This window comes from Solibacillus ferritrahens, from assembly GCF_037027585.1.
Lineage (GTDB): Bacteria > Bacillota > Bacilli > Bacillales_A > Planococcaceae > Solibacillus > Solibacillus ferritrahens.
The window spans coordinates 57,672-400,872 of the sequence record NZ_JAXCLE010000001.1; the positions used below are offsets into that span (position 1 = coordinate 57,672).

General features: G+C 37.4%; 349 protein-coding genes, 12 tRNA genes, 1 other RNA gene, 2 pseudogenes, 1 riboswitch and 1 other annotated feature. Of the genes and pseudogenes, 108 read left to right on the forward strand and 256 right to left on the reverse strand.

Annotated features, from left to right (window positions below; all coding sequences use genetic code 11):
* Window positions 1–168: 168 nt before the first annotated feature.
* From SNE38_RS00310 to SNE38_RS00320, 3 genes are all read left to right on the forward strand, one after another.
* Complete coding sequence (locus SNE38_RS00310; protein WP_191703819.1) at window positions 169–486, forward strand: thioredoxin family protein; 318 nt, start codon at window positions 169–171, stop codon at window positions 484–486.
* 232 nt (window positions 487–718) lie between these two features.
* Window positions 719–1,924 (forward strand): MFS transporter, encoded by a 1,206-nt coding sequence (locus SNE38_RS00315; protein WP_191703818.1) that lies wholly within the window; start codon window positions 719–721, stop codon window positions 1,922–1,924.
* A 2-nt stretch (window positions 1,925–1,926) separates the two neighbouring features.
* A complete protein-coding gene (locus SNE38_RS00320; RefSeq protein ID WP_336045616.1) occupies window positions 1,927–2,538 on the forward strand; it encodes an NAD(P)-dependent oxidoreductase in 612 nt (203 codons plus the stop codon).
* 50 nt (window positions 2,539–2,588) lie between these two features.
* On the opposite strand, the gene SNE38_RS00325 is transcribed toward SNE38_RS00320, so the two are convergent.
* Together SNE38_RS00325 and SNE38_RS00330 are read right to left on the reverse strand one after the other, a co-directional pair.
* Window positions 2,589–3,512, reverse strand: a complete 924-nt coding sequence (locus tag SNE38_RS00325; RefSeq protein ID WP_336045617.1) for a hypothetical protein — start codon at window positions 3,510–3,512, stop codon at window positions 2,589–2,591.
* On the reverse strand, window positions 3,481–4,005 hold the full coding sequence (locus SNE38_RS00330; protein WP_191703815.1) for a sigma-70 family RNA polymerase sigma factor: 525 nt from the start codon (window positions 4,003–4,005) through the stop codon (window positions 3,481–3,483). Before SNE38_RS00330 ends, SNE38_RS00325 begins: the two co-directional genes overlap by 32 nt.
* Window positions 4,006–4,138: 133 nt before the next feature.
* On the opposite strand from SNE38_RS00330, the gene SNE38_RS00335 reads away from it, so the two are divergent.
* From SNE38_RS00335 to SNE38_RS00350, 4 genes are all read left to right on the forward strand, one after another.
* Entirely contained in the window at window positions 4,139–4,666 is a 528-nt protein-coding gene (locus tag SNE38_RS00335) for a C39 family peptidase (protein ID WP_191703814.1), read from the forward strand.
* 82 nt (window positions 4,667–4,748) lie between these two features.
* Window positions 4,749–5,837 carry an endospore germination permease gene (locus tag SNE38_RS00340; protein WP_191703813.1) on the forward strand — a complete coding sequence of 363 codons (1,089 nt, stop codon included), beginning with the start codon at window positions 4,749–4,751 and terminating at the stop codon, window positions 5,835–5,837.
* The gene (locus SNE38_RS00345; protein WP_336045618.1) at window positions 5,834–7,264 is read left to right on the forward strand and encodes a spore germination protein; all 1,431 of its coding nucleotides are present in this window, start codon (window positions 5,834–5,836) and stop codon (window positions 7,262–7,264) included. Before SNE38_RS00340 ends, SNE38_RS00345 begins: the two co-directional genes overlap by 4 nt.
* Window positions 7,261–8,394, forward strand: coding sequence for a Ger(x)C family spore germination protein (locus SNE38_RS00350; protein WP_336045619.1), 1,134 nt, complete (start codon window positions 7,261–7,263; stop codon window positions 8,392–8,394). The genes SNE38_RS00345 and SNE38_RS00350 overlap by 4 nt, the downstream gene beginning before the upstream one ends.
* 56 nt (window positions 8,395–8,450) lie before the next feature.
* Here SNE38_RS00350 and SNE38_RS00355 read toward each other — a convergent pair whose 3' ends face one another.
* The 5 genes from SNE38_RS00355 to SNE38_RS00375 form a co-directional block, all read right to left on the reverse strand.
* On the reverse strand, window positions 8,451–9,329 hold the full coding sequence (locus tag SNE38_RS00355; RefSeq protein ID WP_191703810.1) for a 5'-3' exonuclease: 879 nt from the start codon (window positions 9,327–9,329) through the stop codon (window positions 8,451–8,453).
* Between the two features lie 69 nt (window positions 9,330–9,398).
* Entirely contained in the window at window positions 9,399–10,883 is a 1,485-nt protein-coding gene (hutH, locus tag SNE38_RS00360; protein ID WP_191703809.1) for a histidine ammonia-lyase, read from the reverse strand.
* Window positions 10,884–11,170: 287 nt separating this feature from the next.
* Window positions 11,171–13,174, reverse strand: coding sequence for an ABC1 kinase family protein (locus tag SNE38_RS00365; protein WP_336045620.1), 2,004 nt, complete (start codon window positions 13,172–13,174; stop codon window positions 11,171–11,173).
* Between the two features lie 13 nt (window positions 13,175–13,187).
* On the reverse strand, window positions 13,188–13,625 hold the full coding sequence (locus tag SNE38_RS00370; protein WP_336045621.1) for an SACOL1771 family peroxiredoxin: 438 nt from the start codon (window positions 13,623–13,625) through the stop codon (window positions 13,188–13,190).
* Between the two features lie 105 nt (window positions 13,626–13,730).
* Window positions 13,731–14,945: a carboxylate--amine ligase gene (locus SNE38_RS00375; protein WP_336045622.1), complete on the reverse strand. Its 1,215-nt coding sequence runs from the start codon at window positions 14,943–14,945 to the stop codon at window positions 13,731–13,733.
* A 173-nt stretch (window positions 14,946–15,118) separates the two neighbouring features.
* Here SNE38_RS00375 and SNE38_RS00380 point away from each other — a divergent pair, with 173 nt between their 5' ends.
* Window positions 15,119–16,039, forward strand: coding sequence for a DUF4003 family protein (locus SNE38_RS00380; protein WP_336045623.1), 921 nt, complete (start codon window positions 15,119–15,121; stop codon window positions 16,037–16,039).
* Window positions 16,040–16,104: 65 nt separating this feature from the next.
* Here SNE38_RS00380 and sstT read toward each other — a convergent pair whose 3' ends face one another.
* Entirely contained in the window at window positions 16,105–17,316 is a 1,212-nt protein-coding gene (gene sstT / locus SNE38_RS00385) for a serine/threonine transporter SstT (protein ID WP_336045624.1), read from the reverse strand.
* 291 nt (window positions 17,317–17,607) lie between these two features.
* Window positions 17,608–18,534, reverse strand: a complete 927-nt coding sequence (locus SNE38_RS00390) for a bile acid:sodium symporter family protein (RefSeq protein WP_191703803.1) — start codon at window positions 18,532–18,534, stop codon at window positions 17,608–17,610.
* A gap of 152 nt (window positions 18,535–18,686) precedes the next feature.
* On the opposite strand from SNE38_RS00390, the gene SNE38_RS00395 reads away from it, so the two are divergent.
* Window positions 18,687–18,890 (forward strand): hypothetical protein, encoded by a 204-nt coding sequence (locus tag SNE38_RS00395; protein ID WP_191703802.1) that lies wholly within the window; start codon window positions 18,687–18,689, stop codon window positions 18,888–18,890.
* Between the two features lie 57 nt (window positions 18,891–18,947).
* On the opposite strand, the gene SNE38_RS00400 is transcribed toward SNE38_RS00395, so the two are convergent.
* The 4 genes from SNE38_RS00400 to SNE38_RS00415 all read right to left on the reverse strand — a co-directional run bounded on the left by SNE38_RS00400 (window position 18,948) and on the right by SNE38_RS00415 (window position 22,711).
* Entirely contained in the window at window positions 18,948–19,112 is a 165-nt protein-coding gene (locus SNE38_RS00400) for a hypothetical protein (RefSeq protein WP_336045625.1), read from the reverse strand.
* A 134-nt stretch (window positions 19,113–19,246) separates the two neighbouring features.
* Window positions 19,247–20,311, reverse strand: a complete 1,065-nt coding sequence (locus tag SNE38_RS00405; protein ID WP_336045626.1) for a hemolysin family protein — start codon at window positions 20,309–20,311, stop codon at window positions 19,247–19,249.
* Between the two features lie 55 nt (window positions 20,312–20,366).
* Window positions 20,367–21,695 (reverse strand): hemolysin family protein, encoded by a 1,329-nt coding sequence (locus SNE38_RS00410; RefSeq protein ID WP_336045627.1) that lies wholly within the window; start codon window positions 21,693–21,695, stop codon window positions 20,367–20,369.
* A gap of 542 nt (window positions 21,696–22,237) precedes the next feature.
* Complete coding sequence (locus tag SNE38_RS00415) at window positions 22,238–22,711, reverse strand: Fe-S oxidoreductase (RefSeq protein ID WP_336045628.1); 474 nt, start codon at window positions 22,709–22,711, stop codon at window positions 22,238–22,240.
* 176 nt (window positions 22,712–22,887) lie between these two features.
* Between SNE38_RS00415 and SNE38_RS00420 the strand changes: the two genes are divergently transcribed.
* Complete coding sequence (locus tag SNE38_RS00420) at window positions 22,888–23,355, forward strand: hypothetical protein (RefSeq protein WP_191703798.1); 468 nt, start codon at window positions 22,888–22,890, stop codon at window positions 23,353–23,355.
* A gap of 98 nt (window positions 23,356–23,453) precedes the next feature.
* Here the strand turns inward: SNE38_RS00420 and SNE38_RS00425 are convergent, their stop codons facing one another.
* The 4 genes from SNE38_RS00425 to SNE38_RS00440 form a co-directional block, all read right to left on the reverse strand.
* On the reverse strand, window positions 23,454–25,139 hold the full coding sequence (locus SNE38_RS00425) for a methyl-accepting chemotaxis protein (protein ID WP_336045629.1): 1,686 nt from the start codon (window positions 25,137–25,139) through the stop codon (window positions 23,454–23,456).
* Between the two features lie 229 nt (window positions 25,140–25,368).
* Window positions 25,369–25,773 carry a pyridoxamine 5'-phosphate oxidase family protein gene (locus tag SNE38_RS00430; RefSeq protein ID WP_336045630.1) on the reverse strand — a complete coding sequence of 135 codons (405 nt, stop codon included), beginning with the start codon at window positions 25,771–25,773 and terminating at the stop codon, window positions 25,369–25,371.
* Between the two features lie 13 nt (window positions 25,774–25,786).
* Complete coding sequence (locus SNE38_RS00435) at window positions 25,787–26,191, reverse strand: pyridoxamine 5'-phosphate oxidase family protein (protein WP_191703795.1); 405 nt, start codon at window positions 26,189–26,191, stop codon at window positions 25,787–25,789.
* A 255-nt stretch (window positions 26,192–26,446) separates the two neighbouring features.
* Window positions 26,447–26,869 (reverse strand): PepSY domain-containing protein, encoded by a 423-nt coding sequence (locus SNE38_RS00440; protein ID WP_191703794.1) that lies wholly within the window; start codon window positions 26,867–26,869, stop codon window positions 26,447–26,449.
* 496 nt (window positions 26,870–27,365) lie between these two features.
* Between SNE38_RS00440 and SNE38_RS00445 the strand changes: the two genes are divergently transcribed.
* The 3 genes from SNE38_RS00445 to SNE38_RS00455 all read left to right on the forward strand — a co-directional run bounded on the left by SNE38_RS00445 (window position 27,366) and on the right by SNE38_RS00455 (window position 31,338).
* Window positions 27,366–28,457 (forward strand): extracellular solute-binding protein, encoded by a 1,092-nt coding sequence (locus tag SNE38_RS00445; RefSeq protein WP_191703793.1) that lies wholly within the window; start codon window positions 27,366–27,368, stop codon window positions 28,455–28,457.
* 73 nt (window positions 28,458–28,530) lie between these two features.
* Window positions 28,531–29,601: an ABC transporter ATP-binding protein gene (locus SNE38_RS00450; RefSeq protein ID WP_191703792.1), complete on the forward strand. Its 1,071-nt coding sequence runs from the start codon at window positions 28,531–28,533 to the stop codon at window positions 29,599–29,601.
* Between the two features lie 15 nt (window positions 29,602–29,616).
* On the forward strand, window positions 29,617–31,338 hold the full coding sequence (locus tag SNE38_RS00455; RefSeq protein ID WP_191703791.1) for an ABC transporter permease: 1,722 nt from the start codon (window positions 29,617–29,619) through the stop codon (window positions 31,336–31,338).
* A gap of 48 nt (window positions 31,339–31,386) precedes the next feature.
* Here SNE38_RS00455 and SNE38_RS00460 read toward each other — a convergent pair whose 3' ends face one another.
* The 11 genes from SNE38_RS00460 to SNE38_RS00510 all read right to left on the reverse strand — a co-directional run bounded on the left by SNE38_RS00460 (window position 31,387) and on the right by SNE38_RS00510 (window position 41,984).
* Window positions 31,387–31,887 carry a GNAT family N-acetyltransferase gene (locus SNE38_RS00460; RefSeq protein ID WP_191703790.1) on the reverse strand — a complete coding sequence of 167 codons (501 nt, stop codon included), beginning with the start codon at window positions 31,885–31,887 and terminating at the stop codon, window positions 31,387–31,389.
* 58 nt (window positions 31,888–31,945) lie between these two features.
* Window positions 31,946–32,956, reverse strand: a complete 1,011-nt coding sequence (locus SNE38_RS00465) for a hypothetical protein (RefSeq protein ID WP_191703789.1) — start codon at window positions 32,954–32,956, stop codon at window positions 31,946–31,948.
* A 150-nt stretch (window positions 32,957–33,106) separates the two neighbouring features.
* Entirely contained in the window at window positions 33,107–34,159 is a 1,053-nt protein-coding gene (locus SNE38_RS00470) for an NAD(P)/FAD-dependent oxidoreductase (protein ID WP_336045631.1), read from the reverse strand.
* 92 nt (window positions 34,160–34,251) lie between these two features.
* Window positions 34,252–35,067 (reverse strand): ABC transporter ATP-binding protein, encoded by an 816-nt coding sequence (locus tag SNE38_RS00475; RefSeq protein ID WP_191703787.1) that lies wholly within the window; start codon window positions 35,065–35,067, stop codon window positions 34,252–34,254.
* Entirely contained in the window at window positions 35,067–36,098 is a 1,032-nt protein-coding gene (locus SNE38_RS00480) for a FecCD family ABC transporter permease (RefSeq protein ID WP_191703786.1), read from the reverse strand. The genes SNE38_RS00475 and SNE38_RS00480 overlap by 1 nt, the downstream gene beginning before the upstream one ends.
* Complete coding sequence (locus tag SNE38_RS00485; protein WP_336045632.1) at window positions 36,095–37,129, reverse strand: FecCD family ABC transporter permease; 1,035 nt, start codon at window positions 37,127–37,129, stop codon at window positions 36,095–36,097. Before SNE38_RS00485 ends, SNE38_RS00480 begins: the two co-directional genes overlap by 4 nt.
* 1 nt (window position 37,130) lies before the next feature.
* On the reverse strand, window positions 37,131–38,198 hold the full coding sequence (locus tag SNE38_RS00490) for an iron-siderophore ABC transporter substrate-binding protein (protein WP_336045633.1): 1,068 nt from the start codon (window positions 38,196–38,198) through the stop codon (window positions 37,131–37,133).
* 172 nt (window positions 38,199–38,370) lie between these two features.
* A complete protein-coding gene (locus tag SNE38_RS00495) occupies window positions 38,371–39,321 on the reverse strand; it encodes a LysR family transcriptional regulator (protein WP_191703783.1) in 951 nt (316 codons plus the stop codon).
* A gap of 94 nt (window positions 39,322–39,415) precedes the next feature.
* Window positions 39,416–39,901, reverse strand: a complete 486-nt coding sequence (locus SNE38_RS00500) for a hypothetical protein (RefSeq protein ID WP_191703782.1) — start codon at window positions 39,899–39,901, stop codon at window positions 39,416–39,418.
* Window positions 39,898–40,416 (reverse strand): hypothetical protein, encoded by a 519-nt coding sequence (locus tag SNE38_RS00505; RefSeq protein WP_336045634.1) that lies wholly within the window; start codon window positions 40,414–40,416, stop codon window positions 39,898–39,900. Before SNE38_RS00505 ends, SNE38_RS00500 begins: the two co-directional genes overlap by 4 nt.
* Window positions 40,417–40,712: 296 nt before the next feature.
* On the reverse strand, window positions 40,713–41,984 hold the full coding sequence (locus SNE38_RS00510; protein WP_336045635.1) for an MFS transporter: 1,272 nt from the start codon (window positions 41,982–41,984) through the stop codon (window positions 40,713–40,715).
* Window positions 41,985–42,333: 349 nt separating this feature from the next.
* On the opposite strand from SNE38_RS00510, the gene SNE38_RS00515 reads away from it, so the two are divergent.
* Window positions 42,334–42,864 (forward strand): hypothetical protein, encoded by a 531-nt coding sequence (locus tag SNE38_RS00515; RefSeq protein ID WP_336045636.1) that lies wholly within the window; start codon window positions 42,334–42,336, stop codon window positions 42,862–42,864.
* A 58-nt stretch (window positions 42,865–42,922) separates the two neighbouring features.
* Here the strand turns inward: SNE38_RS00515 and SNE38_RS00520 are convergent, their stop codons facing one another.
* The 7 genes from SNE38_RS00520 to SNE38_RS00550 all read right to left on the reverse strand — a co-directional run bounded on the left by SNE38_RS00520 (window position 42,923) and on the right by SNE38_RS00550 (window position 49,297).
* On the reverse strand, window positions 42,923–43,273 hold the full coding sequence (locus SNE38_RS00520; protein ID WP_191703778.1) for a hypothetical protein: 351 nt from the start codon (window positions 43,271–43,273) through the stop codon (window positions 42,923–42,925).
* A gap of 77 nt (window positions 43,274–43,350) precedes the next feature.
* Entirely contained in the window at window positions 43,351–44,550 is a 1,200-nt protein-coding gene (locus SNE38_RS00525) for a chromate transporter (RefSeq protein WP_191703777.1), read from the reverse strand.
* A gap of 210 nt (window positions 44,551–44,760) precedes the next feature.
* On the reverse strand, window positions 44,761–45,921 hold the full coding sequence (locus SNE38_RS00530; RefSeq protein ID WP_191703776.1) for a hypothetical protein: 1,161 nt from the start codon (window positions 45,919–45,921) through the stop codon (window positions 44,761–44,763).
* A gap of 14 nt (window positions 45,922–45,935) precedes the next feature.
* Window positions 45,936–46,760, reverse strand: coding sequence for a hypothetical protein (locus SNE38_RS00535; RefSeq protein WP_191703775.1), 825 nt, complete (start codon window positions 46,758–46,760; stop codon window positions 45,936–45,938).
* A complete protein-coding gene (locus SNE38_RS00540) occupies window positions 46,757–47,446 on the reverse strand; it encodes an ATP-binding cassette domain-containing protein (RefSeq protein WP_191703774.1) in 690 nt (229 codons plus the stop codon). The genes SNE38_RS00535 and SNE38_RS00540 overlap by 4 nt, the downstream gene beginning before the upstream one ends.
* Window positions 47,439–47,816: a GntR family transcriptional regulator gene (locus tag SNE38_RS00545; protein WP_191699774.1), complete on the reverse strand. Its 378-nt coding sequence runs from the start codon at window positions 47,814–47,816 to the stop codon at window positions 47,439–47,441. Before SNE38_RS00545 ends, SNE38_RS00540 begins: the two co-directional genes overlap by 8 nt.
* A 185-nt stretch (window positions 47,817–48,001) precedes the next feature.
* Entirely contained in the window at window positions 48,002–49,297 is a 1,296-nt protein-coding gene (locus SNE38_RS00550) for a transglutaminase domain-containing protein (RefSeq protein ID WP_191703773.1), read from the reverse strand.
* A gap of 465 nt (window positions 49,298–49,762) precedes the next feature.
* On the opposite strand from SNE38_RS00550, the gene SNE38_RS00555 reads away from it, so the two are divergent.
* Window positions 49,763–50,017, forward strand: a complete 255-nt coding sequence (locus tag SNE38_RS00555) for a DUF4282 domain-containing protein (protein ID WP_191703772.1) — start codon at window positions 49,763–49,765, stop codon at window positions 50,015–50,017.
* Between the two features lie 226 nt (window positions 50,018–50,243).
* Here SNE38_RS00555 and SNE38_RS00560 read toward each other — a convergent pair whose 3' ends face one another.
* Window positions 50,244–50,417 (reverse strand): Fe3+ hydroxamate ABC transporter substrate-binding protein, encoded by a 174-nt coding sequence (locus SNE38_RS00560; protein ID WP_191703771.1) that lies wholly within the window; start codon window positions 50,415–50,417, stop codon window positions 50,244–50,246.
* Window positions 50,418–50,610: 193 nt separating this feature from the next.
* On the opposite strand from SNE38_RS00560, the gene SNE38_RS00565 reads away from it, so the two are divergent.
* From SNE38_RS00565 to SNE38_RS00585, 5 genes are all read left to right on the forward strand, one after another.
* On the forward strand, window positions 50,611–52,710 hold the full coding sequence (locus SNE38_RS00565; protein ID WP_191703770.1) for a DUF2339 domain-containing protein: 2,100 nt from the start codon (window positions 50,611–50,613) through the stop codon (window positions 52,708–52,710).
* A 59-nt stretch (window positions 52,711–52,769) separates the two neighbouring features.
* Window positions 52,770–53,225 carry a helix-turn-helix transcriptional regulator gene (locus tag SNE38_RS00570; RefSeq protein WP_191703769.1) on the forward strand — a complete coding sequence of 152 codons (456 nt, stop codon included), beginning with the start codon at window positions 52,770–52,772 and terminating at the stop codon, window positions 53,223–53,225.
* Between the two features lie 104 nt (window positions 53,226–53,329).
* Window positions 53,330–54,502: an endonuclease Q family protein gene (locus SNE38_RS00575; protein WP_191703768.1), complete on the forward strand. Its 1,173-nt coding sequence runs from the start codon at window positions 53,330–53,332 to the stop codon at window positions 54,500–54,502.
* Between the two features lie 113 nt (window positions 54,503–54,615).
* Window positions 54,616–57,324 (forward strand): ATP-binding protein, encoded by a 2,709-nt coding sequence (locus SNE38_RS00580; RefSeq protein WP_336045637.1) that lies wholly within the window; start codon window positions 54,616–54,618, stop codon window positions 57,322–57,324.
* The gene (locus SNE38_RS00585) at window positions 57,317–58,132 is read left to right on the forward strand and encodes a CheR family methyltransferase (protein ID WP_191703766.1); all 816 of its coding nucleotides are present in this window, start codon (window positions 57,317–57,319) and stop codon (window positions 58,130–58,132) included. The genes SNE38_RS00580 and SNE38_RS00585 overlap by 8 nt, the downstream gene beginning before the upstream one ends.
* Window positions 58,133–58,201: 69 nt before the next feature.
* Here SNE38_RS00585 and SNE38_RS00590 read toward each other — a convergent pair whose 3' ends face one another.
* Window positions 58,202–59,386 carry a fused response regulator/phosphatase gene (locus SNE38_RS00590; RefSeq protein WP_336045638.1) on the reverse strand — a complete coding sequence of 395 codons (1,185 nt, stop codon included), beginning with the start codon at window positions 59,384–59,386 and terminating at the stop codon, window positions 58,202–58,204.
* 254 nt (window positions 59,387–59,640) lie between these two features.
* Between SNE38_RS00590 and SNE38_RS00595 the strand changes: the two genes are divergently transcribed.
* Window positions 59,641–60,168: a DUF2179 domain-containing protein gene (locus SNE38_RS00595; RefSeq protein WP_336045791.1), complete on the forward strand. Its 528-nt coding sequence runs from the start codon at window positions 59,641–59,643 to the stop codon at window positions 60,166–60,168.
* A 62-nt stretch (window positions 60,169–60,230) separates the two neighbouring features.
* Here SNE38_RS00595 and SNE38_RS00600 read toward each other — a convergent pair whose 3' ends face one another.
* Both SNE38_RS00600 and SNE38_RS00605 read right to left on the reverse strand, forming a co-directional pair.
* Entirely contained in the window at window positions 60,231–61,193 is a 963-nt protein-coding gene (locus tag SNE38_RS00600) for an ATP-grasp domain-containing protein (protein ID WP_191703763.1), read from the reverse strand.
* Window positions 61,194–61,383: 190 nt separating this feature from the next.
* On the reverse strand, window positions 61,384–63,087 hold the full coding sequence (locus SNE38_RS00605; RefSeq protein WP_191703762.1) for a sensor domain-containing diguanylate cyclase: 1,704 nt from the start codon (window positions 63,085–63,087) through the stop codon (window positions 61,384–61,386).
* Between the two features lie 470 nt (window positions 63,088–63,557).
* Between SNE38_RS00605 and SNE38_RS00610 the strand changes: the two genes are divergently transcribed.
* The gene (locus tag SNE38_RS00610; RefSeq protein ID WP_191703761.1) at window positions 63,558–65,243 is read left to right on the forward strand and encodes a methyl-accepting chemotaxis protein; all 1,686 of its coding nucleotides are present in this window, start codon (window positions 63,558–63,560) and stop codon (window positions 65,241–65,243) included.
* A gap of 159 nt (window positions 65,244–65,402) precedes the next feature.
* Entirely contained in the window at window positions 65,403–66,152 is a 750-nt protein-coding gene (locus SNE38_RS00615) for a 3'-5' exonuclease (RefSeq protein WP_336045639.1), read from the forward strand.
* A 45-nt stretch (window positions 66,153–66,197) separates the two neighbouring features.
* On the opposite strand, the gene SNE38_RS00620 is transcribed toward SNE38_RS00615, so the two are convergent.
* Both SNE38_RS00620 and SNE38_RS00625 read right to left on the reverse strand, forming a co-directional pair.
* Window positions 66,198–67,865: an FAD-dependent oxidoreductase gene (locus SNE38_RS00620; RefSeq protein WP_336045640.1), complete on the reverse strand. Its 1,668-nt coding sequence runs from the start codon at window positions 67,863–67,865 to the stop codon at window positions 66,198–66,200.
* Window positions 67,866–68,164: 299 nt separating this feature from the next.
* Window positions 68,165–68,905: a lysozyme inhibitor LprI family protein gene (locus SNE38_RS00625; protein WP_336045641.1), complete on the reverse strand. Its 741-nt coding sequence runs from the start codon at window positions 68,903–68,905 to the stop codon at window positions 68,165–68,167.
* A 374-nt stretch (window positions 68,906–69,279) separates the two neighbouring features.
* Here SNE38_RS00625 and SNE38_RS00630 point away from each other — a divergent pair, with 374 nt between their 5' ends.
* Genes SNE38_RS00630 through SNE38_RS00655 form a run of 6 tightly spaced genes read left to right on the forward strand, consistent with a single transcriptional unit; the run spans window position 69,280 to window position 80,350 of the window.
* Complete coding sequence (locus tag SNE38_RS00630; protein ID WP_336045642.1) at window positions 69,280–70,890, forward strand: (2,3-dihydroxybenzoyl)adenylate synthase; 1,611 nt, start codon at window positions 69,280–69,282, stop codon at window positions 70,888–70,890.
* 33 nt (window positions 70,891–70,923) lie between these two features.
* Entirely contained in the window at window positions 70,924–71,178 is a 255-nt protein-coding gene (locus tag SNE38_RS00635; RefSeq protein WP_336045643.1) for a phosphopantetheine-binding protein, read from the forward strand.
* 5 nt (window positions 71,179–71,183) lie between these two features.
* Window positions 71,184–78,137: an amino acid adenylation domain-containing protein gene (locus SNE38_RS00640; RefSeq protein ID WP_336045644.1), complete on the forward strand. Its 6,954-nt coding sequence runs from the start codon at window positions 71,184–71,186 to the stop codon at window positions 78,135–78,137.
* Complete coding sequence (locus tag SNE38_RS00645; protein ID WP_191703754.1) at window positions 78,130–78,336, forward strand: MbtH family protein; 207 nt, start codon at window positions 78,130–78,132, stop codon at window positions 78,334–78,336. Before SNE38_RS00640 ends, SNE38_RS00645 begins: the two co-directional genes overlap by 8 nt.
* Complete coding sequence (locus SNE38_RS00650; protein ID WP_191703753.1) at window positions 78,333–79,700, forward strand: DHA2 family efflux MFS transporter permease subunit; 1,368 nt, start codon at window positions 78,333–78,335, stop codon at window positions 79,698–79,700. Before SNE38_RS00645 ends, SNE38_RS00650 begins: the two co-directional genes overlap by 4 nt.
* Complete coding sequence (locus SNE38_RS00655) at window positions 79,697–80,350, forward strand: 4'-phosphopantetheinyl transferase family protein (protein ID WP_336045645.1); 654 nt, start codon at window positions 79,697–79,699, stop codon at window positions 80,348–80,350. The genes SNE38_RS00650 and SNE38_RS00655 overlap by 4 nt, the downstream gene beginning before the upstream one ends.
* 60 nt (window positions 80,351–80,410) lie before the next feature.
* On the opposite strand, the gene SNE38_RS00660 is transcribed toward SNE38_RS00655, so the two are convergent.
* The 4 genes and pseudogenes from SNE38_RS00660 to SNE38_RS00675 all read right to left on the reverse strand — a co-directional run bounded on the left by SNE38_RS00660 (window position 80,411) and on the right by SNE38_RS00675 (window position 84,602).
* Window positions 80,411–81,661: a cytochrome P450 gene (locus SNE38_RS00660; protein ID WP_336045646.1), complete on the reverse strand. Its 1,251-nt coding sequence runs from the start codon at window positions 81,659–81,661 to the stop codon at window positions 80,411–80,413.
* A 195-nt stretch (window positions 81,662–81,856) separates the two neighbouring features.
* Window positions 81,857–82,525: pseudogene (locus SNE38_RS00665) on the reverse strand (isochorismatase family protein); the annotation flags it as partial.
* Window positions 82,526–82,565: 40 nt separating this feature from the next.
* Window positions 82,566–83,768: an isochorismate synthase DhbC gene (dhbC, locus tag SNE38_RS00670; RefSeq protein WP_191703749.1), complete on the reverse strand. Its 1,203-nt coding sequence runs from the start codon at window positions 83,766–83,768 to the stop codon at window positions 82,566–82,568.
* A 45-nt stretch (window positions 83,769–83,813) separates the two neighbouring features.
* On the reverse strand, window positions 83,814–84,602 hold the full coding sequence (locus tag SNE38_RS00675; protein ID WP_336045647.1) for a 2,3-dihydro-2,3-dihydroxybenzoate dehydrogenase: 789 nt from the start codon (window positions 84,600–84,602) through the stop codon (window positions 83,814–83,816).
* A gap of 469 nt (window positions 84,603–85,071) precedes the next feature.
* On the opposite strand from SNE38_RS00675, the gene SNE38_RS00680 reads away from it, so the two are divergent.
* Window positions 85,072–85,863 carry a nucleotidyltransferase gene (locus SNE38_RS00680; protein WP_336045648.1) on the forward strand — a complete coding sequence of 264 codons (792 nt, stop codon included), beginning with the start codon at window positions 85,072–85,074 and terminating at the stop codon, window positions 85,861–85,863.
* Between the two features lie 105 nt (window positions 85,864–85,968).
* Here SNE38_RS00680 and SNE38_RS00685 read toward each other — a convergent pair whose 3' ends face one another.
* The 4 genes from SNE38_RS00685 to SNE38_RS00700 all read right to left on the reverse strand — a co-directional run bounded on the left by SNE38_RS00685 (window position 85,969) and on the right by SNE38_RS00700 (window position 89,883).
* A complete protein-coding gene (locus SNE38_RS00685; protein ID WP_191703746.1) occupies window positions 85,969–86,211 on the reverse strand; it encodes a cAMP-binding protein in 243 nt (80 codons plus the stop codon).
* A 151-nt stretch (window positions 86,212–86,362) separates the two neighbouring features.
* Window positions 86,363–87,805: an SLC13 family permease gene (locus SNE38_RS00690; protein ID WP_336045649.1), complete on the reverse strand. Its 1,443-nt coding sequence runs from the start codon at window positions 87,803–87,805 to the stop codon at window positions 86,363–86,365.
* Window position 87,806: 1 nt separating this feature from the next.
* Window positions 87,807–88,988 (reverse strand): glycerate kinase family protein, encoded by a 1,182-nt coding sequence (locus SNE38_RS00695; RefSeq protein WP_191703744.1) that lies wholly within the window; start codon window positions 88,986–88,988, stop codon window positions 87,807–87,809.
* Between the two features lie 157 nt (window positions 88,989–89,145).
* Complete coding sequence (locus tag SNE38_RS00700; protein ID WP_336045650.1) at window positions 89,146–89,883, reverse strand: SDR family NAD(P)-dependent oxidoreductase; 738 nt, start codon at window positions 89,881–89,883, stop codon at window positions 89,146–89,148.
* A gap of 361 nt (window positions 89,884–90,244) precedes the next feature.
* Here SNE38_RS00700 and SNE38_RS00705 point away from each other — a divergent pair, with 361 nt between their 5' ends.
* From SNE38_RS00705 to SNE38_RS00715, 3 genes are all read left to right on the forward strand, one after another.
* Window positions 90,245–90,697, forward strand: coding sequence for a HEAT repeat domain-containing protein (locus SNE38_RS00705; RefSeq protein WP_191703742.1), 453 nt, complete (start codon window positions 90,245–90,247; stop codon window positions 90,695–90,697).
* A gap of 121 nt (window positions 90,698–90,818) precedes the next feature.
* Window positions 90,819–91,199 (forward strand): PH domain-containing protein, encoded by a 381-nt coding sequence (locus SNE38_RS00710; protein WP_191703741.1) that lies wholly within the window; start codon window positions 90,819–90,821, stop codon window positions 91,197–91,199.
* 348 nt (window positions 91,200–91,547) lie between these two features.
* Window positions 91,548–91,823, forward strand: a complete 276-nt coding sequence (locus SNE38_RS00715; RefSeq protein WP_191703740.1) for a CC/Se motif family (seleno)protein — start codon at window positions 91,548–91,550, stop codon at window positions 91,821–91,823.
* An 81-nt stretch (window positions 91,824–91,904) separates the two neighbouring features.
* On the opposite strand, the gene SNE38_RS00720 is transcribed toward SNE38_RS00715, so the two are convergent.
* From SNE38_RS00720 to SNE38_RS00785, 14 genes are all read right to left on the reverse strand, one after another.
* Window positions 91,905–92,087, reverse strand: coding sequence for a hypothetical protein (locus SNE38_RS00720; protein WP_191703875.1), 183 nt, complete (start codon window positions 92,085–92,087; stop codon window positions 91,905–91,907).
* A gap of 221 nt (window positions 92,088–92,308) precedes the next feature.
* Entirely contained in the window at window positions 92,309–93,484 is a 1,176-nt protein-coding gene (locus SNE38_RS00725) for an endonuclease (protein ID WP_336045651.1), read from the reverse strand.
* Between the two features lie 208 nt (window positions 93,485–93,692).
* Window positions 93,693–94,004 carry an excinuclease gene (locus SNE38_RS00730; protein ID WP_191703738.1) on the reverse strand — a complete coding sequence of 104 codons (312 nt, stop codon included), beginning with the start codon at window positions 94,002–94,004 and terminating at the stop codon, window positions 93,693–93,695.
* Window positions 94,005–94,095: 91 nt separating this feature from the next.
* Window positions 94,096–94,962: an NERD domain-containing protein gene (locus SNE38_RS00735; protein ID WP_336045652.1), complete on the reverse strand. Its 867-nt coding sequence runs from the start codon at window positions 94,960–94,962 to the stop codon at window positions 94,096–94,098.
* Between the two features lie 304 nt (window positions 94,963–95,266).
* Entirely contained in the window at window positions 95,267–95,695 is a 429-nt protein-coding gene (locus SNE38_RS00740) for a hypothetical protein (protein WP_336045653.1), read from the reverse strand.
* A gap of 73 nt (window positions 95,696–95,768) precedes the next feature.
* Window positions 95,769–96,269, reverse strand: coding sequence for a fructose-bisphosphate aldolase (locus SNE38_RS00745; RefSeq protein WP_336045654.1), 501 nt, complete (start codon window positions 96,267–96,269; stop codon window positions 95,769–95,771).
* A gap of 843 nt (window positions 96,270–97,112) precedes the next feature.
* Complete coding sequence (locus tag SNE38_RS00750) at window positions 97,113–97,520, reverse strand: hypothetical protein (protein WP_336045655.1); 408 nt, start codon at window positions 97,518–97,520, stop codon at window positions 97,113–97,115.
* A gap of 597 nt (window positions 97,521–98,117) precedes the next feature.
* Window positions 98,118–98,822, reverse strand: a complete 705-nt coding sequence (locus SNE38_RS00755; RefSeq protein WP_336045656.1) for a hypothetical protein — start codon at window positions 98,820–98,822, stop codon at window positions 98,118–98,120.
* 4 nt (window positions 98,823–98,826) lie between these two features.
* Window positions 98,827–99,645, reverse strand: a complete 819-nt coding sequence (locus SNE38_RS00760) for an ATP-binding cassette domain-containing protein (protein ID WP_191703732.1) — start codon at window positions 99,643–99,645, stop codon at window positions 98,827–98,829.
* A gap of 256 nt (window positions 99,646–99,901) precedes the next feature.
* Window positions 99,902–100,096: a hypothetical protein gene (locus SNE38_RS00765; protein ID WP_191703731.1), complete on the reverse strand. Its 195-nt coding sequence runs from the start codon at window positions 100,094–100,096 to the stop codon at window positions 99,902–99,904.
* Between the two features lie 45 nt (window positions 100,097–100,141).
* Window positions 100,142–100,564 carry an ATP-binding cassette domain-containing protein gene (locus tag SNE38_RS00770; RefSeq protein WP_191703730.1) on the reverse strand — a complete coding sequence of 141 codons (423 nt, stop codon included), beginning with the start codon at window positions 100,562–100,564 and terminating at the stop codon, window positions 100,142–100,144.
* Window positions 100,565–100,701: 137 nt separating this feature from the next.
* A complete protein-coding gene (locus SNE38_RS00775) occupies window positions 100,702–102,015 on the reverse strand; it encodes a CitMHS family transporter (RefSeq protein WP_191703729.1) in 1,314 nt (437 codons plus the stop codon).
* A 94-nt stretch (window positions 102,016–102,109) separates the two neighbouring features.
* The gene (locus SNE38_RS00780) at window positions 102,110–102,805 is read right to left on the reverse strand and encodes a response regulator (protein ID WP_191703728.1); all 696 of its coding nucleotides are present in this window, start codon (window positions 102,803–102,805) and stop codon (window positions 102,110–102,112) included.
* Window positions 102,786–104,366 (reverse strand): sensor histidine kinase, encoded by a 1,581-nt coding sequence (locus tag SNE38_RS00785; RefSeq protein ID WP_336045657.1) that lies wholly within the window; start codon window positions 104,364–104,366, stop codon window positions 102,786–102,788. The genes SNE38_RS00780 and SNE38_RS00785 overlap by 20 nt, the downstream gene beginning before the upstream one ends.
* A gap of 219 nt (window positions 104,367–104,585) precedes the next feature.
* Between SNE38_RS00785 and SNE38_RS00790 the strand changes: the two genes are divergently transcribed.
* A complete protein-coding gene (locus tag SNE38_RS00790) occupies window positions 104,586–105,215 on the forward strand; it encodes a D-alanine--D-alanine ligase (protein WP_336045658.1) in 630 nt (209 codons plus the stop codon).
* A gap of 100 nt (window positions 105,216–105,315) precedes the next feature.
* Here SNE38_RS00790 and tcuA read toward each other — a convergent pair whose 3' ends face one another.
* The 3 genes from tcuA to SNE38_RS00805 all read right to left on the reverse strand — a co-directional run bounded on the left by tcuA (window position 105,316) and on the right by SNE38_RS00805 (window position 109,224).
* Entirely contained in the window at window positions 105,316–106,797 is a 1,482-nt protein-coding gene (gene tcuA / locus SNE38_RS00795; RefSeq protein ID WP_336045659.1) for an FAD-dependent tricarballylate dehydrogenase TcuA, read from the reverse strand.
* A 98-nt stretch (window positions 106,798–106,895) separates the two neighbouring features.
* Window positions 106,896–107,918, reverse strand: a complete 1,023-nt coding sequence (locus tag SNE38_RS00800) for an AbrB family transcriptional regulator (RefSeq protein ID WP_225223758.1) — start codon at window positions 107,916–107,918, stop codon at window positions 106,896–106,898.
* A gap of 16 nt (window positions 107,919–107,934) precedes the next feature.
* Window positions 107,935–109,224 (reverse strand): CitMHS family transporter, encoded by a 1,290-nt coding sequence (locus tag SNE38_RS00805; protein ID WP_336045660.1) that lies wholly within the window; start codon window positions 109,222–109,224, stop codon window positions 107,935–107,937.
* A 144-nt stretch (window positions 109,225–109,368) separates the two neighbouring features.
* Between SNE38_RS00805 and SNE38_RS00810 the strand changes: the two genes are divergently transcribed.
* The 3 genes from SNE38_RS00810 to SNE38_RS00820 all read left to right on the forward strand — a co-directional run bounded on the left by SNE38_RS00810 (window position 109,369) and on the right by SNE38_RS00820 (window position 111,467).
* Window positions 109,369–110,229, forward strand: a complete 861-nt coding sequence (locus SNE38_RS00810) for a LysR family transcriptional regulator (protein ID WP_191703722.1) — start codon at window positions 109,369–109,371, stop codon at window positions 110,227–110,229.
* A 49-nt stretch (window positions 110,230–110,278) separates the two neighbouring features.
* Entirely contained in the window at window positions 110,279–110,746 is a 468-nt protein-coding gene (locus tag SNE38_RS00815; RefSeq protein ID WP_336045661.1) for a hypothetical protein, read from the forward strand.
* Window positions 110,747–111,179: 433 nt separating this feature from the next.
* Window positions 111,180–111,467, forward strand: coding sequence for a YunC family protein (locus tag SNE38_RS00820; RefSeq protein ID WP_191703720.1), 288 nt, complete (start codon window positions 111,180–111,182; stop codon window positions 111,465–111,467).
* Between the two features lie 89 nt (window positions 111,468–111,556).
* Here SNE38_RS00820 and SNE38_RS00825 read toward each other — a convergent pair whose 3' ends face one another.
* From SNE38_RS00825 to SNE38_RS00865, 9 genes are all read right to left on the reverse strand, one after another.
* Window positions 111,557–111,868 carry a hypothetical protein gene (locus SNE38_RS00825; RefSeq protein ID WP_191699728.1) on the reverse strand — a complete coding sequence of 104 codons (312 nt, stop codon included), beginning with the start codon at window positions 111,866–111,868 and terminating at the stop codon, window positions 111,557–111,559.
* Window positions 111,869–112,076: 208 nt separating this feature from the next.
* Window positions 112,077–112,844, reverse strand: coding sequence for a PH domain-containing protein (locus SNE38_RS00830; protein WP_191703719.1), 768 nt, complete (start codon window positions 112,842–112,844; stop codon window positions 112,077–112,079).
* 535 nt (window positions 112,845–113,379) lie between these two features.
* Window positions 113,380–114,795 carry a dihydroorotase gene (locus SNE38_RS00835; RefSeq protein ID WP_191703718.1) on the reverse strand — a complete coding sequence of 472 codons (1,416 nt, stop codon included), beginning with the start codon at window positions 114,793–114,795 and terminating at the stop codon, window positions 113,380–113,382.
* An 18-nt stretch (window positions 114,796–114,813) separates the two neighbouring features.
* Window positions 114,814–116,277, reverse strand: a complete 1,464-nt coding sequence (locus SNE38_RS00840; protein WP_191703717.1) for an MFS transporter — start codon at window positions 116,275–116,277, stop codon at window positions 114,814–114,816.
* A 28-nt stretch (window positions 116,278–116,305) separates the two neighbouring features.
* Complete coding sequence (locus SNE38_RS00845) at window positions 116,306–117,073, reverse strand: IclR family transcriptional regulator (RefSeq protein ID WP_191703716.1); 768 nt, start codon at window positions 117,071–117,073, stop codon at window positions 116,306–116,308.
* Between the two features lie 22 nt (window positions 117,074–117,095).
* Window positions 117,096–117,794 carry an isochorismatase family protein gene (locus tag SNE38_RS00850; RefSeq protein WP_191703715.1) on the reverse strand — a complete coding sequence of 233 codons (699 nt, stop codon included), beginning with the start codon at window positions 117,792–117,794 and terminating at the stop codon, window positions 117,096–117,098.
* A gap of 45 nt (window positions 117,795–117,839) precedes the next feature.
* A complete protein-coding gene (locus tag SNE38_RS00855) occupies window positions 117,840–118,598 on the reverse strand; it encodes an ABC transporter permease (protein WP_191699722.1) in 759 nt (252 codons plus the stop codon).
* Window positions 118,599–118,621: 23 nt separating this feature from the next.
* Window positions 118,622–119,473, reverse strand: a complete 852-nt coding sequence (locus SNE38_RS00860) for an ABC transporter ATP-binding protein (RefSeq protein ID WP_225223757.1) — start codon at window positions 119,471–119,473, stop codon at window positions 118,622–118,624.
* A 17-nt stretch (window positions 119,474–119,490) separates the two neighbouring features.
* A complete protein-coding gene (locus tag SNE38_RS00865; RefSeq protein ID WP_191703714.1) occupies window positions 119,491–120,489 on the reverse strand; it encodes an ABC transporter substrate-binding protein in 999 nt (332 codons plus the stop codon).
* A gap of 273 nt (window positions 120,490–120,762) precedes the next feature.
* On the opposite strand from SNE38_RS00865, the gene SNE38_RS00870 reads away from it, so the two are divergent.
* Together SNE38_RS00870 and SNE38_RS00875 are read left to right on the forward strand one after the other, a co-directional pair.
* Window positions 120,763–121,047 carry a MerR family transcriptional regulator gene (locus SNE38_RS00870; RefSeq protein WP_336045662.1) on the forward strand — a complete coding sequence of 95 codons (285 nt, stop codon included), beginning with the start codon at window positions 120,763–120,765 and terminating at the stop codon, window positions 121,045–121,047.
* A gap of 3 nt (window positions 121,048–121,050) precedes the next feature.
* Window positions 121,051–121,245 (forward strand): hypothetical protein, encoded by a 195-nt coding sequence (locus SNE38_RS00875; protein WP_336045663.1) that lies wholly within the window; start codon window positions 121,051–121,053, stop codon window positions 121,243–121,245.
* A gap of 123 nt (window positions 121,246–121,368) precedes the next feature.
* On the opposite strand, the gene SNE38_RS00880 is transcribed toward SNE38_RS00875, so the two are convergent.
* The 4 genes from SNE38_RS00880 to SNE38_RS19265 all read right to left on the reverse strand — a co-directional run bounded on the left by SNE38_RS00880 (window position 121,369) and on the right by SNE38_RS19265 (window position 123,313).
* A complete protein-coding gene (locus tag SNE38_RS00880; RefSeq protein WP_336045664.1) occupies window positions 121,369–122,043 on the reverse strand; it encodes a hypothetical protein in 675 nt (224 codons plus the stop codon).
* Between the two features lie 442 nt (window positions 122,044–122,485).
* A complete protein-coding gene (locus tag SNE38_RS00885) occupies window positions 122,486–122,824 on the reverse strand; it encodes a 4-aminobutyrate aminotransferase (RefSeq protein WP_191703710.1) in 339 nt (112 codons plus the stop codon).
* Window positions 122,825–122,845: 21 nt separating this feature from the next.
* Complete coding sequence (locus SNE38_RS00890; protein WP_336045665.1) at window positions 122,846–123,145, reverse strand: hypothetical protein; 300 nt, start codon at window positions 123,143–123,145, stop codon at window positions 122,846–122,848.
* Between the two features lie 54 nt (window positions 123,146–123,199).
* Window positions 123,200–123,313 carry a diguanylate cyclase domain-containing protein gene (locus SNE38_RS19265; RefSeq protein ID WP_191703870.1) on the reverse strand — a complete coding sequence of 38 codons (114 nt, stop codon included), beginning with the start codon at window positions 123,311–123,313 and terminating at the stop codon, window positions 123,200–123,202.
* A 314-nt stretch (window positions 123,314–123,627) separates the two neighbouring features.
* On the opposite strand from SNE38_RS19265, the gene SNE38_RS00895 reads away from it, so the two are divergent.
* Complete coding sequence (locus tag SNE38_RS00895; protein ID WP_336045792.1) at window positions 123,628–124,386, forward strand: methyl-accepting chemotaxis protein; 759 nt, start codon at window positions 123,628–123,630, stop codon at window positions 124,384–124,386.
* 420 nt (window positions 124,387–124,806) lie between these two features.
* On the opposite strand, the gene SNE38_RS00900 is transcribed toward SNE38_RS00895, so the two are convergent.
* Together SNE38_RS00900 and SNE38_RS00905 are read right to left on the reverse strand one after the other, a co-directional pair.
* A complete protein-coding gene (locus tag SNE38_RS00900) occupies window positions 124,807–125,100 on the reverse strand; it encodes a hypothetical protein (protein WP_336045666.1) in 294 nt (97 codons plus the stop codon).
* A 79-nt stretch (window positions 125,101–125,179) separates the two neighbouring features.
* Complete coding sequence (locus SNE38_RS00905; protein WP_191703708.1) at window positions 125,180–125,626, reverse strand: GNAT family N-acetyltransferase; 447 nt, start codon at window positions 125,624–125,626, stop codon at window positions 125,180–125,182.
* A gap of 197 nt (window positions 125,627–125,823) precedes the next feature.
* On the opposite strand from SNE38_RS00905, the gene SNE38_RS00910 reads away from it, so the two are divergent.
* Together SNE38_RS00910 and SNE38_RS00915 are read left to right on the forward strand one after the other, a co-directional pair.
* Window positions 125,824–126,048, forward strand: a complete 225-nt coding sequence (locus tag SNE38_RS00910; protein ID WP_336045667.1) for a hypothetical protein — start codon at window positions 125,824–125,826, stop codon at window positions 126,046–126,048.
* Window positions 126,049–126,062: 14 nt separating this feature from the next.
* Entirely contained in the window at window positions 126,063–126,926 is an 864-nt protein-coding gene (locus tag SNE38_RS00915; protein ID WP_191703706.1) for a phosphotransferase family protein, read from the forward strand.
* 42 nt (window positions 126,927–126,968) lie between these two features.
* Here the strand turns inward: SNE38_RS00915 and SNE38_RS00920 are convergent, their stop codons facing one another.
* Window positions 126,969–127,493, reverse strand: a complete 525-nt coding sequence (locus SNE38_RS00920; RefSeq protein ID WP_191703705.1) for a D-glycero-alpha-D-manno-heptose-1,7-bisphosphate 7-phosphatase — start codon at window positions 127,491–127,493, stop codon at window positions 126,969–126,971.
* Window positions 127,494–127,704: 211 nt separating this feature from the next.
* Between SNE38_RS00920 and SNE38_RS00925 the strand changes: the two genes are divergently transcribed.
* Window positions 127,705–127,959: a GlsB/YeaQ/YmgE family stress response membrane protein gene (locus tag SNE38_RS00925; RefSeq protein WP_191703704.1), complete on the forward strand. Its 255-nt coding sequence runs from the start codon at window positions 127,705–127,707 to the stop codon at window positions 127,957–127,959.
* Between the two features lie 119 nt (window positions 127,960–128,078).
* Here SNE38_RS00925 and SNE38_RS00930 read toward each other — a convergent pair whose 3' ends face one another.
* The 4 genes from SNE38_RS00930 to SNE38_RS00945 all read right to left on the reverse strand — a co-directional run bounded on the left by SNE38_RS00930 (window position 128,079) and on the right by SNE38_RS00945 (window position 130,554).
* Window positions 128,079–128,330 carry a hypothetical protein gene (locus SNE38_RS00930; protein ID WP_191703703.1) on the reverse strand — a complete coding sequence of 84 codons (252 nt, stop codon included), beginning with the start codon at window positions 128,328–128,330 and terminating at the stop codon, window positions 128,079–128,081.
* A 204-nt stretch (window positions 128,331–128,534) separates the two neighbouring features.
* Complete coding sequence (locus SNE38_RS00935; RefSeq protein ID WP_191703702.1) at window positions 128,535–128,921, reverse strand: hypothetical protein; 387 nt, start codon at window positions 128,919–128,921, stop codon at window positions 128,535–128,537.
* A 333-nt stretch (window positions 128,922–129,254) separates the two neighbouring features.
* Entirely contained in the window at window positions 129,255–129,722 is a 468-nt protein-coding gene (locus tag SNE38_RS00940; protein ID WP_191703701.1) for an NUDIX hydrolase, read from the reverse strand.
* Window positions 129,700–130,554, reverse strand: a complete 855-nt coding sequence (locus SNE38_RS00945) for a serine hydrolase (RefSeq protein ID WP_336045668.1) — start codon at window positions 130,552–130,554, stop codon at window positions 129,700–129,702. Before SNE38_RS00945 ends, SNE38_RS00940 begins: the two co-directional genes overlap by 23 nt.
* A 510-nt stretch (window positions 130,555–131,064) precedes the next feature.
* Between SNE38_RS00945 and SNE38_RS00950 the strand changes: the two genes are divergently transcribed.
* Window positions 131,065–131,217 (forward strand): YrzI family small protein, encoded by a 153-nt coding sequence (locus tag SNE38_RS00950; RefSeq protein ID WP_191703699.1) that lies wholly within the window; start codon window positions 131,065–131,067, stop codon window positions 131,215–131,217.
* A gap of 547 nt (window positions 131,218–131,764) precedes the next feature.
* Here the strand turns inward: SNE38_RS00950 and SNE38_RS00955 are convergent.
* Complete coding sequence (locus SNE38_RS00955; protein WP_191703698.1) at window positions 131,765–132,235, reverse strand: YtxH domain-containing protein; 471 nt, start codon at window positions 132,233–132,235, stop codon at window positions 131,765–131,767.
* A 235-nt stretch (window positions 132,236–132,470) separates the two neighbouring features.
* Between SNE38_RS00955 and SNE38_RS00960 the strand changes: the two genes are divergently transcribed.
* Window positions 132,471–133,934: a phospholipase D family protein gene (locus SNE38_RS00960; RefSeq protein WP_336045669.1), complete on the forward strand. Its 1,464-nt coding sequence runs from the start codon at window positions 132,471–132,473 to the stop codon at window positions 133,932–133,934.
* A gap of 123 nt (window positions 133,935–134,057) precedes the next feature.
* Here SNE38_RS00960 and SNE38_RS00965 read toward each other — a convergent pair whose 3' ends face one another.
* The 3 genes from SNE38_RS00965 to SNE38_RS00975 form a co-directional block, all read right to left on the reverse strand.
* Window positions 134,058–135,089 carry a S66 family peptidase gene (locus SNE38_RS00965; RefSeq protein WP_336045670.1) on the reverse strand — a complete coding sequence of 344 codons (1,032 nt, stop codon included), beginning with the start codon at window positions 135,087–135,089 and terminating at the stop codon, window positions 134,058–134,060.
* Window positions 135,090–135,798: 709 nt separating this feature from the next.
* Window positions 135,799–136,416 carry an NUDIX hydrolase gene (locus tag SNE38_RS00970; RefSeq protein ID WP_191703695.1) on the reverse strand — a complete coding sequence of 206 codons (618 nt, stop codon included), beginning with the start codon at window positions 136,414–136,416 and terminating at the stop codon, window positions 135,799–135,801.
* On the reverse strand, window positions 136,413–137,057 hold the full coding sequence (locus tag SNE38_RS00975; protein WP_336045671.1) for an HAD family hydrolase: 645 nt from the start codon (window positions 137,055–137,057) through the stop codon (window positions 136,413–136,415). The genes SNE38_RS00970 and SNE38_RS00975 overlap by 4 nt, the downstream gene beginning before the upstream one ends.
* A 300-nt stretch (window positions 137,058–137,357) precedes the next feature.
* Between SNE38_RS00975 and SNE38_RS00980 the strand changes: the two genes are divergently transcribed.
* The 3 genes from SNE38_RS00980 (at window position 137,358) to SNE38_RS00990 (ending at window position 139,335) form a co-directional block, all read left to right on the forward strand.
* Window positions 137,358–137,855, forward strand: coding sequence for a hypothetical protein (locus tag SNE38_RS00980; RefSeq protein ID WP_336045672.1), 498 nt, complete (start codon window positions 137,358–137,360; stop codon window positions 137,853–137,855).
* Window positions 137,856–137,930: 75 nt separating this feature from the next.
* The gene (locus tag SNE38_RS00985) at window positions 137,931–138,635 is read left to right on the forward strand and encodes a hypothetical protein (RefSeq protein WP_336045673.1); all 705 of its coding nucleotides are present in this window, start codon (window positions 137,931–137,933) and stop codon (window positions 138,633–138,635) included.
* Entirely contained in the window at window positions 138,622–139,335 is a 714-nt protein-coding gene (locus SNE38_RS00990; protein WP_336045674.1) for a hypothetical protein, read from the forward strand. The genes SNE38_RS00985 and SNE38_RS00990 overlap by 14 nt, the downstream gene beginning before the upstream one ends.
* Before the next feature lie 120 nt (window positions 139,336–139,455).
* Here SNE38_RS00990 and SNE38_RS00995 read toward each other — a convergent pair whose 3' ends face one another.
* From SNE38_RS00995 to SNE38_RS01005, 3 genes are all read right to left on the reverse strand, one after another.
* A complete protein-coding gene (locus SNE38_RS00995; protein WP_191703690.1) occupies window positions 139,456–139,770 on the reverse strand; it encodes a hypothetical protein in 315 nt (104 codons plus the stop codon).
* A 937-nt stretch (window positions 139,771–140,707) separates the two neighbouring features.
* Window positions 140,708–141,130, reverse strand: a complete 423-nt coding sequence (locus SNE38_RS01000; protein ID WP_191705398.1) for a PhoU family transcriptional regulator — start codon at window positions 141,128–141,130, stop codon at window positions 140,708–140,710.
* 283 nt (window positions 141,131–141,413) lie between these two features.
* Entirely contained in the window at window positions 141,414–141,944 is a 531-nt protein-coding gene (locus tag SNE38_RS01005) for an AAA family ATPase (protein WP_191705397.1), read from the reverse strand.
* Between the two features lie 278 nt (window positions 141,945–142,222).
* On the opposite strand from SNE38_RS01005, the gene SNE38_RS01010 reads away from it, so the two are divergent.
* A complete protein-coding gene (locus SNE38_RS01010) occupies window positions 142,223–142,603 on the forward strand; it encodes a DUF7668 domain-containing protein (protein WP_336045675.1) in 381 nt (126 codons plus the stop codon).
* Between the two features lie 151 nt (window positions 142,604–142,754).
* On the opposite strand, the gene SNE38_RS01015 is transcribed toward SNE38_RS01010, so the two are convergent.
* Window positions 142,755–142,973, reverse strand: coding sequence for a hypothetical protein (locus SNE38_RS01015; protein WP_336045793.1), 219 nt, complete (start codon window positions 142,971–142,973; stop codon window positions 142,755–142,757).
* 125 nt (window positions 142,974–143,098) lie between these two features.
* Between SNE38_RS01015 and SNE38_RS01020 the strand changes: the two genes are divergently transcribed.
* A complete protein-coding gene (locus SNE38_RS01020; RefSeq protein WP_336045676.1) occupies window positions 143,099–143,863 on the forward strand; it encodes a transglutaminase-like domain-containing protein in 765 nt (254 codons plus the stop codon).
* Here SNE38_RS01020 and SNE38_RS01025 read toward each other — a convergent pair.
* Window positions 143,821–144,294, reverse strand: a pseudogene (locus tag SNE38_RS01025) (transposase); the annotation flags it as partial. The gene SNE38_RS01020 and the pseudogene SNE38_RS01025 sit on opposite strands and share 43 nt — an antisense overlap.
* A gap of 138 nt (window positions 144,295–144,432) precedes the next feature.
* On the opposite strand from SNE38_RS01025, the gene SNE38_RS01030 reads away from it, so the two are divergent.
* A complete protein-coding gene (locus tag SNE38_RS01030) occupies window positions 144,433–145,680 on the forward strand; it encodes a TcaA NTF2-like domain-containing protein (protein WP_336045677.1) in 1,248 nt (415 codons plus the stop codon).
* A gap of 216 nt (window positions 145,681–145,896) precedes the next feature.
* On the opposite strand, the gene SNE38_RS01035 is transcribed toward SNE38_RS01030, so the two are convergent.
* The 5 genes from SNE38_RS01035 to SNE38_RS01055 form a co-directional block, all read right to left on the reverse strand.
* Window positions 145,897–146,292 carry a bleomycin resistance protein gene (locus tag SNE38_RS01035; protein WP_191705392.1) on the reverse strand — a complete coding sequence of 132 codons (396 nt, stop codon included), beginning with the start codon at window positions 146,290–146,292 and terminating at the stop codon, window positions 145,897–145,899.
* The gene (locus SNE38_RS01040) at window positions 146,289–146,879 is read right to left on the reverse strand and encodes a histidine phosphatase family protein (protein WP_408022373.1); all 591 of its coding nucleotides are present in this window, start codon (window positions 146,877–146,879) and stop codon (window positions 146,289–146,291) included. The genes SNE38_RS01035 and SNE38_RS01040 overlap by 4 nt, the downstream gene beginning before the upstream one ends.
* 436 nt (window positions 146,880–147,315) lie before the next feature.
* Window positions 147,316–147,720 carry a hypothetical protein gene (locus SNE38_RS01045; RefSeq protein WP_336045678.1) on the reverse strand — a complete coding sequence of 135 codons (405 nt, stop codon included), beginning with the start codon at window positions 147,718–147,720 and terminating at the stop codon, window positions 147,316–147,318.
* 305 nt (window positions 147,721–148,025) lie between these two features.
* A complete protein-coding gene (locus tag SNE38_RS01050; protein ID WP_336045679.1) occupies window positions 148,026–148,505 on the reverse strand; it encodes a hypothetical protein in 480 nt (159 codons plus the stop codon).
* A gap of 519 nt (window positions 148,506–149,024) precedes the next feature.
* Window positions 149,025–150,674 (reverse strand): catalase, encoded by a 1,650-nt coding sequence (locus SNE38_RS01055; RefSeq protein WP_336045680.1) that lies wholly within the window; start codon window positions 150,672–150,674, stop codon window positions 149,025–149,027.
* A 242-nt stretch (window positions 150,675–150,916) separates the two neighbouring features.
* Between SNE38_RS01055 and SNE38_RS01060 the strand changes: the two genes are divergently transcribed.
* From SNE38_RS01060 to SNE38_RS01075, 4 genes are all read left to right on the forward strand, one after another.
* Entirely contained in the window at window positions 150,917–151,375 is a 459-nt protein-coding gene (locus tag SNE38_RS01060) for a VOC family protein (protein WP_191705388.1), read from the forward strand.
* Window positions 151,376–151,680: 305 nt separating this feature from the next.
* Entirely contained in the window at window positions 151,681–152,112 is a 432-nt protein-coding gene (locus SNE38_RS01065; RefSeq protein ID WP_191705387.1) for a hypothetical protein, read from the forward strand.
* A 387-nt stretch (window positions 152,113–152,499) separates the two neighbouring features.
* Entirely contained in the window at window positions 152,500–153,282 is a 783-nt protein-coding gene (locus SNE38_RS01070) for a helix-turn-helix domain-containing protein (protein WP_336045681.1), read from the forward strand.
* A gap of 29 nt (window positions 153,283–153,311) precedes the next feature.
* Window positions 153,312–153,794: a small multi-drug export protein gene (locus tag SNE38_RS01075; protein WP_336045682.1), complete on the forward strand. Its 483-nt coding sequence runs from the start codon at window positions 153,312–153,314 to the stop codon at window positions 153,792–153,794.
* A gap of 212 nt (window positions 153,795–154,006) precedes the next feature.
* On the opposite strand, the gene SNE38_RS01080 is transcribed toward SNE38_RS01075, so the two are convergent.
* The 3 genes from SNE38_RS01080 to SNE38_RS01090 all read right to left on the reverse strand — a co-directional run bounded on the left by SNE38_RS01080 (window position 154,007) and on the right by SNE38_RS01090 (window position 156,717).
* Complete coding sequence (locus tag SNE38_RS01080; protein WP_336045683.1) at window positions 154,007–155,575, reverse strand: histidine kinase N-terminal 7TM domain-containing diguanylate cyclase; 1,569 nt, start codon at window positions 155,573–155,575, stop codon at window positions 154,007–154,009.
* Between the two features lie 494 nt (window positions 155,576–156,069).
* Entirely contained in the window at window positions 156,070–156,255 is a 186-nt protein-coding gene (locus tag SNE38_RS01085) for a multidrug transporter (RefSeq protein WP_336045684.1), read from the reverse strand.
* Window positions 156,256–156,354: 99 nt separating this feature from the next.
* Window positions 156,355–156,717, reverse strand: a complete 363-nt coding sequence (locus SNE38_RS01090; RefSeq protein ID WP_336045795.1) for a DUF2294 domain-containing protein — start codon at window positions 156,715–156,717, stop codon at window positions 156,355–156,357.
* Window positions 156,718–158,114: 1,397 nt separating this feature from the next.
* Between SNE38_RS01090 and SNE38_RS01095 the strand changes: the two genes are divergently transcribed.
* Together SNE38_RS01095 and SNE38_RS19270 are read left to right on the forward strand one after the other, a co-directional pair.
* On the forward strand, window positions 158,115–158,330 hold the full coding sequence (locus SNE38_RS01095; protein ID WP_336045685.1) for an ABC transporter: 216 nt from the start codon (window positions 158,115–158,117) through the stop codon (window positions 158,328–158,330).
* Between the two features lie 167 nt (window positions 158,331–158,497).
* A complete protein-coding gene (locus tag SNE38_RS19270) occupies window positions 158,498–158,623 on the forward strand; it encodes a TetR family transcriptional regulator (protein ID WP_408022372.1) in 126 nt (41 codons plus the stop codon).
* Between the two features lie 35 nt (window positions 158,624–158,658).
* On the opposite strand, the gene SNE38_RS01100 is transcribed toward SNE38_RS19270, so the two are convergent.
* From SNE38_RS01100 to SNE38_RS01110, 3 genes are all read right to left on the reverse strand, one after another.
* A complete protein-coding gene (locus tag SNE38_RS01100) occupies window positions 158,659–158,805 on the reverse strand; it encodes a hypothetical protein (protein ID WP_336045686.1) in 147 nt (48 codons plus the stop codon).
* On the reverse strand, window positions 158,795–159,682 hold the full coding sequence (locus SNE38_RS01105; RefSeq protein ID WP_336045687.1) for a hypothetical protein: 888 nt from the start codon (window positions 159,680–159,682) through the stop codon (window positions 158,795–158,797). The genes SNE38_RS01100 and SNE38_RS01105 overlap by 11 nt, the downstream gene beginning before the upstream one ends.
* 79 nt (window positions 159,683–159,761) lie before the next feature.
* Window positions 159,762–159,992: a hypothetical protein gene (locus SNE38_RS01110; RefSeq protein ID WP_336045688.1), complete on the reverse strand. Its 231-nt coding sequence runs from the start codon at window positions 159,990–159,992 to the stop codon at window positions 159,762–159,764.
* A gap of 290 nt (window positions 159,993–160,282) precedes the next feature.
* Here SNE38_RS01110 and SNE38_RS01115 point away from each other — a divergent pair, with 290 nt between their 5' ends.
* Window positions 160,283–160,903 (forward strand): HAAS signaling domain-containing protein, encoded by a 621-nt coding sequence (locus tag SNE38_RS01115; RefSeq protein ID WP_336045689.1) that lies wholly within the window; start codon window positions 160,283–160,285, stop codon window positions 160,901–160,903.
* A gap of 103 nt (window positions 160,904–161,006) precedes the next feature.
* Here SNE38_RS01115 and SNE38_RS01120 read toward each other — a convergent pair whose 3' ends face one another.
* The 15 genes from SNE38_RS01120 to SNE38_RS01190 all read right to left on the reverse strand — a co-directional run bounded on the left by SNE38_RS01120 (window position 161,007) and on the right by SNE38_RS01190 (window position 170,488).
* Window positions 161,007–161,231 (reverse strand): hypothetical protein, encoded by a 225-nt coding sequence (locus tag SNE38_RS01120; protein WP_336045690.1) that lies wholly within the window; start codon window positions 161,229–161,231, stop codon window positions 161,007–161,009.
* Window positions 161,232–161,591: 360 nt separating this feature from the next.
* On the reverse strand, window positions 161,592–161,864 hold the full coding sequence (locus SNE38_RS01125) for a hypothetical protein (RefSeq protein ID WP_336045691.1): 273 nt from the start codon (window positions 161,862–161,864) through the stop codon (window positions 161,592–161,594).
* Window positions 161,865–161,934: 70 nt separating this feature from the next.
* A complete protein-coding gene (locus SNE38_RS01130; RefSeq protein WP_336045692.1) occupies window positions 161,935–162,129 on the reverse strand; it encodes a hypothetical protein in 195 nt (64 codons plus the stop codon).
* Window positions 162,130–162,211: 82 nt separating this feature from the next.
* Complete coding sequence (locus SNE38_RS01135) at window positions 162,212–162,382, reverse strand: hypothetical protein (RefSeq protein ID WP_336045693.1); 171 nt, start codon at window positions 162,380–162,382, stop codon at window positions 162,212–162,214.
* A 56-nt stretch (window positions 162,383–162,438) separates the two neighbouring features.
* A complete protein-coding gene (locus tag SNE38_RS01140; RefSeq protein WP_336045694.1) occupies window positions 162,439–163,023 on the reverse strand; it encodes a hypothetical protein in 585 nt (194 codons plus the stop codon).
* Window positions 163,024–163,073: 50 nt separating this feature from the next.
* Window positions 163,074–163,490 carry a hypothetical protein gene (locus SNE38_RS01145; RefSeq protein WP_336045695.1) on the reverse strand — a complete coding sequence of 139 codons (417 nt, stop codon included), beginning with the start codon at window positions 163,488–163,490 and terminating at the stop codon, window positions 163,074–163,076.
* 118 nt (window positions 163,491–163,608) lie between these two features.
* Window positions 163,609–163,962, reverse strand: a complete 354-nt coding sequence (locus SNE38_RS01150) for a hypothetical protein (protein WP_336045696.1) — start codon at window positions 163,960–163,962, stop codon at window positions 163,609–163,611.
* 120 nt (window positions 163,963–164,082) lie between these two features.
* Window positions 164,083–165,090 carry an LLM class flavin-dependent oxidoreductase gene (locus SNE38_RS01155; RefSeq protein WP_191705369.1) on the reverse strand — a complete coding sequence of 336 codons (1,008 nt, stop codon included), beginning with the start codon at window positions 165,088–165,090 and terminating at the stop codon, window positions 164,083–164,085.
* A 6-nt stretch (window positions 165,091–165,096) separates the two neighbouring features.
* Window positions 165,097–165,381, reverse strand: coding sequence for a DUF3219 family protein (locus tag SNE38_RS01160; protein WP_191705368.1), 285 nt, complete (start codon window positions 165,379–165,381; stop codon window positions 165,097–165,099).
* A 34-nt stretch (window positions 165,382–165,415) separates the two neighbouring features.
* On the reverse strand, window positions 165,416–165,571 hold the full coding sequence (locus SNE38_RS01165) for a hypothetical protein (protein ID WP_191705367.1): 156 nt from the start codon (window positions 165,569–165,571) through the stop codon (window positions 165,416–165,418).
* A gap of 394 nt (window positions 165,572–165,965) precedes the next feature.
* Entirely contained in the window at window positions 165,966–166,448 is a 483-nt protein-coding gene (locus tag SNE38_RS01170) for a hypothetical protein (protein WP_336045697.1), read from the reverse strand.
* Between the two features lie 286 nt (window positions 166,449–166,734).
* Window positions 166,735–168,183, reverse strand: a complete 1,449-nt coding sequence (locus SNE38_RS01175) for an S-layer homology domain-containing protein (protein WP_336045698.1) — start codon at window positions 168,181–168,183, stop codon at window positions 166,735–166,737.
* Between the two features lie 412 nt (window positions 168,184–168,595).
* Window positions 168,596–169,024, reverse strand: a complete 429-nt coding sequence (locus SNE38_RS01180) for a hypothetical protein (protein ID WP_336045699.1) — start codon at window positions 169,022–169,024, stop codon at window positions 168,596–168,598.
* Between the two features lie 26 nt (window positions 169,025–169,050).
* Window positions 169,051–169,830, reverse strand: coding sequence for a class I SAM-dependent methyltransferase (locus SNE38_RS01185; RefSeq protein WP_336045700.1), 780 nt, complete (start codon window positions 169,828–169,830; stop codon window positions 169,051–169,053).
* Window positions 169,831–169,927: 97 nt separating this feature from the next.
* Window positions 169,928–170,488, reverse strand: coding sequence for a GNAT family N-acetyltransferase (locus SNE38_RS01190; protein WP_336045701.1), 561 nt, complete (start codon window positions 170,486–170,488; stop codon window positions 169,928–169,930).
* A 626-nt stretch (window positions 170,489–171,114) separates the two neighbouring features.
* On the opposite strand from SNE38_RS01190, the gene SNE38_RS01195 reads away from it, so the two are divergent.
* Both SNE38_RS01195 and SNE38_RS01200 read left to right on the forward strand, forming a co-directional pair.
* Entirely contained in the window at window positions 171,115–172,089 is a 975-nt protein-coding gene (locus tag SNE38_RS01195) for a BMP family lipoprotein (protein WP_336045702.1), read from the forward strand.
* A 19-nt stretch (window positions 172,090–172,108) separates the two neighbouring features.
* Entirely contained in the window at window positions 172,109–173,758 is a 1,650-nt protein-coding gene (locus SNE38_RS01200; protein WP_336045703.1) for a methyl-accepting chemotaxis protein, read from the forward strand.
* Window positions 173,759–174,372: 614 nt separating this feature from the next.
* Here the strand turns inward: SNE38_RS01200 and SNE38_RS01205 are convergent.
* Together SNE38_RS01205 and SNE38_RS01210 are read right to left on the reverse strand one after the other, a co-directional pair.
* A complete protein-coding gene (locus SNE38_RS01205) occupies window positions 174,373–175,551 on the reverse strand; it encodes a M20 family metallopeptidase (protein WP_191705361.1) in 1,179 nt (392 codons plus the stop codon).
* 95 nt (window positions 175,552–175,646) lie between these two features.
* Complete coding sequence (locus SNE38_RS01210; RefSeq protein WP_191705360.1) at window positions 175,647–177,167, reverse strand: AbgT family transporter; 1,521 nt, start codon at window positions 177,165–177,167, stop codon at window positions 175,647–175,649.
* Window positions 177,168–177,554: 387 nt separating this feature from the next.
* Between SNE38_RS01210 and SNE38_RS01215 the strand changes: the two genes are divergently transcribed.
* Complete coding sequence (locus SNE38_RS01215) at window positions 177,555–178,046, forward strand: hypothetical protein (RefSeq protein ID WP_191705359.1); 492 nt, start codon at window positions 177,555–177,557, stop codon at window positions 178,044–178,046.
* 22 nt (window positions 178,047–178,068) lie between these two features.
* Window positions 178,069–178,452, forward strand: coding sequence for a YxiJ family protein (locus tag SNE38_RS01220; protein ID WP_336045704.1), 384 nt, complete (start codon window positions 178,069–178,071; stop codon window positions 178,450–178,452).
* Between the two features lie 504 nt (window positions 178,453–178,956).
* Here the strand turns inward: SNE38_RS01220 and SNE38_RS01225 are convergent.
* On the reverse strand, window positions 178,957–179,214 hold the full coding sequence (locus tag SNE38_RS01225; RefSeq protein ID WP_336045705.1) for a UDP-glucose 6-dehydrogenase: 258 nt from the start codon (window positions 179,212–179,214) through the stop codon (window positions 178,957–178,959).
* Between the two features lie 271 nt (window positions 179,215–179,485).
* Between SNE38_RS01225 and SNE38_RS01230 the strand changes: the two genes are divergently transcribed.
* A complete protein-coding gene (locus SNE38_RS01230) occupies window positions 179,486–179,959 on the forward strand; it encodes a DUF2062 domain-containing protein (RefSeq protein ID WP_336045706.1) in 474 nt (157 codons plus the stop codon).
* 101 nt (window positions 179,960–180,060) lie between these two features.
* On the opposite strand, the gene SNE38_RS01235 is transcribed toward SNE38_RS01230, so the two are convergent.
* Window positions 180,061–180,813 carry an SDR family NAD(P)-dependent oxidoreductase gene (locus SNE38_RS01235; RefSeq protein ID WP_191705348.1) on the reverse strand — a complete coding sequence of 251 codons (753 nt, stop codon included), beginning with the start codon at window positions 180,811–180,813 and terminating at the stop codon, window positions 180,061–180,063.
* 623 nt (window positions 180,814–181,436) lie between these two features.
* Between SNE38_RS01235 and SNE38_RS01240 the strand changes: the two genes are divergently transcribed.
* The 3 genes from SNE38_RS01240 to SNE38_RS01250 are packed head-to-tail and all read left to right on the forward strand — an operon-like array spanning window position 181,437 to window position 183,906.
* The gene (locus SNE38_RS01240) at window positions 181,437–182,168 is read left to right on the forward strand and encodes a conserved phage C-terminal domain-containing protein (RefSeq protein WP_336045707.1); all 732 of its coding nucleotides are present in this window, start codon (window positions 181,437–181,439) and stop codon (window positions 182,166–182,168) included.
* Entirely contained in the window at window positions 182,165–183,421 is a 1,257-nt protein-coding gene (locus SNE38_RS01245; RefSeq protein ID WP_336045708.1) for a replicative DNA helicase, read from the forward strand. Before SNE38_RS01240 ends, SNE38_RS01245 begins: the two co-directional genes overlap by 4 nt.
* Before the next feature lie 2 nt (window positions 183,422–183,423).
* Complete coding sequence (locus tag SNE38_RS01250) at window positions 183,424–183,906, forward strand: hypothetical protein (RefSeq protein WP_336045709.1); 483 nt, start codon at window positions 183,424–183,426, stop codon at window positions 183,904–183,906.
* Between the two features lie 299 nt (window positions 183,907–184,205).
* Here SNE38_RS01250 and SNE38_RS01255 read toward each other — a convergent pair whose 3' ends face one another.
* Entirely contained in the window at window positions 184,206–184,685 is a 480-nt protein-coding gene (locus SNE38_RS01255; protein WP_336045710.1) for a hypothetical protein, read from the reverse strand.
* Window positions 184,686–184,791: 106 nt separating this feature from the next.
* Window positions 184,792–185,403, reverse strand: a complete 612-nt coding sequence (locus tag SNE38_RS01260; RefSeq protein WP_336045711.1) for a hypothetical protein — start codon at window positions 185,401–185,403, stop codon at window positions 184,792–184,794.
* A gap of 500 nt (window positions 185,404–185,903) precedes the next feature.
* Between SNE38_RS01260 and SNE38_RS01265 the strand changes: the two genes are divergently transcribed.
* Complete coding sequence (locus SNE38_RS01265) at window positions 185,904–186,368, forward strand: DNA polymerase III subunit alpha (RefSeq protein ID WP_191705339.1); 465 nt, start codon at window positions 185,904–185,906, stop codon at window positions 186,366–186,368.
* 148 nt (window positions 186,369–186,516) lie between these two features.
* Here SNE38_RS01265 and SNE38_RS01270 read toward each other — a convergent pair whose 3' ends face one another.
* Complete coding sequence (locus tag SNE38_RS01270) at window positions 186,517–187,128, reverse strand: hypothetical protein (RefSeq protein ID WP_336045712.1); 612 nt, start codon at window positions 187,126–187,128, stop codon at window positions 186,517–186,519.
* 312 nt (window positions 187,129–187,440) lie between these two features.
* On the opposite strand from SNE38_RS01270, the gene SNE38_RS01275 reads away from it, so the two are divergent.
* Complete coding sequence (locus SNE38_RS01275; protein WP_336045713.1) at window positions 187,441–188,589, forward strand: plasmid pRiA4b ORF-3 family protein; 1,149 nt, start codon at window positions 187,441–187,443, stop codon at window positions 188,587–188,589.
* 214 nt (window positions 188,590–188,803) lie between these two features.
* Here the strand turns inward: SNE38_RS01275 and SNE38_RS01280 are convergent, their stop codons facing one another.
* Window positions 188,804–190,441: a DUF2075 domain-containing protein gene (locus tag SNE38_RS01280; protein WP_336045714.1), complete on the reverse strand. Its 1,638-nt coding sequence runs from the start codon at window positions 190,439–190,441 to the stop codon at window positions 188,804–188,806.
* A gap of 451 nt (window positions 190,442–190,892) precedes the next feature.
* Here SNE38_RS01280 and SNE38_RS01285 point away from each other — a divergent pair, with 451 nt between their 5' ends.
* Window positions 190,893–191,057: a 3'-5' exonuclease gene (locus SNE38_RS01285; protein ID WP_191705517.1), complete on the forward strand. Its 165-nt coding sequence runs from the start codon at window positions 190,893–190,895 to the stop codon at window positions 191,055–191,057.
* A gap of 467 nt (window positions 191,058–191,524) precedes the next feature.
* On the opposite strand, the gene SNE38_RS01290 is transcribed toward SNE38_RS01285, so the two are convergent.
* The 3 genes from SNE38_RS01290 to ssrA form a co-directional block, all read right to left on the reverse strand.
* Window positions 191,525–192,469, reverse strand: coding sequence for a DUF3307 domain-containing protein (locus SNE38_RS01290; protein ID WP_191705518.1), 945 nt, complete (start codon window positions 192,467–192,469; stop codon window positions 191,525–191,527).
* The gene (locus SNE38_RS01295) at window positions 192,463–193,236 is read right to left on the reverse strand and encodes a hypothetical protein (RefSeq protein ID WP_191705519.1); all 774 of its coding nucleotides are present in this window, start codon (window positions 193,234–193,236) and stop codon (window positions 192,463–192,465) included. Before SNE38_RS01295 ends, SNE38_RS01290 begins: the two co-directional genes overlap by 7 nt.
* A gap of 359 nt (window positions 193,237–193,595) precedes the next feature.
* Window positions 193,596–193,952: a transfer-messenger RNA gene (gene ssrA / locus SNE38_RS01300) on the reverse strand.
* A 63-nt stretch (window positions 193,953–194,015) separates the two neighbouring features.
* Here ssrA and SNE38_RS01305 point away from each other — a divergent pair.
* Window positions 194,016–194,174 (forward strand): hypothetical protein, encoded by a 159-nt coding sequence (locus tag SNE38_RS01305; protein ID WP_336045715.1) that lies wholly within the window; start codon window positions 194,016–194,018, stop codon window positions 194,172–194,174.
* A gap of 25 nt (window positions 194,175–194,199) precedes the next feature.
* Here the strand turns inward: SNE38_RS01305 and SNE38_RS01310 are convergent, their stop codons facing one another.
* From SNE38_RS01310 to SNE38_RS01345, 8 genes are all read right to left on the reverse strand, one after another.
* A complete protein-coding gene (locus SNE38_RS01310) occupies window positions 194,200–194,454 on the reverse strand; it encodes a hypothetical protein (RefSeq protein WP_336045716.1) in 255 nt (84 codons plus the stop codon).
* A gap of 271 nt (window positions 194,455–194,725) precedes the next feature.
* Window positions 194,726–195,190, reverse strand: coding sequence for an SsrA-binding protein SmpB (gene smpB, locus SNE38_RS01315; protein WP_336045717.1), 465 nt, complete (start codon window positions 195,188–195,190; stop codon window positions 194,726–194,728).
* Window positions 195,191–195,261: 71 nt separating this feature from the next.
* Window positions 195,262–197,664: a ribonuclease R gene (rnr, locus tag SNE38_RS01320; protein ID WP_336045718.1), complete on the reverse strand. Its 2,403-nt coding sequence runs from the start codon at window positions 197,662–197,664 to the stop codon at window positions 195,262–195,264.
* 245 nt (window positions 197,665–197,909) lie between these two features.
* Window positions 197,910–198,656 (reverse strand): alpha/beta hydrolase, encoded by a 747-nt coding sequence (locus SNE38_RS01325; RefSeq protein ID WP_336045719.1) that lies wholly within the window; start codon window positions 198,654–198,656, stop codon window positions 197,910–197,912.
* A gap of 181 nt (window positions 198,657–198,837) precedes the next feature.
* The gene (locus tag SNE38_RS01330; protein ID WP_336045720.1) at window positions 198,838–199,503 is read right to left on the reverse strand and encodes a hypothetical protein; all 666 of its coding nucleotides are present in this window, start codon (window positions 199,501–199,503) and stop codon (window positions 198,838–198,840) included.
* A 27-nt stretch (window positions 199,504–199,530) separates the two neighbouring features.
* Window positions 199,531–200,145: a signal peptidase I SipW gene (sipW, locus tag SNE38_RS01335; protein ID WP_336045721.1), complete on the reverse strand. Its 615-nt coding sequence runs from the start codon at window positions 200,143–200,145 to the stop codon at window positions 199,531–199,533.
* Between the two features lie 44 nt (window positions 200,146–200,189).
* Window positions 200,190–201,050 carry a hypothetical protein gene (locus SNE38_RS01340; protein WP_336045722.1) on the reverse strand — a complete coding sequence of 287 codons (861 nt, stop codon included), beginning with the start codon at window positions 201,048–201,050 and terminating at the stop codon, window positions 200,190–200,192.
* A gap of 264 nt (window positions 201,051–201,314) precedes the next feature.
* Window positions 201,315–201,923 carry a CalY family protein gene (locus SNE38_RS01345; protein WP_191704346.1) on the reverse strand — a complete coding sequence of 203 codons (609 nt, stop codon included), beginning with the start codon at window positions 201,921–201,923 and terminating at the stop codon, window positions 201,315–201,317.
* A 1,002-nt stretch (window positions 201,924–202,925) separates the two neighbouring features.
* Window positions 202,926–203,009: riboswitch (cyclic di-GMP riboswitch) on the forward strand.
* Between SNE38_RS01345 and SNE38_RS01350 the strand changes: the two genes are divergently transcribed.
* Entirely contained in the window at window positions 202,973–203,719 is a 747-nt protein-coding gene (locus tag SNE38_RS01350; protein WP_336045723.1) for a response regulator transcription factor, read from the forward strand. It overlaps the preceding riboswitch by 37 nt.
* Before the next feature lie 108 nt (window positions 203,720–203,827).
* Here the strand turns inward: SNE38_RS01350 and secG are convergent, their stop codons facing one another.
* The 4 genes from secG to SNE38_RS01370 all read right to left on the reverse strand — a co-directional run bounded on the left by secG (window position 203,828) and on the right by SNE38_RS01370 (window position 207,164).
* Window positions 203,828–204,055, reverse strand: coding sequence for a preprotein translocase subunit SecG (secG, locus tag SNE38_RS01355; RefSeq protein ID WP_191699596.1), 228 nt, complete (start codon window positions 204,053–204,055; stop codon window positions 203,828–203,830).
* Window positions 204,056–204,181: 126 nt separating this feature from the next.
* The gene (locus SNE38_RS01360; RefSeq protein WP_336045724.1) at window positions 204,182–205,027 is read right to left on the reverse strand and encodes an ABC transporter ATP-binding protein; all 846 of its coding nucleotides are present in this window, start codon (window positions 205,025–205,027) and stop codon (window positions 204,182–204,184) included.
* Window positions 205,024–206,025, reverse strand: a complete 1,002-nt coding sequence (locus SNE38_RS01365; protein WP_191704350.1) for a FecCD family ABC transporter permease — start codon at window positions 206,023–206,025, stop codon at window positions 205,024–205,026. The genes SNE38_RS01360 and SNE38_RS01365 overlap by 4 nt, the downstream gene beginning before the upstream one ends.
* A gap of 17 nt (window positions 206,026–206,042) precedes the next feature.
* On the reverse strand, window positions 206,043–207,164 hold the full coding sequence (locus tag SNE38_RS01370; protein WP_336045725.1) for an ABC transporter substrate-binding protein: 1,122 nt from the start codon (window positions 207,162–207,164) through the stop codon (window positions 206,043–206,045).
* A gap of 214 nt (window positions 207,165–207,378) precedes the next feature.
* Here SNE38_RS01370 and SNE38_RS01375 point away from each other — a divergent pair, with 214 nt between their 5' ends.
* Window positions 207,379–208,020, forward strand: a complete 642-nt coding sequence (locus SNE38_RS01375) for a phosphate starvation-inducible protein PhoH (RefSeq protein WP_191704352.1) — start codon at window positions 207,379–207,381, stop codon at window positions 208,018–208,020.
* Window positions 208,017–208,628 carry a type 1 glutamine amidotransferase family protein gene (locus SNE38_RS01380; RefSeq protein ID WP_336045726.1) on the forward strand — a complete coding sequence of 204 codons (612 nt, stop codon included), beginning with the start codon at window positions 208,017–208,019 and terminating at the stop codon, window positions 208,626–208,628. Before SNE38_RS01375 ends, SNE38_RS01380 begins: the two co-directional genes overlap by 4 nt.
* A gap of 62 nt (window positions 208,629–208,690) precedes the next feature.
* Here SNE38_RS01380 and SNE38_RS01385 read toward each other — a convergent pair whose 3' ends face one another.
* A complete protein-coding gene (locus SNE38_RS01385; protein ID WP_336045727.1) occupies window positions 208,691–208,912 on the reverse strand; it encodes a hypothetical protein in 222 nt (73 codons plus the stop codon).
* Between the two features lie 171 nt (window positions 208,913–209,083).
* Between SNE38_RS01385 and SNE38_RS01390 the strand changes: the two genes are divergently transcribed.
* Complete coding sequence (locus tag SNE38_RS01390) at window positions 209,084–210,022, forward strand: nuclease-related domain-containing protein (RefSeq protein WP_318247697.1); 939 nt, start codon at window positions 209,084–209,086, stop codon at window positions 210,020–210,022.
* A gap of 69 nt (window positions 210,023–210,091) precedes the next feature.
* On the opposite strand, the gene SNE38_RS01395 is transcribed toward SNE38_RS01390, so the two are convergent.
* The 14 genes from SNE38_RS01395 to kduI form a co-directional block, all read right to left on the reverse strand.
* Complete coding sequence (locus tag SNE38_RS01395; protein WP_191704356.1) at window positions 210,092–210,322, reverse strand: hypothetical protein; 231 nt, start codon at window positions 210,320–210,322, stop codon at window positions 210,092–210,094.
* Between the two features lie 661 nt (window positions 210,323–210,983).
* Complete coding sequence (locus tag SNE38_RS01400; protein ID WP_336045728.1) at window positions 210,984–212,399, reverse strand: DHA2 family efflux MFS transporter permease subunit; 1,416 nt, start codon at window positions 212,397–212,399, stop codon at window positions 210,984–210,986.
* 464 nt (window positions 212,400–212,863) lie between these two features.
* Complete coding sequence (locus SNE38_RS01405) at window positions 212,864–213,448, reverse strand: TetR/AcrR family transcriptional regulator (protein ID WP_336045729.1); 585 nt, start codon at window positions 213,446–213,448, stop codon at window positions 212,864–212,866.
* Between the two features lie 257 nt (window positions 213,449–213,705).
* Entirely contained in the window at window positions 213,706–214,326 is a 621-nt protein-coding gene (locus SNE38_RS01410; protein WP_336045730.1) for a bifunctional 4-hydroxy-2-oxoglutarate aldolase/2-dehydro-3-deoxy-phosphogluconate aldolase, read from the reverse strand.
* Between the two features lie 7 nt (window positions 214,327–214,333).
* Complete coding sequence (locus tag SNE38_RS01415) at window positions 214,334–215,281, reverse strand: sugar kinase (RefSeq protein WP_336045731.1); 948 nt, start codon at window positions 215,279–215,281, stop codon at window positions 214,334–214,336.
* Window positions 215,282–215,304: 23 nt separating this feature from the next.
* Window positions 215,305–216,069 (reverse strand): 2-dehydro-3-deoxy-D-gluconate 5-dehydrogenase KduD, encoded by a 765-nt coding sequence (gene kduD / locus SNE38_RS01420; RefSeq protein ID WP_336045732.1) that lies wholly within the window; start codon window positions 216,067–216,069, stop codon window positions 215,305–215,307.
* Entirely contained in the window at window positions 216,066–216,977 is a 912-nt protein-coding gene (locus SNE38_RS01425) for a DMT family transporter (RefSeq protein WP_336045733.1), read from the reverse strand. Before SNE38_RS01425 ends, kduD begins: the two co-directional genes overlap by 4 nt.
* 12 nt (window positions 216,978–216,989) lie before the next feature.
* Entirely contained in the window at window positions 216,990–217,748 is a 759-nt protein-coding gene (locus SNE38_RS01430) for an SDR family NAD(P)-dependent oxidoreductase (protein ID WP_336045734.1), read from the reverse strand.
* Window positions 217,729–218,760: a zinc-dependent alcohol dehydrogenase gene (locus tag SNE38_RS01435; protein WP_336045735.1), complete on the reverse strand. Its 1,032-nt coding sequence runs from the start codon at window positions 218,758–218,760 to the stop codon at window positions 217,729–217,731. The genes SNE38_RS01430 and SNE38_RS01435 overlap by 20 nt, the downstream gene beginning before the upstream one ends.
* Window positions 218,761–218,824: 64 nt before the next feature.
* Entirely contained in the window at window positions 218,825–220,132 is a 1,308-nt protein-coding gene (locus tag SNE38_RS01440; RefSeq protein WP_336045736.1) for a TRAP transporter large permease, read from the reverse strand.
* 24 nt (window positions 220,133–220,156) lie between these two features.
* A complete protein-coding gene (locus SNE38_RS01445; RefSeq protein WP_336045737.1) occupies window positions 220,157–220,642 on the reverse strand; it encodes a TRAP transporter small permease in 486 nt (161 codons plus the stop codon).
* 15 nt (window positions 220,643–220,657) lie between these two features.
* Window positions 220,658–221,695: a TRAP transporter substrate-binding protein gene (locus tag SNE38_RS01450; RefSeq protein WP_336045738.1), complete on the reverse strand. Its 1,038-nt coding sequence runs from the start codon at window positions 221,693–221,695 to the stop codon at window positions 220,658–220,660.
* A gap of 31 nt (window positions 221,696–221,726) precedes the next feature.
* On the reverse strand, window positions 221,727–222,689 hold the full coding sequence (locus SNE38_RS01455; protein ID WP_336045739.1) for a C-terminal binding protein: 963 nt from the start codon (window positions 222,687–222,689) through the stop codon (window positions 221,727–221,729).
* Window positions 222,690–222,699: 10 nt separating this feature from the next.
* On the reverse strand, window positions 222,700–223,530 hold the full coding sequence (gene kduI / locus SNE38_RS01460; protein ID WP_336045740.1) for a 5-dehydro-4-deoxy-D-glucuronate isomerase: 831 nt from the start codon (window positions 223,528–223,530) through the stop codon (window positions 222,700–222,702).
* Between the two features lie 224 nt (window positions 223,531–223,754).
* On the opposite strand from kduI, the gene SNE38_RS01465 reads away from it, so the two are divergent.
* Window positions 223,755–224,516, forward strand: coding sequence for an IclR family transcriptional regulator (locus SNE38_RS01465; RefSeq protein ID WP_336045741.1), 762 nt, complete (start codon window positions 223,755–223,757; stop codon window positions 224,514–224,516).
* A gap of 85 nt (window positions 224,517–224,601) precedes the next feature.
* Here the strand turns inward: SNE38_RS01465 and eno are convergent, their stop codons facing one another.
* From eno to SNE38_RS01510, 9 genes are all read right to left on the reverse strand, one after another.
* Window positions 224,602–225,894, reverse strand: a complete 1,293-nt coding sequence (gene eno, locus SNE38_RS01470) for a phosphopyruvate hydratase (RefSeq protein ID WP_191704361.1) — start codon at window positions 225,892–225,894, stop codon at window positions 224,602–224,604.
* Window positions 225,895–225,969: 75 nt separating this feature from the next.
* Entirely contained in the window at window positions 225,970–227,511 is a 1,542-nt protein-coding gene (gene gpmI, locus SNE38_RS01475) for a 2,3-bisphosphoglycerate-independent phosphoglycerate mutase (protein WP_336045742.1), read from the reverse strand.
* Complete coding sequence (gene tpiA / locus SNE38_RS01480; protein ID WP_191704363.1) at window positions 227,504–228,265, reverse strand: triose-phosphate isomerase; 762 nt, start codon at window positions 228,263–228,265, stop codon at window positions 227,504–227,506. Before tpiA ends, gpmI begins: the two co-directional genes overlap by 8 nt.
* 243 nt (window positions 228,266–228,508) lie before the next feature.
* Window positions 228,509–229,693, reverse strand: a complete 1,185-nt coding sequence (locus SNE38_RS01485) for a phosphoglycerate kinase (protein ID WP_336045743.1) — start codon at window positions 229,691–229,693, stop codon at window positions 228,509–228,511.
* 370 nt (window positions 229,694–230,063) lie between these two features.
* The gene (gene gap, locus SNE38_RS01490; protein WP_336045744.1) at window positions 230,064–231,077 is read right to left on the reverse strand and encodes a type I glyceraldehyde-3-phosphate dehydrogenase; all 1,014 of its coding nucleotides are present in this window, start codon (window positions 231,075–231,077) and stop codon (window positions 230,064–230,066) included.
* 66 nt (window positions 231,078–231,143) lie between these two features.
* Window positions 231,144–232,172 carry a sugar-binding transcriptional regulator gene (locus tag SNE38_RS01495; RefSeq protein WP_336045745.1) on the reverse strand — a complete coding sequence of 343 codons (1,029 nt, stop codon included), beginning with the start codon at window positions 232,170–232,172 and terminating at the stop codon, window positions 231,144–231,146.
* A gap of 169 nt (window positions 232,173–232,341) precedes the next feature.
* A complete protein-coding gene (locus SNE38_RS01500) occupies window positions 232,342–232,575 on the reverse strand; it encodes a glutaredoxin family protein (RefSeq protein ID WP_191704366.1) in 234 nt (77 codons plus the stop codon).
* Between the two features lie 308 nt (window positions 232,576–232,883).
* Window positions 232,884–233,663 (reverse strand): TPM domain-containing protein, encoded by a 780-nt coding sequence (locus tag SNE38_RS01505; RefSeq protein ID WP_336045746.1) that lies wholly within the window; start codon window positions 233,661–233,663, stop codon window positions 232,884–232,886.
* Window positions 233,664–233,710: 47 nt separating this feature from the next.
* Complete coding sequence (locus SNE38_RS01510) at window positions 233,711–234,298, reverse strand: LemA family protein (RefSeq protein WP_336045747.1); 588 nt, start codon at window positions 234,296–234,298, stop codon at window positions 233,711–233,713.
* Between the two features lie 92 nt (window positions 234,299–234,390).
* Here SNE38_RS01510 and SNE38_RS01515 point away from each other — a divergent pair, with 92 nt between their 5' ends.
* A complete protein-coding gene (locus SNE38_RS01515; protein WP_191704369.1) occupies window positions 234,391–235,002 on the forward strand; it encodes a spore coat protein in 612 nt (203 codons plus the stop codon).
* A 184-nt stretch (window positions 235,003–235,186) separates the two neighbouring features.
* Window positions 235,187–235,363 carry a hypothetical protein gene (locus tag SNE38_RS01520; protein ID WP_008406370.1) on the forward strand — a complete coding sequence of 59 codons (177 nt, stop codon included), beginning with the start codon at window positions 235,187–235,189 and terminating at the stop codon, window positions 235,361–235,363.
* Between the two features lie 131 nt (window positions 235,364–235,494).
* Here SNE38_RS01520 and SNE38_RS01525 read toward each other — a convergent pair whose 3' ends face one another.
* The 9 genes from SNE38_RS01525 to SNE38_RS01565 all read right to left on the reverse strand — a co-directional run bounded on the left by SNE38_RS01525 (window position 235,495) and on the right by SNE38_RS01565 (window position 247,651).
* On the reverse strand, window positions 235,495–235,932 hold the full coding sequence (locus SNE38_RS01525) for a nucleotide-binding protein (protein ID WP_336045748.1): 438 nt from the start codon (window positions 235,930–235,932) through the stop codon (window positions 235,495–235,497).
* A 442-nt stretch (window positions 235,933–236,374) separates the two neighbouring features.
* Window positions 236,375–236,587 carry a hypothetical protein gene (locus tag SNE38_RS01530; protein WP_191704371.1) on the reverse strand — a complete coding sequence of 71 codons (213 nt, stop codon included), beginning with the start codon at window positions 236,585–236,587 and terminating at the stop codon, window positions 236,375–236,377.
* A 19-nt stretch (window positions 236,588–236,606) separates the two neighbouring features.
* A complete protein-coding gene (locus SNE38_RS01535) occupies window positions 236,607–238,088 on the reverse strand; it encodes an NCS1 family transporter (RefSeq protein ID WP_336045749.1) in 1,482 nt (493 codons plus the stop codon).
* Window positions 238,089–238,205: 117 nt separating this feature from the next.
* On the reverse strand, window positions 238,206–239,489 hold the full coding sequence (preA, locus tag SNE38_RS01540) for an NAD-dependent dihydropyrimidine dehydrogenase subunit PreA (RefSeq protein ID WP_336045750.1): 1,284 nt from the start codon (window positions 239,487–239,489) through the stop codon (window positions 238,206–238,208).
* An 11-nt stretch (window positions 239,490–239,500) separates the two neighbouring features.
* Complete coding sequence (locus SNE38_RS01545; RefSeq protein ID WP_336045751.1) at window positions 239,501–240,838, reverse strand: NAD(P)-dependent oxidoreductase; 1,338 nt, start codon at window positions 240,836–240,838, stop codon at window positions 239,501–239,503.
* Window positions 240,839–240,946: 108 nt separating this feature from the next.
* Window positions 240,947–242,344, reverse strand: a complete 1,398-nt coding sequence (hydA, locus tag SNE38_RS01550) for a dihydropyrimidinase (protein ID WP_336045752.1) — start codon at window positions 242,342–242,344, stop codon at window positions 240,947–240,949.
* A gap of 687 nt (window positions 242,345–243,031) precedes the next feature.
* Window positions 243,032–244,549 (reverse strand): CoA-acylating methylmalonate-semialdehyde dehydrogenase, encoded by a 1,518-nt coding sequence (locus tag SNE38_RS01555; protein WP_336045753.1) that lies wholly within the window; start codon window positions 244,547–244,549, stop codon window positions 243,032–243,034.
* A 15-nt stretch (window positions 244,550–244,564) separates the two neighbouring features.
* Window positions 244,565–245,920 carry an aspartate aminotransferase family protein gene (locus SNE38_RS01560; RefSeq protein WP_336045754.1) on the reverse strand — a complete coding sequence of 452 codons (1,356 nt, stop codon included), beginning with the start codon at window positions 245,918–245,920 and terminating at the stop codon, window positions 244,565–244,567.
* A gap of 189 nt (window positions 245,921–246,109) precedes the next feature.
* The gene (locus tag SNE38_RS01565) at window positions 246,110–247,651 is read right to left on the reverse strand and encodes a PucR family transcriptional regulator (RefSeq protein WP_336045755.1); all 1,542 of its coding nucleotides are present in this window, start codon (window positions 247,649–247,651) and stop codon (window positions 246,110–246,112) included.
* A 125-nt stretch (window positions 247,652–247,776) separates the two neighbouring features.
* Between SNE38_RS01565 and SNE38_RS01570 the strand changes: the two genes are divergently transcribed.
* Both SNE38_RS01570 and SNE38_RS01575 read left to right on the forward strand, forming a co-directional pair.
* The gene (locus SNE38_RS01570) at window positions 247,777–249,024 is read left to right on the forward strand and encodes a Zn-dependent hydrolase (protein WP_336045756.1); all 1,248 of its coding nucleotides are present in this window, start codon (window positions 247,777–247,779) and stop codon (window positions 249,022–249,024) included.
* Window positions 249,025–249,201: 177 nt separating this feature from the next.
* Window positions 249,202–249,459, forward strand: a complete 258-nt coding sequence (locus SNE38_RS01575; protein ID WP_225223827.1) for a Parvovirus coat protein VP1-like protein — start codon at window positions 249,202–249,204, stop codon at window positions 249,457–249,459.
* Between the two features lie 154 nt (window positions 249,460–249,613).
* On the opposite strand, the gene SNE38_RS01580 is transcribed toward SNE38_RS01575, so the two are convergent.
* The 4 genes from SNE38_RS01580 to SNE38_RS01595 all read right to left on the reverse strand — a co-directional run bounded on the left by SNE38_RS01580 (window position 249,614) and on the right by SNE38_RS01595 (window position 252,781).
* On the reverse strand, window positions 249,614–250,399 hold the full coding sequence (locus SNE38_RS01580) for a basic amino acid ABC transporter substrate-binding protein (protein WP_191704380.1): 786 nt from the start codon (window positions 250,397–250,399) through the stop codon (window positions 249,614–249,616).
* 147 nt (window positions 250,400–250,546) lie between these two features.
* On the reverse strand, window positions 250,547–251,269 hold the full coding sequence (locus tag SNE38_RS01585) for an amino acid ABC transporter ATP-binding protein (protein ID WP_191704381.1): 723 nt from the start codon (window positions 251,267–251,269) through the stop codon (window positions 250,547–250,549).
* Complete coding sequence (locus SNE38_RS01590) at window positions 251,270–251,971, reverse strand: amino acid ABC transporter permease (RefSeq protein WP_191704382.1); 702 nt, start codon at window positions 251,969–251,971, stop codon at window positions 251,270–251,272.
* Between the two features lie 30 nt (window positions 251,972–252,001).
* Entirely contained in the window at window positions 252,002–252,781 is a 780-nt protein-coding gene (locus tag SNE38_RS01595; RefSeq protein ID WP_336045757.1) for a basic amino acid ABC transporter substrate-binding protein, read from the reverse strand.
* A 722-nt stretch (window positions 252,782–253,503) separates the two neighbouring features.
* Here SNE38_RS01595 and SNE38_RS01600 point away from each other — a divergent pair.
* Window positions 253,504–254,109: a hypothetical protein gene (locus SNE38_RS01600; protein WP_191704384.1), complete on the forward strand. Its 606-nt coding sequence runs from the start codon at window positions 253,504–253,506 to the stop codon at window positions 254,107–254,109.
* A 637-nt stretch (window positions 254,110–254,746) separates the two neighbouring features.
* Here the strand turns inward: SNE38_RS01600 and SNE38_RS01605 are convergent.
* Window positions 254,747–254,818, reverse strand: a tRNA-Arg gene (locus SNE38_RS01605).
* A 186-nt stretch (window positions 254,819–255,004) separates the two neighbouring features.
* On the opposite strand from SNE38_RS01605, the gene clpP reads away from it, so the two are divergent.
* Complete coding sequence (gene clpP, locus SNE38_RS01610) at window positions 255,005–255,598, forward strand: ATP-dependent Clp endopeptidase proteolytic subunit ClpP (protein ID WP_191704385.1); 594 nt, start codon at window positions 255,005–255,007, stop codon at window positions 255,596–255,598.
* 380 nt (window positions 255,599–255,978) lie between these two features.
* Here the strand turns inward: clpP and SNE38_RS01615 are convergent, their stop codons facing one another.
* The 21 genes from SNE38_RS01615 to SNE38_RS01715 form a co-directional block, all read right to left on the reverse strand.
* Window positions 255,979–256,236, reverse strand: coding sequence for an HPr family phosphocarrier protein (locus SNE38_RS01615; protein WP_191699537.1), 258 nt, complete (start codon window positions 256,234–256,236; stop codon window positions 255,979–255,981).
* A gap of 178 nt (window positions 256,237–256,414) precedes the next feature.
* Window positions 256,415–257,356: a DNA-binding protein WhiA gene (whiA, locus tag SNE38_RS01620; protein ID WP_191704386.1), complete on the reverse strand. Its 942-nt coding sequence runs from the start codon at window positions 257,354–257,356 to the stop codon at window positions 256,415–256,417.
* A 49-nt stretch (window positions 257,357–257,405) separates the two neighbouring features.
* Window positions 257,406–258,380: a gluconeogenesis factor YvcK family protein gene (locus SNE38_RS01625; RefSeq protein ID WP_191704387.1), complete on the reverse strand. Its 975-nt coding sequence runs from the start codon at window positions 258,378–258,380 to the stop codon at window positions 257,406–257,408.
* Between the two features lie 4 nt (window positions 258,381–258,384).
* Window positions 258,385–259,275: an RNase adapter RapZ gene (gene rapZ, locus SNE38_RS01630; protein WP_191699533.1), complete on the reverse strand. Its 891-nt coding sequence runs from the start codon at window positions 259,273–259,275 to the stop codon at window positions 258,385–258,387.
* A 5-nt stretch (window positions 259,276–259,280) separates the two neighbouring features.
* The gene (locus SNE38_RS01635) at window positions 259,281–259,751 is read right to left on the reverse strand and encodes an NUDIX hydrolase (protein WP_336045758.1); all 471 of its coding nucleotides are present in this window, start codon (window positions 259,749–259,751) and stop codon (window positions 259,281–259,283) included.
* A 350-nt stretch (window positions 259,752–260,101) separates the two neighbouring features.
* The gene (gene trxB, locus SNE38_RS01640; RefSeq protein WP_191704389.1) at window positions 260,102–261,046 is read right to left on the reverse strand and encodes a thioredoxin-disulfide reductase; all 945 of its coding nucleotides are present in this window, start codon (window positions 261,044–261,046) and stop codon (window positions 260,102–260,104) included.
* A gap of 76 nt (window positions 261,047–261,122) precedes the next feature.
* The gene (locus SNE38_RS01645; RefSeq protein WP_336045759.1) at window positions 261,123–262,649 is read right to left on the reverse strand and encodes a tetratricopeptide repeat protein; all 1,527 of its coding nucleotides are present in this window, start codon (window positions 262,647–262,649) and stop codon (window positions 261,123–261,125) included.
* 327 nt (window positions 262,650–262,976) lie between these two features.
* On the reverse strand, window positions 262,977–263,594 hold the full coding sequence (gene hisIE / locus SNE38_RS01650) for a bifunctional phosphoribosyl-AMP cyclohydrolase/phosphoribosyl-ATP diphosphatase HisIE (protein WP_336045760.1): 618 nt from the start codon (window positions 263,592–263,594) through the stop codon (window positions 262,977–262,979).
* Window positions 263,591–264,349 (reverse strand): imidazole glycerol phosphate synthase subunit HisF, encoded by a 759-nt coding sequence (gene hisF, locus SNE38_RS01655; protein WP_191704392.1) that lies wholly within the window; start codon window positions 264,347–264,349, stop codon window positions 263,591–263,593. The genes hisIE and hisF overlap by 4 nt, the downstream gene beginning before the upstream one ends.
* Window positions 264,343–264,963 carry an imidazole glycerol phosphate synthase subunit HisH gene (gene hisH, locus SNE38_RS01660; protein WP_191704393.1) on the reverse strand — a complete coding sequence of 207 codons (621 nt, stop codon included), beginning with the start codon at window positions 264,961–264,963 and terminating at the stop codon, window positions 264,343–264,345. Before hisH ends, hisF begins: the two co-directional genes overlap by 7 nt.
* Complete coding sequence (gene hisB, locus SNE38_RS01665; RefSeq protein ID WP_191704394.1) at window positions 264,960–265,553, reverse strand: imidazoleglycerol-phosphate dehydratase HisB; 594 nt, start codon at window positions 265,551–265,553, stop codon at window positions 264,960–264,962. Before hisB ends, hisH begins: the two co-directional genes overlap by 4 nt.
* The gene (gene hisD / locus SNE38_RS01670) at window positions 265,550–266,833 is read right to left on the reverse strand and encodes a histidinol dehydrogenase (RefSeq protein WP_336045761.1); all 1,284 of its coding nucleotides are present in this window, start codon (window positions 266,831–266,833) and stop codon (window positions 265,550–265,552) included. Before hisD ends, hisB begins: the two co-directional genes overlap by 4 nt.
* A gap of 14 nt (window positions 266,834–266,847) precedes the next feature.
* Complete coding sequence (gene hisG / locus SNE38_RS01675) at window positions 266,848–267,471, reverse strand: ATP phosphoribosyltransferase (protein WP_191699521.1); 624 nt, start codon at window positions 267,469–267,471, stop codon at window positions 266,848–266,850.
* Between the two features lie 3 nt (window positions 267,472–267,474).
* The gene (locus SNE38_RS01680) at window positions 267,475–268,635 is read right to left on the reverse strand and encodes an ATP phosphoribosyltransferase regulatory subunit (protein ID WP_191704396.1); all 1,161 of its coding nucleotides are present in this window, start codon (window positions 268,633–268,635) and stop codon (window positions 267,475–267,477) included.
* A gap of 289 nt (window positions 268,636–268,924) precedes the next feature.
* Complete coding sequence (locus SNE38_RS01685; protein WP_191704397.1) at window positions 268,925–269,455, reverse strand: acyltransferase; 531 nt, start codon at window positions 269,453–269,455, stop codon at window positions 268,925–268,927.
* A complete protein-coding gene (gene ppaX, locus SNE38_RS01690) occupies window positions 269,452–270,099 on the reverse strand; it encodes a pyrophosphatase PpaX (protein WP_191704398.1) in 648 nt (215 codons plus the stop codon). The genes SNE38_RS01685 and ppaX overlap by 4 nt, the downstream gene beginning before the upstream one ends.
* Window positions 270,100–270,156: 57 nt before the next feature.
* Window positions 270,157–271,020, reverse strand: a complete 864-nt coding sequence (gene lgt, locus SNE38_RS01695; RefSeq protein ID WP_336045762.1) for a prolipoprotein diacylglyceryl transferase — start codon at window positions 271,018–271,020, stop codon at window positions 270,157–270,159.
* A gap of 31 nt (window positions 271,021–271,051) precedes the next feature.
* The gene (gene hprK / locus SNE38_RS01700; protein ID WP_191704400.1) at window positions 271,052–271,990 is read right to left on the reverse strand and encodes an HPr(Ser) kinase/phosphatase; all 939 of its coding nucleotides are present in this window, start codon (window positions 271,988–271,990) and stop codon (window positions 271,052–271,054) included.
* Between the two features lie 158 nt (window positions 271,991–272,148).
* On the reverse strand, window positions 272,149–272,460 hold the full coding sequence (cccB, locus tag SNE38_RS01705; RefSeq protein WP_191699515.1) for a cytochrome c551: 312 nt from the start codon (window positions 272,458–272,460) through the stop codon (window positions 272,149–272,151).
* A gap of 51 nt (window positions 272,461–272,511) precedes the next feature.
* Window positions 272,512–273,366 carry a YitT family protein gene (locus SNE38_RS01710; RefSeq protein WP_191704401.1) on the reverse strand — a complete coding sequence of 285 codons (855 nt, stop codon included), beginning with the start codon at window positions 273,364–273,366 and terminating at the stop codon, window positions 272,512–272,514.
* 117 nt (window positions 273,367–273,483) lie between these two features.
* Complete coding sequence (locus SNE38_RS01715) at window positions 273,484–274,722, reverse strand: EAL and HDOD domain-containing protein (protein WP_191704402.1); 1,239 nt, start codon at window positions 274,720–274,722, stop codon at window positions 273,484–273,486.
* A 114-nt stretch (window positions 274,723–274,836) separates the two neighbouring features.
* On the opposite strand from SNE38_RS01715, the gene SNE38_RS01720 reads away from it, so the two are divergent.
* Entirely contained in the window at window positions 274,837–275,613 is a 777-nt protein-coding gene (locus SNE38_RS01720; RefSeq protein WP_191704403.1) for an enoyl-CoA hydratase-related protein, read from the forward strand.
* A gap of 54 nt (window positions 275,614–275,667) precedes the next feature.
* Here SNE38_RS01720 and SNE38_RS01725 read toward each other — a convergent pair whose 3' ends face one another.
* From SNE38_RS01725 to SNE38_RS01760, 8 genes are all read right to left on the reverse strand, one after another.
* Window positions 275,668–277,641, reverse strand: coding sequence for an alpha/beta hydrolase family protein (locus SNE38_RS01725; protein WP_191704404.1), 1,974 nt, complete (start codon window positions 277,639–277,641; stop codon window positions 275,668–275,670).
* Between the two features lie 379 nt (window positions 277,642–278,020).
* Entirely contained in the window at window positions 278,021–279,571 is a 1,551-nt protein-coding gene (locus SNE38_RS01730) for a fatty acid--CoA ligase family protein (RefSeq protein ID WP_191704405.1), read from the reverse strand.
* A 137-nt stretch (window positions 279,572–279,708) separates the two neighbouring features.
* Entirely contained in the window at window positions 279,709–281,643 is a 1,935-nt protein-coding gene (locus SNE38_RS01735; RefSeq protein WP_191704406.1) for an FtsX-like permease family protein, read from the reverse strand.
* A complete protein-coding gene (locus SNE38_RS01740) occupies window positions 281,615–282,388 on the reverse strand; it encodes an ABC transporter ATP-binding protein (RefSeq protein WP_191704407.1) in 774 nt (257 codons plus the stop codon). The genes SNE38_RS01735 and SNE38_RS01740 overlap by 29 nt, the downstream gene beginning before the upstream one ends.
* Before the next feature lie 11 nt (window positions 282,389–282,399).
* Window positions 282,400–282,822: a hypothetical protein gene (locus SNE38_RS01745; protein WP_191704408.1), complete on the reverse strand. Its 423-nt coding sequence runs from the start codon at window positions 282,820–282,822 to the stop codon at window positions 282,400–282,402.
* Between the two features lie 10 nt (window positions 282,823–282,832).
* Window positions 282,833–283,816, reverse strand: a complete 984-nt coding sequence (locus SNE38_RS01750; protein WP_191704409.1) for a sensor histidine kinase — start codon at window positions 283,814–283,816, stop codon at window positions 282,833–282,835.
* Window positions 283,816–284,520, reverse strand: a complete 705-nt coding sequence (locus tag SNE38_RS01755) for a response regulator transcription factor (protein ID WP_191704410.1) — start codon at window positions 284,518–284,520, stop codon at window positions 283,816–283,818. The genes SNE38_RS01750 and SNE38_RS01755 overlap by 1 nt, the downstream gene beginning before the upstream one ends.
* A gap of 205 nt (window positions 284,521–284,725) precedes the next feature.
* On the reverse strand, window positions 284,726–285,718 hold the full coding sequence (locus SNE38_RS01760; RefSeq protein ID WP_191704411.1) for a lipoate--protein ligase: 993 nt from the start codon (window positions 285,716–285,718) through the stop codon (window positions 284,726–284,728).
* A 140-nt stretch (window positions 285,719–285,858) separates the two neighbouring features.
* Between SNE38_RS01760 and yhfH the strand changes: the two genes are divergently transcribed.
* The gene (gene yhfH, locus SNE38_RS01765; protein WP_008406441.1) at window positions 285,859–285,984 is read left to right on the forward strand and encodes a protein YhfH; all 126 of its coding nucleotides are present in this window, start codon (window positions 285,859–285,861) and stop codon (window positions 285,982–285,984) included.
* Between the two features lie 166 nt (window positions 285,985–286,150).
* On the opposite strand, the gene SNE38_RS01770 is transcribed toward yhfH, so the two are convergent.
* The 9 genes from SNE38_RS01770 to hemE form a co-directional block, all read right to left on the reverse strand.
* Window positions 286,151–288,337, reverse strand: coding sequence for a YhgE/Pip family protein (locus SNE38_RS01770; protein WP_191704412.1), 2,187 nt, complete (start codon window positions 288,335–288,337; stop codon window positions 286,151–286,153).
* Window positions 288,338–288,425: 88 nt separating this feature from the next.
* A complete protein-coding gene (locus SNE38_RS01775) occupies window positions 288,426–289,001 on the reverse strand; it encodes a TetR/AcrR family transcriptional regulator (protein ID WP_191704413.1) in 576 nt (191 codons plus the stop codon).
* A gap of 120 nt (window positions 289,002–289,121) precedes the next feature.
* On the reverse strand, window positions 289,122–289,622 hold the full coding sequence (locus SNE38_RS01780; RefSeq protein WP_191704414.1) for a FixH family protein: 501 nt from the start codon (window positions 289,620–289,622) through the stop codon (window positions 289,122–289,124).
* On the reverse strand, window positions 289,622–291,013 hold the full coding sequence (locus tag SNE38_RS01785) for a sensor histidine kinase (protein WP_191704415.1): 1,392 nt from the start codon (window positions 291,011–291,013) through the stop codon (window positions 289,622–289,624). Before SNE38_RS01785 ends, SNE38_RS01780 begins: the two co-directional genes overlap by 1 nt.
* On the reverse strand, window positions 291,010–291,702 hold the full coding sequence (locus SNE38_RS01790) for a response regulator transcription factor (protein ID WP_191704416.1): 693 nt from the start codon (window positions 291,700–291,702) through the stop codon (window positions 291,010–291,012). Before SNE38_RS01790 ends, SNE38_RS01785 begins: the two co-directional genes overlap by 4 nt.
* Window positions 291,699–292,589 (reverse strand): YncE family protein, encoded by an 891-nt coding sequence (locus tag SNE38_RS01795; protein WP_336045763.1) that lies wholly within the window; start codon window positions 292,587–292,589, stop codon window positions 291,699–291,701. Before SNE38_RS01795 ends, SNE38_RS01790 begins: the two co-directional genes overlap by 4 nt.
* Window positions 292,590–292,825: 236 nt before the next feature.
* Window positions 292,826–294,262 (reverse strand): protoporphyrinogen oxidase, encoded by a 1,437-nt coding sequence (gene hemG / locus SNE38_RS01800; protein ID WP_336045764.1) that lies wholly within the window; start codon window positions 294,260–294,262, stop codon window positions 292,826–292,828.
* Window positions 294,263–294,273: 11 nt separating this feature from the next.
* Window positions 294,274–295,206: a ferrochelatase gene (gene hemH / locus SNE38_RS01805; RefSeq protein WP_191704419.1), complete on the reverse strand. Its 933-nt coding sequence runs from the start codon at window positions 295,204–295,206 to the stop codon at window positions 294,274–294,276.
* 191 nt (window positions 295,207–295,397) lie between these two features.
* Window positions 295,398–296,447, reverse strand: a complete 1,050-nt coding sequence (gene hemE / locus SNE38_RS01810; RefSeq protein WP_191704420.1) for a uroporphyrinogen decarboxylase — start codon at window positions 296,445–296,447, stop codon at window positions 295,398–295,400.
* A 250-nt stretch (window positions 296,448–296,697) separates the two neighbouring features.
* Between hemE and SNE38_RS01815 the strand changes: the two genes are divergently transcribed.
* The 3 genes from SNE38_RS01815 to SNE38_RS01825 all read left to right on the forward strand — a co-directional run bounded on the left by SNE38_RS01815 (window position 296,698) and on the right by SNE38_RS01825 (window position 298,343).
* Window positions 296,698–297,204 carry an antibiotic biosynthesis monooxygenase gene (locus SNE38_RS01815; protein ID WP_191704421.1) on the forward strand — a complete coding sequence of 169 codons (507 nt, stop codon included), beginning with the start codon at window positions 296,698–296,700 and terminating at the stop codon, window positions 297,202–297,204.
* A 63-nt stretch (window positions 297,205–297,267) separates the two neighbouring features.
* The gene (locus SNE38_RS01820) at window positions 297,268–297,819 is read left to right on the forward strand and encodes a chromate transporter (RefSeq protein ID WP_191704422.1); all 552 of its coding nucleotides are present in this window, start codon (window positions 297,268–297,270) and stop codon (window positions 297,817–297,819) included.
* Window positions 297,816–298,343 carry a chromate transporter gene (locus SNE38_RS01825; RefSeq protein WP_191704423.1) on the forward strand — a complete coding sequence of 176 codons (528 nt, stop codon included), beginning with the start codon at window positions 297,816–297,818 and terminating at the stop codon, window positions 298,341–298,343. Before SNE38_RS01820 ends, SNE38_RS01825 begins: the two co-directional genes overlap by 4 nt.
* 256 nt (window positions 298,344–298,599) lie before the next feature.
* On the opposite strand, the gene SNE38_RS01830 is transcribed toward SNE38_RS01825, so the two are convergent.
* Together SNE38_RS01830 and SNE38_RS01835 are read right to left on the reverse strand one after the other, a co-directional pair.
* Window positions 298,600–299,778 carry an ABC transporter permease gene (locus SNE38_RS01830; RefSeq protein ID WP_336045765.1) on the reverse strand — a complete coding sequence of 393 codons (1,179 nt, stop codon included), beginning with the start codon at window positions 299,776–299,778 and terminating at the stop codon, window positions 298,600–298,602.
* Window positions 299,762–300,511, reverse strand: coding sequence for an ABC transporter ATP-binding protein (locus SNE38_RS01835; RefSeq protein WP_191704425.1), 750 nt, complete (start codon window positions 300,509–300,511; stop codon window positions 299,762–299,764). The genes SNE38_RS01830 and SNE38_RS01835 overlap by 17 nt, the downstream gene beginning before the upstream one ends.
* A gap of 160 nt (window positions 300,512–300,671) precedes the next feature.
* Between SNE38_RS01835 and SNE38_RS01840 the strand changes: the two genes are divergently transcribed.
* The 5 genes from SNE38_RS01840 (at window position 300,672) to SNE38_RS01860 (ending at window position 303,278) form a co-directional block, all read left to right on the forward strand.
* Window positions 300,672–301,103, forward strand: a complete 432-nt coding sequence (locus SNE38_RS01840; RefSeq protein WP_318247699.1) for an HIT family protein — start codon at window positions 300,672–300,674, stop codon at window positions 301,101–301,103.
* 103 nt (window positions 301,104–301,206) lie between these two features.
* Window positions 301,207–301,632: a YtxH domain-containing protein gene (locus tag SNE38_RS01845; protein WP_336045766.1), complete on the forward strand. Its 426-nt coding sequence runs from the start codon at window positions 301,207–301,209 to the stop codon at window positions 301,630–301,632.
* A 180-nt stretch (window positions 301,633–301,812) separates the two neighbouring features.
* Window positions 301,813–302,373, forward strand: coding sequence for an HTH-type transcriptional regulator Hpr (locus SNE38_RS01850; protein ID WP_191704448.1), 561 nt, complete (start codon window positions 301,813–301,815; stop codon window positions 302,371–302,373).
* A 143-nt stretch (window positions 302,374–302,516) separates the two neighbouring features.
* The gene (locus SNE38_RS01855) at window positions 302,517–303,059 is read left to right on the forward strand and encodes a DUF3267 domain-containing protein (RefSeq protein ID WP_191704428.1); all 543 of its coding nucleotides are present in this window, start codon (window positions 302,517–302,519) and stop codon (window positions 303,057–303,059) included.
* Between the two features lie 33 nt (window positions 303,060–303,092).
* Window positions 303,093–303,278, forward strand: coding sequence for a hypothetical protein (locus SNE38_RS01860; RefSeq protein WP_191699486.1), 186 nt, complete (start codon window positions 303,093–303,095; stop codon window positions 303,276–303,278).
* A 63-nt stretch (window positions 303,279–303,341) separates the two neighbouring features.
* On the opposite strand, the gene SNE38_RS01865 is transcribed toward SNE38_RS01860, so the two are convergent.
* Window positions 303,342–303,452, reverse strand: a complete 111-nt coding sequence (locus SNE38_RS01865) for a YjcZ family sporulation protein (protein ID WP_191704429.1) — start codon at window positions 303,450–303,452, stop codon at window positions 303,342–303,344.
* A gap of 152 nt (window positions 303,453–303,604) precedes the next feature.
* Between SNE38_RS01865 and SNE38_RS01870 the strand changes: the two genes are divergently transcribed.
* The gene (locus tag SNE38_RS01870) at window positions 303,605–304,453 is read left to right on the forward strand and encodes a peptidylprolyl isomerase (protein ID WP_191704430.1); all 849 of its coding nucleotides are present in this window, start codon (window positions 303,605–303,607) and stop codon (window positions 304,451–304,453) included.
* A gap of 50 nt (window positions 304,454–304,503) precedes the next feature.
* Here SNE38_RS01870 and SNE38_RS01875 read toward each other — a convergent pair whose 3' ends face one another.
* Window positions 304,504–304,839 carry a zinc ribbon domain-containing protein YjdM gene (locus SNE38_RS01875; protein WP_191704431.1) on the reverse strand — a complete coding sequence of 112 codons (336 nt, stop codon included), beginning with the start codon at window positions 304,837–304,839 and terminating at the stop codon, window positions 304,504–304,506.
* Between the two features lie 288 nt (window positions 304,840–305,127).
* Between SNE38_RS01875 and serC the strand changes: the two genes are divergently transcribed.
* Both serC and SNE38_RS01885 read left to right on the forward strand, forming a co-directional pair.
* Window positions 305,128–306,225 (forward strand): 3-phosphoserine/phosphohydroxythreonine transaminase, encoded by a 1,098-nt coding sequence (gene serC / locus SNE38_RS01880; protein ID WP_336045767.1) that lies wholly within the window; start codon window positions 305,128–305,130, stop codon window positions 306,223–306,225.
* Window positions 306,226–306,291: 66 nt separating this feature from the next.
* Window positions 306,292–307,539: an MFS transporter gene (locus SNE38_RS01885; RefSeq protein ID WP_336045768.1), complete on the forward strand. Its 1,248-nt coding sequence runs from the start codon at window positions 306,292–306,294 to the stop codon at window positions 307,537–307,539.
* A gap of 25 nt (window positions 307,540–307,564) precedes the next feature.
* Here the strand turns inward: SNE38_RS01885 and yhaM are convergent, their stop codons facing one another.
* Window positions 307,565–308,500 carry a 3'-5' exoribonuclease YhaM gene (gene yhaM, locus SNE38_RS01890; protein ID WP_336045769.1) on the reverse strand — a complete coding sequence of 312 codons (936 nt, stop codon included), beginning with the start codon at window positions 308,498–308,500 and terminating at the stop codon, window positions 307,565–307,567.
* A gap of 196 nt (window positions 308,501–308,696) precedes the next feature.
* On the opposite strand from yhaM, the gene SNE38_RS01895 reads away from it, so the two are divergent.
* A complete protein-coding gene (locus SNE38_RS01895; RefSeq protein ID WP_191699479.1) occupies window positions 308,697–308,882 on the forward strand; it encodes a YhzD family protein in 186 nt (61 codons plus the stop codon).
* Between the two features lie 143 nt (window positions 308,883–309,025).
* On the opposite strand, the gene SNE38_RS01900 is transcribed toward SNE38_RS01895, so the two are convergent.
* Together SNE38_RS01900 and SNE38_RS01905 are read right to left on the reverse strand one after the other, a co-directional pair.
* Window positions 309,026–309,808: an enoyl-CoA hydratase gene (locus SNE38_RS01900; RefSeq protein WP_191704435.1), complete on the reverse strand. Its 783-nt coding sequence runs from the start codon at window positions 309,806–309,808 to the stop codon at window positions 309,026–309,028.
* Between the two features lie 150 nt (window positions 309,809–309,958).
* Window positions 309,959–311,629 (reverse strand): FAD-binding dehydrogenase, encoded by a 1,671-nt coding sequence (locus tag SNE38_RS01905; protein WP_336045770.1) that lies wholly within the window; start codon window positions 311,627–311,629, stop codon window positions 309,959–309,961.
* Between the two features lie 377 nt (window positions 311,630–312,006).
* Window positions 312,007–312,252: a binding site (T-box leader), on the forward strand.
* Window positions 312,253–312,333: 81 nt separating this feature from the next.
* On the opposite strand from SNE38_RS01905, the gene serA reads away from it, so the two are divergent.
* Entirely contained in the window at window positions 312,334–313,956 is a 1,623-nt protein-coding gene (serA, locus tag SNE38_RS01910) for a phosphoglycerate dehydrogenase (protein WP_336045771.1), read from the forward strand.
* A gap of 326 nt (window positions 313,957–314,282) precedes the next feature.
* Window positions 314,283–315,518: a polysaccharide deacetylase family protein gene (locus SNE38_RS01915; RefSeq protein ID WP_336045772.1), complete on the forward strand. Its 1,236-nt coding sequence runs from the start codon at window positions 314,283–314,285 to the stop codon at window positions 315,516–315,518.
* 97 nt (window positions 315,519–315,615) lie between these two features.
* Here the strand turns inward: SNE38_RS01915 and SNE38_RS01920 are convergent, their stop codons facing one another.
* The 6 genes from SNE38_RS01920 to SNE38_RS01945 all read right to left on the reverse strand — a co-directional run bounded on the left by SNE38_RS01920 (window position 315,616) and on the right by SNE38_RS01945 (window position 320,771).
* A complete protein-coding gene (locus tag SNE38_RS01920) occupies window positions 315,616–315,990 on the reverse strand; it encodes a DNA polymerase III subunit delta (RefSeq protein ID WP_336045773.1) in 375 nt (124 codons plus the stop codon).
* A gap of 111 nt (window positions 315,991–316,101) precedes the next feature.
* Entirely contained in the window at window positions 316,102–316,890 is a 789-nt protein-coding gene (locus SNE38_RS01925) for an HAD family hydrolase (RefSeq protein ID WP_191704440.1), read from the reverse strand.
* Between the two features lie 115 nt (window positions 316,891–317,005).
* Window positions 317,006–317,254, reverse strand: coding sequence for a DUF3006 domain-containing protein (locus SNE38_RS01930; protein WP_191704441.1), 249 nt, complete (start codon window positions 317,252–317,254; stop codon window positions 317,006–317,008).
* Between the two features lie 320 nt (window positions 317,255–317,574).
* Window positions 317,575–319,077, reverse strand: coding sequence for a coproporphyrinogen III oxidase (locus tag SNE38_RS01935; RefSeq protein WP_191704442.1), 1,503 nt, complete (start codon window positions 319,075–319,077; stop codon window positions 317,575–317,577).
* A 181-nt stretch (window positions 319,078–319,258) separates the two neighbouring features.
* Window positions 319,259–319,603: a YlbF family regulator gene (locus SNE38_RS01940; RefSeq protein ID WP_191699470.1), complete on the reverse strand. Its 345-nt coding sequence runs from the start codon at window positions 319,601–319,603 to the stop codon at window positions 319,259–319,261.
* Window positions 319,604–319,625: 22 nt separating this feature from the next.
* Window positions 319,626–320,771 carry a DUF445 family protein gene (locus tag SNE38_RS01945; RefSeq protein WP_336045774.1) on the reverse strand — a complete coding sequence of 382 codons (1,146 nt, stop codon included), beginning with the start codon at window positions 320,769–320,771 and terminating at the stop codon, window positions 319,626–319,628.
* Window positions 320,772–320,878: 107 nt separating this feature from the next.
* Between SNE38_RS01945 and SNE38_RS01950 the strand changes: the two genes are divergently transcribed.
* Window positions 320,879–321,088 carry a YheE family protein gene (locus tag SNE38_RS01950; protein ID WP_191704444.1) on the forward strand — a complete coding sequence of 70 codons (210 nt, stop codon included), beginning with the start codon at window positions 320,879–320,881 and terminating at the stop codon, window positions 321,086–321,088.
* Window positions 321,089–321,516: 428 nt separating this feature from the next.
* Window positions 321,517–322,824, forward strand: coding sequence for a hemolysin family protein (locus SNE38_RS01955; protein WP_191704449.1), 1,308 nt, complete (start codon window positions 321,517–321,519; stop codon window positions 322,822–322,824).
* 65 nt (window positions 322,825–322,889) lie between these two features.
* Here SNE38_RS01955 and SNE38_RS01960 read toward each other — a convergent pair whose 3' ends face one another.
* The 5 genes from SNE38_RS01960 to SNE38_RS01980 form a co-directional block, all read right to left on the reverse strand.
* The gene (locus SNE38_RS01960; protein WP_191704445.1) at window positions 322,890–323,534 is read right to left on the reverse strand and encodes a response regulator; all 645 of its coding nucleotides are present in this window, start codon (window positions 323,532–323,534) and stop codon (window positions 322,890–322,892) included.
* A 10-nt stretch (window positions 323,535–323,544) separates the two neighbouring features.
* The gene (locus SNE38_RS01965) at window positions 323,545–324,657 is read right to left on the reverse strand and encodes a GAF domain-containing sensor histidine kinase (protein WP_336045775.1); all 1,113 of its coding nucleotides are present in this window, start codon (window positions 324,655–324,657) and stop codon (window positions 323,545–323,547) included.
* A gap of 133 nt (window positions 324,658–324,790) precedes the next feature.
* Window positions 324,791–326,071, reverse strand: a complete 1,281-nt coding sequence (locus SNE38_RS01970; protein WP_336045776.1) for a DUF4179 domain-containing protein — start codon at window positions 326,069–326,071, stop codon at window positions 324,791–324,793.
* Entirely contained in the window at window positions 326,071–326,574 is a 504-nt protein-coding gene (locus SNE38_RS01975) for a sigma-70 family RNA polymerase sigma factor (protein WP_336045777.1), read from the reverse strand. The genes SNE38_RS01970 and SNE38_RS01975 overlap by 1 nt, the downstream gene beginning before the upstream one ends.
* 102 nt (window positions 326,575–326,676) lie before the next feature.
* Complete coding sequence (locus SNE38_RS01980; protein WP_191705499.1) at window positions 326,677–328,218, reverse strand: carbon-nitrogen hydrolase family protein; 1,542 nt, start codon at window positions 328,216–328,218, stop codon at window positions 326,677–326,679.
* Between the two features lie 127 nt (window positions 328,219–328,345).
* Here SNE38_RS01980 and SNE38_RS01985 point away from each other — a divergent pair, with 127 nt between their 5' ends.
* Genes SNE38_RS01985 through SNE38_RS01995 form a run of 3 tightly spaced genes read left to right on the forward strand, consistent with a single transcriptional unit; the run spans window position 328,346 to window position 330,135 of the window.
* Entirely contained in the window at window positions 328,346–328,771 is a 426-nt protein-coding gene (locus SNE38_RS01985; RefSeq protein ID WP_336045778.1) for a disulfide formation protein C, read from the forward strand.
* Window position 328,772: 1 nt separating this feature from the next.
* Window positions 328,773–329,243: a thioredoxin family protein gene (locus SNE38_RS01990; RefSeq protein WP_336045779.1), complete on the forward strand. Its 471-nt coding sequence runs from the start codon at window positions 328,773–328,775 to the stop codon at window positions 329,241–329,243.
* 58 nt (window positions 329,244–329,301) lie between these two features.
* On the forward strand, window positions 329,302–330,135 hold the full coding sequence (locus tag SNE38_RS01995; protein WP_336045780.1) for an RluA family pseudouridine synthase: 834 nt from the start codon (window positions 329,302–329,304) through the stop codon (window positions 330,133–330,135).
* A gap of 35 nt (window positions 330,136–330,170) precedes the next feature.
* Here SNE38_RS01995 and SNE38_RS02000 read toward each other — a convergent pair whose 3' ends face one another.
* Together SNE38_RS02000 and SNE38_RS02005 are read right to left on the reverse strand one after the other, a co-directional pair.
* Window positions 330,171–330,719 (reverse strand): acyl dehydratase, encoded by a 549-nt coding sequence (locus tag SNE38_RS02000; protein WP_336045781.1) that lies wholly within the window; start codon window positions 330,717–330,719, stop codon window positions 330,171–330,173.
* A gap of 27 nt (window positions 330,720–330,746) precedes the next feature.
* On the reverse strand, window positions 330,747–331,577 hold the full coding sequence (locus SNE38_RS02005; protein ID WP_336045782.1) for an aldo/keto reductase: 831 nt from the start codon (window positions 331,575–331,577) through the stop codon (window positions 330,747–330,749).
* Window positions 331,578–331,826: 249 nt separating this feature from the next.
* On the opposite strand from SNE38_RS02005, the gene SNE38_RS02010 reads away from it, so the two are divergent.
* Window positions 331,827–333,443, forward strand: coding sequence for a long-chain fatty acid--CoA ligase (locus SNE38_RS02010; protein ID WP_336045783.1), 1,617 nt, complete (start codon window positions 331,827–331,829; stop codon window positions 333,441–333,443).
* A gap of 55 nt (window positions 333,444–333,498) precedes the next feature.
* On the opposite strand, the gene SNE38_RS02015 is transcribed toward SNE38_RS02010, so the two are convergent.
* Window positions 333,499–333,660, reverse strand: a complete 162-nt coding sequence (locus SNE38_RS02015; protein ID WP_191705506.1) for a hypothetical protein — start codon at window positions 333,658–333,660, stop codon at window positions 333,499–333,501.
* A 364-nt stretch (window positions 333,661–334,024) separates the two neighbouring features.
* On the opposite strand from SNE38_RS02015, the gene SNE38_RS02020 reads away from it, so the two are divergent.
* The gene (locus SNE38_RS02020) at window positions 334,025–334,912 is read left to right on the forward strand and encodes a VOC family protein (protein WP_336045784.1); all 888 of its coding nucleotides are present in this window, start codon (window positions 334,025–334,027) and stop codon (window positions 334,910–334,912) included.
* Window positions 334,913–334,980: 68 nt separating this feature from the next.
* Complete coding sequence (locus SNE38_RS02025; RefSeq protein WP_336045785.1) at window positions 334,981–335,748, forward strand: sporulation protein; 768 nt, start codon at window positions 334,981–334,983, stop codon at window positions 335,746–335,748.
* 40 nt (window positions 335,749–335,788) lie between these two features.
* Here SNE38_RS02025 and trmL read toward each other — a convergent pair whose 3' ends face one another.
* Complete coding sequence (gene trmL / locus SNE38_RS02030) at window positions 335,789–336,262, reverse strand: tRNA (uridine(34)/cytosine(34)/5-carboxymethylaminomethyluridine(34)-2'-O)-methyltransferase TrmL (protein WP_191699452.1); 474 nt, start codon at window positions 336,260–336,262, stop codon at window positions 335,789–335,791.
* 17 nt (window positions 336,263–336,279) lie between these two features.
* Complete coding sequence (queG, locus tag SNE38_RS02035; protein WP_191705509.1) at window positions 336,280–337,413, reverse strand: tRNA epoxyqueuosine(34) reductase QueG; 1,134 nt, start codon at window positions 337,411–337,413, stop codon at window positions 336,280–336,282.
* 89 nt (window positions 337,414–337,502) lie between these two features.
* Here queG and SNE38_RS02040 point away from each other — a divergent pair, with 89 nt between their 5' ends.
* On the forward strand, window positions 337,503–338,192 hold the full coding sequence (locus SNE38_RS02040) for a B3/B4 domain-containing protein (protein WP_336045786.1): 690 nt from the start codon (window positions 337,503–337,505) through the stop codon (window positions 338,190–338,192).
* Window positions 338,193–338,204: 12 nt separating this feature from the next.
* Window positions 338,205–338,714: a DIP1984 family protein gene (locus SNE38_RS02045; protein WP_191705511.1), complete on the forward strand. Its 510-nt coding sequence runs from the start codon at window positions 338,205–338,207 to the stop codon at window positions 338,712–338,714.
* 224 nt (window positions 338,715–338,938) lie between these two features.
* Here SNE38_RS02045 and SNE38_RS02050 read toward each other — a convergent pair whose 3' ends face one another.
* Window positions 338,939–339,850 carry a S66 peptidase family protein gene (locus tag SNE38_RS02050; RefSeq protein WP_336045787.1) on the reverse strand — a complete coding sequence of 304 codons (912 nt, stop codon included), beginning with the start codon at window positions 339,848–339,850 and terminating at the stop codon, window positions 338,939–338,941.
* 129 nt (window positions 339,851–339,979) lie between these two features.
* Here SNE38_RS02050 and SNE38_RS02055 point away from each other — a divergent pair, with 129 nt between their 5' ends.
* Complete coding sequence (locus tag SNE38_RS02055) at window positions 339,980–340,861, forward strand: DMT family transporter (RefSeq protein WP_336045788.1); 882 nt, start codon at window positions 339,980–339,982, stop codon at window positions 340,859–340,861.
* 34 nt (window positions 340,862–340,895) lie between these two features.
* Here the strand turns inward: SNE38_RS02055 and nagB are convergent, their stop codons facing one another.
* The 12 genes from nagB to SNE38_RS02115 all read right to left on the reverse strand — a co-directional run bounded on the left by nagB (window position 340,896) and on the right by SNE38_RS02115 (window position 343,159).
* On the reverse strand, window positions 340,896–341,627 hold the full coding sequence (gene nagB / locus SNE38_RS02060) for a glucosamine-6-phosphate deaminase (protein WP_336045789.1): 732 nt from the start codon (window positions 341,625–341,627) through the stop codon (window positions 340,896–340,898).
* Between the two features lie 485 nt (window positions 341,628–342,112).
* A tRNA-Leu gene (locus tag SNE38_RS02065) sits at window positions 342,113–342,194 on the reverse strand.
* A 48-nt stretch (window positions 342,195–342,242) separates the two neighbouring features.
* Window positions 342,243–342,316: transfer RNA gene (locus SNE38_RS02070), tRNA-Cys, on the reverse strand.
* A gap of 4 nt (window positions 342,317–342,320) precedes the next feature.
* Window positions 342,321–342,395, reverse strand: a tRNA-Gly gene (locus tag SNE38_RS02075).
* A 10-nt stretch (window positions 342,396–342,405) separates the two neighbouring features.
* Window positions 342,406–342,480 (reverse strand) — tRNA-Gln (locus tag SNE38_RS02080).
* Between the two features lie 23 nt (window positions 342,481–342,503).
* Window positions 342,504–342,579 (reverse strand) — tRNA-His (locus tag SNE38_RS02085).
* Between the two features lie 39 nt (window positions 342,580–342,618).
* Window positions 342,619–342,694: transfer RNA gene (locus SNE38_RS02090), tRNA-His, on the reverse strand.
* Window positions 342,695–342,726: 32 nt separating this feature from the next.
* Window positions 342,727–342,800: transfer RNA gene (locus SNE38_RS02095), tRNA-Trp, on the reverse strand.
* 10 nt (window positions 342,801–342,810) lie between these two features.
* A tRNA-Tyr gene (locus tag SNE38_RS02100) sits at window positions 342,811–342,894 on the reverse strand.
* Window positions 342,895–342,900: 6 nt separating this feature from the next.
* A tRNA-Thr gene (locus SNE38_RS02105) sits at window positions 342,901–342,976 on the reverse strand.
* Between the two features lie 7 nt (window positions 342,977–342,983).
* A tRNA-Phe gene (locus tag SNE38_RS02110) sits at window positions 342,984–343,059 on the reverse strand.
* Window positions 343,060–343,083: 24 nt separating this feature from the next.
* Window positions 343,084–343,159, reverse strand: a tRNA-Asp gene (locus tag SNE38_RS02115).
* Window positions 343,160–343,201 lie beyond the last annotated feature (42 nt).

The window sequence follows — 343,201 nt, forward strand, 5'->3', positions numbered from 1 at the left end:
TGTTCTTAGTGTAGAGTATTTTGATAATTTACGCAATAATTTTCTCATAATTTTAAATAAAATTATTATTCTTATATTTTTATTGATAGTAAGAACTTGTCTTAAGTTAAATTACTTTTCGTAATCTACTTGTTTCGTGTACAATGTGCTATAAGGAGCGTGATTAATATGCAAGAAATTACAACAATTGAACAATTTACAGAACTAACAAGTAAAGAAAAACCGGTTATCATTAAATTCTTTGCCGGTTGGTGCCCGGACTGCACACGTATGGATATGTTCATCAATCCTATAATTGAAGAATATAATCAATATGATTGGTATTCAATTAACCGTGACAACTTCCCGGACTTAGCGGAGAAATATCAAGTAATGGGTATTCCATCACTATTAATCTTCCAAAATGGTGAAAAGTTAGCTCACTTGCATAGTGCCAATGCTAAATCACCGGCACAAGTTGAAGAATTTTTAAACGCACAGGCTTAATAGTTCTTTTAAGATGAATCCAAAAGTTTACATGCTTTTGGTTCATCTTATTTTTAAGTAAATAACTAGTCAGAATGTAGTTTTCCGATTACAATTGAGTACGTGAAAATTTTCTTATTCAACAGGAGTAAACACTAGTTGGGAGAAAATATGCCTCGGCGGATTTCACGGATTTTTTTATGGATTTTTTTAATTTCGCCGGGCAGAATTTAATAGTAAGAAAGGAATTTTTATGACTTCAGATCAAAGAAAAAAATTGGCGTTACTTATGCTTAACATGTTTATTGCTGTTGGGAGCTTTGGAATTATTATTCCGATTATCCCCTCTTATTTAAAAGAACTTGGGCAAGGCGGAACAGCTGCAGGATTAATTATTGCTATTTTTGCATTTGCACAATTTTTAGTATCGCCAATTGGTGGGAAATGGGCAGATAAATATGGTCGTCGCCCGCTTATTAATATCGGACTACTAACATTAGCAATTTCGATGTTTCTTTTTTACTTCGCCGATTCTATTTGGCTACTTTACTTATCACGCGCAATTGGTGGAATTGGTTGTGCATTTTTAATTCCGGCAATTTACGCATATGTTGCAGATATTACGACGATGGATCAGCGTGCAAAGGGAAATAGCTTTATTTCTGCTTCGATGTCCCTTGGTATTGTTATTGGTCCCGGTATCGGTGGATTTTTGGCGGATTTCGGTTTGAAAACACCGCTTCTAGTATCCGCAATCGTCGGTCTTTTAGCATTTGTAGTATCATACTTTACGCTTAAAGAAAGCTTGGAAGAGATTGTAGAAACTGCAACTCCTCAGCTTATCGATAACAATCAATCAATGATAAAGGATATTATTTTATCGGTTAAAAAGCCTTTCTTCATTCCATTAGTTATTACACTTATTATGAGCTTCGGCTTAATGTCATACGAAACCGTTCTTGGTCTGTATGTCGACGATAAATTTGGTGCAACCCCGCAAGAGATTGCCTTTATGATTACTTCAACAGGATTAATCGGTGTTATTATGCAACTATTCGTTGTCGATCGACTTGTAAAGTCAATTGGGGAAGTAAATGTACTGAAGTTATTTTTAATTGTTACAGCTTCTGGATTTTTCCTTTCTATTATTGCAGGAAGCTATACGATGTTCTTTGCAATTTCGTTATTGATTTTCCTGGCGACATCTATTTTGCGTCCTGTTTTAACGACATTAATTTCAAAAATGGCAGGTAATGAGCAAGGGTTTGCGATGGGTATGAATAATGCTTATATGAGTATTGGAAATATTATGGGTCCTCTTCTTGCAGGTGCATTATATGACATAGATATTTTATATCCATTCATTGCAGGATTGGTTATTTTAATTTTAACGATTATTTTTACATTTATGTGGAAAGGCGTTAAGATTCAAAGAGCAGCATTAAAAGGAGGACATTAATCATGAAAATTATAGTATTTGGTGCTACAGGTGGCGTCGGGCAGCATTTTGTTGAAATGGCTGTTGCAGCCGGACATAGCGTTACAGCTTTTGTCCGTACACCCGAAAAATTAAAAACAACTGGTGTCGACATTATCCAAGGTGATGCATTTAACGCTCAGCAAGTGGCAGATGCAATTGTTGGCCATGAAGCAGTCGTTTCATGCTTAGGCTCTAGCACAGGAATGAAAAAATCAAACGAGCTCGAAACAATGGGCAAAAACATTGCAGATGGCATGGAAAAAGCAGGCGTGAAGCGTTTAGTTTACTGTGCTTCAGCAGGTGTTGATGGTGAAATCCCTGGTATTATGGGTAAAATGATGATGAAAATGTTGGCAAATCCTTTGGCAGATCACCGCGCTGCATTAAACTATTACAAATCAAAAGGTGTTGTCTATACTATTGCACGTCCAATGGGATTAAAAGATGAACCTTTGAAAACAGATTACAAAGAAGCATTTGATACAGTTCCAAAAGGCTCAAGTACGATTCCAAGAGCAAGCGTTGCGCATTTTATGGTAAAGGCATTGGATGATACGAAATACGAAAACACTTCAGTTGGCTTATGTAGCTAGATTTAAAACATTGGAAAACTACCCCAAATTTTTGAGGTAGTTTTCTTTTTTTATTTGGCTTTGTTGATTTCTTCGATTTTCTCGGCTAATTGACGGAAATAATCTGCTAATTCTCCAGGGATTTTAAAGATGGTGTAAGTATTATTTTCAACATCATTTTTACTCACATAGCTTTCTTGGTCATCTTCCTTCAATATAAGCTCCAACCTTCCGCTTTTTCCATTTTCATATTCGATATTAATCTTAAAATTCGGCATCTCACTAATGTACTCTTCGTTCACGGTTGCTTGGTTGAATAATTTATTTACCTCACCTAAATCTTCTTCTAAAATATAGGCATATGTCCCAATACCACCAATCTTATAAATTCCCAACGATTGAATTTCATCGTCTAGTAGAACTTCACTGAGTTGAGGCTTATTCTCAAATGCATAAGGTATGATATATTCGTTACCCTTTTCATCTACTAAAATACGCGGGCCGGTACGGGTTAATGTCCAACTAAAGCCTTCATCACCTGTTATGAAATATTGATTATCTTTTGTTTTGATTTGAATATTTGTATACGTTTTCTCGATTAATTCTCCTGAATAGGGTTTTTCATCTTCTGATTTCGGCTTTTCTAAGTAGAGACGTGTATTGCTCGTATAATGAAGTGTTCCATTATCAAATACATACATGATTCTACTTTCGTTACGGTTTTGCACTAACATTTCATTCAAATGCTCAGGCTTTGCCAAATACATATCCTTCTCTTCGGGATCATCAGCTGAATGTTCATCCGACTGTGGTATTATGTAAAGTAAACCACCTATAACAAAAAGTAAGAATACTACGATAGCAGGTTGCATGAAGCATATTCTCTTTTCTCTGTGTTTTTTTCCATTCTGCACCTTTTGAACAAATGTTTCGTTCATCAGTGGCTGCTTACCGATTGCTTCATCAATTGCTCGTTTTACTTGAGAATTCGTCATCCCATTCACCACCTTCTAATTGATTTCTTAGCTTTTCACGTCCGCGCTTTAGTCTTGTTTTTACGGTATTATTTGAAATTGATAGGAGCTCTGCAATTTCATCAATCTTCAACTCTTTGTAATAAAACCAAATAATAATTTCACGGTATTTTACTGGTAAATCGAGCACTGCATCCCCTAATAGGCGATTATCGTTTTGCTCGAACACTTGTTGTTCAGTGGATTTGGTTACTTGGAATATTTCCTGGATTTTATTCGTTAAAATTGTATTTTTATAGCTCCAACTGCGTAGATAATCATAGCTACGATTAATTGTCATACGATATAGATACGTCCGATAACTCGCATCCCCCCGAAATTTGTCGTGCTGCTCATATGCTTTTAAAAGCACATCCTGTACAATATCTTCTGCCATTTCTTTATTTTTGACATATGTATAGGAAAGCCGAAGTAATTCCTCGCCATGTATTGTTATAAATTGCTCTAGCTGCATATAATCGTCCCCCCTTTTTTCATTTTGTTAACCGTTAGACGGAGCTGTAATATTTTTAGTTTCAAATTATGAAGGATTATTTTTTTAAAAAATGGGTATATGATAATTTTATAATATAATGGAGGTATTTAGTATGCGGGTATTATTAAACGTTAATGGCAGGTCACAATATAGTTCGAGTATCCGACCTGAATATCAAAACTCAGCATGCGGCCCGACGACTGCACACGTTATTTTGAATTACTTATGCAAAGATGAGACGATCCGCACAAAAGATGTAAATGAATTTTATAAATTATTAGGTGGAACAAAAATTGGACTTTTTAAATGGCGGATGATTAGAAACTTACGCCGACTACTTGGAGATGATTGGTGTGTTGAAGGATGTACTTTAACCCAGGCAATTGAACAATTACGCCTAGGCAATCCTGTTGCGATGAAGTTTGATGTGTATTTTACCGGGCAGTTCCTAAAAAATTATAACCCTCTTTATAAGTATCATTGGGTCCCTTTAATTGGCTACGAAATTAAAGATGATGAACTTTATTTAACTATTCATGATAACGGCGGACGAAATCGAGAGAGTCAAATAAGAACATTTAAATATGATGACAACCGGAAAGTATTAAGCTTTGTCAAAATTGAACCAAAAGAGCATTAGCAAATAGCTAATGCTCTTTTTTTGGCAAGAATAAAAAATACATTAATTGGTTATTACTGTATAAAAAATGCGAGGAACATATATGAAATCAATTGGCTCGATTAGTCTTTTACATATTATCTTTTTGACAATGACCTTTATCGGATTAAAAAACCACGTTACAATTATTCCTTCTTTGATTAATGGGGCGGGAAGAGATGCATGGATATCTGTTCTTGTAGCGATACTATTAATTATTCCTTGGTTACTGCTTCCTTTTTTCACATTAAAGAAAATAAAGGATGAATCAGTTCGTCAATATTTATTAAAAAGATATCCACGGTTTGGCAAGGCACTCATTTATGTCACCGTTTTTTATTTGATTTTAATGGCTGCCCTTACGATGCACGAAACGTTACAGTGGGTATCTACAACTTTTTTAATTAACACACCCTTCTTATTACTATTTTTCTTCTTTACATTTGTTTGCTTTTTACTTGCCACATCGTCCATTTTAACAATAACGATGGTCAATGTTATTGTGCTATTCGTGGTCGTAGTTCTCGGCTTTTTTGTTGCCTTTGTAAATATTCAGGTTAAAGATTATTCCTTGTTAAGACCTTTCCTTGAGCATGGGTTTTCACCTGTTTTTACATCTATGTTATACCCTGCTTCAGGCTTTGTAGAAATCTATTTACTGCTCTTCATTCAGCATCATTTTAAAACAAAATTAAAATACAGACACTTAATACTGATACTATTTTTACTTTTAGGTTTAACTATGGGGCCATTGATTGGGGCCATTGCGGAATTCGGACCAGTTGAAGCGGCGAAACAGCGCTATCCGGCATATGAAGAATGGCGTATTGCTTCAATTGGAAGCTTCATTAACCATGTTGATTTTTTTTCTATTTACCAGTGGCTGACTGGAGCCTTTGTCCGAATTGGCTTTATATTGTTCATAGCAATTGAGCTATTAGGATTTACAGGTCAAAAGAAAAAAATATGGGAGTATATTGTGCCGGTTTTTGTCTTTTTATCACTGCCGCTTTATTTGCTCGATGACAGTATATTTAGTAAATGGAAGGGGCAATATTTTTTAATAAGCACCACAATTTTCTTTTTCATACTTTCAATTATTATTTTCATATTAGTAAATCGAAAAACAAAGCGAAAGGTGGGAAATGCTTGATTGAACAAGCTACCTTAAAAAAGCAATTTGACAATTGTGCTGATATTCGCTTTCAGACATTAGATTTTCCAGCAAGTAATGTGATGCTCATCACTTGTGAGGCAATGACAGACAATCATTTATTCAATGAAGTAGTCGTACCTAGATTAAAAGTTGCATGCCATCAAAAGGATCAATTTGATGAAGCCAGTTTAATGCAGAAGCTGCATCTCCCACAGCTACAGAAGATTGACGATTTACAAGAAGCCGTTACGAATGTATTTAGCGGATTTATCCTTATCTATATTGAAAGTTTAAAGATTTTGTTATGCAGTAATATTGAAAAAAAGCCAAATCGAAGCCCAGAAGAGACTAATCTAGAAGTACTTATAAAGGGACCTCGTGATAATTTTATTGAAGATTTAGGTGTAAATATTGCGCTTATTCGTAAGCGACTGCCAACGAACTCCTTATCCGTGGAAAAAATGACAATCGGAACACGTTCTAAAACAAAGGTAGCAATCTTATATTTTAACGACATTGCCGATTTATCCATATTAAAACAAATTAAACAGCAGCTTTCAGCAATTGAAACAGATGTCATTTTAAGTGGGGAATTATTGCTTGAACGTTTTAATAAGATTTCATATCTTGTTCCGCTCAATGATACGACAGGTCGGCCCGACTTTGCAATGCAATCTCTTACTACTGGTCGCTATATTATTTTGGTAGACGGCGTTGCATATGCAATTATCACACCGATCGATATTTTAGTGTTACTCAAGTCCGGTGAGGATAATGATTATCCGCCTATCTACAGCTCATTGGAAAGGTTATTACGACTAGGGAGCATTTTAATTGCTCTATTACTTCCTGCTTTTTGGCTTGCGTTAACAACCTTTCATCAAGAGCAGCTCCCCATTCAATTGCTCGCGACGGTTGTACAAGCAAACACTGGCTCACCGCTGCCTTCAGCTTTGGAAATGCTTGGAATGCTATTTATGTTTGAATTATTTCGAGAAGCTGGATTACGTCTACCTAGTATTTTAGGGGGAACGATTAGTGTTGTTGGAGGATTAATTATAGGGGATGCAGCCATTCGGGCAGGGATTACGAGCCCAGCTATGATCGTGGTCATTGCGATTTCAACGATTGCCACTTTTACACTCGTCAATCAATCCTTCGTTACTACGATCAGTATGTTGCGTGTTGTGTTTATAATTATTACATCGATATTTGGGCTGTTCGGATTTTTCCTGTCGATCTATATATGCCTTGTTTATATAGCAAATATTCGTGTTTTTGGTGTACCGTATTTAAATGTTGCTGCTAATTTAAGCTGGAATAATTTAAAAATGTCATTCTTCCGTCCACCGCCAACTTCGAATAATAAGCGCCCGGATCTATTGAATGTTAAAGATAAAACAAAGGAAGATAATACAAAATGAAAAAGTTTCTCTTATTTCCTTTGCTGCTATTACTTTCAGGATGTTGGGATACGAACCAAGCTGAGAGAATGTACTATATTCACGGACTTGGAATGGATTATAAAGATGAACAGTTTGTTATATATGCACAAATCGTTGCCTTTACCAATATTGCCAAAAGCGAACAGCCAAATCCTGATGCAACTCAAGCTGAAGTTGGGGTTGCATCAGGGCGGACGTTCGATGAAGCCTTTTTCAATTTGTATCAAACGATGGATGAGCGGGTATTTTTAGGGCATTTAAAGTATGTTATTTTCTCTGAAAATATTGCAAAGGAGAACAAAGTTGAACCTATCGTAAATTCATTTATCCGTTATCGAGAATTGAGATATACGACTTGGGCTTATATGACGAATTCGCCTCTTGACGAAATTCTGCTCATCACACCTATTATTAATAAATCCATTACCCTTTCCAAACTATCAGATCCGCTTAGCTCCTATAACCAATCATCACGAATACGACCAATTCAATTTCGTGAGCTCATGATCCAATTGAATGAGCCTAGTTATGAAGCAAAAATCCCTTTGGTTGATATTAGTGAAAACTGGTCGAAGGAAGATGGACCAGATCCTGTTTACACTTTTAAAGGGATCAGTATTCTCCATAGGGATTCTGGTTTTAAGGGGAACCTATTAGGAGATGATTTAAACGGTGTGCAGTGGGTGATTAACCAGACAAAGCGCTCAGATGTTACAGTTAAAATGGAGGAATCTGAAGAACAATATACAACGTCAACCGTTGACGAGGTGCACACAGAAATTATCCCTGTAGTAACCGAAAATAAGGTGCAATTTGATATCAATGTTAAATTGGTCGTTCAAACAAATGAAATACTGAATCAGCAAAAAATGGCTGTACTGAAAAAAGAGATTGAACGACAGGTAAAGCAAGAAATTGAACAAACATACAAAGCTTCATTAGAATTCGACACTGATATATACCGGTTATCGGAAGTATTGTATCGTAAAAATGTGAAGGTTTGGAAGGAACACGAGAAGGATGGGAAAATCCCTCTTGATGAATCAACAATCCGTAATTTGGATGTAGAGCTTGTAAAAGTTAAAGGTGAACGTATTACTTCAGATTAAAAGAAAGAGCTGTGCTGAACGTCAAATTTGACGCTCGGCACAGCCCTTTTTCGTCTTTATCTGTAAATTGCCCGTGCATGTTTGGCAATGAGACGATAGCCTCTTTGCTCAATCAGCTCGAACAAGTCCGGCATATAGTCAGTCAAACGTAATGCTTCAAAATCACATTCAATCGATGCTGAACAATCAATTGTTGCCAGCTGATGAGAAAGCCTTAACATTTGTTCATTCTCACTTATTTTAATACGTTGTCCTGGCTTTAGTGTCGGTAATGCAGCTAACACTCCATCAATAGAGCCGTGGCTTTGTATGAGCTGAAGTGCAGTTTTTGGACCAATTCCTTTTACACCTGGGTAACCATCACTTGAATCCCCCATAAATGCTTTTACTTCTGCAAATTGTTTCGGTAAAATACCGTATTCCTCGATAAAGCGGCTTTCCGTATACACATCGTACTCAGTATAGCCTTTTTTCGTAAAGGCAATTGTTGTGGAAGGATTTAATAATTGCAGTAAATCTTTATCGCCGCTGATCACGGTAATTTGTGCTTCGTCCTTCCATTTTTCAATCATAGAGCCAATTAAATCATCTGCTTCAAGACCGGCCGTACCAAAATTTTGCCAGCCAATCATAGCCGAAACTTCTTTTGCCATATCAAACTGAGGCAGCATTTCTTCTGGTGGTGCAGGGCGATTTGCTTTATACCCTTCATATAGATCATTTCGGAACGTATGTGCACCCATATCCCAGCAAACAGCTAAGTGAGTAGGTTTCATTAAGTTTTGCGCTGTTAAAACATGACGTACAAATCCTTGCACCCCGTTAGAAGGTGTGCCGTCATCCAGTCGTATAAATTGATTCATAGCAGCCGATGCAAAAAACGATCGGAATAATAACGCCATACCATCAATAATTAGTAAATGTGGTTTTGTCATAGTAATCTCCTCTTTTGCTAGTAGAAATATATTATAACAAACTTCGGAATGTTAATCGTTCACAATAACTTACATATTAGGTTTTAAGTATTCGATAATACGGTTAATATCACGACTAAAAATGCGGTCTTCTGTCATAGCAGGCGCAATTTCCCGTATCTCGTTCCACTTTTCCAACAGCTTCGGAGACATCTTATCCACTCCGCGATATTCAACTGCTTGTGCTGCACAAAAAGCTTCAATTGCCAGCACATTGCGTACATTGGCAATAATCATACGTGCATGACGAGAACCAGTTGTGCCCATCGATACATGATCTTCCTGATTTGCCGATGACGGAATAGAATCGACAGAAGCTGGATGTGCCAGTGTTTTATTTTCAGAAACTAGACTTGCCGCACTATACTGTAAAATCATTGCTCCGGATTCTAACCCTGGATTTGCACTTAAAAACGGTGGTAATCCTTCGTTTAATTGAGGATTTACTAATCGTTCGATCCGGCGTTCGGACACATTCGCCAACTCCGCCATACCGATTTTTAAAAAGTCCATGGCAAATGCAATCGGCTGCCCATGAAAATTACCACCTGAAATAACAACGTCTCCATCCTCGAAAATAAGTGGATTGTCTGTTGCTGCGTTCATTTCGATTTCCAGCTTTTCTTTTACATAATTTAATACTTGCCAGCTTGCACCATGAATTTGTGGAATACACCGTAATGAATAAGGATCCTGAACACGCTTTTCTCCTTGGTGTGTAATAAGCATACTATCTTGCAACCAATTACGCATACGAGCTGCAACATCCATTTGCTCTTTCATACCGCGCGCTTCATGAACAGCAGGGTGAAATGCATCAATAATACCGTACAGACTTTCCATTGTCATCGCGGCAATCCATTCACTGGCATAGGCTAACTTTTCTGCCTCTATATAGTTGACTACACCTTGTGCAGTCATTGCCTGTGTACCGTTAATTAAAGCAAGACCTTCTTTTGCCTGTAATTCAATTTTAGACAGTCCTCGCTGTTCAAACACTTCATGAGAAGATTGGGATATACCATTTACAAAAACATCTCCTTCACCAATTAGGGCCAATACTAGATGGGAAAGCGGTGCTAAATCTCCCGATGCTCCAAGTGAACCCTGTTGCGGAATTACCGGTATTACATCTTCATTAATCATATATAATAATCGTTCCAAAACTTCTAATCGAATACCTGATAACCCTTTCAATAAAGCATTTAGCCGAAGTACCATCATTGCTTTGGCAACCTTCTCCGAAAAAGGCTCACCAAATCCACATGCATGTGAGCGAATTAAATTAACCTGCAACTTGCTTACCTCTTGTTCTGCAATTTTTACATCACTGAATTTACCAAATCCAGTATTGATGCCGTACACTGTTTTATCTTGTTGTACAATTCGTTCCACCGCTTCACGGCTTTTTACAACACGTACTTTCGCTTCTTCAGCAATCTCAACTTTTTCCCCGCTATATAAAATATACGCTAACTGCTCCATTGATAAATTCTGACCGTTTAGTTGAATCATTTGCCCACTTCCTTCTTCATTATCCTCTTACCTTTAAATTTATTATTGTACAAATAACAGTTTATTTCTACTCATTTTTATATTAAATTACGTTTTTCTGTACAAAATGCCATATTTATAGGCTTTAATTCATATTTTATCTAAAAATATACTCACGCACTAGCAGGTTGATTGTCTAATGAATTAGTATTTTATTATAGTAAAGCGTTAAAGTGAATCGCTTATTCGACTAGAACATTGCCCCGTACTGCTACTTCCCCATAAAAAAAGAGACCCACTATGGGTCCCTACATTTTATTTGTCCGCTTCATATCTCGGATTGCCTGAATCGATAAACGTACGAGTAAAATTGCACATAAAAATAATCCTAAATATGCAGCTGTGTTTAAATAAATCGCATATGCATTATGAATAAATTGCGAGATTGCGAGAAGTGCCACAGAAATAATACCGAACGTAATTCCAACGAGGAGTAACACGAACCTGGAAAATAACTGTGTAACAAACATTGAGTTTGCTTTATCCGAAAAAATATCATGATGCAATATGATTTTGCCGCTCTCGACTTTCTTAAACAATTGATCCATGCGGCGCGGAATTTTTCGTAGATTAGGTATTAACAGTGCCAGTTCTTCTTCAAGGTACTGTTTTGTTTCAAGTGGCTTCTTAAATGGCTTCAATAAATTCATTTTTAAGTAATCATTTGAGAAGTCTTTAACTTCGCTAAATATTTTAAAGCCTGGACAAATGACTGAAAGGGTGCCATCTAAAGTAATAATTGCACGTAATGCCACGTTAACTGAAGGGTAAAAATGTAGACCGAAATCACGAACGACTGAGAAAATAGAATACATTAATTCGTCTGTCGGAACATTCGATACATAATTAATTTTCAATAGGATTTGACTAATTGCCTGATCCATCTCATGATGTTTGATCTTTTCAGCGTTTTCAACTAGTTGACTAATACCATCAACTACAATAGCCGCATCATTTTGATGTATGCCAACGAGGAAGTACTTCAAACCTTCCTGCTGATGTGCCGCTAATCGTCCTACTGCCCCATAGTCCAGTATCGCTACACGTCCACTCGTTTCCTCCACATAAATATTACCTGGATGTGGGTCTGCATGGAAAATTCCTGAGATAAGTGCCTGTTCCAAAAATATTTTGAGTAACGTTTGGGCAAATTCATGTCGATCAATTTGTAAATCAACAAATATATTATTCGCGACCGTTACCGATTTTCCTTTTATATGCTCCATCACTACTACATTTGAGTTACTGCATTCCGGATATACTTTCGGAACCTTTACATCGATGCTTCCACGCTCTACAATTTTTGCGACTTGCTCCATATTGCGAGCTTCAATATTAAAATCGGTTTCTTCACTCAATGCCAGACTAAAACCTTTTGCCAAATCATAAAAGCCAAGATTTTCAGCCCATTGCGATTTACTTGTGATCCAGCTTGCAAATTCCATTAAGATGGCCAAATCCTCATGCATAATATTTTTTACATCAGGGCGCAAAAATTTTACAACGACAGGCTCATTCGTTTCCTTTAGAATTGCTTTATGTACCTGACCGATCGAAGCAGAAGCTAATGGTGTTTTGCTGAAATAGGAAAATATCTTACTAGTATCTGCATTAAAGTTTTCCTTTATAATTTGGTCCACTTGCTGTTCAGAAAGAGGTTTTACATGTTGCTGCAGCTTTTGGAGTTCATCTATGAAAATCGGGGACAATAGCTCTTTACGGGTTGATAGAACTTGTCCAAACTTTATAAATACTCCACCACACTGTTCAAGTGTTTCCCGTAATGCCTTTGCTAGCTCACGTTCATCCTCACGGGCACGTGCATACTTCATCGTTCTTGTGACCCCGTTTTTCACGGCAATACTCACTACTTGGCGCAAACGTTTTTGTCGCCTCCAATACGTAATGAACGTTCTAAAATACGAACGCCTGCCAATAGGTGCCCCTTTTTCATTCAACTCGATTGGATCAAAGAGCTCAAAAAGCAAATAAAAGAGCATGGAAATAAGGAGCATACTTCCTAACCATAAAAGTGTTGCTATATTAACAACATTGGAAACAATACCTTGGTCATAGTAGTCTGAACCACGCAAGTACGTATACCAAAATACAAAGGTTGTAAAAGCTACACTAATTATTACTGACATAATTCTTTTCGTTAAGCTCACCTGTGAACCAATTAATCGACCGCTAATGAAAAAAATAATTACCGCTGCAACTAAAAGTTGGATCATTGCTGAAACGATATTCATCATAATCGCCCCTTTATCTCAGAGTTAAATGTACTTCTATATCTACATTCCCTTTTAACGCCTTACTAATCATACATGTTTCCTCCGCTTTATATGCATAGCGCTCTGCTATACGACGCCCACGATCATCTTCTTTGTTTTTTAGTAAAATCTCTACATAATGATGAATCGCTTTATAAGTAAATACGCCGTTTGTCACATCAACAAGTCCCTTTGATTCCAATGTGAGTTCTGCTTCTATTTCACTTCGTTCAAGCATTGCCGCAAGCGTAATCAAATAGCATGTTGCTGCTGCACCTAGCAACATCTCGTCCGGATTTGTACCGATACCGGGGCCATTCATTTCTGGAGGAATGGAAATTTTGGTTTGCAAGCGCTCTGCCGAAAGCTCTCCTACCGAATTGCGACCCCCTGGCCAATCTATATGTAATGTAAATGTATGTATTGTCATGAATATTCACTCTTTTCATTTTTTTCTTTTACTATAACATTATTTATAGTTAATTCCCGATAAAAAAGCCCATCAACAAGAGTTGCTCGTTGATGGGCTTCGACTTTACCAGACGTTTTCTTTGTACTTTTTATAGTAGTTAACTTGACGTATGAACATGTAAAATTTACGTTTTAAATGCTTGTCCTGCTTGTAGAATAGCGGATTAACAAGTTTCTTTTCTTGAATTAGACGCTCGATATCCTTTTTCACATCTTCATCATGAACGAAATTTTTCAATACAATTTTAGGTACGACCGAAAAGAGCACGTCCCCCTTTAAATAGGCGCATGGTTTTGGAATATCGTTTATTAAATCTTCCACAAAATAGCGGGCCATATTGTGACCCATTGCGTTAATATAGTAGCTTGAACGACCTTGGCGAATATTTACTTCAAACACTTTAAATTTCCCATCACGCTCATCGTATTTTAAATCAAAGTTCCCGTATCCACGATAGCCAACTGCTTCTAAAAAGCCCCGTAGCTTCGTCATCACTTCTTCATTGTAACGGGAAATTAATGCCGTATAATTTCCGATTGCCGTTTTTGTATGCTCTTGCAGAACAACTTGGGCAAAAGATACGAGCTGTGTTTCGCCTTTCGTATTTACATAAATAACAGAATCCCACATTGCTGTATCATCACCCGGAATATAATCCTGAATAATCAACTCATCATTATAGCCACTGTTTTTTATCATATCGATTACATTTTGTACTTCTTCTTTACTTTCCACTTTGAATACTTTTGCCTGTCCTTCAAATGGATGGCGGCTATATTCAATGCCGTTGCTCGGTTTAATTATAACAGGATACATCATTTGCTGTTCAAATGATCCGTCTTGCCGGCAATCATAAAATACTGTCGTTGGAATATCGATGTCAAACTGCTCACACAGCTTGTAGAAGTTGGATTTAATTTGCAAGTCATTCATTAAATCTTCGTTGATGTAGTTGAATACGAAATAATCCTGTAAAATTGCACGATTTTCAATAATTAAGCGGACATATAAATCATTCGTACCGACTAAAATTAACTTTTCTGCTTCTTTTTCATATTTCTTTGCAACACTAATTAAAATCTTCGCAAATTGTGTCGGATCGCCCAACTTTTTATCATATTCAATCGCACGTGGTATATTACTTAAATTTGTAAAGGGCAATACACCCTTTCCTACTAAAACTGGACGTATTTTATATTCTTCATGGAACGAAATCGCCATGTTATATGCATTAATATCAGTTCCTACAATAATCGGTAAAAAACGTTGTTGGGTCATAACTTACTTCCTCTCAATTTGTTCAAGGTCTTTCATTTCATTTTTCACTTATTTATCATACAATACTCTTTCGATTTATGCTGTAATTTACAAACGAATTTTGTCAAACAATGTTCCTGATTTTGAAACTTCTCTTCTTTTAAAACGTACGTATTAAGTAAGAGGTGATCGCTATGAATGCTCAATTACAATTGTTTTTTACTAACATCGATAAAATTAATTTATACTTTGGCTCGGATGCCAAATCTTTTTACATTAATTTAGCACTGAAGCTTACAGTGCGTAATATCATTTTTCATTATGAAGATTATGAAGCGGTTCGGCAGGAGATTAAGAAGCATACGAAATGGTATAACACCGCACGGGTCAATCAACAAGTTATTAATACATATTATGTCCACTTTGCAAAACAGCCTGAAAAAATTGGCGGAGCACTCAATCTTTATAAAAGTTTGACGAAGCAGTTTTCACGTGGCGAACATAGCTATATAACGTCTGCCTATTTAACGACAGAGGATGATATGGACCGAATTCAGAAACTGTTAGCTGATTTAATGAAGCAAACAAGCATGAAATATTATCCAATAAAACCGGCCACTTGTGCAATGCTGGCTAGGCGACCAGAAGATACAGGGATTTTGGCGAATACTATTGAGCAATACTATAAGGCACTCGTGTCTATCGGTTATGAAAGAAAAGACGCCACTAAAAATGCAGCTCTTATTTTAACGATTGGAACAGGTACATTTGACGAGTTTACATTTACAAGGCTGCAGGAGTTAACTTTATTTATAAAAAATACAGAAACAAAACTAAAATCTTGCCACTATGCAACAATTGCCCTGCTTGCCCTAGCAAAATTTGAAGTACACCAGTTCCCGGCACTTTACGATATCCACAATGAAATATGCCGAGAATTAAAATTAAATCACAATCAATGCAACACCTTGCTTATCACTACACAAATCTATACATCAAATGAAGCAATTGGTGACATACCGTCGAATGAATCGTATTACTCTGATATTATTTTCTCTGCAGTTGAATCAAGCTCTTCAGATGGCGGGAGTGATGGTGGTGGCGGTGGCGATTAACCTTCTAAAATAAAAAAACTATGCTAAATGGCTTCTTTTTACCGTTCAGCATAGTTTTATTTTTTTTAATTTTGTTTGCGTTCTTTTGCATACTCAGCTGCTGCTGTAAATACGATATCTGTTGAAGAATTTAATGCTGTTTCACACGAATCCTGAATAACCCCAATGATAAATCCAATTGCTACAACTTGCATTGCAATATCATCTGAAATTCCAAGTAAACTACAAGCTAATGGTATTAATAATAATGATCCTCCAGCTACACCTGATGCACCTGCTGCCGAAAGGGCTGCCATAACCATTAAAATGACTGCAGTGAAAAGATCTACTTCGATTCCTAATGTATGTGCAGTTGCCATCGTTAAAACAGAAATCGTAATGGCTGCCCCGCCCATATTAATAGTAGCACCTAAAGGAATGGATACAGCATACGTATCTTTGTCCAATTTCAGTTTTTCTGCCAACGCCATATTAACAGGGATATTCGCTGCCGAACTACGTGTGAAAAAGGCCGTTACTCCACTTTCTTTTAATGATATTAAAATTAATGGGTATGGATTTCTTCGTGCCACTGCAAATACAATCAGCGGATTTACAACAAGTGCAACGAAAAACATCGTTCCCACCAATATGATGATTAAACGGAAATACTCACTTAAAGCTGAAAGACCTGTCGTATAGACCGCTTCAAACACAATCCCCATAATCCCTAGTGGTGCTAAACTAATAATCCACTGTACGACTTTTGTAATCGCATCTGAAAAATTAGCAATTACACCTTTTGTAGAATCATTCGCCGCTTTCAATGCAATTCCTAAAATAACAGCCCACGCCAGAATACCAAGGTAGTTGGCTTCCATAATTGCGCTGACTGGATTTGATACGATATTGAATAATAATTTTTCAAACACTTCAATAATCCCGCTTGGCGGTGCTACATCCAGTGCTTCTGTTTTTAATGTTAATGTTGTCGGGAAAATAAAACTTACAACAACTGCGACAAATCCGGCAGATAATGTAGCCACCCCATATAAGGCAAGTACTGTCTTCATATTTGTTGATTTACCACCGACATGTGAAGCAATTGCATTAATAACTAAGACAAACACTAAAATTGGTGCAACTGCTTTTAAAGCTAAAATAAATAAAGTCCCTAAAATAGTAATTCCACTTACAGCTTCCGGAATTGTTAAAGCTAATCCAACTCCAACGATTATCCCTACGATTATACGGCTAACTAAGTTAATGCTGTTCCATTTTTCGAACATTCTATTCATAATTTCCTCCGCAATTCTAAGTTGTTAACTTACTTCGTGATGTTGAAGCAAGTGAAGTATCATCTTTGATGAGAAAAATCCCACTACTTAAAGATTCTCCTTCTATAACACTTTTTCGTTAATTTAATATATATCAATAATACATTGTCCCCCTAATTAACACAACTGTATTTTCTGGAAGTACAACGTAAAATATAGCAAAATACTGATATAACTTACTTTTCACCTATAAGAGCTTAAAAAACACGAATTAAATTATTGAACAGCTCATTTTAAATTTATTTTCAGCTGTTATGTTCGGATTATTTTATAAAATATGGATGCAAGTATTTGTTGAAACAGCATACCAAACACGACTGGCATGGCAACCTTTGATGGGAAGTATGTCGTTGCTAAAACTACTCCTACTGCGATATTTCTCATTCCACCATTAAAAACTATCGCAACTTGATCCCCTTTAGACTTCCAAAATAGCCGACTGAGTATAAGCGATAAAGCATAGCCTGATACCGCCAATAACAATACAACTACAATTACTTTCGCCAACTCTAAATTGATATCCTTAACATAAGGAGCAATCGCACTGCTGTTAACCATAATAATCGCAAATAAACATAGCTTTGAAATGAGCGATAAAGGGCCGCCGAATTTCTCGAGTAATACTCCTTTTGTCCATTCATTTATGATGATTCCTAATAAAGATGGTAAAACAATCATCCAGATTAAATCAAACACTAGTGATAGCATATTAAGCTGTATTGTCTCACCTACTACAAAAAGTAAAATTAGCGGCATTAGTAGAGGTGCAATCAAAGTATCGATTAAAATGATTGCTAAGCAAAGCGGTAAATTCCCTTTACTGATCGTCACCCAAATCACACTTGTCACACCTGTTGGTACTGCTACAGAAATTAAAAAGCCTATCGTTAATAAACGGTCATCAAAAATAAGTTCTGCTAAAAGGAATGCCCACAAAGGCATTAATATATGTAAAAATCCAATCATAAATAAAATCGTTTTCGGATATTGCGTAAACACTTTAATATCTCGAAACTTCAAGCTTAAACTGCTAATTAGCGTCATTAATGCAAATAAAATGGGTACTATAAATAATAAATGAGTGCCAATATCTTCTAAAAAAACGCCGAATATTAAGCTTAGGGGGGTTAATACGGGTATCCACTTTTGGATAAATTGATTCAGTTGTTGTACTTTCATTTTGCCACTTCTCCCCTACTACATTAATTCATAAATTGTATCATAGACAGACTGACAGATAAGCGCTTTAAATAACTTGTATTCATTTTAATAGATAAATTTACGATTTTTATGTTATTTTTATGATGTAGTATTGGAAGGAGGTTTTTGGCATGTCACTGTCTAAAGGTGGATACCTTATTTTATTTTTAGGGGTCCTGTTATTAGTAGGTTCTATATTTTTTACGGGAAACTGGAGTATGGAAGCTTGGCTCATATTGTTTATCATTAGCGTCGTTTTATGTACAGCAGGGATTTTAATGCTCATCATTCATTTAGTGAAGCAAATTAAACTAGAAAAACAGAATCGTCTTTAACACAAAATCGATGCCCTTCTTTGAAAAGTGGCCATCGATTTTTTAGTAGATCGCTTCTTATTTTTCTACTCTTACGGAAATAATTTTAACAGCTTCCTCATACTTGAGGCGGACCGTTTTTCTAGCGTTTACCGCAGATTTGGCTGTTACAGGGATTCGCTTTTTTTCACCATTATGTTCCACTTCCACTACAAAACATTTTGCGCCACATTGCATGTTCATCGTCTCCTTTCTTTCATTTTAAAAGGTTTAGTTTTAAGGGCACGGTTTGTTAAGATTATATCCTGAAAAGCTGTAATTCAAAAATCGATCACTAGGCCAATTGGCAAAATGATCGATTTTTGAGGTTGGAATTTTTAGTTTGTATATACTACATTACCATCATCTTCGTCTTCAATCTCTCCAACGATTTCCGATAATATATCTTCCATCGTAACAAGCCCAATTGTAACCCCTTTTCCGTCGGTAACAATTGCCATATGATTGCGTGTTTGCTGCATTTTTAAAAACACATCTTTTATCGCAACGGTTTCTTTATAGCGAGGGATTTCACGGATATATGAAGTCATATCATTAATACGTCCTGCAGCAATATCTGTCAGCATTTCTTTCGAATTCACAAAGCCGATAAATGCCGATGTATTTTTATTTCGACCAATAACCGGATAACGTGTATATTCAAATTCCTCTATAACAGCTAACATCTGCTCTAAAGTAAAGTTCTTTTCCAGTGTAATCATTTCATTACGAGGAATCATGACTTCGCTTAGTTGACGTGAATCAAAAGCGAATATGTTTTCCAAATAAGCAAGCTCAGTTTTATTAATTTCGCCACCTTCATAGCTTTGCGTCACAATAAGTTTAAGCTCTTCCTCTGAATATACCGTATCATGACCGGCTGGCTTTACACCGAAAATTTTTAATAATCCCTGTGCAGAACCATTTAGCACTTTTATAAAAGGACTCGTTATTTTACCAAACCAATAAAGTGGCGGCGCCAATAATAGCGTCATCTTTTCTGCATATTGAATCGCCAGCGTTTTTGGCATTAATTCACCAAGTACTACGTGTAGGAATGTTACTACCGATAAAGCTATCACATAGGAAAGGGCTGTCGCAATTGCTGCCGGGATGTTGAACTGGTCAAAAACCGGCTGTAGCATTTTTTCAACTGTTGGCTCACCTAGCGCACCTAAAATTAAAGCTGTAATTGTTATACCAAGCTGACAGGCGGATAAGTAATAGTCCAAATCCTGCGTAACTTTTTTTGCTGTAATCGCCTTTTTATTACCTTCTGCGATAAGCTGCTCAATACGTGACATCCGCACTTTTAAAATTGAAAATTCAGCACCTACGAAAAAGGCTGTCAATAAAATAAAAATCGCAATTAAAATTAAATTTATTATTATAATACTGTCCAATTAATTCCCCCGAAAATTGAGGGATTCACCTCCAAGACAAATAAGTATGGGTTCTTTACTGTTGAAATTTATACTGTTTTAAAATGACTTCTTTAATTTGAAGGTTGTCCATATCCGAAATTGTCCAGCTATGGTCATCAAATTTGATTTCATCTCCAATTTGGAGCTCTTCTCCATTTTTAACCGAATCAATGCTCGAATGTTGAATCCATCCACCAATCGTATCGATTTCTTCACTATCATCAAATTCAAAGCCGAAACGGTCTTCCAGTTCAACAAGTAATACACGTCCGCTTATCGTATATTCATTTTCACCGGATTTACGGATTTCATCTACTTCATCTTCATCAAACTCATCACGGATTTCGCCCACTAGTTCTTCCAGTACATCTTCCATAGTGAGTACACCGGAAGTGCCACCATATTCATCAATGACAACTGTCATATGTACTTTTGCCATTTGCATTTTCAATAAAGCATCCTGAATGCTAGTTACACCTAAAACAAACGGAACTTTCCTTACAAATTGATCTAACTGAACTTCCCGGTTGGATACGATATGACTGAGAAGCTTATTGGCATTGACAACACCGATAATGCGATCTTTATCATTATTCTCAACGACAGGATAACGTGTGTAGTTATGCTCATCTAAAATTTGCACAATTTCCTCCGCACTCATGTCTTTATCAATCGTTATTAAATCTGTTCGAGGCACCATAATATCCTTTGCATCACGTTCATCAAATGCAAATACATTTTCCAAATATTTCAGCTCCTGCTGGTCAATTTGACCACCCTGAAAACTTTGTGCCATTATAATTTTAAGCTCTTCTTCCGAGTATGCTTGATCTTCACTTGCTGATTTGACACCAACTGCCCGTAAAAGCAGACGCGATGTTCCATTTAACGCCTGTATGAATGGATACATCACTTTACCGAACCAATAAAGAGGTCCTGCAAGCATCAATGTTACTTTCTCCGAGAACTGAATCGCCAACGTTTTTGGCGCCATTTCACCGATTACTACATGCAGATAACTTACAATCGCCAAAGCAATAACGTACGAGGCAGCAGAAGCTACAATGTCCGAAACATTTAACCAATTAAATATTGGATACATTAATTCCTTTACATACGGTTTTGTAAAAGCACCTAAGCCGATTGCTGTAATTGTAATACCAAGCTGACAAGCTGATAAATAATAATCGAGGTCACCTGCTACTTTTTTTGCTATGACTGCCTTTTTATTACCTTCTAAAATCAATTGATCAATACGGGATTTACGAATTTTCACAACAGCAAATTCTGCTGCAACGAAAAAAGCTGTTAAACCTAAAAAGATAATTAATAAAATGATGTTTAATATGGTGTTTACGTCCAATTACTTCCCTCTAAATGAGGGATTCACCTCCAAAATGAATTGCCATAATTTTTTTTCTTTCTATTTATGTACCCAAAGAGAGCAATAGCATGCTCATTACAAGAAAGAATATGATGAAAATTGATTAAAGCTAGCAATCAAAACCATCACGTTATAGTTTAAGAAAATTATATAATCTTTTGTTTGTGATAGCAAATTATCCCCTCAAAAAAATTTAAGGGACTGGGAAATAACCCAAAAATGCCATTTTTCTCCCTGAGAAAAATAGCATTTTTTTGCTGGCGTAAAAATTGATTTCCATTCCGGGACGCTTTCCGCGGGCACGGCCTTACACGAACGTCTCAGGCGTCGTGCTCCTGCGGTTACTCGTCGCAAAATAAATCTTGCTGTTCCCGCAGGAAGCTTTGCTTGTAGCGAAAGGCGTTAGCCATCAGCTACACTCGCCCTCCATTCCAATCAATTTTATAAAATATCCGTTTCTTAATAAGGGTCTTCTCCTTATCCAATGAAATTTCTACTTCTGTCCCAGGCTCTTAAAAATTTTATTCTACATCTACTGAAGATTTGATTATTTCACCATTAAACAACTGTACTTTTTTATATTGATTTTTTTCCACTTGTAAAACGAAAGTGTGAGGGACACCTTCTACATCGCATGACTTACCATTAGAGTCGATTAGTTGAACAGCTAGATATCCATCATGATCGTATACTCCATCAACAAATACCCCACAGCCATTTGAATAAGTAACGATAAATACAGCCATATAGTTGTCTAGATCAATTGAAAAGTCAGCTACTTTAAAACGTCCTTGAAGTGATTCAAATTGTGACGGCGTACTGGCATATGCAATATGTGGAACGAGTGATTCATAAATTGGGGCAATCTTTTCTTCGTAATGAACTAATTCGAATGGTACCGCCTGCTGTTCTGTAAATTTAGTATGTTGCTTCCCTTCTCCATCACTGCAGCCGGCTACCAATAATAAAAATATAGCGAGCATAAATTTTTTCATTTTCTAATTCCCTTCTTTGAAACCTATTCTTCGTGATTTTATTAAAATTCCGCGAATTAATCAAATTTTCTACGCGCAAATGTAAGAAAGTGACAATTAATTAGGCTAAATCCTAGGATTCGATGCTTTCTTTCACATAGATTAGCAATGAATACTTTATGAAGGAAGGTAAATTTTTGAGTCAAAATCCATTTAACCCATTTGATGATAGCCCCAATCAACAACCATTCAGCCCATTTTTCCCACCACCGTTCAATCAGCCAAGTCCATTCCCGATGAATCCGCCTCGCCCTGGGGGTCCACCTCCACCACCAGGAGGAGGTAATAATCCGTTTCCGGGAGGTCCACCACAGACGTTCCCAGGTGGTCCACAACCAGGAGGAAACACACCTATGCCAATGGGTCCGCCTCCTGCATTTACACCACAAATGCAATTATCGTCATCCCAATCACAGCAAGGTTCAAGCGGAATAAGACGATGTATTTATCGAAACACATTTATTTGGCAAAGAAATGGTAATACATTCTGGTTTTTCCCAACGTTCGTCACTAGCAATATCATTTTAGGCTTCCGTTGGGGACGTTTCGGTTGGGTATATAGCACAGTAAATCGTGGCTCCATCCTTACATTCCAGTGTTTTTAAATTAAATAAAAGCTCTTATGATGCAGTGAGATTCCTGCTTCATAAGAGCTTTTTGTTAGCTATTCTAATTTATATTTTCAACTTAATGCAAGAATATTTTACACTTTAAATTTCCCGATTTCATGTTGTAATTCAGCTGCGCTATCCACTAAAGAAACAGCTATACCGCTTACTTCCTGCATTGTTGCAGATTGTTCTTCCATCGCAGCGGCAACGGAAATCATACTTTGTGAAGCACTATTTGCTCCTCCAGCAATTTCATTTACGGAAGCTGTTACTTCTTCTGAACTTGCTGAAAGTTGCTCTGCTGTTGCCGAGATTTCTTCGATTTGTGTTGTCATTAAATTTACTGCACCAACAATTTCATTGAATGATTCTCCCGCATGGCCAATGATTTTTACGCCGTCATTTACTGAGTTAAGTGCACTTGAAACAGCTTGCTCTACATTGAAAGTATCGCGCTGAATTTCCATTGTCAATCCAACAATTGAATTCGCTGATTGCTTCGAGCTTTCCGCAAGTTTGCGAACCTCATCAGCAACCACCGCAAAGCCTTTCCCATGCTCTCCAGCGCGTGCTGCCTCAATCGCTGCATTCAAGGATAATAGATTTGTCTGATCTGTAATGTCCGTAATAACTTTTGTCATATTTTCAATTTCAACCGTTTGCGCCGCTAGCTTTTGTACAAGTTCGTTCACAGTAGAGGTAGAGTGATTGATTGTCGCCATCTGCTCTTGAGCACTTTCAATAGTTTGAGCACCTTTTGTAGCAGTCGAGCTTGCATCCAACGATGAATTGTGAAGTATTTGAGAAGCTTCCGCGATGCGCTGAACACCGTGGGCAGTTTCTTCCATTGCCCGTGCACTTTCATTTGAAGCAACTGCTGAATTTTGTGCTGCATCTGCAGTATGTTCAATTTGTTGTGTTACATCTTCTGTCGTTGCAGTAATTTCTTCCGCACTTGCTGAAAGCTCCTCAGCGGCGGCAGTTAATTGCTGTGAATTATTTTGAACGGACTGGATAAGGCTTTGAAGATTTAGCTTCATCTTATTAAAGATTGTTCCTAGCTGACCGATTTCATCCTTCGATTGAATTTTTACTAGAGGATGTGTTAAATCCCCTTCTGAAATATGCTCTGCTGCGTTCATTAAAGTCGCCAAAGGTTTTACGATTGATCTTTTTACAAATAAAATCATGATGAAACCGACAATAATACTAATCACAACAGATACCATCGATATTATTTTTGAAGTTGTCATTGCTTGTTCTGTTTCTATCTTAATTTCATCCAACTGAGATTTTTGGAATGCTACCATTTCATTCGCTACATTCAAAATTCCTACATTCGCATTTTGCATGTCATTATTTACGAGATTTGTACTAGCTTGAACATTGCCGCTTTTAAGCGTAGCAAGTAATTTGTCGACACTTTCGTTAAATTGATTATTAAATATTTTAATTTCCGCTATATAAGATTTCATAGTATCTGTTGTAGCTAAAAGTTCAATCTGTTTAATATTTTCATCTAAATTACCAGCGTATGTAAGCAAATTCTCTTGGTTTTTATCGGAATTTTCCAATATAAGTGCTCGTCCATATAATCCTTGAAAAGCAAGATTTGCCCGAATGTCATCAACTAATCGAATTTGCTCCACCCGATTATCTAATGCTTCTGTTTGTTTTTCATCAATCATGTTTAAGTTGATGAATACAATAACTGCGGTAATAAGCATTATTGCAATAATTGAGTAAAAGGCTAAATTTAATTTAGTACCTAGTTTCATAATAAATCCCCCATATAATATATTTAATTCAATCAAATCTTATCATACCTAATCCAAAATAATTCCCCGAAATATTTACAAATTTTCGTTGTTTTTCTCATTCTATACACTATGTATAAATTAGTAGCTTCTATTTGTTAAGCGAACTAATCGAAACATGCAAAAAAGCAATAACAAATTAATGTCATTGCTTCTTCAATACATATTTAATTAGTGCAAGAAACTTTCATTAAAAGTTCAGTTCCTGCGGCTCCCCGTCATTCATTAATTTGATTGAAATAGGATCCAACTGAATCGTAACCATCTCGCCTTCATCTGATGTGAAGATATCTTTAAAAAAGTTTGTAATTTTCAGTTTGAGTGTATCATCTTTAATTTCACTCAGTTTAGCTATAATTTCTACATATGGCGCATTTATATCTTCTTTCGTATAGCCCAATAAAATATGCGTATATGGATTTTCATTTAAATCCATTACTTTTTGTGAATCCTCTGTTGTTGTTGCATATAGTACGAAGTCTTCATTCGTAAATGTCATATAACGAACATAAGGTTGACGTCCGTTTAATGTAGCCATTGTACCGATATTGTTGTCATTAATAATAGAAAGAATTTTTTCTTTTAATGTTTCCATTACTTGGCCCCCCTTAAATTAAATGAACTTCTTCTTGATTTTTACCATTTTTATTCATAATTCTCATTCGTGTAGGTGTAATTTGAATTAGCACATAGTCTCCTTCTGCATGTGAAGGGTATTTTTCAAGCAATTGCTGCTTTACAATATCATTCAATGTTGTAACAGCACTCCCTTCTATTTCTAAAAAGGTTTCGAGAATACCTTCACTTTCATACCCCAATAAAATATGTGTGCCTCCGTATTCTGTAATTTCACGCGCTACTGTGGAATCTTTTTCAGCAACCGTATATAGTTTTGATTCAACATAGTGAAATGTCATGTAGCGTGAATTTGGAACACCGTTATTATTCGTTGCCATGACGCCGATACTATTCTCATTTAAAATCTGTAATGCGATGTCTTTGTTGCTTTTCATAGTTTCACTCCTTCAGTAATATAATTCCATCATTTGTGGGATAAGTTGCACATACTAACGCACTTAAGCTTTTGCTGATTTTTAAACGCTGTCGTGCTAATACTTTTATAATTCCCTTAATACATGCAAATAAAACAAAATTGTAACTTTATACGCTCCCCAAAGTTTTCTTTCCACAAAAAAATGGTATGCGAAGCGCACACCATTTCAATTATTATTTACACCTGATAAGCTTATTATTTATCTCATCTTATATTAACGCTTTTTGTGATCACGATTTAAACCTTTATATTTCATATCGCCTTTATGATTATGTTTTGCCTTTGCAAATTCCATTGAACGATCTTTTTTATTTAATTTATGCTTTTTACCTTTATTCAAATTTTTCTTAAGGGGATCTCGATCAGTAATTGTTACATCTCCAGAAATCGCGTCGACTTTTAACTCTACTTCTTCTTTTGCTGTTCGGATTTCTATTTCATAATGCGGATTTAGCTTGTGGCGCTCGAAATCCAGATCGACAATCTTACCATATACCTCTTTTAATGCTAATTGTTTCGCCTTTGTTGTGGAAATATAATTTGGCTTCGATGCTGCTTCTGCTTCTACCCCTGGAGCAAATAATGAACTTACTGATAATGAAAGAACGGCTGCTGCTGTCATGAAAGTTTTCTTCATAAAATGATTCTCCCTTCTAATGTTGATACATTAATCATTAAACCCAATCATTAAAACATGGCTAGCCGATGATGAGAAAATGTTGTGAAAGGTATTAAAAACCTGCCGTTCAAGCATCAGCTAATTAAACAACACATATATTAAAAGAATTGTTTTAATATACGACACGAAATATTAAGTTTTGCATCTTTCGCATACCAAAACAGTTCCTAAGTTGAATTGATTTTGCCTGTATTATTATGAAAAATACTCCCCCTCTTCACCTCCTAAATATAAAATTGACTCTACAAACTTCCTAATTACACTTCCATTTTCTTCTGTTAGAACGACAAGTTATGTCTTTCTTATTCACTTTTTTTCTAATAGTAAACTGTAAATATTTAATATATATGGATATATTTAATTGAATGTTAAAAATATAGAAGTTAGAATAAAGACAGAATAGTTATTTTATTCTGATTTAAAGAAATAAAACTATTTTTAAGGAGGAATATAAGTGAAAAGATTTACTTGGCTAACTCTTATTCTCGCAACTCTTTTATTAGTTTTAACTGCGTGCAATGATGCTGATGAGTCGACAAATGGCTCAACAGAAAGCGACAGTGGCACGACAGATGGTACAGCAGAAGAAAATGCTTCAGGGAAGCTCGTTATTTATACCGGGCGTGATGAAAACATGGTACAAGGTATTATTGAAAAATTCAATGAGCGATACCCGAACATTGACGTGGAATACATGACAATGGGTGCACAGCAAATTTTGGAGCGTGTTCGAGGTGAAAAAGCAAACCCACAAGGTGACTTCTGGTGGGGCGGAACACAAGCAGCTATGATGGTTGCCGCAGGTGAGGATTTACTTTTAGAGTGGGACCCTTCATTTATCGATAATATCGATCCACTTCATAAAGATGAACAAAACCGGTGGGTAGGTGAAATGCTGTTACCTGAAGTTATTATGATTAATAGTGATGTCATATCACCTGAGGAAGGTCCACAGGATTGGGATGAATTACTTGATCCGAAATGGAAAGACGAAATTTTAATTCGAGGCGTCCTTGCATCTGGTACAATGCGTACAATTTATTCATCTATGATTTATCGACAAGGTGCAGATGATCCTTCAAAAGGCTATGACTGGTTGAAAAAATTAGATGCCAACACGAAGGAATATACACAGGATCCAAACGCATTATATTTAAAGTTAGCTCGTCAGGAAGGTTCCATCTCTTTGTGGAACTTACAGGATATTTTACTTAAGAAACATACGACTGATTACACATTTGACTTTATTTATCCTAAGAGCGGTGCACCAATTTTAGTCGATGCGGTTGGTATTGTGAACAATGCAAAGAATGAAGAAAATGCAAAACTATTTATGGAATTCCTATTTGACCAAAATACAATGATTGAGCTTTCTGAAGAATATTATCAAATTCCGACTCGTACGGATATCGATCCTGATGCAATGCCGGACTGGTACAAAGATTTAGATTTAAAATCAATGGATATCGACTGGCAAGTGATGGCAGATAAAGAAGCGGAATGGATGGAACATTGGGATTCAAATATTAAAGGCAAAGGCGAATAATTTTTACTTGAAAGACCTCTGCACAAGAGGTCTTTCTTTTCTAGCCACTACTGTGTGAAGGGAGTTCGATGTGATGAAAGCTGTTCGTATTAATGATGTATCAAAAAAATTCGGTGATGTATTAAGTGTCCATGATTTAGAGTTGGATATAAAGTCAGGTGAGTTTTTTACTTTTTTAGGTCCGAGTGGTTGTGGTAAGACGACTACATTGAGGATGATTGCCGGATTCTATTATCCATCCAAAGGAAAAATCTACTTTGACAATCAAGACGTCACAACTTTGCAACCAAATAAGCGCAATATCGGTATGGTATTTCAAAACTATGCACTCTTCCCACATATGACGGTCGATGAAAATATCGCATTTGGTCTGGAAATTCGAAAATATGATAAAAAGACAATCAAGGAAAAGGTGGACCGTATTCGAGGGCTTGTACATTTAGGTCCATTAGGTTCCCGCAAAATTAACGAACTTTCCGGTGGACAGCAGCAACGTGTTGCACTGGCCAGAGCTCTTGTCATTGAACCGGATATACTTTTACTCGATGAGCCGTTATCTAACTTGGATGCAAAGTTACGAGAAGAAACACGCATCGAAATTAAACGGATCCAATCAGAGCTTGGCGTGACGACAATTTATGTAACCCATGATCAAACTGAAGCAATGGCGATGTCGGATCGAATTATGGTAATGGAAAATGGCATCGTCAAGCAAATCGGTACCCCACAGGAAATTTACCATCGACCAAACAATCGCTTTGTTGCTACTTTTATCGGGGAAACAAATTTACTTACAATGAAAGTCAAATCAATCGAAGGAGATACTATTACTGTTGAAAATGATGCTGGACTAACTTTACAAGGCTTGACTGAAAACTTGGCAGCAGGTTTACAAATAAACACTGGTGATGAAATTTATGTGTCTATTCGTCCTGAAGCTTTTGAGAGTGGACCTGGTGATAATACGATTACAAGTATAATTGAACTTATTGAATTTACCGGTGTTAGTGTTAACTACTTTTTAAGATGGAATGACACGACTTTAAAAGCAATGATTATTAGTAGAGAGAGAGCCATTATGCAAGCTGGTGATACGATTGAGCTGCATATTCCAAAACAGAATATTTATTTTCTTGGAGAATAGGGGAGGAGGCACACTATGAGCAAAAAATCCGTTGATACTTATGAAGCAAATTGGTGGTCTCGTCTAACACAATCACGCTATTTTGTTTATATTCTCATTTCTCCCCTCTTTTTAATTTTATTTGCCTATGTTATTTATCCATTTTATACAACATTCGTGCAAAGTTTTGCAGGCGAGAATACTCTTGTAAATTATAAGAAGTTTTTCAGTTTGGAAAGTACAGCGAATTTAGAAGCACTTTGGAATAGCTTTTATATATCGATAATTAGTGTGATTTGTTGTGCAGTTGTCGGTGTTATGATGGCATTTTTACTGGAACGCTATGATTTCCCTGGCCGTAGATTACTATCGATTTTAGTACTTGTCCCAATGGCATTACCACCATTAGTAGGTGTTTTATCTTTCACATTTTTATATGGAGAAAGCGGCATCTTTCCGCGCTTATTTCAGCAGCTTTTTCAATTGGAGGATGTTCCTTTTGCACTGAAAGGAATTTGGGGTGTGATTGTGGTCCATACCTTTACAATGTATACGTACTTTTACTTAACCGCTTCTGCAGCAATTAAAGGACTTGATCCTTCATTAGAGGAGGCAGCTACAAGTTTAGGCGCCAGTCGTATCCGAGTATGGAGAAAAGTTATTTTACCGATGCTTACACCTTCTTTAATCGCATCGTCACTTCTCGTATTTATGGTGTCGATGGCCTCCTATACTGCCCCGCTTATGTTCGGGGTGGAACGGACAATGACAATGCAAATCTATTTATCACGAACGAACGGGAACTTAGACATGGCTGCGACACAGTCAACGATTTTATCATTCGTTTCCATTACATTTTTACTTATTATGCGCTGGTATCAAAATCGCCGTAATTATCAAAATTTAAGTAAAGGCGTAAGTGTGCACCGATCTGAAGTTAGTTCAAAACCTTTGAAATTTATAGCTGTTGTTCTATCCTTCATAGGTACACTTATTTTAATTTTACCTATTTTAGTCCTTATCTTAATTTCCTTTTCGAAAGACGGTGCCTGGACGATTCAAATTTTACCGACCGAATATACGCTTGATCATTATAAAGCGCTATTTACGGATGAGCGTACATGGCGGCCAATCTGGAACTCGCTGCAAATGGGCTTTATCGCGACAATCGGTAATATTATATTCGGGGTTGCGGCAGCCTACGCAATGGTCAGACTAAATTTCAAAGGGAAAACAATGCTCGATATTTTAATCACAATTCCATGGGCATTACCTGGTACCGTAGTAGCCGTTAACTTAATCGCAGCATTCTCTACTGAAAGTGTGTTTACATTTAACCAAGTGTTAATCGGATCATTCTGGATTTTACCGCTTGCCTACTTTATCCGCCATTTACCACTTGTATTTAGATCCACTTCTGCTTCCCTTATGCAGTTGGATCAATCTGTGGAGGAGGCCTCACGAAGTTTAGGTGCATCGTGGCTCTATACTTTCAGAAGAATTGTCATTCCGCTTACATTATCAGGGGTACTTGCAGGTACATTGTTGGCATTTGTACAAAGTATCGGGGAATTTGTTGCATCGATTTTAATTTATAATACATCTACTATTCCATTATCGGTTGCAATTTTCCAAAAGCTGTATGCCTTTAAGTTCGGAACAGCTTGTGCATATGGCGTGTTGCAGATTATTTTAATCCTCATTGTATTAATTATTTCAGAACGGTTATCCAAAGGCTCTGCAGGAAGTGCGATATAATAGAAAAAAACGTAAAAGCAAATTTGATTGCTTTTACGTTTTTTACGTTTACAGATTTTTTACCATCCATAATTCATCATAGTAGTTCCCATCAATTTTTATTGCACGCTTTTCTGTAGCATACTGATTGAACTCAAGAGATTTACAAAGCTCGAGTACCTGTATGTTTGTTGATTCGACTGACAAGTACAGTTGCTCAAGCCCTTCACTTTCCTTTAACAATCGTAGTAACTCTTCCAGCATCGCCCGACCAATTCCCTTATTTCTCATATCAGGGGACACATACATCTCCATTACACGGCCTTTATGGTTTAGTTTTGCATTTGTTTCGCGTTTGAAGGTAACCATACCAATTAGTTGTTTACCGTCAAATGCCCCCAGTGTAAATTGATCGGTCTGCGGGCGAATATTATGTTCGGTTTCCTGCAAGGTATAGATTTCTTCCTGTTCATACGAGGAGCAAAATGACGTCGGAGAATCATTTATTGCCTGTAATCGTAAGTCCTTGTATTGTGTAGCATCTTTATAACCTAAAATTCGTATACTCATATTTTCACCTCATAATCTTACTTTCCCTTGTATATACCCCCGACGTACATTTTTTACACTACTTCATCGCTAATTCAATCTCTCGACGTAGGTTTGACGGGTCATCGGCATAAACGCCAATATATTTCGCCGTCTTTTGCAGCCCACCGATTGTATGAATTATTTGCTGTTGATTTGTCTCGATGACAAAGGCCGGCAGTTCATCTGTATTTCCCATTACTTTAAGATGATAAATCGTTTCATCTTGAACAGTTGTATGAATGTGCACAATATTTGTTAAGTCAATTTTTGTCCGTTTCATTAACCCATTGGAAATATATATTTTCCCGTCTACAATTTTGACTGGATTTAGTGATAATGCACGGAAATCAGCCAGTAAAAATAGGAGTCCATAAATCGATAAAATTGTATGTCCCCAAGCTAGAATTGGCATGCGGTCATGGAAATACCAATGAAAAGCAACCGCTTCAAATAACGCCGCATGAAAAATCATGACTAAAAAAGGGACGTACATCGTATTCTTGTAAACAGTAAATCCATTCGATTGTTTTTTCCTCCAACTGCAAAACGCATAATAGAACACAAGGATTTCCGAGCAAAGTATTTTTATTAGAAAATTATTTTTCATTTTCTCTGCTGTAATTCGAGGAAATGAAAAAATAAGCTGCTCTTGCTCTAATTTGACAGCTCGTATTATGCTGGGAAAATATTTTATAAAAATGAATATAATTGTAAGCTCAACAATAATTAATGCTGCTTCCACTGCAATCGCTGACCACATGACATAACGGAATGGCTCGATAAATGCTGTTGGAATTACGAGTCTTGCAAATATAATTCCCATTGCAACAAAGGCGATAAAATTTTTTACGGACCATTTCCCCTTTTGCAATAATAATAGGGCTGGTGCGATTATTGCACAATCTATAAGGGAACCTAATACCATCCCATTTATTTGTTCAGGTGGAAGGGTATAAATGAACGAAAGCTGATATACGATTAAATTTCCTGATAAAATAACAAGGGCCATGAGAAGCCACTTGAAATCATATATTCTTTGTAAAACCATTAGTACAACACCCCTTTTAAAATTTCCTAATATTACTAAATTGACCTTGTCTTCATTATAGATTATTCGGTACATTTTTCCAGCAATAAAAAAACGCAAAAGCTATTAGTAACTTTTACGTTAGAATTTCTATATTTTATTTTGTCCAAATTAGCCCTTCACCAAAATTCCCTTCATTACTTCGCGATTACGTTTTTCGAAAACTTCATTATGGGAGGAAACCTTTGCAAACTGATCGGCTGTTGGCTCCAGACTAATTTTAATGGCATTGATCGCATTGATGGCATCTTGGAACGCACCTGTTATTAAATATACTTTATTATCATGCTTCGAAATATCTCCAACCGCATAAATGCCGTCAACAGATGTCAGCCCTTTTCCGTCTGTAAGATAATAGTAATTATAGTCTGTCTCTTTTTTCGGAGCAAGGCCTGTATCGAATGTAAATGAATCATCTCGATCATAACCGTGGTTTACGAGTACATCATCAACTACAATTCTGGAGAGTTCGTTTGTCTTAACATTTTCTAAAACCACTTCGTCGATTTTTGTCTTGGCGTCATTTGCTACGAGTGTTTTAATTTGCGTATTTGTAATGATCGGGACCCCATTTTCCTGCAAGTAACGAATTTGCGCTTCATGAGCAGACAACTTATCCCCTCGGTAAATGACCATCATCTGTTTTGCAATACCGATTAAATCCTTTGCCCAGTCTATTGCCGAATTACCGCCGCCGGAAATTAGGAGTGACTTATCTTTAAAACTTTGAATGCCTCGAATCGTATAATGTAAATTCGACACCTCATATTTTTCGGCACCTTCAATATGCAATTTAATCGGACTGATGATGCCGCCACCTACTGCTACAATCACTTTCTTCGTATAATGCTTTTCTCCTGTATTCGTTTCAATAACAAATAGATTGTCCTTTTTTGTTACTAATTCGACTTTTGTATTAAGGCATACAGTCGGCTTAAACGTTAGTCCTTGTTCGATTAAATTTTCAATTACTTTTTGAGCAGGTGTCGCAGGTAAGCCGCCAATGTCCCATATAATCTTTTCCGGATATACATGCAGCTTTCCACCTAATGTCGGTTGAAATTCAATGATTTTCGTTTTTAATTCCCTTAACCCTGCATAGAACGCACTATATAATCCACTTGGACCTCCACCGATAATCGTTACATCATAAATATCGTTCATTCGAAACACTCCATTCTTTTCGTTTCTAAAAAGTTAGCTTAAATTACTAATCATTTCGCCTTGGCTTAGTTGCTTCCGGATTCTGTAAAAAGTTAAACGAGCATTTCGGATTTCGTATGATGTCTCCCGATTGGTACAACGGATGGGGAATCCGAAACTGGATCTTGTGTCACGATACAATTCAAGTCGAAAATGCGTTTTATTAATTCACTTGTAATAACTTGAGAAGGGGTTCCTTCTGAAATGAGCTTACCTTCATGCAATGCAAAAATATGGTCTGCGTAACGTGCTGATAAGTTAATATCATGTAGGACCATGACAATCGTGGTGCCACGCTTACGATTCAAATCTGTCAGCAAATCCAAAATTTCTACTTGATACGTAATATCTAAATACGTTGTTGGTTCATCTAAAAACAAAATATCAGTTTGCTGTGCAAGTGCCATGGCGATCCATACACGCTGTCTTTGCCCACCAGAAAGCTCATCAATATGACTATCGGCAAATTCGGTAATGTTCATTATTTCCATTGCTTCCGCCACTGCTTCATAATCTGCTGTTGACCAGCCCTTTAAGAAACTATGATGTGGGAATCGACCACGCCCTACTAAATCAGCTACCGTAATTCCTTCAGGTACGATCGGTGATTGCGGCAACAGTCCTAAAACACGTGCAAGCTGCTTCGGAGGGATTTTGTTTATCGATTGCTCATCCAGCATAACTTGACCGGAAATCGGCTTTATTAATCGTGCCATCGTTTTTAAAAGTGTTGATTTCCCACAACCATTCGCACCGATAATTATGCTGATTTTGTTGCTTGGAATGGCTAGACTAATACCGTGTAAAATCGTTTTGTTGTCATAGCCGGCAACAAGATTATGCGTTTGGAATGAATGCATTGTTTTCATCATAAATCTCCCTTTCGATTAATACGGATTAATAAATAGATTAAGTACGGTGCACCGAGAATCCCAGTTATGACTCCAACCGGATAGCGCGTTTCAAAAGCAAACTGACCAATAAGATCTGCTGCCAATACTAATATGACACCAATTAAACCAGCTGGAATGAGTGCTGAAAACCCAACACCTACAATTTTCTTTGCAATCGGACCTGCTAAAAAGGAAACAAATGCAATCGGACCTGTAGCAGCAGTCGCTAATGCAATCATGAGAACGGATGTAATAATAAGGATGAGTCTCGTTTGGTTCGTATTAACCCCTAGAGACGTCGCTGCCTGTTCGCCAAGCTCGAGCATTTCCAGACGTTTCGCAAAATACATTAAAATCGGTGTACAAATACACACTATTAAAATTAATGGATATAAATTAATCAATTTGGCACCATTTAAACTCCCGCTCAGCCATCTCATAGCTGCCGGAATATCATGTGTATTTCCGATTAACATTAAATAATTGATAAAGGCCGTAAGCATCGCCTGAATGCCGATACCGATCAGAATAAGTCGACCAATCGAAAAGGACGTACCTTTTGCCAACAGATAGATAAAGATAGCTGTTGCAAGCCCTCCTATTACAGCTGCAATGGATACAACCGTGTTGCTTGTACTCAGTACAATGATACAAAAAACAGCTGCGGCACTTGAACCTGTTGTAATCCCAATTACATTTGGGTTTGCCAGCGGGTTACGCAGCATCGTTTGGAAAATATAGCCCCCTACACCAAATGCAAAGCCTGCAAATAAGCCTGCCACCATTCGCGGGAAACGAATCGTATTTACCGCAAAAGATGCTCCTTTCACTTGTTCACCTAGTAATACCTTTACGACATCCTGGACTGGATAAATGGTATTGCCTAGCATGAGCATTAAACCGCAAAGTACTAACGATATAATAGCCAGTATGGAAGTCATCATCATAAAGCGACGTTTTCTTTTTAATCTTGACGTCTTAATCATATTCATCGTTTCATTTATCATATTGCACGCATTTTCGCTTTCATCGTAATTAATATTAAAATCGGTGCCCCTATAAAGGCAGTCACTATTCCAACTTCGAGCTCACTCGGACTGCCTAGAAGCCTTCCGACCACATCGGATATCGTTAAAATAATTGCCCCTGACAATGCAGACATCGGAATAATATAACGCAAATCAGGACCGATTACGAGACGTACGATATGTGTAGCTAATAAGCCAATAAAGCCGATTGGTCCTGCCAAAGCCGTAGCAGCCCCACATAATAATACGCCACCTAATGCCGCTACTATTCTTACTGTAACTGTACGTACACCTAAACCTGTCGCCACGTCATCACCTAATGCCAATGCATTTAATGCAGGCGCTGTAAACAGTGCAATGAATATTCCTACCACTATAAATGGGATAAATAATGTGATTGTATCCCAGTTTCCTGACCCAACACTTCCTACTTGCCAAAATCTAAACTGATCCATAACATTCGTACGTGGAATCATAACTGCAACAACTAATGAGGACAAAATAGCACTCGTTGCTGCACCTGCTAGTACGAGCTTTAATGGTGTTGCGCCACCTCTGCCCATTGAACCGATTCCAAATACAAAAATAGCGGTAATAAATGCTCCCGCTATCGCAAGCCAAATATATTGATTTGCTGAACTAATGTTTAAAAAGGCGATGCCACAAACGACAAAAAGAGATGCCCCTGTGTTTACCCCTAATATACTCGGATCTGCAATAGGATTTCGTGTAACTGATTGCATAAGTGCACCAGAAACACCTAATGCAGCACCACATAATAAACAAAAAATGGTTCTGACAATACGCTGTCTTACTACATTGGCTTCATGCGACTGAACTTCTGAATGGAATAACCCATTCAGAAGATCTGTCCAACTAATCATCCGAGAACCAAATACTAATGATGCGAGTATACATAGGCCGAGTAAAATAATTAAAAGCAATAATACTTTTATAAAATTACGCGGCATCATAAATTGTTTCTTTTCTATAACGGATGAACTTTTCATATTACTTCAACTTTTTTGCAACTTCCGATATTAGTGATACATATTCATCAATTGTGTACTGAATTGATAATGGATTCGGGTTTCCTGCTGCAGCAAGTGGAGTATTGTCAGGAATAATTAACACCGCACCATTTTTAATTGCAGGAACTTTCCCTAAAATCGGATCTGCCTGAAGTGCTTTTAATGTGTTGTCATCGCCATATGCAATTAGAATTTCAGCATCATTTAAAGCATCTGCATTTTCTGCACTTAACTCAATGTAGAAGCTGCTTTCATCCTGAACTTGCGCTTTAATGCTTTCCGGATATTCCATACCTAACTCTTCCAGTAATTCTCCGCGTGGATCAGCTGGTGTATAAATATAGAACTTAGATAAATCTGTCGCGTTAAACATACCGAATGCCGCTTTTTTCCCTTTAATTTCAGGGAACTCGTTTGCTTTATCTTGAATTAATTTTTCTGTGTCCGCGATTAATTGCTTTCCTTCTTCTTCCATACCCATACCTTTTGCGTTGTATAGGATTTGGTCACGCCATGTAATAACCCAAGGAGTTGCCGGGTATGCAACGACTGGTGCAATCTCGCTTAACGTATCGTACTCTTCTTGTGTAAGTCCTGAGTATGCCGCTAAAATCACATCCGGATTAGAATCTGAAATCGCTTCAAAATCCAGTCCATCTGTATCTTGGTAAATGTTCGGGTTCTCTTCACCAAGCTCTTTTAACTTTTCTGCTGTCCATGGAAGCATACCGCTTTCATCTTGAACACCGTAGTTTGCTGCTGAGAAACCTACTGGTACTACACCTAGAGCAAGTGCCACATCATGGTTTGCCCATGCAACCGTTGCTACACGCTCCGGCTTCTCTTCAATTACTGTTTCGCCTAGTGCATGTTTAATCACAATCGGATACTCAGTTCCGGAATTTTCTGAATTTGAAGCTTGTGAATTTGTTTCCTCTGATTTATTTTCATCTGTGTTTGTTTCTGTCTCTGCACATCCTGCAATAAGCAGTATCCCAATTGTTGCAAATAACGTTGTCAAAAAAGATTTAAACTTTTTTGTATTCATTTTCATAACGCCCCTTAACTATAAGTTGATAACGATTATCATTATCGTTATTGTAAATAATATATGTAATTGATAATCATTGTCAACAAAAATTAATACTTAAAGACTATTTTCTACTTAAAAATTATATATAAATAATAAAAACGATTTTGCTCATATATGCAAAATCGTTTCACTTCCCCGCAGATACTGTATAAAGTTGGTCTTTCGTTTGCTCTGATAATAGAATGTGCAGTTGTTCCAGGTAATCGATTAAGATTGGAATATAGTAACGTACCGCCTTATTCATAAATTTATCTTTCCGATAAATAATGGCTGTTTCCCGTTTCAATCCTTCATTAGTAATCGGTCGGGCAGTTAACCGCTCGTTGTCTTGCATTTGATAGAGTGACTTTGCAATGATCGTACCACCCATTCCCTTATTTACAAAATTAAAAATTGTATTAATGCTGGACGTTTCGAACACAGGATTTAAAGAAATATGCTCTTGTTTTAGAGTACCATCCAAAATTTTTCGGCAAAGATGCAAACTTGAGAATAATATTAAAGGTACATCGATTAATTGTGAGAGGCTAAGCTCCTCCTCGGCCATTAAAGGATGTTCCCGCTCTGCAACGAACAAAAATTCTTCCACGTACAATGGAATTTCGATAAATTGGTCTTCCGCTGATGGGAGATAGTTTTGAGTAAATGAAAAAGCGAAGTCAATTTGATTATCCCTTAACAGTGAATATAAATCGTCCGAACTAAGTACCGATAATTTTATTTGAGGATATTCAAATGAATATTGAATTAAGCTTTCCGAAACAATATTCGTTAGCTCTCCAGGCAACGCTCCAATCTTTAATGTCCCTCGCTCCAGCAATTCCAGTTCATTAATCTGAAGCTTTGCATTATCAATTGAATTGAAGATTGATGCGCTCTGGTTAAATAAAATTTCTCCTGCCTCCGTAAGAGATATTTTCTTTCCGATCCGGTCAAATAATAAAGCCCCTACTTCATTTTCTAGAACCTTTATTTGATGACTTAACGTTGGTTGTGAAATATGAAGCTTCTCTGCAGCTCTTGTAAAATGAAGTTCTTTACAAAGCATCATAAAATATTCTAATTGCCTAAACTCCATCTCGACCCCTCGTTTTCAGTTTATTTCGTCTATTAATATTGTACTAGTTTTATAAGAGGTTTTAAACTTCCATTTAATTGTAAATCCCAATAAATTACACAAACTTCACACGAGTATATAGTTGCTTACCGATTAGTGCCAAATCTGATGGCTCTATCTCATCAATCACTAGCGTAGACTCATTCAATAGTTGGTAATCTTCTGCATGTCCTGCCCAAAAGCGTATTAAATCGACGTTTTGATCGGGCGTGATATGCTCCTTTATATACTTTTGCAGTGCAGTTATAAATAAATCATTCCATCTTCCTTCAATAGAATAAACAAATGCTTTATTACTATAATCTTCTAAATCGTACGGCGGGTTCATCCATTTAGAAATACGTAACTTCTCAAATGCCTTTTCATCCGGTGTATTTAAAATTTCCACATCATCATCGAATGAATGCCATGGTTGTTCCGGGAACCCTTCGCTTAATGGATACAGCTTTTTCATTTCACGTATGGTTGTTAAGCGAAATCCTGTGAAATCCACCTCGTGTAGTTCCTTATCCGAAACAAACGCCGTATATTGTGTCATCATTTACTTCCTCTCTTATCCAAAAATGCCTCACCGACTGGTATTGTTTCAGTTTCCCATTTTCCATCATCGTTTTCCCAGCCAACCTCTAACATAAATTCTTTAAAAATATCCTGTAATTGCACCTCTGTAAAATCCTTTACATAAAAAACTAAGCGGTCTGAATTACGTTCAAAGCTGCCATTTCTATAAGTGGATGTTCTCCCATCACCATTCATAAATTTGAGTCCGTCCTCATATTTAACTTGTTCCATTAAATTGCCGAAACTATTTTTATACTGAACAGTAAGATTGTCAAATTTTTTGCCATTCCGTATGTGATAATCAAATACAATCGTTGCATAATTTTGTTTTAATTCTTCTTCTGTAAAATTAGTCGTTCGTTCTTTTAACAGCTGGAACTCCTCTTCATTTACATCATGTAATTCAAATAGCAATTCATCGTTCAGCTTCAGCTCTTTTTGAGAGCATCCAACAATGAGCATCACAAACAATAGAGCTAACAATATTTTTTTCATAAGTCACCTTTAACTTTCTATAGTAAGCACCGAGCTCCGCGAATTTTGACCGCACTCGGTACAAGTGCGGTCACTTTATTAGAACTTTTTTTGATTTATTAGAAATTCTGGTACTGATATTTGAACTTTGCACTATGATTTTAGAAGATCGTAAACTCTTTTTAGAAGATTTTAACTAAATATTAGAAAACATTACTTTTATTAGAACATTTTTTATTTTATTAGAAATTCGAGCGAACATATTAGAATTTCAATCTTAGACAATCAGAAAGCGGATTAAAAATTCTTTTACTCCTCTATTTCTTCCTATAACGTACCCAAATCATAAGCGGAATAAATAATATTGCCATGTACGCACCGATAAAGCTGAGGAATGCATAGCTTGAGTTGGCCACGATAATGCCTGAAAGTAGGCCACCTGCAGAGCCGGCAAGTGCAACTGAAACATCTACTGAGCCTTGGATTTTCGCACGGTTTTGAATCGTTGTAGCATCAATAATCATAGCTGTTCCACTAATGAGTCCGAAGTTCCAGCCAAGACCAAGTAAAATGAGTGCAAGAGCTACCGACCACATCCTATCCCCTGGCGAATATGCTGCTATAAAGCCGGCAAATGACAGTGTGACACCCGAGGCAACAACCATCCATGACCGACCCACTTTATCGACCAAAATCCCCGTTACAAGGGACGGTAAATACATTGCGGCCACATGCATACTAATCACGAGTCCGATAAGTGACAGTCCACTTCCTGCCCGCTCCATATGAATCGGTGTCATCGTCATAATAGCAACCATCACAACATGTGACATCACAAGGACAATCGCACCGACTCCAACGCCTAAACGATCGACTGTCGATTGCTGATTTATCCCACCAGTAGAAACTTGTTCTTCGTTTTGTTTTTCTGCAATAGCAACTGCCACAAGTAAAGGGTCCGGCTTTAATAAGAAGAAAAACGTAAAGCCCGCCAGTAAATATGCCAAAGCAGCGAGTAAAAATGGGCCAGTCAAAGTCGGTAAACCAATTGCTTCAGCAAGATGACCAGTTGGTGTGACTAAATTTGGACCTGCAACAGCTCCGATTGTCGTTGCGACCATTGCCATACTAATAGCTGTTGCACGCTGTTTTGGCTTAGCCAAGTCGGTTCCTGCATAGCGCGCCTGTAAGTTCGTCGAAGTACCTGCTCCATAAATGAACAGTGCTAAAAACAATAGGGCGATATTTTCCATCGCCGTTGCAGCTATAACTCCTACCGCACCGACTCCCCCTGTAATGAAGCCGAATGACAGGCCATATCTTCGTCCAAAGCGCTGGGAAAAACGGCCAACTAAAAATGCAGATAATGCAGAGCCAAGTGTGAATAAAGCAGTCGGCAAACCTGTAAAGCTCTCGGAACCAAGCATTTGCCGAGCGATTAACGCCCCGACCGTAATTCCGGCGGCCAGTCCTGCCCCGCCAAACGTTTGTGATAAAATAACGACCCATAACGTTCTTTTATAAAGCTTTTGTTGCTCTTCCTCTGAATGAACATAACGCTCTATCGAGGGATTTACAGTTTTTTTCATAGACTATTCCTATTCTTTCAGTTTTCTATACTTATAAGAGAATTGTAAGAGGAAACGTAAATGATTTCCAGTAAAAGAAAAATGTCTTACTCGACTCTTACCTTTTGAATATATTTTGCACAGAGCTAGATTAGCGTCATAACTCCTCAGATTTAAAATATACAAATTATCCAAAATAAGGGTTATTTTTTCTTGGAAGTGGGTAAAGTCCCCATGATATCTCGGTACAATATGATGTAAAAAAATATATTAGGAGTTTTTTGCAGTTATTGTGCATGATTAAGGCAGAGACGAATAGAAATAAAATATCGTGATTCTGCAATACTTAACTATTATTAGGGGGTTTAGTATGATTCGACTAATTAAAAAGACTAGCAGCGACACATTTTATTGGCAAGTATGGAAAGAGGAAAAACAGCTACATATACTATCCGGCAAATTAGGGGTTCAAGGCAGCAAGGAACTTATGACGCCAGGATTTTTTGAAAGCTCTAATGGTTTAATGAAAAAATTAGCAAAAGAACAAGTTAATCAAGGGTATGAATATGTTGAGGAAGATTCTTTAACTAAAATAGCTGTTCAATACCGTTATAACGATGAGTCACAATTTGACGCGGCAGAGGAAAAAACTTTAATGGTGGAAGATTTACTGGACGAAGTTTTACACTCCACTGGAAATGGGCAGCTCTATGGCTCAGAGGTCGGTGATGGTGCCGGGACAACATTTGTTCTTGCTGTAAATTTACAAATTGCAATGGATACTATTGTGAAGGAATTAACTAAACACAATGTAATGGACGGAGCTGAAATCGCCTATCAAAATGGTGAAGGGACGTATGTTGGTCTTTATCCAGAAGGTATACAGTTTGAACTTGTCTGAGTTTAACTAGGCAAATGTAGAGGGGCACTCATACTTCAATATGAGTGCCCCGTTGCCTTTATTTCGCTTCCTGAATGGCTTCGATCAAAGTTGTAAATAGCTTTGCATCATCCGCATCTTCATCTGTTACTTCATTTAAAATTTCAGAATCATCGGCATCAATAACAAAAAGGCTTATGCCATCTTTTAAAAATTCGTCTGCTTCTACTTCACCTTCGTAATACTTGTACGTAGCGATGACGATATTCGAACCCTCTTCTTCATCAAAAAAGAAATAGAGCTTTTCCGTGTTGCCATATACTTCTTCTAAAACTGATTCCAGTTTCGCAGTACCATTACTCCACTTCACTTCATTATTTACGGTCGCAGCGATTAGCGACTCCAATAGTTCATCTACTGTATTTGTCATTTAAAAATAACCCTCCAAATCCGCTATATTCGCGGTTAGTATGTCTACTGTAACATATTTCATTTAGAAAAGATTATTTATACCATTGTCATAAGCATGCCACCTATAATTCCCGTTACGACAACGGCGAAGGGTGATAACTTCCAAAATACAAGCATGCTAAATAATATAGCAGCAAAAGCAAAGTCCAATGGGGTAAAAATAGAGCTCGTCCATATAGGTGTATAAAAGGCAGATATTAAAATACCTACAACTGCTGCATTCACGCCCATAAGTGCCCCTTTCACTTTTGAATTGCGGCGTAGACGATCCCAAAAAGGCAATGTCCCAAATACTAATAAAAAAGCTGGTAAAAATATTGCTACAGTTGCTAGTAAGCCACCTATCCAGCCATTCATCACGGCACCTATGTATGCTGCAAATGTAAATAATGGGCCCGGTACAGCCTGTGTAGCCCCATATCCTGCCAAAAATTCTTCTTCACTCAACCAGGCAGTCGGTACAAATTCCTTTTCAAGTAACGGTAAAACGACATGCCCGCCACCAAACACGAGTGCACCCGAGCGATAAAAGCTGTCAAATAGAGCTATCCATTGAATGGAAGTCAGTTCCCGTAAAATGGGCAACAGAAAAAGTAAGCCAAAAAATAACACTAGACAACCTATTGCAAAGCGCCGGCTGAGTGGAAAAGATGACATTGCTTCCACATCGGTATTCTCTTTTTTATATAGTAGAAACCCAATGAACGCACCTAAAAGTATTACTCCTACTTGAGAATAGGCGGTTTGCCATATTAATGTTACTATTACAGCAAAGAGGGCAATCGTTTTTCTTTGTCTATCCGGTGTTAAATTTTGTGCCATTCCTAATATTGCGTGCGCTACCACTGCGACTGCCACGATTTTCAATCCATGAATCCAACCTGCCTGACTCACATCCAAACCTTGAACGACTAATGCAAATATAATAAGTGCAATTACAGATGGCATTGTAAAACCTAAAAATGATACAATGCCTCCTACTGCTCCAGCACGTATCACACCAATTCCTATCCCTACCTGACTACTCGCAGGTCCAGGCAAAAACTGGCACAATGCCACTAAGTCAGCATAACTTTTTTCGTCCATCCATTTCCTTCTACGGACATATTCTTCATGAAAATAGCCTAAATGTGCAATCGGTCCTCCAAATGAAGTAAAGCCCAATTTAGTTGATACGAAAAAAATCTCTAATAATGTTTTAAATAACCCGTTTTTATTCTGGTTCAGTGGCTCCATTTTATCTCCTTTCTTTACCCTTTGAATATCATAATCGTAGCAAACATCCCACTATTCAAGTAATAAATTTACGAAACTTTACAAAACTTAAATAAAGAGAAAAACCCACTATTCTCTCTACAGAAAAATAGTGGGTATTCCATGCTAGCTCAATATTTATAGGTTGGTAGCCAAATATTAAGAGTTGCATTGCTTATATTCGTTTGTAAGTTATTCCGTTTGTTCCAAGAATCGATTAGCCCATATAAAATATTTTTGCTTGGCATCTTTCTTTGAAAGAATACCTTCATATAAAATAGTACCCTTTTCAATATCGAATATTTGGAGAACGAAATCTTTTTCCATTTCGTTTAATACGTAGAATTTACCGTTGTAGCCATACGTATTATTCAGTTCCTTATTCACGAATTTTTCAGGGTGTGGAACTGTTATCGGTTCAAGCCATCTTTGTTGCCCGATATTATACCTGTAAATCCATGTGTCGGTATCCGTCATACGGGCAGCAACGAAATAGTTATTATCTACCGTACCACTTTGCATATCGATTTCTAAGCCGTCCGGAAGTTCGAGTGGCGTCACTTCATTTGTTTCCATATTTACTACTTTAAACTGACGTGAAATGATATTACGTACTTCTTCCTCAGCATTATACAATGTCGTTGAATAGATAAGATATTTTTCATAACCTAGATTATGATACTGATTATAAATTTCAAGATTAGTATACAACGGTTCATCATTTGTAACAGTCTCAATGGACCTCTCGCTTACTATCTGTTGTTTATTTAAATCAATGATAACAATGTAAAATTCTTCATCACCATTGTCAAGGTAATGTCTGACTAACAACTTCACCTCATTATTTACAACAGTTATATTATGAACCGTAAGCCAGTTAACTTTCTTATTTAATTTGGATTGTATGTCAAATGTAATCCGATCGTTTTTTACTTTATCCAATAAATCGAATCGGTAGCTGTATGAGTCACCTTTATTTAATTTCCAAGTTTCATTCGGTTCTTCTACATAAACAAGCTTCGTGTTGTCCTCAAAATAATTACTAGCTGAGAATGACTTTCCACGCATAAAGTTTTTATTTTGATCGATTAAATCGCGGAATAAAAGTGGTACATCTTGATATTTAAAATTGTCTACTAATGTTGTTTTATCTTTTCCAATAATAACCGAGCTATATTCCATTCCCTCTTCTAGATTTCCTTCTATTAATAATGAATCCACATATTTGTCGTCCCCGGAAATTTTATCAAATGTAAAATGATAACTTTTCGCATTAGCGACTTGGATATAATGGATACTTACCATGACTATAATAACTCCGACTATTAAAAGAAGCTGCCAGTATTTTTTCATCTGCTTCCCCTCCTCTACACATTAATCTTTCGTTTTAATAAATAGTCTGCTAAATAAAGAGCTACCCCAAGTGTTAAAATACTTGTAACAGCAGTTAGCCCAATAATCTCGTTCAAGTATAGATAACCTGTTATATCCTGAATAATCACCGGTATTGCTATAACAAGGATTGAGATGATTATATATATTGCTCCCAAAAGAATACCTTTTAAATGATAGCTTCGTTCGAATAAAATCGCAGTAAATACGACCGCTACTACTGTTGCTCCAAGTCCATAAAGAAGGATAAAAAGTAAAGGAGTTTTCGGGTATAAAAACGACAATACATCGAATGAATAAATATAAGCTTTACTTTGATCAACACGCAGCTGATCCGGTATAATGCCATGAATAATCTGTTGCACCACTTCTATTAAAGCGATTTGTACTCCTACTAAACAAAGCACGAACAGCAAAATCGCAGTCAGCTTGGCAAAATAAATATTTCTTCTTGCAGTAGGCAGCATTAATAACCGGTAAATAAATGACGACTTTCCAAGCCAATCACGATACCAAATGAAAAATACGTAAATAACTAATATTGTTGCTGCGAAAACAATGGAAAGTATAAAATACTCAGAAAATATGAAATTTTGAAAGTTATAAGCACCGTACTCAAGAACGTATTCACTTTCTCCTAGTTGCTTCTGCGCCATCGTTGTTTCTACTCGTTCCATAAAATTGAATGATGTCATAAATGCACCTATGATTTGTACAACAGTTACCGCTACTATGAGTGTTAAAAAGAGTTTACTAAATCGTCTTACTTCAAAATTGACGAGTTTAAAATATTCGTTCATCCTACATACACCTCCCGCATTACATCTACTACGGATTTACCTTCCATTTCACGAATCTCTTCTACATTCATTTCTCTTAGTACTTTACCATCGCCGATAAGCACAGCTTTATCTATTAAGTGCTCAATATCATTGATTTCATGTGTCGTAATGATAACACCGCGATTTTCAATTAAGTGACTAGTAAACACATTGGCGATTTGCTCACGCGAGAATATATCAATACCAGAAAAGGGTTCATCCATTAATATGTAGTCTACATCCAATGCTAAACCAAGCAGTAGATTGACCTTTGCCGCATTCCCTTTTGATAAGCTTGAAAGTTTATCTTGCTGGTTCAATTTGAAAAATGAAAGTAGTTCGGTTGCGCGCTGTTCATTCCATGCTTTATAAAAGTCCGCCATAAATTCAAAACTCTCAGCAATCGTATAGTTTGGTAGCATTGTAAGGCGGTCCGGAATGTACGTGATTTTTTCGTAGGCATCTTTATTAATCTTTTTTCCATCGATTAATATTTCACCGCGATCAAATGGTGTAAGCGCCATAATAGACTTCATGATTGTTGTTTTTCCGGCACCATTTATACCGATTAAACACGTAATTTGCCCTTTTTCAGCTGTGAAGCTCATATCTTTTAATACTTGCTTTTTCTTGTATTTTTTATAGACATTTTTTACTTCAATCACGCTGCTCAGCCTCCTCATACTTTTTTTGCACGAGCTCCATAATTTCCGGAAGTGGTGCATTGATTGATTTAATAGAACTTATGAACACCTGCACCGCTTCAGTAATCAGCTCTTCACGAACGCTTTTTAATACTGCTTCATCCTTCGTAATACAACTTGGCATATTTCCCTCTGTATAAATCAATTTTTGCTCCTCCATTTCCTTATAGGCACGTTGCACCGTATTTGGATTAATCTTGAGCTGATTGGCTAGCTCTCGCCGTGATGGAATCACATGTCCAGGCGCAAAGAAACCTTTTGCAATTTGTTCCTTAAAATGGCGAATGACTTGCACATAGACAGGATCACGATTATTAAATTTTACATCCATTGTTGTCAGCTCCCTTCGTGTATTAACGACCTAGTACACCATGTCTAAAAAAATGCGTTTTCATCTGTACTAACCCTTTAATACAGTATGCACAAAAAAATGTATTAAGCACTTCATACACTCCTTAATGTGTATTATGCGGTTAATACATTTCCTTTGTCAACATTATTTTGTTTTTTTTGGAATTAAAGATAATTTTCTACTGCCGTTTTAGGGTAGTCTGCTTCAATCCATTGGTGATCTTTTTTGATTTTTTCATCAGTAATTAAGAAATAGTTATAATGAACTTTATCACCTTGATCAGGCACCGGGTCATTCCATGTAATATCCAAGTGGTACCACTGTCCATCGACTTTTACTAAATTCCAGGCATGAGGACCGCCCGCATCACCGATAACGTACTTCGCTTCAATACCAAGCTCTTCAAACATTAATAATGCTGCTAGTGCGTATCCTTCACATACGCCCTCTCCATTGACTAAAACGGAGTACGGGGTGTGCGCATTGGCTTTACTGTTTAGATTATATTTTGTATGCACGACTAAGTAGTCATTTACAAACTTCACTTTTTCCGCTTCTGATGCATCCTCAGGAATAGTTTGAACAATTTGCTCGATCATACCTAATACAATCGCATTTTCTTCAGCGGTTAAATCATAATTTATAGTAGCCTGCCATTCAATTTGATTGCCAAAGGACCTGGCACGTGTTGAGAAATCTCCCATGACTGCCCATAAATAAGGCTCGTTTACTTGTAGCCACTTATACACTTCATCAACAGTGTTTTCAAAATCCGATGCATCCCCCTCATAATGTAGAGTAAACTGATTTTCAAATTTGGACATATGATGTGCAATCGCTTGTCCTAACTCCTCCACATTCGTGATGGCCTGCGGATAATCCTTTACATCATATACAGGAATGACCTCATCATTTGCCAATTGCTGAAAGTTGAAGCTCTGCAGTTTATTTTCAGCATTAAATAAACTAGAAACGATTGAATCAATTTTGTCTTCCAAATCGACATTCAATTTTAATTGAACGTCTTTATTAATAGTCGGCAATGTTAACGAAGATGCTTTTACCTCATCTACTACCATTACGCCAAAAAAAGTTGTTGCTATCAGGAAAATAAATGTGAGCATACCTTTAGAAAACGTCAATATACTCGCGAATAGCTTTGTGAGAGGATTTTTTACCATTCGATTCAGTTCACTCGTTGCCCTTTGCTCGAACTTCCTTCTATTTTTTGGAGTAAACAAACGACTCGGCCTATGGGTAACAATGTTATAAACGCGTTTATAAACTTCGGACAACTGCTGCTTATCACCTTTTGCCAGTCTGATTTCCATCTTATTTTGAAGGAGTCCTTTTTTTATTTTTCTACGTAAGTACAGCTGTGATGTAAATGAACGAAACGTCTTTATAAAAATTGTTAAGAGAACAAGAAATATACATGAAAAAATAATTAAATTACTCATAAAACCCCCTATGAAATCTATACTCATTTTAATACTACCAAATAACTTTTTTGATTAATAATTATATGTTCTATATTGTTTTGAACAGTACACTAACTAATATTTCCTTTTTACAGCCCCTAATATACAGTTCGCTACTAATATATATTTTTTTGTCACTAGGTGTTCCATTGGCATTGACAGTTGCAACCCATTTTCTTTCAAAAATCGATAATATGTGCGTAATCCCTTTGCATAGTATATACAATTAGCATCAATTTCCTGAATTTTTGTTAATGGCTAGTGAATGGTGTCGAAAGATTGGATTGGGCTGTAGTCTTGGTTTTAAGGACTGGTGAGTATTGGATAATACCGACAATTGGATCTGCATCGCTTTTTTAAATAAGAAACTATCATACATACATAAATTTTCATTCACCATTCCGACAGTATGTAGTGCAAACTATTTTAGAAAGGACTGGAAAATTGAACGATTTTTTAAATTTCAACCGTATGATTGCAGGAGATATTATTAAGTATGTTTTTTGGGCTTTGGCCGGATTAACAATTATCGGCGGTTTACTATCTGCGTTATTTGCTCTTTTCAGTGGAGATATTATTACGTTTTTAATGTGCCTTGTATTTACTGTGTTGGGGCCAGTTATCATTCGAATTTACTGTGAGTTAATGATTGTATTATTTAAGATTCACGAAAACATAGTGGAGATTAAAAATAAGTAACCTTATCTTAAAAAATGGGGTTGGACAGAAGTAGAAATTTTATAAAACGAATAATATAAAAATTGATTGGAATGGAGGGCGAGTGTAGCTGACGGCTAACGCCTTTCGCTACAAGCAAAGCTTCCAGCGGGAACAGCACGATGCCTGAGACTACAGGCTCAGGCCGTGCCCGCGGAAAGCGTCCCGTAATGGAAATCAATTTTTTGGTTTGTCCTAGTCCCTAATATCAATTCGATTTCTGCTGAAAGCAGTCTTCACACATGAAACTTCCTTCGTTGTTTAAATAAGCTTTTATTTCTGTCATCCCTTTTCGCTTTGGATAGCGCATTTTAATATAAACAACCTCATCACCTTTAATTTCTTTACCGCATATAGTACATTTAGGCTTTTCTCCAAACACCGTATATTCCTCCAATCAATTTGTTCATATACTTTACTACGAATTAGCATCATGAAAGTTTCTATAGAAAATGGACTACACTTCTAAATCACCCAAAAGGTTGATTCTTCCAAAAATAGATTTACATACGTCCAAATGAAGTGTAATATTACACTAATTGAGCATTTATTATTTATTAAGAGAGGTGAGATGTTTGGAAAAAGATTCGGAAATGTTAGAACGAATTGACGTACTTGAACAGGAATTACGTACATTAAGAGCAGAGGTGCAACATTTAAAAGAGCATACGAAGTTTGAGAAAGTCGTACCTGCACAAAATAAGGTGACTTCGACTTCAACATCCGTTCCTGCTGTAAAAACTCAACCAAAAGAACAACTTGTCATTAAGCAGCCTATACCACAGGAAACAACGCCTAAGAAGGAACAACGCTCTCTCGAAGAAACATTTACCCGTGCATTACCTAGAATTTTCATGGTTATTTTAGTGCTCGGGGTGCTTTGGGGCTTAAAGCTTGTTAGTGATTATGGTTTTTTATCAGACAGTGTAAAAATAATTGCTGGCTTTATGCTATCTGTCGGTCTTGCTGTATGCGCATATTGGATGGAGAAAAAGCAAAAAGGATCACGGGTTGTAGCCTTATCTCTTTACGGTGGTGCATTCATCGTGGGGATTTTAGTTACGGCTGCAGGAGCAATCATATATGATGTACTGAGTCTTTACGTTGCACTCGTCCTTGCACTTATTTACATTATTTACGGCGTATTCATTAGCTATTTAAAAGGCAATGAAGCATTAACAGCGCTCGTTGTATTTACATCGCTGCTGCTTCCTTATTTACTTGAATATATGGAATTCAATCCGATGATCATTGGTATTTTCATAGTATTGCTGTTTGCTACTGTACAGATTGTTATTTGGAAACATAAACAGCGTAAAGCCCTTTACATTGGTATGGCTTTTTCAATCTTGGCATTGGCCATTGTATCGACGTTTCATAATGAGCAGATTTTGTTCTTTGCACTTGCGATCCTCACGTTATACTGTGTCTTTTTAGTAAGCTATTTACGTTTGTATACGAGCAAAAGCAAACGCAATGCAAGTATGCTCTTTACCTTTACCATTATTGTCCTATCACTGATTAATGGATTGCTGATTAATAAAGATATGGAGCTTTTAATTGTACTAGGTTTGATGCTGGGAGCTTTAGCCGGTGCATTATACATTGCGTTTAAACGTGCGGATAAATTGCTAATTGATATGTTCGCTACACTATCTGTCCTCACGCTGTTAAACATTATTGCCCAACTGAATATTTCTCAGGAAGTTATGTTCCTTTTACTCGTAGTTGTTTCATTTGCAGGGTTAATACTCGCTGTGAAGCATGACATCATCTTTATGAAATGGGTAAAGGGTATTACGTTTTCTATACTCGCTATTTATGTTTTTACTTTTTATTCTGTTCAACCGTTTTTCTCGATGGAGCATGTAACAATGGTACTCGTCATCGCTATGCTAGCAGGTTTATATGCAATGCTGCTTCAATCTAACCGTGAACCAGTAGAAAATAAAGAATGGATTATAGGATTGCGAGATCTATTCCCACCACTACTCTATGCTGCGGGGCTACTATACATTTGGAAATTAGACTGGGCGTATATGCCGATGCACTTGACTAATTTTTTATTGTTTAGCGTAATTGCGATTAGCTTTGCAGGAATTGTTATATTGAAGCAATCACTTATCGGCCGGTTACTTCCATTCCTTGCAGGCGGAATTTACGGATTTGTGTGGCTCATATTACTAGTGAATACATGGGTTGATGAACGGGCGATTGTAGTCGCGATACTTGTCCGTATTTTGTATATTGCTGTTTTATGGGCAATCGTAGCAGATTTATGGAAGCAAGGTATCATTTATAAAAACTATGAAGCTTTTATAGCCCGCTATACAGAACAATTGACGATTGCCGGTATGATCATTTCAATTATATGGCTGTTTAACATGACGCATTTCATGAACTATCATGATCTCATCAATTGGAGCACAGCTGTTATTTTAAATACGGTCTCAATTTTCGTTATCGCTAGTTTGTCGCTCTTTTTAGCAGCAAAACGAAGCTACCGAAACTTAAAGCTTGTTGGGATCGGCTTGCTGTTTTTCGGGATTATTAAAATGATTTTCTTTGATTTATCCGAACTCGATATCTTGATCCGCTCCATTTCATTCATTGCAATCGGAGCAATTGGGCTCTTTATTTCAAATAAACTGTTAGGGAAAGATAAAGAAGGATAAAATTAATTGAGGTAGCCTTAACATTTGTTAAGGCTGCTTTTCTTACATGAGGTGATAAAATGGACAGACAATTTATTATGCAAATTACGTCGGAAAGCTTAAAGCTTATCCGAACAGAAAATAATTTTACTCAAGATAAGATGGCTGAAATTCTGGGTATCTCCAAAAAGACACTGGTGCAAATTGAAAAAGATCGTACACTAGCAAATTGGACAACTACGATTGCCATTTGTGCCCTGTTTCGCCACAGCCCTACACTACAAAATAAAATCGGCGGCGACCCGATGGAGGTAATCGAGCTTACGGCACATGATGTCATTATTACTCCGAAAGAAAAAACGATGGGTGGCTACATTTGGTGGAAAAATATTGAAGAATATAAAAACCACCGTCTACAGCAAAATTATTTAAGCTCTCATTATCGAATTTTGGATGACGAAAACTATCGTGTATTAAGTACGTTTGATGAGAACGCTGCAATGGAAAAATGGAATGAAATGAAAAAAATCCTTTAAAGTACTTTTCCCGAAATCAAAGCCGACTATTTTTTCCTTCCCTACTATAAATCTTCCCAATACGGGTATTCTTTAACTAAACACGAACAAAGGGAGTGGACAAGATGTGGAAAGAAATTTATGCGGATTTGCATATACATATTGGACGGACACAAAACGGACGTGCCGTAAAAATAACGGGAAGCAATAATTTAACTCTTACCAATATATTAGAAACCGCTACATCAAGAAAGGGTTTGGATTTAATTGGTATTATTGATTGCCATTCACCTGAAGTTCTTGACGAAATCGGACAGCTCGTTCATGAGCAAAAGGCTATTGAGCTACCAGAAGGCGGTGTACGCTTTAAAAAGACGACACTCATTCTAGGGTCAGAAATCGAAATTTATGATGCAAATTGTCATGGACCAATCCATGTGCTTTGCTATATGCCTTCTATTAAAAAGATGAAACAGTTTTCAGACTGGATGCACCCTCTTCAAAAGAATATTCATTTAAGCTCTCAGCGGATGTATTGCGACGGGCGTATACTACAGCAAAAAGTACATGAACTTGGCGGTTTATTTATCCCTGCCCACGTCTTTACTCCATTTAAAAGTCTATTTGGTAAAGGTGTGAAGAAAAGCTTGGCTGAAGTGTTCGATCCTGACTTAATAGATGCGATTGAATTAGGATTAAGCTCGGATACGACAATGGTAAGGGGAATTAATGAATTAGCGCGCTATAGCTTTGTGACAAATTCAGATGCGCATTCTCTCGGGAAACTAGCACGTGAATATCAGAAAATGAAAGTCATTGATGCTAACTTTGAAGAACTAAAAAAGGTGCTCCACCAACAAGATGACCGTATGATTCTGGCAAATTACGGTTTAAACCCTCTCCTTGGTAAATATTACGAAACCGTCTGCGTCAATTGTGGGGAACAAATTTTCAATGACGACTTTTTGCGCTGTCCTCAATGCGGTAAGGACCAGCTTATTAAAGGCGTCGCAAAAAGAATCCGGGAATTATCTGATGCTGAGTATGAAGAAATACAGCGACCGCCTTACATTCACCAAATTCCACTCGACTTCATTCCAGGCATTGGTCCTAAAACGATCGAAAAGCTTTTAAATGCATTCGGAACAGAGATGAATATACTGCATAACACGACATTTGAAGAAATAAAAAAAATAATTCCAGAAAATCTCGCAAAAAGGTTTATGATTGCGAAAAGTGGGGAAATGAAGATAGTTGGGGGTGGCGGAGGCCAATATGGGAAACTGGACTCAAACTAAATAGGTAAATAGTATATAAAAAACAAAATATTGCTATAATCCTCTATTTTCGTTCACACTACTAAGTTATAGTATACTTACTAAAAGAAATCTTAATTAAAGGTAGGATTAAAATGAATAAAAAACGGAAAATTGGGATTGGCTTTAAAATTACTAGTGGTTATATTATTTTAATTTTATGTTTAGTTGTTTCTGCAGTTGTGTTAAATAATCAAATAACCAGTTTACAGCAAGAGCGCAATGCTATTATTAAGTATGATTCCTCAATGCGTGTAATGTCGAATAATTTAGAACGTAAAATTGTTAACCTGGAGTCTTCGTTACATCGTTATTTAATTACAAATAATGAAAAGTATTTAGATAAGTATAATGATGAAGTCGCTACTTGGGAAGCAAATTATGAGGAACTGAATAATCTTGTAAATAATTACTCTACAGGCGAAAACCAGCTTGCTCCTATTTATAATAGTATAAACAATTGGGTAAACAATATTGGACAGCCTATATTAAATGCAATCATACGTGAAGACAGTGATCAGATAAATACGTTGTTCAACGGCGAACTAAGCAGTGTTGCAATAAGTGAAGTTCAGCAGAATTTTACTGCATTCCGTACTACCGAGACTGAAAATATTCAGCAACATGTATCCCTACTAAATGACCGAAATGCCGATTTAACATATGGCCTTTTTGCGATTCTGTCTTTAATTGCGATAATCACGATTGTCATCTTTACAATGATTTCCCGAAATATTGCGGGATCAATCGATGAAGTAACTGAAGCCATTGAAGATATGAACAAAACAGACGGCAAAAATCGTAAGCGTATTGTGGCGAAAACAAATGACGAAGTGCGGGATCTGGTCGATGCGACGAATATGCTCCTGGCTACAATGGAAAACCGTCAATGGTTCCAAAGAAATTTAGCTGAAATTGTGACTGCCTATCAAGGCGTACATTCGCTTGATGAGCTGGGGGAAGTATTGCTCAATTCTTTAACTACCCGAACACAGTCAGTTTATGGTGCTTTTTATATTCAGGATGTCCGCAATACTAACCAGTTCAACAAAATTGCGGCTTTTGCCGAGACAGGTGATGATGTTGGACGTCAAAGCTTTATGGTCGGACAAGGCTTCGTCGGTCAAAGTGTAAAGGAAAAACGTGTACTAAGCTATGAAAATAAAGAAAATAGCTTCCATTACCTTGAAACAGCGTTAGGAAATATACCGATTTCAAATGGAATTATTGTTCCTGTATTTTTCGGGAATGACGTTATCGCAGTATTGGAACTAGCCTCTTTAAAGAAATATAATGAGCATCACCGCGCTTTAATTAAAGAAGTTGTCGTGCATCTAGGCGTGACGATTAACAGCATAATCGGACGTATGGAAGTGATTCGCCTTTTAAATGAGTCACAGGCAATGACGGAAGAATTACAAGTTCAATCAGAAGAGCTTCAAACGCAATCAGAAGAGTTAAAAATGCAAACTGAAGAACTTACGACAATCAATGAACGACTTGAAGAACGTACGCGTGATGCAGAGACAAAAACACACGCATTAGAAAAAGCGCAGATCGAGCTGAAAGAAAGTGCTGAGCAGTTGCGCCAAAGCTCAAATTATAAATCCGAGTTTTTAGCGAATATGTCACATGAGCTGCGTACTCCACTCAATAGTATTTTAATATTATCCGAGATGCTGGCGGAAAATCATGATAACCGTTTATCCGACGATGATTTAGAGTATGCCAAGGTCATTCATGATTCCGGTGAAGATTTATTAAACCTGATTAACGACATTTTAGATTTATCTAAAGTGGAAGCAGGCAAAATGGATTTATGGTTTAGAGAAATGGATGTATATGAAATTCCGCAGCATGTCCATAATTTATTCTCACCAATTGCCAAACAAAAAGACCTTGATTTAAATGTGGATGTCGCTCAAAACATGGTAGAAATTTTCCATACTGATGTAAAACGCTTCCACCAAATTTTGAACAATTTATTATCAAATGCATTGAAGTTTACGGAGCAAGGTTCAGTTAATGTAAAAGTTGAACTCGCACAGGTAACACCTACAATGAAACAAATAAGTGATACATGGCTATCCATAAGCGTGACGGATACTGGTATTGGTATCCCTAAAGACAAGCAGCAACTTGTCTTTGAGTCATTCCAGCAAGCCGATGGAGCGACCGTTCGTAAATATGGCGGTACAGGGCTAGGATTATCAATTTGCCGTGAAGTCGTTAAGCTTTTAGGCGGATGGATTACATTACGAAGTACAGAAGGGGAAGGCAGTACATTTACAGTTTGTTTACCAAGCCTGCCGGACGGAAATATTTCAACACTTATTTCCGAACAGGAAGTTGCATTTACAGATGCGTCTCCTGCCCTTCCAGTCCCAGTAACGCCTCCAAAAACTATATTTGACGAAAAGCATATTTTAATAGTCGATGACGATTATCGAAATATTTATGCTTTGCGCCAGGCTTTGGAACAAAAAGGTGTTCACGTACTGGAAGCTACAAACGGCTTAGAGTGCTTGAATATTTTACAAACGGCTACTCGCGTTGATGCCGTGCTAATGGATATTATGATGCCTGAAATGGATGGCTACGAAACGATGCAACGTATTCGTTATGATTTGCAGTTAACAGAGCTGCCGATTATTGCATTAACAGCAAAAGCGATGAAACAGGACCGTGACCGTGCATTTGAAGTCGGAGCATCAGATTATATAAGCAAACCTTTAAATTTAGATCAACTATTTTCTGTATTAACAGTATGGTTAACAAGTAGGGAACGTTTAAAAAATGGATAAGAAAAAGTTAGAAGTTAGTTTGTTATTAGAGGCACTGTACTCATTATCGGGTTTCGATTTCCGACAATATAATCAGCAATCCATATTACGACGAATCGAACATCGGATGCGAATAAATAATATTCCAACCATATCCCGTTTAACAGAGTCAATCATTTATAATGAAGAGCTTTTAAATATGTTGCTGAATGATTTTTCAATTAATGTTACCGAGATGTTCAGAGATCCTTCTTTCTTTAGAGCACTTCGAGAAAATATCATTCCTCAATTACAAAAGCTTGAAAAAATACGTATTTGGCATGCTGGTTGTGCAACGGGTGAAGAAGTGTATTCAATGGCTATTTTACTCCAGGAAGAGGGGCTGCTTGATCGTACAGTGATGTATGCGACTGATATGAATGAAAGTGTCCTGAAAAAAGCACAGCAAGGGGCCTTCCCCCTTCAAAAAATGCAGGCTTACACGAAAAATTATATTTTATCTGGTGGAACAGAAGGTTTTTCCCAATATTATAAAACCGATAATAGCTACGCTTCGTTCCACCCGTATTTACGGGAAAATATAATGTTTGCCCAGCATAATCTAGTAACAGATCAATCATTCCAGGAATTTGATGTTATTATTTGCCGTAATGTGCTTATTTATTTCTCACCAGAGCTTCAGCATGATGTGCACCGCTTATTTTATGACAGCTTAGCACACAATGGCTTTTTAGGGTTAGGTGATAAGGAAACATTGCAATTCACACCACTGGCACCTAAATATCGTACAATTAGTGCATCAGAACGGATTTACCAAAAAAAATTATAAAAACGAAAAAAAATCAATTTTCTCACTGAGAGAAAATTGATTTTTTTGTTTAACTTTGGGTTATATAAGCTAATTTGTTACTACACCAACAGTTGACTTAGAACTACTAGAAATCTCATTACCGTTTGCCTGCAACAGTAATACACACATATCATCCGGCTGGTCTTGCTGTAATTCTCTTTCCAATAAGTAATCAATTGGCGGTACTTCTGTTGACCATGGACTACTTGCAATTTTACGCAGTTCTTGATCAGAAGCAATTTCACAATCACCCATTGCCTCTAAAACACCATCTGTATACAGTACAACTTGAATAGATGAATTAAAGTGTATAACTTTTTTCTCAATTTTAATATCTTCTACAAAGCCTACAGCATAACTTGTATGGGTGATTGGCTCAGTTTTTTCCCCATCTATGAGTGCATAGCCAGTTGGATGGCCAGCATTGACATATTCCATCGTTTTTTCTTTCGTATCGATAATAAAATACACACCTGTAAAATAGTAAAGCAAGTTTTCTTTTTCATTTTGCAACAGGGTCATATAGCGATTAAGCTCGGCGATAACAAGCTCTGGTTCGGTAAGTTTTTTAATCGCTTCCCGCAATACAGAGGAAATGTACATGCAAACTAGGGATGCAGAAACACCGTGCCCCATCATATCTAAGAGCATCACTGCATATCGATTTTCATCGAGCTTATCCCAATAATATAAGTCCCCTGCCAAATTCGAAGACGGTAAATAGGAGGCCGTAATTGCAATGTTCGACTTTTGGACTGGCGGACTCAACAAACTTTGTTGGACACGTGCGGCTAAATTGAGCTCCATCTGAATTACTTTTTCCTGATTTGTATGCCAATCAAGTTCTGATTTCAAACGTTTGCCAACACGAATACGAGCTAACAGTTCCACTCGATTTATTGGCTTCGTTATATAATCAATGCCTCCTACATCTAATGCTTCCGATAATTTTGCTTTATCCTCAAGCGCAGTTATAAAAATAACCTGTATATCTTTCCATTGCGGATTTTGTTTTAAAATACGACATGCTTCAATGCCATCCATTTCCGGCATCATGACATCCAATAAAATGACGTTGATTTCGTTACATTTAGGTGCATTGGATGGATCTAAGTAGTCAAACATTTCTTTTGCAGAATGTACTGAGACATATTTTTCATAACCATCGCTTTTCAGAATCTTTTCAATAACGAACTGATTCACTCGATTGTCATCTACAATAAGAATAGTCATTCCAACACCTTCTCTCTGTTTATACTTCCTTTACACTCTATAATTATACCGAAGTATACAATTAAAGAAAAATTTACACGCTTATTTAGCAACTTTTATAATAGGAAGTTAATAGCAATCTCTTCTTACCACACTAACTTAATTAATACTTCATTTCAATGAATTCACCTTGTTGTTTCGTACATATCTATTGCATTATGAGCAAGGCACATATTATGATGGGCATACTATTTAAAGAAAAGGATACGATTTTAATGAAAGAAATTTTACTTATACTGTTACTGCAACTGCTTTATGTTCCTTTATTTACACTGCGCACAATTTTTTTGGTGAAAAATATTACAATGCTCGCATCACTTATCGGTATTGTTGAAATGCTTATTTACGTATTCGGTCTTTCACTTGTCTTCAGTGGTGATCAGGGCTTCCTTGCAATGCTCGTTTATGCGGTCGGATTTGGTCTTGGGATTATTATCGGAACGCGCATTGAGCAAAAGCTTGCGATTGGCTATATATACGTAACGATTAATACGCAAAATCGTAACGAAGATCTTATTAAAGTAATTCGTGACGAAGGGTTTGCGTTGACGACCTATGTTGGTGAGGGTCGCGACAGCCAACGTTATAAATATGAAATTTTAACGAAACGAAATCGCGAAAAAGAACTGTTTATGCTCGTACAGCATCATGAACCATCGGCATTTATTATTTCCTATGAGCCAAAATCATTTAAAGGTGGCTTTTTAGTAAAGCGCATGAAGCAACATAAAAAGCATAAATAGTAGCCCAAAAACGACCGATATTAGATGGAGTTTCCATCTTTATCGGCCGTTTTTATTTTTGTTTACTTCGTAATTGTAGTTTGTGACTTCACTTTATTTAGCTCTTGCCCAAGGTACTTTGCAAGCTGCAGCATTGCATATTTACCCTCTTTTGCTTCAGCATCTGAATTATAGTTTGTATTCGTATTTACATCATATGTGAAGATTTCTCCATTTGCATTACGGATAAATTCAATACCAGCTACGTCAATTCCACTATTTTTAAGGAATGCTGCATAATTTTCAAGTAGCTTAGTTTCATTATTTTCAACAATTTCAAACTTCGCACGTTGCTCTTTAGGCTCCTCGCCTACCGGGCAAAAAAGGTCGCCGATTTGACAAGCATCAGCTGGACAAAGCTCAAACCCTTCAGACGTATCAACCTGTACAGAATAGAAGTATTGTCCTCCAATAAATTCAACACGTGTAATATAGGACTCCGGTGATTCGATGTATTCCTGAATCAGAACAATTCCATCAACTGGCTCCTCATAATCCGGCTTTGCTAAATGCTCCTCCAATGCTGCGATTGAGTAAAATAGCTGTACCCCCAACCCTTTTCCTGCACGGTTATGCTTCGTAATAAAGGGAACGATATTTAGCGCTTTCGCTGCTTCAATAATTTGCTCTTTTCCAACTGCCGCAATCGTTTTAGGTGTTTTTACCCCATGCTTTTCTAGTGCTGTATATTGCTTTACTTTACTTAACTCCAATCGAAGCGCATTACTGCCGTTTAAAACCGTTCTTCCATGGAACTCTAGCCAATCTAATACTGCACCTGTCAATTCTGGTGCATAACGGTGATCACGTGTATGGGATGACGCACTCATTCGATTGTAAAACACACCTTCTGGAGGTGCCTCTGATAGATTGACAATCCCCTCATCTAAATGCCACGTTTCATATGGTAAATTTAATTCTTCCAGTCGCGTAACTAAATGACGTGTCCAATCATCATTTTCATGGATAACATAAATCTTTGCCATCTTTCATTCCTCCGATTTTTAAATCTATTTTTTTGACGATTCTATTAATATCATACATTATTCAGATAAAAAAAGTATGAATTATCACTCGGATTCAAAATCATTCAAAAAGTCTTGGATGCAGGCATTAAAATAAAGCAGTTCAACTTTACTTATCGTAAAATTTGAACTGCTTCTAATCGTATTTCTATTATTTCACATATTCCGCAACTTTATTTCGTCCTGCCTGTTTTGCTCCTATATAAAGGGCACGATCAGCATTTCTCAATAGCCCTATCATTTCGTCCGTATCTTCCGGAACATTTGATACGCCAATACTTACTGTAATATGGATTTTCTCTTCCTGATGTGTTTCAGTCAAATCAGATTCAATTAAAAACGGTTTAATTTCGATTTTTTGGCGTATTTTTTCACCCAACTCGGCTGCTTCGGATTTATTCATATGAGGAATGAGCATTACAAACTCTTCACCACCATACCGCGCTAAGATTGCCCCTTCAGGAACAAAGCTTTCCAATATTTTCGCAAATTCCTTTAGGACAATATTTCCTGCATGATGGCCGTACGTATCATTGATTCTTTTGAAATGGTCAATATCCATCATTAATAAGGAAAACTGCAAATGCGGATTAGCTAAAATACGATCCTGCTCTACAGCCAACATCCTATCAACATAGCGATAATTATAAAGACCCGTCAATGCACATGTCTCACTACGCTCTACAGCTGCACTTATATACTTTGCCTTTTCCAGCGAGACAGCAAAATACGTCGATAACAAATGAACGATATCCATTTGATACTTTTCAAATGCGTTTTTCTTACGTGCTGTTAAAAGGACTACCCCTTCAGTACGCTGATTTCGATGAATTGGAACAATCATAATACTGTTCATATCATATGTTAAAAAATCAGGTGCCTTGTTCATCCACTCTTTTGTATTGCCATATACACCTTTTTCTTCGGATTGAAAGTACTCACTAATAAATGAGTTCTGTATCGAATCCGAATCTGTATGGACTTCCCTATCTTGTCTATCAATTCTTGCACGGAGAATTACATATTTCCCATTAATATGATCGACAATATAGATTGCATCATGCGGGAAAAGCTGGCTCACCCTATGAATAAATAAATCCACAATTTGCTGGGCACTTAATCGGTCAGCAAGCTCATGACCAAATGCACTCGCTTTACTAAGGGAATAATTCACCCGTTCTGAAATATTGTACATCTTAACGACAAATGTAATGACAAAGAAAGGAACCCCTAACAGGAAAATTGCAGGTATGCCTAATTCATTAATCATAATTACTAATGTTATGGAAAACGGTAATGTAATAAGAATACTGCTGTAATCCCACATTGTATGCTCACTAAATAACTTTTCCTTAATTCCTATTAATCGATCACGTAAAAATAAGATTAAGTGATTTGCAAACAAATGGATAAGTGCAAATAGTGACCCATACAGTAGCAAATGCCCTAAATTTGAGTTTCCTATTTCAAAGCCCAGTAAATGGACAACTCCGGCAGCTAAAAACGATGATATTACAAACATCCAAGAAATGAACAAAACACGAGTAACCATATCTGGACGATTTCTCATTTGATAAATAATCGGTATAAGACTAAATTGAACAATAATCATTTCTGCACCGATACCATATAGAAGAAAGGCAGTTAACGTCACCCATTGCGATAGGACAATTGTCGTATCGCCTACTTGAAATGGAATCGCTGTAGTAATAATGCCAAATATCAGTAAATACACAAAAATTTCCAGGTCAATTGGTTGACTAGGAAAGTAAAAATATAAAGCGCCCATGATAGGCACCCCTGTAATAACCCAAAGCAATAATGTATTGCGTTTCGTTTGATAAGTAAATTCCATCTTCCTCTAAGTCAACTCCTTTTTACTGAAATGTCTGATAATAATAGTATACAACGTTTTTTTAATTATGTATCATGCTTTAGTTCCCAATTAAATATTTCCTTTTCCCTACATTTCAAAAACTAAACAGGTAAAAAGTACCTATTTTGTTATTTTTGGGCTGTATACTTAATTAGTTTGCCAACAAACTCACTGATAAAACCGCGCATTAATCACCAAATTTAAAGTGAATAGTACGCGGCGTTGTGCAGTTCTGTTTATTTTTTTCTTTTTTCTCATTTTCATCAATATGTTTCATGATGTGCTTATAACGGCTTACCTCTCGCTTCGAAATACGAAGGGTCTCGTTTTTATAGTTATCTAAATAAACTATCTATTAAAAAATCTAATAAATAGCATTAAACTCCTAACACTTCAACCGAAGATATATATGTATTTATTACTATAAAAATATGGGGGACAATAAAAATATGACAATCGGAAAAAAATTATTTACAATCTTTAGTATCATTATTTTGATACTAGTAGTACTCTCCACTTTTTCTATCGGTAAAATGACAGAAATAGATGAAGACTATTCTTTTGTAATAGAAGATCGAGTTTACAGAGTAATGGAGTTATCGACAATTCAAAATGCTACATCTTTGCAGGGACTATATATAAATGCTTATATTTTACGCAAGGATGCATCCGTTTTAGAAAATCTGAATTCCCAAATAGAAATAATAAACGAAAAAATCAGTGACCTTGAAGCTCTGTCTAACACGGCTGATGTACAAGAAAAATTAGCTAAATTAAAAGAGCAACAAGCTTTATATGATGAATATGTATATGAAGTAATTCGTTATGTGGACAACAACGACCTGGATAAAGCTTATAACATGTTATTTGAGTTCGCCGTACCAACAAACGTTGAAATTCAGGAAACGATCGATGAATTTGTTGCTAGTCAAAAGGCACTAATGGATACTACAAATACTAAAACAACTGAAACTGCAAAGATGAGTAAAACTGTAGTAATCACTCTGTCAGTTATCGGTAATTTGATTGCCATTACTTTAGCAATTTTTATTACACTAAGTATTACACGTCCATTACGCAAGTTGACAGACGCTGCAAATGTAATTGCAAGCGGAGATTTACGCGAGCAAGATATTAAAGTCAACACAAAGGATGAAATAAACCAACTTGCTGCTGCCTTTAATACGATGAAAGCCAACCTGTCTAACTTAATCAGCAACGTTTCACTAAATGTATCAAGTGCAACCGCGGCCACAGAACAACTTGCAAGCAGTACCGATGAGGTGACAACCGCTTCAAATGATATTGCAAAACGTGTGGAAGCAGTCGCTTTAGGCAGTGCACAAGCTGCAGCTATTGGAAATGACTGTGCTGTTGCAATGGATGAAACGGCACAAGGAGTAAGTCGAATCGCCGAGGCCGCTCAATTACTAAATTCTCAGGCGATAGATATGCAAACTATTGCAGGAGAAGGCGGGCAAACATTGCAAACAGCAGAACAGCAAATGTCTGTTATTCAGCAGTCGTCCCATGATACAAAAGAAAAAATTAAACAGCTTAGTAAACAGTCTGCCGAAATCGAAAACATTACAAAAGTTATTACCGATATTACAGACCAGACGAATTTGCTCGCTTTAAATGCTGCCATTGAAGCTGCGCGTGCAGGTGAACACGGTAAAGGATTTGCGGTTGTTGCTGATGAAGTACGTAAATTAGCAGAGCAATCGAAAAACTCTGCTGCACAAATTGCCGGCTTAACAACTGCGATTCAAAAAGATACAAAAGAAGTAGAAGAAAGCGTAAGCACAACGGCACAAAATGTCGATCAAGGTGTAAGCTATTTAAAAAATGCGCAAGTATCGTTCAATAATATTGTCGGTGCTATCACAGAAATGACTGCCCAAATCCAGGAAGTATCTGCTACCTCCGAGGAAATTTCTGCAAGTACCGAGGAAGTTGCCGCATCTGTTGCCGAAATGGCCCATGCCTCTAACAATGCTGCAGATGAAATAAGTGTTGTTACCGCTTCGGTGGAAGAACAGACTGCTACCATGCAGGAAATTAACGATGTAGCGAAATCAGTAAGTGAAGGCGCTCTAGAAATACAAGAGCAAGTAAACCAATTTAAAATTTAATAGTATAATCAAAAACGCAAAAGCATTTATAAGCTTTTGCGTTTTTTGATTATTGTTTTTTGCCAGCTGACTTCGTAATTTCCAGCCAAATTTCTAGCATTATACGATTAAAATATGATTCAATAAAAGAACAAACGTTTCATTTGGGAGGGGAAGATTATGCAAATTGAACGAGTGCACATAAGAATTTTTATTACTTGCTCGATTGTAAGCTTCGCCAAGCAGGAAGCATTAGTTGCCAGCTATCCAAAAGAGGCTATTGATGAATTAGAAAAGCACGGCTATATCGCTCGCTCTTTGTATGGTCATTATTACAATACGAAGCTTGCTGCCCAATATTTAAGAACCTTTATGACGAGTTACAGTCCACGCTTGAAGGTAGCGGACATGGTGCATATGTTGGAGCAAGCGACTGAGTATGTCGTAGTAGATATTGAAACAACCGGTGGCTCTGCTGCGCGGGGGGATAAAATTGTAGAAATTGCTGCATTAAAAGTACGTAACGGGGAAACAATTGACCTTTTTCACCGCTTTGTGAATCCTGAAAAGCCGATCAAAAATTCGCATATTCACGGAATAACAAATGAACGTGTGAAAAATGAACAAACAATCACTCCTGTTATTCACAGCTTTAAGAATTTTTTAGGCGATTTGCCGATTGTTAGCCATCATATTGGTTTTGATTGGTATAGCTTTTTGGCGCTTGAGCTATTTCGAAATGGCATACGCCCTATAAATAAAGCTGCATGCACAGTGTTGCTGGCACGCAAATATTTAAACAGTCCTAAAAATAACTTAAATGTAATAGCCGACACATACAATATTCCACTCCTGAAGCATCATACTGCAGACGCCGATGCCATTTGTGCAAATGAAATTTTGCAGCTTATTATGAAAAAAGCGAATTAACTTTCGGAACTTTTGCTCTGTTCCATTTGTTAATTCGCTTTTATTTTATATAGTTTCTACTTCTGCCTCTTCAAACATCGTACTTTTAATATGATTTGCGGAAATATAGCCAAATACCGTTGTTGGTCCAAGTGTTGAGCCTGGACCTGGATACACTTTGCCCATAACGGATGCCGAGCAGTTGCCTGTCGCGTACAATCCCGTAATCGGTTTCCCGTCACGTAAAGCCTGACCATGCTCGTCTGCCACGATGCCACCTTTTGTCCCAAGATCACCCGGGTATACTTTCACTGCATAGAAAGGTGGCTTATTAATATGTCCGAGGTTCGGATTGGTATATGCAGGGTCCCCGTAATAATTATCGTACGCTGAATCGCCACGCTTATAGTCCTCATCCTTACCATTGTCGACAAATGTGTTGAAGCGGTCGATCGTTTTCCGTAGCCCTTCCACATCAATGCCACAAATTTTTGCCAAATCCTCAATGGAATCCGCACGCTTTAGCCATCCTGAATTCAATAATTTTTTCGGTACCATGCGCGGCATCATCGAACCGAATAAATAACGGTTCCGATGGCGGCTTTCCATAATCATCCATGAAGGAATCGCCTTCTTTGCCTTTTCCTGCTGATCGAGCATCGCACGTCCTGCATCGACATACGATTCCGCCTCGTTGAAATATCGATTGCCCTCCTGATCGACGATAATCGTATGTGGCAACGAACGTTCATATACTAAAAAGCTCGGTGAACCGTCATCATTGATTGCAGTCGGTCCCCACCATGCCTCGTCTAAAAGTGCTGTATCTAAATTGTGCTTTTGCGCAATGAGGAGCATGTCGCCTTGATTTCCAATACTTGCCGAAGACCATTCGGAGCCGATATTATGATATTTACGCCGTAGTTCTTCATTACGCTCAAAGCCACCACCTGCTAATATGACTGCCTTTGTTTCAATGAAATGTGGTACATCATCTTGTTCTATTTCGACTCCTATAATTTCGTCATTTTCGATAATTAAATCCTTTAATGGAGCTGACAGTCGAATCGTTACACCTTGCAGTAATGCCATTTTAATGAGACGTGATACGAGCCCTTGTCCGATTGATGTTGCGTGTTTACCTTGTAATTTATATTTTATGCCGCTAAATAGCATCCCTGATACATTTGTGAAATCCTTCATACTCGTAAAAGTCCGCGGCACTGAATAAACACGGCCTGAGTATAGTGGGAAGGGCATTTCCATTAATCCTTTTCTTAGTAGTGATTCATATTCCCCTAATTCTCTTAAGTCGAAAACATCCCCTTCAATTGAGCGACCTATTTTACCGCCAGGACGTTCTGGATAATAGTCTGGGTAGAGTGGTGCAGCAATCCATTGCATTCCTAAATTCTCCAAGAAACTGACCATTTTGGAGCCGTTTTTGATGTAGGCAACTTTCCGTTCGTGTGTTGAGGCGGGTCCCTTATCCTCAATCACGTCTTCCATATACGTTAAAGCCTCTTCCTCACTATCCTGTAAGCCAGCCTTTTTTGATACATGGTTGTTCGGAATCCACAGTCCCCCTCCTGATAAGGCAGATGAACCTCCGAATACATCCGATTTCTCTACTAGCAATACTTTCTGACCATTATAGGCAGCCGTTATTGCTGCAACTAACCCTCCAGCTCCACTCCCTACAACTACAACATCCCACTTTTCTTGCCATTCCATAAATCCCCTCCATTATTTTGTAGTGTCCGTTACGTCCTTGTATTTGAATGTTTATTCTAATTTATTCTTGGGATTTCTATAAAAGTAGCGATTTACTTAAATTATTTAGCTTGTTATGAGGATGATTTTATTAGAACAGTTATGGGGGATATTAGAAGATTCCGATGTGATATTAGAACATTCGGGTAGATTATTTGAACATTTCAGGGCTTATTAGAAGATCCAGTCACTATATTAGAAATTCTTTTTACATACGTAAAAAGACTGTATAGTATCAAAACCATACAGTCTCATTTCCTTTATTTCATATACTTTTCAACTAATTCATAACTTCTTTCTTTAGTTAACTGTGCTTGTACGCTAGCATATTCCAAATTTTTCATTGAACCGCCTTCATATTTTGATGCTACTTCTGCTGCTTTTTCATCACGAGATGTTAACCAGTTTTTCTGTTCTGCTCTTAGTTTATCCATGTCGTTAGGTGAAAGTTGCTTTTCTAGTTCTTTATAGATTTCATTCATTAGTGTATCCCATCGCTCGAATACTTCTACCTGGGATTCTGTTAACTCAATTTGGGTACCATTTTCAAATACTTGGTCGAATTCTTTTATCCCACTTTCTACATCCGCTATTTTAGCAAGATATCTTTCCTTCATGCTAGCAGAATTTTGTTCGGCGTTCTCTTTAATACTATTATTAATTTCCATTTCTGCTTCTACAATCATTTTTTCTAACTCCGCTTTCAAACTGCTATCCAATGAGGCATTTTTCAGCATTGGATGCGCCTTTTCCAAAACACCATCCCAATCTGCATTGTCTCTCGCATCCTTTACTTCTTTAAATTCCTGAAGCTGTGCATACAGAGTCTTTGTATCTTCATCCAATAATTCTGATTTTTCCTCTATTAAAGTTAACGCTTTTTCATACTCTTTATTTTCCATTGCTTCTATTACACGGTCTTTTAACGGCTCTTCTGTTTCATTACTGCAGCCTACTAAAAGGAGACAAGCAGCTAAAATGCTTAATGTCGTTTTTCTCATCCTGTTTCCTTCTCTCTTTTTTAGTTGATCTTTGAAGGTAATTTCGGTAAAGCATTATTTCCATAACCACCTTAAATTGGAACCATTATATCATAGAACCTATTTTTCTTTAAAAGCCGAAGCGTCAACTAGGGCTAATATGATTAGCCACATGCAAATTAAACTCCACTTTAAGGTACAGTATTTCTAATTTATATAATAATAAGAAAAGTCTAAAGGACCAGATCACTTGGTCTTATTGAATCAAATTGTCCATCGTTTATTGACTATAAATATTTAAAAGCGTAGCATATCTCTTACAATGAATTGATAATGATTATCAATATCATTATTATTTATTCACTAACATCAATTGTATCAAGGAGGTTTCTTAAATGTTGGATGGTTTTACACCATGGCCGGATGACAGAGCTGCCTTTTATCGTCAGGCGGGCTGTTGGGAAGGTTTAACGATTGGTCAAATGCTTGATGATAAAGCTCGTCAGTTTGCTGAAAATGTGGCAGTCATTGATCATGAACGCACACTTACATATTCTCAGCTAAATGAACGAGTGAATCAATTAGCTACTGGGCTTCTGCAATTAGGAATTCAAAAAGAGGATCGGGTCGTTGTACAGCTCCCAAATGTCGCCGGCTATGTCGAGGTGGTATTTGCCTTATTTAAAATTGGCGCATTGCCTGTTTTTTCACTGCCTTCTCACCGTTATAATGAAATCCGCTATTTTTGCGAATTTACTGAAGCAAAAGCCTATATCGCTATGGATTATTTTGGCGGCTTTGATTACCGTAGCCTTGCAAGGCAAGTTCAGCAGGAGGTTTCTTCGTTAGAGCACATTATTGTTCTTGGTGACGCACAGGAATTTACTCCTATTGATTCGCTATTTACTACACAGTCAATTGATTTTCCGACAGTGAAAGGAAATGAAGTAGCTTTCTTGCAGCTTTCAGGAGGAAGCACTGGTATTTCCAAACTTATTCCGCGAACACATGATGAATATATGTACACGATTAAATTAAGCGTGGAGCACTGCGATGTGACGGAAGATACTGTGCTTCTTGTCGTTTTGCCGGTTTCTCATAACTATCCGATGAGTTCCCCAGGTATTTTAGGCGTACTATATGCAGGTGGCAAGATCGTATTAAGTTCTTCACCTAGTCCGGATGTGGCTTTCCCGCTTATTGAAATGCACCGCGTGACAATGGTTCAACTTGTCCCTTCCCTTGCCCTACATTGGCTGGATATTAAGCCGCATCACAAAGAGGATCTGTCTAGCTTGGAAGTAATGCTTGTTGGAGGCTCCAAGTTCAGTGCGGAGGCAGCAAAACGCGTGCGTCCTGTATTTGATTGCCAGCTACAACAAGTGTTCGGCATGGCTGAAGGCTTAGTAAACTACACAAGATTGGACGATTCGGACGAAATCGTCATCTATACGCAAGGACGTCCTATGTCACCGTATGATGAAGTGAAAGTCGTTGACGATAATGATCAAGAATTACCGATTGGAGAAGCAGGACATCTGTTGACACGTGGTCCCTACACTATTCAAGGATACTATAAAGCGCCTGAACATAATGAAAAAGCCTTCACAAAAGATGGTTTTTACCGGACTGGCGATATTGTACGTCAAACTGAAGATGGCTATCTCATCGTGGAGGGACGTGCTAAGGATCAAATTAACCGGGGAGGTGAAAAAATAGCGGCAGAGGAAGTTGAAAATATGCTGCTTGCCCACCCCGCTGTACATGACGCAGCAATCGTTGCTATGCCTGATTACTATATGGGCGAAAAAAGTTGTGCCTTTATTATTTTAAGAAATTCTGATGTGACGAAGCGCCAATTGAAGTCTTTCCTGCGGGAACGAGGTTTGGCAACGTACAAAATTCCGGACGAAATACTATTTGTGGAGAGTTTTCCGTTGACCCATCTTGGTAAAGTTTCTAAAAAAGATTTGCGCCTGTCCTTTGAACAACAGTTACACACTTAAAATACTGAATATTAAGAAAAGAAGGTTGATATTATGGCAACTCAAATTGATTTTACAATTGAACAGCTCCGCGCTTTTGTCGCATCGTATGTGACAGAGCCTATAGATACTATTTCAGATGAGGATTATTTACTGGATGTCGGCATCGACTCAATTACGATGATGACAATCGTTGAGGAGCTGCGCCAAAAAGGGTTTCCCCTTACATTTATCCAGCTTGCAGACAATCCAACAATTAAGGCCTGGCATGCTCTAATTAAAGAATACGCAGCTGATTACGGAGGATGAAAGAAATGACCGAATTACGTTTCCCTTTAACTGAAGCTGCTACTGGGATATGGTATGCCCACCATCTGACGGAAAGTCCTTTATACAATACAGCGGAGTATTTACATATTCCTGCTTCAATCGATACCGATTTACTTTTGCAGGCCGTAGATGCCACTATTGGAAGCGCAGTTGGGCTGCATATCAAATGTTCGGAAGAAGAAGGCTCACTTTATCAGACAATCCCTTCTACTATTACGTTTCAGGCAGAAAAGATAACATGTTCAACAGAAGAGGCATTTTTGCACATGCAAGCAGACGTGGAAATAGTACGCAACTTAGGAACGGACGCTTTAGTACGTGCCATACTATTCTCTGCGTCTTCCGAAGAGCACTTTCTCTACTTGCGTATCCACCATCTTGTAAGTGATGCCTATAGTTTCCGATTGATATTCCAGCAAATTAACGAGCGCTACTCGGCTTTAGTTCAAAATAAGCCTTATACAAAGCACTTTGGCGATTATGTTCAAATGGTTGAGCAGGAGCTGCAATATACAACTTCCGAACAGGCAAATAAAGATGCCGCCTACTGGATTTCTAAGTTGCAAGAAACAGAAGTCATCTCACTTAGCAGAAAAAAAAGCAGCAAAATGGGACAAGTAATTTTACATCAAGCCCCCCTTTCTTCAGCAACGTGGATGAACTTGCAACAATATAGTAAGCAATTGCACGTTAACATGCAGGAAGTCATTAGTGCCGCAGTAATTGCCTATACGAAACGCATGACACAGGCGAAGGATGTCATTGTTGGCATCCCGATGATGAACCGTTTTGGACATAAGGCAATGTCTGTGCCCAGTACGCGAGTTAATATTTTGCCTTTACGTGCTTCTTTCAATACGGAGCAAACATTTGAAGAGCTTTGTCAAATCGTCAAGGGCTTAATGGATGAGATGAAACCGCATCAATATTACCGTCAAGAGCAAATGCGCCGTGATTTACAGCTGACAACCGATGATCAGCTGTATGGTCCGGAAATTAATTTCATGCCATTTTATGAAAACTATATGTTTGGGAATGTGAAAGTCGAAAACAGGAAAGTTGTGACAGGTCCGGTTGAGGATATTTCGTTCAACTTTTACAGTACGCCTCATGGCATGCAGTTCGATCTTGTAGCAAACGCGGACCTTTATAACAAAGTAGAACTGGAACGTCATTCTGCACGTTTCCTTCAATTTCTTGATTTGCTGTTGGACAGATTAGATGCACCAATTTTTCAATTGCCAATCCTATTGAATGAAGAGTTCGTAATGTTCCAGGATAAACAAGGTCCTGTCAGTGAACTGAACAACATCACAGTTTATGAGTTGTTCAAAAAGCAAATGCAGAACATGCCTGGTGCTACTGCTATCAGGATAAATGATACACATATCACGTACGCCGAACTCGACCTGCTTGTCGGGCGAATTGCCCATCAATTGAAAGCGCATGACATTGGACTCGAAGACTTTGTAGGAATTTGCATGGAACGGTCGATTGAAATGGTTGCTACGATGCTTGCCTGCTTCAAGCTGGGTGCTGCCTATATTCCAATGGATCATACTTATCCGGCAGAACGGCTGCTTTATATGATCGAGGATGCTTGCCCTAAAATTGTTCTAGTTAACGGAGAGGTTTCCTTTATTGCAAAAGGAACACCAATTGTGCCATTGCAACCTTCCAAGCAAATATACGAACCGATTACTTCTTGCATCGGACAGACTGCTTATATGATTTATACATCCGGTTCAACAGGTAATCCAAAAGGCGTCGTTGTAGAAATGCCAAGCTTAGTGAACTTCTTACAGGCGATGCAGTGCCAATTTTCACTATATGAAAAGGACAATTTACTGGCGATTACAACGATTTCTTTCGATATTTCGGCATTGGAGCTTTATTTACCGTTGCTGTATGGGGCATCCATTCATCTGGCAACTAAAGAACAAGTTCAAGATCCAATTCTGATGCAGACGCTAATCGAGCAGCAAAATATTTCCATCATGCAGGCAACGCCGACTGTTTGGCAGATGATGGTGCAGTATGCAAAAGATGCGCTGAACGGACTCACTGTACTTGTCGGCGGCGAAGCTCTTTCAAGAAGTCTTGCCCAAGCATTATTGGAGTCTGGTGCAACTGTCCACAATATGTATGGACCTACCGAAACAACGATTTGGTCAACTTGTACTGAAATTAATAGGCAAGACGCTCCTTCACTAGGATCTGCCATTGACCGGACCGAGGTTTATGTACTGGATGCCATGCTACAGCCAGTTCCAATTGGAGTCGTTGGTGAATTATATATCGCTGGTGACGGATTGGCTCGTTGTTATTATAATCGCCGTTCTTTAACAGCTGAGCGTTTTGTTGCAAACCCTTTTGCTGACGGGAAACGAATGTACCGGACTGGTGATTTAGTTGTATGGCAGGCAGATGGCAACCTTCATTATATTAGCCGCGCCGACCATCAAGTGAAAATCCGAGGCTTCCGTATTGAATTGGGAGAAATCGAAAATGCGCTTGAAGAAATTGCAGCGATTGAACAGGCTGTTGTCATGATACGTGAAGATCAACCCGGCGATAAACGGATTGTTGCCTATGTGATGGGTCATGAAACAGAGGAACAATACAGACAGCAGCTGATTGCAAGATTGCCCGATTATATGGTACCTGCTCACTTTGTTTTCATGGAGACATTCCCACTAACGAATAATGGTAAGGTTGACCGGATGAAACTGCCTCAGCCTATTATTTCACATATAGAAAAAATGGAACCAACAACACGTACTGAAGAAACGATATGCGACTTTTTTAAAGGAATTTTAAAGCTCAATTCAGTGGGAATCGACGAAAACTTCTTTCAGCTAGGAGGACATTCCCTATTAGCAACAGAGCTGCTATTGCAATTACGGAAAACGTTCGCAATCGATTTATCCATTTCCGTCATTTTCAATCAACCTACTGTAAAAGAGTTGGCTCAAGTTGTAGAACAAGCGAAGAAAAAATCGCTTGCTGTCATTGACAGACAACAGGTGGAAAGAATTCCTTTATCGCATGCACAGCGTAGTCTTTGGTTTATTCAGCAACTGGACGAATCAAGTGCATCTTATAATATTCCACTTGTTTATACATTCGAACAGCCAATTGATGTTTTAAAACTGATTAAAGTTATTGGTAAAGTTGTAGAAAAACATGCGATATTACGGACAATTTATCCAGCAGTGGATGGTGTGCCCTATCAGCAAATAGTTGATGAAGCGCCTAAAGTTCTCATTGAGGAAGTTGCCCTAGACGAAGTGCAGTCCAAAATTAAAGCTTGCACACGCTATGCTTTCGATTTAAAACATGAGCCTGGATTCCGTGTGACGCTTATTAATATGAAAACTCTGGTAGTCGTGTTTCATCATATTAGTGCGGATGGCTGGTCACTTGCGACATTTACCGAAGATCTGCAGCTTGCCTATGACCTTCATGAGCTCGAGCCGTTAACGATTCAATATCATGACTTTGCGGTTTGGCAACAAACGCACGGTGTTTACACAAACGACAACTTATCTTACTGGACGGAAAAATTAAAGAATGCACCGGATGAAATTGAGCTTGTCCGCGATGGAAAGCGTCAATTCCAGTCTAAACCAGACAGCGAGACATTGACTTTTACAATCAATGCTGCGCTTCATAGACGATTACAGCAGCTCGCTAAAAATAAACAGGCTACTCTGTACATGGTGCTTCAAAGTGGATTTTTAGCTTTAATGACGAAACTCGGTGCAGGCGAGGATCTGATTCTCGGTAGTCCAATGGCCGGCCGTGATCAGGAAGAATTGCTGGCAAATGTCGGTATGTTCATAAATACAGTAGCCATGCGGACGGATACTTCCGGAGACCCTGACTTTGTAACATTACTGGAGCGAGTGAAACAAACATGCATTGAAGCAATGGAGCACCAGTATGTTCCTTTTGACCATATTGTAGAACGCTTGAAGCCGACACGTGTCCCTTCACAGCATCCGATATTCCAGATTATGTTTGCCTTGCAAAACACACCTCAGCCGTCACTCGTATTAGAGAATCAAAAAGCTGACATTCAGTTGCATACAGTGGGTCAACCGAAATTCGATCTAAACATTGAAATGCGTGAGGAATTCGTTGGCGACAAACCAAACGGCATCGAGGTATTGGTAGAATACCGAACTGATTTATATGAAACAGCAACGGTGTCCGCTCTCATGCAACGCTATGTTTCCGTACTTGAACAGGTGATGAATAACCCAATCCTGTCTGAGCTGAATGTGATGTTGGAAGGTGAACAGAAAAAAGTGCTGCTTGACTGGAACCCGAAAGGTCATATAAGCGAACAAAAAACGATAGCCGAACAATTCGAAGCGATTGCAGAAATGCATCCACAACGCATTGCCGTAAGTGACGACAATGAGGAGCTTACTTATCTGGCCCTAAATCGTAAAGCGAATCAACTGGCGCATATTTTACTCGAAAAGGGAGTTACAACTGAAACATTTGTAGCACTTTTAATGCCGCGCTCCGTCGAAATGATTGTCAGTATTTTAGCTGTGCTTAAAACAGGAGCTGCCTATGTACCGATTGATCCTGTTTATCCGCAGGAACGTATTGACTATATATTAAAGGATTCAGCACCTAGCTGCTTAATCACTTCCATCGACCTGAAGCAGGAAGCAGAAGCAATGAATGCACTGGAAGTCATCGTAATGGAGGAGCTTCCTCTTGCATCATATCCTTCTGAAAACATTAAACATCACGACCGACTAGGCATCCTTCACCCAATGAATCCAGCCTATGTTATTTATACATCCGGATCAACAGGCCGACCAAAGGGTGTGGTGATTCCTAACCAAAATGTCATCCGCTTACTTGATGCAACAAATGAATGGTTCCACTTCAATGAAGAAGATCGCTGGTCACTCTTCCATTCCTATGCATTTGACTTTTCGGTATGGGAAATTTGGGGCGCCCTGTTATACGGTGGCGAGCTTGTCGTCATTCCATACAACGTAAGCCGCTCGCCAATCGACTTTTTGGAATTGCTTGCCGAGAAGAAAATTACGGTGCTGAACCAAACACCATCCGCTTTCTATCAGCTAATGACGGTGGATAAAGAACAGCCCGAATTATCCGAAAAACTGGCGCTTCGTTACATTGTTTTTGGTGGTGAGACACTTAATCTCACTCGTTTACAGGAATGGTATGACCGACATCCGGAAGATGCCCCTACCCTTGTGAATATGTATGGCATCACGGAGACAACCGTACATGTCAGCTACTTGAGTTTAAACGAAGAGCTTAGCCAGTCACAGGCGAATAGCTTGATTGGTACGGCGATTCCCGATTTGAATATTTATGTTCTTGATGAGCAGTTAAAGCCTGTTCCGCCTGGTGTTGTTGGTGAAATGTATGTCACAGGAGAAGGTTTGGCACAAGGTTATTTAAATCAGGCATCCCTTACTGCTGAACGTTTTATCGCCAACCCTTATGGCACTCCGGGAAGTCGTATGTACCGTACTGGTGATTTAGCTCGATGGACGAAAAACGGCGAGTTGGATTATATCGGACGTATCGATCATCAAGTGAAAATACGTGGATTCCGTATCGAACTTGGTGAAATCGAACAAGTTCTTCTGAAACATTCGCAAATTGCACAAGTAGCTGTCATCGCTAGAGAAGATCGAAAAGAAGATGTACGCTTGGCTGCCTACTATATTCCGGAGCAAGGCAGTGCTGTAACCGAACAAATGCTAAAGGATTTCGCTTCCTTGTCGTTACCAGCCTATATGGTCCCGACTAGCTACACTTGCTTGGAGCAGATGCCACTAACAGCGAACGGAAAGCTCGATACGAAGCAGCTTCCTGCACCAGTCATCACATTGCAGGAGCTTGTTTTACCAAAAACACCACAGGAAACTTTGCTCTGTGAACTATTCTGTGAAGTACTGAATCTTCCACAGGTTGGAACAGACGACAGCTTCTTTGAACTTGGCGGCCACTCGTTATTAGCCGTTCAGCTTATTGGACGCATTCGCGAGGCTTTCGGTAAAGAGCTCGCAATCGGACATCTATTTGAAGCACCTACCGTATCCGGACTGGCCCATGCTCTGCAAAATGGAAAGGATTCTCAAGCTTTAAACGTTGTTCTGCCGCTGCGTGCTGGGGAACAGCCGATCTTTGCCATTCATCCTGCCGGCGGATTGAGTTGGTGCTATGCCGGACTATTAAAAAATCTGCCTGCTGAATTTGCCCTTTACGGCATTCAAGCGCAAGGTATTGCGGAAGACTGCGAATTCCCTCACTCGTTGACTGAAATGGCAATGAGCTATATTGAGGCAATTAAGGAAATTCAACCAACAGGACCTTATCGTTTGCTCGGCTGGTCACTTGGCGGAAATGTCGTTCAGGAAATGGCTGTACAACTGGAACGACAAGGAGAATCTGTATCGCTTCTTTGCATTTTGGATGCTTATCCGTTTACATTCGTTCCTCCAGTTGAATTGACCGAGGAACAGGAGGCTCTTGTTGCGCTGCTTGCCCTAGCCGGCTTTGAACCTGACATGGAAGATGAGGTTACTCAGGAATATGTGATAGACGCATTGAAAGCTGAAGGAAGTGCAATTGCTACATTGGATGAAACGACGATTTTACGCTTAAAAGAAGTTTATAAAAACTCGATTAACTTATTGAAAAAACATAAGCCTCAAATTTATAATGGAGACCTTTTATTTTATAAATCTACACTCGTACCAGATTGGATACCTGATGTTGATGTAGCGTCATGGAAACCATATATCAAGGGAGAGCTAACACAGATTGATATTGCCTGTCGCCATAAAGATATGTGTCAATCCATCCCATTAAATGAAATCGGTCAAACTTTAATCAACCACTTAGTAAAGGAGAAAAAAATGTATGTCTAACCCTTTTGAACAAGCTGATCGTGAATACTATGTTTTGCGAAATGCGGAAGAACAATATTCCTTATGGCCAGCAGCGATTCCTGCCCCTGCTGGATGGGAGATTGCTTTCGGACCAGCTATAAAAGCATCGTGTCAACTATATATAGAAGAAACATGGGTGGATATGAGACCTAAAAGTCTGCGGAGTCTTTTAGGATGAAAGCCCAACGCGCAATTATTATCGTTCTCTATGTAGTGGCGATGTTCATGGTTTCCATTGATGGAACAATCGTCAACGTGCTACTTCCCACAATTGCCAATGAATTTGGTGTAGCTCCAGGTGCGACAAACGCCATTAATATCGGTTACCTTGTCAGCATTGCTGTTGCGTTGCCTGCTGCCGGCTATTTAAGCAATCGTTTCGGCGTAAAAAAAATGTACCTGCTTTCTGTCAGTATGTTTACATTTGCTTCTCTACTATGCGGGTTGGCGGACAGCTTGGAGGCACTTATTCTGGCACGGGTTCTGCAAGGACTGGCAGGGGGTATTATTACACCTGTGAGCATGACCTTGCTATTTCGGACATTTTCTCCACCTGAAAGACAAAACCTGTCCCGTTCATTAGTATTGCCAATCGCTTTTGCACCGGCGATTGGCCCCCTTGTGGGAGGACTGTTTTCCGAATATTTATCATGGAACTGGGCGTTTTTCATTAATATTCCGTTTGGCCTCATAATCGTACTGATCGGGCTTTATGCCGTCAACGAGTTCGAGCTATTTAAAGCACCATTTGATACGAAGGGCTATGTGCTCATTGCAATCGGTTTGCCAATGTTAATGCTGACACTTAGTCTCATTGCTTCTCAAGGTATTTCTTTAGCTGTCGTAATAAGCGCGGTCATCGGTGTATTTTTATTAAGACGCTTTTATGTATATGAACAACAAATAAAGGAACCTCTTCTAGATGTACGTCTTTATGAAGAGCCACAGTTTCGTTCTTCAAGTCTTGTTGCGATGTGTTCTATGGGTGCCTTAATGGGAATGCTTTACCTGTTCCCTCTTATGTATCAATATACTTACTCGGCTTCACCGTTAGAAAGCTCCCTAATTACGTTTACCGAAGCACTCGGATTGATGGTGGCATCAAAATTACTGCCTGGAACGGCTAAACGTTTTGGCATGCTTTTCACAGTACGTCTTGGTCTGATCGGGACTGTTATTATTTTTTGCTGCATCGCCATCATTGGTCCTTCTGCAAACCCTTGGCTATTGCGCGGCTTGATGTTCGCAATGGGTATATGTTTAGGTCATAGCGTAATCGGCTCTCAAATCTCTGCCTTTCATCATGTAGCGAAAAGCCAAATGAGTAAAGCAACAACACTGTACAATATGCTCAATCGAGTTGGCGCGGCTGCAGGAATTGCGCTTGTCGCGACTACATTAACAGTGACTGGTCGTTACTTTTCAGAAATGCTTTCTTATCAATATGCACTTATTGCTACGGTTGGACTGCTTTTGGCAGGTCTAGGCTGTTCTTTATTTGCCAAAGAACAGGAAACCATTCTAAAAGGTGAGAAAGCATGACAACAGTTGCCTATTGTAAAATCGACGATATGCCTGCAGAATGGCAACATTATCTTCCTTTTTTAGAAGCGGAAGTGGTTCAGCGTGTTGAGCGAATGAGGAAAGTGGAAGATCAGTTGCGAACAGTTTGTGCCCATTTGCTGACGAAAATGGTATTGGTGACGACTTTCAAAAAGGAATTGTCGGATGTTTGCTTTTCCAAAGATTCAAACGGTAAGTACCAAATGGAACAAGACCTTCACTTCAACATTACGCATTCGGAGAATTATGTAGCCTGTGCCATTAGTAAATTTCCGGTCGGCATAGATATTGAACAACACGTAAAAAGAGATTTCTCGCTCTTTCAATCTTTATGGAGTGATGAGGAAAAGCAGCTTTATCCGCTTCATGAACAGGAAGCATTCTATTCGCTGTGGACTGCAAAGGAAAGTTACGGGAAGTACAAAGGCTTTGGTCTGCAAAGTTGTTTGACAGAAGTAACCATTCATCAAGATGGGACAATCCACCTTCCTGATAGAATCGAAAAGGCCCTTGCTGTTCCTTTTGTTATTGCTCCTAATTACAGTACTACGGTATGTATCGAGGATTCCTTAGAAGCAGTAACCAGGTATGAGTGGGAACAAATTGGAGCATTTTTTAATAGTGTCTAGATTTTCATTAAAGAAAGCCTGTAACCATTTAGAACCGGTTGCAGGCTTTTCCTATTCATTTTACAGTCGCTGGACATTTTTAATGATGAAGTTACTTTTAGGGAGACTTGGAATGCTTACTTTGCTGTAGCTTAAATCCTGCTCCGGAATATCGTATGTCATTTTGTTGACCAAAAAGTCGAGACTCACTTTCATAATTTCTATCGTTACCCACTCACCTGCACAGCGATGGCCTAGATAGTAATCACCGCCACCTTGGGGAATAAAGCTGAAAGGACTGCCATCCCAGTTCTCAAAGCGGCTCGGTTGAAACACTTCAGGATTTCCCCAAATATTAATATCATGATTCGTACCATACAGATCAAGCAAGGTTAAAGTACCTTTTTCAAACGTATAATCTTTCCAAGTAAAATCTTCTTTTACTTCTGCAGCGGCAAATGGGAAGAATGGATAAAAACGTCGCACTTCCTGAACAAACATCTGCGCAATCTTTCTATCGCCGGATTTAAGTTTTTCGCGCTCTTCCGGGTAATGGTGGACGGCTAATGCAGAAAAGTTAATATAGACTGAAATCGCTACAATTGGTCTTAATATATTGATTACTTCAACAGAAGCGATTTTCGTATCGAGAAGGTTGCCTTCCAAATCATGGTGCCACGCAAATGTATACAATGCCGTACCTTCTTCTGGATTCAGTTTGCCACCACGCACTTCATCGATAATATTACCCATCCACTTTTCTACTTGATTTCGTGCATGTCTCCCTGCCCAATGCGCTGGTCCAATAGCTGTTGCTGATTCGAACATTGCCCTTAAATCGTGTGCCAGTTTTTTCATGTCCTTTTCTTCTACTGGCACGCCGGCCCACTCACAGGCGGTACGGCACATAATTTCCAGAGTTTCTTCATAAAGCTCGATTTCGTCCATCCGCTGCCACTTATATAAAGCCATTTCCCACTCTTTAGCTACAATTTCATTCAATTTTTCAAGTCGTTTCGGTGTCATAATCGACATAAACATTTCTTTACGATGTTTATGGGCATCTCCGTCTAGTGACTGCACACCATTTTTGCCAAACAATGTTTCCGCAACACGGTTTGGTGCAACACCTTGCCTTTTGAATTTGCTGTTGTCATAAAAAATATCTGCGGCTTCTTTTCCGCCCATACAGATCGCTTTTTTTCCAAGTAACCTCGTTTCAAAAACGTCTGAATGGAAACTTTGACGTCTATTCAATATATACAAATAGCCTTCCCTCAGAAGATTTAAGCTGTGGTCAAGTCCTTCTTCCTTTGGTACTGAATTTGACATATTATTCACTCCTTTTTATATAAATAACATTGTTGGTAACCAATTCCCTGTTTATTCTTTTAAAAAACTTACCTCTGATTAATACCGCCAATAAAAATCAAAAACCAGGCAGCAAAAAACAAATTGTTTTTCACTACCTGGCTATTTAAATTAAACTTTTCACTTCGTTTCGGCTTACCAAGCAGGGTTGCTTGTTACTTGTACTTGCTCCTCTACGGAAGACGGTTCACTGTTTAGCTGGTCAATAATCTGCTTTGTAGAAAAGACCGCGCCACAGCGTTGTGCTACGTATTTAATTGCCATTTCATGCTCCTCTATTGTGAAATCAGCGACCGCATCTGCAATGAAAAATGGCTGTATGTCCGTCATGAAAGCCTCTCCAGCTGTCATGAGGCAACCAATATGAGCATAAACGCCACAGATGATTAACTGATCACGTCCTTGTTCGTGCATGATTTCCAATAAATTTGTTTTCTTAAATGCACTGTAGCGCCACTTTTTCAACACGATATCGTCTGATCCTGGTGCCAATTCATCAATTACTTTTGTAATGTTCGGATCATCTTTAAGTCCTGGTCCCCAGAAATCAGTCAGCAACGCCCGGTCCTCAGCTTTTTGATTACCCGATTGCGCTGTATATACAACAGGGATGCCAAGCTCATCACATTTTTTTCGGATTGCCTGTATGTTGGCGACTAATTGAGGGATTAATGATTCATCTTGCTTGTAGTAATCAATAAAGTATTGCTGCATGTCATGAATTAATAGAACAGATCTGTTCGAATCCGCTTCCCATAGTACTTTATTTTTCGGAAGATTACTTTCTTTTGGCATTTCGTATGAAGAGATAGCTGGAATAGCCATCGAATCACTCCTTTTATATGTTTTTAGTTGATTCGTTCAATTAAATATCTTTAAACTGCTCTGTATTAATCCCCATTGCGCGAAGCATCGTTTGGAATTTAGCACCAGTTTCGGCTAGTTCTTCTTCAGGCTTCGACTCGCCGACAATGCCTGCACCTGCAAATAATCGTAATGAATGCCCATTTGCCTCTGCACATCGTATTGTTACGACCCATTCTCCGTTTCCTTCGGCATCACACCAGCCAACCATGCCCGTAAAGAATCCACGGTCAAACGGTTCAATTTCAGAGATTGCCTGTCTTGCCTTTTCAGTAGGAGAACCACAAACAGCTGGAGTAGGTTGTAGTGCAGCCGCCAAATCAAACGATGATATTTCCGTATCCAGCAACTCTCCTTTAACGACAGTCGAGAGATGCCACATCGTTTCAGTAGTGACCAACGAAGGTTTTTCTGGAACCTCCATATTTTTAAGGAATGGAGACAAAGCATTCGCTACATTCTCCACTACTACCGCATGCTCATACAGGTCCTTTGGAGAAGATAGCAGCTCTTTTGCGCGTCTTTGATCTTCTACAGGATCTTTACTTCGTGGTCTTGAACCTGCCAACGGATTCGCAATCGCATGCATACCTTGTCTTGAAACGAGCAGCTCTGGACTAGCGCCGATTAGTGTGGTCCTTTGCTCCTCGGAAGCAATATCCGTTGCAAACGTATAGCCATGTTTATTTTGATAGGCAAGATTATGTAAAAGCTGTGGAATATCAACAGACTCCGTTAAGCTCAGTTCCAATGAACGTGAGATTACGATTTTGTCCAGCTCACCGGAACGAATTTTTTCAATACCTTGCTCTACTCCTTTCATGTAATACTCAGGAGATGGAACAGATATTAGCTCATTGACAGCTACTGGAGCGGAACTGACCTGTCCTCTTCCCTCTTTTTGAAATGAAGGAGAAAAATGAACGGAATTAGGAACATGCAAACAGGCCTTTTTAGAGGAATCAAAGGGTACAGCCCCAGTCACGATTGGATATGGGTGTCCCTGCTCTTTTGCTTTTTTAAGTGTCAAGGCAACCTTTTTAGGCAACTCAACCATTTGTTTTTCATGGTCTTCTTCAGACGGCACTTGCATGAATACACCTTTTCCTAAAATCGTTCGGTATGGAGTCTCGATGAAGAAGTCACCAACTCGATAATCATCTAAAAGTTCTTGTTCAATTACTGCGTTTTGTTTGCTTACCATACTACCTCTCCTTTTATTTAATTATTCAGAATTCAACAGGCAGATTTAACTCGCTCCTAACGTTGCTCCACCATCCACGACAAGGTTGCTCATTGTAATATGGCTAGATTGATCGGATAGGAAAAATAAAATAGCATCGACAATGTTTTGGGGCTGAGCAATCTTTTTCAGCGGAATTCCTACTTTAAAACTTTCAGGTATACCTTTAATCATCATTTCAGCCCCATTATCATCTGTCCAAAGAGAACGCTGCATGTCCGTATCAGTTGAGCCAGGTGAGACAATGTTACAGCGAATGCCATGTTCTGCGAGCTCTAAACCTAGACACTTTGTAAACATAACGGTTGCTGCCTTTGATGCTGCATAGGCTGCCATTGAAATTCTGGGCACACTAGCCGCATTAGAGCCGACTGTTACGATAGATCCTTTTTTCCTTGGAATCATATAACGACTTATCGCTCTAGAAACGTTAAAAACCCCTGTCGTATTAATCGAAAATGTTCTCGCCCAATCTTGGTTACTAAATGTCTGAATAGGGCCGCTAGACAGTATTCCAGCAACATTTACAAGCATTTCAATTGGTCCTATTTCACTTTCGACTGTGTCTACAATTGCATCGATTGCCATACTATCCCCTACATCTGCTGGAAAAGCGAATACCTCGAATCCTTGTTCCTTAAAACGGTTAACCTGGAGATTTAATTGTTCCTCGTTATAATCTACAACCGCAACTTTTACACCTTGTATAGCCAAACTCTCGACAAGGGTTCTACCAATTCCTTGGGCTCCCCCTGTTACAAGTGCAACTTTCCCTTTCAATTCCTGAAAGTTCACATCAACACTTCCTTTCTCAATTTATAGCGATATGTAAAGATAGCTTAATTTCCTATAAGAATCTCATCAATCAATAATGATAATCATTATCAGTTGATTCTATTAGCAATGATAGCGATAACTTCCAACACCGTCAAGGTCCTTATCATTTTCACTAATAAAGACCTAAAAATAGATTTAAAAATACATTTTAGTAGAAAAAATCACTATTTTTCTTTAATTTATAAGGACATTGGTTTTTCAAATAACCATAAAAAGGAATTGGCGTGAACCGTGCTAACTGTTTAAGGCAGTGTTTACAATTTCATATTTGAGAGGTCAAACTAGCTAATATCCAAATCTCGAAACCCTTTTCTAATATACGTTTCCGACTGTTTTCATACTTTTGGCAAAATATTTGAAACAATTCATGGAAAACTATCGTAGATTACGAGGAGGGTTCTAATTAAATCATCATGGAGGTGACTGAATGAGAAATTTATCTTCGTATATTATGTTTTTTGGAATATTTGTTGTCGCTTTCAGTGGCAATTGGATCATTCTCAATTATGACAAGGTATCCATCTATCCGAAAAGTTCTACTATTACATTCGGGATTGGATTAATTGTTGTAGTTTGTGGTTTTATAATGAGTAAATTATCTACTTACCGTGAGGATGAACATGCACTTCAAAAGGATTACCGGGATTCTTTAAATAAGTGGCTTCAAGCTAATGGTCCATCGAATAAATGGTTTACAGGAATAATACTTATCCCATTAGTAATTTCAGCATTTTATAGCTGGGATTTACTTTTCGTCCTACTTAAAGTGTATTTATTTTTAGGCATTGTTTTGGCAGGTTTCGTTTATTTATTGAAAGAAGATAGACTGGAAGCGGTTGATTTTGAATTTAAAGGAAAAACAAAGAAACTGATGAATTTGATTGATTATCGTAAGCATCCGTTTAACATTTCACTTATTATTTATATTCTTGTTATAGTGAGCTTTGTTTTGAGCAAGCAATGGGAAATTCCATTTTATATGGAAACAAGCGGCAACGCCCGCTACGCCGCTTCTCTTCCGATGCTTTCGTTTTTTATGTCCAGTTTGATGGTAATCAGCACTTTTATTTATATTATTCATAATGGAGATCTTTTTGGTTTTCGTAAAATTGAGCTCAGTACTGAAAGAGTAATGTTCGTCCATTTTGGAGAAGTTTTTTGTGGACTTATTTTAATTACGCTCATTTTCACAGTAATCTATGCTCTGTATTCCTTATAGTTAAATGACCGTCACAATGAATAAATCTTTGTGACGGTCGCTTTTTATATTTTGTGTTATATCGATTTTGGGGAATGACATAATATCTTTATAAAGCGCTTCCCTTTATCTAGGTGCATTTCGACTTAAAATTGCTGAAGTGTTTTCTGCATGCTGGTTATTTAATGTTGTCGGTGTACTATCTACTTCGTCATGAGCCTTTACAGTGTCTATTGGAATAATATCTGTCGTTTGAACTTCAGTTGCTTGTACAAGCAATGCTTCACTATCGTGTTGTGAAAAGCCAAGTACCTCTCCAATTTGCTTTATGGTCTTTTGTTTTTCATTATTAACGTTTGATTCCTTCATTTTTTCACACCTCCTCTTTTTAGGATGTGTGATGCTTAGTTCATTATGTAAAAAAAATTTTTTCTAACTATAAAGGCGCTGTTCCTTTTTTTGAAGGAAAGCGCCTGAAAAAATGCCATCACTTAAAAAGGCATGGCATTCTCCATTGTTTTTATAATTGCATACCTGTCCATTGCCAATATGAAAAGTAGAACAGCATGATGACGAGTATATAAAGGGGCATTAATAATGCGCTTAGCTTTACTAGGTTCCGCGCATCATAGGAAATTTCCCCTTCTTCATAAAACAGCAGCAGTGCTTTCGAGCTGACTGGCACTGTGACACAATAATTCATCCCGATTAAACTTAGGAAAACGACGGTTGAAGGGTTCACGCCGATTAATTCGCTGAATATGATTAGGCCCGGAATAAAGACAATGGCACGGGTCGTATGTGAGGTAATATACAAATGACTAGTTACGGTTATAACTAGAATCATTAGCACAATCAGCCAATCAGGTGCCCCGACAAACATATGCAGCACACTGATCATTTCGTTTTCGATCCATTGAACGATCCCCGTATCTACCAAAACTTTGCCGAGCGCGGTTGCTGCTGCAACAAAGACAACCAAATTCCATGAAACGGCATTCATTCCTTGTTTCCAGCTAATGATTCCGAAGTTCGGCATCATGAAAATAATGGCACCGATTACTGTAATCAATTCAATATCCAATCCATGAAGACTTTCTGTCATCCACCCGATGATTAAAAAGAAAATAAGAATCATCGTCTTTTTTTCATCATTTTGAAATTTTCTTGTTATGATTTTTTCTTCATGTTGGACATTTTCTATTGTCTTTTCGCCATCACGTGGCCACAGCAGCCATTTAATAACGAGTAAGGATATAATCGTCACAACCAATGCAAACGGCACACCCCATATTAACCATTGGATATAGGAAATGGATTCACCAACCGTGCTTTCCAGAAAGCCGATTCCGATTAAATGCGAACCTGCCCCGACTAATGTAGCGGATGTACTCATTAAAATAATGACAGGTGCGATAATCGCCAGCACCCTTTGTTCATTTGACGAAAATTTCTGACTAACTTGTTTAATAATCGGCATAGATAAAGCCGCTCTTCCTGATGTAGAGGGAATAAAAAAAGCAGAAGTGAATAATACAGAACTGAGCCCAAGAACGACATTGTCTTTTTGATTCGACTTGCTTAGGATGAAAAGCGATAATCGCTCGGCTAATCCAGATTTTTTTACGGCTTCTCCTATAATAAAAGCCCCAATCATCAGCCATACGACTTTCTCGGATAAGGAGTTATATAACAAATCCGGCTCTGCTGCATTCATTAAAATAATAAACGCTATGAGTGAGATTGCCACCCAGCCGGCTGAAAATTTGGTTGTAACCCATAAGATCATTGCAGATAAGAATGCAAATAGAGCTACCTTTGCACTGTAGTTCAAATCATTAATGGAAATAACTGCAATCATTATGAGGATGTGTATAGCAATAATAATCAATGTCTTCTTCGGTATTGATGGAATCTTTGTTTTTGGGATATTTCCCCTCTTACTCTCGATTTGATTTTTCATTTTAGTGGACTCTTTCTTTCCTATGTTCTTTATTGGCAATTTCCATACCAATGGAAACTTTTCGTAATATGGATTCTATGCTTTCCTCAATCCATTTTGGAGCCTTTTTTATCGCATTTTCCAAAGATGTTGGTTTTTGGATGATACTACTAAATGCATCAATTCCCGCCTGATAGTTGAGATTTGCACCTTTTCCAATTGTTCCCGTAATGGCAATGACCGGGATATTATTTTTTTTCGCTATTCGCGCAACCTCCGCTGGAATTTTTCCGTTCGGTGTCTGGAAATCCAGAGAGCCTTCCGCAGTTAATACAATATCCGCTGTCAAAATTTTCTCTTCAATCTTAATATACTCCATAATGATCTTGAATCTCGGATGTAGTTTAGCACCCGTAAATCCAATTAGTCCCGCGCCTAACCCACCGGATGCCCCGCTGCCAGGCAATGAACGGACATCCAGCCCTGTTGCTTTTTCGATTAAGGATGCATAATGGTCCAAAGCGGATGATAATCGTTTTACCTGTTTTGGCGTGGCTCCTTTTTGTGGTCCAAATATATAGGCAACTCCCTTTTCCCCGCATAAAATATTTTTCCAGTTACAGGCAACATTAATCGAAACGTCCTTTAACCGTCGATCTAAATTTTTTGTCACAATGGAATCCACAGCCAATAGATCTTCCGCGCCATTCACCTTGATGATTTGATCGTTTTCATCTAAAAATTGAATACCTAATGCTTGTGCCATTCCTGCACCACCATCCGATGTACCTGAATCCCCACAGCCAATGAGCATATTGTCAATTCCGATATCCAGTGCTGCAACGATTAGTTCCCCAACACCATATGTAGTCGTTTTTAATGGGTTTCTTTGATTGCGCGGCACCAGCTTTAAACCAGCTACCGCCGCCATTTCAATTACCGCAGTCCGTTTCCCATTCTCTTCATAAATGCCGAAGTAGCTTTTTATTTTCTTACCGAGAGGTCCGGTTACTTTTTTATAAATTAGTTCCCCATGCTTTAAACGAACAATTGTTTTTACAAAACCTTCTCCGCCATCAATCATAGGTATCACTTCCAAATCTGCGGTCGCATTAAAACGCCTTACCCCACGTTCCATTGCTAAAGCTACTTCCTCTGCGTCCATACATTCTTTAAATCCTGATGGGACGATAACAATTTTCATTTCAGCAGCCCTCCCTCAATTTATTAATTGTTAATGTACCACCCCTAAATTAGAAAATATAGAGAGTTCTGTTAAAATACGATAATAGAACCAATAGGAACCGCTTACACTAAAAATGCGCTATTCCTTTTGAAGGAAAGCGCATTGGACTTATTTATTATTCTTCGTAAATCATCTTCTTCGTCATCCCGCCGTCAATTGTTAAGTTCGTTCCTGTTATAAAATTATTGTCCGGGTTTGCTAAATATAGGCACGCACGCGCAATGTCATCCGGTTTGCCGACACGGTTTGAAAGATGCTGTGAATGGTCGGACGATTTGAGGGCATCGTAGTCTCCTGTTTCAATCCATCCCGGTGAAATGCTGTTTACTGTTATATTTAATTCACTGAACGAGCTTGCCAATGCATGTGTCAGTGCCACAATCCCACCTTTAGACGCTGCATAACTTTCAGAATGCGGTTCAGACATCTCAGCACGTGTAGATGCCAGATTAATAATGGCACCACCGCTTTTCATTAATTTTGCCGCTTCACGCGAGCATAAAAAGACGCTGCGCAAGTTGGTATTAATAATGTCATCCCAATCATCGATTGATAATTCCAGCGGTGAAACCCATTTCCCTTTCCCGGCATTGTTGATTAAAATATGAATTCCGTTAAAACGGTTTGCTGCCTTTTCCATCGTTTGGCGAACGTTCTCTTCACTGCGCACATCCGTTTCTATAAAGATGGCAGAATGGCCTTCTGTTTGGAGTTGCCCTGCCAGTTGGACACCTAAGTCATGCTCCATATCCGCGATGACAACATTTGCACCGGCTTTGGCAAAATGAATCGCAATCGCGCGGCCAATACCTTGCGCTGCACCTGTGATGACGACTGTTTTATTTTGAAACATTTCATTTCCTCCCTTATAAATTGCTTATTAAGAGTGTAACTGAAATGGGTTGGGATTTTATTAGAAAAGTTTGTGCGGATATTAGAAGAGTTGGGGAGAATATTTGAACATTAGCGGTCTTTATTAGCATATCTCGGACACTTATTTGAACAATTTAAACTTATATTAGAAAATACGATTTTTATTAGAAGAATTGCACAACATATTAGAACAATTAAGGTCTTTATTAGAAAATTAAATTACGGTATATCGCCCAGCTTTAGGTCAAGCAATCCATTGCAGCAGGTAAATGCTTCACTTTCATGCTATAATGGGTAAAGTAGATCATTGCTAGTAAGGCATTGACAAAGGAGATAACATAATGAATCAACAAAAACAAGAATCAACACAACAATTACCTGAAAATTTCAGTGAGTTAAAGAAGGCTGTCAATAGAACAGCAGACTGGGAAGAACGTTTAAATGCGGTTCAGGAATTAGCGAAATATAAATCGGATGAAACGATTAAAATTTTACAATATGTAGCAAAAGCGGATTTAGTAACAAAGGTTCGTGAAGCAGCAGCACGCCATTTAAAGAAAATGGGTCAAGAGGTTGAAGCAGCTGAAACACCTAAAGGCGATTTATTTAAAGACCTTCGCAAAATTTTCAAACGTATTAAGAAAAGCTTACCTGCTGACCACACATACGAGGACTTCAAGGTGAAATTAGAAAAAATGCGCAGCGATATTTACAACACATATGAAGGCGAAAAAGGCGCACAATTTGACGCTTGGCTGAAGGATATGTGGGAAACGACAACAACTAAGAAATAAGTCTATTTGGGAGAACACGGGATTACTTTCGTGTTCTTTTTATTTACATAATTGTACGAGTATAGCTTGGATGAATGTTGTGAAAAATATATAGAAAACAGAAAAAGATGAGGTGAGCATATTGGGTATTTTTGACGGTTTGATGGGCAATGCAAGTGAATTGAAGACAGAAGATGTTCAAAAGGATATGCATGAAATTATAACGAGTGGAGAAACGGTAAAGCATGCTTTTAAAGTAATAAGGGATACATTTATATTTACGAATAAAAGATTGATACTCGTTGATAAACAAGGTATGACTGGTAAGAAAACAGAGTATTTATCGATCCCGTACAAAAGTATAACGAACTTTTCTATCGAAACAGCCGGCACATTCGATTTGGATGCGGAGTTGAAAATTTGGATTTCCGGCAATAGCGTCCCTATAGAAAAGAAGTTCAATAAAGCGACGAATATTTATGCGGTTCAACGAGTTTTGGCTGAGAATATTTTGGCATTGTAAAGCTAGATTTAGGTAACGGACTATTCGTGTAGTTCGTTTTTTTGTGGTGTTTCTCGGGGGTGGCCTTGTGTACAGGGTACGGCGTATATTAGAAGTTTTTTTGCTATTTTAGAACATCGCGGTGCTTTATTAGAACTTCTGAAACAGATATTCGAAAATCGAGGACTTATTTTAGAAGATCGGTTACACATATTAGCAGATCACAATTTTATTAGAACATTTTAGATTTTATTAGAAGTTTGAGCGGACATATTAGAACTTTTGCGATGGCGAATTTACTCTTTATTGGCATATATTTTAAAATATGTTGTATATTCATTTTAAAAGGGATGAAAGCGAGGGATTATATTGCACATCGAGCTCGATGCTAATACGAAACAATGGATTCAGTCAAAAGGAAAGCCTGTATCCGTAAAAATGATTCAAGTGACTGCGTGCTGTGCTCCCCCTGTTCAGGAATGTATGACTCATTTCGGGAAGCCGAGAGATTTACATAACTATGCGGAATTTAAAATAGACAACTCAGCAATTTTTGTGGAGAAATATCTTTTACGGCATGAAAAAATGATATTGAAACTTACCGGCATTGGTATTTTCAAAACGATTACGGCCAGGTTTAGTTAGGCGGAATGATTTAATTCACTTATAATCGACGAAACCTTAGCTATAGGAGTTTCCGTTTAGCTAAGGTTTTTAGAAAGACTATTATTCATCCTTTTCAATAACTATATACGCTTGTCCTGAAACCATGCTATCTCCCATAGCGCTTGCAGAAATATGTTTTACTTTCCAGCCGCCTTCCAAGTATTTGTTTACTTCAGCCAGCCCATCGTCTTCCTTTGCACCGATTGTGCGCATGTTACTTTTAACCCATATGATTTTCTCCACTATTCCCCACCCCTTGTAAATTAATAAAACCACGATATTTAATACTCACATGAAGAAGTATTTCTCTATTATTCTATTAAATCCTCCTTTCGTTAGAATAGCCTTACTTCCATTTAAAACACGTAAGCTTTTCACTTCAAAATGCCTAAACAAAATACTCCCCTTTGCAGCATTAAAACCGTAAAGGAGAGTATATTTTTTACAATAAATCAGAAATACAACTATTCCCAAATCGCCGATACCCATTCAGGATGGTCGATAAATGGATTGCGGTTGTGCTGATAGTCGGTATAAATAATTTCATTTCGTGTACGTTCGAATGCATCTACCGGATCTGCTTTATGCCATTGAAGCAACACTGACAATTTCCCATGATAAGGAGCAGAGCCGTTATTCACTACATTATTTAATTCTAAATCTGGTTCTCCGCTGTCTCCCTCATAACGAACTGCCATATAAAATAGCATTCGGGCAACATCGCCTTTCACACTATTTCTTGGCTCCCATGAATCGTTGTCAAAATAGTTGCCTCTTGCTTCTGAATGTTCGTTGCCCCCATTGTCAAAATCGAGATTACTTCTTGAACTGTTGACGCTGGCATCGGTAGGACGCAGATGATGCAAGTCTGTACCTGGACCCATTGATGTCCCGAAGTTTCCATGTGATTTTGCCCAAACATGCTCGCGGTTCCAATCATTCGCATTCCCGCCGTTTGTGAATTTCCCTTGTGAGCGTCCTGTATAAAGTAAAATCACATTGTTCGGGTTATTCGGATCTTCATCCGTTTCACGAAGAGCGACCCACACGTTCGAATACGAAATTTCTGTATGATCATCAATAATATTGTGTAATGCCGTTTTTAATGCTGCCCCTGTTTTACCGTAAGCCGCACTATAATAGTCGCCTGTTGTTGGAGGAGGTTCCGGGTTTGGTACGGGATTTGTCGGATTTCCGTCCTGCAGTACAAACGCTGTCCCGTTTTTCATACCCGCATGTGAAAAGTAGGCTGTCAATGTGCCCGTGATTTTCACGCTTTTGCCCATTAAGGACGGATTTGTTTTTAAGCCGAAAGTAGATCTGAAAGAAGTCGGCAGCTGAACATAGATCATCTTGGTTGTATTCGTTTCGGTCGCACTGTCCGCAATGGCTATTGCATAGTCATTCGGAAAATTGCTTGTCAGGACGGTCGTTGTTGCTGTCGGTTGACCCACCACATAGCCTTTTACTGTTTTAACGCTGTTATTTTGATTGCTGATTGCCTGCGAAACCGAATAAGGTGACGAGGATGACCCGTCCCCACTCGCTGCATGCGTTCCCATAGACTGAAGGGGCTGAACGAAAATGAAAAGAATTAGTACCCATGAAAACAGAACACGTGTCGTACGATTTTTACCCATTTTTTCTCCTCCTATATTAGCAATTTAAGTTCAATCAGCAATAGCTAACTAACTTATTCTTATAATATCTTATTTTTATTAATTTTCAGTAAATTATTCTTATAAATTGATTAAATTACGTATTTGTTTGTTAAAAAAATGATTTATTATCTCATAAAAAAACTAGGAAAAGAAAGAAACGAATCTCTCTTTTCCTAGTTATGATCGATTAACCTTCGATATAATTTGCTTCCAAGCTGCGCGCAACTTCCTTAGTTTTATCCAAAACGGCCGGGTGTGACACTGCCACATAAAGCTCCCCCTCATAAAAACGGAACGGAACCTGTACATCTTCCACTTGCCACATGAAAAAGTGGCCTTTAATCTTCATATGGACACCATCCTGACTGGCACCAAACGAATCATGATACTCAAAATCCGATAGCTTTGCAAAGAAGCTTTGGCATTCTTCTAGGCTTAGCGTTGGATTTCCTTGTTGGTCGTGACGTGTAATTTTATAGCGTGTATTCATTGTAGTCATCTAAAAAACTCCTTTTAACCTATATCGCTTTATTATAAATTGTCAGTAGCGTTTAAGCCAATGATAGTTCAAAGTGAGGTAGTTCTTCATTTTATTTCCCTAATATTGCATCCCTCGTAAATCGGCACTTTGGAAAGCCCTGACACCCATAAAAGGATCCGCGTTTACCAGTTCGTAAAATTAAATTACTGCCGCATTTCGGACAAGTTTCTGGTTCAACACTAGCAGTTCCTGCAGAAACCGGCTTCACCTGCACCTTACTCGCTTTTTTCCTTGCAGGTTTTGAAATCTTCTTCACATGCTCCAAGTGCTGCTTTTTAATTTCATTCTTTTGTTGCTTCGTTTCAGGAACTAAAGCTTTCAGAAGTTGCGAAATTCGGCTCAGTTGTTCTGAAGAGATTTCCTTTGTTTTAAATTGTTCAATTGTACGTTTTAAATGCTTGGTTTGAACAACATGCGCTGTTTGAAATGATTCTTTAAATTTGAACGTAGCCGCATTTGAAAAAACAATAATTGAATGTATTGGCACCTCCATATTTAAGTAGTGCTGCAATGCTTTTACATGCGTATTATTTTGCATAACTGGATTATAGAAACGAGATTTTTTATTGTAAATTGTTTGAGTCCAATTCCTTTGATTTTCGTCTCCAAAAATCCACCCTGTGTAATTTTTTGTTTCGATTACGAAAAGTCCGTAAGTCGAAAGCAAAACATGATCCACCTGTGTCATTTCCCCATTCTTTTTCGGTACATACAGGTCATTGTAAACTGTAGTTTCTTCACTTAATTTATCCAGTAATTTTCGAATCCTCTGCTCCCCGATGTACCCTTTCAGCTGTGGAAAAATACTCTTAAAAACAATCGATGTTACAAAAATAAAGCCGAGCGCTACATAGAAGTTTACCTTCAGTAAAATAAATAAAAGTGCTATGTATAGCAATAAACCTACAATTAACATACCATTCCCCCATATAATTTCTTATGAAGAGCCGAATAATATTACATTTAATGTAAAAAATAACACAAAGAGTTATTCCAGTAAACACAAAATATAACCTATCTAGCTTCTAACTCTTCATAAATTAAATACTGCTGGTAGACTGAGCCATTCCGAGTGAAGAAGAACTAGAGCAGTTAACGGCTAGTTTCATCGAACAATGGGAATTATTAAGTAAATAAAAAATAAAAAGAACGGATTCCCTCATGGAAACTCGTTCTTTATTTTTATACTACGACAACTTCATATTGAGCTGATGTTATCATTACTCGGCATGTTGTGGTTCAATTCCACTTTCTTCTACCGATTTGCCTGATACTGTCCACATATTTACTTGTCTTACCGCTGTATCTTCAACTGTATAATCATAAACTACTTTTGGCTCACTATCGAAAATTACATGAAGATTTATAACAGGTTCTATTCTAAAGTCATCTGTATCTGTAATTCTCCATGAATCCATTGGATATTTTTCTTCTAAATGCCCCTCTAATACTTCTATTGCTTTTTCAGTTTGTTGCTCAATAATCAACGGTCTAATTGTCCCTTGATAGATATAACTACAAATTAAAATGGTGCCCAATATAATCCAAACAAACTTCCTAACTCTCTTTGGCAATAAAAAGGTTAGTAGACCTACTGCAAAAATAATTGTTGTAATAAAAAATAACCCGATTAAGATTGTCGGCTCCATTTACTACCATACCCCTTACACTTTTTATGTTCACTATTATCTCACAATAACCCCATATTCGAATAAAACCTTCTTACTCGTTACTAAACTCTATTAAATCTGCTATTTTGTACTGTTTTATTATTTGTTCATTTTCTTTATCAACCCACGTTACTGTAGTCTTTGAATTACTAAACGCTTCCTTAAGTTCCTCTTCAGATAAACCTTTTGCGTAATAAACAAGTTTAGTTTGATATTCCGAAAAGTTTTCAGATTCGTTATCTCTTGATGAACCACCTCCATACCAATATCGGTCAATTTCATCTATGCTATTTAGCGCGTTTCTCCAATCTTCAAAACTCTCAATGTGTCGATTTATCACAGCATTTGTGTGTTTCATATTAAATGTATATTCAAGTACCTTAAAATCTTCTTGCTTTGGATCAATTAAATCTTGAGTGGCACCAACTTTACTGTATTCTTCATCACTGATTGAATAAACTTTTACTTCAATTTCTATGGAAGGTTCTTCATTACTACAGGCTGTCAATAACAGAAAAAATAAACCCGTGAATAACAAACTAAATTTTTTCATACTTACACCCCCAAAATACATCTATTTTTGTATTATTTTACTATTACACTCAAAAATAAAATACCATTATTTGTAACGATGGACCACTAAAAAATTTGCACCAAATATTGATATTCCGTAAAATAAAAAAGCTCTACACATATATGAAAATTGTGCAGGACTTTACTTTTTTTTGAGGTGGATAATTGTTTCTGATCACCCGTTACTATATGAAGCAGTACCACTATTCATTACGGTTTTTTACTCCCCACTCACATAACTGTTCAAAAACAGGTAAAAGGGTTTTAGTGGATCCACTCCTGCATTCTTTATTAAAGAATCGCGCCCAAATGTTGCATAAGAGTGGCATCAGATTTAACCAGTTAGTGTCCTGACGCACAAAGATGTTCCTAAATACGATTTTGAGAACGGGGTTGGAATATAATTAATGTTACCAACATTAGCGCTTAAGTAACTTTAAAAAAGCATCTAAAAACTGCTTGGGAATGAATTTTACTTTAATTTAACAGGAAGTGTATAATTGAATTATTAGAATCTTTTTAACACGGAGGTGGTAAAATATGAATTTTCCAAGACTTTCTCAAATACGACTCCCAAAATTAATATTACACTCGTTGCTTTTAGTCATCGCTTTTACACTACTATCTATAATTACCCAAGGCTTGATTAAGTGGATATTTAATATAAATTTCTCTTCAGTAAATGAACCTACTACTATCTTAGTTTTGATTTGGATGTACTTTGCTATTCAGAATAAAAAATATCAGAAAGACGTTTAGGTTAAATGGGCATAACGCCATAATTTTGAGAATAGCTTATGCATCTCATAGTAGATTAATTCTCTCATTCTTTAGAACTTTTAATTTCAAACTCCTCGTAATTTTCACCCCATGATACTGTAATTATACCAACTTCGCTTCCTTCTAAAGTAGAAGCATTGAGACCACCAGCACTTCCAATATTTAAAGAGTTACTTACATCCTCAACTTTTAAAGTTTGTGAACCACTTTTTTGTCCAATTTTATAAGTAACTTCAATTACTTCTCCATCTTGTAGTTTCTCAATTTCGCCTATATAGTTTATTCTCATCTCATTTTCGCTCCGATTGTCACCATTTTGGAGATAGTTGACTTTATACTTATAAACTACCTTCCAATTATCACCTTCTCCAACATACTCATAGCTTCTAATATCATCATTGCACCCCGATAAAAGAACTACACAAAAGAACATACATATAAGTTTTTTCACTATTCCTTCCCCCTACCTATCGTTAGCACAAAGCAATAAATTATCAAATCTCCATTACCGCTTTTAAACCTTTTCGACTTTTTTTCAAATAAAAATATAACGTTAAGGGGTCACTACCGAAAAGCGCCCGAATGTCCCTTAAGCGTAAACGTTCTATTACTACAGCCTCGATGGATGCTATCAATTACCTTGGGCATTCATCCAACCCGTGCTTTGTCCTGAGCATAAACTAGTCAAATGTCTAATTTCAAAAGGAGTAGATCTTGACTTATGCGAAATATGGAACAAACACCTTTCTATGGTCAGAATACTAGGGGGCTCGATAATTGTATATATCGTTTCACATATATGTGGCTTCGAAACGGAGATAATTTCTGGTTCTTTTTAACATCCGTTGGCCATGAAAGGGCTTATGGCTATAGGTTTTTCGGTGGAAGATGGAATGAATATTCAATAGCTTTAAGAGATATTGTTTCCTTCCATTGCTCTCCTCCGACTCCTACTCTATATTAAATTTAGAAACGCAATATTCAATGTCCGCGAGTCCCTCAATCAACTATAAAACGTTAATCATTCCGGTTAGCGTTTTTTAATCCTCTACCTCTCTTTTTTTCTAAATAGAGAAACTAACATAACAGCTACGATGATTAGATAAATAGCTACAAACACACTATCAATGATTACTGATGTATTTAATAGAACTTGATCTTCGCCTTCCATATACCCAATTACCTTGAACACAGGTGGGAAGATCCAAATAATCCATTTAAAAAACGAAGATATCTCGATAATTGATTTTGAGGAGAGTGAAACTACGATTATTAATACAGAAGAAAGCCAGGCATATTTTTTTGTAGCAAGTTTTGTAGCCGAAAATAGGGTTCCAACTAATATCCCAAATGTCATAAAGGCTAAATGGCTGTAAAATGCATAAACATATAGCTTAAGTGACATATCCCCTTTAAAACTTTCTGTAAAGATCGGGTAAAAAATTGCAAATAAAAGTAAAGGCATCATTATTACTAGAATAGTTAGCCATTTGCCAAATAAGTAACTCACCTTTCTCTTTAGATGTGAGATTAAAATATGCTTTTCACTCTCTTCATCCAACGTAAAAATAGACATTGTAATCCATGTCATGATTAAGTACATTGCAATTGAAGATGCACCGTAACTACTGAGGATCGGTACATTTTTATAGGCATATAAAATAAACACCCATACAAAAAAAATAGCAAAGGGAGGGATAAATTTTAATGAACGTACAAAGCTTATCAATTGGTAACGGATAAATGCTGACAAATTACTACCTCTTCTCTGTTAGTTCTAATATCGAGCATCCTCTATTAAGCAATATAGCCAATACCTTATCAGACTCTTTAGTTGAAACAATTATTTCAACAGAATTCATCCCTATAACTTTGTATTTAATAGAAGGAATATCTTCAATTATCTCCCTAGCAGGGATTTTCGCCCTTATACAAATAAATTTCTCCTTATTGCCCTTCACAGTAGAATCAGAGACAATTCTTCCACTTTCTACAGTTAAAACTCTATTTGCTATTCTTTCAATTAGTAGTGGCTCATGAGCAGTAAAAATAATCGTTTTATCTCCTGAAAGTAAACTTAGCTGATTAGTAAGCTCAATTTTTGCTTTATCATCCAACCCAGTAAGCGGCTCATCCAGTAATAATAAATCAGGGTTCTTCAGCAATGCCTGGATAATTCCAGCTTTCTGCTTTGTCCCTTTTGAACAATGATTTAAAGGGGTCGTTAGAAATTCTGTAATGGAAAATAACTCAGCATAATTCGCAATTCTTTTAAACATTTCTTCATCTGATTTATTAGTCATTTTCCCCATTAAAATTAAATAGTCCTGTAATTTGAACCTTATACTTTCTGGAAAATGTTCAGGTACATATCCTATGTTATTTTGAAATCTTTTCACTTTCCCGGCAGTTTCTTCATATATACCACCAATGAGTTTTAAAAGGCTGCTTTTCCCGGATCCATTATTTCCGGTGATTGCTACCTTCTCACCTTTTGAAATGCTTAAAGAGACTTCTTTAAGAATCATGATTCCGTCAATCTGCTTGCATGCTTGATTTGCCTCGAATATGTTCATGAATAACCACTTCCATCTCCCCACATTTTTCTTGCTGAAATTCGGTAAAGACATTCACATTAAAGTTGCCTTACATAGATAGTGGAACATTTCTTCAATTATACAATAATTTCCACATTAATTTATCATTATAATTGAACAACATGCAAATTAATTAACAAACCCCGTAAGTATAAATAATTGGCCATACAAAAGACACGAACATTGTTAAATCAACGTTCGTGCCTTTCTGGTCTCGTGCACCTACTATGTGTCTTTACAAAAACATCCGAATAATTGAACCATTACTCTCTTTTATTTCTGCTGGGGTACCTGTTGCGATGATGTTGCCACCTTTTGCACCGCCTTCAGGACCGATTTCAATAATCCAGTCCGCTGCACGTATAACTTGTTCGTTATGTTCGACGACGATTACTGTATTACCTGCATCGACAATACGCTGCAGGAGCACTAAATAAGTGTCACTTCCAATATTTCATCTTTAAAACGTTTGCCGTTACATGCAGTGTTGACCACCTTTGTTTTCAAACGATTGCGTCCCTTCAATTTGCGAATATGCTTGCTGGCAACTCGCGCACACACGCTGACCAATTTTTTCAAACATGACACGTAGATCCGTATACATATTCGTCAGCGTACCGACAGTCGAACGAGGATTTTTATTTGTATGATGCTGATTAATTTGAATCGCTGGTGACAAATTCGTAATCGCATCGACACCTGGCTTTTGAATACCCTGATAGCCCGTCGCCTCTAAATACTGTCGCTGACACTCCTGATAAAGTGTATCGAGCAGCAATGTCGATTTCCCCGAACCTGACACACCCGTTATACAAACCAATTTGTTCCTCGGAATTTGTAATGATATATTTTTCAAATTTCCTTCATAAGCGTTTTCAATTGAAATAAATTGCTCCATCTTATCACCCTCAACTATTCGTATAATCTGTTTCCAGTATACTTTAATAACTATGGCTGGTGCTTTAGTGGAGGGTTTTGCATTTTCATTGAAATAAAAAAGAAGCTCCTTATAAAAGAAGCTTCTTTTCAATCTATTTAAACCTGTATTACACCTAATAAAACTGCGATAAATAGTAATGTAATACTTAATCCCCACATCCAGAAGAATGAGTATTTTAAGTGTTTGCCCATTTCCAGACCTGATAGACCAAGTGCTAGCCATACTGCTGGTGCAAGTGGAGAAACGAATGTTCCGACAATGTTACCGATAATCATCGCATACGCTGTCGATAACGAATCGATGCCATACGTTAGGCCAATCTGATCTACGACTGGGAACAAGGCAAAGTAATAGGCATCTGTGCTCAACAGCAAATCAAATGGTACGCCAAGTACACCGATAATAATATGTAAATATTGAGCTAAAAAGCTTGGCAGGATATTTACGGCATTATTCGCAATCGCTGTTAACATACCTGTACCATTTAAAATTCCTAAAAACAGCCCGGCAGCAATGATGATCGAAGCCATTGTTAAGGCGTTCGATGCGTGTGCCTGAATGCGTCCCATTTGTTCTTTCGGTGTACGGTAATTAAGTGGTAACGCGATTGCCACACCGATTAAGAACGCCAAGCCAGCCGGTAAAAGTCCTGACATAAGTATAGCTAGAACAACAATAGCTAAAATAGCATTTGCCCAAATTAGCTTTGGACGTTTCAATGATTCATCTACTTCATTGTTAAGAATACTGTTACTTAAATCAAAGTTTAACGTTTGTCCTGTTTGCGCTCGTTTGGCAATCAGGCGTTTTTCACGGAAGCCCATAAATACAGCAAGTAGTAGCATTAACACAACACCGATCACCTGAATCTTGATTAACGGATGCCAAAGCTCTGTTACATCTGTATCAAGAACGGAAGCAACACGCCCTAATGGACCACCCCACGGAATCATATTAATAATGGCTGCAGAACCAGCGACTAATAATAAAAGTAAGTACGGATTCATGCCAAGTCGAACATAAAGTGGCAATAATGCTGTAATCGAAATTAAAAATGTAGAAGCACCTGAACCATCTAGCTGGGCAATGACAGCAACAATAACCGTTACGATCGCAACAAGCACGACATTTCCTTTTGATAGCGCTACCATTTTATTGATAATTGGTTCGAATAACCCGACATCCTGCATTATCCCGAAAAAGATAATTGCAAAAATAAACATAATCGCAACACTAATTACGGAGTCAATCCCATCCCCGAAAAACACCCCTAAATCATCAAACGAATAGCCTGCAATAAACATTGCAATGACAGGTGGAATAACCATTGCAACAATTGGTGATACACGCCCACTAATTAACAGCGCGACAATAACTAAAATCGTTATAATTCCTATAATACTTAACATAAAACAACCCCCATTGCTTATAATTGTAATAATTTTATGACAATTATGTGTATGGGGGAATAATGTGATCATTTATTCAATAAAAACAATAAAGCTAATTTTGTTCATAAGTTTCACACAAGACATAATTACGTTCCGGACGACCGACTGTTCCATAGAGCAGCTGCGTTGCAAGCACATTCATTTCTACTAAATATTCTAAATAGCGACGGGCAGTGGAACGGCTGGTCCCAATCACTTCACTTAACTGAGTAGCTGTTAACGTTGTGTATTTTTGCTCCTTAAATAATTGAATAACCTGCTCGAGCGTATATGTATCAATTCCTTTAGGCAATGTCTTTTCTGTCGCAGTATTATCTTTCCGGTAAAAAAGTGCATCCAAATCGTTCTGTGTAAAGTGTGCTTTCTTTTGAAATGCGGTGCGTGTCAGTTGAAGCTGCCGAAACGCTTTTTGCAGTCTCGCTTCATCGAACGGCTTCACAATATAATCAAATATCCCGTACGAAAATAATGCTGCCACATGTTCACGCTCGGCTGCTGCTGTCACCATGATAATGTAGATACTCGGAAAATGAGCCCTTACATAGGCAACGAGATCATAGCCTTTGACATCCGGAATATATAAATCCATCAAAAGAACGGTTGGGGGTGCTGCTGTCTGTGTTAGCGCATCGATTAAAGATGCACCGCTTAAAAATTGCTGTACTTGTGCTTCCGGCTGAATCGCTTTTATATAATCGGCATGGATCGCCGCAATGCGAAAATCATCTTCAATTAACCAAATCTCCATTGGATCCCTTCCTTTGTAAAATGATTAAAAAGCAAGCTCCGCCTAAATCGCTTTCTTCCAATAATAATGAGCCCCCTACCTTTTGGAGTGCCTGCTCACTAATTGCTAAGCCGTACCCGTGATCATAGCCATCCTTTGTCGTATAGCCGAGTGTAAAAATTTGCTCTGCTGTTTCTTCATCAATGCCCGGCCCGTTATCATGCACCTCAATAATCAGTTCATGACTATATTGGTGAATAAAAAGGTTAATTTGCTTATCGGCTATGTTCGTATTATGTAACGCATCCATTGCATTTTGAAGCACATTGCCTAACGCAGTTAATAATGCATCTACTTCTTCATCTTGATAATCGATTACATCATCCTGAGATTCAATCTTTATCGTAATACCGCGCTCCTTGGCCTCGGAAATTTTCCCCTCTAATAATGCTTGTATAAGGATAGAAGGTTGGGCTGAAAGTACTTGCTGCTGTTTTGTTGTATCCTGCTGCTCCTGCCTAATATAGTGAATTGCTTCTTCAATATGGTCTTGCTTAATTAACCCAAGGATTACATGTAGTTTATTAGCAAACTCATGGGTTTTTGCACGCTGCATTTGTGCCTGCTGCTTCACAAGTGTCAGCTCATTAATCACGGTCTCATACTCAAGCTTTGCACGCAATATATATAAATAGCCGAGCTGTTTATCATGCTTTAACGGTGCTTTTGAAATAATCATCTCCTGCTGCTGCAAAGGGATTTCCAGAGCACGAATCACCTCTTCCTTAAACAGCCGCTCAGGAAGTACCTTATGCAGTGATATCCCTTCTGCCAGTTCCGAAATAAGCTCCTTCGCCCGTGAATTACTAATTACAACATCATTATTCAGTGTTGTTAATATAATACCATCCGTCGTTTCCTCTAATATTGTATGATAGGCCGAATAAAGCTTGGCAATTTGCGCAGGCTGCATCCCGAGCAATTGCTCCTTTACATAAAGCGATAGCAAAACAGCACAAATAATACCGAAAACCGCGACGAGAAGCGTTATTTGAAGCCATCCACTAAAAGCCGTATCAATTGTTCCCTGGATATCCTTCGTTAAAAATCCGACCGACACAATCCCAACTACTTTGTCATCTATAATAACAGGTACCTTTCCACGGATCGACTCTCCTAGTGAACCTGTTGTTACCGAAACAATTGGCTCTTTGTTAATTAGTGCCGAATCATTGTCCCCTCCAACCATCGACTGACCAATCTTTTGGGGGTCAGGATGAGTATACCGAATCCCTTGTTCATTCCCAATCACAACAAAACTGGCACCGATCTGCTGCCTTATATCTTCTGCGATTGGCTGAAGAATGGAAGAGGGGTCTTCTGTAGAAAATGTGGAAACGATATCCGGACGTTCAGCAATTAAATACGCACTCGTTAACGCTTTTTCCCCCATCTCCTCTAGTATCGATTCATCCAAATGATGATTGATTAGTAATAAAAACAGCACACAAATCGCAAATATAATCCCGCTAATCGTAATAATGAGCCTTGCCGTTAAAGATTGTCTTAGGCGAGTTACCAAGGTTCCGCCCCCTTTCAAGTGTTTTTACTATTTTAACATGGGAGTATTGGGGAATTAATCAATATTACCGTAACTTAATTTCATTATAATACTGAAATGAATTATTTAAATTTGTATTTGTCCCACTAAGAGAGTAAAATATTACTATAACAAACTCCCCAGAAATATTACTTAATAACCAACAAGTTGTCCAATATATAAAAGAAGGAGTTTAAAGTAATGAATATTACTCGAATTTCAAAATATGTTCTTTCCTTTTTCTTTGTATTAGCACTGATTTTTTTAGGTTTCAATACAACACCACTTGCGACAAACGAAAATAATGATCACGATGTTATACAATCCATTAATCAATACCTACGATCAGATTATGTAGCTATGTATGATTATGATAATGAGTACGACATTGAAAGTGAATTGTTAAAAATCCAACAGTTGCGGGAGGATTTAACAAATGCTACTGGATTGGATTATAAACTGCTTCAACAAGCTCAGACAATGCTCGTACAATTAAACAGCGCTATTTATAACAGAAGCTTATATAAAGCCGATTTCTACGTTGATGCTTATTTATCGACACTATATGAAACTGAGCATGCACAAAGCCATTATAGTGACTGGAGCCTGTATACAATGCCTTTTGAGGAGAACCAGCAGATGGACACAGAGCTATGGAATGAGCTTACCGAACAGGAAAAATTAAGCTTCATTCTTTCCATGAAATCGATTTTACTAAATCAGGAATCTGTACAATACATGCCATCTACATTTTATGTATTGGAAAAACTAGAGCAATCATCCCACGATAACATTGCGAACTACACTGTAAAAACTTTGCACTTCCATTAAATTTACCGGAAAAATAAAAAGACTGCGCTAATAGTCAAATTGACTTTTAGCACAGTCTTTCTTCGTTTAGTCGTTGTAAGGCGCATACCCGTAACGTATTTTATCTTACTTTCTGAGCACGGTGTGATGCCGCTGCGCCAGCTAATTTCCCAAATACCGAACCAGACATTAACCCTGATCCACCTGGGTAATTTTCATAGAAAATCCCACCAATCATTTCTCCAGCCGCATATAAGCCTTCAATTGGTTCATTTGATGTATTTAATACTTCACCTTCTGGAGTTGTCGCTAATCCCCAGAATGAGAATGTAATACCGCAAGTAACCGGATAAGCATAGAAAGGTCCTTCACTTATTGTTTGTGCCCAGTTCGATTTCGGTGGTGTAATCCCTTTTGTACTTTTCCCGTCTTTATCAGAAGGATTAAATTCCCCTTCTTGAACAGCTGCGTTATATTCATTAATTGTTTGCAAAAACTGTTCTTTATTAATATCCAATTGATCCGCAAGAGCTTCCAGTGTAGGTGCTTCAGCGACTGTCGCTTCTTCCAGATTATACTCCGCACGTAAAATCGGACGAACTTTTGCATCATAAATCTGGTAGGCAATATTATTAGGTTGCTTTAATATTTCCTTACCATATTTTGCGTATGTGTAGTTACGGAAATCTGCACCTTCATCTACAAAACGGTTCCCTTCCACGTTCACCATCACGCTATACGGGTAGGAGTGTTTCTTAAAGATATCACCTGGTTTTTGGAAATCTCCAACTCGTGGTGCATTGGCATCTGTCCCAATTGCATGACAGCCATTTACTTGACCATATGTTTGGGCTCCGATGGATACCGCCATATCGATTCCATCACCCGTGTTAAATTCAGTTCCTCTAACTAATGCCTCATCCCACTCTTCGCCTAATGCTTCGGCACGTTTCTTTTTGTTCGCTTCAATACTACCGCAAGCTAAAACAACACTTTCGCATTCAATTGTTTTAAGCTCATCTTTTGTTTGAACTTCGATAGCTGTAACGACCTTATTTTCCGTTACAATATTCGTTGCTGCACTTTCATACCATACATCAATACCTAATTCTTCGCAGCGCTTAAATAAACTTCTCATTAAACCAATGCCTTTATCGACCGTTTTAATCGGCAGACCGCCCCAGAAATGAATTTCCCCTTCTTTTTCAAAAGATTGGTTCGCATAGTTTAATTCAAACTCTACGCCATGCTTTTTCATCCATTCAATCGTTGGGAGCGATTGATCCACCAATTGACGAATCAGCTCCGGTTTACTTTGATTTTTTGAAACGCGCATAATATCATCATAAAAATCCTGCGCGGCATAAACTGGCATATTAATTTTATTAATTGTTTCCTCATCTAAATCAATTACTTTAGTAATCGACTCTAAATCCTGATAGGCTACACGGATTGCACCATCTGTAAAGAAGGAATTTCCCCCTCGCTTTTCAAACGGACCTTTTTCTAGTACGAGCACCGAGCTTCCCTGCTCCTTTGCAGAAATCGCTGCACATAATGCCGCATTTCCTGCACCTACAACTACTACATCATATTTTGACATCAGACATATCCCCTTTTCCATTTGTTAGCTTTACTATAAAAAACATGTTGAAATAAATGAAATATTTTATTTTTAGTAATTACCATAAAATCTTTTTATCACTTAAGTAATTTCCATTTTAAAATCGGTAAGATGAGAATATAGATAAATAGCATTCGAAATAACTGAAAAATAGTGACCTGTGTGGCATCGGCTTGTAAGGCTGTGGCGATCAGTCCCATTTGATCCATACCACCTGGGGCAGTACTTAAATAGCTTGTAGCAAAATCCATATCAAATAAGAACACCATTCCTTCAGCAATTAAAAAAGTTACGAATAATAGTAAAACTGCGCTGCTTATACCACCTATTAATACACGTATCGGTAAACGTAAAGATTGCGGATGTAAAAGTAACCCGATATACGCCCCAATACAAAGCTGTGCGATATGCAATAAATTATTATCTAGTGGGGATATTTCTACATTGAATAAACTTAAAAGTAACCCGATAATAACAGGCGTTAAAAAATGCGGTACAGGTAATTTTAATTTTTTCCCAACCGGTAACAACATAAAGCCCAGTAAAATTAATAGGGTACTTTGCAATAAACTGGCTGAGCCTGTTTCAATTTTTTCAGGCACTTTACCTGTTAATGAAACAATAATTGGAATTAAACCGACTACAAAAAGTACGCGTATGACATGAAAGAACGTTACAACAGCTACGTCGATATCTTCCTGTTCTTCTGCAAAAACAACTAATTGAGATAAACCACCAGGAATGCTCGCTGTTAAAGCTGTGGCTAATGGTATATTTGCCCACCTTTGCAATGAGTATGCTAACGCAAGGCAAAATACACTTAAAGCGATGTTAAGAACTAACATAAAAAACAGTGTATCTTTCATGGCAACTAAAATATTAAACGTGAAAAGCTGGCCAATCGCAGTTCCTACTATAACTAAACCAATATTGCGCATGATGATTGGCCATTTCATCGGAAGTTTCCAAAGCAACTGTGTGAACAATACACCAAATAAAGAGCCTAACATCCAGGGCATTGGGAAGTTGATTAAGTGAAAAATGGTGACCCCAACTATTGCTACAATTATCACTGTAACAATAGGGGAAATTGTGCGCATAAAATCCCCCCTAAACTTAAACACTAATCGCTCCTGTAATGACTGCAACGACAATGAGGAAAACAGATGTTAAAAAGCACCAAAGAAATGCATATTTTTGATATTCTCCCAATTCCTTTGAAATCATCCCGACTAGCAAAAATGTCGAAGCCACTAATGGACTCAAAAGATGTACTGGTTGACCAAGCACAGAGGCACGCGCGATTTCAATCGGTTCAACCCCAAATGATATAGCCGTTTCCGCCAACACAGGCAGCACTCCAAAATAATAAGCATCATTAGACATAATAAACGTGAAAGCTATGCTTGTAATACCTACTATTAAAGGCAATTGTGAACCTAAAGATTCCGGTATTAATGAAATGAGAGCTGTTGACATAGCGGTTACCATACCTGTTCCTGATAGAACCCCAGTAAAAACGCCTGCAGCAAAAACTAGTGCTGTTACAATCAATGCATTTCCTGCATGCTTCATGATGATTTCTTTTTGTACAGTATTTTTTGGGAAGTTAATCATTAATGCAATAGCAAACCCAAAAATGAAAATAACAGATGGCGGCCATATGCCTTTTACTAGAATTACCATGACTACAGCTGTTAATACGAGGTTCGACCACCAACGAATTCGAGATGGCTTACCTACACTTTCTTCACCTGTATTAATAATGTGATCAATCGCAATCACATGAACCCCTACACGTTTACGTTCCTTCTTCCCTAAAAAATAAGCTACTATAAGTACCCATATTGCCCCAACAACCATTAATGGAATCAATGGAACAAAAAATTCCGTGGGGTCTACTCCGGTTGCCACAATGGCTCTTGTTGCAGGACCTCCCCAAGGTGTCATCGCACTCATAACACTTAAAGAGAGCATAGCGATAGTTGCCAATATCAATGGATTCATACCAATTTTCAAATATAATGGCAGTAAAGCAGAAACTGTAATCATGTACGTTGTTGTACCGTCTCCATCTAATGCAACTGCAAGTGCTAATGCAGCTGTTCCCATCGCAATTTTTACTGGATCTCCTTTGACAATCGTTAAAAGCCTTCGTATAAATGGATCAAATAATCCCGCATCAATCATTACCCCAAAATATAAAATGGCGAATAATAATAATGCAGCAGTTGATGATACTTGTTTCATCCCATCCAACATCATATCGCCAAGAGTTGAAGCAAATCCTGCAATTATAGCGAATACAATAGGAACTGTTATTAATGCTACTATTGGTGACAAACGATTGCTCATAATGAGATAGGTAAATAGAATAATCATTATAAAGCCTAAGCTGGCTATCATATACCTCCCCCGTTCTTATTAATTTGTAAGCGGTTTACTATCCCCATTTTCAGAATATATGATATATTCAAATAAATAAAATAGATAGTTTTGAGCGCTACCGATAAAAAATTTTTATCTCAAGTAAAAACGAAGGAGATTTTCATGAATATAAATGACTGCCAATTATTAATAGATTTATATAAAACCAAAAATATTACACATACCGCCAGCAATCTCTATACATCCCAACCCGCACTCACTTACCGGATTAAACAACTCGAGAAAAAATATAAAATAGAATTAATTGTGCGTGGCTCAAAAGGAATCGATTTTACGGAGGAAGGCCGGATTTTATATGAACATGCTAAACAAATTTTACATAACGAAAAATTGCTAGTTGATCAATTAGCGAATTTAACCGTAGATACACAGGGAACGATCTCTATTGGCGCTTCCGGACTGTTCTCGTTATATCAACTCCCGAAAATATTGAATGATTTTAAAGAGCTTTATCCGAATATTTATATACAACTAAAAACTGGCTGGAGCAGTGAAATTAAAGAAGCACTTAATGCAGAGGAAATTCACTTAGCAATTATTCGCGGGGATTATTCATTGAATGCAAAAAAATATATACTCTGTACAGAGGAATTATATGTCGTATCGAAAACGCCTTTTAAAAAAGAAGATATCCCGAACTTACCGTTTATCACTTATAAAACGGATATTTCGTTAAGCCTTATGATCGATAAATGGTGGCGCACTTATTTTCAGCAGCCTATACGTCCTAGTATTGAAACCGATCAGGCTGCTACGTGCAAAGAGATGGTGAAATATAATCTCGGCATTGCCGTATTGCCCGGAATCAGTATAGAAGGAGAAGATTTATTTAAAATTTCATTGAACGATTTTGGAGAAGATATTTATTATAGAGAGACGAGTTTATTTTATAACCCCTATGTCGAGAAGCTAAGACATGTTAATTTATTTTTGGATTTTTTAAAGGGGCATTATAGTATATAACGGCAGGCTGGAGTGCTGTAATATTCTGCTATTTATAAAGGGGGTTCTTATGAAAAAAATTAGCATTATTGCTTTAGTAGTTATTATTTGTATAGGATTGTTTGTTTTTTTTAATGGAGAAATTGGTGAAAGTACTGAGGAAGCAAGAATATCTACATTAGGTGGATTTAGTGCTGAGTATGATGATTTCGCATTTTTTTCATTAGCAGTTATGGACGAGGGGAGAAATAATATTATTGATATTGAATTAACTCATGATATTCGGAAAACCTTAACTAAGAATTTAAAAATGCAACACGCAGAAAAGAATCCAAGTCCGGAACGTCCGACTACATTTATAGGCTCATTAACTTTTACAGATAATAATGGTTTTATGACAGAAATCCTAATTTATGAGGATGAATCGAATCATACATATATCAACTTCCCTTCAAATTTTGAGAACTATGATAAATTTTATGCATTAACAACGGATCATTTCTCTGATCTCTTTTTACAATTGAATGAAAGTCAGTGAGTACAAAAGCTGAGACTGGGACATAACCCAAAAATGCCATTATTCTCCTTGAGGAAAATGGCATTTTTTCGCTGGCATAAAAAATTGATTTCCATTCCGGGACGCTTTCCGCGGGCACGGCCTAAGCCTGTAGTCTCAGGCGTCGGTGCTCCTGCGGTTACTCGTCGCAAAATAAATTTTGCTTTTCCCGCAGGAAGCTTTGCTTGTAGCGAAAGGCGTTAGCCGTCAGCTACACTCGCCCTCCATTCCAATCAATTTTTAAAGTATCCGTTTCTTAATAAGAGTCTTTTCCTTATCCAATGAAATTTCTACTTCTGTCCCACCACCGGCTTTTTTTCAAATACACCACTTATTTCCCCCAAAACAAGTACCTATTTCTAATTGTTTCATATGATTTATATGAAAGGGGGCGAAGGTTATCGTCTATACGGAAATGATTGATCTTCAAGGTCATTTATTTACTGCAGTTACCGTTAATTTGCCTAAGACAACACTGCTGACGATTTCGAATGAACATGGGTACATTATGTGTGGCGCGCTCGATGTCGGACTTTTAAATGAAAAATTAGCCGATCGCAAAATTATTGCTGGTCGTGCAGTTGGTGTTAGAACGATTGATGATTTACTTAAAGCGCCATTAGAATCCATCACATACGAAGCAAAAGCGTACGGCATCGAAGAAGGTATGACTGGCGAAGAGGCTTTATTAAAAATGATTTAATTGGTTGATAGCCAAATACGGGAGCTACCAGCCCATACAAAAAACCGCTCTTTCAATTTATCGAAAAAGCGGTCTATCTATTTTTATATTTAAATTGCTCGGTTATAATAAGAAGCTTTTGTTCCTTTACTTCTTTTGACGGCTAGAAGCTCCTCTAATTTCTGAATATATTCATGATCAGTTGATATTCTTGTAAGGCTTGTTAATAAATAGGGTCTTAATCCGGAATTGATTTTTTGGAACCGTGCAAGATTGATCAAATACTTGGCCATCTTAAATGACTTTAAGTGGGTATGTCCATTTTTGAATTCCTTCTTTGTATTAACTACCATAAATTCTTGCTTTCGCCCTTTATAAAAAGGAATAATAATGAACTCATCTTTTTTGAAAATTTGATTCATATTATCTCACCCTTTTCTCGAATATATTCAAAACGATCTTTCACATATGGAGAAATATCAACCTTGCTTCCCTTTAACCCACGACCGCCTCTCCTCTTTTTTGTCCTTATCTCTCCTTACCCTAATTATCGATAACTATATTCCAACTTGAATGGAAAAATAACTCTTTTTACAATTATTAACAACACCTTTATATTCTCTTACCACACTATAATCCTAAAAGCTGCTTTTTCTTTGCTTCGAATTCTTCGGGTGTTATAATTCCAGCATCTAATAGTTCTTTATATTTTATGATCTCTTCGGCATTTGATATAGGTACAGGGACTGATGTGGGATCATTTTTGTTACTTGTTTTTAATTTATCCAGTACTTCATGAATGGCATTATTTATTGCTGTTGCAGATTCGCTACCTAGACCAACCTCAAATTTTTCCTGAGGTGTATCGATTGTTAAAATACCAAAGACCATCCCTTTTTCGAAAGAGATATCATTAATCCTTTCATGGTTAACTGCTTTAAATTTTTCACCTGTTATGGATTTTTGTCCGAATAGGATTCGCTTGTTCGTAATCGCATATGCATAATTACTATCATGCTTTGTGACCGATTTATAATTGTGCAACCCTATAAATGTCATCAATACTTTTTCATCACCGATTAAATTATCCTGCAATATTTTAAAATGTTTTACTCCCCATTTTTGATTAAAGCCCGAACCGAATTTGTTATCTACACAGTACTGGTACATACTCTCTGCTCGTGACATCGGATCATCACCAAGCTTGTCTTCTTTTTCCTGAATAATGGCCTTCACTTCTTCAACCGTAACTTTGTTCACATTAATACGGGTTGCTCCGCCAGCTTCCTTTAAGCAGCTCGGACAAATCCACGCATTTGATTTTTTTAATTTAAATCGATTTAATCCAACTTGTTGTTCACACACACCACAAGTCGCTTTTAAGTCAAAGAAACCCATTCAATCATCTCCCGCTAAGTTATATTGCTAATATATTAACCAAATTCCAGCTATCTATGAAGATGGTTATTGTTAACGGAATTCCCCATGAAAAAATGGTAGCATCTTGAATGGATGCTACCGGTTTTTCTTATTACTAGCTGCTCTTTTCACAATATTTTAATGGGAGAAATTCTTTTTTTCCCTTATTTAACTATAAAACAGTGGTTGAACAGCAAATAGCGGGATTTTCTCCGCTTATTTTTGGTGAGTAGGCAAGTTCATGTAATTGGTTTTAATAAATAACGGAAGGAATTTCCCTTATTTTTAGTTTCTTTTGAAAATCAGCCTAAATAACGGAAGAAATTTCCGTTATTTACCTATAAATCTTGAAAATGTGTGACTTTTCCATCGATAAGGGAAAAATTTCCCCTTATTTAACCCCAAAACAGTGGTCAACTAGCAAATAACAGGAATTTCTCCGCTTATTTTATTGGTCACAAACAGAAAACAAACCGCCCCTCACTATTAAAAGGGGCAATTCGTTTTCTTCTATTTAATTCACCGCTGCCTCAACTAACGGTGCAGTCCCCACCGGCTCTGCTTTTCGGAAAATGTATCTGCCTTTTGTCTTCGGTTCCACAACCTCACCGTTCTTTGCGATCACTTCCCCGCGGCGAATTGTCATTACCGGCCAGCCTTGGATGTCGCGGCCTTCATAAATCGTGTAGTCTGAATTGATTGGAATAGTATTCGCATCGATTGTTAGCTTCTTCTCTAAATCCACTAGCACTAAATCTGCATCCGAGCCGATTTCGATCGTTCCTTTTTGAGGATACATGCCATATGTTTTGGCTGTATTCGCAGCTGTCAGCTCTGCAATTTTTTCCAATGGCAGTCCATGCTTGAAATGGCCTTCGCTTAGCATTAACGGAAACATGAATTCTGCCCCACCAAATCCTAATACCGTTTTATCAATATCATAGCCATTCTTAAATTTATCCTTCCAGAAAATCGATACGTGGTCAGTCCCGACAAACTTCACAATCCCTTTTTTAATGCCTTCCCATAACAGCTCATTATCTTCCTTATATCGCAGCGGTGGCTTCACAATTGCCCCTAAGCCTTTCTTATTGTCTACCGTTTCGAGTAAGTAGTGTGGACATGTTTCCACATTGACAATATCCGGATTGAAATGCGTCATTTTTTCCAATGCCTGCATACTTGTACCGGCACTCATATGCACGACTGTAATTTTTGCATCATAGTGCAGTGCCAGTGTCGCACAGCGGACAACCGATTCCGTCTCGACAATATCAGGATTATACTTTTCAAAGAAAATCAGTTCATTCCGATCGGGTACATCTACATACTTTTTCGTATAATGTTTGCCCATATCAACGTTTTCGCAATGAATGGCCAAGATAAGATCTTTTGAAATACTGTTCATCTCAGCGAAAATATCTAATAAAAGCTCATCATCCAATAAGCGGTCCGTGCCAAAGCGGCTTTGCTCCTGACCCCGGTAGCCTAAATATAATTTAAAGGAAGTGGAACCAAATTCATTCACATAGGACCGCATTTCCTCCAAATGCTTGTTCGTCATAATACCTAGGTGGAAGCAGAAATCAATGATGCTTTCGTTTTCCCCAATCCCGATTTCCGTTGGCAGCTGGTCTTTATATGATTGGGAGCTGCGCATAAAGTTAATGACTGACGTTACCCCACCAATGGCAGAAGAACGCGAAGTTTTGTAATAGTCCTCCGCTAAGCTCCCGTAAACGCCATAATGACTATGACCATCGATTGCGCCCGGGAAAATATGCTTGCCAGTTGCATCAATAATTTCGGCATTGTGCTCATTTAAATCGTTGCCAATTGCTACAATGATTCCATCCTCTATCATGATATCTGCTCTTTTTACACCTTCATACGGAATAACTAAATTTCCACCTTTTACAATCGTCTTCATACTCATTCCTCCTTAAGTTTAGGCAACATCACGCTTTTCCTGCACTTCCACCGACTTCGCCTGTGATGTTGGTACTCTTGTCCAAAAAGCTGCAAATACAGCACTCAATGTAATCATCGTTGTAATGATAAATGCCAACTGGAATCCATTTGTAATAAATACTAAGCCGTTTACCGAAACGTTCGCTGCAGCACCGGCATACACCGCTTCCTTTAAATCTCCCGGAACAGCTGATACGACAATCATTAACGCTAACGCCGTGCTCAGTACCCCACCCATATTTTGTAGCATCGATCGTAGTCCGTTTGCGACACCTGTTGAATGACTCGGGACACTCATCATAATTAACTGTGTATTCGGGGTCATAAAAATACCCGACCCAAACCCAATCAAGAACTGCCCGATCATTAATGCGGTAAACGAACTTGCCACATTCATGTTTAGTGCCAGTAAGCTCATTCCGATCGTTGAAATGAAAAGGCCTGCTGTCGTTAACATTCTTGTTCGTATGTAACAGCTTAGCCTTCCGATCAGTAGCGATGCGACGACTGTGCCTCCCGTCATCGGCAATACCCATAAGCCTGCCTGAAAAGCATTCGCCCCGTAAACGATTTGGAAAAATAATGCCATCAGCAGAACAACCGATGACCGCGCAAGCGAATTTAAAAATGTCGTCATATTCGCCATTGAAAAGGTTTGTTGACGAAATAATGCAAAGTTCACAACGGGCATTTTCGCCTTTCGTTCCACAAAATAAAATACAATGGCTAGTAGTACGAAAATCGTAATCCCCGTAATAACCGATATATGTGTCCAACCAAGTTCACTGCTGCTCGATATCCCGTAAATTAATCCGCCTAAACCTGCTAATATAAGTAAGCTTCCATAATAGTCGAACGTTATTTTCGACTGCTTCACTACATTTTTCGGTAGCATCCATATTGCTAAAACCGTACCGCTAATACCGATTGGGATATTGAACCAGAACATCCATTGCCAGTTAAACATATAGGTGAAGTATCCGCCTACAACCGGTCCGATGAGCTGCGCAATCGAAGAAACGACTACATTAATTCCGAGCGCTGAACTTAATTTTTCCGTTTTAAATGCAGATACAATCATCGGTGTCGTATTCGTTATGACAAGCGCCCCGCTAATTCCTTGCAGTGCCCTTAACACAATCAGCATGCCAACATCTGTTGCATATCCGCATAGAAGGCTGAAAATAGTGAAGCTCCCAATGCCGATAATATAAAGCCTTTTACGTCCGAATAAATCCGCGACCTTCCCAAAAACTAGTATGAAGACCGTATTGAATAGCATGTATGACAGCAATATCCAGCTTGCTTCTAAAGAAGATGCCTGGAAATGCGTTGTGATCGAGGGAAGCGCTACATTTAACGTACTCATATTCATCATGACTAGCAGAACACCTAAGCTCGTTATCATCAGTACTTTCCAAGGATTAAACTTGTCCCCCATACACATCTACTCCATTCTCATGATCCCATTACTCAGAAGCTATAATCAGTTGGATGTAGCCCATTTTTTCGGAGATTTCGACAGAAGCCTTTAATAATGACTGAATCATCTGCTCCTGCTTGACCCCCATCCGCGCTACCGGACCAGAAATCGATAATCCTCCAATGATCTGGTGCTTGTTGTCAAAGATCGGGGATGAAATCGATAGCAGCCCTTCAATCCGCTCGCTTAAACTGATCGCATAGCCATCGTTACGAATTTGCCGGGCTTGCTCCAACAGAACTTCCTGCCGACTGAAATCAAGTGCCTCCTGCTGCATCACCATTTTTTGCTCATCATTCGATAAATAGCTGAACAACAGCTTTCCGGAAGCCCCGTAACAAAGTGCACTACGTCCCCCGACTTTCACAAAGTTTCGGATTTGCTGACTGCTTTCCACCTTTTCAATACAGACACGGTTGTAGCCATCGAGTACGTTTAGACTCACCGTTTCCAACGTTTCCTCATTAAGCGCCCTCATAACCGGGAGCGCCAGTTGCCTTAAATCAATCGTCGCCGCATAGGCATTCCCTAGCTCAAATACTTTAAAGCCTAATTGATAAAGCTGCGTTAAGCTGTCCTGCTCGATAAAGCGCTGCGATTTTAATGTGTGCAAAATCCGGACTACTGTACTTTTAGGAAGCAATAATTTTTCTGAAATCTCTTTAACGGATAAACTTTTCTCTTCGATTGTGAAACAAGATAAAATTTGCAAAGCTCTTTCTACTGATTGAACGTTTGAAGTTTGTTGCCTCATCCCACAACCTCCATTCAAATAGTTATCTGACGGCCGTCTTTAAGTTAAGCAAGTACTCTTTAATATCCTCGGTCGGGACAACGTCACAATATTTCATCCATAAATCCAATAAAGCTGCTTTATGGGACAGTTCAATCCGGTCATATACCGCGTCTTCTACAATCGCCACATTGAAATTATGTGTAACAGCATCGACAATCGTTGCCCGGACACAGCCACCAGTTGAGCCACCGACAACAATTAACGAATCGACACCTAACTTCACAAGATAGCTAATTAACGGTGTACCGAAAAATGCACTGGCATAGCTTTTGTCCACGACGATATCTTTATCAGAAGGCAATAGTTCATCAATAATCATCGTCCCCGGCATGCCATCCACATAATTGGAATTATCGCGATTTGCCTTTAAAGCAAAGGAATCAAACTGAACTGATTTTTTCTGCACATTTCGCGTGTAAATTGTCGGGATACCCACTTCATCTGCCAATGCCTTTAAGAGCTTCACGTTTTCAAGTGTTGCCCATGCTTTTTCACCGCCACCGCTCGGATACTTATGCAGCTGCTCTTCAATCGGCACATTTTCTCCCATATAGTTATATTGCGGATCAATGATTAATAGCAGCGGGCTTTTGCCTAGCCCTCTCGACTTTCCGTAGCCGCCTCTTTCTATCACCAATTTATCCGTTTCTGAAAGTAGTTCATCCCAAATTCTTGTCATCGTCAATTCCTCCTTTATAGTTCGTTTCTTTTATTAAATGCATCCTTAAACTCCGCCTGTATTTCCTCTCCAGCGCAAGAAGTATTGCTCTACTTTTAGGAAGCCGAAGTTAATTAAGTAACCGATAATTCCTAATGTGAAAATACCTGCAAACATTTCTGCTACACGGAAAATGCGCTGCATGTCCAAAATGAAATACCCGATGCCGCTGTTACCCGTAATCATTTCTGCTACGACCGCTACGACAAGTGCAATACCAACTGAAACCCTCATACCAGTTAATATAGAAGGAAGTGCTGCCGGCAAAATGATTTTAAACAACGACTTCATTTTCGAAACACCAAATGTACGGCCTGTATCGATTAAGATTGGATCTACACCACGTACACCGCTGTAAGTGTTTAATAAAATCGGGAATAAGCTTGAAAGGAAGATTACAAATACTTTCATTTCATTTTCAATTCCTAAAAATAAGATTGCTACCGGAATATAAGCAGAAGCCGGTATTGGACGAATAAGCTCTGTAATCGGCTCTAGCAAACGATAAATAAAAGGCGTTGTACCCATTAATAAACCAAGTGGAACTGCTACTAATGCTGCTAATAAGAAGCCACTGAAAATTCTTCCTAAACTCGGCAGCAAGTAATTTAATAGTTCACCGTTAGCTATAATACCGCCCCATGTTGTAAATACCTGACTAACTGGAGGCATGCTTACAGAGTCAACGATCCCCGTTTTTGAGGCAATCTCCCACATTACTAAAAGTGCTATTATCAATACAAATCCCGGCCAACGTTTTAACATATACATCTCCTCCTATTTCATATTTACGCCTGTCCCTTTTCTTGCGAGAAGATACTCGAAAACAGCTTCAACTGCATCGTCGTAAAGTGCTTACTTTTTCTCGTATCAATTTGGTTTCGGGGGTAAGGCAAATTCACAACGATATCTTCTTTTAATCCAATAGGTGCCTTCCCTAGTGAAATAATATGGCTTGATAAAAATACGGCTTCATCTACATCATGTGTTACAAACAAAATCGTGATCGGCAGCTTCTCCCAAATACTCAGTAGCAGCTCCTGTAAGATTGCTCGTGTCATCGCATCGACCGCACTGAACGGTTCATCCATTAAAAGTACTTTCGGTTCGCAAATTAATGCGCGGGCAATGACAACACGCTGCTGCATACCACCTGACAGCTGAGATGGATAATAGTCTTCATATCCTTCAAGACCAACGAGTTTTATATATTCCATGCAGCGCTCTTTCGCTTCTTGCTTGGAAATATTCTTCTTTTGCGTATTCAGTCCAAATTCAATATTTTCCAAAACGGTATACCACGGGAAAATCGATTTCGTATATTGCTGGAATACATAAATCATTCCTTTTGGCGGTCCGCTAATGACTTGCCCATCGAAGTTGATTGTTCCACTTGTAGGAGTTTCCAGCCCGGAAATCAGTTTCAGCAGTGTTGACTTCCCGCATCCAGAAGGGCCGACAATGGAAAGAAAGCTACCTTCGGGGATTTTGTACGAAAAGTTCTCAAATACGGTAATCTTATTTTTGTTTACAGAAAACTCCTTGTTCACTCCTTCAATATGGATAAGTGTTTTCGGACGCCCTGTCTCTATTTGCATTTCATTGTCTGTACCTAATTCATACACATTTGATAAATTCATAACAATCCACCCTTCCTTTACTTCAAAGTTTCCGTGACATATTGTGAAAAGTACTCTGTTGCTTCATGCTTTTGTTTTAACTCGCCTGCTTCTACATACATATCAACAATTTGCTGCCATACGTCTGTATTGAATTCATTGCTCCACGCAATTTGCGGCATATCGGTAATTAACTTTTCATCCACACCTGTGAAATCAACGATATGTTTTTTGGCACGCTCTTCATCCGCTAACATATATTCAATCGAAGCGGAGATCGCATCATAAAAGCGGGAAACAGCTTCCGGGTTTTCTTCAACAAATTTACTACGTGCATACCAAGCTCCTACCGGTTGTTCCGGAATACTTTCTACGTAATTCCAAGAGATTACTTTTGTTGTCCCTTCAGAAACGAGCTGTGTTGTATAAGGATCTACTAAAGAAATGGCGTCAACCTGATTGTTCTTAAGGGCATCCCCCATACTTGAAAACGGTACTTCTACAAATTCAACTTTATCCACATCTGCTCCGGACTCTTCAATAATCTTTTTCAGTCCTAAAACTAACTGGTTACGTGAGTCATAAATTGCTACCTTTTTTCCTTCTAAATCTTTTAAGTTTTCAATTTTTGAATCGGCTAATACTTGAACAGAGGCTGTATCAGGTCCTTCTGCTTGTGCAATTTCATTTTGAGCAATGGACACAAGGTCAAATCCGGATTCATTCGCCACCATCGCCGTACCTGGAGCTGACAAAATAATATCAACACTGCCAGAACGCTGCGCATTGATCGATTCTGAGCCTGATTTAAATTCGATAAGTTTGACATCTAATCCGTGCTCTTCATAAATACCGACACTTTCTGCAATCCAGGCATTTGTTAAAGCAGCATTTTTCTGAATACCAACTTTTAAAGGAATCACACCGCCATTTTCGGCTGAAGCCGTTGTTTTCGCTTCATCTTTACTGCATGCACTTAATAAAAGAAGCATCATCAGTGTTAGTAAATAAAAACCATTCTTTTTTAATTTCATCATCTTGGTTTCCTCCTCTAAAATGTTTTCAAGAGACCTGTTTCACGATACGGAATGCGTTCCATTTTTCGATAAGGTCATTCGCTTGAGATATTCTTAGTATATATTTTTATAATTTTCTGACTACTATCTTGTTAGATTTTCTAACATAATTCTCGTTTTTAGATGTTTTGTTGAAATAAAATGTTAACTATCCTAACATTATGAATAGTTAATTAATAAAATTTAATATAAAAATATTAATATGTAACTTTTATTAACGAGAGGTGGTCTATTATGAATGAAAGCTATCAATCTTTTCGCGATAAGAAAATCATTTCAATCGGTAATGTTAGTGAGCTTCTTGGATTATCCATTCGTCAAATCCGATATTATGAGGAGCGCGGCCTCATCCTCCCCGCGCGATCTACTAAAGGCACAAGAAAATTTTCTCTCAAGGATATTGAAATACTCAGCCTCATCGCAGAATGTGTGGAAGAAGGCGTTCAAACAGTTGAAATAAAAGCGTTGCTCAAAAAGCGCGGTCTTCCTTATTCTTCTCAGAAATATAAGGGGCTCTAGACAATGCAAAAAGGCATCAAAACCCTGGATAAAAGAGGGTTTGATGCTTTTTTATTAATGCGGTTATACCTCACCGCTTGGAATAACGGTAACAATTCCGCTTATTTAGAAATTCACCCGAAAATCAGCCAAAATAGAGGGAGAATTTTCCCTTATTCACCTGAAAAGTTGGAAAAAGTACGGTTTTTCAGGCAATAAGGGGAAATCTTACCCTTATTTAACCCCAGAACCGTGGTCATCGAGCAAATAGAGGAAAATTCTCCTCTTATTTTCGTGGGTGTAACTTTTCCCTGTTTCTTATAAAGAGATTAAATAAAAATACTATGCTTTATCCGTCGGTATACGGTAATCAGGGTTAGATTGAGACCAACCTCCACCATCTTGCGCACTAAGATTTACATCAGTATTTCCGTCACCATCTACCCATATAGTTTCACCAGAAGGAAGGGTTCTCCAATGTGGTTCAACCGTATGGGAATTAGGGTTTTCAACTTGAATATGATCTACTTTTACATCACTTTCTTGCGCTATATTTACACCTTCATTACCATTTACATCAACAACATTGGCCATATCCAAAACCGAGACGCCAAGGGTAGCAATCAGCGCCGTTTTACCTAGTTGCTTTGCTCCTTCTAATGACCGGTTTGAATCTCCATCCATCAAACCACCAGCGACATCTCCAATATTATTTACCGTTACAGAGATACCTTGTCCAATTGCCTTAGCAGTGTTTCCAACTCCCTCACCTAAGTCATCGAATCCTTGATCAATTTTATAGTCATCTTTAGTAACAATTCCACTTCCAACATTCCAGGCACCTTCTGCTACATTACCTAATTGTTTTCCTACAAATTCAGTAGAGTTTTTTACACCTTCTCCAACCTCTTGTATAAAATCCGAATTAGTCAATTCTCCAACACCTTTGATAATACCACCAGTCACATTACCAACTAACCACCCTGCACCTTCTCCAAGATCTTTCAAAAAACCCATACTTTATTCACCCATTCTCTTTCTATTTTATAGGATATTGTACCTTATACAATAAAACTAATATACTACCCATTAAATAACAAGTGAATTTTATTTTATGGGCTACTTTTACTATGAGACTTTATGTATTTATAATAATAAAACTGCCAAAGAGTTAGATTTCAATCATCTAATCCTTTGGCAGCCTCGTTTTGACTTATTAAGTTTATTTAGGAGTAACCCGGTTATGACACGCTAAAAATAACGGTAAGAATTTCCCTTATTTTGAAAATCACCCGAAAATCAGCCAAAATAGCGGAAGAAACTTCCCTTATTCACCAAAAAAACTTAAAAAACATGATTTCCAGAGCAATAAGGGAAAAATTTCCCCTTATTTACCCCAAAAACTACGATCATCGAGGAAATAGTGGAAAATTCTCCCCTTATTTTATCTCTAGTGATCTTAATTATATAAACTACGATCTACCTGTTTTGGTGTCATTGCAAATTTTGTATAGAGGAAAATTATTAAACTAACAAAGGCACCGAGTGAAGTAAAGTTATTTAAAAAAGTGAGATTTGAAACGATATTTAAACCGCTCACAATATTCAATGTGTAAAATAATAACACTCCAAATAATGACACAGTCATAACTTTATTTTTTCTTTTCAATTGCTTTCGAAACAGCGGACTTCCCACAATACTTTCACTAGCCTTTGAATATTTAATTTGATTTAATAAAGCATAAACTAAACCTGAAATTATTATCAGAACGACAGCGAATCCTATAATATCATCCATATGAAATCCCCCTTCCTAATATCACGAGTAAAACTCCCTTAATTTGTCTGGTAAGGTTTTATTCATAATGAATCCCGCTAAAGCTAATCCAATCAAAATAATGACAAACTCCAAAACGTTCTCTAACCAACCTATTTGAATTGTTTCCGTAAGATTGGCACCACCCATAATCACCAATATCGCTACAGCCCATGCAAATAAAAATCCTGCGCCATACTGTAGCCAGTCTTTTTTTGAAAGCTGTTTGAAAATTTCTCTGTTTTTATAAAATTTCATAATCATAAATAACAACAGTAAGCCACTCATTATAAATCCAATCATTACAGTCACTCCCTTTGAAAGTGGATATTAGTTCTATTCATTAAAAGAACTCCCCTAGCTCCCCACATAAACATTCACCTGATTGCGTCCTTCTTGCTTAGCTGCATACAAAGCTGTATCTGCTTTATGGAGCAGCTGATGCAGTGTTTCCTTGCGATATTCGTATATTTATGACGTTTACTAAAGGCATAGAGACATAAGTACAAATTAAGTACTCCCGACATACAAACAAGCGTAATATACATGTACAATTGCGAGCCCACAGTTGGTTTATCCTCTCTAACATTTTTTCCTTTAAATGTAGCATATTATAAAAAATAAGTGGATACTTTATTGAATTAGCACTAAATTACTATATAATTAAATTTCCTAGATAATAGGGTATTAATAATTCTTTATAAGGGGGTTTCTCTGAGTTGATCATTTCTCCGAGCGTTAACATAAGTACTCAGATACTAAATGAAAAATCTGTTTTAGCTGCAATGGAAACAAGTTTAGCAATGATTGAATTCAACTTAAATAGAGAAGTAATTTGGGTAAATGAAAATTTTTCTGAAACATTAGGCTATACAGTTACTGAAATGAAAAACATGCAACATGAACAGTTTTGCACTACGGAGTTTAGAAACAGCAAAGAATATAAAGAATTATGGAATAATCTTAGTAAAGGTGTAAAGTATCAATCAAAGATTCAACGGGTTAATAAAACAGGTCATATACTCTGGTTAGAGGCTACCTATATTCCTATTTTAAATCATGAAGGTAAAGTTGAAGCTGTACTTAAAATAGCAACCAATATTACCCAACGTGAAAATACCACTAATAAAATCACTTCGGAATTAAAGGAAATGCCAATCGAATTAGTAAATTTGGTCGTTGGAAATTCTAATGAAAAAATAATAGCAGTTGAATCGCTAAAGAGTCAGATTGATCTAATCACTGAAATCACTAAAACGATACGCAATATTTCCAGACAAACCAATGTATTGGCTTTAAATGCAGCAATTGAAGCTGCACGTGTAGGAGAACAGGGACGAGGCTTTAAAGTAGTAGCTGAAGAAGTGAGGAGATTGGCTGGTAATGTCGATGATGCCATTAAAAGTGTCAATCAGAATGTTGAAACCATTTTACAAGACGTAGGAAATGTAAGCAAAATTACAGACGATTTACAAAAAATTGTCCTAGAAACTCAATCAAAATTTACGAAGACGATTGCAGAATTTGAAAGTGTTATGAAATAGAATATTTGTTTTCCACTTAAGGGCACAATTCTTCATAAGGAATTGGGCTTTTTTGATGTTATGATGGGGGTGAAGAAGACCTACCTACCAATTTCAATACATTTTTATTAACAGCGTCATTTGTTTTAATTGTATGGAGTATTGCTGTATCATCTTTTGTTAACTAATAATGTGGAGGCTTAAAATGAAATTCTTCAGAAAGATGGCCAAGGTTGAGCAGAATAATTGGAGAAAAGGAGCCATCCTCGGTTTTTACACTTATATGCTGCTATTATTTATTAATTATGTTTACTCACTAATATTTGGAAGTGAGCCTCTTACTTCAGGCGTAATCTTTTGGACTGGATTGTTAGTAGCTTTTGGGTACGAGTTTATCCTAAATTTTAATTCTAGAATGAAAGCAAAAAAATATTAAATGTATTAATCCAATTTATAATTACTGTTTTGTAGAAAGAAGCTAAAGATAGCACCGATTATTATTGAAATTACAATTTTGATGAGGTAGTTGTTTGTAAGTCCTTCCATAACATATCCCTTAAATTTTTGTAATTCTGTTGTTTCTGGCACCCAATCAATAACATAACCAATCCCTAACATCGTAGGAAGGCTAATCATTATATAGATAACGATAGAACTAAGAAGAAACGTCTTGATACTCAAAGTATTGAACCTCCATTCCTCTAAACATTCCAAAGCACCCCATTTGTTAGACACATCTAACAAGGCGGTGCCGTTTGTTTTGGATACGTTATAATCGTAGCCTTTTTATAGAAATAGGTTTCATTTTATATTTTCAGACATATTTTTCTGATATGTACAACCGCATATAAAGATAACCATCCTCTATATCGTCTTTTGATTCAAAGCCTAAGTTGCTCCAAAATTTTTGTGCAGTGATATTTTCTAGATTAACTGGTGCGGAAATCCTACGTGCATTGAATTCTTTACATAAATACTCAATACAAAGCTTAGCCGCTGCTGATCCATAGCCCCTTCTTTGAAACCGGCTATCTATCATAAAATTTATGATTTGGGGGTTATTTTCGCCAATATACATTGAAACAAAACCTACCATCACATTATCGGCATAAATTGCAAAAGGTCGTGAATCCTCATAATATACCCACGCTTCGGCTAATGACCACGCTACAGAATCTACAAAGTCCACATTGGTATCAATTGTCCGCAAGTTTAAACATTCTTCGTAATTGTCCTGATTAATTGTTCTTAACTCTAGCAAAGCAATACCACCTTCCCATCATAGTTATTCACACTATTCACCTCACCTAAATTTTAAAAAGTACATGTGTAAAATTATACCATTTAAAGACTTCAAGCTGTTATACTTAAACGTACGGATTTGAGCAGTTTAACAGATTTTAGTGGCTCTCATTTAGGTTGCGAACTAATACTTATTCTTCTTGAAAGGTGCTGTAAATGGCGATAATACTGTCAATTAATCTAATATATGCAGTTTTAATTTGGATCTTTTTCAACCCGAAAAAAAGTTTAGTGTGGCTAAAACGGATGAAGTACAAAGAAGCGCATCAAGTAATTGAAGGCGCAATACGTTATTCAAAATGGGTGTCCTTAATCGGGATTCTGATGTTAACGCTTATAATTCTTGTTATTTTTATACTTACAAAAGTAGAGATAGCTTAAGGGAGGTTTGTTTGTTGTTAAATAGTTTAATTGATCGATTTGGGCTGCAGGTGCAATCTGTTAGTGATGTGGAAAATTCTCATAGTTCTACCGTCTATAAATGCACATTATTAAATGGGGAAAATGTTTTTTTGAAAATTCCCTATACAAAATTGAAATGGCAGCGTGAATTGGAAGCTTATGAGGTTTTGAAGGGGCGTGTTGCTATTCCGGAAATGTTGGATTACTGGTCTGGTGATGATGCCTGTTCCGGCGCTTTTTTATTGTCTGAATTAAAAGGAAAACCGTTAACAACAGATGTTTCGCCAACCGTAGCTTTTCAAGTAGGTGTTCTTCAAGGCACTATGCATTCGATTCGTCCACCAGAAGGGAAATTGTTAACCGGTATCCAAAATGAATTTCCAAACTGGTCTCATTTTATCGAGAAACAATTTTATAGCTTTGCTGAAGATGTAATCACTGTTGTGGACGACTATTTGTACAGGAAAGCCATTGAGAAATTTGAGGAAATGAAACAGCAGCTTCCTCCTCATGATGGACCGAGCTTTGTACATATGGATTTCCGACCAGCCAATATTATTATTGACAGCAATCAAGTTTCAGGCATGATTGATTTTGAAAGTGTCCGCTTCGGTTCAACAGAAATAGACTTCACAAAATTGAACCGTGATTTCTTAAGCTTCAACCCTGCTTTCTATGAGGCGTTTCAAGAAGGCTATAAAAGCGTTAGGCCACTCATTGATTTAGATACAGTCTTACCGTTTTATTCATTTATAGATGCCTTCAATAGTATTGGCTGGTCTAAGCGTCGTGGTATTGAAAAAAACGCTTTGTTTTTAGAAGAAAATTTAGCTAAATTAAAGACTTTTGTTATGTAAAAAAAATAGTGCCGAGTAGATATCGCTTGGCACTACCGCTTATCATTTTAAATCCTGAATAATCCATTGTGCTGCCTCTTTTAAATTTGGAAACGCTGCATCTGCTAATGGATCGTGCTTCCCAATAAAAACCGTTCTTGTTCCCGCTTTTTTACCTGCCTGAATGTCCGTATCCGTATCTCCAACCATATATGATTGTTCAAGATCAATTTTGAATTTTTTCCCTAGATCTACAATCATTTTGCTATTAGGTTTTCTACATTTACACCCAGCCTTTGGTTTATGTGGACAATAGGCAACCTCATGAATCGTTGCTCCCTTTTTCTCCAATTCAACTACCATATGGTCATGAATTTTATGTAACTGCTTTTCCTTCATAAAACCTAATCCGATTCCACCTTGATTTGTTACGACAAACACATAATCAAAATACTCATTTAAACTTTTAATTGCTTCTTCTACACCAGGTAAAAAATAAAATTGCTTCGGTTCGTTTACAAATTTCACTCGATTCGTTAGCACTTCATTTATTACGCCATCTCGATCTAAAAAAACTGCCCTTTTCAATCCAATCACACCTTTAATATTTAATCTTACTTTTAGTATGTTATAAATTATCGGCTTTACGCAGTGTTATTTCAGATATCCCACATTTAAGTGTAACTATCTATTTGCAAGTAATAAAAATATTTTTTCTCTTTAAAGTTTAGACTCGTTCAATAAAGGTTATAAAACACTATAGCGAAATATCTAAAATAAAAATTAGGAGATGGATAGTATGAGTTTCATTTGGTTTTTAATTATTGGCGGCCTTATCGGTTGGCTTGCAGGTGTAATTTTGGGTAAAGATGTCCCAGGCGGAATTATAGGTAATATTATCGCAGGTATTGTTGGTGCATGGATTGGTGGTATGCTTCTTGGAAGTTGGGGACCTAAAGTTTCAGATTTCTATATCGTCCCTGCTATCATTGGAGCCGTAATACTTGTGTTCATAGTAAGCTTCATCATGAAATCAATGCGTAGAGCTTCATAAGCTAAATAGTTTAAAAAAGTGGTCCTCTACAATTTTAGTTGTGGAGGACCTTTTAGCTGGAAAGTTATTAGACTTATTTATGTAAATTTTACTGTTAAAGTTCCTAGTAAGAAGCATTATTACTGTTTAGGATAAATCAAGGTATTTTCTACAAATATACTACATTTAATTTTAAAAGTTCCCCCGAGAGCTACTTTAATAATTTTTTTATCTACATTACTTTTCAGTTCACCATATAATTTACATCTTAAACCAATACCAAGATTTTCATCTTGTAATTGACCATCTACATATAGCTTTTCTCCGGAAAACCAACTATTCTCCACTTGAATATGGTGACCATCGTGCATAACTTCAAATGTGCTTTTCATATTCATAACCTCCCTAAAATAAAAACCATAAACTTAATAATAACTTATCCTCCAAAAAAAAACATTATTGTTAAAACACTCATACCCATTCGTTTAGTGCATTGTTTAAAAAAATGTTATATCCAATTTATAGTAAAAGTCGTATAACTTTTTATATACAAATAGAAAGAGCGATGAAACATTGCGTCTCACCACCCTTTGACGTTATTCTTTGTTGCTTCTAAGGATACTTGATATAGTAGCAGAAACCATTGCTGACGTTACAGTAACAAACCCTAGCCCCATCCAATAGTAACCTTTTTCTAGCAGGACCCACTCTGTATTTCTTATAGAAATTGCCATGAAGATTATCGATATTACTGCAAATGCCACTGATAAAACCATATTGAATTTACCTAATATATCGAGATTATTTAATTCCACTAAGAGTTGAATTGCTAAGTATACGGCTATTGTTACAGTAATTATTCCAAAAGTATAATAACCTCTTTCAAGTAACATCCAATCAGTATTGTTCCAGATTGATACTACCATAAATATAAAAGAGAACACTAAACCAACTAAGGATACCCCAAAGAGAATTTTATTCATTATAATCACCTCCTTTGATTTCGGAGAATAATATGTTGGGTTTTCTAGGGGCTTGGCACAATTCCTTATTCAAAGAATATGGCTCTTGAAAACCCACTCCTCCCCTCCAAGCCAAAAGGCATTTCTGTAAATGATGAACTTATTAACAGAAAAAGAAATGCAGATAATACTGAAAAAATTATTTTTAACAAACAATCATCCCATCGGTAAAAGATAAAACTTTTTCCATTCTTTAGTTGTACCTTATGTTTTTATTAATAAAACGACACTAAATATCCTTTTAAAAGTCCAAAACACAGCATCCCTACCATTTATCCATTTAACATTCTCCTTTCAATCCACCTCATTTTCAACTTCCTCCACAACTATGTAACCAATCTTTTCTAAAATTTTTTGGGTAGTATAATTTAATTCAGGTAAAGAATCTAATGGAAAGTAAGCAAGTTCCCTACTTTCTTCATCTTTTTTCAGATTGCCACTTACTTTTCCAGCTTTGAATATAACAGTGGCGTTGTATATCTCATCCCCATGAGGAAATTTATAATAAAACTCCTTACCAGAAGCTAATCCTAATATTTCTAAATGATTTGTAATAAGGCCCGTTTCTTCAAACAATTCTTTTTTAGCTGTCTCTTCAAAACTATCCCCTATCTCCATCCCGCCTCCAGGAATTCCCCAATCATTTGTATCTGAACGTAATTGTAGTAATAACTCCTTTTCCTTCATCACAATGATTGCTGATCCAGGAGCAATAATTGGTCTCGTTCCAATAATATTTCTAAGAGATTGAATATAGTTCATCATTTTCTCCTTTGAAACTAGTCTTCGGATGAACTTCTTGATTGCAATATTCATCATAAATTAATTTCATTGCATCAATAATTATTTCATCTGCTAATTTCTCTTTATATCTATTTGGTAACCCCTTTGCCCCCACAACAAATAATAATGGATTTTTGGAGAACTCACCCATTATCCCAATATCAACAATAAGATTATCTAATCCACCAGTCATATGATTTAAGTAATGGCTTGGTATACCATCTATATCACCTCGTTGCCTAACTAAACCATTTATAACTGGAGTCCATAAATCAGGATTAATTTCGTACCCTTGATATATTAATCGTAAAAGTTCTAACATCTCACTCAATTCACCCTTATTATTTAAGTCTCTAGGATTTTGAGTAATATTTATGTTATTAAAATATGATTTTAATTTTTGGTTAATCATTTCCCATCCACCACAAAATTGAACGATTCTGTTCGCAACAAAGCTATCGTGACAAGCTATCATCACTTCCACCGCATCTTGGAGTGACAAGTTATCTCTATTTTGAAAGTGAGGATATACTTCCTTACCATCCTCTTCCGGATTAAAAGTTACATCTTCAACAATATCAGTCCATTTATAATGTCTTTCTTCAATTAATTTTGCGATACAAAAGGCAATTGGAACTTTTGCTGCAGAAGCAAGCGGCAGTAATAAACCCGAATTTAATGATAAAAGTACATCTTGTTTTACTTGAGAATAAATAATAATTCCCACTTCACCTGACTCTAATTCTTTTATTTTTCCAAGAACTTTTTCCATCTCAAAACCCCACTTCACAATTTTTATATATTTTAGCATAAATATCCAATATAGGTTACATCACAAATCTGCCCCCTTTTCATGAAGAAAGACGCTACTCTTATTCCAGAAAAGCGTCCGATTGTAAAAGATTTTTTGTACCTCATCATCCATTGTTCGTTTTAAAAAACGAACAAAAAAAGACCCTTTCCTTATTCAAGGAAAGCGAATATATATTTTTACATTTTATATATAATTAGTAAATAAATGTTTACAAATAATATTGAGTCCGTTATACTTACACAATAATCAAAAAATTCTTAAGGAGGTCGGATAAAATGATCATTATCAATAAATTAATGTCACTAATAGTTACAACTTCAACAAAAACGAAAATCACACATTCGACCAAATTGGAATGGATCGCTTAAAGTTTTTTTACAATTAAGTATACCCATACCGTAGGGAGAAGTGTACCCCTACGGTATTTTTGTGCCTTTTTTTTACCGTAGGGGGAGTCTCTCTACGGTTTTTTTCATTTTTTAGGGTAATTTAAGGAGGTGATAAACCATGGTATTAAACATTTTTTCTCTTACAATAGCTATTACAAAACGTGAGCGTGAGATTTCTCTTGAGAAAGTAATTCATGATGAAAATGCAAAAAAAATCTTTGAAGAGAACCGAAGGAAATTAGAAAATTACGCACGTCATCGTCAATATTAATTTTGTTAATTCAAAAATCTGAGAGGTGGGAATTGAAATGATTTATATGATTAAAAGGAATTATGCAGTTTTATGGGTGGATAAAGACTCCACTTAGCTACCAGATGAAGTAATATAATGTAGTAAACACTTAAATCTCATGGGCTGTGGGAAAAGTAAATTCTTTTCACACAGCCACATATTAGAGAAGTCGAAGCCCTTTCTTCGCTAAAGCCTCCGTTAGTTCAACAACTTTTTCAAATCAGTTCTTATATAGGTTTTATTATAAGTAGTACCATCATCATTATAAAAAACTGCTCCCTTTGAATATGGGTGCGAAATTGCTTCAAATTAACTTTATCATTTTAGGATTCTCAACTGGGTCAACACTCAAAAACATTTCAGAATAACCTCATTCCCTTGCGATACTTTATTATATTTGAACCTACACCATTTCCTCGTTCCCTCTAAACAGCAAAAGACACTTTCCTTTAAAGAAAAGCGTCCTAATGGTGAAGATTATTTATTTCGTAGGAATTGAAAGCTGTATATTAGGGATGGAAGCTTCCTAATATTTAGCACCTTGGTTTTTCCCATTATTATTATCCATCACTTCTTCGCCGGCTTCTTTTACTTTCCCTCCGATTACCTTTAAGTCAGTCTTGGCTTCTTTGGCATGAGAGAGAATTTCACTTGACTCTTCCTTTACTGTACTAACTGGGAGAATAATGTTCTCGTTTACTTTTTCATAAAGATTTTGTGCATCTCTTATTGCTTCTTTGAGAACAGAAGAAGCGGATTTCAAACGCTCTTGCAAGTCCTCCTTCACTTCTGATGGATTGTTTTTGACATGGCTGTACATATCCATTGTCGAATCTTTCATATTTTTTGTTGTGGCAGTTACTTTGTTTCTTGTGTTTGAGTCAAGCATTGTAAGCGCACCACCAATAACCGCCCCTATCATCATGCCTCTTAAAAGCTTCCCATTATTTTCGTTTTCCGTGGTTGTCGATACATCATTATAAGAAGTTTGTGTCATAATTTATGCTCCTTTATGTTTTGATTTTGTTCTCTTACTACTTAATGCCCGATATTTTTTTCATCTAAACTTTTCGGCTATTCAAACAAGCATTAACAATGAGGTGCTACAGACATTTCCATTTTACTTTTAAGGTTTCACAAAGTTAAATGGCCCTATCCACCACGCAAGCTACCGCTGTTTAACTTTGCTTTTCCACGGGAACTAAAAGTACAAGAGTATTGGAGGAATTTCAATGAAAAAAGTTCTGAAGAAATGGAACAGCCGGAGTCGCAAATATAAAGTTCTAAGCGCTCTTTTACTTCTTTTGATTTTGCTATATATAGGTGAGATGTTATGGCATACATATAAACCGTTGCCGGAAGGTATTTCCTATGAAGGAGACTTGCATAGAACTGACAATATTGAAATGCTGACGGATTTAACTTATGCACAAGACAAAGAAGGGACCAATCGGAAACATGAGAATCATATATTCGATGAAGTTTATACATTGATTGATGAAGCCGAACAGTTTGTGGTAGTCGATTTCTTTTTGATGGATGGGTATTTCGATGAAAAAGAAGATTTCCCCCCAATCGCGAATCTCCTCTCTGACAAGCTTACCGAGAAAAAGAAAAACAATCCCGATATGCCGGTTATTTTCATCACCGATCCGCTAAATAAAGGCTATGGCTCCTATGAAACCCCGTGGTTCAAGAAGATGCGTGAAGCCGGGGTAGAAATTGTTTACACCAATTTAGAGCCGCTTCGGGATTCCACACCGATTTATTCAGGCTTATACCGATTATTTTTTCAATGGTTCGACAACGACGGCAAAGGATGGATTGCCAATGCCATGTCGAGCAAAGCACCAAAAATGACTGTATCTTCCTATTTGGAACTGCTCAATGTGAAAGCCAACCACCGTAAAGCAGCCATTTCGGAAAAGGAAGCGATTATTACATCATCAAACCCACATGATGCAAGTGGTTTCCACGGAAATCTTGCTTTGAAAGTAACTGGGCCCATCATAAACGATATTCTCAAGTCAGAAGAAGCGGTGTCGCTTATGTCGGATGGTCCGAAATTGCCGAGAGCTGATATTCCTCAGCAAGGTGAAGGCCAGTATGCTGTGCAATATTTGACCGAGAAGAAGATTTTGGATGCCTTACTCGAAGATCTAGCAGCGACAAAAACAGGAGATAAAATTTGGATAGGCATGTTCTTTATTGCCCAGCGCGACATTGTCAACGCCTTAACCGATGCAGTAAACCGCGGCGTGCAGGTGAATATGATTCTAGACCCAAATGAAAACTCATTCGGTCAGAAAAAAACCGGTCTGCCAAATCGACCGGTTGTGAACGAACTGCTTGAGGATACAGAGGAACAGATCAACATTCGCTGGTACAATACCGTAGTCGGTCAATACCATACAAAAGCCATCTGGATTCAAACAGCGGAACAAACAATCATTTCAAGCGGTTCTTCCAACTATACGGAACGAACATTAGATGATTACAATCTGGAAAATAACGTCCGCATCCTCGCTCCAAATGATAGCGCGCTCGTCTTGAATATGGAACAATATTTTGAACGGCTTTGGAAAAATGAAGATGCCCTCTACACGCTTGATGTGGAAGAATTTCAGGATAACCTTTCCTGGTGGCAGCGCTGGATTTACACGGCACAAAAAATAGCCAAAGTAACTACTTATTAATAGGAAAAAGGAGATGCCTCAATTTCAATCCGGCACCTCCTTTTTATTTAGACTTTGCCTTCATTAAAACACACTTAAAAGAAACTTTCATAAGGTTCCCGTTTCTAGAAAAGCTATTTACCTTCATTTCACTCCACTTTCTAGAATTTTGAACGTCCCTTTCTCGCAGTTAATTTCTGCCTTTACGCCATAAGGTAAAATAAATTTAGGTTCTGTATGACCAAAATTCAAGTTATAAAGAATCGGTAAGTCTTCCAAATCTAATTCCTTCATTACTATTTGAATTACCTCTTTATATTCATCATAATATTTCTCATCCTGTGGCTTACCAAAAATGATACCATTCGTTTTTTGTAGAATGCCTTGTGCAGCATAATTTCGCAACCAATACTTAATAAGATGTGGATCAGGGTATTCTTCAGATGTTTCAAAGAAAAGGATGCTATTTTCCCAATATTCTTTTGCTGGCCAGATCTCGGTTCCTTTAGCAAACTCTAAAGCTTCAATACTACCACCTATCAAATGTCCTTGTGCTACGCTTGATCCTTGAAGTACTTCATAACCTGAATTTTTCTGCATTTTCCTGCGAAGATTTTTATTCTCTTCTGCCCATTCCAAACGCTCGCTCGTCCATTCATTAGCCGGTTGAATATTACCAATAATCTCATTTGAAAATAGCGTTCGATTTATCATCTCAATTGTATAAGGGTCCATCTCCACATTTTCTGCAAAATCAGTTAAAATTGCTGGACCATAAAATGAAGAAATACCTGCTTTGTGACAAAATAAATGAGAAATGGTCACATCGGAATAACCCATCAATATTTTGGGGTTGTTACGTATAACATCAAAATCAATATAAGGGAGTAAGCGAATACTATCGTCTCCACCAATATTTGCAATGATTCCCTTGATACGTTCATCCTTAAATGCCGTCATTAAATCTTCAGCTCGTGCTTGTGGATTTTCATAAAGATATTCTCCACCTTTCAAACTATTCGGCATTGGGATAACCTCTAGTCCAAAAACTTCCTCCAACCGCTTTACACCTTGTTCATATCGCCATTTAAGTGCTGGTTCACCTGCCCCACCCCAAGAAGGACTTACTGTAGCAACCCGATCTCCCCGCTGCAATTTTTGTGGCTTCATTAACACATTAACTCCCCCTAACATTTTCAATTCATTATGAAACTGGAAAAGTACTCTTCTTCCTTATTTCGTGAGATTTGCATTATTCCAAATATTAACACATCAATACATATCTTTTCCAATAATCTCTTGACATTGAATCCGTATGTATTTGCTTAAAAATAAAAAAGCATCGAACACAGTTGGAAATCTGTAATCCGATACCTTTTTGGGTGAATTTTTATCTTTCTAACATATGGCTTTCTCTTGCTTTTCGTTTCTTTATAATGAATGTGTAAATATTTAAAATAACTCCTATGACAAACATAAGAATTGCATTGAGAGCTAAGATTATTGCTATTACACCTACCCCAAAAGACGCATCACTATACCCAACTGCGTTATTTTTTTTACTATTGACTTGCACCCCTTTGTTTTAGTGCCTACACCCCCTAATAATTTCAAATACTTCTGAAGCCTTCATTATTTGAAATAAAATTTATGGTTTATTCAATAAACAGCGCTCGATTGTTATGTCTTATTAGCTAGTTAACTGAATTTAAAAAACAATGCAATAGCCATTAGACCACTTAAAATAATTAACCCTAATATTACTACTAAAAAAATCAGTAAAGACTTTTTCATATTACTTCCCCCTTAAGGTACATAACGATATATCTTTTTCATTCTTCATTTTTTATCTTTTTACTTTAATACGTTTATGACGACTAGAGTTTTAATCAAATAGCGTTTCCTTTGTAGGCGTCCGCGCAAATTCAAAGAGTGTTTTAATTTGAGACTCGGTATTTCTATTAGTAGAAAGCTGTGGTAAATTGTATTCAGAAAAAAATCGAATGTCTTTCGTTTCAATACCTACAGCAGCTTCTCCTCCAATGATCTCGCATAATATAAATATCTTATAGTAATGATATGGTTCTGGAGGATGTGGGTGTTTATTATTATCCATTAAGGCAAGTAATCTAATTGGGAGAACATCATAGCCCGATTCTTCTTTAATTTCCTTTACGACGTTTTCTGAAGCGGATAATCCGATATCACAAAACCCACCCGGCAATGCCCATTTATCATCAATATTTTCTTTTACCATTAAAATCTGCTCGTTTCTAAAAACAACACCACGAACATCAACTTTGGGAGTTAGGTAACCCGTTTCATTTGCAAATAAATTCTTAATTTTTTTCATTTCAAGTTCAGTGTATTCGGACATAATCTCTACACTAATCTTACGTAATTCCTCATAACGCTCGATATCATAGCTGTCTTTAGAAAATGTTAATCCAGCCTGAGATAATGCTTGAATTCTTTTTGCCCATTCCAACCATTGATGACTCATAAAGCACCTACTTTAAAGGAGCTTTTGAATTCCTTTATACTTTTTATAATTAAGTCGGGTTGTACACTAAATTCAGACGTTTGGTATTCAGGTAACCACTGAACACCGATTGTATAGACGTTAGCTTGTGCACCAGCAATAATATCCGCATCACTATCTCCAATATAAATCGCCTCAGAATTCTCAACTTTTAAAAGAGACAAGGCTTTCAGTAAACCCTCTGGATCAGGTTTCGGTTTTATAACATCATCACCAGTTATAATGACATCAAACAAACCTTCCATCCCTAATGCTTTTAGAGAGATATCTAAACTTCTTTTTGCCTTTCCTGTAAAAATACCTAATTTTATTTCTGCATCTTTTAACGACTTCAATAAGTCTAGGATTTCAGGATTGTCTAATACCAAACTTTTATGTACTTCCGAATATTTTTTGTAGAAATATTCAATTGCATCTTCCTTATTTGGACTTGAACAATTATTCATAATAATGCCTATTTCAGAAGGACCAAACATTTCTTTAATTTCATTTGTAGTAAGTTCCCTTTTATCAAATTCTTTAAATACCGTTTGAAAAGCATAAAAACAAATTGGTAAAGTATTCGCCAATGTTCCATCAAAATCAAACACTACAGCTTTCATGAATAACTCCTTTTGTTAGCATAAAGAACGCAATCTTTACACATACATTTATAGTCTAAAACAATAGTCTTCCGTTTCTTAAATACTTCTATATTTTTCCATTAAGTCCTTCTTTCTTAACTACATGCTGTATTAGTTGAACAAAAAAGTTAGCAAAGTGTCGTTTAGTAACTTGTTATTTCAAATGAAAATGGACGTATTCATAATTAAAGAAATGCGCCCGATTGCGAAATAACTAGGAGCATTAAATCTATGCGTTCGCAAAGTACGATTTATGGTAAAATTTTGAAGAGGTATTTTATGAAAAGAATATTATTCAATTTATTTATTTTGTTTTGTTTAGCTTCACTTGCTGGGTGTAGCGAACAGGTCAAAGAGGTTGACGGTGAATTTTTATTAGGGCAATTTGGTGCTGATTGGAAAAAAGAAACTTTTTATATGGTAGCGCCCATTAAATGGACAGGTGAATCACCTATAACACTAAAATCGATTGAGTTCGTTAAAGATTATCCCGACCCTCTTACTACATACGAAGAAGATGGCATAAAGTATGAGATTTTCGGAGCAGAACCATCAAGGAAAACTGGTTTACGTGACGAATCTTATGACAGAGAATTAAAAGACATAAATGGTTTAGAAATTAATGGCGAAGGAAAAATTGTGATTAAATTTTCATTGGGTGATGTAAAAGTAGATAATTCGCGCAGATTAAAAATTACATTCGATAGTGACGGACAAGAAGTTGAAAAAATCGTTGTATGGAAAACACTTGAACAATTAACAACTGAGACTCGTTAAAATATTGCATGGAAATATTAGGAGGCAATGTAAATGAAAAAAAGACTCATATTATTCTTAAAGGGGGCGTAATTGGTGGGTATGAATTTCGTAGAAGCAGTCGTTTACAGCTTTTGCTGGCTGCTAATTTTTGTCATCGGTTTTAAGTTATATAAAAAGCAAGAAATAAAGCCGATTATTTGGAAAGCAGTCCTTGTATATTTTGTCGGTAAATTTGCATTTTCGTTAAATTATCCAATTGAGCAACAGGCAATTCACTTCGCGCTTATTCCATTAGGTGTGATAACCAGCTATTTATTTTTTTCAAAGCGGCCTAATTTTAATACATATTTAAAATTTGCATGGTTTGGATTTTTTTCGAATTATTTATTTTTAGTAGGTACGTTATTAATTATGCCATTCTATTCTTTTCTTTATGATAAAAATGATATCCATACGTATATAGCTCATTCGGAAAACATAGAAATTTTGAGCATTCATCCGTCAGCAAATGACAATATAGCTGTTCGTGCATCTATCCTCGAGCAAGTAAAAGCTGCAAAAGAGCAACCTGTGAATACGGATTGGTACTACGAAAGTGTTGGTGATGACCGAGTTGAGGTTGAACGATTCCCCTACATTTTAGCAAATATAGCGCCGAAATGGGGTAGTCAGGCGAAGGCAACGATTTATGTGGAGAAGGATGGAAAGGGCCTGCTGATCGCATCACCGACTAAACATTTGTATTACCGCCTCGATGAATCGATTTTACAGGAGGTGACGGCAAATGAGGAAAAATAAATTTATCATTGGAATCGTTGTAGTCATAGTGGTCGCTATAGCAGGCATTCTTTTATGGCTAAACTTTAAACAGCCAACGTCATTTTTGTCTGAAGCAGCAATGATCGAGGAAATGAATAGCTACACAAGTTCCCTTAACGTAAAAGAAATACAAGATGTGCTCCAATTAGATGAACACCATTACTTCGTGCCGTTTGTAAATTATGACGGAACGAAAGCGATGTCGTTTTGGAAATGGGATAAGGCAAAGTGGAAATTAGTTAATTTAACAACCCATCAAAAAATGCGCTGGCAATTAGATGAAAAAGATTTATCATCAAGTTTTATCGTGTGGAATCGAAGCTCCGCTGAAGACGCAACGATGACGTTACTATTTTACCGTGAGCGTAACTTCCTTTCATCTGGGGATAATCATTTCTTTACGCCACAGGTACTATTAACGGAGGAAATAACATTGTCGGAATACGGCATTACAAAAGTGCCAGAACAATGGTCTAAACTAATGGCTGAGCTTGATAAGTCCGCTGGCGTAACAAATAATTCTATGTTCTCATTTTTCAATTACAATCCGAATTATTTAATTGCGGCCGAATATAATTTAGAAGATTTCGAGACAAATGGCACAGAAAGTTATTGGACAGGGAAAGCGGATACGACATTAGAGTTTATCATGTATTATGATTTGGATATGATTCAATAATTGACATGAAGTGTGGAAAAGAAGAATTCCATACTTCATGTTTTTATGTGCGTCGCAAAAAAGGACTTTCCTTCTTCAAGGAAAGCGCCCGATTGTTGAATAAAAGTAGTCTTAAATAATTTAATCTTTTTGATCTTCTATATGCTCAATTTGTTCTAAAACCCAGGATTTATCTCCTTCTTTTGAATACAAAGAAAAATACTCTTTATCTTCCTCAATTAAGTTCCATACCATTTCTTCTTGAACTACAATCTTAAATGCTTCTTCTTTAGTTTGATTATTCGGATCGTATGCTTTAACCCAATACTCTTTATAGTCACTTGAACGCCCCTTTTCAATAACAATCAACATCGAAGTAGTTGATATGAAAGGTCCTCCACAAGATGCGAGAACTAATAAAACGACTGTAATCATTAAAATTGAAGCTTTTTTCATTGTATTCCCCCAATATTTAAATTTCTCATTTTAATTCCAATATATTTACCCGTCAATTTAAGAATACTTTTTAACAATATCTTCTAAATTGTAACCTAGATAACTAGGTGGTGTTCAATTATATTGCCCTTTAAAGGAAAAGGCGAAAAAGGACCCTCTCCTTATTCAAGGAAAGCGCCCGATTGTTGAAGTTTGTATTTATTTTAAAAATTTTTATTTTTTATAAAATTCAATATCTACACCAAGATTTGCAACCGAAGAAAATTTGTTGAAATCACTTAACAGTTTTAATAAGAATTCAGAGTCGATTTTAAATCCTCCGGTTAATGTATTCCTCAAACATATATCAGTATTATATTTAATATTTGTAAGTGAATAGTTAACTAATAAATCTCCCTTTTTATTATAGTTCTCAATAGTAATATTAAATTCATGTGGTGACATCGCATTTAACGTAACTGACCCTTGTCTTTTTATTTCTAGATCTTCTAACTCAGTAATGAAGGACAATAATTTATCTAATTCAAACCAAACATTAATATTCCAACCTATAAATTTATTATCGACACATCAATTGTACAAGATAAACTGGGTAATCGTTCATGTATATATTCTTCAAGGATAAATGTTATATGCGATGTCTTATCATTAGAATATATTCTGAAATCAAATTCAGATAATGGTTTATACATTTTTTCACCTCATTGGCTATTTCCAAGAAATAATAATATTTACTAATCATTTTAAACTATCCTGCTTTCTTAATTTAAGTAAATTATTTCACAATCACCTAAATTTATATATAAATATCCAGTTTTTGAAATTTTTTATTCAACAATCTGACCCTTTAACGGAAAAACGCGATCTTCTTATTGAAGAAACGCGCCCGATTGTTGAACAACGTTATTAAACTAAAGCCCCCAATAGTTTATTATCGCTACATTTTTCTATCTTGTGTAGTTCCATCTGGATTTACTTGATACTGCCAAAGTTCCCCATCTTCTCCTCTGTAAATATACAGATACATAAATGTTTCGTCCTCAACAAAATTTATATATAACTGATAATCCACATTGCCTTCTCTGATTTCATCAAAGGGTACTATTTGTATACTTTTTTCATACTCGAAATCGTCTTTCACCTTATCATACACCCATACTTCATTGGTCTCGAATTCACCTTCTCCAGAGAAATATTTTGTTCCGAATATTTCTTCTACTTCATCTTTAGTTTGACCTATTTCTGCATTTGCTTCTACAAACTCTTTGTCTAATATTGGACTCGAATCTGATTCACTATTTACATCTGAACAACCAAATAATATAAAACTTAATAATACAATCAGTAATAACCTATTCATTCAATTTCCCCCCTTGTTAAACTAATCTGCAATCTCTTTTTAACAAAGAAAAAGAGTAGTGGTCTTAATACCTACCTCTAAATAAATGCTTCTCTTAAGCCCTCTAGAATACAGAGCTCAAGCCGCTTAAATCATTTATATTATTTCTGCTGTCTACTTGACAGGGAGCAGTTCATTTAACAACGTTCGTGCCATTTTAATGTATCCCAAACCTTTTATTAGGAACGTTATTTGTATGTATCATGTATTAGTAAATTATCAGGTGATTTAGAAATAATATAATTTAAAAAAGATTTAACTTTTCTTTTATATCTTGAATAATTTCATTGATACTAACTTTTTCTGTATCTATATACTCTCCAAAATCGTATTGATTGTAAGCCTCTAAACATTTATCGGTTTGTTGAAAACACCAGTTACCTTCTTCCTCTCCACGTAGTCTTAACCTTTCGTAAATTGTCTCTTTACTTGCATTCAAACAAAAATGATGGGTTTGTTCATCAACACTTTTAAATCCGTTGTAAATGAAATTTAAGTATTCTATTTTCCTAATGGTCATTGGCACGATTAGATTAATATTATATTTCGTAATTAACCTTTTTCCCACATCTACAGTTAACTCTTTCCATAAATCTAAATCTTGAAAGTCCCCTGTATTGGATTCTGTTCTTTTTATATCCATAGGAATAACATTTCTTAACATATAACCTATCTCTTCAGGGTCATATATCATACTATTTTTAATTTCGTTTTGAAGCATATTTGCAATAGTGGTTTTACCCACACCAAATGCTCCGTTTATCATTATAATCATTACACCATCTCCTCACTTTTTATTTTTACCTCATCGATATGTGATAGAGGCTGTTATCCTCTTTTTTTTGAATACGAGTTGATTAATAAGCATAAAAAGTATATTCTGAATATTGGACCGAATGGACATTCGTTTGTATTTAGGGGTGTACCCTCGGTCCGAGGTAGGACTCCACAGAAACGAATGTTCGAGGACCTTATAGAAATAAACATACCAATTATCACGTTGAGTAAAGCACCGTCTCTAACAACATTTAGATTAGAATTTGGAGGTTCACTATGAAAACTGAAGATAAACAATATGCTTTAACTGTTATTACTAATATATTAAAAGTAATGCACAATAAAGAATATGAAAACATTTTAAATTATGTGGATGAATCTGAAGTGGATGATATTGGTGAGTTTTTCTTTTATGTTCAAGAAACTTTAAACTTAAATGGATTTGATTCATTTGATGAATATGGCGCACCTTGTAATTTCAACCCAAAATACGAATATTCACAAATCAACTTCTATGAATTCAATGATAACAGTGGATTTGCTGTTGATTATGATTTAACTTCAAATTCAAAACTGACAGATATGTGTTTACAAATGGAGTTTTTAAAAACGGATGACGGATTAAAAAGTGTTTTTATCACAGTTGACCCACGATAAAACAATATGTTAAAAGGAGAACATATGGAAATAAACCTTTACAAAATACACTTTGTTTAAAATTGTTATTCAACAATATGGCCCTATAACGGAAACTTGATCCTCTTATTGAAGAATCGCGCCCGATTGTGGAAGAAAAGATTTTATATTTTTAATAGCTCAAAATACAAACAAAAATTATAATATATAAAATCGGATAAAAGATAATGGCGATTAAAGCTTTCATTTTTGTATTCTTAATTGCACTTTCCGTTATTTCAGGTTCTTCCTTGTATATCCCTCGACTTCCCACCAGTAAACTTTCTTTCGGTTTAAAATACATCCAAATGAAAACACCATAAGGTATAAGCAATGCTATTATTAAAGCCATCCATTCCACTTACAACACCACCTTAAAGTATTTAGTAACTATATACGAATTAAAATCCTAATTTGTTTCAAAAATTATCCAAGTAGTATTCTCTAAGAATATTAATATAGGTAGGAGGACGTTAAATGACATTCAGCATAACAATCTCTAATCAAATAAGCGACAGAATAAAGGGTGCAAAAGAGGATAATGAAAGAGTAAAACGAATATTTTCCTGGATAAATGATGAATTTGAATGGATTGAAACTGACTATAAGGAAAGAACTGTGGAAGAAATCTTAATACGCCAGGCTGGGAACTGTGCAGAACAGGCGAAGGTCGTTGAAAAAGTTTTAAACCATATTGGAATAAAAACACGTTGGATTTTGGAAATAAACTCACAGCCGGAATGGGAGGATCGACAAAAGTTTTCTGAAAATCTCATTGAAAAGGATGGGAATTTTTACTCCATTTTTGGATGGAACCATAATGACCATAGATGGATTGAGTATTACAACAAAGATTCTAATCTATGGATTCCTATAGATACAGCTTTTGGGGTATTTGGTATGAAGCATTGGTTAGAAACAAGAATAAGTTTTTCTCCAGAATCTATACCAACCTCGCAACAAATAATACCTTTTTGTATTGTTGCATTAGATTCATCTAATGCTATTTCCGAGGAACTCTCAAGTTTTTACCTCATTGAACAATTCGATAAGTATTATAATGGGTTATTAAGTCAATCAGCAGAATGGGCAGAGTGGAAAATGTTGATCAATCAACTTACGGAGTTAGGGATAGCCACTTATAATAGTCAACACAACCTTCATAAGAACCAAGATGAGATAAAACAGTTTACAAACCTTTATTCAAAGTTAAAAAAAGAAGTTTTAACTGGCGTTAAATAGCCGAGTGTTCCGTGAATTCGTAGGTTGTTGAACCAGTGTACGTAATCCCCAAGTTCATGAGCGAGCTGTTCAAGAGAGGCGAAGTGAGCTTGATTAGCGAATTCTGTTTTAAATACCTTGAACGTTGCTTCAGCCACGGCATTATCATAAGGGCATCCCTTCATGCTCAGCGACCGTTGGATTCCGAATGTTTCAAGTGCCTCTGAAATTAGTTTGTTATCGAACTCTTTTCCACGGTCAGTATGAAACATTTTGACGTCATTCAGATTGGCCTGAATGCTCGCAATCGCTTGATACACAAGCTCGGCTGTTTTATTTTCGCCAGCACTAAAACCGATGATTTCACGATTAAACAGATCGACAAACAGGCATACATAGTGCCATTTTTTTCCGACACGAACGTATGTTAAATCACTGACTATGACCGCTAATCACTCTTTATTAAAAGACCACATTTATAGTAAAACGATGAAATCCTGTTAATATAGCTCACTCTTCTTAATTATAAAACATTAATATACATGTATTGTTAAAAATGTATTAATGTTATGGGAGAATGAGGTGACAAAATGAAGAAATGGTTTAGCATATTATTACTTGTATTGTTAGCAGGTTGTTCGAATGACGAAAAGCCCGTAGAACAGAAAAAAAATGAGGAAGCATCGAAAGTCGAAACGGTTACAGAAGTAGAAGTAGAACCATATATAAAAGCAGTTGAAGCAATTAATCGTGAAGATTTGGCGCTAGCCAAAAAATATTTACAGCTGACATTGCAGGACTTTCCAGATTCCAATGAGGCGATAGCCGCAAATGTACTATTAGCCTATAATTCGTTAGCTGTTTTTAGTTCTCATGCCGATGTAATGAAACAACTTACAAATGGTCTATCTCATCAATCAAATTTAATTAATGATGAAGAAATTGAAACGCTCAAAAACTTTAGTGACCAGTCCGCAGTAACAGTGGAAAGAGCGAAAGCGGATTTTATGAACTATGTCGATGCCTTTTTAACGCATTTTGATGATACAAAGGATTTATCAACTTATTTCAACAAATTTACATTTACAACAGCTGATTTTGAATATGTAAGTGATTTTTCATTTTTTGAAGATATTGGGGTAGTCGTTCCAAATGAATATGAAATTGAGACATATATAGAAGAGAATAATCGTGAATTAAGGATTGGCGCACTTATTGGACTTTCTAGTAAATATGATAAAAAGCACTATGAATTATTAAACTTTTTATATCAAAGTGGGGCTTTCATTTTGTCAGAAGATGAACAAATGTCGAAGCAACTATTTGACCTGTTATTTAAGTTTACGGAGAATGACCCATACAATGAGTATCGAATTTTAACAGAAGAAATTTTGGAAAAAAGTGGGCAACAAAATACAGATGATACAAGTGATGTTTCAACGATGAGTACGAATGAAGAAGTCGTAACATCCATTGATCAAGAAACGGATTCAGCTTTACGAAAAATAGTTCATTGGTTTGCGGAAGATTTTGCTCGTGCGATTAATGGACAAGATCCATCTAGTGTATCCTCTTACTTTGCAATAAATAGTGAGGGAGAAATGGTCGTGCAAGGATGGATGGAAAGCTTAATAAACAGCGCGACATTTGTAGAAATCGTAGAATCAAATGTCAATCAAATTGAAGTGCAAGAAGACGGCAGTTATTTGGTGTATGAGCATCGTATTGCAAAAGAAGATGATGGAGATGTAGGGTATGATGTGACCTATACATTTTTCCAGGATGAAACAGGTGCACTTGTTATTGAAGAAATTGAGTATGAAGGTTATGTATTATAAAACTTATAATTTATAAAAGAAATGGGATTGTATGAGTACCATTTCTTTTTTATTTCTGTAAATTTTATAGTTTGACCGCCCTATTTTTAGGCTGCTTTCTTAATAATTGTTGCTATAAAATTGGGCTGGGCTTATTCAAAAAATATGGCATTTTAACGGAAAAACATGGTCTTCTAATTGAAGAATCGCGCCCGATTGTGGAAGATCGTTTTTGAATTAAACGCCCTGTGAAAACCTTAGTAAATAACCATCTGGATCTTGAACTAAAAATTCAATTTCTTTAAATACAGTTTCACCTGTTGTATATTCGCTAACAAAAGGCTCCCTAAAAAGGGGAATTGCATTTTGATTTAGTCTATTAACAATAGATTGAATATCCTTAACAGTTATTTGGAAATTAATACCTCTACCTAATGGATACTCTAACAAGCCTGTTTCCCAATACCCATTAATTTCTTCAATCATCAATTGAGCATTATTGAGTGAGAGAAATGCAAATTTATCATTTTTTCTTTCGTATTCTAATTGGAATCCAAGTAACTCTGTATAAAACCACTTAGATCGTTCAATATCGGTAACTGACAACTCGGGTACTAAAGCATTGAATTTCATTTTTCTGTACTCCTTAAAATGCCCCATATTCTTTCTACGTTTTCGAGCACTTTTCCATTAAAAGTTAATTTATATACATCTGGCATATTGAGATTTTGCCAAAAGGAAAAATCATACTGGCTATCAAAATAATTCATGATTAAAACCATTATATTTCCATGTGTTCCAATAACAACATTTTCACCTTTGTATTTCTCTAAAATATTAAAAGTGGTTTCTACACCTCTTTTTTGAGCGAAGATGTTAGACTCTCCACCCTCCCATGAAAAATTGTAGTCCTCCCATACTTTTGTTACTGCAAGAGTAAAATCGTTGGCTGGGACTGTGGTTAAAGTACGTTCTTTCAAACCATCTATAATTTCAACTTCTGTACTTATGTATTCTGCTATGCCTTTGACAGTTTGAAGAGCTCGTTTATAAGGACTGGATACAACAATACCAATTTCCTCTGTTTTTAATAATTTTGTAACAACTGCTGCATCAGCAAAACCTCTTTCCGATAAAGGTCTATTTAATTCATCAGGTGTATATATAGAATGTGCGTGCCTAACAAAATATAAATTAGTCAATTTATCAGCTCCCGACATTAATAATTCTATTTTAACATCCCCTTGTTGTATTAACTTGCCCCGATAGTTTAAGTACATTATTTAAAAATCCCTCTCGCAATAGTAACCTGTTTTTCAGAAGAAGAATGTTATTCAGCAATCTTCCCCTAAAATTAAATTAAGCACTTTTCTTATTCAAGAAGGTACTGCCCCCAAAGTCCACTAAATCAAAGTTTTTTTTACTCATAGAATCACCCCATATATTCCTCTTTATCACATTCCTAAACGAACTTACCTATTCAATAATACAAGTATATTTACTATAAATATTAACATAAATATCCAATTGTAATTAGAACTATTCCTCTATTAAATGGCCCTATAACGAAAAAAGGGCGATCCTTATTTCGGAATCGCGCCCGATTGTGGAATAAGTATCAGCTTAAGTTAGCTAGTTTAATGAAATCTGAACCTTTTACCAATCTGGTCCATCATCAGAATCACTCACTTTAAGAGTAAAAGCTTTGGGATTTAGATTGCTTTTTTTAACTAATTCATAGAAGATTGATTTTATCTCTTCTTGCTCTAATTCTGTAGCTTCTTTGTTTAATAAGATAATTTTCATCTGAATATCTTCTTTCGAATAAGCAGCAATTAAAAGACGGTATATATAACCTTTTTCCGATAATTCATTATGCACATGATTCACGATTCCATTATCTCCATATAGGAAATTCTCCATTTCCTCAGAACTTACTGTAGGTGGAACTTCAGATGCTGTTCCTTTTGACGAAGAGTTATTGATAAATAAGAAGGTTCCTACAATTAAAATTACTACGGCTCCGACTAAAGCAATTCTATCCTTTTTCAGTTTATACACTTCCTTTTTTAATCTTAGGATATGACTGAATAAAAGGAAATAAACTTACTTGATCTTTACAAATGAAAATAGACGCACTCCTTGTTAAAGAAAAGCGCCCGATTGTGGAAGATCGTTTTTTCGATTAAATATACAGGTTTTTATTCAGCTATCACAATCTGCATAAAAAATTGTATATACAATTCCCAAAAGAAAACCCAAGAAATGTTAGTTTAACAGTATTTCTTGGATTTCGGCTTCTTTCCAAACTTTCATTTGGGAACTTTTTTTTAATATGTATACAATATACTGCTCATTTTAATGACCTACTTAACATTCACTTCAAATTTATATGGCATCCCTAAATAACGGTATTGTATTGTTGCTTTATAAATCGGTTGTTCATTTAAAATAGTTAAACCATAAATTTTGTCGTCTTCTTTTACTTGTTTTTTATCCTGTCTTTCATAAATCTCACCAATTATAGTTCCTCTTTCTATCTTTGCGTCCAATAAACTAAAAAAGTCATACGTAGCTGCTTCTGAAGATGAAAAGTCATCTGTTACAATGAAACCTTTGTCAGGATGATTAATTTGCATTTTTACTTCAGAGGGAGTCTCTCCATTATTAACATATACTTTAGTTATTTGAATATCATTAAACCCTTTATTCCCTAGTCCTATAACAACTGATGTATACTCACTATTGCCAGCAATAGTACCATATTCTAAAGGTGGATTTATCCGTATCCAGAATATAATGCCTGTAAATATTACAAGAATTAATCCCACTATAATCTTTTTCATTTTTATCCTCACCTCCCTGAATATTATTTCGCTATATATATTCGGAATACCTTTAAAACATTCATAAAGCGTTGTTTGGTAACATTACACATAAAACTGTTATTCAACAATATGGCCCGATTGTGGAATAACGATTAGCTTCTATTAGTTGGTTTTGTGGAAAGTCAGTGTAATTCCTTTTTAGCAGTTTGTTTATATCCTAACGCTGCTCGAGCTCAAAAGCAGACATGCTGAGCATGCCTGCTTTTTAATCTGGTTTTATTCACTCATATATCCGGTCCCAATGGGCCCGCTAGCCTTTTCATAATACGTTGAACTTTTTATGATTAATTGAGTATCTCAACGCTCTTCCACTGCCAATCGCAATAAAATTAAAAGACCTAAGCCTGGTGGAATACCAAACATAAGTCTTTTAATTTCGCCAATTACCTAAATTTAACTTTGGGTCAAATCAAAGGTGAATTTTTAACTCTAACTTTTAGAGTTTGTAGCATCTATCCAGTTGTTCTTTTTTAATCGTTAATATGGGTCTGCTTCATGGCTTTTCTTCACTGCATCTTTTGTTGCTTCATTCGCAGCGGTAGTACCCTGTCCATATTTAGAAATACCTGACTCTCGGCCTGGTAGCTTACCTTCCTGAGCCATCTTTTCAATTTCTTTCATTTTCTTTTCAGTCTCTTCTTTAACACGGCGGCCGTAATCTTCATCAGCCTGTGTAAAGTGGTTAAACATCGCCTCCTGAATGCGCTGGTCACAGATTGCCAGTGCATCCGATAAGTTATTAATGAGCTCATCACGTTCCCAGTCTTCAAAGCTGCGGTATGTTTCACCTGCTTGACCATAGTTATTCGGGCGATCAATAGGTTCACTCATTAATGCAGCATTATAAGAAGGCTGATGTGGTGGATATTTTTTATCCCCTGCATCACGGTACCCACCAATCATTGACGGTTCATAATTAATATGTGGGTTTTCACCGGATTCTTTAGGATCACGCGTATCCATCTGACCACGCTGCTGATTTGTACGAACCGGTACCTTTGGTGAGTTGACTGGCAATTTTAAGTAGTTTGAGCCTACACGGTAACGCTGTGTATCTGAATAAGAGAATGTACGCCCCTGCAGCATTTTATCGTCCGAAAAATCCATACCGTCTACTAGAACACCAGTGCCGAATGCAGCCTGCTCGATTTCTGCATGAAAATCTTCAGGGTTACGGTTAAGCACCATACGACCTACAGGCAACCAAGGGAACTTATCTTCTGGCCAAAGTTTTGTGTCATCTAGTGGATCGAAATCCAGTTCTGGATGATAGTCATCCTCCATAATCTGAACAAACAGCTCCCACTCTGGATACTCTCCACGTTCAATTGATTCATATAAGTCCTGTGTAGCATGTCCTACGTTTGTAGCCTGAATGGAGTTTGCATCTTCTTGTGTCAAATTGCGGATGCCCTGTTTTGGTTCCCAGTGATACTTTACAAGTACAGCTTTACCTTCTTCATTAACCCATTTATATGTGTTAACACCTGACCCCTGCATATGGCGGTATGTCGCTGGAATACCCCAAGGTGAAAATAGGAACGTAATCATATGCGTCGCTTCCGGTGTACGTGAAACAAAGTCAAACATACGCTGTGGATTCGGTACGTTGGAAGCCGGATCTGCTTTAAAAGCATGTATCATATCAGGGAACTTCATAGCATCACGAATAAAGAAAATCTTTAAATTGTTACCTACAAGATCCCAGTTGCCATCTTCCGTATACATTTTCACTGCAAAGCCGCGCGGGTCTCGTGCAGTCTCAGGTGAATCCTTTGCACCTGCCACTGTGGAAAAACGTACCATAAGTGGCGTTTGTTTACCGGCACCAGAAAAGACTTTTGCACGGGTATATTTTTCTACAGGCTCATCTCCAACTTTGCCGTAAGTTTCAAAATAACCGAAAGCACCTGAACCACGTGCATGTACTACACGTTCAGGCACCTCTTCACGGTCAAAATGTGAAATTTTTTCAATGAAGTGATAATTTTCTAAAGTCGCTGGTCCACGGTTACCCACTGTACGGATATTTTGGTTGTCCCTTACAGGGTGTCCTTGACGAGTAGTTAGAATTTCACGTTCCCCATCCTCTTTTTTTGTAACATTTTTGTCTTTGTTCTCTGCCACAATAAAACCTCCTCTGAAATACATTACTTATAAACAATGATAAAAAAACTTTACATCATTATGCTTTATACCCAAATTTATCAGTCTATATTCTAAAAAAGGGAAATACATAAATACAAAAGCAAAAAAATAAAGAACAGGGGGAAAATGATTAAGTAAGTTTAGACCTTTGAACGAGGGAAATATTTCCTTAATTTGATATAAAATATAAATATAATAATCTTAATAAGAGAGGTATTACTTTGATAAAAGGTTTATATGAAGCTCATTTACCAGTAAGTCACTTAGAAAACTCAATTTCATTTTATCGAAATTTGGGACTAGAGCTAGCCTATCAGCAAGATAAATTAGCTTTTTTCTGGATTGTAAAAGAAGAAAGTTGGCTTGGGTTATGGGTAAGCGATAAAGTTGAACTTCCTTATCACCCTTCCATCCGTCATATCGCATTTCGAGTTGAGAAAGAAGATATCATTTTGGCTAAGAACTGGTTGAATGAAAAAGGAATCGGGATTCGTACTTCATTTGGTTTTGATGAATATCACCAACCACTTATATTACCTAACAATCCTCACGCCCACGCTGCAATCTATTTTGATGATCCAGATGGTAACTCCATTGAATTGATTACGCCCATTCGATTAGATTTTCCAGAGGATTTTAAGATGATGACATTAGAAGAGTGGTTGAAAAGAGAAGAATGACAACAAAAATTCTTTTTATATAAGTCTTTACCTTATAACTGCAAAGATTTATAAAGGATACAAAATTAAATTAATAACGTTTCAAAATCAAAGTTTTGGCTATAAGAAAAATCGGTAAACATTGGTGTAGCAGCGTTTACCGATTTTTTATTGGAACATAGTTTATAAGAGATTTTTTTTTTTGAATATCCCTTATATGTGCAAAAGCATAATGGTGTTTTTTGACCACTCTTCGAAATCTTACTTTCAGTTACCTGTCAGATGGTAAGCGATATAGGTATAGTCATATTACTCGATTAATAAAATTGAAACAGGAAGAAAAACGAGGTGATTTTATTATTGAAAAACTAAGGAAAATTAGTATGAGAACTGCTTTATTTATGGGAATTATTTTTTACTCTTTGACTATCTTAATCCACTTTCTTATTATAAACGAAATAGTACCATTCACATGGGTTAATGGTGGAAGGTCTGAATCATTAGCAGAACAGCTACCAATATCTTTTATAAATATCGGTATTGCTATTATTGGAGGAGTTTTTACGTTGATTGTTGGTAGATTTAAACTAGATAAATACAAAAGAGGAATAACCGTTATATGTTGGTTTTTTGTTGTACTTTGGTCTTTTGGATTTATTCAACAATTGTTTGGAACACCTTTTGAAAAAATGGTTTGTTCTGTAGTGTTGCTTATCGGAGTTATCTCGAACTTGCGTATGGCGATTGAAAAAAACTAAAAGGAGCACCAATATTCCTGTAACTGTAATAACGAGTTTTTGCCAACCTTTTATTTGCGTATTCATCATTTCACCTCAAATTAAAATTTAATCAGTTTTCTCCACAAGCTCCATATATCCTTCACAATCCCGCTTTAAATCATAACATAAATTTCCAATTTAACTTAAAGTTACTCCTCAATATGCCCTATAATGAAAAATAACAGGCTCCTTAATTTAATTTTTTATCGTAAATTACTTTCTAAATTTTTTTGCGGGAAAAGGCTTTAAAAGCCCGTTATAACAACAATGCAACCTCAAGTTGACAATTTGCATTCACCACGTGATAGAAAAAGGGTCCCTGTTTTTATACATTATAACTAACAAAATATAAGGGAGTTGAAATAAATGGGATTTGGAGAAAAACTACTTAAGCTAAGAAAAGAAAAAGGATTTTCTCAAGAAACTTTGGCTGAAAAACTAAACACTTCAAGACAGGCAATTAGCAAATGGGAAAACGGTCAAGGATTTCCTGAAACAGAAAAACTCTTAATGATAGGAAATATCTTTGAGGTATCGATTGATTACTTATTAAAAGATTCTGTTGAAAACAATGAAGGAAATGAAGAAGGTTATTATGTAAGCAAAGAGATGGCAGAAGGTTTTTTGTTAAGCACACAAAAAACTGCTAAACATATCGCGTTGGGATTTGGACTTTTTGCATTGGCATTTGAACCGTACTTAATTATGGGGACAAATTCAATGCTAGGGGTTCTCTTGATTATTGTCATCGCTACATTAGGAATCATTTCTTTTGCAACATTAGGTTTTGATCAAGGGCAATATTCCATTCTCAAAAAAGAAGTTTTATTATTTGATTCCAATTATTTTAAAGAGCTAACAGGAAGATACGAGGGCTTTAAAAGAAAACATTCAGGAATAATGGTGATTGGTGCTTGTTTACTAGCTGTGGGATTCTTGGCTTTTGCCTTGGAGAACAAATTAGAGATGGGCATTTTGGTTCCTTATTATCCGGTTTTTGTGTTTTTAATAGCTGTTGGTCTTTATATATCGGTTCGCGGTCTTACTATTCTTTCTGCATATCAATTATTGGTTAAAAACGATGAGCATACAGGCCGGTTTGGTTTTAAATTGAAACAGAAGGCAAAGAGGAAATTTGAGGACTTTTAATGATGAAATTTTAGTAAGGGGGATTATAAATGATTTGGACATATTTTATTATCTTTATATTAGCTGCAATTCCTTTTTTTGAAGTGACAATGATCGTACCAATTGCAATTATCGGGGGTATGCCGGCAGTCCCAGTGATTCTTATCGCCATTTTAGGGAATTTATTAACGGTTGCTTTATTTATTATATTTGTAGACTCAATCCGTAATTGGCGTAAAAAGAAAAAAACAAATGTAGAAACAAATGATTCTAAACGTCATCAACGTGCGAAGAAAATTCGCGAAAAATATGGTTTACCAGGTTTAGCGTTTATCGGTCCATTTTTTATAGGTACTCATTTAACAGCATTATTAGCTGTCACTTTTGGTGGTACACGCCTAAAAACTTTAGTATTAATGACCGCAAGTATCGCATTTTGGGCAATTTCACTTGGCGGTGCCGCGCATTTAGGTTTTGATTTTCTAGTGACGGATGAAGATGATGGATTTATTACAAGACTTTTAAATCAATAAAAGAAGCGTTCTTGCACTAACGGGCATACTTGTGGAAGGAAATAATAACTTATAACATTAAAAAACACAGATTAAGTTTTCTGTGTTTTTTATGATAGGGTTCTCCGTAATATGAGTACATGCGGTTTTATATTGCACTTAAATACAAATCAAATGAGGCTTCTACTTCTTTTGCTACAAGCTCTATATGTTGATTTTTTTAATGGGGTTCACTATACTTCTTTCATTAAATACTGTTCTTTTATATTCTTTTTATCTTCATACATACGCGTATCGCAAGTATGATAAAGAAACTCATAATCTATACCATCTTCTTCAATAAAAGCAAATCCAATACTTGGCACAACTTCAATTTCGATGTCGTCTCGCTTATACAAATTCTCCTGGAAGACATAACGTACCTCATTTATTTGCTTTATAAACTTTTCCTTTGATTCAATTTGCTCAAAAAACATAATAAATTCATCGCCACCTAAACGTGCTAGTATGTGGGGATTTGGTAAATTTTCACGCCAGCAATTTGCTGTAAAAATTAATACATTATCTCCTGTTAGATGTCCGTATACATCATTGATTTCTTTAAAAAAGTTTAAATCACATATCATTAATGCAGCATCTTTTTTTCTGGACTGTGCCAATTTTCGTTTTACTTCTTCTTCAAAATAAGTACGATTATATAGTCCTGTTAGTACGTCGTGATGCGCTAAATATTCATATTGTTTGGATTGCTGAAGTAAACTTTCTTCATACTTTATAGATTCTGTAATGTCATGTAATATGAACATTTTTCCAATTGGCTTATTATTACTTCCATTTACAAATGAAAAATGAACATTATAATACTTCTCTCTCAGTTGCATTGATTGTGTTGTTAAGCTATCTATTTCTGATTTACGTTCAATAAATTGTACTAGAGGTGGAAAATGAGATAATACTTTTGCTGCCGAGTTACCAATCAACTTTTTATTAGGTAATTGTTCAAACAATCTATTAGCAGATTTATTATAGATTTTTAAATTATTATCTATATCAAAAATAATTACAGCATCACTTATGGATTCAAAAACTTTTTTCATAGCTAGAGGGGATAATTTCAGCAGATTAAATTGGTAAATTCCCCATAAGTAAAATAAAGAAGAAAATACAAGTCCAAAAGGAGATATATCGATTGGTACTTTTATAGCACCCATTGAATGGATGAATGGAAAACCAAATACAAACAAAGAGCCGATTATCATCAGGGCTGCTTGTTTTTTTCTCTCTCTATTTGACTTAAAATAAAAATGGATTAATAAACCTATACCAATTAAATGGTAACTGTAAGCGTAGCCAATATGTAAGTAAAACAGCGGGCCTCTATCTAAAATAATAAGTGGAAATCCTTGAGAATAATCTAAAGTCATGCTCTTGTAAAATAAATTGTGCCATTCATTTGTAAAATGGGCACTTAACGTATAGATTGGACCAATTGATAATAAAGCTATCGATCTTTTTGTCAAAAATCTTTGATTACCTGTGAATTGTAATATCATGATTACCCAAATAAACGGTGCAAAAGGAATTCCTATATACTGAATGTGTATCCAAAACATCATTTGGTCCACTGTCGTACTTAAAAGTTGAAAAGCGTATCCAAATGTGTAAAAAAACGCGGCTACCACACCTAAGCCATAACTAATCGAAATAGGGGTTTCTCTATTTTGCCAAGCAAAATAAAGCAACATCATGAAACAAAAAATGAAAAGAAATAAAATGGATGAAAGCATAAAGTTATAGCTCATAATGTGAATTCCTCCAATAGTATCGTTCTGTAAATACTAGTATATATATATGATTATGAGATTATGTAAATTAGAAAATACATTTTTTGTATGTCTATTCGTAATCTTATCATGTGGTTTCTTATTTACAATATTATTTTCTTATGTTTGTTAGTCATTCAATCACTAGCGATCTTCTACTCATCCTCACTTATCTTGTTACTTGCATATTTCATCTCCTTTTAGAAATTAGACGATTTTTTTCCCCTACAAATTGGTGAAATTCTCCCTTTGTAATTTTTTAACTTACGAAATAAAAAATAGACATATTCATTTTATCTGAATATGCCTAAGTCTTAATTATAACTTTAGTTACTATTACGGATTAAAATCTAACTGCACTTATTTTTGATACGGCTCACCCAAATTAATCCAAAAGCCTTTAATAATTTACCAATAAGTCCTTTGAATTCTTATTCAAGAAAATGGCCCGATTGTTGAGGAAGAAAGAAAACTTATTCTGTTGTTTTTTTCAAATTGTCAGCAAATTTAAAGGATAGAATTTCGCGATTTTTCTCTATTATTTCATTATTTTTAGCTATCGTTTCCTTTATATTTAGATGAATTTCAGTATCGTAAATTTCAAGGTGGTTTTTTAGTTTTGTATCTAAGCGAGGTACTGATGTCTTATTCTTTTCCATATCAATTTAAACCTCCTTTTTCCGCTATTATAATGATGGACATAAATCTTTTCTTTCCCTAAAATGATTCTAGAGAAATGACTACATTCAATTGTTACATCATAATTTACTTTGCAAATCCTCTGAAAGCTTAAAGACCATAATGCGTTCCCCAGTTATTGTACTCAAATCACTATAAAAACTCACCACTTCTATACCTGTTATAGTTAGTATTGCTTCTTTTATTTCTTCTACACCGGATTCCACTAAGCTATTTCGCATTTTTTTGACTGATAATAGGCCCTCTTTATTTTGGCATACTGCATATTCTGCAGGTGTTAAGACCCCTCCTAACACAACAACCACCATATCTCGCAAGATATCTGATTTAACCGATACGGAACCGCGCCCTAAATAACTTTTCTCCCAATTAGTTAACACCTTACTGATTTCGGCTTCAAGAGCACCTTTTGTTTTTTCCATCATGACTTCCATCCCTCCACTCCACAATTAATCGTTATACATTTATTATATAGTCTGTATTACCTCTAGCTTCTCCCATATGCACATATAAATATCTTTTCTCTGCACCATTTAAAAAAATAAAAAAACCGACAATCAAAAAATAATGGTTTCAAATATCAAACCATTTACTTTTAAAATTGTCGGTTTACTTTTAACTAACCTAATTTAGGTTTTTTAAAATGTCTACCTATTATTTAAAATTATTTTTCTAATTCCTTTTTGGATGGATAATCAATTTTCAAAATATTGACTACCAAACTAAGGATAAACGCTATTTATAATATATTAATCCTGAGTTAATTCTCTGTCAAGGTCAAAGATAATAAAATTTATATTGGATATTTAGCTTCAGCATCTTATGTTCGGCATGTCCGATTTTTAAAAATTAGACATTTAAAACGATATCTTTGGTGAAGTTAAATGTTTTGGAGAAGTAACGAAACAGAATAACGGTTCATCACCATAAGTTGGGGATGACAAAATTGAAAAAATAAGATTCGCTACGGGCGTTGAAACATGTGTTTTTGAAGCTCGGCGTCTGTTGTACTACATTCCGGGGCAGGCATTTCGGGCGGTGTGGCTACAAAGCTTTTGTAGATTGAATTGTTAATGAGATAAATAGCGGAAGGAATTTCCGTTATTTTGAAAATGACATAAAAAATAGTCAAAATAAGGGGAGAAACTTCCGTTATTGACTTAAAAAACATGAAATTTCAGGATTTTATTTGAAATAACGGTAAAACGTTCCCTTATTTACCCCAAAATGAGCTACACCCTTCAAATAACGGTAAAATCTTCCCTTATTTTGGTCTAATCGAGGATTTTTCGGCGCATTTCCATAATGGATGTTTTTGTTAAAATTTGATATTAAATGTGCGCGATTAAAACCGATTGAATTTAAACAAGAAGCGTACGACAAACTTATGCGGGATGTTATGCGTCTACAAGGAAACCCTTAATTGGAACAAAGAAAGATATATTTGACCCTTTTTATGAAGTTTTTCATACACAATTCGTGAAAGAAACGCTCCCAATACGAAAGACATAATTCAATTCAGTGGAATTGCACCCATTTATTGAAGATCGTTATTAGCTAAATATTAGTTAAACTTTTGCTAAAACCCGTACTTTTTCCTAAGTATACTAAATTTTTATAAAAGTTGTGGGCAGCGATTCGTTCTTCTCTATTCTCGCTGTTTCCCAATGTTTTTTCTATGATCTACTAGTGCTAAAACTCGCTCATCAAATTCACCTATGACTGTAATAAGCCTTAAGTCTTAATCTAGATAACCTAATCATATTGCCTGCATCTGCTTACTATAATAATAAACAACCTTTGAAAAGGAGGTGTTTCTATGAGTCAGCAATATGGTATTTCTGGAATTTTCCTTGGATTTCTCACAGGTGTGATATGGTTGCTGCTAGCATTATTGGGGTTCATTACTGAGTTTTTTGGATTAATCGGTCTAGGAGGAGTTCTTGGTAATATTTTAAATATTCTAGTTGCGTTAATTGGCTTCCTTGCTTTTGTTTACTTTGGTTTACGCCTATTCAAGAAAGCATGGCACTAGTGCAAGTAAGTATAATGGGCTTAAAGGAAATTTTACATTCCAAACAAGACAAAAAGCCTTTATGTTAAAAATCATGTTTTGGGGAACAAAGTCCACTTATAAATGAAGAGAAACCGCTTGTTTCCAAACACTATTTAGCTGCGTATGTTGCATCGGCACATATCGGGGTGATACAAAGATGGCTAGAAACGAGAAGAAAAGAATTCCCTCAAGAAATAGCTCTACTTCTAGCCAACATAACAGTTAATGGTTCTTTTAATGCAGCCGGGTTAAAAAATAAGCGTAAGTATTAGTAAAAGTGCATGCTGAGTTTATTGTAAATGAAGAATTACGCATATTCTTCCTGCTGTATTTTCTCAACTTTTATTTTTAAAATGGATAGCGTTAAAAGCGTTAATATACCTACTATAAGATAACTAATGGTTACAATAAGAGGTAATCCTAATGGATGAAATAACACCGGATTACAATTCATACATATACAGCTCATTCCCGTCCAAAAACAGCAGCTTATTCTCCCGGTTATTCACTAATTGCGGTTCGAGAGGCTTACCATTTGGTTTCATCAGTTCGAGTTTACGGACCGTCTTATATTCATTGCCTTCACGTTGTAACTCAAAAAATGCATGTTCCCCTCTCCCTTGGTACGCAACGACTGCCTCCCCTTTTACCGCAAATGCATTAAAAAACATATCTTCAGTTGAATAATACTTTGTGAGACCTTCTTTCCGTACACCAATCATCGATTCCAGGCTAAAGAAAAACCAAATTCCTTCATTAGGTACATCATTCAACGCCAAACACTCAAAAATATAATATTCCGTATCCTCTTCAAGCGAATCCGTCTTACCACCCGAGGCGTCCCAGCCAACTAGCCCACTACTACCAATTGGATCCTTCCAGCCGTAATTGCCGAAAACTCCTTCATCAAAATATCCTGTCCAAATCTCTTGATTCTTTGTTACGTATACATGCTCAATACCATCCCCTAAACAAAAGGATCGGATGAAACAACCATTTTCATCATAGACTCGTGCGTTTTCTTCAATATTTTGAGCATCATGGTAATACGACCGCGCGCATACAAGGAGAATGTGTCCGTTATCAATCGGCTGTATGTAATGATAATTCCATGTCTCTTCCGGCAAATTCAGCACTTTCTTTTGTCCATCTTTTAGATGAATGACTTGATATCTATAGCTTTTTTCCGTAACTGTTGCAGGGAAGGAACCACCAATTAGTGGAATTTGCTCTTCCCTCAGTAGAACAAATACATCGTTTTCATGTCCAAGTGCAATTGAAAAAGGCGTCATTTTTTTCAGCTCTTCTTTCAGATTAGCAATTGGATTCATCGGTATTTTGAGTATTGATTTCATTTTCTTTCACCAACCTTTTCTCTATAAAGAATTTCTGTATCTTAACGGCCATTAATTATTGCTTTTTACTTTTAAACTCTTCATATTCCCCCCAGGCTAAGTATGCTATACCTATTATTAAAGCAATGCTGCTAAATATATTTAAAGTGTTTCCTACAAGCAATAACGCTACACTCCAATTTATAGCTTTTAAACCCGAACCAAAAATAGCTGCGCTTATGTAATTTGCAGAAAATAGAAATGCAGCTATCGCTATAAAAGCAACCCCAGTTCCACGTTTATTCATATACTCCTCTCCTTTCGATTTCTTTATTATTCTATAAAAACTTAGTAAGTACCTTAAAAAAACTTCCCAAATCAACATTGCCCAAATATATTAATCCATACCTTTTCACCCATCACTCAAAATACATATATCTTTGACTCCTATATGTGAGTGGCATATGATTGGGATAATCCGAAGAAGGTGTACGGAGAAAATATTATCAATTATCAGAAGCAGGACAACGAGTTTTGGCAGAAAGACTTCATATTTTTCATGACTTTTTGCTGTAAATTTGAGAGGAGATGCTGAAAATGATGAGAGAAAATAGTGTAAACGAATACCTAGAAACCTTGAAGGAAAACTTAACTGGTGTTCCTCAAGAAGAAATAAAGCTGATATTACATGAGATAGAAGATCATTTAAATGGAGAAATACAAAATGAAATCGATAAAGGTAAAGACAGACAAGAAGCTGAGAAGTATGTAATCTCTAGGTTTAAAAAGCCTCAGCAATTAGCAGAAGAATATTTACAGACATATGAAGAATCAAATCCGAAATCTGTAACATTCTTATCTGTGACATCCATGTGGTTTATAGGTGCTGTTTACTTAATGAACCCAATCCTCAAAGGTTTCATAGAACCAGCTTTTTTCACACTTGGTTTAGCTGTATTGATTTTCGCTTCCATTTATTTGATGTTGAAAAAGAACTGGAGAAAGCTAGAAATCAAGACGATAAAGCTCATACCTCCTACGATTGCTTTTCTTATATTTCCTTTGTCTATAGTATCTTTTTGGATTAACGGAAATATAAATTCTTTCTTGTTATCCTACACCGTTATCTATTGGGTATTTTTAATAATTAGCAGCCTTTACTTTTTTAAGATAATAAAAAAAAATAATCTTGGAAAAGTGTCTTTTAGCTTTTTTTGAAAAGAAAAATAAAATATAAAAAAGATAACAGGTTCGGTTGACGGGTTAAATAATACACTTCGGCTTAACACTGAATAGTAGAGAATATCTTAATTAAATATAATTAGAAACTAAAAAGAGCCATCACGATAATTAACAAAGATACGGGCATAAAAACCATTCCCCAACTATTTTTACCTTTCGTTTTAAATTCATTTATTGCAATAAGTGCAAAGAAAATACCAAGTAGTAAAGATGATATTGGACCATACGAAAAATCTTTTGTAATTAAGCCATATACTGATATTCCCATTACAACTAAAGCAAGGATTATTTTAATAATTTTCAACTCAATTCCCCCTTGAATTATTCACTAACCTGTCTCTTTTGTTTGAGCACATTATTTCACAATCTATAAATTTATTTTAGCATAAATTTTCCATATCCCTTCGTTTGATATTATGCGAACATTTAGCAAAAGTTTTGACATCGATTTTAGCAAGACCACATAAATTTATGCGGTGTTGAACAGAAAAAAAGAAGTGCGAATTAGTTTACTAATTGCACTTCCAAAACCATTGTTATTTGCGATTTTCTCCACTTGTTCCGAACCCGTTATTAAATTTCCGGTGTTTTTGCTTTCTTATTCAAGAATTGCACCCGTTTACGGAAGAACGTTTCAAGCCCCTGATAATTATAATTTCCCCAATTAGGTGTTTAGAGACTTTTTTGTAAATAAACCAATAATGATGATGATGATACCGTTAACAGCAAATAAAAAACTATATAATAACATCATCATTCCCGTTCCAAATCCTCCTGGATCAAAGGGGCTTACGCTTATACCTGTAAGAAAAAAGACCAATGGGGTTAAAAGTAAGACAATTATTCCAGCCCAAATTCTTTTCTTTTTATTTTTTCCTGATATTTTGAAAGCAATGAGGTTCGTTAGACATAAAGCAATTACAATTATTAAAACCAATATTACCTCTATTTAGAACACTCCCTTTTACCCTAATATTAGCATGGGGAATTCCACAAACCTATATATCTTATTCAATAAATCCGAATTCACTAAGTATTTCACCTAATTGTATATAATCTCTTTTATCTTCTTCTGTTAATTCGCTATAACTATCTAATGTTGCTAATTCAGGCTGATGGTATTTTCTCCAATTGGCAACCAAATTGTTTAGAATTTTCATATCACTTCCTGAAAGTGTATTTAATACTTTACCGACATTCATACTAAACGTAGTTCATATGATAAAATCCCCAAGTTACACTAATAAGTCATGAATTGTTAAACTCTTCTGCTACGGATTATATTTATAAACTATTCTTTTTAGTTCTATTACCAATAGTAATTATTCCAAATAAAACTAAACCCGCACCTAAAAAGGTCAATAAAGTGTTCCAGCCAGATGGAATATCTTCGAACGTAATACTTGCTAGTCCTATACCTATTATTAAAAGTATCCAAGCCCAAAATAGTTTCACATAACTCCCCCTTTTCTAACACCATTTTTCAATTTAAGCCCTCGTGTTCTCGAAGATTAATATTCTTTTAAATCCGTTGTGAGCAATTTCATTTCATAGTCCATACTTGTCATCGTTTTAAGAGTACCATTTTTTCCATCAACAAATGGGAAAGCTGTTTTGTGAATAGCGTAATGCTTTAACTTTAAATAGGCGACCACTGGAAAATCTGCTTCAACCCATATTGCTCGATAACCTACTATACCGAATTTTTGAATTAAACGTTCCAAACTTTCTACAACTGAATAAATAAATTCATCATAATTGCACGCAAATGCTGATGTAGTTTCTGGAGCACCTTTTTCAGTGTCGTCTACATACTGGTTGACTTTAAAGTGTAGGTTTTCTCCGTTACTTTTTATATCAAACGCTTTGATGTGCCACTCTGTTAATCCTGGTTCTTGATACCAACTAAAATTCGTTTCATCGACATAGTATTCTGGATTCATATCAGAATTCAGCGACAGTAAAGCATTTAGCAAATCGTTTAAAGCATCAGAAAGATAACTCGCTCTAAAAGTTAACGATTCATTTGCTGTCTGTAGTTCGCATATTGCCCAACCTACGCCTATAATTTTATAATTAAATTCCAGCTTACTCACCTTTTTCGTTTTAAATTGTTATTTATATTGCCAATTTAACTACCTCTTTTTTATAATTCTTTCACATTATTTTTAATGAGATTTTGCACAAAGAAAAACAACTCTGAATCTTTTTTTAGAATATATTGGTCCATAGGTTTACGATTTTCGCTGATTCCAATGATATTTCTTTTGTAATCAAAATTTATGCTATAGGTTGTTTCGGTCTCTTTTCCATTAATAAATATATACGAATCGGAATTAAATGCCTGTATGTTAGGTATTAATTTCTTCCTTACCTCTTGGCTATCTAATATTGCTCTAAGTTGTTCGAGTTCTTTTGAATTAAGTTCATACAAATTCAATCCTCTTGGGTATGAAATTCGAGCGCTTTCAATATTTGCTATATCAAATTCAGATACCTCATTAAAAAGTAGTAACCGTTTACTGTAAAAGAATATTAGCAAAATCGTAATAAGTACCGCCAACAGAAACCATATTTTTTTGTTTCGAATAGTAACCTCCACTTTTTTGTAAAATTTCCCTTTTTAATAATTATATCAAAATTTTGGTCGCTGATTTAAATAAACCTCACAGCTTTTATTCCTAATTTTCGAATACCGTTATCTCTTTAGCATTTAATGTTAGCCCTTCAAGATCGGCTCTTTCTAATATCGGCTCTTCAAAATATACTGACACCACATTATTTTGATTTAAGTCATCAACTGTTAATACATCACCAGCCTGAGTCTTAATAATCGTTTCATCAGTTATTTTAATGCCACAAGAATAACCGATATCATCATTAATATGACTTTTATCCGATTTTCTAACTAAATCTGAACATTCAATATAGATGTTATCTTCTTCGATAGAATATATTTCTCCGTAAATAGAGTATGTTTCATTTGAACAGGCAGATAAACAAATGAAACTAAATATTAAAATTAACTTCTTCATACCTAAACAACTCCTTATGCTCTATATAGCGTTCTGTGACACTCCTTAGATGGCCCTATAGTTAAAAAAGACGCAATTCTTCTTCAAGAATGCGCCTGATTGTGGAGGATTGTTATTCCATTAATGTCCTTCTGAAAATACTTCTTTTGCAATTAGTTCGTAGGATCGGATTCGATCTTCCGGTGAGTATGTGATGGTATTAATCATCATTTCATCCGCTTCGTATGTTTTCTTTAAATCAAATAATTTCTGTTTCACTTCATGAGGATTGCCAATAATGATGTTCTGTTTCACTTTTTCCAACGTTTCTAAATCTTTTTCAGTTAGCTTATATTGCTGAGCTTCTTTTATAGAGGGCACTCCTTGATGCGTCTCCCCTTTTTCTATTTGTAAAGACCAGATGAGATAGCTTGCTGCAACTTCCTCAGCTTTTTCCGTTGTTTCTCCACAAATAACGTTAACAGTAACGATGACTTGCGGTGTTTGCCCTTCTTTTCTTGGTTTGAAGGTATCAATATATTCCCTAATGATAGCAGCTCCATCATGATCGCTCATAAAATAACCGAAAGTATATGGCAAACCATGTTCCGCTGCTAGTAAAGCACTTTTTTTCCCCGTTCCAAGGAGCCAAGGTTCTGGCGGATTTTCAGGTATGGGAGACGCCGATAACTTTGAATATTCGGTATCCGTTGGAAAATCATCGTTTAAAAAATGAAGTAAGTCTCTCACTAAGACAGGAAAGTTCCCCACATTTTTGATAAAGTTCTCAGACAAAGCAATCATCGCTTCAGAAGATCCACCTGGTGCTCGTCCAATTCCTAAATCAATACGATTTGGAAATAGTGTCGCTAGCATATTAAAGGTCTCTGCCACTTTATATGGTCGATAATGAGGCAATAAAACCGCGCCAGACCCTAGACGAATTCGATTCGTGTGAGCGCCAATGTAACCTAACATTACTTCAGGTGCAGGACATGCCAGGCCAGATAAATCATGATGTTCGGCAATCCAGTATCTTGTATACCCAAGTGACTCCCCAACCTGTGCTAATTTCATTGACCAATTTAATGCATCTTGAGGAGTTTGATTAGAAGAGATTGGGGATTGATCCAATATGCTTAATCTCATTAAATTTCAGTCCTTTTCTTCCACTAAAGTCAATTTATACTCTCCTACCTGATCTTTTTCATACAAATTTGTAATAGAAGTGGAGTAGTTATAAATTGTTCCTCTAAACATTAATTCCTTCTCTGGAATCTTAACGTCAAATGTTCCGTTGTAAAGTAAAGTCGCAATGTCATGGTATTCTTCGCTTGTCACGTTAAAAATAACAGAGACTTTATAGAGCCCATTTACTTTTTCTTCTTCATAACTACACAATTGAATTGTTCTGTCGTTTAAAATTATTTTACTGACCATAAAAGCACTTCCTTTTAAATCGTTGTTGTTATGTCTATTCTTTACAAAAATCCACAAACTTTTTTGCCTGTATTAAGGACAAGCCTGTTTGTTCCCTCACAAACTTCACCGCTTTCACTTCACCGACTGACTCTATTTTCTCTTTTACTAAGGAAATCAGTTCCTCAGAATAAATTTTAGTATAATCCATTTTTTCGCCCCCCTATGTTATGAAAGTATAGCATTCCCAAATCGAATTAGTCCTTTAATGAAAACAGGCGCTGATTCTTATTACAGAATCGCGCCTGATGACTGAAGAAATGAGATGATTGGCTGCTTGATCAACAGAGCATACTTGGAACCCAAAAATAAGGGGAGAATTTTCCCTTATTTGAAGAATTGTCTTCATTTTAATAAAAATAACGGTAAGATTTCCTCTTATTTATCTAAAAATCGTTAGTTTTCATATTTTTTTAGTCAATAACGGTAATTTCTCCCTTTATTTTTACGAATCTTTACATTATTTTCTTAATAAGCGGAATTTCTACCGCTATTTTGACCGCTTTACTCCATTATCGTTCTAGATTCGATTGATAAGAAAGTCATTAAAAGGCATCTTCTAAAATTTCAAATAAGTCACTGTCATTAGAAATTTTATAATACAAATGATCGCTATCATTATCATATTCATTGGTGAAAACTAATATTTTTTGAGTTGAATCGAGATTTAACTCGTAAAGTTTATTTAATGTAATATAAACAATATAATCGTATTCTTTAAGGGATGTATCTGTTCTTGGTATTCTTTCAAAGCTAGAATTTTCTATCGCTTTTATAACTGCTAATTTCTCCTCATCTGACAGCTGAAGTTCTTTTAGATATTCTTTGTTCGCATCTTTAAAGTTCATATAATATCCGTTTACATCTGCATTTTTTGAACTGAAATCTACATCATTAAAAACTTCTTCGCTGGTTAATATTTTGCTCTTAAAAGGAAAGACAGCTACTACAATTACAAATAGAGCTACGATAAATAATATGCCTATACTATAGACTATTGTTTTTTTATTTTTGATTTTATCATTCATCAGCACACCTCATTTAATATTATGTATATATTCAAATAATAACTTATTTTCCTTATTCTAACAAAATGTTTTCCCATTTGCCGTTCCTTCTAACCAGGTTCCTTTAAAGAACAACGTTGGAGGAAACGGACCATTATACAATCATGAAACAGTTTTCCGACAAGCGCGACCGTTTGTTGCATCAACTTTTGCAAGAGGAATAGCTATCAAAAGAACCCCATCAAAGCCTTTCGCGGCGATGAAGGGGTTCTTTTTAATATTGTCTCGCATGATTATTTTACGAAAATTAATGATCCGGCTCAATATCCCGTCGTATATAAACATTCACGATGGAACCAATCTGTTTAACATCTACAAACAAGCCTTTCCAAGCAGAACTATAGCAGTCCGTGTCATCACAAGATTTGTCGGTCAGCCTAGTTTCGTAATCGATATGAATCCCACCTGCTTTCTTACCGGTAGCTTTCACTCGGAATGTATTCGTTCCTGGATCCCGAGTGATTTCCGCAATCTCTGCGGCATCTTTTTCCCGAAGTTTATAACCGCCTTTGTACGTAGGCGTATCCTCATACACAGCGAATGGAATTTCTCTGATTACATCGATATCATAATAAAAATGAGCGTCGTTCAGTTTTGCCTCAATCCCATACCGTATTTCCTTCCCGCTCTCAAGTTTCACTGTAGCAATATACTGACCAGGTTTGTCGATTGTCAGTGATACAATCGAGTATTGATCCACATTAAAAGGCATATTACTAGATAGTAGTTCTCCATCCATCGTCGTAAGGGAGATCGTTTGAATGCTTTCTTTAATGTCATATAGATTGACGGCTGTCGGCACCATTTCATCCGTCTCTTCCAGTGTCAATGTCAGTTCGCCGTTTACTTTTTTTATGTGGACATAATACTTCTTGTAGTTCTTCACATTTGAGCCCTCGCTCGGCACTCCCGTAAGATTCAGTATTCCTGTCCCCTCCTTCAAGGGAACCAACTGAATTTCATCCTCGGTATAGCCTTCTTTTCCGACTACTTTGTGCGCTTTGAAGAAACCGTTCTCCACATCCGATTGCCAAATCCAAACATGGTCCCAGTTTAATTCGCTTGCTTTGAGCGTAACCATTGGCGGCTTCGCTTCTTCGGTTGCTTTCAACATCTTCGCTGCTTGCCCTCTCGTAATCGGGGCGTTTGGACTGAAAGTGTTCGGAGTCGTTCCTGACGTGATGCCAAGTGCATAAATCGCTAGAATATTTGCATCATGCGAAGGGGAACTTCCTACATCCTTAAATGGATGGTTATATATCTCCTCACGTGGTAGATTGAACGCTTTGACAAGGATTGATGCCATCTGCCCACGCTTGATCGGATCGTTCGGACCAAACCGGCCGTCCCCGTATCCACTGATAATGCCTTTGTCTACCATCGCTCCGATTGCTTTATAGTAGCCATTAGCTGGTGAGACGTCTTTGAATCCCGAATTTTTCACATTTGACGTATCCAAGCTGGTCATCTTCGCGATAATCGCGGCCGCCTGTCCCCTCGTAATCGAATTGCCCGGCTTGAATGTGCCGTCCGGGTAGCCTCCGATAATATTTCGTTCCGCGAGATCATACACTGCTTCCGCGAAATGCTTCGTTTGCGGCACGTCCGAAAACTGTTTCGAGCTTTCTGCAAAGCTAGTTGCAGAAAAGTTGCTAGCGAGTAACAGCGCGCCAAATATGCTTACTAATCTTTTCATTACTATCTCATCCTCCTCACTTGGCAATTCTGTTGGTAGCCATTGCTGTTCTTCTTCTATTCCTATTCCCTCTATCGATTAAACAAATATTGGAAAAAGTTTCACTTCTAAAATACAGAATGTTTTCTCAGATTATTCCTCTCCACAAATCCCATATGCGCTAATACCTGCTGTTATTTCGAGAACCTGGTGCAGGACTGTAAAAGGTAAAACCCCCTTCAACCAGTATTGCGCTGTACTGACGGAAAAAATGGAAATTAGTTTCATATTTTTTAAACTATTTATTTTGCATTATAAGAAAACCTCCATTTTGAAAAAGATTGATCAAAATGGAGGTTTTCATTTGTAAAGTATGAGATTTTTATAAAAATGATCATTCCCTCAGAAGGTGTAGATTTGGATAAAACTTGAATTATCCCATATTCTCAATTATCTTGTAATCTTTTGTTTTCTTATATGGAATTTCATTTTCTTCGCAAAATACGATTAAATCTTTATAGACATCATTTGGTTTAAAATAACCAATACGAATCGAAAGCCCTTTTTGAACTTTTATGAAAGCTAATTTTGAGTTCCAACCGATTCGTTTGAACGTTATTTTTTCAACATCTGTATGAATTATTTTTTTGTTATAAATCTTTAATCCAAAGAGTTTAATGGTATAACGAATTGTATGTTTGTTTATTACTACTTGATACGTTACAAAAGCATTGCAAACACCGAAGATAAATACCGTTAACGATACCCATTTTACAGATGGAATACTCGCTATACTTACAGCAAGACCTAGAAACGCTAATGATAGAATAAGTTGACGTGACGTAGTTCTATCATATTTCATTTAATCACTCCCAAATATCTATATATTTAAACAGTTATGCGGATAATGTATCGTGAAAATGTGGTAGCTAAGCCATTCGCAGTCGTATGTCGTTCATAAATCCTAGTGATTTCAGCCAAGTCCCTCTCTTTTAATGTTTCATAAATAAAAGGATGTTGCCCAAAGGTACGTAATTTTAAAACATCTAAAGGTGAATGAAGAAATTCAGTATTATTGAGGACTTCAATTTCAAAATGATCGAAATGACTATGCATAAGTCTTTGTTGAAGACTATCTAAAATCGGTGTTCCTTTTGAAATTTCAAAGAGATTGGGGAATAGGTTTGGTAGTTCGTTATGTGTATCATCTCCTGGGTGCAGTCCAATAATACTGCCACCACTTTTCACAACATTATGAAGGGTTAGATAGGCAGAGGGTGGTCCCTTTCTAATATACGCACAATCAAATTCATCCTTAGCGAATGGAAGTCCTTCTTTTGTATTTCCTAAAACAAACGACACATTTGTTTTTTTATTTTCTAATCCAATTTGAATAAAATGATCTGTCACGTCAAAACCAACGATTTCTTTTGCAATCAAACCATTTTTATTTGTAAATTCGCCATGACCACACCCAACATCTAACACTTTTTTATCTTCTATGATTCTAGTTACTTCATGGTCAAAAATAGATTCTCCATTAGGTTCTGTAATTGTAGAATTCCATGGATATATGTACTTATGTTGAATCGTACTTAATTGTTTATACCATTCAATCGTATGAGGCTGTAACCATTTTTCAAAAGTTGTCGGGTCAGTCAATTGCATCAATTTTTCCTCCTAAGCATCATAATTTAAGCGTACCGAAAATGCGAAACAAAACAGGTTCCCAAATAGTTGTTTGGAAACCTTTCATAATAGATTATTATTCAACAGAACCCTGGATAGCCTTCCAATCATTATGTAAGATTCCCATAACAATCACATCGTATCTTTTTCCGTCGCGATATACTGCCGACCTTTTTCTACCTTCCTGTTGAAAACCAACCTTTTCATACGCTTTTATTCCACCTTTGTTATACTCAATTACTTCCAAGCCCACTCGATCCAAATTTAATTCTTGGAAAGCATAACGAAGTATTAGCTTCAAAGCATCTGACCCGTAACCATTATTTCGATTAGAAGATTCTCCAATCCCTATGGACAAGACCCCCGTACGATTGTTCCATTCAATACTATGAATAGTAACAAATCCAATTAAATGATCCTTATCAATTGTTCTAAGTCGGAAATATACTTCATTTAAGGCAGGCTTCCCATCTGAAATCAATTGTTCTTTAGATTTAGGAAGAGCTATATCTGTATCTACATTACGAAGATATTCAGAATCCTCTTCCCACTTCAGCATAACTTCAACGTCTTCTTCTCTAGGCATTGAAAGTTTTACGCGATTCCCGTTAAAAAGATTAGAGTTAACAGCTGTCATATGAATCTCCTTAATATTAGTTAGTTTTATATACCTCACCACATGTGATAAATCTCCAATTCCTAAAATACCATTTTTTACATTATAGCAAAAATATGTTTATACAACATTCGGGACAGAATATTTTTAAGAATGCTTTTGGAATTATGTTACACTGCCTTTAAAACTCGCTTGAAATAACGGAAAGAATTCCGCTTATTTAGAAATTCAACCGCAAATCAGCCAAAATAAAGGGAGAAATTCCCCTTATTCACTAGAAAAGCGCGAAAAAGTATAGTTTTTTGAACAATAAGGGAAAAACTTCCCCTTATTTCCCCCAAAAACAGAGGCCACTCACTAAATAACGGGAAATTCTCCGCTTATTTTCTTGCAACGCATTCTTAATGAATCAGCGGCACATTTCCCTTCTCTTGTCTGTAACACTAATCACTTCGTCAAATTCTACTTTTAAAAGGTGTTATATCCTTCTAATTGAATATAATTAATTTCCCACTACCAAACTGAATAATCGCAATTTTTAATAAATATATCGCAACTATTATTTCTATTTATTAAATAGAAAGTATGCGTTAATATGAGAGATGTTGGAAGTCATACTTCTGTAATATACGTAAAGGAATGATGGAATGAAAAGAAAGTGGTTGTTTTTATTTAGCTTTCTCGTTTCAGTCTTACTTTCTGCCTGCTCAGAAAGTTCAGAGGAAATAAAAAAGGAACGATTTAAAATTGGTGTCATGCTGTCAGATGCAGGGCTCGGTGACCAGTCGTTTTCAGATATTGCGTTTGAAGGACTGGAAAAAGCACGTGATGAGTTGGATATTACGTTCGATTACCGAGAGCTTGAGATAAGCGGTACATATAAGCAAGGTTTGGAAGACCTGATGGCAGAGGGGCAAGACTTAATTATTGGTATTGGCTTCACAGTGCAAGAGGATCTTGAAGCGATTGCTAAAGCCTATCCGGATCAGCAATTTTTATTGATTGATGCCGAATCAGATTTGCCGAATATTCATAATGTAACTTTTAAAGATGATGAAGGTTCCTATTTAATCGGTGCACTGGCTGCGATGAAATCAAAAAGTAATGTTGTTGGATTTATCGGTGGTGTAAATAATCCTGTAATTAAACGATTTGAAACGGGATTTATAGCGGGTGCAAAACAAGTAAATCCGGATGTAGAAGTTTTATCTGTTTTTGCCGGGGATTTCGGGGATGATCAACTTGGTGCTTCCATTGCACGGGATATGATCGAGCAAGGTGCGGACTATATTTATCCCGCTGCCGGCTTTACAGGTGTTGGCTCTATTTTAGCGGCACAGGAAGCAGGTGTACATGCATTCGGTGTGGACAGCGATCAGTTTTTCCTTGCAGAAGATACAATTGTTTCTTCCATGATGAAACGAGTTGATACAGCCGTTTATCAGGCAATCGAAGAAATTGCTGAAACGGGGGCACTTTCGGAAAAAGATAAAGTGCTTGGCATTAAAGAAAATGGTGTAAGTCTTGCGCCAATTCGTGTCGTGTCTTTAACTGAAGAGGAAAAAAAGCTATTGGAAGACGTTCAGCAAAAGCTTGCAGACGGGCAACTGATAATTAAGTAGAAGAAAGGGTCGTACAACAATGAAATTAAAACAGAAAATATTAATGTTGGCCTTGATTCCGCTACTATTAGCTGTCTGTATTATTGCTTATAATATTAGCCAGCTTATGAGCCTCAACGCCTCTACGGAAGAAGTAGTGGATTCCCTTGTTGCAGTTGAGGAATTAAACAGCACGGTCCAAAGCCTTCAAAAGTCACTAAGTGTCTATTCAATTAATGTATCAGAAAACAATAAGCATAATATTGAAACCGATTTAGCGCGAACAGAAGAGGTTTATAAAAATCTGAAAGACAGCTTTACAACAGACCGCCAACAAAAGATTAGTACACGCTTTGAAGAGAAATTTGCAAATATTGCAGAAGCGTCAGCTACCTCACTGCAGGATACAAATGTTGCAGAAATTAAGCGTCAATCACAGCGTACTCGCGGAATTGTAAATGATGTAATCGAGCTAAAACGAGAGGTTAGTGCAAACTATACCGCGATGCAACAAGAACTTGGCAACAAAATTAAAGCCATTACATGGATTTCGATTATTGCCGCAGTCGTGCTTTTATTCTTGAGTGTCGTGTCAACACTTTATTTTACAAACAAAATTGTCAATCGCATAGGACGATTAACAGCCGGTGCAAAGGAAATTGCAGCCGGGAATTTAAATGTGGAACTGAATGCCACGGATACAAACGATGAAGTAGGTGAGTTACAAGTTACCTTCCATCAAATGACAAACAATTTAAGGGATATTATTACACATGTGTCTGACAGTTCAGACCAAGTTGCAGCATCTGCCGAGGAGCTCATGGCTAGCGCGGACGAAACAATGCTTGGAACCGAACTTATTTCCACATCCATTCAAAATGTATCGGATGCAGCAGACAAGCAAAAAGAAATGTCGGGCTCTTCTGCCGCCTTTGCAAAGGATGTATTGGAGGAGGCAAAAGAAATTGCTAGTCAGGCCGGTAAAGCGACAGCACTGTCAGCTTCAACAAGTGAAAAAATTGAAAAAGGTTCGGTGTATGTAGAAAATACCGTAACTCAAATGAATCTGATTCATTCTACCGTTGAGGAAACCGCAGATTCATTAACATTACTTGCTAGCCGTACGAAAGAAATCGTTAATATTTTAAAGCTTGTTCAGGATATTTCCGATCAAACAAACTTACTTGCACTGAATGCTGCGATTGAAGCCGCTCGTGCCGGTGAAGCTGGTAAAGGCTTTGCTGTTGTTGCAGACGAAGTTAAAAAGCTTTCCGAACAGACAAAGCAGTCTGTTTACGATATTTCACGCATTGCAGTTGAAATTGAAACAGATACGACGAAAACTGTTTCTTCTATTCAGCAAGTTAAGAATCGAGTAGATGCAGGAATCAGCATCTCCCATGATACAAAGGCTACATTTGAAGAGATATTGTCAATTATTGGTCAAGTACAAAATCAGGTAAATCAGATTTCAACTGTATCCGACAGCATCCATTCTAAAATAGAATCTGTTTCAGAGCAGTCGCTACAAATGGCGAAGGTTTCAGAAACAACAGCTGACAATGCTGTATCAGTTGCCTCAGCTTCTGAGGAACAACTGGCATCTATGTCAGAAGTAAATGCAGCCGCTACTTCTCTCGCTCGTCTTGCCGAACAATTGCAAGCGATTGTGGCGAAGTTTAGAACATAAGTTTACTGTGGCTATTAAATAGCTTCACCATCTTGAACCTTTTACGATAAATAAGAAGAATCCATTTTGAAAAGAGATTTAGAAAAATGGATTCTTCTTTAGTAATTTTAAGGGAAGAAATCCCCCCAGTTTGACGCCCCACTACTTATCCTTTTTAAACAAAACTTTTTCAAACAGAATGGATAAACCCACCATTAAGAATAAAAAATAAAATCCTTTCGGGTCCTGTTTCATAAAAACTAAATAAAAACCTGTCGATCCAAATACTATAAAGAGTATCCAGAAGATTAAAGTGTTTCCTAAAATTCTTCTCGATAAAAAATTCATCTATATCCTCCTCGAAATCATCACTGTATCCTTTTTCAAAAAAATACTTCCTAACTGATTGGTTAGGAGTCTAACATAATAAAGGGCGAATTGTTAATTGTCATAGATGTTATCGATAATTGGAAACATAGAAATTTACTAAAAAACAGCGATAATTAGTACCTATTTTTGTGAAAGTTATTAAAAATGGTGATGCATATAACGAAAATCCCTACTTATGTATGATTTTAAAAATGTACAAAAAAACGCGAAAACCGTTATACACAACAGCTTTTCGCGTCTCAAATTTAAGAATGCTTCTTCAAATACTCCAACGTTGCCTTCGCAAGTGTATTGGCAGCTACTAGAAGTGCACGCTCGTCGATATCGAACTTCGGATGGTGATGCGGGTAAGCTTCTTCTTTCTCAGGGTCACGGGCACCTGTGAAATAAAATGTTCCCGGTACTTTTTCTAAATAGTAGGCAAAGTCCTCCCCACCCATTTCCGGTTCGCAAATGACCACTTCCTCGACACCTGGCGTTTCTTTTGCCTGCTCGATGAAGAATCTTGTTGTCTCCGGATCATTAATGACAGCCGAGTAGCCGCGTACATAATCGTATTCGTAATCGGCCTTCATCACATAGCAAGCCGCCTTCAGGACGTCTTCCAATTCACGTTCAATGATGCCGCGCGTTTCTTCATCAAATACACGGGCAGTACCTTTAATTTTTACAGAATCGGCAATGACGTTAAATGGGTTTAACGCTTCAAAGTGACAAATCGAAACGACTGCTGGTTTCACAGGATTAATACGGCGGCTTAATAGCTGCTGTGCATTCACAACAAATTGTGAGCCAATGTAAATCGAGTCTTTCGTTTCCTGTGGTTTCGCACCGTGTCCGCCTTTGCCTTTAATCGTAATGTAAAACCCATCTGCTGCAGCCATTAACGGACCTTCACAAACAGCAATTTTCCCATACTCGACCGGTGCCCATAAATGCTGACCGAAAATGACATCGACCCCGTCCAGGCAGCCGTCTTCAATCATCGGAATCGCTCCACCTGGGGCAATTTCTTCACCGAATTGGTGGATGAACACGACATTCCCTTGAATCTCGTCCTGAATCTGGTTCAGTGCCTTTGCTAATACAAGTAGTGACGCTGTATGTCCATCATGCCCACATGCATGCATTCTTCCATCCACTTTCGATTTATAAGGAACATCATTTTGCTCCTGAATCGATAGCGCATCAAAATCAGCACGTAGCGCAACCGTTTTACCTGGCTTGCCGCCTCTTAAAGTAGCGACTACCCCACGACCACCTACACCTTCACGCACTTCATGTCCAAGGGCACGATGGTACGCAGCAATATATTTTGGTGTCTCAACTTCTTCATGTGAAAGCTCTGGGTTTTCATGTAGGTAACGACGAATCGCGACCATTTCATCAAAATTCTGTTCTAGTATTTCAAATACATTCGTCATTTATCTCGTCTCCATTTTCTAAGTTGTCTGTATTTCGAATAAACATTACAGGTAATTCCCTGCTTCTAAAGGCTACTGTTCAAAATCCTAAAATATTACTTTAAGAAAATACCATCGCCAGGACCTAATGGCAGGCCAAGCAAGAACCAAATTGCGAATAAAATAATCCACATAATCGCGAAGAATATTGAATAAGGCAATAACGCTGAAATTAACGTACCAATCCCGATATTCTTGTCATAGCGTCTAGCAAATGCCAGTAAAATCGCAAAGTATGCAAGCATCGGCGTCACCGGGTTCGTAATGGAATCCCCTACACGGTATGCCATTTGTGTAACGGCTGGTGAATAGTTTAAATACATGAACATCGGTACAAAAATTGGTGCCAGTAAAGCCCATTTTGCAGATGCACTTGCGATCAGTAAGTTGATCAATGCACAAATAATAATGAAGCCGATAAACATTGGTGCGCCTGTAAAGTTCATATTTTGTAAAAACTCTGCACCTTTAATCGCTAAGATCGGTCCAATGTTACTCCAACCGAAGTATGCAATCATTTGCGCTGCTACGAATGCCAATACGATGAATGAAGAAAGGTCACCGATTGATTTAAACATTTGTTCTGCAACATCGCGGTCCGATTTCACCTTTTTCGTAACGATGCCGTATGCTAAACCTGGTAGTAAGAAGAAGAACAGCATAATCGGCACAATCCCCGTCATAAACGGTGAGTTTAAAAAGCCGTTATCTACTGGATTACGTAAAAGCCCTGATTCCGGTACGACTAAAATCGCCATTAAAATGATATAGGCTAACGTGACAATACCTGCCCAGCGAAGCCCTTTATTTTCTAGAGCTGTAAGTGGTTCAGCCACTTCTACTTTCCCACTGTATGTACCAAAGCGAGGCTCTACGAATTTTACTGTTACCCAACTTCCGACAATGACTAAAATAAATGTTGAAACAATTAGGAAATAATAGTTCATTGTTGCAAGTCCCGTATATGTAGGATCAACCAATTGTGCTGCCGTTTCTGTAATGCCGAGTAATAATACGTCTAAAGATGAAATAATAATATTTGCACTGAATCCCCCAGCAATTGCTGCATATGTAGCGATTAACCCAACAAGTGGATTTCGTCCAACACTCATGAAAATCATTGCGGCAATTGGAGGTAAAATAATGAACGCTGCGTCTGCGGCAACATTCCCGACAAGACCTGTAAATAAAATAACAGGTAAGATGATTTTTTTAGGAGCACTTAATACCGTTTTTTTCATTAACGCCGATATTAAGCCACTGTTTTCAGCCACCCCGATACCGATCATCGTCACGACTACGATCCCAAGTGGCGCAAAGCCCGTAAAGTTCGTCACCATGTTTGAAATAATTTGAATAAGTCCTTCACGATTTAACAGGTTAATAACTTCAATCGTTTCGTCTGTGCCTGGCTTAACGGCCGAAACCCCAATTTTTGATAGAACAAATGATAACGCAAGAACAAAAAATGCCAAAATGACGAATAACGTAACCGGGTCTGGTAGTTTATTTCCCGCTCGTTCTATTCCGTCTAAAAACCTATCCACCATTTTTTTCTTAACAACTTTATTTTCCATATGAGCCCCCCTAGATGATTAATGTTTTAAAGAATAACAAAGCAAGAAAAACTTAACAACTAGTTATGCAAATTTTTAGATTTTTTGTTATATTTCGATAATAATAGTGTTTAGTTTAGCGACGTTATTTGCAGGGAGGTCTTTTATCTGGGGGATTGCGTAGTCTCTTCAGTAGAATTTCTTATCAATTAGATTATGAAATTAGCTATTCTTACGTTAAATTCGATACTTTTTTCAAACAAAACTTCATATAATAAAATAAATTAAATATATTTTTTTGATATTTGGTTCTATTTTAAGTTGTTACAGTAGAATATTGACATTCAATATTCTTTAATTTACCATTTTATTTACAAGACTACCTATTACTACCTAGGAGGTATTTTAATGCACTATACCTTAGTAGATTACGAGCACAACATCACTACTGTCACGTTTCATCCTATGTCCAATTCTGCAAGCATCACTTACTTTATTGATACAGAAGATCGTCACTATATCGATTCGCCACAATACACGTGGAAACAAGGTGGATGTGATACTCATAGCTTACATTATCATGATGAAAATAAGACTCGCGTGATGTATAAACGTTTCATTACCAATGCTCTTAAACATGAAGATACATGTGCATTAAATAATAATAAAAAGGATTTACGAAAAAACAATATTATTAAATATCCTAAAGGGAAAATAGATTATAGAGAAGAGCTTAAAGAAAGTATGAAAGCGGAATTAATTCCCTTTGAAATCGATTTAGAAAAATTAAAACCGGCATCTCAAAAGTCCGAATTAAAAAAGGAAAAAAAGAAAAAGTCCAAGAAGAAAGATAAAAAGAAAAAAGATGAATCAAAAAAGAAGAAAGCGAAGAAAAAATAGCACCAACATTAAGGGAGATCCTATGAACGCCATTTTAAAGCAATTAACCGAAATTGATCCTGAATTAAGAAAACCATTTCCTACCAATGATATTAGTAAAATAACGGAAGATTTTCGAACAGAATTTATGAAATTACCTGATGAGGTGGATTTCTATGATGATTTTCATTTTTACTGTATGAACATAGCCGGCACGCTAAGTTATGTTTTAAGTGATAGGATAAATCAAATCCCCCAAGGTCAAATCGATATGCTATTTCAATCTTTTTTTGAGCACTATCAATATGAATTTCTAGAAGACCAAATAGCAAATTATCATCATTTCTATCAAGAATATATAACCTTTGAGCAAGCAAGAAAATTGTTATTAAAGTTGTTGTTTCATGACTATCTTCCAATTTTGTAAACACTGTAAGGAGTTATTCTATGCCTACAATTCCATTCTATTCCTTTGAGGTTTTGCAAGTTTCATTATTTGATTTTGAAAACCCGCCCATTCCCGTTCCAGTTTTTTACGTTACCACTGATTACTTTTTCTTTTTACTTCTATTTGTCTTTTTTAGAGTGATTATTTTTAATTTCACTTTAAAAAATATGAAACGTCCATTAAGCATGGGGTACGATATCTCACTCTTTATTTTTACGAGCGTATGGTTAATTACTTTATACACACAAGATTTTATTTACTACAGCTACGATTCCCCTATTGTAATTTTAGCTGGCACAGCTTATGTCGCTTCCATTTTAGATTTCATATACAACTATATTTTATATAAGAAACAGAAAACACTCGGATAACCCCCTCCCCAGGTTTTTGTCAAACACAAAAAAGCCTGGTTATACCTGTGCACATCAATTCTGTGCCAGGTTACCATGCCTCGTATTTTTGGATTCTACTTTGCATAATCGATTAATTTTCAATCGGTAATTTTTTTTTCGTCTCGTACATATTTTTTAATTTAGCATAGTAAGCCGCTGCGTTTACTGCACCCTCATCCGTTTTACGTAACGCATACTCGAATGCCTCCACTAAATGCTCTGTTGTTACCAATTCATTTTTAATGTTAATTAAATCATAATACTCGTAGTTGTCAGGGATTCTCGATAAAACCTCATCATCTCCTGTAATCGAAATTAAAATATCATCGTTAAAAAATAGTTGTAGCATAGTACATGTCCCCTTTTGTTGTTTAGTATCTGTTATCTTTCTTTGATAAGCTTATTCAGCGCGTTTTTAACACGCTGTAATTAATCAGCTACTTACTCTTTACCCCATTTACTACATAATGAATCGTCAGTCAGTAGAATAACCGAGTGGCACGACCCTATTCATACAATCATTCATAAAAATGGAATCCATATCCAGTAAATTCGGTATAATATATCTATAACGATCGGTTTACGGTTGTGACGAAGTACTTGGAGAGGGATAGACATCTATGAAAATAACACGAAACATTAAATATAATTTAATCCGTCTATTTCGGCTTAAATCGGGTCCACATCAAGTTGCATCAGGGGTAACGATTGGTTTTATTCCAAGCTGGCTGCCTACATTCGGACTTGGCCCCCTACTTTCCGTCGGTTTGGCCAGACTCGTCAAGGCGAATACCGTTTCCGCACTTGTCGGTGGTGTCATGGGAACTTTTATTTGGCCGCTGCTTTTCTTCTTAAATTATCAGGTCGGGAGCTTACTATTGGATCGAAATACAAAAGTGAATGAACTGGATGAAGTAGAATACATGGACGCTATAGAACAGACTTATACAGGAATTGTGAGTTCCCATTCGAGTGGATTCATCTTTCTGACAGGTGCCATGTGCAATATCGTTATCTCCTCGATACTCATTTACATCATGGTATATGTCATGTTTAAGACGAACCGGGTAAAGATTTTAAATAAAATTAGGTGAGTTTGAAACAGTCATCTTCCGTAATATAAAGAAAACCGGGTGCATAAACAATTCAACAATTGTTCGTGCACCCGGTTCGTTGTTATATAAAATTCACGATATTAGTGGAGCATGATCGATCCGCCATCAACCATCAATGTTTGACCTGTTATATATTTCGAGTCTTCTGAAGCTAAAAAGACAGCAGCACGTCCGATATCTTGTTCCGGATCACCGAATTTACCCATCGGAATACCTGCAAGTACCCCTTCATAATATTCCGGCTGAGCTTTTGCCCATGCTTGTACACCCTCTGAATTGGCGATAGGTGAAATCAAGTTCGCTGTCACACCATCTGCCCCAAATTCATTTGCTACGACACGCGTAATACCGCGAATCGCTTCTTTTGCTGCCGCATAAGCAGCTTGTGTTTTATGCCCTTTTAACCCGGCACCTGAAGCAAAGTTAATAATATTACCACGAGTTTTCTTTAAATGTGGAATAGCCGCCTGCATTAAGTACCATGTAGGGTAGAAGCCTGTATCCATTGACAATGCTAAATGTTCTGGAGTTGTTTCAAGAAATGGAACTTGTTTAGAAGCGTGTGCATTATTCACTAACACATCTAAACGGCCATATTTCTCGACAACTTGTTCCACTACATTTTTTAGTTGATCATGCTTTGTCAAATCACATTCAATAAAGCTAGATTGTGGTGAGTGTTGCTGTAATTCCGCCAATACTTTTGCGCCTGCTTCCGGATTGAGGTCAACTGCTACAACAATTGCTCCCTCTTTTACCATTGCACGCCCCATACCAGCGCCAATACCGCCAGCACCACCTGTAATGATCACTACCTTGTCTTTTAATTTCAATACAATTTCTCCTTCTCAGAAAAACCACAACTCTAACGTGATTATTCCCAGTATCGTTAATAAATAATTGTTACTAACAAATTAAATATACAACTTCATTATTTTAGAGGCAAATTATAAACCGCACTTATTATGCGCTTTCTGGGCTAACTATTACAGAAATAAGTTGGTTCTTTTTTATGAATTTCCACATCACTATATTACTTCGTTAAAATATAAAGAAAATATTTCACCAAAATAAAATCTTCATTTCATTCAGCACCCACTTATTATTCTAGAATAGAATCCCTTTTCTTTTTCACAACTAAATATCCTCCTCTACCCCTCCTTATTTCCTCAGCCAAATCGCTCCCTTCCATCGCCCGATTCTAATCCCTCCAGAACAGGTCATTTAAATCCCATCCACATGTACTCAAAAAAGTCCGCTCAAAAAGATTTAATAATCTTTTAAATAATTTATAAAAATATATATTGTTGCGTTAATACGCAACGGCATTGTTTTTTCTTTGGAGCATTTCATAATCGGATCTCCCAAAAAAATATTTTCACTTTGTATGTCCCTTTTTTTGATTTTGGAAGCCATATATAAGGCAAGACAGTATTCAGAAATTGGAGGTTGGAACATGAAATTATTAGTGAACGATCGACAGTTGTTTGTATCACAGAGTTTGGCAGCACGAATCGGAGTTGAAGAGGCGTTATTCCTTCAGCAACTGCATTATCGATTAGAAACGCAAGGTGTAAAGAAAGACGGACACATTTGGTATCGCCAAACTTATCAAGGGTGGGCAAAGCAATGCTGCTATTGGAGCATTCCGAAAGTTAAAAGACTCATAACGAAATTGGAACGCTATCAAATTATCCTTTCATCAAACAAATTTAACAGCTTCAATACAGACCGTTCGAAATGGTACCGAATTGATTATGAAAAACTAGATAAGCTCCTTCAGAAAAAAATTTATACCCAGGAGGAGCTATTTCCTGAAGAGCAAAACTTATCTGAGAAGAAAAAGACAAATACGAATATTGACCGTAGTAATGAGATTGCCAACATCATTCACTATTTAAATGAAAAAGCGAATAAGCAGTTTAACGAACAGTCAAAAACGAATACCCGACTGATTAAAGGCATTTTAAAAGAGGGCTATACGGTGGAAGACTGCTACTTAGTCATTGATGAACAGATAAGAAACTGGAAGAACGACTTGCAAATGCAAAAATATTTAAGACCAATCACATTATTCCGTCCGGGTAATTTTGAAAGCTATTTAAACAATGCCCTCATAAGAATACAGGAAAATGATTACGACCCGGCACCCGTCGTACTTGATTTTGATGAAGGTGATTATGAATGATCAAAAAGGAGTTTTTAGAGCAAAGCATTTTAGCAACGATGCTAGAGGAAAATTATTTAATACTCGATAGTCAGCTCAAGCCGGACATGTTTTACGGCCAATATCACCGACAGCTTTTTGCGCTCATGCAGCAGCTCGCAAATGAAGGTCATCCCGTAGATTATTTAACACTGAGTGCACGGTTTGAACAGATTGAATCTATCGGGCTAACTTACGTGACAGAGCTTATGATGTTCGCTAATACCGATAAATTTGACGATTATGTCCAGCTACTGCGGGAAATTTGGCGCGAGCGGCAAAAAGGCCAAATTTTATTTCAGGCGGCAGAGGGAGATTGGGCGATCCCGCAAATTATAGAACGGCTTGATCATACACAGCTCGAAGGAAATCGGACAGATACAACAATCACGCAAGCTTTAGTCGCAATGGATAATCGTCCTTGGGAGGAAGTGCATACACCCGGACTCATTATCCCCCATATTAAGGACCTCGAGCTACTAATCGATGGCTTCCGCCCAGGCGAGCTGACGATTATCGCAGCCCGCCCTTCCATGGGAAAAACCGATGTGATGAACAATTTGGCGCTTTATGCTGGCTGGCAAGGTCATTTACCGATTATCTTTTCGTTGGAAATGAGTAAAACGATTTTGCTCGATCGGCTCATTGCGACGACAGGTCAATACTCTCGGTTAAAAATGCGCAACCCGAAGCAATACTTTTCAGAGGAACAAAAAAAGAACTGGATTCAAGTACTCGAACGGGTCAATAAGTCGAGCATCGAAATTGATGATCGTAGCTGTTTAACGATTCCACAAATCCGTAGCCAAGCCCGCCGTATTATTCGGCAAAATGAAAACAAAACACCGATTATTTTAATCGATTACTTGCAAATTATTCAGGCAGACCGTGATGAGGAATACGCAGCAATCACGATGAGTAAAATTAGCCGCGCCTTAAAGCAAATGGCAAAGGAGTTCAACTGCCCGGTCATTTGTCTATCCCAGCTCAACCGCAATGTGGAATCCCGCGGCAATAAACGCCCATTAATGAGTGATTTACGAGATTCGGGCTCCATCGAACAGGATGCAGACGTCATTATTTTGCTGTACCGCAAATCGTATTACGAAACAGAAAACACCAACACCCCCGATACATTAGAGCTCATCGTTGCCAAAAACCGCAATGGTCCAACAGGTACAGCTTTGGCCCATTACAACAAAAAGACAGGTCATATTTGGACAAGGGAGCGATAAAAATGGAGAGAAAAACCGTTTATACACTTCTACTTGAAATGATCAAATACGAACAAAACTTTGGGGCTTACTGGATTTACCTTGCTTTAAAGAAAGGCTATTTGCAAAAGGAGGACGACCCATCGCGTATATACGAAGTCCCATTTACCGATGAGGAAATTGCCGAAATCCGTGAAATGAATCAACGCGACGTACTCGGCATCAATCGTATTAAGCTCTATGCAACAAGCATTTCCCCTACTCAGTACGCCCTATACTTTGCCCAAACACCATATGATGCCCAAATGCTCCACGCCTCTATTTACGGCACCAAACCAACTAAGTGGCACAGCATTTACAACCAGCATAAGTACACAAGCATCTACCATAAAGAAACGGATGAGGAGATTTATATGTTTATGCTGAAGGAGCGAATTAAGGAACTTCCTTATTATATTGGAGAGGTTGCTGTGGAGGATGTGGAGGAAAAGAGTTTAGTTAACTAGTTTGTTGCTCAAAAGGAGATACCCTACAGAAGTTATCTAACTAATATCAAATACATGAGTCTTCCATTTCGTATATTTGGAAGGCTCGTTAATTAAAGGAACATATTTCCGTTATTTTAAAATTATTTCTCAAATCAGAGGAAATAGCGGTAAAGTTTTCCGTTATTAAGTAAAAATCCATGAAAATAACGCCTTTATTGCGGAATAACAGAACTTTCTCCCCTTATTTTAACGTTATTTCATAAATCAACGGTAATAGCGGTAAATCTTTCCCTTATTTAGAAATAACCATGAAAATACTAATCCCAATAATTAAACACTAAATCCCCAACCGTCTGTGATCTAAAATGATTCATAAAACGAAGCTCCACATCATTCAGGTCATTTTCATTCAATAGAATATTCCCACTGCCACTAGCTTGAAATGCTAACGGCTCTGTTAATTGTGCTGCTGTTACTACTTGATAAGGGTTTTCAAACAAGCCGGCCAATAATGGGTAGTCAATAAAATCTAAGTCACCAATCTCACAATTACTTGTGAAAGCTACATAATCATATAGATCATTATAAAAAATATAGAACGCTTCCCCATCGATTTTCACATGGGCATGAGCATAGCCAACAACAATATCCGGCTCAAAAAAGGCCAAAACCCTGCCATTTAACTGCCCGACATACGAGTAGCAGTATTTTTTGAATTCAGCCGTACATGCTGCCCAATCCCGTTCAAGTGATAAATCTCCTGCAGTAAAGCCAGTTACGCCTCTTTTTAAAATCATTTACTAAGCCCCCTTCTAATGGTGGTTTTTCACCGCCCCCCATTTTAGAATGCCATAACCACTGTAATGAAGCAAAAAAGCACATCCTGATAAAACCAAGATGTACTTAAATATTATGATCATGATCCTTTTGATGAGAAAACTCAATTAAAAATAAATCTTCTGTATCCTTCTCTATGTTGTCTATTTCCGGACGATCCCAGTCATCTCCGAAATACTTTTCTTTATCCAATATATAATGAAGCTTAGTATACTCCGCATTTTGTAGTAAGTGAAGAATATACCCTACTCTGTCCATCATGTACTTATTTAAAGCCATCATATCTTTATTCGACAGCTGGCTAATGACTTCTAGGGGTGTATTTTCAGGAATCTTTAAGTACTCATCATAACCGAATTTACCAGCATGCATATCTTCAATGATGCCGTTTCTAAAGATAAAGTGGACAATTTTGCGTGATAAATCAAACACATTCTCTTCAGGATCGCACTCTTCAGGTATCTCGCACTTGTTAATATATTCTAATGTCATGATATTCCTTTGACTTTCAAAATTTATATCCTCTTCATCTTCCTCGTAAAAAAAGCCTTCCATTTCTACTAACTCATCCATGAATTGTCGATCCAGCTTTTCAAAGGTACCGTTCATAACTTTTAGCAACTTACTCCTCTCTAATGGATCAATTGAATTCAAAAAGTCGTCTTTATCCGAGCTCATTTTATAGCCTCCATATTGTTACAAGGTTATTGCGAGTAATGGTTCTTTGTTTAATTGTGGTGCAGCATACCTACTCATAGTTATACCTCAATTCAATATTTTTATGCTGAAGGATTTTACACCAAGCTCAAATAAAACAGTGATTTTACGGTATATATGAGTTTCAGAAGCGGTACTAAAACCTTTATGTATTTCACCTAAAATATCATTCAATTTTGTCCCGACAAGAACAATAATCATCTTTCTAATAAATATTTTTCCCACTTGATTTAAAGAAATAATTACCTGCAATTAACTTATCATGATGGCTTCCAAAATAAATCACTTCAGGAATTGTATTTCGCAAGCTAAATTTGAGCCATTTATTAATTGAAATGTGAGCCTCAAAGCGAAACAAACATATAACTATAATCATATTCGTATCTATAAAGGCTAAAAAACTTCTTTTTTGGTTAGAATACTCATAATTTATAAATCAATGTAAAAAGGATGATTATTAAATGAGTGTTATAGTGCTAGAAAACAAAAGAATTTTTCTTAATAGAATTAGTAGATACGAGTTAAATTCTGATGAGCTCTACCATAGAAATGATACAGATGCGGAAAGATTTCTTTTCATATTCCTTATTAATGAGGATGAACTGTGGAGTGAATATAAGTTCAAATATTTATATATTGAAACGTATGACGGCAATTCCTATAAGTATTATTCCGATAGAAAATTAGAGAATTTAATGAAGGAAATGGATGAATATTTTCATGAATTAGGGATTGGTAGTGAAGTAGAAGATTGTTCTTATGATTTTAGTTTTCATGGCGAACCTTTAGAAGAAATGCTTGATGAAGATGAGTATTTAGAATTAGCCATTGAAAGCTATGTAAGAATTAGAGATACGTACAAATTTATTAATGAAGATATTTCATCTATCGTGAATCGAATAGATAATGCTTATGGGACTATATAAAGAACGGGGATGTATGAATTCCCCCCCTATCAAGTAGACAGCTTAAAACGACTAAGCAGCCAGCTGGTGTCGATAATTGTATCGGCGCCAGGTGGTTGAGTCGTTGTATTACTGTAAAAAAATACATCCTGACTAAATCAAGATGCACTTAAATATTATAATCGTTATCCTTAAGATCAGAAAACTCAATTACAATTAAGTCTTCTGTATCCTTCTCTATTTTTTCTATATCGGGACGATCCCAGTCATCTCCGTTATACTTTTCTTGATCCAGTATATAATGAAGCTTAGTATACTTCGCATTTTGAATTAAGTGAAGAATATATCCTACTCTGTCCATCATGTACTTATTTAAAGCCATCATATCTTTATTAGAAAGTTGGCTAATGACTTCTGGAGGTGTATTTTCAGGAATCTTTAAGTATTCATCATAACCATATTTACCAGCATGCATATCTTCAATGATGCCGTTTCTAAAGATAAAATGGACAATTTTGCGCGATAAATCAAACACACTTTCTTCAAGATCAAACTCTTCAGGTACCTCGCACTTGTTAATATATTCTAATATCATTGAATTCTTATGGCTTTCAAAATTTATAGCTTCTTCATCTTCCTCGTAAAAAAATCCTTCAATTTCTACTAACTCATCGACTAATTCTCGATCAAGATTTTCAAAGGTACCGTTCATAACCTTTAGCAATTTACTTCTCTCTAAAGGGTCAATTGAATCCAAAAATTCGTCTTTTTCTGAGCTCATTTTATAGCCTCCATATTGGCACAAGGTTTATGCGAGAATAATTCTTTACATACTCATAGTTATATCTCAATTCAACATTTTTATGCTAGATGGTTTTCCCATAAGAAAAGGGATATTTACCAAGAGTTCAACTCCCATTCAATATCCCTAATTGATTTAATTGTTTTGTTATGAACAACTGCCGTGTACAGATGCAAATATGGTTATATAAACATTGCAGTGATTACTGTCTATGCTTATACTTTAAGCAATACGGATAAGCCGTGTGAGAGCTTATACCCTTAATTATTCACGGAATGAAAGGACGAAGCGATGATTATTCAATGTACAAAGGCATTACTAGACAAACTAGAAATTCAACAAAGTGATTTAGTTTCGCCAGAAGGTTACGAACAATTCCCTAAAAGTTTGATGGGCTGGCATGCTAACCTAGTAACGATTTATAGAAGAAAAGTCATGATTTTGATGAATAATGAAACAAGATATCCAATCGTTATTAACCGTCTATTAAAGAAGGACCTTTCTAATATCAACGCAGTAATTCAAGAAGCGATTCGAGTAGCTCTTCGAATGGAGGGTATCAAAGAAGCCATTATTGAAGATTATTTAGCTTCGGGTGGAGACATTACATTTTCTAAAACTGCAAGTAGAAGCATGGTTGCAAAACTGAACAATACCGTGCGGGACATTGAAGCGATGTCAGAATATCTGGATAAAGATACGACAATTCAACGATATATTAGTCTCGTAGTAAGTAGAATGATTCAACTGGATGGACCAAAGAAAGGATTTTATCCAAGAAATAAAATGATAGAAAGTTTAGCGATGTTAAATGGCTTAAATGTAAATCAGGCAGCCGAACAAGTATTGGATATCGAGCTTTATCAACTAAATATTCAACTAGATTTAGAAGGGCATCCTATTTGGCGACGGGTACTCGTACCTTCCAGCTTTTCGTTTAGGCATCTTCATAATATTATTCAAACAGTTTTCGACTGGCAAAACTATCACTTACATGAATTTACCGTCAAACGCACTAACAACAAACCGCTTAAAATTGTGATGGATGATGATCCCGAAACATTAGAATTCACCGCTTTCGATAATGAGGAAATCGTACAAGAACGATTTGTGTCGTTACGTGATGTCTTCTCAAAACACTCAGATGTTTTGTATCAGTATGATTTCGGCGATTCCTGGACGCATATCATTACGCTAGAAAAAAAAGTACAAGCCCATTCATTACAAGTAGTATTTTTAGAAGGAAACGGCGAACGTCCGCCTGAAGATGTAGGTGGAGAATATGGATTTAATGAGTATTTAAGAATATTAGGTGATGCTACAGATCCTGAACACGAAGACATGAAAATCTGGGCGGCATCGCAAAAGGAAAGAATCTTCACTGTAGAGCAAACAAACCAGCGTCTAAAGAACGTAATATATAACTATTATTATATTTAGTAATTTTCCAGATGTGGGACAATGGGACAGGCACACTGTCCCATTGTCTCTAAAAACTGTGACAGTTCCCGTTCACTTACTTAATCCGACCAATCGCACATACTCATAGTTATATCTCAATTCAATATTTTTATGTTGGATGGTTTTCCCATAAGAAAAGAGATATTAAACAAGAGTCCAACTCCCATTCAATACCCCTAATCACGCAATTCATTTAAATATTTTCTTTTTGATACATAAGCAATTTATTACGCAGCGCTTCATCACTCGCATAAATATAAAGCCCTTTAATACCACGTTTCATTAAAATATTGATGGAATTTAGGACGATCTTTTCTTTCGCTTCATTCACATTGACAATACCCTCTGTACCTGTGTAAGCACCCTTATCCATATACTTACTCGTATCAATAAAAATTTCATTTTTAGCCGCATCATATTGAACAGATGGACCGAGCACCACGCCAACGTAATTTAAATCAAAGCCTTGAATTGTATAAATGGAGCCGGCTTCATGAATTGTTTCTGGCTTTTCTGCCCAAGTATATTTCGTACTTGTTGTGTTCCAAGGCATTTTGTATTCGCCATTTGATTCGTTCACATAATACGTTCCGCCATCTTTTTTATGTAAATAATCGAATGTTGACACAACACGGCTCAGGCCAAATTGCTTGTTTTGCCCCTTAATTTTGTCATGCATAGCTTTCAGTGTTTCAAATACTTCAAATTCATAGTTCTCATCATGAGGTAGTGGCAATAATTGCTTACGTTTGAATGCATTAATCCAGTTAATTACCTCATCATTCGCTTGCATGCGGAACTGGTTTGTTAGCTGGTATTCCTCGTTATAAGCGCTCAGCTTTTTAAGTTGCTGTACTATCGCTGCACCCCAAAGGCTTTTCAATTTCAGTACTTGGTTTTGATCATAAATAATGACCACTACTTTTGCTAACTTTAAAAGCTCCTCTAAATGATTATCCCCGTGGAAGTTATTATACGTATCTGACTTAGTTAGTAATAAATGCGCCTCGTCCACAAAAATGATATCCGCTTTTTTCTGCTCTTTTTGAAGTGTATTGACTAAAGGCGTTGGCTTCGCAAAGTTCTTTCCTTTTAAATGCTTCACCTGCTTCGCAATCCCTTTATACGTTTTAAACATTTCCTCATGATTCACAACTAAATAATTTTCAGTTTTATACAACGGCGAGGATGCTTCCTCAGCTCGCTCTTGAATCGTATTGAAAATCGAACTTAAAACAACACTCTTTCCTACCCCAGCTTCACCTTCTATAACTAACAGGCTGCCATATGCAGATGTAGCTGCTTGTACTTGTTTCTCGCAAAATTCGAGTACCTTTTCTTTTAATTCGAGTTGCTCCAGAGACAGCTCTTTAAAAGGAGATAATTTAAAAATGTCTTTGTTTTCAATTGTATGCAGCTCATGATCCACAAGCTTTTGTTCATAGAGCTTCTGCCAAATTTCTTTAAATAACTGCTGATCATAGTACGGTTTGTTGTAGTAGTTGTGGGTAAAATTGCTCGCCATTTTACTTTTGTTTTGAAGTGTATATTTTTCATCACCAAGAAAGTAATTGATAAGCTTCGTTTCTAAATGGAATGTTGCGGAACGATTAAATTCCTCATGCTTGATTAGATTAATCTGGTCAATATTTTTACGTGCCTTTAAATGGGCTTTCATACGATTTTTAAAATACACGGTTTCACCGATGTAAGCCTCTTTGTTACCGTTCAATACGTAAATAACTGGATAATTTAAATATTGCTCTGCGTTATTTATCTGGTTGATGCTATCTTGTTTGAATGCCCAAGACAGGATTTCGATTGCTGACATTTAATCACCTACTCATTATTTCTACGGTCTTCTCCTATGGTAAAAAGCAATTCTAAATATCATCTTAATGATAACAAAGTAACGTGAAACTATTCCATTATAGAAGTAATATGTGAATGAAATATCTCAGTCTTAAATGAATTAATAGTCCAAAACATAGATTAACTATATAATATCCTTCACCATAATCAATTAATTAATCGATTATTTTTTATTTTTACAAAAAATCGATACAAGTGCTTATTCCCGATAGTAGAGACTTTATAGCGCAAATTTAGGAGTGTCATACCATTTACAACCTGCACAAGAATGGGGTAAGTGAAGAATGCATTATTATTAAATAATGTTGGTAATTAATTTCTATCAATTACAAAATTAATGCAAATTTTTATATAAATTTATAATAGTTAACTTGAATAATTTACCATATAATTAAATAGAAAATACATGAATGGAGGAATTTTATTTCACATCGTTTCATACCGCAAAAGGGCTAGAATTTGATTACGTATTTATTGCCGATTTAGTAGACCCTTCACAAGCCGAAAAACTTGGCAATGAATTTGATTGGAATGTTGAACGACGTCTACTTTATGTAGCAATAACACGTGCGTAAGCATCTTTGAGTTTATTCACTTTCGATGAAAATGCAAAACTCATTACTGAATTTGATTCTAATCTATTTGAAAAATCTATATCTAATTTTGAAATGTATACTTGTTATTTTACATGTGAATAACAGCTAAGATACATACGTATAACTGCACATGGACATTTCTCACGTAAGGGTCAGCTATATTCAACAGTTTACGAACTTTATGAATGAGTCAGATGAACCTCATGAATTAGAAGAATAAATATATAAGAGTTGCTCTAGAGCAACTCTGCTATTTCTAAATTATTTAAAACTTCTATATCATCAATTATTTTTTCGATATGTCCTATTATCCTAGATGAATGCCCTTCACCATGTTGCGTATACGAAGTGAAAACTTGTGGTATTCTGGTGAATATCTCGAATATTACTTTTTTAAATAAAAAGCTAGGTTTAGAAAATTAATTCCAAACCTAACTTTCATAAATTCAACTCCAAATATATTTCATTAAATATCCAGCAATTACACCAAATATAACACTTAACATGGTCCCAATTAAATAGTATTCTGCAAAGCTTTTATCATCGAATTGTTTAAACCTTGTTAAAGCTTTCATAGCAACTAAGAAACCTATTCCACCCAAATTATTACTTAAACAGAATATTAAGATTAAATTCCGTTCTAAAATTCCTATCCACATTCCTGCTTTTGGTGGAGAATCCTTTATCATAATTATCTTTTTATTCAACTTTACATCTTCATTTTGGAGCATTTTATAAGCATTAATTTCATCATCAATATCATTAAAATTAAGACTTTGATAACTTAGATTTAGATTAGTTGATTTAAAATTACCCTCTAATACTGTTTCAACCACCTTATTGGATGGTTTGAATTCTTTAAGGATTAAACCTATTAGATATCCCCAAAAATATGTATTAATTAATACTATTATCATTGAGCAGATTATTTGAGCTGTGAGACTCAAATCTAGATTATTTTTAGACTCAATAGCAACAAAAATCTGTCTCAAATTTATCGAACCATCCATTAGTAACAACTTAACTACTATATATATTGTTACGAGATGAATTATTTGGTCTGTGATATATAATAGAGCCATTTTCAGATTTTTTATATAGCTATTAATATTATTTACATCAGTGTTTACTCTTTCATTTAACATTTCTTTTATAAGATCTGTTATGAAATGTATTAAACATATAAGAATAATTGTTATCAATAATAAGAAATCATATTGTATTAAACTTAAGTATAACGATATTCCAATTAAGACTAAATAAGTGAATAAATGAATAGTAATATGCTTAATCACTACCCCAATATCCTTTGATTTATTTTTTACCATATTTGCAGTTTGAAAGGGAAAATCTGCTATAAAATGCCCCAAAATGAGTATTAAAGTTACCATTTATTCCTCCTTAGATTAGACTGCTTTAATTTCTCTCGAATAGATTTTTCTAGTTCAGTGTAGCTAAAACTATTGATTAATACTATATCCGTATCTTTATTATCTAATTCGCAATGTAATTGTCTTTCTATATATTCAATTGATTTATATAAGGCATTAGCTGTCTCTAATATAATTTCAACATTCCCACCTATATAATGTTCTGAAATTGTTGATGTTGATTTATTAATTACTAAAGCTACTTCTTTTTGTGAATGATATAAACTGTACAAACCGAGAATTTCCCTTTGTCTAGGTGTTTGTTGTAATATAATTAAACTTTGCAAATCTAAAAATGCATTGATTAAGCCCCTATCTTGTTTTGAAAAATAGCTAAAAGGATTAAATTCCATTATTTTTTTTCGATTTTTATTATTTTTAATTATGTTATTAGCATCTTTGGCATCTTTCACTAGCACATCGCTCCATGTATCTATATCCAATTCATTAAATTTTCTATCAATAAAACCACAAGAAATACCAAAGTAAGGCATATTCTTAGTGTAACTCCAATTATAAACAATATAATTAGCTATTAAAAAAGCACCTACAAACCCTTCTACTAAGCAAATTATTTCATCACCCTGACGATGTTTGACCAATAAAGGTGTTTTCGAATTTATCTTTCTTAAAGTATCTTGCCATTCGGTCAAATAAGCCTCTAAGTCACCTGGGAATCCCGTAGAATTTGTTACATCTAATATAAATAATGAAACAGGTTTTTTCATTTTAGCACCTACCTTTTAATATCTCTTAAAAAATTATACCACTAATCCGGCGAAATAACCGGATTATACATAAATCCGGTGAAATAACCGGATTCCATCTTAATCCGGATAGATAACCGGATTTATCAAATGGAGGAAAAGGCTTATATTTAACTATGTAAACAAATTTTAAATAGAAACTGAATAGATTTTTCCTGAAATTAAATTACAGTGAATAACATTATATGATTTAGACAAAACAAAAAACCCTTGATTCACAAGGGTTTTGACATTCATTGAAACTCAATGAAATATAAAAAGTGCCAAAACCCTTAATAATAAAGGATTTTGACACTCATTGAATTCCTATAAAATTCATTCTATGGAGACGGTGGGAGTCGAACCCACGTCCAGAAGCTCCAATACGCCGGCTTCTACGCGTGTAGTTTGTCTATTTGCAATTCGCGAATTCTTATGCCGACAGACAGGCGTCCGAATCGCTAACCTGGAAATCTCTTACCGTTGACTCAGGTGGTGCCAACGATCGTATCCCACTTAAGTTGAACCCAGCGTAGTCTACATGGGCGATAGACAGGCTGAGTGCTACGCAGTATTAAGCTGCGAAAGCGAAGTTTTGTTGTTTGCCAGTTATTATATAACTTCCGTTGTTGACGAAGACGAGACCTCCGACGCGCGACCAGAGCTTGAACCACCCCTGTCGAATCCGTAACGTCCCCGAGTAGTAGTAAACCCGAGTTAAGTTTCGGCATGAGCGAAATGCTCATTAAAACGTGTACCGTATGAGTAGATACACACTGGCTAGTACAGTAAATTATATGACAAAACGTGCGAGCTTGCAAGTAAATCCGCTTCGATTACACCTTGCCAATATTTGCTTCGCTCTCCATTGCAAAGCTACGATTCCGTCATCGCTTCATTTTCATCAAGCACATTTATGATTGTCCTGTTCTTTCCACGAACGAATCAACTAAACTGGCTTTGCAACTTTACACGGTCGATTCCATTATTCACGAGCGATTTCTCAGCTCTGTATAAACGGATGGCTGAAATATATTCACTTAAAGGCATTCCTACTTGTTCTTCAAAAACTTCCTCGTATTCTGGACATTTTATCGCAACCAGTTCTTCTACCATTGCCATGCATTTAGGATTTTCACTATGTTTTTCAACTAACAAAACAATTCTATCTATGATTTCTGCATTGCGTATTCTTATCACCTGTTATATCCCCCTATTATCCTAATACCTTTCCTATTTACAACCTGTTCTATCTAAAATATTGTCAATTTAATGTCCATTTTTAATTATTACCCACAAGTAAAATTTTCAAAACCACTTTTTCCACACAAAAAAAGATATGTTAAAAGATTTTAAAACCTTTAACATACCTTTTAAAAAATCTTATACAAGCGACCTCAGCAAAAACCGGGCTGCCCCTATTCAATTTACTTATTAGGTAGTTATTCTTACTAAAATAAAAAAATTCTGCTTACTGCTGGCGATCCTTGAAAGCACGCTCCATATCGCGTTTTGCTTCCTTCTTCTTCATATCATGACGCTTATCGTAATCCTTCTTACCTTTCGCAAGACCGATTAGCAGCTTCGCATAGCCGTCCTTAATATACATTTTAAGCGGCACGATTGTATAGCCGTCACGTTTTACTGCACCGACTAACTCACTAATTTGCTTTTTATGTAAGAGCAGCTTGCGTTCACGTAGTGGGTCATGGTTGAAGCGATTGCCTTGATCGAACGGAGAAATATGCATATTTTTAACCCATGCTTCGCCGCCCATCACACTAATATAAGCTTCCTTCAGCTGGACGCGGGCACCTCGTACAGATTTAATCTCCGTACCTGTCAGTACCATCCCTGCTTCAATCGTTTCTTCTATGAAGTAATCATGGCTTGCTTTTTTGTTTTGAGCTAAAACCTTACCTGCGCCTTTTGCCATCGTTAAACACCTCTATTATCAACATAAGGGGATGCTATGATGCCGAAGTTGCACCATAGCTTCACGCCTTACTATTTCTTTTTACTTTTTTTCTTTTTCCCTTTAGCGATGCCCTCGAAAAACTTCGGCTTATCGCCTTCTTTGCGGCGACCCCGTGGATCACGGTCAGACGTGCCTCCTGAACGTTTTGCCTTCTCAGGACGTGCCTTGCTTCCGCCACGTGCTTTGCGGTCACGTTTTTCGCCTGTACGCTCAGCATCCTTGCCACGGCCTTCTCTGCGACCTGCATGGATAACTTTAGATGTTGGGCGACGAGCTGGACGTGGACTGCTCACCATGTCAACAATTTCAAAATCAACAGAAGATTCCTCAATCACGACATTCGCCACACGGATCTTCACTTCATCCCCAATACGGAATTGGCGACCCGTACGCTCACCGATCATTGACATTTGACGGTCATCAAAGCGGTAATAATCGTCGGTCATATTCGAAATATGCACAAGTCCTTCTACTGTATTTTCAAGCTCCACGAAAATACCGAAGTTCGTAATCGATGATACAATCCCTTCGAACTCTTCACCGATTTTGTCAGACATGAACTGTGCCTTTTTCAATGCATCTGTATCACGCTCTGCCTCTACTGCACGACGCTCACGGCTTGACGTATGTTCCGCAATTTCATCCATTACAGCACTCCACTGCACAACTGTTTCCTTCGACGTATCACCATTTACTAAATACGTACGAATTAAACGATGGACGATTAAATCTGGATAACGTCGGATCGGTGATGTGAAATGCGTATAAAACTCTGTCGATAAGCCGAAGTGACCTAAAGACTCCGCATAATACTTCGCCTGCTGCATCGAACGTAATAACATCGTTGAAATAACCGGCTCCTCTGGTAAGCCTTCAATCGATTTAATGACTTCCTGTAACGCTTTTGGATGTACCGAGTTACCTGTACCTTTAATCATAATACCAAAATTTGTCACAAACTCAAAGAAACGTTGTAATTTTTCTGGTTTTGGATCTTCATGAATACGGTAAATGAACGGCAGCTCCATCCAGTGGAAATGCTCGGCAATTGTTTCGTTCGCCGCAAGCATGAATTCCTCGATTAGACGCTCTGCAACTGTACGCTCGCGTAATACGATGTCAGTCGGCCAGCCATCTTCATCAACTAATACTTTTGATTCCTTAAAGTCAAAGTCAATTGCACCGCGCCCCATACGTTTACTTCTAAGAATTTGCGCTAAGTCCGCCATATCTCTAAACATCGGCACTAATTTTTCATAGCGCTCCATTAGCTCAGGATTTTCATCCGGATTTTCTAAAATATTATAAACGTCCGTATACGTCATACGCTCCGTCGTGTTAATGACACTTTGGAAAATCTCATGCTTTACAACATGACCTGCTCCATCAATCGTCATTTCACAAGATAATGTTAAACGGTCAACCTGTGGATTCAATGAACAAATCCCATTTGACAAACGGTGTGGAATCATCGGAATTACGCGGTCTGTTAAATAAACAGAAGTCGCCCGTTCATAAGCTTCCTCATCTAGTACTGAACCCTGTGTGACATAGTAGCTAACATCGGCAATATGAACACCTAATTTATACGTACCATCATCATTTTTGACAACTGTTACGGCATCATCCAAGTCTTTTGCGTCTGCACCGTCAATCGTTACGATAACTTCATTACGTAGGTCACGACGACCGACTAAATCCTGCTCCGTAATTTCCTCCGGTACATCGATTGCTGCCTGGACAACCTCTTCAGGGAACTCTGGCGGAATATCATATTTATAAAGGATCGATAAAATGTCCACACCTGGATCATTTTTATGACCTAAAATTTTCGTAACCATTCCTGTCGCTGATTTAGCTGCATCTGGCCAATGTGTCACTTCTACGACTACTTTATGTCCATCAACCGCGCCCAATGAATCTTCCTTCGCGATGAAAATATCCATATTTAGCTTTTTATCATCTGTAATAACAAAACCAAAGCCACGATTTGCTTGGTACGTACCTACAAATGAAGTTTTACTGCGTTCAACAATTTTAACAACCGTACCTTCACGGCGGTCACCTGATTGTTCCTTTAATACACGGACCAATACAGTATCCTCATTTAACGCCCCGTTTACTTCATGTGCCGGGATGAAAATATCGTCCATGCCCTGTTCTTCTGGTGCAACGAAGCCAAAGCCCTTTGCATTCCCGATAAAGCGGCCGCGCAGTAAGTTCATGCGCTCCGGTAAACCATAACGATTCGAACGGGAGCGGACAATTAGTCCCTGTGCTTCCATTTTTACGAGTGTTTTTACTAATTCACGGAAATCATCCGCTTCTACCAATTCAAGCATATCTTCAATTTCCGAAACGGTCATTGGTTTGTAGCCATCGTCCTTCATCATATCGAGGACGCGCTGTTGTAATTCATTTTGTTGTGTCATGTATTATTTCCCTCCTTTGAACAGAAAATAAAGTTCAAGTTTACCTATAAAAAGTTTATAAAGGTCTTTCCTTAATAACCGTTGATTTTCGTTACGGTTACGCTTTCCGCGGGCACGGCCTGAGCCTGTAGTCTCAGGCGTCGTGCTGTTCCCGCTGGAGTCGAACCTCCACTACAATCAACTATTGTACGGTTTAACATACGTTTCTTCTTTATAAATAAATTGAACAAAATTATTTCACATCATTAGACTGTCCAATCTAACGAATTTAAAAACGTGAGAACTTCTTCATGAAGCTTGTCTTTTTCTTTATCGAGTGTAATGACATGTCCTGATTCTTCATACCAGCTGATTGTTTTGTCGATGGATTCGACGGTATCAAAGATGATATTGGCGGAATCGGGGTTGATGACTTGGTCGTTCGTCGATTGGATTACTAAAATCGGCGCATACAAATGGTCAATCGATTGTCGTACATCGTAGATAAGCTGCTGCAGGTCAGGTAATGAAGCCATGCCCTGCTCTTTAATTGCTTCAATCTCTAATTCAATTTCCTGTTCACTTTTACCTTGTTTTTTTTTGTATTGTTTTGCATAGTCAAGTACGCCTTCAAACATAATGTCTGTCGTGCGCATCGTCATCGGTGAGCACATTGTGACTACACCTTTCACCGGATGACTTGTCGCAAGCTTTAACGAAAACACGCCACCGAGCGATAGTCCTGCAACGGCGATTTCCTCATAGCCTGCTTCCTTTAATGTAGTATACCCACTTTTTACGTCTTCCCACCATTCATCGGGATTGGAGACGATTAACTCTTCCGGTGGTACACCATGGCCTTTATAATGCGGTGCAAGCGATGTATAGCCTTGCTTTTCCAAAAAGCGGCCAAGCATCCTCACATCTGCTGAACTTCCTGTAAATCCATGTAATAATAATACCGCCCTTTTACCTGCCTGAAAGAAGAACGGTGAAGACATAGCTGTTTTCATGCTCATGGCTCCTGTCTTATTCAAGATATGAAAAATACGATCCGTACACACCTACGAATCGATCATTTTGATGAATAACTTTCCATTTCTTCTATTATACTGTGTTTTGCCCCGTACTAAAAGAAAAAGCCCAACCTTGCAATAAATGCGAGGTTAGGCGTTTAATAAAATCTGTATAAGATTATTGAACAAATCTTAGCCTTCTGTAATAAATAATGATGATTAAGACAATCCCGGCTACTCCAAGAGCACCACCAATTAACATGAAATTAACTAAATTTGTTGTGCTGTCAGGTAAACGTGGACCTCCTGACATAGGACTTCCTGAGCTATCTATCTTCCCTACCATCACTTCCTGAACAGTCTCTGTCTCACTGTCATTTCCTTCTGCTGTAAAAATGAAATCGAATGAGGCATGAAGTCCTTGGAATTCATTACCCAAGTGCTCTGGAAAACGAATAGTTACATCCAAATTTTCCTCGTTGCCCGTTGCCAGTTTTCTTATAGGCAACGATTTAAAGTCAGCTAATTTGTCTTGATACAATTCTTCGTCTGCAGCTTTTATTTCGAGTAGCAGTTCATTAAACAGCATTTCATCTCCACTATTTTGTATCTGCATGAGATAGTCAAAGTCTTTACTTCCAATGTTTTTGACTGTAATTGTCCTAGGCGCCCAATCACCAGGCTTCATATTCGTAATATCAAATAAGGTTTCCTCTGGTGAAAGGCTGATATTTATTTCATTATTTTCCGCAGTGCTTTCATCTGCAAACGCACTTGTTACGGAAAATAATGACATACAACCTAGCAGCAAAAGCAGCGGTAAAATTTGAAACAGTTTTTTCATATAATCCTCCATATCCGTGCAATCGATTCAAGATGTGCTTTTCCCACTATCCTCTACAATTACTTCCCCTTGTTTTCTCTGAGGGATTTCAATTAAAGCTAGTGCTTTCCAAAGTGTAAATGCTGAGTATAAAAGCAATAGGATGCCTGGTATAATCAATAAAAATGCACCGTTTTTCGATGAAGCAAAGTTATTAAAATACCCAACGTACGGCAATGTGAAGCCTGTGTATTGTGCCACCACATTTTCAGCCATTACTGGATTCATATCCTCTGACTGGTTGTTATCACCCTTTGTCCGGTAAAGAACAGAATCCCCATTTGAAACCACTTCTGTAATGCGGTGAGTAACTAAAAAACCTTCTGCTTCCTGGTACGTGATAACATCCCCTGCCTTATAGCTCGTTTTATCCTCTGCAGTTTTGACAGCGATAATAGAGCCTGTTTGAATCCCTGGTTCCATCGATCCCGAAAGAACGGTTTTTAATTGATACCCGAAAAATTGAGGCTCTCCGCCCGACACTTTTGAAATAACTACGATGAAAGCGACGCTAATGAGAAGCGTCATTAAAATACCTGTAACAATATTATTGATCCATTTCATAATTTTGCTATTCTTTGATTTATTTCTTATACTTCTCATTCGTACCACCCTTTGTTATTAATATTTTCTTTCAAAACGAAGATTTATGGCTGCAGTAGTGGCGAACCCTCGCTAGCTTCTTTAGTAGTTTCAGGGCTGCTAACAGGTTGAGTTGGACCTTCATTGTTCGATTTCTGTCCCATGTTCTCCTTGCTCTCACCTGAACCTTCTTTAGTTCCGGAATCTTTCTTCGCTTCTTTTTCCACAGGAGTTAATTCCTTTTGGTTTGGGGCTTCTGCCTTTTCTTTGTCACTAGCTGGAGCTTCTGCCTCTTCTGAAGCTTTTTCTTTTTCATTTACTGGAGCTTCTACATCTTCTGTAGCCTTTTCTTTCTCAGCTTCCTTTTCATCCTTCTCCAGATCTTTCTTGTCAGCTTCTTTGTCACTAGCTGGTGCTTCTACATCTTCTGGTGCTTTATCTTTTTCTTTATCTTTTTCTTCATCTTTCTTTACAGCTTCATCTTTATCTTCTTTTTTACAATCGACTTTGTCATTCGATACAGGGACCACTTCTGTTACAGGCTCTGAAACAGATCCTTCCGATACCGGTACTTGCAATACTGGTGCATCTGTTTTCTTACATGCTAAATCACTTGAATTACCTGCATCTATAGCTCCAAGTCCAGGAGCACCCACCACGATTACACAGTCCATTTCATTCTCTGAACTTGTTATAGCAACCGTTGCTGTTTCTTCCTGGGAAGTAGTTGCTGTTTGTTCAGTATTTATTGTTTGTTCAGTATTTGCTGTTTGCTCAGTGCTAGGCTCGGATTCCTCACCCGGCACCTTCTCAACCAAGTCTTCCTGCCCACAGGCTGAAGCTACTGGCACTTCCCATATACCTGCCGTGATGGTATCGGTAATGACAGACTGACTGCTGAGATAGGCGGATGTATCGGATGACAAATAATTGACTCCAAAAATAGCTAAATATCCAATAAGGGTTATTTTTAAATATAGAATCAGATTGTACTTCTTTTTCTTATATCTGCCTCGAGGTCTGGGGTTCAATCCAATACCGCCTTTCTAATTTCGTTAATTGGAGTTTCCTTAAATATATTCCTCAAAACACAAAAGCAATTTATACGCTGAGAAATATATATAAGGAAGAGTTCCGACAGATTTTACATAAAATAAGGGAGGAGAAGGGCTCTCCTCCCTAAAGAAATATTATTTTGCTACGCCCTTACCTTGTTTTGCCTCAAACTTCCAAGTTAATTGTAAAGAATCGCCTTGGAATTCATTTTGATCTGCGTTATTTTCTACAAATTCAAATTGAACCCCTAGAGTATCAGAATCTCCTGCTTTCAATCCACCACGTTCTTCAAAATATGGAATAAAGATTTTATTAGCAACAGCATCTGGTGTCATTCCCTTTAATTCTGCAAGAGTAGTATTGTAAATTACATTGTCTAACCAAATGCCACTAGCATTTTTATCTGGGTTCCACATGAAATTAACACGAATATGTTGCCCAAAATCTTCCACATTATCGCCATTTGCATCTGTTACCACATAATCTGTATCAAGCAACACTTTTGCAATGTCAAGTGAACCGTCATTTTTTAATGTAAATGATCTATTCATCCAGTCTCCAGGCTTAATATTATCTACATTGATAATTTCCGTAGGGTTAAGCGCTAAATCCAATGTACCTGCCTTGAATGTATTTGTGCTTGTTTCTGTATCACTGAAATATGCATAAGTTCCCCCGCCGATCATACTTACAGCTAGTGCTCCCGTTGCGATTCCCATTGCTAGTTTCTTTTTGATACTCATTTTAAATTCCTCCAAATAGTTTTTTAGTTTTTTTTTGCTCTTCCCTGGATCGTATAGAAAGTCATCTTTCTCGACGTTGGGTACGAGTTTCCTACACTTTGATAAAACATTATTTGATACCTTGCGCCAAATTCATAGTAAGGCAATTAAAAGCTAATGTCCTCCCCCTTTGCACTTCACTTTTCGACTATGAATGTGGAACTAGATTTAGTATAGACCGCCCCATAAATTTCCTCTCACCTCTAATGGGTGATTTTTAGCACTTTGGCATTCTACTTTCGAACTTACCCAACGGTATACTTTAGTGTTATCCGATATACTACTAATTGGTTAAACAGCATCTATAAATACTGATGTACCACCGTTTTATCTTTGTCCCATGAATACATCGGCTTCGATTTTTTCCCACATTGTTAATCATTGGAATTAAAATTGGTAAATACGACTATAATCAATTGACTTATTTTGATTTCCACTTTACATTAATAAGAAGTATTTTGTTTTTACCTCCCCTATGGTTATTAGCTTCCAGAGGCGACCCTCACAATTCCTTTTGTTCTATTCTTAAATAAGATGCCTATTACTTATTTAGTGACGTGTTGCATTTAAACTATATAATCGTATTTAGAAAATATTGTCGTATCTATTAATGGTGCTAATCATTCGTAGCAGAAATTCTTTAACTACCCTATGAACAACTAATGGTTCCAATGGCTTTCAAACTACTGCTCAGTCATCAAAAGTGGTAGATTATGCTCTTACTTCCAACATAAATAGATATAAAACGACGAGATAAGCAAAAAGATTACAAAGAAAGTGCTTAAGGTTAAATATATAATGACAAAAAGTTCCAAGGATAACTAAGTATAATGAATTAGAGTTTTTAATTTTCGAATATCATATTTCCGAAGTAAATTCCACAGTAAATAGACCGAAAATTCCATCATCTAGTTCTTCAATCTTATTCAAAAATACACATACTACTTATTAACAGAACAAAGTTTTACATTAGGAGACTATGAAATACATCCTCAAACTGGGCACCTTGGATGTATGGAGTCAGTGGTGCAACCGGCCTCACTTCATTTGAAAGTCATTTCTTAGTAGCACTCTTTTTATATGAGTGGGGGGGCAATTTATTAATGAAAATTTTATTGGTGAATGATCAAGCAATCATTCGCAGAGGATTAATTTCCATTCTATCAACTGATGATAAACTAGAAATCATCGAAGAAGCGGGCAATACACAAGAAGCACTTGATATGCTTCAAAAAGAAATGCCGGATTTGGCTATTATTGATTTTCAGATAGGAGATGAATGTGGATTAAAATTGATTAATGAAGCGAGGAAATTAGGGTGCAAGTGCAAATTTGCGGTTCTTACCTTTTTAAAAGATATTGAATCTTTTCAACGTGCAATGGCAATGGATGTGGTTGGATATATTTCTCTTAATTCACACCCAGAAGAACTCATTTATGCCATTCAACTAATTCAAAAGGGTAGAAAATATTATGACCCAGATTTAATCGATATGCTCGTACAAACACAAAAGGAGTCACCAATAGATGACAGCCGTCTAGCGCTCCTTACATCTAAGGAAAAAGAGGTATTAGAAAAGTTAGGAATGGGTTTTTCGAATAAACAAATAGCTCGTAGTCTTTATATATCAGAAAATACCGTGAAAAAGCATGTAAGCCAGGTGTTATCGAAATTGGAGCTTGGTGATCGTACGCAAGTTGCGCTTTTTGCGAATGAAACAGGGTTGGTTCAATTTAAGCATGATGTAGTGGTTTAATAACATAGTGCCATTGAATAATATTCCATTTTGCAAAAAACTGGTGAACAAAAAGAAAAAGCCTAACCTCGCAATAAATGCAAGGTTAGGCGTTTAATTTTCGTTCAATTAGAATTTCGTAATAGCTAAAGCTAACACGAAGAATGCAACAGAAAGAACGATTGTTGTGCGGTGTAATACTAGATCCATCCCGCGAGCTTTCTGTTTACCGAATAGTTGCTCAGCTCCACCAGAGATGGCACCTGATAAACCAGCGCTTTTACCTGATTGTAATAACACGACAACGATTAAGGCTAAAGCTACGATCAAAAGTAATACTGTAAATAACGTATGCATTTGCTCCACCTCCTAAGTATGGACGTCACAATACCAAATAGTATATCAAACTGCGAACCTCTTTACAATATTTCTTGGAAATGCACAGCAAATTTTATCCAAATATAGCTTCGCGCAATCATTCACTTATTCAAAGCTATTAAATCGACATTCACTAATATCGCGCTTTGCAGCAAGCGCAAGTGGCACCATCGTTTCAAACAGTAAATCCTCTTCTTCAAAAATGAGCTTTCGCAGTTCAATATTGAAGTACTCCTTCATGCGCGATTCCGTCATGACCTCCTGTACCGGACCGATCACCGCTTTCTTGTTCTTCGCAATCATCAGCACCTGGTCCGCTAAATAGAACGCATGGTTCGGATAATGTGTATTAATAATACATGAAATATTATGGTCTTTAGATAGGCGTTTTAACGTCTCTAAAATAACGACCTGCTTTTGCACATCCAAATGCGATTCCGGCTCATCCAATATTAAAATTTCCGGATTCGATACAAGTGTGCGGGCAATTAAAGCGAGTTGCAGCTCCCCGCCACTAACTTCATTGCACGACTTTTTCGCCAAATGCTCAATTCCGACTTCATTTAATGCCTGATGCGCCTTTTCATAATCTTCCTTGCGTGGCTTTGACAATGAGCCAATGTACGGCGCACGCCCCATCACCACTAAGTCTTCAATTGAAAAGCCGAACACCATTTTATGCGCTTGCGGTACATAGCCGATTTTCTTCCAAAGCTCTTTTTGCGAAACTTTCGCAAGCGGTACATCATCAATCAATGTTTCACCAACACGCCAACCGTGCAAGCCGGTAATACATTTTAATAGCGTTGTCTTCCCTGCACCGTTCGGACCTAGTATGGCCATAATCTTTCCCGGCTCCAGGGTAAAGCTAATATTCGATTCATATATAAACGGCTTAACTTCCTTCTTTTTTGCATAGCAGAAGTTGCCTTCACGTACTTCTATTTTCATGACCAGCTACCTCCTGTACGACGTAAAAGATAAGCAAAGAACGGCGCTCCGACAATCGCAGTTAAGATTGATAACGGAATTTCCGCCGCAGTTACCGAGCGGGCCAATGTGTCGATTAATAACAAATACGCCCCGCCAAGTGCTATCGACACCGGTAATACACGCTCATTATTACTACCAACAAACATTCGCGCAATATGCGGAATAATTAATCCAACCCAGCCAACAATCCCCGCTACCGCAACGGCTGCCGCTGTACATAGCGTAGCTCCTGCAATGACAAGCCATTTTAGGCGTGTTACGTTAATTCCTAATGATTTTGCCTCTTCATCAGGTAATGTCAATAAGTTAATACGCCAGCGCAATGCCAGTAATATCAGCATACCTACTAAAATAATCGGGCCGGCTGTCCATAAATCACGGTAAGAAGCTGTCCCTAAGCTCCCCATTAACCAATACGTAATGGCAGGCAACTTCTCTTCAGGGTCGGCTACAAACTTTGTTAAAGAAATTAACGCATTAAACAACGCACTTGTTACTACCCCTGCCAGCACGAGCATAAAGATCGGCATATTGCGTCCAGACCCACCGATTACATACGTAAAACCAATGGCTGCTAAACCAAAAATTAATGCCAAGCCTTGTGTTACATAACCATTTCCGAATAATAAAATCCCGATAGAAGCACCAAATCCTGCACCTGCTGCGACACCTAAAATGTCCGCGCTCACTAATGGATTGGCAAACATCCCTTGGAAAGCTGCCCCGGAAATGGAAAGCCCCGCACCGATCAATAGTGCGAGGATAATACGCGGCAGCCGAACTGTCATGACAACGTTATATTCCATTTGCGTCCAAGTTGCTTCTATCGGAAAAATATGTGAGCCTAAAATTTTTACGACCGTTACAAAATCTACTTCAAAGCGTCCAATACCGAGTGAAGCAATTGCAATAACGAGTGGTAAAACCCATAGTAAAATATTTTTCCACGTTTTCATAAGAGTCCCTCGATTTCTTAATACTTCGCAGCGTCAGAAGAAGGATGCAAAATTCGCTCTACTTCTTTATCTGTTATGTCAAATCCGTAAAAGTCTTTATAATAGCTCTTAATTTCTGCGTTCATATCATAGTTGAATAAATCAGGCTGATTGTTGTTCGCCAGCCATTTCAGCATTAACGGTGCATCCCCACTTGGCGGGAACCAACGATAAATACCTAATGGAATTTTGTAAACCTGCTTATTCTTAACCGCTTCAACTTCGCTCCAGTCCTGACCTGGAATCGTATTGTTATATAGGTCCTCTGGTTGGATTTCCGTAAAGTTCGTTAAGTAAATGATTTCTGGATTCCAGTTGTAAATTTGCTCCATGTTCACATCTTTACGACCAGTTACTTCGTCTTCTGCTACATCATTGGCACCTGTTGCATTCAGCCATTGATTCCCAAAGAAGTTTTTACCGCTAACAGTAATGGCCTGCTCTGACAATTGATACATCATTAATGCATTTGGCTTCTGTTCTTTCGTTAGGCCAGCAATTTTTTCGTTGATTTCATTTTGTACCGCTGTACCGATTTCGATAAATTGATCTGCACGGTCTGTTGTTCTTGCGATTTCACCCGTTAACTCCAGCCAGCTATTGAATGTTGCAAGTGGCTCTGCTGCCGCTGCATCGATTGCTTTAATCGCCACTGTATTAATACCGGCTTTACGTGCTTGCTCGATTGATTTTTCATCTGTAGCGAGCTCAAAAAATACGTCCGGGTTAATTTTCATTAATTCCTCTACGTTCATTTCACCATTTTGCACAAACGATGTATCCGCTTTTAAAATATCCGGCGACATTTTCGCTAAAATCGAGTTTTCAGCTGCATTATAAGAATTCGGATGCATCCCTACAATTTCCTTTGAAGAGTTTGTCGCAACATACCACGTGTGGAAGTACGGTAAAATCCCGCCTGATACAATTGAATTCACTTCAGCAGGAATCGTTACCTCTGTTCCCGCCTGGTCGATGACGATTTTTTCCTCTGCCGTTGCCTGCACCTCTCCTCCAGAATTTGCAACCTCTTTATCTGAGCATGCTGCAAGTGCTATCGCTGCCACTGCAAGCGAACTTAAAATTGCTTTACGTTTCATTTTTATCTGTCTCTCCTTACTGAATTTTTAATTACTATAGGGCTAATTTTCTGTTCACCTATAATAAAAAAATATTATTTTATTAAAAAAATGATTTGAATTAGTTACAAGATTGAGTATAATTGATAATGATTTTCAATGTCAATGATATTTCGGCTCTCAAATGAGAATATGTATCATTTAACAAAATTTAATTGTTTAAAGGAGAATTTTTATGTCGGAGTATAAAATAGTAAAGCTAGACGGCGGACATGCCTTTAGCTTAGAGGGACGCGCTATGAACGTCTCAAACGAACCAATGGACCATGTAACATTTCTCGATCAGTATGAAATTTCAACTGCTGACCTTTCCACATTCAATGTGTTGGTCGTAACGGACTTTATCGATCAGGAACATCTTTATGAGCAAAAACAAGTAATTGAGAACTTCTTAAATGAGGGGAAAATTGTTATTGCCAACACACATATTTTCCGCCCTTGGCTACCGGGCGCTGGTCTATTTATGCCAAAGGAAATTAAATCTCACGCGGATTATTTAATGGAGCCTGCTTCTGAAGGGACATTTTATGAAGGTGTTGACATGATGGAGCTTGCGTATCGTAAAGGAGTTTCAGGCTTCTATGCACGTGGCTCACACCCTGTAGTAAATAAAGAGTCGGAAGTCATTTTACAATATACAGACGGCACGCCAATCGTTTTCATTGACCGCACCGCAACAAAAGGAACTGTTGTCGCTGCTTCTTGCCGTGACTTTTTAACATACGCAACAGGTGAAAACTCTACACAGCTTATCGCCCCACAATTCCTGGCATGGCTGGATAAAGAATTACTACGCTTAAAAGGAGCTCAAGCATGAGAAAAATAGCAGTTTTATATAGCGGTCACGCACCACATTTTGTAACATTCAACACACCAAAATACAAACAATATTTCGATAAAATCATCTACTTACCTCGCTTTGCTGAGCAGGATTTAGACGGCATGGACGTATTAATCGTCCCTTCGCAATTGCACAACAAATTATTGCTAGAAGCGGCACCAGCCATTCGTCGTTTTGCCGATAACGGCGGCGTTGTCGTAGCATTCGGTCCTCAGCCATGGAACTGGATTCCAGGTCAAAACTGGGAAACACGCCCGACAAATTTCTGGTGGTGGCTTGAAAAGGATGCCGATAGCGGACTGCGCATGGTTGCACCGGATTACCCATTATTCCGTGATGGTTTCTTGGATGAAGCAGGTTGCACATGGCATCAGCACGGCGTATTCCATTTACAGGAGGGCATGCAGTCCCTCATCGATATGAAGGACGGCGGCTCATTATTGTATGTCGATAAAGTCAGCTCAAAAGGCACTTGGATTGTGACGACACTTGACCCTGATTTCCATTTCGGCTCTTATTTCATGCCGGCAACGGAGAAGTTTTTAGACGGCTTCCTTCCATGGTTAGCTTGCGGAGAAATTTAATAGCATAGAAAAAAAGCATGGTACCCGCAAAATGAATGCGAGCGCCATGCTTTTACTTATTATTAGTCGTTAGAATTTTCGTCTGTATCTAATTCAGTGTCCGCTTCGCCGTCGGTATTTACTTCACCTTCAGTACCTGCGTCACCATCAGTATCTAAATCTAGATCTACATTCGTATCATCGTTCGTGTCATCAACTACGCCGTCGTTTTCATCTTCAATAATAACCGGATCTTCGTCATCGTTACAAGCTGCGAGTGATAATGATAACACCGCTGCCGCCATAAGTGTAGAGTATTTTTTTAATTTCATAAATAAATTGCCTCCCTTACTGTTTGATGTTCTTTTCCCAACATTGTTAAAAGAGAAACATATTTTTTCATTTTTCCTGCAAAAAAACATTTTCACCCTTTCTATTTTCCCATAAATTAGGATAATTTATAATGAGTACAGGAGGTGAAAAAATTGCAGCAATCGAGGCATTATTTATTTATCGAAACACTGATGAAGCGCATAAGGATGGACGATTCGGAGGCCTCAGCAATCCAGCAAGAATTTTACCGATTAGAGGCCGGCTTATCTGGAGAGCAAAAATTAAAGCGACTGCTAACGGATTTTTATTTTAAAACAGAATTTCACATCTTTTATAATTTTGAATGTAAAAATTCAAAAGGTTTTACCCATCAAATGGACGCATTGCTCCTTACACCAAATTTTGTCTTAGTGATCGAAGTAAAACAAATATCCGGTACCCTTTTCTACAAGCCTTCCCTGCATGAATTCTTCCGCGTACAGGATCAAATAAGTGAAAATTTCCCCAACCCGTTCGACCAAGCCTACCGTCACCAGCTTTTCCTGGAGCACCAGTTAAAGGCCTGGCAAATATCTATTCCCGTTTACCACATCGTCGTACTAGCCAATTACCGCGCAAAGCTCGATGAGTCCTTAAACAATTTTCCAATTATGCATATGAGCGGCATCCCCAGATTTATCGAAAAGCTCTATAAACAGCATCCAAAACCCCGAGCGCATATCACTTTTCTACAAAAACAATTCGAGCAATTATACGAGCCGCTCCCCCCACGCAGGACAATTGAAAAGCACCGACTCCGCACCGGCGTTTTATGTAAGCAGTGCGATTATGTAAACGAAATGCATTACAAGCAAGGCAATTTCATCTGTCCCGTCTGCGGCGCAAAAAGTAAGGAAGCCCTATATGAAACTTTATTACAATACAGAATTTTAGTCAGTCCCCGCATATCCAATAAAGCGTTCCGCGAATTTTTCAATATCCACTGTATCCATATCGCGTCCAAACTATTAGCAAAAGCCGGACTCGAAAAGCATGGGGCGAATAAAGGCACGTATTACATCATTCCCGAAAAGTTTGAATGATCACTCATGAAGGGACTTTTACTATGAAGTCCCTTCTTTTTATGCAATAAAAAAGCAGCACAATGGCTACTAATTTACAAAATACAATATTACAAAAACTATAAATAAAACGATGCCCAGTGGGACAGAAATTTTATCCAACATATTTTTTTTGCGAATAAAGCCTCCATACGCCACTAAAGCTGAAGCAATCGCAAAAATAATATACTCGTACTCATTAGGTTTAAACATAATCAATAAAAAAATCGCGAAAAAGCCGATGAGTACAGCATATACCCATTTTCTATCTATTTTTTCCATAAAGTAATAAACATCCCTTTTATTTCATTTATAGTAACAATACCATAATTATATTAAGAAAACATTAATACATAGGTAATACCTGCATCCCCTTGCCCACGGATTTTCTAATATATCGCGAAATGTTCTAATATAAATTTTTTTCTTCTAATATATTGCCGATTTTCTAATAAAAGTGCCCATTGTGCTAATAAGTCCTCCCAATGTTCAAATAAAACTCGGAAATGTGCTAATATCCCCTCACTATTTTCTAATAACCCTCTTCAATCTTCTAATAAAACCCACGCACCCACTTCGCCACCCCACTTCATCCAACGATCCAACCCCGTCCCCACCCCAAATCCGTGTATCTTCTAATATCCCGCACAACTTTATCCAATAAACGCACTCAAACTTCTAATAAAACCCACGCACCCAGCAACCCACCCCACTTCATCCAACGATCCAACCCCGTCCCCACCCCAAATCCGCGTATCTTCTAATATCCCGCACAACTTTTCCAATAAACGCACTCAATCTTCTAATAAAACCCGATCCCCCAGCAACCCACCCCAATTTTCTAATAAAATCCGCTCCGCACGCGCGCCGAGCCACAACTCAGCCCCCACAACAAAAAAACAGCACCGGCAATAAACCGATGCTGCGCAGCCAACCAAAAACCTTAGTTCCCCACTGGCTTACTATTTTTCACGAAGAATGAACCTACTAACCCAATCACTGATACTACGCTTACTACAACGAAAGCTGTGTGTACACCGTGCGCGAGCATTTCTCCCGGTAATGCATTGCTGAACTTTTCAGCATAATTTTCTTGCCCAATAGTGAACAGTGTAATCGCGATCGCTGTACCTGAAGCACCTGCGATTTGTGTTAATGTATTTAATGCCGCTGAACCATCCGCAAATTTCTGCGGTTGCAATGAATTCATCGCATTTGTTTGCGCCGGCATAATCGTCATTGATACCCCTACGAAAAATACACATAAGTTAACGATAATAATCCAAGTCGCTGTCGTAGCCGAAATTGTCGTTAAGAATACAATCATACTAATTAAAATCATCGTAAATCCGATACGTGTGAAGATCTTTGCTCCCACTTTATCGAAATTAGCACCAACGATCGGTGACATAATAATATTTAAAATATTCCCTGGCAGCATACATAATCCTGCAGTTAATGCTGCGAAACCTAATACTGTTTTCAAAAACATTGGTACTAATATTGCTACAGATAAAATCATGAACATTGACGCTACCATTAAAGCGACACCTAAACTAAACATCGGTGACTTGAATACCGATAAGTCGATCATTGGCTCATCCATTTTTGTTTGGCGAATACCAAATACTACTAATAACACTAACCCTACTACAAGCGGTACCCAAACGATCACTTCTGTAATCGATTGCTCTGCCAACGTAGCGAGGGCGAAAACAACACCGCCGAAACCTAATGTAGAGGAAACTAATGATAATAAATCAATTTTAGGTCGTGTTACGTTTGACACATTGTCTATTTTATTCCATGCAAAGAAAATAACGAGCGCATAAACAACAGCCATGATCCAGAAAATATATCTCCAGCTAAGTGAAGAGACGATTAACCCTGCGATTGATGGCCCTAATGCTGGACCTGCAGTTAAAATAATACCTACAATCCCCATTACTGCCCCACGCTTTTGCACTGGGAATATGAGCATTACGACACTAAACATTAACGGTAAAATAATACCCGTTGCGATCGCTTGTACAAAACGACCTACTAATAAAACCGTAAAATTCGGTGCTAATGCGCCTAATAACGAACCGATAATCGCAATCACTATTGCCGCCACAACTAATTGACGCGTTGTAAACCACCGTACTAAATAAGATGATAATGGAACTAATACTGCTAAAACTAAAAGATAACCAGTTGTTAACCACGCCGCTGATGCCGCGGATACACTGAAATCATCCATAATATTTGTTAATGCCATGTTTAAGGCTGTTTCACCGAATAGACCTAGGAACGTCCCGATCATTAATACCGCTGCCATACCTTTAGGGCTTTTAACATTGAAAAAAGGTGCTGCCACTTCTGTTTCCTCCTGTACTATAAAAACTTATTTATGAAGATGATAATTGCTACCTATCATACTTTTGCTGTTATATAACGTTTGCTTTGTTTTAACAGCACGCTTTACAATATAGCAAACTTTTTCGTAGAAATTCAATCTTTCCAGAAGAAAAAATAGACCAGTTGTTATAATTGTGAACATCCAATAACCATTTATAACCTTTTGTGGGTATAAGCATCGTATACAAATATTCCCACACCCACTTTGAAAACGATTGCAAAATTTCAATCTAAATTTGAACAAATGGTGACAAAAGTTGATCCATCAACATTGGCGACTCATTTTATAGGCTTTGCTATGAAAAAAGTTCATTTATCAACACTTTTTCATCGGTTTCCCTAAAAAAAGCTCCAATTGTGAACAACTTTTCACAGGAAAATTGGATCAAAAAAACCGCTAAGACAATTTTTTGCCTTAACGGTTCACTTATATTGCGCAAGTATTGCTGGGATTACTTTACTTATATTTAACAACGGTTCATTTGACCGCTGCGACAATGATAACGTCACCGCACCTTCAATCATCGCACTGACAACTTTACTAATAATGACAGCTGATTCATCGCTATAGCCGTTTGAAATGAGTTTCGTATAATAAATCGATTCCCAGTACTTATACGTATCTCCGCATGCTTTACGTAAACGTTCATTCATAAAAGCCGATTCCGCCGCAAGCAAACCAAAGGGCATAATTGAAAAAGAATGTTCCTCAAGTCCGCTCTCCATATCAAATAACTCAGCCATTGCTAAAATATGCGCATTTAACGCAGCCTCAACTTCCTCAAATTCATTCATATAACGCTGAATAGACGCACCAATTCTTCGCTTCGATAGCTCAATCGCCGCCTCCGCCAATTGCTCCTTGCCTTTAGGAAAATAATGATAAAGCGAACCTTTAGGCGACCCAGATTCCTGAATAATTTGATTTAAGCCTGTTCCGTGAAACCCCTGAAAATAAAAAAGCCTTGTTGCTGTTTCTAAAATATTGTCCTTCGTCTGATTAGACATATCGTTCCCTCACTATCTATAACAACCGGTCTAACTTGACCTTTAAACTACCCTATAATTTGAATAAGTTAAACATATCATAAACTGTTCATTGTATATAAGCAGGAGACGCTAAAGTCACAAAATTCATCCCATATAACTCCCTATTTCTTTAATTTTAAGTAATTTCGACTCTAACTAATATTTGATTCTACAATATAAAAACTTCCTTTTAACCTTGATAGAGTTTAAAGGAAGCATTATTACTACATATTCATTTATGATAAAAGTTCAATCCAACGTTCAGTCTCTTTTTGAAGCAATGCCCAATCTTCATTTTTCACCAGCTCTTTATTAATTAAGTCACTACCAGCGCCAATTGCTGCAGCACCCGCTTCTAAATAGCTCTTTGCATTAGCTAGCGTTATCCCGCCTGTCGTCATAATTGCGATATGACTTAATGGACCTTTGACATCTTTAATAAAACTTGGACTAAGTGCAGAAGCTGGGAATAATTTAATCATTTGTGCTCCTGCGCTATAGGCAGTTTGCATTTCGGTTGGTGTAAATACACCCGGAATGACAGCAACGCCATTTTTTAGACTATGTTCAACAACCGCCAAATTTAACGAGGGTGAAACGATAAATTGGGCACCTGCATCAAGGGCTGATATGCAGTCTTCAATAGTCAATACCGTACCGGCTCCAACAATAACTCGATCACCGAAATTTTGACGTGTTTCTTTAATAATCTCTGTAGCGTTTTTAGTATCCATCGTAACCTCAATCGCTTTAACGCCTCCCAAAATGAGGGCTTCAATTAAAGATTGACTAGTTTCATAAGGGATTTTTCGTAAAACCGGGATTAACTTTAATAATTTCAGTTCGTTATAGATCATTATTCAACTACCTCTCAATTAAATCACGTTTTCCTAAAAACATTTCTACTTCTTCAAAATATGGTAACCCTTCATTATCACCTTGTACTTGTACAACCATTGCTCCTACTGCATTGGCGATCTGCATAATCTTTTCAATATTCCAACCTTGTAATTTTCCATATAAAAATGCTGCTCCAAAACCATCCCCTGCACCGACTGTATCAACTACTTTACTAACAGGAAATCCTGGGACAATATTCCACTTTTTATTTTCATAATATGAAGCTCCTTTTGCCCCTTCCTTAACAATTACATGCTCAAAATTGTATTTTTCTATATGGCTAAATAATTCAGTGTCTTCCTTTGTATCAAATAGCATTTCCAATTCCTCGCGACCTGTTAATAAATAATCTACATATGGTAAGTACTGAGTAAGCGTTTTTCTTGCTTGCTCTTTAGACCATAGTTTTAAGCGAATATTCGGATCAAGTGCCACCTTCACACCAGACTCTTTTGCAAATTGAATTGCCTTTAAAATCACTTCTCGATTTTGCTCTGTAATTGCTGGGAATACTCCTGAAACATGAAGAATTTTCGTATTTTTTATATAGTCAAGTGGTAAACTTTCTACAGTCAGCGTTTCTGTTGGTGAATTTTGGCGATAGTAAAACGTTTTACTATCTCCTGACTCTTGAATTTCTTTAAAATTAAGTGAAGTAGCGTAGTGCTCCATCAATTTCACTTCTGAAATATCAATACCTTCACCACGAACAGTATTTAAAATATGCCGTCCAAATTCATCTTTTCCAAGTCTACTAATCCAACCAGCTTTTGCACCTAGACGAGCGCACCCGATCACCACGTTTAACTCAGCTCCCCCTATCTTCCGTTCGAATTGATGAACGAAACGTAGTGGTCCCTTCGCTGTTGGGTCAAAAGTAATCATGCCATCCCCTATTGTAATAATGTCCATACTTTCCCCTCACCGTCTTAAAATTAGCGACCCATCCAGCCACCATCAACAACTAATACATGTCCCGATACATAATCAGAAGCTTTCGACGCTAAAAATACTGCTGCCCCTGCGATGTCTTCTCCTTGTCCCCAACGACCAGCTGGGATGCGCTCTAAAATCGATTTATTACGTGATTCGTCATTACGTAATGCCTCGGTATTGTTTGTAGAAATATATCCAGGTGCAATAGCATTAACCTGAATATTCTTGCCTGCCCACTCATTCGCTAATGCCTTTGTTAAACCAGCTACTGCATGTTTACTCGTCGTATAACCCGGCACATTAATACCACCTTGGAACGATAGTAATGACGCGATATTCACAATTTTCCCACCACCATTGGTAATCATTTGATTTCCGACTTCTTGAGATAATGCAAACACAGCATGAATATTCACATTCATGACACGGTGCCATTCCGCATCCGCATGCTCTGCTGCTGGCTCACGATGAATAATCCCAGCATTATTGACTAGAATATCAATTTGATTTTCTTTTAAAATTGGCTGTATTTTATCTCGAAGCGTTGTGATATCACTTAAATCGATTAAAAACGTTTCAAATGTACCCCCTAATTCTGTAATTTGAGATTGTGTTTCTTGCATATTATCTTGATGTCCAACTAATAAGACATGTGCTCCTGCAGATGCTAAACCTAATGCGATTGCTTGTCCTATACCTGTGCGTGCCCCTGTTACTAATGCCGTTTTACCTTTTAAAGAAAAATAATCATATTGAAAACTCATTGTTTTTCGACTTCCTTCCTATTTATAAAATGTTCGAATGATCCGGAACCAAAAATGACTCCGATGACAATTAAAACTAAACCAATCCAATGCGCATAAGTAATTGGTTCTCCTAAAATAAGTGCCGATCCAATTAATGCGAAAAGTGTATTGAAATTTATGAAAATGGCTGCTTTCGCTGCCCCAACTTGCGGAATTGTATTGTTGTAAAGCATATGTCCTACAGCTGTTGCGAGTGCCCCTGAAATAATAAGCACGACCCAAAATGTTGTATTTGTATAAGGGATGTCTTTAAACCCATTCGGCTCAAATATCATTCCTGTAATTGCTAAAAAAATCGACCCTACTAAAAACATATATGCTGTCAAAAGTCTTGGATCAATTGTATTTGAGGCTTTTGAGATAATAATAAAGCTAAAAACTTGTGAGAAGACTGATAAAAATACAATCAAGTCTCCTAATGAAAGTGCGGATACTTCCCCACCGGAAAACAGAACAGTTATACAAATTCCGGTCATCCCTATCCCAAAACCAAACCATTGAATAGGGGTAGGTAAATTTTTCAAAAGCAAGGAACCTAATACAGCTGTTAACATTGGACCTGTACCGATGATTAAGCTGGCATTTGCACCTGTCGTCATACTAACACCAATTGCCATTAATGAATGGTGAATCGCTACATTTAATAAGGATCCTATAAGTACGAAACCCCACTCTTTTTTCGTTAATGGACGAATTATTCCAATCACTTTTAATATAATAAAAACTACAATGGCTGCAATGAAAATACGGATGGACGTCATAGAGATTGGCGATGCTTGCGTTGTTAAATACTTTATTGCGGGTAAATTTAAGCCCCAAATAAACATGACCATAATTAAGACCAAATACGCTTTATTATTCGCCACATTACGTCCTCCTTATCGGCCTAACCAACCACCATCCACCGCGATAGTAAAACCGTGAATATAATTCGATGCCTCCGATGCTAAGAAGATTGCAGCCCCTTGCATATCTTGTCCGTTCCCCCAACGATTTGCAGGGATACGCTCCATAATTTGACGACTTCGAACCGCATCATTCATTAAGGCCTCATTCATATCTGTCGCCATATAGCCTGGTGCAATACAGTTTACATTGACACCTTTAGATGCCCATTCATTAGCTAATGACTTTGTAAACTGCATAACTGCCCCCTTACTTGCGGCGTATGCGGGTACTGTTAATCCACCTTGGAACGATAATAGTGAAGCCATGTTAATAATTTTTCCTGAACTGCGTGCAAGCATAGGTTTACCGAATATTTTACATAAACTAAAAACAGCATTTGCATTCACATTCATCACGAATTCCCAATCTTCTTGCGGAAATTCAACAGCTGGATGACGCTTTTGTACGCCTGCATTATTTACTAAAATATCAATTTCGCCTAATTGGGAAGTGACCCGTTCAAATAGTTGTTGATGCTCGGCTATGTTTGATATATCAAATGGTATCGATACGGATTTTACACCGTAAACTTCGATTTCCTTCACAATTTCCGGACATTCTGTACGTGAAATAACAGCCACATTTGCTCCTGCACTGGCAAGTCCAATGGCAATTTCTTTACCTAGCCCCCGGTTGCCACCAGTAACTACCGCATTCTTCCCTTCTAAACTAAACAGATTCGTTTTCATTACTTACCTCCCCAAATGCATATAACACCTTAATGGCATCTGTAGGTGTAGTTAATAAGTTGAATCCTTCTTTTGCTTGTTCAGCACGTAATGTATGTGTGATGATTTCATCAAATTCTTTATTTTTCACGAGCAAATCTAATGCAAGTTCAATATCCCTCTTCGTATAAACACGAACAAATTGCATTGTTAACTCTTTAAACATTCCTTGTAGCAAATTCAGCGCTGCGGGTTTTTTGTAACCCGCCACAATTACAACCGTACCTTGTACTTTCGCAATTTCCGTCACCTGCGCCAATACTGCGGGGTGTCCGGCACAATCAAATACATAATCTATTCCTGATTGATTCGTTAATTGATCGATAACAGCTTCCACATTATCTTTAGAAGGATTTAGTGTTTGAAAACCCAGCTCCTCTGCTTTTCTTAACCGCAGTTCATTATTTTCAATAACAACCACTTCAGAAGCTCCATAAGCACGTAATGTTAAAGCTACGCATAAGCCGATTGTTCCTGCACCGTACACAACTGCTCGATCGCCAACTAAAAACTTTGATTTTCTTACTGCATGTACTGCAACTGCCACAGGTTCTGCTAAAGCTCCGGTTTTTAAAGATAAGGCTTCTGGCAATACAATCAACTTATCTTCGTGGACCACTACGTACTCTGCCATTCCACCATCCACATCAATACCTACTAGTTTTAAATCATCACATACATGAGATTGTCCTGAAAGACAAGGCATACATATACCACAGCTAAGTAATGGATTCACCGTTACTTTTGTACCGATTGTATATTGTGGATGATGACTCGCTACTGTTGCTGAAAATTCATGCCCAAGTATTAATGGTGCTTTCGCTCTTGGATGTGTTCCTGCAAAAATGTTTAAATCTGTTCCACAAATTCCTGCATAAGCATTTTTTAATAACACATAGCCTTCTGGGACCTCAGGCTTTTCCACTTCACGATATTCCACGTTTTGCGGGTTTGCATAGACGATTGCTTTCATAAAATATCCCCCATTATAAAATAAGGGGCTGTCTCTTGTAACACACTAGACAACCCCTCCATCATTACTTAATAAACCCTAATAAAGTTGGTAACCACAATGAAAGTGCTGGAATATATGTTACTAATAATAATACTGCCACTGTAATTCCGAAGAATGGGATTAACGGTTTAATCACTTGTTCAATTTTCAGTTTCGCAACTCGAGCCCCAACAAATAATACCGGTCCTACTGGGGGAGTGATTGTACCTATACTTAAGTTGAATACAACCATAATTCCAAAGTGCACTGGATCCATACCAAATTGTAAAACGATTGGCAGGAAAATTGGTGTGAAAATCAAAATTGCTGGTGTTGGATCCATAAATGTTCCTACGATTAAAAGTACGATATTCATAATAATTAAAATCACAATCATATTATCAGTAAATCCTAATAATGCATCTGCAATTAGTTGTGGAATTCCCGTAAAGGCCATTACCCATGACATAATTGTTGATACACCAATTAAGAAAATTACGATTGCTGTCGTACGCGTTGATTCTAGTAAAATACGTGGTAATTCTTTAACTTTGATAGTTCGGTATATGAATGAAAGAAGAAGTGCATAAACAACTGCAATTGCTGAACCTTCTGTCGCTGTAAATGCGCCCTTAATAATTCCGCCAATAACAATTACGATTAATAGTAAACTTGGAATTGCATCTATAAATACCTTTAGTGCAACTTTAAACGATACTTTTTCATCGCTTTTATAGCCTTTTCTTTTTGCCATAAAATAGGCAACAATCATACAGCCTAGCCCCCATAAAATTCCAGGTATATAACCTGCCATAAATAAAGCAGCAATCGAAGTTCCTCCACTTACTAAAGAAAAGACAATTAGCGTATTACTCGGTGGAATCAACATACCTGTTGGTGCCGAAGCAATATTTACTGCTGCACTAAAAGATTTGTCATAACCCTCTTTTTCCTGCATCGGTGCCATAGTTGACCCAACTGCAGCTGCAGCAGCTACCGCTGAACCAGAGATTGAGCCGAACATCATATTTGCTAATACATTTGTTTGTGCCAGTGATCCAGGCATACGACCTGCTAATACTTTTGCACAGTTTACTAGCCGCATCGCAATTCCACCGTTATTCATAATTACACCCGCTAATATGAAAAACGGAATCGCTAATAATGTAAATGAATTCATTCCTGTAAACATACGCTGTGCCGATGTTTGTAGTGCATTTTCAGGACCTAATATCGAAAACATCGCAAGTACAGAAGCAATACCAACACTAATACTGATAGGTGCTCCAATAATTAAGAAAAATGCGACGCCGAGCAATAGTATTAATCCTGCAACCCCTGCTGTCCCCATAATTGATTTCCCCCCAACATATCCCTATACGATTTCCAATGGTTTTTTTGTTTTTGCAATAACATAAATATTGTATATACAGTAAAAGATAATAAAACACCCACTTACTGGCATAACTGCATATAAATAGCCGACTGGTACATTTAATGCTGCCGACATTTGTGTCCATGCAATTTTTGTTGTTGTTAATCCACCTGAAATTAATACGAGCGCTGAGAAAATAATAATACTCACTTCAATAAATATTTGGGCAGTCATACGTAGCTTTTTCGGCATACTGTCTTGAATAAATTCAATACGCATATGACCATTTTCACCAAATACAAATGCTGCACCAAACATAACTAACCAAACAAAACAATATTTGGCCAATTCTTCAGAAAAAGCACTTGGATTGTTTAAAACAAATCGCGTAAATACCTGCCAAGTTACAAGTACAACTAATGCGCCAAATAATATGACGCATATTGTTGAGAGTACTTTATCTAATATTTTTTTTATTGGATCCAATCAAGCCACCACCTATTATTGTGTTCTTGCTGCTTGAACTTTCTCATATAAAGCTTTCGCGTTTTCACTTACTAATTTCGATTCAACAACTGGTTTTGTTGCTTCACGGAAAGCGTCAACGTCTGCTTCATTGAAAATTGCTCCAGCTGCTTCAGCATCTGCAATTGCTTTTTTCACATCTTCATCCCACATTACAACTTCTCTATCAATCGCTACTAAAAGTTCTTCTTTAAAAATTTGTTGGTGTTCTTCCGACATACCATCAAATAATTTAGAGTTTACTAGTAAATAATCCGGGAACATTAAATGTTTAGTGTAAGAGAAGTATGGTGCGATTTCTGCATGTTTTAAGTTTGAGTAAATTAATTCGTTATTTTCTCCACCCTCAATTACTCCTGATTGAATCGCTGTATATACTTCGCCTTGTCCCATTGGTGTACCTGTACCACCCATTTGAGTCATCATTTGAATATTTGTATCAGATTCAATAATTCGGATTTTCATACCTTTTAAATCTTCTGGTGTGTTAATTGGTTTTTCTTTGTTATAAACGTTACGTACACCCGAGTGAAATGCCCCAGCGACAAATAATCCTTGGTCTTTCAATGAATCGTATAAATCACCAACAACTTCCTGATTATTTAATACGGCCATTTGGTGTTCTGCTGAATCAAATACGTATGGTAAATTGAATACTGAGAAGTCTTCGTTAAAGTTTTCCAATAAACTACCTGCTACAAGAGACATTGCAATTGTTCCTGTTTGAACAAGCTCGATTGTTTCACGTTGTGCACCTAATAATTCATTCGGGAAAATTTCTACAGAATAGGCACCATTCGTACGCTCATTAAATTTTTCGCCGAATTCCTTCATCGCTTTATACTGTGGATGATTATCCGGCTGATTGAACGCTAATTTCAACACTTCTGTCTTACCGGATTCTCCACTTACTGTCACACTACCTGAGCCTTCACTATCACCACAAGCAGCTAATACTGATAAAATCAAAACAAACATACTCAACATCCAAAACTTTTTTATAGATTTTGACATTTTCCCTATCCCCTTTTAATTAATTAATTAATTAATTTATAGAATTGACTGGATACCGAACAAATTGTCCTTCCAAATATCTAACTGCTTCCTGTGCAACTTTTCTTTTTAATTCTTGTGCTGCTTCTTCAGAATACCAAGCCATATGAGGTGTACATATTACCTCGTCTAGTTGAAGCAATTGTGAATTTGGGCCAATTGGTTCCGTCTCACTAACATCCAATCCAGCACCAGCAATTTCGCCATTTACAATAGCTTCATATAATGATGCTTCATCAATAATTCCACCCCTAGAAACATTGATTAAATAGCTGTGCGGTTGCATTGCTTTAAATACTTCCTTATTAAACATATGATACGTGTTGTCTGAAGGACAGTGGATTGAAACCACATCTGACGTTCGAATTAATTCATCAAACGATTTAAACTCTATAAACTGTAAATCTTTAGCCAATGCTTTTTGTTGTTTAGAGGGATCAAACGCAATAACCCTCATTCCAAGCCCGTTCACCTTTTGCGCAAAAGCACTTCCAATTCTACCTAGACCAATTACGCCTACCGTTTGCTCTCTATGCCTATAAATTGGAATACTCTTTTGATAATCCCAATTTCCAGTTTTCACTCGATTATTCATAAGTGGAATTTTTCGAGTAAGCGCTAACATTAATGCCAAGGCATGGTCTGCAACCTCATGTGTCCCGTAATCTGGCACGTTGCAAACTTGTACGCCATATTTTGTTGCTGCTTCTAGGTCAATATTATTTACACCCACGCCATAGCGAATAAGTAGCTTTAAATCGGGCAACATCGCTAAAACCTTTTCTGTAAATGGAGCATATTGATTAATAATGACAGCTGCTTTTGGGCAATTTCGAATGATATCTTCCTCTGTTTTATTTTGTTGAAGCTCAAATTCTATATTGGCTTCTTTAAATATGGATTGTTCAATATCAAGACTGGCGTGATCACAATCAGAAATAATAACTTTCATCATGTACCCCTCCTTACTTCAAATCCTTCATTTCAACATGGTCCATATCATCAAAATCTAAATTCTCTCCACACATTCCCCAAATAAATGTATAGTTTTGTGTACCAATACCCGAATGAATCGACCAGCTTGGCGATAACACAGCTTGTTCATTTGCCATAACTAAGTGACGTGTTTCATTTGGCTGCCCCATTAAGTGGAATACACGCGTGTCTTCCTCCATATCGAAGTAGAAATAGACTTCCATTCGACGTTCATGCGTATGACATGGCATCGTATTCCATCCACTACCTTCTTCAAGTACAGTCATTCCCATACTTAGTTGGCATGTTTCTAATACATCTGGATGGATAAATTGATTGATGACACGTTTATTCATGTTTTCAGCTGTACCCATTGGACGCTTTATCGCTTTTTCAAAACCAATCTTTGTCGTTGGGTATGCTTTATGCGCTGGACAACAGTTGACATAAAACTTTGCTGGATTTTGTGGATTATTCGACTCAAATGCCAAATCTCGCGTACCACGACTTATATAAAGTGCCTCTTTGTTGTTAATTTCGTAAACTTTCTCATCGCATCTAATACGACCTGGACCTCCAATGTTAATAACGCCCATTTCACGACGCTCTAAAAAATAATCTGCAGCTAACTCTTTTCCAGCATCTAGAGTTATGCTTTTTTGGATTGGCATAATTCCACCGAAAATAATACGATCCACATGGCTATAAACAAAATTTGCTTCATCGCTTACAAAAACTGTTTCCAGCATAAATTGTTCACGTAATTTTTCGGTTGTATATTGTTTGAAATCTTCTGGATGGTGTGCATAAATAATTTTCACTATTAAATCCTCCTCATTTTTTAGTAAACGCTTTCATTTGTTCCACAATGCAGAACCACGTTCCAAATATATCTTAATTATATTATTATTTTTAGAATTTTCAAGATAAATTTTTTATTCTGAATATTATTTGCGAAATTAATGGATTAATATAAAGTTTACAAAGGAAAACAATTTCGAATATGATATTAGTTATATGTAATTTATAGAAAGGTGGATTATCATTGGCTACTGTACAATCAATTGAACGCGCTTTTATTATTTTAGAGCACTTGTCTGGACACCCCCATGGTATGCAAATCACTAAATTAGCCAAGGAGACAGGGCTTTCTAAAAGTACTGTTCATCGCTTACTTTCAACTTTGATTGAACTTAAGTATGTTAAACAAGACATGGATACAGAGCGCTATACAATTGGATATCGAGCTTTGTATTTATCACGAAATTTACTAAACACGTCAAGTTTAATTACCACTGCTAAACCATATTTCCAAAAGCTAGTAGCAGATATTAACGAAACCATCCATTTATGTGTGGAAGAACATGAGGAAGTAGTTTACATCGATAAAATTGAAAGCAACCAAACAATACATATGTCATCAAGAATCGGTAGCCGTGCACCGTTATATTGTACAGGGGTTGGTAAAATGATTTTATCTGGTAAAACAGATGAGGAAGTTCACGATATTACAAGTAGAATTGAATTTATCAAAAAAACGCCAAATACAATAGTAACACCCAGCGAATTTATTGATGAAATATTTCAGATCCGACGACAAGGCTATTCATTAGATAATATTGAGAACGAAGAAGGAATTCGATGTATCGCAGTGCCAATTTATGATTTTTCGGGTCAAATCATAGCTAGTTTTAGTGTTTCCGGTCCTAGTAGTCGAATTAGTTTAGATTGGATTCAATCAGAATTAGCTGAAAAACTGATTCAAACAGCTAAAGAAATTTCCCTTCAATTAGGTTTTAGAAATTAAAACTACTTTTTTATAATTTTATTTTGCATTTTATAAAACAGAAAGAGCTCCCGAAAATGTCCGGGAGCTCTCTTTAAATTATTCATTATTTAATGTTATAGAAAGATTTTAATCCTTCAAAACGGCTAGTGTCGCCTAATTGGTCCTCGATGCGTAGTAATTGGTTGTACTTCGCAACACGGTCTGTACGAGACGGTGCACCTGTTTTGATTTGACCCGCATTAGTTGCTACAGCGATGTCAGCGATTGTGTTGTCTTCCGATTCGCCTGAACGGTGAGAAATTACTGCAGTGTAGCCAGCACGTTTCGCCATTTCAATTGCTTCGAACGTTTCAGTTAAAGTACCGATTTGGTTTACTTTAATTAGAATTGCATTGCCAACGCCCTCTTCAATACCACGAGATAATTTTGCAGTATTTGTTACGAATAGATCGTCACCTACTAATTGTACGCGATCACCGATACGCTCTGTTAATAGCTTGTGGCCAGCCCAGTCATTTTCGTCTAAACCGTCTTCAATTGAGATAATTGGGTATTTAGAAGTTAACTCTTCGTACCAAGCTACCATTTCTTCAGAAGTTTTTTCTACGCCTTCACCAGCTAAAACGTATTTGCCTGTTTCTTTGTTGTAAAGCTCAGAAGAAGCTACGTCTAATGCGATGCGGATATCATCGCCCATTTTGTAACCAGCTTTTTCTACCGCTTCAATAATAACAGTGATTGCTTCTTCGTTTGAGCTTAAGTTTGGCGCGAATCCACCTTCGTCACCTACTGCTGTGTTGTAACCTTTGCCTTTTAAAACTGCTTTTAAGTTATGGAAAACTTCAGTACCCATACGTAATGCTTCTTTAAATGATTTCGCACCTACTGGCATTACCATGAATTCCTGAATGTCTACATTGTTGTCTGCATGTTCACCACCGTTGATGATGTTCATCATTGGTAATGGAAGTTGCTTCGAGTTGAAGCCACCTAAATATTGATATAAAGGAATATCTAAGTAGTCAGCAGCTGCATGTGCTACAGCCATAGAAACACCTAAAATTGCGTTTGCACCTAATTTACCTTTGTTGTCTGTTCCGTCAAGTTCGATTAACGCTTGGTCGATTACAACTTGGTCCAATACAGAATATTGACCTTCTAATTCTTCAGCGATAATTGTGTTTACGTTTTCTACCGCTTTTTCAACACCTTTACCTAAGTAGCGGCCTTTATCTCCGTCACGTAATTCCACTGCTTCATATTCACCCGTTGATGCACCAGATGGCACGATAGCACGGCCAAATGCACCAGATTCTGTGAATACTTCTACCTCTACTGTTGGGTTACCGCGAGAGTCTAATACTTCACGAGCGTATACTTGAGTAATGAATGGCATAATTAAAAATCTCCTCTGTCAATAAAATTTATTAGGTGCTTGCACAATGACAAGCGATATAATTAACCGCACGAATTACTTTTCGCTTGGCATAACTAACGATTTCCCTGTCATCTCGGCAGGTTGGTCAATCTCAAGCAAATCAAGCATAGTAGGTGCCAGATCCGCTAAAATTCCATCTTCATAAAGCATCACACCAGGCTTTGTCACAATGACCGGCACTGGATTTGTCGTATGTGCTGTCATCGGCTGATTATCCAATGTTACAACTTCATCCGAGTTACCATGGTCTGCAGTAATAATTGCATGGCCACCTTTTGCTACAATTGCATCGACGATTTTTCCTAAGCACTCATCGACCGCTTCAATCGCTTTAATCGTTGGCTCCAGCATGCCTGAATGCCCTACCATATCCGGATTAGCAAAGTTTAAAATAATAGCATCGAATTTATCTTCTGCAATAGCATTTAATAAAGAATCCGTTACTTCATAAGCACTCATTTCAGGCTTCAAATCGTATGTCGCTACTTTCGGAGAAGCGATTAAAATACGCTCTTCCCCTACAAAGGTAACTTCACGACCTCCACTCATAAAGAACGTCACATGTGGGTATTTTTCCGTTTCAGCAATACGTAATTGTTTCTTGCCTGCTCTAGAAATGACCTCACCAAGTGTATTTACAAGGTTGTCATTATCATAGGCAACATCAGAAACCACATCATCACTATAATGTGTGAAAGAAACAAATTTTAAGTTTTTCGGATGTTTTTGTGATAACGGAATGCCATCACATTTTTCACTTGTAAAAACCTGCGACAATTGAATCGCACGGTCTGGACGGAAGTTAAAGAATATAACGGCATCATTCGTATCAATTGTAGCGACCGGCTTGCCCTCTTCTGTCACAACAAATGGCACAACAAATTCATCATGAATTTCGCGCTCATACGATGACTCTACACCAGCAGTAGCAGAAGAAGCTGTCTGTCCAACACCATCAACTAAAGCGTTATATGTCAAATTGACACGTTCCCAACGACGATCGCGGTCCATTGCATAGTAGCGACCATGAATCGAGGCAAACTTCCCAACACCAATCTCCGTCATCTGCTTTTCTGTTTCCATAATGTAGTCAAGCGCTGTCGTCGGTCCAACATCACGACCATCGAGGAAGCCGTGAACATACACTTGCTCCAGTCCATTTGCCTTTGCTAGTTTCAATAGGGCAAACAGATGCTCATAGTGACTGTGTACGCCACCATCTGAAAGCAGCCCCATTAAATGTAGCTTCGAGCCATGCGCCTTTGCATGTTCAACTGCAGCTAAAAATGCTTCATTTCTGAAAAAATCGCCTTCACGAATTGATTTATGAATACGTGTTAGATTTTGATAAACAATGCGCCCTGCACCGATGTTTAAATGTCCTACTTCAGAGTTCCCCATTTGGCCCTCAGGTAGACCTACAGCTTCCCCGCTCGCCGTTAATGTAGCGTGCGGGTAAACATTCCAGTAGCGGTCAAAATTCGGTTTATTTGCTTGTGCAACGGCATTTCCTTTTACTTCATCACGAAAAGCAAAACCGTCCAAAATAATTAATGCAACAGGTTGTTTAGGCATTTGCTGCCGCCTCCAATAATTTTAAAAATGATTCCGGCTGTAGGCTAGCACCGCCAACCAATGCGCCATCAATATGTTCTTGCGCTAATAGCTCTTCAATATTTTCAGGCTTTACGCTGCCGCCATACTGAATACGTACTTTTGCAGCTGTATCCTTGCCGTATAATGTTTCGATAGCTAAACGAATTGCGCAGCATACAACATTGGCATCTTGAGCAGTAGCAGTTTTACCTGTTCCGATTGCCCAGATTGGCTCATAGGCGATGACCATATGTTCAACCTCAATTGGTGCAAAACCTTCCAGCGCTTTTGTAATTTGACGTGCTACCTTTGCTTCTGTTTGTTCAGCTTCACGCTCTTCTAACGTTTCGCCACAGCAAACAATCGGTACAATTCCTTGATTAAGTGCTGCACGAATTTTTTTGTTAATCGCTTCATCCGTTTCGTTAAATAGTTCACGACGCTCCGAATGGCCCAAAATAACATAATCTACATTAATATTGGAAAGCATCATAGGACTGATTTCACCTGTAAATGCCCCTTCATTTTCGTAATGCATATTTTGTGCGCCAATTGCCAGACTCGAATCTTCTGATGCTACGACAAGCGTAGGTAAATATAGGGCGGGTGCACAAATGACTGCATCCACTTTATCAGGAGATGGAATCTCTTGCTGAATTGCCTCCACAAAGTCCACTGCCTCATCAAATGTTTTATACATTTTCCAGTTTCCTGCTATGATCGGTTTTCTCATTCAAAACCCTCCGTTTTTAATTATTTTGTTCATTAACACACGTTGTTTTCCGCTACGGCGGGCGCTTTCCCTAGGCACGAGGCCAACACGATGTTGGTCACAAAAGCGTTGCCACAGGACGTGGCGTTTTTATCTTTTGTTCCCTGCGCTCTCCCTTGTGCGGTTCCCGGTGGAGTCGCCGTCTTCGCTCCAAACAACTAATATTGTGTTGGCACAAATAATTTTAAAAATTAACTCTATAAATTATTTATCGTTCAATGCAACAATACCCGGTAATTCCTTACCTTCCATTAACTCTAATGATGCACCGCCGCCTGTTGAAATATGGTCCATTTTAGATGCTACTTCGAATTTTTCTACCGCTGCAGCTGAATCACCGCCACCGATAATTGTGTAGCCATCTGTTGTTGCCATTGCATCTGCAACTGTTTTTGTACCATTTGCGAATTTCTCCATTTCGAACACACCCATTGGTCCATTCCAAATGATTAATTTTGATTGTTTAATAACTTCTGCATAGTTTTCCGCTGTTTTTGGTCCGATATCTAGCCCCATCCAGTCAGAAGGAATTGCATCGATTGCTACTACCTTTGTGTCGGCATCTTTTGAAAACTCGTTTGCTACGACTGCATCGACTGGCATGTGCAGCTGAACGCCTTTTTCTTTTGCTTTTTCGATAAAGCCTTTTGCCAACTCAATTTTGTCTTCTTCCAGCAATGATTTACCAATATCATGACCCATCGCTTTTACGAACGTAAAGACTAAGCCGCCACCGATAATTAGGTGATCTACTTTATCTAACAGGTTTTCAATTACACCGATTTTATCTTTAACTTTTGCTCCACCAATAATTGCTGTGAATGGACGCTCCGGATTTGATAAAGCTTTTCCTAATACATCTAATTCTTTTTCCATCAGTAAGCCTGATACAGCTGGTACATGCTTCGCAATACCTTCTGTTGAAGCGTGTGCACGGTGAGCTGCACCAAATGCATCATTTACGTAAAGGTCTGCTAATTTTGCAAACTCTTTTGCCAATGTCTCGTCGTTTTTCTCTTCGCCTTTATGGAAGCGTACGTTTTCAAGAAGAATGATGTCGCCGTTTTGCATATTGTTTACCGCTGCTTCTACATCTGCACCAATTGATTCATCAAGCTTCGTAACAGGCTTGCCCATTAATTCAGAAAGACGTTCACCTACTGCTGTCAAACGCATATCTTCATTTACTTCACCTTTTGGACGGCCAAGGTGTGAAGCTAAAATAACTTTTGCGCCCTTCTCTACTAATTGCTCAATTGTTGGAATGGCTGCACGAATACGCGTTTCATCCGTAATTTTGCCCTCTTCCATTGGCACATTAAAATCAACACGTACAAATACGCGCTTCCCTTTTACATCTACATCATTCATTGACTTCTTTAAAAACATAAAGAAAATCCTCCTTTAAATTCGATCGTGAAATTATTGTGTGGATAGTATACTCGTTAGTTAAAATAGTATCAAACTTCAATAATGCTGTCTTGTGTCACCTCTGATTTCCCTCGTATTCGTTATTATTTATGACGAAGATGAATCATTACGCTTAAATCCCCAAACAATATGTATGTACCCTATTTTCTTATATCCAAAAAAAGAGCGGTCGGGTAATTCCCTGCCGCTCTTTTACCCTTATATATTATAAGGTCTACACCTTTTAAAGGCTATACTTTTTATGTCAAATTCTAATTAATATGTCACATATTTTCTTTGTTCCCCAAAAAGTATGTCACAATTAATTTACAATTCAAAATCTCCTGTTTTACGCTTTATCAATTCCTTGTTCAGCGATATATAACGCTAGATCCATTAGTCGAGTAGAATACCCGATTTCATTGTCATACCAAGCTACTACTTTTGCCATGCGGTTTTCCATAACCATTGTCGATAAGCCATCGATTGTTGATGATGCCGGATTACCGTTATAGTCAATCGATACTAGTGGCAATTCATTGTAGGCAAGAATTCCTTTTAATTGACCTTCTGAAGCCTCTTTTAATGCGGCATTGATTGAATCTGCTGTTACGTCTTTATCTAGCTCTACAACTAAATCCACACAAGAAACGTTCGGTGTAGGAACACGCATTGAGAAGCCGTCCAATTTACCCTTTAACTGTGGCAATACTTTTGATACTGCTACTGCCGCACCTGTAGTTGTCGGAATCATTGATACCGCGCCAGCACGTGCACGACGTGGATCCGAGTGCGGGAAGTCAAGGATACGTTGGTCATTTGTATACGAGTGAATTGTTGTCATCATACCGCGCTTAATACCGAATTGTTCATCCAATACTTTTGCAAGCGGTGCTAAACAGTTTGTCGTACAAGAAGCGTTTGAAATAACGTCCTCTGATGGGTCATAATCAGTATGATTTACGCCCATAACATAAGTTGGCATATCGCCTTTTGCTGGTGCTGAAAGAATCGCTTTTTTCGCACCGGCTTGAATATGCTTCTCTACTTCTTCCATTGAACGCCATCTACCCGTACATTCTAAAACAACATCCACACCAATTTCGCCCCATGGTAATTTTGCAGGATCTTTTTCTGAATACACTTGAATGCGTTTGCCGTTTACGATAAATGCATCATCTTCCGCCTGAACATCTGCATCGTATACACCATGTACTGAGTCATACTTCAATAAGTGTGCAAGCTGCCCGGCATCTGTTAAATCATTTACTGCAACAACTTCAAATTCCTCGTGCTTCATTGCTTCACGGAATACTAAACGTCCGATTCGACCAAATCCATTAATTGCTAATTGTAATACCATGTGAAATTCCTCCAATATATTTATTATTTAAACAGTATGTGTAATGGACATACTTTTAAAAACAACTTATTTTTCTAGAATTGTATTTGCGGTTTGCTCATCCGTAATTAAAATCGTCTGCTTTACTGCATTTTTGAAATAAGCCTGTATTGCAGCCGCCTTATTTCTGCCTGCCGCAATAGCAATGACATGTTGCGCCTTATTTACATGCTCAAGCTGAATACCAATTGTACGTAAATGATGAACAATATCGCCATTTTTATTGAAATAATAGCCAAACGCTTCCGCAACGGCTCCTTTTTGTTCAAGCAGCTGCTGCTCTTCGTATGTGCTATTGCGACGAAGTGCCATTTCCTGAGCTGCTCCAATGCCATGAACGACAATATTTACCTGCTCATACAGTTCAATCATCTCTTTAATAATCGGCTCATCCTTCATCGCTTCATAAGCCTGCTCACTTAAATGCTCTGGTAAAAACAAAGTACGATATTTTGCTCCACACCTTTTGGCAAACTTGGAGACAACTGTATTTGCTTGGAATGACATCTCATCACCCATACCGCCTCGAGCTGCTATAAAATTCGCATCACCCAAAACCGTATTTGCTGTTAAATACTCTTTCATCGCAGCAACACTACTTCCGCCAGTCACAGCAATCTGATCTTTGCCGTTAGCTACCTGCAGTAACGTCTGTGCCGCTTCTTTACCGAGCTGTTGCTTTACAGTCATATCCTGTTCCGCATCACCCGTCACAATAATAACGCGTGCAATCCCGAACATCTCTGTAAGCTGCTGTTCCATTGCCACAATACCGGACAGCTCCCGATGTAATTCGTAAAGCTGTTCTAATACTTCATACCCTTTTGGCGTACAAATCATGCCCTTTTTCTGAATCGAAATCAATTGCTGCTCACTAAGGACAGTTGTTTCATTCCGAATATCACGCTCTGTCATCTGAAGCTGCTCTACTAAAGCACGCCTGCCAATCGGTCCGAATGTCGATATTGCCTGTAATACACGAAACCTCTTTTGAAAGAGAGAATCGATTTCAGGCATTAGTTTACGCTCTGCTGCAAAAAACGAAACATCAGTCAAAAAACCACCTACTCGACTATATTGGACAGATTTTGTCCCACGTATTATTTTTCAGTCCCACTTAAGGCAAAAAAAATAATTCCTGCCTTTATTATAAAATGTATAATAATGTTTTGCAACTTATATAGTTGTCGGAATTATGACTTTCATCAAAAGTAAGGCACTCGCATCAATCTCCGAGCGCCTCATATAATGTTGCATAATCAAGTTGTCCATATTGAATAACTTTCCCATCCCGCTCAACGACAGGGATCATCAGCATATATTTTTCATGTACTTCATCATCTTTTTCAATATTATAGTGCTCGATTGTAAAGTCGATATCTTCCTGGACAATTTTTAATGTATGGAGCCCTTCCACGCAAAGTTCACAGTCCGGTTTAGAATAAAATTTAATAATCATGCTGTTTCCTCCCTTTTTTAGTATTATAGCCGGGGAAAATGGAAATGGGGGAGTCTTTTATTAGAAAATCTTTGCAACATATTAGCACTTCCAACTAACATATTAGCACTTTAATAACACTTATTAGCAAATGAACCCCACTTATTTGAACATCCGACACTTTTATTAGCAAATCAACATTTTATTAGAACAATCGCATCACATATTAGAACATCCCGGGCATATATTAGAAAACCGCCGCCGCACTCCATCTCAAAAAAAGCACCTTACCCCCTAAAGAGTAAGATGCCATAGACCACACTTAAATCCTAAAACTTCCTACCTGCTCCGCCGCCGAATGATCCGCCACCGCCGAAGCCACCAAATCCTCCGCCAGAAGAGCCGCCACCTCTACCGCCGAAACCGCCGCCAAATGCACCAGGGAATCCGCCGCTACGATATACACGTCGAGCAGTACGTCTACGTCCACCTGGGCCTCCGCCACCACCGAACTTCGTAATGAGGTAATATAGAATGATGATAAAAATAATAAAGCCAATGGAAAGACCGTCATCATCACTCGATGAAACAGGCTTCACTAAATCAGCACCCCCTGCTTCGCCACCCATTTCCTCGTAAAAAACAGAGAAAATATTCGCAAAAGCATTCGTATAATCCCCGTCCATTAAATAAGGCATCATATAATCATCAATCATACCGCCTAGCTTGCCGTCCGGGTAATCGCCCTCTAATCCGCCGCCGACCGTAATCCATACATCATTTTCTCCTGGACCTTGCTCAGTTGTAGCAAAAATCAGCATCCCGTTATTCTCGTTCGCACCACCGATTCCCCATTGCCGAATCGTTTCTGTTCCGAATTCATACGCATCCAGACCACCGATCGTATCAATGGTCATCATTACAATTACATTTCCTGTTGAACCTTCCAATGCTTTTGCCGACTGGATCAGCTGTTGTTCCACATCATCGGATAAAACATTCGCATAATCATAAACGTAAGAATTATAAGCTGGCTTCTCCGGTATAGCGGCCATCGCCTGAAGCGGAAAAGCCAGAAATAATATGAAAAGCGAGACAATCCATCTCATACGCAACCCCCTTTTTAGAAATTTCGAACCTTGCTTATAAAATTCTATTAATCAAAATCGACAGCCGGTGCTTCTTCCACACCTTCTTTAATTTCAAAGTAATCTTTTTGCTCAAAGCTGAACATGCCCGCGATCAGGTTTCCTGGGAATCGACGCACAGTATTATTAAACTGCTGCACCGTGTCATTATAATCCTTTCGCGCTACCGCTAAACGATTTTCCGTTCCAGCCAGCTCATCCATTAAACGTGTAAACTGCACATCCGATTTTAAAGTCGGATAATTTTCAATCACTACTAATAATCGGGATAATGCAGAAGATAAATCATTGTTTGCTTCCGCTGCCTCTCCAACTGTATTTGCATTGCCATATTGTGTACGGGCATTTGCAATTTGTGTAAATATCTCTTCCTCTTGCTTCGCATAACCTTTTACGGTATTCACTAAATTCGGTACTAAATCAAATCGACGCTGCAACTGGTTTTCCACTTGCGCCCATGCTGCATCCACCGTTTCTTCACCGGTCACTAAGCTATTGTATTTCGGTACGACAATCATTGCCGCAATGACAATGACAGCGATAATGGCAATGATCGTAATTAAACCGGCACTACCTCTTTCATTTTTTGAATACACTTACCTCATCCCCTCTTTTAAAAAAATGCGTATAAAAATTTTGTTCAATTCCACAATAAGAGCGTACGAAATCTTAATATGGAGGTTACTGAATGTTTACCCAATCATCCCAATCACAAGATAACCAAATGCCCTTCTCTATGAATCATGGTGCCCATGAATTACTGGATGTTCACGAAGTACTAAGCGCTATGATCGGCGGATTGAATCAATACGTTTTATTGCGTGACCAAATTCAAGATCCAGAGCTACTTTCTATTATGGATCGACAATACCCATTTATGCTAGACGAGTACAACATTACAATGGAAGCCTACAAAACAGGCCACGATCCAAAGCACCCAACACGCAGCTACAACATGCAGACAAATAATGATACAAATTATGGTATCAAACCAGGCGAGCCAAAAAAACCAATTACTTCTGCTAACGAAATTAATGACGCGATCATCTCAGGCTTTATGCTGAGCTGTCATAAAGCAGGCGCAGCAGGGAAAACGGCTGCAGCTTTAGAGTGTACAAACCCAGTAGTACGTCGTGTGCTACAGGACTCAGTACCAAACTGTATCGAAATGGCCTACGAATTATCTTTGTATCAAAACAAAAAAGGGTATTATCAAGTACCACAACTTTCGCAGCAGGATATGAATACGATGCTCAATATGTATGGCCAAGCAGAGCAAGCTAAAAATATGCCTAACTAATCCCTAACAAAGTATACGGATTAATTCTTCCAATAATTATTGGCTTTGAATTAATAATAATACATTTAAATTGTGGATTTCCAATATTTACTTGCACAAAGTAAAGAATATACTTCCGTGAACGAGCAAACACTAATATTGGTGTTGTGATCACCTAACCTACTACGATGAAGGAGGCGCTTTTATGAAAAATATTCGTGAAGGTTTAATTCCGACTGTACTTGGATCAGCTGTAACTGCAACAGGGTATGCGATGAAACAAAAAATCGGTACGAACAAGATGCTTGCCAATACCATTTTCGGTTTCGGTCTAGCCCATATTGTATTGGGTGCAATTGACCTTGTAGAACATCGTAAGTAGAAAGAGCAGGAATAACTGCTTTTAACGAAGAAGCTGGCTCAAAGGATAACCTTATTCTTTGTAGCCAGCTTTTTCTTTATATAAATAAAATACCCGACTTTCTATGCACTTAGAAAGTCGGGCAAGTTTTATCAGATCATTTTGTAGCCGCACTCCTCACAGAAATTTTTAGACTCATCGTAAAACTCGTTACAATTAGCACAGATAAACGTTTGCGTGACCTCAATAATATCTGTAGATTCCCCAATCAACTCCTCTTCAACACCCGCTGCCTTACTACGATCATTTAATTCTTCAATTTCCTGTTCCAACAGTGCAACAGCCTTTTCCTTCGCTTCAATTTGCATAAGCTGATAATTCACCATACTCACTGAAAATAAACTATTTCGATTCAAATTAACGATTTCTCCGATTTCCTGTTTAAGCACCTTTATTTCTTCTTCAATAACTCCAATTTGCTTTCGCAGTTTAGAACGGTCGACAGCAAAAGACGTTTTATTGCTAAGTGTCGTGACTTTCTCATTCACTTTTTCCTTCCACTTTTTAAAAGTCCCTTTCTTTTCTCCCATAAAAGCCCTCCACTTCATTGAAAAATTTTCTTGAAATCAACTAGTGCATCCACTGTTTTTTTAAAATATGTATAAACATGTCGAAATATGCTTTTAGCAAATAAGGGGAAATTTTTCCGTTATTTAAAGGAAACGCAAATATCTAGCGTAAATAACGGTAAAAACTTCCGTTATTATGAAAAAATCCTTCTATTTCAGCCTTAAACGAGTAAATAAAGGGAATTCCTTCCGCTATTTTGACCGTTTTTTAATGAAATCCCTAAATAAGGGAAATTTCTCCCGCTATTTCTATCCAAACCGCCGCCCTGCTCTTCCAGAGGCGCATCTCATTTGCAAATAAGGGGAAGTTTTTCCGATATTTTTATCCAAACTCCTCTCCCCGTACCTCCAGAATATAAAAAAAGCGCATCTCATTTAAGAAATGCGCCAAGCAATCACCTATTCAACTATTGATTTGTTCGTATAATTTACTTGAAAAATATTTCCGCGCATCCGCCATTTTAATATGCAGCATACGTTCTTCGTTGCTATCTTCATTAATAAAAGTAACGAAGGCACCTTCTAAATTTTCGTGTATGCTTTTAAAAATAAAATTATCGGCAAGTAATTCATCAATCTGCAAAATTTCTTTTGCCACAAATTCGAATTCTGACATCGTCGCACCCCATTTACGTTTAATCTGTAGAAGCTGTTTGTTGAACACCAATCGGTTCTGGCGTCACATCAATTTCCCAGCTGCGTCCTGCTGTAATGCCTAAATACTCCTCATCACTTGGATTCGTAATTTCAGCTTGCGGATACTTTTTGAACCACCAGAATTTCGCCAGCACATAATAGATTGCCGCCCCTACAAAGAAGCCGATTAGTGAAGAAAACGATGGCCAAATATTTGCGATTAATCCACCAAGTACCCAAGCGATAATTCCCGCTACATTGACACCTTTTAAATAACGATATTGTCCGTCTATCTCGTATAGATCCTTTACATTTACTCGTCGCTTACGAAGCAAATAGTAATCAGCAAACAAAATACCGACAATAGAGGATAGAATTCCACCAACAACTAGTAAAACGCTATTTAAAATATCAAACAAGCTCCACGGTTGAACAATCGTCCCTACAATACCGGCAATGACTACACCTACCCAGAACGGTACTTTCGGGCCGCCGATATTCGAGAAAATCGTCGCAGCCGGAATAACGTTCGCGGAAGTATTTGTCGACCATTGAGCGAGTACGATCATCGATAATAACATAACAAGGACAATACCTCCTGCTGCTTGCTGAAGTGCGTTAACCGGGTCACCTGAACCAGTAGCCATATAACATACCGCGCCAATAACAATCATCAGCGTATTAAAAATAGGCTGAACAACGAGTGAACCTAATAACTGTGTTTTATTTCGTTTGAACCAGTTACGTTCATTTTTCGGTGCTTTAAAGTGACGTGAAAGTGTAGGCATATCTGCAGCAAGTGTAGCCCAGAAGCCCATAATTGCCATAGCGACAATCATAAATGCCGTAAACTGTTCAAAGCCTGTTTGTGGCGCTTCCACCCACGACCATACCGCTTTTCCTTGTTCCTTTGCTTCAGCCGATAGCTGCAAGTACATCCAAATCGAAATAAAGATGATGATTGGTGCAGCAAAATCAGCGAAACGCTCAATTGATTTAATCCCTAACGATACGTTGAATAACTGCAATGTCGCAAAGACAATAAAACACACAAACCAATTATCGAAGCCTATCATAATATTTAAAATTCCATTGATTGCAAGGGCTCCGAAGTACGTATTAATACCAAACCAACAAGATGCCGTAAATGCACGTGCAAATGAAGGAAGATGTGTTCCAATCGTTCCGAACGGTGCACGCATATACACAGGAAATGATAATCCGTGTTCTACACCGATATCACCAATAACGACCATAAAAATACCAATTAAAATCGATCCTACCAATGTCGCAAGGATAAGCATCGGCATACTTAAATTAATAATTCCGCCAGCACCTATCGCAAATGCGGCCAGTACAATAGCCATCCCTACCCAGATAACGCCAAAGCCGAGCACTCCAATACTGCGATTCTCATGTGAGACAGGAAGTAAATCAGGTGATTTTAAATAATTATTATTCGAGCTTTTTGGATTGGACATCGCTACACCTCTCATTATTCAATTTTTGGGCCCACAGGACGTGGTCAGGCAGCCGTTGTCGCACGATGCGACGCTGTTAGGCTGACATACATTCCTTTAAAAATATTTACCAGGGGACTACCTTGCAATACTTGAACTATTTGCTGCAAACCCCGAAATTAATGACTGTCTTTCGTTCCATGTCATTGGCGGCTGTGTATGCACTAATTCCTTCATCGTAATGGCACCTTCTGCCGGACATACGATTGAACATAAGTTACAGCCTACACAGTCTTCCTCACGAACTTTCAGCATCGGACGACCGTCTTCCGTATACAGATCGATACATTGATGAGACGTATCTTCGCAGGCAATATGGCACTTATTACAGTTAATACAAACATCATTGTTGATTTCTGCAACAACTTTATAATTTAAGTCCAGATCTCCCCAATCCGAGTATTTAGGAACTGTTTTTCCAACTAGATCCATAACAGACGCCAAGCCTTTGTCATCTAAATAGTTACTTAAGCCATCAATCATATCCTCTACAATGCTGAAGCCGTGGTGCATAGCTGCCGTACACACTTGCACACTTGTAGAACCCATCAGTATAAACTCAGCAGCATCCTGCCAGTTCGAAATTCCGCCAATGCCTGAAATTGGTACATTGATATAAGGATTTCTTGCACACTCGCCAACCATGTTGAGCGCAATCGGCTTAACGGCAGGGCCACAATAGCCTCCGTGGGCTCCTTTGTTACCAACGTGTGGGATTGTATTCCAAGAGTTTAAATCCACTCCTGCCAAACTATTGATTGTATTAATCATACTAATCGCATCAGCACCACCACGTATTGCTGCTTCCGCTGTTACCGTGATATCTGTAATATTAGGCGTCAGCTTAACAATGACAGGTACTTGAGCAAATTCTTTTGCCCAATACGTCTGTTTTTCCACCAGTTCCGGTACTTGGCCTGATGCGGCACCCATACCACGTTCTGCCATCCCATGTGGACATCCAAAGTTCAATTCGAAGCCATCGACCCCGACATCCTGTACTTTTTTTACAATTTCATGCCACTTTTCAGCTTTAGGCTCTACCATGATCGAGGCAATGATTGCATGATTTGGGAATCGTTTTTTCGTCTCATAGATTTCCTTAAGGTTCACTTCCAGCGGTCGGTCCGTGATTAACTCAATATTGTTAAATCCAGCAACCTTTTGACCATTAAAACTTACAGCTGCAAAACGGGAAGAAACGTTTAAAATAGGGTCCCCCAACGTTTTCCATACAGCGCCACCCCAGCCTGCTTCAAAAGCACGCTGAACTTGATAACCCGAGTTTGTCGGTGGTGCAGATGCCAGCCAAAATGGATTCGGTGACTTTATACCAGCAAAATTTATACTTAAATCAGCCATGTGAATACCCCCTATGCGATTTCTGAATTTGCATTTAGTTCATAATGAATTGCATATGCCGAATCTTTTCCTTGCTGCGCCGCGGATACAACTGTCGCTTCACCGTACCCATTGCCGTAGATTACATCGCCGCAAGCGTAGATTTTCGGATTCGATGTCTTTAAGCTGTTCATCTCTACATCAATGACGCCACGAGTATTCGCCAACCCTAGATGCTCAATTAGCTCATACTGTTTTGCTTGACCAATCGCCCGAATGACAGCATCCGTTTCAATTACAAATTCAGACCCTGGAATCTCAGTTAGCGTACCTTTTCCACCTTCGATTTCCGTAAGCTTCATTTTGATGCATTCCATACCGATTACTTTGCCGTTGTCGTCACCTATAATGCGCTTCGGTAATGTTAACCATCTAAATTCAACACCGTCTTGTTTAGCAAAATCATATTCAAAATCATAAGCCGTCATTTCTTTTGATGTACGGCGGTAAACGATTTGAACTTGCTCTGCACCCAATCTAACTGAACACGTCGCCGCATCAATCGCTGTATTACCAGCACCAATCACGACTGCTTTTTTGCCTAGCATTTTATCTGTAAACGAAGCTTTCGACTCTTTCACAAAATCGATTGCATCATATACGCCTTCCAAGTGTTCACCCTCAATATTCAGCATCGGTACTTTCCCCATGCCAACCGCTACAATAATGCGGTCAAAATTTGCAAGGAGTTCATCAACTAATACATCCTCACCGATTTTAGTGCTCGTTTTAATTTCAACACCAAGGTTTTGTACTTGCTGCACTTCCCACTCCACAACGTCCTGCGGCAGTCGGAATGAAACGATGCCGTAATAATTTAAGCCCCCTGCTTTTTCATCCGCTTCGTAAATTGTCACGCCATATCCTAATAACGCCAATTCACGTGCAGCAGATAATCCAGCTGGTCCACTTCCGATAATCGCGATTTTCTTACCGTTTGCAGGTTTTGGCGTAAACAGATTCACATCGGATTCACGAAGCCAATCCGTTGCATAGCGCTGCAGGTGACCAATTTGTATCGGCTTTTCCTCACTGTTCAACACACAAGCTCCCTCACAAAGCTCGATTGTCGGACAGACACGTGCACAGCTTGCTCCTACTGGATTCGCCTCCATAATGACACGAGCAGAGCCCTTCATATTATTCGAAGCAATTTTCTTTATAAAGCTTGGAATATTAATGCTTGTCGGGCACGCTTTAACACAGGGTGGATCGTAGCAATACAAACATCGATTTGCTTCCACGGTTGCTGCGTATGTTGTTAAACCATCAAATATTTCTTCAAAGTTTTTCGCTAAACTATTGCTCATTTCATAACAACCCTCTCCAGTTTGATTTGTTATTACTTTTTAAAGACAGTTTTTTGAGTGAACTCAAAAAAATCTGGACACAATTACACTGAGGCGTAATTGATTATGCTATGAAGTTACTTTAGTGGAGCTCTTCACTTCGCGGCGAATATACTGACCACTTCCAAGCTTGCCGACGAACTTTTTATCTTGAATAACATAGTCGCCGCGCACCAACACACTTGTTGGCTCACCCGTAATTTCCAGCCCTTCAAATGCGTTGTAGTCAACATTCATATGGTGCGTTTCTGCCGAGATTGTCCGTTTTGCTGTTGGATCGAATAATACGATATCGGCATCCGAACCGACCGCAATTGTTCCTTTTTTAGGGAACAGTCCGAAAATCTTCGCAGATTGCGTAGAAATCATGTCAACAAACTCATTTTCCGTAATACGACCTTTTGCTACGCCTTCCGAATAAAGTACAGAGAAGCGATCTTCAATAAATGGTCCACCGTTCGGAATTTTCGAGAAGTCATCCTTCCCTAATGTTTTCTTGCCATTAAAGCTAAACGAGCATTGATCAGAACCAATCGTTTGAAGCTGCTTGGCCTTCAGTGCATTCCACAATACTTCCTGATGCTCTACAGGACGCAGTGGCGGTGACCATACATATTTCGCCCCTTCAAAATTCGGCTTTTCCAATGCTGTTTGGTCCAACACTAAATATGGCGGACAAGTTTCACCTAAAACGTTGTAGCCTTTATTACGGGCAGAAATGATTTCATCGACCGCTTCTTTACACGTTACATGCACGACATAAAGCTGTGCACCTGCCAAATTCGCCAGCTCAATCGCACGCTTAGTCGCTTCACCTTCAACTTCCGGCGGACGAGTCAATGCATGATAAATCGGCTCCGTCTGCCCATTTGCCTTCGCCTCTTCCACCAGCTCATCAATTACAGAGCCATTCTCACAATGCACCATAACAGTTGCACCTAATTGCTTCCCGACTTTAAACGCCTGGAATAACGTACGATCCGTCGCTTGGAATTCCTTTGCATATGCCAAAAACACTTTAATTGAGCTAATCCCGCCCCGTTCTAGTGCTTCGGGTAGTTCTTTTAAGCGCTGTTCATTTAAATCACCAATCATTAAGTGGAATCCATAGTCGATCACGGCCTTGTCCTTTGCCTTGCCATGCCAAGTATCAATCGCATCCATTAATGTCGGAGAGCCTGCACTAATACAAAAATCAATAATTGTCGTCGTTCCACCAAAAGCTGCTGCAATGGTTCCTGATTGCCAATCATCATCTGTTACCGTATTGTTGAACGGCATATCCAAATGGGTATGAGGGTCAATACCGCCCGGAAATAATAGCTTTCCTGTAGCGTCAATAATTTCTGCATCCACGTCTTGGATACTCGCTGCAATCTGCTTGATAACGCCATCCTCAATCAGCACATCACCTTTATACGTATCTGCAGCCGTAACAATTGTTCCCCCAGTAATGATCTTTTTCATAGTAAACCCTCCTATTTTTCTAGTAATTTAGCTAAGTTCTAGAATGAACCGATGAAACCATGCCTTGCACTTTAATCTGAATTTTCAATAAATTTAAGACGCAATTACACTATTAAAAATACTATTTTAGATTTTTGATGCATATTTAACTTTTATAAAGCATATAATTAAATATATATATTATTATATGTTACTTTTTATAACATAATATCTAATTATTTTAAATAATTAAAATAAACTTTAAAAGGTCTATTTCTCCTTCATACACTTAACTTTACTCGATTCTCGATTAAAAATTAATATACAAAAGGTAATTTTTTCACAAACCATTTTAGACATAACGTAAAAACCTACACAAAAAACCCTTTTTCATGTTACATTTTATGACATAATAAGTGCTATTTCGATATTTCCACGAAGAATCTCAGCAAGGAAATTCTTAAAATGTTCTAATAAACTTTAAAAACTTCTAATATATTTTCAGTTGTTCTAATATATTTTTGATCTTCTAATAAAACCTCGGCATGTTCTAAAATAAGTGCAAATTGTTCTAAAATCACCTCTCAACCTTCTAATATTCCATCTGCATTTTCTAATATCCACCACAATTGTGCTAATAAAATATCAATTACATAAAAAACAGCCTGATCCCCCTTTTCCGGAATCAGGCTGTTTTTGCATATTATTTTAGTTATTACTCGGAAACGCAAATGTCGAGGCAGTCGTTTCTGTTGTTTCCGGCCAGCGCTCGGATATCGTTTTCGTCTTTGTAAAGAATCGCGCCTGATCAGGACCAAACATATGCCCTTCACCAAAACGTGACCCTTTAAAGCCGGCAAAGTTATGATAGCCTACCGGAATTGGAATCGGCACATTAACACCGACCATACCAACATCTATTTCCGTAGTAAATTTACGCGCTGCAGCACCATCATTCGTAAAGATCGTAACACCGTTTGCCAACTCCTGGTCGTTAATGAAATCAATCGCCTCCGAAAGCGAACCTACGCGCACAACATTTCGAGCCGGTCCGAAAACTTCCTGATCGCAAATATCCATCTCCTTAGTTACATTGTCCAATAGTGTTGGACCTACAAAGAAGCCTTCCGAGTCTTTCACAATATCCAATTCACGACCATCATTCACAACTGTTGCACCTTGCTGCTCAGCTAAATCAATCGCTTTTAAAATACTTTCTTTGGACTCTTTCGAAATTACCGGTCCAAAATCCGTCCCTTCCTCTGTGTAGCTGCCAACTTTCAACTTACTTATTTTGTCTTTTAAAATCGCTACTAATCTATCAGCTGTTTCTTCACCAACCGGCACAATAGTAGAAATTGCCATACAACGCTGAGAAGCCGCGCCGTATGCAGCACCAATAAACGCGTTCGCCACCTGCTCTAAATCTGCGTCTGGCATGACAACCATATTATTTTTCCCGCCACCTAGAGCCGTGACACGCTTACCATATTTAGCACCTGTTTCGTAAATATATTTAGCTACAGGAGTTGACCCAACAAAAGAAATTGCCTGTACAGTCGGGTTTTCTAAAAGCTCATTTACCGCTTCTTTACTCCCGTTCACTACTGTCCAAATGCCATCCGGTAAGCCTGCCTTTTTCCATAGCTCACTTACAAATAGCGAAGTCATCGGCACCTTTTCGGAAGCCTTTAAAATGACTGCATTCCCAACAGCAATCGCCATCGACGTTTGCGCCAGCGGTACCATGATCGGGAAGTTAAACGGTGAGATAGCAGCTACGACACCTAGCGGATACTTCGCCGAGTAGGCATTAATTTGACCGCCAACATTGACAGAATACTCCCCCTTCACAAGGTGAGGTGCCCCGATCGCCAAATCGACAGACTCCAATGCCCGCGTCACTTCCCCGCGCGCGTCTTCCAACGTTTTACCGCTTTCCGTACATATAATATCCAACAGCTGCTCCATATTTTCCGTAATTAAATAGCGGAAGCGCATTAAAACTTCAGCTCGCTTCGCAACAGATAAATCTCTCCACGCAGGAAAAGCCGCTTTTGCCGCTGCAATAGCTTCACGTGTTTCTTCAGCTGTTGCAATCGGTACTTCAGCAATCACCTCGCCGGTAGTTGGATTGTAGACTTTTGAATAGCTTCTGCTTTTTCCCTCGACTAATTCCCCATTTATAAAATGCGTTAATCTTTTTACCGAAACTGCTTCTGTCATTATGAATGTCCTCCTCTATTTAATGCTGTTTAATGCCTCTATCAATGTCGTTGCAATAAAGTCCTTTTCCTCTAACGTAATGGAAAGCGGTGGTGAAAGTGTTAATACATTATTGAAGTCCGCCACTGTCACACCATTTTTACCGATAATAACGCCCTTTTGCTTACAATAGCCAATAACCGCATTGACCTTATTGATATCTAGAGGCGCCTTCGTTTCTTTATCTTCCACAAGCTCAATACCGATCAATAAACCTTTTCCTCGAATATCCCCAACGTAAGGATGATCAATTAAATTTTCCGCTAAAGTTTCCTTGAGCGATTCTCCCAACATAGTAGATTGATCAAATAGATTTTCGCGCTCCATTATTTCAATATTTTTTAAAGCGACCGCACAAGCTACCGGTGAACCGCCGAATGTATTAACGTGACGTAAAAACTCGTAGTCCCCTTCAGCTACAAACTGCTCGTAAATTTCGCGACGGATGGCAGTAGCGGATAATGGCATATACGCACTTGTCAGCCCCTTTGCCATCGTGACGATATCCGGCTTAATTCCGTAGTTTTGGAAGCCAAATGCTTTCCCAGTTCTCCCAAATCCGCAAATAACCTCATCAATAATGAGTAACGCACCGTGCTTTTTACACACCTCCTGAACACCCTGCAAATAGGCCTCATTCGGGACGATCACCCCGCCACCAGTTATGATTGGCTCCATAATAACAGCGGCAATCGTTTCAGACATTTCCCACGTCATCACCTGGTCCAGGTTTTTCACACTTGGCAATGTCGTTGGATCTTCACCGTGCATTTCTTCCGGATTGCGGTATTGGTCAGGTGGTGCTACATGCAAAAATCCTGGAGCAAGTGGCTCATATTTATATTTACGCTGTGCCTGCCCTGTAGCCGCTAAAGCACCCATTGTATTCCCGTGGTACGCACGATAGCGGGAAACAATTTTATAGCGATTCGTTTCACCTTTTTGCTGATGATATTGTCGTACTACTTTAAATGCAACCTCATTTGCTTCTGAACCACTGTTGGAGTAGAAAACGACATATTCATCGCCAAGCAGCTCGCTAATTTTCTGGCTTAGTAAAATTGCCGGAGTATGCCCATATGTGAGCGGTGTATAGGAGTTTTTAAGCATTTGCTCATAGGCTACTTCTGCAATTTCCTTGCGCCCATAACCAATATTCGTACACCATAGCCCCGCCATCGCATCCAAATATTTATTGCCATCGATATCCGTCAGCCAAGCCCCTTCCGCTCTATCCACAATAAACGTTGCATCCGGGTTATAAGGTTTCATCGAATGCCATACATGCTTCTCGTCATTTGCCTTCCAGTTATACTCTACATATTGGCTCATGCATTTCCCTCCTAAATTTCAGAACTTACCTCTATTTTCGCTTATCGAACTTATTAGGGCACTATACATTGTGTAAAATGGTTTTTTGCATCCACTTCACATTAAGGTAATTAGTTGGTTCATCATTAGTAGGTTAGGATGGTGTCTATGTAGAACGATCCCCCGGGAAAAAACGTCACATCCGCAAGATTAGGTGACTTTCATCCCCTCATAATAATTATGCTTTGTCATCAATAACATGAGTTCCAAACATAAACGATTTTCATAATTCATAAAATCACTACCAATAATCTGCTCCACCTTTTCAAGACGGTGATACAGCGTTTGACGCACAATAAATAATTTTTCGGCTGTTTCCTTTTTCAATCCATTGCACTGAAAAAAGATATCTAATGTTTGAATTAAGTTCGTATTGTGCTTGCTGTCGTAATGACTCAACATATCAATCTTTTCCTTGGCGGCCTGCATTAAACTATTGTTATTTTGTAAAACCTTTACCATATGATAAAGAAGCAGTTCATCATAGAAATAGGAAAGCTCCATATTCTTCATCCGTATTTGAAGCGTCTCTTGTGCAGTTTGATAGCTTTCCTTCAATTCATTGTAATGGGAAACATATTTGCCTACCGCAATGAGCGTATCTAGCCTGTACTGATTGATAAGTTCATTCATAGCTCGCTTCATTCGCTCTTTATACGTATCTGCCTGTCCTAAATCATTCAGTATAAATATTAAATACTGGGACTGCTCCACGATAAAAGTGTAAAAGCCCTCCTTTTGCAGAGCCTGACGGAGATTCATTTTATAATTAGTCAAATCCTGTATAATATTTTTTCTTCGCATCTGATGAATCATAACCATCCAACCGCTTTTCTTTAACTTTTGGTCTGATTCTTCAATAAAATAAAGCATTTCATCATCGCTGTTTTTGCCTTCCAGCCATTTCTCGAAAAATTTCCGATTTTCACTTTCAAGCTTTTCTTCAATATATAAATCTCTTAAGACAAACTGAGACAATGTAACGACTGTACGATCCAAAATTAATAAATCCAATTCTGTTATTTCCCTTTTCTCAGAATAGATATGAACCGTTCCATACACTTGGTCAAATAAAGTCATTTCAAGACTTGCTTTATTCTTACTGCTTAGACTATTAATGTAATATTTATAATTTTCAATCTTTTTATCTGGGATTGCGAGGCTTGTTCCTTTATTTACCTCAAAGTAAGTATTCACATTTAAATACTTTTGCATGTACTGCAGAATTTTCGCTTTGTCATTTACCTTCAAAACATAGTTGTTTATTTTTTGGGAATAATCCTCCAGCTGCCTCAATATATCGTATTGCTGATGGATAATTGCTGTATGCAAATCCTGCGTAATTCCTATAAACGGCACGATTTCTTGAAAAACGATAAGAGGAAAATCCAGACTATTCGCTAAATTTACGACACTTTCCGGTACGACCTGAATATACATCCCGAGTTCAATGCACAGTCCTGCTACTTCCAAATCGCTAAGCTGTTGGACAAAATTTAAAAACCCTTGCTCGTTGTCCTTTAAAATAACGCCCGTTGTTAAAATAAGCTCATTCCCTTTAATTAGCTGCTTCACATCGATAACTTCCAATATATGAATCCATTTTATAGCATGATTTAAACCTGTTTGACCTGCAACAACTTTGGCAGATTCAAAGTATTTTCGATTTAGAACTTCTCTTACAGTTATCATAGGCAGCCTCCTCTAATTAACAATTCGTCCATACAATTATTGTATCATTTTACATTAGGTATATATTAATTTGTTATATAAAAATGCTAATGTATATATATTAATGGAATAAAGGGGGACTCCTAATGTTAAAAACCAATCGCGAACGACTAAAAAACAGTATTGAGTTATTCAGTAAATTTGGAGCTACGGAAAATAACGGTGTCACACGTTTAAGTCTTTCCCATGAGGATATTCTGGCGCGCAACAAATTGAAGGAAACTTGCGAACAGCTAGGAATGATTGTCACGACCGATGATATGGGTACAATGTACGCAACACTTCCAGGCAAATCAAACAATTTACCGATTGTGATGGGCTCACATTTGGATTCCGTTATTAAAGGTGGACGCTTTGATGGCGTTCTAGGTGTTTTAACTGCTTTAGAGGCAGTCCAAACAATAATTGATTCCGGACTAGAACTGAACCACCCTCTAACAATCGTGAACTTCACAAACGAGGAAGGCGCACGCTTTGAGCCTTCGTTAATGGCTTCTGGCGTTCTTTCTGGAAAGTTCGAAAAGGAAAAGATGCTCGCTTCCACAGACGTAGAAGGCGTAACCTTTGAACAAGCCCTAAAAGAAAGCGGCTATGAAGGTGATATGGCAAACCGTCTAACAGATGCTCATGCCTATTTAGAGCTTCATATTGAGCAAGGCCCCGTACTGGAACACTATGAAACTGAAATCGGCATAGTTGAAGGTGTGCTTGGCATGGTCTGCTATGACATCACTTTGACTGGTGAATCGAATCATGCTGGGACGACCCCTATTTCAATGCGTAAAGATAGTATGTTTGCCGCAATGCAAATTATTTCAATCCTGCAGAACAAACTAAAACAGCTCCCTGATGATCTTGTTTACACAATCGGACGCATTAATGCCTATCCGAATATTCATACAGTCATTCCAAACAAAGTAACATTCTCGTTAGAATCCCGCCATCAAGACCCTTCTGTTATCGCGCAAGTAGAACAAATCATTTTTGACCTACCAAAGGAAATAGAAAATTGTCAGCTTAGCTATTCGAAATTATGGAGCCGCGATACTGTTCATTTTGCACCGGAAGTTGTGGGTGCTGTAGCAGCAAGCGCTGATGACTTAGGCTATTCAAGCCGACATATGTATAGCGGTGCCGGCCATGACGCCCAATTTATTGCCGGGTATATTCCTTCCACAATGATTTTCGTTCCAAGCGCAAACGGCTATAGCCACCGTGAAGATGAGTACACTTCATTTGAGGAATGCTCAAAGGGTGCCGATGTCCTTGTAAATGCCGTTTTGAAGGTTGCAGAAAGTTCCGTTTTGCCCGTAAATTCCGTGAGTATGAAATGATTGATTTTACTTTTATAAAGAGAGGCTGCACGAACGCCTCTCACCTATCCATCTTTTACTATTTTCCGGCAAAGTCCTATGCATTGTTTTCACCTAGTTATAAATAGATTAGCCCTTCCCTTCTTATATAGGAGAACATACTATATGTTAACTATTAAAAGAAGGGAGATTAAAATAATGAGACGTCAAATCGGTTTCTGTTACCCTGGTTACCGATACTGCGGACCAGGGTGTTCCGGTCCCGGTGCACCAACAAATGCAGTAGATAACTGTTGCCTGCACCATGATGCATGCTATTACTATGGATACGATAAACGATATTGCGATGCGCTATTCCAGCATTGCTTAAGTCAATACAAATATGCTCCCACTAAAATGGGGAAAGACGCAAGATTATTCTCCAAAGCCATCCATATTAAAAATAATCTTCTATAGCGATAAAAAATAGGCATGAAACCACTTGTTACAAGGTTTCATGCCTAATCTTCTATAAAAAAACTAAATTTGGGACATAGGCTCAGGCCGTGCCCCCGGAAAGCGTTCCCGTAACCGAAATCAATTCTGACGGAAGTGGAAAATGTTTTCCCTCTTAGTCAATCTTCTGTCCTGTAATTTCTTCAAGCTTACCGTTTTCTTTAATTTTCTTTAAGCCTTCATTTAAGTGATTCAATAGCTCAGTGTTCCCCTTTTTCACCATGAAGCCGTAATATTCTTTTTCAAACTGATCCGATTCAATCGCTTTTAAGCCGGAATTCGGATTGTTCTTTAAATACTCTAATACTACTGCATTATCACCGATTGCTGCCGCTGCTGCACCATTAATTACTTCTTGGAAGGCAACTGGCTGGTTTTCGTACGCTAAAGTTTTTGAGCTCGTTTTACCTTGCAGTTTTTTTGCCGCTTCATGACCTGTTGTATTAATTTGTACAGAGATTTTTTCATCTTTTAACTCATCCAGTGTTGTAATTGGTGAATCTTCTTTTACGACAATCATTAATGTCGCTTCGTAATATGGATCTGTGAAATCAAATGTTTGTTTACGATCATCTGTAATTGTAATTCCTGATGCCCCTAAATCCAACTCACCATTCTTTAGCTGTTGGAATACCGGCTCCCAACCGACATTTCTAAATTCGATTTCCGAGCCCATCTCTTCACCGATTGCATTCATAATATCTACGTCGATCCCTACAATTTCCCCTTTATCATTCATCGATTCAAACGGTGCAAAAGTAGCTTCCGTGCCGACTAATAGTTTGGAAAAATTCCCTTCCGCATCTGCACCAGAAGTTTCTTTATCCCCAGTACCACACGCAGTTAAAACTATTGATAATGCCACTAGCAGCATCATTGTTAACCATTTTTTATTCGACATTGTAAATCCCCCTATACATTTTATGTTATAATTATACATTTATTGAATATAGTAATACAACATTTATTTTGAATTTTCCGATATTTTGTATTAAAAAAACTATCTTCACTATATTTTAATATAGTAAAAGATAGCTTTTTTCTATCTCTATAATACTTTCCCTAAAAATGCTTTCGTACGTTCATTTTGTGGATTGCCGAATACGTCTTCCGGATGACCCTGTTCTACAATATATCCGCCATCCATGAACAGTACTCGGTCACCTACTTCGCGTGCAAAGCCCATTTCATGTGTGACAACAACCATCGTCATACCTTCTTTGGCAAGGTTTTTCATTACTTCTAAAACCTCTTTAACCATTTCAGGGTCCAGCGCTGAGGTTGGCTCATCAAATAGCATTACTTTTGGCTTCATTGCTAAAGCACGTGCAATTGCAACACGCTGTTGTTGACCGCCTGATAATTGCTGTGGGTAATTATCCGCTTTTTCACGCAATCCAACTTTATCTAAAAGCTCCATTGCCAATTGCTCAGCATCTTGTTTGTTCAAGTTTCGAATTTGCATTGGCGCCATCGTAATATTATCAATAACCGACATATGCGGGAACAAGTTAAACTGCTGGAATACCATCCCTACTTCCGTTCGGATTTCGTTAATATTTGTTTTTGGATCATTAATTTGGACACCATTAATATAAATCGCGCCATCTGTAACTTCTTCCAGTAAATTCATGCATCGGAGAAATGTCGACTTACCCGATCCAGAAGGTCCAATAACACAGACTACTTCTTTTTCCTGCACTTCATAATCAATTCCCTTTAACACTTCGAGCTTGCCAAAATGCTTGTGTAAGTTTTCTACTTTAATCATTTACGCCCGCTCCTTTTTCTTACGTGGGTTGTAATTGATATCGACCCGTTTTTCGATAAATGCAACGAGCTTCGTTACGGCGTATGTTAATACAAGATATAAGAACGCTGCAAATAAATATGGCTCCCAGAAACGCTGATACGTTCCGGCAACGACTTTACTCACGTATAATATTTCTGCACCGGCAATAACCGTTACAAGAGATGAATCTTTCAATAATGCAATAAATTCATTCCCCAATGGTGGAATCATACGACGGAATGCTTGAGGTAAAATGACTTTACGCATCGCCTGAGAGTGTGTTAAACCTAAAGACCTTGCTGCTTCCATTTGCCCTTTGTCTATTGATTGAATCCCTGCACGGAAAATTTCCGCATTGTATGCCGCGCTATTTAAAATTAATCCAACGATACCCGATACCCACCAACCTTGTGATGAACCAAAAATAGTTGGAATAACAGCTAAGTGAATTAATAATAATTGCACTAGCAATGGTGTACCACGGAATACGTCTACATAAATTTTAGCCGGCCAATAAATCAATTTTTTTTTCGAAACTTGGCCTAACCCTAAAAGCAGACCGAAAATGATACCACCAATATAACCACATGCTGTTAAAACAATAGTCGCCCAAAGTCCTTTTGCATATAGCTCACGGTAGTTCCAGATAATTTCCCAACGGAAAAAATCAAAAAACTCCATCTGAAACCCTCCAATAAATTAAAATATTGCTTATTCGATTTCTGTACCTGTAATTTCAGCTAACTTGCCATTAGCTTTAATCTTTTGCAGACCTTCATTTAAAATATTTAACAACTCTGTATTACCTTTTTTCACCATGAAACCAAAGTAATCCTTTTCAAATGAATCGTCTTCGATTGCTTTTAAACCTGAATCAGGATTGTTTTCTAAGTATTCCAAAATGACAGCATTATCCCCGATTGCTGCATCTGATGCACCTGTTAATACTTCTGTCAGTGCAATTGAAAAGTTTTCATACGCTAAAATGTTTGAGCTTGCGATTCCTTGTAGGTCCTGAGCTGCCTTATGACCTGTCGTATTAAGCTGTACTGAAATCTTTTTGTCTTTAATATCTTCCAAAGAGGCAATTGTCGAACCTTCTTTTGTCACGATTAACAATGTTGCTTCATAATACGGATCTGTGAAGTCATATGATTGTTTACGTTCATCTGTAATCGTAATTGCTGCTGCACCCATATCAATTTCACCGTTTGTCACTTGGCTCATCATTGAGTCCCAACCTACATTTTTAATTTCTGTTTCAATGCCCATCTCTTCACCAATGGCAGCTAAAATATCAGCATCTAAGCCTACTACATTCCCTTTATCATCTAAATACTCAAAAGGAGCGTATGTCGCTTCCGTACCGGCTACGATTTTTGTATATTCTTTATCCCCTGTAGATGTTTTTTCATCTGCACCACATGCTGTTAATATCATTGAAGCTGCTGCCAAAGGAGCTGCCCATTTAAATAATTTTCTAGCGTTCATTATGAATATCCTCCTGGATTTTTAAGTTTTTTAATTAATATCTTGTTCAATTATATTAATTCCCCAATTAATATACAACATTTAATTTTTAAAAAAATGATTATTATTGCAGTATGATGAATTTTTATAACAAAAATGATAAGAAATCTGCATATCTTTTAATATTTATTCATTAAATTAATATATCATTATTATTTTCAAACCTTCTATGTACTATGGGCACTGTATTTTATTTCCTCTTTTTTTAGAAATTTAGGTTCATCACCATAACATGTGATTGCCTTTCTAATAAAATTTCACTTAATTGATTAGTGGGCTACGGCAAGACAGCGCTAAAGCGTCCGACCAACTTCGAGTGGGCAAAACGCATTGATAGATAGAAAGTGCCTTATTTTTGTTTTAAAAAATAAATCGCCATAAAAAAATAAGTTTTTCATTGCCCTTCTAAAATAACGGGAGATTTTACCGTTATTTGAATGATGTAGCTTGTTTTTGAATAAATAAGGGAACGTTTTACCGTTATTTTAAATAAAATCCTGGAATTTCATGTTTTTTAGGTCAATAACGGAAATCCCTTCCCTTATTTTCACTATTTTTTATGTTATTTTAGAAATAACGGAAATTCATTCCTCTATTTTTCTCATTACGCAATTCAATCAGATTGTGCGACTTTTAAAGGTTTATTAAATTTGTCCTGGTTTTGTAAACATTTTTTGGAGGATATGATGAAGATAAAAAATAAAATACCAGACTATATCGTGTGTATTTTCTTAGGAGTATCCTTAGGTGCAATATCCAAATATTTAGATACAATCGCCATTGTAGATGGGAGTTGGTGGTTAGGTGTTCTAAGTTATTTTGGGGATTTATTCACAAGATTAGGCATCTGGGTATTGATTGCAACATTTATAGCTGCATATAGTAGAACATTTATCAGGTCTGCTATTAATACATTTCTATTTTTTATGGGAATGCTAGTGAGTTATTATATTTATTCAGCTTATTTATTCGGATTTTTCCCGACAAGTTATTTTATACTTTGGGGTACCGTAGCACTTGCCTCTCCTGTGCTTGGAATCATTGTATGGGGGGCTAAAAACAAGAAGCCACTATACTTTGGCTTACCCGCCTTGCCTATGGGGTTAATGTTGAGTCTATCTTTAGGGATGGGTTTGTTTTATATTTCCTTGAATTATATTGAAGAATTAATTATGTATATTATCTTGTGCATAATCTTTTACAAAGATCCTAAACAAATGGTGATAACTATTGTCCTTTCATTTGTAATTGGATTTATTACTGAACAAATAATTCCATTTCATTTTTGAATCTAATTACGTTCTAGCATATTAGGTACACGAATTCGACTACAATCAGGAGCGAATGTGCAGTAAAAATTACTTCTCTTAGAACGGACTTAGCTAGAAAATCTTAATTTTTCAATTTTGGTATCACCAACTTATGGTGATGAACCATAATCCAGGGCAATTCTTTATGCAGTACAAAAAAAGACTACTTAGCGGAAATTTCCCGAAAGTAGTCTTAGAATGTATTATTTTTTTAAGAGAATGAAGGATAAAAGGAACCGGTACAGTGATTCCTTTTATCCTAACAAAAAATCCATCCTCCATTGTAGAGAATTAACTATTATGCTATTTTTCTACAATTGGTATAGAAAAGTATATGAAAACAGTAAAATGGCGTCCTATAGGGACATTATAATATAGTATTGCTTGAACATAACCTTTAATAATTTACTAATTATCCACACTTATTTCAAGTCTAAATTATAAATTTCACTTAAAAATTTCAAATATATTTTAAAAGTACGTTTAATTTATACAGAAATCGGAAATTTATAGTATAGTGCCCAAAAATAAATGTTAAATAATGGCAGTAATAGTGCATATCATCCTATTAAATATAGAATGCCAATACTTAATTATTCATTAATAAAAAAAAAAACGCCCTCGGAGGGAATCGAACCCCCAGCCTCAGAACCGGAATCTGAAGTGTTATCCATTACACCACGAGGACAAAATAAGTATATGTTCAACTTTTCCCATTATACAGATGGTACGCCATATTTTCAATAGCAAAAGTCAGAGTTTATATTTGACCATAACTGACTAATACGTGTATGATAGGTTTACAGCTGAAATGATTTCCATTTTTCAGCATAAGAATTCGAATAAAAAGCTTTAACAAAGGGAGGATTATTCAATGAACTTAATTCCTACAGTTATTGAACAAACAAATCGCGGGGAACGTGCATATGACATTTATTCACGTTTATTAAAAGACCGCATCATTTTATTAGGTAGCGGAATCGATGACAACGTATCAAACTCAATCGTTGCACAGCTACTATTTTTAGAAGCAGAAGATCCAGATAAAGACATCTACCTATACATTAACTCACCAGGTGGTTCAATCACATCAGGTATGGCCATTTATGATACGATGAACTTCATCAAGCCGGATGTTTCAACTATTTGTATCGGTATGGCTGCATCAATGGGTGCTTTCTTACTTTCTGCTGGTGCAAAAGGTAAACGTATTGCATTACCAAATGCAGAAGTGATGATTCACCAACCACTTGGTGGCGCACAAGGTCAAGCAACAGAAATCGAAATCGCAGCAAAACGTATTTTACACTTACGTGAAAAGCTGAATAGAATCATGGCTGAAAACACTGGTCAATCTTTCGAAACATTGTCACGTGATACAGATCGTGATAACTTCATGACTGCCGAGCAAGCGAAAGACTATGGCTTAATCGACAAAATCTATGAGCGTAACCAATTAAAGAAATAATACAGCACGAAGCATGCAGGAGTTTATCCTGTGTGCTTTTTTAGTTTTTAGTGTATTTCATTTCAATTATCCGCTAGGAACTATGCAATAGAATATTTTTATTCCCCACTCGCTCTGGTGACTTTGAAAAGTATTATAATTGGTGACTCCAAAAATTATATTATCCAATTTAATAAGAATAATCGCCACAAAGGTAAGCATATTCGCCACTTTCAATTGAATATTCGCCACTGTGCTTCATTTATTCGTCACTTTCAATCGAATATTCGCCACTCCTCAATAAATATTCGCCACTTTGCACAATGCTTTATGCTCCTCTACTCTGTATATAAAAATAAAGCACAACCTTTTCATCCTGTGAAATGGCTGTGCTTTTCAAGTTAGTTTGCTTTTTCGATTAAAAGCTGAAGAGCGTTAATGGCTTTTTCTTCATCGTGACCATCAGCACATAATGTGACAACCGTTCCTTTTGCCACAGCTAAGCTCATAATTCCCATGATCGATTTTGCATTTACTTTTTTCGTATCCTTTTGTAAAAAGACATCTGCTTTAAAACGATTTGCTTCTTGTACGAATAATGCAGCTTGTCTTGCCTGTAAGCCGGATTTCAGCTTTACTTCTACTTGTTTTTCGATCATCTTGATATACTCCCTTTCACAACCGTTCATCGCTTCTTTTATTTATCTTATCGAAATTATTCGAAAAGAACAATAATAGATTACGGTATTTATGAAATCGCCACCATTATTAACTATACCTTAGCATAAATGGACTTAAATCGTTAGTTTATAAAAAAAACCCGCGCAATCAATGTGGCTAAATCTTTTCCCCACGTCGAATGGCCTCCGCAATATCATCGATTTTACGTAACCGATGATTAACACCCGATTTACTTACAACGCCTGTTGATACCATCTCGCCAAGCTCTTTTAATGTGACATCCTGATATTCCACTCGAAGACGGGCAATTTCCCGTAGTTTTTCGGGTAATTGATCAAGTCCCATTGCATTATCAATATAGCGGATATTTTCAACTTGTCGCAGTGCTGCACCAATTGTCTTATTCAGGTTAGCAGTTTCACAGTTTACGATTCGATTCACACTGTTTCGCATATCTCTTATGATTCGTACATCTTCAAACTTCAGCATTGCCTGAACGGCACCAACTAAATTCATAAAATCCGAAATTTTTTCTGCCTCTTTTAAATAAGTGACATAGCCTTTTTTTCGTTCAATCGTTTTTGCATTGAGATCATAGCGATTCATTAGCTGTGCCAACGCCTCCCCGTGCTCCTTATATAAAGAATAGATTTCCAAATGATAAGAGGAAGTCTCCGGGTTATTGACCGAACCACCTGCTAAAAATGCACCACGTAAATAGGCACGGCGCTCACTGTTTTTCGGAATAATAGTTTTTGAAATCGTATGATTAAATTCAAATGAATTCGATACAATTTCTAAATCATCCAATATTTCACGGGCACCTTCCCGAACACGGCATATATACACATTATTCTTCTTCAGGCGCATCTTTTTCCGCACAAGAAGCTCTACATTATATGGATAGAGCCTTTTTACGATGATATATAGTCGTCGTGCTATTGCAGCATTCTCTGTTTGAACATCCAAGCTTATTTGGCGATTCGCAAAGCTTAAAGAACCATTCATTCGTATAAGGGCGGACACTTCAGCCTTTAAACAACTGTCATTTGCTTCAACCTGTGTAAGCTCTTTTTTTGTTTCCGATGCAAAGGACATGTATGTGCTCCCCCTTTCCTAGCAAACTATGTAGTGATTACATGTAATATTACTGCATCGTTTGTTGTTTTAGTTTTGTATATTCACAAAGCCAATCCGCTAAATTAGTCGCATCATGACGTACTGTTCCATTTTGGATAAGTGCAATTTCTTTTTTAATAATATTGATGCCCATATCTTTTATTCTATCTATATCAAATTTTACGGGCTCAGCATTTTCTTCTCGATAGTTTTCGTAAATTAACGATGGAAGCTCTTTTTCATTAATCAATACCGATTCAATAAACGGCTCGCCTACATGAGTATGAATGGCCTCAATATGCTGCGAGGTTGTATATTTACTCGTCTCACCTTGTTGAGTCATTAAATTGGCTATATAAATTTTTTCACCTTTTGCACGAACGACCGCCTGGCCAATTCCTTTCACTAATAAGTTCGGAATGATGCTCGTATAAAGACTACCTGGTCCAATCAAAATAAAATCCGCGCGTTCAATTGCATGAACCGCAGCGGGTAACGGTTTTAAATTGCTCGGCTCTAAATAAACACGCTTAATTGGAGCATGGCCAGACGGAATTTTTGACTCGCCAATAACGTCTGAACCATCCATTAATTCAGCATGTAAAGTTACTTTTTTATTTGCGGCAGGTATGACTTTCCCGTGCACGTTCAAAACTTTACTCATTTCTGCAATGGCATGGTTAAAATCACCAGTAATTTCCGTTAAAGCTGTTAGCATTAGATTGCCTAGAGAATGTCCGCCCAAGTCATTGGATTGTGAAAAGCGATATTGAAACATTTGCTCAACTAAGGGCTCCACATCCGACAATGCTGCTATTACATTCCGTACATCTCCTGGAGGTGGAATATCATAGTCATCCCGTAAACGCCCAGAAGAGCCACCGTCATCCGCTACCGTAACGATGGCTGTAATATCAAATGCGTGTTGCTTTAAACCTCGTAATATCGTAGAAAGCCCTGTCCCCCCACCGATAACGACAATACGCGTTCTCTTTTTCTTCATTTAATCAATCCTTTCTATGATTGATATCTCTATGTGAAATGATGACTTGGTCATTTTTTGCTAACAGTTTGCCAAAGTATTCAGCGAGCGTTACCGAGCGATGTTGTCCACCTGTACAGCCAAAGGCGATCACTAGCTGTGATTTCCCTTCACTGCGGTAATGCGGAATCATAAATGTAAACAAGTCCGTTAGTTTGGCAATGAGCTGTTGTGTTTCTTCCGTTGCAAGCACATATGAAGAAACCTCTGTCTGAAGTCCTGTTTTATGTCGCAATTCTTCAACATAATAGGGGTTTTTCAAAAAACGTACATCAAACACTAAATCGGCATCGATCGGTAAGCCATGCTTAAAGCCAAATGACATAATATTTAGTGAAAAAGTTGGGCTGCTCATATTCGAAAATTCCTGTGCAATGCGTTCGCGTAACTCCCGTGGTTTCAACTTGGATGTATTTACAATTGTTTTTGCACGGCCTTTTACCTCTGAAAGCAATTCCCGTTCCTGTTGAATTCCTTCCAATGGTAAACCTTGTGTTGCAAGTGGGTGTGAACGACGAGATTCTTTATATCGTCGAACTAAAGTGGCATCGTCGGACTCTAAAAATAAAATCCGGAGTAAAATATCCTCTTCATTCATTAACGCGTCGAGCGATTCGATTAATGACCCAAAAAATTCTCTCCCACGTAAATCCATTACGACGGCGATACGTGAAATTTTCTTTTCCGAATCTTTCATTAGTGCTAAAAAAGTAGTCAAAAGTTCCGGTGGTAAATTATCGACGCAGTAATAGCCTAAATCTTCAAAGCTCTGAACTGCTACCGTTTTGCCCGCCCCTGACATTCCTGTAATAATAACTAATTCATGTGTAAAGCTCGAACTACCCACTTGTTTCATCTCCTCTAGTTTTGTTCTATTGAGTGTTGAATGGTCTCACTTAATAGCTCAAAATCCTCTGTGTACTCAAATGTACCATATTGCATGCCTTTATTGGCTATTGCAAACAATAAATTTGTCCGGTCACCTGCTGCCATCGGAAGTTCGTTTAACTGCTCCACTGGATACCAGTCCAAAATGCCTTCACGTGTTTCAGTAAACGGTGTTCCTTCTACATCAGAAGCAATAAATGTATAGAGCATCCATTCATCGACGACTGTATCTTCATTTTTTATGACCATTGTATAGATGCCTTTTAAATGGACATTTATAGGTTTTAAATTCGTTTCTTCCTGAAATTCACGAACAGCTGATTCATAGATGGATTCTCCCAGCTCCATTTTGCCGCCGGGTGCAACAAACCAACCTCTTCTCGGTTTTTGGAGCAACAGCACTTTGCCGTCTTTTATAGCTAGTAAATTTGTAATACGTTGCATACGTAACACCTCAATTCTTTCATTAGTGGATATAAAACTATATGCTGTCAAGGTAATCCACATAAGTACAGATAGCTCTCACGCTATTGTACGCAAAATCTGTTTTTCTAATGCTTATATTTCTATTATACCTTGTACCAGGCATTACGTAAAAGCACTCGTACCATTTGTCCTGTTAGTAAATAAAGGAGTTGGTGTCGTATTATCTAAATTTCCGCACAAAAAGAGGTTGTTTCAGCGCAGATCGCGCTAGAAACAACCTAAGGATAAAAATATAAGGGGGTTAAAACAAATTCTTCTTTTAGTATACCCTTATTTTGTAACGAAAAGATTACATTTATGTTAAGGATTTATTGATTTATTTTTTCTTTTGTTTCTTCGATGTAATGTTGAGCTGATTGTGCAGCAATACTGCCATCGCCTGTAGCTGTTACAATTTGGCGCAGCATTTTCTCACGGACATCACCCGCTGCATAAATACCTGGAATAGCTGTTTCCATTTTTTCATTTGTTACAATGTAGCCTGCTTCATTTAAAATGTTCAATGAAGCAAAAGGAGCTGTCAATGGAAGCGTGCCAACATATACGAATACGCCATCTGCCTGCATTTCTTTTTCAGCGCCATCAACCGTTGAAACTAATGTTACTTTACCAACTTTGCCGTCCACTTCATGAATTTCCTTCACTTGTGTATTCCAGATGAAATCTATTTTTTCATTGGCAAATGCACGATCTTGTATAATCTTTTGAGCACGTAATTTATCACGGCGGTGAACAATTGTTACTTTGTCTGCGAAGCGTGTTAAGTAAATACCTTCTTCAACAGCAGAGTCTCCGCCACCGATGACAATCAGATTTTTCTGCTTGAAGAATGCACCATCACATACAGCACAATAACTTACACCACGACCACCCAGCTCTGTTTCACCTGGAATGCCTAATTTTTTATATTCTGCACCTGTTGTAATAATGATTGTACGTGTTTTGTATTGTTTTTTACCTGAAACGATAATTTTATATTCTTCACCATCGATTACTTCGGAAACATCACCGTAAGCATATTCTGCACCAAATTTTTTCGCGTGCTCGAACATTTTTGTAGATAGCTCTGGTCCTAAAATTGTATCGAAACCTGGGTAGTTTTCTACTTCTTCAGTACTAGCCATTTGACCACCAGGAATACCTCTTTCAATCATTAATGTTGCTAAGTTTGCGCGTGATGCATAAACCGCAGCCGTCATACCTGCTGGACCTGCTCCGATAATTACTACATCATAAATTTTTTCTTCAGACATGTTGATCCTCCTCTTACGTGTACAATAACGATAATTTTATCGTATAAGATTGCTTGGATAAATACAAATTTACTGCCTATTCAAAGTCAGCTGGTATGAATTCATACAATTCATCACTATACTTCGTTAATGTCGCAGTTGAAATCCCGTATTTGCCTGCAATTGTTTTTTTCGTCACCTTTTTTTCGAGTGCAATGTTATATGAATATTCAACCGCAGCAGCTAGTGCAGCACTATTTTTAAACGCATATCCTTGCTGGAAAGCGATTTCGCCCAGTGCAAACCACGTGCTTAATATTTGTGCAACTTCCAATGAAATCGATTCATTAGTCTCTGTAATAAGTTCCGCAACTTCCATAAAACGTAGGAAATGCTTTTCCTCGTTACTATTTTTATTGAAATCATATTCAAGGGCATAGGCTAGACAAAGCTTTTCCAATCCCGAAAATTTTTCAACATCTAAAATAGTAGGATGTGCTACAATTTCCTGCTTAAACGCAGAACGCTTTAATAAAAAAAGTCCGAATAAACGGCTTGATTCATGCTCATCTGATAATTGGCGAATAATGAACTCTCGGTGATTTTCAGCCGAATCCCCAAAAATCGTTCCTTCATTACTTTTCCATGGTTCCATACCTTCTTTTGTAGGGTCCAGCTGAATCAACCTTTTCCACGAATCGTTGGCTACTGCCTCATGTCCTGTAAAATAGGCAGATTGGGCAAGCCAAAAATAAAAACCTGGATCCCCTTCATATCCTTTTTTACTCATTGAACGCAGCCATTTATACGCTTCTTCATATTGACCGATTAGTGCCAATGTTGCACCTAGCTTATAGCGATTATCCCATTCAAAAGGTTGGATTTTCTTTAATATTGATAATAGATTCTCAAGCTCTTCAGTATTTCTCTCATAATATGCAAACACTGTTAAGTTGCAAATTGCATGGAGATTACCCGTGTTTTCACGCAGCACTTTATATAAAAGTGCGCGAGCCTGTTCAGCATCACCAATATAAAAGTAGGCTAGCGCCAAGTTATTATACGCATTCCACAAATCCGGGTATTCCTCAATCATTTGCTCCAACATTTCAATTGCAGCCTGGAAATCCCCTTGTTCCATATGACGACGGGCTTTTTCCTGGGCCACATGCTTCGCCCCTTCAAATTCGTCCATGTCATCAATCTCTTCGCCTACATAGTCGACAAACTCCAATATTTCAGAAGCATCCTCTATGTATGCACCATTGGGTTCCATTTCTAAATACCGGGCTGCGTACTTTTGTGCATCAGCAATATGTCCGATACAGCCCGAAACTTCTGCCAGCATAAATATAATTTCAGCTTCATTCGGCTCAAGACTATAAGCGGTGTGGATTAATTCATAGGCATGTTCAAAGTTTTGCAATTCCATTTCCAAAATTCCGTATTGCAATAACACGTGCGCATCATCTGGACTTAAATCTGCTGCGCGCTTAATAAACTTATATGCTTTATCCATTTCGTCCCGATCAATTGCTTTTAATGCTATGTTGTAATAATAATCACCATTTGGAACAAACGACACGACATTTGTTGTTTTTGCTTTTAAACGTTTATTTTCCAATAAAATTCCTCCGAGTCATTTCCGTTCAATACCTTTATATAATTCAATACGAAGTGTATCGTATGCTCATTTGTAGTAAAATACGCCTCGTCATATTCCATCCCATTCACAGGATGTCGGTCAGTATGGCTTCTCCTTTAAGAGAATACCCGTAAGACACCCATCCGAAGCTTATATTTCGTTCAGCGGTCTTTTGACAGCCACTGAGAAATAAACAAAGAAATAAGGAACGCACAAGTGTCGTCCCTTAATCAATTCTTCCCATTATAGCATATGTAGCAAATATGTACTTAAATCATGTTTGCAAACAACGGAATCTCTCTATGGTTATTGCTTCTTACCTTCATGTCGTTTTTGTAACACATCGAGCACTTCATATACATCCACTTTTTGTTCTTGAAGTAACACAAGCAAGTGATAAAGAAGGTCAGCAGATTCCCATTTCACTTCTTCCTTGTCACGGTTTTTCGCACCGATTACTACTTCCGTTGCCTCTTCCCCAACTTTTTTGCAGATTTTATCAATGCCTTTATCGAATAAATACGTCGTATACGCCCCTTCAGGCATATCAATTTCACGCTGTTTAATGACTTCCACAAGCTGCGGTAAAATTGCTACAGTACCAGGTCGCTCGTTTTCTACCAAGCTTTCTGTAAAGCAAGATGTTGTCCCGTTATGACAAGCCGGACCCGCAGGAACAACTTCAATTACTAATGCATCTTGATCACAATCTGTTTTAATTGAAACAACCTTTTGTGTATTACCACTTGTTGCCCCCTTATGCCATAGCTCCTGGCGGGAACGAGAGTAAAACCAAGTTTCATTCGTTTCAATCGTTTTTTTCAGGGATTCTTCGTTCATATATGCAACCGTTAATACTTCTTTTGATTGGGCATCCTGTACTACTGCAGTAATTAGCCCTTGTTCATTAAATTTAACATTCATCGTACACGTACCCCTTTTTCTTTTAGGTAGCTTTTCACTTCTGCTACGCTCGTTTCTTTATAGTGGAAAATGCTCGCAGCTAGTGCGGCATCTGTATCAACATCCTGCAGTACTTCACGGAAATGTTCTGCATTACCCGCGCCACCACTTGCAATGACCGGTACTGTAACAGCATCTCTTACGGCCTTCGTTAACGCTAAATCAAAGCCGGATTTTTCACCATCTTGGTTCATAGATGTAAGCAGGATTTCCCCTGCACCTAAATTTACCGCTTCTTTTGCCCAATCGACTGCTTTCCAAGACGTTTTGTTACGGCCACCGTGTGTATACACCATCCATGTACCGTCTTCATCAGAATATCTCGCATCAATCGCACAAACGATGCATTGTGCACCGAAGTAATCCGCGCCTTCTTTAATTAGCTCTGGACGCTCTAAAGCAGAAGTATTAACTGATACTTTATCTGCACCGGCACGTAAAATCCGTTTCATATCTTCAATTGTACGAATACCGCCACCTACAGTAAAAGGAATGGCTAACGAAGAAGCCGTTTGGCGGACAACATCGACCATCGTTTCACGCCCTTCATGCGAAGCCGAAATATCCAAAAATACGAGCTCATCCGCACCTTGCTCATCATAAAATTTCGCTAATTCTACCGGATCACCAGCATCTTTCAGTTCAACAAATTGTATCCCTTTTACTACGCGTCCTTCTTTTACGTCTAAACATGGAATAATGCGCTTTGTTAACATACGCCTTCTTTCACTCCTTCTGCCCAAGCCGTCAACAAATGCATACCAAACGGACCTGACTTTTCCGGATGGAACTGCATACCGGTAAAATTGTCTTTTGCGACAATCCCAGGTACTTGTATATGTTCATAGTCCGCCGAAGCAACCCGTTCCTTCTCATCCAATTCGCTCGCATAAAATGAATGTACAAAATATACATGGCGTGCTGCAGGCAGGTTATCTCTATCCAGCCACTTTGGCGTTTGCTGTAACGTTAAGTCGTTCCATCCCATATGCGGGATACGCGAAACTCCTTCAAAGCGCTGAATACGTCCTTGAAAAATGCCAAGCCCTTTCGTTAAAGCCACTTCATCGCTTTCTTCGAACATCAGCTGCATTCCTAGGCAAATTCCGAGCAATGGCTTTTTCGTATTACGAATGAAATCAATTAAACTCGTTTCCTTTAAACGCTTCATTGCATCCGGAAAAGCCCCAACACCCGGCAATACATAAGCATCTGCTGTTTCCAGTTCCGTTTTGCTATTTGACACAACGACCTCAACATCAAGGCGTTTCAAAGCCTGCTCGACACTGAATAAGTTACCCATTCCATAATCAATTACACCAATCTTCACGTTAACAGCCCCTTCGTTGACGGTACGCCTTTCACACGTGGGTCAATTTGAACTGCTTCATCCAATGCACGTGCCAACGCTTTAAAAACTGCTTCAATAATATGGTGTGTATTATGTCCATAAGGAACGATAACATGTAAATTAATACGTGCTTCTAACGCAAACTTCCATAAAAACTCATGTACAAGCTCTGTATCAAATGACCCTACCTTCGCATTAAGCTGAGGTGTGATACGGTATTCTAAATGAGGGCGGTTCGAACAATCTACAACAACCTGTGCCAATGCATCATCCATCGGTACAAATGCAGTTCCGTAACGCTTGATCCCTTTTTTATCACCTAATGCTTCACGGAATACTTGACCTAATACGATACCAATATCCTCTGTCGTATGGTGGTCATCTATCCAAGTGTCGCCATTTGCAATAATTTTCCCGTCAAATAATCCGTGCTTTATAAACAAATCAAGCATATGGTCCATAAAACCAACACCTGTTTTTATTTCAGCTTGCCCAGAACCATCTATATTAAGCTCTACTGCAATTTTAGTTTCATTTGTATTTCGTTCGATTTTCGCAAAACGTGTCATTCTTCTTCTCCTTTATCCCAGCCCCGTGATTCTACTGCTCTTGCATGTCCTTCCAACCCTTCAAGTCGTGCAAGACGTGCAATTTTCGGCGAATTCTGTTTCCAAGTTTTTTCGCTGTAATATACAACGCTCGTTCGTTTAATAAAATCATCTACATTTAATCCACTTGCAAAGCGTGCTGTTGAATTTGTAGGTAATACGTGATTCGTACCGGCAAAATAATCTCCAACCGGCTCAGAGCTATAACGCCCGATGAAAATAGCACCCGCATGTGTAATCATTTCCGAAACCTTTTCAGCATTTTCCGTAATAACTTCCAAATGCTCCGGTGCTAATGAATTCACCGCCCGGACAGCTTCTTTCATCGATTCAGCGACATAAATATGACCAAAGTTTTCGATTGATTTTCGGGCAATTGCTTCACGCGGCAATTTGGATAATTGAATTTCTACCTGGTCTGATACCGCATCCGCCAAATCATCACTTGTCGTTATGAGTACCGCACAAGCCAATGCATCATGCTCTGCCTGTGATAACAGGTCTGCCGCAATTTCATCGGCATAGGCAGTTTCATCTGCCAAAATACAAATTTCAGATGGCCCTGCAATCATATCAATCGCCACTTCGCCAAATACTTCACGCTTCGCTAAAGCAACAAATATATTTCCTGGACCAGTAATTTTATCTATCGGTGCAATTGTTTCTGTTCCGTATGCCAGTGCCGCAATCGCTTGTGCACCGCCTACTTTGTAAATTTCCGTCACACCTAGAATATGGGCTGCCACTAATACAGCATCCGGCAGCTTCCCATCATTTCCTGCAGGCGATGTGATGACAATACGCTTCACCCCTGCAACTTGCGCCGGTATGACATTCATTAAAACAGAAGAGGGATAAGCCGCTGAACCACCCGGCACATAAAGCCCTACTGCATCCAGGGGTGTAATTCGCTGCCCTAAATATGAACCGTCCGCTAACGGCAAGCGAAAACCACTGCGCTTTTGCTCATTATGATAAAGGCTAATATTATCCGCTGCCTCCTGTAAATCGAAATATAATTGCTTATCGAAATTTTTTACAGCCTCAATAATTTCCTGTTCCGAGACACGTAAATTTTCAGGTGCAAAGCCGTCCCATTTTTCACTATAATATTTAATCGCCGCATCCCCTTCTGTTCGTACTTGCTGAATTACTTCACGAACGGTTTGCAGCTGCTGCTCGTTGCCTTGCTCGAGTTGGCGTTTTAAAGAAATATCATCATTTAAAATTGTTATTTTCATCTATTTAGCCTCTCTTATTTCACACATTTTTTTAAGCGCGTAACTAAATCTTGAATACGGTCGCTTTTCATACGATAGCTTACAGGATTGGCAATCAAACGTGATGAGACTTCGGCAATATGTTCATATTCCACAAGGCCATTTTCCTTTAATGTGCGTCCTGTTGATACGATATCGACAATGCGATCTGCTAAACCAATCATAGGTGCAAGCTCAATCGAACCATTCAGCTCAATAATTTCGACTTGCTCTCCAATACCTTTATAATATTTCAACGCAATATTCGGATATTTCGTCGCAATACGTGGTGCAATTTCACTCATCGTCGTATTCGGTAAACCCGCTGATGCAATATAGCATTCGCTAATCTTTAGATCAAGCAGCTCGTGGACAGTACGACGTTGCTCAAGCAGTACATCTTTCCCCGCAATTCCAATATCCGCTACACCGTGCTCAACGTATACCGGCACATCCATAGGCTTCGCTAAAATAAAGCTAATCTTTTCCTCTGGAATTTCAATCATTAGTTTACGGGACATTTCTACTTCTTCAGGAAGGTTGAAACCAGCCTCGAGCAGCATTTCATATGCCTCTTCAAAAATTCTGCCTTTTGGCATCGCGATCGTTAGCTCTGTCATTGCTTATGCCTCCCTGCTTTTAAATTCATTAACTATTTTATAATGTGCCTTCAATGCTTCTATATTTTCGATTCCCTCATATGATTGGAACGTCACTTGCTTACCTTGTTCACGTAAAAGCTTCACTGTTTGTAAAGCTTCAGAAAAACGTTCTGATGCAAATAATACGAGCACACTGTCTGTTACAATTTCTATTTTTGGCATCGCTTCAAAAACACGATCTACACGTAATCCAAAACCAGTTGCGCCAACTTGCGAACCGAACTGCTGCAATAATCCATCATAGCGACCACCATTGCCTAACGGGAAACCACTGCCTGATGCAAATACTTCAAATAACATACCTGTGTAATAGCTCATATGGCTAGACAATGTAAAATCAAATGCTATGTATTCATCATACCCAGCAGCATCCAAAATTTTTGCTAAGCTGCGCATATATTCAAGCGCATCATTTTTACGGACATATTTTTCAATTGCTTCTATAGAAGGTAATCTAATCGCTTCTTCAATATAAGCCAACAATGCATCGGATTTTGTTTTCGGTAAATCAAATGCTAGGACAGCTTCTTCAAAGCCCACAAAATTTCGTTGTACGAGTAGATCATTTAAATGAAGAGCCTGTTCTTCACTTTCTGTATAATCCTTTAATATGCGGCTTAATACGCCAGCATGTCCGATTGTGACTTTGAAATCGGTAATATTAAAGCCCTTAACTAAATCAATCGCAGTCATAATGACTTCCGCATCAGCAAACACTGAATTGTCGCCGATTAATTCAATACCCATTTGGTCAAATTCCGCTGGGCGACCACCTTCGCGTTGCTGTGCTCTAAATACATTCGCAAAATAGGCTAATCGTTGCGGTATTTTTTCTTTTAATAATTTTGAAGTTGCGACACGTGCAATTGGCGTTGTCATATCCGGGCGTAATACAAGTGTATTCCCCTGACTATCAACAAGTTTAAACAGACGGGCATCAGAAATTGCCGACGCTTTCCCAACTGTGTCGTAATATTCCACAGAGGGTGTTTTAATAAACTCATAACCCCGTGTATGCAGCAGTTGTCGACCAGTCGATCGGATTAGCTCAAGTTTTTCATATATATCGGGAAATGTATCGCGCATCCCAAGAGGTTTTTCAAACATTTTTATCGATGACATTTTGACACATCCTAAACTTTTTAAATAGAATATTATTTCCTGTTTCGTAATTCCACTTCACTACGCTAGAGTGATGAATCATTAGTGTATGAAAGTATTTTACTGCTACTAGTATTTATAGTCAATGGGATTCTTGAATATTCGTTAATTTAATTTTCTGATATATCAATTCATTATACATGATATATGCTGAAATATCTTAGACACGGGGATTTCTGAGAAGATTTCATTTTCCACAAAAATGACAAGACTAAAAAAGACACCTCGCCTTTGCAAAGTGTCTCCAAATTCAATTTTGCCATACAGGCTGATCGTTCTTTTTACGTTCCTCCATCTGCTCAGCAGTGAAAATAATACGCATTGGGTTGCCTCCTGCCATAGCGCCCGCTGGAACATCTTTATGCACGAGTGTTGCAGCAGAGACAATGGCCCCGTCTCCAATTTTCACACCTGGTAATATCGTTGAATTGGCACCAACCATAACATTGCTGCCGATTTCCACATCACCCAATCGATACTCCTCAATTAAATATTCGTGCGCTAAAATTGTCGTATTAAAACCGATAATGGAATTATCCCCTACCGTAATGCGCTCTGGAAACATTGAGTCCGGCATGACCATTAGAGCCAGCGAAGCTTGTTTGCCGATCTTCATTTTCAAAAACGTACGGTACAGCCAATTTTTCCAGGACATAACAGGTGTTATACGCCCAATTTGAATCACGATAAAGCATTTCATTACTTTCCAAAACGAGACCGTTTCATATACATTCCACAATGAATTAGCATTTTGTACACGATAGCGTTCGGTTCTCCTCATGAAGACTCCCCTTTCACAATTTCAAGTAAATCACGCATATGGTTCAGCATATATGTCGGTTCATAAGACATTAAATAATCGACACCCTTTGCAGACCAGGCAACACCAGCTGTTCGAACACCAGCATTCTTCCCGCCTTCAATATCATGCGAGTTATCACCAATCATTATTGCTTCACTCTTATCGACGCCAAGCTTTTGTAACGCTAAAAGAACCGGCTCAGGATGTGGTTTCACATGTTCGACATCATCTAAACCGATAATCGCATCAAATAAGTGCTCTGCCTGTAAAATTTTCATTCCGCGGGCTAAACCTTCTCTGCTTTTCGTAGAAACAATTGCCATTTTAATTCCTAATGCATGTAGCTCTTCTAACGTTTCAACTACCGCATCATAGCCAGTTACTAACGAATCATGGTTTGCCGTACTCCACTCTCTGTATTTAGCAATCATTATTTCTGTTTCACCGGGTGTTAATTCGTCAAAAGTCTGTTTTAGTGACGGACCGATGAATTTCAGGCAATCTACTGTCGAATATTGCCCGGGAAATTTTTCGTCAAAAATATACATAAACGTTTGGATGATTAATTCATTTGTATTGAGTAACGTACCATCAAAGTCAAATAATAATGCTTTTGTTTTCATATCCATTGCCTCTTTCTTTTCAAAAAACCGTTTGCACTGATGCAAACGGTAATACTATTATTTCTTTTTATTTTTCTTTTTTGTAGCTACTGGTTTTTTTTCATCATCTAAATAATGAACAGCCGGTTTGACATATATTCTGCGGTAAACAATACCGATAATACCAATGGCAATCCCAATAATGGATACAACTTGCGCAGAACGTAATAACTCTTCCCCTATATATAGACTATCTGTACGCAATCCTTCGATAAAGAATCGTCCTACCGAATACCATATTAAATAGAAGAAAAACATTTCCCCACGTCGCCAATTTAATTTGCGGGCAAACAGTAAAATTACTAATCCGACAACATTCCATAATGATTCATATAAAAATGTCGGATGGACATATGTACCTTCTTCTCTAATATACATTTGTTCAATAATCCAGTTCGGTATAAATAAACCTTCTAAAAACTCACGCGACACTGGACCACCATAAGCTTCTTGATTGACGAAGTTGCCCCAGCGACCAATAATCTGTCCAACCAAAATACTCGGTGCAGCAATATCGGCTAATTTTAAGAAGCTTACTTTACGCTTTCTCGTGAAAATATATGCAGTAATAAATGAACCAATTAACGCACCATGAATGGCAATACCACCATTCCAAATTTCAATAATGCGCCCAGGATTTTGGCCATAATAATCCCACTTCATCACGACATAGTATACCCGTGCAGATAAAATCGCAATCGGTATTGCCCAAATGAGTAGATCTGCTATAAATTCCTGATCGAATCCACGGCGTACCGACTCCCTTTGTGCCAAAAAATAAGCAATAATTATGCCTAACCCGATAATAATGCCGTACCAGTTTACCGGAATTGGTCCGAGATGAAACGCTACAGGATTAATCGCTAATAAATTTGTATCCATAAAATTCTCCCCTCATCAATCTTTATCACTATTAATAATCGTCCATTTCATCATTTACGACAAGCATATCATCTAAACGACGTGAAAATTCCTCTGCTGCATTAACACCCATTTTTTTCAGACGGTAATTCATAGCTGCCACTTCAATAATTACCGATACATTTCGACCAGGCTGAACTGGAACTGTTAGTTTTGTTACATCCGTATCAATAATTTTCATCTTTTCTTCATCAAGTCCTAGACGATCATAAAACTTTTCAGGATCCCACGTTTCAAGTTCGATAATTAACGTAATCCGCTTATATGGACGAATAGCACTTGCGCCAAATAGCGTCATAATATCAATGATACCGATTCCTCGTATTTCAAGCAAATGCTCTAATAACGGTGGGGGGCTTCCGACGAGCATATTTTCTCCTTCTTGACGAATTTCCACGCTATCATCCGCTACTAAACGATGCCCTTTTTTTACTAGTTCAAGTGCTGTTTCACTTTTACCGACACCGCTTTTCCCCATTATTAATACACCAATCCCATATACATCGACAAGAACACCATGCACTGCCGTTGTTGGAGCAAGCTTACTTTCCAAAAAGTTCGTTAACCGGCTTGAAAACCACGTTGTAGTTTGATTTGTAACAAATACTGGTACATGATTCTCGTTGGATGCATCGATAAGTTCTTGTGGCACCTCTAAATCACGTGAAATAATAATAGCTGGCGTTTCATCCGAACATAGACGCTTCATCCGACTAATTTTATCTTCTTCAGGCAGCATCTCAAAAAATGATAGCTCTGTTTTCCCTAATAACTGGACCCGATCAGCCGGGTAATGTGTAAAATAACCCGCCATTTCCAAACCCGGTCGTGAAATATCACTCGTCGTTATATAACGTCCAATCCCTTCTTCTCCACTTACCAGCTTTAAATTGAATTTTTCCATAACATCTTTTGCAATTACTTGAATCATGAATTGGTACGCTCCTATCTCCTGACATCTATACAGTATTTTAACATGACTTATAAATTTCCTATATAAAAACTAACTTACTTTTCTTCATGAAGTCGTTATCGGACACCCGGTCAACAAAAAAAACGATGAAGCTCATTTGCCCATCGTTTCGTTTGTTATTTTAAAGTTGCTAAATACTCTGCAGCCGCTTCAGCCTTTTCGCCTTTTACAATCCCAGGAGGCATACGGTCTTTACCATTTAAAATAATATCTAAAATCTCTTCTTCAGAATATTTCGCTCCTAATTTATCCAATGCTGGAGCACTGCCACCCTGTAATTGACCACCATGACATGTTGCACAGGATTGTTTAACGACTTTTTCACCATCGACTTCTGCTGTTTCGCCGTTTGTTGCCGAATCATCCCCACCACATGCTGCTAAAAATAGTGCTGAGCCAAATACTAATGTAAGTAAACCTTTTTTCACTCTAAACCCCTCCAAAAACGTATTACTAATACACTGCTAATTATAACAAACTTATACTTTTTTGAAACCTTCTCCTAACACTTCATAGGCATCTGAAACGATAACAAATGCTTCTGGATCAACGGCTTTCAACACTTGTTTCAGCTTTGTGAACTCTGTTTGATAGACGACAACCATCAATACCGGCCGCTCCTCACCCGTATAGCCACCATATGCAGGAAGCTTCGTAATTCCACGATTAACTTCTTTATAAATCGCATCGCGCACTTCTGTTTCTTTTCGAGTAATGATATAAACCATTTTCGATTGACTAAAACCAAGCTGAACAATATCGATAGTTTTTGTTGTTACATAAAGACCGATTAAAGCATAAAGTCCTTTTTCCAAATCAAAAACAATCGCCGCACTAACAGCGATGACTCCATCAATAAACAATACGCTCGTCCCTAAAGTCAGGCCTGTAAATTTTGTTATAATTTGTGCAAGTAAATCTGTTCCACCTGTAGAAGCATTTCCTTTAAATACGAGTCCAATACCTAACCCGACAACAATCCCACCAAAAATTGACCCTAATAACGGATTTAACGTCCATGCATCCCAGCTTGCCGTTAAAATAACGAAAAAAGGAAGCGCAATCGTACCGATAAATGATTTAATGCCAAATTTCTTCCCAAGTACAATTACCCCTGCGATAAATAAAGGAATATTAAATGCATATTGTACAATTCCGGCATTCCAGCCGAACATACCATGCAAAATAGTACTTATCCCACTAACCCCGCCTGAAGCAACTTGGTTTGGAAATAAAAATACATTAAAACCAAAGGCAATGACTGCCGCTCCTATAATGACAAATAAATACTCTTTTATACTATCTTTCACTGAACTTTGTGAACTATACGTCATATTAATCCTCACTTCTTTTGCAAATTCCTTTGAATTATAGCAAATCCAACATGAAATGAGAACTTCATTAAAGTAAAGAGAGACTAAGACTAATTGTCTTAGAGTATAACTTTATGCTTATTTCATATTAAGCGTGTCATTTACCCATACTTTTACTTCTTCATACATTGGTAAAATCTCATCGGTCGAAATATTTAATTGGTCCGCTAGTGGCATTAAATTTTCCCAATCCAGCTTACTTAAAGCTGTGCTAAATTGAAGGTAAGGAGTCATATCTGTCTGTGATCCAGAAATTGTTTCCAAAATATCCTCTGCTAAAGGCAATTGTGTAACAATAACGTTTACAGGACGTTGTAATAAAGAATCGATTAATGAAAAAAGCCCTACCAAAAAGTACTCTGAATAATTTTTTTTATAATTCAGGCGAGCACTTATTTCACATGCTTTTGCTCTAAATAATGATGCAAACATTAACTCTTTAAAGATATCGTTATTACAATTTGAATTCGCCTCGCGCATCGCTAGCATATATACCCATTGACGCAGTTCCAACAGCCCTAACATTAATATCGCCTGCTTTATCGAACGCACTTTATTTTTCGTTCTCTTAGAGGAACCGTTAATTAACTTCAATAACCGATACGAGAGTGAAATTTCACGTTCGATATTTTCTGCTAGTAAATCAATATTTGTTTCATCTTCACGTAATAAAGATATAATTTGAAAATATTGAAAGAGATTTGCTGGTATATCTGTTGCGGTTAATATTTGAGGCTGTTCAAAGAAATAACCTTGAAATAAAGAGTAACCAGATTGTTTTGCAATTTCGAATTGTTCGCGCGTTTCTACCTTCTCCGCTAAAAGCTTAATATGTGGAAATTTTGATTTAATTAGCCTTTCTATCACTTTTCGTTCATTTTCCGATGTATGTAAAAAATCAATTTTTATATAATCAATTTGAGGAAAGAGTTCGTCATATACTAGGATCTTTTCATCAATTACAAAATCATCTAAAGCAAGCTTGTAACCTGCTCTTTTTAATATCTTAAGTTGTTGAATCAGTTCAGGAGTAATTGAAATGTCTTCCAATATTTCAATTACTACTTGTTCAGGTTCTAAAAAGTCTATTGAATCTTGCATGATTAAGTTTTCTGTAAAGTTAATAAATGATGGTTTGCCATTTGCCACTTCTTTAATACCAATAGAAAGAAACGAATTAATTAATAACTCGATTGTTGCTGTATCCGAATCGATATCGGGAAACTGATTAACATAATTATTTCGATACAATAATTCATATGCGATAATTTCTTCGCATTTATTAAAAATTGGCTGTCTGCCGATAAAAACTTCCAAGTTAACCCTTCCCAACTTATAGTATATTTTCACTATTAATGTAATCTGTTGTAATTTCAACTATTTACATTGTACTATAAAACTAGAGTAACAAAATTTTGGGAGGTAGTAAATGTGAACAATGTTAAATATGACCAAAAAGATTTTATCGCATACGTAACACTTAATCGTCCTGATATGTTAAACGCTTTTAACTATGAAATGCTTGAAGAATTACGCAAAGTAATCGAATCGATTCAAATACATCCTGACATTCGTCTTGTCATTATAACAGGGGCTGGTGATAAAGCTTTTTCTGTGGGGGCAGATTTAAAAGAACGTAAAACATTGCCAGATGCACTCGTCAAACGCAATTTAAATCGTTTTGGTGAAGTGTTTACACTTATTGAGCAATTACCTCAGCCGACAATTTGTGTTTTAAATGGGTATGCATTTGGTGGAGGACTTGAGCTGGCACTTGCCTGTGACTTCCGTATCGCTGCTGACCAGGTAACACTTGGCTTAACTGAAACAAGCTTAGGAATCATTCCTGGTGCAGGCGGAACACAGCGCCTGCCTCGTTTAATCGGAGAAGCAAAAGCATTGGAGCTTATTTTAACTGCTAAGCGTATGACCGCAGCAGAAGCACTTCAGTACGGAGTTGTTACTAAAATAGCGCCTCGGGAAAATTTACACGAAGTAACGGCTGATTTTGCAGCATTAATTTTAAAAAATGCACCGATTGCTCTTCAACAAGCTAAATTTGCCGTAAAGCAAGGAATGAAAACCGACATTCAAACCGGGCTTCAAATTGAACGCAAAGCATATGAACTAACAATTCCTACAGAAGATCGCATTGAAGCACTAAACGCCTTTTCTGAAAAAAGACCCCCGCAGTTTAAAGGGAAATAAACCTTCTCTAATCAAAAAAACAGGGCTCCCACTACGGGATACCCTGTTTACTTTTTATAAATATTTCTCAAACCAGCCTGTGATTTGCTCTAATCGTTCTAATCTTAAATTTGGAATTCCTGTTCGTGATAAGTTATGATCACATTCCGGGAAGCGAACAAATCCTACTTCTTTCCCCATGCGCTTCAACGTAACATACAGCTGCTCTGCTTGTTCAATTGGACAGCGGAAATCACGTTCACTGTGTAAAATAAGTAGCGGTGTCTCTACATTTGCCGCGTACTTTAACGGCGAATGATGCCATAGTTTTTCAACGTCATTCATATCCGCTAGCATTTGCCATTCCGAGAAGTAATAACCGATATCTGATACACCGTAGAAGCTAATCCAGTTTGAAATCGAACGCTGTGTAACCGCTGCTTTAAAGCGATTCGTATGTCCCACAACCCAGTTCGTCATAAACCCACCATAGCTACCACCAGTAATACCTAAGCGTGACTCATCAATCCATGCATAATTTTCCAACGCATAATCAACACCAGCCATAATATCCTCATAGTCACCTTCACCATAATTACCGCGCACACCATCTACAAACTCCTGGCTATAACCATGACTGCCACGAGGATTCACATATAAGACGCCGTACCCTTGTGCCGCTAATAACTGCATTTCATGGAAAAATGTATTCGCATATAATGTATGCGGTCCACCATGCACTTCCACAATGAATGGATATTTCTTACCTTCTGTATATTGAGCAGGCTTCATAATCCACCCATGAACAGTTATACCATCTTTTGCGACATACGAAATCGCTTCCGGTGTTGAAAGTGTTGTTGCCTCTAAAAACTCGGCATTAAATGCTGTTAGCTGCTTACGCTCGCCCGTTGTAATATCGTAATCAAATAGTTCACCAGGGAATGTCGGATTCGAAACAGTGATCAAAGCACGGTTACCATTCTTGAAAACAGCATATCCATATACATGTTCATTTTCAGGTGAGGCAGGATAAATTGCGCCTTCTAATGTAGCATAATATAATCGGATATCTCCCTCTGTAGACACTTGGAAATATAAATCGTTATTTTCAGTCCAAATAACTGTAGGAGCTTCAACACCTTGCTGGATATCTGCAACAGCATAATCCCCTACCGGTACGTCCAGCATCTCAGTCAGCTTTTGCGTCATTTTTGTTTCTCTATCATAAATATAAATATGACCATGTGTAGCATTTTTGTATGTATGGTCCGAGCCGCCGAATGCTATGTAACGGTCATCAAATGAAAATTCCGCTCCACCATAGTAGCCATCCACATCAATTAATACTGTCTCTTCTTTTGTTTCTACATCGACTAAAAATAATGGTGTACGGAATACGTCGTCAGTATTTTCTACACGATTTACTGCAATAACCAATGTTTTTCCATCATGTGATATCCCTTGTAAACTATGAGAAAAATCACCTTCTGTAAAAGCACTCACTTCTTTTGTCGCTAAATCAACCTTAGCAATATGTGAATAGCGTTCTTGTGGTAATAACCCAACGCCATCTGCTTTGTATTTCATTTTATCGACTATATATGCTTTCGGAACTTTCTTCTCTTCTTTTTCTTCCTGTTCTGTGATGCTCAAGCCCTTTTTAACAGTACTTGTAATCCAAAGCTTCTCGCCACATGGGCTCCATAAATATGAATTAACGCCATTTGGAAATGTCGTTAATTCCTGTGCTTCACCTCCACGGCTATTTAAAATATAGAGCTGCTGCTTTTCTTTGCGCTTTGCCAAAAATGCAACTTGTTTGCCGTCTGGTGACCATTGTGGACTTGAAACTCGTTCATTCCCGTATGTCCATTGCGTTGTTTCCCCTGATTCCAAGTCAATATGAAACAGGTGCGCATTGTAGTTATTCTCTTCTTCATTCAGTTGAGTGCGTATAAATAATGCCTCTTTTTCATTTGGTGCAAGTATTGGATTTGTGACTGATTGAATTTCAAATAAACTTTCTTTCGTTATGTAATTTGTCATTATCTCACCTCGTAATTTATTTCGATTTCCGTAATAGTACTCTACCATTTTCTATTTGAAATTTCAAAATATTATTAGTATAACTTTTTATATTCAAGACTAATAACCCCAGAAATTTGTTCTATATAAAGATTTCTATTAAGTGGCGTTTCATTTTTGGCGGGAGCCGAATAGCAGTAGTAAAGGCACTCCGTAAACGTCGCACCTTTTCTACTGCTATTATTACGGCTTGAGACTCCCGCCAAACCTATTGTGTCTGCCTTTGTACCGTTACGCTATATAGGCGGCACTTACAGTAGAAGGCGCCGTCTCTACGCTCAAAATGCTATCCTCATTAAACAGCAAAACACCTATCACAAGTGCAATAGGTGTTTGTATGTTATGCTTTTGCGATTTCTTTTAAAGAGCGTCGTAGAATTTTGCCTGTTGTATTCTTTGGAAGTTCGTCCAATATTTCAATGACAGACGGCACTTTGTATTTTACAATATGCTTTGCACAGTATGCTCGAATGTCGTCAATTGTAACAGACGGATCTTTTAATACAACATATGCATGTACCGCCTCACCAAAATCCCGGTCAGGGAAGCCAACAACTGCTGCTTCTACTATCCCTTCATGTGAGAACAATACTTCCTCTACTTCACGAGGATACACATTGTAACCGCCTACAATTATTAAATCCTTTTTGCGATCTACGATGTAGAAGTAATCTTCCTCATCTCTTCTCGCTAAATCGCCTGTATATAACCAGCCATCACGAATCGCAACAGCCGTTTCTTCCGGCATTTTGTAATAGCCCTTCATTACGTTTGGTCCACGAACGATTAATTCGCCGACTTCACCGACTCCTACTTCATCGCCGTTTTCATCAACAATTTTATTTTCAACATTCACAATCGATTGCCCGATTGAACCTGGTTTACGTTCACGGTCAATAGGATTAAAGCATGTTACCGGTGAAGCCTCTGATAAACCGTAGCCTTCAGAAATTCGTACATTAAACTTTTGCTCAAAGTTATGTAGTAATGAAACAGGTAATGATGCTCCCCCAGAGATAGTCAATCGAACGCTTGAAAATGCCGATATGTCACCTTGGTCATATTGATATAGGAAATTAAACATTGTCGGTACTCCTGCAAATACAGTTGCCTTATATGTCGATGCTAGTTGGAAAATTTCTCCTGGACTAAAGCGTGGTGCCAATAATATTGTCGCTCCCCGCGTTAATGGTGAGTTCACCACAACTGTTAATGCAAATACATGGAATACCGGTAATGTTGCAATAACACGATCATCCGTCGTCATTTGCAAATAATCCCCAATATCACGTGCATTAGAAAACAGGTTATTATGTGTCAGCATTGCGCCCTTTGGATGACCCGTTGTACCGGAAGTATATAAAATAATAGCTGTATCGTCCGGAGCTAACTCTACCGGCTCTGTCGTACGAGCGGTTGAAGCCAGCACTTGTGAAAACAGCTTTGTTTTTTCTTTTGCACCATCCGAAAGTGCCGCATATTTCTCACCGATTTCCGGTGTCGTTTCGCAAATAATATACTGTTCAACCTGTGGTAATCCATGCACCCCTGCTTCCACAAGCGGTAATAGTAAATCCAGTGCGATAACAACCTTTACATCACCATTTTTAATAATATAGGAAATTTCATCTGCTGTATAAATTGGATTAATTGGAATCGCGACAGCACCAATACGCATAGACGCGTAAAGACTAATGATGAAATGTGGTGTATTACCAAGTAAAAATGCGACATGATCGCCCTTTTGTACACCTAAATCTTCCAAGGCTGCAGCAAATCGTGCAACGGTTTGCTCCAATTCCCCATATGACGTGCCCTTACCTAAAAAATAGTACGCTGTTTTTTCTGGTTGTTCGAAAGCCTGTTGTCTTACCTTTTCAACTAAATTCAATACACCCATCCCCTTTATGCGTAAAATGAAACAATATTCACTTTATTAGCATTATAAAATAAGTATATTAATAAAACAATACAAAAATCTCGCTCATACCAAAATATTGTACTAAAATCATATTTTTTCTATATCATTCATCCTCGAACATGCGATAAATACCGCCATCTTATTAAATAGAAATAGACGACTTGGATAATTGCAAACAAAGTAAATGAAAATACAACTTCCTTTACAATCGATAAATTCATCACATCGTTTAATACGGTTTGGACGACATAGAACGCGAAAGCACTATGGATAAAGGCTAAACCCCATGGCAGGAAGAACTGAATGACTAAATTCCGTGTAATAAGCCGCTTTAATTCTTTATCACTTAAGCCGACTTTTATGAGCATATCAAACTGTTTTTTCTCCCGGTCCAAGTTTGCATAAATTTTGAAATAAACAAAGCTTCCTGATGCCAATAAAAATACAGCTACTACTAATATACCAACGAGTGTTAACAAAGAATACGTAGCTAATATATAAGAATAATTTAAACCTGCATTTTCAAAATAAAACGGGAGTGTATATTCACTATTTAAAATATAATCTCTAGCGACCATTTGCTGAATTCCAAGACCAATTTTGTCAGTTTCAGTCCAGTTCGGAATATCAAAAGTAAATAGATGATAACCCGGCTCTACAACAGGTGTCATCTCAAAATCATGCACTAGACGAGTAAAGTCTTCATCGCTGATTATAATCGCATTACTGCTAATAATCGCTGTGGGGAAAAACATTTTCGGATACACACTATCAATCGTCAAGTTAATATTGTTTTCCTTTAAAACCGTCTCGACAACCTTCTCCTCCAATGTCTCAATCGAATCTTCCGAGTACGGAATGAACATCGCTTCCCCACTTGTTAAACTAACAAGCGGATATTTATAGGAAAACAGTAAATGGTTAATATCGGTTTCCCGAAAGACCTCTACCGGATTCGAGGTATAGGTGGATGTTTGACGTACTACAGTAAAACGAGTCATCTGATAACTAATTCCACTATCTTCAAGCTCATCAATAATCGAGAGGATATGCGCAGTTTCAAAAGGATTATCCATTTCCCCTTTATAAATAAGCCCAATCGGGTTGAGCTTATCGTATTGGGAAGTATAGGACGACATCGCAGATAATACGCCTACCGTTAAAAAAGCAAGTGTGGAAACAAGGGTAACGATGAAGAACATCCGAGAATTCACACGTAAAATATGCACTTGCTCGGCTATCGCCAACATACGCGCCCTTTTCCAATAAAACAGCTTGCGATTCTTCAAACTATCTATAATAAAAAGCGTTGTATCGGTAAAGAAATAATACGTCCCAAAAGTTACAAAGATTGGGATAAGCAGCGTATACGTAAAAATGGATGATTTTGTTGTAATAAGTGCTAAACTGTATCCACATAAAATAAGGACAATTCCTAAAATTGCACTACGTTTTGAATAGGTCGCTACAACATCAACAAATTTGGGACCCCTAATCAAATTCCTAATTTTAATGTCAGGAGTAAACATAATACTAATTGTCGAAATTACAATAAACGCACTCAAGTAAACAAATAACGTCAGCACAAACGGCTCCCATGATAAATAGAGCGGCAACGCAGTTAAGTTTAAAATTTCACGAACAATCATAAAGAAAAACTTAGAAAACGCATAGCCAAAAATAATTCCCGAAATGCATGAGAATATACCGATTGTCATCGTTTCGATAATAATCAGTTTTCCAAGTTGATTGCGATCCATCCCAAGTTGCAGCAATATCGCAAATTCCTTTGAACGCGCCTCTAAAAAGGCCCTCATTGAATAAAAAATGAAAAACCATGAAAATAGAACAAGTATAATTTCAGCAACAACCATCCCTGCAATTGATACTTCTCCTAAAAAACCACTTTCAATTTCAGGATGAAACATTAACATTGAATAGATAAAAAAAACAAAAACACTGAAAAAGCTGGCCATAAAAAAAGCAGCATAGTTTCTAAAATTCCGGAAAACGTTACGGTAAGCGAATTGAAGAAAAGTCACCGACATGTCCCCCCAATAAACTTAATACATTTAAAATTCGTTGGAAAAATGTTTGGCGTCGGTCATCTTTATAGATTTCATTGAAAAACTCACCATCTTTAATAAAAATTACACGGTCGCAATAGCTCGCTGCGATTGGATCATGTGTCACCATTAAAATAGTGGTGTTATTATCTTGATTCATTTTTCCCAATAATTCCAATACTTCTCGTGACGCATTCGAGTCTAAATTGCCTGTTGGTTCATCCGCTAAAACAAGCATCGGTTTATGAATTAATGCCCGAGCAATCGCAGTACGCTGCGCTTGTCCACCGGATATTTCATTTGGACGCTTTACTAAAATAGAAGTTAATTCGAGCAGCTCACTTAAATGATGCAAGCGCTCTTCCATTACGGCAATTGGCTGTTCATCAAGCGTTAACGGCAATATAATGTTTTCTTCTACCGTCAAAGTCGGAAGCAAATTGAAATCCTGAAATATAAATCCTAGCTGACGTCGACGGAAAAATGCAAGCTCTTCACTATTCAGCTTTTGAGGTTTCATTCCATTGAATATAATCTCTCCGGAAGTAAGCGTATCAATCATGGAGACCATATTTAACAGTGTTGTTTTACCACTGCCTGAGGGACCCATAATTGCTATAAACTCACCTTTTTCCACTTCAAAACTAAGTTGGTTTAGTGCACGCTTCGTCACTTTTCCTTCATACACTTTCGTTGCTTCCTGTATTTGTAAAATTGGCATAGTAACTCCTTTTAAACGAGTATATTACTTTCTATCACCCAAGGCAGGACAACTTCAAAGCTAATTTCGATAATAGGACCGTCCATGATTATTGGAACGTGATCCATTTCATCGGTTAGCGAAAAACAATACTCTCCTATTATGATATCCCATCCATCGACTTCACCTTCCACAATTTCACCGATAATATGGTATTTCCCTGAATACATAATAGCTGTATTGTCGTTTACTTGATGGCTTTCAAGTTGACTTGGCTTTGAAAGATCGATACCGAGCTCCTTAGCGAAATCAAGTACGATATGTTCTAAATGTTTTTCACACACTTCTACAAAATTGTGGCATTCCTTACTCATACAACGATAGCTGTTAAATTCAAATGCCGTTTTTGTTTTTTCTACATCTACCGCTAATTTCCAGTCTCCAATGTGTACCATCGAACGCCCCCTAAGATTGAAATACCACTTCTACCTGTGTGCCTTGACCTGTTTCTGAAGTAATAACGAGCTGATGACCGAGCTTATCGCATATTTCCTTTGCAATATAAAGCCCCATACCGGTAGATTCACCAGTTTTCCGACCATTTTCCCCAGTATAAAATGCTTTCGTAATTCGGGACAAATCAGCTTTCGGTATGCCAATTCCTTCATCCCGTATACATAATTGCACTTGGTTTTCCTTCTGTACTACCGTAATATATATTTTCTTATTTGGTTCAAATGTATATTTAACTGCATTCGTAATAAATTGTTCAATTAAAAAATGAAGCCATTTTATATCACTCATTACTATTATATCTTCATCAATGTTTACTTCCGGAAAGACACGATTCGTAATAAATAAACGTTTATTCTCATTGATAGTATCCATTACAACGGATTTAAGCGGTACTTTCATGATTTGCATATCGTCGGCGAAATTTTCCAATCGCGCATGCATTAACACCATTTCAAGACCTCGCTTTAAACGCTCCACTTCCTCTTGGACACTTTTTTTATCAAGCTCCTCTTCCTGCTGCAACAACAGCTCCAAAACCGACACTGGTGTTTTCATCTGGTGGACCCACTGATTCATAAATTTATATTGCCGCGATTGAGTCGCATACAGTACCTGTACTTCATGCTGATACAGCCGGTACAGTTCATGTAAATACTGTTCTGTCACTGCATATTCATACGTTTTCGCATTTTTTTGAAGCGCATCTTCCATTGTACTTGGCAGTACCGAAATCTTCGCTAAATATCGGCGTCTTAGCATATACCTCACAACTAGAAAAGAAAGAATAAGAAGAAAACTAATAGCAATGGCATAAATAGCGGTATTGATGTCACGAAACCCATCCAGCCAAAATAATGATAGTAAAAATAATGTCAGTACAATTTGGAAAATAATATAGGAAAGATGCTCCTTAATAAATAGTTTGATTGCCATTACATTTCCTCCGCACTTAATAAAAAGCGGTAGCCTGCCCCGCGCACGGTTTCAATCATTGACTTCACTCCATAATCCGCTAACTTTTTCCGAACACGAGTCATATTCACATTCAATGTATTCTCATCGACAAATGCTTGATCATCCCATAGTTCCTCCAGCAAATGATCTCGCGACACTACTTTTGGTGCTTGTCCCATTAATAAACCCAAAATAATACATTCCTTCTTTTGCAAAGGAATGACCAAATCTCTTAACTGAAGTTCCATCCGTTCCAAGTATAAAGTGAGCTGACCTTGTACAACTGTTCGCTCTTCCTGTCTTGTGGAATATTCACCATATGTACGACGTAAATGACTGCGAATTTTAGCAAGTACAATTTCATAGTTGAATGGCTTCGTAATAAAGTCATCCCCACCATTTTCCAATGCGAAAATTTGATCCATTTCTCCAGAACGTGCAGAAATGAACAGTATTGGACATTTCGTAAATTGCCTTAATTTCCGGCACCAATAATATCCATCATAAGAAGGTAAATTTATATCCAATAAAATCAGATGTGGTGAAAATGCCATGCATTGCTCGACCAATAAATCAAAGTCATCAATCGTCTCCACATCATATTGATATTTCCTTAATGTATCTGCTAATAGAGAAGCTATTTTTGGATCATCCTCTACGATGAAAATTCGATGCTTTTCCATCTGAATGACCTCCTTTTCAATAGGTTATCAAATAATAATACCTAATCATTTTAAATAATCCATCGTTCCTGCAGCGGCAACGTTTCACCGCAATAAGATGGACTTAAAAAATCTTTTTGAGTTTATCTTATTGTACCAAAAAAAAGGAGCTCTCGAAATTAGGAGCCCCCTCTTTAAACAACCTCATGATGCGATACACTGGATGCTAGTATATTAATTGAAGGAAGTCCTCTTCAGATACCCCACCAAAATAAGTAGGAATTTCAATATTTTTTAGCTTTTCCGCAATTGCACCACGTTCGTATTTAGTGCCGATCAGTAATTGTGCGACTTCCTCCACATCACCGATACCGAAGAAATCACCAAAGATTGTTGCGTCTTCAATAACTCCTTTGTTTACATCTAAACGAATATCTAAACCGCCTGATGGAAATCGCTTAGTCTTTTGAATATTGAAGCGTGGCGATTTGCCATAATTCCATTCCCATAACTGATAGCGGCTTTTGGAAATTTCATGGATTTTTCCCCAATCCTCTTCCGTAAGCTCATAATATTTAATGTTTTCTTCCCCACCGAAAATCGATTTTAAAATTTCCATGCGGAACTCTTCAACTGTAATTTTTTCAGGTAGGAAATCAACTATGTTTGCGACACGCGAGCGCACAGACTTAATCCCTTTAGATTCGATTTTGTCCTGTTTAACTTTAAGTGAATTAACAACAGCATCTATATCCAGATCAAACATTAACGTACCATGACTAAACATTCGGCCACGAGTTGAATATTGTGCATTGCCCGATACTTTCTTGCCTTCAGCCAAAATATCATTACGACCCGATAGCTCTGAATTTACTCCTAATTTCGCAAGTGCATCCACAACTGGTTGTGTAAACTTTTTGTAGTTGCTGAAACTGTTCCCATCATCCTTCGTTAAAAAGCTAAAGTTTAAATTGTTAAGATCATGGTAAACTGCGCCACCACCTGAAAGGCGTCGCACAACAATAATTCCGTTTTTTTCTACATAGTCCGTATTAATTTCTTCGATTGTGTTTTGGTTTTTCCCGATAATGATTGAAGGCTGATTAATGTAAAACAGTAAATAATCATCTTTTTCAATATCCATATTCTTTAATACATACTCTTCTATCGCCAAGTTAATGCGTGGATCTGTAATCCCTTTGTTATCGATAAAATACATGGGGCTTCTCTCCTTCACAATATGTCCAAATTTATTTTAACTTAAAATGGGCCATTTGTGTTGACGAATTAAATCTGTTATAATACAATACATAATATAAACAGAAGTAATATAACAGAACATTAAAGGAGGCATGCACAATGTTAGAAAACGTAGTGGAATTTTTCAAGAATTTACCTGATAAAATTTGCGTTCAATGCGGTGATAAAATCGAAGAACAAAGCGAGTGCTACAGCAACAATTGTGATAAATGTAACTCTCTTTAATTTTTACACACTGTTTAATTCGCATTATTTCAAACCTTCATCTTAGATAAAAGATGAACCTATAATAGCTTACATGAACCACGAGCCCGCTCAATGCTCGTGGTTTTTTCTGTCCGCAAAAAATAAGCATGGATTCGGGTTACCCTTGAATCCATGCTTCTTATCTCTAAGCTTCTGTATGATGTTTTGAATAGCGTTTTTTATAAAGTAATGCAAAATAACTGAATGTGATTGCCAAGCATGAGAACATTACTGTACCTAAAATCGACCAGTTGAACATCAAGAATGTTGTATCACCTGTTGAAATAGCTGCTTTAAAGCCTTGCACAGAGAATGTCATTGGTAAAATTTTATTAAAGAAGTGCAATTGCTCCGGTACTAGCTCGATTGGGAACGTACCCGCACTTGTTGTTAATTGAAGTATTAGTACAACAATTGCAATAAATCGTCCTGGATCGCCGAACAATGACACTAATAATTGAACCATCGCTAAAAATGTAAAGCTTGTTAAAATCGTTGTCAGAATAAATAGTGGCATACTATTGACCTCAAGACCAAGCCCCCAAACGACAATTGCAATCGTAATGAAGGATTGCACTAATCCTACACCGATTAATACCGTCACTTTACTTATAAACCAGCTTGCACTGTTTTTCGGTATAATAGCTGGTTCAACGAATGGGAACACGATTGAAATTAATAATGCTCCAACGAATAATCCTAATGAAATGAAGTATGGTGCAAAACCTGTACCGTAGTTAGGTACGTGATTTACTGATTCCTTTTCTATTTCCACAGGAGAGCCTACCATATTATACGTATCTTCAGTTGGATTAACTTGTACTTTCTCGCTTGCTTCTGTTAACTTTCCAGATAATGTTTTCGTCCCATCCTTTAACTCTTTCGTGCCATTTACTAAAGTAGTCGAACCTTGCGCTAACTCACCTGATTTTTCAGCTAATAAGCTTGTGCCATCGCTTAATTTATTAGAACCATCCACTAATGTGTTTAAACCCTGCGCCAATGAGTTGGCACCTGTTGCGGCATTCAATGCACCTTTGCTTAATTCGTCTAATTTCCCTGCAATTGTTGTGTTGCCTTCAGATAATGAACTAGCTCCTGCAACTAGCTGTGCCGAATTTTGCTTTAATTGTGCAACACCGGCATTTACTTCTAGTTGTCCTGCATTTAATTTATTCGCACCCTCACTAATCATGGCAATTTTATCATCAAGCCCATTTACGCCTTCATGTAACTGACCTAAACCACCGCTTAATTCTTTACTGCCAACTTGTAACTGTGCGAGTGCTGTTTTTAAAGCTTCTTGATTTTCTTCTGGTAGCATTGGAAGGATAGCTTCTAATTGGCTCGCTAATTTATCCATCCCACCTGCTACATTTGCAGATCCATCTGCCAACGCTTTAACTTTGTCATCAATGTTTGCTGTACCTTGTGTTAGCAACTTCAAGCTTTCTACTAAGCTTGCTTGGCCTGATGTAATTTCCTTTTGACCGTTTGCTACTTGATCTATACCATTTGTATAGCTTTCAATACCTTGTTGCAGAGTATTCGCGCCATCTGCTGCTGATTTTGCTCCTGCTGACAATTGATTGCTACCATCAGCAATTTTTGCTACACCTGTTGCTAATTCCTTTGCACCTGCCGCAGCATTTTTCGCACCAGCTGTTAATGTGCCTGTACCGTCTGACAATTCAACAGTACTTGATGCCAATTGCTCTAAATAGCCCTTCAGCTCATCAGCGCCATCTGCCAGCTTCGCAACACCTTTATCTAGTTCTCCTGCACCATCTGCCGCCTCGACAAAACCGTCACCCAGCTGTGTAATGGAATCAAATAACTTTTCGGCATATGTTGCTGAAACTTGCATATTTACTTCCGCCTTAATGCGGTCCATTGCAGTTTCACCAATTTGTGCACTTAAAAAGTTAAAGCCTTCATTTGGAATATAATCGATAACCAATTTTTGTGGTTGATCATCTAATAATGTTGTTGCATGCTCCGAGAAATTTTCCGGAATTTTAATTAAAATATAATATTTTTGATCCAATAATTTTTGGTCTGCTTCCTTTACATCTACTTCCTCAAACTGGAACTGCTCACTATCTATGAGCTTGTCGACCAATGTTTGACCGAGCTCCATTGTTTTGTCATCCATCATAGCCCCTTTGTCTTCATTAACAATGGCTACCGGCATGCTTTCTAAATTAGCATATGGATCCCAAAATGCCCATAAGAACATCCCACTGTACATGACAGGAACAAAAAGAACGGCAATAACTGAAATAAGCATTTTCTTTGTTTTAAAGATCTTCAGCCATTCTGCTTTTATCACACTAATTTCCTCCTTTAAAACTATATGACCGAAATCGTCATTTGGTCATTTCTTGGTAAAAAGAAACCACTCCACTAGGAAGTGACTATTACTTTTTCTTTGCCAAACCTCTGAAAAGGGTTTCGCTGAATAATGTCAAAATTTCTTGTTCGTTGAGTGGCTCATTATGTGTCAACTGCCAGTCTACAATAAAAGCTAAATACGATTTAAACAACAAAAAGGCTACATGCTCAGGGTTACATTCAATAATCTCATCTTTTGCAATGCCATTACGAATACGCATTGATACATATGAAATGATTTCCGATTCGATTTTCAACAACATTTGCTGTACTTCAGGAGTGCCTAGCGCTGTTTCCTCTTCTATTAGTTTAGCAAACAGTAAATGTCGTTCGCGGAATTGCAGCATTTTCATCAATGCTGTATGCGCATTTTGCATAAAGCTTGCATTTGTATCAATTAGCCGATCTGTTTCGTGCTTCATTTCATTGATTAAATGGAATACCACTTCCTGAAACAGCTCTTCTTTATTTTTGAAAAACGTATAAATTGTCCCTTTCCCGACATTAGCAATTTTAGCAACTTGTTCAATCGTTGTTGCTTTATAGCCAAATAAAGTAAAAGACTTTGTTGCGCCCAGTAGAATTTCATGTCGACGATCCATAAATCCACCTCCTCAAAAAAAGTAGCATTCTAATAATTAATTTTAAAATCAAAAATGACCAGAATACCACATCGGTCATCCAGTCATTATTATACACCGTTCATTTCATTTTGCAATCAATTAATGTCCATGCTCATCTTTTTCTTCATCCTCTTCATCACCTTCATGGCTTGACCCATGTTCCATTGAATTCGAGCTTGTATCTTCGACTACTTTACTCATATCAGGATTTCCTACAATTAGCTTTTGCTTTGGCATAACATGCATTCCGCGAGCCGTCGTATGGGCAAACATATAATATACTCCATCATGACCGAATGTATAGTCAGCCATATATATTCCATCCTCTGTTAGTTGCCCGTCCAACATCTCTCCATCATCCCTAAACCCGGACTCCCATACTTCAAACTTTACTTCCTGTGCGTCATTCACAGCTTCTTCCTCCTGCGTGACACGTGCTGCAAGCTGAACGGCTTCTCCTGCGTTTAATTGCTCTGCAGTTTGAATTTGTACATCGACAAATGCCGGCACTTCAGCGGTATCTAGTGTTTCCACCTCTTCATCACCACAACCGAATAATACGAAAGGTACTGCAACTAAACTATATAACCATTTTTTCATCATTCTTCCTCCATTAAAGGGAACATGACACTTACGGCTGCCCCTTCACCTAATATACTTTTGATTTTCAATTTTCCTTTATGCTGTTTGACAATTTGCTCCACTATCGATAATCCTAGACCACTTCCGCCGTCTGATCGGCTCCGCGCTTTATTCACACGGTAAAATCGCTCCGTCACATGAGGCAGATCTTCAGGTGGAATACCTATCCCATAATCAGTAATCGTTAAAACTGCATATGATTCTACTATAGAAGATTCTACACGAATGCTAGAATGATCAGTTGAATAGTGTATTGCGTTTTCAAGGATGTTAATAAAAACTTGCTTTAGTTTTTCTTCATCACCAATGACAATTATTTCTTCATTTAATTGTTGAACAAATTGAATATTTTTTTCATTTGCCTTTTGTTGTACTAAACGAATGGCATCACGGATAGTTTCTGCAAAGACAAGCATATCAAAATACGATTCTGCCTGGCTGTCTTCCTTACGTGCCAGCTGCATGAGTTCATTCGTCAGGCGCTCCATCCTTGTAGCTTCTTTCGCAATTAACCGAATCGCTTCATCCCGCTTAGCTTCATCGATTATTCCTTTTTGTATGGCTTCACTATACCCTTTTACATAGCTAATCGGTGTACGAAGCTCATGTGAAACTGTTGCTAAAAAGGATTTTTGTGCTTCGTCATCTTGCTGAATTGCATCTGCCATTTGGTTGAAAGCGGAAGATAAATGCCCAATTTCATCATTTACTGAAACATTGACCCGTACATTGTAATCCCCAGCAGTCATTTGATTTACGGCATGCTGCAATGTGTCTAATGGCTGTAAAATTTTCCGCATTCCTTGATAGACGAAAAAGCCCGCTACAAGCAAAAACATAATTGCCCCTGTTATGAGTAAAATCACTTCTTCTTTTGCCAATTCCGAAATTTTGGCTAACGGATAATAGATGTAAAGAATGCCTTCTAGCCGATTTTGATCTGTAAACGGGAGAATGACTGATATTATTTGCCGATCAAACCGCTCCTCATATCCTATCTTTGTTACAGCATTCCCTAGCAGTAATTGTTTCCGCTCATCCGGTCCAATTAATGCATCATAGTCAATATCAAATGGCACACATGCACTTAATTCCCTCGGGTTTCGGACAGCGAATATTTCAAGATTAGACATTGCGGCAAACTGTTCAATATCGGCGATTAACTGATCCGATACTTTGCCTCCACTATATTTCGTCTGTAGCTTCTCACCTGTTTCAATCATTGTGCTTTTCGTATCTTCCACGTAAAGCTGTTCATATAAAAAGTTTGTAAATATGTACATAAAGATGATGGTTGCACTTAAAAATAACACCATTAATAGCCAGAGCTTTGAAGATATTTTTTTCATGTCGTATGTTCAAAGCGATAGCCTACACCCCATACTGTTTGGATGTATTCACTCGCTTCTTTCGATTTTTTGCTCAATTTTAGCCTCAATGTTTTAATATGAGTATCCACTGTACGAGCTCCACCTGCATAATCAATATCCCAAATTCGTTCCAAAAGTTGCTCGCGCGTATAGACGATACCCGGTTTTAACATAAATAAATGCAAAAGCTCAAATTCCTTTAAAGTTAACAATACGGCATCCTGTTCGATGTATACTTTCCGTGAAACTTCATCCATTTTTAAGATACCTCGGCGCAAGTATTGGATTGGTGGCTGTTCACTTACTGCTCCAACCCTTCTTAACACCGCAAATATGCGCGCGACTAATTCATCGGCAGTGAAGGGTTTGACAATATAATCATCGCCCCCTATCATTAGACCCTTTACCTTATCTTCGTTTGCATCGCGGGCTGTCAAAAAAATAATAGGAACTTTTGCCATAGCCTGCATTGCTTCACAAACAGCAAATCCATCTTCCCCTGGCATCATCACATCAAGCAAAACTAAATCCACCTGCTGCTGGGACAATATAAAATATGCTTCAGCGCCATTTGCTGCCTGCACCGTTTGAAATCCGGATTTCGTTAAAATAACATCGATTAATTGGCGCATATTTTCTTCATCATCTACTATTAAAATAGTTGTCAATGACTATCCCCCCTTACGAGCAATTGAAAAGGTCCCTCTTTTGTTTTAACCTGCTTTTGAATTTCACCATCATCTAAAAAATAAAGCGTATGATCATCATATCCCGCAACAACCAACTTATCCTGAAATTGGGCAACTGCAAATGGATTTGCCCCAATATCCTGTTGCCACAATATATCACCATCTGCCGTAACACGATAAATTGTATTGGAACCGTGGCTCGATACAATGATATCTTCATCCGCTTTCGAAAAAGCAATCGGCATTAAAGGCAGCGTGAACTCTCTATTTAACTGACCTGTACTTAAATTATATACACGGACGAATTTATTCGGTTTATTTCCAATTCCATGACCCCCAACCCATAATTCCTGATGCTCATGCGAGACATACAACCCTTGGGAAGATGTTGAAACTGGCCATTCATCGATTACCTCTAAGTTTTCTTTATGTACGACAGATAACACGGTATCTTTATAATTTATCACATATAAATAATCTTTCGACGCCGCCATTGACATTGGATAATTGCGCAACTTAACTTTTTTCTTGAGTTGCCCATTTTCGGTATAGCTTATTAGTTCATTTGTTTTGCCATTTGTTAAAAATAGTTGGCTCGTATCTTCATCATAATAACCATTTGTAATTCCTAATCCTACTTCAATGGACTTCACCTTTTTCCCAGATGAAAGCTGTAAAATATCCGCATGCTGCAATTGATAGCCGTATAGCAATACTTGATCAAATCCAATTAATACTGCTCCTGTATATCCTTTCTCGAAAACCCATGTCGTGATTAATTCACCTGACTGTCCGTAAAAGGTTAAGGAAGGCTGCAAAATATTAAGGGATGCAACAAAAGGTTGATGTGGATTAATATCTTCCATTCTTTCGCTATCACAACTAGCTAAAAGTAAAAGAACTATGCAACTAAAAAAATATATTATGATTTTTTTCATTGTCATTGCACCTCATCAATAAGCGTACTAAAAATATGTGAAATTTGCATGAAGCCAATAGGATAATTTTGTGAACGAATAAAGTAAATTCACACCAAAAAAGCTGCATTAAAAGCAATTATACTTTTAATACAGCGTTTTTGTTCAATTAACATATTGAGTGGTTAAATTGCCAACTTCGGCTCTAACAATTGCCCAAGCAGTAACTCCGCGGTTTCTCTCCCTTGTAGGACACAATCCGGGATACTAATGCCCTCATATGAACTTCCTGCCAAATAGACATTCGGGAATTCTTCATAAAACTGCTCCTTCATTGAAGACATGCGCAGCTGATGACCGATCGTATATTGGGGCATAGCTTCTTTCCAGCGAGCAACTGTCGTAAACAGCGGTTGTGCATCGAGTCCAACCGCCCGATTCAAATCCTGCAAAACAATTTTCTCAATTTCATTATCTGATAACTCTACGATAGACTCATCACCAACACGTCCAATATACACACGTATTAGTTCATGACCATTTGGGGTAATATTATCCCACTTCTGATGACTCCAAGTACAGCTTGTTATCGCAAAATGACTGTTACGCGAAACGAAGAAGTTAAGCGCACCTTCATACTTTTTTGTAGTCCCAGGTTTAAATGCCATCGTAACCGTTGCAATTGTTGCATAGTTCATTTCCGGCATTTGCTGCATAATATCAGAATCCGGGAAGACTTTTTTAGTCACATTAAATGGTGTTGTCATCACAACTTTATCGGCATCTATAGTAGTACCATCATTTAATGCAATCGATTGTGAATAATCGATATTATTTTCAATGCAATTTACTTTCAGTCCTTTAAGAATGGTCACATCGGTCAACGAGTTTTCCAATGTCTCAATTAAGGACTCCAATCCATTTACAAATGACTCATAATGAATTTCACCCGGTGTATCTACAAGCGCGTAAATTCCTTTACCTGTCTTTTTCATCCCAACCAATAAACTACGATAATCATTTTCAAGCTGATAAAATTGCGGGAACATCGATTGCATACTAACATGATCGACATCACCGGCAAATGTACCTGCCAATACCGGTTCCACCAAATTTTCTACAAGTTCTTTACCGAAGCGTCTACTGAAAAACTCACTAATCGGTTCGTCGGCTTCATGTGGTAATTTAGGTAAAAACAAATCCCCTGCTGCACGGAATTTCCCCATTAATGAAAGGACATTCGATGTCATAAACGAGAATATTTTAGGTGACCCTCCGAGTAAAATATTACTCGGAATTTGATGTAGCTTGCTACCAACTGCGATGAATGTTCGACCATTATTATTTTGAACTATTTCATGTTCGATCTTTAAATCACGTGCCAACTTACGGACACTGCTACCTGTATCAAAAAACGATTCAGGTCCACGTTCAATGATATATCCATCTTTACGCTCTGTATGGATTTTACCACCTAAGCGCAGGGACGCTTCGATTAGCACAATATCTATTGGTAAATTTTGCGCCTTCGTTTTTTGTTGTAAATAGTATGCCGTCGTTAAACCAGTGATTCCACCGCCAACGATAACAACCTTTCTCTTTTTTAAAGTCACCTTCATCATCACTCTCTATATTAATTCGCTATTTTCTTATTTATCGCTTCTACCATTGCGTCTATAAATAAAGGGTGCGTATTTGGCATTGTTGGTCGATAATAGCTTGCGCCAATCTCATCGCATACAACTTTACATTCAATATCATTATCATATAACACTTCTAAATGTTCTGTAACAAAGCCTACTGGAGTGTAGATGAATGCCTTATAACCTTTTTGTTCAAATAATTCTTTCGTTAAATCCTGTACATCCGGGCCTAACCATGGCTCAGGAGTTTGTCCGGCAGATTGCCAACCTACTTCAACATTTACAATATTAGAAGCATCCTTAATTAAACGAGCTGTTTCAACTAGTTGTTCTTCATACGGGTCACCAGCTAATTTGATTTTCTCTGGTAACGAGTGGTTTGAAACAATTAAACAAGCATTTGCACGCTCTTCTTCAGACATCTTTGCCAATTCTCCATTTACTGCTTCTTTCCAAAACTCAATGAATTTTGGCTCGTCATACCATGCTTCAACAGAAGTGATATTTAATGTACCACCCAATTTTTCAGCTGCTTCTTTTGCACGTCCGTTGTAAGATTTAATGGAGAATGTAGAGAAGTGTGGCGCTAAAACGATGGAAACCGCTTCAGTAATACCTTCTTTCACCATCGCTTCCACTGCATCTTCAACAAATGGTTCAATATGCTTTAAGCCGATAAATACTTTATATTCTACTTTGTCCTGAACTTCATTTAAACGGGCACATAAAGCGTGTGCCTGTGCTTCTGTCATCTTTGCAAGAGGTGAAATTCCTCCAATTGCACGGTAACGCTCTGTCAAATCATCAATATGCTCTTGGCTCGGCTTACGGCCATGACGAATATGTGTATAATAACGTTCAATATCTTCTTCTTTATATGGCGTACCATATGCCATTACTAATAATCCACGTACTTCTTTCATGTAAGATCACCTCTGAATGTTTTTAAACACGTTTTCATTTTAAGTTAGTTTTTTGATTAGCCGGGGGATAATGTTTTCACTGTGCTAACAGTGAAAACATTAAGTCATTCCTCCAATCCAATCAACTTTGTACTATATAGTTTTCTCACCTACAATAGTGAATAATCAAATTTTAATTTATCGTTTAATTACTATCGCTTTGCAATTTGTTCGCGGCTGTAGTCGTGTACAAATGCTGTTAGTCGTTTTAATACGGCTGGATCTACTTCCGGGAAGACACCGTGACCTAAGTTGAAAATATGACCGCCTGTATGTGCTAAACCTTGATCGACAATATCTTTTGCACGTGCTTCGATTACGTTCCAGTCCGCCAATAATAATGTAGGATCTAAGTTCCCTTGAACAGCCTTCGTTACACCACGTGCTTCTGCTTCACGGATCGGTAAACGCCAGTCCAATCCTACGACATCGATTGGCAGGTCATGCCATTCGTTAACTAAATGTGACGCCCCAACACCAAACTGTATTAAAGGTACATTTAAAGCACGTAATTCAGCAAAAATACGAGTCATTGTTGGCTTAATAAAAATACGGTAATCTTCCACATTTAATGCGCCCACCCATGAATCGAAAATTTGAATAGCCTTTGCACCGGCTTCTACCTGTGCTGTAATATCCGCGATAATCATGTCAGCTAATTTATCCATTAGCGCAATCCAAGCTTTTGGCTGTGAAACCATAAAGGATTTTGTTTTTGCATAATTACGGCTTGGACCACCTTCAATCATATAACTTGCCAGTGTAAACGGAGCACCGCCAAAGCCGATTAACGGAACATTTAACTGCTCTTTTGTTAACATTTTAATCGTTTCTAAAACATAAGGTGTATGCTCTTTTGCATTAAACTCACGCAAATTTTCTACATCGGCTACAGAACGAATCGGGTTAGAAATGACCGGTCCAATACCCGCTTTAATTTTTACATCTACTCCCATACCCGGTAAAGGGGTTACAATATCTTTATAAAGAATGGCAGCATCTACGTTGTATTGTTCAACGGGTAAACGTGTAACATATGCACATAGTTCCGGTTGCATTGTAATCTCTTCTAATGAATATTTTTGTTTAATTTCACGATATTCTGGCTGCGAACGACCTGCCTGGCGCATAAACCAAACTGGCGTATGTTCTACTTGTTCACCGCGAGCAGCACGTAATAATGTATCATTAAATTTCATCATGTTTGATTTCTACCCCTTAAAATAAATTCATTTTTATTCTGTACTTTTAAAAAAACGTCATTGATATCCATTATCGACTATAAGCTTTTCAAGGATAATTGTATAGATTACTTCTTTAAATGTCATAAAATTGTCCTTTCTGCTATAGAACTTTTTGACAAATAGCTTGAACATCTTTATAAATGGAAATAATAGAACCAATTACGTTTACGTAATCAAACCCCTAAATAAAGAAAAGGAGGTCATATCCATGAATTTTTATGTAACTTCAGGTACACCTGACTATATGGAAAAGTTAGTCGAAAAAAACGCTAAGCACCCGCTCATCTTATTACACGGAAATGGTAACTCTGTTGTATTACATGAAACCGATAAAAAGTCTATTTTTGCTGTACCCCGTAATTTCGAAGTCATTGCACAAAAGGGACAATTTGAGCAGAAGGGCTATTTTACTTTTTACAATATGCCCATTATGTCAGATGAACGTCCTGTTTTCGAGAAAAAAGCTCTCGACGTTATTTCTTCATTAAATACAAACGACGGTGTCATTGCATATCGCTTACTCCGTCCGATCAAAGCAGATACGTATTTATTTATTATCCAGTGGGGTGGACCTGCTTCCTATGAAGTATGGAAAAATAGCAACGAGTATAAAACTTCATTTTCCCCAGTATTCGAAGGAACAACTCTAGCTTTGCAGTCAATGTTTAACGCATCAGCATATATTACGACATACAGTGCCCCATCAAAAGAATAATGCTTTTTTGGAGTTATCTCTCCTATGAAGGTAACTCCTTTCTTATTTAAAGGAGGAAATACATTGGCTAAGCAGTTACATATTTTTATTGCGTTTTTCAGATCGGGATTACTTGGCTTTGGTGGTGGCCCAACTACAATCCCTCTTGTACATAAAGAAGTTGTTAAAACTTATGAGTGGATGACAGATGAGGAATTTTCTGATGTTATATCAATTGGAAATACTTTACCTGGTCCGATTGCTACAAAGATGGCTGGTTATATTGGTTTTCGGGTAGGTGGATGGCTAGGACTCATAAACGCATTAGTAGCAACCGTTCTTCCAACTGTCATCCTTTTAATATTATTGCTTGGTTCACTAAAGCAATTTAGCGAATCTGATTTCGTAAATGGTATGACAAATGGGGTTATTCCCATTGTTGCCGTGATGATGGGTGTTTTAACATGGGATTTTATAAAAAAGTCAAAAGCATCCCTTGGTATTAAATTGGCTTCGATTATTTTTATTGTAAGCTTCATTGCTATTATTGTATTAAATATTCATCCCGGATTTGTTATTGCTGCTTTATTAATAATCGCACTTGCTCTTCCTGTTAAAGGAGGAAACATATCATGACCTATTTCCACTTATTTTTAGCATTTTTCTTCCCAAATATTCTTGCTTACGGTGGCGGTCCGGCAGCAATTCCATTAATCGAGCATGAAGTTGTACAAAAATACGGTTGGATGACGAAAACAGAATTCAGCGAGTTATTCGCACTTGCCAACTCATTACCTGGACCAATCGCAACCAAAATGGCAGGTTATATCGGTTTTGAAGTGGCCGGCGTTTTAGGAAGTATTGTTGCACTATTTGCAACAGTAGCACCCTCCCTCGCACTTATGCTGTTATTATTAAACTTATTATATAAGCATCGTCATTCTGTACGTGTAAAGCGTTTGTCTAGTTATGTATTGCCGGCTATTGCAATCTTAATGCTTTCTCTGACATTTGATTTTGCAAAAACTTCTTATGAATTAAATAATCTTATTCCTACAATTCTATTACTAGCTGCAAGTTATTTTGCTTTGGAGAAATTTAAAATTCACCCTGCCTTTGTCATTTTAGCCGGTCTATTAATTGGGGGATTGTTTTTATAGGATTATAGTGTAAACAAAGAGGTTGGAACAGAAGTAGAAATTTCATTGAATAAGGAAAAGCCCTTATTTAAAAACGGATATTTTATAAAATTGATTGGAATGGAGGGCGACTCCTGAGACTACAGGCTCAGGCCGTGCCCGCGGAAAGCGTCCCGGAATGAAAATCAATTTTTACGCCAGCAAAAAAATGCCATTTTTCTCCCTGAGAAAAATGGCATTTTTGGCTTATGTCCAGTCTATTGTTGTGCTATCAAATCTATTTAGACATGCGTATTGTTAATTCACTTACGCCAATAATCACAACCGGAATAATGTAAAATTGCGGTTGCATGACAGCACATAGCGTCACAATTATTGCTTGTACAATACTTAATTGACGGAGCAACTTTGCGACTGCCTGCTTTCTCGTATCTTTCGGAATTGGATAAAGCATATCCATTCGGAAATCCCCTGCTGACATCAACGCATATTTAAGTTGTAAAGTAGTTGCAAATGCCAAAGCACCGACAACAATCCAAGTTACAAACGGAATTGTTATAAACATAGCAATAATCGCCGAAATGACAGTTAGGCGTACCCATAGGTAGAAATGGTCATCTGTTCGAATAAATGTACGGTAAATTAAGAAAGCCTGTGTATTTTCTTTTTTAAAACTAATCGCCTTATAAGCAATATCCAACCAAGCACGGCGTTTTACCGATCCCTTTAGATGCGGAACATCTGTAAAGTAATTCGCAAAACGATAAAAGCTCATCATGCGGTTTTGCTCAAGCCGAATAAAATGTTCATATGGCACCGGATTGTTTTGCGTTCTTTTCTGAAGCGTAAAGTTATAAAATCCAAGCATAATCAGGAATACAATACCGATTAAACCGTTAGTTAGCATCATTTGAATGGCCAAAATCGAGATGACTATTCGAACAACCCGATCCAACCCAATTGAATGTCCACGATTCACATATCTATAATAAAATTCCCCGCGCACATTAAACCATTTCAAAATCGCGATAAATAAAACATTCATCCAAATTTCTGCTGCAGAAAGCTCGGTTACGGCCTTTAATAATGGAATCGCGATAATACATAATGCGACTGGCACCAAAACTTGCGACCAAAATGTCCAGTTCATCGCTTTTTTAAAGTAGCCGGGCATTTGACTTTCAAGTGGCAATAAATATACTTGGTCCGGCTCTTTTATTAATGTTACCGGTCGGCTAAATGCTAAGAGTGCCCCAATCATAATGGCAATAATCCACTCAGCCGGAAAATCTGTAGGTACAACTTTTAGCCATTCACTGTATTGATAGCCCCCTGCTCCAGCAATAAAAACAAGAACAATTGCAATATGCCCCGTAAAGACGAAGCGCATATATTTCATCACTTCGCCGATGTAATGCTCAAAGCGCTTGGCCCATACATTATGCATGTTGTTCATTGTCCTGCTCCTTTGTCATCGCAATGTACAAGTCATCCAATGTTGCAGACTGCATGCCGAAAGCTTTACGTAAATCATCCATTGTCCCTTGTGCCCGTACTCTTCCTTCATGCAGAAGGATGATGCGGTCACAATGCTTTTCGGCAGTAGATAAAATATGTGTCGACATTAAAATCGAGGCCCCTGTACGCTTCTTTTCATCCATTTGATCCAGTAAGGATTGAATACCAAGTGGATCCAACCCAACAAAGGGCTCATCGATAATATAAAGGCTCGGGTTGACTAAAAAAGCACACATAATCATTACCTTTTGGCGCATCCCTTTTGAGAAATGCGATGGGAACCAATTTAAACGCTTTTCCATGCGAAATTCCTTTAATAGGCTTTCAGAACGTTCATTTAATGTCTTTTCATCTATTCCATAGGCCATTGCTGTTAATTGTAAATGTTCTTTCAATGTTAGTTCTTCGTAAAGGACAGGCGTTTCCGGAATATAAGAAAAACTGGAACGGTATTTGTCCAAATTCTCTTTTAGCGTCACTCCGTTTAGGCGTATTTCTCCAGAGCGAGGTAAGAGTGTTCCTATTATATGTTTGATTGTCGTACTTTTCCCGGCACCATTTAATCCGATTAATCCAACAAGCTCACCTTTTTTTATTTCAAATGATAAATCTTTTATTACAGGTTTTTTCGTATAACCACCTGTTACATTTTGCAATTGTAAAATTGTCACAGTCGTCACTCCTCTTTTCTAAATTAAGTTTATCAAATGCTCATGAAGTTGAACACTGAATGAATCAGACAATTCTTTAAACGTTTAATACAAATCCTTTACATAAAGTAGTTTTCCAAATAATCTATGATAAAATAAAGAAAAATAATAGAAAAAGGAGATAAAAAAACCAATGAACGATTGCTTATTTTGTAAAATTATCGCTGGTGAAATTCCAAGTTTGAAAGTTTATGAAGACGATCATGTATTTGCTTTTATGGATATTGCCCCATTAACTAAAGGCCATACATTACTAATTCCTAAAACGCATTGCAAAGATTTATTCGAAATGCCTGAGGATGTTGCACGTAATTTATATGCAGCAGCACCAAAAGTGGCAAATGCGATTAAAGCAGCGTTTAATCCAACTGGTATGAACACGATTAACAATAATGGTGCAGCTGCTGGACAGACTGTATTTCATTATCATCTTCATTTCGTACCGCGCTATGACGAGACAGACGGCTTAGTCGTTGAATGGAACAGTCGTCAACAGGATTTTCAGGCGGATGTACTAGCAAACCTTTCGGAGCAGATTAAAGCACATTTATAAACTCATCCAATGATACCAGCATCTTTTCCATACAAAATGCTGGTTTTTGTATGAACTAATTTGCCTCTCCATCCTAAATCCTATTTTAAATGTTTATTGGTAGATGGATTGGGAAAAAGATTTGGATATAGAAATATTAAAAAGTGAGGGAAACATTATGAAAGTAAAATCATTTTTATTAGGGGTCACAACAGGAATTGTCAGCGGTGCTGCAGTTATTTTATTTTCCACACCACAATCAGGTACTGAATTAAGGAAAAACCTTATAGCCAATACTAAAAATATTAAATCTAAACTTCATGAAGTACAAGGCGAATTGAATAATGTAAAACAATCCATTACAACTTTAAAGGCAGAAGCCCAGAATAATATGCCTAGTATAATAAATGAATTAAAAGATAATTTAGCATCTTTTAAAACGGAAATCGAGCCAGAAACAGCATTACTAAAACAAGAAATTGAAAATTTACAGAATTCTATAAGTGAAATCGAGAAAAATATCCCTTCAAACAAAAATAACGCCCAATGAGCAAATATTATCACGTAGCACTTTAGTACTTGTCCTATTTACAAAAACAGTTAATTAAATCCTAAAATTATCTTTTTGTAGTATATTTCAAGCAATGTTCAATTATTCCATTTTTCTAACTTTAAAGTCTTTTCTTTTATTGCTATAATATTTTTATAATGATAATGAAAGAAGAAGGTGATTGCTTTGACAGAAGATTTATACTCACAAAGAGAGGCTATGCTGTTCAGCCAAAGAGTCGCGCAGCTATCAAAAGCTCTTTGGAAAGCTATTGAAAAAGATTGGCAAACATGGATTAAACCTTTCGATTTAAACATTAATGAACATCATATTTTATGGATTTCATATCATTTGAAAGGCGCCTCGATTTCGGATGTAGCTAAATTCGGCGTCATGCATGTATCTACTGCTTTCAACTTTTCAAAAAAATTGGAAGAACGTGGATTACTCACTTTCTCAAAACGTGATGAAGACAAACGTAATACATATGTCGAGTTGACTGAAAAGGGCTCTGAACTTATTTTACGTATGTATGACCACTATCACGATACAGAGCATTCTATTTTATTAGGTGCGTTGCCATTAAAAGAACTATATGGAAGATTCCCTGAGTTTTTAGATGTAATGGCTGTTATTCGCAATATTTACGGTGATGACTTCATTGAAATTTTCGAACGCTCTTTCTTTAATTTTAAAGAGACACTGGACGATTCAGGAAAACCGAGTATACCAACTACTTAAATAATTCAATTAAAAGAAATGCCGTCAATTTAAATTGGTGACATTTCTTTTTTCTTTCATTATAGTTAGTTTAATGTTTAAATCTTAATATTTAATGGAAAAATAAAGTAAATCGTTATCCATTTTGTTTTAGGGGGGGTAACATGCATTGTTGGAAAACGATTAATATTGAACGCGAATACGGTACAACACGATTATTTTTATTGGGAATAACGCTTTTCATACTGGTTTTTTGCTTTTCATACATTGCATTTAGTTTTAACTTCAATGGTCAGCATATTGATCATTATTTGTGGTTAGTTTTCTTAGCAATACCGTTTCTTTATCCTTTACACAAATTTTTGCATTATATCGCTTTATTTCAATATAAAAAATCACTTATACTTCGATTGAAAATCCAATATTATTTTATTCCAGTCATTAATATGCGCTTAGAAAATGGTATCCCAAAAAAATCCTATATTTTTGCATTGGTTACGCCTTTTATCATAATTAATACATGCTTAGTAATCGGGGGCTTTTCAATTCCCCAATATGCACATTACTTTAGCGGACTGCTTGCGTTACATTGCAGTATTTGTCTTATGGATTTTTTATATGTGAAAAATTTAATGTCTGCACCAAACAATGCTATAATTGAAGAGACGCCAAGAGGTTATGAAATTTTAGTACCACTTGATTTATAGTTTTTATTGACGCTTTAGAGGGGAGGAATAAATTTGTTACTACTCGTTGTCATCTTATTTTCAGTAATATACTTATTCCAAATAAATCGAATGACTGCTGCCTTATGTAGTCGCCGTGAAATTCCAGAAGAAAAACAACCAAAAATTTTCCGTACGATAAATGTTCTAATTACAATTTTACTCGTAAGTTTGTATGTTGAAGTGCTGCTTGCTGTCTAAATGAATCTGTATTCAATTGAAAAGTGGTAAAAATCGAAAATTCGATTTTTACCACTTTTTTTTTTAGTAAATAAACGCTGCGCCTACGATAATTAACAAGATAAATAAAACAACTAAAAGCGCAAATCCAGAGCCATTACCGTAGCCTCCGCCGTTATAACCTCCGCCGCCCATAACTTGCCACCTCCTTTCCTTTCCTTTCCTAATTATCGTATGCACTTTCTTTCACGTAACTTGGGCACTCATTTCCATGCAACCATTTTTGTTTTTAATTCGTTTATGTTATAGTTACAATTGCATAAAAGTTAAGTTAGGGGCGTATTCACATGAAAAAAACTCTTTTCGCATTAACAGTTGCAGCTTCAATAGGTTTAGCTGCATGTAGTAATCCTGGAGATGAAGTTGTCGTATCAACAAATGTAGGCGACATTACTCAAGAGGAATTTTATAACTCAATGAAAGACATTGCTGGGGATCAATTATTACAGCAAGTTGTAGTTGAAAGAATTTTAAATGATAAATATAAAGTGACAGATGAAGAAATCGAAAAGGAATTAGCTACTGTAAAAGAGCAGTATGGCGAAGGCTACGAAGCTGCATTAGCACAGAGCAATTTAACGGAAGAAATGCTAAAAACAAATATCCGTTTCACTTTGTTACAACAAAAAGCTACTGAAGATGTTGAAGTAACTGATGAAGAAATCCAAAAATATTATGACCAAGCTTCTCAAGAATTGAATGCCCGTCATATTTTAGTTGAAGATGAAGCAACTGCAAATGAAATCATCGAAAAGCTAAATGCTGGTGAAGATTTTGCAGAATTAGCTAAAGAGTTTTCAACTGATCCAGGTTCTGGTCAACAAGGTGGAGATTTAGGCTGGTTCACAGTCGGTACGATGGTGCCTGAATTCAATGATGCAGCTTATGCATTAAAAGTTGATGAAATCAGTAAACCAGTACAAACTCAACACGGTTTCCACATTATTCAAGTACAAGAAAAACGTGCTGTTAAAGATTACGGTACTCTTGACGAGAAAAAAGAAGAAATCCGTGAATCAATCGTTGCCACAAAAGGTGATTGGAACGCAAAAATGGCTGAATTAATTAAAGGCGCTAAAATAGATGTTAAAGATGAAGATCTAAAAGACGCATTTTCTAGCTTTACTGCTGAATAATTACTACATGAAAAATGCGAGACCCGTGGTTAAAATGGGTCTCGCATTTTTTAGTTTTTCTTTACGAATTCAGATTTTAGTTTCATTGCACCAAAGCCATCAATTTTACAGTCAATATTATGATCGCCTTCCACAAGACGAATGTTTTTAACACGAGTACCAATTTTTAGCGTTGATGAGCTCCCTTTTACTTTTAAATCTTTAATAACTGTAACGGTATCCCCATCTGTTAAAAGATTTCCATTAGCATCGCGAGCAACTATTCCTTCTTCTACTTCTTCTGCTGTTTGGGACCACTCATGTGCACATTCTGGACATACGTAATTTTGTCCATCTTCATACGTATACTCCGAGCCACATTCAGGACACTTTGGTAATTGTTCCATTTCATATAACCTCCAGTCATTCATCTCCTCTATACTGGCATAAATATAGCCTTTAAACAAGTTCAGGACGAGATAATATGATTCACAAAATTATGTTATGTCTAAGTTAAAGCTAATTCTCTTAAACACGAACATTAGTATTTCATATTGTACAAAAATTCTTATATTTGTCGTTAGTTCTTCTCATTTATGCTTTTCAGGAAAAGAATTCAAAGAATTTTCACACATTTATAAGAAAAGAGTATATTATCTATTTATACGAATTAACTAACATAAGGAGTGTTTCCATTGACGATAACAACAAAACGCGCATATAACTTTAATGCAGGTCCATCTGCATTACCACTTGAAGTTTTACAAAAAGCACAAGCAGAACTAATTGATTTCAAAGGTACTGGCATGTCAGTAATGGAATTAAGTCACCGAAGTGCAGCATTTGAAGAAGTACATAATGAAGCCATTGCACGTCTACGGAAGTTATATGAAATACCGGAAAACTATGAAGTATTATTTTTACAAGGCGGAGCAAGCCTACAGTTTTCCATGATTCCAATGAACTTCTTAAAAGAAGGTCAAAAAGCGAGCTATATTCAAACTGGTGCTTGGTCAGAAAAGGCTTTTAAAGAAGCGGCATTATTCGGTACACCAGTTTTAGCGGCAAGTTCAAAAGAAAATAACTATAAAAATATCCCTGCTCTTTCAGACATCCAAATTGATAAAGATTCTGCATATGTTCACCTAACATCAAACAATACGATTTTCGGTACTCAGTGGAAGACATTCCCTAACACAGGTGATATTCCATTAATTGCAGATATGTCTTCTGATATTTTATCTAAAAAAGTAGATGTTTCGAACTTTGCAATGATTTATGCAGGGGCACAAAAAAACCTTGGTCCATCTGGTGTAACAGTAGTAATCATTCGTAAAGACCTATTAGAAAGTGCAAATTCTAACATTCCTACAATGTTAAAATACACAACGCATTCTAAAAATAATTCTTTATACAATACACCCCCTACTTTCGGAATTTACATGTTAGGTGAAGTTTTAAAATGGATGGAAGAACAAGGTGGCTTAGAAGTTATAGAACAACGTAACGAGGAAAAAGCAAAATACATTTATGATGCAATCGACAACTCAAACGGCTTCTACTTTGGGCATGCAACAAAAGAATCCCGTTCATTGATGAATATTACTTTCCGCGTTGCTGACGAAGAGCTGGAAAAGAAGTTTTTAGCTGAAGCAAAAGAAGCTGGATTCGTTGGTTTAAATGGTCACCGTTCTGTAGGTGGCTGCCGCGCTTCTGCATACAATGCTGTACCAGTAGAAACTTGCTTGACCCTTTCTGAATTCATGGTTAAATTCCAGGAAGACAACCAATAAAATTTACTAAAGTGAAAATGCTCCCTAATATTATGGGGGCATTTTTGTCTATATGGGGGTAGAATGTTGAAAAAATGGCATTATAGTTGGATTATATTAGCTGTAACATTTATATCTATTATTGTAGCTGGTATTATCCGCTCATCAGCTGGGGTATTCATTAATCCTTTTGAGCAAGAGTTTGGCTGGAGCCGCCCCTCTATTTCAATGGCTTTTGCTGTATCTTTATTTTTATATGGATTTTCGGGTCCTTTTATGGCTGCATTCGTTGAAAAGTACGGCTTAAAGCGTATGATGCTTGGATCAATGACGTTGCTTTCGCTCGCATTAGCCAGTACCTTCATCATGCAAAAAGAATGGCAGCTAATACTTATATGGGGCATCATGATGGGGATTGGCTCTAGTTTATTCTTAACAGTATTAAGTACACAAGTTGCCAATCGCTGGTTCGTTAAACGTAGAGGGCTGGCAGTAGGGATTTTAACCGCCGCAACTGCTACAGGACAATTAATATTGTTGCCGGTACTTGCGGCTTTAGTAGACCGTTATTCGTGGCAAGCAGCCATTGCTTTAATTTTTGTATTAAGTCTCTTGATGATCATCATCATCTCTATATTTATGTACAGCTATCCGATTGAAAGACAGATCGCTCCTTATGGTCATGATGGTCTAGTAGAGCCGGTTCGCTCGACAGGAAATCCTTTTGCTATGGCAATATCTTCACTTATTGAAGGATTGAAGGCGAAGGAATTTTGGCTCTTGGCAGGTAGTTTTTTTATTTGTGGTTTATCGACAAGTGGTTTAATAGGGACTCACTTCATTTCATATTGCATTAGCTTTGGCATCCCTGTCGTTACAGCGGCCGCAATGTTGTCCTTTATGGGTATATTTGATTTAATCGGTACTACATTATCAGGCTGGTTATCCGATCGGTTTGATAATCGGTGGTTACTATTTTGGTATTATTCATTACGAGGATTTTCGCTACTCGCACTTCCCTATGCACTTTCCACAGGTTCCTATGCATGGCTAATGATTTTTGCCATTTTTTATGGGCTAGATTGGATTGCAACCGTCCCACCGACAATTGGCATAACACGCCAACGCTTCGGTATAGAAAAAAGCGCAATGATGTACGGTTGGATGGTAGCATTTCACCAAGTTGGGGCTGCAGTAGCTGCCTACTACGGGGGGGTATTCTACAGCGCATTTGGCTCATATAAAATGGCCTTTTTGCTGGCAGGAGGATTTTGTTTCCTCGCAAGTCTATTTGTCATTCTTTTAAAAAAACAACCGCAATTAAAAGAAGCATGAGCCAAGGTTTGGCTCATGCTTTTTCTTATATCGTTGGTTTGTAAAATGAACGATTGTCCAATGGGAATAAACGCTCTGTAAATTCTCCTGGTTTTGTTTTATCCAGGGCACGTGTAAGCATATTCATTTTCGCATCAATATTATCAATGTAATGCAAAATTTCCGCTTCCTGAATCATTGGCTTTTTAGGGCTGCCCCATTCTTCTTTTCCGTGATGGCTCAACACTAAGTGCTGCAGTAACATCACTTCTTCGCCTTCTATTTTTAGTTCATGTGCAGCTTGACCAATTTCATTGACCATTATGGAGATATGGCCAAGTAAATTCCCTTCCACCGTATACATTGTACCGACAGGACCACTTAATTCAATTACTTTACCAACATCATGTAAAATAACACCTGCATATAACAAGTCACGATTCAATGTTGGATATAAATCACAGATTGCTTCGCTTAATTTCAACATTGAAACGACATGGTCAATTAAACCTGATGCATAATCGTGATGGTTTTTTGTCGCTGCTGGGAAAATGATTAATTCATCTTGAAACTTTTTCACGATATAGCGTGTGAGACGTGAAATATTTGGATTTTGAATTTGGAAGAAATATTGATTTAATTCTTCAAATAATTGTTCTTTAGGAATAGCGGATGTTGGCAATAAGTCGCTAATCTGAACACCTTCTTCTTCACGTGTCGGGCGAATTTGCTTTACACGTAACTGGTTCTTTCCACGATAATCGTGAATCTCTCCACCGACTTTAACAATTACCTGAGCCCGATATAAATTTTCATGTTCTTCATTTGTATCCCAAAGCTTTGCTTCAATATCTCCGCTCCGGTCTTGTAAAATGAGTGACATGAAAGGTTTACCAACTGTCGTTACACCTTTTTTCGCTTCTTTAATTAGTAAATATTGATCTACTTGGTCACCCGGTTGGAGTTTTGTAATTCCATTCACAAGCAATCTCCCCTTTATAACTCTATTACAATTTATTGTAACATGTATATGCAATACTTATCGATTAAAAGACTATATTACCGTTCATCTAAATGACATTACTTTCGTCTTTTTTCTACAAAACAAGCATTATTTCGTGAATTATCCGAAAATTTCTAGTATAATTATATTATCTTGCTTATAAAGGGTGGTTTAAATGGAGAATTATCGTTTTACTGCATTTGAAAAAACAGGAGAAACTTTATTCGATGAAGTATGGACTTTTGCAAACGATGACGCTGCAAAAATCGATGGCCAGAAGCAAATCGAAGAAAAAGGTATTGCTGAAAAAACGCATCGATTAGTAAACTCATCTGGCAAATTAATTTTATTCCACGTGTAAACTAACCGTACATAAATCGGAGGTGCCCTATCATGTAGGGCATTTTAATTTTATCTAATTACTCTTTTTTACAAAAGATCTGTATTAAAACTAAAAATCCACCATTTTGCGGTTCAGCAAAATAGTGGATTTTTCATTGCAAATTATTTACCTATAAACTGTGGCATACGTTTTTCTACAAATGCTTTAATGCCTTCTAAATGATCTGTTGTTTGTCGCATCTTCACTTGTCCCTCTGATTCACCCTTCAGAATTTCATCCAATTGTTCAAGATTAGAAGCATGTAAAATACACTTCGTTTCAATCATTGCTAGAATTGGAGATGCCAGTACTTTCCCAACGAGCTGATCAACTGTTTCTAATGCCGTCCCATCTGGACAACTATAATCAATTAGACCTAACGATAATGCCTCATCTCCATTCATTACTTTCCCTTCCCAAATCATTTGCTTAGCTTTTACTGTACCAAGACGTTCCTTCATAAAGAAGTGGCCGGCACCGTCCGGTATTAAACCAATACCGATAAAGTTCATCGCTAGTTTACTTGATTGTTCTGCAACAATAATGTCACTTCCTAGTGCCAGACTAAAGCCCAAGCCAGCAGAAGCACCATGGATTTGTGCAATCGTAATCATCGGAAGCGTGTAATATGCTCTGACTAAACGTGCAATATCATCCATTATCGTACCAAAGTCAGAAAAATCATTCGAGGCAACCATCCTCTTCACATCGCCTCCAGCTGAAAAGACTTTCCCTTCTCCTTTAATTATCAGAATTTGGACGTCCTTTTCATTATGTAACGCTTCGAAGCAATCGGCCAATTCCCGCATCATTGTAAAATCCATTGCATTCATCGCATTCGGACGATTTAATGTTAATGTTGCTTTTCGTTCTGCTATTTCCAATTTAATCGTTTCAAAGTTCATTTCCATACACCCCTTATAAATGAATAATCATTCATTTCGACATAACTAAATGATATCCCTTTAATTTTTCAAAACCAATATTAATAAAAGTTTGTGTGATTGGCTCAAGCTCTGTCACACTGTATGTTTCAGCGCCTGACCTTATTACATTTAGGTCATACTCGAATACTTATGGGAAACAGCTAAATATTTTCCTACTTGCAAGCCTGTAAACAAGCAACCCCCTAAAAACGTTCCTTCCAACGAACGATAGCCATGTATACCTCCACCACCAAACCCACTCACTTCACCTGCAGCAAAAAGTCCTGGTATAGGATTTCCGTCCTCATTAAGTACTTGCCCATTTAAATTTGTTTGTAATCCTCCTAATGTTTTACGAGTCAGAATATTTAAGCGTACCGCAATTAATGGTCCTGCTGCAGGATCCAATATTTTATGAGGTTTTGCAGCACGAATTAATTTATCCCCTATATAATTTCTTGCGCCATGTAATGCGGTAATTTGTGCATCCTTTGAAAACAAATTCTCAATTTCACGATCGCGTGCCAAAATCTGTTCTTTAATATGCAGGAAGTCGAGTAAATCACTCCCTACAAGCTTATTCATTCCTTCTACTAAATCTTTTAAACTATCGCCAATTACAAAATCTTCGCCATTCTCCTTAAAATCCTGAACTGCTTTTGGAGGCCCTGGTAAAATACGTTTCAATACATCTTTAATACTCTTTTTTGTCAAATCCATATTCTGCTCTGAACCTGATAAAGCGAATTCTTTTTCAATTATTTTTTCTGTCAAAATAAACCATGAAAAATCATATCCAGTGTTTTGTATCGCTTCGAGAGTACTTAATGTATCAAACCCAGGGAAATTTGGTGCAGTAAAACGGTTTCCTAATGCATCAAACCACATTGATGAAGGTCCAGGTAATATGCGAATACCATGATTATTCCAAATAGGATCCCAGTTTTTCAGCCCTTCCGTATAATGCCACATACGGTCTCGATTAACGATGCGCCCCCCTGCTTGTTCTGTAATCTCCAACATTTTACCATCTACATAGGCTGGAACTCCTGCCACCATATTTTGGGGCGGTGTCCCGAGTCTTGAAGGCCAATTTTTCTTCACCAACTCAATATTTGCTCCAATTCCACCACTTGCTACTACTACTGCATCTGCGAAATACTCAAATGAATCTACCACTACTCTCGAGCTTTCTTCACCACGTCGAATAATGCTATTTTCCAAAACATTTCCCCGAATACCTGTAATGTTCCCATCTTCAGTGATCAGCTCTGTTACTTGATGGCGCGGCAAATAGGTAATATCTCCTTTATCAGAGGCATTTAACACTTTATTTGCAAACGGTTCAACCAGTGCAGGACCTGTCCCCCATACGATGTGAAAGCGCGGAACAGAATTGCCATGCCCCCCTGCTAAAGAGCCGCCTCGCTCTGCCCAACCAACGACCGGGAAAAAATTAATGCCTTGGGATTTTAGCCAGTTGTATTTCTCTCCTGCAGCAAAATCGATATATGCTTTTGCCCATTCATACGCCCAATGATCCTCATCCTCTAAACGGTCAAAGCTTGCAGAACCACGCCAATCCTGCCATGCAAGCTCTTTGTTGTCTTTAATTCCTAACCTTCTTTGCTCAGGGGAATCAACTAAGAATAATCCACCAAATGACCAAAATGCTTGCCCCCCAATTGAATTTGCCGGCTCCTGATCGACAAGCAGTACCTTTTTCTTCGCGTCGATTAGCTGACAAGCTGCCGTTAATCCAGCCAACCCTGCCCCAATAACGATTACATCATAATGCATATTTTACTCCCCCTTTATATGTACATATGTATTACCACTTCGAGTTATTTTACATTTTACCTTCTATTTATTTTCCAATTTTAAAAAGGCATTTTTTTAAACGTGACAAAATTATGTCACAAAATAAAAAAATAAATTTTAATGATAATTTTGAAACGCTATAAATTTTCTGTAAATTCAATTAAATCTTATTATATCAACATCGTTAGCGCTTACATAGGAAATTATAAATCCGAACATTCATTTGATAATCAATTGAAATAGTTCGCTTTAAAGGACTTATTTATTAAACAAAAAGAAAATTACTCAAATTATTCTAAAAACTCCGTTGACAAAGGTGAACAATCGGGTTTATGATGTTATCAACTTAAACACAGCAAAATATAACGATAGAGACATGCTTTTCGAATGTATTACCAAAGAGAGCTGATGGTTGGTGTAAATCAGTGTATGCTTCGAATTCGCTCCACTCTTGAATAGAATAGCTGAAATTTATCAGTAGGTTATTCCGTCCCATGCACGTTACGCATATGGATAAGGTTGTACATATATTTTCCGAAATATTATGGCAACGAATAAGGGTGGTACCGCGATTTGTTTAATGAATGCCTTTCGCCCCTTACGTTACACGTAAGGGACGGAAGGCTTTTTTTTGTTGAATCAATTCAGTAAATTAATAAAGAAATTAGAGGAGAGATTTTATTATGACAACAGAAGTAATCGAACAAGATACAAAAACAATTAATGTATTTATTGCAGATCCGCTAAGTGATGACGGTATTTTCCCATTACGCCAAGAAACAGAACTAGATTTGAATATTATTGTTGATACAGGTTTAGCACCTGAGGAATTAATGAAAAAAATAGTAGATGTTGACGTATTGCTTGTTCGTTCTCAAACTACTGTTACACGCGAAGTAATTGAAAAAGCGAAAAACTTAAAGCTTATTGGTCGTGCTGGTGTAGGTGTTGACAACATTGATTTAAATGCAGCAACTGAACATGGAATTATCGTTGTAAATGCCCCAGATGGTAATACAAACTCTGCTGCTGAACATACAATCGCAATGATGACGTCACTTGCACGTTTTATTCCACAAGCGTTCAACACATTAAAAAATGGAAAATGGGATCGTAAATCATACGTAGGTGTAGAGCTTAAAAACAAGACACTTGGTGTTATCGGTATGGGACGTATCGGGGCAGAAGTAGCCTACCGTGCTAAAGGCCAACGCATGAACGTTATCGCATATGATCCATTCTTAACGGAAGACCGTGCAAAAGAATTGGGTATAACAAAGGGTACTGTGGATGAAGTATGTGCTGCAGCTGATTTTGTAACAGTTCATACGCCGTTATTACCAGAAACACGTAATATCATTAACAAGGAACGTTTTGCAATCATGAAAGACGGTGTTCGCATTATCAACTGTGCGCGCGGCGGCATTATTAACGAAGATGATTTATACGATGCTATTGTCGAAGGTAAAGTAGCTGGTGCTGCACTGGACGTATTTGTTCAGGAACCGGCAACAGATCATAAGCTATTAACATTGCCACAAGTCATTGCTACACCTCACCTAGGTGCATCTACAGTAGAAGCACAAGAGTCAGTTGCAGTTGACGTATCTAACGACATTATTAAGTTCTTTAAAACAGGTACAGTTACAAACCCTGTAAATATGCCATCTATTCCAAAAGAAAAGCTTGCAGAAGTTGAGCCATTCTTTGCATTAGCAGAAAAGCTTGGAAAGTTTTTAATTCAAGTAACAGAAGAAAGTATTCAGCAATTAAATATTTCTTACGCTGGTGAAGTGGCAAACTTTGATGTTCGCCCATTAACGGCAAATGCTATTAAAGGACTGCTTTCTACAAACCACGGCTCTCACGTGAATGATGTCAATGCACGTTATTTAGCTGAACGTATCGGCATTCAAATAAATGAACATAAAACAACAACAGCAAAAGGTTTTACAAACTTAATTACAGTTGAAATCGTTACTGAAACTGAAACACATACAGTAGCAGGAACTTTATTAAATGGTCTAGGTGCCCGCATTGTAAAAGTTGAAGGATTTGTAGTAGACGTTATTCCAAACGGAAATCTTCTTTATATTAAAAACCAGGACAAACCAGGTTCAATCGGCCGGGTTGCTACTAAATTAGCTGAAAAGAACATCAACATTGCAACGATGCAAGTAGGACGCGATCAAATTGGCGGGTCTGCTGTAATGATGCTTGTCGTTGACAATGAAGTGACTACAGAAGATTTAGTATTCGTAGCACAACTTGAAAACATTGATGAAGTAAAAGCTATTTCTCTTTAAACTTAACTACGGGGCTTTGTTAAAGTAAACATTACCTTTAACAAAGCCTTTCTTCGTATTAAGTATCTTGCCTATGAAATGATCGCAAGGGGTTGCCCCAAAATAGCTTCCCGGATAGCCCCTTTTTTGTTTTCATAATTTTATTTACAATACATATGTTTAAATGTAATGGTATTTCTTTGTTTTTAGTCAGTACAAATTAATTTAAAGGTTTAGAGAAAGTGAATTAATCTACACTATTTTCTCCTTTCTACTTTCACTTTACTCGCGCATTTTTATATTACTAAAGGGGAATTAAGTTGAAAAAAGTATTCAAATTTTATTTTATGATTTTTTGTTTAATTGGAGTTTTTACAATAAATATCGAAAGTACTTCTGCTGCTCCTTCAGCCACAATTAAACTAACAACGAAAGAAACCGAAGTATTAGAAGAAAATCTGCAAGAAAAAATTATTACCTTATCAAAGGCTACCCCTATTATCGTATTATCTGAAACTGAAGGATGGACGAAAATTCAATACAAAACGGTAATCGGCTTTATAAAAAGTGAATACTTAAAATCGGTTTCTCCCCAATACATGCTCGTTAAATCCCAAAATGAACCCCTTGTTCGCGTAACGAATAAACAACACATCGGGTCTATCGGAAAACTTTATTTAAATAGTATTGTTGAGCTTTATGGATCTGACTCTACCGACTTTGTATTCATAAAGTACGGTGGCCTGGCAGGGTACGTAAATAAGCATGCTCTCATAAAGCCTACAGGAAAAAAGATGACGGTAAAAGCTTCTAAAGGTTTAGTAGTCCGGTCTATCGCTAGCGCCTCGAGTGATGAAATAGGGACTTTACGTAAAAACAGTAATGTAATGATGTATACTAACATAAAAGGCTGGGCATTTGTCACATCTGATGGTCTATCCGGCTATGTCCCTTTGAGTGGACTAACAACTCCTACTCCAAAAGCTGTACCTAAAAATCCTTCCAAACCTAAATCGATACAACCTGTAAGTGAAAAAAGAATAGCATTAACATTTGATGATGGTCCTCATCCGAAAGTGACGAGGCAAATATTAAAGACACTGGAAAAATATGAAGCAAAAGCTACATTTTTTGTCATCGGCCAAGAAGTGAAGAAGTACCCTGAAATTATGAAGGAAGTATATGACGCAGGCCATGAAATTGGCAATCATACATACAATCATGAAAAGCTGACAACATTGTCTCAAAAAGAAGTGAAACACCAAATTCAATCAACGGATGAAATTATTAAATCCGTAATTGGTAAAAATGCAACGGTTTTTCGACCACCTTATGGGAGCTATGATGAAACAATTATAAAGCAGTTAAAAGTACCAAGCGTGATGTGGACTATTGATACACTGGATTGGAAACACCGCGATCCGGAAAAAACGGCGCTTGCTATAGAGGAACAGGTGAACAACGGTAGCATTATATTAATGCACGATATTCACCAAGCAACTGCAGATGCTTTAGAAACAATACTTGAAGAGTTACAAAAGCAAGGCTATACATTTGTAACAGTTTCAGAATTACTAAAGTAATGATCTGAACTGTTCATAAAAATTGACCAAACAAAAAGCATCGCAAACTATTAAAAACTTTGCGATGCTTTTTATTGTGTTTTCTATACTGTTTATTTTAATTGAACGATTTTAAATGTAGGAAGGTCAATTGCTTATTCATAGGTATTGACTCGATTTCTTGAAATGTAATAGAAGAGTAGCCATTGCCTTGTGTCACAGCGAATGCTGCAATTACAACTAAAAACAACATACCCACTGCAATAAAAGCCGATAAAACCCTGTGTGCCTTTTGCATCTCAATATTGGAATGCTGTCTCTTTTTATTGCGTATGAGTTGGAAGAAGCGGTCTTCGTTATTAGGTAAAGTAAGTACATGTTCGCAAGCTAAACAAAGATGTGCCGTATGATGATTTAATGTCACCCTATTCAATTGGATAAATTCATTTGTACGGTTACAGTTTTCACAGCGATATGTATTAATATTTCCCATAGGAAGAACCTCTTTCTTTAGTTTTTTATTAATATGATAACATAAATATTCAGAAAATTCATTTTATAAACGAAATAAAAACGCACCGAATGAACAGTGCGTTTTGAAAATTTATATTGTTTTTAATAACTGTAAAAACTCAGTTAATGATGTAACTTCAAAAGTTGGCACTACATCGGGATTTTTTGGTTTGTTTTCACGGTTAATCCAAACGTTCCGTATGCCGACACGAGATGAACCTAAAATATCAGTCATTAAGTTATCACCAACCATAATGGCTTCATCTTTTGTCAAACTTGCTTTGTCCATAACAAATTCGAAAATAGAAGCATCTGGCTTACCTTTACCAAAATCCCCTGAAATAATGATATGGTCAAAATAAGGGACAATTTCAGGTGTAATCTCCAGCTTTAAATTTTGTAGGCTTGGTGCCCCATTTGTAAGTAAAATTAGCTCGTATTTCCCTTTTAATTGATCTAACACCTCAAAAGTATCTTCATAGAAAAACGGGGCTTTTTTACGTTCTTCAACAAAACGCTCTCCCAGTTCCGCGCCTAGCTCAGCATCTTCAATCCCTACTGCCGCTAAACCGTTTGTCCAAGCTTGGGCACGATATGCAGGCACAATTTCCTTCATCTGTTGAAATTGTGGTGTAGGGTCATCAAATGTCCCCCAAAGCCCCTCAAATGGGTTTATTCCGATTAAGACAGTGTAGTCGTATGTAGGATAGCTTTCATACAATCCACGTGCCGCTACTTTGACCGCCTCTTCCAATTCACGAGAGTTTACATTTTTTATAGTCGCTGCATAGTCACACGTTTTTTCAAATGCCGTTTTTACAGATTTTTGATCAAATAATAAAGTATCATCTAAATCGAATATAATTGTTTTGATTGCCATTGTTATGCTCCTAAAATTAATATATGTACCCATATATTCTACCATATAGAAGCATGTAGTTTCCGATACTTTTTGATTTTTCTAACTTTTTAAAACAACCGTTTATGTGCCTCAATTATTCGTGCTTACTCCTTAGTTGCTCTAATAAATTATTCACTCGCTGTTTTTGGTCAGCTGTTTCTTCAGGTAATAATTTAATCGTGTACGCAAAGCCATCATCTTGAATGTTTACAATATCGCCTTCTTTCACCTCTATTGAAATTTCATCACGGTGGATCAGAAGTTGTTCCATTTCTTCAGGGCGTTTTAAAAAAATTGCATAATCGCCATCAAATCGATCTAGCGTATATTTATCGTAATTCACTTACAATCTCCCCTTTCGCTCAATTATTAATTTCGCATTGCTTTCAAAAAATATTAGCTACCAGCTGTAATGTGACTGTTTAAAATCACAAAAGTTTCTTCATACGCATCTTTACTTACAAGCTGACTTAGTCATTGCTATTGCTAGTGTATTTGGCAATGAGATTCAACTCGTTGCCCCCAGTACACTACTGTGCATCTATTTCATATGTTACCCCATCTAGTGTGATGACAATCGTTCCTGCTTCTCCACTCGGTAAAAAACAACAAATAGCACATGCCTCAAGAAAGTGGCTGTGCTATTTGTAATGGTCCTAGATATTAAGAATATAGCTCATCTAAAATTGCTATTTTCTTTGCAATAGACTCTTCAAATGTCAGAATGTATGCGGCAGGATCTTTCGGATTGTGGAACTGTGTAATCTTGCCGGTAGTTGGATGCACAAACTTCGAGGATGCTCCACAGCCAATACCTAAAATTGTTTGCACTTCTTCCATTATGACGATGTTGTATATAGATTCTTCTTTCGGTTTACAATAGCCGACATTTTCTAAATTACCTAGAATATTTTTCTGGCGGTATAAATAATAAGGAACATAGCCATTTTCAGCTGTCCAATCGGTTGCCATCTGCATCATTTCCCCAACTGTCTCACGGTCGGCAACTTTATACTTATCCTTATTTCGAGTCATTTCAGATGCACGTTTAAAGCTCAGTGTATGAACAGTTAAGCTTTCAGGTTGCATTTTGGCAGATTCCGCTAATGAGTTCTGAAATTCTTCAATTCCTTCATTTGGCAAGCCAATAATTAAATCCATATTAATATTGTTCATACCAGAATTGCGTGACAGCCAAAACTTCTCTACTGTTTCTTCAACAGTATGATGGCGGCCAATCGCTTTTAATGTTTCCTGCGTATAGCTTTGCGGGTTAACGGAAATACGGTCAATGCCCCATTTTTTCAGCACTTCGATTTTTTCCGGCGTAATTGTATCCGGGCGTCCTGCCTCTACTGTTATTTCTCGGATAGACTCAGGATTTGGGAATGCATCAAACATTGTTTGATATAATGCATCCATTTCATGCGCCTCAATAGAAGTTGGTGTGCCCCCGCCCCAGTAAATCGAAGTAATGCGCATATTTTTTTCTGTCAGCCATTTCCCCATTTCACGTAGCTCAATGTGAAGGCCATCGATAAATTTCTCTACGCGGCCTGCCTTACGATTTGATTGGATCGCATAGGCCGGGAATGTACAATAAGCACACATTGTCGGACAAAACGGGACCCCAATATAAATTGAAATTTCCTTTCCAAGCTCATCCAAATCAGGAATAATCGTAAGTTGTCGCTCGACAATCGCTTTCATTAACGATATCTTTTGATCTGAAATTCGGTAATCCTCTTTTAATACCGCGGCAATTTGCTCATCGTTCATACCGGCTTTACGATATTTATGATAAAGCTTTGTTGGACGTACTCCTGTCAGTATCCCCCATTGCTGTACCATACCTGAATATTGTTCAAGTACATCAAGCATGACATGTGACAATGCACGTTTCATTCGGATATTTTGCTCTTTCTCTGTGCCTTCTGTCGTATACTGAATGGAATAATCACTCGTGTATTCTTGACCATCCACTAATAGTTTGGCATAAGTGGAAATCATAAAATTTTCATCGATTGCCTTGTTAAATTCAATCGACATATCCGAACCGTCCTGCTCAATTTGAATAACGGAGTCTTCGTAAAATAAATTTGCTATATGATTAAGAACACGAGTCCAATCTTCTTTAAACTGCTCATTTATATGAATTGTTTTCATATCATTTCTCTACCTTCTTAATTTTAAATAATAAAAATCTATCTCATTGTAACAAAAAAACCACTATAAAAGAAAAATGAAATATTACATATATTATTCGATGCTTTTTATTAAACAAGCTTTCTCGTGACAATTGCAAAGTTAAAAAGAGGCGCACAACAAATTGTGCACCCCTTCCTTTTTATAATCCATCGTATAATGATTGGATTGGCTGTGTAATAATGCGATTAATTTCTTGAATCACAGCACTTAACGCCATTTCAGCTTCTAACATTTCTAAAATTTTTACATTTTGTTGAGCTAGTTGCGCTGTTTTCTGTAAAAAAACATATTCTTCTTCAGTAATCTCTTCACCAGCATTTTGTTTATCTTGCATCTTCAATTGAACATCACGGAAGTTTGTAAACAATACCTTTGCCTCTTCATCTTCACGTACTGTCTCTACTGCCTTTTGTAAATTTTGAAACTCATCTGTCTTGCGGAATGTTGCTTCCAGTTTATTAATATCTTCATAAATATTGATCATGTAATAATCCTACTTTCTAATTTTAGTTCGTCATAAAGACGATTAACGCTTGAATGATCCCGACAAGACCACCTATAATACCGCCCAGCCATGTAATTAATTTTAACTCTTTACTAATAATACCTAGTACGAGCTCTTCTAATTTGGCAATCGGGAATGAATCTACTTGCTCACGTACAACTCCAGCTAAATTTAGACGCTTTAATACGTCTTCGATTTTTGCTTCAGCAGATAAAAATGCTTTATCCATTATTTTCGGGAGTAAATCATTAGTAGCCCACTCTTTCCCTTTTGGCCAATAGTCATTAATTGTTTTATCCAGGCGTGCTTCCAATGCAAGTGCATTTCTTGCATAGCTTTGGACATTAGCTTCAATCGTATCAAAATTTACATCATTCATAAAGTCCATTGCTGGGCGATTTTTAATTTTTTCCCATTCTGCTATGAAAATTCGGTGTAAAAGTGAAGCTGTTCCAGGCGCCTGTAGAAATTTTATGAGTTCACGTTGCACTTTATCAACCAATGATGATGAATCTCCTAAAAACATCTGTATCATCCCGCCAAATGACCCTTTCGTCGATAAGAAATCATCCAGCATATTTTTGATTGTCATCGTACCTTCTGGTGACGAGAAGTAATCTTCACCCTTCTTCAAAATCTGTATGACTGCTTCATCAATTTTCCGGTCCAATACTGGCTCCAAATCATTAGGCAATAATTCTCGAATTGACTTCGTAGATAATGTATTTTTCACTGACATAAATTGAGTATGAATAATGTCGTTAACTTTTCCTTCAATTGATTGTGGTAATTGTGTAAAACCAGCTAAACGAATCCAATCATTAATTGTTTTTTCGTTTGTAAATACTTCTTGTGCTACTTTATTCTGTGCGTAGGTTAAAACATTTGTGCGAATTTCCTCGGATAAAAATTTCTTTTTAATCGTTTCAGGTGTCAGTAAATACTCTGAAACTGTTTTTCCTAGCTGAATCGCCAAATCTTCCCGACGTTTTGGAATTAATCCCGGCGTCAATGGCAGCTTCCACTTTTTAAAGTATAGTGGCTTGTACGGTCTAAATAACATCTTAATCGCCATATAGTTTGTCGCTGCACCAACGGCAGCCCCTACAACACCTAGCAGGAATAATAGCGAAATAAATTCTCCCATTTTGCTCACTCTTTCTTCATCATGTGTATGTTCTATTATTAATTTTTTAAAAGATAAATTGCAACAATGTACTACTTTCTGTACGATTAAATAGGGAGGGAAGTTTCATGATTCAACATTTTAGCTATAAGCCCCTATTTGAAAACAGTCAAATTCCGGGCTGGTCAATTAGTTTCTTCTTTGAGCAGAAACGTTATGCAGCAGAGTATTATAAAGATGGCAGTATTCAATTTATTGGTGAAAGTCCGTCAGAAGAACAAAGGGAAAAAATCGAAAAAATGATACATGAATTAATGCTTTTCCATGTATATGAATAAAAAATAAAGTGGGAGCATCCGAGAAAAAATCTCGGATGCTCCCACCTTTATGCGCTTTCGAGCTAATAATAATTTTGCAGCTGGCTGCAGGTATATGTATTTGCTGGCTATTTTTTAATAATAATACCCGCCTACTAAATTATCATTATCTACAATTTCACATTAGCATATATTAACTAAAATTTCAATTTTCTATAAATTTAAATACATATTAATAAAATTATAAGGATACTTCAATTTCTGCAGTAATTAAAATCAAATTTTTTCCTCTAATTTCAAATTGAAAAATTGTTTTTTTTACTCAAATATTTTATGATTATATTATTAAAATTTTTTTAGGAGGTGTACTCTTTATTTGCCACGCTCATTTGCGCCGCGAATAGGGAATATAGTTGGACGTAGACATAGGAATCGAACTAACCATTAGGTTGATAGCATTTGCTATCTTAATTGCCGCTACGGCATTTTTCGTTGCAACTGAGTTTGCAATAGTTAAAGTAAGGACAACAAAAATTGATCAGCTCGTTGCAGAAGGTAATAAATCTGCAATACGGGCAAAAAAGGTAATTTCAAACCTTGATGAGTATCTATCTGCCTGTCAGCTAGGAATTACAATTACTGCACTAGGACTTGGGTGGCTTGGAGAACCAACATTCGAAATTCTTCTTCATCCATTATTCGAGTTCTTTGGCTTAAGTGGTAGTATCACATCTGTTCTTTCATTTATTGTTGCATTCTCACTCGTTACGTTTTTACATGTTGTCGTAGGGGAATTAGCACCAAAAACTCTCGCAATTCAAAAAGCAGAAGCCGTAACATTAAAGCTATCTGGAGTATTAATTTTATTCCATAATATTATGTACCCTTTTATACGTGCTTTAAACGGATCAGCACGTGCATTAACTGGACTTTTTGGCTTGAAAATGATTTCTGAATCTGAAGAAGCGCACTCTGAAGAAGAGCTTCGCATGATTTTATCAGACAGCTTTAAGGGTGGGGAAATTAACCATTCTGAATATGAATACGTTAACAGTATTTTTGAGTTTTCTGATCGCATTGCGAAGGAGATAATGGTACCTCGAACTGAAATAATCAGTATCGAAAAAGGTCAAACAATTCGCGAAGTATTTGAAGTAATGGGTATTGAGCAATATACACGCTACCCAATTACAGACGGTGACAAAGACCATGTCATTGGCCTTGTCAATATGAAGCATTTATTAACAGCTTACATTAAAGACCCTGCAAACGGAGATAAACTTGTTGAAGAATATATGCAACCCGTTATTCGTGTAATTGAAACGATTCCAATTAGTGATTTATTATTAAAGATTCAAAATGAACGTATTCACCTAGCCATTTTAATGGATGAATACGGTGGTACATCCGGTTTAGTTACAATTGAAGATATTATCGAAGAAATTATTGGTGATATTCAAGATGAGTTCGATGAAGATGAAATTCCTGAAATCCAGGAAATCGCAGAAAATCATTACATTTTTGATGCTAAAATGTTATTGCAAGATATGAATGATATTTTAGGGACATCAATTGAAGATGACGATATCGATACAATCGGCGGCTGGTTTATGACACAGCGTTTTGATATGCAAGTAGGCGATACAATCGAAGAACAAGGCTACCAATTCAAAGTTACCGAATTGGACGGACACCACATCTTATACTTAGAAGTAACTAAGCTTCCCGATTCTGAAGCAATAGACGAAGAAGTATAATTCAAAAAGAACGCACCTTTTTATCGTTAAAAGGTTGCGTTCTTTTTAATTTGTAAACTTAACCATCATTCGTTTGTTTCCGTTAAATTATGCTTTACAGCGTAAAGAGCTGCCTGTGTACGATCCTGAACTTGAAGCTTCGTAAAAATATTGGAAATATGCGTTTTCACGGTTTTTTCTGTTACATAAAGTGATGAAGCGATCTCTCTGTTGCTTTTCCCTTTTGTCAATTCAGCAAGTACATCCTTTTCTCTTGGTGTAAGAGGATTTAAAATATGAGGCTTATTTTCGTCTTCTCGAAGCCCTTCCTCTAACTGAGATGTAGCTTCCGGATGAATTGTATTTTCGCCGCGCATAATTTGACGAATCGACTCTACTAAATCATCCGGCTCAATATCCTTTAATTGATAGCCTGATGCACCAGCTTCCATAGCAGGCAGCACATGATCCTTATCCGAAAAACTTGTGAGCATTAGCACCTTCGTATCCGGCCACTTACTTTTTATTTTTTTTGTCGCTTGAATACCATCCATTTCAGGCATGACCAAATCCATAAGTACGATATGCGGTGCAAATTTTTCTACCAGCTCAATCGCTTCTAAACCGTTTTTAGCTTCTCCTACAACTTCAATGTCTTTTTGTGTTTTTAAAAAGAATAATAACCCTCGGCGTACAACATGATGATCATCTGCAATTAATACGCGTATCATTGAACTCCCCCTAGTATGGTAAACGAATTAATAACTCTGTCCCTTTTCCAATCTCACTTACCCAATCTGCCGTTCCCCCTACTGCATGTACCCGGTCAACGATTGATTGTAATCCAATTGATGGTATATGGCGATGTGCCTCTATATTAAAGCCTTGCCCCTCATCTTTAACAACGAGCAATACATCCGTAGCTGTTACACTAATATAAATTTCTGCATGTGTTACCCCAGCATGTTTACGCACATTATTTAAAGCCTCTTGCGCAATTCTAAAAAGGGTTTCTTCTATTCTTGAAGGAAATTGGATAACACCTGAAACATTGACTGCCAATTTCAAATTCAGCATTTCAGCATATACTTTTATCGCTTCAATGAGTCCACTTTCCAATCCTTTTGGACGCAATTGCCATATAAGTGCACGCATTTCAGTCAGGGCTTCCTGTGTAAGCTGCTGGATATCTTTAAACGTTTCTTTTATGTCCTGGTGCTCGCTCATTTCAATACCTGCTCTTGCAGTTAAAGTCACCGAAAAGAGCAACTGATTAACAGAGTCATGTAAATCCCGAGCCAAGCGGTTTCGCTCCTGCACAAGGGCAATTTCCTGCTGCTCATTTGTTAAATAGATGCGCTTTATCGCAGAGCCCATTTGAAATGCGACCGATTCCAGTAAGTCCAGATCCTCATCGCTAAAGCGTACTGTATTTCTCGATGCAACATTTAGTAATCCAAAACGTTCCTGACCGGATTGCAATGGTACCGTGGCATGATGTGTAATGTCGCTATGCTCGCCAACATTCGCTTCTATCGCGCTTTCAATTCGTTGGCACTCAATAATATTCGAAGCTTTTTTCAGTTCCTCATTGCGGAAGCGTGACACACACCAGCATCCACCGCGCTTTAAATGCTGACAATCATTATAGCTAAGCGCATCCGGTAAGTTTTGCTTCACTACAAGCTCCGACTTCCCCTTCTTATCGATAAAGAAAATCCAACCCGTTTCGAAATTTGTCCCGCTTAGAAATTTAGAAAGTGCCCCATTTAACATTGGAATCATTTCGGTCTCTTCATTTAATAACTCTGCAATTTCTTTTAAAATCGCAATATTCGAATGGTCTTTTGTCATATTGGCTCTTCCTTTGCAACATTCACTTTTCTCTATCATACCATTTCATTTAATCAGTTCGCACCGCTACACACCTCATACTTTTGAATGAAAAAAGTGTCCCCTAATTAAACGGGACACTTTTACTCACTAGTTACTTTTGCATAGGGATTTTAATTTCCGCTGTTCCATCTAAATAAGAAGGATAACTATAAAAATAAATTTTAACGGGATTTGTGTATTTTCCAATATCATAGCTAACAGTGACTTCGTGATAATTTCCATTCATTCCCGACACGGATGAATTCCTTACACCTAATTCTTTCCCTGTGGCATCAATTGCAGTACCTAATAGTTGACGGTAATGTTTCATGTTTGCTGGCTTATATTGTACTCTCAACTGTTTTGGATACACTTCAACCTTTGATAAATCAATAAAATCAGGAGCAAAAATTACTTCTTGCTTCTCAAAATTAACTTCCATATAATCCTGCCCTTTTGGTAAAGCTTCCACTTCAGAAATTTTTAATGTCAGTGACTTAGGCTCTCTAAAATAATTACTTTGTAAATAATGGGTCATTACATTTTCATCCGTTGCCCCATGACCCGTAACGCCATTCGAAACTTCACTCCAAATTTCATTATTTTCGTCCAACAGTTCAATTGAATTAAAGCTTAATATACGTTTGTCGTTTGTCGGATCAACCGCTATTTGAATCCCTACACGTAGTGGTGAAATGTGGACTTCTTTTACAGTAAAACGCTGCCCTTCTATTTCCAACTGTTCATTAACTGCATAAACTTTCGTTTGCTTAATTTCATTTTTCAATTCAAAAGGAACACGCAGCGTTTCATCATTTAACATGAATTGCACTTCGAAATTCCGTTCACTATAATCCATGCCTTCGCTTGAAACAACTTCAATCGAACTCGCAAATTCATATGTTTCCTCATCCATAAATGTACTAAATCCCACACCTGCTTTTACTGGTTCTCCGTTTTGAAGTACGCTTAAACTAATTTTTTTATATTTACTCAAATCCTGTTCACTGCTTAACCGATACATAATGTACATACCTGTTTCATCTGCTATAACCTCTTCAATTACTGCCTTGACCCCATTTAGTTCAGCTGAAGCGTAAATTTTCTCATTATACCCTTGCTCAAGCACATCCTCAATTCCTTTATTGTGTGTGATTAGCTCTACAATCGTTTCTAATCCCGGCACTTTCGATACGGCATATGCAATTGTCGGTGAAAAACGAATGGATAAAATAAAAAGACAGATGACTGTAGCTGAGATAATGGTAGCTGTCCACCTCTTCTGCCTTTTTTGTTCCACTCTTTTTATCGTGATTGCATGCGCCCTCGCAGCTGCTAATGCTTCATTAGGCGTGTCGAGCTTATTTAAATATCTCTTTAGCTTATCATCCATTATCGTTCACCTCTTTCTATTAAAATCCCTCGAAGTTTTCTAAGCGTATGGTGCAAACGAGATTTAATCGTTCCTTCTGATACTTGTTGAATTCGAGCGATGTCTTTCATTTTTAAATCTTTAAAAAATCTTAAATATATAAGTTCTTGCTGTTCAATCGGCAGCTCCGCTATAACATCCGCAAGCTCTAAAGGATGGACCTCTTCATTCGGTATTTCTATTTCTTCCTTCAAATCATAACGAGCTTGCTTCTTTTTCATATCAAGACAAATATTAATCAAAATACGAATAAGCCATGTCTGCAAATATTCTGGTTGTTTGACTGTATGTATTTTTTTTAGGCAACGGTATGTCATTTCCTGAATCGCATCGACTGCATCATATTCATTTTTCAAATATGCAAAAGCTATTTTATAAAATCCGTCTTCATAACTCTCTAACATTTCAACAATTGCTCGTTCGTTTCCAGCAATCGCACTTTTTATAAGTTGCTGCTCATCCATGAAAGACACCTCCCTACTTATTAGACCTTTGTAACATACGTTTCGTTCAGTCCAAATAAAAAAATTCTGCTATCTTTTACAATAGCAGAATTCCCCTTAAATTTACTTTAAATATTCAACACGATATACGTCATGACGTCTGTCTTTTAAATGCTTTACTGTCCCATCTTGACGCTGGCGACGTAAAATTTCCAAGTCGACGTCTCCTATGAGAACCATTTCTAAGTTCGGGCTTGTTTCGCCTACAATGCCGTCTCGGGCAAATTCAAAATCGCTCGGTGCAAAAATGCCTGATTGTGCATATTGAATATCCATATTTTCTGTTTCAGGCAAGTTCCCCACTGTTCCAGAAATAACTGTATAAATTTGGTTTTCAATTGCACGCGCCTGAGCACAGTAACGTACGCGTAAATAGCCTTGGCGGTCTTCTGTACAGAACGGTGTGAAAATAATATTCGCGCCCATATCTGTTGCGATTCGGGCAAGTTCCGGAAACTCAATATCATAGCAAATTTGAATTGCAATCTTCCCGCAGTCGGTATCAAATACACGGACCTTATCGCCATTACTGATTCCCCACCATTTACGTTCATTTGGCGTAATGTGAATTTTATATTGTTTTTCAATCGTCCCGTCACGTCTGAATAAATAAGCGATATTGTAAATCTCCTCGTCTTCTTCCTCAACAAAATGAGAACCGCCAATGATATTCACATTGTAGCGAACCGCTAAACTTGTAAATAATTCAATGTATTCAGGTGTATACTTTGTCAGTTTACGGACCGCCTGCGATGGTGATTTTTCATTTAAAAAGCTCATTAATTGTGTTGTGAAAATTTCCGGGAATACGACAAAGTCTGAACCCGCATCAGAGCCTACATCAACAAAGTACTCACACTGTTTTGCAAAATCCTCAAAGGAATCAATCGCACGCATCATATATTGGACAACACAAATACGTACTGGATAGCTTGTTTTAAAGTGACGCTTGGAAAGCGGACGATAATCTACGTTATGCCATTCCAATAACGTTGCGTACTTTCCTGATGCAACATCATCTGTTAAATAATTCGGATTAATACGCATTAAAATAAAGCCATTCATCATTTGGAATGTCAGCACTGGATCATATATTTTATGGCGGCTTACCGCGTCTACATATTCACGTGGACTCATCTCATTCGAATGTACATGATAATTCGGAATACGCCCTCCAATAATAATAGACTTTAAATTGAGTGTACGAGCCAAGTCCTTCCGTGCCTCATAAAGTCTTTGCCCTACCTTCATACGGCGATATTCTGGATGCACCATTACTTCGATTCCATATAGATTATAACCATTTGGATCATGATTTGTGATAAAGCCGTTATCTGTAATATCGTTCCACGTATGGCGATCATCGTATTCATCAAAGTTTATACGTAAACTCGAGCATGAACCGATCACCTTTCCATCTAGCTCTGCAACAATTTGTCCTTCTGGGAAAATTGTTAAATGACTATATAAATGTGCCCGCTCCCACGGCTCCATACCTGGAAAAGATATGCGCTGAATTTCTAATATCGCATCTATATCCTCTACTGTCATATTTCGTATAATCATTGGTTTTTCAAATTTGGACATATCTAATGCATCTGTCATAATAACTCCCCCTCCATACATATATAGACTTTCCTTTTCATAGCACTCCATAAACGTAGTAATTTACTTTTTCTCGAATTCAAACTATAATCAATTGAGATTAAATTATGAATATAGAGGTAACAGTATGTCCAAAAAACTCGAAAATGCCTTGCTCGTCATTTGGGTAGTATCTTTAACAGCGACTCTTGGATCATTATATTTTTCAGAAATACGGGGCTATGAACCATGTACATTATGCTGGTATCAGCGCATCCTAATGTATCCAATTGTAATTATCGCAACCGTAGCATACATACAAAAGAATGCTAAAATCGCCATGACTACAGCCGTGTTTTCTACGATTGGAGCTGCAACATCATTATATCACTATGGGTTACAAAAATTGGACTTTTTGCAGGATACAGCCCCTGCTTGTGGACGCGTGCCATGTACAGGTCAGTATATTAATTGGCTTGGCTTTATTACGATTCCATTTTTAGCACTTACTGCTTTTATCATTATTGCAGCTGTTAGTTTTTATATGTTAAAAGTTTTAAAGGAGGAAAATTAGGATGAAGAAATTAGCGATTGTCGGTGCAGTAATAGTTTTATTATTTGCTGGAATCATTGTACTCACAAATATGAAGAATAGTGAAAAATTAGAGGACAATCCGTATGGCACGGATAATTTAAAACAATCTACAATCGATTTATTGGATGATGAAAATTATCAGGACATCATTTTACCAGATGCATTAGCAGAAAAAATTGAATCAGGTAAAGGCGTTGTCGGATATTTCTTCAGCCCTGAATGCTCGCATTGTAAAAATTACACACCGAAACTTATGCCTATTGCTGACGAGATGGATATTCAAGTGGATCAATTAAATATTCTTGAGTACACTAATGAATGGGATACTTATAATATTACAGCAACACCAACACTTATTTACTTCGAAAACGGTGAAGAAGTTGCCCGTTTAGAAGGTGACGCACCAGATGAAACAACGCGTCAATTCTTTAACGATATTGTGTTAAACTAATAAGGATTATAAAATCGTGTTCATTAAGAGCACGATTTTTCATTTGGAGGAATTTACAATGTTCACATATACAATAAATGAAGACGGCTTAACTGTAGAAGAGCTCTTACGCACGAAATGGCGTTTAGGAAAAAAGATTGTCCATGAATTACGAATGGCAAAAGCAGTAACATTAAATGGCGAACCATTACTATGGAAAGAACCTTTAGAGAAAGGGACGACAATTCATTTTGCTTTCGATATCCCTGCTTCCAATTATATCCCAACAGATAAATGTGAAGTGACTGTGCGCTATGAAGACGAGCATTGCTTAATCGTATCAAAGCCTAAAGGGATGGCTACTCATCCAAATGAGCCAATGGACAATGATACTTGTATGAATCATGTAATGCGCTATATTGTGGATCATGGGGGACATTACGCTGAGCATGTGCATCGTTTGGACCAAGGAACGAACGGCTTATTACTTGTTGCCAAACATCCGATAGCAAAGTCTATTTTTGATCGTATGATTGAAGAAAAAACAATCGTCCGTACGTATGCTGCTGAAGTTCAAGGAAACCTACGTACAGATAGTGGTACGATCAGAGCTGCAATTGGTAAAGACCGTCATCACAATACACGTAGAGTTGTAGCCCCGAATGGTCAATCTGCCGTTACACATTATGAAGTAGTAAATCGTTTTAAAGGGACATGTGTTGTTCATGTCGTTCTAGAAACAGGACGTACTCACCAAATTCGCGTGCACATGGCTCATTTAGGTCACCCTATAGTTGGCGATACAATGTATGGCGCACGAGAAACTGACTCAGGTGATTATGCATTACACGCCATCCAATTAGCATTCATACATCCATTTTTGAATGAGCAAATTATTGTAAAAGATAACTAAAAGATGCGTCCGTAAATAGCTACGGACGCATTTTCCTATTTCTTTTCACGTTCTATATAATTCACATCATTTTGTTTGGCCAAATGATAAATTTGGCTTTTTCCATTTGAATGAACTTCTTTTTCTTTAATGATGAACTGGTCTCCTGATTTGGTTGTAAATGTAATATCCCCGGCTTTACTCCCTATAACGTATTCATAAACAATCTCGTCTAATTGATCCCACTGATATTGATGGTCCGTAAAAAAATGGTGTCTTTCTATTTTATCTTGGCTAATCATTAAATAATTCTGTGTAGATAGATACGCAATTAAAACGCTTAACCCAAATAGGAAAATACCCGAGACGTATATTTTCATATTTCTTTTATAGGCAAGAATCCCTAACATTATAATTAATACTAAACATGCTAAAAGTATAAGTCTAAGATTTACAGGATTCGGGATGAATGTTGATGCTCGATTATTATAAGAGAAATACTCCATCTGAAAAATAGGATGAAATATCATTATAAATGGTGCAAAAACAGTAACTGTCACTGCTGCCATTGAAAAAAATAAACTGGGCGAAAAATTTTTAAACATTGCATCACTCCCCTAAGTAATTATATGTTAAAAATCAAATTTGAAATTATCCGGATTTTGCCCAAAGCGCTCGTCGCGATTTAACGCATCTAGTTGCTGCATTGTTTCTTTTGTTAACTCGAAATGATATAGCTCACTATTTTCTTTAATACGTGAAGGTGTCACAGATTTCGGTATTATGATGACATCATTTTGTAAATGCCAGCGTAAAATTATTTGTGCTGGTGTGACATCGTATTCGCGTGCAATGCGTACAATTTTATCATCATTTAATACATTTCCTCGCCCAAGTGGTGACCAGGCTGTTACCGCAATTTGCTCCTGTGCACAATAGTTTCTTAATGACTCTTGGCTTAAATAAGGATGCACTTCAATTTGGTTTACCATTGGGGCAATATTACAACTTGCTAGGATATCTTTTAAATGATGCTCATGGTGGTTAGAGACACCCGGGACACGGATCAGTTTCTCATCATATAAGCGTTCAATTGCCCGGTACGTATCCACAAACTTCTCCTTAACCGGCCAGTGAGTTAAATATAGATCTATGTAATCCATATCAAGCTTTTTTAGCGATTTTTCAAAAGCACGTAACGTGTTATCGTAGCCTTGGTCACTGTTCCAGACTTTTGTTGTCACGAAAATATCCTCACGCGGCACTGAAGAATGTCTAATTGCTTCCCCTACTTCTTCTTCATTGTAGTAAAGTGCTGCTGTATCGACTGCTCGGTACCCTAATTCCAGAGCTGTTGCAATTGCTTGAAGCGTTTCATCCCGGTCAGTCATTTTGTATACACCTAATCCAAGTACAGGCATTTTAACTCCATTGACCAATTCTTTTGTCGTTTGTAAATTCATATCCATCACCTCGGTTTTATATTGTTTTTATTATAGCACTACTGTATTACCATCTAATAATTGTATTTGCAGAAAAAGGGCTATTACAGCTTTGACATTGTTCCCTTTGTTATTTACGTAAACGTCCAGGTTTAGTTTCAAAAATAAGGAAATAATGGTAGATTGTTTCGTTGTTGTTTAGTACAATTTAATTAACAGAAAATTCTTACAATAGAGTTTTTTATAAATTTGTTTAGGAGCTGAATAACTATGATGGACACGCAATTAGTTTTAACAGGATTTTTAAAGCGCGCACAACGGTATTTTCCAAACAAACAAATTATTTCTCGTACTAGCCCCACTATGACACATCGTATTCCATTCAAAGATTATGTAAAAAGAACTCATCGTTTAGCAGATGCCTTAACGAAGCTAGGTATGAAGCGCGGTACGAAAGTTGGTACTTTTGCTTGGAATCATCACCGCCATTTAGAAGCATATTTTGCTATTCCATGCAGTGGTGCAATTCTCCACACAATCAACATCCGATTGGCACCTGAGCATATTATTTATATTATTAATCATGCAGAGGATGAAATTTTACTAATCGATGGTGACCTATTCCCATTAGTAGAGCCAGCTTTAGGCCATTTAAAAACAGTGAAGCATATTATCGTTATGAGTGATGATCCAGTAGCTCCATCATCCAGCTTCCCTAATGTTTACAGCTATGAACAGCTTCTTCAAGAAGCCGATGAAAATTTCGAATTCCCTACAGATTTAGAAGAAAATATGCAGGCAGGGATGTGCTATACATCCGCAACAACAGGCATGCCTAAAGGTGTCATCTATACACATCGGAGTATTGTCTTGCATAGCTTAGCACTCGGTCTTGCGGAGTCCTTTGCGCTAAAAGAAAGTGATATTGCATTACCGGTTGTGCCGATGTTCCATGTAAATGCATGGGGCTTCCCATTTGCTGCGCTTAATTTTGGTGCAAACATTGTACTACCTGGCCCAATGATGACCCCGGGTTTAATTTTGGACTTAATAGAACAAGAGAAAGTTACGATTACAGCAGGTGTTCCGACAATCTGGCTTGGCGCACTTGCAGAACAAGAAAAGCAACCGCGCGATTTATCAACTATCCGTTTAATTATATCTGGAGGCTCAGCTTCACCGAAAGGATTAATTCAAGCCTACAATGAAAAGCTGGGGGTTCCTTACGTAAACGCTTACGGTATGACTGAGACATCACCGCTTGTAAGTATGTCGCATCCTACAACTGAAATGAACAGTTATACGGATGATGAAATGCTAAATATTCGTGTAACGCAAGGCCTAACCGTATCATTAATTGAAACAGAAGTCATAAATGAAAAAGGTCCGGTGCCTTGGGATGGAGAAACTATGGGGGAATTGCGTGTACGCGGACCTTGGATCGTTTCCGAGTATTATAAAGATGACCGGACTAATGAAGCATTCCGCGATGGCTGGCTATATACAGGAGACATTGCAGTATTAACGAAGGAAGGCTATATCAAAATTACAGATCGTACAAAAGACCTTATAAAATCAGGCGGCGAATGGATTTCTTCAGTGGATTTAGAAAATGCGCTCATGTCTCATCCTGATGTTTTTGAAGCAGCAGTCATTGCTGTTCCCCATCCAAAATGGCAAGAAAGACCGTTAGCTTGTGTCGTCTTAAAAGAAGATGCTCATACAACAAAAGAAGAGCTTCTTCAATTTATTGAACATGATTTTGCAAAATGGTGGCTCCCAGACGATATCGTATTCTTAAAGGAAATACCAAAAACATCGGTAGGTAAGTTTTTAAAAGCAAAACTAAGAGAAGAATTAAACGACTACGAAGTTCAAACAAGTTAAAAATAAGACATAAAAGGTGTGCCTAAATTTTTACCTAGGCACACCTTAAGTTCATTTATTTCTCTTCGTCTTCATCATCAAATTGCTGCGGATCTGCAATACGATCAGATTCTTCCAATTGGCCTCCGTCACGCATATTTTCCATCTGCTTGCCGAGATTTTTTAAATCTTCCATTGAATTGGCCATATTTCCATTTACAATCTCATCTTTTTTCATCTAAATCCCTCCATATTTTAATTTTATATTTTTCCAATTTTGAACTATTTCTGACATAATTAAATTTTTCATACAGATAATTTGTGCTATACTAAAAAAAGAGATAATTAGAAACATGAGGAGGATACTTCCATGAAATTAATTTTAATTCTTGGTGTTTGCATCGCATTCTTAACAGCAATTTTCACTGCTGGTTATGATAGCAAACCATTCTCAAAAGAAAACTAATCCTATTAGCTTTTCATTAAAAGACAATCGTAATCATGCGATTGTCTTTTTAATTTGACTTTTTTCTTTTTATAAAATATATTAGTTACATAAAGTAAGTTGATTATAAAAAATAACTATATAGGGAGAATTTTAAATGCCTACACATTTTCATAAAAAACCAAACTTATATCCAGCTCATGTTCAATTAAAAGTTTCAAACTTAAAACGTTCGATTGAATACTACACTACGATTATCGGATTTAAAGTCCTACAGCAAACAGAGTCGGAAGCATATTTAACAACAGATGGCCAAACGAGCTTAGTTTCTCTAGTCGAAGTACAAAATGCTCTGCCTCTTAAACAAGGGTTTGCAGGTTTATACCACTTAGCATTACTATTACCCTCCCGCAAGGACTTAGGAAACATCGTACAGCATTTTGTGGATTTAAATGTTCGCCTTGGAGCAGCAGATCATGACGTATCGGAAGCACTCTATTTAAATGATCCAGATGGGAATGGAATCGAAATCTACATAGACCGCGATGAAACGGAATGGACATGGAATGAACATGAACAAGTGCATATGGTGACAGATCAGCTTAATTTCCAACCTATTTTAGAAGCTGCAGACGGAAAATGGGATGGTTTACCTGTTGATACGGTAATGGGTCATATTCACTTATCAGTAGTAAATCTAGACAAATCAGAACAATTTTATACAAATGTATTAGATTATAATGTCGTAACGCGTTATGGTGCACAGGCTCTGTTCGTATCTACAGGAAAGTATCATCACCATTTCGGTATGAATACGTGGAACAGCAATAATGGACATACGCCACTAGAGAATATGGTTGGCTTAAATTCATTTACTGTTGTATTAAAAGACGAGCAATATGCAGATGAAGTTAAGCAAAGTTTAATAGACAATAATTTCGTCGTTGAGAACTTTGCTGAAGCACCTGCATATGGCGGTAAACAACTATTCTCTACAGTCGATCCTAATGGTCTACGTATCGTGTTTACAGCAGACGGAGAATAAAATATTTTGAAACTTTCTTTTCACTCCAGCGTATAAATTATTAATTAACATACAATGGAGGAATTTTATTGTCACTATTTAATAAAGTTTTAGCAAGTGTAGGAATCGGTTCTGCTAAAGTTGATACAAAATTACACAAATCTTCTTATACATTAAACGAAAATGTAACAGGTATCGTAGCAATTACTGGAGGAAGTACTGAACAACAAATTGATGCTATCTATTTATCTCTTTATACAAATTACATTCGCGAAATTGATGTTAAAAAAATTAATGATCAGGCTATGCTATCCCAATTTAAACTAAATGAGCCGTTCATAATTCAAGCAAATGAAAAGCGTGAAATCCCCTTTTCATTTGCTTTACCTACCGTAGTCCCAATAACTATAGGTAATTCCCGAGTATGGATTCAAACTGGATTAGACATAAAAAATGCAGTGGACTCGAAGGATAAAGACTTTATTGATATAAAGCCATCCCCTCTAGCAAATAGCGTATTATCAGCAATTCAAAACTTAGGTTTTCGTTTACGTAAAGTAGATAATGAGCAAGCGCCATCTTATTTGCGCAGGCAAACACCGATTGTACAGGAATTTGAATTTAAACCTACTAATCAAACGTATCGCCGGTATCTAGATGAACTCGAATTGGTCTTTTTAGGTCACACACATAACTCAGTTGAAATTTTACTGCAGGTTGACCGACGTGCGCGCGGGCTTGGTGGATTTTTATCAGAAGCTTTCGATATGGATGAAAGTTTCATTCGCCTTACGTTATTTGAAAATGATAATTTGTCGGCAAAACTTTCACACGCAATAGAAGCAAAAATGAAATGATAAAAGGCAAGAAGCAGATTAATATGCTTCTTGCCTATTTTTATTTTAAACCTGGATAATTTTGTTGTCTTAAAGCTTCATAAATAACGATTGCCGCTGTGTTTGATAAATTCAGTGAGCGAATATGGTCACTTTGTGGAATGCGTAGGCACATATCGGCACGTTCCTTTGCAAACTCTTTCGGTAAACCTGTCGTTTCTCTTCCGAACATAAAGTAGATATCACGTGACGTATCACTAAAATCATGAGTTGTAAAAGGCTCATCACTATAAGTCTCAATTAAATATAAATCTCCATTTTTGCTGTACTCAATAAACTCTTCTAAAGAATCATGATAAACAACATTAACATGCTCCCAATAATCCAATCCCGCACGTTTTAACATTTTATCGTCTGTCGAAAATCCCAACGGACGAATTAAATGTAATGATGTATTCGTTCCAGCACATGTACGTGCGATATTTCCTGTATTTGCCGGTATTTCCGGTTGGTATAAAACAATATGGTTTGGCACTTCAAAATCCTTCTCTCTTATTGATTTAACATTGCTAACCCTTTTTCTATTTCTGCCAGCACTTCTTCATCTTGCTCTGTTTTTTTTGCCGCCAATAAAATTTCCTCGGCTTCATTTGTTCCGATTTTTCCAATTGCCCATGCGGCTGTCCCTCTTAATACCGGGCGTTCGTCTTTTTGCAGCACTTGAATGATATCAGGCATTGCCGATTCTTCTTTAAAGTGGGCTAATGCTAATATGGCATTGCGCTGAATTGGCTTTTTTCCGCGCCATGAACCAGAAACATGACCAAATTTAGATTTAAATTCTTTATTGGAGATTGATAAAAGAGGCTGAAGTAAAGGTTTTGCGATTTCAGGGTCCGGTTTGAATTCTTCATGAATCCAATTTAGCTTTCCTTTGTTTTTCGGACATACTGTTTGGCATGTATCACAGCCGTACAAGCGATTCCCTATTTTACTACGAAATTCATCAGGTAAAAACCCTTTTGTTTGTGTTAAAAAGGCAATACATCGCTGTGAGTTCAGCTGACCTGGTGCTACAATTGCACCCGTTGGACAGACATCGATGCATAAATTACAGTCTCCACATTCATCTTCTATCGGTGTATCAGGAGCAAAAGGTATATTTGTCATTATCTCACCTAAATATACGTAAGAACCAAACTCAGGTGTAATAATAGAACAATTTTTCCCGCTCCACCCGATTCCTGCACGCTCTGCTACAGCACGATCGACGAGTTCCCCTGTATCGACCATCGATTTCACCTTAACATTCGGTACTCTTTCTTGTAGCCATGCTTCAATAAGCTGCAAGCGCTCACGCACTGCTGTATGATAATCCACTCCCCACGAAGCACGACAAAAGATTCCACGGCGTTCTCCCTTTTTTCCCTGTGGAGCATCCTGCATTCGAGAAGGGTAGGCAATTGCAATTGCAATAATGCTTTCCGCATCCTCTAATAATTTTAGCGGCTCTGTACGAAGCTCAATATTCGATTCTTCAAATCCTGATTGAAAACCTAATTGTTGCTGTCGTCGTAAACGGTTTTTCAGTTCATGAAACGGAGCAGCGGTTGTAAATCCGATTTTATCTACCCCAATAGAAGTTGCGTATTTAATTAATTCTTCTTGAAGTTGAGATACTTTCATTTCACTTGCTCCTTTCAAATGATACAATGAATACAAGTTATTTTATATTACATAATTATCCAATATCAAAATTCAAGTAGGTGCTTTAATTGAATATCTCTATTAATGACTCACTCTTTACAGTGAATGAACAATTTAAAATTGGCCTTATCCATTATAGCAAAATTATCGTAGAGGAATCTCCTCAAATGATTAAAGGTCGCACACAGCTATATCAGGAAAATTTATTTTTAGAATTACAGGAAAAACCTGTTACTGAGCGAACTGGAATTAAAGAATGGCGCCAGCTTTGGAAATCTTATGGTACAGATCCAAACCGTTACCGGCACTCTGCCGAAAGCTTAATGCGACGTATCGCTAAACAGCAATATTTAACACCGTTTCATACAGCGGTAGATTTGAATAATTTCTTTTCATTGCAATATGAGATTCCGGTCGGCATATATGATTTGGATGGTATTCAAGGAAATGTTGAAATAAAAATAGGCAATGCATCGACAGGCTATGAAGGAATAAACGGTCGTTACAACACATTGGAAAATATCATTTATTTAAAGGATACGTTCGGTCCATTCGGTAGCCCATATGTAGATTCAAAGCGAACTGCGGTTACAGAGGTAACGACAAATGCACTGCAAATCTTTTTTTTACGTCCATCAATTAGTGAACAAGAAGCACATAAGTTATTAAATAGTGCAGGAAATATGTTTACGCAAATAAGCGGTGGCGAATTTGAGACGCATGTCCTTTCAACGGAGAATAAAAAAATTCATTTTTAAGGAGCTGATAGTGTGAGCATTAATTTAGCAGAGGCTGTAAAACTTAAGAGCGTTATTATGAAGAAAATTCAAGAACGTACATTTGCTGTGAATCAACTAACACATGTTATTATTGAAAAAGGTGAACAACCAAAAAGGCCCGATTATACACTCGAAATGCTTGAAGCTGAATTAAAACAACTACGTTATGACTCTCGTAAGCTAGATTCATTAATTTACCGTGCAAATATTGAAAATGTAATTGTATTTAAAGACGAGGAAATGCCCATTGTAGAAGCGATCGAACTTGCTAGCCAATTACGTGCAGAAGCTGCATTATGTAAAAGCTTGGGTTCTGAAGAAAAAGAAGCATTTTACCATAATTCTGGCGAAGCCATTCTTTACCGTGTAGCACTGTATGATCCGATGACATATCGTAATCGCGCGAACGAGCTGGAAAAGGAAGCACATCGCCTTTCCAATTTAATTAACGCTAAAAACTATCAAGTGGAAATTGAATTTAATGATAGTAATTACTTCTAATCCTAGAGCGGTGAGACTCCAATCTAGGTAATAACGAGCGATTTTTGCTTAGGCAATTTAAAGAAACCATTCACCTTTTACCTGTTACAAAGTTACCTTTCACTAATGACCAACTATTGTAAAAGCTAACAACAAACTAATTTGTGTATTTTCGTCGCTCGTTATTAAAAGACACCTGCTCACTTATTTCGTGAAAAGGTGTCTTTGTTATAGATTTCTCGGAATTATTCTACTCCCGGTAAAATTCGCAATGTTTTTTCATCCGCATCTAAAATAGCTTCTACTCCTAATGGTATTGCAATATTCGGTTCGCAATGACCAAATTTAAATCCCGCTACTGCTGGCTTGTTCAAAGGCTTTATATACCCTTCTATAACGTTTAATACATCATCATAGCTATATTCACTGTTAAGCATATTGAAATCGCCTATTAGGAATCCTGCAGCAAGCTCAAGCTTTCTGGAGAGACGTAATTGATTTAATGATAAATCAATTTGTTCAATCGATTCACCGATATCCTCGATTAGAAGAATCTTATTTCGAACATCAATTTCAAATTTTGTTCCAAGTGTACTAACAATACGATTCAGATTACCACCAGTTAACTCACCACGTACAACGCCAGGTACGAGTGTACGAAGTGGTGAAATGCTTTCTGTATACTGAATTTCAATTGGTTGGAATAATTGCTGAAACATCTTTTTCGATAATAAATCGAGTTCCCCTTTTGAACTAGTTAACATAGGACCATGGAATGTAACGACATTCGAAAACTCATTTACTTGCGTATGTAGTGCAGTAACGTCTGAAAAGCCCCAAATGATTTTTGGATTGTCCTCGATTAACGGGTAGCTAATTTTATCAATAATACGAGAAATTCCATAGCCACCTTTTACTAAAAAGACTGCTTTCACTTCCGGATCATGAATCATTTGGTGAAAATCTTCTAGTCGTTCCTCGTCTGTACCTGCTAAATAGCCATCATAGGCTTGGATTGTATTGCCTAGCTTATATTTCAAACCAAGCTCGTCCAAAATTGCTAATTTGTCCCCTAAAGATTCTATATTAAGCGGGCTGCTTAAATTTACTAATCCTACTGTATCTCCATGCTGTAATCTTGCTGGTCGTATTTTCATGTAATTGACCTCCTTTTGCTTCTGTCGTTATTGTATCATAGCGTTTTATGTAAAGCGCATTGCAAATTCCACGGTCTTATCCCTATAATAGATAAAATTATTTTTCCAATATTAAGGGGATGCTATTTAATGAAATATCCACCACAACTACTTCTCATATTAGCTACTTTATTATGGGGTGGTAACTTTGTAATTGGTCGTGCAGTTGCAGGAGAAATTCCTCCTATAACACTGGCATTTTTACGCTGGGTTGTTGCCTTTGCTGTATTTTTCCCCATTGCATACCAACGGACAAGGAAGGAATGGAATACACTGAAGCAAAATTGGGGTGCCGTCATTATGTTAGCTTTGACAGGAGTCGCTTCATTCAATACGCTCGTTTATATTGGTTTGTATGATACAACATCAATCAATGCATCTTTAATGAACTCTTCCACGCCTATAGTTATATACATATTAAGCTTTATCTTTTTAAAAGAACGGTTAACTAAGTATCAATTAGCCGGTACAATGCTTTCTTTAATTGGCGTGCTGTTTATTATTTCCGGGGGCTCATTACAAAGCTTAATTGGCTTTTCATTTAATAAAGGAGATTTGATTGTACTAGTTGCAGTGTGTTGTTGGAGTATTTATTCATTACTTATTAAGAAGTACGCTGGCAGGCTCCCTGGCTATTCTACATTTTTAGTAACAATTGCTATAGGTGCGTTAATGCTGCTCCCATTTACCTTATTTGAACTACTTACTACATCACACACTATTGTATGGAGCACTACTACTATTGGAGCTATTTTTTATGTTGGGGTCATTGCATCGATTGTGGCATTTCTTAGTTGGAATACAGGCGTTGTAGCATTAGGAGTGAACAAGGCAGGAATTTACTTAAACTTTATCCCTCTATTTGCTAGCATCTTTGCAGTAATCTTTTTAAATGAAAAGCTACTACTTGCACAATTAATCGGCGGGGTAACCATAATTGTTGGGGTATTTATTTCATCTATAAAAAAGTAAATTAAAAGGAGTGCATCATCAGCACTCCTTTTAATTATTCTACTCCTGTATAAATGACAGTTACGTCTGGATGATAGTTTAATACACTTGCTGGGAAGTCTTCTGTCACTTCTCCACTACGAAGACGATCAAATGCTTCTTGCTTCGCTGCACCTGCAATTAGTAAGACAATCTTTTTTGATTTCATAATTGTTTTAATACCCATAGTAATTGCATGTGTCGGTACATCATTAATTGAGTCAAAGTAAATTTTATTCGCTTCACGTGTCGACTCAGCTAGCTCTATAACATTTGTCCCTAAATCAAATGGCGTTCCTGGCTCATTAAAGCCAATATGTCCATTAACACCAATACCTAAAAGCTGAATATCAATATTCCCCGCTTCTTCAATCATTGCATCATAATCCATTGCTGCTTTTTCAATATTTGCCGCATTACCTGTTGGTAAGTAAATATTTTCCTGCTTCATATCAATATGATTAAATAAGTTCTGGTCCATATAGTAATGGTAACTTGCCTCATTTGATGGATTAATACCAATATATTCGTCCAAGTTAAAAGACTTAGCCTGAGCAAAGGAAATATTCCCTTCCTTGTATATTGATACTAGTTCTTTATAAAACCCTTCAGGTGTACTTCCAGTTGCCATCCCAAAAACAGTTTGACTATTTCCCTTTAACTGCTCTACAAAAATACCTGCAGCAATTTTACTCATTTCATCATAATCTGTGGCTTCAATCCAATTTAAATTTGTTACCGCATTCATTCAATTCCCTACTTCCTAAGCTTATATAATTCAATTAAAGTAAACTTCATTTTAAATACCTTACATCATTACGTTAATCTTATAGCATATTTTTTTAATATGCTATATAAAACAGTGCACATTTCCTTTTAAAAAATACGATTTAACTTCAATTGTACCCATATAATTAATTAATATGTTAGGAATGAATTTCAAGCGGGAAAAAGGCAGTTCATTATAAACTAGTACTTATTTGCATAATAAACCATATTTAAAAATACGACTGAAATATATAATGCAATGAATAGTGATAACACTTGAAAGGCAGACAAGTTTAGAGGTGATATAAGCACCTATTCTTCTAATTTTTATTGTTAGTTCTAAGTAAATTGTAAATTAATATAACCATTGAATATTTTAGAGCCATAACGAACGAAAACACCATCAAAGCCTGTTTTTAAGGCTTTGATGGTGTTTTAATAGTTGTTCTAACTTGAACAAAATGATACCGATAGCCGGGGTCGAACCGGCACTCCAGAAGGAACCGGATTTTGAGTCCGGCGCGTCTGCCAATTCCGCCATATCGGCAAAATAAAAAAAGGTAAAAAAAAACCGGGTTTACCGATTAATTAAATATGGAGGCGGCAACCGGATTTGAACCGGTGATAAAGGTGTTGCAGACCTGTGCCTTACCACTTGGCTATGCCGCCATATTGGAGCGGAAGACGAGGTTCGAACTCGCGACCCCCACCTTGGCAAGGTGGTGTTCTACCACTGAACTACTTCCGCAAAAAAAAAATGGCTGGGGAACCTGGATTCGAACCAGGGCATGACGGAATCAAAATCCGTTGCCTTACCGCTTGGCTATACCCCAAAGCTTTTAAATATTATATATAATGGGGCGACTGATGGGAATCGAACCCACGAATGCCTGAACCACAATCAGGTGCGTTAACCACTTCGCCACAACCGCCACTATATTATAATTTTAACTCTTAAACCTAAATAAAAATGGGGCGACTGATGGGAATCGAACCCACGAATGCCTGAACCACAATCAGGTGCGTTAACCACTTCGCCACAACCGCCACTATATTATTTGTAAGTTTTTTGAATTTATTGGCAGGGGCAGTAGGAATCGAACCCACACTGACGGTTTTGGAGACCGTAGTTCTACCTTTAAACTATGCCCCTATTAAAAGGATGGTGGAGGGGGACGGATTCGAACCGCCGAACCCTAAGGAGCGGATTTACAGTCCGCCGCGTTTAGCCACTTCGCTACCCCTCCAGGTAATGGTGCCGGCGAAAGGAGTCGAACCCTCGACCTACTGATTACAAGTCAGTTGCTCTACCAACTGAGCTACACCGGCAAAAATATGGTGGGTTTGGACGGAATCGAACCGCCGACACTTAGAGCTTCAATCTAATGCTCTACCAACTGAGCTACAAACCCATATTATATGTAGTATTTTAAAAATGGCGGTCCCGACCGGGATCGAACCGGCGATCTCCTGCGTGACAGGCAGGCATGTTAACCGCTACACCACGGGACCATTTGGTTGCGGGGACAGGACTTGAACCTGTGACCTTCGGGT

Coding starts and splice junctions, on each gene's coding strand:
- SNE38_RS00415 (WP_336045628.1), bottom strand. CDS start 22,711: ATGAAAAAATTTATGCTCGCTATATTTTTATTATTGGTAGCCGGCTGC.
- tcuA (WP_336045659.1), bottom strand. CDS start 106,797: ATGTCAAAATATGATGTAGTAGTTGTAGGTGCAGGAAATGCGGCATTA.
- SNE38_RS01845 (WP_336045766.1), top strand. CDS start 301,207: ATGGATTGGGAAAAAGATTTGGATATAGAAATATTAAAAAGTGAGGGA.
- hemE (WP_191704420.1), bottom strand. CDS start 296,447: ATGATGAAATTTAATGATACATTATTACGTGCTGCTCGCGGTGAACAA.
- SNE38_RS01905 (WP_336045770.1), bottom strand. CDS start 311,629: ATGCATTATGATGTAATCGTTATTGGGGCAGGGTTGGCTGGATTAACG.
- SNE38_RS00990 (WP_336045674.1), top strand. CDS start 138,622: ATGAGGAAAAATAAATTTATCATTGGAATCGTTGTAGTCATAGTGGTC.
- SNE38_RS01780 (WP_191704414.1), bottom strand. CDS start 289,622: ATGAAAAAATGGTTATATAGTTTAGTTGCAGTACCTTTCGTATTATTC.
- tpiA (WP_191704363.1), bottom strand. CDS start 228,265: ATGAGAAAACCGATCATAGCAGGAAACTGGAAAATGTATAAAACATTT.
- SNE38_RS01260 (WP_336045711.1), bottom strand. CDS start 185,403: ATGAGCTCGGATAAAGACGACTTTTTGAATTCAATTGATCCATTAGAG.
- SNE38_RS01255 (WP_336045710.1), bottom strand. CDS start 184,685: ATGATTTTAAAAAGAGGCGTAACTGGCTTTACTGCAGGAGATTTATCA.
- SNE38_RS00770 (WP_191703730.1), bottom strand. CDS start 100,564: ATGGAGCAATTTATTTCAATTGAAAACGCTTATGAAGGAAATTTGAAA.
- SNE38_RS00370 (WP_336045621.1), bottom strand. CDS start 13,625: ATGACAATACATACATTTACATTACATATAGATTGGCCAGGGGGTCGC.
- SNE38_RS01585 (WP_191704381.1), bottom strand. CDS start 251,269: ATGATTAAAGTAGAAAACTTACACAAGCATTTTGGCAAGCTCGAAGTG.
- SNE38_RS00740 (WP_336045653.1), bottom strand. CDS start 95,695: ATGGAGCCGACAATCTTAATCGGGTTATTTTTTATTACAACAATTATT.
- SNE38_RS00680 (WP_336045648.1), top strand. CDS start 85,072: ATGAGAAATTTATCTTCGTATATTATGTTTTTTGGAATATTTGTTGTC.
- SNE38_RS00870 (WP_336045662.1), top strand. CDS start 120,763: ATGAATGAAAGCTATCAATCTTTTCGCGATAAGAAAATCATTTCAATC.
- SNE38_RS01290 (WP_191705518.1), bottom strand. CDS start 192,469: ATGGTAACTTTAATACTCATTTTGGGGCATTTTATAGCAGATTTTCCC.
- hisF (WP_191704392.1), bottom strand. CDS start 264,349: ATGTTAACAAAGCGCATTATTCCATGTTTAGACGTAAAAGAAGGACGC.
- SNE38_RS00930 (WP_191703703.1), bottom strand. CDS start 128,330: ATGAAAAGCACATTTGAAGTTATGCACGATGGTCACCATATTCAAGTG.
- smpB (WP_336045717.1), bottom strand. CDS start 195,190: ATGGCAAAAGGCGCAGGTAAGGTTTTAGCTCAAAACAAAAAAGCAAGC.
- SNE38_RS01615 (WP_191699537.1), bottom strand. CDS start 256,236: ATGATCGAAAAACAAGTAGAAGTAAAGCTGAAATCCGGCTTACAGGCA.
- SNE38_RS00775 (WP_191703729.1), bottom strand. CDS start 102,015: ATGTTAAGTATTATAGGAATTATAACGATTTTAGTTATTGTCGCGCTG.
- SNE38_RS00780 (WP_191703728.1), bottom strand. CDS start 102,805: ATGGAGATTTGGTTAATTGAAGATGATTTTCGCATTGCGGCGATCCAT.
- SNE38_RS01710 (WP_191704401.1), bottom strand. CDS start 273,366: ATGACGTATAGTTCACAAAGTTCAGTGAAAGATAGTATAAAAGAGTAT.
- SNE38_RS01485 (WP_336045743.1), bottom strand. CDS start 229,693: ATGTTTTTAAAGAAGTCAATGAATGATGTAGATGTAAAAGGGAAGCGC.
- SNE38_RS01625 (WP_191704387.1), bottom strand. CDS start 258,380: ATGAAGAAAAAGAGAACGCGTATTGTCGTTATCGGTGGGGGGACAGGG.
- SNE38_RS01370 (WP_336045725.1), bottom strand. CDS start 207,164: ATGAAACGTAAAGCAATTTTAAGTTCGCTTGCAGTGGCAGCGATAGCA.
- SNE38_RS01365 (WP_191704350.1), bottom strand. CDS start 206,025: ATGAAAACGTGGAAAAATATTTTACTATGGGTTTTACCACTCGTTATT.
- SNE38_RS00790 (WP_336045658.1), top strand. CDS start 104,586: ATGAATATTACTCGAATTTCAAAATATGTTCTTTCCTTTTTCTTTGTA.
- SNE38_RS01005 (WP_191705397.1), bottom strand. CDS start 141,944: ATGATTATAATGATAAACGGAGCATTTGGTGTGGGTAAAACCACTATT.
- SNE38_RS01155 (WP_191705369.1), bottom strand. CDS start 165,090: ATGAGATTAAGCATATTGGATCAATCCCCAATCTCTTCTAATCAAACT.
- rapZ (WP_191699533.1), bottom strand. CDS start 259,275: ATGAAACAAGTGGGTAGTTCGAGCTTTACACATGAATTAGTTATTATT.
- SNE38_RS01010 (WP_336045675.1), top strand. CDS start 142,223: ATGAAAACTGAAGATAAACAATATGCTTTAACTGTTATTACTAATATA.
- dhbC (WP_191703749.1), bottom strand. CDS start 83,768: ATGGTAAGCAAACAAAACGCAGTAATTGAACAAGAACTTTTAGATGAT.
- SNE38_RS00805 (WP_336045660.1), bottom strand. CDS start 109,224: ATGATAGCCAGCTTAGGCTTTATAATGATTATTCTATTTACCTATCTC.
- SNE38_RS01565 (WP_336045755.1), bottom strand. CDS start 247,651: ATGATAACTGTAAGAGAAGTTCTAAATCGAAAATACTTTGAATCTGCC.
- SNE38_RS00635 (WP_336045643.1), top strand. CDS start 70,924: ATGGCAACTCAAATTGATTTTACAATTGAACAGCTCCGCGCTTTTGTC.
- gpmI (WP_336045742.1), bottom strand. CDS start 227,511: ATGCCTAAACAACCTGTTGCATTAATTATTTTGGACGGTTTTGCTTTT.
- SNE38_RS00865 (WP_191703714.1), bottom strand. CDS start 120,489: ATGATGAAATTAAAAAAGAATGGTTTTTATTTACTAACACTGATGATG.
- SNE38_RS00875 (WP_336045663.1), top strand. CDS start 121,051: ATGCAAAAAGGCATCAAAACCCTGGATAAAAGAGGGTTTGATGCTTTT.
- SNE38_RS01530 (WP_191704371.1), bottom strand. CDS start 236,587: ATGTCAGAATTCGAATTTGTGGCAAAAGAAATTTTGCAGATTGATGAA.
- SNE38_RS01825 (WP_191704423.1), top strand. CDS start 297,816: ATGACCTATTTCCACTTATTTTTAGCATTTTTCTTCCCAAATATTCTT.
- SNE38_RS00830 (WP_191703719.1), bottom strand. CDS start 112,844: ATGGGTTTCTTTGACTTAAAAGCGACTTGTGGTGTGTGTGAACAACAA.
- SNE38_RS00645 (WP_191703754.1), top strand. CDS start 78,130: ATGTCTAACCCTTTTGAACAAGCTGATCGTGAATACTATGTTTTGCGA.
- SNE38_RS01455 (WP_336045739.1), bottom strand. CDS start 222,689: ATGATGAAAGTTATTATTTCTGATTGTGATCACGCCAGTCTTGATATT.
- SNE38_RS01285 (WP_191705517.1), top strand. CDS start 190,893: ATGGAGGAATTTTATTTCACATCGTTTCATACCGCAAAAGGGCTAGAA.
- SNE38_RS01430 (WP_336045734.1), bottom strand. CDS start 217,748: ATGAAAACGAATCTGTTTAGTTTAGAAGGGAAGAATGCGGTAGTTACT.
- SNE38_RS00705 (WP_191703742.1), top strand. CDS start 90,245: ATGAATCAACAAAAACAAGAATCAACACAACAATTACCTGAAAATTTC.
- SNE38_RS01760 (WP_191704411.1), bottom strand. CDS start 285,718: ATGTATTTTATCGATAACAAAGGGATTACAGATCCACGCATTAACTTG.
- whiA (WP_191704386.1), bottom strand. CDS start 257,356: ATGTCCTTTGCATCGGAAACAAAAAAAGAGCTTACACAGGTTGAAGCA.
- SNE38_RS01130 (WP_336045692.1), bottom strand. CDS start 162,129: ATGAATGTCGGTAAAGTATTAAATACACTTTCAGGAAGTGATATGAAA.
- hisIE (WP_336045760.1), bottom strand. CDS start 263,594: ATGAATGTTAAATTTAATGAACAAGGGCTAATTACTGCAGTAGTACAG.
- SNE38_RS01965 (WP_336045775.1), bottom strand. CDS start 324,657: ATGACAAAAGACCATTCGAATATTGCGATTTTAAAAGAAATTGCAGAG.
- SNE38_RS01900 (WP_191704435.1), bottom strand. CDS start 309,808: ATGAACTTTGAAACGATTAAATTGGAAATAGCAGAACGAAAAGCAACA.
- SNE38_RS01950 (WP_191704444.1), top strand. CDS start 320,879: ATGATTCAACATTTTAGCTATAAGCCCCTATTTGAAAACAGTCAAATT.
- SNE38_RS01160 (WP_191705368.1), bottom strand. CDS start 165,381: ATGGTCAGTAAAATAATTTTAAACGACAGAACAATTCAATTGTGTAGT.
- SNE38_RS00850 (WP_191703715.1), bottom strand. CDS start 117,794: ATGACAAGAATTTGGGATGAACTACTTTCAGAAACGGATAAATTGGTG.
- SNE38_RS01995 (WP_336045780.1), top strand. CDS start 329,302: ATGTTCACATATACAATAAATGAAGACGGCTTAACTGTAGAAGAGCTC.
- SNE38_RS01015 (WP_336045793.1), bottom strand. CDS start 142,973: ATGGCTTTAATAATAGCATTGCTTATACCTTATGGTGTTTTCATTTGG.
- SNE38_RS01970 (WP_336045776.1), bottom strand. CDS start 326,071: ATGGATGATAAGCTAAAGAGATATTTAAATAAGCTCGACACGCCTAAT.
- SNE38_RS01105 (WP_336045687.1), bottom strand. CDS start 159,682: ATGAATCCAATTGCTAATCTGAAAGAAGAGCTGAAAAAAATGACGCCT.
- kduD (WP_336045732.1), bottom strand. CDS start 216,069: ATGAGTTTTCAATATGATTATTTTTCTTTAAAAGGTAAAACGGCATTA.
- SNE38_RS01875 (WP_191704431.1), bottom strand. CDS start 304,839: ATGGAACAATTACCAAAGTGTCCTGAATGTGGCTCGGAGTATACGTAT.
- preA (WP_336045750.1), bottom strand. CDS start 239,489: ATGGCTGATTTAAGTATAAATTTTGCTGGTATAAAGTCACCGAATCCA.
- SNE38_RS01600 (WP_191704384.1), top strand. CDS start 253,504: ATGATGAAGATAAAAAATAAAATACCAGACTATATCGTGTGTATTTTC.
- SNE38_RS00820 (WP_191703720.1), top strand. CDS start 111,180: ATGATTGATCTTCAAGGTCATTTATTTACTGCAGTTACCGTTAATTTG.
- SNE38_RS01680 (WP_191704396.1), bottom strand. CDS start 268,635: ATGTCATCGATAAAAATGTTTGAAAAACCTCTTGGGATGCGCGATACA.
- hutH (WP_191703809.1), bottom strand. CDS start 10,883: ATGATTCAACTAAACGGTCAGAATTTATCAATGGAGCAGTTAGCGTAT.
- SNE38_RS00490 (WP_336045633.1), bottom strand. CDS start 38,198: ATGAATACAAAAAAGTTTAAATCTTTTTTGACAACGTTATTTGCAACA.
- SNE38_RS00605 (WP_191703762.1), bottom strand. CDS start 63,087: ATGGAATTTACTTATCAAACGAAACGCAATACATTATTGCTTTGGGTT.
- sipW (WP_336045721.1), bottom strand. CDS start 200,145: ATGAGAAGTATAAGAAATAAATCAAAGAATAGCAAAATTATGAAATGG.
- SNE38_RS00690 (WP_336045649.1), bottom strand. CDS start 87,805: ATGAAAAATCAAATCGAGAGTAAGAGGGGAAATATCCCAAAAACAAAG.
- SNE38_RS01325 (WP_336045719.1), bottom strand. CDS start 198,656: ATGAAAACAGCTATGTCTTCACCGTTCTTCTTTCAGGCAGGTAAAAGG.
- SNE38_RS01915 (WP_336045772.1), top strand. CDS start 314,283: ATGATTTTTTGTTTAATTGGAGTTTTTACAATAAATATCGAAAGTACT.
- SNE38_RS01190 (WP_336045701.1), bottom strand. CDS start 170,488: ATGACAGCTGTTAACTCTAATCTTTTTAACGGGAATCGCGTAAAACTT.
- SNE38_RS00450 (WP_191703792.1), top strand. CDS start 28,531: ATGAAAGCTGTTCGTATTAATGATGTATCAAAAAAATTCGGTGATGTA.
- SNE38_RS01205 (WP_191705361.1), bottom strand. CDS start 175,551: ATGACGAATGTATTTGAAATACTAGAACAGAATTTTGATGAAATGGTC.
- SNE38_RS01560 (WP_336045754.1), bottom strand. CDS start 245,920: ATGAGCCAATATGTAGAGTATAACTGGAAGGCAAATGACGAGAAGCAT.
- SNE38_RS00890 (WP_336045665.1), bottom strand. CDS start 123,145: ATGATTGGATTTATAATGAGTGGCTTACTGTTGTTATTTATGATTATG.
- SNE38_RS01595 (WP_336045757.1), bottom strand. CDS start 252,781: ATGAACGCTAGAAAATTATTTAAATGGGCAGCTCCTTTGGCAGCAGCT.
- SNE38_RS00320 (WP_336045616.1), top strand. CDS start 1,927: ATGAAAATTATAGTATTTGGTGCTACAGGTGGCGTCGGGCAGCATTTT.
- SNE38_RS02000 (WP_336045781.1), bottom strand. CDS start 330,719: ATGTTTAAAAATTTTTCGCCCAGTTTATTTTTTTCAATGGCAGCAGTG.
- SNE38_RS01505 (WP_336045746.1), bottom strand. CDS start 233,663: ATGAGATGGATTGTCTCGCTTTTCATATTATTTCTGGCTTTTCCGCTT.
- SNE38_RS02020 (WP_336045784.1), top strand. CDS start 334,025: ATGCCTACACATTTTCATAAAAAACCAAACTTATATCCAGCTCATGTT.
- hydA (WP_336045752.1), bottom strand. CDS start 242,344: ATGAAAAAGATCATTACTGGGGGAACAATTGTTACGGCTGCAGATACG.
- SNE38_RS00895 (WP_336045792.1), top strand. CDS start 123,628: ATGGAAACAAGTTTAGCAATGATTGAATTCAACTTAAATAGAGAAGTA.
- SNE38_RS00335 (WP_191703814.1), top strand. CDS start 4,139: ATGCGGGTATTATTAAACGTTAATGGCAGGTCACAATATAGTTCGAGT.
- SNE38_RS01980 (WP_191705499.1), bottom strand. CDS start 328,218: ATGACAGATGCATTAGATATGTCCAAATTTGAAAAACCAATGATTATA.
- SNE38_RS00585 (WP_191703766.1), top strand. CDS start 57,317: ATGGATAAGAAAAAGTTAGAAGTTAGTTTGTTATTAGAGGCACTGTAC.
- SNE38_RS01280 (WP_336045714.1), bottom strand. CDS start 190,441: ATGTCAGCAATCGAAATCCTGTCTTGGGCATTCAAACAAGATAGCATC.
- SNE38_RS00485 (WP_336045632.1), bottom strand. CDS start 37,129: ATGAAAAGTTCATCCGTTATAGAAAAGAAACAATTTATGATGCCGCGT.
- SNE38_RS00595 (WP_336045791.1), top strand. CDS start 59,641: ATGAAAGAAATTTTACTTATACTGTTACTGCAACTGCTTTATGTTCCT.
- SNE38_RS00310 (WP_191703819.1), top strand. CDS start 169: ATGCAAGAAATTACAACAATTGAACAATTTACAGAACTAACAAGTAAA.
- SNE38_RS00970 (WP_191703695.1), bottom strand. CDS start 136,416: ATGAGTCATCAATGGTTGGAATGGGCAAAAAGAATTCAAGCATTATCT.
- SNE38_RS01635 (WP_336045758.1), bottom strand. CDS start 259,751: ATGCAACGTATTACAAATTTACTAGCTATAAAAGACGGCAAAGTGCTG.
- SNE38_RS00340 (WP_191703813.1), top strand. CDS start 4,749: ATGAAATCAATTGGCTCGATTAGTCTTTTACATATTATCTTTTTGACA.
- SNE38_RS00840 (WP_191703717.1), bottom strand. CDS start 116,277: ATGGGGGACAAGTTTAATCCTTGGAAAGTACTGATGATAACGAGCTTA.
- SNE38_RS00390 (WP_191703803.1), bottom strand. CDS start 18,534: ATGAAAGTACAACAACTGAATCAATTTATCCAAAAGTGGATACCCGTA.
- SNE38_RS00885 (WP_191703710.1), bottom strand. CDS start 122,824: ATGGATGATATTATAGGATTCGCTGTCGTTCTGATAATAATTTCAGGT.
- SNE38_RS00955 (WP_191703698.1), bottom strand. CDS start 132,235: ATGACACAAACTTCTTATAATGATGTATCGACAACCACGGAAAACGAA.
- SNE38_RS01220 (WP_336045704.1), top strand. CDS start 178,069: ATGAACGCCATTTTAAAGCAATTAACCGAAATTGATCCTGAATTAAGA.
- SNE38_RS00660 (WP_336045646.1), bottom strand. CDS start 81,661: ATGTCAAATTCAGTACCAAAGGAAGAAGGACTTGACCACAGCTTAAAT.
- SNE38_RS01535 (WP_336045749.1), bottom strand. CDS start 238,088: ATGTCCAATCCAAAAAGCTCGAATAATAATTATTTAAAATCACCTGAT.
- SNE38_RS00350 (WP_336045619.1), top strand. CDS start 7,261: ATGAAAAAGTTTCTCTTATTTCCTTTGCTGCTATTACTTTCAGGATGT.
- yhfH (WP_008406441.1), top strand. CDS start 285,859: ATGTTAGAAAACGTAGTGGAATTTTTCAAGAATTTACCTGATAAAATT.
- SNE38_RS00745 (WP_336045654.1), bottom strand. CDS start 96,269: ATGAAAAAATTTAGTTTGTTATTCACGGGTTTATTTTTTCTGTTATTG.
- SNE38_RS00880 (WP_336045664.1), bottom strand. CDS start 122,043: ATGGGTTTTTTGAAAGATCTTGGAGAAGGTGCAGGGTGGTTAGTTGGT.
- SNE38_RS00425 (WP_336045629.1), bottom strand. CDS start 25,139: ATGAAACTAGGTACTAAATTAAATTTAGCCTTTTACTCAATTATTGCA.
- SNE38_RS01775 (WP_191704413.1), bottom strand. CDS start 289,001: ATGGATCGTCGACATGAAATTCTACTGGGCGCAACAAAGTCTTTTACT.
- SNE38_RS00950 (WP_191703699.1), top strand. CDS start 131,065: ATGGTATTAAACATTTTTTCTCTTACAATAGCTATTACAAAACGTGAG.
- SNE38_RS01305 (WP_336045715.1), top strand. CDS start 194,016: ATGAGTAGATACACACTGGCTAGTACAGTAAATTATATGACAAAACGT.
- SNE38_RS00580 (WP_336045637.1), top strand. CDS start 54,616: ATGAATAAAAAACGGAAAATTGGGATTGGCTTTAAAATTACTAGTGGT.
- SNE38_RS01755 (WP_191704410.1), bottom strand. CDS start 284,520: ATGGAAAAGCATCGAATTTTCATCGTAGAGGATGATCCAAAAATAGCT.
- SNE38_RS01085 (WP_336045684.1), bottom strand. CDS start 156,255: ATGGAAAAGAATAAGACATCAGTACCTCGCTTAGATACAAAACTAAAA.
- SNE38_RS00815 (WP_336045661.1), top strand. CDS start 110,279: ATGAAAAAAATTAGCATTATTGCTTTAGTAGTTATTATTTGTATAGGA.
- SNE38_RS01405 (WP_336045729.1), bottom strand. CDS start 213,448: ATGTCTAATCAGACGAAGGACAATATTTTAGAAACAGCAACAAGGCTT.
- SNE38_RS00860 (WP_225223757.1), bottom strand. CDS start 119,473: ATGAATTTATCAAATGTGTATGAATTAGGTACAGACAATGAAATGCAA.
- SNE38_RS00545 (WP_191699774.1), bottom strand. CDS start 47,816: ATGGATGTAAAATTTAATAATCGTGATCCTGTCTATGTGCAAGTCATT.
- SNE38_RS00520 (WP_191703778.1), bottom strand. CDS start 43,273: ATGACAAATACAGTAGATGAACTATTGGAGTCGCTAATCGCTGCGACC.
- nagB (WP_336045789.1), bottom strand. CDS start 341,627: ATGAATGCGGTAACAAATTTAAATTGGATTGAAGCCACAGATTATGAT.
- SNE38_RS00505 (WP_336045634.1), bottom strand. CDS start 40,416: ATGAAAAAAATATTGTTAGCTCTATTGTTTGTGATGCTCATTGTTGGA.
- SNE38_RS00455 (WP_191703791.1), top strand. CDS start 29,617: ATGAGCAAAAAATCCGTTGATACTTATGAAGCAAATTGGTGGTCTCGT.
- SNE38_RS00725 (WP_336045651.1), bottom strand. CDS start 93,484: ATGGGTAAAAATCGTACGACACGTGTTCTGTTTTCATGGGTACTAATT.
- SNE38_RS01175 (WP_336045698.1), bottom strand. CDS start 168,183: ATGAAAAGATTAGTAAGCATATTTGGCGCGCTGTTACTCGCTAGCAAC.
- SNE38_RS00435 (WP_191703795.1), bottom strand. CDS start 26,191: ATGAAAAGCAACAAAGACATCGCATTACAGATTTTAAATGAGAATAGT.
- SNE38_RS00375 (WP_336045622.1), bottom strand. CDS start 14,945: ATGACCCAACAACGTTTTTTACCGATTATTGTAGGAACTGATATTAAT.
- SNE38_RS01785 (WP_191704415.1), bottom strand. CDS start 291,013: ATGAAAAAAATATCTTCAAAGCTCTGGCTATTAATGGTGTTATTTTTA.
- SNE38_RS01685 (WP_191704397.1), bottom strand. CDS start 269,455: ATGAGGAGAACCGAACGCTATCGTGTACAAAATGCTAATTCATTGTGG.
- SNE38_RS00590 (WP_336045638.1), bottom strand. CDS start 59,386: ATGACTATTCTTATTGTAGATGACAATCGAGTGAATCAGTTCGTTATT.
- SNE38_RS02055 (WP_336045788.1), top strand. CDS start 339,980: ATGAAATATCCACCACAACTACTTCTCATATTAGCTACTTTATTATGG.
- SNE38_RS00935 (WP_191703702.1), bottom strand. CDS start 128,921: ATGAATAAAATTCTCTTTGGGGTATCCTTAGTTGGTTTAGTGTTCTCT.
- hemH (WP_191704419.1), bottom strand. CDS start 295,206: ATGAAAGAAGTACGTGGATTATTAGTAATGGCATATGGTACGCCATAT.
- sstT (WP_336045624.1), bottom strand. CDS start 17,316: ATGAATAGAATGTTCGAAAAATGGAACAGCATTAACTTAGTTAGCCGT.
- SNE38_RS00625 (WP_336045641.1), bottom strand. CDS start 68,905: ATGAGAAAAACGACATTAAGCATTTTAGCTGCTTGTCTCCTTTTAGTA.
- SNE38_RS01210 (WP_191705360.1), bottom strand. CDS start 177,167: ATGGAAAATAAAGTTGTTAAGAAAAAAATGGTGGATAGGTTTTTAGAC.
- SNE38_RS01380 (WP_336045726.1), top strand. CDS start 208,017: ATGAGAAAAATAGCAGTTTTATATAGCGGTCACGCACCACATTTTGTA.
- SNE38_RS00825 (WP_191699728.1), bottom strand. CDS start 111,868: ATGAATCAAATTTTCAAAAAAGATGAGTTCATTATTATTCCTTTTTAT.
- SNE38_RS01895 (WP_191699479.1), top strand. CDS start 308,697: ATGGAGAATTATCGTTTTACTGCATTTGAAAAAACAGGAGAAACTTTA.
- ppaX (WP_191704398.1), bottom strand. CDS start 270,099: ATGAAAACAAAAGCATTATTATTTGACTTTGATGGTACGTTACTCAAT.
- SNE38_RS01935 (WP_191704442.1), bottom strand. CDS start 319,077: ATGAAAACAATTCATATAAATGAGCAGTTTAAAGAAGATTGGACTCGT.
- SNE38_RS01215 (WP_191705359.1), top strand. CDS start 177,555: ATGCACTATACCTTAGTAGATTACGAGCACAACATCACTACTGTCACG.
- SNE38_RS00700 (WP_336045650.1), bottom strand. CDS start 89,883: ATGTTTCAAAATAAAACAGTCGTCATCACAGGTGCAGCGCAAGGTATT.
- SNE38_RS00945 (WP_336045668.1), bottom strand. CDS start 130,554: ATGCTAAAATATATAAAAATTGTGAAGTGGGGTTTTGAGATGGAAAAA.
- SNE38_RS01185 (WP_336045700.1), bottom strand. CDS start 169,830: ATGCAATTGACTGACCCGACAACTTTTGAAAAATGGTTACAGCCTCAT.
- SNE38_RS00655 (WP_336045645.1), top strand. CDS start 79,697: ATGACAACAGTTGCCTATTGTAAAATCGACGATATGCCTGCAGAATGG.
- SNE38_RS01975 (WP_336045777.1), bottom strand. CDS start 326,574: ATGGATGAGCAGCAACTTATAAAAAGTGCGATTGCTGGAAACGAACGA.
- SNE38_RS00530 (WP_191703776.1), bottom strand. CDS start 45,921: ATGAAAAAATACTGGCAGCTTCTTTTAATAGTCGGAGTTATTATAGTC.
- SNE38_RS01070 (WP_336045681.1), top strand. CDS start 152,500: ATGGGATTTGGAGAAAAACTACTTAAGCTAAGAAAAGAAAAAGGATTT.
- SNE38_RS01830 (WP_336045765.1), bottom strand. CDS start 299,778: ATGAACAACATGCATAATGTATGGGCCAAGCGCTTTGAGCATTACATC.
- SNE38_RS01985 (WP_336045778.1), top strand. CDS start 328,346: ATGTCCAAAAAACTCGAAAATGCCTTGCTCGTCATTTGGGTAGTATCT.
- SNE38_RS01150 (WP_336045696.1), bottom strand. CDS start 163,962: ATGAAGAAGTTAATTTTAATATTTAGTTTCATTTGTTTATCTGCCTGT.
- SNE38_RS01265 (WP_191705339.1), top strand. CDS start 185,904: ATGAGTGTTATAGTGCTAGAAAACAAAAGAATTTTTCTTAATAGAATT.
- SNE38_RS01520 (WP_008406370.1), top strand. CDS start 235,187: ATGAAAAATATTCGTGAAGGTTTAATTCCGACTGTACTTGGATCAGCT.
- SNE38_RS00980 (WP_336045672.1), top strand. CDS start 137,358: ATGAAAAGAATATTATTCAATTTATTTATTTTGTTTTGTTTAGCTTCA.
- SNE38_RS00480 (WP_191703786.1), bottom strand. CDS start 36,098: ATGATAAATGAAACGATGAATATGATTAAGACGTCAAGATTAAAAAGA.
- SNE38_RS00430 (WP_336045630.1), bottom strand. CDS start 25,773: ATGGAAACATTAAAAGAAAAAATTCTTTCTATTATTAATGACAACAAT.
- serA (WP_336045771.1), top strand. CDS start 312,334: ATGACAACAGAAGTAATCGAACAAGATACAAAAACAATTAATGTATTT.
- SNE38_RS00650 (WP_191703753.1), top strand. CDS start 78,333: ATGAAAGCCCAACGCGCAATTATTATCGTTCTCTATGTAGTGGCGATG.
- SNE38_RS00615 (WP_336045639.1), top strand. CDS start 65,403: ATGCAAATTGAACGAGTGCACATAAGAATTTTTATTACTTGCTCGATT.
- SNE38_RS01525 (WP_336045748.1), bottom strand. CDS start 235,932: ATGGGAGAAAAGAAAGGGACTTTTAAAAAGTGGAAGGAAAAAGTGAAT.
- SNE38_RS00400 (WP_336045625.1), bottom strand. CDS start 19,112: ATGAACATGCAATGTGGCGCAAAATGTTTTGTAGTGGAAGTGGAACAT.
- SNE38_RS01570 (WP_336045756.1), top strand. CDS start 247,777: ATGTTAAAAACCAATCGCGAACGACTAAAAAACAGTATTGAGTTATTC.
- clpP (WP_191704385.1), top strand. CDS start 255,005: ATGAACTTAATTCCTACAGTTATTGAACAAACAAATCGCGGGGAACGT.
- SNE38_RS01375 (WP_191704352.1), top strand. CDS start 207,379: ATGTCGGAGTATAAAATAGTAAAGCTAGACGGCGGACATGCCTTTAGC.
- hisD (WP_336045761.1), bottom strand. CDS start 266,833: ATGAAAATAACAATTTTAAATGATGATATTTCTTTAAAACGCCAACTC.
- SNE38_RS01580 (WP_191704380.1), bottom strand. CDS start 250,399: ATGTCGAATAAAAAATGGTTAACAATGATGCTGCTAGTGGCATTATCA.
- SNE38_RS00495 (WP_191703783.1), bottom strand. CDS start 39,321: ATGGAGTTTAGGCAATTAGAATATTTTATGATGCTTTGTAAAGAACTT.
- SNE38_RS01195 (WP_336045702.1), top strand. CDS start 171,115: ATGAAAAGAAAGTGGTTGTTTTTATTTAGCTTTCTCGTTTCAGTCTTA.
- SNE38_RS00910 (WP_336045667.1), top strand. CDS start 125,824: ATGGCGATAATACTGTCAATTAATCTAATATATGCAGTTTTAATTTGG.
- SNE38_RS01555 (WP_336045753.1), bottom strand. CDS start 244,549: ATGACAGAAGCAGTTTCGGTAAAAAGATTAACGCATTTTATAAATGGG.
- SNE38_RS00330 (WP_191703815.1), bottom strand. CDS start 4,005: ATGCAGCTAGAGCAATTTATAACAATACATGGCGAGGAATTACTTCGG.
- SNE38_RS01725 (WP_191704404.1), bottom strand. CDS start 277,641: ATGACAAATTACATAACGAAAGAAAGTTTATTTGAAATTCAATCAGTC.
- SNE38_RS00995 (WP_191703690.1), bottom strand. CDS start 139,770: ATGAAAAAAGCTTCAATTTTAATGATTACAGTCGTTTTATTAGTTCTC.
- SNE38_RS00960 (WP_336045669.1), top strand. CDS start 132,471: ATGAAAAAAGTTCTGAAGAAATGGAACAGCCGGAGTCGCAAATATAAA.
- eno (WP_191704361.1), bottom strand. CDS start 225,894: ATGCCATTCATTACTCAAGTATACGCTCGTGAAGTATTAGACTCTCGC.
- SNE38_RS01450 (WP_336045738.1), bottom strand. CDS start 221,695: ATGTCAAAATCTATAAAAAAGTTTTGGATGTTGAGTATGTTTGTTTTG.
- trxB (WP_191704389.1), bottom strand. CDS start 261,046: ATGTCTGAAGAAAAAATTTATGATGTAGTAATTATCGGAGCAGGTCCA.
- SNE38_RS01945 (WP_336045774.1), bottom strand. CDS start 320,771: ATGGGAGAATTTATTTCGCTATTATTCCTGCTAGGTGTTGTAGGGGCT.
- SNE38_RS00760 (WP_191703732.1), bottom strand. CDS start 99,645: ATGAACATATTCGAGGCAAATCAAGCATGCAAGCAGATTGACGGAATC.
- SNE38_RS00355 (WP_191703810.1), bottom strand. CDS start 9,329: ATGACAAAACCACATTTACTAATTATTGATGGTATGGCGTTATTATTC.
- SNE38_RS01920 (WP_336045773.1), bottom strand. CDS start 315,990: ATGGGAAATATTAATACATATCGCTGTGAAAACTGTAACCGTACAAAT.
- SNE38_RS00610 (WP_191703761.1), top strand. CDS start 63,558: ATGACAATCGGAAAAAAATTATTTACAATCTTTAGTATCATTATTTTG.
- hprK (WP_191704400.1), bottom strand. CDS start 271,990: ATGATTCAAGTAATTGCAAAAGATGTTATGGAAAAATTCAATTTAAAG.
- SNE38_RS01500 (WP_191704366.1), bottom strand. CDS start 232,575: ATGATTATTAAATTTTATTCTAAACCGGACTGTGAACTTTGCGTGGAA.
- hisG (WP_191699521.1), bottom strand. CDS start 267,471: ATGACAGAGCTAACGATCGCGATGCCAAAAGGCAGAATTTTTGAAGAG.
- SNE38_RS00525 (WP_191703777.1), bottom strand. CDS start 44,550: ATGGAGCCACTGAACCAGAATAAAAACGGGTTATTTAAAACATTATTA.
- lgt (WP_336045762.1), bottom strand. CDS start 271,020: ATGGATACAAATTTATTAGCGATTAATCCTGTAGCGTTTCATCTCGGA.
- SNE38_RS01250 (WP_336045709.1), top strand. CDS start 183,424: ATGGAGAGAAAAACCGTTTATACACTTCTACTTGAAATGATCAAATAC.
- SNE38_RS00695 (WP_191703744.1), bottom strand. CDS start 88,988: ATGAAAATTGTTATCGTCCCATCAGGATTTAAAGAATGTATGGACGCA.
- SNE38_RS01200 (WP_336045703.1), top strand. CDS start 172,109: ATGAAATTAAAACAGAAAATATTAATGTTGGCCTTGATTCCGCTACTA.
- SNE38_RS01100 (WP_336045686.1), bottom strand. CDS start 158,805: ATGAATTGTAATCCGGTGTTATTTCATCCATTAGGATTACCTCTTATT.
- SNE38_RS01415 (WP_336045731.1), bottom strand. CDS start 215,281: ATGGACATTATTACAATAGGGGATGGCATGATTACTTTTGACCCAACA.
- SNE38_RS01515 (WP_191704369.1), top strand. CDS start 234,391: ATGTTTACCCAATCATCCCAATCACAAGATAACCAAATGCCCTTCTCT.
- SNE38_RS00845 (WP_191703716.1), bottom strand. CDS start 117,073: ATGAGGCAACAAACTTCAAACGTTCAATCAGTAGAAAGAGCTTTGCAA.
- SNE38_RS00395 (WP_191703802.1), top strand. CDS start 18,687: ATGTCACTGTCTAAAGGTGGATACCTTATTTTATTTTTAGGGGTCCTG.
- SNE38_RS00510 (WP_336045635.1), bottom strand. CDS start 41,984: ATGAAAAAAACTGTAAATCCCTCGATAGAGCGTTATGTTCATTCAGAG.
- SNE38_RS00475 (WP_191703787.1), bottom strand. CDS start 35,067: ATGAAAACAATGCATTCATTCCAAACGCATAATCTTGTTGCCGGCTAT.
- SNE38_RS01350 (WP_336045723.1), top strand. CDS start 202,973: ATGTATGGAGTCAGTGGTGCAACCGGCCTCACTTCATTTGAAAGTCAT.
- SNE38_RS01000 (WP_191705398.1), bottom strand. CDS start 141,130: ATGAATAGGTTATTACTGATTGTATTATTAAGTTTTATATTATTTGGT.
- SNE38_RS01870 (WP_191704430.1), top strand. CDS start 303,605: ATGAAAAAAACTCTTTTCGCATTAACAGTTGCAGCTTCAATAGGTTTA.
- SNE38_RS01170 (WP_336045697.1), bottom strand. CDS start 166,448: ATGAATGATAAAATCAAAAATAAAAAAACAATAGTCTATAGTATAGGC.
- SNE38_RS01275 (WP_336045713.1), top strand. CDS start 187,441: ATGATTATTCAATGTACAAAGGCATTACTAGACAAACTAGAAATTCAA.
- SNE38_RS01545 (WP_336045751.1), bottom strand. CDS start 240,838: ATGAGCAATAGTTTAGCGAAAAACTTTGAAGAAATATTTGATGGTTTA.
- SNE38_RS00365 (WP_336045620.1), bottom strand. CDS start 13,174: ATGAATATCGTTTCAGCAATGATCCAACTTTTAGTTGCAGCGGTAATT.
- SNE38_RS01440 (WP_336045736.1), bottom strand. CDS start 220,132: ATGGGGACAGCAGGGGTTGCAGGATTAATACTATTGCTCGGCGTCGCA.
- SNE38_RS00735 (WP_336045652.1), bottom strand. CDS start 94,962: ATGTTAATTGTAGGTTTATTGCTATACATAGCACTTTTATTTATTTTA.
- SNE38_RS01590 (WP_191704382.1), bottom strand. CDS start 251,971: ATGGAGTTTTTTGATTTTTTCCGTTGGGAAATTATCTGGAACTACCGT.
- SNE38_RS01865 (WP_191704429.1), bottom strand. CDS start 303,452: ATGGGCGGCGGAGGTTATAACGGCGGAGGCTACGGTAATGGCTCTGGA.
- SNE38_RS01395 (WP_191704356.1), bottom strand. CDS start 210,322: ATGGAAAAAATAGATAGAAAATGGGTATATGCTGTACTCATCGGCTTT.
- SNE38_RS01435 (WP_336045735.1), bottom strand. CDS start 218,760: ATGAAAGCAATCGTCTATGCAAACCCGCAAAACGTGGAATATCGTGAA.
- SNE38_RS00515 (WP_336045636.1), top strand. CDS start 42,334: ATGATTCGACTAATTAAAAAGACTAGCAGCGACACATTTTATTGGCAA.
- SNE38_RS00470 (WP_336045631.1), bottom strand. CDS start 34,159: ATGAACGATATTTATGATGTAACGATTATCGGTGGAGGTCCAAGTGGA.
- SNE38_RS01360 (WP_336045724.1), bottom strand. CDS start 205,027: ATGAAAATAGAAGTACGTGAAGGCAACTTCTGCTATGCAAAAAAGAAG.
- SNE38_RS00730 (WP_191703738.1), bottom strand. CDS start 94,004: ATGACTACAATGAATACACGCTATAAAATTACACGTCACGACCAACAA.
- SNE38_RS01035 (WP_191705392.1), bottom strand. CDS start 146,292: ATGAAATTCAATGCTTTAGTACCCGAGTTGTCAGTTACCGATATTGAA.
- SNE38_RS01960 (WP_191704445.1), bottom strand. CDS start 323,534: ATGATACGCGTATTAATTGCAGATGATCATCATGTTGTACGCCGAGGG.
- SNE38_RS01815 (WP_191704421.1), top strand. CDS start 296,698: ATGAATTTTTATGTAACTTCAGGTACACCTGACTATATGGAAAAGTTA.
- SNE38_RS01110 (WP_336045688.1), bottom strand. CDS start 159,992: ATGAATAAACGTGGAACTGGGGTTGCTTTTATAGCGATAGCTGCATTT.
- SNE38_RS02015 (WP_191705506.1), bottom strand. CDS start 333,660: ATGAAAAAAGATGAGATTGTAAATGGAAATATGGCCAATTCAATGGAA.
- SNE38_RS01410 (WP_336045730.1), bottom strand. CDS start 214,326: ATGATCTATAACGAACTGAAATTATTAAAGTTAATCCCGGTTTTACGA.
- SNE38_RS01940 (WP_191699470.1), bottom strand. CDS start 319,603: ATGATCAATATTTATGAAGATATTAATAAACTGGAAGCAACATTCCGC.
- SNE38_RS00325 (WP_336045617.1), bottom strand. CDS start 3,512: ATGACGAATTCTCAAGTAAAACGAGCAATTGATGAAGCAATCGGTAAG.
- SNE38_RS00570 (WP_191703769.1), top strand. CDS start 52,770: ATGGACAGACAATTTATTATGCAAATTACGTCGGAAAGCTTAAAGCTT.
- SNE38_RS02010 (WP_336045783.1), top strand. CDS start 331,827: ATGATGGACACGCAATTAGTTTTAACAGGATTTTTAAAGCGCGCACAA.
- SNE38_RS00640 (WP_336045644.1), top strand. CDS start 71,184: ATGACCGAATTACGTTTCCCTTTAACTGAAGCTGCTACTGGGATATGG.
- SNE38_RS01295 (WP_191705519.1), bottom strand. CDS start 193,236: ATGAAAAAACCTGTTTCATTATTTATATTAGATGTAACAAATTCTACG.
- SNE38_RS01990 (WP_336045779.1), top strand. CDS start 328,773: ATGAAGAAATTAGCGATTGTCGGTGCAGTAATAGTTTTATTATTTGCT.
- SNE38_RS01020 (WP_336045676.1), top strand. CDS start 143,099: ATGACATTCAGCATAACAATCTCTAATCAAATAAGCGACAGAATAAAG.
- SNE38_RS01115 (WP_336045689.1), top strand. CDS start 160,283: ATGATGAGAGAAAATAGTGTAAACGAATACCTAGAAACCTTGAAGGAA.
- SNE38_RS00835 (WP_191703718.1), bottom strand. CDS start 114,795: ATGAAGACGATTGTAAAAGGTGGAAATTTAGTTATTCCGTATGAAGGT.
- SNE38_RS01345 (WP_191704346.1), bottom strand. CDS start 201,923: ATGAGTATCAAAAAGAAACTAGCAATGGGAATCGCAACGGGAGCACTA.
- rnr (WP_336045718.1), bottom strand. CDS start 197,664: ATGACACAACAAAATGAATTACAACAGCGCGTCCTCGATATGATGAAG.
- SNE38_RS01270 (WP_336045712.1), bottom strand. CDS start 187,128: ATGAGCTCAGAAAAAGACGAATTTTTGGATTCAATTGACCCTTTAGAG.
- SNE38_RS00620 (WP_336045640.1), bottom strand. CDS start 67,865: ATGGAATGGCAAGAAAAGTGGGATGTTGTAGTTGTAGGGAGTGGAGCT.
- SNE38_RS01925 (WP_191704440.1), bottom strand. CDS start 316,890: ATGGCAATCAAAACAATTATATTCGATTTAGATGATACTTTATTATTT.
- SNE38_RS00600 (WP_191703763.1), bottom strand. CDS start 61,193: ATGGCAAAGATTTATGTTATCCATGAAAATGATGATTGGACACGTCAT.
- SNE38_RS00855 (WP_191699722.1), bottom strand. CDS start 118,598: ATGTTAAAACGTTGGCCGGGATTTGTATTGATAATAGCACTTTTAGTA.
- SNE38_RS00465 (WP_191703789.1), bottom strand. CDS start 32,956: ATGGTTTTACAAAGAATATATGATTTCAAGTGGCTTCTCATGGCCCTT.
- SNE38_RS00575 (WP_191703768.1), top strand. CDS start 53,330: ATGTGGAAAGAAATTTATGCGGATTTGCATATACATATTGGACGGACA.
- SNE38_RS00535 (WP_191703775.1), bottom strand. CDS start 46,760: ATGAACGAATATTTTAAACTCGTCAATTTTGAAGTAAGACGATTTAGT.
- SNE38_RS01095 (WP_336045685.1), top strand. CDS start 158,115: ATGAGTCAGCAATATGGTATTTCTGGAATTTTCCTTGGATTTCTCACA.
- SNE38_RS01750 (WP_191704409.1), bottom strand. CDS start 283,816: ATGGCAATCAAACTATTTATTAAGGAGCATCTTTCCTATATTATTTTC.
- SNE38_RS00380 (WP_336045623.1), top strand. CDS start 15,119: ATGAATGCTCAATTACAATTGTTTTTTACTAACATCGATAAAATTAAT.
- SNE38_RS01040 (WP_408022373.1), bottom strand. CDS start 146,879: ATGTCGGGAGCTGATAAATTGACTAATTTATATTTTGTTAGGCACGCA.
- SNE38_RS01165 (WP_191705367.1), bottom strand. CDS start 165,571: ATGGATTATACTAAAATTTATTCTGAGGAACTGATTTCCTTAGTAAAA.
- SNE38_RS00810 (WP_191703722.1), top strand. CDS start 109,369: ATGAATATAAATGACTGCCAATTATTAATAGATTTATATAAAACCAAA.
- queG (WP_191705509.1), bottom strand. CDS start 337,413: ATGAAAGTATCTCAACTTCAAGAAGAATTAATTAAATACGCAACTTCT.
- SNE38_RS00550 (WP_191703773.1), bottom strand. CDS start 49,297: ATGAGTAATTTAATTATTTTTTCATGTATATTTCTTGTTCTCTTAACA.
- SNE38_RS01385 (WP_336045727.1), bottom strand. CDS start 208,912: ATGGCGGCAGCGGTGTTATCATTATCACTCGCAGCTTGTAACGATGAC.
- SNE38_RS00460 (WP_191703790.1), bottom strand. CDS start 31,887: ATGAGTATACGAATTTTAGGTTATAAAGATGCTACACAATACAAGGAC.
- SNE38_RS01180 (WP_336045699.1), bottom strand. CDS start 169,024: ATGAAATATGATAGAACTACGTCACGTCAACTTATTCTATCATTAGCG.
- SNE38_RS01745 (WP_191704408.1), bottom strand. CDS start 282,822: ATGGTACACATTGGAGACTGGAAATTAGCGGTAGATGTAGAAAAAACA.
- SNE38_RS02005 (WP_336045782.1), bottom strand. CDS start 331,577: ATGAATTTACAAACGACAAAAGAATTGGTCAATGGAGTTAAAATGCCT.
- SNE38_RS01225 (WP_336045705.1), bottom strand. CDS start 179,214: ATGCTACAACTATTTTTTAACGATGATATTTTAATTTCGATTACAGGA.
- secG (WP_191699596.1), bottom strand. CDS start 204,055: ATGCATACGTTATTTACAGTATTACTTTTGATCGTAGCTTTAGCCTTA.
- SNE38_RS00925 (WP_191703704.1), top strand. CDS start 127,705: ATGAGTTTCATTTGGTTTTTAATTATTGGCGGCCTTATCGGTTGGCTT.
- SNE38_RS01575 (WP_225223827.1), top strand. CDS start 249,202: ATGAGACGTCAAATCGGTTTCTGTTACCCTGGTTACCGATACTGCGGA.
- SNE38_RS00685 (WP_191703746.1), bottom strand. CDS start 86,211: ATGAAGGAATCAAACGTTAATAATGAAAAACAAAAGACCATAAAGCAA.
- SNE38_RS01330 (WP_336045720.1), bottom strand. CDS start 199,503: ATGAAAAAACTGTTTCAAATTTTACCGCTGCTTTTGCTGCTAGGTTGT.
- SNE38_RS00500 (WP_191703782.1), bottom strand. CDS start 39,901: ATGATGACACAATATACGGCGTTTGTTTCGGATAAGGAACTACACGAG.
- SNE38_RS00630 (WP_336045642.1), top strand. CDS start 69,280: ATGTTGGATGGTTTTACACCATGGCCGGATGACAGAGCTGCCTTTTAT.
- SNE38_RS02050 (WP_336045787.1), bottom strand. CDS start 339,850: ATGAAAATACGACCAGCAAGATTACAGCATGGAGATACAGTAGGATTA.
- SNE38_RS00940 (WP_191703701.1), bottom strand. CDS start 129,722: ATGAACTATATTCAATCTCTTAGAAATATTATTGGAACGAGACCAATT.
- hisB (WP_191704394.1), bottom strand. CDS start 265,553: ATGACACGTTTTGCGAAAATCGAACGAAATACAAATGAAACTAAAATT.
- SNE38_RS01795 (WP_336045763.1), bottom strand. CDS start 292,589: ATGGAAGATATTAATCCACATCAACCTTTTGTTGCATCCCTTAATATT.
- hemG (WP_336045764.1), bottom strand. CDS start 294,262: ATGATGAAGGTGACTTTAAAAAAGAGAAAGGTTGTTATCGTTGGCGGT.
- SNE38_RS01090 (WP_336045795.1), bottom strand. CDS start 156,717: ATGGAAAAAACAAAAGGTGCTCTTGAAGCCGAAATCAGTAAGGTGTTA.
- SNE38_RS01855 (WP_191704428.1), top strand. CDS start 302,517: ATGCATTGTTGGAAAACGATTAATATTGAACGCGAATACGGTACAACA.
- SNE38_RS00440 (WP_191703794.1), bottom strand. CDS start 26,869: ATGAAGAAAACTTTCATGACAGCAGCAGCCGTTCTTTCATTATCAGTA.
- SNE38_RS01075 (WP_336045682.1), top strand. CDS start 153,312: ATGATTTGGACATATTTTATTATCTTTATATTAGCTGCAATTCCTTTT.
- SNE38_RS01240 (WP_336045707.1), top strand. CDS start 181,437: ATGAAATTATTAGTGAACGATCGACAGTTGTTTGTATCACAGAGTTTG.
- SNE38_RS00315 (WP_191703818.1), top strand. CDS start 719: ATGACTTCAGATCAAAGAAAAAAATTGGCGTTACTTATGCTTAACATG.
- SNE38_RS01030 (WP_336045677.1), top strand. CDS start 144,433: ATGAAGAAATGGTTTAGCATATTATTACTTGTATTGTTAGCAGGTTGT.
- SNE38_RS01740 (WP_191704407.1), bottom strand. CDS start 282,388: ATGCCAATTTTACAAATACAGGAAGCAACGAAAGTGTATGAAGGAAAA.
- SNE38_RS01050 (WP_336045679.1), bottom strand. CDS start 148,505: ATGAAAAAGATTATAGTGGGATTAATTCTTGTAATATTTACAGGCATT.
- SNE38_RS01080 (WP_336045683.1), bottom strand. CDS start 155,575: ATGAGCTATAACTTTATGCTTTCATCCATTTTATTTCTTTTCATTTTT.
- SNE38_RS00975 (WP_336045671.1), bottom strand. CDS start 137,057: ATGAAAGCTGTAGTGTTTGATTTTGATGGAACATTGGCGAATACTTTA.
- SNE38_RS01230 (WP_336045706.1), top strand. CDS start 179,486: ATGAAAATAACACGAAACATTAAATATAATTTAATCCGTCTATTTCGG.
- SNE38_RS01245 (WP_336045708.1), top strand. CDS start 182,165: ATGATCAAAAAGGAGTTTTTAGAGCAAAGCATTTTAGCAACGATGCTA.
- gap (WP_336045744.1), bottom strand. CDS start 231,077: ATGGTATTACAATTAGCAATTAATGGATTTGGTCGAATCGGACGTTTA.
- SNE38_RS00800 (WP_225223758.1), bottom strand. CDS start 107,918: ATGCGCACAATTTCCCCTATTGTTACAGTGATAATTGTAGCAATAGTT.